We start from the raw sequence: 452,751 nt of genomic DNA, 5'->3' as shown, positions 1-452,751 counted from the left end.
GTGCTGGTGACGGCCGGGGTGGCGAAGGCGGCAGTGATGTCGGCATCGCTGGTGTTGACCACCTTGACGTCACGCTCGCGCAGGCCGGCCGTTTCCAGCGCGCGCGCCAGCAGGTAGTGCGAGACCGAGAATTCCACCAGCTGCACCGACTGGCCCTTGATGTCGGCCAGCTTCTTGTTCTTCCCCTTGAGGACGATGCCATCGTTGCCGTTGGAATAGTCGCCCACGATCAGGGCCGTGGAGTCCACGCCGCCCGCGGCGGGAATGGTGAGCGCATCCATGTTGGTCATGGTGCAGCCGTCGAACTTGCCGGCGGTGTACTGATTGATCGACTCCACGTAGTCGTTCAACTGCACGGCGCTGATGGTGATGCCGTACTTCTTGCCCCACTTGGCCAGGATGCCTTGCGCCTGGGCTTCGCCCCAGGGCATCCAGCCGGCATAGATGGAAGTACAGACCTTGAAGTCGGTGCGGGGGGCGGCGTGGGCCGATGAAAGCGCGCCCGTGAAGGCGGCCAGGGCGATGGCAGCGCCACCAAGGATTCGGGAAATGTTGTACACGGCGTAGGGTCCTCGAAGGGTTTATTGGAAAAAAGCCCGGGAGCGGCGCGGTCGTTGCGAACGCGTCATCTCCCGGGCTTTTCTCCCGCCGTGTAACCCCTTGCGAGGTCGACTGCTCTCGGACCAGACATCCGCACCAGCGAACCGGAACCCTAGCTGTCCATTGCAAATTGTGCTGACTCAAGACCGGACTCGCCGGCTCCCGCTCGCTTTTCAGCAAGGTTCATGCCAATGCCCGGAGGCGATGTCGATGATGCGGGATGCCGGTTTTCGCTATTAATAGCGAACGGTTCAACGCGCCATTCGCTGCGTCACACGTGAGCGATGCTGGCGCATCGTGTACGCGCCAAATCGGTGCCGGTTTGCACCATGCTTGCGCTCCGGCGATCCGCGATGCTTCAAGCGATTGGCTGCGCGCCAGTGCAGGTGCGGGTTTGCGCCGGGTGCGCAAGGGCGCGCAGGGCTGGTCTGGATCTTGCATGCAAGATTGTCATTCTCGCCGTGGGCGAGCCAAGACGACTTGGGCCGAAGCAAATGAAGCGCATGCATCATGCGTGGCATCGGCAACCATCCCTGGACGGCCAGGCCATGTTCGCAGGAGCAGACCATGCCCATGACCCGATCTCACGACACTACCGTTTTTCCCTTCGCCTTTTCCAGCGAGGCCGCACAGGCCCTGCCGCTGTGTGGCCGCATGCGCACTTCGCTGCTGTTGATCGAGGTGCTCACGCATGCGCTGCGCTGGCTGCGCCGCGCGCGCTGATGGTATGGAACTTGCTGAAATCCAATGACATGCAGGGCAGCCCGCACCGATGATCTGACGATGAATTGATCATCCGACGGCTGCACAAGACGTTCAAATAGCTGGCTAGGGTTCCGGTCTGCCGCAGGCAGATGACTGGTCCGAGAGCCGGCGACCTCGGTCGAGGTTACACGGCGGGACAAAAGCCCGGGAGAGAGTTGCACCACAGGTGCCGCGCTGCTCCTGCTTTTGTTCAACCCCGACCGGAGTTTCCCGTGATCGCTGTTCGCCACCCCAGGTTCCATCCCGCAGCCCGCGCGCTGCGTCCGTCCCTGCCTCGGTCCTTGTCCCAGGGAGGCGCGCCATGCGTTTCCTGAATCGCCATCCCGGCCGCTCAGGGCAGTGGCTGCTGACGCTCCTGCCCTTCCTCATCCTGGCGCTGCTGTACGCCTTCGGCTCGGCCACGCGCCTGGCCGACAATCCCAATGACAAGCTCCTGCCCAGCCTCGCGCAGATGGTCGATGCGGTCCGTCACATGGCCTTCATGGAAGACCCGCGCACCGGCGACTACCTGTTCTGGAGCGACACCCTGGCCAGCCTGCAGCGCGTGCTGCTGGGCCTGGGCATCGCGGCCGTGGCCGGGCTGGTGCTGGGCATCGCCAACGGCATCTTCCCGGTGCTGCGCGCAGGATTTTCGCCGCTGCTGACCGTGATCTCGATGGTGCCGCCGCTGGCGATCCTGCCGATTCTCTTCATCGTCATGGGGCTGGATGAATTGTCCAAGGTGATGTTGATCGTCATCGGCGTCACGCCCTTGCTGGCGCGGGATCTCGAACACACCGGCCGTGCCATCCCCGCCGAACTGCTGATCAAGGCGCAGACGCTGGGGGCCAACAGCTGGACCCTGGTGCTGCGCGTGGCCCTGCCGCAGATGCTGGCGCGCCTGCTGGTTTCGCTGCGCCTGTCGCTGGGGGCGGCGTGGCTGTTCCTCATTTCCGCTGAAGCGATTTCGGCGACGGCCGGTCTGGGCTATCGCATCTTCCTCGTGCGCCGCTATCTGGCCATGGACGTGATCCTGCCTTACGTGGTCTGGATCACGCTGCTGGCGTGGCTGATGGACTGGCTGCTGCGTGCCGTCCACCGCCGCTTCTTCCCCTGGGCTGAAGGAGGCCGCGCATGAGCTACATCGAGATCCGCAACGTGTGGCAGCAATACGGCCAGAACGTGGTCCTGGAGCGCCTCAACCTGCGCGTGGAAGAAGGCCAGTTCTGTACCCTGGTCGGTGCTTCCGGTTGTGGCAAGTCGACCTTCCTGCGCCTGCTGCTGGGGCAGGAGCGTCCGAGCAAGGGCCAGCTGCTGCTGCAGGGCCAGCCCTTCCCGGCCGAGCCCGATGCCACGCGCGGCGTGGTGTTCCAGCGTTACTCCGTGTTCCCGCACCTGAACGTGCTGGACAACGTGGCCATCGGCCTGGAGCTGCCGCGCTCGCCCTTGCTGGGTCGCCTCTTCGGCGGTGCCAAGCGGCGCGCCCGTGAAGAGGCGGCGCAGCTGCTGCATCGTGTCGGTCTGGGCCACGCGCTGGACCTGTATCCCAGCAGCCTGTCGGGCGGCATGCAGCAACGGCTGGCGATTGCCCAGGCGCTCATCGTGCGTCCGCGCGTGCTGTTGCTGGATGAACCCTTCGGTGCCCTCGATCCGGGCATCCGCAAGGAGATGCATGCGCTGTTGCTGGACCTGTGGAAGGACAGCGGCCTGACCGTCTTCATGGTCACCCATGACCTCTCCGAAGGCTTCACCCTGGGCACGCGCCTGCTGGTGTTCGACAAGGTGCGCGTCGATCCGCAATACCCGCAGGCCTATGGCGCCCACATCACTTACGACATCGCCCTCAACGAGGCCCGTGCCCGCGAACAGGCGGACAAGCTGGCCTCCCTCCTCACTGCAAAGGAAAGCTGACATGAGCAAGGATCCCCTGGCCCTGCAGGCCAGACTCTACGAAGAACTGCTGCCCGGCGGCGGCCATACCTCCTTCATCCTAAAACGCGGGCAATCGCTGCGCATCACCGACATCGAAGGCGGCGCCAACGTCAGCATGATGATGCTGAACGCCCGGCAGCCCAGCGAACGCCTGAACCTGCCCGACACTCTCAAGGGCCAGCACACCGCGCGCCTGCAGGCCGGCCACTGCCTGTACTCCGACATGGGCCGCGTGCTGGCGGCCATCACCGAAGACACCTGCGGCTGGCATGACAGTTTCGGCGGCGTGCTCAATGCCGAGGAGGTGCGCGAGAAATACGGCCAGGGCCGCTACCAGGAATTGCGCAACGGATTCCATCGCAACGGCGCCGACAACCTGCTGGTGGAAATGGGCAAGTGGAACCTCGACCTGCAGGACCTGCTGATGGTGGTGAACCTGTTCTCGCGCGTGAACGTGGATGCCGAGGGCGTTTTCCACTTCGTGCCCGGCAATTCCAAGGCCGGGGATTTCATCGAGCTGGCCGCGCCGATGGACACGCTCATCATCCTGACCGCCCTGCAGCATCCGATGGACCCGCATCCGCACTACGCGCCGCGCCCGGTCCGGCTGGTGTGGCTGCAGACGCACAGCGACGACAGCACCCATGCCTGCCGCCATTCTCGCCCCGAGAACGAGCGCGCCTTCCACAACACCGAACGCTTCCATCTCTGAACCAGGGAGACCCACATGCACATCATCGAAAGCCAGCGCGCCCCCGAACAAGCCGTGTTCCGCCACGTGATCCCGGCCGGCGAACCCTATCTCTTCAACCTCGGCGCCGGACAGACCGTGCGCCTGCTGGACCTGGAAGGCAACCAGGCCATCGATACGCTGTTCTACAGCGCCGCCAATCCGCGTGAACGCTACGATCCCCAGCGCACCCTGCGCCGCCAGAATCGCGCCTACCTGGGTGCGGGCAGCGTGCTGTATTCCAACCTGGGCCGTGCACTGGCCACCATCGTGGCCGATACCTGCGGCCGCCATGACACGCTGGGCGGGGCCTGCGCGCAGGAGAGCAATACCGTGCGCTATGCGCTGGACAAACGCTACATGCACAGCTGCCGCGACAATTTCCTCTGTGCCTGTCTGCACGATGGCCGCCTCAACAAGCGCGACATCGGCGCCAACATCAACTTCTTCATGAACGTGCCGGTCACCCCCGAGGGCGGTCTCACTTTCGAGGATGGCATTTCGGCCGCCGGCAAGTACGTGGAGCTGCGCGCCGAGCAGGATCTCATCGTGCTGATCTCCAACTGCCCGCAGCTCAACAATCCCTGCAACGGCTGGAACCCCACGGCGGCCGAAGTGCTGGTGTGGGACTGATCCGCACCGCTTGAACGACCGCAGTAGTGCACCGCTCGCGGACGACCGCGAGCCGGTTTTTCGAATCACGGGACGACCCGGATTTCCAGGCCCATTCCATGTTTGACCACTTGCTCATCGCCAATCGCGGCGCCATTGCCTGCCGTATCCTGCGCACCTTGCGCACGCTGGACGTGACCGGCGTGTGCGTCTATTCCGAAGCTGACCTCGGCAGCCTGCACGTCTTGCAGGCCGACCGCGCCATCTCGCTGGGAGAAGGACCGGCCGCCCAGACCTATCTGGCCGTGGACAAGATCCTGGCCGCCGCCCGCAACAGCGGCGCGCAAGCCATCCACCCGGGCTATGGCTTCCTCTCCGAAAATGCCGCCTTTGCCGAAGCCTGCGAAGCGGCCGGCATTGCCTTCGTCGGCCCTACGCCCGCGCAGTTGCGCATCTTCGGACTCAAGCACACCGCGCGCGCACTGGCACGCGAACAGGGCGTGCCGATGCTGGAAGGCACCGACCTGCTGGAGAGCATCGACGAGGCGCTGGCCGCTGCATCCCGTGTCGGCTATCCGGTGATGTTGAAGAGCACGGCCGGTGGTGGCGGCATCGGCATGCGCGTCTGCCGCAGCGATGCCGAACTGGGCGATGCCTTCGATTCGGTGCGGCGCCTGGGCCAGAACAATTTCAGCGATGCCGGCGTCTTCATCGAGAAATACATCGAACGCGCCCGCCATCTGGAAGTGCAGGTCTTCGGGGATGGCCGGGGCGAAGTGATCGCATTGGGCGTGCGTGACTGCTCGGTGCAACGGCGCAATCAGAAGGTGCTGGAAGAAACCCCCGCCCCCAACCTGCCCGAGGGCATGGCTGACGCCTTGTGCGCGGCGGCCATCAAGCTGGCCAAGGCGGTGAACTACCGCAGTGCCGGCACGGTGGAGTTCGTCTATGACAGCCTGGCCGGGCAGTTCTACTTCCTCGAAGTCAATACACGCCTGCAGGTGGAACATGGCGTGACCGAACAGGTCTGGGGCGTGGACCTGGTGCGCTGGATGATCGAGCTGGCTGCCGGCGACCTGCCGCCGCTGGCGCAACTGGCGGCCGTTCTGCAGCCGCGTGGCCATGCGATCCAGGCGCGCCTGTATGCGGAAGACCCGGGCCGCCAGTTCCAGCCTTGCCCGGGCCTGCTGACCGCCGTCGGTTTTCCTGACGCCGATGGAAAGGCGTTGCGCATCGATACCTGGGTCGAGGCCGGATGTGAGATCCCGCCGTATTTCGATCCCATGATCGCCAAGCTCATCAGCTGGCAGCCCACCCGCGAAGCAGCCCGTGTGGCGCTCAATACTGCGCTGCGCGAGACGGCACTGTACGGCGTGGAGACCAACCAGCACTACCTGCGCCAGATCCTCGACGATGTCCCGTTCGCCAGCGGCCAGCCATGGACGCGCTGCCTGGAACAACTGGTCTATCGCGCCGATACCGTGGAGGTGCTGTCGCCCGGCACCCAGACCACGGTGCAGGATCATCCCGGCCGCATCGGTTACTGGGCGGTCGGTGTGCCGCCCTCGGGCCCGATGGACGAGCGCGCCTTGCGGCTGGGCAATCGCCTGCTGGGCAATGCCGAGGATGCGGCCGGACTGGAAGTGACGATGATGGGTCCGGTATTGCGCTTCAATACCGCCGCCAGCGTGGTGGTGACCGGTGCCGTGATCCCGGTGCTGCTCGATGGCGTGGCCCGGCCAATGGCCACCGTGCTGCACATTGCTGCCGGCAGTACCTTGAAGCTCGGCACCATCAGCGGGGCCGGTGCGCGCAGCTACCTCGCTGTGCGCGGCGGCGTGCAGGTCCCTGCCTATCTTGGCAGCCGCAGCACCTTCACGCTGGGCCAGTTCGGTGGCCACGCGGGCCGCGCGCTGGCCAGTGGCGACATCCTGCATCTGCTGCCGCTGGCCGGCGATGAGATGCCCGCGGCCGGCCAGGTCTTGCCGGCCGACCTGTATCCTGCGCTGGAGACGGTGCGACAGGTCCGCGTGATCTATGGTCCGCACGGTGCGCCGGAGTATTTCACGCCGGCCTACATGGAGACCTTCTTCGCCACCGACTGGGAAGTCCATTTCAATTCCAGCCGCACCGGCGTGCGCCTGATCGGCCCCAAACCGGAATGGGTGCGCGACAGCGGCGGCGAAGCCGGGCTGCATCCCTCCAACATCCATGACAATCCCTATGCCGTGGGTGCCGTCGATTTCACCGGCGACATGCCGGTGATCCTCGGGCCGGATGGCCCCAGCTTGGGCGGCTTTGTCTGCCCGGTCACGGTGATCGAGGCCGATCTCTGGCAGATCGGCCAGATCAAGGCGGGCGACAAGGTCCGCTTCATTCCGGTGGACGTGAGCACGGCACGCCGCATCGCCCTGGCCGCACAAGCCGGTATCGCCAGCCTGCAAGCCCAGCCGGTGGAATGGTCGCCTGCACCGCTGGCCTCGCCCATCGTGCTGGACCTGGGCCAGGACGAACAACGGCTGGTGGCGCGCCTGTCGGGCGATGCCAACCTGCTGCTGGAAGTGGGTAGCCCGCAACTGGACCTGGTACTGCGCTTCCGCGTGCACGCCCTGATCGCGGCGCTGGAAGAACAGGCCTTGCCCGGCGTGATCGACCTGACCCCCGGCATCCGTTCGCTGCAGGTGCATTACCAGCCCGAAGCGCTGCCCTTGCCAAGGCTGCTGGAAACCATCGCCGGATTGTGGGATGCCGTCTGCGCTCGCCAAAACCTGACGGTTTCGTCGCGTATCGTACATCTGCCTTTGTCCTGGGACGATCCGGCCTGCCAGCTCGCCATCGAGAAATACATGACCACGGTGCGCAAGGATGCACCCTGGTGCCCGAGCAATCTGGAATTCATCCGCCGCATCAACGACCTCAAGGACATCGGCGCGGTACGCGAGACGGTCTTCGATGCCAGCTACCTGGTCATGGGATTGGGCGACGTCTACCTGGGCGCGCCGGTGGCCACACCGCTGGACCCGCGCCATCGCCTGGTCACCACCAAGTACAACCCGGCGCGCACCTGGACTGCCGAGAATTCGGTGGGCATCGGCGGCGCCTACATGTGCATCTATGGCATGGAAGGGCCGGGTGGCTACCAGTTCGTGGGCCGCACGCTGCAGATGTGGAACCGCTATCGCGAGGTCGCCGCCTTCCGGGGCAAGCCGTGGTTGCTGCGCTTCTTTGACCAGATTCGTTTCTATCCGGTCACGGCCGAAGAATTGCAGACCATCCGCCGCGATTTCCCGCTGGGCCGCTTCGAGGTCGGCATCGAAGAGACCCAGCTGAACCTGGCGGACTACCAGGAGTTCCTGCAGCGCGAAGCCGAGGGGATTGCCGCCTTCCGCCAGCACCAGCAGGCCGCCTTCGATGCCGAACGCCAGCGCTGGATCGCCAGCGGCCAGGCCAACTACGAGAGCGAGGAGAGCAGCGCCATCGTGCAAGATCACCAGCCGCTGCAGGCGGGCCAATTGTCCGTGGATGCACCGATTGCCGGCAACCTGTGGCAGGTCAAGGTCAGTCCCGGCCAGCGTGTAGCGCAGGGTGAGCTGCTGATGATCCTGGAGTCGATGAAGATGGAAATCAACATCACCGCGCCTGAAGCGGGCATCGTCGCCGAAGTGCGGGTGCAGCCGGGTAGTCCGGTGCGCGCGGGACAGTGCGTGCTGGTCATGGAAAACACTGAAGAGGAGGCCGCATGATCCATTCCTTTGACCTGCGCATCGATGCGCTCACGGCGGCCTATCGTGATGGCAGCCTGTCGCCGCGCGCCGTGATCGGCCGCCTGCGTGAGAGTGCCATTGCGCTCAACCCGCAATACCGGCTCTACATCCATCTCTTGAGCGAGGAGGAAACCGAGCCCTACCTGCAGGCACTGGAAGGGCAATCCCCGCACAGCCTGCCCCTGTATGGCGTGCCGTTCTCGATCAAGGACAACATCGACCTGGCCGGCATCCCCACTACGGCCGCCTGTCCGGCCTTCAGCTACGTGCCGCGCGAGAGCGCCACGCTGGTGGCGCAGCTCATCGCACTGGGCGCGATCCCCATGGGCAAATGCAATCTGGATCAGTTCGCCACCGGCCTCAACGGCACGCGTTCGCCCTATGGCGCTTGCCGCAACAGCGTGCATCCGGATTATCCTTCCGGCGGTTCATCCTCCGGCTCGTCGCTGGCGGTGGCATTGGGCTTGAGCAGTTTTGCACTGGGCACCGATACCGCCGGCAGTGGCCGCGTTCCCGCCGCCCTGAACAATCTGGTCGGGTTGAAGGCGACCAAGGGTTTGCTCTCCACTGCCGGCGTGGTCCCCGCCTGCCGCACGCTGGATTGCGTGACCTTCTTCACTGCCACGGCGGCCGAGGCCAGCCACCTGCTGGCGCTTTGCACGCAGGCCATGCAGCCCGATGAGCGCGATGAATACAGCCGCGCCAACCTGCCGCAGAACGATGCAGCGGCCTTCCAGCCACCGCGCAAAGGCTTGCGCGTGGGGGTGCCGCGCCAGCTGGAATTCCTCGGCTGCAGCGAGAGTCCGGTCCTGTTCGTGGAGGCGCTGGAGCAGATGGATGCCATCGGCGGCGTGCCCGTGACCATCGATTTCACTCCCTTCCTGGAGGCAGCGCGTCTGCTCTACGAAGGGCCGTGGGTAGCAGAACGCTACAGCACCATCGAGGCACTGCTGCAGGAACAGCCTCAGGAAATCCTGCCGGTGATTCGCGACGTGCTGCGCAAGGCGCCGCAGTTCAGTGCCGTCGATACCTTCCGCGCGCAATATCGCCTGCAGCAACTGAAGGCCGAATGCGACCGCATCCTGGCCACCGTCGATTGCGTGGTGACGCCGGCCTATCCGCGCCCGGTGACGCTGGAAGAATTGCGCGAGCAGCCGGTGCAGCGCAATTCGGACCTGGGCTGGTACACCAACTTCATGAACATGCTGGATTACGCCGCCGTGGCCACGCCCATGAATTTCATGAAGAACGGCCTGCCCTGGGGCATCACGGTATTCGGTCCGGCCTTCAGCGACCAGAGGCTGCTGGGCGTGGCCGATGCCCTGCAGCGCGCCCATGGGCGGCCGCTGGCCGGGCAGCGTCACATCGAAAGCCGGCTGCTGGCGGCTTGAACCAGCGAGGGCAGGGAGGCCGGATCAGGCGTCCGGCAGGATCTCGGTCAGCGACAGGATCGCCTGCGCCACTTCGGCAATGCGCCGGTTCTGGTTCATCGCATGCTTGCGCAGCAGGCGATAGGCGGCCTCTTCGTTGAGACCCTGCTTCATCATCAGAACGCCCTTGGCGCGTTCGATGAGCTTGCGTTCTTCCAGGCTCTCGCGCACGGTGGCCAGTTCCTGGGTTAGGTTCTGCAGGCGTTCGGACTGGGTGCGCAGGATGTCGACGATGGATTGGGTCAGGTGCGGGCCCACGCCCGCGCTCAGCGAGCCGTCCGGCAACGGCTGGCCATCCAGGCCGGAGGCGAAGGCCGTCAGCGAGGCCAGCGGATCACGGTCATCGGCCTGCGTGAAGAACTGGCCCTGATGGTCCAGGTCCTTCTGCAATTCGCGGATCTTGTCCTGGCATTGCGACTGCACGTATTGCGCGAGATGGATCTCGACCCGATGCAGGCCATCCATGCGGGTGGAGCAGCACTGATACCAGGCATCGGCCAGCTCGGGATCCAGCGGCCGGCCGTGGGCGGTGAGCAGCTTGCGGCGCAGGCGTTCCAGATCGGCCAGTGGCAGCGTGGCCTGCATGGCGCTCCATTCATTGCGGAAGCCTTCGGCGAAGGATTCGAAACGGCGCAGGGCCTGTTCCTGCATCTCGATCTGGGTCTCGATGGTCTGTTCCTGTTCGCGCGTGATTTTGCCCGTGACGAAGGCGGCAGCGCCGGCGGCCCGTTCGCGGCCGGCAAATTCCTTGCCTTGCATCAGGTTGAACAGCGCCACCAGCAACCGCGAAATCTGCGGATCCACCGCCACGTCAGCGGCTTCGAATACCAGCGCCAGCAAGGCACCCACCACGGTCTTGAAGCGCTCGTAGCTGGCCGCCGGGGTGCAGGCCAGTGCGGCCACATCGGCGCGCAGCTTGGGCAGCCCGTCCAGCGCGTGCAGGGCGAAGGCGATGCGGGTATAGAGGCGAGCGCCGTTGGAGAGGGCGTTGTCGGGGACGGTGGAGCCGAGCCAGGTGTCGAACTCGCACTGGGCCGCCTGGCTGGCGGCCACGCGCTCCTGCCAGGCCTGCGCATCCCGCTCGCCGCGCGAACCGAGATAGATGTTGGACAGGCCGCGTTCCTGCTGCAGGCAATGGATGAGCTTGCCCACGGTCAGTACCAGCTGGCAGGTGTGTGCCAGGCGTTGCAGTTCTTCCGCTTCGCAGCGGCGGGCGGTGATCAGGTAGTTCAGGACTTGGCTCATGGCGGGCAGGGCTAAGAATCACAATGGCTGGCCGCATCGCGAGCAAGATTCGTGCGATGCATGGATGTCCCGGATTGTAATGGAATCGCCCCGCCCGGCGCTTCCCCTGCCAGCGCTAGCGGGCGATATACCACTCGTAGCGGTGATTCCACGCCACGAACAGGTTCATCGTGATGGCGCCGACCAGCGAATAGAACACGCGATCCATCGGCAGGAACAGCGCCGCCGTCGCAAACAGCGCCAGGTCGAAACCCATGAGCAGCCAGCCGGCCTTGAAGCCGGTGCGCTCTTGCACATAGGTAGCCAGGATGCTCATGCCGCCGCAGCTGGCCTGGTGGCGGAACAGGCCGATCAGGCCAATGCCCACGCACAGGCCGGCCAGCACGGCACCCACGGCGGGATCGAGGTGGCTGTAGCTGATGTAGTTGCCGGCCACGTTGGTCAGGACCGACACGGCTGTCACGGCCGCCAGCGTGCGCCAGGTGAAGGCCGCGCCCATGCGCAAGGCGGCCAGCAGGTAGAAGGGCAGGTTGATGAGGGTAAAGGCCATGCCGAAGCTGATCCCGGTGGCATAGGTCACGAGGAAGGCCACGCCGGCGATCTGGCCGATGATCAGGCCCAGGCTGTGCAGCATGGACATGCCGAAGGCGATCATCACCACCCCGAAGAGCTGGCCCTGCAGGTTGTCGATCCAGCTGTGGCGCACGGCCGGGGTGGCAGGAGGCGTTGCGCGCGCAGCAGGCGCGGAGGCAATCGGCGAGGAGGGCGAGGAATTCGCAGTGGAAGTCGTCATGGCAATACCAATCATCAATCGTGGATAACGAACGCGTCACGTCAATGGCTCAGCCGGCGGGTAAGCCGGATCGGCCATCGGTGTGCGGCTGCCTTCTGTCGTCGGCAGCCGCCGCTGGGGCGCATGGTAAAGGATTTGTTGCAGTGCGGCGATAGCCGGATGAGACGGCGCGGCGCCGCTGCAACACTTCCCGTCATGCAGGAAATGTGCCAATGCAAAAAAAAGCACCAACGCGGCGGAATTCACCGTGCTGGTGCAAAGAGATGACTCAGGAATGCGCAAGGCGGAACGGACTTGTTGCCGTTTGCCATTTATCTGTGCCAGAGATCAATGAGCTGTCGATGATCGATCTGGCGCATGAGCGGAAAGCGGCCTCAGAAGCGATGCCGGATCCCCAGCGCCAGGCTGTTGCCATTGTCGAGACCGGTGTACTGGTCGCGCATGACGATGCCGTAGAGATCGGTACGACGCGAGATCTGGTAGTCGTAGCCCAGCGAGACCGTATTGCGCACCGGGTTCACGCCGGTGGTGGCGGCACTGGCCGGTGGCCGTGCGAAGCCGGTCACGATGGTGTAGGGCGACACGCCCGCCGGCAGCGAGATGTTGGAGTGCGCCCAGGACAGCAATACCTTGCCCTGACCCAGCGGTACGCTGCTGCCCAGTTGCCAGGTCTTGAAGACGCGGTCGCCGTTGGCGACATCGAAGACCTGCCGCGTCTGCTCATATTGCGCAAACAGTTTGGCCAGGCCCAGGTCGTAGCTCAGGCCACCCATCCAGGAGCTCTGGCGGGTTTCGTTCGGAGCCACCCCCGGGGCCTGGTTGACCAGCAGCGAGGTGGTATCGCGCTCATAGGACAGGGTGGCTCCAAACGGGCCATTGGCATAGAACAGCGCGCTGCTGATGCGGTTCTTGCTGCTGTCGCCGGCCACCTCGCCCATGCCGTACTGGAGGCTGGCGCGCAGGCCGCCCATGTCCGGTGACTGGTACTGGATCATGTTGTTCATGCGCGTGTCGGCCCCGCCGGCTGCCGAGCCACCGCTCATCGGCGGACTGCTGATGGGGAACTGCCCGCCGGTGAAGGTATGCAGGAAGATGGGCGAGAATGCCGACGAATCCCCGAAGGGATTGAAGGCGATCAGCGAGATGAAGTAGGGCGTGGACCCGCTGCCGGCTTCCAGCTTGCCGAAGTCACCCGACAGACCGACACGCGCGGCCCGCCCGAACAGAACGCCACCGCCGGTATCGCCGGGGAAGCGTCCCGAGGCACCGGTATCGCTGCTGAAGAAGCCGTTCAGATCGAACACGGCCTTGAGATTGCCGCCCAGATCTTCGGCGCCGCGAAAGCCGATGTTGGACGAACTCATGCCGCCCTCGTTGACGACGCTGGTGCGATCCCGTCCGGCCAGCTGCGTGCTGCCGAGATAGGAATCGATGGTGCCGTAGACCGTCACCGTGGATTGCGCCCGGCAGCCCGGGCTGGCTGCGCTGAGCAGGAGGGCGGTGGCGGCCAGTATCAGTTGCCTTGGTGTTGTCTTCCCCATGAAGTGTCTCCTCTGATTGTTGTCGGGGTGGTCGGACAGGTCTTCTCCTTGCGGAGCAGGAAATCTCTATCCCTGTTGCAGCAGGGGATCGAAGATGGCGACGGCGCGCGTCCAGCCGGCGGAGGCGCCGCGGATCTTGACCGGGAAACAGGCCACGTGGAAGCCCTTGGCCGGCAATTGCTCCAGTCCGCCCAGCTTTTCGAGGTGGCAGTAACCGATGTCGCGTCCGGCCTTGTGGCCTTCCCAGATCAGGCTGGCATCGCCGGTCTCCTTGAATTTCTGCGCGGTATGGACGAAGGGCGCATCCCAGCTCCAGGCATCGGTGCCGGTCAGGCGCACGCCGCGTTCGAGCAGGTACATCGTGGCGGCGTAACCCATGCCGCAGCCGGCACGCACGTACTCCGGCGAACCATAGCAACTGCCGGCGCGGGTATTGACCAGCACGATCTCCAGCGGCTGCAGAGTGTGGCCGATGCGGGCCAGCTCGGCCTCGACATCGGCGGCCTGCACCACGTAGCCATCGGGCAGGTGGCGGAAATCCAGCTTCACGCCCGGCTGGAAGCACCAGTTCAGGTCCACTTCATCGATGGTGATGGCACGCTCGCCATGGTTCATGGTGGAGGCGAAGTGATAGGGCGCATCCAGATGGGTGCCGTTGTGGGTGTTGAGCCTGACGTCTTCGACCGCCCAGGCCTCGCCGGCGGGCAGGTCTTCCTGGCGCAGACCGGGGAAGAAGGGCGCAAGCTGGGCATAGCTCATCTGGTGGTGCGTGTAGTCGATGCGCGGATTGAGACCGGGCGGGTCGGACATCACATCGTTTTCGAGATGGATGGAGATATCGACGAAACGTCGGGTCATGGCAGGCTCCTGGAAAAATTGGCGTACAGCGGCCCTGCCGGCCACACACGGGACGTGACCGGCCAGGCGGGAAAACGCGGATTGAGTCGGGTGAGATCAGTCGGGCCGCGTCAGCGGCGCCAGCGCAACAGGCTGCGTTCAAGGGCATCCAGCAACAGGCTGCTGGCAAATCCGATCAGCCCCAGCAGCACCACTCCGGCAAACAGGTCGGCCGCACGGAAGGAGCGGGCCGCCTGCAGGATGGTACTGCCCAGGCCATCCTGCGAGGTCAGCATCTCGCCTACCACCGCCAGGATCAGCGAGATGGTCAGCGACAGGCGGATGCCGGAGAGCGCATCGATGAGGGCGTTGGGCAAGCCGATCTTGAGGATGAAGGCACTGCGTGACAGACCCAGCATGCGTGCCACTTCCTGCAGGCGCGGCTCGATGCTGGCAAAGCCGTGCACCGTGGCCAGCAGTACCGGCCAGATCGCGCCGAAGGCAATGACGAACAGCACCATCGCCGGCGACAGACCGAACAGCGCGATGGCCACCGGAACCAGCGCCGAAGCCGGCAGGGGGCGGATGAATTCCAGCGAGGGTTGCAGCCAGGCGCGCAGCGCCGGCGACACGCCGATGGCCACCCCCAGGGCAATGCCCAGCAGCGAGGCCAGCAGCCAGCCCAGGATCATGCGCTCGATGGTGCCTGCCGTCAGGCGCGCCAGCTCACCGCTGCGCCAGCCCTCCAGCAGGCTGGCCAGGGTGGCCAGCGGACTGGGGAGGAACACCGGCGAAATCCATTTCATCTGCGCCGCCAGACCCCAGGCCAGTACCAGCAACAGTGTCACGGCAGCACTGCCGGCCCAGGTCCATGTCGTGGAGGAAGGTTTCATGCCGGCTCCTTGGAAGGACTCAGGTTCATGCGGAAGACGCGGCCTTGCAGACGCAGCATGGCGCCATTGAGCGCCCAGCCCAGGCAGCCGATCCAGAGCAGCATGGCCAGCATGTCGGCCGGCTGCAGGTTCTGTTGCGCCATCATCATGGCGTAGCCCAGGCCGTGCGGATTGGCGGCGATTTCCACCGTGATCGAGACCACCAGCGCAATGCCCGTCACCAGCCGCAAGGCGTTGAAAATACGCGGGGCGGCGGCGGGCAGGATGATCTTCAGGCAGGTCTGGCGCGCGCCCAGACCCATCACCTTGGCCACTTCCAGCAAGCGCGGCTCGACCTGCGAGACGGCCGCCCGCGTGAGCAGCAGCATGGGGAAGAAGCAGCTGAAGGCCACCACCGCGATCTCCATGCGGTAGCCGAAACCGAAGATCATCATCGACAAGGGAATCAACGCCACCGAGGGAATCGGCATGAGCAGCTGCACCGTCATGCCGGCCAGCCGGGCGCTCAGGCGCGACAGCCCGAACCAGATCCCGATGAGCAAGCCCACCACGCCACCGAGGGCGACGCCACCAAAGGCGGCCCCCAGGGTTTGCAGGCTGCCTTGCCACAGGCTGCCGCTGGCTGCCGATCCGGCCAGCGCGGTCAGCACTTCGCTGGGCATGGCCAGCGCCTCGCTTTGCGTGGGTGACAGCCGCATGGCCAGTTCGGCCAGCAGCGCCAGTGCCAGCGGCACGGCCAGGCCTTTGAGGGCGGAGATCTTCATTGGCTGTGCTCCTGGATGAAGTCGAACAGGTAGCGGCGCAGGCGCAGGAATTCCGGCAGTTCGCGCGTGGTCAACTGGTCGCGCGGGCGCGCGATGTTCACCGCGATGTCATCGGCCACGCTGCTGCGGGCCGCGCCCGGATTGGCGCGCAGGGCGATGACCCGGTCGCCGAGATAGATCGCCTCTTCCAGATCGTGGGTAATGAACACCACCGTGGTACCTGTCTCGGCCACGATGTGGCCCAGTTCGTCCTGCAGGCTCTGGCGGGTCATCGCATCGAGCGCACCGAAGGGCTCGTCCATGAGCAGGATGGCCGGTTCCTGCGCCAGGCAGCGCGCGATCTGCAGGCGCTGTTGCATGCCGCCGGAGAGTTGCGTCGGGTAGTGATCCGCATGCCGGGCCAGCCCGACCTTGGCCAGCAGTTCCTCTATGCGGAGTCGGCGCCGGGCGGCCGGAATGGCCGCTGCTTCCAGTGCCAGGCTGACATTGCCGGCCACGCTGCGCCAGGGCAGCAGGGCCTTGGCGTAATCCTGGAAGACGATGGCCACGTCCCGCGCCGGGCCGCGGACCTGCTGGCCGTTGCGTCTGATGCTGCCGCCGGCCGGGCTTTGCAGCCCCGCCAGCAGCCGCAGCAGGCTGGTCTTGCCACAGCCCGAGGGGCCGATCACGCAGACGAACTGGCCACGGGCAATGGAGAGATCGAGGTCATTGATGACGCGTCGGCCGCCCAGGTCCAGGCAGACCTGGTCCAGGCGCAGCACCTCCTGCGGGGCGCGTGCGGCCAGCGGACCGGGGGCGAGATTCTTGTCGAGGGTGATGACGGAGGCTTGCATGGCAGCTCCTACTTGATGACCACGGTGGAGAAGTTCGGCAGGGTCTTGAACATTTCCTGCTGCTGCATGGCGTTGGTCCAGAAGCTCAGGCGTTCCTGCGAGATCTCGGCCGACAGGCGCGGCACCGGCAGCTGTTCGAGTACCGCCGATGGCACGCGTACGTACTTGCCGATGTCCTTGCGCATGAGTTGCGGATTCTGCTGGGCCAGCACGCAGGCTTCGGCGATGGCCTTGCGGAAGCTGGCCAGTGCGGCCGGATTCTTGCCGGCCCATTGGCGCGTGGCGGCGTACAGCAGCACCGAGAAGCCATCCGGAAGATCACGCGAGAGATGGGCCATGACCGTGCCGGTACCGGACTGCACGATGCGGCCCATGAAGGGATCAGCCACCACCGCCGCATCGATGGTGCCGCCCTTGAGCACGTCATTCATCTGCGGGAAAGCGACCTCGACGAAACTGACCTTGCGGTAATCCACGCCCTTCAACGCCAGCCAGCGGCGCACCAGCACGTGCAGCGCGCCACCCAGGCCGGGCACGCCGACCTTGCGGCCGACTAGGTCCTGCGCGCTGTGCAGGGTGCTGCCGGCCTTGATCACGATGCCGGGATTGTCGCTCTGGCTGTCGCTCAGGCTGGCCCCGGCCACGGCCACCAGATCCAGGCCGCTGCTGGCGGCCTGCAGCAGCACGCTGGGCGCCACGCCACCGATCTGGATCGAATCCGATTGCAGCGAGGGCGGGATGTTGGAGGTCAGCGTGATGAGCTGCAGGTCCACATCCAGCCCGTGTTTCTTGAAGATGCCTTCTTCCTTGGCCACATAGGCGGCAGCGAAATCGGAAATGGCGGTGTAGCCGACGATGATCTTGTCCTCGGCGCGGGCCACTTGCACCCACGACATCAGCATCACCAGGCCAGCCAGGAACAGCACTTTGTTGAGTTGTCGCACGACGGTCTCCTGCTTGTTTTTTATATAAATGATTTGCCAGATTCGCATAGTGTCTGCACGGCTTGCGCGGCCGTGCGGCGTCATTGTGCGGCCACGATGCGATTGCGCAGCACGCCGATACGCTCCACTTCCAGTTCGATGACGTCACCGGCCTTGAGGAAGCGACCGTGTTCCAGCCCGCAGCCCATGCCTTGCGGGCCCGAGCAGGTGCCGGAACCGAAGAATTCGCCGGGATACAGGGTCTCGCTGCGGGAGACGTATTCGATCACCTCCTCGAAGCTGAAATACATGTCACGTGAACTGCCGCGCGAGACTTCCTCACCATTGATGCGGGCCGTCATGCAGAGGCCATAGGGATCGGGGATCTCATCGGGCGTCACCAGCACCGGGCCGATGCTGTTGCCGGTGTCGAAGTCCTTGCCCTTGGCAGGTCCCAGGCGGCCTCCCATTTCCTTGCCCTGGATGTCACGTGCCGAGAAATCATTGAATACGGTATAGCCGCCGATATGCTGGCGCGCCTGCGCAGCAGGGATGTCACGACCGCCCTCGCAGAGGTAGATGCCGAATTCCAGTTCGTAGTCGAACACCCGGGTGTAGCCCGGCACGACCACATCGGCACCGTGGCCGACCACCGAGAAGCGGTTGCCCTTGTAATACACCGGGCGTTCGTACCAGGTCCGGTTCTGTTTCTTGGCCTGGCTCGCATCGCGTCCGAAGCGGCGTTCCACCCAGCGGTCCAGTCGGGCGCGCCAGGGGGACATGCCGTACTTGCGGGTGGCGTTGATGACGTGCTGCTCGAAGTTCATGAATTCGCGGATCGATTCCGGGCGCGGCACCGGCGAGAGCAGTGCCACCCTGCCCGGATCGCGCAGGCAGTTGTCCGGGCGCTCGCTGAGGGCGAAGTCCAGCGCCCGGCTGGCGGCCTCGCGCGCGGCCCCGGCACCGTCGAGGAAGGCCAGCATGCTGGCCAGATGGGGATGATTCTTGCCGTTGCGCAACTGTTGGGCGGCCTGCAGGCGCACCAGTACGCTGTTGCCTTCGGCCAGGGCGCCGATTTCCACGCCGGTGTCATCGATAAAACTGACCAGTCTCATGTCTCGTCCATGGTTGTCGCCACCGGCAACGCGGGCCTGCACGGCGGCGGTTTGCTTGTTGTGGCACTGACTATAAAGGACAGGGATGTTTCTGAAAAATCGTTTGTTTCGAAACTTGCATTCGGTATCATCGAAAGCTCAGAGCGCCCGCAAGGCGCCTTCCCATCCCGCCGAGGAGACCACACATGCATTACAAGGGACTGGACCTGAACCTGCTGCTGGTACTGGACGTGCTGCTCAAGGAGCGCAGCGTGACCCGTGCCAGCCAGCACCTGCACCTGAGCCCGTCGAGCGTGAGCGGGGCGCTGGCACGGCTGCGCGAGTATTTCGACGACGAGCTGCTGACCCTGGTCGGGCGGCGCATGGTGCCCACCGCGCTGGGTGAGCGCATTGCCGCCTCGGTCAGCGACATTCTGGTGCAGGTGCAGGCCACCATCGACATCAAGCTCGATTTCGATCCCGGCACGGTACGCCAGCATTTCACGATCATGATGTCGGACTATGTGTCCACGGTGGCCATGGCCGATGCGCTCAAGCAGGCCATGCAGGCCGCGCCCGGTCTGAGTTTCGAGCTGGTGCCGCCGAGCGACGCCCATGGCGAGGCGCTGGACCGGGGCGAGATCGATCTGCTCATCATGCCGGAGAACCTGATTTCGTCGCAGCATCCGGCGGTGGTGCTGTTCGAGGACAGCTATGTCTGCCTGGCCGACCGCGACCATGCCGCCTTTGGCGAGCACATCAGTCTGGAGCAGTACCTCAGCCTGGGACATGTGATGGTCAAGGCCGGCGCCTTCCGCGGCCTGCCCCACAGCGACATGGTGCTGGCCCGCAAGAAGGTGGAGCGCCGCATCGAGGTCAGCGCGATCACCTTCAACTGCGTGCCGCGCTACGTAGTCGGTACGCAGCGTATCGCTACCGTGCAGAAGCGACTGGCCGAGCAATACCTGCGCTGTCTACCCTTGAAGATGGTGCCGCTGCCATTGGAAATCCCGCCGCTGGTGGAAATGATCCAGTGGCATCGCTACAAGGAAAACAATCCGGTGCTGATGTGGCTCATTGCGCAGTTGCGGGCGACGATCCGCTGAGGGATTCATCTCTGGCATCGATGAATCGACCGCGATTGATCTCCTGCATCGTGATGATCAGAGCGCCATGCTCCATACCCTGGCATGCCGGCCCGCACCGTAGTAATCCATCATCCAGCCGTGGCCGGCATCGAAAAGATGGTCGTAGAAACCCCAGCTGGCGCGATAGCGCGGCCCGCTGTTGACCACCAATGTGGTGGCCCCGGCCGCACGTGCCTCATCGCAGACGGCTTGCAAAAGCGCACGACCGATTCCCCGTCCGCCCATGGCATCGCGGTGCACGAAGACATTGAGCAATTCGAGCGCGCTCCCTTGTCCCTGCGTATCCAAGGCGAGATGGCTGCTGATGCGCGCATCCGAACCCGACAGCGCCATGCAGCCCAGCGCGACGCCCTGCGCGTCACGCGCCACCAGATAGCTGCGATAGCGCCCATCAGCATCCCGTGCGCCGTTCATGCATTGCCGGATGGCGGCGATATCGGCCTCGACCACGCTGCCATCGTGCAGATCGCGGACATGCTGGCGCAGGATCGTATCGAGCGCGGGCAGGTCGGCGTGCTCCAGCCAGCGTATGACGCAAGCTTCAGGTGCATGCGCTGCGGTGGCGTCTGCAGACCGGGGATGCTCGTAAAGGATGTCCCATTCTCCCTCGCCGGCCTGCACGAAGCCGTGGCGCTGATAGAAGGCATTGGCAGGGCTGTCGCGCAGTGCAGCCAGTTGCACGCTGCAGCCATGGCGGCGGGCATCGGCCAGGATGCGCCTGAGCACCTGTGCACCGAGGCCACCGTGCTGGAAGTCCGGGTGCAGATACAGGTGACGCAGGCGCAGGGTATCGGTCTGTCGCTCCAGCACGAAGAAGCCGGCGGCCTGGCCCGCCTGCATGATGTGGAAAGTCGCTTCCGGCACGAAGCCGCTGGTGAAGCGTTCGCGCGCCCGTTGCGGATCGAAGCGCCCGATCTGCTCCAGGCTGGGACGCATGGCGGTGATGCGCAGGGCGACCAGGTGGTCGAGATCCGAGGGGAGGGTTTGCCGGAACAGCGCCAGCGGGGCCAGGCGGAGCAGGGGAGAGCGGGTCATCTTGCGGGACCGGGGGCGCGGGCATCGGTCAGGTGGTAGCGGGGCTATCAGCATACCCGTGTCGGGGCTGGCGTGCCGGCTGCGGGCAGCCGTGATCTTGCGGTGATCTGTTCCGTGTACACTCCACGTTCCCTGCCCCTCCTCGTGCATCGCTCATGTTTCGTCTCAGGCTTTCTCTCGCCTTTGGTTTGCTGGTCGTGCTGGTCTGCGTGCAGGCCGGTTTCGTCTATTGGGGTGCCAACCGCGTCAATGACTATGCGCAGCACAGCCGGCTGGCCAGCGACATCCAGTCCGAGCTGCTGGAACTGTCCGCCAACAAGCAGCGCTTGCGCGTGTGGGCTTCGCAGCAGCTGATGGATGCCGATGCCTCGCCCGAGGTACGCGACCGCCTGCTGGCCGGCATGCAGGAGAGTGCCGCGCGCCTGCAGCAACTGGCACGGCGCGACATCACGCTGTGGACCGAGATCGCCGCGCGCGACCAGGTGCCGATCCCCGCCGATGTCGAACAGCTGGCGTCGGTGGCTGACCTGCTGAGCGACAACATCGCCGCCGTGCAGACCCGCCTGCTGGCCCTGGCCCCCTTGCGGGGCGATGCCGAATTCTCGGGCGTCTGGCGCGAGATCAATCAAGTCTTCGACATGGCGCGCGGACGCGACCTGCGCGAGCTGCTCAACGGAGCCATCGAGCGCCAGCGCAAGGCGGTGCCGATTGCGCGCCTGGCCACCGAACGCGGCCTGGACCGGGTACGCACCCAGGCCATCTTCATGGTCATCATGACCTTGCTGGGAGCGGCACTGCTGGCGCTGCACCTGGGACGCCGCCTGCAACGGCCGCTGGAACGCTTGCTGGATGGCGTGCGCGCCTTGCGCGCGGGCCAGCTCGATCATCGTGTACCGGTCGGTTCCGGCGATGAATTCGATCGCGTCGCCGAGGGCTTCAATGCCATGGCCGCCGAACTGCAGCAGCACCGCGCCGATGCCGATGCCGCCCGGCGCCGGCTGGAAGAGGCCGTGGAGGCGCGCACCGGCGAACTGCGCCATGCGCATGAAACCCTGCAGCACATCGACCTGCGGCGACGCCAGCTGTTCGCCGATCTCGGCCACGAATTGCGTACGCCCACCACCGCCATCCGTGGCGAAGCCGAGATCGCCCTGCGCGGCGCGGACAAGTCGGCGCAGGAATATCGCCAGGCCCTGCAGCGCATCGTCGAAGACAGCAAGCAGCTCACCGGCCGCATCAATGACCTGCTGCTCATCGCCAAGGCCGAAGCCGACCAGATCGTGATGCAGCCGCAGCCCATCCAGCTGCACGAACTGCTCACCGATGCGGCCGACGTTGCCGAAGCATTGGGCGCGGACAATCAGGTGAGCGTGCAGCGCCTGCCTTTCCCCGAGGCCGATGCCTGCTGGCTGATGGCGGATGCCGAGCGCCTGCGCCAGGCCATCGTGATCGTGCTGGACAATGCCATCCGCTATTCCCCGCGCGGGGCCGTGGTGAGCGTGCAATGCCTGCAGCAGCCGGATCGGGTGCAGATCTTGATCACCGACCAGGGCATCGGCATCGATGCCGACGAATTGCCGCAGGTCTTCGAGCGCTTCGTGCGCGGCCGCCGTGCGCGGGCGCATCGGGCCGACGGGACCGGCATCGGGCTGTCGATCGCGCGCGCCATCCTGCATGCGCATCAGGGGGAGATCCGTTTGCAGAGCACACCCGGAGAGGGGACCTGCGTCACCATCGACTTGCCGCGCCATCCCGCACCGATATCCGGCAGCCGATACCACTGATCCTGCATCACCATGAACATCCTCATCATCGAAGACGACGCCCGCGTGGCCGATTTCCTCTCGCGTGGACTGCGTGCCGAAGGCTACCGCGTACAGCATGCGCGCACCGGGCCGGACGGCCTGCAGCTGGCCCGCGAAGGCGAGCATGCGCTGCTGTTGCTGGACGTGATGCTGCCCGGCATGACCGGGCTGGAACTGTGCCAGACACTGCGCGCCGAGTGCAATCACGTCCCCATCCTGATGCTGACGGCGCTCAGCGATGTCGACGACCGCGTCGCCGGCCTGCGCCTGGGCGCGGACGACTATCTCACCAAGCCCTTCGCCTTCGAGGAATTGCTGGCCCGCATCGAGGCATTGCTGCGTCGCGGACGCGAGCAGCGCACCGTGGCGACCGTGCTGGAAGTGGCCGATCTGGTGCTCGATCGCGAGCGCATGCAGGTCACGCGCGCCGGCAAGCCCATCACGCTCACGGCCAAGGAACTGGCCTTCCTGGAATTGCTGATGAGCGCACCGGGCCGGCTCTACAGCCGCGAGCGCATCCTCTCCAACGTCTGGGGGGCCAACGAGGATCCGCTGACCAACATCGTCGACGTCTACATTCGCCGCCTGCGCAGCAAGATCGACGAGGGCCACGATCTGCCCCTGCTCAAGACCGTGCGCGGACTCGGTTATCGCCTCGACGACCAGCCTGCGTGAAGGGCCGGCCAGCGGCCGCCGTTCATCTTGCGTTCATCTTCCGCTCAGCGAGCCTTCATGGAAATCGCGGGTTGAGGTTCATCTCGCCTCTCCAGAATGGTGTTGCGCCGTCTTCGTGGCGCGGTGCCGGAGACGGCATCTGAACCAGACCCCTGAGAGGAAACCTGATGAACTATCGTATCGCCATCCCCCTGTTGACCCTGGCCGGTTTTGGCATCGCCACCGCCCTGCCGGCTGCGGCTCAGACCGCAGCGGCCCCACAGCCTGCCAGCGCCTGCGCGGCCGCCACCCCGAAGCAGATCGAAGCCTTGTTCGATCGCTGGAATGCCTCCCTGCGCACGGGTGATCCGGACCAGGTCGTGGCCAACTATGCTGCCGACGGCGTGCTTCTGCCGACCGTCTCCAACCAGCCGCGCACCAACCCGGCCGAGATTCGCGACTATTTCGTGAAGTTCCTCAAGAGCGGTCCGCAAGGCACGATCGACAGCCGCATCGTCAAGATCGGCTGCAACGTGGCCCAGGACGTCGGCACCTACACCTTCAAGTTCGCCGATGGCAAGAAGGTGCAGGCGCGCTACACCTATGTCTATGAGTGGCAGGACGGCAAGTGGCTCATCGCCCACCATCACTCCTCGGCCATGCCGGAGCAGGCGATTCGCTGAGGGGCATTGCCGGGTCAGCGGATCACGATAAATCGCTCCGCTGGTTCGTCCTGCTGTCATCGCCAAGACGAAGGGAATGGGCATGCGCCGCAGGGCGGACCAGCGTGCGTCTTGCCCATCAGTCCAGCGCGGTCCCGCGAATGATCTTGATCAGCCTCAGTGCCGCCGGCGAAAGATAGGTATCGCGCCGGTAGCTCAATCCCATCCGGCGCAGCATCGTGGTTTCCTTCAATACCACTTCGCGCAGGTGATTGCGTCCGGCCAGCAGGTTCAGCTTGGAAGCAAAGCCCAGCAAATTGCTGCGCTCGATGAGCGGCATGATCATGTTCAGCACCGTCGGGGTGATCTGCACCGTGGGACGCGACAGGTGATGACGGTCGAAGACGTTGTCCAGCCACTGCCGGCTCAGTACCGATTGCGCCGGCAGTACCCATTGATACTCCAGCAGATGGCGCGACCGGCAGCTACGCCATGGCCTTGCTTGCGCAGGCGGCTCTTTTGCATTGCGTGTCGCGGTTTCAGGAAAAACCGAACAAACTCGCCGGATTGCTCACCAAGATCTGGTGGCGCAGCGCCGGATCGGGGGCCCAGGCGGCCAGCAGGTTGAACAGTACGGCGTCATCCGGTTTGATCTTTTCGGTGGGATGCGGCCAGTCGCTGCCCCACAGCGTGCGCTGCGGTGCCGCCTGCAGATAGGCGCGCGCCAGCAGGCTGGTATCGGGATAATCAGGCGGCCCCTGCAACGTATCGGCATAGGGCTCGGAGAGCTTGATCCAGGTATTTCCCTTGGCGAGCAGGCGCAGGATGGCTTGTGCGCCGGGATGATCCAGTCCTTGCGGCTGCGGGACGCGGCCCAGATGGTCGATCACCACCGGGGTGGGCATGCCGGCCAGCACGGCTTCATGCTCGGCGATCTGCGTGCCCGACATCAGCACCAGCACATGCCAGCCCAGCGGCGCGATGCGCTTTGCCGTACGCAGCAAGCGGTCCACGGTCGTGATGCCCCAGCTTTGCGGCGAGAGGAAGTTGACCCGCACGCCGCGCACACCCAACTGATCCATCTCCTTCAATTGCGCCAGTTCCACATCATCGTCGATGACCACGATGCCGCGTGCCTGCGCGCCGAACTGGGTGAGTGCGTCGAGCAGGCAGCGGTTGTCGCTGCCATAGGTGGAGGGCTGGACCACCACGTTGCGGGCGATGCCGAGCTTGGCCATCAGGCGCCGGTAGTCGGCCACGGTGGCGCCGTCGGGGCGGCCGCCGCACCAGTGCGGCGAGACCGGGAAGCGCGCGTCATAGATGTGGTGATGGCTATCGCAGGCCCGTGCTGGCGCCTTGAGCCGGGGTGGCTGGTCGCCGGCGGAGTTGGGAATGGACTGGGCGATGGCCGAGCGCGCTGCAGTACAGGCGAGCAGGCTGGCGGCCAGGAATTGTCTTCTGTTGACCATGGGTCTCCTTGCATTGTTGTTGTCGGGACGGCCGGGGCGCATCAGATCAGAGGGCACCAGCGTCTGCCATGGAGTCTAGTGACGGGGTGGGATGCAGACTATTTCCTTTTTTTTCTGCATTCATAACTGCGGGGAATGGATCGGGAGTCGGCACCGATGGGGCCGGATCGCGCCGTTGTGCGAGCAAAGCTGCAGCCAAGTGAAGATTGATTCTCGTCAAGCGAGAACTTAAAGAATCCGGACGGACTCTACAGCAGCACTGTCCGGTACTGCGCCGCTGGCGTCGGTTCCCGATCGTTTTCCCGTCCAACTGAGATCCCGCGCGCCATGCAACCACAAGAAAACTCATCGCCAGAATCCCGCTCACCCCAAACTCCAACCCTGGAAGACCCATCACCAGAACATTTGCCATCCACGGCCGCTGCCGTACGCAACCCATGGGGCAGCATGGTGCTGTTCCTCTCGGGGTTGCTGTTGTGGGGGCCATTCGGGTTGGCCGTCTTCACGCTATCCACGGCCAGATTCGGAGCTACCGGGATGGGCCCGCTGGCGGGGGTCTATCTGGTCGGGGCACTGTTCGACTTCGTCATGTACGTTGCATTGGCCGGCGGCTGTCTGCTGGCGATCTACGCCTGCATCCAGAAGCCATGGCAGAACAAGCCGGTGTCGATACTGTTCGTCTTGCAGCTGATCACCCTCGTGGGATTCGTCATCCTGGGTGAGCTATCCGGCAAGTCGATCTTGGAGCCGGTGCAGAAGATCGTCCGAAACATCGGTAGCACGTCGCACGACGGGCGGGACATTCCTTCGCAGTTTTGGGAGGTCATGGGTGCCCCCTCCGGGAATGATGGCACGCGTCATCCCAGTGATGTGGAGGCTGCGCGCAAGATGGTGATTTCCAGCGTCAAACTGCAGCGCCAGCTCCAGGATGACGTCCTCTACTTGCTGTGCCAGGTGGCGGGATTCACCGACGTCCAGGGTCTCGAATTCATCACCAAAGAACTTCGGTTCGGGCCCACATTCGCTTGCTCCTTCGCGCAGGCGGCCGAATCGGCGATGGAACAGCACAACTATGCTGCTGCGGCCTGGCTCGTCGATCGGGCGGACGACGCAGCGTTGCCGCGCCTTTGGGGTCGGATGCTGATGAGCGTGGACCATCACCAGCAGGACAACGTGAAGCCCGGCGAGATCGACATCGAAACCCGAGCGCTGCCGATATTTGAAAGCATGCTCAAGCGTGGCTTGCCCATGGGGCCATTGCCCGGGAGCGCTTCGTTGCTGCACGGCGCCATCTTCGAGGGACAGCCGAAGGTGGCTGCGCTGTTGCTTGCCCATGGTGCTGATCCCAATGAGCGACCAAACAATTCTCCGCCACTCATTTTCATGGCTGTCAAGGCAGGACCGGCATTTCTCCGACCGTTCCTGGCAACCCCGGGGCTGCGGCTCGATGTAGTCGGCCGCAGCGGTGAATCTCTCATGGCCGCTGCCCTGGGAAGCAACAATACAGAGACGCTCAGCCTCTTGCTGGAGGCGGGTGTGCGTTTCAACCCGACTGCGCTGGACGTGCTTGAGATCAAAGACCTGAAGCTCATGCAAATCATGCTCGATCATGGATTGAACCCGCGTTGGCGCGATGCTGAGGGCAATACCTTGCTGGCCTATTTCTATCGTACCGACAATTTCCCTGACATCGCGGCCATGCTGGTCAAGGCGGGATTGCCGGTGAATGCGCGCAATCGTTACGGTGCAACCATCCTCAATTACGTCTCGGCGGATGACTTCCGTACCGACGCCCGGGATGCCTTGATCGCACTGGGGGCAAGGCCGGGTAAAACCGACCAGCGACTGCTGATGCAGTATCCGCGTGGTGGAGCGGCTGCCGGGGTGAGTTACGAGATCCGCTTGCAGACCGGCAAGAAAATCACGGGCAGAACGGATATCTTCGGCAAGACCAGCTGGGTGCCGGATGGTACGCCCTATGAGTCGGAGCGGGTGTGGTCCAGTCCGTGAAGCGATGGGTCAAGGCCTGTCGTTCTGTGCTCCGGCAGCATGGTGCGGAGCACGTGGGCTATGGCGGGTCGCCTGATCCGTCCCATCGGGTTGGCCTCATCGCACCCGCGTGGCCGGATCGGGCAGTATCATGCCGGTTCACACAAACTCCTTCTCCAACCAAAAACCACGCCGCACACATGCCCGAATCCCGCCTCCCGTCAGTGGACATCACCACCGCCACCCCCGCCCAAAAGGAAGTCCTGGACGATATCCTGAAGGGCCCGCGCGGCAACCTCGCCGGCCCCTTCCTGTCCTGGATCCACAGTCCCGAACTGGCCCAGCATGCGCAGAAGCTGGGCGCATTCTGCCGCTATCACACGCAGCTGCCCTTGTCCCTGTCGGAACTGGCCATCTTGTGCACCGCCGCCAGGTGGCAAGCCCAGGCCGAATGGCAGATCCACCATCCGATCGGGATCGAAGCGGGACTGGATGTGGCCAACGTCGAACGGATCCGGCGCGGCGAGCGCCCTGACTTCGCTGCGCGTGATGAACAGATGATCTGGGAACTGGTAGAGGAACTCTACGAGACCAAACGCATTTCCGACCCCTTGTACCGGGAAGCCGAACAGCGTTTCGGCATCGAGGTGCTGGTCAATCTCGTGGGTCTGTTGGGTTACTACTCCCTGGTGGCGATGACCCTGAATGTCTTCCATGTGCGCCACGGCGATGGCGCGCTGCCCTTTGCGGAACAGACCGGTCAAGCTGCGCGTTGAGCGGAGGGCGACCCTGGCGGAAATTCAAACATTCCGCCCCCATGTTTGAATCAGGGGATATCCAGCACGATCCGGCCGCGCGCTGCCTTGCCTGACTCCAGCAAGGCATGCGCGCGGGCAGCTTCGGCCAGCGGGAAGCACTGGCCGACCGTCGGCACCCATACGCGTTCCTCTGCCAGCTTCGCCACCGCGCGCAGGCACTCCGGGGCATCATCAATCATCGCGCGGACCACGCGCACCTTGAATTCCTCGCCACGCTCCCGGATCGGTGCCGCGACCAGCCAGACCAACTGGCCGCCCGGCTTGAGCACCGGATAGGAACGGTCGTGGGTGTCCCCGCCCACCAGGTCGAAGACGACATCCACTCCACGCAGCGCCGAAAAATCCTCCTTGTCATAGGCAATGACGCCGGTCGCGCCCAGTGCCAGGACAACGTCCCGGTTGGCGCTGCTGCAGGTCGCCCAGACCTCGGCCCCCAGATGCAGCGCCAGCTGGATCATCAGACTCCCCACTGCACCCGACCCGGCGTGCACCAGTACCTTCATCCCGCTGCGCACCTGCGCCGTCCTGACGATGGGGATCCAGGCACTGGCACCGGGCTGCAACAAGGCGGCTGCCTGCCTGGCCGAGAGCGTGGACGGCTGCCTGACCACGCGCGCGGCCGGCACAACGATGCTGTCGGCGTAGCTGCCCTGGCCGAACATGTCGGCCATCACGCACACGGGCTCACCGACAGGGAGACCCTCTGCCCGCGATTCGACGATCACGCCGGCACCGTCGCGGCCCGGTACCTTGGGCAGCGTCAACGCCAGCAGAGCTTGCAGCAGGCCCGCGCGCAGCTTGGCATCCAGCGGAGCCACGCCCGCCGCGCGCAGGCTGACGCGGACCTGGCCGGGTTCCAGCGGGAACTGCGCAATGGCTTCCAGGGCCATGACATCGGGCGGGCCATACTGGTGATAGCGGATGGCTTGCGTATTCATCGTGTGTCTTTCATGGAGTGCTGGTGAAGATGCCACATTCCTCCTCGCAGGAGGCCATGCACGGATACTAGAGAGTCGTCTCACGGTAGTGCAAATCGGTCCTGCCGATTCAGCCGATCAGCCTTGCTGATGCAAGGCCAGCCTGGCCGAAGTCATTACAGCGCTGTAATGACTCGGCAATCTTTCTGTCTCCACCCGCTCCTTAGTATTTATTCCCGGAAACCACGCGTTTGGGCCAGCCGATGCAGGCCCGCATAGCGCAAGGCCTTTGACGCGTCGCTGTACGACGGTGCATAATCGCCCCCGCTTCTTGCCAGCGTCGCCTCCCCGTCCCGTGGCTGCCGACCGGACTGGCTGGTCGCCATTTCTCATTTCCACCATGCGTGCACTGATTCTCCTGCTTGCTTTCCTGTTGCCGATGCAGCTCTCCTGGGCGGCCGTGGCATCGTATTGCCAGGCGGAAAAGGAGAGCACGTCCGCGCACCTGGGACATCACGACCACCCCGCCGCCGAGACGCACGCGCAGGCGAAATCCTTGGACTCCAAGGAATCCAAGGAATCCAAAGCAGGGGAGCTCGACCTGGATTGTTCCCTCTGCCACTTCTGCGCCATGAAGTCGGTACAGGCCGGCAGCAGGCTCCTCATCGCGCCGCTGGCCACGCGTGTATCCGCCCATTTCAAGCACGTTTCCCATCCTGCCTCCCACATCGCGGACGGGCCCGACAAGCCCAACTGGCTGCTCGCCGCCTGAGTCGGCGAGGACACTTCTTTCCCATCATCTGCTCTCGCCGAATTCCCCTTTTCATCACCGGAGAATTCGATGTTTCGTCACAGCTTCATGCTGGGGCTGGCGCTGCTTGCGGCCAGTTCCAGCCATGCGCAATCATCCGCGCAATCCAACCCGCAATCCATTCTGCCCGCCACGGCATCCGCCCTGGAACGGGAAGCCGGCCCGCTGTCGCTGCAAGCCGCGATCAGCCTGGCCTTTGACCACAACAAGACGCTGGCCGCCGCCCGCAAAGAGATCGAGGCTGTCGAGGCCACGATCCTGCAAGCGGGTGCCCGGCCCAATCCGGAATTCTCGGCACTGATCGAGGATGTCCGCAAATCCAGCCGCACCACGACCTACCAGATCAATCAAGCCATCGAACTCGGCGGCAAGCGCGGTGCCCGCATCGAGGCTGCGCAGCGTGCCCGCGACATGGCCGTGCTGGAATACGCCGCCAAACGCAGCGAACTGCGCGCCGCCGTGGTGGCCGCGTATGTCGATGTGATGGTGGCCGCCGAGCGGCAGCGTCTTGCCGGCGAACTGCTCGGATTGGCCAAGACCGCGACCGAGATGACGGGGCGGCGCGTCACGGCAGGCAAGATTTCTCCCGTCGAACAGACCAAGGCGCAGGTGGCGCAGTCCGGCGCGCAACTGGAGCTCAGTCAAGCCAACAGCGAGCTGCTCCTCGCACGGAGAACCCTCGCGATGCTGTGGGGCGGTGGCAATGACCGCGTTCAGTTGAGTGAAGGCGGCGTCGAGTCCCTGCCGCCTTTGCCGGCGATTGCACAACTGACCGAACAGGTCGCCAACGGTCCGGCCGTGCGCCTGGCCCGGCTTGAAGTCGAGCGCCGCCGTGCACTGGCCCGGATCGAGACCAGCAAGCGCACACCCGATGTGAGCCTGATCCTGGGCAACAAGCGCGATGAATCCAGTGCCCGCAACATGTGGGTGGTGGGTGTCTCCGTGCCCATCCCGGTCTTCGACAGCAACCAGGGCAATGAGCTGGAAGCCTTGAAGCGCGTCGATATCGCACGCGATGCCTTGGCGGTGGCCGAGGTGCAGATGCAGGGCGAGGCCGCGCAGGGCTTCGAGCGCCTGCGCAATGCCAGGGAAGAGGCCACGGCCTTGCGCAACGACATCGTTCCGGCCGCGCAATCGGCCTACCAGGCCGCCCGTACCGGATTTGAAGCGGGCAAGTTCGCTTACCTGGACGTCCTTGACGCCCAGCGCACCTATTTCCAGGCCAAGGCGCAGTACTGGAAAGCCCTGTCCACCGCCTTCCAGGCCGCCGCCGATCTTGATCGCCTGGCCGGCGTCGAGACCCTTCCAGCAGAGTGAGAACAACCATGACAAAGAAGCAGACATTCACCATCGCGGCGATCATCGCCATTGCAGCGCTCGTGTCGGGAATCATCCTGATGAAGGGCAACTCCGCTCAGGGCAGCAACGCCAGGCCGGACGCTCATCAGGAAGATGGCGAGCATCGTGAGGAGGGCGGTCACAAGGACAAGAGTGCGCATGATGAGCACAAGGACGACGAGCACAAGGAAGGTGAGCACAAGGAAGAAGGAAAGATCGCCCTGAGCAAGGAACAGATTGCCGCTGCCGGCATCCGGGTCGACACGGCCGGTCCCCTGCAGATCAGGTCGACCGTGCAGCTGCCGGGCGAGATCCGTTTCAATGAAGATCGCACTGCGCACGTGGTGCCGCAGGTCGCCGGCATCGTCGAATCGGTCTCGGCCAATCTGGGCCAGAAGGTCAAGAAAGGGCAGGTGCTGGCGGTCATCAGCAGCAGTGCCGTCTCCGAGCAGCGCTCCGATCTGCTCAATGCAGAACAGCGCCTGTCGCTGGCCCGCAGCGCGTATCAGCGCGAGAAGCACCTGTGGGAACAGAAGATTTCTGCCGAACAGGATTATCTGCAAGCGCAAGCCGCGCTGCGCGAGGCCGAGGTGGCGGTGCGCAATGCGCAGCAGAAGCTGCGGGCCATCGGTGCGACGGGCACATCGTCCGGTAACCTCAACCGCTATGAAATCCGCGCGCCCTTCGACGGCATCGTGGTCGAGAAACATCTCGGCCTGGGCGAGGCCGTGCGCGAGGACGCCAATGCCTTCCTGATCTCCGATCTCTCCAGTGTCTGGGCCGAGATCATCGTCTCGCCCAAGGACATGCAGGTAGTCCGGGTCGGCGAGAAGGTGGTGGTGCGCGCCACCGCCTTCGATGCCAGTGCCGAAGGCAAGATCTCCTACGTCGGCTCCCTGATCGGTGAACAGAGCCGCACGGCCAAGGCCCATGTGGTGTTGCCCAATACCGGCGATCTCTGGCGTCCGGGCCTGTTCGTCAATGTCGAGGTGATCGCCGGCGAGACGCAGGTCCCGGTGGCCGTTGCAGCCGATGCCATCCAGACCGTCGAGGGCAAGAACGTGGTGTTCGTCCGTGATGCGGATGGCTTCGTGGCCAGGGAAGTACGCCTGGGACGTTCCGATGGCAAGTCCGTCGAGATCACCTCCGGCCTCGATGCCGGCACCGCCTTTGCCGCCACCGGCAGCTTCGCCATCAAGGCTGAACTGGGCAAGGGTTCCGCCGAGCACAGCCACTGACCAGCGCGACTTCAGGAAAGACGACAATCATGTTTGAACGCATCATTCGTTTTGCCATCGAGCATCGATGGCTGGTCCTGCTGGCGGTGCTCGGCATGGGCGCGTACGGGATCTACAGCTACCAGAAGCTGCCCATCGACGCCGTCCCCGACATTACCAATGTGCAGGTGCAGATCAATACCGCCGCGCCCGGCTATTCACCGCTGGAGACCGAACAGCGCATCAGTTATCCGATCGAGACCGTCATGTCGGGACTGCCGCATCTGGAACAGGTGCGCTCGCTCTCGCGCTACGGGCTGTCGCAGGTGACGGTGATCTTCAAGGACGGCACCGACATCTACTTTGCGCGGCAACTGGTCAATGAACGCATCCAGCAGGCCAGAAGCCAGCTGCCCCCCGGCATCGATCCCGGCATGGGACCGATCTCCACCGGCCTGGGCGAGATCTACCTGTGGACGGTAGAGGCCAGGGAGGACGCACGCAAAGCCGATGGCACGCCCTATACCGCCACCGACCTGCGCGAGATCCAGGACTGGGTCATCAAGCCGCAACTGCGCCTGGTGCCGGGCGTCACCGAGATCAACACCATTGGCGGCTTCGCCAGGGAGTATCTGGTGGCACCCTCACCGGAGAAGCTGGCCTCCTACGGCATGACCATGGACACGGTCGTCAAGGCGCTGGAGAAGAACAACAACAACGTCGGCGCCGGCTACATCGAGCGGCGCGGCGAGCAATACCTGATCCGTGCACCGGGCCAGGTTGGCTCCAACGAAGATATTGGCAACATCGTCCTGGCCAACGTCAAGGGCGTGCCGATCCGCGTGCGCGATGTGGCCGAGGTGGGGATTGGTCAGGAACTGCGCACCGGTGCCGCCACCGAGAATGGCCGCGAAGTGGTGCTGGGCACCGTGTTCATGCTGATCGGCGAGAACAGCCGCAAGGTCTCGCAGGCGGTGGACAAGAAGATGCGCGAGATCAATCGCACCCTGCCTCAGGGCGTGGAGGCAGTGACCGTGTATGACCGTACCGTACTGGTCGACAAGGCCATTGCCACCGTCAAGAAGAATCTGGTCGAAGGGGCCTTGCTGGTGGTGGCGGTGTTGTTCGTCTTCCTCGGCAACATCCGCGCGGCCATCATCACAGCCACCGTGATTCCGCTGGCGATGCTGTTCACCTTCACCGGGATGGTCTCCAACAAGGTGAGTGCCAACCTGCTCAGTCTGGGCGCGCTGGACTTCGGCATCATCATCGATGGCGCGGTGGTGATCGTGGAAAACTGCGTGCGCAGGCTGGCCCATGCACAGCATCATCATGGGCGCACACTCACCCGCAGCGAGCGCTTCCATGAAGTCTTTGCTGCGGCCAGGGAGGCGCGCCGCCCGCTGCTGTTCGGCCAGCTGATCATCATGATCGTGTATCTGCCGATGTTTGCGCTCACTGGCGTCGAGGGCAAGATGTTCACGCCGATGGCCTTTACCGTCGTGGCGGCGCTGGTCGGCGCGATGATCCTGTCGGTCACCTTCATTCCCGCCGCCATCGCCCTCTTCATCGGCGAGCGCGTCGCGGAGAAGGAGAACGTCATGATGGCCTGGGCCAAGCGCCTGTATGAGCCGATGCTCAAGCGCATCATGGACAACAAGGCCGTGGTGCTGACCTTGGCCGGGGCCCTGATCGTGGTGTGCGGTGCAGTGGCTACGCGCCTGGGAACGGAGTTTGTACCAAGTTTGAACGAAGGTGACATGGCGGTGCAGGCGCTGCGCATTCCCGGTACCAGCCTGAGCCAGTCGCTCGAGATGCAAAAGCAGATCGAGCGCACGCTGAAGCAGACATTCCCCGAGATAGAACGCGTGTTCGCCCGCACCGGCACGGCCGAAGTGGCCTCCGATCCGATGCCGCCGAACATCTCGGATGGCTACATCATGCTCAAGCCGCAGGACCAGTGGCCCCAGCCGAGAAAGACACACGAAGAGTTGCTGACCGCGATCCAGACCGAAGTAGAAAAGATCCCGGGCAACAGCTACGAGTTCTCGCAACCCATCCAGCTGCGCTTCAACGAGCTGATCTCGGGTGTGCGCAGTGACGTCGCGGTGAAGGTCTTTGGTGATGACATGAAGGTGCTCAACGAGACGGCGGCCAGGATATCGGCAGTGCTGGAGAAGATCCCCGGTGCCACCGAAGTCAAGATCGAACAGACTACCGGCCTGCCGATGCTGACGGTGGACATCGATCGCCAGAAGACGGCGCGCTATGGACTCAATGTCTCGGACATCCAGGACACCATCGCCACCGCCATCGGCGGCAAGGAAGCCGGAACGCTGTTCCAGGGCGACCGCCGCTTCGCCATCGTGGTGCGCCTGCCTGATCAGGCCCGCACGGATCTGGAAGCCATCCGCGGCCTGCCGGTGGCCTTGCCGCTGCAGGAGGGCGCGCAGCGTACCAGTTACGTTCCGCTGGGTGAGGTCGCCACGCTCAACATCGCGCCGGGTCCCAACCAGATCAGCCGCGAAGATGGCAAGCGCCGCATCGTGGTCAGCGCCAACGTGCGCGGACGGGACCTGGGTGGTTTCGTGGCTGATGCCGAGCGCCAGTTGCAGTCCGAGGTCAGGATTCCGACCGGTTACTGGACCACCTGGGGCGGCCAGTTCGAGAACCTGCAATCGGCCACGCAGCGTCTGCAGATCGTCATTCCCGTGGCTTTGCTGATGGTGTTCGTGCTGTTGTTTGCCATGTTTGGCAACGTCAAGGATGGCTTGCTGGTGTTTACCGGCATTCCGTTTGCACTGACCGGCGGCATTCTCGCGCTGGCCTTGCGCGACATCCCGATGTCGATCTCGGCGGCGGTGGGCTTCATTGCGCTGTCCGGGGTGGCGGTGCTCAACGGGCTGGTGATGATCTCCTTCATCCGCAGTCTGCGCGAGGAGGGGCGGTCGCTGGATGTGGCCATTCACGAGGGCGCCATGACCCGCTTGCGTCCGGTGCTGATGACGGCGCTGGTGGCTTCGCTGGGTTTCGTGCCGATGGCGCTGGCGACCGGGACCGGTGCCGAAGTGCAGCGTCCGCTGGCTACCGTGGTCATTGGCGGCATCCTGTCCTCGACGGCGCTGACCTTGCTGGTGCTGCCGCTGCTGTATCGGCTGGCGCATGCGGGGGATGAAGAGGGCGTGGTGCGCCGGTCTGGATTTTGGCGGAAGAGGAGGGGGGCAGCATGAGGGCGTCAACTATTCATCAGCAGGCGACACATTGACGGGAAGGAGGGCCTGCGATGGCTCTCCTTTTTTTATCAGGGGCTTTGTCCGCTGATGTAACGAAGTCAGTTTTTCCGTTGAAACTGGTTTACTCTGTGCGCTGTTTCGACGTTGCCGGATCACGATGGATGTTCAGGGCACTTTTTCTGCAGGTGGGGTGTCGGTGCATGATCGGGAACGCATCGTCAAAATGATTTTCAAGAGGAAATGAATGAACAGAGTATTGCAGTCCATCCACGATAACCTGCCGCAATGGATGGCCGACTGGTTCGACGTGCTCGTGCCGGCGACGGAGGTGGTCCTGATCTTCCTGCTGGCGCTGGCCATCATGCGGGTGGCCCGAAGCGTGATGGCCAGGATCGCGCGGACTTACGGACTGCCGGCCACGGCCGTCATGCTCACGCAGCGGGTACTGGGATTTTTCATCTATGGCGGTGCCATGCTGTGGGCGCTGGAGCGCATGGGCGTCTCCGGGGCGGTACTGTGGTCTGCGTTCACCGGGTTTGCTGCTGTGGGTGCGGTGGCTTTCTTTGCGGTGTGGAGCGTGTTGTCCAATCTGTTTTGCGCCATCCTGATCTTCACCACCAGCCCGTTCCGCGTGGGGGATCTGATCGAGGTGCTGGAGGGCGGCGACAAGCCCGGCGTGAAGGGGCGCGTGCTGGATATCAATCTGGTCTATACCACCTTGCTGGAGGAAGGGCAGGAGCAGGAAGCGAAGACAACTTTGCAGCTGCCCAACAGCATGTTCTTTCAGCGGATTGTGCGGAGGTGGAATGATGAGGGCGGGGTTGTACTTTAGGCGTGACTGCTGGCAAGCATGCAGGAATGATGCATGCATCTCCGTATATCAAAGCTCCGTTGCTGATGGCGCATAGCCTCCTTCCAACATTGGAAGGCCTTGGCGCCATCGGCGTTCCCGGCGCAATACGCACCATTGAGGTATCGTTCAGGGCCAAGGAGAAAATTGGAAATGGACCTGATTAAAATCCTGGAATACAAGCATTGGTCGGACCGCCGCATTCTTGATGCGGTTGCGCAACTCACGCAAGAGAAACAACAGCGCGCGTTCGATTTCGCGCGGCAACAGTTGAACCACATGGTGCGTGTTGAGGAATGGTTCCAAGCCAGATTGCGTGGCGTGGCCGATCCGCATGACTCCACCAATACCGAGCACCTGCCTGAACTGGCTGAGCTGGAGGCCAGGCTGATGGCGGCGAACCAGTGGTTGCTGACCTATGCCAGGAGTCTCGGTCCCAGCCAGTTGAAGGAAGATATTTCTTTCACGTTCGTGGATGGGAAGCGCGGAAGACTCAGCCGCGAAGAAGTCATCTTTCACCTCATCAATCACGGCACTTACCATCGCGGGGCGATTGGCCATGCGCTTGATCTGGCCGTGGGGACACGTCCTGCCGATACTTACAACGTGTTCATTCATGCTGCAGAACCCGAGAGAAGGAACTAGCGCTCATCAAAATGCAGTCGTGTTTTGATGCATGGCTGATCGGCTTCGCGCTCCTTTCTTTTCGATAGTGCGGGTGACCAGGGTGTTTTACTTCATCCCCGGTTCCAAGCGATGCCGGGAGAAAAAATCGACAACCAGCCGACTGGCGTCCGGCCCCGCTGCATTGTAGGACAGGGTGGTGTCCCCGCCGCTCCAGGCGTGCCCCAGTCCCTCGATCAGCACGGATCGGATGATGAGCTTGCGTCCACGAAGATAGTCACGGGTTGCAACTATCCTGCGCCGAGGGTGTTTTTTGGAGGTGCGCCCGTAGGGCGTTTCCCGGGGAGGCTGCTCGGTCAAGCTCTGCGTGTGATTGAGTAAAAGAAACTGTTCCAGGAGCTGGCGCTGATTGACGGGCCGAACGATCTTGTCGTCCATCCCGCCGATGAGGATCGCAGGTAGTGCGCCCGTTCGGGGAAAGCGTGTGAGCGCCCGTTTGGCGGCGGCTGAAGCGCGCAGCGATCCATGCTGCATTACCGAGTACGCTCCGGCGGCATTGCTGCAGACCCCGGAAACGGGCGCTGCGTGCAGCGCGACAGCAGCGATGAGTTCGGGGTGCGTCAATGCCAGGAGATGTGCCAACGCTGCACCGGCCGAGATCCCGCAGACGTAGATGCGTTGCGGGTCGATGGGATGTGTTTTCAGGATCTCCTGGATCAGGGAGGCCACCGCTGCGACGTCACCTTCGCCCTTCTGGGCGTCCTGTGCATACCATCGCCAGCATCGGTGCGGATGGGCACGCAAGGATTGTTCGGGATACAGGACGGCGAAGCCGTGCTTTGCTGCGTACGCATTCATTCTGGTCCCTTGCGCAAAGTCGGCAGCGTTTTGCTGGCAGCCGTGGAGCATCACGATCAGGGGCAGCTCTGAAGGAGTGGGCTTGGGCAGGCAGAGGCGATACTGCAGTGAGTGGGTGGTGGCGGGGATATGATGGACTGCGGAGGTGACCGTGACTTCGGATGTGGATGCGCTGGCTGCACGGGGAGCGGTCTTGGGCTTGCGTATGGATGAGGTTTTGCTGCGGGGTGAAGCGGGCGAAAGAAAATCGAGAAGTTGTTTGCGCTGTACTTTCCCGGCTTTTTTCATGGCCGATAGCCACAGGCGGCTCAGTTTTTTCATCAGGATGATGCCAGTTGCAGAATGGGACTGTTTTGACCGTGGCGGCTGGGGGCGGGTTCGCTTGTGAAAGGGAAAAGACGCTGTTCTAGAACGCATCTCAGGACTATTTATGAAATGAGTTATAGATGACCTGAACAATGGTCATCCCGCTGGTCTCTCCGACGAGTAGTAAGGCAAGTCGGCCTACTACCCCGCGACCGTTTCTCCCTCCAGAGCCCATTGAAAGGCCCGCTGGCTCTGAGGGCCACCTTTTTGACTTATTCAGATACCTTTCCCCTCTTTTGACGAGGATATGGCGCGGTACGCCTTCGTTCCTCTGTCTATTATCGAAATCTCCTACGTCGAGTCAGCTTTCGCATTATTCGCTGGGGCGCAAAACCCTTATTTCTTTTCGAACATATAATCTGTTCGCTGACGTGCTTAGGTAGTAAAAACCGCCAGCATGAAAATATAACCACAATGGGGGAATGAAAGTGCTCACATCTCGAATCGCAACCGTAGTTAGTATCTTCGGCAGCATCCTGCTCACTGCTTGCCAACCCAGTACGCTTGACTTCCGAAATGCCCAAATCTCAAACGGGAAAATCTATGAGGGGTCTAGCAACACTCCGTTCAACGGAAAGATAACGAATTTCCCAAGCGAGAAAATCTTCCCTGGGCAACACGGATTCCAGAAGTTTGCTGACACTATTGGCAACATCGTCGCAGGCAATGAGGGGGCAGCGCTCAAGAATCTTGGAATTCCCATGGCCGTCCCCCTGTCCCGCAATTTATTATGCGATTCGACTACTGAAGACGGTATCTTGGATGGTTCCATTCTGTGTAAGGAAAAAGGGTCTAACAACACAGCTATCGAGGGTAAGTTTAAAGGCGGTGTACTCAATGGGGATATGAAGCTGTACGCCACTCTTGGCCAAGGTAAAAAATACCGCGCAACGGTGTCATTCAGTGACGGACTGCCCAATGGAAAACAGGAGATTTACAGCGAAATATCGAATAAAAAAGTCAGCGTTTTTCATTGGTCGAAAGGTGTTGCCGATGGTGAAGAGGAACGGTTTGACGAGCAAACGGGAACGCGTACTCTCGTGGTAAATTATACGAATGGCAAGTATGATGGCGAATATTCACTCTACTCCGCCGATGGAAAACAAATCGGTAAAGGCGCCTACCAAAACGGTATCCTTCTCTTTGAAGAGACATTCGATCCGCAGACGGGGAAAATGACAGGCCATGCCGAATATAAGAATGGTCAGTTACAAGGCGTCGTCAAGCAATGGGATGCCAACGGAAACTTAGTTCTTGAGAAAACCTTTGATAATGGAGTAGAAGTAGGTTCTTCAAAAGTTGCTGCACCATTAGTTTCTGTTGATTCATGCGTAGACAAATGGATTGCCGCCTTCCGCAAAGAAAACGGTAATGAGGCTTTGGTGAACCATGACCAAATTGAAGAGTGGGAAAGTTGGTGTAAAGAAGGTAAGCAACCGAGCTAACTTGATCTGAAAGAATGAGGCCAGCATTGGCTCTCATAAGCCAGCAGGAGAAAAAGCCCGCAAGTTGCGGGCTTTTTTTTGTCCGAATGCTATGTAACGGAAACAGTGAACTGGCACCCGGATAGTGACATCCACAAGTGCTAAGCGCAGCTGGTACGCATAGGAATGTGCCTGATTCTCTTAGGCTCGAGTCTTTCCATTTTTCCTGTCACTGAATTCAAATGCGGCAGCGAGCAGCGTTACTTGCACTGCAAAAACAATGTCTTCAATGACCGTCGATAATGTGTACCAAGGCTTGGCTTTGACTATTGGAGTACACATATTTTTCACGACGTCGATAGATTCACACAATATCTGTGCGTGACTTTCCTGTGCTTTGTCGACATAGATATAAATGGCTAGCCCGAACACCGCGGTGGAGGCAAAGGCGATTGCCCAACTTTGTCCGCGGTCAGACTTGATCATATCCTTGGCGATAACCGGCAGGAAAAGGCCAAGGATGAATACATATAACAGCTTATAAGTAATCCATGATGGCACTATCAAATTCGGTGACATTTCTACGGGAGGGCGGGGGAAATACCCTTCAATAGCCATGCCAATAGCCGTGAATGCGCAATAGACAATCACTAACCAAATAATTGCCTTTTGTTCCCTGGGGCCACGGTTCAGATAAATGTATAAAACACTGAACACCATGCCCATGACGAATAGTTGTGGTTGATACGGGGGGCCTCCATCTAATGCATAAAGCGTTAGGGTGACAGCGTACGACCACGAAATAGCCCATCCCCATCCCCATTCGTCTTTGGTGCCTATTTTTACTTCAGCTACCTGAGAGTTTTCATCTAATTGTTCTTTTGACATTATTTTCTTTCTGATTTCGGAAGATGCATCTTTGTTTAACTATTATTTTTAGGAAATAGTTACCTCAATTTTATCGTGTATGCGTAACTGACTGTTACCTGCAGTTGGCACTATTCCTAGCTTGGCGCTTACCTGGAGCAACCAAGCCCAATTCGGTCTGGAGCTACGACTTTGTTCATGACCAGATGGTGGATGGACGCTCATTGAAGATGCTGTGCGTGATCGATGAATACACCAGGGAATGCCTGGCCATCGAAGTTGCTGCCAGTTTGCGCTCCCAGGATGTCATCCTGATGCTCTCGCGACTGATGCGGTTACATGGAAAGCCGGCCTACGTTCGGTCGGACAACGGAGCCGAGTTCACAGCGGCCATATCCCTCGCCAGCTTTACACAGATAGAGGTTCCGAATTTACATCCAAGGCAATAGAGGCATCCGTCGTTCGAGATCTCCGTATTGATGTTGACACTTTGCCTCCTGGAACACCAAACGGGAAACCGGTCGTGGAGCGATTCATTCGTTCTATGAAGCGCAAGATGGCCGAAAAAGGGCTAAAGGGTGTCTATGATGAACGACCGATGGATTTGCCGGGAAGACGTAAGGCCAAGCAGGCCGAAAATGCAGCTGCACTTTCTATATCCGAGTGTTACCGAGCTTTGATAGAAATTGTCATCGCTTATAACAATGAACCCCATAGCAGATTGCGAAAGTATAAGGAGTTGACTAGGGCCGGAATCCCGCCTACACCACAAGCTGCGTATCTATGGGGGTTGAAAAACAAAGCGGGTAGATATAGCTCACCGATTCCAGAATCCGATTTCGAGAAGATTCTTATGAGCCAGGATGTGGGGAGGTCGTTCAATGGCCTAGTGTACTTCCGAGATAGAGCGTATGCACCGGCGAACCTAGAGGCTCACGAGATAGTATCAAGTTCGCCCAAGAAGTCTCGCAGTGTCGAAATTCGAATGGATTTCACTGATCCGACCAAGCTTTACATTCCAAATACTAGGGGCCAATGGGCTGCTTTCGAAATGACACCAGGAGCGATTGCCTCCCTCGGAACTCTCACGTTGGATGAAGAGTTGGCGCTCAAAGACGAGAACAAGTACTTGTACGCGAGCGCAGACCACGAAGGCCGTATCCGGCGAGTGGCACAGATTTCTGAAAAGAGGTCCGTTTCAGCTGCAGCGGGGGGGGCAAGTGGGAGTGGTCAGCAAGAATACCACCGTGCCACAGAAACTCAAGCAATGAAACGGGCACTTGCCGGGCGGGGTGGCGGTAGCACTAAGAATGAAACGGGACAAGAAGCTACCGCAAAGACGATGGATTGGCGCATGCGAAAACAAATAGAAGAGGACGAGGCAGTCAATGCTTTGATCGAAGAGGACGAACATGAATCAGACTGACATCGATCACCAAGATCTTTGCGAAAATGCGGTTTACATTGAATCGGAGGTTGATCGTTTCCGAGGGAATCCTTTTATCGAGGCTCTTCCTGAGTTGCCAAAATCAAAAGCAGAATTCAAAAATCTCCTCAGAAATTCTCCTCCAATACCAACGGACAAAACCCGTAGTAAAAGCGAAGTTGCAAGGTTCATGGAGCTGCCGACTATTTTGGACACGGTGGTCGCATTTCCTGCTTACAAGGACGCCGCTTTGACGCTGTCAAGCCTTATCCCTGAAGCATATGTCTCTCGCAATCCATTGACGGTTGACGATGTTCGCAGGCGACATGCAATTATGGCGGCCTCACGTACCGGAGCAATTGCATTACCTGCCGGATGGCGTACTTCTTCGAAAGGTGCGTTGCTGACGTCGATTAGCGGTATGGGAAAGACTACGTTGGCTCTTTCGTTTTTATCCAGATATCCGCAAATGATCCGGCACGAGGAGTATGGCGGAAAGCAGTTTAGGAAAGTGCAGTTGGTTTGGTTGTATTTGCGTTGCTCACACGATGGGTCTCTGAAAGGATTGTGTATGCAATTCTTCGAGGCTATCGATGACCTTTTCAAGACGAATTATCAAAAAGAGGCAAGGTCCGTGAAGAGCGTTGCGCAGATGACAAATCTCATGAAACGGGTATGCACCGCAGTCAGTCTGGGATTGCTAGTGGTTGATGAGGTGCAGAATCTACGAAACGCCAAAGGCCCCGTTGCTGAACAGGTTTTGAACGTTTTCTCAGAGATTATTGAAGGACTCGGTATCAGCGTACTCGCGATCGCTACTCCTGCCTTGAGTAAGGTCTTGGAAAGAAGCGTTCGAAATACAAGAAAAATGATCTCTTTCGGCAGTATTCCAATTGAACCGATGAAGCGCGGATCGAGCTTGTGGACTTATTTTTCCACCACGATGTGGAAGTATATGTACACCAAAAATAAAGTCCCGCTTAGCAGTGCTCTTAGTGAGATTTGGTTCGATGTATCCGGGGGGAACACAGCTTTCGCCACGCTTGCTTTCATGCTTGTGCAGAGGAGAGCTATCGGTACGACAGAAACAATCAATACCTATGATTTTGAAGCTGTAGCAAATCATGAGATGGCTTTTCTAAAGCCGGCTATTGCTGCGCTGCGTTCCGGGACGCCAGCAGATCTTGCACGATTTGATGATCTCATTGATAGCGCTGGTCTTGAAAATCTCTGGAGAACAGCAGTCGGCGCGCCGGATACAGATGAACATGAGAATAACAATGGAGCGAATCAAGAAGAATTCCCTGAAAAGGAATTTAATAAGCCCGCGGTCAGAGGCAGCAAGGCCGACAAAGGGAGTGCTGCGGCGGGAGAATCCTCAAGTAAAGATGTGAGAGGAGGTATTTTGCTTCCGACAGAAGATGCATTTCCTGCACGTAGATAGGAAAGAGAAGAAGGGTAAGTATGCTCATCCCATATATTCCACGACTGCAGGAAGACGAGCTTCTTTACTCTTGGCTGGCTCGTCTATCACTCCTTAATGCACACGGCGAGGTTCGAGACTGGCTGCGTTATTTGTTCGGGTCCGAAAATGTAGTCGTGGCCGTGGATCTACCAAGCCGGCTACAGTACCTGTCAGATCTGCTGCAAGAGGAGTTCCCATTCAGCTCCGTTGATGAGGCCATTGAATTTGGCACGACGTATGCGATTCATCGACCTTTTATAGACTTAGATCGTCACGGACGAATTGTCTCTGACTTAAAAGGGAGTGATGGAAGAGCAATCAAATTCCTTTTGGGACGAGTGGCGAATGGCTTTGGTGCAGATCACGGAATTCACTACTGCCCAGAATGTGCGATGAACGACCTTGCCGTTGCCGGCCACATTTATTGGCATCGCAGTCACAACCTTCCTGCGATTAACTGTTGCCCGACACACGGGACTCGTCTGAGGACCTACATTCGCCCGGGCAGATCCTCTCATCATCAGCGTTTAGTGGCTCCCCCGACGATGATTAAAGCATCGTCCGGTGCTGCGGCAAGCCCCAGCGAGGTTAGGATTGCAGTGCTTGCGGAACAAATCATCAACTTGTCTTTGCCGCCAATACCCCTACTGCGTAGAACGTCCGCATATCGCGCGGCAGCATGCATTAATGGCTATGCCTTTGCCAATGGCCAGTTGGATAAGCGCGGGCTCGCGCGCGGGTTGATAGATTTTTTCGACGGTTTTTCTGGTTTCGAATTTAAAGATCGTCTGCTTTCAACGAGAAGAGACCCGGCACGATGGGTTTATGATCTTCTGGAACGCTCCGACAGAGCATTGCATCCATATTGTCATTTGCTGCTGATTGATTTTTTATGGGGAACCGCAACTGGATTCTTGGCGGCACTTCAGGATGAACCGCAGACCGGAAAAAAGCCCACCGAAATTACCACTAAAGCGCGCTCAGTAATCTCTAGAGAGCTACTAGAGAGCGATCTTTCGTGTCGCCGCGTTTCCGTACAGGCAGGAGTCTCGGTGGGCACGGTGATGTCCTGGAGATATCGAGCGGGTATAAACGTGGATAGACGAAGAAAGTCTATTCAAGAGAGTTGTGAGAGATCCACGATCAAGTTGCTATGCAGAGGTGTTTCGGCGCCTGAGGTGGCGCAGAGAATGGGAATATCTACGAGCTCTGTTCACCGCATAAAATTGCGAGAGATCAAACAGCTACAAGAGGCTAAATCTCGTCGCCAAGCTATAGAATTGACCGGCAACCGAAACCAATGGGAAGCCCTGATTAGGGAGGAAAAAGGAGCAGGTATAGCGCATGCGCGGAGAAAAGGATGTGCCGTATATGCATGGTTGTACAGGAATGATCGCGCATGGCTTCTCACAACAAACGAGCGATACCGGGTATGTAAGAAATCATCGACAAGAGTGGATTGGAAGAGTCGAGACGAAAAGCTTTGCAAACTAATTTCAAGATATTTTGAGGCTCTTAAAAGCATTCCCAATAGGTCAAGGATCTCGAAAAGTTCGCTCCTAAGACCATTCGATGCAACGATGATAAATAAGAATCTTCATCGAATGCCGCAACTCGCGAACTTGCTTATAGCATTGAGTGAGTCAGTAGAAGCGGATCAATTACGAAGAATTAGAAACGCTATCCAAGAGATGCGTGATTTATCTATCCCATTAACTAAATCTGGAATTGGGCGAAAAGCGGGTATCAAGGCCTGGAATCCTCAATTTCTAAAGACCGTTTTGGATGCCATGGGTAGATCTTGACGGGAACAGGATTAGTGCAGCAAAAATGTCAGGCTGTTTCCAAAAAATGACGCGCGATATCGCAAGTTTTTGAAAAATCGATCCCTCTTCCCTCGGTCTCTATAACCTATATTGAACTAGTATGACTTCTAATTGGAGCTGACAATGAGCCATCAATATATCCCGCCAGACGTCAAACTTGAGCACGCCTATGAAACCATTCACCGTTTAAAAATGGAGGGAGGGGACTTGGGATATGCGTATTGGGACAAGGTTGAAGACTTTCTGAAGAACGCTGATTCCTTTCGAAAACGTGCGCTAGCGGCAGAGGAAAAGCTGAGGAAAATATCCGCGGTTGTGGCGGAGTAGGTTGGTGCCGAGCCTTTTTGATGACTTGAGCTGGCTCAATTTATCGTCGACTACAGGCGGCTTCAGAAATAGGCCGTTCAGATGCGAACGTGTGTGGGAACTAGATGATTACCTAGTGAGATAGGACGATTCAAATGCTGTTGATCGGATGCCCGTCGAGAAAATTTCCAGGTGGAGTCAGATTTTCTTGATGGCGACGCGATCGAGGATGAGCTATCGCCGAGCATTTCCAAGTATGGTCACATCTAGCACTTCCCGTCCCTACGCGCTGTGGTTAGCCGGATTGTGTCCTAAACGTTGGGTAACCTAGGATGGTCTCCGGGCCCGGCGCGAGCACGAAGCGCCGGCAGCAGGCGGGCCAGCGCGCCACCAATGTCAAGCGCATGTCGTCGCGGATCAGGTGTTTGTGTCTCGATGGCACTGTCATCGTAGTAACGTAGCAGTGCCGACCAGATCTTGAGCGCGTACTGTAAGGATGCTGCGGTGTCGCACTTACGCGATGGGGTGTTGAATGTAGTGCGACACCATCAATCAAGATCATCGATTAACGGACGTGTACTGGATTGGCGGATTTCGCGTCGTTCATCTGGTGGCTTGCCCGGATGCCGGCCTCGATCAGATACGGTTCAGCGATCCGACGCAGTGTTTCGCGAGTGACCACAGTAAGTCGAGACTCATGTTGATATGCGGCAATGTGCCTCGATCCATTCGTGAGGGAGTATTCTGGGTACATTGCTTGATCAGATCGCATCGAATTGCTTGCTTTCCGGGAACTTGCCAAGCAATACTCCGAATTGTTCTTCAGTTTATATGCCAACGGCTACGAGTCGACTGCCGCAACACATCTATACAATCGTCCATATCCTGCTCCCCAGAAACCCACCCGTGGGTGGTGCCGCATAAAACACTGATTCGTCCCTCCAGCGGCTTGCAGCCTCAGGCGCTAAAGTGGCACTGTAGGGGAGAATATACAAAGGCACAAACCTCTGGAGCGATGGCTTAAAGGTCCAACATTGAATAAAATCGATGAGGTGTGTGCCATGCTGGATGTTCACCCACTCACGCCAATGGTCCTTGCGTATGCAGGTAGCGATCAAAAAACGTCCACGAACTGATGGATCGCATTGCTTGGGAATTTTCATCATATCCCGAGCATCCGAATAAATAAATGGAGGTGAGTTGTGTTCAAAATTACCGGGCTGGATAAGCTCCAGAAAGACCTGAAGGATGCGCAGCGCGCTTTGAGTGAGTTAGACGGCGAACTGGGGGGCGTAAACTTTGATCCAAATGATCCTGCCAGCATTGAGGGAGCAATTCAATCGGTTAGTCGGATGATCGACGACCGCCTAGGAGAATATTCTTCGAACCCTATTGTTGGCCCTCTCGCAGAACAAATGAAGGAAAAGTATCGGGAGAGTATTCTTGAAAAAGCGGCAGAAGCTAGATTGAAGTCGGATGGGGATGATTGATGGCTACAGATTTATTCTTGGAAATAAATAATGCAGTTCTAGACTTGCAGTCCTCACAGCTTCAAACCTACGAAAGACCTCTCAAAAAATTGGCTCAACTCTTACGACATCCCGACCTTGAGCCATACAACGCCGAGCTCACGGAGGGTCTCGACGTTGAGGCGTTCATCGCTGAAAGCGAAAAGACCGGAGGCAGCATGGTTGGAAGTGCTCGGCTTGCTTGGCCAGATGATCCCAAAAAGGCGCTGGGGTTGACGTTGCTTTTAATCGAGAAGCTGGCGGCAGAACCCGGCTACGCTACCAATTTCGGACACCATTTTTTCTATTCCGGAAGAAAAGTCATTGCTGGAATTCACGCACTAACTGGCCAGCTAATCATTCCCTTTTTGCGTGATTACAAGTCTTATATCCAGGCCAAGGGGCGCACGGATACCATGTTAAAAGCTCAATTTTCGCGTAAGGTTTTTATTGTTCATGGTCACGATGATGGTGCTCGTGAAACAGTAGCACGATTTCTTGAGCGAATTGGGCTTGAAGCCATCATCTTGCACGAACAGGCTAACCAAGGACGAACAATTATCGAAAAAGTGGTTGCTCACAGTGACGTTGGTTTCGCAGTAGTTCTGCTTACGCCAGACGATGAGGGCTGTGTAAAAGGAGGAACGCCTGAGCCCAGAGCCCGTCAGAATGTGCTTTTGGAGTTGGGGTACTTCATTGGTCGCCTGGGCCGGGACAAGGTATGTGCCCTCAAACGTGGGGCGGTGGAAATTCCAAGCGATTTCGCAGGTGTCGTTTGGGAGACGATGGATAGCGGCGGGGGCTGGAAACAAGCACTTGCGCGTGAGCTTGAAGCTGCCGGTCATAGCATCGACTGGAATAAGGTCATGCGTGCTTAGAGTTGTGCCCCGCAGTAATGGGCTGGGCGCAGTCAGCGACTATCAGGTGGCCTTGCGCTTGCTCCACGAAAGGGGAGCCGGCCGGACAGGGCAACGGCCGCTGAGATGTGCCGAATCGCACGCAAGCGCACACGCCCGAATCTGGAGGTCGGCCGTAGGCGTCAGCCGAGCGGAGCGAGGGAACAATGATAGCCCGAAGGAGGCGTATCCTCGAATGTGGGCGATGCGCAGTACGACAGTGCGACCGGCCATGCTTCTGGCCCGGGGGGCCATGAATAAACGGATCAGCACGCTTTTTGGCACACTGTAATCAAAGATCAAAGAGCCGTTCTAGCAACTTCAACGGGACATTGATGTTCAGCAGAGGTTGCAGGAAGACACCAAAGCCCGCCAGCCCCAAGGAAAGGCACAAACGAGCCCATCCCTTAACACCAGATCGAGGTGCGTTCAGTATGCGCTATACATCCGAAGACTAGTTGCTCCAAGGACAGCATCGAAACATGACTACCGTCTATATTGATGAAAGCGGCCACAGCGGGGACATGATCAACAGCGGCAATGCTTACGACTTCAAGGGTCAGCCCTTCTTTGCCCTAGCCGGCATTGCTCTTGAGGACGGTCATGACTGGGAAGATCGCATCAATGAGCTGCGAAGCCGTTACCGAATTCCTGCCGGCGAACTCAAGTCCAAGTCGCTGACAGTCAAGTCAAGATTCTCGGCCGAAGTCATCCATGGATTGCTCGATCAGCGCGCTCCGCTTTTCATTGAGGTGGTCGACAAGCGCTTCTTTATCTGCGCCAGCATAACCTCGTTCCAACTCTTGCCAGTATGCCTTGGCTATACCGAGTCGGTGAAGTTCCACTTCATAAAGAACATGGTGGCAGACTTCCTGTTTTTTCACGCGTCCGAACGCGTCCTCGATACATTCGTCGCCGCGTGCCTGACGCCGGGTGATCAGACGCTCCGCGCCTCATTCGCCGTGCTGCGCGAGATGGCCACAGATCAGGGCTATACCGGTTCGGCCGTGCAAATCGCGGAAGGCATTGCCCACATGGTGCAGGAGGCTGAAGCCGAATACGGCGCGCAACTTGATAACGGTGGCGAGGCTTGGTCCTGGTTTCTTCCGTCCCCCGACCTTAACAGACATGCGAAACAGGTCTGGATGTTGCCGAACCTTACGTCATTCACGAGCATCTATGCCAGGATGAATCGGTATTACAGTAGGCGCTTGGCCGGCATCCGCTTGGTACACGACCAGCAATTGGAGCTGGAGAGCATACTGCGCCGAGGAAAAATGACGGTCGAAAGCCTGAGCCACTCCGTGGATCTGCCCTACACTCCGCAGTCTGATTACCGGTTCGAGGAGGACGCCAGCATCGAGTTTGCGCATTCGCATGAGGCCATTGGCTTGCAGCTGGCCGACATCGTCGCGGGCACCGTGATGCGTTACTTTCGCGACATGGACGCCGGCATACCCGTCTCGAGCGAGCTGCGCGGAGCCATGATGCGGCTCATTGACGAGGGCGATGAACGAAGGGGGTATGGCCTTAATCAAGTTGTAGCTACTGCCAACGTCCGGCACGCCGAATAAATGAATCAGCCGCGGTGACCGCCACCTTGCAGCGAAGCGTCCAGCGCAGTTTTGAAGGTGAACGCGTTGTTCTGCAGAATGTGATCCAGATTTCCGAATACATTACTAAGCTCCTGCCGGTAAGCATTCTTTGTATTCAAATCCGATCCGACGATCACGGCCTTCAGGAATGAGGCTGCTACATCTGCCATCCTCGGATCGCACTGGAGTCTTATATAACTGCGAATGGCGATTTCCAGCAGATGCGACTTGAATGACACCGATAGCTCCTTGCTCGGAATGATGCGTTGCAGCATCGCTCCTATTACCTTGGTGGCTTGCTTGGAGATGTAGTGGCGATCGAAATTAGCAGCGCATCGGGTTGCCTGTGGGATTTCGGAGTCATCTATGCGCACGCACTGCTCAGCCCAATCCGTAGCGACGCTAACCAAGCGGCCGAGAAGGTAGTGAAATGGCGTTGGCCACTCCAGATAGACCTCTTCGTCGGGGACGCCAGGCATCTGCTTGAGGATCTTCTCGGCGAAGTGCCCGAAGTAGTGCAGCCACATATGGTCTTGCAACCCTTGATGGATGCCTTCGTGCACCATGATTTCAAAGAGTGTGATACCTGAATTGATCGGACAGCGAAACCGGCCCACCTCTTGATAGGAGCCCAGCGGTTCGTTGAGTTTTCTGGCCAACTGCTTGTCTTCGTCCAATCGGCGGCATACGGACTCGCCTATGGCAGCTTCCAGGCCGTTCTTCACCGCCGTTGCTGCATCTGCAAAGAAAAAGCGAAGCAGCCGATTACTTTCCGGCAGGTAAAGACGGCTTCCGCCATTGAGGTTTTGATTGTTCTTTAGCTCAACGTAGAGGCGGCTTCCCGTGGCGTCCAGCAGCGCGTCGATGTACTGCGCAATAAAGTCAGAACGTATCGCCTCGTCCGCTTCCAGAAGCTTGAGGCAGAAATGTGGGTGTGCCTGCGCCAAGTGCACAATTAGCTCAGGCGAGGTGACCAGATTCAACAGGATCTCACGGGCTTGTAAGCTGGCCTGGTCCCGCTCCGCGCACCAGGATTTCAATTTGTGCAGAGAACGGCGCCATCGGTTGCGCCATGCTGAAGGATGTTTGGCGGTCTCCCTGCGCAAGACAGCCGCCAGTTCATCCTTGGAATCACCCGTATTTTCGATCCAGCGCATCGGACAAGACCGTTGCCGGGTTAGGGAAATAAGAGTGGGCAGTTGGGGTTCGGCCAGTAAAACCAGTTCGTCATAGCGCTTGGTGAGGTGTAAGTTTTCGATCAATTCACGAAAGACGTGCACTCGACCCCGGGCCAGCGTGGGAAAGCGTGTTCGCCAAAAGAAGTACAGTGCCACTGAGAGCAGCAGCAGATACACCGTACTGGAACTGTCGAGGCCCCATTTCCAAGGTCCCAAGCTGTAGTACAGCCCAAGTTGTTCCAAGACCGTGGCGTACATCAGGTAGTGGACAAGACAAAACACCGATCCACCGACGACCCAATCCACCCATGTCGTGCAGAAGCGAAGCCGGAGCCGGTTAGTGGGCGAGATAAGCGCCCACACGGCGGCGATGACTCCCAATATAGTGAGCAAACCAGTGGTGTCTATAGGTGCGGAGGGCGTCATCGGAGCTATTGCATCCTTCCGTGGGTCGATGGGATCATACCCAGGTGCAATTTGCATCCATACCGGTGCAACGCATCAAGGTGAGAAAAACCGATCTTCATTCCCAAACATCGGGCAATCAGACTACGCATCGAGCGTTCAAGGCTGCAGTCGTTAGCGATCAAGCCTGACCCTCAATCGACGTGCGCGTTCGCGGAAGGCATCTTCGCCGCCCTCCAGAATGTCGCAAACCGCCTTGCGAATAGCATTGTTCTCAAGGCCGCCAGATGTGTATTTGAGTGGGGGTAACCCACCAGCAGGATGAGGGCCAGCGTCGGCGACAATGATCTGGTCCGCATCGGTGTTGATGACGAGATTTGCATTGTGCGTGACCATGATTACCTGGCGTTTGGCCTTAGCCGCGATAAACAGAGAGACCAACTCCTCGAACACAGATTTGGGGTCCAAGTTCTCCTCTGGCTGATCGATAATAAGTGGCCGATCGTCAGCATCGTCCAGTGCCAAGTAGAGAAGAAGGAGTACGATACCCCGTGTTCCAGGCGACAGCTTTCGGATATCCATTCCGTCATAGACTATTTCGTATCGCACCGAGATGTGGTCTGTGGCGAAAAGCCAGTGAGCGAACTGCTTCAACCAGCCACGAAACTCTGCTTGTTGATTTTGGCCAAAGGGGGCCTGGCTCAGAAGGTCGCGCATGTATTGCGAAATGAAATTCGTCATCGCTGCCTGCACGTCAGCAGCCGAACCTGTTTCCCAGGCTGGTCGTAGGGCTGTGTCCGCCAGACCGATTAACGCCCCGCGGCCTTGGAATGGCCCTGCCTTCCGGCGGTCGAGAAGGTCTTCTTCAGCTACAGTTCCCCAGGCGGCAACGTCAACGACGCGGCGAACCGAGAACCCGAGCTTGCGAAGCGTGCCGGTGGACGCATTCAAGCGCGCCATCAGTGGGCCATAAAGATCGGCGAGCGAATTCTGCTCGTTGATAATCGCCTGAAAAACTCGGCCATAAGCCGCTTCCCGCTCGCTCTGGAGTTCCTTACGACGCGCGCCAGCGCCTTGAGCGTCCGCTAGGCGTGATTGGAGGCTCATGAGCGCGGCGTTCTCTTGGGCGATGCGCTTTGACAGGGTGGAGTACTGACCACGAATGACATTGTCGGCGCTTACCAATACCTCCAGCCGGGCCATTTCGGCCAACAGCGTATTGAGGGTTAGTTTAGAGAGGTCAGTAGTGTCTGGAAAGAGCGGCTTGTTTGGGTCGCCGGCCGAAATGGCCGGACCTGTGAGTGCTGTGATTTGTTGATCGCACCATGTGACATACTTGGTCAAACTCGTATCGACGTCGCCTTTATAGATCAGCAGGAACTCATCCCATTGCTGCTGATTCAGGCCGCTGTGAACGTGCCGCTCCTTGGCTTGGCGTAGTAGCTCGGGGGCCTTGGTATTGCGAGTGCTTACGACCTCATCCTGCAGCGCAACGAATGCCCGGCGCTGATTGCCGTAGGCTTGGATCGTTCCGCGTAGCGTCTGCACGGCCTGTCCGAGCTGAGTGTGGCGATTGGCCTGTGTCTCAGTTCCCTTTACGACAAGCTTAGCGAGATCTTCGTTGTAGCTTTTGATCTGGCCGGCCTTTTGCGTGACTTGCAGCGCTAGGCCTGTGGCAGCAGCTTCCTTTTCAATCTCCGTGGCAATGCGCTCGGATAAATCGGCGATTGCCTCAGCCTCACGTTCTCGAGCCTGTTGGAAACGGGCGGTGCGAAAATCCCTCAATTCTACAAAGTCGATAGCGCCATCACGATCATCTTGCGGGTGCGCATCAAAGATCACACGCTCTATCTCGGCGATGAGTCCATCGGAGACGCCAGTAGAGGAGCAAAGCTCCTCTACGAATTGCTGAGACAAGTAGCGCGCTCGGGGAAAGGCTAAATGATTGTTCGCATCGCGTCCGTCAAGGAAGCGTGTGACTGAAGCACCTCCACCCCATGTGAGCGTTGCATTAGCATTGCCAAGCAACTGGCGGGCACGGACGAGAAATGACGGGCTGATGTTTGCGCTCGCATTCCAAGCGGCTGGAGTGATTGCGTCACAGCCGGCGGCAATCATGTCAGCAAGGGCGGTCTTGCCTGAGCCGCGCGCCGATGATTGCGACGAGCCCAGGATTAAGTGGTATGTCCGGAGTTGATGCCCAACTGGCATCTCCGATAAAGATGTTCGAAATTACTTGGGAAGGCATGGCGGTGGACGGCGATTCACTTCCGACATAGGCACGACCTTCGGGGTCGATACAAGCTTGGCGCAGGGCGTCGAATTCTAGACCGCCCTTGATCCATGAGTAACGCTCTTCCACCGGCTCGCCTACTGTTTTGTGGTCGTGGGCATCGCTGCCGTGAAGACAGGGCTTGCAGCCCCCATAACGCTCCTTGAGTTGGTCGAGCGTCACACCCTTGCGACCAGACCAGAATTCTCGCTGTGCTGTACTACTTGAGAAGATGATGTGAGCGAATTTTTCGATCTCCTGACGCATGGTTGCGTCTGCTGCTTGGCGTAACCCCGAAGTTCCGTCGCCCGTCGCGCCTGCAACCGCGATGAGGATGTTGGTCTTCGCCCAATCGCTCTCTCGCATAACGCGACGAAGCTGGTCAAAATTCACCTTGAACTGCGTGGCTCCGTGCGAAAGTGCAGCGCGCTCATCGAGGATGCTAGTGTCGGCTTTTCTACCGAGAGAAATCAGATCCAGGCGGGTGCAGTTGAAGGTATCCCCATGCGCTTGGAATTGAAGGCGCTGAAGGATGCGGTGCAGTTCTGCGAGGTGGTTCGGATCTTCAGGGCTAACTAGGAGATGCACGTTGACGAAGCCAGACTTTGCAGCGACATCTAAACGCAATTCGACGTTGGGGAAAATGAGTTGCACATCTTGTAAACGCCCAGCCGCCTTTTGCCTCATCACCTCCTCGTAAGTATCAGTAAGGTAATAGTCAGTTACGGCCAACGCCTCAATTTTCGGCGTGACTGTCTCAAGTTTTTTGAGATAGGCGTCCCAAGGGGAGTCGCTGCCAAACTGATTGTTTAGGATGGTTCCTGGCGCATGTATATGGGGTTCCCAGCGACGCCATTCAGACCCACGACTAATCATTCGCTCATCCTTTGCGGCCATAGACCGTCCCTGTAACTATCTTGGAAGACTTGTTCGGCGTGACCGAAGCTAACGTGTTTGTAAAATTTTATAAGATTTCTGGACGTATGAGAACTCAACTACCCCAAGTATTGCCGACTTTACAGGGGCTAGAGCCTCTTATGAACTACTGGCGGTTGGTTAGGGCTTTGCAGGGTATCACCGTACTCTAGCTTCACTGCTATTGTGGCGCTCAAATTGCAGACAGCAATTTAATTGGCTGCTTTTGCCAAATTTCAAGCATGAAGAAAGCCACCAGCACGAACCTAGTGGCTTCTTACAGCGATTGGGAGATCACACTATTCGTGCGTAGGTTTTTCCGTCCAAGACTCGTTTCACCTGCCCCACGTCCTTCGCCCCGATCCGCACGTAGATTTCCTCGGGTGTGTGGTTTTTGGAGAGTTCGCGTATTGCCTTGACTTGGACCACGGATAAGCGCCCGTCCCGCCCGCAAATTTGCGCTATCGCCCAATCGCTGTCCTTCCACCTTTCGGCGACCCATGGCGCCGGCAAGCCCAAGCGAGGATGGTCACTCAGCCACTTGTGCAGAATCTTATCGCGGTCATCGGGCAGAGGAACGACGCCTTTCGAAAGCAATCCGTGTTCGCGCAGGTAGCGCAGTCCGCTCTTTCCGCCCGGCACCATGTTGAGCCGGCGTTCGTCATCCCAATGCCCTTCTACTAGGAACTCTTCCGCCTCATAGAGCTGCTCCAGATCGTCGGTGATAGCCATCACCTTGTGGTGCACGTACGTGAGACGTCCCGCCTCTTGCTCTTCTCGAAATCGGCGATGGAATAGCAATGGACTGCCAGTCTCAATCGCACGCCGGTGCTCGGACCAGCGAGTTTGCCAGCTGCGAGTGGATACACCCACATAAAAGGACCCGTCGTCAGGGTACGACGCACCATCGCCGAAGATGTGCTGGTAGAGGACGTATGCCCGTTCGGGGTAATGCTTCGGCGATAGCAGGAGGTGTGCGGAAGTCGAAAATATAAGGCTAGGGCTCTTGATGGAGCTTTCGTCAATCTGCTTAGCTCCGCGCATGGCCGCAGCCAAGTACGCGGGATCAGTAACGACTTCCACCGAAATCATAGGCTGGATAGCTAACTCGCCTTCCTCCAGCGCGCCGAGACTGTACTCTGGCCTGCGGTCCACCGTTCTATGCCCGTCCATGAGCTTTCGGAACGGAGAGACGAACCCCTGACGGTGGCCCATGAAGATCATGCGCACCACGGGTATTACTTGGCCTGGCTTGAGCCTAAACACGCCGTGGGGATTCGCAGCCACCCGCGCCCATTCCCTCCCGTATTCGGAGGACCGCACGAAGTCTTCAAGCAGCTGCTCAACCTCCCGCCGCCGTCCAATCATCGACTTCGGCGCAAGATGCTCCCACCAAGCTTTGTTTAGCTTCATCGCTTCACCGCCTATCCTTCAAAAGCCGACCGGCCAAGCCATCGTTGGCGTGCCGTTTGAGAGCCAAGCTTGCACGCGTGTGGCCTCTACGTCCAAACCAGCGTCCAACGCGGCATCGCTTTGCAGGGCATCACAGTACCTTAGCAGCATTACTATTGCCGGACTCAGAGTTCAGAACACGCTCTAATGCGCACAAGCTATCACGTTGAATGCCAAGAGGATGCATCGAAGGATCACGTGAAGCGATGAGTATTGAATTACCATCCTCTCATCTTGAAGATTCGGCCCTGATCTCCCTCATCATGTAGCGTGGCGATGATTTCACCCGCTGTAAAAACAGCGGCATCGTCTTCTGCTCGTACAGGCAAATCGGAGTCAATCAGCGTGATGACCGGCTGTAACCCTAAGTCTGCATAGCGGCGCACAACCGTCAGCAAGTTCTCTTTCTTTCGGTCGTCCAGCGACTCCAACACTCCGTCGTGATAGACAAAGCGCGGAAACTTTTCGCCCAAGTGCGCTCGCACCACGGCCATGTCGAAGGCAACGCACAGCAGCTTGCGGTATGTATGCCCCAAGTCAGCGCTCGTGGCGTTGCCAGAGCCATCGAGAATTTCCGCCTTGAAATCCAGATGCCCTGCCTGATTGAGCACCACGCTCAATAGCGCCTTGCGATCAATGACTTCCTCAACAATCTCGCTGAAGAAAACGCGAATCGTGGAGAACAGGCTTGCCTGATCAGAGTTCTGCTTATCAACGTTGGCTTCGATCCGCGCCTGCAAATGGTCGCGCTCTTCTGTCAAGGCTCTAATTTCTGTACGCAACTCCTGAAGACGATGCAGATGGCCCTTCTGGTGTTCCAGCGATGTGATGTCCGCACGCAGCGCCACCATCTCATCCGAGAGCAACTTGTATTTGGTGAAAATATCCGTTCCACTTAGGAAGGAGAGCATCTCTGAACGCTTTTTTCCCAAGGAGTTCAGTTCTGCGTTCACTCGCCTCAGTTCTCCTTCGATCTCCGAAAATTCTTCTTGGAGATAGCCGCGGCGCTCATCTGTGATAGCTCGGTTGAAGGCGATCAACTGCTGAAAATCTTTCTTGATCTGTCCTTGGAACAGCACGCCAGCTTCGCCAAACAGCCTCTGGGCTTCATCAGGGCTAAACAGGATCTGATCCTCCTGCAATGATGCCTGTACCTTCTTCCTGCTTTGACTCAAGGAATAGCGTTCGGAGTTCAGCGCAGCGATGCGATCATCGACTTCTTCAACCACCTTCTTGGTGCGATCCTTGTCTAGAGCGCGAAAATCGAAAGCATCCAGTAGCGCTTGCTTCTTCTCCGCATCTTTTTGCTTGAGCAGAAGAATGCCCTCAATCTTGCTGATGTCCTCGATCGATCCCCCCAATTCATTCTTGATGGCTTGCGCCGTCTCCTGCTTTTTGGCGAGTTCATGCTCTTTCGCATAGTGCTCCGCAATAAGCTTGGCATCAAAGCCCAGAAGGTGTGCAAGGAACGGCTTCCAATCAGCATGTTTGGAAGCGAACTTGCGAAGTTGGAAAACTTCCCGGAAGTCCTCTTGCGACCGAAGCAAGTAACCAAGCGCCTTGCGGTAAGACCACGGTTTGAGAGCGCGCCAGTCGAGCAGACCGTCAAGCAGCTCGCGTGCACGCTCAAAAGGAACGTCCCGATGCCCCCATTCCGCGAGCGCCAACGCCGACAAGTCCTGGTGGCCTGCTTCATGCTGCTTGAAGGCGATCTTGGTTGCGTCTTCTACGCTGCGTCGGATCGTGATGAAAGAGCCATCCTCCAGTTCAATTTCAAGGAAAAAGACGAAATCCTTGAACAAGTCAAAATGCTTGAAGAGGAAAAACTTAGGGTCTTTGCCGGCCAGGAAGCAAAAGTCCAAAAGACGCCCCAGCGTGGTTTTCCCAAGATTGTGGGTATCCTTGTTTCGATTCTCCGGTAGACGGATTTCCGCCATGACGACATTCAGCCCAAGAGCAAAGTCCACGGGTTCGAACACATCCGGTTTGTTGGAATAGAGTTTAGATAGCTTCATTTGGCCCTACGTATTCGACTGCGTCCGTCTTAGGACGATATTCAATCAGGCCCATCAGATAGAGAAAATTGAGCGCAGGCAGGAAAAGCACGTCGCCGCCCACGACGTGCTTCTTTGCAAATTTGCGCAGCGCATCATATTCATCGACGCGACGATCTTTAAGTCGGGACAGGAGTAGCAGAGACACATTAATGACTGTGCGATCAGGGTGTGAGTGTTTGGTTGGCCGCAGCATCATCCACCTCCCCAATGTCACAGTTCCAATACATGTAGAAAAGAATGGCTCTCGTCAGTCGCTTGTGGGCGTGTTGCCGAAGAACCGGGTCACGACTGAACAGCAGATCAACCAGATACTCCATGATTTCGTCGAAGGTCTGATAGTCCTTGCGCTTCGCAAGGATCTTGAGTTGAAACTCATCGACCACAGACTCGTACATACGTAGTAATTCGATATTCTCTGGCGCAGCCAGAAAAGTGCGAATTTGCGCCGTTTCCTTCAGGTATTTACGCCGCTGCTCCTTTGCATATGCTGCAGTCATATTGTTGAGTGTGTTCTTCTCCTCATACGTCACGCGCACGGTGGGCGGGTCGTCGAGTAACGCTGACAGGCCATCCTTTTGGCGCGCAAGCGCCTGGACAACCTCGGCAAGATCATCAGGACTGACAATCAGCGGCGAGTCCACCGCATCCAAATTCGCCTCTTGGGCCACCCCTGGAAATCGCTTCAGCCACAGTTCCAGTTGTTCAAGACCGCAAAGATAGATAGATGAAGCGGGGATGCCGCATTCGGCGGCGATGTGGTCACGGATTTCTGTTTCGGAATTGCCGGTCAGTCGGCGATTCGCAAACAGCATATAGTGGTCGAGTTGCTTGGCCTTGCGCAGCTTCTTGATGCGTGGCACTTCTTTGCCCACCACAGTATTGCTGCTAGATGTGCTGTAGAAATCCAGTTCCGAAAAGCTGCGGTTGTACCCGTTGGTATGCTTTGCCTGAACAATGACCGTGCCCACCCATGGGGCGGCCTTACTGGGGTGCAGTTCCGCCGTGCCGACGAATTTTGCGTCACGCCCGCCATCTGGCCCTTTTGCGAATCCCTGAACGGCGATGCCGAGCAAGCGTTGGCATAAGAGCACGATCAGCACTTCGAACTGATCTTCGCTCAAATCTTCATAAGCAAACTTCATCCTCCCCACCCCTCTCTATGCAGATCCCACCGGCTCATGCGGCAACCGTAATGCACGCCGAATGAGTACGCCGCGCAGGCTGCACCACAATCTCCACACGCTGATCCAGTGCCACCAGTGCCTGCATCAGTCGTTCCAGTGAAATGTTCTGGAGCTTATAGCGGCGGACTTGGGACACTTTTGGTTGGGTCATGCCCGTGATCGCAGCAGCCTTCGCCTGGCTCAAGCCGCGATGGTCAATCAATTCATTGAGCTTGAGCGCGAGCGCTGCTTTAGCCGAAAGCTCTTCAGCATCGTCAAAGCCCAAATTTCGCAACACGTTGTCAGTGCCTTGCGGATAGTGAGTACGCTTCATCGTTTATCTCCCGCTCGTCTTATGACTGGCCAGCATGGCCTTCAACCGCTTATCGATCAGTTCCACGTCCTGTTACGGCGTTGCGACGCCGGACTTGGACTTCTTCGGGAACGCATGTAATACATTTACCACATCGTCCATCTTCACTGTATAGACTGCCCGGAAAGTGTCACTCCGGTGGTCTCCTACCAATTCGTACACGTCGGAGCCCAACCGTGTCCAGAGCTTGGCCGAAGGCGGCGTGTCGCCCAGCTAAACGATGAGCAACGCGACCACCCATGTCCTTCTTTCTGTACGTCTATGGGAACTCCTTGAAGTCCTTTTTCGAGGAGCTTTCGCAGTACAGCAGCTTGCGTTTCTGAGTCATGATTATATCCGTTCAGATATGAGTCGCAAAGAAGTGGGCATAGGTAGCTGCTGTTCCCACCGGATCAGTTCGTCGCACCCCGGTGATGGCTTTGCGCCGGCTGTCCTCCAGTTCGGCGCCTCCAGTACCGGCTTGCTTCCGGTGTGAATGTGGCGCGTGAACATCGCCACGGTCTTGTGCGCCCTCAGCGCCATGCTGACCTTGATCGGAATTCACGAGTTGGCGATGTCGGTGGCTGAGCTGTGCCGGATACCGTGCGTGCTCACGTGGCTCACGTCGGCGCGCTTGAGGATTCGCGTCCATCCGCCGTAATACTCGCCGCTGGTCAGATGGTGCCCCGGATAGTTCGGGGACGGGGGCATGTGCGGGCAACCGGCTTGGCGCGGCGCGCTGGACAGCAGGCGGTGGGGTTCTTCGCTCAAGGACTTGGAGATGCCACCGGTCTTACTGTCGGGCCAGGCCACACGCCGGTTCTCCAGATTCACCCGATCCCATCGCAGGGTGACGATCTCGGAGCGGCGGCCCGCGAACTCGAATTGGAGCCGGATCGCCAGCTGCAGAATGGTGTGATCCAGCCCTAGGCCATCGGCTTCCAGGAAGTCGAGATGCCGGAACAGTTTGCGCATCTCCTCATCGCTGATGAGGTGGGTGGCCTCGCCGTTGGGTACATCGGGACATGGCGGCACGGATTCGTGCCGTCAGGTCGATAGTCCCACGCCTCGGCCAGATTGAGCATCTTGCGCATGACGCTGAATGTGCGGTTCGCCTCGTCCGGCTTGTGGAGCATATTTCTCATGGCCGACGCCACGTCGGGCTGCTGCACATCCTACACCTTCATGCGGCAGAGCATCGGTACGATGCAAAGGTTGATGGCCGCCTGATACCCGCGCTGGGCGCTGGGCTTGTTGCGCTGGTTGGAGTGTCCCTTTATGAACTTCTTCCACAGTTCCGTGACGGTAGGGGGCGATCGGGCGATTGCCGTATCGACACTGGGATCGCCGCCCCCGCCACCCCTGCGTCGGCCGCTCCTACGCGAGCGAGCCTGCTCAACTTCCAACTCGCCGAACAAGCCTGGGGCCGGCTTGCTGTTTTCCTTCCCAAGGATGCTATCGCCAGTTCGTGGAGGAGCCTTACACGGATAGTTCAAATTTGGTGTATAAACTTAATTAATCATAAAATTTGGCGTATAAACCAAAATGAACGTCATTAAACAGCTTCAGCAACGAAGAGTTGAGCAGAACAGGACGCTCAAGGACCTAGTAGAGCTGACGGGCCTAGAGATATCCGTTATCAGCAACTTGCTGAGTGGTAAAAGAGATTCTCGCCTCAGTACTGTGGAGGCGTTAGCGGGGGCATTGAACTCCAGTTTGGTAATCGTTCCGAACCATTTGCTCCCGGAGGTTCACCGCCTTTCTTCGGGCAAAGCAATTGGGCCAGATGATGTGCCTACCGCAGCGGAGCTGATCCTCCGCGGTAAGCGGTGAGTGCTAATCCAAAGCCAAGATTCCTTGAAGTCTGGCTGCATGGCCGGCACACAGGGTGGCTTTGCGAGCTCGGTGGTACTACCCGCTTTCTTGCCGCAGAAAATTACATGCTAGATAGCCAGAGGCAAACTCTGTCACTCTCTATGACGATGCCACGAGCGGAGTGGCTGAGTCAGAAAGTGCTAGGCAATCGATTTGACCCAGCGCTATACAGTGAGCGAGGAGAGCTGCCGCCGTTTTTTGCGGGATTGCTGCCAGAGGGACCATTGAAGCGTCGTCTCGCTGTGACACGGCGCCACGGTGTCGACAGAGATGATTTTGGGATTTTGGCGGCGGCAGGTGAAGACTTGCCTGGAGCTGTAAAGATCTTGCCAGCCGAACCCGCTAGGTTGACGCCAATGGTAAGGGCATATGGCGTTGTGGGAGGCATCCGAGGCTTTGAGGTAGGTGCGGTGGAGGGCGCCACCCAGGGTTCTGCCTCGCTGGCGGGCATGCATAACAAATTAGCGCTATCGAGTACTTCAGACGGTAAGCAATTCACTCTTCCCATCAGAGGCGTATTGTCCGATACAGTAGCCAAACTGCCGGTGAATGACGATGATACTCATGTAATGAATGAATTCGTGTGCATGCAGCTGGCTGCGTTGGCCGGTGTCGATATTGCGAGGTGCCGTCCTGTATCGATGCTCGCTATGGTTGATCAACCGGACATGATCGAAGCTTTTGGCGCGAAAACTCGTTTCTTGGCTATCGATCGATTTGACCGAGGCCCCAACGGTGCACTGCATATTGAAGACGGGTGCCAATTGATGACCCTGATGCCGGCACGGAAATATGAAAGCCGGGAGCGCTTCACTGATCTGGCTGGCTTGCTCAACCTGCTGAGCTTACGTGGCATCGAAGATGTCCGTCAGCTATTCGTTCGCCGCGTGGTGAACACGCTGCTAGGGAATTCAGATGACCACTTGAAGAATTTCAGCGTTATCTATCGTGACGGCATCAATCCTGAACTGGCACCAGCATACGATATTACCTGTGTATCCGCTTTGCCCGGATTCAGGGGATTCGCATTCAATATGGAGATTGATCGATTGCAACGTGCAGAAACGTTGGAGACATATGGCGCCATGGCGAAAAAAGCGGGTATCGCCGAGAGGATTGTAAAGGTAGTGGTCAAGAACACGGTGTCACGAGCACAAGAGCTGTGGCCAAATGCTTTGCGCAATTTGGATGCACCCGCCGCAGTCAGAGATCACATATTGCATCGGTTGGGAAGTTTGCCTGTGACCAAAGGAAGGTGATGGATGAGTGACGGCTATTGATTCGGGTCTGTACTGGTGAACGGGAAGTGCGAGCCATAACGAGAATTGGAATACTGTTTGCAGCCTTCAATCTGAATATCGAGTCACCCCAAATGTGTTTCCTCCAAAAGCCGCTTTATAAGCGGTGACGCTATCTGACCTGGTAGGGATGTCTCTTTCAAAATTTTCTTAACTGTTATGTTTTGACCTAGGTTATGAAGCTTCTCAATCACATTACGGATTCTCTTCTCGGCAAGAGTTTGGTTGGAACACTCGAGTAGACTCGCAAGTGCCAAGTCATGCTCCAGTAGGTCTGCTATCCGGGCTACTGTGATGCCGGTCTTTTTGGCGAGGAAGGTATAGGTAAATTTACTGGGCAAGTCGTTGTTGGAAAAAGAAGTTTGGATAGCGCCTTCTATAAGGCCTACTAGTTTAGACGTCTGTGCGGACTTCCTAGCGGTCTTTCGTTGTTGCCGGAGATTCCGTAACGCCTCATCTACATACGTTTTCATCCATTCGCTGTCGCGGATACGTCCGCGGGCAAATGTGTGCAGACGTCTTGGCTCTAGAACGTAGGTTTTGTCTTGAAAAGCTTTGTCCAGCAATCTCTGCATTGACTCCCGATCATCTTCAATCGAGGGGGCTCTGGGCGGGCGGCCTAAAGAGAATTCATGGGCAAGCCATTGAGGCTCATTTAACTGCAAGAGGCAGTATTCGACTACGCGCCCACGAAGAATCGAACTGCCTCGTGAGCGAGACGAATCTTTTAGCGCAAGTAGCGTAGCTTTTGCCTGCGTGATGGTCATTTCAATCGCCGGCGGGAGCTCGCGGCGTCGTGCGGGAGTGGCGATCTTATGAAACAAAAGAGGTTTGGCAGAAAAATCACTTCGTAGCGACTCTGCATTCATGCTGCAAGTGACTAAAAGCTTAATGACATCAGGCGATATGAGCTTCGAACATTGTCCGTTGCTGAAATCGGTCATCTGCCATGAGTTTCGCAAAATTCCGTTGCGCTTCGCGGTGAGTCCGACTTTATTATCGAGGAAGGACACCAACTGCTGGCGACTCCAAGGCGGTAGTCTTCCCGAGAGAGCGTCAAAACTTAATTTGGCATAGCGAAGATCGTCACTATCCGAAGTGACATATTGAGACTCAATACGCGAAAGAACGGCACCGCAGCTACAGTAAGAAGAAAGCGCTGGAATGAGCCGATCAGCATGAATACCTACAATTTTTTCACATGATGGGCATGAAGTGTGTAAAAGACTTTGGTGAACGTTGCACACCTTTACGCCAGGCAGTTGATGAGCACGATGCCAATATGGTTCGCCTTCTCTTTGAATGTCTGAAGCCAGACAGTCGACACAAAACTTCGGCAATTTTTCGAAAAGCGGATGTGGCTGAGTTGGTGTACCAACCCATCTATGAAGCGAGAACGGCGCTTCAGCCGGTCCCGGAATTGAGCGCCAATATGGCAGCGTAGAATGCGCATTTTCGACATCCATTTCTGAGATGCAGAGGGCTTCAAACAACTTCTTGAGTACTAAACGAGAACTTTGAGCTCGGCCTGAGGGCAAATAGTCAAAAACGGAAAAGTTGTACGCAAATGAAGGGTTCTTTTCGCTGCAAGAGGTGACGAAAGAGTTCCAGAGATATTGTGTATTGTGCAATTTCAGCCTTGCAAACCATGAGCCAAGAATTTCGTCTTCGAATGGAGCTGGCTGATACGGAAGAATACTTACGTTGGGCACTGATTATCCGTGCCGAGCGAAAGCTAGCTTCGCCCGGCAAATATGTTCGAGTAAAAATGTATTATTTCCAGTGGGAAATGTGTGTTTCTCAACTGGATGGACACTAGTCGACTAATTGTTAAATTTATCCAAAATAGAAAATTAATTGTCGGTCATCAAAAATGTGGGCGGAAATTATCCATAATTATTGTTAATTAATGTTTTCCCAGGATACGTCAATCCTCTCACTCCACCGTCACCGACTTAGCCAAATTCCGCGGCTTATCCACATCCGTCCCCCGCGCCAACGCCGTGTGATACGACAGCAACTGCAACGGCACCACATGCAGAATCGGCGACAGCACCCCATAGTGTTCCGGCATGCGAATCACATGCAGCCCTTCCGCCGAAGTGATACGCGAATCACCATCCGCAAACACATACAGCTGCCCCCCACGCGCACGCACTTCCTGCATGTTGGACTTCAGTTTTTCCACCAGCGCGTCATTGGGCGCAATGGTCACCACCGGCATCTGGTCCGTCACCAGCGCCAGCGGACCATGCTTCAGTTCGCCCGCGGCATAAGCCTCAGCGTGGATGTAGGTGATCTCCTTGAGCTTGAGCGCACCTTCCAAAGCAATCGGGTAATGCAGCCCACGCCCCAGGAAGAGCGCATTCTCGCGACGCGCAAAGGCCTCGGCCCACGCAACGATGGACGGTTCCAGCGCCAGCACGCTCTGCAGCGCAGCCGGCAGGTGGCGCATCGCCTTCAGGTGTTCGGCTTCCTGTTCTTCGGTCAGCAAGCCGCGCGTCTGCGCCAGCGCCAGCGTCAGCAGGAACAGCGCCGCCAGCTGCGTCGTGAAGGCCTTGGTCGAGGCCACACCCACTTCCACACCGGCACGCGTGATGTAGGCCAGTTCGCATTCGCGCACCATCGCACTGGTGGCCACGTTGCAGATGGTCAGCGTGTGCTGCATGCCCAAACCACGCGCATGCTTCAACGCAGCCAGCGTATCGGCCGTCTCGCCACTCTGCGAAATGGTCACCACCAATGACTTCGGATTGGGCACGCTGTCGCGATAACGATATTCGCTGGCGATCTCGACGTTGACCGGGATCTTCGCAATCGACTCCAGCCAGTACTTCGCAGTCAGACCCGCGTAGTAGCTGGTGCCGCAGGCCAGGATCAGGATCGAATCCACTTCCTTGAAGACCTTGTAGGCCTGGTCGCCAAACAGCTCGGGCATGATGCCGACCACGCCTTCGAGCGTGTCGGCAATGGCGCGCGGCTGCTCGAAGATTTCCTTCTGCATGTAATGCTGGTACGGGCCCAGTTCCACCGCGCTGGTATAAGCCTGCACGGTGCGCACTTCGCGCTCGGCCGGACGGCCGGCCGCGTCGACGATCCACACCTTCTGCAATTGCAGGTCGACCACGTCGCCTTCTTCCAGATAGATGATCTGGTCGGTGGTACCGGCCAGCGCCATCGCATCAGAGGCCACGAAGTTCTGTCCTTCGCCCACGCCCACGATCAGCGGCGAACCCTGGCGCGCTGCCACCACGCGATGCGGTTCGTCGGCGCAGAAGACGGCAATCGCGTAGGCACCGGTCAGGCGGCGCACGGCCTGCTGCACGGTGTGGAAGAGATCGCCGTCATACATGTGGTCGACCAGGTGGGCGATCACTTCGGTATCGGTCTGGCTCTCGAAGACATAACCGGCAGCCTGCAATTCGGCGCGCAGTTCGTCATGGTTCTCGATGATGCCGTTGTGGACCAGCGCGATGCGGTCGCGCGAGAAGTGCGGGTGCGCATTGTGGGTGGCAGGCGCGCCGTGCGTCGCCCAGCGGGTGTGCGCGATGCCGGTGAAACCGGACAGGCCGCTCTGCGCCACCTGCTGCTGCAGCTCGGCCACGCGCGAGGTGCTGCGCGAACGCTGCAGCTTGCCATCCACATGCAGCGCCACGCCGCAGGAGTCATAACCACGGTATTCGAGGCGCTTCAGGCCTTCGAGCAGGATGGGAGTGACGTTTTGTTGCGCTACCGCGCCGACGATGCCGCACATGGATTACCTCGCTGGAAAAGATGTGCATGCATCTTAGGCGAGGCATCGTGAAATAAGATTTCTAAAATATCGAGGAAATGAACTAATATTGCTTCGCTATTGGGTGGTGAAATAATATTAAATTCAGAAGTGAAATTTGGATTTATATGTCATTCAATCTCGCTCAACCTCACGCAATCTTCGGCAATTTCACAAGCTGACGCAGGTATCCATGAAAACCCCCCTCGATCTGGACGATCTCGACCGCCGCATCCTGCAGGCCCTGCAGAGTGATGCCAGCCAGACCAATCAGGAACTGGCCGCGCAGGTGCATGCCTCGCCGCCGACCTGCCTGCGCCGCGTCAAGCGGCTGGTCGATGCCGGGGTGATCGCGCGCCAGGTCGCCTTGCTGGATCCGGCCCAACTGGCGTCCACGCTCACGGCACTGGTCGAGATCACGCTGGATCGCCAGGGCGAGGAGGAGCAGCAGGCCTTCGAGGCCCTGGTGGCGGGGGAGGCGGCGGTGCAGCAGTGCTATCGGGTCTCGCCGGGGCCGGATTTCGTGCTGGTGGTGCTGGTGCGCGACATGCCGGCTTACCACGCACTGGCGCACCGGTTGTTCGCCTCCCAGCGCAACGTGCGCAATGTGCGCAGCTATTTCTCCATCCACCGCAGCAAGTTCGAGACGGCCATCCCGCTCGGCGCGGCTGCCGACGCACCATGAAAAACGGCCGAAACCTTCAGGTTTCGGCCGGATCGGCCTGTGGATAAGTCAGGAAGTAGCGTGTTGACGGGCTTTTTCCTTCATATCGGCCTGAAACCACCCCGGAGTTGGAGTTGTCCACAGGGCGCGCAGCCCGGCGCGCTTACTTCTTGATCTTGACCGGCCGCTGCCATCCCGCCAGCGACAGCTGCTTGGCGCGCGACAAGGTCAGCTGATCGGCCGGGGCATCCTTGGTCAGCGTGGTACCGGCACCGATGGTGGCCCCCTTGCCCACGCGCACCGGGGCGACCAACTGGGTGTCGCTGCCGATGAAGGCGTCGTCTTCGATGATGGTGCGGAATTTGTTGGCACCGTCGTAGTTGCAGGTGATCACGCCGGCCCCGACGTTGACGCCGCTGCCCACATCCGCATCGCCCACGTAGGCCAGGTGATTGGCCTTGCTGCCTACGCCCACGTTGCTGTTCTTGACCTCGACGAAGTTGCCGATGTGCACATCCTGCGCCAGTTCGGTGCCGGGCCGCAGGCGTGCGTAAGGACCGATCTGGCCGCCCGCGCCGACCACGGCGTCGTCGATGTGGGTGAAGGGCTTGATGGCCACGCCGGCACCGATGCGCGCATTGCGGATCACGCAGTGGGCACCGATGCTGCTGCCTTCGCCAATGCTGACCTGGCCTTCGAAAACGCAATTGACGTCGATGCTCACATCGCGCCCGCATTCCAGCGAGCCGCGTACATCGATGCGCGCCGGGTCGGCCAGCGTGACGCCCTTCTCCAGCAGGCCATGAGCGATGTTGCGCTGGTGCACGCGCTCCAGCTCGGCCAGTTGCACCTTGCTGTTCACGCCCAGGGTTTCGGCCACGTCATCGGGCTGGGCCGAGACGACTTCCACACCATCGGCCACGGCGGCCGCGATCACGTCGGTCAGGTAGTACTCGCCCTGCGCGTTGTTGTTGGAGAGCTTCGCAAGCCACTGGCGCAGGCGCGCCGTGGGCGCGACGATGATGCCGGTGTTGACTTCGCGGATGGCGCGTTCGGCCTCGCTGGCATCCTTCTGCTCGACGATGCGCTTGATCTGGCCGTCTTCGCGCACGATGCGGCCATAGCCGGTGGGGTTGTCCAGGGTCACGGTCAGCACGCCCAGCTTGTCCTGGCCGGCCGCATCCAGCAGGCGCTGCAGCGAGGCGGCCGTGGTCAGCGGTACATCGCCATACAGCACCAGCGTGGGCACGCCATCATCGAGATGCGGCACGGCCTGCATGACGGCGTGGCCGGTGCCCAACTGCGGTTCCTGCAGGGCAAACGACAGGCCCTGGCCGGCGAAAGCCTTGGGCACGGCATCGCCGCCGTGGCCGTAGATCACGCACAGTTGCGTCGGTGCCAGCTGGCGTGCGGTATCGATGACATGGCCCAGCAGGGGTTTGCCGGCGAGCGGATGCAAGACCTTGGGCAGCGCGGATTGCATGCGTTTGCCCATGCCGGCGGCGAGGATGACGATGTTCATGAGTGGCAGCGAAGAGGAGCGAAGAAAAGCCAAAAGTCTAGCACGCGCCCCCTGCGCGTCCGCATCCCCGTCGCTGCGCATCGTCGCAAAAGAGGAAGTTGAGGGGCCTTTGGCGGTTTACTCCGGTCTTTATGCGCACGGCTCCCCCTTACCATGTCAAGCTGCACAGTCTCGCCTGCGCGTCGCGACTGCCCACGTATGCAGGAGGCCGTAGCGATGCGAGCGGGCAGCCGACTGATGAACTGACAGAACCAATAGAACCAATAGAACCAATAATGACAACCGGTCCGGCCCAGCCCGACCCTTCCTGGAAAGTGCATGAAGATTCTTCTGTTGAACGATGAGTTCTACACCACCGGTGCCAGCACCGCGATGCTGCGTCTGGCCGAGCGGCTGGTGCAGAACCATGAGGTGTCGGTCCTGCCGCGTATCGATGGCCAGGGTGAAGTGCGCAAGCAGTTCGAGGCGATGGGCGTGCCCATCGTCAAGGACCTGGCAGGCGATCCCGACGTGATCGTGTCCAACTGCATCCTCTCGGGGGCGCTGGTGGGAGAGATGGCGCCACGCTGCCCGGTGATCTGGTGGATCCACGAAGCCGAGATCGGACGCGACCTGCTGCTGCGCTATCCCAACATGGCGCAGGGTTTCAAGAGCGCCTCGCACATCGTCTTCCAGACCGAATTCCAGCGCCTGGTCTATGGCAGCTTCCTGTTCGACAGCCCGGCCATGGTGCACGTGCTGCCATTCTGGAACGACGCCATCTACCGCCAGCAAGACCTGCAACCCAAGCCCAAGGACAAGAAGCGCATCGTCTGCATCGGCACCATCGAGCCGCGTAAGCGCATGGAAGACACCATCATGGCCGTCAATGCCATGAGCAGCGACCAGCGTGCGGGCATCGAGGTGGTCTTCATCGGCAAGTACCTGCAGCTGGGCGAGGGCGCGCGCAAGCTCTCCGAAGCGCTGCCGGAACGCTATCGCTTCCTGGGCGAGCAGCCCAACGAGGAAGCCCTGCGCTACCTGGCCTCGGCCGATGCCTACGTGCTTGCCAGCTCCAGCGAATCACAGCCGCTGACCATCTGGGAATCCTTCGAACTGGATGTGCCGGTCTGCCTCTCCGATCTGGAGACCTATCGCCACATCGGTCTCAAGCATGGCGTCAACGCCCTGATGCATCCGGTCGGCAACATCGATCTGCTGTGCTCCAACCTGCAGACGGTGCTGCACAACGAGGATGTGCGCCGCCGTGTCACGCGTGCCGGCAAGAGCCTGCTGCTGAAGAATCTCACGCGGGAATGGTCGGACGAATTCGAACGCCTGATCCTGCGTACCCAGACCATGGCTGAAATCAGAAAGATGGGATATTGAACAAAGCCCTCGCCGGAGCAGATCCGGCGGGGGCTAGTCCTTTGAGGACTTAGTTCAGGCTTTGATAGAAGGCAATCTGGTTTTCCGAGAGCGTGCGCAGGTCCTCGTTGTTGAGGTAACCCGCGTACCACTGCGCCGTCAGTTCCAGCGCGGTGTAGAGCTCCATCTTCGGAATCCAGTCCAGGCGCTGGCGCACCTTGGAAATATCCAGGCGCAGCAGGGCGGCTTCGTGCGGTCCGTTGGCCTGGGTCTCCAGGCGCACTTCCACCTGGCCCGCGTCATTCTTCTGCAGCGAATGATTGAAGGTGGCGCACAGCTGGCTCACGGTCTGCAGGTCGGTATCGGCCGGCCCGAAATTCCATCCTTCGGCAAACGCACCGCCCTGCTCGTAGAGCAGCTGGGCAATCTGCAGGTAGCCCGACAGCGGCTCCAGCACGAACTGCCACGGGCGTACCGCGTGCGGATTGCGGATCACGACCGGCTCTTCCTTTTCCAGGGCGCGCACGAAATCGGGAATCAGGCGATCAGCCGCGAAGTCGCCGCCACCGATCACGTTGCCGGCGCGCACGCTGGCGATGCCGACGGTGTTGTCGGGATTGCTGGCAAAGAAGGAGCGGCGATAGGCGGAAGTCACCAGTTCAGCGGCGCCCTTGCTGCTGCTGTAGGGATCGTGGCCGCCCATGGGATCGTCTTCGCGATAGCCCCACAGCCACTCGCGGTTCTCGTAGCACTTGTCGCTGGTGACCACCACTACCGAACGCACGCTGGGCGTATGGCGTACGGCTTCCAGCAGGTGCACGGTGCCCATGACATTGGTGGCGTAGGTATCGACCGGCGTGGCATAGGAGTCGCGCACCAGCGGCTGGGCCGCCAGGTGGAACACCACATCGGGCTGCACGGCAGCCAGCGTCTCGGCCAGGTGATGCGGATCGCGCACGTCGCCGATGGTGGTCTGCACACAGTTCTGCAAGCGCGCCAGATGGAACAGGCTGGGATTGGTCGGTGCCGGCAACGCGTAGCCGCTCACCTTGGCCCCCATCAGGTGCAGCCACAGGGTCAGCCAGCTTCCCTTGAAGCCGGTGTGACCGGTGATGAAAACGCGCTTGTCGCGCCAAAAGTTAGCCATCAGGCAGCCTCATACACGGTATGGCAGAGAGTCGTTCGGGGTGCAGAGGCATGACGGCGGCAAGCCGTTCAATCACGCGGATGGCGATACCACGCAGGCCGGCCGTGACACTGGCCGACACCACGTTTCCCTGCGAAACCACGACTGCATGGTTATGTATTTTCTTTCCCTGGCAAAGCGGCCTCGCGGCACGCCATTGCGATGGGACAGATTAGAACATGCGTGTTTTCGCCTTCAAGCGTGGAAGAGGAGGGTATTTGATGCCCAATCCCCGACTATAGCCATATGACAACAAAAATTTACTTTTGCATCAGCCTGCGGGAATCGGCAATGGGCGCGAAAGCCGCGCCACAAGGGCATTTCCTACGGATGAGGTGGAACGCAGTGTCTCGCCGGACTAAGGTTTTGCGAGACGCCACAATGAGCCGCAGCGTCTCGTGTGCTCAGACCAGATTGATGACGGACTGGCCCTGGTCCAGTTTGTCGTCGCGGTCGAACAGGGTATCGCCCTGCGCTTCCTTGCCGGCCCCGGCGGTGAAATGCGTGAAGTCGAACAGGCTGCGGTCCAGCATGTGGGACGGCGTGATGTTGGCCATGGCGGTGAACATGCTCTTGATCCACAAGGGATTGGTCTTTTCCCACTGGTTGAGCATCTCGCGCATGGCCTGGCGTTGCAGGTTGGGCTGCGAGCCGCACAGGTTGCAGGGGATGATGGGGAATTCCATGGCGGCCGCATACTTCTTGATGTCCGGCTCGCGCACGTAGGCCAGCGGGCGGATCACCACGTTCTCGCCATCGTCGGCGATCAGCTTGGGCGGCATGGTCTTGATCTTGCCGCCGTAGAACATGTTGAGCATGAAGGTGTGCAGGATGTCATCGCGGTGATGGCCCAGCGCGATCTTGGTGGCACCCAGTTCCTTGGCCACGCGATAGAGGATGCCGCGGCGCAGGCGCGAGCACAGCGAGCAGGTGGTTTTGCCCGGGGCGATCTTTTCCTTGACGATGCTGTAGGTGTCTTCTTCGACGATGCGATAGGGCACGCCGATGCGCTCGAAGTATTGCGGCAGGATGTGCTCGGGGAAGCCCGGCTGCTTCTGGTCCAGGTTCACGGCGATGATCTCGAACTTCACCGGGGCCACCGTCTGCAGGTAGCGCAGCGTGTCCAGCATGGTGTAGCTGTCGGCGCCGCCGGACATGCAGGCCATGATGACGTCGCCGTCGCGGATCATGTCGAAGTCGGCGATGGCGCGGCCGGTCAGGCGGCGGATGTTCTTTTCCAGCAGCTCGAAGCGGCGCGAACCGCGCGCGGTCACTTCAGGCTGGCCGCGTTCTTCCTGCGCCTGGGCAGAGGAGGCATCGAGGTCGGCAAGGTCGGACAGTTGCACTGCTGCGGCAATGTCGTTCATGGGGTATTCCTTCAATCGGTAGGCTGTTGCTGCCGGACGAGCAATGTTGCCGCTCATCCATGTCCGGAGGGGACAGGTGCGGAAGGCTGCGTGCGGGCGGAGGACCGGCATTTTCTCATGCAGCGCCGGATCCTGCCATTTCTGCGTGGCTTGCCGTGGGGCAAGCGTCGCATGGATGCCTCATCACGGCCCTAATTCGGTCCTTATTCAGCCATTACTCGGCCTCATTTGTCGGCTTGCAGCGCGCCCAGTTCGTGCCGCGTGCGGATCTGGCGGATCGCCGCCACCAGGAAATCGATGAAGGCCGCTACCGCCGGCGGCAGCTTGCGCCCGGCCATGGTCTGGACCTGCAGGGTGCGCTGGTGCAGTTCGCTCTCGGCCATCGGCACCAGGGCCATGGCATCTTCTTCGGCGCGTTCCTGCACGGTCAGGAAGCCGCCCAGCGCCACCGTATCCGGCGAGCGGGCGGTGAAACGGTAGACCGCGCCCAGCGAATGGCTGGTAAAGACCGGCGCGAACAGCAGGCCGCGCATGCCGCAGGCGATGTCGAACAGCTGGCGCACCGTGGAGCCCTGTTCGGGCAGGGCCAGCGGGTAAGGTGAAAGATCGTTCAAGGACAGCAGCTTGCGCGCGGCCAGCGGGTGGTCGCGCCGCATCAATGCGAAGATGGGTCCCGATTCGCGGTAGGCGATATTGAGCCCTTCCACCGGGCCCAGGCTGTAGGTGACCGAGATATCGGCCTCGCCATCGATGACCATCTGCGAAGCCTTGGCCGCGCCGACCACGTTGAGCTTGAACTGCATGCCCGGATATTGCTCGCGGAAGTGCGCCATCACATTGGGCAGCAGGTCCCAGGCAAAACCCTCCGAACAGGCCAGCGTGACCACGCTCTGGCCGACCGCGTGCAGTCCTTTCACCTCTGCCATCACCTGTTCCACCTCCAGCAGGTTGCGCCGCGCGAACGCCATCAGCACTTCGCCGGCGGGCGTGAGCACCATGCCGCGCGCGCGGCGCTCGAAGAGCGGCACGCCGGTTTCTTCTTCCATCTTGGCGATCTGGCGGCTCACCGCCGAGACGGCCACGTGCAGCCGTTCGGCGGCAGCCGTCAGGGAGCCGGTGCGGCCGACCTGGTAGAAATAGCGGAGCGCGGTACTTTGCATGGCAGAAGTGGCTTTCTGAATTCGGCAATCAATGAAGAGAAACCTTGCAAAGCTGCGCAAGGCCATCCTGGTGCGCGCGGATGAAGATGCACGAAATCACCGCGTTGAGGCGCAATTCATGCACGTTTCTTGGGCTGGAACGCGCTGAAAAACACGATAAATCATTTTGCCAATTTACGAAAGCAGCGTTTTAAAAATTGACATTGTTGGAAATCACATCGGCTCCTAGAATCGTCTCCAATGACAGTTCACCCGGAGTCCTCCATGTCCCGCAGCACCGCCCTTCGCCTGGCCGCCGAGTATTTTGATTCGGGCCGTTTCCAGCGTGACCTGCAACGCCGCATCGCGCTGCCGACCGAAAGCCAGAACGCCGCACGTGCCGATGAACTGGCCGCCTACCTGCGCGAAGAGATCGCACCGGCGCTGGCCGCGCTGGGCTTCGAGACGCAGCAGATTGCCAATCCGGTGGAAGGCGCACCGCCGCTGCTGCTGGCGCGTCGCATCGAATCGGCGGACGCGGTGACGGTGCTCATGTATGGCCACGGCGATGTGGTCAACGGCCAGGAAGGCCGTTGGCAGCAGGACCGTTCGCCCTGGCAGCTGAGCCCCGATGGCGATCGCTGGTACGGGCGCGGTACCGCCGACAACAAGGGCCAGCACAGCATCAACCTGGGCGCGCTGGCCGCCGCCATCGAGGCGGCCGGGGGCAAGCTGGGCTGCAACCTGAAAATGATTTTCGAAATGGGCGAGGAAGTGGGCTCGCCCGGTCTCTACGAGGCCTGCCGCGATCACGCCGATTACCTGGAGGCGGACCTGTTCCTGGCCTCGGATGGCCCGCGCCTGGCGGCGTCCAGCCCGACGCTCTTCCTCGGCTCGCGCGGCGCGCTGCAGTTCAAGCTGGTGCTCGACACCGGCAACGGTGCACACCATGCCGGCAACTGGGGCGGCGTGCTGCGCAATCCGGCCACGGTGTTGGCCAATGCGGCGGCTTCGCTGGTGGATGGACGCGGCGTGATCCGCGTGCCGGGTATGCGTCCGCGCAACGTGAGCGAGCGGGTGCGTGCCCTGGTGCGCGACTTTGCGGTGGGCAGCGACGACGGTGATCCGGTACTCGATGCGCAGTGGGGCGAGCCCGGCCTGAGCGCCGGCGAGCGCCTGTTTGCCTGGAATACGCTGGAACTGATCGCCTTCGAGGCCGGCAATGCGCAGCGTCCGGTGGGGGCGATTCCGGCGCGGGCGCAGGCGGTGTTCCAGCTGCGCTTCGTGGTCGGCACGGTGTGGGAAGACGTGCAGCAGAGCCTGCGCCGCCATCTCGATGAACACGGCTATGCCGATGTGCAGATCGATATCCAGGCCGCCGCGCCCGCCACGCGCCTCGATCCCGATGACGCCTGGGTGCGCCTGGCCACCGGTTCCCTGCAGGAGACCAGCGGCAAGCCCGTGACCATCCTGCCCAACCTGGGCGGCACCATCCCCAATCACTGCTTCTCGGAAGCGCTGGGTTTGCCGACGCTGTGGATGCCGCACTCCTATCCTTCCTGCTCGCAGCATGCGCCGGACGAACATCTGCTGGCCCCGGTAGCGCGCGAAGGCCTGCAACTGATGGCGGGCCTGTTGTGGGATATCGGCCAGCAGGGGCAGCAGGTGCGCCAGCAGCGGGCGCAGTCTGCAGCTGCCTGAGTTGAGGCCTTTTTCATTTTCAAGAACGCAAGCCAGCGCAGTCCATCTTCCAACGGGAACACGACCATGAACGCAGCGTCACCCTCGGCAACACCGGAAATTTCTCCAGCAGCAGAAGCGGCCCCCGCGCCGATGTCGGCCGCGCGCACGCGGCGATTGATCGTCGCTTCCTCCATCGGCAATGCGCTGGAGTGGTTCGACTTCGTGGCCTATGGTTTCTTTGCGGTGACCATCTCCAAACTGTTTTTCCCGACAGGCGACGAGACGGTCTCGCTACTGGTCACGTTTGCTACCTTCGGGCTGTCGTATCTGTTCCGTCCGCTGGGGGCGATCCTGCTGGGCTGGTATGGCGACAAGGTCGGCCGCAAGCCGGCGCTGCTGGTCTCGCTGTCGATGACGGTGGCCGGTACCTTGATCTGTACCGTGATCCCCACGTACGAGACTATCGGCGTGGCTGCGCCCATCGGCATCTTGGTGGCGCGCATCCTGCTGGCGCTGTCGGCCGGCGGCGAATTCGGTTCGGCCACGGCCTTGCTGACCGAGACCGGCTCCAAGCGCCGCGCTTTCATGGCCAGCTGGCAATTCTCCAGCCAGGGCGCAGCGGCCCTGATGGCGGCGCTGGCCGGCTTCCTGCTGAACCAGTGGCTCACGCCCGAGCAGATCTCCGCCTGGGGCTGGCGTCTGCCGTTCGCCTTCGGCTTGCTGATCGCGCCGGTGGGTCTGTACATCCGCCGTCACATCGACGAAGTACCGATGGCCAAGAAGGCGCAAGTGGCCGGCGAGGACGATGCCAGCTGGGGCCTGCAGGTCACGCGGGTGCTGGTGGCCATGGGCATTCTCTCGGTCTCTACCGCCGCCACTTACCTGATGCTGCTGTACATGCCGACCTATGCCATCAAGCAGCTGCACCTGCCGCAGTCGACCGCGTTTGCGGCGGCCGCCGTGACCGGTGCCATCCTCATGATCGGCGCGCCTTTCATGGGCATGCTGGCCGACCGCGTGGGCCGTGCCCGCATCATGGTGGTGTCCACCGTGCTGACGCTGGCCACGATCTATGGCTCCTTCGTCTGGGTGATCGCCATGCCGACCGTGTGGGTGATGATGGCCATCATGATCTGGGCCGGCATCCTCAAGGCGGTCTATTTCGGTTCGCTGGGGGTGGTGCTGTCGTCGATCTTCCCGCCGGCCACACGGGTGCGCGGCATGGGGATCAGCTATAGCCTGGGAGCAACCCTCTTCGGCGGCTTCACGCCCTTCATGGTGACCTGGCTGGTGGGCAAGACCGGCAATCCGGTGTCGCCCAGCTATTACCTGATGGTTTGCGCCGCGATCAGCCTGTTGTGCGTGAGCATCTACCACTTCCGCTTGAAAAAATACCTGTGAAAAAACGCACAGGGGGCACGCGGGACGGGAATTTTTTCCCGTGCCGCGCTACCATGGCGGTCTTGCCGGACAAGCTGGACTGTGCCGGCATCGGCGTTTTCCCACATTGACGAGGTCCTCATGTTTTCGCATCTCCCGCCGTATGCCGGCGATCCCATCCTGAGCCTGATGGAACAATTCCAGCGCGACGAGCGCAGCAACAAGGTCAACCTGAGCATCGGCATCTACACCGATGGCCGTGGCGTGGTGCCGGTGCTGCCCTCCGTGCGCACTGCCTCCGCTGCGGTGGCCGAGACCGGCGCGCCCTACGTCTACCTGCCCATGGAAGGCCATGCCGCCTACCGCCAGGCCGTGGCCAAGCTGCTCTTCGGTGCCGACCTGCCGTCGGCCGAGCACCTGGCCATCGTCCAGACCCTGGGCGGTTCGGGCGCACTGAAGGTCGGTGCCGACCTGATCGCGCGCTTCTTCCCGCAGCCCACCATCTGGCTGCCGGACCCGACCTGGGACAACCACGTCGGCATCTTCGAAGGCGCGGGCTTCAAGACCGAGCGTTATCCCTACTACGATGCCCAGACCAAGGGCCTCAATTTCAACGGCATGCTGGACAAGCTGCAAAGCCTGCCCAAGGGCGCCGTGGTGCTGCTGCACCCGTGCTGCCACAACCCGACCGGCGTCGACCCGACCCGTGCGCAGTGGGAGCAGATCATTGCGGTGGTCGAGCAGCGCGGCCTGCTGCCCTTCTTCGACCTGGCCTACCAGGGCTTTGCTGAAAGCCTGGACGACGACATCTGGCCGGTGCGCGAAGCGGTGCGTCGCCAGATTCCCTTCTTCCTGTCGAACTCCTTCTCCAAGATCTTCTCGCTCTACAGCGAGCGCATCGGTGCCTTGTCGGTGTTCTGCCCGCAGGCCGGCCAAGCCGCCAACGTGCTGGGCCAGCTGAAGCTGACCGTGCGCCGCAACTACTCCAGCCCCGCACGCAATGGCGCGCTGCTGGTGGCGCATGTGCTGGGCGACGACAAGCTGGCCACGCAATGGCGTGCCGAAGTCGAAGAGATGCGGGTGCGCGTGCGCGACATGCGCGTCAAGCTGGCCTCGCAATTGAAGAGCGCGGTGCCGGACCAGGACTTCTCCTTCCTGCTGCGCCAGAACGGCATGTTCGGCTACACCGGCCTGAGCTCGGCCCAGGTGGATCGCCTGCGTGACGAGTTCGGCGTGTATGCCGTGGGCACCGGCCGCATCTGCGTGGCGGGCCTGAACGACAGCAACGTTGCACGCGTGGCCGAGACCATGGCCGAGGTGCTGCGTGGCTGAAGTGGCAAGCAAGGCCGCCGTGTCGGCGGCCGACCTGCGCCACAAGAGTTATGAAGACGTGCTGGCCCTGGTGGCCGGTACGCTCTTCGTCTCGCTGGCGGTGAACATGTACAGCCAGGTGGGCCTGTTGACCGGCAGCACCGCCGGCCTGGCCTTCCTGACGCATTACCTGACGGGCCTGCCGTTTGGCGTGGTGTTCTTCACCATCAACATCCCGTTCTACTATTTCGCGTTTCGACGCATGGGCCTGCGCTTCACCGGCAAGACCTTCTGTGCGGTGGCGCTGGTGTCGGGCTTCTCGCTGATGCATCCGCATTTCATCGGTTATGCCAAGCTGGACCTGTTCTACAGCGCGGTGCTGGGTGGACTGTTGATGGGGGTGGGCTTCGTGATGCTGTTCCGCCATGGTGCCAGCCTGGGGGGCATCAATGTGGTGACGCTGTTCCTGCAAGACCGCTACGGCCTGCGCGCCGGCAAGCTGCAGATGGGCGTGGATGTGGTGATCGTGCTGTGCTCGCTGTTCGTGGTGACGCCGCGCGTGCTGCTGGCGTCCATCCTCGGGGCGGTGACGGCCAATCTGGTGATTGCCTTGAATCACCGGGCGGGCAGGTATATGGGAATGTAAGAAGGGCAGGCGGGATCGCCTGGCTGGAATGAATGCCGTTCAGTGCAGACTGGACGGCATTTTTTGTTGATGGTCGGGTCTCTGCTGCGCTACTGCGTTCCGTTCGGACTGAGTAGATCCGAAGGATCGTATCGAAGGCGCATCGACTCATCTGACATTGGCGCGCCTTCGATACGCTTCGCTACTCAGTCCGAACGGCTAACTGGATGCGACCCTTAATTCAAGCCTTGATCCGGAAAGTCTCCACCCCCACCGAATCACAATCCGGATACACATCCGGCTTCTCGGTGGACACCCGCACCGCGCGCACCTTGGGGTGGGCCAGCATGGCGGTCATGACGTCGTCGCACAGGGTTTCCTGCAGGTGGATGTGGCCGCGCGCCATGCGTTCGGCGATGGTGGAGCGGATGAAGTCGTAGTCCACCACTTCGTCCAGGTGGTCGGCCGTCGGCGTGGTCTCGGCCAGCGGGACGTAGAGGTCGACGTTGATCAGGATGCGCTGCTCACCCTTCTTTTCGAACTCGTGCACGCCGATGTTGATGAACACCTCGTAGTTGCGCAGGAACAGGCGGCGGCAATCTTGCAGGGAAGGATGGGAGAGAAAGAGCATGATCAGAAAAAATTAAGGTTATTTCGCCACGAACATGACGTCGCGCGAAAGGGGAAGCAAATGCTGGCCGCCATCGACCAGCAGGGTAGTGCCCGTGACAGCCCGCGCCGAAGCGACGTAGCAGACCGCAGCGGCAATGTCCTCGGGCGTGCTGCCACGGCCCAGGGGGGTGACCGTGTGCGCCTTGTCGAACTGGTCCTCGGTCTGGTCGCCCGAGACCATGGTCAGCCCGGGTGCCACGCCGACCACCCGCACCTTGGGCGCCAGTGCCTGTGCCAGCAGCGTGGTAGCGCTGTGCAGGGCGGCCTTGGAAAGGGTGTAGGACAGGAAGTCAGGGTTGGGATTGTACAGTTTCTGGTCCAGCAGGTTGATGACGACGGCCTGCTGGCCCTCCGGCGTGGCCTCGAACAAGGCCTGTGCCAGCAGCACGGGCGCGCCGACGTTGGCGCTCATGTGGCGCAGCAGGCGGTCATTGCCGAAGCTGGCGGCGTCATCGTAATCGAACAGCGAGGCGTTGTTGACCACGCAGGTGATGCGTCCCAGCGGCGCGGCCTGGGGCAGCAGGGAACGCACCTGGGCTTCGTCGCCCAGTTCGCCCTGCACCGCCAGGGCGCGGCGGCCCAGGGCTTCGATCTCGCGCACCAGCGTGTCGGCTTCCTCGCGCGAACGGTTGTAGTGGACCGCCACGTCCCAGCCCGCGCGGGCCAGAGCCAGCGCGATGTGACGGCCGATGCGGCGTGCGGCGCCCGTAACCAGTGCTATACCTGCAGAAGAGGGTGATGTCATGTTCCCGGTTTCCATTCGTCGATACAATACGGCCCATGCAACTGCAACTACCCGAACCCGGCGCTGACGCACAGTCCGCCTCGCATTCCCTCCAGCACCTGATCGCCGGCGAGATCGCCGCATCCGGCGGCTGGATCTCCTTCGAACGTTACATGGAACTGGCCCTGTATGCGCCGCAGGTCGGCTATTACAGCGGGGGTTCTTCCAAACTGGGCAAGGAGGGCGATTTTACAACCGCCCCGGAAATCTCGCCGCTGTACGGCGCGACCCTGGCCCACCTGGCCGCCGAAGTGATCGCGGCCAGCCCGCAGGTGGCCAATGTGCTGCTGGAATTCGGTGCCGGCACCGGCAAGCTGGCGCGCGACATCCTCACCGAATTGCAGTCGCGCGAGGCGCTGCCCGAGAAATATTTCATCGTGGAAATCTCGGCCCAGCTGCGCGCCCGCCAGCAGGAAACCCTGGCCGCTTTCGCGCCGCTGGTGGAATGGCTCGATGCCCTGCCGGAAACTTTCTCGGGTGTGGTGGTCGGCAATGAAGTGCTCGATGCCATGCCGGTGCGCCTGGCCATCAAGGCCGAAGAGGGCTGGCAGGAACGCGGCGTCACGGTCGATGCCACGGGCCGCCTGCAGTTTGCGGACCGCACCGTGAGCGATCTGCCGGTGGCGCAGATTCCCGAGGCCGAACCCTTGCCGGCCGGTTACCTGACCGAGCTGTCGCCGGTAGCCATCGGCTTCATGCGCACCCTGGGCCGCATGCTGGCCAGTGGTCCCGGTGCCTTGGCGATCCTTCCGGATTACGGATTCCCCGCCGCGGAATACTACCTGCCCGACCGCGACCAGGGCACGCTGATGTGCCACTACCGCCATCATGCCCACACCGATCCTTTCTACTGGCCGGGTTTGCAGGACATCACCGCGCACGTGGATTTCACGGCGATGGCGGTGGCGGCAGTAGAGGAGGGCGCGGAGGTGCTGGCCTATACCAGCCAGGGCGCCTTCCTGCTCAATGCCGGTATCGGCGAGCTGCTGCTGCGCACCTCGCCCGAGGACAGCCTGCGCTACCTGCCGTTGGCCAACGGCATGCAGAAACTGATTTCCCCGGCCGAGATGGGCGAGCTCTTCAAGGTGCTGGCCATTGGCAAGAACGTCGAATGGCCGGCCCGCATGCTGCGCCACGACCGCACCCATCGCCTGTGAGGAGCCGCGCATGATTCGCTGGATCGTTGTCATCTTCCTCTCGGTCATCGTGTTCTCGACCTTGTTGCCCTGGCTGGAAAAACTGGGCATCGGCCGCTTGCCGGGAGACTTGCGTTTCCGCTTGTTCGGCCGCATCTTTTCGCTGCCCTTCGCCTCGACCATCCTCATTTCGGTGGTGGTGTTCCTGCTGGCGAAGATCCTCTGAGTCCGATCAGGAGTAGTCAACATGCGCGTATTGCTGGTGGAAGACGATCCCATGGTGGGCGAGGCCGTGCGCAAGGGTTTGCGCCAGGATGGCTTCACCATCGACTGGGTGCAGGATGGCAAGTCGGCCGACGTGGCCCTGCGCACCGAGGACTACGCCATGCTGCTGCTGGACCTGGGCCTGCCGCAGAAGGATGGCCTGGCCGTGCTGCGCACCCTGCGTGAACGCGGCAGCGCCATTCCCGTGCTCATCACCACGGCACGCGATGCCGTGGCCGACCGCGTGGCCGGGCTCGATGCCGGTGCCGACGATTACCTCATCAAGCCCTTCGACCTGGAAGAACTGTCGGCCCGCATGCGCGCCCTTTCGCGCCGCCAGGCCGGACGCGCCGAAAGCCTGGTGCAGGTGCGCGAAGTGGTGTTGAATCCGGCCACGCATGAAGTGACCGTGGGCGGCAAGCCGGTCAATTTGTCGGCGCGCGAATTCGCGCTGCTGCACGCCTTCATGGACCGTCCGGGGGTGGTGCTCTCGCGCGCCCAGCTGGAAGAAAAACTTTACGGCTGGGATGACAGCATCGAGAGCAATGCCGTCGAAGTGCACATCCACGCGCTGCGCAAGAAGGTCGGCAGCGACTTCATCAAGAACGTGCGCGGCGTGGGCTACCTGGTGCCGGCATGAAATCGATCCGCAACAAGCTGCTGCTGTGGCTGGGACTGGGGCTGTTCTCCATCATCGTGCTGGCCGGCGTGGCGCTGTACTTCCAGGCGCGCGGCGAGGCCAACCAGATCTTCGATTACCAGATGCGCCAGATCGCGGCCTCGCTGCCGCGCCAGGCCTTCTCGCCGATCTCGCCGGGGCAGCAGTTCCCCGAGCTGGAGGACGAGATCATGATGCAGATCTGGGACAGCCGTGGCTCGGTCATCTATCACTCCCATGCACGCGGGGCCATGCCGCGCCAGGCTGAGCTGGGCTTTGCCAACGTGCGCGGGCCCAATGGCATGTGGCGCGTCTACAGCGCCCAGATCGGCAGTACCGTGGTGCAGGTGGCGCAGCCCCAGAGCGCGCGTGACGAGATCGCCGCGCAGATGGCGGTCAAGACGGTGGTGCCCTTGCTGTTGCTGTTTCCGCTCATCGGTGTGCTGTCGTGGGTGGCGGTCAGCCGGGGGCTGGCCCCGGTGCGCAAGGCCGCCGCCGAAGTGGCGGCACGCGACATGAACTCGTTGCAGCCGCTGTCGGATGTGGGCATGCCGCAGGAAATCCAGCCGCTCACGCATGCCTTGAATGACCTGCTGGCACGGCTCAAACACGCCACGGAAACGCAGCGTGCCTTCGTCGCCGATGCGGCGCATGAACTGCGCACACCGCTGACGGCCTTGCGCCTGCAGGCGCAACTGGCTGAGCGCGCCACCGACGAACAGGAGCGGCGCGCCGCCTTTGCCGATCTCAAGAACGGGCTGGAGCGCGCCACCCATCTGGTGCACCAGCTGCTCACGCTGGCGCGCCAGGAGCCCGATGCGATGGGCTTTGCGGAGGTCGACCTGCGTGCGCTGCTGGGCAGTGTCGTGGGCGACTTGTCCTCGGTGGCCGATCATGGCGGCATCGATCTCGGGCTGTCGGACCAGGGCGATGATGGCCGTCCGGTGCGCGTGCAGGGCAATGCCGATGCCTTGCGCATCCTCTTCAACAATCTGGTGGACAACGCCCTGCGCTATACCCCGGCGGGCGGCGTGGTCGATGTTGGCTTCGAATTTTCCGCTGCGGAAAGGTGTGCGGTGGTGATCCAGGACAGTGGCCCCGGCATCGCCGAGAGCGAGTTGCCGCGCGTCTTCGATCGCTTCTACCGGGCCCAGCGCGCGCAGGAACAGGGCTCCTCACGCGGTGCCTTCGGCAGCGGCCTGGGGCTGGCCATCGTGCGCCAGATCGCCGACCTGCACCGGGTGCCGGTGGAATTGCGCAATACCGGGCGCGGCTTGCAGGCGCGCGTGGTCTTCACGCTGTTGCCGGCCTGAATCGCTTGCCGGATGGCGTTTTCGGAGCATTAAGCGCGGATTAATGCTCAATTTTCCAGCCTTAAGTTTGTCTTAATTTTCACTGCTTAATCTTCACTCCAACGGTTGAGGCCCAACGGCCCCGACCCTCGATATCCCGTTCGATCAAGGAGAAGAAGATGAGCCGTCGCATCGTTTTTGTTCGTAACACGTTGGCTGTGATGATTGCCGCGGTGGTTGGCGGCAGCTACGTCTATTTTCGTGGTGCCGACCTGCCGTCGGCGCACGCGGCCGCGCTCAACGCCCCGCTGGTGGCGTCCAATACCGCGCCCGCTGCCCCGGCCGGACCGGTGGTCGCGGCGGCGACCGATTTCTCGGGCATCGTCCAGCGTTACGGCCCGGCGGTGGTCAACATCAGCGTCACCGGCAAGGCCCGCAAGGTCGCCGATGACGACGACAATGGCCTCGATCCGAACGATCCCTTCTCCGAATTCTTCAAGCGCTTCGGTCCGCAACTGCAGATGCCGCAGCAGCCTCGCATCATGCACGGCCTCGGCTCCGGTTTCATCATCTCGTCCGATGGCCTGATCCTGACCAATGCCCACGTGGTCGATGGCGCCCAGGAAGTGGTGGTCAAGCTGACCGACCGCCGCGAGTTCAAGGCCAAGGTGCTGGGCATCGACAAGCAGAGTGACATCGCCGTCATCCGCATCGATGCCAAGAACCTGCCCACGGTGCAGATCGGCGATCCTTCCCGCGTGAAGGTCGGCCAGCCGGTGCTGGCCATCGGCTCGCCCTACGGCTTCGACAACACGGCCACCGCCGGCATCATCAGCGCCAAGTCGCGCAGCCTGCCGGACGACAACTACGTGCCCTTCATCCAGACCGACGTGGCCGTCAATCCGGGCAACTCCGGTGGCCCGCTGTTCGACCTGAATGGCCAGGTGATCGGCATCAACTCGCAGATCTACAGCCAGACCGGCGGCTTCCAGGGCCTGTCGTTCTCCATCCCCATCGATGTGGCGATGAAGGTCGAGCAGCAACTGGTCACGCACGGCAAGGTGACGCGTGGCCGCCTGGGCGTCTCGGTGCAGGACCTGAACCAGGCCTTGTCCGAATCCTTTGGCTTGAAGAAGGCTGAGGGCGCGCTGGTCAGTTCGGTGGAAAAGGGCAGCCCGGCGGACAAGGCCGGCTTGCAGGCGGGTGACGTGATCCTGAGCTTCGATGGCCACGCCATCGATCATTCGGTCGACTTGCCTACGCTGGTGGCCGATACCGCGCCGGGGTCCAGCAAGCCCATCCAGGTCATGCGCGGTGGCAAGGTCGTGACCATGAACGTGACCGTGGGCGAGATGAAGCAGGCCAAGAATGAGGCCAAGCCCGGCAAGTCCGATGACCAGGGACGTCTGGGGCTGGCGGTGCGTCCGCTGGACAAGGATGAGCAGGCCCAGATCGGTGGCCAGAAAGGCTTGCTGGTGGAAGACGCCGGCGGTCCGGCCGCAGTGGCCGGCATCCAGAGCGGCGACGTGATCCTGGCGCTCAACGGCACGCCCGTTTCCAGTGTGGCGCAACTGCGCAAGCTGGCCAGCGAGGCAGGCAAGAACGTCGCACTGCTGGTGGAACGCGGTGACGAAAAGATCTTCGTGCCGCTGGCCTTGAATTGAACTAAATCTTTTAAATGATTTGGATGATTTAAATGATATGCGGTACTGAGGTCTTCAAGTCTTGAGGTTTTGCAGTGAGTAGTACCGGTGAGCAGCAAGTAGCAAGCAGTGAGTAGTAAGTGGTAAGCAGTGAGTAGTAAGCAGTGAGGGATTTGGCCGGATGTGCGCAAGCGTGTCCGGCCGTTTTTTTATTCTTCCGCTGCCGTTTTGGCGGGCGCAGGTTTCTCGCGCCACTGGTCATGCGAGTGATCGCGCTGCATGGCTTCGCGGTCGCCGGCGAACATGGCTTGCAATTCCTCACGAGCCTGTACTGCCATGGACACCATCTGCGCCTGGTCCTTGTAGTGCGGGTAGAGCGCTGCCAGGGTTTTGAGATTGTGAGAGCGGAATTTCATCGCGGCTTCACGCGCACGATAGGCGCCGAAGTCCAGCTGCTGCAGCACCTGGCGGCCCATGTGCAGGGCGCTTTCGAAGGTCTCGCGCTCCAGCACCGTGACGCCGCGATCCATCAGGTCGTAGTAGTGCGTGACGTTGCGAGCACGGGCGGCGATCTGCAGGTGCGGGAATTCTTCGCGTACCTTTTCCACCATGTCCAGCGCGGCTTGCGCATCGTCGATGGCGATCACCAGGACCTTGGCCTTGTCGGCACCGGCAGTACGCAGCAGGTCGATGCGGGTGGCATCGCCATAGAACACCTTGAAGCCGAACTTGCGCAGGAAATCGATCTGGTCCGGATCGTGATCCAGCACCGTGGCGCCGATGTCATTGGCCGCCAGCAGACGGCCCACGATCTGGCCGAAGCGGCCGAAGCCGGCGATGATGACCTGGTTGTCCTGGGGGCCGATCTTGTCTTCCGGGCGGCGCTTGCCGCCTTCCAGCCAGCGCACCAGCAGGCGGTCATGCACCAGCAAGAGCAGGGGCGTGACCAGCATCGACAGCGCCACCACGACGACCAGCATGGACGAGATCTCGGGCGTCAACACCTTGGCGGTGACGGCGGCACCGAAGACGATGAAGGCGAACTCCCCGCCCTGCGAGAGCAGGAAGGCGAAGAACAATTGCTGCCCGCGCGGAATGCCGAAGCAGCGGCCGAGGAACCACATCACGCCGGTCTTGATGGTCAGGAAGCCCGCCACCATGCCGAGGATGCGCCACGGCTGGGCGAGGAATACGCCGAAGTCCACCGACATGCCCACGGCAATGAAGAACAGGCCCAGCAGCAAGCCCTTGAAGGGTTCCAGATCGCTTTCCAGCGCATGGCGGTATTCGGAATCGGCCAGCAGCACGCCGGCCAGGAAGGTGCCCAGCGCCATCGACATGCCCACCGATTGCATCAGCAGGCAGGTGGAGATCACCAGCAGCAGGGCGAAGGCGGTGAAGATCTCGCGCATGTCGGTCTTGGCGATGATGCGCAGGATGGGGCGGATCAGCACCCGTCCGCCGAAGATCAGCAGCGCGATCACCAGCGCCACCTGGCCCGCATGCAGCCAGCCCTGCCCGCTGCCCTGGCTGGCCGCCACACCCAGCAGGGGCACGGCGGCCATCATGGGGATGGCGGCGATGTCCTGGAACAGCAGGATGGAAAAGCCCGCCGCACCGGCCGGTGTGGCCGTGAGCTTGCGCTCGCCCAGCGTGGCCAGGGCGATGGCGGTGGAGGAGAGCGACATGCCCAGCGCACCGATGAGCCCGATGCGCCACGGTACGCCCGCGGCCAGCGCCGCAGCGAAGAGCGCCAGCGACACCGCCGCCACCTGCACGCTGCCCCAGCCGAAGATGGAGCGGCGCAGCGCCCACAAACGCTTGGGATCGAGTTCGAGGCCGATCAGGAACAGCAGCAGCACCACGCCGAATTCGGAGAATTCGAGGATGTGCTTGACCTCGGTGATGAGGCCCAGTCCCCACGGGCCGATGACGATGCCGGCCAGCAGGTAGCCCAGCACGGCACCCAGCCCCAGGCGCTTGGCAATGGGCACGGCGGCCACTGCCGCCAGCAGGTAGACGAGGGCGATCAGCAGTTGTTCATCCATGGCGGGGTCCGGTCAGTTGGTCAGTTGAAAGGGGAGGGCGCAGTGATGTGCGAGGATTGGTGAGAAATCCGATGCGTGGCTCATGCCTGCAAGCCTTCCAGGTAGCGTTCCACATGGCGCTGGAACTCGACCGGCGGTACATGGTGCGCACCATGCAGAATCAGCGGTTCCACCCACTGCATGCCGCACAGGCGCGCGGTCTGTTGATAGGGCGGCAGGAAATCGGCAAAGGGATGGCCGTGGCGGCCCGTGCTCTGGTAGGACGCCGTCTCTCCGCCGGTCGAGGCCACCAGCCAGAAACGCTTGCCTTCCAGCGCATGGCCATCGTGGCCGAAGGCCCAGCCGCGCGCCAGCACGCGGTCCAGCCATTCCTTCTGCAGGGCCGGCATGCTGTACCAGTGGATGGGATGCTGCATCACGACCAGCTCGGCCTGGCTCAGCAGTTGCTGTTCATGTTCAACGTCGATGTGGAAATCGGGATAGTGCTCGTAGAGATCATGCACGGTCACGCCGGGCAGGCGGGCGGCGGCTTCCAGCATCAGGCGATTGGTACGCGAGAGCTCGGCAGCGGGATGGGCGTACAGGATCAGGACCTTGGACATGTGTCGGCGCGGGCAATGTGGGTGGTGGGCAAGGTGGACGATGGCCTCCGGTGCAAATGGCCGGAACATGCATGGCCTTGGCGCTGTCTGCCCTTGCAAGGGATAGGAGTGTGCCACGAAAGGGCGCTGGCCGGCTTGGATGAAACTGCTTGCAGGCGGCGCCGTCCGCAGGTGTCCAAAGCCGGGCAATGCGAATATACTCAGCCACTCCCCGGGCCCGTCGCGCCATTGACGGCTTGCATGCCGCCGCTGGTACTCGCCGCAGTTCATTTCATCTGATTACTTATTGCAGCCATGTCCGACATCCAAGATTCCGAAGCCAATCTGCCGCCAGACCGCTCCCCGGGCGCGGTCCCGGCCAAGCCAGTGTCTGCCGACGCGTCCGGTACGCCGGCCGCATCACAGAATCCTGCCCAGCCCGCCGCAGCACCTGCTACCACCGTGGTAGCAGCTCCGGCAGCCTCTCCGGCGGTGCCGGCCGTTGAAGCCGTGACGCCGCCGGCCCAGCCGGGCGCGCAGCCCGCCACCGAGGCCGCCCACGGCCAGACGGCGGACCAGGCGCAGCAGCGCATCTATACCTCGCTGCCGCCGCCTCCGCATCACGCGGGCGATGCACCCTGGGCGCAGACCTGGCGCTTCCTGACGGCGCGCCTGCGCCAGCTGTCGGACAAGGCCGGCCGGCGCGTCATGCAGCGCACGCTCAAGATCGGCGTGTCGGCCCGCATCTTCCATCCGGAGAGCGGTGCCAAGGGCTTGCGCAGCAAGACCCTGCAGTATCTGGAAGAGTCGATCGCGCAATGGGTGATGTCGCGCGACGTGCTGGTCTTCATGATCCCCACCGTCAATACCAATGGCCTGGTCCACCCGAGCAATATTCGCCTGCGCGACTATGCCAAGCATCTGGATGGCCTGGTGCTGCAGGGCGGGGCCGATGTCTCGCCGCAGAGCTACGCGCAAGCAGCCACCCGGCCCGAATGGAGCGGCGACCGCGTGCGCGACATGTACGAGCTGGAACTGCTGCATGAATTCATCGAGGCCGGCAAGCCCGTGCTGGGCATCTGCCGTGGCTGCCAGCTGATCAACGTGGCCTTCGGCGGCACGCTCTACCAGGACATCGCCACCGATGTGCCGACCGCCATCCCGCACGTCAACGAGCAGTACGACAGCAATTATCACGCACTGCATTTCCCGCAGGGTTCGTCGCTGGCCGGCATGGTCAAGACCGAGAACGCCATCGTCAACTCCATCCACCACCAGGCGGTGCACAACCTCGGGCGCGACCTGTCGGTGGAGGCCGTCTCGGGGCCGGACCAGATCGTTGAAGCCATCCGCTACCGCAAGGCGCCGTTCGTGATGGGCTTGCAGTGGCACCCGGAATTCCACCGCGCGGGCGGTCCGGAGCTGCTGGACTGCACGCCGATCCTGGACAGTTTCCTGCGGGCAGCGCGCGAAACACGTTTCTGATCCGGCGCGATTGGCCGGAACCTAAGCCCGCCAGCGTCATCGAACCCTCTTTGCGCTGGCGCAAGCCAATTGCATCGCCTCTGCAGCATGGCTGCAATGCGCTACCCGCCTCGTTGCGGACTCTGTAGAATCAAACGGTCGTCGCAATGCAGCACCTCTTCAGGTGCGGCGTTCAGGGTGCGGCGACTTGCTAGTCTTTTCCATCACCGGCAAAAAAGGAGAATTTACATGCCTCAATCCCCCGCACTGAAGACCGTTCGCAATGACATGAAGACGCTGGTCAAGGACGCCCAGGCATTGTTCGCCGAAGCCGCCGCCGCCACCGGCGAGAAGGCTGACGAGCTGCGCGCGCGTGGCCTGACCCTGCTGGAAGCCGCTGCCGAAGCCGCCCAGACCGCTCAAGCCGCCGCCATCGAGAAGGGCAAGGAAGTCGCCGCCAAGACCGACGACTACGTCCACGAGAATCCGTGGCGTGCCGTGGCCATCTCGGCAGGCCTGGGCCTGCTGGTCGGCCTGGTCATCGGCCGCAGCAAGTAAGCGCCGCCCCGATGGCGACGCCCCACAAGGAAGGCCCGGCCGCACCTGCCGCGCATGCCGCCAACCCCGGCTTGACGGCGGGCCTGCTGGGCCTGGCCAAGAACCTGCTGGGCCTCATCATCAGCCGCATCGAACTGGCTTCGCTGGAGATGTCGGAGATCGGGGCCAATCTGGTCCGTTTCGCCGTCATCTTCGTGCTGGCCGCGGTCGCGTTGTGGTTCGCCATCGCCTTCTGGTCGGTGCTGGTGGTCATGCTGGCCTGGGATACCTGGGGCTGGAAGATCCTGGCCCTGCTGGGTTTCGTGTTCAGCGTGGCAACCGTGGGTCTGGTGTATTACGCCAGGTCGGTGCTGATGCAGGGCAAGCTGTCGCTGCCGCAGACCATGTCCGAGCTGCGCAAGGACCGCGATGCGCTGTTGTGATGAGACTGTCTGCACGTGAAGTCTGCGGCAATTTTCCTAGTTCAATGAGGACTGCATGAGCGATCAGGACCAGGGCATGACCCATGAGGAACGCAAGCGCAAGGTGCTGGCGCAAGGCGCGTTGTACCGGCTGGGCGTGATGGAAGCGCGTGAAGTCGTGCGCGAGAATCTCAGCGCCGAGTCGCTGGCCAAGGGTGCCTTGAGCCGCGTGGGCCATTTTGCCGCCTCGCTGTTCGGCGGCGGCAGGACGGTGCAATCGATCAAATCCCTGAAGTCGCTCAGCGGCGGACTGGGCAACCTGAATCTGCAGACGGTGACGCCGCTGCTGATGACCGGTGCCTCGCTGCTGTCACGCCGCTGGCTGCGCAAGCCGCTGATGATGGGCGGCGTGATTGCAGCCGTGGGCGGGCTGGCGTATTACTTCAGCCAGCGCGGCGGCAGCCGGGACCCATCGGATGCGTCCGATACGGCTGCATTGCAAGGGCCACCGGAGCCGGATTGAGGGCTTCGGGGTGATCCATGATGTTCCTGCAAAGGCATCCGGTTTTCCGGGTGCCTTTGTCATTCATGGATAGCGTTTTGGCAAGCGCGGCAGGAACATATCCGCCCCGATACGCTCTGAAGGACACCGGCCCATGGCCTGGACAACAAGACTGACAAGGCAAGAAAGGACATGACATGAAGAAAATTTCAATCGCAGCGATCGCCGGCGTGCTGGCGCTCTCCGGCTGTGCCGACATGAGCCCGACCCAGCGTGGCACGGCCACCGGTGCGGGTATCGGTGCCGGCCTGGGCGGCATCATCGGTGCAGCTACCGGCGGTGGCGGTGGCGGACGTGCGCTGGGTGGTGCGGCCATCGGCGGCGCCATTGGTGCGGTGGCCGGCAACATCTGGTCCAACCGCATGGAAAACCAGAAGCGCGCCATGGAACAGGCTACCCAGGGCACCGGCGTGCAGGTCACGCAGACTGCCGACAACCGTCTGAAACTGGAAATCCCCAGCGACATCTCCTTCGATACCGGCCGTGCCGACATCAAGCCGGAGATGCGCCCGGTGCTGGATCGTTTCGCCGCCACCCTGGTGGAGAACCCGGCCACCACCGTGACCATCGTCGGCCACACCGACAACACTGGCAGCGATGCCATCAACGACCCGCTGTCGCAGCAGCGCGCGGCGCGCACCCGCGATTACCTGACGACGCGCGGCGTGGCCGCCAACCGCTTCAACATCTCGGGCCGTGGTTCGCATGAGCCGCTGGTCCCCAACACCAGCGATGCCAACCGCGCCAAGAACCGCCGCGTGGAAATCTTCGTGGCCGAGCAGCAGGCTGCAGCACCGGCACAGCAGCAGGCACCGGCGGGTTATGCACCGGGCAACTACCCGCCGCCGCCTCCACCCCAGCGGTATTGAGGCGATATGAAGCTTTCTCCGATGCGCCCGGCATGAGGGCGCATCCGGAGGGGCTGGAATAGGGCGCAGGGGCTTTTGGCCCCACTTATACGTGAATGAAATTGAAAAAATCCCCGAATTTCGTTTCGGGGATTTTTTTTAGGCGAGGCCAGCGAGCGGGTCGCTGGCCACTGCGAGGATTACTTGGCGGGTGCGTCGGCAGCCGGTGCGGCGCCTTCGGCGGCGGCCGGGGCCTTCACTTCGGGTTCCTTGAACTTGGCGCCGGACTGGTTGGCCATGTAGACCACGGTACGCTGGATTTCGACGTCGTCCAGATCAGGATTGCCGCCCTTGGCGGGCATGGCGCGCAGGCCATTGATGGCGTGCGAGACCAGGGTGTCATAGCCTGCGGCGATGCGGGCCTGCCAGGAGGCGGCGTCACCGACCTTGGGGGCACCGGCCACGCCGGCGCTGTGGCAGGCGGCGCAGGTGGTCTTGTAGACTTCTTCACCGGAGAGCAGTTGCTTGGGGCCGTTGGCATCACGGAAGGTGAAGCCATCGTCGGAGACGGGTTTGATGCGTGCCGCGATCATCTCGGGCGTCTGGCTGTCGGAGCCGGCACCGGTTTTCTGGCCATTGGTGACGTACTGCACGAGCAGCACGATGCACACGATGGGGACCATAAAACCTGCGACGACGGCTGCGATCAATTGCTTGGGAGTCTTGATTGCCGACTCGTGTTCCTGCTGAGCTGAGCTCATGGGCGTCCCTCCGTAATGTTTCCTCGAAATTGGGGCGGAAAACGTCGGTTCCCTTTGTATTGCCTTATCGCCTGGCATTGCGTGGAACTGGGATCAGGCAGGGCTTTCATTGCGCTCTCTCGCCGAACTCTTGATTATAGTCACAATGCTTTCCGTTTGACACGGAAAAACCGCCAGCGCCATGGACGTCCAGCCGGAAAGACGGTATCCTTCAGGCCTTTCCGGGGTTCGCCCCGATTCAGCGCGGCTGTAGCTCAGTGGATAGAGTATTGGCCTCCGAAGCCAAGGGTCGTGGGTTCGATCCCCGCCAGCCGCGCCATTTCTTTTCCGCCTTCCTCACACTGAGAAGGGAATCATAAGTTTGCCGTTTAGAAGCCATTGCTTTTAAATGGCAAACGATGCTTCCACCTTAACTGAGCCGTGGCGACCACATCACCAATCCCGCCCATACACCAGAAATCCAACGCAATTATCTAAATTGCAACGTATTCCGCTGGGAAATATTATGCTGATCTTTCAGTTGATGTGCTTTGCGCAATATCAATTGGACCAGATGTCCGTATTGTTCTATCTACGCCCGAGTGCCTTGAGAGAAGCGTTCCAGCCGGGCGGGCAATTTTGATGCCCCAGACAACTTCACGCCCCAACCCACGCGCGGTGTCACCGTGAATCGAACGGCACTTTTACATATTGTTGAGAATGGTGTCCGCCGCCAGGATGATCGGCTTGTAGATTTCCTGAAAATTGCTTGATTGCTTGGCCTGTTCAGTGACGCCGCCGAATTTGGCGTAGAACAGGTTCTTCACAGCTTGGTGGAAATAGGGTTCATGCTTGATCTTCTGTCGCAAGCCGTAATCGCTGAAGTATTTCAGAATCAATATGCCCATTTCGTAGACCGCCCTGCCGGTGTGGACGTAGGTAACGTCCGATGACAGTTGGTTGGCGACCTTGCGGAAGGCCCCCACATACTCATCAAGGAAGTAGATCCCATCGGGATGAGCCAGGGCCATTTCGAGGGCCAGGTTCCAATCCTGTCCACGAAATTCACCCAATCCATCCGCCGCGGCCAGTTTGTTGAGCGAAAGATCGAGAAAGAATTCGTCCGCACCGTGCTTGGGAAGTGAGGCCGTCTTGTAGATCCCCAGGAACACGTAGTGGTCAAATCCCATCATCGCCTCAAAATCGCAACCGGCTTTGAAACGGCGTCCTTGCCAACCTGGATGTTGCAGGTCACTGTATTGGCCGTTTTCCAGGATCTTGTACTTGCCAAATCCCAAATCCGCATTGCGGCGTGCGGTTTCCTCGAACAACCTTGCCATCTGTTCGGGAAAGAAAAGGTCGTCCGTGGCCAGCATGGTCATGTAAGGTGTCTCTATCTGCGGATACATTTCCTGATAGGCTCGCATGACGCCAACGCTGGACGATTTTTCAAAGAAGCGGATGCGTTTATCCCCTGCATGCCGTGCCAGGATTTCGGCAGTATTGTCCGTTGATCCATCATTGAAAATGAACAGCTGAGTAACTGGAGAGGCTGGCGCAAACACGACATTGTTCAGCACGTTGTCCAGATAGATTCCGTGATTCTTGGTAGGGATAAGAAGGGTCAGCATAAAGGGAGATGATTTATCGGTTCAACGAAACAAACTTGTCTATCCGGGATTCAGCTTACATCGTAGAACATAGCGCGCCTTTTATAAATCCTTCGAGCCTGGAGCATGCCTATGGATTTTTCCGACAGCCATTTTACTGCTCCGGGCGAGGGTGATCAGGGCAGATTACGGCTTGTTTCGCTATCCAATTCCTGCCACAGGCCAGCCTGTTGCCCGTTAAAATCCTGAGGAAACCGGTACATCAATCAGGGAACATGAACCAGAGCGATCAACTCAACGCCCTCGTTGTCGGCAGCGACAGCCAGATCGGAAGCGTCCTGAAAACCCGCTTGCAACAGTCGGGCGCGAGCGTTATCGGAACCACCCGCAAGCTGACGAACGTGGACCAATCGACGCGGTATCTGGATCTGGAAGACCTGCAGATGGACCAGCTAGGGCAAGGTTTTGACTGTGCAATCATTTGTGCCGCCATGACCAATATCGCGCAATGCGATCAAGATCCCGTAAGAAGCAGGAAAATCAACGTTATCAACACGCTCAGGCTGATTGACTTTCTGGTCGGGCAGGAGTGCTTTGTGGTGTACTTGTCGTCCAATGCCGTGTTTGACGGAAGTCTGCCGTTTCGCACACCTGCCGATATACCCTGTCCCACCACCCTTTACGGTCGGTTCAAGCAGGAAGTGGAGCAGCACATCATCTCCCATTTCCCCCGGCAGGCCTGCGTGTTACGACTGACCAAGGTCATTTCCGACGATATGCCGTTGCTGTCCGAGTGGCGCACAAAAGTTGGAAACGGCGAGAAAATCAGAACCTTTACCAACAAGCTCATCTCACCGATCTCCGTCAGCGAGGTTGCCGAGGCGATCACGCTACTCATGCATCAGCGGGCCGGTGGCATCCATCAGCTTGGCGGGAGGGAAGAACTTTCGTTCACCCAGTTTGCCCGCCAGATCTTCAAGGACAAGCCCTCGGCGCTCGCGCTGATTTCCGCGGAAACCGATCCCTCCATCCAGCATATACAATACAACTCACTGATGACCCATTTACCCGACTACGCATCGGCCAAGGCCAGCTACAGCTTCGAAGGATCAGATCTGATCGTCGGATCGCTCCTCAGAAACGTCTCGCAAGGGTGTTATATCGATATCGGCGCGAATCATCCGGTCGTTCAGAACAATACCTACCACTTCTACCGATCCGGCTGGCGTGGTCTTGCGGTCGACGGCAACGATGAGTTCGGCGCGCTCTGGGGACAAATTCGCGCTGACGATATCTTTGTCACCGGGCTGATATCGGATGCGATCAAGGACGTTGAGTTCGCGATCTATCCGGAAAAGACCATCTCCAGCATGGATGCGGCAGCGATCGCACGCTACTCATCACGCTATCGCCCGGAGGACGTCATCGTGGAGAAACGGACCACAACGACCTTGTTCGACCTGAAAAAGACCTACCTGCCGGACGACGAGATTCATCTGCTGTCGGTCGATATCGAAGGCGAAGATCTGAATTGTCTGGTGGGAGCCAGATTGGATCAATGGCAGCCGGGCGTGATCGTGATCGAAACCAAGAACATGTCCCTGTACGACACCACGTCAAACGAGGTGGTACGGTATCTGACTTCCTTGGGTTACAGGCTCATCGCAAAGACGCCTCTGGATGCGTTTTTTGTCTTTCCTCAGAAGCATTATCTGCAGTGGATTCCGGCATCCATCCTGTAAAGCGGCCTTCCTTCATTTATTCGATATCGTGGAGCTCCTGCATCAGGTCGGAGGCCGAGAGCGGAATGTTCCCCACGCGGCTGACCTGGCAGGCTGCGGCAATCGACCCCAGATACATGCTCTGCCAGATGTCAGCCCCGACCGTCATCGCCATCGAGGAGCAGGTCAGTAGACTGTCACCTGCTCCTGCCGTATCCTTGGGCGTAGTATTGAACGCCGGGAGGCGATCGGTCAGCCACTCGAATTCGCCGTCGGATTGAGCATGCGCCAGAATGCCCTCTGCCCCGAGCGTGAGCAAGATATTGGATGACTGCGACCGCTGACGCAGTTTTTCCGACAACATGACAAGGCCGGCACTGTTGTCACGCACGGCAAGCCGCGCTTCGCGTTCGGTAGGAGTGAGGAGGATAGCTCCCTTGAATCTTGAGACGTCGCCGATCTGCGAGGAAGACTGGCTATCAGCGACGAAAGGGATGTTGCGCTTGGTGCAGGCCTCCACGAGCTGGTCCACCACCACCTGGGGCAGGCACCCATAGTTGAAGTCAGAGAATATGACCAGATCACAATTGTTCAGGACGCTCTTGACCTTCTCGACAAAACGCTGTCCCAGTTTCAAGTCGATATCATGCTGGCGCAGATGACTGACGCGCAACAAGGTCTTTCCCGCAGCGCGAAAGCGTTGCTTCAGCGTAGTGGGGCGACTGTCGTCTTCAAAAATGGTGGCATTGACCTTGTATTCCTGCAGTTTCTCGCGCGCGAAGTCGGCTGCTGCATCGATTCCAGAAACGGAAAAATAGCTGACCTCGGCCCCCAACCTGCACGCATGCGAAGCGACAATTCCTGCTCCCCCGATGAAGCGTTCCTGCAAGATCGGGGTGACGACCAAGGTGGGATCTTCCTGGGACATCCCGAGTGCATCGCAACTGACGTACTCGTCCACGATCAGATCGCCGATGACAGCAACCCGCAGACCCCGAAACTTGTTCAAGACTGCGCGCAGATCTTTCATCGTGAAGCCATGACGCATCGGAAAGTCCAGCGGCCGAACGATCGAAGACATATTGGGCTCGAGAAACTCGCGCTTGAGCAACTCGATGGATGAAAAACGCATTTCACCTGAACTGAACATCAACTTGCCGCCATATTCGTCCACAGCAGACTGCTCGATGTTAAAGCGGGATTCGTATTCGCCTCCCTTGACCACGACAGCAGGCTGGAGCAACTTGACGATTTCTTCAGGCGAGGACTCCATGACGAAGGCATAGTCAACGAAGCTGATTGCGGTCACGCCCTCGAAGCGTAACTGAGCCGGGAGGACAGCTCCTACCACATGATCACCAGCCAGGCCGACCACCAGAAAATCACCGCATTCGGAGGCGAATTTCAGCAAGCGCAAGTGGCCAGGATGGACCGTATTGAAGTTGCCGGAGACGAAAACGATCCGCGCATCATCTCCAGCCCGAGCCTTGATCTCCTGAAGTGCGGCCATGTCAGGGTGCGATGAACTATCCAATCTCGTCTCCATTACCGTGTGTTGTTGAGAAGCGTGCGGTGATCCACCAGGAAGGTTGCATTGAATCCGCAAGGCCATCCGGATGCCCCATGCCTGCAGAGAATACCCGCTTGCCCTCGCGGACCATCCGTAAAACAAGCTTGCAAAGGGATTTCAAACACTGAATTTGCTCAACGCAGTCATCGGAGTGCGCTCGGGCATTTCGATGCGACTCCCATCAGCCAGGATCAAGATCGGCCAGAGTACGCGAGACATCCGGCCCAAGGGCATCCAGCAGCTGATGCCAGGCTGCGGCGTTCTCCGGCCTGGCTGAGGGCATGCCAAAGTCTTTCTGAGCCAGCTGCCAGCTGCTGATTGTGCCGATGTCGCGATGATAATCGCTATTCAGGAAGGTAAATATGCGTCCCACGAAATGCGGAATGACCTGTGTACTCAAATCGACCTCTTGCATTCCCAATGATGCGATGAATGACACTACCTCCGGCTCCATCACATAGACGGCGGCATTGGCAAGGTTGCCCGGGGGATGCTCGACCTTTTCATGGAATGCCTGAACCATGCCGCGGCCATCGATCTCGACGATCCCGCAGGAACGCGGCTCCTCCGCCTCGAACAGCATCATGGTCATCGCCGCTCCGTGCGGACGTCGCCGATGCGCTTCAAAGAATGCGCTGCAGTCGAAGCGCGTCAGGTTATCAGCATGCGCAATGAGCAGCGGTTCGTTGCCGAAGAATGATCGATTCGCCAGCACTGTCCCTCCCGTGCCCAGCAGCGCATGTTCGTGGCTCAAATTGACCCGGCCAAACCAGCTGCTGTGCTCAATGTAGCTCTCCACCAGAGGGGCGAGGTAATGCGTATTGATGAGAACATCGGTCACTCCCTGGTCTAGCAGGCTCTGTATCCAATAATCAAGCAGTGGACGTCCATTGATCGGAACCAGGCACTTAGGAAGAAACGAAGTGAGTGGCTGCAACCTAGTTCCAAATCCCGCGGCCAGCAGCAGCGTGCGGGGAGTTGCCGTCACGCGGCGTCCTTTTTGCCGCAACACACTGCGATCAGATAGTGCGCCATGGGATAGAACCCGGTGTGGACTGTTTCATCGTTCATGGAGAACAGAAACACATTGTGGAAATGATTTTGCATCAATGCCTTGAGATCCTTTCCGCTCTTGCAATTGACGTGTCCCGCTTTGCTTTGCGGTGAGGCATATGCCTGCGACTCGAGTGAGGGCATGCCAACGATCATCACCCCCTGTTCGGTCAAGGACTGCATTGCATTCGAGAGGAAAATAACTTCTTTCTCCGGCTCGATGTGTTCCAGGACATCCAGGCTGAAGACCGCATCGAACTGGCCGGGTACCGGGCCGTCCAGCATGTCATGGACGAAGCTCGACATCGGCCATGCCGGGTTCATCCTTGCTTTCACATCTTCGATGAAGAGCGGATCAAAATCGACGGCCGTGACGTGCCTCACTTCTTGCTGCACCAGTCGCGTCCCGAAAGCATCAGCGCAACCTATTTCGAGAACCTGCTGACGGCCGGCCAGCATCTTGGCAACGAATTTGTACCGAGCTAGTGTGAAGAGGGTTCGCTTTGGATCTTCATTCCACGAAGCGTTAGCCATTAGGCCGAACTGGCTCACGCCATGCTTTTCAACAATGTCGAAAATTTCAGCGTATTGAGGTTCCTTGGTTTGAACGGGAGTTTTCATGCATCAGATTCCATTTTGAAAGGTGATCAGAATGGCCTTCAGCGGCGCTCTTGCCGCAAAGGCGGAAACACCATGGTGATTTCGACGCTCACGCGGGTCTGGTCCCCCAGATTGACCGCCCCCCCATGCAGAATGCCTTCGTTGAAGATGAGCATGTTGCCGGGCTCCGTGAGCATCAGCTGCGCACCCAGTGTCGCAGGATCTTCATCGATGATGGGCTTCATACCGCCGGCACCGGGTTCGCCGTGGTAGCGATACTGGCGGCGATGCGAATCGGGCACGATCATGAGCCCGTTGCGCCCCGGCTGTGAATAGATCGGAATCCAGATCTTGACGGTCTCCGCCTGTGCCGCGAAGGCGCGATCGTCCATGCCCATGACATCGTGAAACCACTTGTCGGCATGCATGCCGCCGATGTCGCGTGGCGCATTCGGGCGCACCAGTCTCCAGTAGATCTCTTCGCGTCCGGCCTCGTGGGTATCCCCATAAAAGACGTCGGAAATGGCAAAATCGCCCATCTCCGCACGGATGGTCTGCAGGAACGGCAGTCCGCGAATCTGCTGGCAGCTGTGCAGCGGCAGGCAGCGATGCTGCTTGGGCCAGAGTGATTCGTGCTGCAGCAGATGGGACAGCTCGTGGTAACGCGCAATGCCCACTTCCCCGAATTGCGCCGCCAGTTCAGGATGCGCCCTACCGATCACGTCGAGCCACTGCTCGGTGATGGCCGCGCGAAACACCTCCAGCTCCTCAGGCGTGAGCCGGAGATCGCTGGAGTAGCCGGGCGTGTCGAAAATCTTGTGCTTCAGGTTCAGTGCAGTCATGGCGTGCTCGCGCTGGGTCAGTCGTGCATGCGGATCAGGCAGCGGCCCGACATGGCACCGCTGCGCATGCGCTGGATGGCGACGTTGATGTCGTCCAGCTTGAAGTGCTCGGTGATGAGCGGCTTGAGCTGGATGAGGCCGGCATCAAGCAGCCTGGTATAGCGGGGAATGTCGACATGCGGCACGGCCTCGCCGCCATGCGAGCCACTGATGGTCTTCTCGAAGTGCAGCGGCAGCGAGTAGATGCTGATGTTGCGGCCGGCACGCGGCACCCCCACCAGAACCACGCGTCCCTGCGCCTTGGTCAGCTCATAGCCCATCTCGATGATGGACGGCTGTCCGGTGTTGTCGATGAAGACGTCGATGCCCTGCTTGCCCGTCAGCTCCAGCAGCGCTGTGCGTGCATCGACCTGGCTGGCATTGATCAGGTGCGTGGCACCGACCTGTTTGGCCAGCGCCAGCCGGCCTTCGTGCAGATCGACCGCAATGATGGGATAGGCCGAGCGCAGCGAGGCTGCCTGGATGATGTTCAGGCCGACGCCGCCGGCACCGAAGACCACCACCGATTCCCCCAAACGGATGTCCGCATTGTTCTCGGCCACACCGAAGCCCGTGGTGACCGCACACCCGAACAGTGCCGCAACATCCATGTCGCTGGAGGGATCGATACGCGTGACACGATTCTCCGAAACGATGGCGTATTCGTTGAAGGTCGCAATCAGGCCGGCGTTGAGCGGCTTGCCGCGCCAGGTGTACTTGGGCGGAAGCGATTCGATACCCTGGCTCTTGCGCCAGTGCAATACCACACGATCGCCCGGCTTGACGAAACGCACGCCCGGACCGACTTCCTCCACGATGCCCGAGGCCTCGTGGCCGAGCAGGTGCGGCAGGTACTTGTCCTCGCCCTTGGCGCCGTCGATTTCACCGAGCTGGGAGCCGCATACGCCGCTGACGCCGATCTTCACCAGCACTTGTCCGACCTCGAGCTGCGGCGGCAGTTCGACCTCATCGATGATCAGCGGCTGTTGCAGTTCGGCCAGGATGGCCGCACGCATGGTCTTGGGAATGCTCATGGTGTTCACTCGAAATAGATGAGGGAATGGTCGCCGGTATAGCCAGTCTGGCGGAACCACCAGTCCCATTCTTCGGGGGTGCAGAAGGCTTCGCAGGTGACCTGCCAATACAGCAGGTTAGCCTTTTCGGTTTCGTTGCGATATGACTCTACGCAAACATACTTCTGCTTGCCGACCCGCTCCATCTCCCGCAAGGCCTTGTCCAGATCGTAGTTGTGCAGGTTGTGCAGCGTGGTGATGGAAAAGACGAAATCGAAATATTGGTCAGGGAAGGGCAGGCTGGTGGCATTGCCCAACAGCAGGCGATCGCGGATCTCTTCCTTGGCATGCTCCAGCGCATACGGAGAAATGTCGAGGCCATGGATTTCCAGGCCGGGGACCAGCAGCGACATCTCGTACAGCAGAAATCCCTTGCCGCATCCCACGTCGAGCACTTTGTCGCCCGCCTTCAGGCCATAGTGGTCGATCATCGCCTGCGCCACCGGTGCCCAGCGGCCCGGCATGTAGCGATAGCCGCCGTAGCAGATGCGGCGATCGCCGTCCCAGTAGTCGAATCCCCATTGCTTGGCCAGCTCGGCCGCCTTGGGCTTGGGGAATTCAGGGTCGTTCACGCGCGCCAGATAATCGCGCTGGGTGCTTTTGTGAACGGAGCTGAGGAAATCGATGTAGGCCATGTCTTATACCAGTCTGGATTGGAAAAATTGTCGCGCCTTGTCGAGCTGGGTGCGCTTGCGCTGCTCCACTGAAATCGAGGCATCGGCAAACTGCCGTCGCCGCGCGGCTTCGGGCAGGAATTCGTTGAGCATGATGCAGCACCATTTGGCTTGCATCACCGGCAGCAGCTGCCGGGAGCGCTCACGCAGGCAGCTGGCCCGCTCGGACCAGGCCAGTGCCTGGCCGGCAAAATCCTCGAAGTCGCCAAAGGGTACCGGGACGGCGGGCTGGCAAAAGAAGTCACCGATCATCTTGGCCGGATCATCCCACCCGGCGTATTCGAAATCGATGAAGCACAACTGGCCATCAGGTCGCAGCAGGACGTTGTGAAAGCCGAAGTCGGAAGGCGATATGCAACGGTCCGCCTCCAACAGCACTGGTAGACCCTCGGCAACCAGCCGTGCACGGTGGCGCTGCCAGACTGCCGCCATCTCGCTGATCAGTGCCTGCGCTTGTGCGTCCAGCGCATCGCCGGGGATCATGGCCTGCAGGCGCGCGATGCGGCGGTCGACGGTGGTCAGGTGTTGCGTCAGATCGAAACAGGCTTCGGAGGCCGGCGGCAGATCGTGACCGTCGTGCCGCGCCGCATTGAGGACGTGCAGAAATTGTGCGGCGGCCATGACATGGGCCGATGTCAGTCGTGCTGCGGCGATCTTCTCGCCATGGACGTATTCGTAAAGGCCGACCCGCTGTTGGAGGTCGCAGGCGAGCGCGCGCGGAACGCAGCGCAAGCCGAGCTTGCCGGCGTAGCGCAGGAAACGGTACTCCGCTCCCAGGCGGTCGCGGGTATCGGCAGCATCGCTGAAATAGGCCTTGGCCAGATAGCGGCCACCTGCCGTGTCGACGGCATAGACGCGGTTGTTGCCGCCGCCGTCGAGCGCAGTGAGGCGCAGGTCGCCAGCATCCAGTCCCGACTGTGTCAGCAAGGCCGTGATGGTGGCTTGCAGCCCGGTGTTCACCATCGTTCCTCGAAGAAGGCCCGGATCCCCGGCCATCCACTGAGTCGCGTGAATTCCGATGTGGCGGCATGATTGCCCTCGGGATCGAACAGCAGGCGCACCGTCTGCGGCGGGAACCCCGGCATGCGCAGGATCTCGGGCAGATCGTCGATGAAGTAATCGCAGCCGCAGTCGGCGATGCGCGCGATCTTGGCCTCCTTGGTTGGCTCGAAATACACGGCCTGCACGGCGTCCTTCCCGGTGGCTGCGCGCAGCGTGCCGTCAATCCAGCCGGTGGCCGCCGCATGCAGATCGTGTTGCGGACCTTTGAAGGGATAGCGGGTCTTGTGGCTGATGATCAGCAGTTCGGCACCCCGCACAGAAGCCTGACGGATGAAGTCGAACACGCCCGCAAAGGCTTCGGCCTCGCCCATGCGGGCGCCGTAGACATCGCCCTGCAGTTCGGTGAAGACGGCATCCTGGCCTGCTTCGCGCAGGTAGTCGCGCACGGCGAGTTTGGAGACCGGCAAGCTCGCCGGGACCAGTCCCTGCTCGGTCGCCACCTTGTGGAACAGCGAGTCGTAGGTGACGATGGTGTTGTCGAAATCCAGTCCGATGCGCATCTCAGCCCGCCGTCTTCCGGAACGCAGCCTCCACCTTGGCGGCGATGTTGTCGGCGGTCAGTCCGTACTTGGCGCGGGCATATTCTTGCGAGCCGATCTCGTGCATGAAGCTGTCGTCCACGCCGAAGCCAAGCAGACGCCCCTTCATGGGCTCCTGCCGCGCCAGCCATTCTGCAATGGCACCGCCCAGGCCGCCGATGCGGCTGTGTTCTTCCACCACGCCTACCACGGCGTATCCCGCGAACGCCTGCTCCAGGCTGGCTTCATCGAGCGGCTTGATGGTGTGGAAGCTCTCCACGCGCGCCGAGATGCCGCGTGCCTGCAGCAAATCGGCTGCCGCCATCACGGTGGGCAGCAAGGTGCCGGCACCGATCAGGCAGACATCGCTGCCGCTGCGCACATTGATGGCGCGGCCGATCTCGAAGTGCTCGTCCTGCTTGGGAACGATCTGCTCGCCTTTCTTTCCGATGCGGATGTAGACCGGGCCGTCGAGCTTGAGCGCAGCACGCAGGCACTGGCGCAGCTCGACTTCGTCGGCCGGCGCGAGCACCGTCATGTTGGGCAGTACCCGCATGATCGCCAGGTCTTCGCAGGAATGATGGGTCGGCCCCAGTTCGGCATAGGACAGTCCGGAGCCGGTCCCCACGATGATCACCGGGACGTTGTGATAGCAGGCATCCACGCGGATCTGCTCGAAGCAGCGCGTGGTGGTGAACGGCGTGATGGTGTAGATCACCGGCCGCAAGCCGGACAGCGCCATGCCGGCGGCCACGCCCATCATGTTGGCTTCGGCGATGCCGCAGTTGAGGAAGCGCGTGCCGTTGGCGGCCTTGAACTTGTCGAACAGCTTGTTGCCGATGTCGCCCGAGAGCAGCACCACGCGCGGATCACTGCTACCCAGTTTGGTGATCTCGTCTGCAAACGCGTTTCTCATGCCTGTACTCCCAGTTCCTGATAGGCAGCGGCCACTTCGTCGGCATTGGGAATCCGGTAGTGCCAGTTGTTGTCGTCTTCCATGAAGGAGACACCTTTGCCCTTGACGGTGTGTGCCACCACGGCAATGGGTTTTCCTTCGGGTGCGCGCGGGCGTCCCATGATCTCGACCAGGGTCGCCATGTCGTGGCCATCGATTTCCATCGCGTCCCAGCCGAAGGCGCGCCACTTGTCCACCAGCGGATTCAAGGCCAGCACTTCCTCGCTGCGGCCGGTGGCCTGCCACTTGTTGAAGTCGACCAGCACCATCAGGTTGCCGGTACGCTGGGCCGCGGCCATCATGGCGGCTTCCCAGACCGAACCTTCATTGCATTCGCCGTCACCCAGCAGCACCGTGACGTCATAGCGCTGTTGCTGGATGCGACCAGCCAGGGCCATGCCCAGGCCGATCGGCAGACCATGGCCGAGCGAGCCGGTGGCGGCCTCGATACCGGGCAGGTGATCAGGCGTCGGGGGGTGTTCGGCGAAGATGCCGCCGTCCTTGCCATAGTCGTCCAGCATCGAGATCGGGTAGAAGCCGCGCAAGGCCAGCACCTGGAACAGTGCGGCAGCGCCGTGCCCCTTGCTGAGGATGAAGCGGTCCCGCAGCGGGTCGGCCGGCTTGGAAGGATCAATGCGCAGCGTACCGAAATAGGCCGCCGTGAGGATGTCCACGCAGGAAAGGCAGGAGCCCAGGTGCGGTGTCTGGGTGCGGTGCGCATTCTCGATGATGCGGCCACGCAGCTGGCTGGCTGTTTTCTTCAGCGCGGTAATGTCTTGGGCCATAACGATCTATCCAAAAGCAATGCCCGTTCTTTCAAACGGGCAGCAAAACGATGCGGCATTCGCCGAGGCTGCACATCAGTGCGGCTCAGGGCTTGTGGACGTAGTTCCATTCCATGGTCTGCATGGCGTCCAGGTTCTGCCGGACCCAGCTGACGCATTCATCCAGTCCTTCGTCGAGCGAGACTTTCACGTTCCAGTCCAGGCTCTGGCGCAGCTTGCTGCTATCCAACATGTAGGCGGCATCCTTGCCCAGGCGCTCGCCGACGATCTCGACGTTGGCCGCGAAATCCACGTCCAGCTTGGCGCAGATGCGCTCGACCAGTTCGCGCACGCTGACGATCTCGTCGGTGGAGATGTGGTAGGTCTGGCCATTGATACCGCGCGTGGCGATGGCATGGGTGGCGCTCGATACGTCGCGCATGTGGATGAAGGAGCGGCGCGAGAGTCCACCGCCATGCAGCTGCAGTTTCTTACCGGTCAGCACCGAGAGGATGGTGCGCGGAATGATGCGATACAACTGCTGGCCCGGACCGTAGACGTTGGCGGCGCGGGTGAACACTACCGGGAAACCGTAGGCATCGAAGTAGGTCTTCAGGCTCATGTCGGCCGCCGCGCGGGACACCGCATAGGGCGTGCTCGGGTTGAACGGCGTGTCTTCCTTGATGAAGCCATCGGTACTGCCATACACCTCGGGTGTGGTGATGTGCACGTACTTGTCCAGGAAGTCGCACTGGCGCAGCACTTCGTGCAGGCGGATGGTCGCCATGACGTTGGTCTCGAACCAGTGTTCCGGATTCTTCCAGCTTTCGGCGACCATGCTTTGCGCGGCGAAGTTGACCACGATGGCGGGCTTCTCGCGCTGAATCAATTCGGTCAGCGCGGCCAGGTCCTTGTTGAGGTCATACGGGTAGAACGTGAATGCGGCCTGATGCTCGGACCAGCGATAAGGCAGGAACGCGCGATGCGGCTCCTGTGAACGGCTCACGCCGATGACGTCGTTGCCATTGCGCAGCAGGTAATCCACGAAGCTGGCACCGGAAAACGAGTTGCTGCCGATGATGAGATATTTTGCCGACATGTTCATTCCACTGCGGGTTTGTTTTCGTACAGCCACTGCATGACCATATGTCCCACGATCACCTGCATGTCCTCGGCGATCTGCATGTCATCCACCGCAAAGTGGACCGGGATGTCGCACAGGTCCTTGGCCTTGCCGCCGCTGTAGCCGAGGATGGCGCAGGAAAGCACGTCCATCTTCCTGGCCTGTTCCAGCGCACGCAGGATGTTTCCAGAATTGCCGCTGCCCGACAGCACGATCAGCAGATCGCCCGGCTGCGCCTGCACGGCCAGCTGCTCGGAGTAGATGTGGTCGTAGCCGATGTCGTTGGCCAGGCAGGTCAGCACGGCGGCATTGGCCGACAGCGCCGAGACCCGCATGCCACCGCCTGTGCGCTTGGCGATGCCGTATAGGAAATTATTGGCCAGGTGGATGGCATTGCCGGCGCTGCCGCCATTGCCGCACAGGAAGACCTGGCGGCCCTTGAGCCAGCATTCCTGCATGGCCTGCGCCAGGCGGCCCACGCCATTCCAGTCCGAACCTGCCAGCACCGCCTGCAGGCGGGTGGCGTAATCCTGGAACGCCGTCAGAGAAACCGGTGCCGGGCTCATGCCGCCTTGGGAGACAGTACGGTCTGCTCCATCCACTTCAGGTTGTAATAGCGGTCCTCATCCTTGAGCACGCCGCTGCGGTACTTCTCGATGATCTCGGTGATGGCGGTCTCGACCGACTTGGACGGCTTGAAGCCGGTGGCCAGCAGCTTGTCCGAATTCACGCGGTAAGAGCGCGGATCGTTCGATTCGGTCACCACGATGTCCACCGGGATGTGCTTGGCCACCATGCGCGCGATGTCCAGGATGGAGATGTTCTCGAAGCCGGCGTTGTAGACGCCGGTGATTTCCGGATGATCGATCAGGTGCAGGTAGACATCGGTGATGTCATCGATATGGATGTTCGGACGCACCTGGGTGCCGCCGAACACGGTGATCTTGCCCTTGGCCAGCGCCTGCATCGTCAGCAGGTTCACCGACACGTCCAGGCGCATGCGCGGCGAGTAGCCGCACACGGTGGCCGGACGCACGATCTGGACGATCATGCGGTCCTTGTAGCTCAGCAGCACCGGCTCGGAGACCATCTTGGTCTTGTTGTATTCGGAGATCGGCTTCAGTTCGAGGTCTTCGGTGACCTGCAGCTCTTCCTTGACGCCGTAGACGCTGCCGGAAGAAGCGTAAATGAATTGTTTGACACCCTTGCGCACGGCCTTGTCGGCCAGTTGCATGGTGGCCAGTGCGCTGACCTCCCAGGTCAGCTTGGGATCGAGATCACCGCAGGGATCGTTGGCGACCGACGACAGGTGAATGATCGTGTCCACACCGTCCAGATTGATCTGGTCGATGTTGCGCACGTCACCTTCGGTCACGGTCAGGTTGGGGTGGGGGGCCAGATAATTGCCGAACCACATGATGTCCAGCACATGCACCTTGTAGCCGCGCGCCAGCAGTTTGGGGACGAGAACGCTGCCTTTGTAGCCGCAGCCGCCGGTGACCAGAATATTCATATCTACGCGTGATTCCCTAATGTAAAAACTGTCAGTGGTGATCGCGCCATGGCTGGCCAAAGCGGATCAGGCCGGCGGCTGCGGGTACCTCGGCCGAGGCCGTACCGTGCGCTTGCAGTGCAGGAAATTTCCCTGGAGAAATATCACAGAGAGTCTTGCCCATGCTTGCATCTTGACAGCTTGGGCAGGCGGGCGACGGCCACATAAGCGAGGAAACTTGCCCCCTATTTATCGCATGGACGTCATTGCAGGAACGCCCGCGCGCAGGTAGGCAAGCCCGCACCGATGCGTTCATCTACGGAAGGAAAGGGTAAAACTTGAATGGCCGGATGGCCGCAGAGGGACGCCGCGCCGGGGCGGCGTCCGGTGCCGGGTCAGAAGAAGCTGGCCGGGCGATCCTGCCGGTACTCGGGATCGCAGCGCCGCAGCAGGTCGTGGCGCAGGGCGTGGAAACGATCGAGGTAAGCCTGGTCGGCCGAATGCAGGTAGGCAGTCTTGAGCGCGTCCAGCATCACCATCTCGTCGCGGCAGGGATAGAACAGCGGGTCACCGAAGCGCATGGCGGCAATGTTCAGATTCGTCACCTGCAGCTCGGGCATGAGCGCCATCACCAGCGAACCGATGCGCTCCATGATGAAAACCTTCATCTGCACCGTACTCTTGCCATAGTCGGTGACTTCGTTGAGCTTGCGCGCCAGTGGCGTGGCATTGGCCTCCGCCAGGGCGAACATGTGCTCGTTGATGGCGAACCACTTGTCCCAGAACACGGGCTTGGCAATGATGTAATTGCAGTACGCGGTGGAGCGGAAATTGTTGATCAGCGATTGCAGGTTCACGTCCAGCCCGATGTCGGCCATCAGCGCCTGCGCGACCGGAACGATGCCGGGATGGCGCCGGGCGCCCTGTTCGAAGACGCTCAGGTAGGCCGAGGCATCCGACATCGACGGCGAGAAGGTGTACACATCCGCGCCAGGGCGGCTGTCCATGAAGGCGTGCACCTGCTGCGCGTTCATGCGCGTCTTGTCGAAGAACAGCGGAGAGAGGAAACCGTAGTAATCGTCCTCATTGAGCGCCGTGTTCAGGAAATAATTGCGGATGCCCCAGTACTCGCGCCAGTCAGGCCGGGGATTGCCGACGATCTCAAGCGGCGTGAAGCCGGGATCCAGCATGCGGCGGCTGGCTTCGTCGTAGTGGATCTGCAGGATGTGCTTGTTCATGGTCATCAGGGGGCCAGGCAACGGCTGTAGACATCGTGATAGTGGGCGGCCTTGGCGGCCAGGTCGAAGCCCTCACGCACTTCCTTCTGCCCCGCCGCGGCCAGGGCGTGGCGCTTCCCGGGCGATTCGATCAGTTGCGTGATGGCGTCCAGCCATGCCTGGCTTGAATTGGGCATCAACAGGCCGGTGACCTCATGCGTGACGACCTGGCTGTACACCGAGACGTCGCTGAAGACGGAGGCGATACCGGCCGCCGAGTAATCGAGCCACTTGATGTAGCTCTTGCATTGATTGTATTCGTCGCTGGCCAGCGGGATCAGCGCGATATCCCAGTTCCACTGGCGCAATTGCGCCGCATAGTCCACGTACTGGTGCACGAAGGTATGGAAGGTCGTCAGCGGATGGCCGGCCCAGCCCTGCGGGCACTCCCAGCCGACGAAGTCGATGTGCAGGCGCGTACCGTAGCGCTCCACCAGGGCGCGCAAGGCCTGGTCGACCAGCGCAAAATTGGAGGGCTGGATGGAAGAGCCCAGCAGCCCGATGTTGATGCGTCCATCGAGGTCGGTGGACTGGGGAACCGGACGGTAGAACAGATCGAAATCGATGTAGTTGGGCAGGACGTGGACCGCCGCATTGAGCTCGCGGTACTTGGCGGCGAGGAATTCGGTGGAGACCACGACGGCCTTCGCATGCCGCACCGCGAACTCGATGCCGGTCTTCCAGGCCGCGCCTTGCTGGGCTTCAGGATGGTCGGCCGGAATCTCGTTGAGCAGGTCGTCGGACTCGTAGATGATGGGAACCTTGGAACTGAAGATGGTGCGCAGCACGTCCAGCGACATCAGGCCGGGGGTGTAGCGATGCAGCAGGATCAGGTCGGCATCGGCCAGGTAATTGCTCTGCAGCTGGCCATTCTGGATGCCCCAGACCAGTTCCCACTCGTCCTGCAGATGGGCGAAGGGACGGATCAGGCGGATCTGCGGGCAAGGGCTCCAGGTCGATTCCACCGAATACACCACCAGCCGTTTCTTGCGGCGCGTCGGGACCGGTGCGGGCGCAAAGGCCGGCGCTGCAGGAGGCGCGTTGAAGCGCCGCTGGCTGGCCAGGATGAAGTCGTCCAGCTGCCCCGCCACCAGCTCGCGGCGCGATGCCAGGTCCGCCGTCGGGACCGGCGGCAATTCCAGCAGCGGTACGCCGCCGCCGCCCAGCCCGGGCTGCCAGGCCAATGGCAATTCGCCGGCCAGCGCGGCCTGTCCGGGCTTGAGCAGGAAACGCACCACGTTCACTGCGGACAGGGGATTGCCGGCCACGCTGCCGGCGTAGATCACGATGGGATTGCGTCCGGCCGCCAGGTGGGCGTTGATGAGCTCTTGCGTCAGTCGCGGCGTGCGCAGGGCGGTGCTGCCTTCTTCGGTGACATAGGCTTCTTCGCCCCACAGGTTCAGCGCGTGGCAGAGGCGATGCAGCAGCAGGGCTTCTTCCGATTGGGTGGAGAAGGCGGGCGCAAAGATGTAGTAGGGGGAGTGCAGCCGGGCGAACAAATCTGGTCTCATATGCTACTCGGTGGTCTGTCTCTGGGTGGCTCGATGATCTGCGCAACGGACAGCGCCCCGGCTTCCTGCCCCCGGCGGCGGCATCCAGGCGCTGCGCCCCCTGCAGGGCAGACCTCATGCAATCGGCGCAGTATAGCAGTGCACTTTTGCGGGGAATGGCCTGAATTGGCGGCAAAGAGGGCGACAAATCCTCGCATGGCCGGCTGCTGCGGCGGACTGCAAAAAGCCAAATTGGCCTCGATAAACCGCCCAGACCCACGGTTGTTCCTGCTGGCAAAGCCGGTAACATAGGCATCTTTGGTGAGAGTGTTGCTTTGGATGCAATACTTTCATGGCTGACGGATCATCACTCATCTAGGGGTACAAATTGAAAGTCGTCATTCTCGCCGGCGGTCTGGGTACGCGGCTTGGGGAAGAAACCGATGTGCGTCCGAAACCGATGGTGGAGATCGGTGGCAAGCCCATCCTGTGGCACATCATGAAGGGTTATTCGCAGCACGGCTTCAATGAGTTCGTGATCCTGCTGGGCTACAAGGGTTACCTGATCAAGGAATTTTTCGCCAACTACTTTCTGCATCAGGGCGATGTCACCATCGATCTGGCCGACAACCGGGTGGAAGTCCATCGCAACAAATCCGAGCCGTGGAAAGTGACGCTGGTGGAAACCGGCCTGTCGACCCAGACGGGTGGCCGTTTGCTGGCCGCCCGCGACTATCTCAAGGAGGGCGATTTCATGCTCACCTATGGCGATGGCGTTTCCGATGTCGACGTGAGCGCCCTGGTGGCGCATCACCAGGCCAATCCCCAGGCACTGGTGACCATGACCACGGTGCAGCCCGAGGCGCGTTTCGGCATGGTGCAGACCGATGAGGCCGGCTTCATCCGCGATTTCCGCGAGAAGCCGCCGGGAGACCTGGGCTGGATCAACGGCGGCTTCATGGTATGTCGCCAGGGCGTGTTCGATTACCTCAAGGAAGGCGAGGGCACCATCTTCGAACGCGCCCCGCTGGAGCAGATCGCAGGGGATGGAAGGCTGCTGAACTGGCCGCACCACGGATTCTGGAAATGCATGGACACCCTGCGCGACAAGATCCAGCTCAACCAGATGTGGGACCAGGACCAGGCACGATGGAAGACCTGGAGCTGAGCCCGTCCTGCGGGCGCGGGGAGTGCGCATGAACCTGCAGATCACGCCCACCGGAATCGCGGGGGCGGCGGTGGTGTCCAGTGTGCGGCGCGGTGACGCGCGCGGCAGCTTCGCGCGCTGGTTCTGCGACGAGGAACTGGCACCGGTATTGCAGGGCAGCCGCATCGTGCAGGTCAACAATTCGTTCACGGCCGAGCCCGGCAGCGTACGCGGCATGCACTTCCAGCATGCGCCCCACGCGGAAAAGAAACTGATTCGCTGCCTGGCAGGCCGCGTCTTCGATGTGGTGCTGGACTTGCGCAAGGGCTCGCCCACCTTCCTGCAGTGGCGCGGCGTCGAGCTGGCCGCCGGCGACGACCGCGCGCTGCTGGTGCCGGAAGGCTGCGCGCACGGTTTCCAGGTCCTGGAAGCGGGCAGCTCGCTGCTCTACCTGCATACTGCTCCCTATGTCCCGCATGCCGAAGGCGGTGTGCGCCATGATGATCCTCGCGTGGCCATCGCCTGGCCGCTGCCACCGCAGAACCTGTCGCCACGCGACCTCCAGCATCCGCCGCTGGCTCCTGATTTCGATGGAATATCGCTATGAAATGCCGCCACTGCCAGACCGAACTGCATGACACGTTCATCGACCTGGGTTTCTCACCGCCCTCCAACGCTTATCTGAGGGCCGAGGATCTGCGTCGTCCTGAAACGACCTATCCGCTCAAGGTGATGGTGTGCCGCCAGTGCTGGCTGGTCCAGACCGAGGATTACACGCACTACGACCAGCTCTTTGCCACCGATTACGCCTACTTCTCGTCCACCTCAAGCACCTGGCTGGCGCATGCCGCGCGCTATGTGGACATGATTGCGGCACGCCTGAACCTGAACGCGCAATCCCTGGTGGTCGAACTGGCCGCCAATGATGGGTATCTCCTGCAGTACGTGCAGCAGAAGGGCATCCCCTGCCTGGGCGTGGAGCCCACCACCAGCACGGCTGACGCCGCGCGTGCCAGGGGCATTGCGATCGTCGAGGAATTTTTCGGCGTGGCACTTGGCCAGCGGCTGCGCGAGAGCCATGGTGCTGCAGACCTGATTGCCGCCAACAACGTGCTGGCGCATGTCCCGGACATCAATGATTTCGTTGGCGGCATGCGTGCCCTGCTGGCACCGCAAGGGACGGTGACGGTCGAGTGTCCCCACCTGTTGAACCTGATCGCTCAGGCACAGTTCGATACCGTCTACCACGAGCATTTCTCCTATCTCTCGCTGGTGGCGGTACAGCGCGTGATGCAATCGCAGGGGCTGCGCGTCTACGACGTCGAGGAGCTGCCGACCCACGGTGGCAGCCTGCGCATCTATGCCTGCCATGCCGATGCCGCCATCGCCGCCACTCCGGCCGTGCAGGCCATGCTGGCACGTGAGCGGGAGGCCGGGCTGGAGCGCATCGAGGGCTATGCAGGGTTCCAGGCGCGTGCCGAAGAGATCAAGTTGCAGTTGCTGTCCTTCCTGTTGGAGCAGAAGCGCGCCGGCAAGAAGGTGCTGGCCTATGGCGCCGCTGCCAAAGGCAACACGCTGCTCAATTATTCCGGCGTGCATCCCGATCTGCTGGCCATGGTCGCCGATGCTGCACCTTCCAAGCAGGACAAGTACATGCCAGGCAGTCATATTCCCATCGTCTCCCCGCAGCGCCTGCTCGACGAAAAGCCGGACGTTGTGCTGATCCTGCCCTGGAACATCAAGGACGAGGTCGCGCAGCAGCTGGCCGAGATCCGTGCGTGGGGCGGCCGCTTCGCCATCGCGGTGCCGCAGCTTCAGGTGTGGTGAGGGAGGCCAACATGCATATTCATCTGTTGCAGCTCGCTCCGACGACCGTCCCGGTAGCACCAGGCTTCCAGCACGTGCTCACCCCTGCGCCTGACGCCTGGGGCGATCTGTTGGCCATGCGCCGTTTTTTTCATGAACAGGCTATCGATGGTGAGGCTTGCTATGCCTTCGTCACGTCGGCATTTCTCGGCCAGACCGGTCTGGATGCGGCTGGCGTGCGCAGTCTGATCGAGGCGAATCCGCAAGCCGCCGCCTGGACCTTCATGCCGCATCCGCTGGAGGCCTGTGGCCAGCTCAACCTGCTGCTGCAGGCGGAGCAGCACCTGGAGGGTTTCACCGCGCTGGCCAAGCGTTTCCTGCAGGCGCTGGGCTTGCAGCTGGACCCGCTGCATTTCGTGCCGCAGTGGCAGAACAATGTGCCGCACGGTTTCATCGCGGCCAAGCCGGCGTTCTGGCAAACCTGGTTTGATCTGGCCGAGCGCCTGTTCCAGATGGTCGAGCAGGAGCCGGGTGAGTTGCGCGCGGCACTGCAGCGCCAGGCAGTATCCGGCGAGTCCGGACGGTCGCTGCTGGCGGCACGCCTGGGCTCCCTGGTGCTGGGACTGGACCAGCAACTGCGCGTATGGCATTGCCCGCCGGCGCTGATGCCGGCTGCCCTGCCCGTGGCAGCTGCCGACCTGGCGGAACTGGAAGCCTTGCGCAACGCCTATGCCGCCAGCGGTGACGCCGCTGATCTGCAGCGTTTCAGCTTGCGCAGCGGACAGTTGCGTGGCGCGCCGGCCCGGCCGCATGCGCCGCTGTCGGCACCGCTCGCCGCTGCGTCATCTCCATCGCCATCGCTGACGCTGGCACCGCGCACGCTGGCGCAGCCCGATAACGCGGCGGCCCAGGCCGCGCGTGGCGAGCTGGTGTTTGGCTGCATGACCCACGTACCGTTGCCGGTGAAATTCCCCGATCATGTGCTGCCGATCTACCTCGGCGAGGCCCAGCATGAGGGCGCGCTCAACCTGCGCGACCTGGCACCCCAATGGGTCCCTTATCACCCCATCGTGGCCGGCATGCTCGGCAACTTTGCCTTGCGCAACCTGATCCTGCGCGACTATCCCCACGTCAAGCGCGTGGGCGTTTGCCTGTACCGCAAGTTCATTTCGCGCGAGCGCATCAGCGGCGTGCCTGCTGAAGACAACTGGATGATGGACGTGGTCTCCGACAAGGAATTCGCACGGCTGTCGCTGGAGCAGATGATGGAGCCGGGCGAGCAGGAATTCCTGGTAGGCAAGACCTGCGGGTTCAAGGTGAGCGGGCGGGATGCCGGCTATCTGTCGCATTACGCGGTCTCGCATCACGCCGAGGATCTGTTGCGCTATGCGGCTGCCGCAACCGAGCTGGGGGTCTTCGCACGCAGCGAAGCCGAGCTGTTCTTCAACGAGAAGACCTTCTTCATGGGCGGCATCGAGATGGGCGTGTTTCCCGCCGATTTCTGGCTGCGCACCGTGGAGCAGATCGAAGCCGTGACTTGGTATTGCGTCCAGCACTACGACACCCGCCGCGAAGGCTATCAATCCCGCGCGTGGGCCTTCTGCGCTGAACGCCTGGGCAGCTACCTGCTCCTGCGCGAACTGCGCGCACGCTACGGTGATCCGGGCTACATGCGTTTCTTTGGACAGCTCAATCTCATCACCCGTGGTGACCAGACCAAATACGTCCCCAGCCACTGACCAGGTTCATCACGGCCCGGCCGCCGATACCGCCTGCGTCTTCAGTCAGGGAGCAGCTTGCCCTGATCGAGCTGGTAGTGGTCGATGATCTGCTGCAGGCAGGCCGTGGCGTCCTCATCCCACGCGGGCAGGGTGATGCCGAAGCGCAGTTCCAGCTTGCTGCAATCCAGCCGTGAATTGAGCGGACGCTCGGGCGGCGTAGGGTAGGAAGAGGTCGGTACCGGGGTGATCTGGTCCAGTCCCTTGAGCTTGACCGGGACGCCACGCGCCATCAGCTCGCGCGCCACCAGTTGCGCATAGCGATGCCACGACGTGGCTCCCTGCGCGGTGAGGTGATAGATGCCGCTGGTGGCCGCAACTTTCTCGCGCCCGCCTTCGGTCCCGGCCAGCATGCGGCAGCAGACCGCCGCAATGGTGGAGGCCCAGGTCGGTGCCCCGAACTGGTCGCCCACGATGGTATAACTTTCCTTCTGCTGGGCCAGGCGAATGGCCGTCTTCATGAAATTGTTGCCCGTGCGGTTGTAGACCCAGCTGGTCCGCAAGATCCAGTGGGCTGCGCCGCTGGCGGCGATGGCCAGTTCGCCGTCACGCTTGCTGGCACCGTAGACATTCAGCGGATGGGTCGGCATGTCTTCCGTATAGGCACCGGGGTGCTGTCCGTCGAACACGTAATCGGTGGAGAAGTGGATCAGGGCAGCCCCCAGCCGCGCGGCCTCCTGCGCCAGGAGGGCGGGCGCGTCGGTGTTGATGCGACGCGCCAGCTCCGGTTCGGACTCGGCCTTGACCACCGCCGTATAGGCGGCCGGGTGGATGATCAGATCGGGCCGGGCTTCGCGTACCGCCGTGCGCAGCGCATCCGCGTCGGTGAGGTCGAGTTGCCCGCGCACGGGCGCGATCACATCGAGGCCGGCCGGCATGGCACGCAGGCGGCGCAGGAATTCACTGCCGACCTGGCCGCTGCTGCCGGTGAGCAGGATGCGCATGGGTTTCATGGCTCAGGGCTTGAAGCCGTTCGGATTGTTCTGCTGCCAGCGCCACGAGTCGGCGCACATGGCGTCCAGTCCCAGCCTGGCTTCCCAGCCCAGCTTGCGGCGCGCTTCGGCCGGATCGGCATAACAGGAGGCGATATCGCCCGGACGCCGCGCGGCGATGGTGTAGGGGATGGGTTTGCCGGCGGCCTTTTCATAGGCCTTGACCACATCCAGCACGCTGTAGCCATTGCCGGTGCCGAGATTGACCGCGAAGCATTGTGGTTCGGTCAGTGCCTGCAGGGCGGCCAGGTGGCCGGTCGCCAGGTCGACCACGTGAATGAAGTCGCGCACGCCGGTGCCATCCGGGGTCGGATAATCGCCGCCCCAGATGCTCAGTTTTTCACGGCGGCCCACGGCGACCTGGGCGACATAGGGCATCAGGTTGTTGGGGATGCCACCCGGATCTTCGCCGATCATGCCGCTTTCATGCGCGCCGACCGGGTTGAAGTAGCGCAGCAGGGCGATCTTCCAGTCCGGATGGGCGCGATGGTAATCGCGCAGCATGTCTTCGATGACGATCTTGCTGCGGCCATACGGATTGCTGGCCGACAGCGGATGGGATTCCGTCAGCGGCAGGTATTGCGGGTCGCCGTAGACCGTCGCCGAGGAGGAGAAGACGATGGTCTTCACGCCCGTGGCTTCCATGGCCTCCAGCAGGCGCACGGTGCCGACCACGTTGTTGTCGTAGTACATGAGCGGCTTTTCCACCGACTCGCCCACGGCTTTCAGGCCGGCGAAATGGATGACCGCGTCGCATTTGAACTCGCGCAGCACGCTTTCCAGCTGATCGCGGTTGCGAATGTCCCCCTTGACCAGCGCCAGTGAACGGCCGGTGATCTGTTGCACTCTCGCCACCGACTCCGGGCTGCTGTTGCAGAAATTGTCGAAGACGATCACTTCGTGGCCTGCCTTGAGCAATTCCACGCAGGTATGTGAACCGATGTAGCCGGCACCGCCGGTGACGAGGATGTTCATGTGAGCTTCTCTTGGTAAGTTGGCAACAGCGTGATTATGTCAGAGTCTGGTAAAACGCAATCTGTTCTTCGGTCAGGGTGCGCAGGTCATCGTTGTTCAGGTAGGCGGCGTACCAGCGCGCGGTCATCTGCAGCGCGACGGTCAATTCCAGTTTGGGCGTCCAGTTCAGGCGCTGGCGCGCCTTGGAGATATCCAGCCGCAGCAGATGGGCTTCATGCGGGGCATGGGCTTGGGATTCAACACGGATGTCCAGCGGCGCGATGTCGTGTTGCCGAAGCGCCTTGTTGAAGCTCTCGCAGAGCTGGCCGACGTTGCGGGGATCGGCATCGGCCGGGCCGAAATTCCAGGCTTCCGCATGGCGCGGGCCTTCTTCGTAAAGAAGCCTGGCAATCTGCAGATAGCCCGACAGCGGTTCCAGCACGAATTGCCAAGGACGGATTGCGCCAGGGTGGCGAATGTTCAGTGGCGTCTGCGCTTGCAGGGCGCGGATGACATCGGGGATCAGGCGATCTGCGGCGAAGTCGCCGCCGCCGATCACATTGCCGGCCCGCACGCTGGCGATTGCGGCGCGGCCCGCATCGCGCTCGCCAAAGAAGGAGCGGCGATAGGCCGAGGTCACCAGTTCGGCGATGCCCTTGCTGCTGCTGTAGGGATCATGCCCGCCCATGGGATCGTCTTCGCGGTAGCCCCACAGCCATTCACGGTTCTCATAGCATTTGTCGCTGGTGACCACCACCACGGATCGCACGCTGGGGGTGTGCCGTACGGCTTCCAGCACGTGCACGGTGCCCATGACATTGGTCGCGTAGTTGTCCACCGGGTTGGCATAGGAGTCCCGCACCAGCGCCTGGGCCGCAAGATGAAACACCACGTCAGGCTGCACGGCTGCCATGGTCTGCGCCAGGTGCACCGGGTCGCGCACATCGCCGGTGGTGGTCTGCACGCAGTCGTGCAGCCGGGCCAGTTCAAACAGACTGGGATGGGTCGGTGCAGGCAGCGAATAGCCGCTGACCTTCGCGCCCATCATGTGCAGCCACAGGCTGAGCCAACCGCCCTTGAATCCGGTGTGCCCGGTAATGAAAACACGTTTGTCACGCCAGAAGTTCGACATCATGCAGCCTCGAATGCGGGAGAGGAATATCGCCGAGATCACCCGGACGAATGCATGTGCGCAGCAGCGTTGGTGTCGACGAGGCTCCTATTAGACCATGGCGTGGCGGCCGGGCAAGGGTGAAGCAGGCAGGCTTTCTTCTTTCATTCCCGCCGTTGCGCAGCGGCGGAAGAGGAGGAAAGGGAATGAGAGATGCGCCGCCGGCGCGGGCCGGCGGCGAACTTTGCTGAGGAGGGAGGCTTACCGGGTCGCTGCCACGGCTTCCAGAATCACCTTGGCCACCTCGGCCGGACGCGATTGCTGCGGCACGTGGCTGGCGGCCAGCTCGGTCGTCTTTGCGTTGATCTGCTTGGCAAAGCTGCGCTCCAGTGCGGGCTGGATCATGCGGTCCTTGGTGCTGACGATGTACCAGCTGGGACGAGTCTTCCAGGCGGCGGTCTCGACCTTGTCGCCGAAGGCCTTCATGGCGATCGGACCTTGGGTTGCGGCCATCACGGCGGCCTGCCTGGCCGGCACGTCCTGGGCGAAATCAGCGGCCAGCGCGGCCGGCGGCAGGCTGGCGAAACCGGCCTTGTCCACCGACAGCTTGGCGATGCCCGGCGGTACCGGCAGGTCCTTGCCGAGGTCGCCCGTGGCCTGGCCGGCGTCCGGTGCGAAGGCCGCGACATAGACCAGGCTGGCGACCTTCTCATGATTGCCGGCCTCGGTGATCACGGTGCCACCCCAGGAGTGGCCGACCAGCACCACCTTGCCCGGCTGGTTGTCGATGGCGCGCTTGGCGGCGGCGACGTCGTCGGCCAGCGAGGTCAGCGGATTCTGCACCGCGGTGACCTTGATGCCCTTGGCTTGCAGCAGCGGGATGACCTTGGCCCAGTCGGAGCCATCGGCAAAGGCACCGTGGACGATCACGACCGACGGCTTGTCCGAGGCATCGGCGGCGATCGCGCTGCTGCCGGTGAAGGCGGCGGCGAGAGCCAGCATGCCGAGAGTGGTCTTGAAGCTGAAGCGGGGGAAAGCGGATTTCATGGTGTTCTCCTGTTCAAAGAGTGCGTGGGCTAGGGGTGTGTTGCAGTGAGGCCAGTATAGAAATGCCGCTGCGCTGCCGGTATCGGTCAATTGACCGACCCCGGCCAGCGTGCGGCAAGGCGCTGCGATTGTGGCCGGTTGCCACCGGCCTGCCCATTAACCGAAGAGTTGATTGCGGCCGGTGGATGCTTGCCGCTACAGTGTCGGGATGTCTCCCGACGCTTCCCCCCTTCCCGACGCCGGCACGTCCGCGCTACCCGCCGCCCACCTGGTCGCCGCCGGCACTGCCGTGCAGGTTCTGGCACTGGTCGGCGACCTCAGCATGGGCCAGCCGCCGCACCAGTCCCGCCGGTGCGCTGTCCTGGCCGCCCGCATTGCCGCGCTGGACGGTGCCTCGGCCGACCTGATCCAGCAGGCGCAGCTGGTGGCCTGGCTGCGCTGGTCCGGCTGCACTGCCAATGCGGCGGGCTTTGCCAGCCTGCTGGGTGACGATGTGGGCGGACGCGAGGCCATGCTGCGGCAAGCCTTGCCCGAGGGGCATCCCCTGAACTTTGCGACGGTCGAGCCGCTGGCCCGCATCCACTGTGAGGTGGCGGGCGACGTGGCCGGCATGCTGGGTTTGCCGGGCGGGGTCGAGACCGGACTGCGCCATGTCTGGGAACACTACGATGGCAGCGGCGTGCCGCAGCGGCTGCAGGGAGCGGCCGTGCCCGCCGTGGTCTATTACACCAGCCTGGCAGGGGATCTGGAGATTCATGCACGGTCGCACGATATCCCGTTCGCCCTGGAGGCGGTGCAGCGCAACGGCGGCATCAAGTATCCGGCCGAGCTGGTCAGCCGCGTCCTGCCGCAGGCGGCAGACTGGCTGGCGGCGCTGGACGAGGAGGCCGATGCGGCAGCGATACCGGTAGACCTGCCCATGCACGCCGTTCCCCTGAGCATCGTGGCCGACCTGATCGAACTGAAGCTGCCGTGGTTGACCGGCTACTCCAGGCGCGTCAGCGAACTGGTGCAGCGGGCAGCCGTGCTGGCGGGCCTGCCTGTGGAGCAACAGGAACGGCTGGCACGGGCCGCCTTGATCCATGGCATCGGGCGTGCTTCGATTTCCAATACGATCTGGGAGCGCGAGGGCCGTCCGGGTCAGGCTGACTGGGAGCGTATTCGCCTCGCACCCTACTGGACCGCCCGTGCCGGCGCGCTGATCCCCGACCTGCGTCATGAGGCCGCGCTGGCCTCGCAACTATATGAACGTCTGGATGGCAGCGGTTATTTCCGGGGGCTGGACGCCGACATGCTGGGATTGCCAGCCCGACTCCTGGCGGCCGCGTCGGTCCAGGCCGCGCTGTGCGCCCGCCGTCCCTGGCGCGAGGCGTATGCGCCGCAGGCCGCCGGGGAGGTGCTGCAGGAGCAGGCCCGCCTTGGCCGCGTTGATCCGGAGGCGGTGCGCTGGGTGCTGGCCGCAGCGGCAGGAGAGGGTGTTCCGCTCCCGGTCCGCAAGGGCTTGCTCTCCGAGCGCGAGGTCGAGGTGCTGCGCCGCATCAGCCTGGGCGAGAGCAACAAGGAAGCCGCCCGTACCATGCAGATCAGTCCCTCCACCGTACGCACCCACGTCGAGAGCATCTTCCGCAAACTGCAGTGCTCCACGCGGGCTGCCGCCACCCTCAAGGGGCTGCACCTGGGCTTGATCTGATCTTGATCCGATGCCGTATTTCTACGGCATCAACGGTCCGACCACTGCACCGGTCTGGTGAGCGGGCTCACTTTTTTGCGGGGCGGCGCTGTGCTGCAACATGCGTCCCTGAAAGCGAGCCCGGTCGTCCGACCTCTCCCGATTTCCTGACAAAATGTCAGCGCCTTGCGTAAACGTTTGCGAGCGCCCCGGAAATTTCCGTAAATCATTGAATTTGCGGGATATTTCTCTGGCGTCGAGAGGCGTTTTTGATTAAATTGAGCGCTGTTTCAAAAACCGGCGCGTTTTTCCGGCTTTTGTGCATGCATTTCTGCAAATTCACTGCGAGATGCATAAATCTGAACAAACGGACAAGAAGGGGAGATCCGTCGGGAGCAAAAAGCGGGCAGGGGACAAAACACGCGCCATGGCGTTTTTGTGCTGCACTGCAAAAAATCGAAGTGGCTGCTTATTTGCCACAACTCGCCGCGAAGTGCCCCAGATAAGCCCTTGATCTGGCTGCAAAAGGTTTGACTTACCGGAAAACGAACCTTTATAATCGCCGGGCTTTTAAGCTGCCGTCTGCTCGTAAAGGGTGCGGCGCATGCACGATATTGGATAGATATGCTGCGCATCATTCTCTTGCAGCTCCTCACCACGGTCATTGCTGCCCTGGTGGCGGGGATGCTGGGCGGACTTCCGGCGCTTTGGTCCGCATTGTTGGGAGGCGTCTGCTGTGTCGTTCCCAATGCCCTGTTTGCACTGCGACTTCATGTCAGTGCGCAGAAACCCGGTGGTACCAACCCGATGACGTTTTTCTTCGGGGAATTTATCAAGATTGCTACGACTTTTGCGCTCATGGGCGCGATCGTTTGGTTGTACCACGGTGTTCACTGGCTCGCATTTTTGCTGAGCTTCATCGTGGTGCTTAAGAGTTATTTCATTTTACTGTTTAGACACCGACCATGACCGTAGAAGCCGCAGAGCACGCGCCGACAGCCTCTGAATATATCGTCCACCACCTCGGACACCTCTCCACGCAGCACCAGACCAAGATCGTCGATTTCTCCATCCTGAACGTGGACACCATCTTCTGGTCCGTGTTCTGTGGCGTCATCGCCTGCTTCTTCATGTTCCTGGCTGCCCGCAAGGCGACCTCGGGCGTGCCGGGCCGCTTCCAGGCCTTCGTCGAGATGGTCGTCGAAATGGTGGAAGACCAGTCCAAGGCCATCGTCCACGGCGACCGTACCTTCATCGCCCCGGTGGCCCTGACCGTGTTCGTCTGGGTGGCCCTGATGAACTCGCTGGACTTCCTGCCGGTGGACCTGGCTTCCGGCATCCTGGGCCTGTTCGGCCTGGGTGAAATGCATCACCGCATCGTCCCCACCGCCGACCTCAACGGCACCCTGGGCATCGCCCTGGGCGTGCTGGCCCTGATGCTGTATTACAGCGTCAAGATCAAGGGCGCAGGCGGCTTCATCCACGAACTGTTTGCAGCACCCTTCGGCATCTGGCTGGCGCCGTTCAACCTGCTGCTGAACATCATCGAATTCGCCGCCAAGACCGTGTCCCTGGGCATGCGACTGTTCGGCAACATGTATGCAGGCGAACTGTTGTTCCTGCTGATCGCATTGCTGGGATCGACCGCGACCGCATTCGGCTTCATCGGCCATGTGATCGCCGGTTCTATCTGGGCAATTTTCCACATCCTGATCGTGTTGCTCCAAGCATTCATCTTCATGATGTTGACACTGGTTTACCTGGGCCAGGCGCACGAAGCGCACTAACACAAGGCTTGCAGTACCTGTTTTTCAGTTTGTTTTTTGGTTTTGTATTTAATTTAACTTTTCTTAAGGAATTGTCATGACTGATGTCTCTTTCGTTGCTCTGGCTTGCGGTTTGATCATTGGCCTGGGTGCTATCGGCGCTTGTATCGGTATCGCGATCATGGGCGGTAAGTACCTCGAAGCATCCGCACGTCAGCCTGAACTGATGAACACCCTGCAAACCAAGATGTTCCTGCTGGCTGGCCTGATCGACGCGGCCTTCCTGATCGGCGTTGGTATCGCCATGCTGTTCGCATTCGCAAATCCGTTCATCGCCAAGTAATTCGCGCTTCATAGCCGATTCTCATCTGCCGGACGATTGGTTCCGGCACTCGTTATTCTGAGAAGGAAATTACCGTGAACTTAAATGCAACATTGATTGCACAGTTCGTGGTCTTCTTCATCCTCGCCGGCTTCACGATGAAATTCGTGTGGCCGCCGTTGATTAAGGCGCTCGATGAACGCGCCAAGAAGATTGCGGACGGGCTGGCAGCCGCTGACCGCGGTAAGGCCGATCTGGCCGCCGCCGAAAAGCGTATCCAGGGCGAACTGGCATCGGCACGTGATGAAGGCCAGAAGCGCATCGGCGAAGCCGAAAAGCGCGCTCAGCTGATCATCGAAGAAGCCAAGAAGACGGCCGCTGAAGAAGCTGCCCGCATCATCGCCGCTGCCCGTGCCGACGCTCAACAGCAAGTGAACCAGGCACGCGAAGAACTGCGCGGCCAGGTCGCAACGCTCGCCGTCAAGGGCGCGGAACAGATCCTCAAGCGCGAAGTGAATGCGGCTGCTCACGCCGACTTGCTGAATCAACTGAAGACAGAGCTGTAATATGGCCGAACTCGCAACGATCGCTCGTCCTTACGCCGAAGCCTTGTTCCGTGTGGCCAAGGCAGGCAGCCTGGCAGCCTGGTCCGATCTCGTCGACGAGATGGCCCAGGTGGCGGCGCATCCCGAGGTGCAGGCCCTGGCGCAGAACCCTTCCGTATCGCATGACAAGCTGGCAGAAGTGTTTGCCGCTGCCCTGAAGACCCCGCTGTCCGTCGAGGCGCAGAATTTCGTCAAGACGCTGGTCGATAACGGCCGCCTGGTCCTGCTGCCGCAGATCGCCGAACAATTCCACGTGCTCAAGAACACGGCGGAAGGTTCGGCCGATGCCAACATCGTGAGCGCCTTTGAGCTCAGCGATGCCCAGGTCAAGGATGTGGTCTCGGCACTGGAGAAGAAGTTCGGCCGCAAGCTGAACCCCTCCGTGACGGTCGACAGCAGCCTGATTGGCGGTGTGCGCGTCGTGGTCGGCGACGAAGTGTTCGATACCTCCGTGCGCGCGAAGCTGCAGCAGCTGCAAGCTGCTCTGGCCGCGTAAGTGCCTCTGGCTGGCTAAGCGAAAGAACAATTTTTAGGAGTTAGTATGCAACTCAACGCATCTGAAATCAGCGAGCTGATCAAGAGCCGGATCCAAGGCCTTGGCGATACCGCTGAGATTCGCAATCAGGGCACGGTCATTTCCGTGTCCGACGGTATCTGCCGTATCCATGGTCTGTCCGACGTGATGCAAGGTGAGATGCTGGAATTCCCGGGCAACACCTTCGGCCTGGCGCTGAACCTGGAGCGTGACTCGGTGGGCGCCGTTATCCTGGGCGAATACGAACACATCTCCGAAGGCGACCTGGTCAAGTGCACCGGCCGCATCCTGGAAGTGCCGATCGGTCCTGAACTGAAGGGCCGTGTGGTCAACGCACTGGGCCAGCCGATCGACGGCAAGGGTCCGATCAACGCCAAGCTGACCGCCCCGATCGAAAAGATCGCTCCGGGCGTGATCGCGCGTCAGTCCGTGTCGCAGCCGATGCAGACCGGCCTGAAGTCGATCGACTCCATGGTGCCTGTCGGCCGTGGCCAGCGCGAGCTGATCATTGGTGACCGCCAGACCGGCAAGACCGCTGTTGCGATCGACGCCATCATCAATCAAAAGGGTCAGAACATGACCTGCATCTACGTTGCGATCGGCCAGAAGGCTTCGTCGGTCAAGAACGTGGTGCGCGCACTGGAAGCCCACGGCGCGATGGAATACACCATCGTCGTGGCAGCAACCGCCTCCGAATCGGCAGCGATGCAATACGTGTCGGCCTACTCGGGTTGCGCCATGGGCGAATACTTCCGCGATCGCGGTCAAGACGCCCTGATCGTGTATGACGATCTGTCCAAGCAAGCCGTGGCTTACCGTCAGGTCTCGCTGCTGCTGCGCCGTCCGCCGGGCCGTGAAGCTTACCCTGGCGACGTGTTCTACCTGCACAGCCGCCTGCTGGAACGTGCTGCCCGCGTGAACGCCGACTACGTCGAGAAGTTCACCAACGGCGAAGTCAAGGGCCAGACCGGTTCCCTGACCGCACTGCCGATCATCGAAACCCAGGCTGGTGACGTTTCCGCCTTCGTTCCGACCAACGTGATCTCGATCACCGACGGCCAGATCTTCCTGGAAACTTCGCTGTTCAACGCCGGTATCCGTCCTGCGATCAACGCCGGTATCTCGGTGTCGCGCGTCGGTGGCGCTGCCCAGACCAAGGTCATCAAGGGCCTGTCCGGCGGTATCCGTACCGACCTGGCACAGTACCGTGAACTGGCTGCCTTTGCGCAGTTCGCTTCCGACCTGGACGAAGCCACCCGCAAGCAGCTGGACCGCGGTGCGCGCGTGACCGAACTGCTGAAGCAGGCTCAGTACACCCCGCAATCGATCTCGATCATGGCTGTCACCCTGTTCGCCGTCAACAAGGGCTACATGGACGACGTCGAAGTGAAGAAGATCCTGGCCTTCGAGTCGGGTCTGCACAACTTCATGAAGACCAGCCACGCTGACCTGCTGAAGAAGATCGAAGACACCAAGCAACTGGATAAGGATGCTGAGGCAGCCCTGGCAGCCGCCATCGCTGACTTCAAGAAATCCGGCGCGTACTAATTCTTACTGAAGCTATAAGGAGTCTTACTCATGGCTACAGGTAAAGAGATACGTGGCAAGATCAAGAGCGTAGAAAATACGAAGAAGATCACCAAGGCGATGGAAATGGTCGCGGCATCCAAAATGCGCAAGGCGCAGGACCGGATGCACGCAGCCCGCCCGTACAGCGACAAGATCCGCAACATTGCGGCCAACCTGTCGCAGGCCAATCCGGAGTACGTGCACCCGTTCATGGTCCAGCAGGATACGGCCAAGCGCGTTGGTTTCATCGTCGTCACGACCGACAAGGGTCTGTGCGGCGGCATGAACACCAACTCGCTGCGTCTGTTGACCAACAAGTTCCGTGAACTGGAAGGCCAGGGCAAGGCCATCGAAACCGTCGCCATTGGCAACAAGGGTTTGGGTTTTCTGAATCGCATCGGCGCCCGTGTGGCCGCCAACGTGACGCAACTGGGTGATACGCCGCACCTGGAAAAGCTGATCGGCCCCGTCAAGGTGCTGCTCGACGCTTACCAGGAAGGCAAGCTGGACGCGGTGTACCTGGTGTACACCAAGTTCATCAACACGATGAAGCAGGAAGCCACCCTGCAGCAGCTGCTGCCGCTGACCAGCGACAAGCTCAAGGCTGACGAGGGTGCGCACTCCTGGGACTACATCTATGAGCCCGATGTGCAATCCGTGGTGGACGAACTGCTGGTGCGTTACGTCGAAGCGCTGATCTATCAAGCCGTCGCCGAGAACATGGCCTCCGAGCAATCGGCGCGCATGGTCGCGATGAAGGCCGCCAGCGACAACGCAGGTAGCGTGATCGGTGAGTTGAAGTTGGTCTACAACAAGACTCGCCAGGCCGCCATTACCAAAGAGCTGTCGGAAATCGTCGCCGGTGCGGCTGCGGTCGGCTGATCAGCTGGCGTAGCGTAGCGAAACAGAATTTAAATTTTATCTATTGAAGGAACGAAAATGGCTGATGGCAAAATCGTTCAGTGTATCGGCGCTGTGGTGGACGTGGAGTTTCCGCGCGATGCGATGCCCAAGGTTTACGATGCCTTGAAATTGGAAGGTTCGGATCTGACCCTGGAAGTCCAGCAGCAGCTGGGCGACGGCGTGGTTCGTACCATTGCGCTCGGTTCGTCGGACGGTCTGCGCCGCGGCCTGACCATCTCGAACACCGGCAAGCCGATCACCGTGCCCGTCGGTACCGCGACCCTGGGTCGCATCATGGACGTGCTGGGGAACCCGATCGACGAATGCGGTCCGGTCTCGCACGAGCAAACCGCTTCGATCCACCGCAAGGCTCCCGCGTACGACGAACTGTCGCCCTCGCAAGAGCTGCTGGAAACCGGCATCAAGGTTATTGACCTGGTTTGCCCGTTCGCCAAGGGTGGTAAGGTTGGTCTGTTCGGTGGCGCCGGTGTGGGCAAGACCGTGAACATGATGGAACTGATCAACAACATCGCCAAGGCGCACAGCGGTCTGTCCGTGTTCGCCGGTGTTGGTGAGCGTACCCGTGAAGGTAACGACTTCTACCACGAAATGGCAGAAGCCAAGGTGGTGGACCTGGAAAACCCGACCAACTCCAAGGTCGCCATGGTCTACGGCCAGATGAACGAACCGCCGGGCAACCGTCTGCGCGTGGCGCTGACCGGCCTGACCATCGCGGAAGGTTTCCGTGATGAAGGCAAGGACGTGCTGTTCTTCGTCGACAACATCTACCGTTACACCCTGGCCGGTACCGAAGTGTCCGCGCTGCTGGGCCGTATGCCGTCCGCCGTGGGCTACCAGCCGACGCTGGCCGAAGAAATGGGCCGCCTGCAAGAGCGTATCACCTCGACCAAGACTGGCTCGATCACCTCGATCCAGGCCGTGTACGTCCCTGCGGATGACTTGACCGACCCGTCGCCGGCAACCACCTTCGCCCACTTGGACTCGACCGTCGTTCTGTCGCGTGACATCGCCTCGCTGGGTATCTACCCCGCGGTCGATCCGCTGGACTCGACCTCGCGCCAGCTGGACCCGCAAGTGGTCGGCCAGGAACACTACGAGACCGCCCGTGCGGTCCAGGGTACCCTGCAGCGCTACAAGGAACTGCGCGACATCATCGCGATTCTGGGCATGGACGAACTGGCACCGGAAGACAAGCTGATCGTCGCCCGTGCTCGCAAGATGCAACGTTTCCTGTCGCAGCCCTTCCACGTCGCCGAAGTGTTCACCGGTTCCCCGGGCAAGTACGTTTCGCTGAAGGACACGATCAAGGGCTTCAAGATGATCGCCAGCGGCGAACTGGACCACCTGCCGGAACAAGCGTTCTACATGGTCGGTACCATCGACGAAGCAATCGAAAAGGCCAAGAAGATCAACTAAGACTGGCCATGCCGTCGCAGGTGCCGGGTGCGTAGCCCGGTCCGGTGGCGGCAGGTAAGTACACATTGATTCATTGGCGCCGCTCCTGTTCGCAGGAGCGGTCCATCGACTAGGAAACGACATGGCACATACTATTCACGTGGACGTGGTCTCGGCGGAAGAGGAAATCTTCTCCGGCGAGGCAGAATTCGTCGCGTTGCCGGGCGAAGCGGGTGAACTGGGTATCTATCCCCGTCACACCCCGCTGATCACGCGCATCAAGCCAGGTGCTGTCCGTATCAAGGTCGCGGGCCAGGCACACGAGGAATTCGTGTTCGTGGCCGGCGGTCTGCTGGAAGTGCAGCCCGACGCCGTGACCGTGCTGGCCGACACCGCCATCCGTGGTGCCGACCTGGACGAAGCCAAGGCCGCCGAAGCCAAGCGTCTGGCCGAGGAAGCGCTGGTCAACCGTGACTCCAAGATCGACCACGCCGCAGCCCAGGCCGAACTGGCCGCCGCAGTGGCACAGCTGGCCGCGATCCAGAAGTTGCGTCAGAAGCGCTGATCGGCAGCGGCGTTCTTCCTTGCGAAGCACGCCTGGTCCGGCAGCATGGCAGCACAGCATCACCGCAGTAATGCAGTACGTGAAAAGGCAGCTTCGGCTGCCTTTTTTCATGCGCGCTCGATGCGCTCGGACCGGCCTTCCTTTGGCCGCTCCCCGGGCTCACAGTGATTGCCGGGCTGACCAGGCCTGCCGGTTTCGGGCACTTTGAAACAATCTGCATCAAACCTTCCCCAATGCCGCGTCCACTGGCGCTGCGGCCACTGCCATCCTCGGGTAAAGTGCCCGGATGGTGAAGAAAAGAACCAATTCCTTCCAGCCAGATCATTTAAAGCATTCGCCCCTTTCAAACCAGCCGGACAGGAGCCCTCATGTCGCCAGCTGCACCCGCATCTTCCGCATCCCCTTCCACGGCCAGCCCGCGCCAGCACGGCAAGCCCATCATCGCCGTGGTCGGTCTCTCCAATCGCCCCGAGCGCGCCAGTTTCGACGTGGCGGCGTACATGCAGTCAGCGGGCTATCGCATCGTGGCCGTCAATCCCATGTACGCTGGCCAGATCATCCTCGGTGAGTACTGCCACGCCAGCCTGCAGGACGCCAGCGCGGCCCTGGCCAGCGACGGCTTGCGCATCGCCATCGTCGATTGCTTCCGCAAGTCGGCCGACATCCCGCCGGTGGTGGAGGAGGCCATTGCCATCGGCGCAGAATGCGTCTGGATGCAGCTCGACATCGTCCACGAAGAAGCGGCGGCGCGCGCCCGTGCCGCCGGGCTGAAGGTAGTCATGGACAAGTGCATCAAGATCGAACACGCCATGGGCCAATCCCACGGCGTGTTGTAAGACGTCACCGGTCCCAACCGGAAATGATTTATAACGAAAAAAGCGAGACAGCATGGCAAAGAAAATCGGCCCGCAATTCATCGTCCATCCCAAGTTCGTCCTGAAGGAAAGTGAAGCCTCCACCAAGCCGCTCTCCAGCGGCGACAAGGAAACCGACCGCGCCACCGTGCAGCGCCTGGCAGCCGAGATCGGCCTGCAGCAGCAGATGCTCTACGCTGGCCACAAGCACAAGGTGCTGGTGATCCTGCAGGGCATGGATACCAGCGGCAAGGATGGCACCGTAAATGACGTCTTCGCGGCCGTCAATCCGCAAGGCATCCGCATCGCCAACTTCAAGGGACCGACGGCCATCGAACTGGCGCACGACTACCTCTGGCGCGTGCATGCGCAGGTACCGGTGGCGGGGGAGATTGCCGTCTTCAATCGCAGCCATTACGAGGATGTGCTCATCACCCGCGTGCACGACTGGATCGACGACAAGGAGTGCAAGCGCCGCTATCGCCAGATCAACGACTTCGAACGCATGCTGTGGGAAACCGGAACGGTGGTGTTGAAATTCTTCCTGCACATTTCCAAGGCCGAGCAGAAATCTCGCCTGCAATCGCGCATCGATGATCCCAACAAGCACTGGAAATTCGATCCGCAAGACCTGGCCGAACGCAAGTTCTGGGATGCCTACCAGCAGCGCTACCAGGAGGTGCTGCGCCAGACCAGCACCCTGCATGCGCCTTGGTATGTGGTGCCGGCCGACTCCAAGACCCACCGCAACCTGTTGGTGGCCAATGTGGTCCTGGAGACGCTGCAGAAGCTCAAGCTGCGCTTCCCCGACCCCAAGCCCGAACTCAAGGATCTCAAGTTCGACTGAGGCCGGGCACGAGTCAACCGGCGCTTACTTGATCACTTCAGCCACTTGTCGAAGATGCGCTGGTATTCGCCGGTGGCCTTGGCCAGGTGCAGCCAGGTATCGACATAGGCCTTGAAGGCGACATCGCCGCGCGGCAGCAGGTAAGCCTTCTCGGCGAACTGCAGCGGCTGGTCAGGCTGCACCGGGCACAGTTCCGGATGCAGCTTGGATTGCCACAGGGTCTCGCTGGCATCGGTGACCATGACGTCGGCCTTGCCATCGATGATCTGCTGGAAGATGGTGACGTTGTCCGGATGCTGGAGCAAGGTCGCATTCTTGTAGCGGGCCTTGGCAAATCGCTCGTTGGTGCCGCCCGGGTTGACGATGGCGCGCGTGCCGGGCTGGTCGATCATGTCGAAGTTGCGGAATTTGTCCTTGTCGGCACAGCGGATGATGGGCGCTTTCCCATCCACCATGACCGGCTCGGAGAAGGCCGCCCTGCGGGCGCGATCGAGGGTGATCGAGACGCCGCCCATGGCCACGTCGCACTGGGCGATGAAGTCATTCATCAGGGTGCTCCAGGTGGTCTTGACGAACTGCGCCTCCACGCCCAGCGACTTGGCCAGCGCTTGGCCGAGTTCCACGTCCATGCCTTCGAAGGTCTGGTCGGGGCGATAGTAGGTGAAGGGCTTGTAGTCCCCGGTCATGCAGATGCGCAGCTTGCCGGCCTTGATGACCTGGTCCAGGCGTGAGGCAGGGAGGGCGTCGTCGGCACGGGCCGCCGACAGCGTCAGGCAAAGCGACAGGGTGGCCAGGCCTGCGAGCAGGGCGGTGCGGATGATGGACTTCATGGAAGCTCCTCGTGGATGATGATGGACAGGAACGTTGGCATTGAATTCGGTCCGCTTCTTGTTCATTGGAAGGACCGGCTGGCGACAGCCATCGGATCATAGCAAAACCGCGCGCCACGACCTGCATCAATATCAGCGCACGCTGATAGCGACAATTAGCCGGAAGCCATGCGCGGAGGATGAGATAATGCCGGATTGTCGTCAGACCGCATTGCAGGCCGACCATGTCCTCCTCTTCTTCCATGTCCACCTTCGCTCCGCTCAAAAACGATACCTTCCTGCGTGCGCTGCTGCGCCAGCCCACCGACTACACGCCGCTGTGGCTGATGCGCCAGGCCGGCCGCTACCTGCCGGAATACCGCGCCACGCGCGCCCGTGCCGGTTCCTTCATGGGGCTGGCCACCAATCCCGACTACGCCACTGAAGTCACCCTGCAGCCGCTGGAACGCTATCCGCTGGACGCCGCCATTCTCTTTTCGGACATCCTCACCGTGCCGGACGCCATGGGCCTGGGCCTGTATTTCGCGGATGGCGAAGGTCCCAAGTTCGAGCGCCCCTTGCGCGACGAGGCGGCCATCCAGGCCCTGCAGGCCCCCGATCTGGGCAAGCTGGACTACGTCTTCAAGGCCGTCACCCAGATCCGCCGCGAACTCGATGGCCGCGTGCCCCTGATCGGCTTCTCCGGCAGCCCCTGGACCCTGGCCTGCTACATGGTCGAAGGCGGCGGCTCGGATGATTTCCGCCTGGTCAAGAGCCTGCTCTATCGCCGCCCGGACCTGATGCACCACATCCTCAAGACCAATGCCGATGCCGTGGCCGCCTACCTGAACGCGCAGATCGCCGCTGGTGCGCAGGCCGTGATGATCTTCGATACCTGGGGTGGCGCACTGGCCGATGGCATCTACCAGCAATTCTCGCTGGCCACCATGCAGCAGGTGGTCAGCCAGTTGCAGCGCCAGCGGGATGGCCAGCAGATCCCGGTGATCGTCTTCACCAAGGGCGGTGGCCTGTGGCTGGAGCAGATCGCCGCCATCGGCGCCGATGCCGTCGGCCTGGACTGGACCGTCAACCTGGGCGAAGCCCGCCGCCGCGTGGGCGACAAGGTAGCCCTGCAGGGCAACCTCGATCCCAACGTGCTCTTTGCCGGTGACGACGCCATCCGCGCCGAAGTGCGCAAGCTGCTGGAGTCCTTCGGACGCCCCGGCGCCGGTAGCGGGCATGTCTTCAACCTGGGCCACGGCATCTCCCAGCACACCCCGCCGGAAGCGGTGGCGACCCTTGCGCAGGCCGTGCACGAGATCAGCCGCTCGCTGCGCGGTTGAACGTGCGCGTATCTGTCGTTATCTTTTCGTATTTGTGCAGTTTGCCAAGTCCATATGCACATTCGTGCCACTGGCGAGGGACTTATGCACATACAGGCAGAATTTTTGACTGAGAATCAAATTTATTTGAATATGAAGGATTGCGCAGAGGGCTCTTGTGTAACCCATTGATTTTATTGGGTTTAATTTTTTGGCTTGCAGAGGCATTTTTGCTGAAACATGCACTGGCCGTGGCTTGCGAGCTTGTCAATAGGCAGTTGCCCACAAAGTTATCCACAGACGCTGTGCATAAGACCCAAAAGCGTTTACAAAACCGCTGCTTATCGAAATCTTTGAAGGTTTACTTTAAGTTTGTAGGACAGTGAGATAACGGCCTGCCGGCCAAAGCCGACAAAATTCTGTCGGTCAGGACTTGACAAACGCTGGGCACATTGCCCCTTGGTGCAGACTTATGCACACAGGAAGCACCAGCGCCATGCACAAAGCTTCCATGCAAAAATATTTTTCGTGCTTGAAGCCTCGGATGCAAGTCATTGATTTCATTGGCTTAATTTTTTGCCCTCGATTTGGGCAACGCATCGCAAGCCGCAGCCAGCCTGCGCGGGGCGATGTCAAGTGGCACTTGTCCCCAAAGTTATCCACAGCGTATGTGGATAGGTCCAAAAATGACGATGAAACCGGGGCTTAGCCCGGTTTTTCAGGATTGACTTTAAGTTCGTGGAACAACGCCTGCTCCAGGTGGCGCTCGATACGCCCCTGCATACCGTCTTCGATTACCGCTGGCAGCCGAACACGCCGGAGGAGCCCATGCCGGCCATCGGCCAGCTGGTGGTGGTGCCGTTCGGCCGCCGCGAAGCCGTGGGTGTGGTCGTTGGCCATGCGGACCAGACCGACTTGCAGGCCGACAAGATCAAGGACGTCATTGCCGTGCGCCACCAGTTGCCGCCCATGTCGGCGCACTGGCTGGCGCTGTGCGGCTTCGCGGCCGACTACTACCAGCGCCCGCTGGGCGAGGTGATGCTGCCGGGGCTGCCCAAGAACCTGCGCGCCCTGACCACCGTGGCGCTGGACAAGGCGCTCAAGGCCCTGGGCCGTCTGGTCGCGCCCAAGAAGATCAAGGCGCGCCGCAAGACCCGCGCCGAGGCTGAAGCGATCACCGCCGAAGCAGCAGAACCCGGCCTGCAGGCTGCTCCCGATCCGCTCGAGCTGGGTGAGGCACCACCCCTGAACCCGGCCCAGCAGCAGGCCGTGGACGCCATCGCCGGTGCCACGGGATTCGCGCCGTTGCTGCTGTACGGGGTCACCGGCAGCGGCAAGACCGAGGTCTACCTGCAAGCCGCCGCCGCCATCCTGCGCCGTGCGGCCGATGAGGCGGCACAGGGCAACAAGGAAGCGCCCACCGGCACGGCCGACCCTGGCCAGCCCGCGCCGGCCCCCGCGCAGATCCTGGTGCTGGTGCCCGAAATCAACCTGACCCCGCAACTGGAAGGCAACATCCGCGCACGCTTCCCGCACCTGAACGTGGTGGCGCTGCACAGCGGGCTGGCCGAGGGCGAGCGCGCCCGCAACTGGCTGGCCGCGCACTTGGGCCAGGCTCACATCGTGCTGGGCACGCGGCTGGCGATCCTGTCTTCGCTGCCATCTCTGAAGCTCATCGTCATCGACGAGGAACACGATCCCTCCTACAAGCAGCAGGAAGGACTGCGCTATTCCGCGCGCGATCTGGCGGTGTGGCGCGCGCACCAGCTCGGCATTCCCGTGGTGCTGGGCTCGGCCACGCCCTCGCTGGAAACCTGGCATCACGCCCAGGCCGGCCGCTACCGCCGCCTGGAACTGCGCCAGCGCGCAGCCCAGCAGGCGGTGCTGCCCACCGTCAAGGTGATCGACATGGAGCGCGACAAGCCCGTCGATGGCCTCACCGCAGGCCTGATCGCCGCCGTGCGCAAGCGCCTGGAGCAGGGCGAGCAGTCGCTGCTGTTCCTGAACCGCCGCGGCTATGCGCCGGTGCTGGCCTGCGATGCCTGCGGCTGGATCAGCAACTGCATGCGCTGCGATGCCTTCATGGTGGTGCACCGGCCCGAGCGCCGCCTGCGCTGCCACCATTGCAGCCTGGAACTGGCCATCCCGCGCGCCTGCCCGACCTGCGGCAACGTCGACCTGCAGCCGCTGGGGCGCGGTACGCAGCGGGTGGAGGAGGGATTGGGAGCGATTTTCCCCGGCGCGCGCGTGTTGCGCATCGATGCCGATTCGACCCGCCTGAAGGGCTCGGCCCAGAGCGCCTTCGACAGCGTGCACCGGGGCGAGGTGGATATCCTGGTCGGCACCCAGATGGTGGCCAAGGGACACGATTTCAAAAAGCTCACGCTGGTGGGCGTGCTCAATCCCGATACGGCGCTGTTTTCGCACGACTACCGCGCCAGCGAACGGCTCTTTGCCCAGTTGATGCAGGTGGCCGGCCGCGCCGGACGGGCCGGGCTGTCCGCCGATGGCAGCTCGGGCGAGGTACTGATCCAGACCCGCTATCCGCATCACCCGCTGTATCAGGCCGTGATGCGCCACGATTACGACGGCTTTGCCGGCGACCTGCTGGACGAGCGCCGCCAGGCCCATTTCCCGCCCTTCATGTACCAGGCCCTGCTGCGCGCGGAGGCGCGCGAGCTGGATACGGCCATGGCTTTCCTGAAGGAGGCTGCCGCCCTGTTGGACGCCCCCGCCATCACCATCAACGAACCGATCCCCATGACCATGATGCGGGTGGCCAACGTGGAGCGGGCGCAGTTGCTCATCGAATGTCCATCACGCCCGGCGCTGCAAGGCTTCCTCAAGCACTGGCTGGCCGAGTTGCGGCAACTGAAGACGCGGGTGCGCTGGTCGCTTGAGGTCGATCCGGTCGATATATGAAGGCAGCCCGGCCGCAGGCGGGCCCCCGGCGCATCGTGAAATGTCGGGTGAAGTTTGTTGCAAAATTGACCTAAGCGCGTCCAAGCGCCGGCAAGCGAGGCTGCGTGCTTTGTTGTGATTGCGCCATCTTTATGGAACAGAGAGCTTGCCTGTGTGCAAGCTGCTTGCTCGGGCAGCCAACATGGTGCGCCTAGCCGGTATAATCTCGGCTGCTCAACCAATTGCAAGCGATCCCTCCGCGCGGCGCAGCCTGCCAGACCAGCGCCTCGGCCGCTTCCGCTTTACCCCTCATTCCCATGCTCGCACAACAGAAACAACGCATCTCCGACCTGTTCTCGTCCGCCTTGCAGCCGCTGCTGGCTGATAGCGGCCTGACCCCGACCATTACGCTGGAGCGTCCGCGCGATGCCTCGCACGGCGACATCGCCTGCAACATCGCCATGCAACTGGCCAAGCCGCTCAAGAAGAACCCGCGCGAACTGGCGCAAGCCATCGTGGCCGCCGTCATGGCCGACCCGGCGCGTGAAGGCCTGGTGGAGTCGGTCGAGATCGCCGGCCCCGGCTTCATCAACCTCCGCGTGGCGGCTGCCGCCAAGCAGGCGGTGGTCAAGGTGATCCACGAACAGGGCGAGGCCTTCGGCCGTGGCAGCCTGGGCGCTGGCAAGAAGGTGCTGGTCGAGTTCGTCTCGGCCAACCCCACCGGTCCGCTGCACGTGGGTCATGGCCGCCAGGGCGCGCTGGGTGATGCGCTGTCCTCGCTGCTGGAAGCCCAGGGCTATGACGTGCTGCGCGAGTTCTACTACAACGATGCCGGCGTGCAGATCGCCACGCTGGCCACCTCGGTGCAGGCGCGTGCGCGCGGCTTCAAGCCGGGTGACGCCGAGTGGCCCGAATCGGCCTACAACGGCGACTACATCGCCGACATCGCCCGCGACTTCCTCGACAAGAAGACCGTCTCGGCCAGCGATGGCGAACCCGTCACCGGCAGCGGCGATGTGGAAGACATGGAATCGATCCGCCGCTTCGCCGTGGCCTACCTGCGCCACGAGCAGGACCTGGACCTGCAGGCCTTCGGCGTGAAGTTCGACAATTACTACCTGGAGTCCTCGCTCTACGCCGACGGCAAGGTGGCCGCCGCCGTGGAGGCGCTCATTGCCGCCGGCAAGACCTACGAGCAGGATGGCGCGCTCTGGCTGCGCACCACCGACTATGGCGACGACAAGGATCGCGTCATGAAAAAGACCGACGGCACCTACACCTACTTCGTGCCCGACGTCGCCTATCACATCAACAAGTGGCAACGTGGCTACGGCAAGGTCATCAACATCCAGGGCAGCGACCACCACGGCACCATCGCCCGCGTGCGCGCCGGCCTGCAGGCTGCCGGCGTGGGTATCCCGCAGGGCTATCCCGACTACGTGCTGCACAAGATGGTCACCGTCATGCGCAATGGCGAAGAGGTCAAGATCTCCAAGCGCGCCGGTTCCTACGTCACCCTGCGCGACCTGATCGAATGGTCGGCCGGCGAAGCGGTCGAGGGCCAGGAACGTGATCTCACGCGCGGCCGCGATGCGGTGCGCTTCTTCCTGATTTCGCGCAAGGCCGATACCGAGTTCGTCTTCGACGTCGACCTGGCCCTGGCGCAGTCCGATGAAAACCCGGTCTACTACGTCCAGTACGCCCATGCCCGCATCTGCACCGTGCTGGGCAAGTCGGGCGTGGATGAAGAAGCGCTCAAGACCACGGCCGACCTGTCGCTGCTGACCGCCCCGCGCGAAGCGTCGCTGCTGGCCAAGCTGGCAGAGTATCCGGACATGCTGGCCCATGCCCTGCAGGAACTGGGACCGCACCAGGTGGCCTTCTACCTGCGCGATCTGGCAGGCGAACTGCATAGCTACTACAATGCGGAACGCGTGCTGGTCGACGATGTCCCAACCAGGTCTGCACGCCTGGCGCTGTTGTCCGCCACCCGCCAGGTGCTGCGCAACGGCCTGGCATTGTTGGGCGTATCGGCTCCGGCCAGAATGTAAAACAAGCAGCTAAAGAGAAACGTGAAACCGTTGAACGCGAAATATCACAAGCAGGCCGGCGGTACGCTGCTCGGCCTGATCCTGGGTTTGATCGTCGGCCTTGGGATCGCCGTGGGTGTGGCACTGATGATCACCAAGTCGCCCATCCCCTTCGTCAACAAGGTGACGCGCCCCGAGCGCGCCGACCCGACACCGGCCCAGGCGGCCGATCCCAACCGTCCGCTCTACGGCAACCGCGACATCGCCCGCGAAGCAGCGCGCGACCAGCAGCAGTCGCAGACGCCGGTGCCGCCCAATACGGCCGCCGCGCAACCGGTGCCGCCGGTAGCGCCGACACCGCAGGCCAGCCCGGCCACGCCGGCACCGTCCAAGTCCGACAGCAAGACGGCTGACGCCAAGCCCTCGGCCACCACGCCTGCGACCCCGGCCGCGAAGAACGACACCAACGACGACAAGTGGACTTACTTCCTGCAGACCGGTGCCTTCCGCGACCAGGCCGATGCCGAAAGTGCCCGCGCCAAGCTGGCCCTGCTGGGCTTCGAGGCCAAGGTCACCGAACGCACGGCAGACAGTGGCGTGCTTTACCGCGTGCGTATCGGTCCCTTCGAGCATGCGGAGTCGATGAACCGCACGCGCAGCAAGCTGTCCGATAACGGGGTCGATGCCGCCATCGTGCGCATCCCCAAATAAACAGATCGCACCGTGGATGCCGGCGGCAGGGGATAACCGACCGGCACGACGGGCTTGGAACGGCCCCAGGCCGATTCCGCCGACTATCCATCAGAGAGGGTAATACCATGCGTTTCCATCAAAAGCTGCTGGCTGCGGTCAGCTTCGGCGTACTGGCTTTCACCGCCAGCGTTGGTGCTTCGGCCTCGCCGGCCAATCCGCAAGTGGGCAGTGACTACCGTGTGCTGGAGCAGGCCCAGCCGACCGATTCCGGGAACAAGGTCGAAGTCACCGAGTTCTTCTGGTTCGACTGTCCGCACTGCGCGGCGTGGGATCCGTCGCTGACGGCGTGGGTCAAGAAGCAGGGCGACAAGATCAGCTTCAAGAAGGTGCCGGTGGCCTTCCGCGACAGCTTCGTGCCGCAGCAGAAGCTCTACTACACGCTGGAAGCCATGGGCAAGGCCGATGAGCTGACCCCCAAGATCTTCCAGGCCATCCACGTGGAAAACCAGCGCATCAACACCGACAAGACCATCCTGGCCTACATCGAGAAGATCGGCCTGGACAAGCAGAAATTCCTCGACCTGTACAATTCCTTCGGCGTGCAGACCAAGGCCCGCCGCGCGGCCCAGCTGCAGGAAGCCTACAAGGTCGACGGCGTGCCCATGATCGCCATTGATGGCCGTTATGTGACCTCGCCGGCCGTGGTCGGCGTGGCCCTGGCCAACCAGCCGGAATCGATGCAGCAAGCCGCCGCCCTGCAGGTGATGGATCACCTGGTGGCCAAGGTGGCTGCTGAAAAGGCCGCTGGCAGCACCCCCGCGAAAAAGAAATAAGCTTCACCCGTTCCACACGGTCCGCGTCCGCAAGGCCGCGGACCGTTGTCATTTGGGCAGCAGAAATTACCTAAACCTTCAACTCACCTCAGGAGCAGGCATGGCCAACCCTCTCGTCGTTGCAGCCCAGGAACGCGTGTTCCTGACCGGCGCCTCCAGCGGTATCGGCATGGCCCTGGCGCAAGCCTACGCCCGCCGTGGTGCCATCCTCGGCCTGGTCGCGCGCCGCACGGCCGAGCTGGAAGCCCTGCGCGCCAGCCTGCCGCATCCGGAGCGGCATCGCGTCTATGCCCTTGACGTGACTGACCACACGGCCCTGGCGGCCGCAGCCGAAGCCTTCCTGGCCGAATTCGGCGGGGCTGACGTGGTCATTGCCAACGCCGGCATCTCGCAAGGCACGCTGACCGAATACCAGGAAGACCTGCCGGCCTTCGAACGCATCCTGGCCGTCAACGTCACGGCCACCTTTGCCACCTTCACGCCCTTCGTGGCCCGCATGAAGGCCGCGCCGCCCGCGCAGCGCAATCGCTGCCGCCTGGTCGGCATCGGCAGCGTGGCCGGCATTCGCGGCCTGCCGGGGGCGGGGGCCTACAGCGCCTCCAAGTCGGCCGTCATCAGCTACTGCGAATCGCTGCGGGTGGAGCTGCGCTCTTCGGGCATCAAGGTCGTGACCATTGCGCCGGGCTACATCGATACCCCGATGACCCGCGTGAATACCTATCCCATGCCCTTCCTGATGCCGGTGGAGCGCTTTGCCGAGCGTGCCGTCGAGAGCATCGCCGAGGGCGTGAGCTATCGCGTCATCCCGTGGCAGATGGGAGTGGTGGCCAAGCTGCTGCGGCTGCTGCCGAACTGGCTGTACGATATCGCCTTCGCCCGCGCGCCCCACAAGAAACGCAATCTGTAAATCTGGCGGCTGCGGCCGCCCCTGGAGTTTTTCATGAAGATCATTTTTGCCGGCACGCCGGAATTCGCCGCCGTCGCGCTCGAAGCGCTGTACGCTGCCGGTCACGAGATCACGCTGGTGCTGACCCAGCCCGACCGCCCCGCCGGACGCGGCATGCAGCTGCAGGCCTCGCCCGTGAAGCAGTGCGCGATCAAGCACGGTACGCCCGTGGCGCAGCCGGTCTCCCTGCGCCTGAACGGCAAGTATCCGGACGTGGCACAGGAAGCCCACGCCCTGCTGCAATCGACCCCGCATGACGTGATGGTGGTGGCTGCCTATGGCCTGATCCTGCCGCGCAGCGTGCTCGACATCCCGCGCCTGGGCTGCATCAACATCCACGGCTCGCTGCTGCCGCGCTGGCGCGGTGCTGCCCCCATCCATCGCGCCATCGAGGCCGGTGACGCCGAGACCGGCATCACCATCATGCAGATGGAAGAGGGCCTCGACACCGGCCCCATGATGCTCATCGAAAGCGTCCCCATTGCCGAAGACGACACCACCGGCACCCTGCATGACAAGCTGGCCGCGCTGGGCGGCAAGATGATCGTGGAAGCGATTGCGAGGTTGGAACAGGGCACGCTGCCGGCCACGCCGCAGCCGGAAGAGGGGGCCAACTACGCCGCCAAGATCGCCAAGGAAGAGGCCGCGCTCGACTTCACCCAGAGCGCCGAGCAGCTGGCCCGCCGCATCCGCGCCTTCAATCCCTTCCCCGGCGCCACGGGCCGCTTCGGCGATACCGTGGTCAAGCTGTGGCAGGCGCGTCCGGTCAAGGTGGCGCAGCAGGGCGAGCCGGGACAGGTACTGTCGGCCGATGCCCAGGCCGGCATCGTGGTGGCTTGCGGTGAAGGCGCATTGCTGCTGACGGAACTGCAGAAGCCGGGCGGCAAGCGCCTGCCGGCGGCAGAATTCCTGAAGGGATTCCCGCTGGAAGGCGGCCGCTTCGCCTGAGCGCTGCAACCACCTTCAGGCAGGCATGAGGACTTTGGTTCAGGCGCGAACTAAGTCCTCCCGTCGCGCCTGAACGCCTGCACGAATCAACGCGCCTGTTCTTCCTCGAACTGCCTGAGCACCAGCGGCAGATGCCGCCAGAACAGTTCCTCGCCCAGATGCACGCGTGCCTGCCAGTCATCGGCCGCATCGTCATCGGCCCCATCGGTGATGAACTTGAAGGCCCGCCACGGCAAGCCAAAGTGCCGGCACACGCGGGCGATGGCAAACAATTCCATATCCACCAGATCGACCTTCTGTTCCAGCAGCCAGTCGTCGGCTGCCGTCACGAAGCTGTCGCCGGTGCCGCACAGCACGCCGGGATAGCCGGACTCCAGGCGCGCCGGCTGTTGCTCCTGGTTCATCAATGGCGTCACCCCGCGCGGTGCCAGCGGCATGGCCGCCATGTCGCGCTGGATGACGGCCGCCACTTCGAGCAGCCCGTCGTGCCCCGGATCGATCTTCCCTGCCGTGCCGAAATTGATGAGCGCGCGCGGGCGACGGGTCAGGATGGCCTGGGTCGCATGCAGGGCGGCATTGACCTTGCCCACGCCGCAATAGACCACCTGCACCCCCGCCGGGGCGGCGGCGGCATCGAGTTCATTTTCCAGGGCGGTCAGAATGAGGATGGGCGGGTGATCGGGCATGGATGTAAATAGTTAACATTCTGCAACTAAGCCCCGCCCGCAAAGCCTGCCGGGAGGCGGGGGGAGGGTGCTTTGGCGTATAATCGGGTTCACTTTTTGCCTGACGAACCGGTCCTTTTCTGGCCGGTTTTTTTATCCGCAGCGCGCTCGCGTGCGGGATCAGGCCTCGCATTGTTGCCGTTACCAGAGAAAAACGCCAGATGAAGCCGAACGAACTGTGCCAGACCGAATTGCTGCTGCGCGACCTGATGTCGCAGCGCATCCTCATCCTCGATGGCGCCATGGGCACCATGATCCAGCGCTACAAGCTGACCGAAGAGGATTATCGCGGCCAGCGTTTTGCCGACTTCAGCGTTCCCGGCAAGGACCTGTTCGTCAAGGGCAACAACGAACTGCTCTCGCTGACCCAGCCGCACATCATCCAGGAAATCCACGAGCAATACCTGGCCGCCGGTGCCGACCTGATCGAGACCAATACCTTCGGCGCCACCAGCGTGGCCCAGGACGATTACCACATGGCGCACCTGGTCTACGAGATGAACGTGGAATCGGCGCGCCTGGCGCGCGCCGCCTGCGACAAGTACTCGACCCCGGACAAGCCGCGCTTCGTGGCCGGCGCCCTCGGCCCCACGCCCAAGACCGCTTCCATCTCGCCGGACGTCAACGACCCGGCCGCGCGCAACGTCACCTTCGATCAGCTGGTGGCAGCCTACCTGGAACAGACCCGTGCTTTGGTCGAAGGTGGTGCCGACGTGCTGCTGGTCGAGACCATCTTCGATACGCTCAACTGCAAGGCGGCTTTGTTCGCCATTGATACTTTCTTCGAAGAGAGCGGCAAGCGCCTGCCCATCATGATCTCGGGCACCGTCACCGATGCCTCCGGCCGCATCCTGTCAGGCCAGACCGTGACGGCCTTCTGGAACTCCATCCGCCATGCGCGCCCGCTGACCGTGGGCCTGAACTGCGCGCTCGGTGCGGCCCTGATGCGCCCCTATGCGGAAGAGCTGTCCAAGATCGCCGACACCTACGTCTGCATCTACCCCAACGCCGGCCTGCCCAATCCGATGAGCGATACCGGCTTCGATGAAACCCCGGACGTCACCTCGGCCCTGTTGAAGGAATTCGCCGAGAGCGGTTTCGTCAACGTCGCCGGTGGCTGCTGCGGCACCACGCCGCCGCACATCAAGGCCATTGCCGAGACGGTGGCCACCATCGCCCCGCGCAAGCTGCCCGAGCCCACGCACGAGATGCGCCTGTCGGGCCTGGAGCCCTTCACCATCAATGACCAGTCGCTCTACGTGAACGTCGGCGAGCGCACCAACGTCACCGGTTCCAAGGCTTTCGCCCGCCTGATCCTGAACGAACAATACGACGAGGCCCTGGCAGTGGCCCGCCAGCAGGTCGAGAACGGCGCGCAGATCATCGACATCAACATGGATGAGGCGATGCTCGATTCGGTCGCCGCCATGACGCGCTTCCTCAACCTGATTGCCTCCGAGCCGGACATCGCGCGCGTGCCCATCATGATCGACTCCTCCAAGTGGGAAGTCATCGAAGCGGGCCTGAAGTGCGTGCAGGGCAAGTCCATCGTCAACTCCATCTCGATGAAGGAAGGCGAGGAGAAATTCCTGCGCGAAGCCAAGCTGTGCCGCCGCTATGGTGCGGCCGTCATCGTCATGGCCTTCGACGAAGTGGGCCAGGCCGATACCTTCGCCCGCAAGATCGAGATCTGCGAACGCGCCTATCGCCTGCTGGTGGACAAGCTGGACTTCCCGCCCGAAGACATCATCTTCGACCCCAACATCTTTGCGGTCGCCACCGGCATCGAGGAACACAACAACTACGCGGTCGACTTCATCGAAGCCACCCGCTGGATCCACCAGAACCTGCCCTACGCCAAGATCAGCGGTGGTGTTTCCAACGTGTCCTTCAGCTTCCGCGGCAACGACCCGGCGCGCGAAGCGATCCATACCGTGTTCCTGTATCACGCCATCAAGGCCGGCATGACCATGGGCATCGTCAATGCCGGCATGATCGGCGTCTATGACGACCTGCCGGCCGAGCTGCGCGAGCGCGTGGAAGACGTGGTCCTGAACCGCCGCGAAGACGCCACCGAGCGCATGATCGAATACGCCGCCACCTTGAAGGCTGGCGACAAGAAGGAAGAAGCCACCCTGGAATGGCGCAACCTGCCGGTGGCCAAGCGCCTCTCGCATGCGCTGGTGCACGGCATCACGCAGTGGATCGTGGAAGACACCGAAGAGGTGCGCCAGCAGGTCGCCGCCGATGGCGGCCGTCCCATACACGTGATCGAAGGTCCTCTGATGGATGGCATGAACGTGGTCGGTGACCTGTTCGGCCAGGGCAAGATGTTCCTGCCGCAGGTGGTCAAGTCGGCACGCGTGATGAAGCAGGCCGTGGCGCACCTGATCCCCTTCATCGAAGAAGAGAAGCGCCAGCTCGAAATCGCCACCGGTGAAGTCGCCAAGCCCAAGGGCAAGATCGTCATTGCCACCGTCAAGGGCGACGTGCACGACATCGGCAAGAACATCGTCACCGTCGTCCTCCAGTGCAACAACTTCGAGGTCGTCAACATGGGCGTGATGGTGCCCTGCGCCGAGATCCTGGCCAAGGCCAAGGAAGAGAAGGCCGACATCATCGGCCTCTCCGGCCTGATCACCCCGTCGCTGGAAGAGATGGCCTACGTCGCCAAGGAAATGCAGCGCGATCCGTATTTCGCCGGCCTGAAGATGCCGCTGATGATCGGCGGCGCCACGACCTCGCGCGCCCACACGGCCGTCAAGATCGCCCCCAATTACGAAGGCCCGGTGGTCTACGTGCCCGACGCCTCGCGCGCCGTGTCGGTGGCGCAGTCGCTGCTGGCCGACGAGCAGAAGACGCAGTACGTGGCCGACCTCAACGCCGACTACGAACGCATCCGCGAACAGCACGCCAGCAAGAAGGCCGCGCCCATGCTGTCGCTGGCAGCGGCCCGCGCCAACAAGACCAAGCTGGAATTCGCACCGGTCAAGCCCAAGTTCATCGGCCGCCGCCTGTTCAAGAATGTGGACCTGGGTTTGCTGGCCAACTACATCGACTGGGGTCCGTTCTTCCAGACCTGGGACCTGGCCGGTCCTTATCCTGCGATCCTCACCGATGAAGTCGTGGGCGAAGCGGCGACCAAGGTCTTCCAGGAAGCCCAGGCCATGCTGAAGAAGATTATCGATGGCCGCTGGCTCACCGCCAATGGCGTCATCTCGCTCTTGCCGGCCAACACCGTCAATGACGACGACATCGAGATCTACACCGACGACAGCCGCAGCCAGGTCGCCTTCACCTATTACGGCCTGCGCCAGCAGACCGAGAAGCCGGTGGTGGATGGCGTGGCGCGTCCCAACCAGTGCCTGTCGGACTTCATCGCGCCCAAGGCATCGGGCGTGCAGGATTACATCGGCATGTTTGCCGTGACCGCTGGCCTGGGGATCGAGAAATACGAAAAGCGCTTCGAGGATGCCCACGACGATTACTCGTCGATCATGCTCAAGGCCCTGGCCGACCGCCTGGCCGAAGCCTTTGCCGAATACCTGCATGAGCGCGTGCGCAAGGACCTGTGGGGCTATGCGGCCGATGAGAACCTGAGCAGCACCGATCTCATCAAGGAAAAATATCTCGGCATCCGTCCGGCCCCCGGCTATCCGGCTTGCCCGGAGCACACCGTCAAGGCTGAGGCTTTCCGTGTCATGCAGTGCGACGAGATCGGCATGCAGTTGACCGAGTCTTACGCCATGTTCCCCGGCGCCTCGGTGTCGGGCTTCTACTTCGCGCATCCGCAGTCGAAGTACTTCGTGGTCGGCAAGATCGGCGAAGACCAGGTCGTGGATATGGCAGAGCGCCGCCATGTGCCCAAGGAAGAGGTGGAGCGCTGGCTGGCGCCGAACCTGTAAATAGTTTACGGAATCGCCGTCCGGCCTGACGCCGGACGGTTAGTTTCATTTCCGGACTTTTGCCGCGGGTTCTTGTATTCCGTCGCCGTCCTGCTATCATCCACGCCCGCCGTTCCGTAGCCCTGCTTTTGCCATGATCGATTCCGCTGACCACGTCACCCATGCACTGCCCGTGACCGTGGCCACGCGCCTGCACTTCACCGACGGCAAGACGCGCGCCATCTTCACGGTGGACCTGGTGCAGGATCTGCTGGGTGACTGGGTGCTGACCCAGGCTTGGGACGGCATCGAAGGCCGCAGCGCCGTGCGCCGGGTAGTGGTGGCCGGGCATGAGGAAGGCTTGCGGATGCTGCAGAAGATTGCGCGGCACAAGGAGCGACTGGGGTTTCGGCCGGTGCATCTTTATCACGTGGGCTGAGGCCGTCGTCTTCGTTCTTGATTGCCGTTCGCGCCTTGCTGGCCCGGGCGGCTTTTTTGTGTGCGCTCTTCTCTTTAGCGGTGCCGCCCATGCAGGTGCTGATTGAAAAGCGAGAAGTTCTCCTCGTTGATCTAGCTTTCCGTCTTCGCATGCGTCGTCAGTAATCCGTCAGCAATTGGTTGGTGAATCCTCTTAGAATTCAACAAAAATGAATACGGGGGATGTATGAGGGCTGGACTGGTACTTCTTTTGTTTGCCGGTCTGACGGGCGCAGCTCGTGGCGCGCCCTTTCCAGATCGTGATATCCCTTCCTTCCTTGTGGAGCGACTCAATCTGCGCTCATTTCGAAGCTCGCTCCGCCCGAGGATGACAAGCGCAGCGCCATTCGTTTCTTTCGCTGATCTTTCGATGACGCCCACTCGGATGACAAGTGACCTGGTGGAATTTGATGAGGGTGTAAAGAACGAGGTGCTCTCGGCTGAAGTGTTCAAGGAAGTCTGCGCAAGATCGGGTGGTTTGCGGTATTGCGAGTGCTACATTGCAAATCCATGGCCGATGCTGGGAGGATCCGGCGCAGTAGAGACGTTTGGCAAGGGAGATACGGAGGTTTATGTATCGTTGACTGGGCAGACAATTAGGCAGTTTATGTCCGAGGGATAACACGAAAGAGAATATGGTTGACTCACGCGATCCGGGCGTACTTTGATTGCCATCAGTGCTCACGTAGAGCATTGATCAGTTCGCGACCAGAACCTCATCGTCAAGCCCTTGAAAAAGCATGCAAAATTACAGAATAGCCCATCGTTTTATCCTGACAGTGTTGACCCTCCTTCTGGTTTGCATGCCGTCAGTTGGCGCAACCATCTACAAAGGAAAGCTGTTTTCCCAAGCGCGGCGGGCACTTTTGGCCGAAGGGTGGAAGCCGCAAGAAACGTTCGGAGTTGATTCGAATGGAAAGCGTTTTAGTCAGTCTGCTGATGCCGGAGTGCTATACCAGGCCGGGTTTATCGAAGTCGAGAGCTGTTCGGGGACGGGACGTAATTTTTGCTCCTTCAACTACATTCGGCCAGGGCAATGTCTTTCGCTGAATACAGAAGGGGAGTTCAAGAAAGGAGCTTACGAACCGAGGGTGATCAGCCAGAATGGCAAATGCCCGGAAGTCGCTAAAATTCCGTAGATAAAAATTCCTGTTACCACGGACAGAAAATACTTCGCTAACGTGGTTAGATCCAATCCACCCCAAGCCCCGGTCAGATAATGTCGCCCCAAGAAAAAGTTCGTTAGGCCATTAACGTCCTTAATCGGCCAGAAGCGGCCAGAATCGGACCAAATGAACCTGACAAGAAGGTAATAAGAAATACCTGACAGCTTGAATTGAGCAAAAGAATGGCTTGATCTCGTGAAGGAGCAATAGATAACTGACGCAGGGCACATCAATGGCGGGGGCCTGCATCGGCGAGGAATTCCCGGCCACTCATGCCGTCTTCAAACGCCTCTGCGTTCGATATCGATGCCGCCAGGATCATCATTCATCCAAGCCTCGATGGTCGCATCATGCCGCTGGAGCGAGCCAGCACCATGACGCCCCGATCGCTTGGTTTTACAGCCAGCCGGTCTTGCGCAATTCCTGCAGCAGCAGTTCGAGATAACGATCCCAGTGACGCTGGAGGTCATCCACACTCACATAGGGTGCTGATATCGTCACGCTCCAGAGCGTCTGTGCTGTCTTTCTGTCCTTGATGAAGGTCTCCACCATCAGGTTGCCTGCGCCATCACCGGGCCGGTAGCCGCCACCTCGAGGGCTGACCACCATGAAGACTTCCGGTGTGACATCGGTGCCTTCGCGTTTGATGAGGGCCGGCAATTCCGTTCTGACCTTGCTGCGGAAAGCAGGAAGTGCAGCATCATAGAAGAATTGCGTCTCCCGCGCGTTGGCCTGACTGATCGTCGGTACGGGCTGGAAAGGCGGGAAGGAATACTTCGATACCAGCACCCCCACATTGACCGACATATCCTCGGGCACAATCCAGACCACCGGCGTTTCCTTCGGCAGTTTCTGCGATACCACGCTCACCCCATCGCGCCGTATGACCGATCCGGTAAAGCAGCCACTGAGCAGCAGGAGCATGCCCAGCGTGATGATTCTATACGACCAGCTTTTCACGATCGCCTCCAATCCCCGATGATATTGCTGATCCCGGACCGCAGCCTCTTGCCACAGCCCTGTCAAAATCGTTTGGGGCAGCAGCTGCCTGCATGAGGACATGCCGGAAGGAAGCGTATCGGCCCCACTTCCGATCCGCCTCCAGCCCCCCGCGCCATCAGGTTCAACTCTGTCTGATGAAATCAGGATCCGCAAAAAACTTGCGCTGCAATTGCTGGAATACGGCGCCGAACTGCGAGACCGCGTCCTGCACGGCCAGCACGCCCAGGAAGGACGATGACCACTGGGTCTGCACGGCCAGCACTTTGTCATAGGTAATCACGCCGCTCTTCCTGACGACGAAGCGCGCCTGCAGGTCGGCCACGCCATCCTTCAGCTTGAGAGTCTGCACGGTGACTTCGATGTTGCGATCACTGGCATCGGCGTAGTGCCGGGCCGAAGTCAGCTCCTTGGTCAGGCCATCCTGCAGGAAGCCGGACCAGCCGCGCTCGGGCGTCATGGCTGAGTAGCCGCGCACACTGGCTTGCGCCTGCAAGGGCGCATTGACCGACGAGGTGCTGTAACACACGGCCGGTGGCAGCGAGGCCAGTGCGGTCTGATTCTCCAGACTGATCTGATAACGCGGCAAGGGTTGCGTGACGCAACCGGACAGCAGCCCATTGCCGCACAAGAGCACGCAAAGAAAGGCAAGGCGTAAGAGTCCCGGCGACATCATGGGGCGGACGCTCATTGCGCGAGATCGGATTTGTTGCTCAGCTGCATGATGCCGTTGCCAACCATCTGGCGCATGGCCTTGTCGGCGGCTTCCGGTAACGTCATTGCCTGCATGCCGGCAGGGCCACTGGCATTGCCGATGGTGGAGACAATGGAATGCTTGACCTGCGCCACGACATTGGCATGGCCAGGCTCGATATAGGTCATCGTGCATTCATAGCCATCGGCCACGGTGGAGCCTGCCAGCCCCAGTGTGAGACCGGTCGCAAAGCCCTTGGCGGCGGCGTTCTCGGTCAGCGGAACGTTCTTGATCAGGATGGCCAGCTTGCGGCCGTTCTGCACCGGATCATAAGAAACGGTGCTGAAGAGTCCCGACTTGGAGAGTTCTTCGAACACCTTGGTACGGATCGATTCCGTGGCACGCGCGTTGGAGACATCCTTGGTCTGGAATTCGAAGAGCAACTGGATCGGCTGGGGCGAGGCCGGCTTCTTGAGGCTGGCGTATTGCGGGTCACCCAGCGAGTTGTCGACATAGGAATGCACACTGATACAAGCGCTCAAGGAAGCGCTCAAGGCGAGCAGAACAAACAGACGGAAAATGGATTGAGTCATGACACCCCTGATCATTGATTTTATAAGTAATGCCCCAGGCCATCGTTGCGGCGCATTTTTCTGCCGGCTCCGGACGCTTCCCTGTGCTGCGGAATAGTCCCCCGACCGGCCCTTTTACTTTACTGATTTTTCAGCATTTTTTATCTGGAACGGCAGGCATTTCATGATGACTGCCCCACCCTGCCGCACCCTTTCCGGCAGCGCAGCGGTCAGGTCTTCCTCCCCGGTCTGAACACCAAAAATAACTGCGCGGTCGTAACTTTATAATACTTTTGCGTGATGTGGCGATCTCGCTTGTCTCGCGGTCTCAAGAACTTGTTTCATCATCCGGCCTGTGTCCAGCATGGACAGGACGACGTAATCGGACCAGAACCCATGAATCAATTTGAGCCTGGAATACGCCATCGAAGTCTATCGTGATATATCGAGGGCACCTGAATGGGATCGCGCATGGTTCCCTATTTTCGCTAATGGGGGAGGTGATTTTTATGCGGTGGTATGCGACAAGTCGTCTTCCTGTTTCGGAGAAATTGTCGGGTTCATTCTAGGGGAGGAGGTGCAACTTTTTGAGTTCAAGAATATTGCGAGCATGCTTAAAATAATTGAGCGATCATTCGCTGATGGCGTGTTTTTTAAGTCGGAAGGTAGATTGAAAGCAGACTATTCCAAGATGCATGCAATTGCTCGCCAGCTACAACCAGATTTCGTGGAACATGAGGCATAAGAGTTTCGGATGAAGGTGTGTCACCATACGAGCCATGACTGCTATCGGCCAATTCCAGACGTTTAGACTCTCAAAGACATTTTATGCTCCAAGATTATTTTGATCAGCTCAAGTGCTCCGAACGGACGTCCAGTGCGCTCTTTGACCACGAGACAGTCGTAAAGCAAAGCAAGCTTTTTGCATTTCATCCGGTAGTGCGAGAACTCCACGGCTACGTGTTGGACGACGAAAACACAAGCAATCATCATCTTTTGATTACGGCCGAGCCATTGGCTGGAAGTATTTTTTTTCTTTCGCACGATGACGATTCGCGAGTAGTTTTTGAAAACACGGTTGATTTCCTGGATGCCGTTGGCAAGGCTGAAACCGAGGGACGATCCGTGACCGACCTGCATCCCCACCTGAGCCCGGTTGCGAAGGACCAGATTGCACTTGCGAAATTCATTCACGAACTCCTCAGCAGGGAATGTAACGATCTGGTCGTCTGTCTTCTACCTTCGCTCGACCTGGAAGATCTGTCTTTGCTTCAACTACTTGCGAATGACGATGACTTTTTCTTGGGAGAGGCCGTCGCCATGGAAATCGAGAAGCGGCCATCGAAAATACTTTTGCCGGTCGCCGCTATATGTGCTGACCATAGGCATCCTCAAATTTCTATTCCCGGATTGCGCGCCGTACGGATTATTCAGCAGCTTCCTTGAACGTCCTCAATCGGCCAAAAGCACACATCCATGCATTCCAAACCTCTAGCTACCCGAAAAGACAACCGCACGGATTTTCTCCGTATTTTGATAATTGGAAACTCGGGTGCCGGAAAAAGCTGGCTGGCTGATCGACTAGCCGAGAAATACGGTAGTCCTCACATTGACCTTGATTCATTTCATTGGCTGGGAACCGGGTACAACGAAGCTCGAGAGAGAAGCGAAGCGGTTGCCTTGGTCAAGTCAGCAGCGTCGCAAGCTCGGTGGACCATTGAAGGCATTTATGGCTGGCTCGTTAGCGAAATTGTGGCGGATGCGACAGCGTTGATATGGCTATGTCCTGACGAAGAGGAATGCATAAAAAACATTCAACAAAGAGGCCGACGTGGCAATGCAAGTGAACAATCATTCTCCGACCTGCTTGACTGGGCTAAAACCTACAGGCTGCGCACTGGATCGAGCTCTTTTGGCGTACACCAGCGAATTTTCGAAGATTTTGCTGGGACTAAATATTTGTTTAGAGAGCGAACTGAGGTAACCAGATTTTTGGACCCGTAGAGATTTCATGAGCACGACCGCTTCCGGCCAGGAGCGGACTGGCTCAAAAGGAATTGATGCAAATATGATGCGATTTGGACCTAATACCTACCTAGTAGAAGAAATCGCTAACTATGCGCGTAATGGAGATTTATTCGTCAGTCCTTTCCGTGGTGATGTGGTCGAAGCTGATACAAAATCAGGAAGATAATGAAGCACCATCAATATCAGGCTTATCAAATCAATTCAGTGATCAATCAAAATCAAAATGACGCTTGAAGATTTCGAATCCCGAATCAACTCATCATCTTGTTTTCTTGAAGGAAGGTATAGTGAGCTTTTTGAATGGGTATTTTCTCAATATGAGCAATCCCGAATTGAAGCGACAGCAGAGACCGACGGCGACATGCTGCTGTTTCAATGGGGAACATATGATTGGGGAATGGGAAAATCCTTTGAAATTGATTTGACCAGACAGACGATCGACGATCTGGATGATGTGGATGCGCAGACGGATAGCATGCGGCAACTGCATATCACGTTGAAATTTGAGCACAGTCTGGCGACCAGCGAACTGGGCGAAGGCAATCAATGGTGCTCACAGAGATCGGAGATCGCTTCGTTTCGGGAGTCGATCAGTCAAAGTGAGGTTTTCCATTGGCTGAGAAGTCAGGATCCGATCAGCGTGGAAGTGGTTTTGGAGCAGGTTTAAGGAGCGGTAAATCAAGTCAGCGAAGTCCGCAACCGGCCAGAAGCTGTCAACTCAAGGCACGTCACGACTATGACTCCACTTACCATTGAAAGTCTTCCCGATCCAACTGATCCACAGGCCGTATTTGCCTTTGCGATGTCCTTTAATGGGTACGAACATTACGGCTCACTTTCCGCCAGCATGAGGGCTGCGAAGGAGCGCAAGCGGGCTACATTGACTGATGTGAGGAATGAACTATTCGCCTCTGCGCGCGCGTCGAGACATATGCAAAATGACGGCTATTTGTCAGACTATCGCGAGTTGCTTCCAATACTCCGTACCTTGATTCTCTCGGGTATGTGAGTCCGTGATCGGTCAGCAGCAGCCGTCCGCGAAGAACTGAAGTCTGGCTGAAAAATAGCTTTTGTTGTTCAAGTCGGCGTCTGAATACCCTGGCCAACAATCCGAGCTCCTTTATCCCTCCTTGAGAGACCATGACTGCATCATTCAATACGCTTTTGATATATGCCCGCAATCCCGCCGTCACCAGTGCATTCTACAAAGATCATTTTGGATTCAAGACAACCGGTGAGGTACGTGAAGGCCTCATCGAATTGAGTGCGCCAGATGCCGGCATCAATCTTCTGATTCATCAGGCGGCCAAATCTCAAGATTTGAGCAGGCGGTAGTCAAGCTGGTATTCAGTGTTTCCGATGTTGAAAAATTCAAGGAAGAATCTGCGAAGAAAGGTCTGCATTTTGGCAGTACCCACCGGGCAAATGGGTATCAGTTCGCCAACGCGAAAGATCCTGATGGAAACTCGGTATCGATATCCAGTAGAGAGTATCGTCAGCAAATTGTTTAGAAAATGGCCCCTTTCGACCAGAAACGGACTTCCAACGCCACCGACCAATCCTGCCTATCTATCGACTCATCCAAATGGTCAGAATTTCCGTTTCCGTAATATTGACAGCTTTATTGTCGCAATTTTTTGCCGGCATCGCCTTGGCCCAAGCGCCCAAAGGGCCCGCTGACTTTGCTTTTGCCAGAGCTGAAAGAGCATATTCAGCATGTGCGGGTAAAAAGATGTCCACGGCAGTCTGGAACACAGCCTTGTCGGTTGATGACGCCGTCAAGAAGGTGCTTGAGAATTGTGAGTCGTTGCTACTCGAAGCTCACACGGCCTATCTGCAAACGTTGCAAAACATGTCAGAGCAAGAGCAAGAGCGAGAGCGTAGAGCTTCCTCTTATGTGGATCATAGGCGTGAAATGGAATGGCGAGTCTCTGCGATGCTGGTATCCCAATTGCGGCATTCTTGCATCACCTTGCGTGAACCCTACGCAATGTGCAAGAAGGATTATGTTCCCGACTGATATTGTTCATTCTGGTTTGATTTCTCGTTTTTAAACGGCCAGGAGCAGGCAGCCAGGACAACTTTGCACGATGTCCTGCCAGACCTCATCAACTGATTTTCTGCAAGATCAATTTCAATTTACATCCACTTTGCTCGAGAAAAAATAATGGGGGGAGTCAGGTGCGCCATCTCACTTTCGTTGCGTCTTTGTATGATTGCCGGACAGTTCTATCATGGCTTGTCCAATTCGTCTTGATGTTCGCGATGGCATCGACGGTGCAAATTTCCTACGCTCAGTCGTATCCAAGCTTCAAGTGTGAAAAAGCGGACAAGCCTGTTGAGAAAAAGGTTTGTGATACACCAGATCTCGCTCGGCTTGACGGAAAAATGGACGCTGCCTATCGATACATGATGTCAACGGTCAGTGATAAGGAAGAGCGAAATGCGATTACCTTGGAACAGCGCAAATGGCTTGTTTCCCTAACAGGTTGTGGTGGTGAAAATGTAGAGTGCCTGCAACGCCGATACGAGAGACGCATTAAGGATTTCCAAATCGATTGCGTAACGCCGTCGACCGAGAATGAGACGAGAGTCTGTGCGGCAAACGATGCACGAGCATTGCAGGAGATTGTGAAAGAAATGTGGGAGAAATGGAGGCCCTATGTCTCGCAGCTAAACATTTCCGGCACCGACGACGAGCAACGTTTTCGCCTTGGATACGACCAACTCTTGACGCGTTATCTGACCGAGACGCGCTCCTGCCTCTCCATGCAATGCCACCGAAGTAAAACAAAACAGTTTCTCGATCATGAATGCTTTCCACGAGAGGCATATGATCGACTGCGTTCATGGATCACATCGCCTGAATCAGCATCGACTTTGCTCAATTCAGGATTATGGACGCTGGATGATAAACAGGCGACACCCGCGTGGGGCATCGTTAGCCAGCAAATTTATCTCATGGGCGAAGTGCCTTCATGGTTCCAACAGACTTCCGAAGATAGCGACGCGGATTCTACAGCGCCGTTCATGACGCGTCCGCTCTCAAAAGATGAGCTATCAACATTACGTCGCCTTGTCAGGCGAGCGCCAAATCATTGGTATGGTCCTGTTGCTGAAGATGTTCCGATATTGGGCGTTTCACCTTCAGCTTTGGAGAGTATTTTAGTAAGTGATGGAGGAAGTGCAAAATGTAGCGCAAATCCTTTTGCTAGCGGAATTTATGTGAATGCTGCCGCCCTGAAGTCTCTTCCGATTCGCCCGAACGAATATTCTGGAGGAACATTCAAAATTATAGAAATTCGGACCAAGGCTGAGAAGCAAAGAACCCCTACGTGTGCTCTCTCAGCCCCACTCCCCAAAGGATTCATTCCCAACGATTCTGATCACTACACTTCTAATGTCTTCATTGATCAGATTCAGTCCGTCTTTGTACGAGGCGATGGAACATTCTGGCTACGACTCTCGGACGACAATTGGTATCGATTCCGTTCCGACATGACCAGTGACGCACCGGCGATTGGCAAAACATTTCACGTTCTTAAAGACGAAGAATTCACAAAGCTACTGAATCGAAGTAGAACGCTACGCTCGTTCGAGAGAAATTTGATTGGTGCCCTTCAAAAACATTAAGCTTAGTTTTCCTCGGGAGAGAAGCTTTATTGGTGGGTGCTGCCAGGAGATGGACTTGGAATGCTGGAATACTATGTTTTCGGGGACGAAAAATAAGTGCTTGATCGAACCATCACCTGGTCCGCAATCGGCCAGGAGCAGACATGCCATTTCTATCATTAATGACAAAAGCAATCGATGACATTTTATGGAGGATGCCATGGAGGCCGTTGATCCATCCTCGAGACGTACCTGCTCTTCAACTCCAACTGGAACGAGAGCTTGCAGAAGGGCATCCCCTCTGGGGGAAAGATATTGAAGTCGTTGGCCGTCGAGTGGACAACGATGATGTATTGGTCCTTTGTTGCGATGGAGCAATGGTAGTTGTCCATCTCGACTGGGCAACCGGCCCGCATAATAATCCAGCAGAATACCCGTCAGTTATCACCTACCAGTCTCTAGCCGAATTCCATCAAGTCATGGATTCTGATGCATATGAGTATGGTGACGATGATTGAATCAAAGTTCGCAATCGGGCCGGGACAGACTTTTGAGGCTTCGTCTTGCCCAGTTAGTCGTCGCTTTGCCCAAATTGATTCCAGTTCAGGTATCCCCTAGCGGCCTAGATATGTAACTGCTTACATTAAATGAAGGAGATTAATGGGTTTTTCTATCTCTTGGTTAGCCACTCCGTCCGATAAGAAAGAGATTGTGCTTAGTGCATTGGGTTTAGCTGAGACCAATCAACGTCAGTCATTCACAGAAACCGCTCGCGCGGGAATTGCGCTGCCAACTGGATGGTACGTCGTATGGTTTGACACCCCCAGTCCTTCGGCATTGAAACTGGAATTTCTGCGTATGCTCTCCGCAAGCACGAAGATCGTCGCATGTCAGATAGAAGAGCATGCAATGGTCAGCACGGTAGCTTGCTGGGAAAATGGAAAAGAGCAATGGTTTATTGCTCACGACGCAGAAGATGGGGTCATGAGCCTTGATGTGATGGGCAATCCGCCTGTCTTTTTTGATGAGGTACGCGCGGAGATGCTGCAGCTACAGGATGGCCGTACGGATGTCGACTATGTCTTTGATGTCCCGATTATGCTGGCAGAGCGATTAGTCGGATTCCGACATGATGCGGCATTTGACGAGAATGAAGAGGAAATGTTTTTTGTTCTCTCGCAACGTTCGGCGGCATAGGCTCCCAGTGCGAAAAGACTTGCTAAAGGCGTGGAATATGATGTCTTCTATTGGCCAGAGGATGCCGTTCAATAAGGAATCAGATATGCGATTCAAATTGGAATATCTATCGACTGGCAATGCTCCATATGTGTTGGCGCGTCAAGTAGACAAAGGTGACTTCAGAGTAGGGCCGGATTCGCGTCTGGCTGGCGTTCGTATCAAGTGCCCATTTTTACAACCACGTGCAATACGACCAGACGGCTCACCAGATTTGACCGTATTTGCCTTTGAATTGCTGGAGCGTGAAGATGGCGAGCTTTTGAAGGTTGGCGAAACGGTAGACCTGATTCCATGAAGTCTCAATACGGCCAGTAACCGCCATTGCCCCCTTTAATATTTGACGATGAATGGGTGGCAGTTGCCTATGTAACCGCATCGATTAAATCTCTTTTGGCATAGGTTGATAAATGCAAGAAAAATGGATTCGCATCACGGCTCGATTAAGAGAGCTCGGCTGTCTAGAAGCCATGGACTTACAGCCCGGAGCCTCTCTGAATGAAATAGAAGCGTTGGAAGGCCATTTGGGCGTCAGATTCCCACAGTCAGTGCGAGACTTCATTGGCGTCTACAACGGCCAAAACGGATTTGGCCTGCTTTTCGGTCACGAATTTCTTTCCGTAAAAGGGATTCAACAGCAATGGGACAAGTGGCGGTCCCTGGATGAAAGTTCAATGAACCAGGACTGCGCAGAATTTCAGTCTTCAGACCCGGCTGGTTTCATCAAGCCTCTCTATTGCAACAAGGGCTGGATTCCCCTCACGCACGATGGAGGCGGCAACCATTTCGGACTGGACCTGGATCCGGATCGCTTAGGGACATCAGGACAGATCATCGCATTTGGCCGGGATGAAGACACCAAGCGCCTTCTTGCCACATCCTTTGAGTCCTTTGTTGAGGACACGATTCTGTGGTTGGGGCTCGCCACATGGGATGGAGAATGCCTTGAGGCCCCCGTTGCCTCCTGATCTGGAAATTTGCCTAGTCATACATCTGCGTTTCTGAAGTAGGCATGAATGGCTGCAATCGGCCAGAAGAAGACCTCAAAAAACACAAGGAGTCGCATGAATCAAAATATTCCTTTTGATATGAAACTGAAGGCTTTGGAGGAGAAGGCGACCGACCGTCTTTTGATGTCCGATGTGTTCGATGAATTGGCGTTTGCTGATTTGTACTCCCATATTTGTACGGTCGCTGAACAGCTAAAGTCCGAATATTTCATTTCGAAGCAACTCTTGGCCACTATCCTTGGTGCCGCCAGTGCAATTCGAAGTCGTTCAGAATATCTTCCCCAGGTTAAAAAGAGCGTAAAACTAGCCGACGACTTCGAAATGGTCTTGTCACTGGTTGCTATTGGAGAAGCACCAAATGATCGACGACCGGGCGTACCTCGTGTCTGCTGAAAGTATCCGTTAAAGCCCGCAATCGGCCAAGACCTGTCTTCCGATTTTTGGGATGAGGGGCCTATGTCGAATTCCATTTTCAGATCTGGAATAAAGGCACTGCTTGCCGTGAAACTTGGGGCTGTAAACTTATATCTGTTCGCAAAGAGTTGTTCGACGGCTTGAGATTGGTGTGCTCCCTTCGCATGGGACTTTTGAAGCCGTTGTTGCTTGCTGAAGATCCTTGTGACCCTGAAGAGATCGAATTAAGGTCGGTATGAAAACTACTTTTAGACAGGTGGCCATGCTCGCTTTGTTTTCCTTCTTTTCCACTTGTTTTGCCCAAGAAAAGAGATCTGAAATCATTTCCTATACTCCCCATGAGCTCGAGATGCTCGGAGAAAAATTTGAGAAGGAAGTACAAGAGATCTATAAAAATATGAGCAACGCCGCTGCTCAGCGTTACTACGATCTGATGCCGATCTGCCAGAAATACTTCCCGGTCGGGACTTCATTCACGGATGCAACCACGATCTTGAAAGCGGCTGGTGCTCTTCCAGACAAGGTCCACAACAGCATTTGGGTTCCAGCCTATAACCGCAGCCTTCCTGCAAACAGTAGCGACAGGAACGATGTCGCGGCTGGATTTCTTCTTGCAAGGACGCTTATATCGCATGCTCAGTTTGGAATTTTTCTAAGACCTCAATCAACGATGGATAGCACCTCTGGAACTATCGGAAAGATTATTGCCTGCAGAGTCTTGGAAGTATCCCTTTGATCAGAATCTTTCATGCCAAGCGCACGTCAATGATGGTGGCGAGAATTTTGTGGTCTTGGATGGCTTCGTCGATATGCACTATCGCCAAGACGCTGGTGGTGTAAGCTTTTCGCGGTTTTACACGGCTTGAATTTTCGCTAATCTCTCCTGCGAACTTTTCGCCGCTCTCCAAGGGAATCGACCTATTTTGTGAGCGAAACTGCAGAAGCTGCCGTTCGTATTTGTAATCCATTTACCTAGAATAATTAATCCTGAGACCCCTATGCCCCCATCCTCCCCCGCAAGCCCCGCAAGCCCCGCACCCACCGACCCCCATCAGGTCGACTCCCCCTACGCCGTAATGCGCCTCTGCATCACCATGATCCTGATGGTCGTGGGTGCCAGCGGCATGTACGTGATCGCAGTGGTGCTGCCCTACGTGCAGGCGCATTACTACGTCGACCGGGGCCTGGCCTCGATGCCCTATACCCTCACTATGCTGGGCGTGGGCGTCGGTGGCCTGCTCATGGGCCGCATGGCCGACCGCTCCGGCATCACCCGGCCGATGATGCTGGGCGGGCTGTGCCTGGGCGGCGGTTTCATCGCCGCTTCCTGGGCCCAGGACATCTGGACCTTCATGGCCGTGCATTGCATCCTCATCGGCCTGCTGGGGACCTCCGCCACCTTTTCTCCGCTGGTGGCCGATACCTCGCTGTGGTTCCGCAAGCGGCGCGGCATCGCCGTGGCGGTCTGCGCCAGCGGCAACTACCTGGGCGGCGCAATCTGGCCGCCCATCGTCCAGCATTTCGTCGACAACTACGGCTGGCAGGAAACCTATCGCGGTCTGGGCCTGATCTGCATCCTGGTCATGTGCCCGCTGGCCCTGCTCATGCGCGCCCGGCCGCCGGTGCAGGACAGCAGTGCAGCGACGCCCCGCGCCGGCGGCGGCCCGCGTCCCTTCGGCCTGGCACCGGGCTCCGCCCAGCTGCTGCTGTGCGTGGCCGGTGTGGCCTGTTGCGTGGCCATGGCCATGCCCCAGGTCCACATCGTGGCCTATTGCGGCGACCTCGGCTACGGCCCGGCACGCGGTGCCCAGATGCTCTCGCTGATGCTGGCCTGTGGCGTGGTCAGCCGCCTGGTCTCCGGGGCCATCTGCGACCGCATCGGCGGCCTGCGCACCCTGCTGCTGGGCTCGGCCCTGCAGGGCCTGTCGCTGCTGCTGTTCATCCCCTTCGACAGCCTGGCCTCGCTCTATCTCATTTCGGCCCTGTTCGGGCTGTTCCAGGGCGGTATCGTGCCGTCCTACGCCATCATCGTGCGCGAATACTTCCCCGCTGCCGAAGCGGGCCAGCGCGTGGGCGCGGTCATCATGGCCACCATGTTCGGCATGGCGCTGGGCGGCTGGATGTCCGGCAAGATCTTCGATCTCACCGGCAGCTATCACGCGGCCTTCGCCAATGGCATCGCCTGGAACCTGCTGAACCTGGGCATCGCCGTGCTGCTTTTCACCCGGGTGCGCGGCATGCGGGTGCGGGCCGCCTGAGGGCAGAGGGCACCACCGCGCAACGCCAGATGCGGCCGTGGTTGGCAGCGTAGCGGCTTTCAGCTACGCTGCCGGGTCAACCTTCAATGCCGTTTATTTCTGATTGCGCCATGTTCATCCTTTTCCTCAAGGCGGTCGTCCTGATCCCGGTCACGCTCTTGCCCATCCTCAATCCCCTGGGCATCGCGCCGGTCTTCGCCAACCTGCTGGGCAACGTCAGCCGCAGCACCGAAAAGCGCATCGCGCGCCAGGTCGCCATCAATTGCTGGTTCATGCTGGTGGCGGCGATCTTCATCGGCTCGCACGTGCTGACCTTCTTCGGCATCTCGCTGCCCATCGTGCGCGTCGGCGGCGGCCTGCTGGTGGCGGTCTCGGGCTGGAAACTCCTCAACGACAACAGCCAGGACAGCTCCATCCCCACCCAAGTGGCCAAGACCTATGACGAAGACCTGCCCGACGATGAAATCAAGGCGCGCAGCTTCTATCCCATGAGCTTTCCCCTGACCGTCGGCCCCGGCACCATCGCCGCGTCCATCACGCTGGGCGCCAATACGCCAACCCGCCTGCTGGATTGGGTGATCTCGGTCGGCAGTGCCGCCCTGGGCGCGGCGCTCACGGCGCTGGTGATCTTCCTTTGCTACAACTATGCGCACAAGCTGGTGCACCTGATGGGGCGTCTGGGCACCATGGTGGTGTTGCGCCTGTCGGCGTTCATCCTGCTGTGTATCGGCATCCAGATCTTCTGGTCGGGGATGTCGGCGCTGCTGGCCGAGGCGGGGATCAGCGGCGTGTCGCCGTGATGGGGAAGTACAACTATCAGGAAATCTGAAGCGGGATAGTTAGTTGCATTATGGAAATAACTAACTATTTCAGCCAGCCCAACTCATCCAGTGCATCCTGCACCAGCTCCAGCCGCAACAGGGGATTGTCCAGCGCCAGCAGGCTCTGCTTGAGGTTGACGGAGATGGGCATCATCTCGGCCCAGCGGTTGGCCACCCAGCCGCAATCGTCCAGCCGGTAAGGCGCGGCGATGGGCACTTCACTGTCCGGCAGGCCCTGGCGCAATACCGATTGCAGCAGGTTGTCCAGCGCCTGCGAGGTATTGCGCAACTCCTCGGGGATCGTCACGGCACGGTCCGCTTCCATCATCTCTACCTGCGCGGTCCATAGTCCATGTTTCTGCTGCTCGGCCTGCACGATGCGGAAACGCTCGCTGCCCAGGCAGGCGATGCGCATGAGGCCGGGGGAGGGCGTGCTCCATTCCTGGATGCGCGCCAGCGTGCCCACGCCGACGAAGCGTTCGCTCTGGCCGGGCCGCCGCACTTCCGATCCTTCCGTCAGGGCCACCACGCCGAAGCTGCTGCCCTCGGCGATGCACTTGCCAATCATGTCCAGATAACGCACCTCGAAGATCTGCAGCGGCAGCCGCCCTTCCGGGAAGAGCGTGCTGGCCAGCGGAAACAGCGGGATGGTTTGGGCCGAGATCGGCGGGCGCGGGGTAGCGGGGGCGGCGGGCATGGTCACTCCTGGCAGCGGTCACTCACGAACGCAGAGCATACCGGTTCTCGGCCACGCATTCATAGCGCTGCACGATGTAGCCGTTGTCGTCCACGCTTTCCAGATAGACGTCGAACTGCCACAGCCGCGCCATGTGGCGCAGCACCTCGTTGGTGCTGTCGCCCAGCGAGCGGCCGTCACTGCGGAAGTGGCGCAGCGTCAGGCTGCGGTTGCCGCGCGTGTTGACCGACCAGACCTGGATGTTGGGTTCGCGGTGGTTGATGTCGTACTGCCGGGACAGCGCCTGGCGCACGTACTGGAAGCCGCGCTCGTTGTGAATGGCCGAGACCTCGATCTCGCTGCGCGCCTCGTCATCGAGCACGGCAAACATGCGCATGTCGCGCATGAGCTTGGGCGAGAGATATTGCGCGATGAAACTCTCGTCCTTGTAGTTGCGCATCACGTATTGCAGGGTATCGAGCCAGTTGCGCCCGGCGATGTCGGGGAACCACTCGCGGTCTTCATTGGTGGGGTTCTCGCAAATGCGGCGGATGTCGCTCATCATCGAGAAGCCCAGTGCATACGGATTGATGCCGTTGTAATACGGCTTGGTGATGGGCGGCTGGAACACCACATTGCTGTGCGAATGCAGGAATTCCATCATGAAGCCATCGGTCAGGCGGCCCTGGTCATACAGCGTATTCAACAGCGTGTAATGCCAGAAGGTGGCCCAGCCTTCGTTCATCACCTGGGTCTGGCGCTGGGGATAGAAATACTGCCCGACCTTGCGCACGATGCGGATCACCTCGCGTTCCCAGGGCTCCAGCAGGGGCGCATTCTTCTCGGCGAAATACAGCAGGTTCTCCTGTGGTTCGGACGGGAAGCGGCCTTCCACGGCTGCGGCGGCCGTTTCCTTCTTGGCCGGCAGGGTGCGCCACAATTCGTTGACCTGCGACTGCATGTAGGCCTCGCGCTCGCGCTGGCGTGCCTTCTCCTGCGCCAGCGACAGGCGTTGCGGACGTTTGTAGCGGTCCACGCCGTAGTTCATCAGCGCATGGCAGGAGTCCAGCAATTCTTCCACGCGCTCGAAGCCGTGCCGCTCTTCGCACTCGGCGATGTAATTGCGCGCATACACCAGGTAATCGATGATGGCGCTGGCATCGGTCCACAACTGGAACAGGTAATTGCCCTTGAAGAAGGAGTTGTGGCCATAGGCCGCGTGTGCGATGACCAGCGCCTGCATGGTCATCGTGTTCTCTTCCATCAGGTAGGCGATGCAGGGATCGGAGTTGATCACGATCTCATAGGCCAGGCCCATCTGCCCGCGCTTGTAGTCGCGTTCGGTCAGCATGAAATGCTTGCCGTAGGACCAGTGGCGATAGTTGACCGGCATGCCGTGCGAGGCATAGGCATCCATCATCTGCTCGGCCGAGATGATCTCCAGCTGGATGGGATAGATGTCCAGCTCGTACCCCTTGGCCACGCGTGCGATTTCCTCGTTGTAGCGCTCGATGAGATCAAAGCTCCAATCCGAGGGGCAAGGCAGCGGGTCATGCTTGAAGCGGCTGTTCATGCGTGCACCTGCTTTTCAAAGAGTTCGCGGAAGACCGGGTAGATCTCGGCGGCCGATTGCACCTTCTTCATGGCGAAGTGCGGATGCGATTCGATCAGCTGCATGTACTCGGTCCACAGGTTCTGTTCCGGCTCGGCCACCTGGATGTAGGCGAAGTAGCGCGTCAGCGGCAGGATCGACGACTCCAGCAGTTCACGGCACTTGGGGGAATCGTCGTTCCAGTTGTCGCCATCCGAGGCTTGCGCGCCATAGATGTTCCACTCGCTGGGCGAATAGCGCTTGGTGATGATGTCGTGCATCAGCTCCAGCGCGCTGGAGACCACCGTGCCGCCGCTTTCCTGCGAATGGAAGAAGGTGTTCTCATCGACTTCATCGGCGCGGGTGTGATGGCGGATGAAGACCACTTCGATGTGTTCGTAATTTCGCGTGAGGAACAGATACAGCAGGATGAAGAAGCGCTTCGACAGATCCTTGCGCTGCTCATCCATCGAGCCCGATACGTCCATCACGCAGAACATCACGGCGCGGCTGGAGGGTTGCGGCTGGCGCACTCGGTTCACATAGCGCAGGTCGAAGGGGTCGATGAAGGGGATGCGCAGGATGCGGGCGCGCAAATGCTTCACTTCCTCTTCCAGCAGCGGGATGTCGGCGCTGTGCTCCTCGGGTTTGCGCTTCATCTCGGCCAGCGTTTCCTCGGCCACGTCGAGCTGCCGCTGCAGCGGTCCACCGAGGGCGATGCGGCGGCCCAGCGAGGAACGCAGCGAACGCACCACGTCGATGTTGTTGGGCGAACCGTCCACCGAATAACCGGCGCGCTGGTTCTTCCAGTTCGGTACCTGCAGCAGGTTGGTTTCCACCAGGCGCGGCAGTTCCAGGTCCTCGAAGAAGTAATGCATGAATTCTTCGCGGGTCAGTTCGAAGGTGAAATCGTCCTGTCCTTCGCCGTCGTTGCTGGCACTGCTGCCGCCCCCGCCGCCGCTGCCGCCGTTCTGGCGCGGGATGCGGTCACCCTGCAGGTAATCCTGATTGCCCGGATGCACGGCTTCGCGCTTGCCGCCCTTGCCGTGATGGAAGAAGGGCTCCGAGACATCCTTGCGCGGGATGCTGATGCTCTTCGATTTTTCGAGATCGGTGATGCTGCGGTCGCGCACGGCGTCCGCCACCGAACGTTGGATATGCCCCTTGAAGCGCCGCAGGAAGCGCTCCCTGTTGGCGATGCTCTTGTTCTTGCCAGCCAGCCTGCGGTCGATGATCTGATGCAGCACTCGGTTCTCCTGCTAGTGGTCGGCGGTGCGCCAGGCGCACGGCGCCGAAGGGTCGCCGCGCGCATCGCCACGCGCTCTGCGGGCGATGCGCAACAGCGGCGCTTACGAGGACTTGCGCACGCGCAGGTACCATTCGCACAGCAGGCGCACCTGCTTGGGCGTGTATCCCTTGCTGACCATGCGATTGACGAAGTCTTCGTGTTTCTGCATTTCCTCGGTGGAGCCCTTGGCGTTGAAGGAAATCACCGGCAGCAGGTCTTCGGTGTTGGAGAACATCTTCTTCTCGATCACCACGCGCAGTTTTTCGTAACTGGTCCACAGCGGATTCTTGCCACCGTTGTTGACCCGCGCACGCAGCACGAAGTTGACGATCTCGTTGCGGAAGTCCTTGGGGTTGCTGATGCCGGCCGGCTTCTCGATCTTTTCCAGTTCCGCATTCAGGGCCGCACGGTCGAAGCTCTCGCCGGTATCGTGATCGCGGTATTCCTGATCCTGGATCCAGAAGTCGGCATAGGTCACGTAACGGTCGAAGACGTTCTGGCCATATTCCGAATACGACTCCAGGTAGGCGGTCTGGATTTCCTTGCCGATGAATTCGGCGTAGCGCGAGGCCAGCGTGTCCTTCACGAAGGAGAGATATTTCTGCTCGGTCTCCTGCGGGAATTGTTCGCGTTCGATCTGCTGTTCCAGCACGTACATCAGGTGCACCGGATTGGCCGCTACCTCGGTGGTATCAAAGTTGAACACCCGCGACAGAATCTTGAAGGCGAAGCGCGTGGAGATGCCGTTCATGCCTTCATCCACACCGGCATAGTCGCGATACTCCTGGTAGGACTTGGCCTTGGGGTCGGTGTCCTTGAGGTTCTCGCCGTCATAGACCTGCATCTTGGAGAAGAGGCTGGAATTTTCCGGTTCCTTCAGGCGTGTCAGCACCGAGAACTGCGCCATCATCTTCAGCGTGCCGGGCGCGCAAGTGGCCTTGCCCAGCGAAGAGCTGCGGATCAGCTTTTCGTAGATCTTGATTTCTTCGGAGACGCGCAGGCAATACGGCACCTTGACGATGAAGATGCGGTCCAGCAGCGCTTCATTGTTCTTGTTGTTGCGGAAGGCCTTCCATTCCGATTCGTTGGAGTGGGCCAGGATGACGCCATCGAAGGGGATCGCGCCGAAACCTTCGGTACCCTTGAAGTTGCCTTCCTGCGTGGCCGTCAACAGCGGGTGCAGCACCTTGATGGGGGCCTTGAACATTTCCACGAATTCCAGCAGGCCCTGGTTGGACAGGCACAGGCCGCCCGAGTAGCTGTAGGCGTCGGCATCGTCCTGCGAATATTGTTCCAGCTTGCGGATATCGACCTTGCCGACCAGGGTGGAAATATCCTGGTTGTTTTCATCGCCCGGCTCGGTCTTGGAAATGCCGATCTGGCGCAGGATGGACGGATAGCGCTTGACCACACGGAACTGACGGATGTCGCCGTTGTACTCGTGCAGGCGCTTGACGGCCCAGGGGCTCAGGATGGGTTTGAGATAGCGGCGCGGGATGCCGTATTGCTCTTCGAGGATGGGGCCGTCTTCGTCGTAATCGAACAGGCCCAGCGGGGATTCATTGACCGGCGAGCCCTTGATGGAATAGAAGGGCACCTGTTCCATCAACTGCTTCAGACGTTCAGCGATGGAGGACTTGCCGCCACCGACCGGACCCAGCAGATAAAGGATCTGCTTCTTTTCTTCCAGGCCTTGCGCGGCATGGCGGAAATACGAAACCACCTGCTCGATCACTTCTTCCGCGCCGTAGAATTCCTTGAAGGCGGGATAGACCTTGATGACCTTGTTGGCGAAGATGCGCGAGAGGCGCGGATCTTCCCGGGTGTCGACCTTCTCCGGTTCGCCGATGGCCATCAGCATCCGTTCGGCAGCCGATGCATAGACTGCCGGGTCGTTCTTGCAAAGATTCAGATACTCTTCAAGCGATAATTCTTCTTCTCTGGTCTTGTCGAACCGGCTTGCAAAGCTGCTGTAGATATCCATACCACCTCCGTCGCTCTCAAAAAAGTACGAAACAGATTCATATGTCTGGACTTGCCATCTGCGGTTATCGAAGAACGCGTCGGTGACTCTGTATTGCGTCATTGCCGGTGTGTTCTTTGAAAGCCGTAGCTTCTACAACGTGATGCGAAGATCTTTTCAGATCCTGCAGTTCATTCTATTCCTTTTTTTGCTTCTGCTTGGTGATCCCTATAGTGCAGCTTCATTCAGCAAGCGCTGGATTTTCTTTGCATTTTCCCGCGCATTGGGGTGAAGCGTTTATCCCATTGCGTGCGCAGGGACATTCGCAGCTTCATTCACATCATGCTCTTTCAATGTGCGGATTGCTTCAGCGGTTGACCACACGGTGCGCTATTTTCGCGCAGCGCGCCATCGTGAAAACCCTGATAGCCGGCGGGAGGGAACAGGCGGACAATGCCTGTCGGGCGGTTGCGCAGGCCAGCGCGGCTGGTGCCTGGCGATGCTGCCGATCTCCTCCTGCCGGTGCAATTCGTTCCTGCCTGCTTGCCGGTCTCTTTGCTTCATCTCCCCTTATAGCTGGAATCGTGCCAGGCATGTTTGTCATATTGCAGGGTGCAGCTTTCATGACGCATCTTTTTTGTAACAGGACGATTGCGGTGTCTCAATGTTGCTGATCTGCCTCATCCGCCTCCCGTGGGCAAGTCTGGCGCACCGGTGTCCAGCCCTGCTGAAAAAATGCTTTAGATGATTTACGGATTTGTTCATGCGTGGGGCGCATGGCGTGCCTGCATTTTCTTCATGCATTGAACGCGTCAGGTGAAGGCTTGTACTGAAATCGGGGTGATGTCCTGCAAGCAACTTCATATCGGCTTTTTGCCGGCCGGCTGGCGGCAGGGAAGGGGCGATTCTGGCCAGATGCGGCAATTCCGCCACGCATTGGCCCCGAACTCGGCCGTTGAGTGCCCGGGGAGGGTGCAAAAGCGCATAAGTCATTGACAGCGAAGTGGAAAATGCAGTCTAATTCAGGGTTCACCATCTGAAGAATTGCGCGCGGTGCCGACGCAGTGCTGTTTCAGTTGTCCACCGGTCGATTACCCAGTGATCACACCGGGAGGCGGCAGAGGCCAACAGAGTTAATGGTGTCAGCGATGCAGGGGCTGCCGGCTCAGACAGGCGGCAGGGCATCGGTGATGCGGAACAGGCACACCGAAAGCGGTTCCAGAATTCCGATTTATTTTTGCTGTTTGCTCCAAGGCAGCCCAACTTAGCGAGTCCAACATGAAACGTACTTACCAACCTTCCGTCGTGCGTCGCAAGCGTACCCATGGTTTCCGTGCCCGTATGGCAACCCGTGGCGGCCGTGCCGTGATCAACGCCCGTCGCGCCAAGGGCCGCAAGCGTCTGGCTGCAGTTTAAGCCGGGGCTTTGCGCTGCCGTTTCGTGTGACGGACGTCCGTACACCGCTTCCAGCACGTCAAGCAGGCGACTTCCCACGCGATCGGCGAATCGTTAAAACGGATGAGTTTTCATCCGTTTTTCGTTTGCGCCCCGTGTATCGTACCGAGCATTTCGTGTTGTACGCACGCCGCAACAGCCTGCCGCAAGCCCGTCTGGGCGTAGTGGCGGCCAAGCGGCTGGCACCGCGTGCGGTCACCCGCAACACGATCAAACGGGCCACGCGCGAGCTGTTTCGCCAGGCTGAACTGCCTGCCGTGGACTGCATCGTGCGCCTGTCGCGCCCGGTCAATACCAGGAAGGATCCTGCCCGCAGTGCGTCCGTCAAGGCCATGCTGCGTGCCGAACTGATGCAATTGTTCGCCTTCCTGCCGAGCGCCCCTGCGTTCGCCAGGAAATAGCCAGGAAAACAGGAAGTGATGAAGACCCCTCTGCTCCTGCTGTTGCGTGCCTACAAGCTGGGAGTGAGCCCTTTCCTGGGGCAGAATTGCCGTTTCTATCCCAGCTGTTCCGACTACGCCGCCGAGGCGGTGCGTCTGCATGGCGCGCTCAAGGGCAGTGTCCTGGCCGGCAAGCGCCTCTGCAAATGCCATCCCTGGCATGCCGGCGGCCTGGATTTCGTGCCCGGCTCGGCCGAGGCGCAAGCCCATGCACAGGCGCAGGCGAACAGCCCGTCTTCTTCCGTCGTTCCCGATTCCCCGACCTCTGCGCTGCCGTCTCCGGTAGCGCGGCTGTCTCCCCCTGTGGCCGCTGACGGTTGCAGCCACTCCTGAACTCATCAATACGCATATGGATATCAAACGTACCGTCCTGTGGGTTGTATTCTCCTTCTCCCTGTTGCTGCTGTGGGATGGCTGGATGCGCCATAACGGACATCAGTCGATGTTCTTCCCGTCGGCCAACCCGACTCAGGAGCAAGCCGCCGCCAATCCGGCCGCGCCCACCGCCAGCCCGACCGGTTCCCCGGTGCCGCAGGCTGGCACGCCGGCACCGGCACCTGGCGCGGTCCCCGGTGCTGACGTGGCTGCCGCTACCAAGGGCGAAACCATCACCATCACCACCGACCTGGTCAAGGCCAGCATCGATACCGTGGGCGGTGAACTGAAGCGCCTGGAACTGCTGAAGCAACCCGACGTGGTCGATCCGACCAAGAACGTCGTGCTGTTCGATTCCGAACCCGGCCACATGTACCTGGCGGAGTCGGGCCTGATCGGCGGTCCCTTCCCCAATCACAAGACCATCTTCACCGCACAGCCCGGCGCCCGTTCGCTGGACAACGGCAATGAAGTGCAGCTGGTGCTGGTAGCCGAGCAGGGCGGCGTGAAGCTGACCAAGACCTACACCTTCAAGCGCGACAGCTATCTGATCGACGTCAAGCACACCGTGACCAACACCACGGGTGCGACGATCAATCCTTCGCTGTACCTGCAGCTGGTGCGCGACGGCAACAAGCCGGGCGGCGAATCGCACTTCTACAGCACCTTCACCGGTCCTGCCGTCTACAGCAGCACCGAGCACTTCGAGAAGCTGGACTTCGAGAAGATCGCCAACGGCAAGCAGCAGCACGTCAACAAGGCGGACAACGGCTGGATCGCCATGGTGCAGCACTACTTCGTCTCGGCCTTCATCCCGCCGCAGAACGCGCAGCGCGACATCTTCAGCAAGAAGGTCGGCGACAACCTGTACGCGGTCGGTTCCATCCTGCCGCTGGGCAGCGTGGCCCCGAACGCCAGCGTGACCATGGATACCCAGCTGTATTCCGGTCCCACCGTCTCCAAGACCCTGCAAGCGATTGCCCCGGGCCTGGATCTGGTGCGCGACTACGGCCACCTGACCGTGATCGCCGAGCCGATCTTCTGGCTGATGACCCACATCCACAACCTGGTGGGCAACTGGGGCTGGACCATCATCCTGCTGACCGTGCTGATCAAGCTGGTGTTCTTCCCGCTGTCGGCCGCCAGCTATCGCAGCATGGCCAAGATGAAGGCGGTTTCGCCGAAGATGCAAGCCATCCGCGAACGCCACAAGGGTGATCCGCAGGCCATGAACCGCGAGATGATGGCGCTCTACAAGACCGAGAAGATCAATCCGCTGGGCGGCTGCCTGCCCATCGTGATCCAGATCCCGGTGTTCATCGCGCTGTACTCGGTGCTGCTGGCCTCGGTGGAAATGCGCGGCGCGCCGTGGCTGGGCTGGGTGCATGACCTGACCGCCCCGGACCGCCTGTTCGGCACCATCCCTTACTTCAACATGCCCATCGGTTTGCTGCCGATCATCATGGCTGCGTCGATGTTCCTGCAGACCAAGCTGAACCCGACGCCGCCGGATCCAGTCCAGGCCAAGGTGATGATGTTCATGCCGCTGGTGTTCTCGTTCATGTTCTTCTTCTTCCCGTCCGGCCTGGTGCTGTACTGGGTGACGAACAACATCCTGTCGATCGCGCAGCAATGGGTGATCACCCGCAATATCGAGAGCGGCAAGACCAAATAATTTGCTTCTTGCAGGCCATCAAAGGAAAAACCCGTGGAATCCACGGGTTTTTTTTCGGTCGTAGAACGCAAGCAGGGTTAACATGGCTTTACGCCGTTGCTCCGAGGGGGATGCAGCGGCGGGCTCACCTCAACACAACAACAAGTATTCGCAGATGACTTTCGATTCTTCTCCCATTGCCGCCATCGCCACCGCACCCGGACGCGGGGGCATCGGCGTGGTCCGCATCTCAGGCAAGAACCTGGGCCCGGTGATCCGCGCCGTCTGCGGCCGCGACAGCCTGGCACCGCGCCACGCCACTTATCTGCCCTTCCTCAATGAGGATGGCAGCCCGATCGATCAGGGCCTGGCGATCCACTTCCCGGCCCCGCATTCCTATACCGGCGAGGATGTGCTGGAACTGCAGGGCCACGGTGGCCCGGTGGTGATGCAGATGCTGCTGGCGCGCTGTGTGCAGGCGGGCCACGAGATCGGCCTGCGCCTGGCCGAGCCGGGTGAATTCACCCAGCGCGCCTTCTTGAACGACAAGATCGACCTGGCCCAGGCCGAGGCCGTCGCCGACCTGATCGAAGCGACCACCGAAGCGGCGGCCAAGTCGGCCTCCGAATCGCTCTCTGGCGCGTTCTCCAAGGTGATCCACGAGCTGGTGGACCAGGTCACGCGCCTGCGCATGCTGGTGGAAGCGACGCTGGACTTCCCCGAGGAAGAAATCGATTTCCTGAAACAGAGCGACGCACGCGGCCAATTGGCCACCATCCGCGGCACGCTGGAAGAGGTGTTCAAGCATGCCGCGCAAGGCGCCTTGTTGCGTGATGGCCTGAATGCGGTGCTGGCCGGCAAGCCCAACGTGGGCAAGTCTTCTCTGCTGAACGTATTGGCCGGATCGGATGTGGCCATCGTCACGCCGATCGCCGGCACCACGCGCGACAAGGTGACGCAGACGATACAGATCGAAGGCATGCCGCTCAACATCATCGATACGGCCGGCATTCGCGAGGCTGGTGAAGATGGCAGCGGTCCGGACGAAGTCGAGCGCATTGGCATCGAACGCACCTGGGCCGAGGTGGCCAAGGCGGACGTGATCCTGCACATGCTGGATGCGGACCGTGGCCCGACGCTGGAAGATGAAAAGATTACCGCGCGCTTCCCGGAAGGCGTGCCCATCATCCGCATCTGGAACAAGATCGACCGCTCCGGCCACAAGCCGGCGGTGGATCCGATGCCGGACGCCACGCACGTCTATCTGTCGGCGGCCGAAGGGCAGGGCGTGGACTTGCTCCGCGCCGAGTTGCTGCGCATTGCCGGCTGGCAGCAGACGGTGGAATCGCGCTACCTCGCGCGCGAGCGGCATTTGCTGGCACTGAAGGCGGCCGATGAACATCTGGCCCATGCAGCGGCGCATGCGGCGCTGGACAATGAGGCTGGTGAACATGCATTGGATCTGTTTGCAGAAGAGTTGCGATTGGCGCAAGAGCGCTTGTCCAGCATCACGGGCAAGTTCACGCCGGATGATTTGCTGGGGGTGATTTTTTCGCGGTTCTGTATCGGGAAATGAGCCGGATGCGGCGCAAAGCCGCGTCGGCCGTGGACGACAGGGGAAACGCCATTCCTGACAGATTCCCCACAGTCCACTGCACAATTGCAACGGATGTTACAGCGTGTAAAAACGTTGGAGGCGCGAGAGGGCGATCGTTATTCTGAAGTTCCTCCCCCTCCAATTCATCACCCCTGAGAATTGGATTTAACCCGCCGCCGCAAGGTGCGCGGGTTTTTTTATGGCTGCGCGGCTGGCTCTGCAGGAAACAGGCGGCGCTGCTAAGATGCCTGCTGCCTGAATTCATCCACCCTCATCCTCATAGGAAAAGAGCATGTCCGCCAATCCGCGCAACGCCGACTATCCCATTGATCCGCAATTCCTGAACCGCTGGTCCCCGCGCGCCTTCAACGGTGCCGAGATCTCCGAAGAAACCGTCCTGACCTTCCTCGAAGCCGCCCGCTGGGCACCCTCGGCCTACAATGCGCAGCCGTGGCGCTTCGTCTATGCGCGCCGTGGTACGCCGGCCTGGGACAGCCTGCTGGGCCTGTTGAATGAATTCAACCGTTCCTGGTGCGCCAATGCATCGGCCCTGTTCGTGGTGCTGTCGCGTACCGTGATGGTGCCGCCGGGTGCGACCGAGGCGGTGCCTGCGCCGACCCATTCCTTCGACACCGGTTCGGCCTGGGGCTACCTGGCGCTGCAGGCGTCGCTGTCCGGCTGGCATGCACACGGCATGGCCGGCTTTGACAAGGACAAGGCCCGTACCGAGCTCAACGTCCCGGCCGAGTTTTCGGTGGAGGCGATGGTGGTGGTGGGCAAGCTGGGTGACAAGTCCATCCTGCCGGAAGGCCTGCAGGCACGTGAAGTCCCAAGCCCGCGTGAGCCGCTGTCCAAGCTGGCGTTTGAGGGCAAGTTCAAGGCTTGATGCCGGGCCGTAAAATATTTCGCAATTATTTTTAAAAAGGGCTGGCATTTTCAAAAAGGCTCTCCTATAATAGCGATCTTTCAGCAAGCAACGACAGCTGAAACGGTTTTAGGAGTGGTAGTTCAGTTGGTTAGAATACCGGCCTGTCACGCCGGGGGTCGCGGGTTCGAGCCCCGTCCGCTCCGCCAAATAAAACGCCTCGTTCGCAAGAACGGGGCGTTTTTGTTTTTGCGCAGCAAAAACCTGCGGAGCGGAGGGAGCCGCCTGCGCGGCTCCCGGCGGGGCGAGAAGGGAATCGCTTGCAAGCGATTCCGCGGCCTGCGCTTGTGTAGGAGAGCCCCGTCCGCTCCGCCAAATAAAATGCCCCGTTCGCAAGAACGGGGCATTTTTGTTTTTGCGCAGCAAAAATCTGCGGAGCGGAGGGAGCCGCCTGCGCGGCTCCCGGCGGGGCGAGAAGGGAATCGCTTGCAAGCGATTCCGCGGCCTGCGCCTGTGTAGGAGAGCCCCGTCCGCTCCGCCAAATAAAACGCCTCATTCGAAAGAATGGGGCGTTTTTGTTTTTGCGGATTCTTTCCGGATTATTTACCTAAAGTTAAAAAAAGCCGATGCACCCAAAGATACATCGGCTTCCTCATGCAGCTAACAGCTAACAGCCAGCAGCCAGCAGCCAGCAGCCAGCAAGTCCAATCAACCCTTGCCCTTGCTCCCCGACAACTGCTCCACCACCTGCCGTGGCGCTTCAGCATAGTGCTTGAACTCCATCGAGTAAGTCGCGCGCCCCTGCGAGAGCGAGCGCAGCGTGGTCGAGTAGCCGAACATTTCCGACAGCGGGACTTCAGCACGCACCAGCTTGCCGCCGCCCACCATGTCTTCCATGCCCTGCACCATCCCGCGCCGTGAGGACAGGTCGCCCATCACGTTGCCCATGAATTCCTCGGGCGTTTCCACCTCGACCTGCATCATCGGCTCCAGCAGCATCGGACCCGCACGCTTCATCGCTTCCTTGAAGGCCATGGAGCCGGCCATGCGGAAGGCGTTCTCGTTGGAGTCCACATCGTGGTACGAACCGAAGGTCAGCGTGGCCTTCACGTCCACCACCGGATAACCCGCCAGCACGCCCGCCTTCAGCGACTCCTGGATACCCTTGTCGACAGCCGGGATGAATTCGCGCGGGACCACGCCACCCTTGATGGCATCGACGAATTCATAACCCTTGCCGGCCGGCTGCGGTTCCAGCTTGATGACCACGTGGCCATACTGCCCGCGTCCGCCGGACTGCTTGACGAACTTGCCTTCCACATCCTCCACGCCCTTGCGGATCGCTTCGCGGTAAGCCACCTGCGGCTTGCCGACCGTGGCCTCGACGTTGAACTCACGCTTCATCCGGTCCACCAGGATTTCCAGGTGCAGCTCGCCCATGCCCGACATGATGGTCTGGCCCGATTCTTCATCGGTATGCACGCGGAAGGACGGATCCTCCTGCGCCAGGCGATTCAGGGCGATGCCCATCTTTTCCTGGTCGGCCTTGGTCTTCGGCTCCACCGCCTGCGAGATCACCGGCTCAGGGAAGATCATGCGCTCCAGGATGATGGGATGTTCCGGATCCGACAGCGTGTCACCGGTGGTCACATCCTTCAGGCCCACGGCGGCTGCGATGTCGCCCGCGAACACTTCCTTGATTTCCTTGCGCTCGTTGGCGTGCATCTGCAGGATGCGGCCCAGGCGTTCCTTCTTGCCCTTGACCGGGTTGTAGACCGTGTCGCCCGAATTGACGATGCCGGAATACACGCGGAAGAAGGTCAGCTGCCCCACGAAGGGATCGGTCATGATCTTGAAGGCCAGCGCCGAGAACGGTTCCTCGTCCGACGGATGGCGCTCGATCTCGCTGTCGTCCTCGGCATGGCCGGCAATGGCGGGCACGTCGACGGGCGAGGGCAGGTAATCGATCACCGCATCCAGCATGGCCTGCACGCCCTTGTTCTTGAAGGCGCTGCCGGCCAGCATCGGCACGATCTCGTTGGCCACCGTGCGCAGGCGCAAGCCGCGCTTGATGTCGTCCTCGGTCAGGGGATTGCCGGAGAGATATTTCTCCAGCAGTTCCTCATTGGCTTCAGCCGCCTGCTCGACCATCAGGTCACGCCAGTGGCGTGCGGTGTCCTCCAGCTCCAGCGGGATGTCTTCATACTTGAACAGCACGCCCTGGCTGGCTTCGTCCCAGATGATGGCTTTCATCTTGACCAGGTCGATCACGCCCGAGAAATGGTCTTCCGCGCCCACCGGAATCTGTATGGGAACCGCTTTGCCCTCCAGGCGCTCTTCGATCTGCTTCTGCACGCGGAAGAAGTCCGCACCGATGCGGTCCATCTTGTTGACGAAGGCGATGCGCGGCACCTTGTACTTGTTGGCCTGGCGCCAGACGGTCTCGGACTGCGGCTGCACGCCGCCTACCGAGTCGTACACCATCACCGCACCATCGAGCACGCGCATGGAGCGCTCCACCTCGATGGTGAAGTCCACGTGGCCCGGGGTGTCGATGATGTTGATGCGATGCTCGGGATAATTGCCGGCCATGCCCTTCCAGAAGGCAGTGGTGGCGGCCGAGGTAATGGTGATGCCGCGTTCCTGCTCCTGCTCCATCCAGTCCATGGTGGCCGCACCGTTATGCACTTCGCCGATCTTGTGGTTGACACCCGTATAAAAAAGAATGCGCTCGGTGGTCGTGGTCTTGCCCGCGTCGATATGCGCGCTGATACCGATGTTGCGGTAGTTTTCTATTCGGGTCTTGCGGCTCATGGCATGTCCTTTCGATGGGTGCCGTCAAATGCTGGATTCAGTGTTGATGGTGACGATTGATCAAATTGCCCGCTACAAAGTTTATTTATGTAACGAGCATTAGATAATAGGAACGTCTTCCCCAAAGTTCAAGGTCTGGCGATTTATTTTTGTAATGCCGACTAAATTAAACTACACTTCTCCGCAACACCATTACCGCCAGGGGTAATACCCCGCAAAGGAAACCGATGATAAAAACCCGTGGCCGCCCGCGCAGCTTCGACCGTGACCAGGCGCTGCAGCAGGCCATGCAAGTGTTCTGGAGCAAGGGCTACGAAGGCACCACCATGGCCGATCTGTGCGAGGCCATAGGCGTGAAGGCGCCCAGTCTCTACTCGGCCTTCGGCGACAAGGATGCGCTGTTCCGTGAAGTCATGGAGGTCTACTCGCGCACCATCAGCGCCGAACCGCTGCGCCTGTTGCAGGCCGGCAAGGGCATTCGCGAAGACCTGCAAGCCATGCTGCGCGCCAGCGTGCGCATGTATTCGGGCAAGTCGACGGTGCCGGGCTTGCCGGCAGGAAAGGGGTGCATGGTAGTGATTTCCGCCATCAACTGTGCGCCCGAAAACAGCGAGCACAGTGATGCGCTCTCGCAACGTCGCCACAAGCGCCGCAATGAAATCCGCGCGCGCCTGCTGCAGGCGCAGCGTGAAGGGGAGATCCGGGCCGATGCCGATGTCACCGCCCTGGGAGATTTCTATACCAGCTTCCTCAATGGACTGGCGCTGGGTGCGCGCGATGGGGTCTCCACGGCGCGGCTGGCCGCCACGCTGGCGCATGCGATGCTGCCGCTGGAGCAGGTGCTGGTGTCGCGCGGCACGCTGGACTGAGGCGCATCAGCACATCAGCGCATCAGCGCGCCAGCGGCAACAGCAGCTCGGCCGAGAAATCGGCGCAGCGCGCCACCAGGGCGTGCATCTGCTCGATCAGGGGGCGTGAATCGCCGCGCCGCCAATGGAAGGAATACGTCATCGCGCCCAGCGGGACATCCCCGCGCAGCAGGGCCAGCTTCTTCTGCCGTACCAGCTTCTGCGCCCAGCTCTGCGGCAGCATGCCCACGCCCACTGCCGCCATCAACAGGCCGGTCACCGCGCCCCAGTTGTTGCAGCTCAGCCGCTCCACCCCGGCGATATCCTGCGCCAGCAGCCAGTCATCGATGAGCCGCGTGGTGCCGGCCGAGGCCGGCAGGGCGATGATGGGACAGCCCTGCCGCAGCAGCGTGGCCAAGCCGGTACGCGGCTTGCGCAAGGCCGGGGCTCCGGCCCACACGAAGGGCACCTGTGAGACGGCCTGCGCCAGCAGCATCTGGCGCGAGGAGCGTCCCGCCACGATGGCGAAATCCAGTTCGCCGTTTTCCACCTTTTCCTGCAGGACGCTGCCCACATCCACATAAGGTTCCAGGACCAGTTGCGGATGCAGGCTGCGCGCCTGCGCCACGAATCCGGCCAGCCAGGTCAGGGCACTGAGCTCGCCCACGCCGAAGCGGCAATGCCCCGTCAGTCCGTGCGGGCCCGTGCCGACCGCAAAGGAACTGCGGATGGCGGCGGCCCCATCCAGCAGCGCCAGCGCCTGCGGCATGAGCTGACGTCCTGCATCGGTGAGCAGGGCGCGATGGCCGCTGCGGTCGAACAGCGCCACTCCCAGCGACTGTTCCAGTTCGTGCAGACGCTTGGAGAGCGAAGAGATGGAGACATTGATGCGCTGCGCGGCAATGGCGAAATTGGCGCAGGTCGCGGCCCAGTAAAAGGCTTCCAGTTGTTTCAGGGTCATTGCGGGCAGGCATCCTGTTCGCTTTATCGAAACATCATTCTATCGATAATTTCGCTTTTCATTGAAGAGATCCTCCCCAAGAATCTTGCCAAGGCAATTGCTTTTTCGTCCGCATCAGATCAACCGACAACGACAACATGAAGAGACCCCAGCGTTACGCCATCATCGGCGGCGGCATCAATGGCCTGGCCGTCGCACGCCAGCTGCTGCTGGACCGCCCGGATATCCACGTCACCGTCTTCGAGAAGGAGGCCGCCGTGGCCCGGCACCAGTCCAGCCACAATTCCGGCGTGGTGCATGCCGGCCTCTACTACGAACCGGGCGGGCTCAAGGCCACCCTGTGCCGGCGCGGCGTAGCCCTGCTCAAGGACTATTGCCAGCAGAATGCCTTGCCCTATGACGAATGCGGCAAGGTGGTGGTGGCGCTTACCCCGGATGAACTGCCGCGCCTGGAGGCCATCCACCGCAAGGCCGTGGCCAATGGCGTACCGGATGTGGAGATGATCGACGCCGGCCGCCTGCGCGAGATCGAGCCCAACTGCGTCGGCCTGCGGGCGCTGTATTCGCCGCGCACGGCCATCGTCAGCTATGGTCAGATTGCCGAGCGCATGGCGCAGGAGATCGAGCAGCGCGGCGGCACTATTACCCTCAATGCCGCGGTGCGCTGCATTGCCGAGCGGGGCGAGCAGGTGCAGATCGAGCTGCAGGACGGGCAGGTGCATCCGGAACTGTTCGATGCGGCCATCGCCTGCAGCGGCCTGCAGTCGGATCGGCTGGCGCAGCAGTCGGGCGATGCGGCCACGCCGCGCATCGTGCCATTCTTCGGGCAGTACTACGTCATCGATGAGCGCTACAAGTCGCACGTCAAGGGCCTGATTTATCCGGTGCCCGATCCGCGCTTCCCGTTTTTGGGTGTGCATTTCACCAAACGCATCGACGGCCAGATGACCATCGGGCCCAATGCTTTCCTGTCGCTGGGCCGCGAGAACTACAGCGGCATGGACGCCAGCCTGCGCGACATCGCTGATGCACTGGCCTATCCAGGCCTGTGGAAGTTTGGTGCCCGCAACGTACCGGCCATGCTGCGCGAACTCAAGACCGTACTGAGCGAAAAGGTCTTCGTGCGCGAAGCCGCGCGCTACGTGCCGTCGCTGGCCGATGTGGCGGTCACCCCGGCGGTGCGCGGTATCCGTGCGCAGGCCATGGAGCGGGATGGCCGTCTGGTCGATGACTTCGTGATCCGCCAGAGCAGCCGCGTCACGCACATTCGCAACGCCCCTTCGCCGGGAGCGACGTCGTCGCTGGCCATCGGCGAGCACATCGTACGCAATCTGATTCGTCCGTAGTACCCCTGCGCTGGCCTTGCCCCGGCAAGTTGATCCATGGCGGCAAGCCAGGCGCTCCCGTATCCAAAGAAAAAGCACAAGGAAGAGACGCAATGAAAGCACCGCAAGCAGAAACACCTCAGCAGGGTCGTGCCCGGCTGCGCAAGGTCGCCGCCGCTACCATCGTGGGATCGATGCTGGAATGGTATGACTTCTATCTCTACGCGACGATGGCCTCGATCGTCTTCAGCAAGATCTTCTTTGATCACAGCGATCCGGCCACGGCTTCGCTGCAGGCTTTCGCCACCTTTGCCATCGGCTTCGTGGCGCGTCCCATTGGCGGCATCTTCTTCGGCTACCTGGGCGACCGCATCGGCCGCAAGCGCATGCTCTTCATCACCTTCTGCCTGATGGGGCTATGCACCACGGCCATCGGCCTCATTCCCGGTTACGCCACCATCGGCGTGTGGGCAGCGCTGCTGCTGGTGGCCATCCGCATCGTGCAGGGCCTGGGTGCGGGGGCGGAGCTGGCCGGTGCCGCCGTGACCTCCTACGAGCACGCTGCCGCCGACCGCAAGGGCCGCCAGGGCGCCTGGCCGGCGCTGGGCCTGAACCTGGGACTGCTGCTGTCGTCGCTGACGGTGTACCTGCTCACGCTGGGCGGGGATGATTTCCTGTTGGCCGGTGGCTGGCGCATTCCCTTCATCCTCAGTTTCCTGCTGGTACTGGTGGGTCTGTGGGTGCGCCGCAGCCTGCCGGAGACGCCCGAATACAGCCATGCCCAGAACAGCCCGGCGCAGCCGCGCCAGCCCATCCGCGAAGTCTTCACTACCCAGATCAGGGGGCTGGCTGTGGTGTTTTTTCTGGCGGTCGGCTACAACGCGCTGAGCTACATCTTCAAGACGTTCTCGCTGGCCTACCTGACCCAGTTCAAGGGTGTCTCGGCGCATGTCACTTCGCTCTCTGTGACGCTGGCCAGCCTGGTGGCGATCGTGGCCGTGCCGCTGTTCGGCTGGCTGTGCGACCGTTACAGCAGCCAGCGCGTGCTCATGACCGGCGGCCTGCTCTCGGCACTGTTCGCCTACCCCTTCATGGCCTTGCTGGCGACGGGGCAGAGCATGGCCATCTACTGCGCCGTCATCATCGGTACCGGCCTGCTGGCGCCGATGATGTTCGCCCCGCAGGGCTCCTTCCTGAGCCGCCAGTTTCCGGTGCAGAGCCGCTCCACCGGCGTGGGTACCGGCCGCGAGATCGGTACGGCCCTTGCCGGTGGCCTGGCACCGCTGTGGGCACTGGCGATGGTGGCGCAGTCAGCCACCCATTCCACGCTGGGCGTGACGCTGATCCTGGGCTGCTCGGGCGTGCTGGTGGCGGTGGCGACCCTGTTCGACCAAGGCTATCGCTTCAGCCGTCACAAGAATTGAGGCGGACATGAAAAAAACGCCGCGACGGTCAGCCCGTCGCGGCGTTTTCATTCGTACTGGCGTACTGAAGCGATGCCGGTCAGGCCGCGCGGGCCAGTGTTCCGTCGTTTTCCTTCAGTTGGCCTCCCAGCGCGTCGACCAGCGCGGTCAGCAGCTTGGCCAGCTCACCGGTCATTAGCATGAAGTCGCCATCGAAGCGTTCATCGTCGTTCTTGCCGGCGATCTCGCTGTCTTCCTTGAGCACGTCAAGCGGTGCGATGCGCTTGACCGACAGGTTCTCGGTCAGCACGAAGGACACCTTGTCGGCCCAGGTCAGCGCCAGGCGCGTGCACTGCTTGCCGGCTTCGATGTGGCGGCGGATGTCGTCGGCTTCCAGCGTATGGCGCACATAGCGCACCGTGGCCTTGCTCTCGGCGGTGGAGCGCAGCTCGGTATCCTGGTCCACGGTGAAACCGTTGGGCGCTTCGTCGCTGGCCAGCCAGTCGGTCATGGCCGCTGCCGGCGACATGACGGTACGCAGCGTTTCCAGCGGGAACTTGGGGATGGCCTTGAACAGCAGCTTCAGGACTTCCTCGGCCTTGGAGGGCGAGCCGGCATCGACCAGCAGCCAGCCGTTGACGGGATCGATCCATACCCAGGTGCTGCGCACTACCGAGAAGGCGCGCGGCAGCAGTTCGTCGGTGACCTGTTCCTTCAATTCCTTGGTCTGCTTGCGGCCCGGCGGGAAACCTTGCTGCTCTTCCAGCTCGGCGGCACGGGCCTTGGTGACCTGGTTGATGACGGTCGAGGGCAGCAGTTTCTTCTCGGTATCGAGTTTCAACAGCAGCTGGCGGTTGACCACATGCACCAGTTTTTCATTGTTGCGCGGCGGCACCCAGCCCTGGCTCTGCATGTCCAGGCTGGAGCAGGCGGTGAAGGCCTGCGGCGCGAGATGGGATTCGAGTTCGTCGGCATTGATCGCCCACGGTGCGGGCAAACGGTAGATCTGGAGATTCTTGAACCACATAGGTTTCCGGAGCAGGGCAAAGAGGGAAAGGGGGAGATTTTACACGCCCGTCTCGCCGCAAGCGATGTCGGATTGTCCACGCTTGCAGTTAAATTTTTCGTGGCCGGGCTTGCCGCAGAGTACGTCAGAAAAACGCACAAATAGTTCGCGGAAATATGGATCAGCCGCCGAACGGCAACTCCGCCTGCAGCGCCTGCGCTGTCAATGCAAGCTCATCCTTGCGCGAGAGCGCGCCCACGCGCACACCGAGCAGGCGCAGCTTCTTTTCCAGGGGTACGCGCTTGAGGCATTCCCCCGCCGCCTGGCGGATGGTGGCAGCGTCCCCGGTGGGTGCGGGCAGCGTAACATCGCGCGTCACACCCTGGAAATCGGCGTATTTCAGTTTGATGCCGATGGTGCGGCCGACATAGCCCTTGCGCTCCAGGTCACCGGCCAGCTTTACGCACAGGGCGGTGAAGATTTCCGAGAGTTGCGTACGGTCGGCACGCGCATGCAGGTCGCGTTCAAAGGTGGTTTCCCGGCTGATGGATTTGGGTTCGGAGTAAGTCTGTACCGGGCGATCATCGACGCCCTGCGCCACGCGTCCCAGCCATTCCGAATAACTGCGCCCGAAATGTGCCCGCAGCATTTCAGGTGATGCACGTGCCAGGTCGGCCACGGTCTCGATGCCCAATGCCGCCAGCTTTTCGGCGGCCTTCGGTCCGATGCCGTTGATCTTGCGCGCCGGCAGCGGCCAGATGCGGCGCTCGATATCCTCGGGCGTGAGGATGGTCAGCCCGTCGGGTTTGTCCAGTTCGGAAGAGATCTTGGCCAGCATCTTGTTGGGGGCCACACCGACGGAGCAGGTAAGCGCCGTAGCGGCATGCACCGCATCCTTGATCTGGCGCGCGACCTCATGCGCGGTATCGGGCCACGCAGAAAGATCGATATAGATTTCATCGATGCCGCGATCCTCGATCAGCGGCGCGATGCTGCGCACCGCTTCCTTGAACAGGCGCGAATACTTGCGATAGGCCTCGAAGTCGGTCGGCAGCAGGATGGCGTCCGGTGCCAGCTGGGCCGCCTTCATGATGCCCATGGCCGAGAACACGCCCAGCGCGCGCGCCTCGTAGGTGGAAGTGGTGACCACGCCGCGCCCGGCGTAATCGCGCATGCGGAAATACTGGCGCGTGCCGTCGGGCAATTCCACCGGCCGCGTGGCCGAACCGCCGCCGATGACCACCGCCTGGCCGCGCAGCTCGGGATAGCGCAGCAATTCCACCGACGCATAGAAAGCGTCCATGTCGAGGTGGGCGATGCGGCGTTCGTTGGCCATGGTGGTGCGTGCAGCGAAGAAAAAGCGGAAGCGGCGCGATCAGTAATGCGGCGGCTTCTCGTTGGCGGCGGCGCGGTCCTGGCTGGTGTCGGACAATTCCTTGAAGCGCTTGGCCAGGGCATGCAGCAGCATGTCCAGTTCCTCGATCTTCTTTTCCTGGCGATAGACGGTCTGGTTCAGTTCGTCCATCAGGTGTTCCTGATGGGCGAGTTTCATTTCCAGGTCGATGAGGCGGTCGTCTTGGGTCACTTGTGTTGTTCCTTGGAAGAGTTGCTCAGGCTGGCAGCGCGGTCATCACTGATGAGCCAATGCAAGGCACCGGCAGCAGCGGCGCGGCCGGTGGCAAAGCAGGCGGTAAGCAGGTAGCCGCCGGTGGGCGCTTCCCAGTCCAGCATCTCGCCGGCGCAGAACACGCCCGGCAGGGCACGCAGCATCAGCGCATCATCGAGCGCCTCGAAGCTGACGCCACCGGCGCTGCTGATGGCTTCGGCGATGGGACGCGTGCGCAGCACGGTCAGCGGCAAGGCCTTGATGGCGCGCGCCAGCTTGCCCATGTCGGCGAAGTCGTCCTTGCTGACCAGCTCGCGCAGCAGTCCGGCCTTCACGCCCTTGAGATGCAGGCGGCTTTGCAGGTGGCTGGAGAGCGAACGCGCACCACGCGGATGGGCCAGTTCGGCTTCCACTTTTTCCAGCGGCCAGTCGGGCAACAGGTCCAGGTAGAGACGCGCCGCGCCTTCTGCGGCGATGGTGTCGCGCAAGGCCGAGGACATGGCATACACCAGGCTGCCTTCGATGCCTTCGGCGGTGATGATGAATTCGCCGCGGCGATTCTGCACGCCGCCGCTGGGCAGTGCCGTGCTGGCCACCACCGGCTTGACCGGTTCGCCCGCGAAGCGGCTGCGGAAATGTTCGCTCCAGTCCAGCTCGAAGCCGCAGTTGGAGGGCAGCAGCGGTGCGACCTCGACCTGGCGGTCTTGCAGCAGCGGCACCCAGCTGCCATCCGAACCCAGGCGCGGCCAGCTGGCGCCGCCCAGAGCCAGCACCACGGCATCGGCTTGCACATCGGTGTGGCCATCAGGATGGGCAAAGCGCAGCGCGCCGTCCTCCTGCCAGCCCAGCCAGCGATGGCGCATGTGGAAGCGCACGCCCGCTTCGCGCAGGCGATGCAGCCAGGCGCGCAGCAGCGGTGCGGCTTTCATCTCGCGCGGGAAGACGCGACCGGAGCTGCCCACGAAGGTCTCGATGCCGAGGCCGTGTATCCAGGCACGCAATTGGTTGGCGTCGAAGCGGCGCACGAAGGGTGCGAGCTGTTCACGGCGATGGCCATAGCGCGGCAGGAAGTCGGGTTGCGGTTCGGAGTGCGTGATGTTCATGCCGCCGCGCCCGGCCAGCAGGAATTTGCGGCCGGCCGAGGGCATGGCGTCGTAGACGTCCACGGCGGCGCCTTGTGCGGCCAGCACTTCGGCGGCCATCAGGCCGGCCGGACCGGCGCCGATCACGGCCACGCGGCGGCTGCCGGGAGCGAGTTGGGGGAGAGTGTACATCGATGTCATGCGCGGCATGATACCGCCCGCCTGCGAGCAGCGCACGCGCTTCCCGCTGATCGCTGCGGATCGGCGGGCAAAACGGTCAGCGGCGATGCGGCGCGCTGTACTTGTTTTCCAGACGGGCCACCACCAGTGCCAGGCAGATGGTCATGGAGAAATACAGGATGGAGATGGTGATATACGGCTCCCAATAGCGGGCATACGTGCCCGCCACGGTACGCGCGGCATAGGCCAGTTCGGCCAGGCCGATGGCCGAGACCAGCGAGGAATCCTTCAACAGCGTGATGGCTTCGTTGCCCAGCGGCGGCAGCATGCGGCGAAACGCCTGCGGCAGCACCACGTAGCGCATCGTGAGCCCGTAGTTCATGCCCAGGCTGGCGGCGGCATAGGACTGGCCGCGTTCGATGGACTGGATGCCGGCGCGGAAGATTTCCGAAATGTAGGCCCCTGCATTGAGCGACAGCGCGACCGTGCCGGAGAGGAAGGCACCATAGTCCTGCTTGATGGTGCGCGCCAGTTCGCCGGTGATGAGCAGGCCATGTTCCTGTTGCACCAGCAGCGGCATCACCGCGAAGTGGATCAGCATGATCTGCACGAACAGCGGCGTGCCACGGAAGAAGGCGACGTAGAAGCTGGCCAGCCAGCGCAGCAGCTTCAGCGGCCACTTCCAGGGGCCGTGCTGCAGGTCGGCCAGGCGCAGCATGCCCACCAGCAAGCCGATCACGGTGCCGATCAGGATACTGATCAGCGACACCTGCAAGGTCATGAGGACGCCCTTGGCGAACAGTGGCGCGTAGCCTTGGATGATGCTCCAGCGGAAATCCATGTCGGACTCGATTGGTGGTTGAAATCGGGAAAGGAACAAAACGGGGACGGCGGCCGGGGCCGCCGTCTTGTTGCCGGATCAGGCAGTCATGCACTCAAGCACTCATGCACTCATGCAGTCCTCTGCTCCTGTAGAGGTCGGCAGGAGCAGCAGGACAGCGTGCGGGCTTATTTGCCGAAGTATTGTGCGCTGATGGCGGCGAAGCTGCCATCGGCCTTCATGTCGGCCAGGCCCTTGTTGATCTTGGCCAGCAGTTCCGGATCATCCTTGCGCACGGCGATGCCGTAGTCTTCCTTGGGGAAGCTGGGATCGGTGACGGTACGCAGCTTGCTGTTGGGGTTGTTGGCGATGTAGTTCTTGACCACCGGTTCATCGGCCACGACGGCGTCGACGCCACCGCTTTCCAGTTCCTTCAGGGCCAGCGGGGTGGAGTCGAAGCGCTTGATCTTGGCGCTGTTCTTGCCCAGCACCTGCTGCACCAGTTCGTCGCCGGAGGTGGCGCTCTGGGTACCGACGGTCAGGGGCTTCAAGTCATCCATCTTGCTGACCTTGGTGTCGGCGGCCGGCAGGGCGATGGTCTGGGTGGCCACGAAGTAGGGCTCGGAGAAGGCCACCGACTTCTTGCGTTCATCGGTGATGGTGATGGCCGAGATCAGCAGGTCGCGGTCACCTTGTGCCAGGAAATTGAAGAAGCCTTCGAAGGGCGTCGGTACGAACTTGACTTCGATGCCGATCTTCTTGGCCAGGGCCTTCATGACGTCGATGTCGAAACCGACCACGTCCTTCTGTTCGTTTTCCGAGGAGAAGGGGGCGTAGGCCGATTCCACGCCGACCACGTAGACACGCGCGGCTGCGGCTTGCGGTGCCGGGGCGGCGGCGCTCTTGTCTTCCTGCTTGCCGCAGGCGGCCAGGCCCAGCATGCCGACGAAGCCGGCGGTCAGCGCCAGCGTACGGGCGTGGCGGGAGAACATCTTGATCATTGCTTGATTTCCTTGTCTGGAATGGTTTGGGGCAACAGGGGCAGACGAGCGGGTAGCGCGGCGGGCGGTGTTGCTTTCGTGAAACTTGGGGATTTTTTTGCAGGCGGCATTGTAAACCGCGATGCGGTCAGGGCGCTCATTTCGAGATCAAATCGCACAATGGATGTGCGTGATATCGACATTTTCGCCACGTTTCAGGCGCATATGCGCCCCCTGGACTCAACTTCCTTCAGGCGTCGGACGCGGCTTCTGCAACAAGGCCTTCAAATTGGCCAGCCGCGCCTGCGGCGTGATCTTCTCGCTCTCCTGCGGCACCGCCTCGCCTTCATCCAGGCGCATCTCCTTGACGAAGCGCGAGATCTGGCATTCGATCACTTCCTTGGCGCGCTTGCGGCGCTTGCACCAGGACAGGTGCAGGGAACGTTGCGCGCGCGTGATGCCCACGTACATCAGGCGGCGCTCCTCTTCCACGCGCGCAGCAGCAGCCTCGGGAGGGGTGTCGGGGTCGCCCTTGTGCGGCAGGATGCCTTCCTCCACCCCCACCAGGAACACGTGCGGAAACTCCAGTCCCTTGGACGCATGCAAGGTCGACATGCGCACCGCATCCTGCTCTTCGTCGCGCCCTTCGAGCATGCTCATGAGCGCCACCATCTGCGTGATCTCCAGCAGGTTCTTCTCTTCACCCTCGCCATCGCGCCCGCCACAGGCGCGTTCCTTCAACCAGTTGATGAAGTCCACCACGTTCTGCCAGCGTGCCAGCGCCGCGCGCTCCTCGAAGCTGTCGTAGAGGTAGAACTCGTAGTTGATCGCCTCCATCATGTCGTCCAGCACCTTGCCCGCCTCTTCGCCGCTGCCCGACGGACCCGGCCGCGTGGCGCGCGATTCCAGCGCATTGATGAAGTCGCAGAACTTGCGCAGCGGCAGCAGCTGGCGGTCGGTCAGCTTGTCTTCCAGGCCGCCCTTGTAGACCGCCTCGAACAGCGAACACTGCCACTGCCCGGCCAGCGTGCCCAGCACCTCCAATGTCGCCTGGCCCACGCCACGGCGCGGCGTGGTGACGGCGCGGATGAAGGCCGGGTCATCGTCCTGGTTGGCGATCAGGCGCAGGTAGGCAATGATGTCCTTGATCTCGGCACGGTCGAAGTAACTCTGCCCGCCCGACATCACGTAGGGGATGCGTTCGCGCCGCAAGGATTTTTCCAGGATGCGCGCCTGGTGGTTGCCGCGATACAGGATGGCGTAATCGGCAAACTTGGCGCGCCGCTCGAAGCGGTGCGCCGAGAGCGTGATGGCGATCTGGTCGGCTTCGGCTTCCTCATCATCCATCGCCATGACCGTGATCGGATCGCCCAGCCCGTGCTCGGACCACAAGGTCTTGTCGAACAGCTTGGGATTGTTGGAAATGACCGCGTTGGCCGCCTGCAGGATGCGCGTGCTGGAACGATAGTTCTGCTCCAGCTTGATGAGGTGCAGGTTGGGAAAATCCACGCCCAGCAGTTTCAGATTCTCGATGGTCGCGCCGCGCCAGGCATAGATGGCCTGGTCATCGTCGCCCACGGCGGTAAACATCGGCTTCTTGCCCACGCCGGTCACCAGCAGTTTGACCAGTTCGTACTGGCAGGTATTGGTGTCCTGGTATTCGTCGATGAGCAGGTAGCGCAGCTTGCGCTGCCAGCGGTCGCGCACTTCCTCGTTGCTGCGGAACAGCTCCACCGGCAGGCGGATCAGGTCATCGAAATCGACCGCCTGGTAAGCCTTCAGCGTAGCCACATAGCTGCGGTAGATGCGCGCGGCCTGGGCTTCGTCTTCGGTGCGGGCATTCTTTTCGGCCAGCTCGGGATCGACCAGGCCGTTCTTCCACAGGGAAATGGAATTCTGGATGCCGCGGATGATGGCCTTGTCGGTGGTGACCGCCAGTTCTTGCACGAGGGAAAAACAATCGTCGCTGTCCATGATTGAAAAGCGGTCCTTCAGCCCCAGATGCTTGGACTCCTGCCGCAGGATCTTCACGCCCAGCGAATGGAAGGTCGAGACCGTGAGGTGCTTGGCCTGCTTGGGATCCTTGAGCAGCTTGGCGATGCGCTCCTGCATTTCCAGCGCAGCCTTGTTGGTGAAGGTGAGCGCGGCGATGTTGCGCGATTCGTAACCGCAGTTCTCGATCAGGTGCGCGATCTTCTGCGTGATCACGCGGGTCTTGCCCGAACCGGCACCGGCCAGCACCAGGCAGGGCCCGGCCATGTAGTGGACGGCTTCGCTTTGCGGCTTGTTCAGGCCGAAGGAGGGTGCGGACATACGGAGGCGATCGGCGTGGGCAGGAGAAGAAACGAGGCGCCATTGTAGCAGCCCGCCCGACCGGCCCGGCTGCGCCTGTGGGACAATGCCGCATTGCCGGCGGCAACAACAACACGAGAGCAACCATGAAATTCAACCATCTCATCCAGATCAACGATCCGACGAATCCGCTGATCGATTCCCTGACCCGCGAGCAACTCTGGCGCGGCCTGGTCCTGCGTGCGGAGTCGCCGCGCCTGTTCATGCCGCATCTGGATGACTGCCGCCTCTCCGAAAAAAGCCTCGACAGCGTGCGCCGTGAATTGCGCTATGGCGAGCTGGTCATCATCGACAAGGTCACTTACCTGCCGCAGATCCAGGTGCTCTATGAAGTGCCCTCGCAGGGCGAGATCCCGGCGTCGCGCATGAGCATGACCATCGAGGAGCCCCAGGCCGATGTGCTCTTCGTGCGCTTCGAGTATGACGACGGCAAGCCCGAGGATGTCACCGGCGAAGAAGCTTTCTATGACAACTTCCGCCGCTCGGCTTATCAGGAAGCCGATATCGATACGGTGCGCATCATCCGCGAACTGACCCAGCGTGGTGAGCTGCATTGAAGAAACTGAATCAAGTTTCCCGTTGAGTCAGTTTTCCTGATGCAACAAAATAAGAAGGCGCGCTCCCTGCGGAGCGCGCCTTTTTGCTTGATGAGGTGGAGTGGGCCTCAGGCCAGCAAGCGTCCCAATGCGCCATTGACCAGGGCACCGCCAATCACCAGCCAGGCAAACAGCACCGCACCGAGGATCATGGGCTTGATGCCTGCACTGCGCAGCGCCGAGAGATGGGTGGACAGTCCCAGGGCCGCCATGGCCATGGCCAGCATCAGCGTATCGGCTTGCAGCACCAGCTGGTTGACCGCGGCCGGCAGCGGGAAGAAGGAGTTGAACACCACCACACCGATGAAGGCGAAGGCGAACCAGGGAATGGACAGCTTGCGGGGCTGGTGCTCGTGTCCGGTGACGGACGGCGCTGCCTTCATCGACAGCATCAGCAGGAAGGGCGCCAGCATCATCACGCGGACCATCTTGGTGATCACCGCGACGTCGGCCGTGTGCTGATCGATGGAGCGTGCAGCGGCCAGCACCTGCGCCACTTCATGGACGGTGGAACCGATGTAGACGCCGAAGTCCGGCAGGCGCAGGCCCCACACCGGTTCGGCCTGCAGCGTATAGAGCAGCGGATAGAGGAAGATCGCCAGCGACCCGAAGATGACCACGGTCGAGACCGCCACGGTGACCTGCTCGCTGCGGGCGCGCAGCACCGGCTCGGTGGCCATCACGGCAGCCGCGCCGCAGATCGAGCTGCCGGCACCGATCAGCAGCGCGGCATCGCGATCCAGCTTCAGCAACTTGGTACCGACCAGCCAGGCCAGCCCGAAGGTGGACAGCAGCATGGCCGCGTCGATCACCACACCAGCCACGCCGACGTGGGCGATGTCCTGGAAGGTCAGGCGGAAGCCGTAGAGGATGATGCCCGCACGCAGCAGCGTCTGCTTGGAGAAGCGTACGCCCTCGCCGCAGTACGCGCCAAGGCGCGGATAGACGGTATTGCCGATCACGATGCCCAGCACGATGGCGACAGTCAGGGCCGAGAAGCCGTGATTCTGCAGCCAGCCGATATTGCCCAGGCTCATGGCCGCCCAGGCGACGGCGCCTGAAAGCGCCAGTCCGGCGGCGGCCGGCGGCAGGGAGGAAGTCTGGATGGCGGTACGCATGGGGCTCTCCACGAAGGGTGCTGTCGATGGAGTGCACTTTACGCGCCGGGCTTATAAAAGAAAAACGCGTTATTTTGCTAATATCTACCTGTTTAACAGGTAGATGGGCGGTGACGTTTTCTGCGCACCCCCATGTCGGAAATGCATAAAGGAGGATCGATGAGGATCACGCTGCGGCAATTGCAGATTTTTCTGGCCGTGGCCCAGTCGGGCTCGACCACGGCGGCGGCCGGGCTGGTGGCGCTGTCGCAGTCGGCGGCCAGCGCTGCATTGAACGAACTGGAGAGCCTGCTGGGCGTGCAATTGTTCGACCGTGTCGGCAAGCGGCTGGTGTTGAACGACAGCGGCCGCCAGCTGCTGCCGCAGGCGCGCCACATGCTGGATGCAGCCCAGACCATCGAGCGCCAGTTCAGCGATCCGGCCGCGCGTAGCGACCTGCATCTCGGGGCATCCACCACCATCGGCAGCTATCTGCTGCCGGCCATGATCGCCGCTTATCGGCGCAGTCATGCAGGGGCGCGAGTGCGCGCGCTGGTGGCCAATACCGCCGATATCGTGGAGGCCGTAGTCAACTTCGAAGTGGATGCGGGACTTATTGAAGGCCCCTGCCATGCCGATGATGTGCAGGTGGAGCCGTGGATGACCGATGAACTGATCGTGGTGGCCGCGCCCAAACACCCCATCGTCCGCGCGCGCCGCAAGATCACCCTGAAGATGCTGCGCGAAGCCGACTGGCTGCTGCGCGAGGCCGGGTCCGGCACGCGCGAGGCGGTCGAGCATGCGCTCATTCCCTACCTGCATCATTTGCCGTCGTCCTTCGAGTTCGGCAATTCGGAAGCCATCAAGCGTGCCACCGCGGAAGGCCTGGGCATCAGCTGCCTGTCACGCTCGGTGGTGGAAGATTTGATCGAATCAAGGAAGCTGGTGGAACTGGACACGCCGCTGCCGATCTTGCGCCGGCATTTCTACATGGTGGTCAGCCGCCACCGCGCGCCTTCGCCCAGCCTCGCGGCGCTGCTGTCGTTCTGCCGCGACTGGGCGCAGCGGCAGGCACCGCACTGAAGACGGGGCCTGCCAAAGGCCGGAATCAGATCGGCTCGAAAACGCCCGCGCTGCGGTTCTTGGCCACCTTGTTCCAGGCGAAGATGCGGCCGTTCATGGCCACATACACCCCCGGCGGCAGGACCTGGGCTACGCCGCAGGCAAAGCCGAAGTTGAAGAAGGCGTCGGAATTGGCGATCTCGTAGGGGATCATGGCGCCGGTCAGCACCACGGTCTTGTCGGTGAGCGCCTGGCCGAGCACCTGGGCGGTCTGCTGCATCGTGTCGGTGCCGTGGATGATGACGATGGCCTGCTGCGCCGAGGCCTGGCAGGCTTCCAGCACGCGCTGGCGGTCGCCGTCCTGCATCTCCAGCGAATCGAGCAGGCGCAGGGTTTCCAGGGAAACTTCGGTGGTGATGCGGGCGCGGGCAATGACGTCCGGCAGGTGGCTCTCGCCAAAGCCAAGCTGGCCCGCGATTTCGTCGTAATGCTTGTCGAAGGTGCCACCGGTGGCGATGATGCGCAGGCTCATGGGTTTCCTATCTTCCAACTGGTCAAAATGTTCACATCGCGGGATAAGCAAGATGCGGTCCCGGACGCCGCGTGCCAGCCGCTTCCCCCCGGATAGCCGCGCTATGGCTGCTGGCAGGCGCTATCTTACACGCAGGAAGCTTCATTTTCGTTTGGAGACGGGCGGGGCCGGAGCGATTTTCCAAGGACATTTATAATGGACCGCATATGAAACCTCTGGCACCCGGCACCGTCATCTTCCACCGCCATCGCGGCTATGGCGTGATCGTGCTCGTCAACCTGATGACGGGCTGGATTTCTGCGCGCTTCGGCAGCGAAGTGCGCACCCTGGACCTGAACCTGTCGTCGGACGAAGTGCAGCACGCCGATGGCACGCCCATTTTGTTTCGCCGCGCTCCGCCGGACCGCATGCCGCATGCGCGCCTGATGGCCATGGTGCGCGAGCTGCATCGTGCCGGCTACCAGCGGCTCTACCTCTACAGCTGGCCCAAGCCGTCCGGGCTGCACTGGCGCTGGCATCTCTTCAGCGGCCCGCGCAACTGGATCGAGCGGCCCTGGCGCGAGGGCTGGTATGGCTCGGGCGCCGATTACAACTTCAATCCGGTGATGGGCTGGGGTGACGGACCGTCTTCGTCTCCCGAGGAACTGGCGCGCCTGCTGGCCCAGTTCGACCCGCAGGGCCTGGCGCAGGCGCTGGGCGAAGACGAAGCCCACGCCAGCTGGTTCGAACTGGTGTGCGCCACGCTGTTGCCGGATTACGCCTTCAGCCTTGGCTGGCACAGCAACGGCAGCATTCCGGAACACCTGCCGGTGATCCCGATCCGGCGCAACGTCCCCGAATACGCCGGCCCGCCGCTACCTTGGCCGCCGGGTTGGCGCCACCTGTGGAAGCGCGCCGGGGCCATGCCCCAGCTCACCTATGACCCGCCGGTCAGAACCATTCACCGCATCACCCCAGAGCCTCAGGATTGAGCACGTTCCTGGGCGCACCGGCGGCGTAGTCGACGATGTTCTGGAAGGCCGCGCGGAAGTAAAGTTCATATCCGTCTTTTTCCACATAGCCCAGGTGCGGGGCGGCCACCACGTTGTCCATCTTCAGCAGCGGTGAATCCACCGGCAGCGGCTCGCGCTCGTAGACGTCCAGCGCAGCCAGTCCGGGACGGCCGGCGTGCAGGGCCGCTTCCAGCGCATCGGCCTCGACCAGTTCGGCGCGGCTGGTGTTGACGAAGCAGGCAGTCGGCTTCATGCGGGCCAGGTCGCTGGCCTTGACGATGCCGCGCGTGGCGTCGTTCAAGCGCAGGTGCAGGGTCAGTACGTCGGCCTGGGTGAAGAAATCTTCCTTGCTGGCGGCAGCGTGCAGGCCATCCTTGACGGCTTGCTCGCGGCTGGCCTCGCGTCCCCACACCACCACCTGCATGCCGAAGGCGCGGCCATAACCGGCCACCAGCTTTCCGATCTTGCCGTAGCCCCAGATGCCCAGGGTGCGTCCCTTCAGGGCGGTGCCGATCAGGTTGTGATGCGGCGTGGGCGAGACCTGCTGCCAGGCCCCCGCGCGCAGGGCGCTGCAGTATTGCGGCACGCGGCGCATGGCAGCCATGATGAGGGCCCAGGTCAGCTCGGCCGGTGCGGTCGGGTCGCCCACGCCTTCGACGATGGCAATGCCGCGCGCGGTGGCGGCGGCCACGTCGACATGGCCGCTGACCTTGCCGGTCTGGGAAATCAGTTTCAGCAGGGGGAGTTTTTCCAGCAGGGGCTGGGTGAGGGCGGTGCGTTCGCGGATCAGCACCACGGCGTCGAAGGGCGCCAGCCGCGCGGCCAGCTGGCCGGTGCCGCGCACGGTGTTGGTGAAGACCTTGACGTCGTGGCCGTCGAGCAGACGGAAGCAATCTAGGTGGCGCACGGCATCCTGGTAGTCGTCGAGGATGGCGATTTTCATGGGAAGTCTCCTGGCACTCTTGAGGGGCTGTGACCGGCCACCTGCGTGGCCGGCGTGGGCGTCCATCATAAAGCGATTGCCGGGATTCGGCACGGGCGCTGTTGCCCATGCAATTGGGGCGGCGCGTAAAGCTCGCATATTTTTCAGGGCCGCCCGATCCGGCGGCCGCCAGCGACTCCGATGACTGCCGCACAGGCCGGCAGCGGCATCATCCAGCAGATGTCGGTGACCCTCGATCCGGCCATGCAGGAGGGCAGCCTGGTGCCGGTGCTGCCGGAATGGCAGGTGGCCGGTCCGGACATCGTGGTGCTTTACCAACCAACACGCCGCGAGACAGCCAAGGTGAAAGTTTTCGTCGCATTTCTGCAGGAGATATTCACGTTGTGAATGGCATATCGCCCGCAATGCCCCGCAAATCCAGTGTTCATGCGGTTTATCAAGGAATGACTGTTATATGCCACGGTAATGAATTAACAGATTTTTTTTGATTTGTAATTACCTACTACATAAGTCGGGTATTTTTCGCTACAAATTTGCGTAAATTCCGTTTTATCGGGGTACAATCGCTGCCACTTTCCTGCACTCTCGACTGTCGAAGAGTGAGCAAAACCCGCCGCCAGCAAGGAGGCGGGCCGGGTGGCCGGGCTCCTGGAGACCGCCGCCATCGACAAGACCGCCGTATTGCAGACTGGCGTGCGTATCCCGCCAGGCCCGTGCAACGACGATCCTGCCGTGCCAACCGAATTCATCAACTTGTGGCATTGGAGGTAGCATATGAACCAACCCCTCATGGCAGGCATTCCCGCAGTCAATGCGCCCGCCTACGTCAAACACCAGAAACTGATCAACTGGGTCGCCGAAATTGCCGCGCTGACCAAGCCGGCTCGCATTTACTGGTGCGATGGTTCGCAGGAAGAATACGATCGCCTGTGCGCTGAAATGGTCGCCGCCGGCACCATGAAGAAACTCAACGAAGCCAAGCGTCCCAACAGCTACCTGGCCTGCTCCGATCCGTCGGACGTGGCCCGCGTGGAAGACCGCACCTTCATCTGCTCGCAGAACAAGGAAGACGCCGGCCCGACCAACAACTGGACCGATCCGGCCGAGATGCGCCAGACCTTGAACGGCCTCTTCGACGGCTGCATGGCCGGCCGCACCTTGTACGTGGTGCCGTTCTCGATGGGTCCGCTGGGTTCGCCCATCGCCCACATCGGCGTGGAATTGTCCGACTCTCCCTATGTGGCCGTGAACATGCGCATCATGACCCGCATGGGCAAGGCCGTGTATGACGTCCTAGGCAGCGATGGCGAGTTCGTGCCCTGCGTGCACACCGTGGGCGCACCGCTGGCCGCCGGCCAGAAGGACGTGGCCTGGCCGTGCAATGCCACCAAGTACATCGTCCACTATCCGGAAACCCGCGAGATCTGGTCCTACGGTTCGGGCTATGGCGGCAATGCGCTGCTGGGCAAGAAGTGCTTCGCCCTGCGCATCGCCTCCACCATGGGCCGCGCCCAGGGCTGGCTGGCCGAGCACATGCTGATCCTGGGTGTCGAATCCCCGGAGGGCAAGAAGCACTACGTGGCTGCCGCTTTCCCCTCGGCCTGCGGCAAGACCAACTTCGCCATGCTGATCCCGCCCAAGGCCTTCGGCGGCTGGAAGGTCACCACCATCGGTGACGACATCGCCTGGATCAAGCCGGGTGCCGATGGCCGCCTGTACGCCATCAACCCTGAAGCCGGCTATTTCGGCGTGGCCCCGGGCACCAACGAAAAGAGCAACTACAACTGCATGGCCTCGGTTGCAGCCAACACCATCTTCACCAACGTGGCGCTGACCGATGATGGCGACGTCTGGTGGGAGGGCATGACCAAGGAAGCCCCGGCGCACCTGATCGACTGGCAGGGCAAGGACTGGACCCCGGAAATCGGCAAGGAAACCGGCCGCAAGGCAGCGCACCCGAACGCCCGCTTCACCGTGGCCGCAACCCAGAACCCGGTGATCGATCCGGCCTGGGATGATCCGGCCGGCGTGCCGATCTCGGCCTTCATCTTCGGTGGCCGCCGTTCCACCACCGTGCCGCTGGTGACCGAAGCCCGCAACTGGGTGGAAGGCGTGTACATGGCCGCCACCATGGGCTCGGAAACCACCGCTGCGGCCGTCGGCCAGCAGGGCGTGGTGCGCCGCGATCCGTTCGCCATGCTGCCGTTTGCCGGCTACAACATGAGCGAATACTTCCAGCACTGGCTGGACATCGGCAAGAAGATCGCCGCCTCGCCCGCCGAGCTGCCGAAGATCTACTGCGTGAACTGGTTCCGTACCGATGCCGACGGCAAGTTCGTCTGGCCCGGCTTCGGCGACAACATGCGCGTGCTGAAGTGGATGCTGGACCGCATCGAGGATCCGCAGGGCGTCAAGACCGGTGGTGTCGAACATCTGTTCGGCGTCACCCCGCGCTTCGATGACCTGCAATGGGAAGGCCTGGACTTCAGCGCCGAACAGTTCGCCACCATCACCTCCATCGACAAGGCCGCCTGGGTCAAGGAACTGGAGCTGCATGCCGAACTGTTCGACAAGCTCAAGCACAAGCTGCCGGCCGAATTGCAAGGCGTGAAGGACAAGCTGGAGAAGAAGCTGGCAGCCTAAGCTGACCGGTTCGGAGAAGACAGGAAGCGCCTGCCGCAACTATGCGGCAGGCGTTTTCTTTTTGGGGTGGCGGATCTGGCGGAAGCGTTTTTTCAGCCCGGCATCAGCAAGGTCAGCGGCATGAGCGCCGCCCGCAATGCCTCGGGCAACGCCACCGGCCTGCGGCTGGCGCGATCCACGTACACATGCACGAAGTGGCCTTGCGCAGCGGCAGTCTCTTCCCCCGCCTTGAAGATGCCCAGCTCGTAACGCACGCTGCTGCGGCCCAGATGCGCCACGCGTACGCCCACTTCGATCAGGTCCGGAAAGGCGACCGAAGCGAAATAGTTGCACTGCGTTTCGATGACCAGTCCGATCACATCCCCCCGTTCGATATCCAGCACGCCCCGCTGCACCAGGTAGTGGTTCACGGCGGTATCGAACCAGCTGTAGTAGACGACATTGTTGACGTGGCCATAGACATCGTTGTCCATCCAGCGTGTCGCAATGGCGTGGAAGTGCAGGAAATCGGCGCGGCGGCCGGGGTGGGGACGGTGCTCGCTCATCGGTTCATCAGGGTCAGGATTGGTCAGCTTGTGCACCTGCACAAGAACGGCGTGCTTGCAGTAACATTGCTCCCACTTCCGCTCGCACCCGCTCCTTGGCGCGGCCGGAAGTGTTTCATCTTAAGCGATCACGGTCAGAGATTGGCCAGTGTCGCGCTTGCATCTGCGCAGGCCGATGCCATGTGTTTCCGGTGACCGCGTCGTTTTGCGGGCGCCGGCGCTGCCGATAGCCTGATCCTCAAGACTGATAGTTAAATCCAATCAAAAGTATTGATTAAATAAAATTGATCTATTTTGTTTGGCGTTCTACTATTCAACCCATCGCTTCACTCAACCCCCCTTTAAAAGGAAATCGACAATGTCCCTGATCAACACCACTATCAAGCCGTTCAAGGCAACCGCTTACCACGATGGCAAGTTCGTCGACATCACCGAAGCCACCCTGAAGGGCAAGTGGTCCGTGTTCGTGTTCTACCCGGCCGACTTCACTTTCGTGTGCCCGACCGAGCTGGAAGATCTGGCCGACAACTACGCTGAATTCAAGAAGCTGGGCGTTGAAATCTACGGCGTGTCCACCGACACCCACTTCGCTCACAAGGCATGGCACGACACCTCGGAAGCCATCAAGAAGGTCCAGTACCCGCTGGTGGGCGACCCGACCGCAACCCTGGCACGCAACTTCGAAGTGCTGATCGAAGAAGAAGGCCTGGCACTGCGCGGCACCTTCGTGATCAATCCGGAAGGCGAAATCAAGGTCATGGAAGTGCATGACAACGGCATCGGCCGTGACGCTTCGGAACTGCTGCGCAAGGTCAAGGCTGCCCAGTACGTGGCCTCGCACCCGGGTGAAGTCTGCCCCGCCAAGTGGGAAGAAGGCGCTGCCACCCTGAAGCCTTCGCTGGACCTGGTCGGCAAGATCTAAGCAACACCCCGCCGTATCGCGCCAGCCAAGCGCTGTTCTCCGGCTGGCGCTGCACTGAACATCCCTGCAGTATCCGTCCTGGCACGCTCCCCCCGGGCAAGCGGCCGACCCCCACAAGGGCGAGGCCGTGGTCAGGGCGACCCTAGAATCTCTCAACGAGGAAGTAATCATCATGCTTGATGCCAATCTCAAGACCCAATTGAAGGCCTATCTGGAAAAGGTCAGCCACCCGATCGAGATCGTCGCGTCGCTCGATGATGGCGCCAAGTCCCGTGAGATGCAGGAACTCCTGCAAGACATCGTGCTGCTGTCGGACCGCATCAAGCTGGTCGAGCAACGCGGTGCCGATGCCCAAGGACGTACCCCGTCCTTCAGACTGAACCGCCCCGGGACCCATATCAGCGTCGAATTCGCCGCGATCCCGATGGGCCACGAATTCACCTCCCTGGTGCTGGCGCTGCTGCAAGTCGGCGGGCACCCGGTCAAGCTCGACGACAAGGTCATCGAGCAGATCAAGAACCTGGACGGCGATTATCGCTTCGAGACCTACGTCTCGCTGACTTGCCAGAACTGCCCGGAAGTCGTGCAGGCGCTGAACGTGATGTCCATCATCAATCCGCGCATCCAGTCGGTGACCATCGACGGCGCGCTGTTCCAGGGTGAAGTCGAGCAACGCCAGATCATGGCCGTGCCGACCGTCTACATGAACGGTGAAGTCTTCGGTCAGGGCCGTACCGGCGTGGAAGAGATCCTCGCCAAGCTCGACACTGGTGCCGCTGCCCGCAAGGGTGAAGAACTGAGCGCCAAGGAGCCGTATGACGTGCTCATCGTCGGCGGTGGCCCCGCCGGTGCAGCGGCGGCGATCTATGCAGCGCGCAAGGGTATCCGTACCGGCGTGGTGGCCGAGCGTTTCGGCGGCCAGGTGCTCGATACCCTGGCCATCGAGAACTTCATCTCGGTGCAGGAAACCGAAGGCCCGCAATTCGCCACCGCGCTGGAACAGCACGTGCGTGCCTATGACGTCGACATCATGAACGTGCAGCGCGCTGAAGCGCTGGTGCCGGGCGACAAGCTGATCGAAGTGAAGCTGGCCAATGGCGGCGTGCTGAAGGGCAAGACCGTGATCCTGTCCACCGGTGCCCGCTGGCGCAACGTCAATGTGCCGGGCGAGCAGGAATACAAGAACAAGGGCGTGGCCTATTGCCCGCACTGCGATGGTCCGCTGTTCAAGGGCAAGCGCGTGTCGGTGATCGGTGGCGGCAACTCGGGTGTGGAAGCAGCCATCGACCTGGCCGGTATCGTCGCCCATGTGACCCTGATCGAGTTCGCAGCCGAACTGAAGGCCGATGCGGTGCTGGTGCGCAAGCTCAAGAGCCTGCCCAATGTGACCATCGTGACGTCGGCGCAGACTACCGAGATCACCGGCGACGGCCAGCGCGTCAACGGTATCAGCTACAAGGAACGTGAAACCGGCGAGGTCAAGCACGTGGAACTGGAAGGCGTGTTCGTCCAGATCGGCCTGGTGCCCAATACCGAATGGCTCAAGGGAACCCTGGCCTTGTCCAAGCACGGCGAGATCGAGATCGACGCCAAGGGCCAGACCTCGATTCCTGGTGTCTTTGCTGCGGGTGACGTCACTACGGTGCCGTACAAGCAGATCGTCATCGCCGTGGGTGCAGGTGCAACGGCTGGCCTGTCGGCCTTCGATCACCTGATCCGGTCGTCGGCGGATGATGTGGCACCGGCAGTAGCCAAGGAAGCGGTTGCGGCCTGATTGCTGATTGATTTCAGCCAGCCAGTAAAGCAGTAAAAGAAACGCCACCGGTTCGCCGGTGGCGTTTTTGTTTCTGGCTTGGGGTATGTGATCCGATGCATCCAAGGGTTTGCGTATACGTATCGGCATGCAATGCGTGGCCTTGGCAGCGCACATGAAAAAACGCCATCGGTCACCCGATGGCGTTTTCTTGACTTGCTCATCTTGCTCATCTGCCGCCGTGGCGGCAGAACTGCCTGATGATTACTTGAACATCAGCCGCAGCGAGTCCCAGGCACGGCCGATGAAGCCAGCCGGGCCCACCGATTCCAGCGCGATCACCGGCAGTTCGGCCACGGTCTTGTCATCGATGGTCACCTTCAGGGTGCCGACCTTGGCGTTTTCCGAGATCGGGGCGATCAGCGGATCATTGCGTTCCAGCTTGGTCTTGACCTTGTCAGCCGTGCCCTTGGGGATGGTGATGTAGACGTCGTTCTTGAAGCCGACCTTGATCTTGCTCTGCGAACCCTTCCACACGTCCGGCGTATCCACGGCCTGGCCCTTGGCATACAGCTTCACGGCGTCGAAGTTCTGGAAGCCCCAGTTCAGCAGCTTCTGGCTTTCCTGGGTGCGGACCTGGTCGGAAACCGTACCGATCACCACCGAGATCAGGCGACGCTCGCCGTTGGGCACCGGGCGATGGGCCGAGGTGATCAGCGAATAGCCGGCGCTGGAGGTGTGGCCGGTCTTCATGCCATCGACCGTCGGATCCAGCCACAGCAGGCGGTTGCGGTTGGGTTGGGTGATGTTGTTGTAGGTGAACTTCTTGACCGAGTAATAGCGCTTGTAATAGTCAGGGAAGTCGTTGATCAGGTTGCGGCACAGAATGGACAGGTCGCGCGCGGTCGTGTACGTGTCGGCGCTGGGCAGGCCGTGCGGGTTGCTGAAGTGGGTGTTGGTCAGGCCCTGGCGCTGCGCTTCACGGTTCATCAGCTGCACGAAGGCATCTTCCGTACCGGAGACGGCTTCGGCCACGGCCACGGCGGCGTCATTGCCGGAGACCGAGATCAGGCCATACAGCAGGTTGTCGATCGAGACTGGCTTGTTGGGCTCGATGAACATCTTGGAGCTGCTCGGATCGACCTTCCAGGCGTTGACTGAAACGTTCACTTCCTGCTCCAGGCTCAGGCGCTTGTCGCGCAGGGCGGCGAAGGCCAGGTAGGCGGTCATCAGCTTGGTCAGCGAGGCCGGTTCCACGCGGGTGTCGGCGTCGCTGGAGGCGATCACCTGGTTGGCCGAGGCATCCAGCAGCAGCCAGCTCTTGGCCGCCACGGTCGGCGGCGGCAGGCTTTGGGCGGAGGCGGTCAGGGCGGAAAGGGAAAGGACGGTTGCGGCAAATGCCGCGAGAAGCTTTTTCATCGGTGCCTAAGAAAAATTGCCAGCACGGGGGAACATCGTAGCTGTTGGTTTGAAAAGAGGGTGAGGCAGGACGGATCAGTCTGGTTCAATCGATACGAACAACCGCAATGGCGCGCGCTGCGTCGGTCTGGCTGGTCGCACTGAATTATAAAACGTCATGTGGCATCGTTCCCAATTGAATGGATCTTCATCCCCGAAAATCCCCTCACGATACCGGCATGCACCCTGGCTCTGGCCTCGTACAGCGCCGCCATGCTTCCGGATGAACGCCGGACGTGCCGGAAACCTTCAGGCCGGAAGCTGCGCCGGGCGGCGATGCCAGCTTTCGACCACGACGTTCTTGATATGTTGCAGCTTGCGGTGAAAAAAGTGATCCGAGCCCGGAATCACCACCACCGGCAGCTCCTGCGGGCGCGCCCAGTCCAGGACGGCGGACAGGGGAATGGTGTCGTCCTGCTCGCCGTGGATCAGGATGGTATTGGCCGGCGCCGGCGGCATGGGCCACTTGCCGGCGGCCGTGCCGACCAGCACCAGGCGCTCGGCGGCGCTGGCCGCATCCTGTTGCAGCAGGCGCTGCTGCAATTGCGCCTGGACGAAGGTGCCGAAGGAGAAGCCGGCCAAGGCCAGCGGCAGGTCCGGATACTGCGATCGCATGTGCTGCAGCAGCAGGGCCATGTCGTCGGTCTCGCCGGCACCGTGGTCGTGTACGCCTTCGGACTTGCCCACGCCGCGGAAATTCATGCGCACCGCCACGTAGCCCAGCGCCAGGAAGGTGCGGGCCAGGGTTTGTGCGACCTTGTTGTCCATCGTGCCGCCATACAGCGGATGCGGATGGGCCACCAAGGCCAGGCCGACGGGCGCGGCGAATTGCTCGGGATCCGGCAGGTCGAGTGCGCATTCGAGCTGGCCGACGGCACCGGCGATCTGGAAGTGTTGGGTATGTACGTTCATGGCGTGCGGGGAAACGGATGAGGGGAAGCTTGCTGCGCCCGGCTTGGGGGCGGCAGCATGATCAAACTTTCATATCGTCAGATTTTCAGGCGGTCCACGACCTTGCCGCCGACGATGTGGCTGTCGATGATCTCGTCGATGTCTTCATTGTCGACGTAGGTGTACCAGGTGCCTTGCGGGTAGATCACCACCACCGGGCCTTCTTCGCAGCGCTCCAGGCAGCCGGCCTTGTTGATGCGGACCTTGCCGGGCGCGGACAGGCCCAGTTGCTTGATGCGCTTCTTGGCGTGTTCCTGCGCGGCCTGCGCGCCCTTGTCGGCACAGCAGGTACGTTCGCCCGGCTTGCGCTGGTTCAGGCAGAAGAAGACGTGATGTTCGTAATAGGGTTGCTCTTGCTCTTGCGGTTGCTCTTGATCGCTCATGGAATGCCCTGTGGAGAGTGACGGCAGTGCCGGCGCGGGCCGGCAAAACGTCAATGATACACCCCGCTCAGCCCGGCCTGCGGTGCACCGGGTGCAACAGGAACCAGATCGCCAGGAAGGGCCACAGCACCGACAGGAACTGCGCGGCCCCGTCGAAGTTGAGGAATTTGCCCTGGACCCAGGTCTCCAGCGTGGAGAGGTAATAGGGATTGGCCGGGACTGCGTTGGTGACCACCAGGCTCAGGATCAGTGCCAGCGCTGCCACTCGCCGCTGCGCCGTGGGCGGGGCCCAGGCCAGGCCGACGATCATCAGTGTCCCCAGCATGATGCCGCCCACGGCACTGGGCGAAATCCAGACGAAGGCATTCTGCGGCGCGAAGAACAGCGCGCACGCCAGCGACTTGGCCGCGATGCAGGCTAGCAGGTAAAGCGTTACCAGCCGCCGGCGCGGGGCCTGGCGGCGCATCAGCAGCAGCACCAGCAGGGCCGCGCCGGTCAGGCCGCAGGCGGTGACGATGACGTCGGCCAGCCAGTATTGCTCGGCGCTCGGTTGCGCGCTGTTGAGCCAGGTGGTGGCGAGGTCGATGGGGGTATCGAACAGGTCGGAAAAGAATGCAGACAACGGCGGCACCAGATGTCCCAGGCCGAACAGGTGGTTCTGTGGATAAATCAGCGCCAGCGGCCACAGCCACGCTACCACCAGCCCGCGGCTGGCCGCGCCCGAGAACCAGCGGCGGCGCAGCATCAGGAAGCGGCTATCCTCCAGGAAATAACGACTGCAAGCTGCGCCCAGCACGGCCCCCAGCGCCACGCCCAGCGAATTGGTCAGCAGGTCGAGATTGGAGGACACGCGCGTGGGCAGGTAGGTCTGCACCGCCTCCATGCAGGCCGACAGCAGCACACCGGCCACCGTGGCCGGCCATATCGCCCACCAGGGGCGCAGATGCGGGTGCAGGGCCAGCACCAGCAGCAGGCCCAGCGGGATGTAGCCGGCCACGTTGGTCCAGACGTCGAACACGGTCCAGTAGTAGGGCAGGCGCGCGCCCAAGTAATCGAAGGGTTTGATACCCATGTCGCGCCAGCCGGAGAAGGGATACCAGCTGGCATAGACGATCAGCAGGGTATAGACCAGCAGGCTCACGCGCGCGAACGACGAGGCTGCCGGTGCACTGGCCGGGGTAGCGGGAGGCTCGGAGCGGGCATCGGGTGGAACGGGCATGGGCCAGAGGGTAACCGATTTCGGGCCGGGCCGCGCCGGCCGGCTGCCGTCTTTACCATTGCAGCGCGCCCACTACCCCGCGCAGGCGCGCTCTGCCGTTACAATGCCCGCATGACACTGACTTTTCCCATGCCCGCCGAGTCTGAATCGGCACCGCTGGTGCGTCCCGAGCGCATCGGCATGCTCCTGGCCGGTTCCGATCCCCAGGGGCAGCAACGCATCGATGTCGAAGCCGTGGCCGAGACCGGTTCCACCAATGTCGACCTGATGCAGCGCCTGTCGTCCCTGCAGCGTCCGCTGCTGCTGGTGGCCGACCGCCAGACCGCCGGCCGTGGCCGCGCGGGCCGTCCGTGGCGCGCCGCACCGGAAGATTCCCTGACCTTTTCGCTGGCCTGGCGCCTGCAGCGTCCCATGCACGCGCTGCTGGGTCTGCCGCTGGCTGTGGGCGTGGCGCTGGCCGAGGCGCTGGAAGTGTTCGGCATCCGGCCGCAACTGAAGTGGCCCAATGACGTCTTGCGCGATGGCGCCAAGCTGGCCGGTGTCCTGATCGAGACCGCCGCGGATGGCCGCCAGGGCAATGCCACCTGGGCCGTGATCGGCATCGGACTGAATCTGGCGGTTCCGCCGGGGCTGGAAGATGAACTGCAGCGCGCCATCGGTGCGGCCCCCGAACTGCAGAAGCCGCCGCGCGAAACCGTGCTGGCCATCATCGCCAGCGCGCTGGCAGGCGTATTGGAAGAGTTCGAGGCGCGCGGCTTCGGGGCCTTCGTCAAGCGCTGGGAAGCCTTCCACGCCTATGCCGGCCAGGCCGTCAAGATCGTCGAGAATGGCCGCGTGCTGCAGGAAGGCACGGCCGTGGGCGTGGACATGATGGGCCGATTCCTCATGGACACCGAGGCCGGGCAGGTCGAGATCCTGGCCGGGGATGTCTCCTTGCGGTTGCAAGACGCATGAGGCTGCTGGTCGACGCCGGTAACACCCGCATCAAGTGGGCGGTCGTGGCTGATGCGGATCGGAGTATGGCGCCGTTGCCGCGCTGGCAGCAGCAAGGCGCGGTGGAACGCGCCCAGGTGGAGATGCTGGCACGGGACTGGGGGGCACTGGCCAGACAGGCTGCTCCTGAGGAGGAGTTGCAGATCTGTGTGTCCAACGTCGCCGGCCCGGCCCTGCGCGACAGCCTGCAGGCCCTTCTGCACGGTGTCTTCGGACCGCGTGTGATCGTCGAATGGTTCGCTTCCACCGCCGAGCGGGCTGGCGTGCGCAATGGCTACCGCCAACCCGGCCAGCTGGGCTGCGACCGCTTTGCAGCGGCCATTGGCGCGCGGGCCCTGTTTCCGGACCAGGAGTTGCTGGTGGCGACCTGCGGCACGGCCACCACCATCGACGTGGTCAGTGCCGACGGGTGCTTCGAGGGCGGCATGATCCTGCCGGGATTCGGTACCATGGCCACCTCGCTGGCCTTGAATACCGCCCAGCTGCCGCGCATCGATGGCGCCGCACCGCCCGAACGCCTGTTTGCGGACAATACCGTCGAGGCCATCGTCGCCGGCTGCATCGCGGCCCAGGTCGGAGCCATCGAGCATGCGCTGGCCGAGCGGCGGCGCCTGCGTCCGAACGTTCCGCTGCGCTGCCTGCTGGCCGGGGGCGCCGGCTTGTTGCTGGCGCCGTATCTCGCATCGGGCGATACGCCACTGGAAAAAGTGGATAATCTGGTGCTCATAGGCCTTCATATGGCCACCATGCGGGTATGAACCATGGACGCTGAGCGCTTGTCCATGCAGACAGGCAAATCAATGAGGGCAAGGAAGACTGGGCGCGGATGAAGCTGAAACTGCTTTTTTGGCTGTTGCTGGTAGGTAACGTGGTCCTGTTCGGGATGTCGCGCGGCTATTTCGGTGCCAACGCGTCCGAACGGCGCGAGCCGCAGCGCCTGGCTGAGCAATTGCGCCCGGAACTGCTCAGCGTGCTGCCCGCCAATAGCGACAAACTCGCGTCGCAACTGCGCGCGCAGCCAGCGATCGCGCAGGCCGCCGCTGCCGACACTGGGACGGCGGCCGCAGCGCCTGCCCCTGCGGCCACCCCCGCCACGGCAGCCCCGGCCCAGCCAGCGGTCCCGCAGGTCGCCACGGTCACGCCTTCCTGTACCGAAGTCGGCAACTTTACCGCCGCCGACGCCCGCCGCTTCTCGGACCAGCTGGCCAGCCTCAAGCTGGGCGACAAGGTGGTCCAGAAGCTGACCCAGGACGTCACCAGCCACATGGTCTACATCCCGCCCCAGGATGGCCGCGAGGGCGCGGACCGCCGCATCGCCGAACTGCGCCGGCTGGGTATCGGCGATTTCTACGTCATTCCAGACAGTTTCCCCAATCCGGCACTGCGTTCGGGCGTCTCGCTGGGCATCTTCCGTACCGAGGAGGCGGCCAAGGCCTATGTGGGCCAGTTGATCTCGCGGGGCGTGCGCAGCGCCCGCATCATTGCGCGCCGCTCGGGGGCCGGCAAACAGGTATTCCAGCTGCGCGACCTGAGCCCGGAAGCCCGCACCGCACTGGAGAACATCAAGAGCGCCTTCCCGGATCAGGAAATCCGCGCCTGCAGCGCCTGAGCGCGGCGGCGTTGTCTGGATAGGACACGCCGCATGTTGCAGTGCGAAGGCAAGCGGCTTTCCATGTAAAATCGCGTCCCTAACCGCATCACCCCATCACCTTTTCCTCATCGCATCGACAGGACATTGCCATGACCACCGACCTCACCCACGTAGCCCCGCAGATCAAAGCCGAAATCCTGGCCGAGGCGCTGCCGTATATCCGCAAATTCCACGGCAAGACCATCGTGGTCAAGTACGGCGGCAACGCGATGACCGAAGAGAGCCTGAAGCACGGCTTCGCGCGCGACGTGATCCTGTTGAAGCTGGTCGGCATGAACCCGGTGGTGGTCCACGGCGGCGGCCCGCAGATCGATGCGGCGCTCAAGAAGATCGGCAAGCAGGGGACCTTCGTGCAGGGCATGCGCATTACCGATGAAGAAACCATGGAAGTGGTGGAATGGGTGCTGGGCGGTGAGGTGCAGCAGGACATCGTGATGCTGATCAATCACTATGGCGGCCAGGCGGTGGGCCTCACCGGCAAGGACGGCGGCCTGATCCGCGCGCGCAAGATGCAGATGCCGGACAAGGAGCATCCGGGTCAATTCCTCGACATCGGCTACGTGGGTGAGATCGACGCGATCAACCCGGCGGTGGTCAAGGCGCTGCAGGATGATGCCTTCATCCCCATCATCTCGCCGATCGGTTTCGGCGACGACGGCCAGGCCTACAACATCAATGCCGACGTGGTGGCCGGCAAGATCGCCGAGATCCTGCACGCCGAAAAGCTGATCATGATGACCAACATCGCCGGTGTCCAGGACAAGGCCGGCAACCTGCTGACCGATTTGTCGGCGCGCGAGATCGACGAGATGTTCGCCGACGGCACCATCTCCGGCGGCATGCTGCCCAAGATCTCTTCGGCGCTGGATGCGGCCAAGTCGGGCGTGAACACGGTACACATCATCGATGGCCGTATTGAACACTCGCTGCTGCTGGAAGTGCTGACCGAGCAGGCCTTCGGGACCATGATCCGTTCGCACTGATCGCGGCGCGGTTCGGTTGTAAAAAAGGGATGAGCTTGCTCATCCTTTTTTGTTCACAGCGTTTTGCAGCGCCGTAGTGGTCGCGTTCAGTAAAGTTGCCTGACCTGCAAGCCCTGCTTTTCCAGCAGCACCGGCACGCTGTCCGGCCCGACCAGATGCAGGATGCCGATAGCCGCCACGGCCTTGTCCTGTTGGCGCAGCAGGCCGGCAATGCCCGCCGCCAGGCCAGGATTGCGCTCACGCAGCAGGGTTTGCACCGCAAAGCGGCTGGCCAAACTGTCATCCTGCTGCATCTCCTGCAAGGCGGCACCGAAGTCGGCACTGTCGGCCCTGCGCCAGGCCGCCACCAGGCGATCGAGCTTGCGGGTGAGGTCGGCATCGTCCAGCTCCTGCAGGGTATCGGACAGGAATTGCGCCTGCTGCGCCGGCGTCAGCTTGCTGAACAGGCCCAACTGGCGGTCGGCGCTTTCCAGTTCGATCACCTTGCCGCCATGTGCGCGCACCGTCGCAGCCAGATGGCTGTCCACGGCCAGGTCGGTGCGATAGCCGTGGCGCACATATTCCTGCACGGTCAGGGCCATGGCCAGCATCCAGGGACGCAGTTGCTGCACGTTGTCCGGCGTCATGCCGAAACGCTGCAGCGTGGTTCGGGTCCGTTCGCGCAGCGCCGGGTCGAGTTGGTCCAGCAGTTGTTGACCGGCAGGATAGACCGCATAGCGCTGCACTGCGCTCTGCATGGCGGCGGCGTTCTGCGGATCCAGTTCCAGCGCCAGCGTGGGGGCGGCGGCCAGGGCTTGCTGAAGTTTCGGTTCCAGCGGATAGAAATCGGGCGCGCCGACGTGGATGGTGCCAAACAGCAGCAGCGTATGGCGGCCATCGGAGACCTGGTAGAGCGCGCCGCGCGGCGGGGCGGGCGGAGCTGCATCGGCTGGCGTCGCGGCGCGGGCCGGGGAGAGCAAGTTCAGGCAGGACAGCCAGGTCAAACTCACTATAATCAAGCGTTGCATCAATCCGGTCACTGCTGGCCTTTCTTTCCTAGCTTGCTGAAGGTGCGCCCCGGCGACGGCGGCGCGCCGGTCTTTTTATGGCGTCCAATACTACACCGCTCTGGCTGTTCGATCTCGACAATACCCTGCACAACGCCTCGCACGCGATCTTCCCCGCCATCAACACCAACATGAATCGCATCATCAAGCGCGTGCTGGACAACGATGGCCAGCCCAGCGACGAAGCCGCGGTCAATTACCTGCGGCGGCATTACTGGAAGCTCTACGGCGCGACCCTGCTGGGGCTGGTGCGGCATCATGGATTGGGGGTGGATGAATTCCTGCATGAAGCGCATCTGTTCGACGACCTCCCGGGCATGGTGCGCGCCGAGCGCGGCATCGGCCGCTGGCTCTCGCAGTTGCCGGGGCAGAAGATCCTGCTCACCAATGCGCCGCGCCGCTATTCGCGCGAGCTGGTGCGGCACCTGGGGCTGCACCGGCATTTCTCGCATCACATTTCCATCGAATCCATGCACGTGCATCGCCAGCTGCGCCCCAAGCCTTCGCGCATCATGCTGCGCAAGCTGTTGGCGCGCCACAAGGTGGCCCCACGGCGCTGCATCCTGGTCGAGGATACGGTGGATAACCTCAAGAGTGCCCGCGAGTTGGGCGTGCGCACGGCATGGGTCACCCAGTACCTGCGCGGTAGCCAGGCCCTGCTCGGGCACATGGGAGGCCAGCGTGCGCTCAGTCGCCTGCCGGGTTTTGTCGATGTGAAGGTTCGTTCAGTGCGGCAGCTGCCGCGACGGCTTGCGGCGCTGGGGGCTGCGCGCTGACCTGAAGGGATGTGTCAAAAAGTCAGTCGGCGCAGTCGGCGCACCAGCCTTTGATGGTCAGTTCCACTTCGTGACTCTGGAAGCCCTTGCCCAGGGTCTTGCGCAAGGCCGACTGCAGTTGCGCGGCGGTGGAGCGGTGACGGTCGGCATCGGGCAGCACGGTGGCCAGGAAGTCGGTGCCATCGCTGGCATCCAGGCAGAACACGCGGTTGCAGCGGGTGCACTTGAAGTGGCCGTGCTGGTGTTGTTTGCCCTGCGCATGGTCGTGCAGCCCGTGTTCAGCGTGATCGGCACCAGCGCTGTAGCGGAAGATGCGGTCGTCGCTGGAGATCTTGTGTGCCAGGCCGGCTTCGGTCAGGCAATCCAGGGCACGGTAGAGGGTGACCCGGTCCATGTCGGCAAAGCGATCCTGGATATCCTGATGGGAGGCGGCGCTGCGGGTTTCCAGCAGCGCGCCCAGGACGTTGACCCGGGCTTGCGTCACGCGCACGCCGGCCTCGCGCAGCTGCGCCTCGGCCAGCGCGGTCACCGTCGCAGCCTGGGCGGCGGTGCTGGCGGGAGAGGAGTCGGCGGCTTTGGCTTTCATGGTCGGCATGGGCGAGTGTGCTGGGCCAGCAGGACTGGCGAAAGGATTCAGTAGCACGTGGCGTGCGGAAGCCTCCATTTTAGCCGATCACGGCCCGGCGCTCGCGGCGGCGCGGCCGGCGGCCGGACTGTGGCTCGTCAGTGACTATTTCTCGCCGCCCTTGCGGGCGCGCGGATGGGCCTGGTCGTAGACCTGGGCCAGGCGCTGGAAGTCCAGTGCGGTGTAGACCTGGGTGGCGGTGATGGAAGCGTGGCCCAGCATTTCCTGTACCGCCCGCAAGTCCCCCGAGCTCTGCAGTACATGCGAGGCGAAGGAATGCCGCAGCATGTGCGGATGGACGTCGGCCGGCATCTCCACACTCTTGCCATGCGCTTTCAGGCGCAGCTGCGTGACCCGAGGCGACATGCGCGCTCCCCGTTCATTGAGAAACAGCGCATGGCCATCCATGCCGCCATCGGCCTTGACCAGACTGGCGCGCAGGGGCAGCCAGTCGCGGATCGCCTGCAGCGCGGCCTGCCCGACCGGGACCTTGCGCTTCTTGCCGCCCTTGCCGGTCACGGTGACTTCCGCTTCTTCCAGATCGATCCAGCCTGCTGATTCGTAAGGGCCTTCGCGTACATCTTTCACATCAATGCCGGCCAGTTCAGAGACCCGCAGCCCACTCGAATACAGTAGTTCGAACATGGCCCGGTTGCAGGCCGCCAGGGTGGAATCGGGGTCGCGCGCCGGATCGGCCTGGGAGACCAGGCGGATGGCTTCGTCGGCCGGCAGGGCCTTGGGCAGGGGTTTGCTCTTCTTGGGCGGCTTGACGCCGTCGACCGGGTTGGCAGGCATCGCCTGTTCCACGGCCAGCCAGGCGAACAGGCCGCGCCAGGCCGACAGCTTGCGCGAGATGGAGCGTGCATTCAGCCCGCGCGCATGCAGGCGCGCAGCGCATTTGCGGATCTGGGCCTGGGTCACGCGCTGCAGCGCGGGTTCGGTCTCTTGCGGTTGATCGGCGGGGGCCAGCAGGGCGCGCAGCTCCTGCAGGTCGCGCGCATAGCTGTCCAGCGTGTGCGGCGACAGCTTGCGCTGGCTGCGCAGGAAGGAAAGATACTGTCCGATCAGGGAAGAAGCCGGGGAAGCTGGGCCATCCATGCCATGACTCCCGGTGGGACGCGCTCGGCCGCGCTCAGCGCAGCAGGCAGGCCAGCGCGGCGCTGCCGGTTTCGCCGATGCGGGTCAGGAAATCGGTGCCCATGTCGGCAGTGAAGCGATTCGGATCGGGCGATCCCAGCACCAGCAAGCCGAAGGCTTCCGGTGCCGCACCGACGCGCAGCGGCAGCATGGCGACCGACTTCACGGAGGCGGCATCGTCCAGCCAGGTCGCGGCTTCGAAATCCTTGTTGGGACCGCAGAACGGGGCCGACAGGCCATTGGCGAAGATGCGGGCGTCGTCCGAGACTTCCTGCGTGGCCCAGTTGCCGGCGTGGGCCGGGCCCAGGTTCCACAGGCGGACCGTCACTTGCGGCACGTGGAAGATTTCCTGCAGGCGGTCCACCAGCACGCGCGGCAGGTCATCGGCATCGCGCGTGAGCAGCAGGGCGCGGCTCCATGCCTGGAATTTGCTAGTGATCTCGTCGTTTTCCTGGGCGATGCGCATGAGATCGGCCATGCGCAGCTCCTGTACGCGGATCTTCTCGCGCAGGATTTCCATCTGGCGTTCCTGCAGCGACACGGCGCGGCCCATGACCGGGCTGGTGAGCTTGACCGTCGAAAGCAGTTCGGCATGCTCCTCGAAGAAATGAGGGTGGTCGAGCAGGTAGTCGGCAATCAGGCTGGAATCCAGTTCGGTGGTCATCGTCGCGGGGTCTGTGTTGGAGTGCCGGTGGCGCGCGGGGAGGGGCGCACCGGAAGTATCGCGAGATTATCCTCGCTATCGGACACACTGACAATCATCGGCGCCGTTCAGGGTAGTTGGACGGGGCGATGGCTGCGGATGAGGGCAAAAAGAAAGAGGCCTGCATGATTGCTCATGCAGGCCTCTTTCGGTACGACTCAGGTTCAACTCAGGTTGAGACCGATGTGTTCACACCGGTTTCAGGTCCTTGAATTAGAACTTGTGACGGATACCAACGGCAACAGCGGTTTGGCTGGCGTCGGAGCCAGTCGAATCACCCAGGACGCCGGTGTTGACGATATCCGAAGCGCGGGTGTTGGCGACGAAGGCGTACAGGTCGGTACGCTTCGACAGCCAGTAGTCAGCACCCAGGCTGTACTGGGTCAGCTTGCCCTTGGTGCTCACGCCGTCGAAGTCAGCACGGGTGTGAGTCACTGCGCCCAGCAGCTTCAGGGACGGGGACAGCGAGTAAGCGGTACCCAGTTCGTAGATGTCAGCCTTGGTCGAACGAGCCAGGGTACGGTTACCCAGAGTCGACAGAGCGCCGACGCCGATGGAGGTCAGGTTGGCTTGGGTGTTCAGGTCTTGCTTGACGCGCGACCAGTTACCGTACACGCGTGCCGGGCCGAACTGATAGCTGGCAACCAGGTTCCAGCCCTTGTAGGCGGTCGAACCAGCGTTGGCGCTGTTCAGAGCGGTGGTGTTCTGGTAGTTCTGGGTTGCGGTCAGAGCGGCGGAGGTGGTGCCAGCTGCCGGAGCAACGCCTTGGATCAGCGAAGTGTCAGACGGGGTCGAACCTTGCTTGGACTGGTAGTAGTTCACACCCAGACCCAGAGGACCGTTGTCGTACTTGGCACCCAGACCGAAGGATTGACCAGCGGAGGTCTTGCCAGCGGTTTCGCCGAAGCCGTAGATCAGGTTACCAGTGAAGCCGCTCAGGTTGGCGGTGGTGTAGCTGATCGAGTTGTTGGTACGGGTACCTTCCAGACGGTTCAGGTTGTGGCCGACAGCACCGGTCACGCCACCGAAATCGTTGACGGAGGTGTAAGCGGAGATGGTGTCAGCGAAGTCGGTTTGACGACCCAGCAAGACGGTACCGAAGCCGCCAGCCAGACCAACCACGGACTTGCGACGGAACAGGTTGGAGGAGGTCACGGCGTCGGAACCTTGCAGGCCGCCGTTGTCGTTGGTGAAGCCGGTTTCCAGTTGGAACACAGCCGACAGGCCGCCACCCAGATCTTCAACGCCCTTGAAACCAATGCGCGAACCTTGGACGACGCCCGAATTCAGGCCGAACTTGCTGCCGGTGCCCGAACCAACAGCAACCTTGCTGGTGTAAACAACACCGGTATCAACGATACCGTAGATAGTAACGGAGCTTTGTGCTTGAGCAGCACCTGCGAACGCGCCGAGGACGGCCAGTGCCAGCAGAGATTTTTTCATTTGACATCCTTCTATAAAAATAGTCTTGAGGATCCGTACTTCTGGTCGGATGGTGAGACATTAAGGGTTCTCATTTGGCGTGGCCGCAGATTGGTCACGTGGAGGGAGGAATTTTGGTTGAAAGCGTCAATCCACGGATGGAGTGTTGTTTTTTTCAAACGCTTTCCTGCCCGTCAATGCATGACAGGCAAATTTTGGCTTGCAGCGTGTCACTCATTAACGGCATGGCCGAGCAAAACTTGATCCGCCCCGTCTCGTCAACAAGTTTGTTGTTAAAACGATGCATTTGGATACTTTTCTAGGGAATTTTAAAAAAATGTCGATTGTGCGGCATAATTTTGGCTTTCTGACCTGATGTGGAGGCTGGATGGCCAATCGCGAGGATCTAGCAATCATCCGGGCAGCACGTGCCGGAGATGCCCAGGCGCAACTGAGCCTGGGCCAGCGCTACCTGTTTGGCGGCAATGGTTTGCCGCAAAGTCCGGGCACCGCATGGCACTGGCTGGAGCGGGCTGCCCGCCAGGGCTTGGCCGATGCCTGGATGCTCATTGCCCGGCATATTCCCTATGAAGTTGTGAGCCAGCTGGGCAAGCCGCACGAAGCTGCGCAATGGTACGAGCGCGCCTTCGAGGCGGGGGCCACGCGCGCTGGTCTGACCTTGGCGCGCCTGGTCCTGGAACACCCTGCCGGCGTGGCGGCGGCCAGTCCCGAGCAGAAGAACCGCGCGCTGCGCGCGCTGGAAACGGTGGCAGCGGAGGGCGATCCGGATGCCCAGTGGCTGCTGGCACGTCAGGGCGAACGCATGCTGGTCCCGACAGCAGTATCGTCAGAGGCCGCAGCCGATGTGGCGCCAGCGGCGGCGGCGATGGTCAGGCCCGAGCAATTGCAGCAGTGGACGCAGAAAGCCGCCGATGCCGGCATCGAGCAGGCCCAGCATGCGCTGGCCGACAGCGCCTGGCAGCAGTCCGACTTTGTGGCCTTCCGCCAGCGCGCCCAGCCCCTGGCCGATGCCCTGTTGCGCCAGCATGAACAGCAAGTGGCGCAGCTCAATGCTCCTTCGGAGGCGCTGGCTGCAGCGCTCGGTGCGCAGAACATCCAGTTGCTGCGCCGCCTGGCCGAAGTGCACCAGTCCGACAAGCGCCCTGATCTCCTGCAGGCCCAGCAACTGCTGGAACTGGCGGCCCTGGCCTGCGACCGGGATGCGCAACTGGCCCTGGGCCTGTTGTATGGGCGGGTAGATGCCTCGGGTGAGCGCCGATTTGCCGGACAAGGCTCGGCCAATTACAAGAAGGCCATCCGCTGGCTGACCCTGGCGGGCGAGCAGGGGATGGCAGCGGCCTGGTTTGTTCTTTCCCGTATCTATTTGAAGCCGGAATTTTCACAGCGCAACCTTGCCGATGTGCAGCATTATTTGGAGCGTGCCGCCGAGATGGGTCATGTGGAGGCGCAGCTGGAATGCGGCGTGGGCGCGTGGCGCAACCGGCGTGACGATCCCGCCAATGACGTGCGTGCGCTGTACTGGTTGCAAAAGGCGGCAAGCCAGGGTGCGCAACAGGCGCAAGCCTTGCTCGACAAGGTGGCGGATCGTCCGCAATCTGCCGCCTGGGCCGTGCAGGCCCGCGCACAGATGAGCCGCGAGCAGGTCAATGCCCATCCCTTCCTGGCCGCCCGCATCGAGCTGGCCATGCTGTTTGGCCTGACCCGGCCGGAAGCCCTGCTGATCGACCTGAAGCAGGCGGATTGCGGACATTGCCTGATGATCGACATCCGCAGCCAGTACGCGCGCAGCAAGCGGCGGCTCATCATGGTGGAGACCGGCGAGCAGCGTGGCACGCTCAACCGTATCGGACGGCTCTTCGAAGACATGGACTGCGGTCCCAGCGGGCCGGAAGGCAACTACCGCCAGCGTCTGTACCGTCTGAAGACCGTGCTGCCCCAGTCGCAGGAAGACGAGGAAGCCGAGACCCAGGATCTGGCGGCCTGACAGATTCAGAAGCACTGATCTGCGCAAGTCATGCAGCGCAAATGGAAAGCGGCTTGCTGATGCTTCAGCAAGCCGCTTTGTTATATCTGCTGTCGGTCCGGGATCAAAGCGAATCAGGCAGTTCGATTTCGCCTTCAAACACCGTCACCGCAGGGCCGGTCATCATCACCGGTTCGCCCGGGCCGGCCCAGGCGATGTTGAGCACGCCGCCATGGGTCTGGACCGCTACCGGCGAATCCAGCAGGCCACGGCGGATACCCGCGACGACCGCGGCACAGGCGCCGGTGCCGCAGGCCAGGGTTTCTCCGGCACCGCGTTCGTAGACGCGCAGATTGATGTGATGGCGATCCACCACCTGCATGAAACCCGCGTTGACGCGCTTGGGGAAACGTTCATGGTGCTCGATCAGCGGTCCGTCCACCAGGACCGGGGCCGCTTCGCTGTCCTCCACCACTTGCACCGCATGCGGGTTGCCCATCGACACCACCGAGATCCAGGTGGTCTTGCCGGCCACGTCCAGCGGCCACAGCGTGTCCTCGGCTTCGGTGCGGTGTTGCAGGCCGCGGCTGTCGAAGGGGACGTCGGCCGGCGTGAGGATGGGCGCGCCCATGTCCACGGTGATCTGGCCGTCTGCTTCCAGGCGCGGTTCGATTACGCCGGACATGGTTTCCACCCGGATCGCCCGCTTGTCGGTCAGGCCCTTTTCGGTAACGAAACGCACGAAGGCGCGCGCGCCGTTGCCGCATTGCTCCACCTCGCCGCCATCGGCGTTGTAGATGCGATAACGGAAATCGACGCCAGGGGCTTGCGCCTTTTCCACCACCAGCATCTGGTCGGCGCCGATGCCGAAGCGGCGGTCGGCGATGAACTGCCACTGGGCTGGGGTGAGCGAAATGGCCTGGTTCACGGCATCAAGCACGACGAAGTCGTTGCCGGCACCATGCATCTTGGTAAATTTGATTTTCATCACATCATTATAAGTACGCCGCGCCCGATTCACAGGGCGCAGGGAGGGAGATCAGGGCCTAGTGCTGGCCCTTGCGGTAGACGTCGGGCTCGCCCGGGGGCCGGTTCTTGAAACGCTTGTGCGCCCAGAAATATTCGGCCGGGGCTTCCAGCACGCGTTCTTCGATGAAGGCATTCATGCGGCGGGTGGCGGCCACGATATCGTCGCCCGGATAGTTTTCCCAGGCCGGATAGAAAGTGGTCTTCCAGCCGCGATAGCCGGGCAGGAAGGTGGTGATCACCGGCACCACCGACGCGCCGGTGGCCGCCGCGATGCGGGCGGTGGCAGTGAGCGTCGCGGCCGGCACGCCGAAGAAGGGGACGAACTCGGCATCGCGGGTGCCGAAATCCATATCCGGCAGCATGATGAAGGGCAGGCCCTCGCGCATGGCGCGAATGATGGGTTTGACCCCTTTCTCGCGCGCCAGCAGGGTCACCGGGCGGAAGCGCGAGCGCCCCTTGAGCAGGGCCTGGTCCACCACTTCGTTCTGCTGGCGGGAGTAGATGGTGCAGACCGAGTAGTCCGAGTTGAGCACCAGCGCGATGCCGGGAATCTCCAGGCAGACGAAATGCGGGCACAGCAGGATGGTCGGACCCTTGTCGAGCGTCTCGAAGGGAACGCCGGGCTCGACCTGGATCAGGCGCTTCAGGCGGGACTCCGGGGCCCACCACAGGATGCCGCGCTCCAGGGCGCTGCGGGCGTAGGCCTGGAAGTGGCGGCGGGCAATGAGGCGGCGTTCCTCTTCCGATTTCTCGGGAAAGCACAGCCGCAGGTTGATCAGGGTGATCCGGCGGCGCGGGCGCATATAGATATAGAGCAGCCAGCCCAGCGCCTCGCCCAGCCGTCCCAGAATGGGCAGCGGCAACCAGTGCAGCAGCCACATCAGCCCGATCAGGGCTCTCATTGAGTGGCTCCCGGCGGGGTCACGCCCGGGGGCGTCTTGTAGCGGTTGTAGCTCCAGATGTATTGCGCCGGGCAGCGGGCGATCAGCTTTTCCATGGCGGCGTTGATGGCACGAGCCTGTTGCTCGGGCGTTTCGCCCAGTTCACCTTCAAAGGCCACGAAATGGATGGCGTAGCCGCGTCCCCAGGACAGGCGCTCGGCATAGGCCAGGATGATGGGCGCGCCGCTCATCTGTTGCAGCTTGGCTGGCAGGGTCATGGTGTAGGCCGGCTTGCCGAAGAAATTGGCCCACACGCCTTCGCCATTCTGCGGCACCTGGTCCGGCAGCAGGCCGATGGCCTGGCCATTCTTCAAGGCCTTGAGCAGGATACGCACGCCGGACAGGTTGGCCGGTGCCAGGTGCAGGTTGGCGCGGGCGCGGGCACCCTCGATGAGCGGCTTGAGTGCGGCCTTGCGCGGTGGGCGGTACAGCACGCTCAGGCTGTGATGGCGCGCCACCGACTGCGCCGAAATCTCGAAACAGCCCAGGTGCGGGGTGAGGAAGACGATGCCGGCCTTGGCGTCCAGTGCCTGCTGGACCAGATCCCAGTTGACGATGCGCGCCGTGCGCAACACCCGTTCCGGGCGGGCGCACCAGATGAAGGGCAGCTCGAACATGCCCTTGCCGGCTTCCCCGACCGATTTCCACAGGCTGCCGCGATGGCCGGCCAGGGTGATGTTGTCAGTCAGGCGGCGGCGATAGGCGGGCGAGAGCAGGAAAACCAGCCAGCCCACCACCACGCCGAGGGCATGCAAGGCCGGCAGCGGCAGGAAAGAGAGCAGGCGGAATAAAGAAACGAGCATACTTGCCGATAACAAAAAGGCGGAGTTGCTCCGCCGTCAAATTGCAGAAAAATGCAAGACGCGTAAAATAGCACAAGCCGTCGAGTTAATGACAACTTGCGAGACGGGGTACAAATATCGCTAAAGCGTCGCAGGCACGACTAACGATGGGCCGCGACATTGGTAAATCGTTTTCAGTCAGAGGCTTGCATGTCCAACGAATATCTCTTCACTTCCGAATCCGTCTCCGAAGGCCATCCCGACAAGGTTGCCGACCAGATTTCGGACGCCATCCTGGATGCCATTTTCACCCAGGATCCTCAATCCCGCGTCGCCGCCGAAACCCTGTGCAACACCGGTCTGGTGGTCCTCGCCGGTGAAATCACCACCCGCGCCAACGTCGACTACATCGATGTGGCCCGCGAAACCATCAAGCGCATCGGCTACGACAACGCCGACTTCGGCATCGACTACAAGAGCTGCGCCGTGCTGGTGGCCTACGACAAGCAATCTCCCGACATCGCTCAGGGCGTGGACGAAGGCCGTGGCGTTGATCTGGAGCAAGGTGCCGGCGATCAGGGCCTGATGTTCGGCTACGCCTGCAATGAAACCCCGGAACTGATGCCTGCCGCAATCTATTACGCCCACCGCATCGTCGAGCGCCAGTCGCAACTGCGCAAGGATGGCCGCCTGCCCTGGCTGCGTCCGGATGCCAAGTCGCAGGTCACGCTGAAGTATGTGGATGGCAAGCCGGTCGCCATCGATACCGTGGTGCTGTCGACCCAGCACGCGCCCGAGATGGAGCAGAAGGACATCCACGAAGCCGCCATCGAGGAAATCGTCAAGCCGGTGCTGCCGGCCGAGTGGCTCAAGAACACCCGCTACCTGATCAACCCGACAGGCCGTTTCGTCATCGGCGGCCCGCAGGGCGACTGCGGCCTGACCGGCCGCAAGATCATCGTCGATACCTATGGTGGCGCGGCGCCCCACGGTGGCGGCGCTTTCTCCGGCAAGGATCCGTCCAAGGTCGACCGTTCGGCTGCCTACGCCGGCCGCTATGTGGCCAAGAACATCGTCGCTGCCGGCCTGGCCGAGCGTTGCCAGATCCAGGTGTCCTATGCCATCGGTATCGCCAAGCCGACTTCGGTCATGGTGACCACCTTCGGCACAGGCAAGATCAGCGATGAAAAGCTGGCCCAACTGGTCCAGGAGCACTTCGACCTGCGTCCCAAGGGCATCGTCCAGATGCTGGATCTGCTGCGTCCGATCTACGCCAAGACCGCCGCTTACGGCCACTTCGGCCGCGAAGAGCCGGAATTCACCTGGGAGCGCACCGACAAGGTCGCCGCCCTGCGTGCCTCGGCCGGCCTGTAAGCCAGCCCATCCGGCACGCGCCGGCTTGCAGCATGCACAATGAAGCGCCAATGCATCTGCAAACCTGCTCAACAGGCGTGTGAAGAGCGATTCACACGCCTGTTCCGAGGATTGACTAACGCCTGACCCGCGCTACAATGCTGTTCCCGCGAATGAAGATTCGCGCACTGTTCCGATGTTGGCATTGCGTCCGGAACGCCAAATCTCACAATGCCTCACCGCTGCAAGGAGCGTTGCGACAGGGACATCCCCTGCCAGGCTTGAAGCGGTGAACAGGCGCAAGTCGCCTGGCAACCGCGCTCACGTTACTTTTTTTCTGGCTTTTTCATGAAAGGAGGGCGTGAACAGCGCCATTGCCATGACCACCAATCCTACCCAAGACTACATCGTCGCAGACATCAAGCTGGCCGACTGGGGCCACAAGGAAATCAAGATCGCCGAAACCGAAATGCCGGGCCTGATGGCGATCCGCGAGGAATTCGCTGCCTCCCAGCCCCTGAAGGGCGCGCGCATCACCGGTTCGTTGCACATGACCATCCAGACCGCCGTGCTGATCCAGACCCTGGAAGCACTGGGCGCCAAGGTGCGTTGGGCTTCCTGCAACATCTACTCGACCCAGGATCACGCTGCTGCGGCCATCGCGGCCAACGGCACCCCGGTGTTCGCCGTCAAGGGCGAAACCCTGGATGAGTACTGGGATTACACCCACCGCATCTTCGAATGGACCGACGGTGGCTATTCCAACATGATCCTGGACGATGGCGGCGACGCCACCGTGCTGCTGCACCTGGGCACCCGTGCCGAGGCGGACATTTCGGTGCTGGACAAGCCGGATTCGGAAGAAGCCGTGTGCCTCTTCAACGCCATCAAGCGCACCCTGGCCAAGGACCCGCAGTGGTATTCCAAGCGCATCAAGGAAATCAAGGGCGTCACCGAAGAGACCACCACCGGCGTGCACCGCCTGTACCAGATGTTCAAGGAAGGCAAGCTGGCTTTCCCGGCCATCAACGTCAACGACTCGGTCACCAAGTCCAAGTTCGACAATCTGTACGGCTGCCGCGAATCGCTGGTGGACGGCATCAAGCGCGCCACCGACGTGATGATCGCCGGCAAGGTCGCCATCGTGGCCGGTTACGGTGACGTCGGCAAGGGTTCGGCCCAGGCCCTGCGCGCGCTGTCGGCGCAAGTGTGGGTCACCGAGATCGATCCGATCTGTGCCCTGCAGGCCGCCATGGAAGGCTATCGCGTGGTGACCATGGACTACGCCGCCGAACATGGCGACATCTTCGTCACCGCCACCGGCAACTACCATGTGATCACCCACGAGCACATGAAGAAGATGAAGGACCAGGCCATCGTCTGCAACATCGGCCACTTCGACAATGAAATCGAAGTTGCCGCCCTGAAGCAGTACACCTGGGAAAACATCAAGCCGCAGGTCGACCACGTGATCTTCCCCGATGGCAAGCGCATCATCCTGCTGGCCGAAGGCCGCCTGGTGAACCTGGGTTGTGCCACCGGCCACCCGTCCTACGTGATGAGCTCGTCCTTCGCCAACCAGACCATTGCCCAGATCGAACTGTTCGTCAACACCAAGGACTATCCGGTCGGCGTCTACACGCTGCCCAAGCACCTGGACGAAAAGGTCGCCCGTCTGCAATTGAAGAAACTCAATGCGCAGTTGAGCGAACTGACCGCCGAACAGGCCGCCTACATTGGCGTGAAGGTCGAAGGCCCCTACAAGCCTGAGCACTACCGCTACTGATTCCTGCCTGGCGCCGGCCTTCTCTTGATTTGAGGGGCCGGCCCTGCAGTCTCAGTATCATCTCCCGCCTGCGGACCTTGCATCCCCTCTTGAGGTGATGCAAGCTTCACGGGTGTCTTCATCACTCCCCCGACGGGATCGAAAGGTTTTTTCATGCGCCTGCTGCTGACCTGGCTCATCAACGCATTGGCCTTGCTGGCCGTTCCTTACCTGATGCACTCGGTGCAGGTCGACAGCTTCGGCTCGGCCCTGCTGGCCGCGCTGATCCTGGGGTTCGTCAATACCATCGTGCGCCCGGTGCTGGTGGTGCTGACCCTGCCGGTGACCATGCTCACCCTGGGCCTGTTCATCCTGGTCATCAATGGCCTCATGTTCTGGGTTGTGGCGCAACTGGTCGGCGGCTTCCACGTGGCGGGCTTCTGGTCTGCGGTCGGCGGCGCACTGCTCTACAGCATCGTGTCCTGGGCACTGTCCACACTGTTGCTGAAATCGGGTTCGAATCAATGAGTACACATAATTTCAGTATCGAATTTTTCCCGCCCAAGACTGCCGAAGGGGCGGAAAAGCTGCGCGCTACCCGCGCCCGGCTGGCGGCGCTGGCTCCGAAGTATTTCTCGGTGACCTTCGGTGCCGGCGGTTCGACGCAACAAGGTACACGCGATACCGTGCTGGAAATCATCGGTGAAGGCCACGAGGCCGCACCGCACCTGTCCTGCATCGGCAGCTCGCGCGCCAGCCTGCGCGCCATTCTCGAAGATTACCGCTCCCAAGGCATCAAGCGCCTGGTGGCTCTGCGCGGCGACCTGCCCAGCGGCTATGGGGCGATGGATCAGGCTTCGAGCGAATTCCGCCATGCCAATGAACTGGTCGAGTTCGTGCGCGCCGAAACCGGCGACTGGTTCCACATCGAAGTGGCCGCCTATCCCGAGATGCACCCGCAAGCGCGCTCGCCGCAGGACGATGTGCAGAACTTCGCACGCAAAGTGAAGGCCGGTGCCAATTCGGCCATCACCCAGTATTTCTACAATGCCGACGCCTACTTCCGCTTCGTGGACGAGGCCGCCAGACTGGGCGCGACCGTTCCGGTGATTGCCGGCATCATGCCCATCACCAACTACACCCAGCTGATGCGCTTCTCGGACATGTGCGGTACCGAGATCCCGCGCTGGATCCGTCTCAAGCTGGCCAGCTACGGCGACGATACCGAATCGATCCGCGCCTTCGGCCAGGACGTGGTGACCCAGCTGTGCCAGCGCCTGCTGGCTGGCGGTGCGCCCGGTTTGCATTTTTATTCACTGAACCAGGCAGGGCCGACCGAGGCGATCTGGCAACAACTGGTGAAGTAGGCGGAGATTGCCTTTCCAAGCCGGACCTGGGTCCGGCTTTTTTCTTCATATATCGTCGAAAATGACGCCATCCAGCGCGATGTCGTGCGCCTGCGCTTCGAATTCGACCCGTCCGAAGCCGTGGCAGACCCCCACCGCCAGCGGCCGCGGACTGGCCGCCAACGTGCGGTCGTAGAAGCCGCCGCCATAGCCCAGACGGCATCCTGCCGCATTGACACCCAGGCAAGGAATCAGCAAGGCCTGCGGCTGCACGATGGTGGTCTCGGCCGGTGGCACGAGTGTTCCCATCCCATCCTTTTCCAGAGGATCGCCAGGCTGCCAGGCGCGAAATTCCAGCGCCGAATCTTTATCGACCACCACCGGCAGGCACAGGTGCACCCCGCGCGCGGCCAGCGCGTTATAGGCCGCAGACAGATCCGGTTCGCGCCGGATCGGCTGGTAAACCGCCAGGCTGTGGATGGCGTACGTGGTGCACCAGTCCAGTACCCGCTGCCCGATGATGGCATCGGCTGCGATCTTGTCCTCGTCAAGCAGGGCCTTGCGGCGCGCCAGCAGCTCGGCGCGCAGGCGCTGTTTGTGAAGGGCGGCCGCCTCCTGTTCCGTCGGTGGAGGGAGCGTATCGCGTGCTATGCTTGGGTTCATTATTTGTTCCAACAATCTGCATGAAGAAGCTTGCATGAGTATGCGTCCGAAGAATCATCCGTTCAACCAGCGCCTGCGCGCGCTGGCCGCCTCCGTGGCGCTCCCCCTGGCGCTGGCGACCGGCGCCATGCTCACCGCTGCGCCCGCCGCCCACGCCCAGAAGCGCGTGGCCCCGGACGCCGCTCCTGACGATATTTTCCTGGCCCTGCGCCAGGCGGCCGCCAGCGACAACGCCGCGCTGGCGCAAGACCTGGCCTCGCGGCTGTCGGGCTATGAGCTGGCGTCCTATGTCGATTACTACCGGCTCAAGCCGCGCGTGCGCGACTACAGCGCCAGCGAGCAGGAGATCCGCGATTTCCTGGCACGCTGGGACGGCCAGGCCATCGTTGATCGCCTGCGCAACGACTGGCTGCTGGCCCTGGGCAAGACCGGCAACTGGGCCGTCTTCGATGAGCAGTACCCCAAGTTCGTGCTCAATGATGATACCCAGGTCAAGTGCTTCGCCCTGAACTCGCGCGCGCTCAAGGGGGCCAATGTCGCCGAGGAGGCGCGCACCCTGCTGAGCAATCCCAAGGACTACGGCCAGGGCTGCAGCGACCTGATTGCCACCCTGGCGCAGAACGGCCAGTTCAGTGATGCCGACGTCTGGTTCCAGATCCGCCAGGCCGCCGAGAACGGCAATGCCACCGTGGCCCGCCGTGCGGCGGTGCTGGTCGACAGCGGCGATGTCAGCGTGACCCAGGTGATGGATCGTCCGGCGCTGATGCTGGCCAAGGGACCGGGCCGTGGCCCGGTGAACCACCAGCTCTACATCATCGCGCTGGGCCGCATCGCCAAGACCAATCCGTCCCAGGCCGCGACCTATCTCAACGATGCCGGCCGCAACATGAGCTCGCAGGAAGTCGCACAGGCTTGGGCACAGATCGCCCTGGCCGCATCCTACAAGCTGGCACCGGAAGCCTCGGACTACTGGCGCAAAGCCAAGGACGCGCCGCTGACCCAGGATGCGATGCAATGGAAGGTCCGCATGGCCCTGCGCGACGGCGACTGGAAGACCGTACGCAAGACCATCGAAGCCATGCCGGCCCCGCTGCGCAGCGACACCGCCTGGGTCTACTGGCTCGGCCGTGCCCTGAAGGCCGAAGGCCAGAACGAGGCCGCACGCCGCCTGTTCGAATCGATCGCGCCCAACTTCAGCTTCTATGGCCAGCTGGCGCTGGAAGAGCTGGGCCAGCAGATCACCATTCCGCCCGGCCCGACCCCGCCGGGTGCCGGTGAAGTGGCGCTGTATTCGCAGAACGCCGGCTTCAAGCGTTCGCTCAAGTTCTATCAGCTGAACCTGCGCTTCGAAGCCATCCGCGAATGGAACTGGGAACTGCGCAACATGACCGACCGCCAGTTGCTGGCCGCCGCTGAATACGCACGCCAGAATGATGTGCTGGACCGCATGGTCAACACCTCCGACCGCACCAAGACCGAGTTCGATTTCACCCAGCGCTTCCCGGCACCGCACCTGCCCGAGATGAATGCGGCCACGCGACCGCTGGGCATGGAGAACGCCTGGGTCTATGGCCTGATCCGCCAGGAGTCGCGCTTCATCAAGTCGGCCCGTTCGCATGTGGGCGCTTCCGGCCTGATGCAGCTGATGCCGGCCACCGCCAAGTTCGTTGCCAAGAAGATCGGGATGACCGAATTCACGGCTGACCAGGTCAATGACATCAACACCAACCTGCTGCTGGGCACCAGCTATCTGGACATGGTGTTGAACAACCTGGAAGGCTCGGAAACCCTGGCCACCGCCGGCTACAATGCCGGCCCCGGCCGTCCGCGCACCTGGCGCGCGACCTTGCCGCGTCCGGTCGAAGGGGCGATCTTCGCCGAGATCATCCCTTTCAATGAAACCCGGGGCTATGTCAAGAACGTGATGTCCAATGCGACCTACTATGCGGCCATGTTCGAGAACCGCCCGCAATCGCTGAAGCAGCGCATGGGTACGGTGGCCCCCAATGCCAACGTCGCCACCGACCTGCCCTGATCCCATCGCCGCGGCCGTCGTCCCTCGTTGACGCGGCGGCCAGCGGTTCCCCCTGGAAATCGGAGAGAGACAAATGGCAGTCAAGAAGATCCTCGTCATCGGCGGTTCCGGCTTCATCGGCACCCGCCTGATCGAACTGCTGGGCAGCACCACCGGCTACCGCATCATGGTGCCCACGCGCCGCTACGAGCGCGCCAAGCATCTGCTGGTCTCGCCCGTGGTCAGCGTGGTCCAGGCCAACATCCATGACGATGCCGTGCTGGCGCGCCTGGTAGCCGAGGCGGACGTGGTCATCAACCTGGTCGGCATCCTGCAATCGCGTCCGGCGCGTGGCGGTGCTCCTTATGGTCCGGATTTCGAACGCCAGCACGTGCTGCTGCCGCGCCGCATCGTGGCCGCCTGCGTGCAGCAGGGCGTGCCGCGCTACCTGCACATGAGCGCGCTGTGCGCCGATGCCCAGGGGCCGTCGATGTACCTGCGTTCCAAGGCGGCCGGCGAACAGGAAGCGCTGGCCTCGCCGGCGCTCGATGTGGCCATTTTCCGTCCGTCGGTCGTGTTCGGCGAGGGCGATAATTTCATCAACATGTTCGCCGGCCTGAACCGCCTGTTCCCGGTGATTCCGCTGGGCAGCCCTGATGCGCGCTTCCAGCCGGTCTACGTGGGTGATGTGGCACAGGCCTTCGTCAATGCGCTGGCCTTGCCGCGCCTGGGCGGCAAGGTGTTCGAGCTGGGCGGGCCCAAGCAATATTCTCTGCGTGAACTGGTGCGCCTGTCGGGCTGGTACAGCGGCCATCCGCGTCCGGTGATCGGCTTGCCCGATGCGGCCGGCTGGCTGCAGGCCTTCGCGCTGGAACACCTGCCGGGCAAGCTGATGAGCCGCGACAATGTCGCCTCGATGAAGGTGGACAATGTCCTGCACGGCCCCATCGCCCCCGAGCTGCAGCTCACGCCGCGCGCACTGGAAGACGTCATTCCCGGCTATCTCCTGCCGCGCAGCCCGCAACAGCAATTCGACTTTTTCCGTAGCACCGCGCGACGCTGAATGGTTCAGTCGCCGCGACATTGATCTTCGAGAAACGAGCTCACATGCAAGATACAGAACTGGATCCGGTCTTGTCCGAAACCCTGCAAAAGGCCGGACGCCACATGCCCACCCTGGTGATCGCCAACAAGAATTATTCCTCGTGGTCGATGCGCCCGTGGGTCACCGCCGTGGCCTTCGATATCCCTTTCAAGGAAGTGCGCGTGCTGCTGGACCAGCCCGAGACCGCCGGCGAGATCGCCCGCTACACCGGCTCGGGCCGCGTGCCGGTGCTGCTCGATGGCGACATCGCGATCTGGGATTCGCTGTCCATCTGCGAATATCTGGCCGAGCAATTCCCTGACCGCCACCTGTGGCCGGCCCGCACCGATGCCCGTGCCATCGCGCGCAGCATCTGTGCCGAGATGCACTCCGGTTTCACTGGCCTGCGCACGGCCATGAGCATGGACATCCGTGGACGCTACCCCGGCAAGGGGCGCACCGCCGACGCACAAGCCGATATCGCGCGCGTGTGCGAGATCTGGGAAGAGTGCCTCTCGCAATTCGGCCATCATGAATTCCTCTTCGGCGATTTCTCCATTGCCGATGCCTTCTATGCACCGGTGGTGATGCGCTTCGTCAGCTACCAGGTGCCGCTGGCTCCGGCCCTGCAAGCCTATGCCGACCGTGTGCGCGAGCACCCGGCGGTGGCGCGCTGGATCGCCGAGGCGCTGGCCGAGAAGGAAATCCTTCCGGACCACCAGTGAGGCGCAGCCGATGAAGACCTACACCGTCGGCGGCGCAGTGCGCGACGGCTTGCTGGGCCTGCCGGTGAAGGACCGCGACCACGTGGTGGTGGGGGCCACGCCACAGCAGTTGCTGGAACTGGGTTTCCGCCCGGTCGGCAAGGACTTCCCGGTGTTCCTCCATCCCGATACCCACGAGGAATATGCCCTGGCCCGCACCGAGCGCAAGACCGCGCCCGGCTACAAGGGCTTCGCCTTCCATGCCGCACCCGATGTGACGCTGGAAGACGATCTCGCGCGCCGCGACCTCACCATCAATGCGATTGCGCAGGATGAGGATGGCACCCTGGTCGATCCGTATCACGGCCGTGCCGATCTTGAGGCGCGCGTATTTCGCCATGTCTCCGAGGCCTTTGTCGAAGATCCGGTACGCATCCTGCGCGTAGCACGTTTTGCGGCGCGCTTCGCCGATTTCACGGTGGCCCCGGAAACCAATGCGCTCATGCAGCGCATGGTGCAAGAGGGCGAGGTGGATGCGCTGGTGCCTGAACGCGTCTGGCAGGAACTGGCGCGCGGCCTGATGGAGCACAAGCCGTCTCGCATGTTCGAGGTCTTGCGCGCCTGCGGCGCCTTGCAGCGCATCCTGCCCGAACTCGATGCGCTGTGGGGCGTACCGCAGCCGGAGAAATGGCATCCCGAAATCGATACCGGTGTTCATGTGATGTTGGTGGTCGATTGGGCCGCCGCGCAGAATTTTTCATTGCCGATCCGATTTGCCGCGCTGTTGCACGACCTCGGCAAAGGCACCACGCCACCCGAGATCTGGCCGCGCCATCATGGCCATGAAGCGCGCAGCGAGCGTTTGGCCGAAGACGTCTGCACGCGCCTGAAGGTGCCCGGCGAATGCCGTGACCTGGCGCTGATGACGGCGCGCGAACATGGCAATGTGGGACGCTCCTTCGAGATGCGTCCCGATACCCTGGTCAAGTTCTTCGCACGGTGCGATGCCTTCCGCAAACCGCAGCGCTTCGTCGACATGCTGCGCGCCTCGGAATGCGACCATCGCGGCCGCACCGGGCTGGAGTTGCAGCCCTTCCCGCAGGCGGCTTATCTGGAAGGCGCACTGCAGGCCGCGCAGGCCATCGATGCCGGCGCCATCGCGCAGCAGCAGGCACAGCCGCAACGCATTCCTGAGGCCATCCTGGCGGCACGTACCGCGCAAGTGGCGGCCTATGTCGAGCAGCATCGTCCGGCGCAGTCTTGAGGAAACGTCACGATGAGCCATCCCCTGTCCCGTCTCCTCCAGCGCTTGCGTGGCCAGCAATCCGGCTTGCCGCCTGTACAGCCGGAGAAGCAGGACAAGCCCAACGTCTTCGTCAAGGAGCTCTCGCCGCGTGCGCGCCGCCACCTGCTGCGCCATTTCCTCGCGCTGGAAGAGAAGGATCGCCTGCTGCGCTTCGGTTCCAAGCTCTCCGATGAGATGGTGACGCGCTACGTGGAGGGCATCAACTTCGAGCGCGATACCGTCTTCGGCGTCTATGACCGCCGCTTGCGACTGCTCGGTGTCGGCCACCTGGCCTTCGCGCCCAAGGAGAGTACGCGCATCAGCGGTGCCACCATCAAGCCGGTGGTGGCCGAGTTCGGGGTCTCGGTGACGGCTGCCGCGCGTGGGCTCGGTGTGGGCACGCGCCTGTTCATGCGTGCTTCGATGCACTGTCGCAATGCCGATGTCGATACGCTGTACATGCACTGTCTCTCGTCCAACAAGGTGATGATGCACATTGCCAAGAAGGCTGGCATGGAAATCCATCGCGACTATGGCGAGGCCGATGCCTACCTCAAGATCAAGCCTGCCAACTCGGCCACGGTGTTCCAGGAAGCGCTGGAAGAGCAAGTTGCAATGTTGGACTATATCGTCAAGGCCAACTTCAAGGCGCTGCTGAAATGGGGCGCGCGCGTGACCGGCATTGGTGCCAAAAAGAAGGACGACGGCACGCCGCCGCCTGCTGCCTGACGCGCTGCTTGCGCGAACGCACATGACCATCCCGTGCCGGGAGCGCATAATATGCGCCTCACTTTGATAACGGGTATGCCATGAGCACCAATCCCAACACCGATGATTTCTTCGCCACCGTCGCCACCAAGTCCGATAGCGGAGCCTTGCGCGGCGACTACAGCCAGGCCGACGCCAACTACGTCGTGGCCCAGAACTGGGAGGGCTACACGCCCGCCCAGCACGCGCTGTGGCGTCGTCTCTATGAACGCCAGGCCAAGTTGATTCCGGGTCGCGCCTGTGATGTCTTCATCGACAGCCTGAAGGCGCTCGATGTCTCGCAAGGCATCCCGCGCTTTGACCGTACCACCGAAGCGCTCTTCAAGGCCACCGGCTGGGAGCTGGTGGCCGTGCCGGGCCTGGTGCCGGACCACACCTTCTTCGAGCACCTGGCCAATCGCCGCTTCCCGGTCACCGTGTGGCTGCGTGAAGAGCACGAGTTCGATTACATCGTCGAGCCTGATCTGTTCCATGACTTCTTCGGCCATGTGCCGCTGCTGTTCAATCCGATCTTCGCCAACCACCTGCAGGAATACGGCAAGGGTGGCCTGAAGGCGCTCAAGCTCGACGGGCTGGCCTATCTGGCGCGCCTGTACTGGTACACCATCGAGTTCGGACTGATCCAGAGCAAGGAGGGTTTGCGCATCTATGGTGCCGGCATCCTGTCCTCGGGCGGCGAAGTCGAGTACTGCCTCTCCAGCGACCAGCCGCGTCGCGTGCCGTTTGAAGTGGAGCGCATCATGCGCACGCTCTACAAGATCGACACCTATCAGGAGACCTATTTCGTGATCAAGGATTTCGAACAGCTCTTCAACGATACCGCGCCGGACTTCACGCCGCTCTACGAGCGGCTCAAGCAGCAGGAGGCCCTGCCGGCCAATACCTTGGTGCCGGGCGAGACCAATTTCCCGCCCAATCGCTGAAGATGACATCGCTGCAAGCAAGCGCTCAGGAAAGCCGGACATGCGTCCGGCTTTTTTTTTTGTGCCCGGCAGAAGCGCACATAAAAAAAGCGGATCCGACAGGGGAGGCCGGATCCGCGAGCTAGTGGTGCTTTCAACACTAGAGGGGAGGAACCTTGCACAGTAACGGATACCAATCAATCGCTGTTCAAGTGAGGTCTATTAAACGTCAGCGGCCGAGCTGGTCCAACGGCTTTTACGGGCTGTTACATTCACGTCTTGCTTGTAACACTTGGGGCGTCCGCAGCCCTTTTTTTTCAGCCGGAAATGTTGTTGTTTTTCGCTTTCCGGCATTTTCTTCTCCGCAATGCCGTGAATGCCGCAGGACTTGCGGAAACAGTTTCCCGCAAGACAAAAAAGCCCGGAAACCCTGCTGCGGCGCGCGTAGCGGGCCGGTCACCCTTGTGCTAACTTGACCCCACAACTTGAAGACACCCGGTTCACAAGACTGAAGTGTTCCCGATTCCCGACAGATCAGCGTAACTGCACAGCGACAGGGTGCGGGGCGTGACTGGCGGGAGCATGTGCAAGGCAAAAACAAGATTTTTGGCACGGAGACCACATGAACGCACCCCTACCCGCCGGGCAACGCCTGCTGCTGGACGATGTATCCCTGGACGACAAATTTGCACTGGAGCGCGGCCGCGTCTTCATGACCGGCATTCAGGCGCTGATCCGCCTGCCGATGCTGCAGCGGCAGTACGATGAGCGCGCGGGCCTGAACACCGCCGGCTTCATCACGGGCTATCGCGGCTCCCCCCTGGGCTCGGTCGACCAGACCGCCGAGAAGGCGCGCAAATACCTGGAAGCCAAACAGGTCAAATTCCATCCCGGCATGAATGAAGACCTGGCCGCCACCAGTGTGTGGGGCACGCAGCAGGTCAATCTCTTCAAGGGCGCGCAATACGACGGCGTGTTCTCGCTGTGGTACGGCAAGGGCCCGGGGGTCGATCGCTGCGGCGATGTCTTCAAGCACGCCAACATGGCAGGCACCTCCAAACACGGCGGCGTGCTGGTGATCGCGGGCGATGACCACGCCGCCAAGTCCTCTACCGCCGCACACCAGAGCGAGCACATCCTCAAGGCCTGCGGCATTCCGGTGCTCTATCCGTCGTCGGTGCAGGAGTATCTCGACTACGGCCTGCATGGCTGGGCCATGAGCCGCTACACCGGCTTGTGGGTGGCAATGAAATGCGTGACCGACCTGGTCGAATCGGGCATGTCGGTGATGATCGATCCGGAGCGCGTGAAGATAGAGTTACCGGACTTCGAACTGCCGCCCGATGGTCTCAACATCCGTATGCCGGATACGGTGCTGGGCCAGGAAGCGCGCATGATCAACTACAAATGGTATGCCGCCCTCGCTTACGCACGTGCGAACAAGTTGAACCGCATTATCTGGGACAGTCCGCGTGCGCGCATCGGCATCATCACTGCCGGCAAGTCCTACCTCGATACGCGCCAGGCGCTGGAAGACCTGGGCATCGATGAACAGGTCGCCGCCGACATCGGCATCCGTCTCTACAAGGTCGGCATGACCTGGCCTCTGGAAGCCGAAGGCGTGCGTGAATTCGCGCAGGGTCTGGACGAGATACTGGTGGTCGAGGAGAAGCGCCAGATTCTTGAATACCAGTTAAAGGAAGAACTCTACAACTGGCGCGACGATGTTCGACCCCGCGTGGTCGGCAAATTCGATGACACCGGAGAATGGAGCGGTTCGCAGCGCGAAGGCCATGGCAACTGGCTGCTGCCGGCCACCTATGAACTCAATCCGGCGCAGATCGCGCGCGCGATTGCCACGCGCATCTCGCGCTACTTCGCCGGCCATCCGGTGGAGCAGCGTGTGCGCACCCGCGTGGCCTATCTCGAAGCCAAGGAAGCGGCCCTCAACATCAGCAGCAAGCCCGATCCCGACAAGGACCGCGTGCCGCATTTCTGCTCGGGCTGCCCGCACAACACCTCCACCAAATTGCCCGATGGCAGCCGTGGCCTGGCCGGTATCGGTTGCCATTACATGGTCACCTGGATGGACCGCGAGACCAGCCTCTTCACCCACATGGGCGGCGAGGGCGTGACCTGGGTGGGACAGGCGCCGTTCACGACGGAAAAACACGTCTTCGCCAACCTCGGTGATGGCACCTACTTCCATTCCGGCCTGCTGGCAGTGCGCGCCTCGGTCGCGGCGAAGGTCAATATCACGTACAAGATCCTGTACAACGATGCGGTGGCCATGACCGGTGGCCAGGAGTTTGATGGCCCGCTCGATCCGGCCATGATCTCGCGCCAGCTGGCCGCTGAGAACGTGCGTCCCATCATCGTGGTCACCGATGAGCCGGACAAATATCCGGCCGGCACCCAATGGGCCGAGGGCGTGACCATCCGCCATCGCAGCGAACTCGATGCCGTGCAGCGCGAACTGCGTGAACAGCCGGGCGTGTCGGCCATGATCTATGACCAGACCTGCGCGTCGGAGAAACGCCGTCGCCGGAAACGCAATGCCTATCCCGACCCGGCCAAGCGTGCCGTCATCAACGAGGCGGTGTGCGAAGGTTGCGGCGATTGCAGCGTGCAGTCCAATTGCCTGTCGGTGGAGCCGCTGGAAACCGAGTTCGGCCGCAAGCGCCAGATCAACCAGTCTTCCTGCAACAAGGATTATTCCTGCGTGAACGGTTTCTGTCCCAGCTTCGTGACGGTGGAAGGTGGCCAGTTGAAGAAACCCGTACGTGCCAAGACGCAATCAGGGCCGGCCTTGCCGACCCTGCCGGAACCGGTGCTGCCGGGGCTGGCGCAGCCTTATGGCATCGTGGTCACCGGCGTAGGCGGCACGGGCGTGATCACCATTGGCCAGATCATCGCCATGGCGGCGCACGTCGAAGGCCGTGCCTGCTCGGTGCTGGACATGAGCGGGCTGGCACAAAAGGGCGGGCCGGTGATGTCGCACGTGCGCGTGGCCGAGGACCCGGCGCACATCCAGTCCACCCGCGTGGGCACCGGCATGGCTGACCTGGTCATCGGCTGCGACGTCATCGTCACTGCAGGCCGCGATGCCCTCTCGCGCATGGGCGAGGGGCGTACCCATGCAGCGGTCAATTCGACGCAGATGCCAACTGCCGCGTTCGTCCGCAATCCGGACTGGCAATTCCCCACTGCCTCCAGCGAAGGCGAGATCGCCAAGGCCTGCGGCCGCGACAATCTTTCACTGATTGATGCCGGCCGCATTGCGACGGCGCTCATGGGCGATGCGATCGCGACCAACATGTTCATGCTCGGCTATGCCTGGCAAAAGGGCTGGGTACCGTTGTCGGAAGCGGCCCTGTTGCGCGCCATCGAACTCAACGCGCTGCAGGTGGATTTCAACAAGCAGGCCTTCGCCTGGGGCCGCGTAGCCGCGCATGATGTGGACTTCGTGCTGGCCGCCGCGAGCCGCAACGGCATGACGGCGCAGGTGATCGAATTCAAGCGCACGCCGACCCTGGATGAACTGGTGGAGCGCCGCGTGGCCTTCCTCACCGATTACCAGAACGCCGCCTATGCGCGCAGCTATCGCGATGCCGTGGAAGAAGTGCGTGCGCGCGAGAGCACGCTGGGTGAGGCGGCACGCGGCTTCAAATTGAGCCGTGCGGTAGCGACCAGTCTCTTCAAGCTCATGGCCTACAAGGATGAGTACGAAGTCGCCCGCCTCTATACCGAGCCGGCCTTCCGCGCCAAGATCGCCGGCATGTTCGAGGGGGATTACAAGCTGCGCTTCCACCTGGCCCCGCCGCTGCTGGCCAAGCGCGACGACAAGGGACACCTGCGCAAGCAGGCCTTCGGCAGCTGGATGATGCCAGCCTTCGGCGTGCTGGCCAAGCTGCGCTTCCTGCGGGGTACGGCCTTCGATCCTTTTGGCTACACCGATGAGCGCAGACAGGAGCGGGCGCTGATCAGCGAGTACCGTGCCACCCTGTCACGCCTGCTGGCAAAGCTCACGCCCGAGAACCTGGAACAAGTCGTCGCCGTGGCCCGCATTCCGGAAGAGATTCGCGGCTATGGCCACGTGAAGGAACGCCATCTGAAAGCGGCCATGCAAAAGCAGGCTACCTTGCTGGCGCAACTGGAACAGGGCGTCTCAAGCGGTCAGCCGCACTCGCCGCAAGGAGGCGGCAAGCGGGCGGCCTGAGAGAGCAGGAGGAAAGCCAGAAACGGTCAGCGGATCAGGCCAGGCGGCCGCCGCTGACCCGTTCAATACCGGCCAGGTCGCGCCAGCTCCGGACTTCCTTGAAGCCGGTGCCGGAGAGCAGTCCGCGCACCGCAGCGGCCTGGTCGTAACCATGTTCCATCAGCAGCCAGCCGCCGGGCAGCAGATGCGCCGGTGCGCCGTCGATGATGCTGCGCAGGTCGGTCAGGCCATCAGCGTGATCGGTGAGCGCATCGACCGGTTCGAAGCGCAGGTCGCCCTGGGAGAGATGGACGTCCCCTGCGACGATATAAGGCGGGTTGGAGGCGATCACCGCAAAGCGCTGATCCTCGGGCAGGGCGGCGTACCAGTCGCTTTCCAGCAGCGTCACGCGGACCTGGTTGGCCGTGGCATTTTCGCGTGCGATAGCCAGGGCAGCAGCGCTGGCATCCAGTGCCGTCACTACCGCATCGGGCCGCGTATGGGCAATGGCGATGGCAATCGCCCCCGAACCGGTCCCCATGTCCAGCAGCGCCGCGCCTTGCGGCAATCTTTCCATGGCCAGTTCCACCAGCAGCTCGGTATCGGGCCGGGGGATCAACACATCCGGCGTGACGCGCAAGTCCAGTCCATAGAATTCGCGCTGGCCGATGATGTAGGCAATCGGCTCGCCACGCAGACGACGGGTGTAGAGGGCCGTGAGCGCCTCCGATTCAGCGGCATCGAGCCGCCGTTCGGATTGCGTGATCAGTTGCACGCGCGTCATGCGCAGCGCGTGGCACAGCAGGATGCGGTTCTCCAGCGGCTCCAGCGGCGCCGTCTTCAATACGGTGGCCAGCGTACAGCCGGCATAGCTGGAGAGCGGCTCCATCACTTCCAGATGGTGGTGCGCGGGGCGCGCTTGAACAGTTGCACGGCCAGCACCAGGGCCAGCACGCCGAACCAGATCAGCGACCAGGTCGGGATCTGCAGGCCGAACACCGGGGGCCAGGGGGCCGAGCAGAAGCCGTCGGCGGTGAACATCTGCGGCCACAGCTTGGCCGTGGGCAGCTGGTTGAGCGCCGTTTCCAGCGGATCGGTGGTGCAGGAGACACCCGGATGCGCCTTTACGTACAGATGCCAGATCGCGGTGCCGGCGCCAGCCAGCGCGGCCAGCAGGCCCAGGCCGGCGCTGCCGCGGCGGGCGGCTTCGGGCATCAGGGCACCGATCAGGGCGAAGGCGCCGACCAGCACGAACATGTAGCGCTGGATGACGCACAGCGGGCAGGGCTGCATTTCTTCGACGATCTGCAGGTACATGGCAACGCCCAGCAGGGCAGCGCACACCAGCGCCACCAGCAGGAAAACCGCTTTGGATGATTTCATGGTTGAGGATTCAGAGATTCATTAATGGGGGAATGCGTCGGGGCAGTTCGATGGGCGGGACCACGCGGATGATCCGGCGGTTTTTTTGCCATGACGCGATTGTAGAGAAGTCCGGGCCTGCGTGCATGCTGCCCGCGCAGGCAAAGGCACTCTGAACGGATCCCCCCGGCTTGGTTCCGTCGGCCTCAGTCGTCGCCCAGCTGAGCCAGCAGTTCAGCCTGGTGCTCGGTGATGAGGGCATTGGTCAGTTCGTCCAGGTCGCCATCCATGATGAAATCGAGCTTGTAGAGCGTCAGGTTGATGCGGTGGTCGGTCATGCGCCCCTGCGGGAAGTTGTAGGTGCGGATGCGCTCGCTGCGGTCGCCCGAGCCGATCAAGGACTTGCGGGTGGCGGCTTCCTTGGATTGCTGCTCGCGCAATTGCACGTCCTTGATCCGTGCTGCCAGCACTTTCATGGCCTGCGCCTTGTTCTTGTGCTGGCTGCGGTCGTCCTGGCATTCCACCACGATGCCGGTCGGCAAGTGCGTGATGCGCACCGCCGAATCGGTCTTGTTGATGTGCTGCCCACCAGCCCCGGAGGCGCGATAGGTGTCGATGCGCAGGTCGGCCGGGTTGATGTCCACATCCTCGACTTCATCGGCTTCAGGCATCACGGCCACCGTGCAGGCGGAGGTGTGGATGCGGCCCTGGGTCTCGGTGGCCGGCACGCGTTGCACGCGGTGGCCGCCGGATTCGAACTTCAGGCGCGAGTAGGCGCCGAAGCCGGCGATGCGGGCGATCACTTCCTTGTAGCCGCCCAGTTCCGATTCCGAGGCCGAGACGATCTCCACCTGCCAGCGCTGGCGTTCTGCATAGCGGGTGTACATGCGCAGCAGGTCGCCGGCGAACAGGGCTGATTCGTCACCTCCGGTTCCGGCGCGGATTTCCAGGAAGATGTTTCGTTCATCATTGGGATCCTTGGGCAGCAGCATCTTCTGCAGATCCAGCTCCAGCGCCTCCATGCGGGCCTTGGCGCCATCGATTTCTTCCTGGGCGAAAGCTTTCATGTCGGGGTCTGACAGCAGCTCGCCGGCGGTGCGGATATCTTCACTGGCCTGCACATAGTCGTGGTACAGCGCTACCAGCGGGCCCAGTTCGGCGTGTTCGCGGGTCATCTTGCGGAAGTTGTCCATGCTGGACGTGGCATCTTCCTGGGCCAGCAGGCTGTTGAGCTCTTCCAGCCGTTCGGCGAGCTGGTCGAGTTTGGCGAGCATTGAGGGTTTCATGAGGTCGGGAAGTCAGTATCGGTCAGCAATGAGGGGGACGACGGCAGCCGTCGGCGACGGCGCGAGGTTGCCAGCCGCAGGCAGCGGCCAGCGCGGCGGGAGAGGCGCTAACGCTTGGCGCGGAACAGTTGCGGCAGCAGCGAGACCAGCTGGCTGCGCTGTTCGCCCTGGGCGTGATGCAGGGCCTGTTGCGGGCCGTGCAGGAACTTGGCGGTCAGGCCCTTGGAGAGGGCGTCCAGCACCGCTTCCACATCCTCGCCCTTGGCCAGCATGCGGCGTGCGCGCTCCAGTTCGGCCAGGCGCAGGGCCTCGCCGGTTTCATGCAGGTCCTGGATCAGCGGCACCATGGCGCGGCTGTCGATCCAGTGCATGAAGGATTGCACCCGGGTTTCGATGATGGCTTCGGCCTGGGCGACCGCCGCCTGGCGGTTTTCGACGCCGCTTTGCACCACCGAGGCCAGGTCGTCCACGGTGTAGAGGAAAACGTCATCCAGGCGGCCCACTTCAGCCTCGATATCGCGCGGCACGGCCAGGTCGACCATGAAGATGGGTTTGTGGCGGCGTGCCTTGACGGCCCGTTCCACCAGCCCCAGGCCGATGATGGGCAGCTGCGAGGCGGTACAGGAGACCACGATGTCGAAGTTGGCCAGCTGCGCCGGCAGGTCGGCCAGGCGGATGGCACGGCCGCTGAAGCGATGGGCCAGGGTTTCGCCGCGCTCCATGGTGCGGTTGGCCACCGTCAGGGTCTTGGGATTCTGGGCCGCGAAGTGCGTGGCGCACAGTTCGATCATCTCGCCGGCACCGATGAAGAGCACGTTCTGGCCGGAGATCGAATCGAAGATGCGCTGCGACAGGCGCACGGCAGCGGCGGCCATCGAGACGCTGTGCGCGCCGATTTCGGTGGTGCTGCGCACTTCCTTGGCGACCGCAAAGGTGCGCTGGAACAGCTGGTGCAGATAGGTGCCCAGGCCACCGGCGGCATCGGCCTGGCGTACCGCATCCTTCATCTGGCCCAGGATCTGCGGTTCGCCCAGTACCATCGAGTCCAGCCCGGAGGCGACGCGGAAGGCATGGCGCACGGCATTGTCCTGCGGCAGCGAATACAGGTAGGGACGCAGGTCGGCGTAGGGAATGTGGTGATACTCGGCCAGGAACTGCGCGGTACGGTCGATGGCGAATTCCACCCCGTCTTGCCCGGCGGCCGCAGCCGCATACAGCTCGGTGCGATTGCAGGTGGAAAGGATGGCGGCTTCGCCCGCGGCCACGATCTTGTCATTGCCGCCAAACCACGCACGCGCGGACGCCACTGCCTGACCGATCTGGTCAGCAGGGAAGGCCACTTTCTCGCGCAGCGAGACCGGCGCGGTAGTGTGGTTGAGTCCGACGGCGAGCAAATGCATGGAGGAATCGACTATAAGGCAGCAGTGCCGATGAGCTGGGAAATTGCACTTCTATGGCTGTGAAACTGAATGAAAGCGTACGAAACAATGCAATTCGTACAAAATCAGACAGATTCGGCCCCGGTTTTGGGAATAATTATACTCTTTGCCCACACTCGGGTTGGGACGGCACCTGATAATCGGTATATGTCCCTGACATGGATCAGGCTTGGCGCAGATGGCCGGGGTGCCGATGCAACACTCGCCGGCTGGCCTGCGCGAAGGTTCACTGCGTGTTATTCCAGCCGCTCCAGCTGGTAGCCGTAGCCATAGACGGTGGCCAACTGGTAGCCATTGCCCGGATGCAGCTTGAGCTTGGTGCGGATGCGCGAGACGTGGGTATCGATGGTGCGGGTCGGGGTGTCCGGTTCGGCCCCCCAGATGCGTTCCTGCAGGAACGCGCGCGACAGCGGGCGTCCCAGGTGCTGCATGAACAGCAGTGCCAGTTCGACTTCCTTGCGGGTGAGCGTGGCATCCAGGCCGGGCCGCTCGGGATGGGTGATGCGCAGGCGCGCCAGGTCGACCATGAAGCCGCCGGCTTCCACCACGCTGGGTGGGGCTTCATAGGGCTGCGCGGCCAGCAGCAGCAAGTCCAGCCGCAGGGCCAGTTCCTGGCGGTCCACCGGCTTGACCAGGAAATCATCGGCCCCCGCCATGCGCAGGTTGCGCAGCCAGTGCTGATGAGCCGGCGTGCACAGCAGCAACACCACCGGCCGCGCCTTCGAGGCCGCCGGTGGACGGTGCTGCTGGACCAGCATGGTGACCGCATGCTGATGCCGCTGCAGGTCGTCCAGATCCAGCACGACCAGATTGGCACGGTCGGCACAGGCGGCGGCAAAGCCTTCGACGCCGCTGTAGACCTGGCAGTCATGGCGATCGGCCAGCTGCGTGACCAGGGTCACGGTATCGGCGTCTTTGGAAAGGATCCCGATTTTCATTGCATCAGTTCAGGGCAGCAGTAAAAGGCAGTCAACGCGCAGAGCCCGGGTGTGGTGGACCGTATTGGCAAAAAGGGCAGCCGAAGCTGCCCTTTTCTTCATGCAGAGTGCGGTATGTGCGCTCAGGCAGCCGGTACGTCGCTGTCAGGCAGCACCACGTTCACATCCAGCACTTCCAGGTTGCCCTGGCGGTCCAGCGAGATCTTGATGTCGTCGGCGTTGACCTTGGTGTACTTGGAGATGACCTCGATGAGTTCCTTGTGCAGGGCCGGCAGGAAGTCCGGGCCCTGGCGGCCGTTGGAACGCTCGCGGGCGATGATGATCTGCAGCCGCTCCTTCGCCGCCACCGCACTTTTGGGCTTGCTGGGGAACAGGAAAGAAAGCAGGGACATGTCACTTACCTCCGAAGATGCGCTGCAGGAAGCCCGGCTTTTCGTAGGTGGTGAAACGCAGCTCGACGGTCTCGCCGAGGAAGCGCGATACCACGTCCTGGTAGGCTTGGGCCACGTCGCTGTCCTTCATGTGGATGGCGGGGGAGCCCTGGTTGGAGGCCTGCAGCACGGTTTCCGATTCGGGGATGATGCCGATCAGGGGAATGCGCAGGATTTCCTGTACGTCGGTATAGGACAGCATCTCGCCGTCTTCCACGCGCTTGGGCGAGTAACGGGTGATGAGCAGGTGTTCCTTGACCGGCTCGCCGCCCGAGGAGGCGCGGCGCGATTTGGCCTGGATGATGCCGAGGATGCGGTCCGAGTCGCGCACCGATGACACTTCGGGGTTGGAGACCACGATGGCTTCGTCGGCGAAGGTCAGTGCCATCACCGCACCGTGCTCGATGCCGGCCGGGGAGTCGCAGATGATGTATTCGAAGTCCATCTTGGCGAGGTCGTTGAGGACCCGCTCCACGCCTTCTTCGGTCAGGGCGTCCTTGTCGCGGGTTTGCGAGGCCGGCAAGATGAACAGGTTGTCGCAGTGCTTGTCCTTGATCAGGGCCTGGTTCAGGGTGGCTTCCTTGTTGATCACGTTGATCAGGTCGTAGACCACGCGGCGCTCGCAGCCCATGATCAGGTCCAGGTTGCGCAGACCGACGTCGAAGTCGATCACGGCCGTCTTGTGGCCGCGCATGGCCAGGCCCGATGCGAAACTGGCGCTGGACGTCGTTTTGCCGACGCCGCCCTTACCCGAAGTCACAACGATGATTTTTGCCACGAAAAACTCCTTAAGAAGAACAGTACGCCGGCGGTTCCGGCTGGATTCGTTTAAATGATTTACGCCGCAGCCTTACGATGCCGCCATCGGCAGCACGTCGATGCGTTCGCCCTGCAGTCGCACCTGCACCTGCTTGCCGGCGAGTTCGGGCGCATGACCGTTCTCGAAGGTCCGATAGACCCCCGCAATGGAAACCAGTTCCGCTTCCAGTGAAGCGGCGAAGATGCGCGCGGTCGTATTGCCCGACGCTCCGGCCAGGGCACGGCCGCGCAGCGGTGCATAGACGTGGATGCAGCCATCGGCGATCAGCTCGGCACCGTTGTTGACCACGGCCAGCACCACCAGGTCGGCACCGCGCGCATAGATGCGCTGGCCGGCGCGCACCGGGGTGTCGATGACCACGGTGTTGGCCACCGGAGCCGGGGCGGACTGGGGAGCGGGCGCAGCGGGAGCTGCAGGTGCTGCGGGGGCGGCTACCGGTGTCGGTGCCGGCTCGGCCTGCTGGGCTGCCGCCTCCTGCGCACGTGCATTGGCGGTGCCGGCACCGGCCACGGCCGAGTTGTCGATGGCCAGGCCCTGGGCGACGATGCCGCCGTGCAACTCTTCCGGCGCATTGCGTACGGCCACGGTATTCAAGCGGAAGCGCTTGAACAGGGCCACCACGGCGCTCCAGTCGATGGCCGCAGCGGCCGCTGCATCCAGGGTGCCGATGTCCAGTACCGCGAATTCGTCCTCGAAGAAATCGGCGACGCCGCCAGTCATTTCCTTCAGGGCTTTTTCCAGCGAAGTCGGATCGGTTTCATGCAGGATTGCCGAAATGGCAACTACAGTGGAAATTTTGATTTCGATCGGTTTGCGCGTTTTTTGCATAAATCCTGTAGTTCAATGCGGCGGAAAGTGAAGGAAAATGCAGGCTTTCCACCCGGTTTGGCTGTGCATTATACAGGCTGGATGCGGCCGCGATAGCGGTGGAACGGGGGTTTTCGGCGAGCCGATAGTAAGGCGGCCAAGACTGTTCGGAGATTCGGCAAAAGTTGCAGCCGTGAAGATTTCTGAGAGAAAAGTGACCCGGCGAAAGCGCACTTTGCCAAAAAAAACCGCCGGCACCTCGCGATGCCAGCGGTCTTCATCAAGCTTGCCCCGGCGCCTGACAGCAGCGCCGGGTGAGGAAACCGGCAATCAGCCCGGTACCTTGCCGTCCACGCCCTCGACGTAGAACTTGATGCCATGCAGGAAGCCGTCATCGGCCACGGCGTCCTTGCCCAGCACTTCCTTGCCGGCGTTGTCCTTGATCGGACCCTTCCAGATCGGCGCCGAGCCGTCGACGATGCCCTTCTTGCGCTCTTCCACCAGCGACTTCACGTCGGCCGGCAGTTCAGGATTGAAGGCGGCCAGGTCGATGCCATTTTCCTTCAGGCCGATCCAGCTGGTGCTGCTCTTCCACGAGCCATCCAGCACGGCTTGCACGCGCGCCGTGTAATACACGCCCCAGTTGATCATGGAAGCAGCCAGGTGGGCCTTGGGGCCGAAGCTGGTCATGTCGCTGTCCCAGCCGAAGGCATATACACCCTTTTCCTGCGCGGTCTGCACCACGGCCGCGGAGTCGGTGTTCTGCATCAGCACATCCACGCCCTGGCCGATCAGGGTGGTGGCGGCTTCACGTTCCTTGCCCGGATCGAACCACTTGTTGACCCACACCACGGCGGTGGTGGCCTTCGGATTGACCGAACGCGCACCCAGGGTGAAGGAGTCGATGTTGCGGATCACTTCAGGAATCGGCACCGAGGCCACCACGCCCAGCTTGCCGGACTTGCTCATCTTGCCCGCGACCACGCCGGCCAGGTAAGCGCCTTCATAGGTGCGCACGTCGTATTGCGCCAGGTTGTCGGCGGTCTTGAAGCCAGTAGCGTGTTCGAACTTCACATCCGGGAATTCCTTGGCGACCTTGAGCATGGCTTCCATGTAGCCGAAGGTGGTGCCGAAGATCAGCTTGTTGCCATCGGTGGCCAGCTGGCGGAAGACGCGCTCGGCATCCGCTGCGGATTCAGGAATGTTTTCCACGAAGGTGGTCTTGACCTTGTCGCCGAATTTTTCTTCGACCGCCTTGCGGCCCTTGTCATGCGCAAAGGTCCAGCCGGCGTCGCCCACCGGGCCGATGTAGACGAAGGCCACCTTCAGCGGATCAGCCGCCGGTGCCGCAGCAGCCGGCGCAGCAGCGGGCGCGGCGGCAGCGGGTTCTTCCTTCTTGCCGCAACCGATCAGGGTTGCGGCCGCCAAGGTGGCGAGCATCGTCAAGGATGCCCTGCGCGAAATCTTCATTGTGTTCTCCCTCAAGGTCAGTGGATAAATGCAAGTGCTGCTACAAAAATGGACTAAAAGAACTAAACGATATAAACGATATAAATAGTTCAGGAGGCGCCCGGACGGAACGGCTTGCCCAGCGAGGCCGGCATGTTCAGGCGGATCCAGTCGGGGTTGCGCGAGATCAGCGCCAGCACCACGATGGTGGCCAGGTACGGGGCCATCGACAGGATCTGCGAGGGCACCGTCACGCCCATGCCCTGCAGGTAGAACTGCGCGATGGTGACGCCGCCGAACAGCAGCGAACCCAGCAAGACCCGTGCCGGACGCCAGGTGGCGAAGGCGGTCAGGGCCAGCGCGATCCAGCCGCGTCCGGCCACCAGGCCCTCGACCCACATCGGGGTATAGACCAGCGACATGTAAGCACCCGCCAGGCCGCAGCAGGCACCGCCGAACAGCAGCGCCAGATAGCGGATGCCACGCACCGAATAGCCCAGCGCATGCGCCGATTCCGGCGACTCGCCCACTGCACGCAGCACCAGTCCGGCCCGTGTGCGATACAGGAACCAGATGCTGGCCAGGCACAGCGCGAAGGCCACATAGCTCATCCAGTGCTGGTGGAACAGGGCCTTGCCGAGGAAGGGAATATCACCCAGCAGCGGAATCGAATTCGGTTGCGCCGGCAGCGCCAGGCCGACAAAGCGCTGGCCGACGAAGGCCGACAGGCCAGCCCCGAAGATCGACAGTGCCAGGCCGGTCGCGACCTGGTTGGTGGCCAGGCGCAGCGCCAGCCAGGCGAAGAGCGTCGCCATGAGCATGCCGCAGACGGCGCCGGCAACAAAGCCGAGCAGCGGGCTCTTGGTGGCATAGCCGACCGCAAAGCCGGCGATGGCCGCCACCAGCATCATGCCTTCGGCACCCAGGTTGAGCACGCCGGAGCGTTCATTGATCAACAGCCCGATGGCCGCCAGCAGCAGGGGCGTGCCGGCATTGATGGAGGCTGCGATGAGAGGAGCGAGTTGTTCCATGTCCTGTCCTGATTCCTTAGACTTTCTTTTTCCACGCCAGGCGGTAATCGATGAGCGTATCGCAGGCCAGCAGCAGGAACAGCAGCATGCCCTGGAACACGCCCGTGATGGCCGAGGGCAGGCCCAGGCGCGACTGCGCCAGCTCGCCGCCCAGGTACAGCAGCGACATGATCAGCCCGCCCAGGATGGCGCCCACCGGATGCAGGCGGCCGATGAAGGCCACGATGATGGCGGCGAAACCATAGCCCGGCGACACCGACGGCAACAGCTGCCCGATCGGACCGGCGATCTCGAAGGCCCCGGCCAGTCCGGCAAAGGCCCCCGAGATCAGCAGCGAGACCCACAAGGCCGACCGTGCCGAGAAGCCCGCATAGCGCGCCGCATGCGGTGCCACGCCACCGACCATGAGCGAGAAGCCGCGCAGGCTGCGCATCATGAAGATCGCCATCAGGATGGCCGCGACGATGGCCACCGCAAAGCCGATATGCAGGCGCGTGCCCGACATCAGCATGGGCAGCATGAATTCGCCGGAGAACACCTTCGACTGCGGGAAGTTCATGCCGTTGGGATCCTTCAGCGGACCATTGACGGCCCACATCAGCAGCAGCTGCGCCACATAGGTCAGCATCAGCGAGACCAGGATTTCATTGGCATTGAACTGGTCGCGCAGGTAAGCCGTGATGGCCGCCCACAAGGCACCGCCGATAATGCCGGCCACGATCATGAGCACCAGTCCCATGCCGCCGGAGATGCCGTGCCCCGGCACATCCAGCCACACCAGCATGGCGCCCGAGCAGAGCGCGCCGACCGTGAACTGGCCTTCGGCACCGATGTTCCAGATGCTGGCGCGGAAGCACACCGCCAGCCCCAGCGCACACAGGATCAGCGGCACGGATTTGAGCAGCAGCTCGCTGATGGCGCGCTTGCCATTGAACGGATCGACCAGGAATACCTTCAGCCCGGCCAGCGGATCCTTGCCCAGTGCCAGGAACAGCAGCGCACCGAGGAACAAGGTGGCGACGATGGCGATCACCGGCGACAGATAGGTCATGGTTTTGGACGGCGTACCGCGCAGTTCCAGACGCAGCGGGAAGCTCATGCGTTCAGCCATGGTTCACCTCCGCCGCAGCGGCTGCCGGTTCGTCCCATAGACCGCTCATCCACACACCCACTTGCTCGCGCGTGGCCTGCTCGATGGGGATGGAGGGCGACAGACGTCCCTTGGCGATGACGTGCAGGCGATCACATAATGCGAACAATTCGTCAAGTTCTTCCGAGATCACCAGCACTGCACAACCTTCCTGTTTCAGTTTCAAGATTTCGCCGTGGATCTGGGCGGCGGCACCGACGTCCACGCCCCAGGTCGGCTGGGCCACCACGAAGACGGCGGGTTTGCGTTCCATTTCGCGGCCGACGATGAATTTCTGCAGGTTGCCGCCCGAGAGGCTCTTGGCCGGGGCATCCGGTCCTGCTGCCTTGACCTTGAAGCGTTCGATGATGGAGGCCGCAGCGCGGCGCGTAAAACCGAAGTCGATCATGCCGCGCTTCACGTAAGGCGCTTTCTGATGGGACAGCAGCATGTTGGCCGTGAGCGAAAGCCCAGGCACGGCACCGCGCCCCAGGCGTTCTTCCGGCACCAGGCCCAGGCCCGCCGCGCGGCGCGGATTGGGCGAGAGGTCGCCTACGGCCTTGCCGGCCAGCATGATCATGTTGGGCGCAGCGCGCTGGTCTTCGCCCGAGAGCGCCGCCAGCAATTCCTGCTGGCCATTGCCGGAGACCCCAGCGATGCCGACGATTTCACCGGCGCGCACTTCGCATTCGATGTCCTTCAGTTCGGTGGCAAACAGATGCGCCTTGGGCAGCGAGAGACGATTGACGTGCAGCTTGCGCTCATTGCGCAGCGAATCGGGATTGCGTTCGCGCTGCAGGCGCACCAGTTCGTCACCGATCATCATGCGCGAGAGGCTGGCGCTGCTTTCATTGCGCGGATCGCAGTTGCCGGTCACGCGGCCACCGCGCATGACGGTGGCGCTGTGGCACAGCGCGCGGATTTCGTCGAGCTTGTGGCTGATGTAGAGGATGCTGCAACCCTCGTCGGCCAGGCGGCGCAGGGTGACGAACAGTTTTTCCACCGCCTGGGGCGTGAGCACCGAGGTCGGCTCGTCCAGGATCAGCAATTGCGGTTCGGTCAGCAGCGCGCGCACGATTTCCACGCGCTGGCGTTCACCGACCGACAGCGTATGCACGTGGCGCTGCGGTTCGAGTTCCAGTCCGTATTTTTCGCCGGTGCGGGTGATGCGTTCGGCCAGTTCCTTGAGGTCGGTCTTGGCATCCAGGCCCAGGGCGATGTTCTCGGTCACGGTCAGCGTATCGAACAGCGAGAAATGCTGGAACACCATCGCAATGCCCAGCTTGCGCGCCACCTGTGGATTGGCGATCTGCACGGTCTCGCCGTTCCAGCGCAGTTCGCCGGCGTCCGGCTTGACGGCGCCGAAAATGATTTTCATCAGGGTGGACTTGCCCGCGCCGTTCTCCCCGAGCACGGCGTGGATCTCGCCGGGCGCCACCGCCAGGCTGACATCGTCATTGGCCAGCACGCCCGGGTAGGCCTTGCGCACATGGCTGATTTCAAGACGGAGTGGAACTGCGCTCACGTGATTTCCCTGTGGTGATGAATGTGGTCATGTCGAAATGCAACGCGGTCCGCGTGCCTGCGGCCGCCGCGAGCGCCCCTGCGGCTCGCACGCGCGACATCATAGACAAATTGCGCCGCGCCGCATACCGCTTTTGCCGGGTTTTGCGCCCCTGTTGCGGCGTTACGGCCCGATTTACCTCATTTTCCCCGATGCGCCCAGCCGGTGGTGCGTTTCTCGATGATGGCAAACAGCTCGTACATGGCCATGGCCATGGCCCCGATCACCACCAGCCCGGCAAAGGCCAGCGGCATCTTCATCGAGGAGCCGGCCGAGACCAGCAGGTAGCCGATGCCCTGGTTGGAGGCATTCATCTCGGACACGGTCGAGCCCACGAAGGCCAGCGTGATGGCCACCTTCAGGGAGGCGAAGAAATACGGCATCGAACGCGGCAGGCCGACCTTGAGCAGGATGTCCATGCGGCGCGCGCCGAGCACACGCAAGACGTCTTCCAGTTCGGGTTCCAGCGTGGCCAGGCCAGTGGCGATGTTGACCATGATGGGGAAGAAGGAGATCAGAAACGCCGTGAGGATGGCCGGCCCTGCGCCGATGCCGAACCAGACCACCAGCACCGGCACGAAGGCCGCCTTGGGCAGGGCATTGAAGGCCGTCATGAGCGGGTAGGCGGCGGCATACAGCATGGGTGAAGATCCGATCACGAAGCCCAGCGTCACACCGACCGCCACGGCGATGGCGAAGCCCACCATGGTGACCCAAAAGGTCGAGAGGGCATGTTCGGTGATCGGGCCGGCGTAATCCACCATCGCCTGCAGGATGGAAGCGGGACTCGGAAAGATGAAGTCGGAGACCTGCCACACGCTGCAGATGAATTGCCACACGCCCAGGATGGCGAGCAGCAGGATCCAGGGCGCCAGCGTGGTGGCGGCGCGGTTGAGTTTGCCGTTGAACGGAGTTTTCATGAGTTTCCTTGGCCGGGCCTGGTGAGGGTCAGGTATTGCGCACGTGGCCGATGTGCTCGCGCAGTTCATGCACCAGCGCGTTGAAGCCGTCGGTATAGGTGGTTTCCAGCGGGCAGGGACGCGGCAGCGGGTTTTCCCGCCGCACCACGATGCGGCCCGGGCGCTTGCTCATCACATAGATGGTGTCGGCCAGGAAGGCCGCCTCGCGCAGGTCGTGCGTGACCAGGATGACGTTGAAGCGGCGCTCGGCCCACAAGTCGCGCAGTACGCACCACAGTTCTTCGCGGGTGAAGGCGTCGAGCGCGCCGAAGGGTTCATCCAGCAGCAGCATCTTGGGCTCATGAATCAGCGCGCGGCAGATCGAGGCGCGCTGCTGCATGCCGCCCGAGAGTTGCCACGGGAATTTGTCGGCATAGCCATCCAGGCCCACGGTCTTGAGCAGCTTGAGCGCACGCTCTGTGTACTCGGCCTTCTTCTGCTTGAACTCGCGCCGGTAGGGCTCGACGATCTCCAGCGGCAGCAGCACGTTTTCCAGCGTGGTGCGCCAGGGCAACAGGGTCGGGGCCTGGAAGGCCATGCCCACGAACTTGAGCGGCCCCGTGACCGTCTGGCCATTGATGACGACGCTGCCGCGATTGGGCTGCTTCAAGCCCGTGGCCAGCTTCATGAAGGTGGACTTGCCGCAGCCCGACGGCCCGACGATGGCGATGAATTCGCCAGCGCGGGTCTGCAGGTCGATGTCTTCCACCGCAAATTCGGCGGCGCCATCATAGGCCAGGTAGACGTGGCGGAAATCGACGAAGGGTTCGCTCATGAATGCTTCAGTCAAGGATGAATTTGGTAAACGATATAAATGATTTACTTGGGGAACACGTTCAGCTCGGCCTTGCCCGGCAGGAAGCTGCCATTCCAGATCTTGTCGGCGTTGACGCGGGTCTTGGTGCCATAGGCGTCCGAGACTTGCGAGGCCATGAGCGTCAGGCGCGGGCTGTAGACCTGTCCGTAGCCTTCCGCCTTGGCGTGCGGCGTGGCGATCGCGCTGGCGATGGCCAGTTTCAGGCGGCGCAGTTCCAGCTTTTCATCGATGAGGCCATCGCGTTCCTTCAGGACCTTGATGGCGGCTTCCGGATTGGCCATCACGTCGCGGCTGGCCTTGGCGAAGGCGCGCAGGAAGCCCTTGATGGCTTCGGGCTTCTGCTTGACCATGGTTTCGGAGGCGATGATGGTGTTGCCGTACAGGCGCACGCCGTAGTCCGGGTACATCATCACGTTGATGTCTTCATCCTTGATGCCGCGCGCATTCAGGTTCAGGAGCGAGGTGAAATAGAAACCGGTGATGGCATCCACGTCGCCGCGTGCCAGCATGGTTTCGCGCAGCGGCGGGTCCATGCTGGTCCATTGCGCCTTGCTGGCATCGAGCCCATTGGCCTTGGCGAAGATCGGATAAGCGCGGCGGCCGGCGTCGAACACCGGTGCGCCCAGCTTCTTGCCGGCCAGGTCGGCGGGCTTCTTGATGCCGGATTTCTTGAGCGAGAACACCGCGGCTGGGGTGTCGTTGTAGACCATCATCACGGCCACCGGCTTGCCCGGGGCATCGGGATTGTTGGCGGTGAATTCCATCAGGGCGGCCATGTCGGCAAAGCCCATGTCATAGGTGCCGGAGGCCACGCGGTTGACCGCATTGCCCGAGCCGTTGCCGGCGTCGATGGTGACATCCAGTTTTTCCTGCGCGAAGTAGCCCTTGGACTTGGCCACCAGGAACAGGGCGGCCGGACCTTCGAAGCGCCAGTCCAGCTGGAATTTGATTTTGGTGTCCTGGGCAAAGCTGGGCGAGGTCGACAGCAGGCCGAGCAGTAGCGCCGCCAGGCAACCGAGGAAGCGGAAATGACGCATGGGGAAATCTCCCGAAAAGCGATTGAAAAAAGAAGATGGAAACCGCAACGCGCGCGCTATTTGGTCGTGGAAACGATAGCGTTCAGAGTGCCGGCGGCGCGTTCCGGTAATGCGGTTCCCACCGAAGTACTGCCTCAAGATCACGCCACGGCTAGAAGGAGTCGCCGCGACGGCTACGACGCTTGTAAAACCTGCTGCACGATCACCGCATGACCGGAGTCCACGCCATCGGAAACGGGTGGCGCGTACTCCAGTTTGAACTTGCCGCAATTGCGGTGTGTTCAATATGCGGACATGCCGTTAGAAGCGATGGCGGATTCCCAGGCCGAACGATGCTGCATTGCTTTGGCTGGAGATCTTGTCGTTCATGACGATCGCGTACACGTCGGTGCGCTTGGACAGGAAGTAGTCGTAGCCGACTGAGGTGGTATTGCGCGACACGTCGCCGGTGGTCAGCAGATCGCCGGTGCGTTTGGTGCGAGCGATGGCGGCCAGGATGGAGCCATTGCCTACCGGGATCGACAGGCCTGCGCTCATTACCTTGTCCTTGGCTTGCGACGCGCCAGCGGTGGTGTCCTTGCTGGTCTGGTAGGTGCCGTACAGTTTGATCACCTGGAAGTCATAGGTCGCGCCGAGCATCCAGGTTTTCTGGCGATTGATGGAAGCGAAGGGTGTGGTGGCGTCAACGACAGCCGCACCGGAATTGGGGTTGCTGACCTGCGCATCGAAGTACAAGGCGGTCAGTGCCAGACCACCGTTGAAGTAGAGCGCGTTGACACCGATGTTCTTTTTGCCGTTATCGCCAGCCACTTCACCGAACTGATAGTGCAGGTTGGCTTGCAGGCCACCGAACTTCGGAGTGGTATAGATGACTTCGTTGCTCCAACCGCTGTCAGCTGCGTTTGCTTGGGTCCAGGTGCGCGCACCGAAACTTCCCGACGGGGTGTAGACGTGCAGTACCAGCGGTGAGAAGGTAAAGGAGTCGCCAAACGGGTTGAACAGCACGGTTGGCAGGAAGCTTGGTGCGAGACCGCGTCCCAGGGAGACTTTGCCGAACTCACCTGACAGGCCGATGTTGGCATCGCGCGAGAACAGGTTGTCTCCGGAGAAGCGGCCATAGGCACCGGTATCTGTCTGGAAGAACGAGGTCAGGGCAAATTCTGCCCTGAGACCGCCGCCCAGATCTTCAACACCCTTGAAGCCGATCCAGGAGGTGGTCATGCCGCCAGAACCGACCGAGGACTTGCTTCCGGTATCGCCACTGTTTTTCATGCTGCCGACGTAAGCGTCGACGAGGCCGCTGACAGTGACGGATGATTGCGCCATTGCACTGCCGGCCATCAGGCAGGCTGATAAAGCCAGTGCCAAACGAGTTTTCTTCATTGATCTCCCCTGTTGATAAAAAATGGGTGTCGGAAAGCTGATCCGACGATTTCACCGTGTTGCGCATGACAGGAGGTAATGCCGCTCTCCCGATCCACCTGCCGTGCGGGTTCAGCAACGCCAATTAGCAGATATCGTGCCAACCGGGTATTGCGGGCCGGGCGCTGATATTGGAGGGCGGGCGGGACTCATCAGCCCGGCCCCCTGCACAAGGGGAGAGGTGGTTCTGACTGAGGTTGTTGGGAGGTGCGACAATCAATTGTCGTATGCGTCGGCAGTTGGCTTACATTTTGTTGACAATGTTTTCTGATCAATTGCAACAAGTTGGTGCCTTCGCTGCACTGATTTTGACGGCATGCACTAAAAAAACATGCTTGCCAGGCAGGCTGGCGATGGCCTTGATCTGATCGTGGAGGTATCGCCCGGGAGCGGGTTGACGCTTATCTGCAAAAAGCACTTTGGGCTATAAAGATCGCCACATATTGTGAACAAAAAATATTGCTATTGTGCACAATCTGCGCTTGGATTCTCCAAGCGTCAGCTGGGCTGCTGTTGGTTTGGGTTGCTCGGTGGGATTAAGCCTGTTGGCAATCGGGATGCAGACTTGTTCGCAAGCGGACGTCGGTGTTTTTCTCATCCCGGCACCATTTATGCTTGAACCTTTGGCTGGGGCATTTTCGCCCTCCAGCCTTACTACTACATGAGGACGCATTTCTGACATGGAAGCCTACCTTCTCGATTGGCTCAATCTTCTGCTGCGCTGGCTGCACGTGATCACGGCGATTGCCTGGATCGGGTCTTCGTTCTATTTCGTCTGGCTGGACAACAGTCTGGTGGCACCGACCGATCCTGAACTCAAGGAAAAGGGCGTCGGCGGGGAGCTGTGGGCGGTGCATGGCGGCGGTTTCTACAATCCGCAAAAGTATCTTCTTGCACCCAAGGTGTTGCCAGAGCATCTGCACTGGTTTTATTGGGAGTCCTACAGTACCTGGCTGTCGGGCTTTGCCTTGTTTTCGCTGTTGTATCTCTTCAATGCGAACGTCTTTTTGGTGGATCGCAATGTGTTCGATATGTCGGCGTCGATGGCGGGCGGGACGGCCATTGCCTTCCTGGTCTTCAACTGGCTGATCTATGACGCGATCTGCAGCACCATCGGGGATCGGCCGGGGGCGGATCGGCTGGTCAATATTCTGGTCGGGTTGCAGGTGATCGTTTCGGTTTGGGCAGCCTGCCATCTGTTTTCGGGGCGGGCGGCATTCCTCATCAGCGGGGCTTCCCTTGCCACCATCATGAGCGCGAACGTGCTGGTGTGGATCATTCCGGGGCAGCGCAAGATGGTGGCCTCCATGCGCGCCGGGCAAGCACCCGATCCGATTCATGGCAAGCGCGGCAAGCAGCGTAGCGTCCACAATACTTACTTCACCTTGCCGGTGCTGTTTGCCATGCTGTCCAATCACTACAGCATGACTTACAGCGCGCCGCATAACTGGATTGTCTTGTTGTGCATCATGGCCGCTGGTGCCTTGATCCGGCAGTTCTTCGTGTTGCGGCACAAGGGGGTTTACAACTGGTGGTATCCGGGGATTGCTGTTGCACTGCTGCTGGCGGTGATCTTGTGGATGAGTCCTGCCATGCAGTCCAAGCCGGTGGCTGCTGTTGCTCCTTCTTCCTCTGCTGCTCCTGCTCCTGCTGGCGAAGCTGTGGCTGCAGGGTCGTTTGCCCAAGTCCAGCAAGTCATCCAGGCGCGATGCATCCAGTGCCATGCCGCCAAACCTACCCTCATGCCTGTGCCCGGCAAAGGCGTGCTGCTCGATTCGCCTGAACATATCTCCCAGCACGCTCAGCAGATCTATCAACAGGCTGTCGTGCAGAAGGCCATGCCCTTAGGGAACATGACTCAGATCACCGACGATGAACGTGCCATCATCGGGAAGTGGTTCGAAAGCGGTGCTCCCGTTAAATGATGGTTTGATTGCTTGGTGGCTTGGCAGACTGCTTTTCTGGTTTTGTGGTTTGGGGCAGTCTGCACGGATTGCTTTCCTGCGCTCTAGCTTAATTATTTTCTCTCTCCGGTCGGAAGAACGCGCCGGGAGCGGCCCGGCAGCCGCTCACTTTTCTTGTCTCGCCAAGAAAAGTAAGCAAAAGAAGGCGACCCCAAAGAGCCAGCCCTCCTGCGGAGGGTCCCGTCGCAGCGAAGCGAAAAGTGGGAAGGATAGAGTCGCTTCGCTCCCACTATCCTTCTGATCCACTTTTCGCTCCGCTGCGACGGCTGGCTCTATGGGGACGGCAACCCCCACAGGCTCGTCTTCGGCCTCGCAACTTCTCCGACTCGCCTTCGGCTTTGCGTTGGCTCGCCTGCGGCATCGACCGGTCGATCGTTTCCACTCCCGCTCTGGGTTTTGGGTTTTTCTTTTTTGTTTTTTTTGTCTAAATAATTTCCGTCCGTTCGTCCTGAGTAGTCGCGCAGCGACGTATCGAAGGCGAGAGAACGCCAACGCAAAGCCGAAGGCGAGTCGGAGAAGTTGCGAGGCCGAAGGCGAGCCGTCTCAGTCGTCCGCATCTGCGCCGCCGCTTCAGAGCCCAACAAAACGGGAAAAATAGAGTCGCTTCGCTCCGACTATTTTTCTGATCCGTTTTGTTGGGCTCTGAAGCGGGGACCCTCCGAAGGAGGGCGGCGGAGTTGCGGTCGCCTTCTTTTGCTTACTTTTCTTGGCGAGACAAGAAAAGTGAGCGGCTGCCGGGCCGCTCCCGGCGCGTTCTTCCGACCGGAGAGAGAAAATAATTAAGCTAGAGCGCAGGAAGAAATTCCGTGCAGACTACCCCAAACCGTAAAATCACCACCGAAAAAAAAATACCGCCCAAGGACAAAACCCCAAGGCGGTACAGATAAATTCCAAAAAGGAATAAATCAACGCTCCGAAAATGGATGCGTCTTCTTCCAGTGTTCAGCGATATCGATACGCCGGCAGATCCAGACTTTGTCGTGTGACTGCACATAATCCAGGAAGCGCTGCAGGGCACGGAACCGTCCAGGCCGTCCGAGCAAGCGGCAATGCATCCCGATGGACAGCATCTTCGGCGCGTCTTCACCCTCTTCATAGAGCACGTCGAAACTATCCTTGAGGTACTGGTAGAAGTGCTCGCTGGTATTGAACCCCTGAGGCGTGGCAAACCGCATGTCATTGGAATCCAGCGTATAAGGCACCACCAGATGCGGCGCCTTCACGCCACCGCTGGTCTCGACTTCAGTCCAGAACGGCAGATCATCCCCGTAGTAATCGGAGTCATAGGCAAAGCCCCCGTGCTCCACGACCAGCTGCCGCGTATTGGGCGAATCCCGCCCCGTATACCAGCCCAGCGGCGCGCTCCCGGTGAGCGCACGGAAGATCTGCACCGCCTCCTGCATGTGCGCCCGCTCGGTCTCGATATCCATGTTCTGATAATGAATCCACTTCAAGCCATGGCAAGCGATCTCATGCCCCAGCTCCTGGAACGCCTGAGTCACATCAGGCGAACGCTGCAAGGCCGTGGCCACGCCAAAGATCGTCATCGGCAGACCACGCTTCTCGAACTCGCGCAGGATGCGCCACACCCCCACCCGCGACCCATATTCGTAAATCGATTCCATCGACATGTGCCGCGCCGGATAAGCCGCCGCCCCCACGATCTCGGACAGGAATTGCTCCGACGCAGGATCGCCATGCAAGACGCAATTCTCGCCGCCTTCTTCATAATTCAGCACGAATTGCAAAGCCACCCGCGCCTGGCCGGGCCAGCGCGCGTGCGGCGGGTTGCGGCCGTAGCCGGCCAGGTCGCGAGGGTAAGTTTGTTGCTGTGACATAAGTTCTTCGTTTGGCTGTCAAGAAAGGAAATCGCAGCGCCCAACCACAGCGCCGCAGGGAAAATCACACACGTGCAAAACCGCTGAGCAATCCATGATAAGCCTTGGGCAAAGGCCGCGCCCATTCACCACCCTTGGCCGTGCCCAACCCCAGCGCCACCAGCGACTCCGCCAGCTTGACCGCTGCGGTCACCCCATCGATCACCGGTGCACCAATGTCACGGCCAATGGCCGCACACAGGTCAGCCATGCCGGCACACCCCAGCACGATGGCCTCGGCCCCGTCTTCAGCCAGCGCACGCCGGCACTCGTCGGTAATGCGCGCCCGCGCATCGGAAGCCGGATTCTCCAGCTCCAGCACCGCAATCTCGCAGGCGCGCACGTTACGGCAAAAACGCTGCATGCCGTAACGCTCGGCCAGATGCCAGGCCATGCCGCTGGTGCGCGCCAGCGTGGTCACCACCGAGAAGGAGGGGGCGACCAGGCTGGCCATGTGCATCGCCGCTTCGGCAATCCCGATCACCGGTCCCCGCGCCAGCTCGCGCGCGGCCGCCAAACCAGGGTCGCCGAAACAGGCAATTACGTAGGCGTCCACTCCCTCGCGCTCGCCCTGCTCGATTTCCTGCAGCAGGCCCGGCACGGCCAGCGCCTCGTCATAGTGGCTCTCGATGGAGGCCGGCCCCATCTGCGGACTCACGCCCGTGATCTCGGTGCCGGGTGCCGCCACCTGACGGGCGCAGGCGGTCATGGCCTCGGTCATGCTCATGGTGGTATTGGGATTGATCAGCTTGATGCGCATGCTTGTTCCTTGATGCAATGAAGTCCAGGTCGGTGACGCTCAACGCTTGCGCGCGAACATCAGATAGAACACCGCGCCCAGCGCCGCACCGATGAACCACGAGAAGTCCGCCGCTTTGCGCAGCTGCGGCAGCATCACGCAGGCCACGCACACGGCTGCGGCCAGCACCAGCGCCTTGACCGCATCACGGTTCACGCCATTGGTGTACCAGTAGCGGCCTTCGGGACGCATGGTGTAGAGATCCTCAACCTTTACCTGGCGCTGCTTGACCAGGTAGTAGTCCGACAGCAGGATGCCGTACAGCGGGCCGATGAAGCCGCCCAGCACATCCAGCGTGTAGTGGATCACTTCCGGATTGCCGAACAGATTCCAGGGCGTGATGAAGATCGAGGCCGTGGCCGCGATCATGCCGCCGGCGCGCCAGCTGATGCGGCTGGGCGAGAGATTGGAAAAGTCGAAGGCCGCCGAGACGAAATTGGCCACGATGTTGATGCCGATGGTGGCCGTCAGGAAGGTCAGCGCGCCGATCACCGCAGCCGTGGTGCTGTCGATGCGCGAGACGGTTTCCACCGGGTCGGTGATCAGCTCACCAAACACGGCGATGGTGGCAGAAGTCGTCACCACCGTGACTATCGAGAAGGCCAGGAAGTTGACCGGCAGGCCCCAGAAGTTGCCGCGCTTCACATCGGCGAAAGTATGGCAGTAGCGGGAGAAGTCGCCGAAGTTGAGCATCGGCCCCGAGAAATAGGACACCACCAGCGAGATCGCCGTGATCATCACCGAGACCGCCGCCCAGCCGCTGTACTTGATCTCGCCCAGGTTCAGGCCGACATTCTGCCAGCCGGCCTTGTAGATCATCCAGCCCGCCAGGATGAACATGACCACATAGACCGCCGGACCGGCAAAGTCGATGAACTTCTTGATGGTCTCCATGCCGTTCCAGAACACCAGCGCCTGCAGCACCCACAGCAGCAGGAAACCGCCCCAGCCCAGGGTGGAGAGGCCGGCGAAGGAATGCACGTGGACATCGGCATAAGGCTTCAATTCCGGGAAGAACTTCAGCACCACCACCACGAAGGCGGCCGAGGCCAGGTAGGTCTGGATGCCGTACCAGGCCACCGCGATCAGGCCGCGGATCATGGCCGGGACGTTGGCGCCCAGCACGCCAAAGGACAGGCGGCTCATCACCGGATAGGGCACGCCATGCGCCTGGCTGGGACGCGCCACCAGGTTGCACAGCAGGTAGACGATGCTGATGCCGATCAACAGCGAGATCAGCACCTGCCAGCTGGTCAGGCCCAGGGCGAACAGGCTGCCGGCAAACACGTAGCCGCCCACGCTGTGCACGTCGGACATCCAGAAGGCAAAGATGTTGTAGGAACCCCAGGTCTGCTTCTTCAGCGGGGCAAGGTCTTCATTGGTCAGGCGCGCGTCGTCGGCGCCGGCGAGATAGGCGCCGGGTGCAGCGGAGGGGGAAGCATCGGTAGTCATGGCCGGTCTCCATCAGAGAGAAAGGTTGGGTGAAACGAATCACGCCCGGCCGCAGCCGGGCTGTTCAACGGACTTCCTGCATGCTCTTGTCGGCATGGTGGTGGTCACACGGTCGGTATTGCATTCGGCCGCGCGACGTGGCCCTGTTTGTTTCTCACTTCCTTCTTCCATCTTCCTGACCCTCCCTGGCGGGAAAATCAGGGTGTGCGCGCCGGCCCGTGGGTCACAGTCCCTTGCCGAGCACGGCACGCAGATCGAACTGATCATCCGCATCCGGCCGTACCCGGTCCTCGCACAAATGCAAGTGATGTGCCATATGCGACTGGGCAGCGGCAACATCGCCTTTTTCCAGCGCTTCCAGCACGGTCTCGTGTTCATCGAAGGAGCAGGCGTTGTGGCCCGGCGCCTCCGTCTTGGCGATCATCAGCGTGGTGCGCGAAACCAGCTTGCGCAGCGTCTCCACCAGCAGCGCATTGCCCGTCAGCTCCGCCAGCGCCAGGTGGAACTGGGCGGAAAGCCGGATCCAGCGCGGCCGGTCACCGTTCAGATAGCAATCCCGCTCTTCCTCTACCATGCGCCGCAAGCCGGCGATCTGGCGCGTACCCGCCTCGCGCCCGACCTTCTCCAGCACCGCATGTTCGAGGATGTTGCGCAACTCGAACATGTCGCGCACCTCGGCATGCGAAGGGCTGGCGATGAAGGCGCCCCGGTTGGCTTCCAGATCCACCATGCCCTCCGAGGCCAGGCGCGACAGCACCTTGCGCACCGTGTGGCGGGCCGTGTCGTAGATCTGGCACAGGGTCTGCTCGGTCAGCTTGGTACGCGGCGGCAGGCGGTGTTCCATGATCGCGTCATAGATGTCCTGGTACATCCTCTCCTCGACCGCTCCCGTGCTTTCGCGCTCGCGCGCACTGGCGCGGCCCGGGGCGGCAGGGGGGCGTGCGGTTTTGCTGGCTTTGTTCATGATGCTCATGCTCTGGCTGGAATGACTGTCTGGAAGGTCTTGCCGGTCAACAACGAGGCGCATGGATCGTCAACAATCTGAAAATGGATTTGCAACAAAACGGGGCTTATTCTGCACCAAAAAGAATGCCCTGTGACCCTCTTTGGGTCACCGCCGACGCGACTTTCGATGCTGCGACGCAGCGCCGATGGGGCAAACTTCCCTTGTGAACAATGGCGTACCGCATGCTGCATGGCGTAATCTTGATTTCAAAAATTGTTGTCAATCCGTGCGTTCGATTGCGGCAAAAATGGGTGGTCAATGGTGCCGGTGGCGCGCTGCAAAAGACGGGCCGGACCGTCGCCAATCCCCTGTAACTCCTATGCAAGAAGCGTGCTTGACCGCAAGGGATATGAAAACGCCCAGCACATGGCCGGGCGCGATGTTGCGAGCTGCGGCAGGTCTAGTGGCTGGCGGCGTACTGTTCCAGCTCCTGGTGCAGGGTGGCCTTGTCTTCTTCGGACAGGAAGCAGGCGTCGATGCCATTGCGGGCCAGCTGCAGCACCTGCTCGCGCGAGAGGTTCAGCGAGCGGGCGACAGCGTGGTAGTTGGCGTTCATGTAGCCGCCGAAATAGGCCGGGTCGTCGGAGTTGACGGTGACGGCCAGGCCGGCATCGAGCAGGCGTGCCAGGTTGTGCTCGGCCATCTCCTTGACCACGCACAGCTTCAGGTTGGACAACGGGCACACCGTCAGCGGCGTGCGCTGTTGCGCCAGACGCTGCATCAGGGCCGGGTCTTCCTCGCTGCGCACGCCGTGGTCGATGCGTTCGACGTGCAGCACGTCCAGCGCGCCGATCACGTAGGCGGCCGGACCTTCTTCACCGGCGTGGGCCACCAGGCGGAAGCCCAGTTCACGGCAGCGGGCGTAGACGCGTTCGAACTTCTCCGGCGGATTGCCGCGTTCGGAGGAATCCAGGCCGATGCCCAGCCACAGGTCGGCGTACTGCTCGCGCAGCGGCAGTGCCGCTTCCAGCGTGGCGAAGGCGTCCTCTTCGGAAAGATGGCGCAGGAAGGACATGATCATCACGCTGCCGAAGCCATCGCGACGGCGCGCATCGCGCAGGGCGGCGGCGATGCCGGCGAATACGGTAGCGATCGGAATGCCGCGCTCGGTGTGTGTTTGCGGATCGAAGAAGATCTCGGCATGGCGCACGTTGTCGGCTTGCGCGCGGGCAATGTAGGCGGCGGTCATGTCGTAGAAGTCCTGCTCGGTGCGCAGCACGTTGGCGCCCGCGTAGTAGAGATCGAGGAAGGACTGCAGGTCGCTGAAGTTGTAGGCCGCGCGCAGGTCCTCGACCGAAGCGTAGGGCAGGGCGACGTTGTTGCGCTGGGCCAGGGCGAACATCAGCTCGGGTTCCAGCGTGCCTTCGATGTGCAGGTGCAGTTCGGTTTTCGGCAGGCCGGCGATGAAACCGTCCAGCGCGGCGCCGGTAGCGGAGGAAGAAATGACAGCTGAGCTCATGGAAACGACCCTTCAAAAATGGCAGAAACAGGGAAGGCGGGCGCGGGAACAGACCCGCGAGCGCCGCGCGACACCTCGCCGCGCCAGCATAGCCGCCTTCCGGACCCCGCATTATCACGCAAATCGCAACCCTGGCTCCACAAAGGTAAAAGCCGGTATGTCGCTGAACCAAAGAGGCTGCGTGAGTTCCGAGCAGCAGTGCTGCGGCCTCTCGCCGGGCGGGACTTTGGCAGGGATGCAACTAAATCTCGCCAGCATCGGGCAAGCCATGTTTAAATGCTAAGCTTCTTGGGGGAAACGAATGCGCAAGTCGATCAGGGAAAGCATGCAGTGGATCGTGGGTGGCACCGTACTGGTGGCCATGTCGGGGTGTTCCATGATGCCGTGGACCGAAGCCGAGGACCCGACGGTGGTACCGTACAAGACGGTCCTGAGCGGTTCTTACCAGGGTTTCCTGAAGAACTGGGATGAGCAGCGTCAGCCGGTTTTCTGTGCCCTGATCCGCAGCCGCGCCGAGTGGGACCGCTGGATGCAGCCGGCTCCGGTGATGAACGACAAGCGTCCCTTCGGTCCTTCGGCCGATCATTTTGAACGCAAGCAATATCTGGTGGTGGCGCGCAGCATGACCGCGCCGGATGCGGCGGAACGTCCCCATGTCTTCACGCCCTTGTCGCTGCGTCTGCGCGACGGCACCCTGCGTCTGAACTATCTCTATCGCGCACCGGCTTCCGGCGCTTCGTATCGCATCAAGGATTACCTGATGGTGGCCATTCCCAAAGAACGGTTCACGACGGGGCCGGTGGTGTTTTATGAGAATGACCGGAAGGTGTGTGAAGTGGAGCGGTAACGCCCAGGCTGGCCCAATGGTCAGCCACATCCGTGCAGGACCTGAACGAAAAAAAGCCGAAGGCGAGAGCACCTTCGGCTTTTTCATTTCTGACTCCGTCTGACATATGGCGGCTTCAAGCCCCTTGCGTCATCCCGATGAACTGCTGCAATTCCGGCGTCTTGGGATTGCCGAACAATTCCTCCGGCGGTCCGATCTCATGCACCTTGCCCTGGTGCATGAACACCAGCCGGTTGCAGACCTCGCGCGCAAAACGCATCTCGTGCGTCACCATCAACAGCGTCATGCCTTCCTTGGCCAGGCCGCGCATGACGGTCAGCACTTCGTTGACCAGTTCCGGATCCAGCGCCGAGGTGATCTCGTCGCACAGCAGCGCCTGCGGATTCATCGACAGCGCGCGCGCAATCGCCACGCGCTGCTGCTGGCCGCCGGAGAGTTGGTCCGGAAATGCATCAAACTTGTGACCCAGCCCGACCTTCTCCAGATTGGCCTTGGCCGTGGCCATCGCCTCGGCTTCGCTCGTGCCCTTCACGATCATCGGCGCAATCATCACGTTGCGGCCCACCGAGAGATGCGGGAACAGGTTGAACTGCTGGAAGATCATGCCGACCTTCAGCCGCAGGTTGCGCAGCTCCAGTTCGCTCGCACCCAGCTTGGCACCGGCCACGCTGATGTTGCCCTCGTCGATGCTCTCCAGGCCGTTGATACAGCGCAGCAGCGTGGACTTGCCCGAGCCGCTCTTGCCGATGATGGCGATCACTTCACCGGGCTCGACGTCCAGGCTGATGCCCTTGAGGACTTCGTTGTCGCCGAAGCGTTTCTTGACGTTGTCAATGGCGATGAGCGGCATTGTATTTCCTTTCTAAAGACTGGCTGTACTTGGACAGCGGCCAGCAAAGCACGAAGTAGAAGGCACCCACGATGGCAAACACCGTGAAGGGGCGGAAGGTGGCATTGGTGATGACGGTGCCGGCCTTGGACAATTCGATGAAGCCGATGATGGAGGTCACCGCCGTCGACTTGATGATCTGCACGCCAAATCCCACCGTCGGTGCAATCGCGATACGGAAAGCCTGCGGCAGCACGATGTAGCGCATCTGCTGGAAGTAGCCCATGGCCAGCACCGATGAGGCTTCCCACTGCCCCTTGGGAATGGCTTCCACGCAGCCGCGCCAGATCTCGGCGAGATACGACGCGCTCCAGCACATCAGCGCCAGTCCCGCCGCCAGCCAAGCCGGCACTTCGATACCGAACAGCGCAATGCCGAAGAAGACCAGGAACAACTGCATCAGCAGCGGGGTGCCCTGGAACAGTTCGATGTAGAGCCGGGCGACTTGTCGCAGCCAGTTCTGGCGCGAAGTGCGCATGAACAGGATGATCAGGCCCAGTGCGCCACCGAGCACGAAGGTGACCAGCGACAGGACGATGGTCCAGCGCCACGCCAACATCAGGTTGCGGACGATGTCCCAGGTGGTGAACGTGATCATGCGGTCCTCCGGGCGGTGATGAAGTGGTTGCCGATCAGGCGCAGCAACTGGCGCAGCAGGATGGCCAGCACCAGGTAGATGGCGGTGGCGACGATGTAGGCTTCGAAGGCGCGGAAGTTGCGGCCCTGGATGTAGTTGGCCGCGAAGGACAATTCTTCCACCGCGATCTGCGAACACACCGCCGAGCCCAGCATGACGATGACCACCTGCGAAGACAGTGCCGGCCAGATCTTCTGCAGCGCCGGACGCAGGATGATGTGGCGGAAGATCTGCCCGCGCGACATCGACAGCGATTGCGCCGCCTCGATCTGCCCGCGCGGAATCGCTTGTACGCCGGCGCGGATGATCTCGGTGCTGTAGGCACCCAGGTTGATCACCATGGCCAGGATGGCAGCGGTGATTTCACTGATGTGGATGTTCAGCGAAGGCAGGCCGAAGAAGATGAAGAACAGCTGCACCAGGAAGGGCGTGTTGCGGATGATCTCCACATAGCCGCTGACGATGGGTTTGAGCCAGCCCGCCCCCTGCGTGCGTGCCCAGGCACCGAAGATGCCCACGGCCACGCCCAGCACGCCGCCGATGGCGATGAGCTCGGCGGTGGTCGCCACACCCTTGACGATGACGTCGGTGTAGTCGAGCGTGGAAAGAAAATCGAATTGATAAGCCATGATGTCGTGTCTGCCCTGCCTCGAAAATGCTGCGTTTGCCGGGTTGTCCGCCTGCCTGCTGCCGGGGTGAAACTGGTTTGCTGCTGTATTGGTACTGTATTGGTGCTCTAGGGCGACCGTATTGCCGTCGCCTTGCTACTGTACTGGTGGATTTCCGCAACTGTCATGCCGCACACCACGAAGGTGTGCGGTCACTCCAGCAAATTACAGGCCAGCCGGCAGCGGCAGGCCCAGCCACTTCTGGGAGATGGCGTTGAGGCTGCCGTCCTTCTTGGCGTCGGCCAGGATGGCGTCGACCTTGTCCTGCAGCTTCTTCTCACCCTTGTTCAGGCCGATGAAGCAAGGCGAATCCTTGATCAGGAACTTGGTCTCGGGCTTCTTGGGCGGGTTCTTGGCGATGATGGCGGCTGCCACGACGTTGCCGGTCGCCACCAGCTGCACCTGGCCGGAGAGGAAGGAGCTGATGGTGCTGTTGTTGTCTTCGTAGCGCTTCACGGTGGCCGAGGCCGGCACGATCTTGGTCAGTTCCAGGTCTTCCACCGAGCCACGGGTGACGGCAATGGTCTTGCCGGCCAGGTCGGCGGCGCTCTTGACCGGCAGGTCGGCCGGGCCGAACACGCCATTGAAGAAGGGCGCATAGGCAGCGCTGAAGTCGATCACCTTCTCACGCTCGGCGTTCTTGCCCATGCTGGAGATGACCAGGTCGACTTTCTTCGTGGTCAGGTAGGGAATGCGGTTGGCGCTGGAGACCGGGATCAGTTCGACCTTCACGCCCATCTTCTTGGCGATCAGGTTGGCCACGTCGATGTCGAAGCCCAGCGGCTTGAGGTCGCTGTCGACCGAGCCGAACGGCGGGAAGTCGGCCGGCACCGCCACGCGCAGCGTGCCGTGCTTCTGGATATCGTCCAGGGCGTCGGCGCGGGCAGCCGAAGCGGAGAACATCATGGCGCCGGCCATCAGGCCGAGCAGGAGTTTGGTCAGTTTCATAGCAGTTTCCCTTGGGTTGACGTCATTGACTACGTTGATGAGTGGCCTGTTGTGCAGCTCAAGGCCGTTTGCTTTCCTGGCGTGGCAGTCCGGTCTCGCCCGCAGCCCCCTGCCGCGACACCGATGCCAGCGCCTGTCGCAGCGGTTCCAGCGGATCGCTGCTGCGCACCTGGGTGAGCCCTGATTCCACATGCTGCAAGTGGTCCTGCATCAGTTGCTCTGCCCGTTCCAGATCGCCGCGTTCCAGCGCTTCGACGATCAATACATGTTCCGAACATGAATCCTCGGCCTGCTCCGACGACTGGTGCAGCATGGCCGTCAGGGTGGTACGCGCGGTCAGGTCGCGCAGCGTTTCCGACAGCAGCGAGTTGCCCAGGCATTCGCACAGGCAGACATGGAAGTCCCCCAGCAGATAGCTGCGCGCCCCCACATCGGCCCCGGCGATGGCCGCCTCTTCGCGTGCGATGTGATCGCGCAGCTGGCCGATGGCCTGCGCGCTGATCGGCCGCACCCGCGCCTGACGCAACAGCCCCAGTTCGATCACGCGGCGTGCCTCGAAGGCTTCGCGCGCCTGTTCGGCAGTCGGCTCGATGACGAACCAGCCACGCCGGGCACTGACGGTGACGATGCCACGCGCCATGAGCCGGGTCAGCGCTTCGCGCACCTGGGTACGCGAGACGCCGAACAGGTCGGCCAGCTGCTGTTCGCCCAAGCGCGTCCCCGGTGCCAGTTGCTTGGCGAGGATGGCCTCGGTGATGCGGACCGCAATCTGCGACGACGACTTGGCGGAAGGATCGGTGTTCATATCCCCTCATCAGCAAGTTGTGTGCCACGCTGATATACAAGATTGGCATACAACAAGCCGCGACGATTATTGGCGGCCAGACGCCGGTGTGGCAAGGGTTTGCGCGGGGTGTCGCAATGCGGTCACGCTGGCGGGAGGGCGGGTGATGCGGCGCAAAATGGACGAAATGAAGGAGTCGGCGCAGGGCTTGCCTGCTTTTGGTGCGCTTGAGCCCGCCACAGGCGGGTTTGGGCTGCCCTGCTTTTGTGCGCCGCATTGTCGAATATGAATGCATTGGCGTTTTCAGGCAGCGGAATATCTTGGATGGACGTCAAAATATTCACATCAAGAGACATCGAAATTCCCTTCAAGTAATAAACTTGCAGTTGAATCTAGTTAGAATCTGATACAAATTGCTAACAAGCACACAGGGAAAATCCGGCAAATTTAACAAGAACAAGGATGGAAGCTCATCCATGTCAGGATTTTCCGGATTTCCGCAATGCCGCAGCCGTGGTTTCATACGGCCTGCCAAATTGATAACAAATCCATCAGGGAGAGCCCGTGCCGCGCTCTGCAGCAAGCCAAGCCATACAACAAACAGCCGGCCGGACCTGGCGCGCCTTGCGGGCGCTGGCCTGGACCCTGGCCGCCAGCGCGGCGGCGCTGGTGACCGGTGCAGCGCCGGCCCAGAACCCGGCGGCGGCCACGGCGGCCGCGCCCACCTCGATCGCCTTCTATTACGGCCCCAATCCCCCGCTGGCTGACCTGCAGGCCTTTGACGTGGCCGTGGTGGAACCGGCCTTCGTGCGCGACCCGGCCGCACGCACGCGCAGTGCGGCCAACGGGCCGCACCAGCTGTTTGCCTATGTCTCGCTGGGCGAGGTCCAGCCTTCGCGGCCTTACTACAAGCAGATGCCGCCCGGCCTGCTCAAGGGCGACAACGCCGCGTGGGGCAGCCGCGTGATCGACCAGACCGCGCCCGGCTGGCGCGACTTCTTCCTCGACAAGATCGTGGCGCCCTTGTGGGCGCAGGGCTGGCGCGGTTTCTTCCTCGACACGCTGGATTCCTACCAGCTCTTTGCCAAGACCGATGCCGAACGCGCCGCCCAGACGCAGGCCATGATCGCCACGTTGCGCGAATTCAAGCGCCGCTATCCGGAGGCCAAGCTGATTCTCAATCGCGGCTTCGAACTGTTCCCCGACGTGGCTCCGCTGACGTATGCGGTGGCTGCCGAATCGCTCTATCGCGGCTACGACGCCGGCCGCCGCAGCTATGGTGCCGTCACCGACAATGACCGCGCCTGGCTCTCCGGCCAGCTGCGTACCATCCGCGACCGCTATCGCCTGCCGGCCATCGCCATCGATTACGTCGACCCGTTCCAGCCCGGTGCCCGCGCCCTGGCGCGCGAGACGGCCAAAAAGATCAGCGCCGACGGCTTCCTGCCCTGGGTGGCCGATGGCACGTTGATGTCCATGGGCGTGTCCAGTGTCGAACTGGTGCCGCGCAATGTGCTGGTGCTGCTGGATGTGGCTCAGGGCGATGACCTGCATACCACCGAGGCCCAGCGCTTCCTCGGCATCCAGCTGAATCACCTCGGCTTGCGCTATGAATTCCGTGAAGTCGGCCGCGAGGGCCTGCCCACCGAGCCACTGGCCGGACGCTATGCCGGCGTGGTGACCTGGTTCCGCAGCGGTACCGATCACCAGCGCCTGGGCCCGTGGATCGGGCAGCGCATCAAGGAAGGTGTGCCGGTGGCCATCTTCAATGCCTTCGGTTTCCAGATGACCAAACTCAGCGCCGGCATGCTGGGGCTGACCAGTTTTTCCGCCCCTGCGCCGGAACAGCTGGTGGTCACGCAAGCCGATCCCGAACTGATGGGTTTCGAGACCAAGCCGCGCGTGGACCGCACGCAGCTGGAGCTGGTGCGCCTGACCGATCCTGCCGCCAAGTCGCTGCTGCGCATGAAGGATGGCCGCAACAACATCTACGATGCCGCCGCCATCATGCCCTGGGGCGGATTCGCCCTGGCCCCGTTCGCCACTACCACGCTGCAGGTGATGGATCCGCCGCGCTGGGTGCTGCAGCCCATGCTGTTCCTCAAGCGCGCGCTGCGCCTGCCCGCCATTCCGGTGCCGGACGTGACCACCGAGGGCGGCCGCCGCATCCAGACCAGCCACCTCGATGGCGATGGGTTTCCCTCCAAGGCCGAATATCCGGGCTCGCCCTTTGCGGTCGAAGTGCTGCAGCGGGAGATCTGGGACCGCTACCGCTTCCCCGTGACGGTCTCGGTGGTGGAGGGCGAGCTGAGCCCGCAGGGCGTCTATCCGCAGCTCTCCGCACAGACCACGGCGCTGGCGCGCAAGATGTTCACGCTGCCTTATGTGGAGCCGGCCAGCCATTCCTTCTCGCATCCCTTCAACTGGGCCGATGCGATGTATGACACCCGCACCGCCGACATCAACCAGATGGATGGCGATGCCTCGCGCACGCTGGACATCCCCAACTACAAATTCAACCTGCAGCGCGAGATCAAGGGGTCGATGGACTACATCAACAAGACCCTGCTGCCGCCCGGCAAGAAGGCTGAAGTCTTCCTCTGGACCGGCAACTGCGTGCCGCCGCCCGAGGCCATCGCCCAGACTTATCTGGACGGTTTCCTCAACATGAACGGCGGCGACACCATGATCACCAGGAGCCGCAACACCTGGACCGACATCGCCGCGCAAGGTGTGCGCAAGCAGGGCTGGTACCAGGTCTTCGCGCCCAACCAGGACGAGAACGTCTACACCGGCAACTGGACCGGCCCCTTCTACGGTTTCGAGCGCGCCATCGAAAGCTATGAACTGACCGGCGAGCCGGTCCGCTTCAAGGCGGTGGACATCTACTACCACTTCTATGCCGGCACCAAGCCCGCCTCGGTGGCAGCCCTGCACAAGATCCACCGCTGGGCGGAGGCGCAGCCGTTCACGCGGCTGTACGTCTCGCAGTACATCCGCAAGGTCATCGATTTCGAAAACACCAGCATCGCCCGCACCGCCGATGGCACGCTGGTGTATCGCACCGGCGAGTATCTGCGCACGCTGCGCATCCCGGCCGATGCGCCTGACGTGGATTTGTCACAGCCCGGCATCGCCGGGATCGCACCGGGCCCGAGTGGCCGTTACCTGATCACGTCGGCCGGCGAAGTGCGCATCCGCCAGCGCAGCAGCAGCGAGCAATCCGATGCGTCGCCGGCCTTGCCCATGCTGCTGGAAGCGGCCGGCCAGGTCGGTGATTTTCAGCGCAGCATCAACGGCAACAAGGCCGAGCTGCGTTTTTCGCTCACCGCCAATGGCGTGACGACCTTCAGCGTCAGCGGCGCGCGCGCCTGTACCGCTACCGCCGATGGCGTGGCGCTGGCCAAGGGCAAGTCGGTCAGCATCACCGGCCAGGCGTGGTACCGCAATTTCACCGGCAAGACTGCCGTTCATCAATATGACATCGGCTCCGCAACCGCCCCGCTCGCGACAACACGGCACCTGGTACTCGTTCAATGCACCTTATGAACGGGCCAGGCTGTTCTCGCCCTGGACGATCGCCGGCTTCGCGCTGGCGGTCGGGACGGTGCTCGCCCTGGTCTATCCCAAGGTCTCGCTGCAGCAGCGGCTGGAAGTGGCCAATGCCAGCGGCAAATCCGACCAGCTGACGGTCGAGTACATCAAGGTCTTCCTCAAGGCCCAGCCCGGCAATGCGGCGCTGCGTGCCGAGCTGGTCAAGCAGATGATCGACCTCGGCCAGTTCGGGGAGGCGCGCGCGCAACTCGCGCTGCTGCAGATGGACAGCAGTGCCGCCGCACGCCTGTCGGCGGCCTGGCTGGAATACCGCATCCGCCAGCAGGAAGTCTTTGCCCTGCCGCTGGGTTCCCCCGAGCGCACGCCGTTGCTGGCGCAGTTGCGCGAACAGCTCAATGTGCTGATGACCTATCCGCTCACTGCGCAGCAATGGCTGACGCTGTCGCAGGATGCGCTGGCACTCGGTGACGGCGAGTCTGCCCGCGCCGCCTTCGCGCGCCTGCTGGCCGATCGCAGCACGGCCGACATGTCCTATACCGAAGCGGTGCGCCTGGGCCAGCAGAGTCTGGGCGTGGGCGATTATCACAGCAGCGCGGCCTTCTACCTGCTGGCCATGCAACATGCCGGATCGCTGGCGGCGCGCCGCGAGAATTTCCTCGATGCGATGCGGACCCTGCAGGCCGGCGGCTTCTACCAGGAAGCGCTGGCCGCCGCCGAAGCCAACCTCGGTCCGCTGGCCAATGACAAGACCGTACTGCTGTACCTGACGCGGCTGGCGCAGGCCGCCAATCGTCCCGATGCCGCCGAGCGTTACGTGAAGCAGTTGCTGCAATTGTCGATGGCGCGTGCGCCATCGCCGCTGGCGGCTGTGCGGGCCGGGCAGGGGGGCGTGGTGGCCGTGTCCATGCAGGACTTCCGGCAGTCGCTGCAGCAGATGCAATCGCTGCTGCACCACCCTCGGCGCCTGCACCATGAACTGCAGCGCGCGATGCAGCAGGGCCGCCTGCTGCGTGTGGCCGGGGAGAACCAGCCCTCGGCGGCCGATGTGGCTTCCAGCCGCGCGCTGGCCAGGCTGCCCTTCGATGAGGAGATCTACACGCTGGCCTACAACGTCTTCCTGGCCAATCGCAACCTGGTCGATGCGCGCCTGCTGGCGCAATCGGCGGTGCGCCAGCGCCCCGATGACGCGGCCTGGCGCAAGCGCCTGGCCGAGGTTTCCGAATGGAGCGGCGTGCCGGAACAGGCCACGCCGCAATGGCTGGCCTATGCGCGCCTGTCGGGTGACGAGGCGGCGTGGGACAACGTCCTGCGTGCCGCCGCCGGGACCTTTGAACAAGACATGCTGGTCGAGGCCCTGCAGCACAAGATGCAGGTCGAGCCCGGCAATGCGCAGTGGGTCAACCTGCTGGTGGCGCAATACGAAAACATCGGCCAGCCCGAACGCGCCGCCGCCTTGCTGGAAGAGCGTCTGCGCGGCAAGCCGGCCCGCACTCCCGACGCCGCCACCGAGCGCAACGGCACGATGGAAGCGCTGGCCAAGCTGTATCTGCGCATGGGCCGGGATGATGCTGCGCTGGCGACCTTGCGCCGCCAGCGCGAGGAGTTCGGCCCTTCCTCCGCGAACGCCCTGATGACCGCCAATCCCTTGTATCTGCGTGGCCGCCTGGACGATGCGCTGGGAGTGCTGCGCGCTGCCGCCAGGGTGGCACCGGACGGCAATGCCGACTTCTGGCGCACCTATGCGGAAGTGGCGCGCTACATGGGTCTCAATGAAGAGGCGCGCATCGGCTATGACCGGCTGCTGGCCGGTGATCAGGCCGCCGAAGGCGACATGAGCAACATGATGGTGGTCATCCAGGACCGCGAACCGCGCGCCGCCGCCGAGCTGGCCGAGTTCGGTTTCCACCGCACTGGCGTGCCCAATTTCGCGGTGCAGGCGCTGACCTATCGTCTGCGTCTCAATGACCTGGAGGGTGCGCGCAGCTTCCTCGCCAGCCTGACTCCGCAGCAGAATGCGGCATTGGAAAAATACGTTCCTTTCCTCAGCGTGCGTTCCTCGGTCAAGCAATTGCAGCGCGATCTCGAGGGCGCGCGTGCCGACATGCGCCTGGCGCTGTCGCTGGCACCGCGCGCGGCCGATGTGCGGGCCGAGACCCTCTGGGTACTGATCGCCACGCGCGATGCCGCACTGCTCAATCGCGCCATGACGATGTGGGCCCATGATGCCGAGACCACGCCGCAACTGTGGGGACCGTACGCCGCCGCCAACATGTCGCTGAACCGGCAGAACCAGGCGCTGCACTGGTTCCGCAAATCCGGCTTCCCGCACGACGATTACCTGTGGCTGATGAGTTATGCCGAGGCGCTGGATGCCACCGGCCAGCCCGACCTGGCCTGGCGCATCCGCCGCCATGCCTGGCTGGAAGTGCGCAATCCGCAACTGCTGCGCAATGTCCCGCCCGGGCAATTGCACGAATGGCGCGATCGTCTGGCGGCGCTGGCGCCGCTGTTCATGAGCGCCGATGACAGCGCCCGCGTCATGCGCGCACTGTTGCGCAGCGATGTGACGCTGCCACCGCGGCCGGACGGCCAGTCCAACCCCGCCAACGGCCCGGCCCTGCTCAAGGACATGCAGCATGCCGCGCGCAGCGATGCCGTGCAGCGCAGCCAGGATGAGGTGCGATCAGCGCAACTGGCCGAGGGGCCGGCAGCACTGTTTGCGCCCACCACCGACACCGGCCAGCGCCCGGGCGATGATGCGCGCTTGTCTTCCGGTGCACGCGAACTGGCGCTGGCCTATGCGATGAACCAGAACCAGTCCGACCTGGCCCGGACCTGGCTGGCCACGCGCTTTGCCAAGCAGCTCGACAAGCCGCTGTGGGGCGAGCTGGCCATGGCCTTGGGCAACGATGATCGCCAGCGCTTGAATGCCATGCTGGACAACCTGGCCGACTGGCTGCCCATGTATGACCGCGTTGAAGCGGCCCGCGTGGCCGGGCGCGTCGGCCTGGCACAGACGCTGGCCTTCGACCAGCTCGAACGCCTGCCCGCTGACGATGAACTGCACGGACGGCTGACCGGCCTGGTGACCGATGAGCCGCCGCGCTTCTCGGCGGGCTACACCGCCACGCGCGAATTCCCGCTGGCCACCAAGCTGTTCACGGTCAACACCGGCGTGGCGCTCACGCCGGGCACGCGCTTCTCCGTCGGCTACACCGAACGGCACCAGACCGTGGACGACACTACCCTGCTGGGCGCTGTGCCGGCGGTGGACCGCCTCTTCGAATTCACCTTGCGCCGTCGCATCGAGGATGGGTTCGTCAGCGCCAGCCTGCAGCACCGCGACGCGATGACTTCCTTCAATGGCCTGCGCCTGGAATTCTCGCAGCAGCTCACGCCCAAGCTCACGCTCTCCGGCAATGGCGGGCTGAACCTGGCGGCCATCGATTCGGCCTTGATCCGCGTGGGCGGACGGCGCAGCGGCGGCGAACTGAACCTGAACCTGCAATTGAGCCGTACCGAATACCTGCGCCTGGGCGGCGGCCTGCAGCGCTACCAGACGCAATCCGGCACGGCACTCGGCAATGGCCGCACCCTCAATGCCGAAATCGGGACGCACTTGCGCGTGGAGTATCCCAACCTGACCCTGCGCGGCTTCGTCAACGATGCCAAGTTCAGCGATCGCGGCGCCAGTGATGACCAGATCGCACGCCTGGTCCCGGCCGGCAACGATCCGACGGGCTTTCGCTACATGCCGCTGGATGCGCGCTCGTGGGGTGTCGCACTGGGTGCCGGCACCGTCATCGAAAATGCCTACACGCGCGCCTGGCGTCCTTATGCGGAGTTCGGCCTGACCCGCACCTCCGACATCGGCTGGGGCCGCAACCTGCGCGCCGGGGTGGCCGGCAGCGTGCTGGGGCAGGACGTGTTGTCGGTAGCGGCGCAGAGCACCAGCGCCACGCCCAACACGCCGCAGCGCGGGTTTGAATTGAATGTGCTCTACAAATGGTTCTACTGAATATGAATCTGAAATTGAAACTGCAGGTGAAGGCCTCGCTGTCCGTACCGTGTCGAAATTGATTGATCAATGAAATCGATGAATCAGCTCTCATTAATCTATGGCCGCGAAAGGCCGCGCATTGCTCCAAGGTGACCACCATGACAAACAAGATCCGCTCCACGCTGTTGAAACTCGGCAGCGCTGCCGTACTGGCCCTGGGCCTGGCCGCCTGCTCCACCGCTGACATCGGCCCCGCGCCGGTGGTACCGGCCGACGCACGCTGGGGCTTGCTGCCCTTCGCCAATCACACCGAGACCCCGCAGGCCGGACTGCGTGCCGAGTCGATCTCGGAGAGCATCCTGCGCGCCAATGGCCTGGCCGAGCTGCGCCGCTATCCGGCTTCGCTCAACAATGAAACCCTGTTCGAACCGATGGACCGCAAGCAGCTCGATGCCGCCCTCGACTGGGCACGCAGCGAGAACATCACCTATGCGCTCTCCGGCAGCGTCGATGAATGGCGCTACAAGGTCGGCATCGATGGCGAGCCGGCGGTGGGCCTGACGCTGCAGCTGATCGAGGTCTCCAGCGGCAAGGTGGTCTGGGCAGCGGCCGGTGCCAAGAGTGGCTGGAGCCGCGAAGCCTTGTCGGCCGTGGCACAGAAGCTCATGCGCAGCCTGCTGTCGCCCTTGCGCACGCTGGCGCGCACCTCGGCGGCCGTCAATGCGGCCAACGCAGCGGACGCTGCGGCGCAGACCGAGTCCACCGCGCCCGAGATGCAGCGCCCCTGATGGGAGAGAACGTGAACGACAGCCAACGGCCCACTACACCACCGGTCTCAGGACGTCCCGGCGGTGGCCAGCCGTGGGCGGCCAGTCCGCGGCCGGCACCGACGGCGGCGCAGAAGCGCCAGAAGTTCTGGTCACGCCTGTTTACGCGCTTCGATACCGACAGCGGATCACCGCGCAAGGCGGCCCTGCGCATCGTCGAGACCATTGCGCTGGTGGCCGCCGCGCTGGGTGTGGCCTGGTGGCTGGCGCCGGAGGATCCGTTCGGGCTGGAGGCGCAATTCCCCTGGCTGTGGCTGATGCCGGCCATCCTTGCCATGCGCTACGGCAGCACGCTGGGCGTGGTGGCGGTGGCCACCATGCTGGGGGGCTGGTATCTGCTCATGCATGGCCATCATGAAGATGAGGCGCAGGCCGTGGTGTCGGCGGCGCAGGCCTTTCCGCAAGCCTATTTCCTGGGCGGGCTGGTGCTGACGCTGCTGTGCGGCCAGTTCGCCGAAGTGTGGAATGCGCGCAGCCGCCGCCTGCGCGGGGTGAATGCCTATCTGGAAGAGCGCCTGACCATGCTCACCAAGAATCACTTCCTGCTGCGCCTGTCGCATGAGCGGCTGGAACAGGACCTGCTGTCCAAGCCGCTGACCCTGCGTGAATCGCTGGACCGCATGCGCGCCCTCACGCTCACGCAATACCTGCTGGACCCGGGCCGCATGCCGGCACCGGATGCCTTCCTGCAGATCCTGGTGCAGAGCTGCCAGGTGGAGTCGGCCTCGGTGTTTGCCTGCGATGTCCACGGCCACGTCCTGCCTGAGGCGGTGGCCAGCGTGGGCAAGGTCACGCCGCTGGCGGCCGACGACCCGCTGGTGCGCTATTGCCTGACGCAGCAGAAGCTGGGCCATATCCAGACCGAGAGCCTGAACCAGACCCTGCGCAACCAGAGCCGCTATCTGGTCTGTGCGCCCTTGCGCAACTACGAGGGCCGCCAGTTCGGCTTGCTGGTGGTGGAGCAGTTACCCTTCCTGGCCCTCAACGAAGACACGCTGCAACTGATGTCGGTGCTCATCGACTACTACGCCGACGGCATCGAGATGGGCGACAGCGCCCGCGCCATCCTGCAGCAGCTGCCGACCTGCCCGCCGGAACTGGCAGTGGACCTGGTGCGCCTGCATCGCCTCAAGCGCAGCACCGACATCGATTCCTCGCTGGTGGCGCTGGTGTTCGGTGACGACGAACTCTCGCGCGACATGTACGATCAGGTACGCCGTTTGAAGCGCGCCGCCGATGTGGTCTGGACCTACAAGGCCGGTGGCCGCAACGTGTTGATGACCTTGCTGCCGCTGGCCGGACCGGCAGCGGTGGATGGCTACCTGATGCGCATCGAGACCGCTTCGCACGCGCAGTTCGACAACAAGTCACTGGCCAACTTTGCCGCTGCGCACACCGCTGCGCTGGGCAGCGATGAGCCGATGCGCCTCTTGATCAACCTGGTGGAACGCTGTGCTGCTTAAACTCTCCGCTGCCGGTCTGAGTTTCGAGACCGCCTCCGTGGCCCTGCTGCTGCAGGGTGGCAACGGGCTGGGCGTACTCTCCGGTTATCTGCTGCTGCACCTGGCCTCCTCGGCGCTGTTCGCGCTGGCCATCGCGCAGGTGGCCCCGCCGCAGTACCGGCGTCCGCGCACGGCCTTGCTGCTGTATTTGTTCTTCTTCAATTTCTTCATTCCCATCGGCGGCGTGCTGTGTGCCGTGGTGGCGCTGCTGGTGGCCGTGCTTTGGCCCAAGGACAAACCGGAAGACCATTTCGATACCAGCCAGGCGCCGGCCTTCGTCACTGCGCGCAGGCGCGAGGGCAGCGGTTTTTCCGGCAACCGCGTGCGGGCGCAGCTGGGCAACGTCGCCACCCCCGTGGACAAGCGGCTCAATGCACTGGTGGCGATCCAGAGCACGCCCACGCGCGCCAGCGGCGCTTCGCTGCGCAGCCTGCTGGGCGATCCGGCGGACGACGTGCGGCTGCTGGCCTATGGCATCCTGGATGGCAAGGAAAAGAAGATCACCCAGCGCATCGTCGACATCCGCAACCACCTCAAGACCGTCTCCGACCCCGAGACCCTGAGCATCCTGCATCAGCAGGTGGCCGAGCTCTATCAGGAACTGATCTACCAGAACCTGGTGCAGGGCGACCTGCTGAACTACTCCTACACCCAGATGCGCGAGCACGCCCGGGCGGCGCTGCAGATCGATGCCGCCCAACCGGGCCTGTGGTTCATGCTGGCGCGCATGGAGCTGGCCAACCGCAACGTGGCCGACGCCGCCGAGGCCATGCAGCGCGCCCATGAATATGGTTTTTCGCGTGTGCGTCTCCTGCCTTACCTGGCCGAACTCAGCTTCCTCGAACACGACTACGAACAAGTGCGCAAGCTCTTCATCGAAATGCAATACGATCCCAGCGTGTCCTCGCAGCCGCAGCTGCACCGTTACTGGCGCCATGGCCGGCGCACCATTGCCAACCGGCCTGACACCTTCAGTCCCGCGCCTGCGGGCCGTCCTGGCGGAGGCCGCCGATGAATGCGCCTGTCGTCAAACCGGTCGCCGGCGATGCGTCCTACCAGCGCCGCGCCAAGGACTGCGACGTCATGCTGCTGCTGGAAGGGACCTTCCCGTATGTGAGCGGTGGCGTGTCAAGTTGGGTCAACCAGATCATCCGGGGTTTTCCCGAGATCCGTTTCGGCCTGTGCTTCATCGGCAGTCGGCCTGAGGATTACGGCACCCCCAAGTACGCACTGCCGGACAACGTGGTCCATCTGGAAACGCACTTCATCCACGAACATCTCTCGGCGACGCAGGTGGTGCGTTCGCGCGGCGATGCAGCCGCCTTCGAACGCATCGACGAACTGCATGCCATGTTCCGCGCCTACGATCGCACCGATGCCACCTCGCATTCGGCGCTGGTGGCGCAACTGGGTGAACTGATTCCGATGATGGAAGATGGGGGCAAGATGGACCAGGACACCTTCCTCTTCAGCAAGCGTTCCTGGGATTACCTCGCTTCGCAATACCGCATTTTCTGCACCGATCCTTCCTTCGTCGATTACTTCTGGACCGTGCGCATCATGCACCAGCCGGTATGGACCCTGGCCCGCGTGGCGCGCCAGCTGATCCCGGCGCGCTGCTATCACACCATCTCCACCGGTTACGCGGGCTTCCTCGGGGCGCTGATGAAGATGCAGACCGGCCGTCCGCTGATCCTTTCCGAACACGGCATCTACACCAAGGAACGCAAGATCGACCTGTTCCAGAGCGAGTGGATCCGCGACAACCGAAACGTCTTCGAAAAGGATGCCTCGCAGATCCCCTACTTCCGCGAGATGTGGATCCGCTTCTTCGAGGCGCTGGGCCGGCTGTGCTACCAGGCGTCCAACGACATCGTCGCGCTCTACGAGACCAACCGCCTGCGCCAGATCCATGACGGCGCACCGGCCGAGCGCACGCGCAATATCCCCAACGGCATCGACCTGCCGCGCCTGTCGAAGCTGCGCGCATTGCGCAGCGAGAATATTCCGCCGGTGCTCTGCCTGCTGGGCCGGGTGGTGCCGATCAAGGATGTGAAGACCTTCATCCGTGCCATGCGTACCGTGGTCAACCAGTATCCGGAGGCCGAAGCCTGGATCGCCGGACCGGAAGATGAAGACCCGGCCTATGCCGGTGAGTGCCATGCGATTGCCGATGGCCTGGGCCTGACCGACAAGGTCAAGTTTCTCGGTTTCCAGAAGATCGACGAGCTCATGCCCAAGATCGGACTGGTGGTGCTCTCCAGCATCAGCGAGGCCTTGCCGCTGGTGCTGCTGGAAGGTTTTGCGGCCGGTGTGCCGGCCGTTGCCACCGATGTGGGATCGTGCCGCCAGCTGCTGTATGGACTGTCGGAAGAAGACCTGGCGCTGGGCGCAGCGGGGGATGTGGTCGGCATCGCCCAGCCCCAGGCGCTGGCCGACGCGGCATTGAAACTGCTGACCGATCCGCAGCGCTGGCACGCGGCCCAGGCCGCAGGCATTGCGCGCGTGGAGCGTTATTACACCCAGGACATGATGTTCGGTGCCTACCGTGAGCTGTACCAGCGTTCGCTGGCGCAGGGTGGGCCGGACAGCGACGCCGCATCCGGCCAGCCGCTGCGCTGCCCGGTGCGGCACTGACGAGGACCGCCATGGCCGGTATCGGTTTTGAACTGCGCAAGATATTGAAGCGCGACAGCCTGCTCTCGCTGATGCAGGCGTATTCCTATGCGGCCCTGATCAGTTCGGGGCCGTGGATCATGTCCATCGTCGGCATCCTGGTCATCGGTTTGGTGAGCTATACGGTGAACATGCCCAAGCTGGCCATCGTGCAATTCCAGGTCAGCATCACCTACGTGATTTCGCTGTCGCTGATCTTCACCGGCATTTTCCAGCTGGCCTTGACGCGCTTCGCAGCGGACCGCCTGTTTGAAAAGGACAATCACGCCATTCTGCCCAATTTCCATTCGGTGTCGATGGCGGTGACGGTGGTGGGGGGCGTGCTGGGCCTGCTGGCGGTGGCCTTCCTGTTCCCGCAGCAGAGTGCGCTGTACCGGCTGCTGTTGCTGGCGGCCTTCATCATCATGTGCAACATCTGGATCGCCACCATCTTCCTGTCGGGGATGAAGCAGTACAAGGCCATCTTCTGGATCTATGCGCTCGGCTATGCCATCACGGTGGTGGCGGCGCTGCTGTTGCGTCCGCTGGGGCTGGAGGGTTTGATGGGCGGATTCGTGATCGGCCAGGCGGTGCTGCTGATGGCGATGATGGCGCTGATCCTGCGCAATTTTCCGTCGGACCGCTTCATCTCCTTCGAGTTTTATGAGCGCAAGAAACTCTATCCCTCGCTCATGGCCATCGGCCTGCTCTACAACACCGCGATCTGGATCGACAAGGCCATGTTCTGGTACACGCCCGAGACCAGCCAGGCCATCATCGGTCCGCTGCGTGCCTCGGTGATCTATGACCTGCCGGTGTTCCTGGCTTACCTTTCCATCATTCCCGGCATGGCCATTTTCCTGCTGCGCATGGAGACCGATTTCGTCGAGGACTACGATGCCTTCTATGAGGCCGTGCGCACCGGGGCCTCGCTGGAAACCATCGAGAAACACCGCAACGGCATGGTGGAAACGGTGCGCCTGGGCCTGCTGGAAATCATCAAGATCCAGGCCATCACCACTTTGCTGCTGATGGTGACGGGTGAGTCCATCCTGAAGTGGCTGGGCATTTCCACGCTCTACCTGCCGCTGCTCTACATCGACGTCATCGCGGCCAGCCTGCAGGTGGTGCTGCTGGGCATCCTCAACGTCTTCTTCTATCTCGACAAGCGCCGCATCGTGCTGGGCCTGTGCGGGGGACTGGTGGTGCTCAACTTCGCGCTCACCGCGCTCTCGCTGCACCTGGGTCCGACCTTCTACGGTTTCGGATTTGCGCTGGCGGTGTTCGTGGTGGTGCTGGCCGGTTTCGTGCTGCTCACCCGCAAGCTGGAACTGCTGGAGTATGAGACCTTCATGCTGCAATGAGCGCGGCGCTCATTGCAGCACTCATTGCGGTACTCACTGAGGCAACTCCTGCGCCTTCCATTTTTTCCACAGGCGATGCATGCGCTCGTGGCCATCGTTGACCTGGCCGGCCAGGAAGCCGCGCGCGTAGGCGATGCTCGGCGCCAGGCGTACCTGCTTCTGCTGCAGTTGCTGCAGCAGGGCATCGGCCACCACCAGGTCGTTCTGCACGCCCAGTTGCTCCTGCAGGCGTGACAAGGCTTTCAGGTAGGGGCGGCTGCTCTTCTCGCCATACAGCGCCTGGAAGAACTCGATGTCGTAGCGCATCTTCTTGGCAGCGATGCGGGTACGGTGGCGGGCGCGGTCGTTTTCTTCGAGATGCGCACCGCGCTTGTTGAGGCGTTTCTCATCCCGCTGCAGCATCTGCCGTGCATAGCGGAAAAGCGCTTGCGAGAGGGCTTCCTGTCCCGCCTCGCCGAGGCCATCGCGCCAGCCAGAGGTCAGCAGCCAGCGACTGAACTGCAGGACCAGCGCGGTATAGCGCGGCGAGGCCACGGCCTGTACCGCCAGTGCATGTTCCTTGCCTGCTTCCACCAGCGCGGCATGGCGCACCCGTTCCAGATCGATGGCACCGATGGCGTGCGGTGGCAGCGTGGTCAGCGTTTGCGTGGCCAGTACATCCCAGTCACGTGCATGGCCGATGGCTTGCGAGACCCAGTCGAATTCAGCGGCCAGGGAAGCGGGCAGGGCGATCACGGGCTCGAACAGCGTGAAGGCCGAGCGCAGGCGGCGCAGGCCCACGCGCATCTGGTGCAGGCGTTCGATGTCGTCGCTGTCCTGGTCGGCGATGTCATTGGCCTGGATCTGCTCCACGCAATTGTTGACCACCGCCAGGAAGGCCCGCTCCACCGGCATCTTGCGGGTCAGCTGCAGCGGCTTGGCACGGCTGGCCGACGAGGTCGCGGCAATGCCCTGCTGCGCACGGCGCGCCTGGTGGAACAATCCATAGCCGCGCTGCGCCTTGCTCTGGATGCCGATGCGCAGCGGCAGGGTCTGCAGCAGTTGCAGTGCGAAATCGAAGAGGGCGCTGGCCTCGCCTTGCTTGAGTTCCAGTTCGATTTCGCAGACCTCCGCCTTGAGCTCTCCGTGTTCTACCGCGCCCTGGTCGAGCACGCATTCGACCTCGCTGCCATCCTGCAATACCAGGTCCCACACCATACGCTGGATGCGGGTACTGAAGATGGGCGTCAACTGCGCAGCGGTCTTGTCGGAGAACACCTTCCTGGCCCAGGCTTCGTCGGAGGCCGCCAGCTCGCGCAGCACCGGCAGGTCAGGTTGTTCACCTTCCACCAGCGACTCCCATTCATTGCGCTGGTGCAGGCCGCCACTGACGCCGCCGCCTGCCTTGAGGGTCTGGATATATTCATTTCCGGTCCGACGCACCCGCAGTCCGGCTTCGTTCTGGCGCAGCAGCAGGTCAGGCGTATCGAAGTAGGTGCCGGTCTGGTCCTTGATGCGCGGCGCGGCCTGGGCGTAGCGCTTGATGAGCGGGTGACGGATGAAGGCCTTGGTGTGCTCGGGGGCGAGCAGCAGTTTCAGTTCGGTTTCCATGAGGCGTTCCGTGTCGGTTGGAAGTAGGGGGCCGCCGGGCTGGCCGGTGGGGAAGAAGCGGGGCGGGCAAGCGGTGCCTGGCGCTGCGCCATGTAGCGCGCGGGCGGCTTGCCCAGGGTATTGCGGAACATGGTGATGAAGGCACTCACCGATTCATAGCCCAGGTCCTGCGAGACGCGCTGCACCGAGCTGCCCGAGGCCAGCCATTGCAGGGCCAGCATCAGGTGGATCTGCCGCCGCCAGCGGCCGAAGCTCATGCCGGTTTCGGCCTGCACGAAGCGCGCAAAACTGCGCTCGCTCATCGCATGGCGCTGGCCCCATTCGGCGACTGTGCTGCGGTCGGCCGGTTGTTCGGCCAGGTGGCGCGCAATCGCACGCAGCCGCGAATGCTGCGGCACGGGCAGGTGCAGGGGCAGGGCGTGGCGCTGGCTGTGTTCCAGTTCCTCCACCAGTACCGAGGCCAGACGCGCGGTGCGCTCGTGCGGGGCGTAGTCCTGGCGCTGCTCGGCGAGGTGGCAGATCATCTGCACCAGCAGGGGCGACAGCGCCAGCGTGCAGCACTGGTCCGGCATGCTGGCTGCATGTGGCGCGATGAAGAGGAAGCACAGCTGGCCGTCCAGCGTGACACGGTTGCTGTGCGGCACGCCCGGCGGAATCCAGACCGCCGACTGCGGCGGCACGATCCACATGCCCTGCGCCGTCTCGCAGGTGACCGCACCGTGCAGGGCCACCACCAGCTGGCCCTTGCGATGGCTGTGGAAAGGCGTCTCGCGCTCGCTCTGGCTGGTATGCACGCGCAGGGCCGTGACCGCGGCATCGAGGCGGTCCGGATCGTGTTCGACCAGGCTGGCGTAGAGAGTGGCCATCGGGAGCAGGGTTGACCGTTTTTAGCAATAGGCTGGCATTGTAGCCAAATTCGTACAGGCTGCGATTGGCTAAGCTGGGCGCTCGCTGCTTTGGATCAATCTTTGTCCTTCTTCCCGACCGCCATGCATGCCACGCATCCCCCTCATGTTCGCCCTCTGCACCGCAATGTCTGGTTGATTGCAGGCATCCTGCTGATTGCCGCCAATCTGCGCGCACCGGTCACGGCCGTGGGGCCGGTGATGGGGCTGCTGCAACAGACCTTCGCGCTTTCGGCCGGTGCCGCCGGGCTGATGCTGACCTTGCCACTGCTGTGCTTTGCGCTGGTCTCGCCGCTGGCGGCCCGCGTGGCGCGCAGTCTCGGATTGGAGCGCACGCTCCTGCTGGCCTTGCTGTTGATTGCGGGCGGTATCGTGCTGCGCTCTTCGGGATCGGTGGCGGCCTTGCTGGCCGGGACCTGTGTCATCGGCTGCGGGATTGCCGGCGGCAATGTGCTCTTGCCCAGCTTGCTCAAGCGCGACTTTCCCGATGATCTCACGCGCATGACGGCCATCTATGCGCTCACCATGGGCGGTGCGTCGGCGCTGGGCTCGGTCTGTGCGGTGCCGCTGGCGGCGGGCCTGGGCTGGACGTGGGCGCTGGCTTCGTTCATTGCATTGCCGGTGGTGACGGTACTGGTCTGGCTGCCGCAATTGCGGCGTGATACGCGCCCGGCCACTGCGCCTGCACGTGCGGCGTCGATGTGGCGCCAGCCGTTGGCGTGGCAGGTGACTTTCTTCCTCGGGACCAATTCGCTGGTGTATTACGTGGTGACGGCATGGCTGCCGTCCATCCTCGCGGCCAATGGACACAGTGCGGTGGAGGCGGGCAACCTGCATGGCCTGATGCAACTGGCCTCGGCTTTGCCGGGCTTGCTGCTGGTGCCGCTGGGTCCGCGCATGCGCGATCATCGCCCGGTGGCGGTGAGCATGTCGGCTGCGACTGTCCTGAGCCTCATCGGCCTCATTGCGTGGCCGCAGGCGTCCATCATCTGGGTGCCGCTGTTTGGGTTCGGGACGGGCGCGGTGCTGATCCTGGGGCTGGCCTTTGTCGGCACGCGCGTATCGACACCACCACAGGCTGCTGCGCTGTCAGCGATGGCGCAGAGCGTGGGCTATCTGCTGGCGGCCGCCGGGCCCATCCTCATGGGTCAGCTGCATGATTTAAGCGGTGGGTGGACGCTGGTGCTGGGCTTGTGTGCGGGTGGGGCGGTGCTGATGGGGGCGCTGGGCTGGTTGGCGGGGCGGCCGGGGAGGGTGATCGGGGCGGCCGTATAGAGAGTCGATGCGCGACTGGAAAAAATCCGCGGCTTCGAGGATGATGGCGGCTGCATCGTGAACGGGTGGCTGCCTGATCACCGCTTGCGATGTCTTCCTGAAACGCGACGCCTTGCTGGCGACCACACCATGACCGCATCGCTTCTTGCCCCGGTAGATCTGTATTGCGAACGCCTCAGCACTGCCTTCTGGGCTGAGCCCGTCAATGCACTTTCCAATCTCGCCTTCTTGCTTGCCGCGTATTTCTTGTGGCGCTTGCCGTTGCCGCAAGGGCGCAGTGCCGTGGTGATGTCACGGATCCTGACGCTGATGGTGGCCGTGATCGGCGTGGGCAGTTTTCTTTTCCACACCTTTGCGCAACGCTGGGCCCTGTTCGCCGATGTCATTCCGATTTCGGTCTATCAGGTGCTGTTCCTGGCCTTCTATATGCGCCAGGTGGCGCGCTGCAGCTGGCTGGTGACGCTGGGCTGGGTGCTGTTTTTCTTCGCTGTCACGTATGGCGTCGGCATGCTGCCGGATCAGTGGCTCAATGGTTCGGTGGCGTCGTATGGTTCGGCGTGGCTGTTCATTGGCGGGCTGGGCGTGTATCACTGGCGCATGCGCAAGGCGGAGCCAGGGATCCTGCTGCTGGCCACCGGTGTCTTTACGCTGTCGCTGGTGCTGCGCTCCATGGACATGGCGGTATGCCCGAGCATCAGCATCGGCACCCACATGTTCTGGCATCTGCTCAATGGGGTGGTGCTGTATCTCACCACGCGGGCTTTCATGCTGCAGACAGGCGATGCGCGCGCATAGCCAGATAGGCAATTTCATCCACCCCGCCGCCGTTTACGGTGTCGTCATTCGTCATTCTTTTGTCAGCATCAGATGCGAGCATGCCTGTGAAAGGAGCTGGTCATGTATCGTAAAAGGAAGACGCAATCCTGGCTCAGCGAAGAGATTCCTCCTGCTGAAAGAACGGATGCCTGGCAAGCGGAGCTGCGCCGATCCTACCGGGAATGGACGCTGACCAAGGCCGTTTCTCCCGAGTTTCGTGCACACCTTGTCAGACATGAATTCAATGAGCTCTTGCTCATCAATACGATCTGCGGTCCGTGCGAGGGCGAACGCGATTACCAAACGCTCAGGAGGGATGACGATCTCTATATCGGTATCCAGCTTGCAGAGAGTGGTGCTGAACGCTTCGATACAGCAGGTCAGCGTCTGCAAGTGGGCGCGGGTGATCTGATCGTATGGACTACCGCCGATGCGACGCGGTTCGAGGTGATCGAGACCTTGCACAAGGTGACGCTGATGCTGCCATGGCGCCTGTTGAGAGATCGTTTTCCCGAGCACAAGGAACCGCCTGTGGGCGGTCTGCGTGAGGGGCGTCATGGTATCGGCTACCTCCTGGTCAATCAGATGCGCGCGTTGGCCAGTGAGCTCATGCATCTCGATCCTCGTGTGGCCGGTGCTGCCAGTCGTTCCCTGCTTGAACTGGTCAATGCGCTGCTTCATTACGATACTCGCGCGGCACTCGATAATGCGTCCGTCAAACTGCAATTGATTCGGGAATACATTCTTCGCCATTTGCATGACGAGAGGCTTGATCCCGCCACCATCGCTGCGGCCCATCGCATCTCCGTACGCCACCTGCATTCTCTTTTTCAGCAGGAGGATATGCCGGTCTCACGCTTCATTCTCCAGAGGCGGCTTGAGGCCTGTCAAAAAATGCTGTCCGATCCCGCTTTCAATCATCTGCGTATTTCGGAAATCGCCTATAGCAAGGGCTTCGCTTCCGTCAGCCATTTCTGCCGGGTGTTCAAGGCGGCGTTCGGCCAGACGCCCAATGAAGTGCGTCGTGCGGTGGCGCACACACCGAGCGGCGAGTAATGTGCGGGCCAACGTCATTTATTGTCATCTTGTGATGTGACTGCGCTGTGCGTCAATGATGATGCGCTCTCGGGCAAGGATTGCGAACGACAGCTGCTACCTTGTTCGGGGGCTCTTCTCCCTGAAGCGAGTGTCTCCTCGTGCGGCCCGGAAGGATAGGTCAACATTGTCTGTTGCAGATGAGAGTCTTGCCGTTTCTCTCTGGGCTTCCGTGAGAAAGGAGGCGATGGAAATGCAGCATCGCGAACTGGTGCCATCGGTCGCCCGCCTCAAGTGAATCAGTCCCGATTTAGCCATTCATCAATAATTCGGGGGTAGTGTGAAGAAATTTCGTGATCTCAAGATCGCCAAGAAGCTCGTCATCTCATTCAGTCTGATCTTGTTGTTCACGACGAGTATCGGTCTGTTTTCCATCTGGCAGCTGCATCGTGTCAATGCATCGGCCAACGAACTGGCGACCAACTGGCTGCCCAGCATCAAGACACTGGGGGAGATCAAGCTGCTGCTGGCGCGCCTGCGCAGCAATGAAGCGCAACTGATCATGTATGCAGGCGATCACGTTCAGGCCAAGAAACTCACCGGGCGCACACTGGATATCCTCAATGATCTCAAGACTGCGCTCAACACCTACGAGGGGCAGATCTCCGAGCCCGAAGAGAAGGACGTCTATCCGGAGGCCAGTCTGCGGATCAAACGACTGCTGCAGCACCACGCTGCCTTCATGGCAGCGCTGGCAGACGGTCATCCCGATCTGGCCAGCACCATCTTTGCGGGCGAATCTTCGGACATTTATTTCTCGCTGCTCAAGGATGTTGATACCTTGGCGAACGTCAATCGGCGAGGTGGCGATCAGTCCGCCGCTGACACAAATCGTATCTACGGGGAGTCGCAGACCTTGATCTGCTTTGCGCTGCTGACCGTACTGCTGATCGGGGGTGGGCTCGCGATGATCGTCGCGCGGGCCATCTCGCAGCCGCTCATCCTCGCAGCGAGGATCGCCAATACGGTCGCTGCGGGCGACCTGTGCACCGAGATTGCGTTGTCCGGCGACGATGAAACGGGACAGGTGATCGCCGCTCTGCGGCACATGAACGAGGAGCTTCGGCTGATTCTCAATGGGGTCAAGTCAGGCGCCGAGAATGTAGCCACGGCATCACGTCAGATTGCCAGCGGCAACATCGATCTGTCTTCGCGCACGGAGGAGCAGGCCAGTTCGTTGCAGCAGACGGCGGCGGCCATGGAGCAGATCACCAGCAGCATCGTGCAGGCGAGTGCCCATTCGCGCCAGGCAGATGCGCTGGCTGTGAATGCTTCAACCGTGGCGGGAGAGGCGGGACAGGTCGTCACTGAAGTGGTCACGACCATGTCGGCAATCAAACAGGCATCGACTCGTATCGTCGAAATCATCGCCGTCATCGACGGGATCGCGTTCCAGACCAATATCCTTGCGCTCAATGCTGCGGTAGAGGCGGCTCGTGCGGGTGACGAGGGCAGGGGGTTTGCCGTGGTGGCAGCGGAAGTGCGCAATCTGGCACAACGCTCTGCGACCGCGGCAAGAGAGATCAAGGGGCTGATCGACGATACGGTAGAGCAAGTAGGGGTCGGCAGCCTGCTGGTCCAGCAAGCGGGCGAGACGATGAGGAGCGTGGTCGGCAGCGTCGAGCAGGTTACCGCCATCGTTGCCGAGATTGCACGCGCCAGCGACGATCAGAGCAAAGGCATCACGGAGATCAACTTTGCGATCGGACAGATGGATGGGGTAACTCAGCAGAATGCGGCCCTGGTAGAGCAAGCCGCAGCGGCGTCGCAGGGGCTGCAGGACCAGGCTGGTCTGTTATCGACATTGGTCGGCCGTTTTCGACTTCCGGCCGATCCGAGCGTGGCGGTGCTTGCGCCGGAGGGGCAGGCGCAATGAGCAAGGATGACCAGCCACCCCGGACAGCGCTGTCGCTGGAAGACCTGCGCAAAGTCGTCAACAGCACCATCAGGCTGGCCGAAGAGCTGGATCGGCTCTGCGCGGTCTTTGAATCAGCCGCTGGCCAGGCTGACTCGCCGGCAGCGCATGCGCTGGCGCAAGAACTGAACGATGTGATCAAGCGGTGCTACGGCGAAGCGCAGGATGCGTTCGAGTTTCAGACCTGTGTCGATCTGGTCGGAGAGATCGGTGCCGTTCTTTTCATACAAAAGATCTTGTGGAGCGAGGACGTGACGGAGATGGCCATTGCCACCTCATTGCAGAGGATCGTACCCAGCCTCAATGTTCTGGTCGAGAGATACCCGGAGATCCTGATGCGCAATGCACATGGGGCGCTGCTGCGGCTCAAGCAGGGCGGGCCTGATGGCTGATTCTGTCATCGTTCGGCGTCGCTGGCCTGCAGGGCGAGACTGCAGGTGGGCGATGACGAGGAAATGGAGGTTTTCGGAACATCATCCGCGATGATTGCGATCCATCCGATTTTTTGAGACAGCCTTGCCTGAGATGGATCCGCAGGTGTGGAGAGGTGTCAGCGCAATTGTGATCGGCGGCATTGTCCGCGTGCGAGGCGGGATGAGATCGTTGGTTTCTCTTTCCCTCGCCTCTCTTCTTCAGCCCTTGGCCGCCCGTCCCCGCACCGCACGTGCCCCTTCCAGCGTGCCGCCCTTGTAAGGCACCCGCCCCGACGGCACCACCACGGCCGCCTTCTGCACATGCCCCTCCTGGTCATCAAAGAACATGTGCGCGCCGAAGGCCTGCAGTACTTCCGCCTTGTTCAGCCCGCCCAGGAAGAAGGCTTCATCCACCGTCACATTCCAGGTCCGCAAGGTATGGATGACGCGCTGGTGCGCCGGGCTGTTGCGTGCCGTGACGATGGCGATGCGCACCGGGCACTGCTTGGGCGGAAACTGTTTCTGGATCGCCGACAAGGCCAGCAGCAATTTGGCGAACGGCCCTTCCTTCATGGCCTTCTTGCGATGGCGCTGTTCATGCCGCGCAAAGGCCGCCAACCCCTTCTCCGCAAAGATGCGCTCGGACTCCGCCGAAAACAGCACGGCATCGCCGTCAAAGGCAATCCGAATCTGCTTGTCCGGCGCACTGTAGTCCAGCGGCGCGGCATACAACTGGGCTGCCGCCACGCCGGCATCGATGGCTTCCTGCACGTCGCCGGTATCGCGCGAGAGGAACAGGTCGATCTTGAAGGCCTGCAGATAAGGCGCAGTCGGTCCGCCACCGGTGAAGGCCGCACGGCTGATGTCGAGCTTGTGGGCGGCAATGGCATTGAAGGCGCGCAGGCCGGTGTCGGGCGTGTTGCGCGAGATGACCACCACTTCCACCAGACGGCGTTCCGGAATCAGTTCATTGAGCTGCAGCAGCGCCTTGACCAGCGGGAAGGCCGTGCCCGGCTGCAGCGGATCATTCTCGTGATCACGCTGGTACTGCGCATAAGCATCCACACCCTGCTGGTCGTAGATGGCGTTCTCCACTTCGAGATCGAAGAGGGCGCGGGAAGAGATTCCAATGACGAGCTTGTCCGAGAGATCGTAGGGCATGCGGCACATCCGTGGCAGGAAAGCCCTGATTGTAGAGCCCCCGGCCTGCTGGCGCAGCCTTGGCAGAGATATTCGTATTCTTGATGTCTGGAGCGAACTGCTGCATATATCACGTCAAGTTCCGTCAACTGCGCATATTGTTTGCCAAACGGGGGTGTTACTCCCGGTAAAGAGAAAAAATCGGATTGCCCCGTTCAAAATAAATTTGTATGATGACCGGATAACTTTACGATAACGACCGCGAGACAGCATGTTTCAGAAGATCCCCGCACAGGCGCTCAGCGACACTGTAGCCAGGCAATTGCTGGAAAACATCGACGCCGGTGCCTTCCCCCGGGGCAGCAAGCTGCCCACCGAGGCGGTGCTGGCGCAGCAGTTCGGTGTGAGCCGCACGGTGGTGCGCGAAGCCATCGCGCGCCTGAAACATGAAGGCGTGGTCGAACCGCGCCAGGGTAGCGGCGTATTCGTGACCGAGCAGGCCGGCATCAAGCCGCTGCGCATCGATTACACCGAGGTCAGTTCGCCCGAGGCGGTGCTGCAGATCGTCGAGCTGCGCCGTGCCATCGAGGCCGAAGTCGCCGCACAGGCGGCCAAGCGCCGCAGTGCGGAAGACCTGCAGGCGATTGACGCGGCACTGGTGCAGATCGGGGCCGATGTGGCCGCAGGCGGTGATGGCGTGGCCGCCGATGTGGCCTTCCATCGCGCACTGGCCCAGGCCACGCGCAATCCGTACTTCATCAAGACGCTGGAGTTCCTGTCCCAGTATCTGGAAGCGGCCACGGCGGTGACGCGTGGCAATGAAGCGCGGTATGAGGATTTCTCGCGCCAGGTGCGCGAAGAACATGAGGCCATCGTCGCAGCCATTCGCGCCGGTGATGAAATGGCGGCCCGCAATGCCGCCCAGACCCACATGTTCAACGCGGCACGGCGCTTGAGCCAGGGACAGTCCTGAAGAGAGTGTCCCGGCTTGAACGGCAGCAAATGATTTGAATGTTTTAAACGATTTAAACGGTTTATAAGTTTTACGAAATTTGAAATTCTGACGCCGGCCTTTGCCGGCGTTGCATCATCAACCCGGCGCAATGTCCTGCCCGTCAAGAGCGGCAGCGGCGTCATCAATGCGGAGGCAATTATGTCCAAGAATGTAGGTGTGATCGGTTTGGGAGCCATGGGTTATGGCGTGGCCAGCTCGCTGTTGCGTGCCGGTTTCAATGTGCATGCCTGCGACGTGCGCAAGGAAGTCCTGGACAAGTTCGCCGCCGCCGGTGGCGTGGCCTGTGCCAACCCGGCCGAGCTGGCCGCGAAAGTCGATGTGGTCATCACCCTGGTGGTCAATGCCGCCCAGACCGAGATGGTGCTCTTCGGTGAGAACGGTGCCGTCTCCGCGATGAAGCCGGGCAGCGTCGTCATCTCCAGCGCCACCGTGGCGCCCGACTTCGCCGTCGAGCTGGGCAAGCGCCTGGCAGAAAAGGACTTGCTGCTGCTGGACGCACCGGTCTCCGGTGGTGCCGCGCGCGCCGCTTCCGGCGAGATGACCATGATGACTTCGGGCCCCGCTGACGTCTACGCCAAGATCGAAGACGTGCTGGCCGGCATGGCCGGCAAGGTCTATCGCCTGGGCGACACCCACGGCATCGGCTCCAAGGTCAAGATCATCAACCAGCTGCTGGCCGGCGTGCACATCGCCGCCTCCGCTGAAGCCATGGCCCTGGGCCTGCGCGAAGGCGTCAATCCGGATGCACTGTATGACGTCATCACCCACAGCGCCGGCAATTCCTGGATGTTCGAAAACCGCGTACCGCACATCCTCAACGGCGACTACACGCCGCTGTCGGCGGTGGACATCTTCGTCAAGGATCTGGGCCTGGTGCTCGATACCGCCCGCCGCAGCAAATTCCCGCTGCCGCTGTCGGCCGCTGCGCACCAGATGTTCATGATGGCTTCCACCGCCGGTCATGGCGGCGAGGATGATTCGGCCGTCATCAAGATCTTCCCCGGCATCGACCTGCCGCCGGCCAAGGCCAAGTAATCCAGCGTCGTCCCTGCATCTGAATCGAGGAGTTTTCATGTCCACATCCCGTCCCTTGCTCGGTTGTATCGCCGACGATTTCACCGGCGCGACTGACCTGGCCAACATGCTGGTGCGCGGCGGCATGCGCACCGTGCAGACCATCGGCGTGCCCAGCGAAATGCCGGCCGTGGCGGCTGACGCGCTGGTGATCGCACTGAAGTCGCGCACCATTCCCGCTGCCGAAGCCATCGAGCAATCGCTGGCCGCACTGCGCTGGCTGCAGCAGCAGGGCTGCACGCAGTTCTTCTTCAAGTACTGCTCCACCTTCGATTCCACCGACGAAGGCAACATCGGTCCGGTGACCGATGCGCTGATGAAGGAACTGGGCGAGGACTTCACCATCGCCTGCCCGGCCTTCCCGGAAAACGGCCGCACCATCTATCGCGGCTACCTGTTCGTGGCCGATGCGCTGTTGAATGAATCGGGCATGGAAAACCATCCGCTGACCCCGATGACCGATGCCAACCTGGTGCGCGTCCTGCAGCGCCAGACCGAATCCAAGGTCGGCCTGGTGCGCTACGACACCGTGGCACGCGGCGCGGCAGCCACGCAGGAGCGCTTCACCGCCCTGCGCGCCGACGGCGTCAAGATGGCCATCGCCGATGCCGTCTCCGACAAGGACCTGTTCACGCTGGGCGAAGCCTGTGTCGAACTGAAGCTCATCACCGGTGGTTCCGGCGTGGCCCTGGGCCTGCCCGAGAACTTCCGCCGTGCCGGTTTGCTGACTGCTGCCGGTGAAGCCGCGCAACTGCCCAAGGTCGATGGCCTGTCGGTAGTGCTGGCCGGTTCCGCCTCCAAGGCGACCAATGCGCAGGTGGCCGAATGGAAGGCCAAGCGTCCCGCCTTCCGCATCGACCCGCTGGCCCTGGCCCGTGGCGAAGACGTGGTGGCACAGGCGCTGGCCTTTGCCGATGAACGCATCAAGAACGAGCCGGTATTGATTTACGCGACCGCCACGCCCGATGAAGTCAAGGCCGTGCAGAAAGAACTGGGCGTCGCCAAGGCCGGTCACCTGGTCGAACAGGCGCTGGCATCGATCGCCGCTGGCTTGAAGCAACGTGGCGTGCGCCAGTTCGTGGTGGCCGGTGGCGAAACCTCCGGTGCGGTGGTGCAGGCGCTGGATGTGCGCGCTCTGCGCATCGGCCCGCAGATCGATCCGGGCGTGCCCGCGACCGCCACGCTGGATGAACAACCGGTTGCGCTGGCATTGAAGTCGGGCAATTTCGGCAGCGTCGATTTCTTCGAGAAGGCACTGCGCTATCTCGACGGGAAGACGGCATGAGCCGCAACACCAACGAAAGCGCGCTGCGCGAAGAGATCTGCCGCATCGGCGCTTCGCTCTATCAGCGTGGCTATACCGTCGGGTCGGCCGGCAACATCAGCGCACGTCTCGATGACGGCTGGCTGATCACGCCGACCGATGCCTGCCTCGGTTTCCTCGATCCGGCGGCCATTGCGAAGGTCAATGCGGCAGGGGAATGGGTCTCGGGCGACAAGCCCTCCAAGACCCTGGTCCTGCATCGCGCCATCTACGACAACAACCCCGAGATGCATGCGGTGGTGCATACGCACTCCACGCATCTGGTGTCGCTGACCATCAATGGCGTCTACAGCGAGCAGGATGTCTTGCCGCCCATCACCCCGTATTACGTGATGAAGGTCGGCCACATCCCGCTGATCCGCTATGCCCGTCCGGGTGCGCCGGAAGTGGCCGAGCAGGTGGCGAAGATCGCCACGCAAGTGCGTGGCGTGCTGCTGGAGCGGCTCGGTCCGGTGGTGTGGGAAAGCTCGGTCTCCAAGGCCGCCTTCGCCCTGGAAGAACTGGAAGAAACCGCCAAGCTGTGGCACCTGGCCGGAGGCCGTGCCACGCCGCTGGAAGAGCCCGCGCTGCAGGATCTGCGCGACACCTTCAAGGCGCGCTGGTAGCAGTAACGATAGCGCTCAGGCAGCTTCAGCAACCCATAGCAACAACGCGTCATGGCAGCCGATTTCGGCCCGCCATGCCCCGCTTGCGCCCAACGGAAGGTGGTGGGTGTGAGCAGCAGTCAAGCTGGCACAAGACCGGCCAATCAATGCCGGCCTGCGTGCCGTTCCGCAAGGGGCGGCACGCGGGTCCGATTGAATCCATAAATTGCCCGTCAGACCACGGGCACCAAGCAACCAGCGGCCGTGCATAGACAGCCGCGACACTCTTAGGGAGATGTAACACCATGACCACCGCAAGCACTTCCGGCGTCGGACTCGACGTCAACGACAAATCCAAGGACGGACTGTACAAGAAAGTCTTCTGGCGCATCATGCCGTTCCTGATGCTGTGCTACGTGATCGCGTATCTGGATCGCGTCAACGTCGGCTTCGCCAAGCTGCAGATGTCGCAGGACCTGGGTTTTTCCGAGACCGTCTTCGGTCTGGGCGCTGGCCTGTTCTTCATCGGCTACTTCCTCTTTGAAGTGCCCAGCAACATCCTGATGCACAAGGTCGGCGCGCGCATCTGGATCGCCCGCATCATGATCACCTGGGGCATTCTCTCGGCGGCCTTCATGTTCGTGCAGAACGCCACCCAGTTCTACGTCCTGCGCTTCCTGCTGGGCCTGGCCGAAGCCGGCTTCTATCCCGGCATCATCCTGTACCTGACCTACTGGTTCCCTTCGCACCGCCGTGCCAAGGTGATCGCGGTCTTCATGTCCGGCATTCCGGTGGCCGGCATCCTGGGCAACCCGCTGTCGGGCTGGATCATGGATGCCTTCCACAACAATGGCGGCCTGGAAGGCTGGCAGTGGATGTTCCTGATCGAAGCCATTCCGGCGGTCCTGATCGGTGTGGCCACGGTGCTGTACCTGGACAACGACGTCAAGAGCGCCAAGTGGCTCTCCGATGAAGAGAAGGCCAGCCTGCAAGCCGACATCGACGGCGATGCCAAGGGCAAGGAAAGCAAGCACGGCTTCGGCGCCATCGTGAAGGATGCGCGTGTCTGGCTGATGTGCCTGATCTACTTCTCCTTCGTCATGGGGCAATACGGCCTGACGCTGTGGATGCCGACGCTGGTCAAGGCCACCGGTGTGAAGGGCAACCTGGAAATCGGCCTGCTGTCGGCCATTCCGTTTGGCTGCGCCATCATCGCCATGAACCTGATCGGCCGCAGCGCCGACCGCATGCGTGAGCGTCGCTGGCACCTGGTGATCCCGGCCCTGATGGGTGGCGTGGGCTTCGTGGGTGCGGCGCTGTTCGCCGACAACACCGCGGTCTCGATCGCATCGCTGTCGCTGGCCGCGGCCGGCGTGCTGACCTGCGCACCGCTGTTCTGGTCGCTGCCGACGGCCTTCCTGTCGGGCGCTGCGGCGGCTGTCGGTATTGCCGCCATCAACTCGGTGGGCAACCTGGCCGGTTTCGTCAGCCCCTACCTGATCGGCTACCTGAAGGACCTGACCCACAACAACGCTACCGGCATGTACATGCTGGCAGTGATGCTGGTGGTGGGTTCGATTGCCACGCTGGCCACCAAGCCGGGCATGGTCAACAAGTAATGTGATGTCCCGTTCAAAGCCCGCATGCCTGTGCCTGCGGGCTTTGACGTTTTCTGCACCTTCTGCCTGTGTGGACGCGCGCAAGAGTGTTCGCGCTACACTGGCCACTTCGTTACCAAGGAGAATCCGATGCTGCGTTTTGCCGCCAACCTGAGCATGATGTATGTGGAACACGATTTCCTGGACCGCTTCGCCGCCGCCGCCAAGGATGGCTTCTCCGGCGTCGAGTTCCTGTTCCCCTACGACTATCAGCCTGAAGAGATCAAGTCGCGCCTGGAGGCCAATGGCCTGACCCAGGCGCTGTTCAATGCGCCCCCGGGCGACTGGGCCGCCGGCGAGCGCGGCATCGCCTCGCTGCCGGGCCGCGAAGACGAATTCAAGCGCAGCATCGAGACTGCACTGAAGTACGCTTCCGTCATCGGCAACAAGACCCTGCACGTGATGGCCGGCCTGATCAAGCCCGAGCAGGATCGCGCGCGTCACCGTGCGGTGTATCTGGACAACCTGTCGTATGCGGCACACCAGGCCGAATCCGCCGGCCTGACCGTGGTGATCGAGCCGATCAACACCCGCAACATTCCGGGCTTCTTCCTGAATCGCCAGGACGATGCCCAGGCCATCTGTGCCGAAGTGGGTGCGCCCAACCTGAAGGTGCAATTCGACTGCTACCACTGCCAGATCGTCGAAGGCGACGTGGCCGTGAAGTTGAAGCGCGACATGCCCGGCATTGGCCACATCCAGATTGCCGGTGTGCCCGAGCGCCATGAGCCGGATGTGGGTGAGCTGAACTATCCGTATCTGCTCAAGCTGATCGACAGCCTGGGTTACCAGGGCTGGATCGGTTGCGAATACAACCCGGCGGGAGCGACCTCGGCGGGACTGGGGTGGTTGAAGGCGCTGGCTGAGCAAGGCCTGACCACGCTCAAGAAGTGATGGCTTGACGGCTCCGGAACCGGAGCTGGCTGAGATGTGAGAATGCCGTCCGGTATTGAGCCGGACGGCATTTTCTTTGATTGCGCAGGACTCAAGCGCAGATAGGGTTGCCTTGTTTTCCGCTCTTGGTGGTACGCGTCGTGCCGGGCTTTTTCACCGGTATCATCTTGCTGATGGCGGCGCGTCGTGGTGCCGGTTTCTTTGTTGCAGGAGCCTGGGCGGATGATGTTTTTACGGGGCCGGATCGTTTGGCTTTGCGCCCCCCCTGAGGTGCGGCAATGCTCAAGCGCAGGTCGAGTGCTCCGAGCAAGCGAAGGACGGTGCCCAGCCTGGGCTCCGCACCCGGCTTGAGGGTCTTGTAGAGGCTTTCACGCCCCAAGCCTGCTTTGCCAGCTACTTCCGATATACCCTGCGCGCGGATGACGTCATTGAGCGCGGCCATCAGGAAGTCAGGATCGTTCTCTTCGAGCGCAGTTTGCAGATAGGCCGTGATGGTCTCTTTACTGTCGAGATAGTTCGCCGGATCAAAGGTGGAAACGTGCAGATCCTTGTTGCTAAGTTTTCGGCTGGTCATGGTGACTCCCTTGAGATCCCGGTCAATGTCATGATTTCTTCAATTGATTCCATAACTCCCTTGCCGCGACGATATCGCGCGCCTGGGTAGATTTGTTTCCCCCGCATAGCAAGAGATAGGTCACTTCGGCCTCCCTTGTAAAATAGACGCGATATCCGGGCCCGTAATTTATTCGCATTTCGCTGACGCCATCACCAACTGGTTCGCAGTCACCGAAATTGCCATGGCTGGCACGCCATATACGAGCCAGGATGCGCGCTCGCGCCTGCGGATCCTTCAGGCGGGTCAGCCACAACTGGAATTTGCCTGTTTCCTTGATGATGTACATGGGGAGCGATGGAAGCATTGTATGCGATATCGCTCAGGATTGTATCCATTTGGATACAATAGACCCGAATCACTCTCTTTTGTTGCGTTCAATATCGTGAATTGACGAGCCTTCCTGCATGCGATGGAACGACTCATGTGCGGAAAATGAGTGGCGTTGAAAACGTCCCGAAAACGTCAGAACAAATCAATTTCCCCACCCACCGGCTTGGCCTGCAGCTTGGAGGCATATTCACGTTCACGGCTGGCCAGATCGGCAGCGGCGTCCTTGATCTTCTTGACCAGCACCTTGCCCGTGCGCGGGAAGAAATGCACCTTGCGCGGCCAGATGTCGTTGAGGTCTTCGGCCACCACGCGGATCTTCTCGGCCGACAGGTAATTCTTGACGAAGGCGGCATTGCGTTCGCCCACGTTCATGGCGTTCATGCCGCGCAGCACCGCACCTCCGCCGAAGACCTTGCATTCCAGGTTCTCGCGCCGGGCACCGGCCTTGAGCACGTCGTTGATCAAGACTTCCATGGCATAGGTGCCGTAGCGCATCGAGGCCGAGACCGGGCTGTCGGCTTCGCCACCGCCATCAGGCAGCATGAAATGGTTCATCCCGCCCACGCCGCTGACACGGTCGCGCAGGCAGGCCGAGACGCAGGAACCCAGCACGGTCACGATCATCATGTCCTCGCCGGTATAGAAATATTCGCCCGGCAGGATCTTGGCAGTGTCGCAATTGAAGGCCCGGTCGTGATACCGATACGACGCGAAATTTTCCGGCTTGTTGATGACGGTTTGCATACGGGCCCCTGATCGTTCTTGTGTGCGCCCCGATGAGGGACGGTGAGTGTTGGCGGTCCGTGCATTGTCAGTCAGGCACGGCCCACACGATATCGGGGAATTCCCTAGCCCAGAACATGCTTGTGCGCCATCGTTAATAGGGGATATCCGCAATCGCCTTTGGCTCCCATCCCGTGGTACGCTGCGCCCCCTCGACATGACCCGATCCCGGTCCGCTCTGACGGAGACGATTTGTACAGGCATTCCCCAAATGCCGGAGACAGGTATCGGACAGGCAGTTGAAACCGGCAGGCACCACCCAGGCTACAGGCCTGTACGTGCGCCGTGGCCCCGCGCGGCCACGCCCGGCCGGGCTTGCATTGATCTGCAAGGCCCACATGACGCAGCGCTTTCGCGCCCGCCCTCCACGGCAGGCGCTGTGGCCTGTGACATGCACCGGTTGTCCGACTCCCCGCCACTGTGCAGGGGAGGCAGCCCTCTCTCATCACAAATGGATTAGACAATGTTGAAAAAATCCTTCCTGGCCCTGCTGGGATTCGTAGTTGCGCTGGTCGTCACGCCTGCTTCGCAGGCGGCGGACGTCAAGAAGGTCGACGTGCTGCTGGTCGGCGGCGGCATCATGAGCACCACCCTGGCGGTCTGGCTCAATGAGCTGGAGCCGGGCTGGTCGATGGAAATGGTCGAGCGCCTCGATGGTGTGGCCGAAGAAAGCTCCAACGGCTGGAACAACGCCGGCACCGGCCACTCGGCCCTGGCCGAACTGAACTACACGCCCGAAGACAAGGACGGCAAGATCCAGATCGCCAAGGCCATCGAGATCAACGAAGCCTTCCAGATCTCGCGCCAGTTCTGGTCGTGGCAGGTCAAGAGCGGCGTGCTGAAGAATCCGCGCTCCTTCATCAATTCCACCCCGCACATGAGCTTCATCTGGGGCGATGACAATGTCGCCTACCTGAAGAAGCGCTACGAAGCCCTGCAGGCCAGCCCGCTGTTTGCCGGCATGCAGTATTCGGAAGACCACGAGCAGATCAAGAAGTGGGTGCCGCTGATGATGGAAGGCCGCGACCCCAACCAGAAGCTGGCCGCCACCTGGACCCCGCTGGGTACCGACGTCAACTTCGGCGAAATCACCCGCCAGTTCGCGGCCTACCTGCAGACGCGTCCCAACTTCGGCCTGAAGCTCTCCAGCGAAGTGCGCGACATCACCCGCAACGGTGATGGCACCTGGCGCGTGGTCTACAAGAACCTCAAGGATGGCAGCACCACCGAGACCGATGCCAAGTTCGTCTTCATCGGTGCCGGTGGCGGTGCCCTGAAGCTGCTGCAGAAGTCCGGCATCCCCGAGGCGCGCGACTACGCGGCCTTCCCGGTGGGCGGCTCCTTCCTCATCACCGACAACCAGGACATCGCCCTGCGCCACCTGGCCAAGGCCTATGGCAAGGCCTCCGTGGGCGCGCCGCCGATGTCGGTGCCGCACCTGGATACCCGTGTGCTGGATGGCAAGCGCGTGATCCTGTTTGGCCCCTTCGCCACCTTCTCGACCAAGTTCCTGAAGCAGGGCTCGCTGTGGGACCTGTTCTCGGCCACCACGACGCACAACGTCTGGCCGATGGCCCGTGTCGGTATCGATGAATACCCGCTGGTGGAATACCTGGCCGGCCAGTTGATGCAGTCCGACGATCAGCGTTTCGCCGCGCTCAAGGAATACTTCCCCAACGCCAAGAAGGAAGACTGGCGCCTTTGGCAAGCCGGCCAGCGGGTGCAGATCATCAAGCGGGATGACGCCAAGGGCGGCGTGCTGAAGCTGGGCACCGAAATCGTGGCCTCGGCCGATGGCAGCATCGCCGGTCTGCTGGGTGCCTCGCCCGGTGCCTCGACCGCCGCGCCGATCATGCTGACCGTGCTGCAGAAGGTCTTCAAGGACAAGCTGGCTACGCCCGAATGGCAGCAGAAGGTGCGCCAGATCGTGCCCAGCTATGGCACCAAGCTCAATGACCACCCGGACCAGGTCGCCAAGGAGTGGGCCTACACCGCCGATGTGCTGCAACTGATGCCGCCGCCGGTGATCGCGCCCAAGGCGGCCGGCCAGACCGGCAAGGGTGGCAGCATGGAAAAGCCAAAAGCCAACGCATCGGCCGATATGGTGCTGTGATGGCGGGGTTGCCTGTTTTTCAGGCAATCACGATATGAAGTTTTGTTAGAAAAATGGGTAGCCCGGATTTTCCCGGCTACCCATTTTTTATGGCGGATCGGTCAGGAACGCTTGGCCGCACAAGGCAGGGGCACTGCCAGCAGCCTGGGCCAGAGTTGATCCCATTCGCTCTGGTGCGCCATGCCCTGCACGGTCACCAGTCCGGCGCAGCGGCCGACCTGGTCGACGAAACTGTGCGTGATGGAAGTGGGGATGACGGTATCCCCGGTGCCGCTCACATGCAGTTGCGGGATGCGCTCCACCTGCGCCGCCACATCGATGGGATTGAGCGAGCCTGGCATCTGCGAGACCTTGTGCCATTGATTGACGGCCACGTGATCGAGGTTGCCGGCCACCGTGCGGATGGCGCTCACATCCTTGCGCCGCGCCGCCAGCAGCACGGCGATGGCACCGCCGCCCGAGAATCCCACCAGCTCCAGCCGGGCCGGCTGCAGCCGCGCCACATAGCGGCTCAGGGCCTCATCCATGGCACTCACCACCAGCGGGGAATAGCGCAGGCCGGCCCAGTACTCCGGCTGGCAGATCGGATTGCGTGCCATCGGCGTGAACTGGCAGGGCCGCGCCAGATACACCACGTCGCCGCCATCGCTGGCGGCCAGGCGCAGGCCCATGGCGGTATGGGGCGTCGGATCGGGGGAGACCTGAGTACGCGTGATCCAGGCGCGGCCATCGCCTTCCAGATACACGCGCAACAGCGGGGCTTTCGGGCGCGCGTGCACGTAGGCCGTCAGCACGAAGGGGCCGCCGCGGACTTCCTCGCGTTGCAGGCCGGCAGGTGCGACCAGGGCATCGGCGCGCTGTACGAGATCGGGATCGCTGGCGCAGCCGGCCAGCAGGGCGAGGCTGGCGAGTGCCAGGGCAGGGTGGGGTAGCCGGAACCTGGAGAGGAAAGAGGAGCGCATCGGGCGATTGTCGCCGGAGTGAAAAAGGCCCGCAAGCGCAAGCTGCGGGCCTTGTTTCATGGACAGGTCAGCATCAGAACAGCCAGCCCACACGTGCGGTCAGTTGATGCATCAGCGAGCGGTCGCGGACTTCGGCGTCATAGCCGAGCGTGCCATAGCTGCCCTGGGCCCCGTTGAAGCGATAGCTCACGCCCAGTTGCACGGCATCGCGATTGGGTGCGGTGCTGGCGGTGGTGAAGCTGGGGCCGCCGGCCACGAAGCTGGCGGTGACATCCGGGTTGCCCGCCAGCTCGTGCAGGTAGCGTGCACGCAGTTGCAGGCGGTCGCCGTTGTCGCTCAGGCGATTGAATTCCACGCCCAGGGTCGGCTGTACCGAATTGGCTCGGCTGGACTCCACGTTCTGCGCCAGCGCCGCATTGCCGCTTTCGGTGTAGCCCTCATTGCTCAGGTGCGACAGGCGCAGGCCGGCCAGCCAGCGGCCCGACCAGCGCTGGCTGAGGGCGAAGGGCAGGCCGGCTTCCACGCGGGCACCGACCTGCCAGCCGTTGTAGCTGCCGCTGACGGTCTGGCCGAGGAAGGGGATGGCACGCTGGCTGCTGTAATGATTGCCGCCCACCATGAGCGCGCCGTCGAGCGTCCAGCCATCCATATCCAGGCCAACGTAGCCGCCCACATGCACCGCATCGACGTTGACGTCATTGCCGCTGGCGTTGTCGCTGCCACGCGTGCCGGCACGCGTGTAGCCGAGCGTGAGGCCGGCCACTTCGCGGGCGGAGAGGTCGGTCTCCATGCCGGCAGCCATGCCGTAGGCGCTGACATCATAGCCATCAGCGCCGGCGCGGGCCTGCTGACGGCCCCCAGGCGCCGAGACCTTGCAGCCAGACACGGCCGCGTGGGCGGCTTCGCCGGTGGCCACGCCGCTGCCACCCTGGCTGGCCACGGGCGCATCGCCGCGTGCGCTGTCCACGCGTCCGGCCACGGCCGAGAAGACGCTGCCCATGGAGACCTGCGCCGCCTGCTGGCTGGCGCGATTGGTTTCCGGTTGCAACTGGCGCACCGCGCTGCGATAGGCGGCGGCCGTGGGCAAGGCATCCAGCGAGGCCAGCAGGTTCTGCACCTGGGCGTTGCTGCTGTTGTTGCCGAGCGCGTCGAGCGCGCGGCCCAGCGGGCTGCCGCTGACGTCGCTCACGCTGGCGGTGCGCCGGGCGGTGAGGATCAGGTCATTGCCCGAGACTTGCAGACCGTAGTCCAGCGTGGCGGTGTCGGCCAGCTGGATCGTCGACACATCGACCGACAGGCCGCTTGCGGCCGAGAGGATGGTCCAGCGTGCGGTGTTGGGGACATAGGTCTTGACCACCGGCTGCAGGGTCGCACCGTTGGCCAGCGTGGCGCTGCCGGCTGCATTGATCCGATCGGCCTGCGGTCCCGCCACGGCCACCTGCAGGGTCCCGTTGCTGCCCACGGAGAGATTGCCGCCGACGTTGACGGTGCGCGTGGCCGTACCCTCCGCCGCCTGGAATACGCCATTGATGGCGAGGTTGCCGCTGGTGCCGAAGGCGCCATTGACCTGCAGTACCGCACCCTGGTTGACGGTCATGTTGCTGACGGTGCCGAGGTCGTAATTGAAGCGCGTGACGCCGTCGCGCACGACGTAGTTTTCGAAGCCCGACAGCACCCCGGCCGCAAAGGCTTGCGTGCCGCCGGTGGTGAGCGTGTCGATGCCTGCGCCGCCGTTGATGGTGCCGATCACGGTGCCACCCAGCAGTTGCAGTGAATCGTCGCCGTCGCCCATGTCGATGGCCAGACCATTCTTGCCTTCGATGCGGCCGTAGTTGATCAGCGTATCGTTGCCGCCGCCCATCTGCACCGCCGCGCCCGGTACGGTGCTGCCACCCTGGCCGGTGAGCGTGGCCTGGGCGCCGCCGGTGATGACGCCGCTGGCGTTGTTGATGAGCGTGTCATCGTAATTGCCGACCAGACCGATGGCGATGCCCTTGTTGCCGGTGATGCTGCCGTCGTTGACGATGTACGCCTTGGCACCGTTGACGCCACTGGCCCCGCCGGTGCCGCGCCCGGTGGTGTTGCCGTTGTTGTAGGTGATGCGCGGATTGCTCGGGTCCTTGGACCAGTCATTGCCATCGTCGATGAGGATGCCGTGGGCATCGCCATAGATCACCGCGCCCGCGTGGTTGATGATGGTGCCACCGCCGGCGGCGATGCCATCGGCACCGTTTGGCTGGCCGGTGGAATCGAGGCCGCCTGCGCCATTGCCACGGATGGTCCCCCAGTTTTCGATGTAGGCGGTGCCGTCGATATCGACGCCGTCGCCGTCGCCATTGCTGGTGGTAGCGCCATTGCCGAGCACGTCATACACGCGTCCGCTGCCGGCGTAGTTGCCGATGATGGTGCCGTAGTTGAAGACCACGCCATGGCTGTCGAAGCCCACGCCCGAGCCATTGTTGCCGGTGATGACGCCGCCGGCCTGGTTGATCACCACGTTGTTGCTGATGGTCACGTTGCTGCGCGTGCTGCCATCGGCATAGGTGGCGTCGAAGGTGATGCCGGTGGCGCTCAGGCGCGGCGTGAGCTGGATGGCATTGGCGAGATTGCTGTCTGGTGTGGCGGCCACCGGATCACCGCCATCGATGCCGTGGCGCGCACCGGTGATGCTGCCGTAGTTGACGATGACCGCATTGCGGATGCCGTCGTCGATGGAGATGCCATCGGCCGCTTTCGGCGGCGAGCCGCTGGCACAGGCCGACAGGTAATCCGGACAGGAGGTGTTGACCGGGCTGGTGGTGAAGATGCGCCCGTAGTTGGTCAGCAGGATGTTGGAGCCCATCTTGATCGCGCTCGAACTCGACGAACTGATGGTGGCGCTGCTGTTGCTGGCCGAGCCGTTGACGATGGTATTGCCGGCGGTGGAGTAGTCGCCGTTGGCATTGATGGCGTAGTTCTTGCCATTGTCCGCATTGGTGGGCGTGGGGCCGGTCTGCGAGATGGTGCCGAGGTTGACGATGGAGAAGGTATCGCTGCCCTTGCCGATCAGGATGGTCGGTGTCTTGGCGCTGCTGGAGGAACTGGTGATGACGCCGCCAGCGGCGTTGTTGAGGATCAGGTTGACCTTCTTGTGGTTGATGCTGATGGCCGTCAGGCCGCTGTTCTGACCGATGGTGCCGGCGTTGTTGATGGTGACGGTGCTGAGGTTGTCGTTGTCCTGCGAGGTGCGGATGGTGGCCGCGCTGCCGGAAGCCAGGGTGCCGCCGGCATTGACGGTGATGGTATCGGCACCGTTCTTGGTCAGGGTCTTGGCGCTGGTGTCGGTCGTGCCGTTGGCCACCGTGTAGTTGGCCGCCTGGGCAGGGGCATGGATGGCTTGCAGGGCCAGGGCCAGCGGAAGCAGGCGAAGAGGTAAAGAAGAGCGGGCCATGTGCAAAGAAATTGGTAGCAAGTTGTCAAGAACTGAAAGTTTGCTGACAACTTGTGACCGGACCATTACATCGGTCGGCTGCGCGGGGCTTTTCGTCCCTCAGTGTGGTCTTTCTGATAATCTCCTGTCGTGACAAGACGCTGACAATGTAAAGAAGAAGGGGAGCAAGGATGGGAAGGTTAGTCATGCAGACAGGGGGAGTTCATGGATAAATCGCTGTGGAGTTTCCTGCTGCCGCAATGGGATGGCACGGCCTATGGCGCCCTGCAGTGGGTGTTTGCGCTGGTGTTGCTGTTGCTGGTGATCGCACTGCCGCTGCTGCTTTCACGCAGCGCCCGGCCTGCGCAGTGGCAGGCGCGGTTGCAAGCGCTGACCGGTGAGCGCGGGCCTCTGCCTGCGACGACCACACCGGACGAACTGAGCCAGGCCGTGGCCACTGCGCCGGAACGCTGGGCTACCGCGATGCCGGGCTTGATCCTGATGCTGGGTTTGCTGGGTACTTTCATCGGCCTGGGCCTGGCCTTGACGGCGACGGCCGGCGTGCTTGGACCACAGGCTGCACCGGGTGCGCTGGGAGCGGTGATCGATGCACTGGGCAGCAAGTTCAAGATTGCCGCATGGAGCATGCTGGCGTTTCTGATTCTGAAGTCCTGGATGATCTTGCGCGGGCATGAGCAGGCGCGGCTGGCGTGGAGCATCGGCATTCTCAAGGATGCGGCCACTGCGGCTGCGCAAGCGCAGGCGGTGCAACACGCAGAAGAACAGCAGCGTCTGGTCGACGCCATCAAGCAAAGCGGACAAGCCCTGCTGGCGGCACAACAGGCCGAGGCACAGCGCGCGCATCTGCGCCATGGCGAATGGCTGGAAGCGCTGCAGCGCCAGTCCGGACGTTCATCCTGAGGCGGCGATGAGTCAATCCGATCACGAATGGGTCGCGGCCACCGGGCTGATGGCGGCGCTGGCGGGGGTATTGATCGTCCTGCTGGCGGTGAGCCGGGCGGGTGGTCCCGAGATTGCGCAGCTGCGTGCGGAGGCACCGCAGGTGGCATCCGCTTCCACCCCGGCACCGCCACCGGCTGCCCCCTTGCCCGCTGCAGCACCCGCCCAACCGGCGCCTGCAGCGGCTGAAGCTGCACCACCGCCAGCCGCGCCGGCGACGGCCCGCCGCGAATCCGACGGGCCGGGATTGACGGTCGTGTTGCGCCAGGTGCAGACGGTGTTTGCGCAGCAGGGCGCTTCCAACCTGGTGGCTGTCGATACCGAGGCGGGGAAGATTACGCTGAAAGAGGGGGCATTCCGTCGCGGCAGTGCTTGCGTGGAGCCGGAAGCGCGGGCCGCGTTTGCGCAGGTCGAGGAGCGGATTGCGGAGTATTTGCAGCAGCATCCGGCGGGCCGCATTTATGTGGAAGGCCATACGGATGACAAGCCGGTGAAGGCACCGGTGACCGATGTGCGGGCGTATTGCACGGTCTACGATGACAACTTCACGCTGTCGGCGGCGCGCGCGCGCGAAGCGCGCTTGCTGCTGATCGGACGCAGTGCACCGGAAGCGGCGCGCCGCGTGATCGTGGCGGGGTATGGGGATTCGCAACCGCTGCCGGGGCTGGCAGCCAGTGATGAACGCAACCGGCGGGTGGAGGTGCGGTTCGTCAATGGGGGGGAGAGGAATTGAGCTGAGGTTGTAACGATGTGCACGTTGCGATCAGCTCGGTTTTGTTTTTCTGTTTTTGTGTTATCAGCTGGCGTGATGGGTTGTGTCGATTCAAGTCTGTGAAAGTGATGACAGTGAATCCAGGCGGGCACAATCCCATCGGCCATCAAGGGCGGCCTGGTAGAGCATGCCCAGGGTGATTGGTGGCCTGTCGTAGGAAGCCCGCTTTTTCTTCGAGATCAGCAGCAGGAAAATCTCAAGTGGACTGAAGCCTTCGGGGACAAAATAGTGATCAAAATTGTAGTCCCCGAAGTCGATGGAGAATTCTTCAAAGAAGTGCTCCATGAAATCTTCAGCCTCATCGCCGGTAACATCAAGATCGTCGTCAAGTTGAGTATCGCGGGCCAGTTGCTTTTTAGGGCTAGTGGCATTTTCCTTGCGGACCCAAGCTTCCAATCTTTCCCAAGCGACAGCGCGTATCACAAGACCTTGTCTTCCGTTCTGACCCGGCGATTATAGTTCGCAACGGAACGGCTCTTGATCGACGCGACGTTATGGGCCGACACCGCATACCCGACCAGAGGAAGGGCACGACCGACGCACTTGCCGATATTCTTTGTCATTAGCGTGTTCAGCGCTTTGATGCTTTGGTTGTTGAGCGTGGGAAGAATCTTCCTTTTCAAGTCGCAGCTGAGAGATCTGCGTCCCACGATGGACACCACCGATGTCTGTTTCGTGGCGCCGGAAGGCTTGGTTCTGCCGGGAATCCGATGTCGACCGGCGAGAGCAGCGGCCGCGGCACTGACATCGTCTACGCCAAACTCTTTGCACGTTTCATCGATGAAGACGTAGAAGAGCAGTTCGTTAGGGGAAAGTTGGGTATGCAGGCCAAAGCTGTAGGTGTTGTCCATGATTGTAGTCTTCGCGTGTTGAGGGGAGGGATTGCTCATCAAACCGCGATCAGACTGCTCGCTAAGTGCTGAGTTCTAAAGCCTGCACCAAGAGGTAAGCGAGTATTGTCAGCCTCGATCGCGCGCGTTGTACTGCTTCTTCGCGTCGATGCCAGGATTGACGCAGTTGCTGGAGGCTATGCCGACAACGAATCAGTTTGCTGCATGCGACATGGGTGGGATGTGGGCCGGAGGAGAAACATGCCCGAATGAGCCAACGAATATTGGCGCAGAAACGAGAAACGCCAACCCGAAGGTTGGCTTTTTTTTGTAACTTGGTGGTCCGGGGCGGAATCGAACCACCGACACGGAGATTTTCAAACCTGCCCCAATTGCCTTTACTTTAGGACGTCGTAAGAAGATAAGCTGTCGATATGCGCACTAGTAAAGATAATCGACTGCCAGGAGTAAATCTCGCAGAATTCTCTGCAACTGTTTTGCAGTCACTGGGGTAACCCGACTCTGCCTTAAAATAGTTTTCTCAGGATCTCGACTAGACAGCGTTCTCTAAAAATATGAACTATTTCAGGGAGAGAAGAATATTCTCGCTTAGTTAAGTAATCGGACTTCGGCTAGCAGTTCCTCTTTACTTTCCGAGGGCGCGGCGAGAATTGCTTTGACGCGATTTAACTCCTTTCGGGCCGGAATCCAGATGATGCCATCGGCTCTTGAATACACGAGTGCGAAGGAGTGTCGTTTCAGTAATTTAAGAATTTCTGAGACGTAGCGTCGTTCGTCAACATTTAGTCCTCGATAAAGTGCGCTTTCAGCTCTTCCCGAAATACTTTGAATAAATAGCTTTCTAAGCGTGATCAAGAGCACCTTTTCGGCCACCTTTAGTTGGACTGCTCGTAGAGCGCCATTCGTGCCAGTGGAGTCAAAGCCGATGAATTCACACAATAGAAATTTGGCCGGAGGAAGGTCGTTTTCTGATATCCGTCCATGAATGGATTCGAAAAGACAGTTGCTGAAAGTCGGAAATCGCTCTGGCGGAGCTTCGTGGTCGATACTAACTTCATCGAAGATGCAGTTGCTAAACGACAGCTTGGCGAGATTTGGCATTGATTCGTGAAACTCGACTGTCTCGCTTGAGAAACTCAATGCAGGTACATCCAATGAAAGTTGGAGATCAATATTCCCAGTTAGCAAAGTTTTGGCGACATCTCCACGAACGCAATTGAGGTCTGTCCGTGTATTGAGAAACGACACTGCCTGTTGGATGCATCTCCTAAGCGCATTTTTATCTTCGAACTTCCTCGAAACTAACTGAGCTCCAATGCTTGAAATCGGCCGATCACAAACATTCATTGCGTCCAGCCAAAGTTGGTTCGTGACCATTTCATAAGGTGAGTGCAAGAACGATAGAAGCTCTCTACCATTACAAATAGCTGCTAACTCTTTGTCGACGAAAGAACGACTTTCATCTTCCGCACGATAAATGCCTAATCCTGGTAATCTTTGGATTGCAAGGAGGCCCTGCTCATCAGGTTCATAGCCGCATATTTCGCTAAAGGCGGAAAACAGGTCTGTTCGGGTAATCGGACCAAGACCGTCCAAACTTGGTCTGGCCACGGTCGACAATCGCTGGAGAATACGGCATAGAGTTGCGCCATCTAAGTTGGTTTCGATACGTTCTTCCCGTTTGTAAATCTGATCGAGAAGATAGTCCCAGCCGTCAATAGCATCGGGCAACGCCGTGTTGTATTGAATTTCGGTGAGCAAGCCACGTGCAGCTAGGTAGCCAAGTAGCAAGGGGCGGGTCGGTAACCACGCCGGTATTTGAAAATTCTGGAGAGATGATGCAAATGCCCCGAGAAACTTCCTCACTTGATCTTCAGTGAACTCATCTATGCTAAGAACAAGTCCGCTTTGCAATCCAAGTGCTTGCGCTAACTCACGATCGTTTTCGAAGTAGTGGCTGCGCCCGCTTACTATCACACCATGGTGATTGCTATCTCTAATGAGAGCTCGAACGCCTGCCAAGGATCTTTGCCGAAGATCTTTTAATTTCTTCCACGATCCTTGAACGCCTAGTGACGTGACTTCGTCGAAGCCATCAATCAAAAGAAAAACAAAGCCTGCCCGCCAAGCACGGATCAATGAAGCATTAGATGGAAAACCGATATTTCTGGCGTGACGTTCAATTATTTCTACTGGGTCGTTTTGCCCAGAATGCTCTCGTAGATTAATGTAGATTGGGAACTTCGACGTTGCGCCTTTCAGATATCTTTCCCTAAGCTTTATATAGATTTCGCGCAACGTCATGCTCTTGCCGGCACCATACTGCCCGACTAGAGCAAAATGTTTTCCGTCCTCCAAGTCGCTTATTACTTGTAGAAGCTCATAGTGCTCGCCATTCTCAGCACAGGAAAAGCCCATCTCAACAAATGGAATGGACGGCTTAATAGACGGCGGTTTTCCGTTGTGCTCGAAGTCATAGACGCTACCAAATGAATGGTCGTCTCGTGCTGTCAAATAGGCGCGCACGTCGATCAAACTCTGCTGAAACTGAGCGAAGGATACAGCGCGAATCTGACCCTTGCCGATCTCATTGACTTCCTTCCTCTGGTCTGCAGTTGGTTCATTTTTTGTAATAAACCAGCCCACCGCTGCTTTTAATTTGCCACCTTTGTTGTAATCGTAAATCGCCTTAAAAATCTTTTTAGAGTCATCACGCGCCTTTGATGCAGATGCAGAGATTGTGCACTCAATGAAATTGATTGATTCATCGGTTTCGAAAACCCCATCTCGCTCACGTCCATCTACGAGCGCTGCCCCTGAGAATTGGGCGGATACCCATTTGGCTCGCGCAATCCGACGAACCTCGTTTTCAAAATCATCTGCGATATTTCGCCCCTGTGCGATAGCGCTCATAGCTTCCCCTGTTGTTTTGTATTTTAAGCCTGCCAATTTTATACGAACTGGAAGGTGGTATGCATGAGCAAGGGCGGGGCTAGCCGATCCAAGTGGTTACGCGTAGATGTTGATTATTGAGAAATTAGTCTTTACGTTAAGTATCGCGAGTTTGGTCATATAAGTTATGAACGTACGTCGCAAGATGAACGGCTGAAAAGTGAGTGCATCCTAAAACCGTGTCGTAAATCCCTCGAACGTCGAGCCGTTGCGCAACAAGCAGAGGTGTATCGGCTTAAATATTCCAACTTACCCATGTGTGTCGGGTCTCTTGCCGTCAAAATCTTCAATGCGGCAGCGAGTCAGCACCTTTTTCCTGGCTGCGGTAGATTTGAATTGCCCTCGCCGTTGTTTGCGAAGAAGAGCGTGGATGACGCTCCAACATAGATGTCAGAGCAGTACGGCATCTTGATACAAAGGGATGGCGGTTACTCGCCTGTTTCGTCTGTGCGGATCGGGTGCAAGGTGGTCGCAGGGAGTTTTTTGCGCTGATGGATTCTCTGTGACTAGCGCACGCTTGAAGATTATCGTTCCGTAAGATTCGAGTAGGGAAGTGCTGCTAGATGGGGCTAATTGGAGTCAGGCCGACGTGAGCCATAGGTTTTTTCCGCAGAAACGAAAAACGCCAACCCGAAGGTTGGCGTTTTCTATAACTTGGTGGCCCGGGGCGGAATCGAACCACCGACACAAGGATTTTCAATCCTCTGCTCTACCAACTGAGCTACCAGGCCAAGACGGACAAGTATAGACACTTTAAAAAATTATGCAAGTCCTTTTTGAAAAATAGTTTTCGCGACCCCGTTTATAATCGCCAGCATGACTACCCAAGCACACACCCATACTTCTTCGCCGGCCGCGGCTGGCACTGACATCTGCATCGTCGGCGACGGCGCGGTCGGCAAGACGGCGGCGCTGGGGCTGGCCCAGGCGGGCTTCAAGGTGACCCTGCTGGCTCCCCCGCCCGCGACCACCGCGCCCGACCCCGCCAGCTGGGACGTGCGCGTCTACGCCCTCAACCACACCGCGCACCGCCTGCTGTCGTCGGTGCGCGTCTGGGACGCCATGGATGCCGCCCGCATCGCGCCGGTGGACAACATGACCGTGCATGGCGATGGCCTGCCCGAGAAAGCCCGCCCCGGCCTGCTTTCCTTCGATGCCTACGCCGCCCGCACCGATGCCCTGGCCTGGATCGTCGAGGACCGTAACCTCGACCAGGCGCTCGACGCCGCCCTGCGCTTCGCCCCCAACGTGCGCGTGCTGCACGGCCGCGCCTCCGCGCTGGCAGTGGCCGGCGAGACCGCCACCCTGACGCTGGAATCCGGCCAGTCGCTGTCAGCCGCGCTGGTGGTCGGTGCCGACGGCGCCAACTCCTGGGTGCGCGGGCAGTGCGATATCGGCCTCGATTACCGCGCCTACGGCCAGAACGCCATTGTCACCAATTTCTCCTGCGAGCTGCCCCATCGCGGCGTGGCCTACCAGTGGTTCAGCCCGACCGAAGGCGTGATCGCCCTGCTGCCGCTGCCGGGCAACCGCGTCTCGCTGGTCTGGTCCGCACCCCAGGCGCTGGCCGATCAATTGCTGCAGCTGCCGTTGTCGGCCCTGGCCGAGCGCCTGGCCCAATGGGCCGCGCCAGTGCTGGGCGCGCTCACGCCGCTGCAGCCCGAAGTGGCCAAGGCCTTCCCGCTGCGCCTGATCAAGCCGCACGCGATGATCGCCCCGCGCGTGGCCCTTATCGGCGACGCCGCCCACGTCGTGCACCCCATGGCCGGCCACGGCATGAACCTGGGCTTCGGCGATGTGGCCGCGTTGATCGACATCCTGCTCAAGCGTGAACCGCAGTACGACTGCGGCGACGAGCGCGTGCTGCGCCGCTATGCCCGCGCCCGCAAGGAAGAAGTGCTGCTGATGCAGATCGCCACAGACGGCCTGCATCGCCTCTTCTCCACCGAGGCCGAGCCGGTGCGCCTGGTGCGCAACCTCGGCATGAGCCTGGTCAACCATCTGCCCATCCTGAAACGCCGCCTCATTGCCCATGCGCTGGGGCAGTAAGGGACGGTGATTTCAGGTAAGGTAGGGCCTCTGGCGAAGCGCGGCGGTACGATGCCTGTCTTCGCCAGCGCAACACCTTCCCCCTACATTGTTGAAAGACATGTGCGAACCCAGTCCCGGCGCGGCTTTGCGGCCGACGTTCCGAAGATTGGGCGCGCGTTTGATTTGAATCAGGACGAGTATGAAAAAATTTTTGACCGCAGGTGCGAGCTCCTTGCGCCATCTGAGCATGGCGGCAGTGCTGCTGGCTTCCACCGTCGTGGGCGTGAGCGCGCATGCGCAAGCCGAGGCCGCCGACAGCACCGAGGCCACCATCAAGAAGCTCATCGAGCCGCGCCTGGGCAAGGATGCCAAGGTCGATGCCGTCACCAAGACGCCCTATGCCGGTCTCTATGAAATCCAGATCGATGGCGACGTCATCTACACCGATGCCAAGGCCCAGTATCTCTTCATCGGCCGCGTGGTCGATTCGCAGACCTATCGCGACTACACCAAGGAAAAGATCGATTCGCTGAACCAGACGCCGTTCTCGGCCCTGCCGCTGGACAAGGCCATCAAGACCGTCAAGGGTAACGGCAAGCGCGTGATCGCCATCTTCGAGGATCCCAACTGCATCTACTGCAAGCGCCTGCACAAGACTCTGCAGGAAGTGGACAACATCACCTACTACACCTTCCAGTACAACATCCTCTCGCCGGATTCCATCGTGAAGTCGCGCAACATCTGGTGCGCACCCAATCCGAGCAAGGCCTGGAACGAGTGGATGGTGAGCGGCAAGGAAGCACCGGCCGCTGCCGCCTCCTGCAACGCCCCGCATGAAGAGGTGCTGGCCCTGGGCAAGAAGCTCAAGGTCACCGGCACGCCGACCATCTTCTTTGCCGATGGCTCGCGCATTCCTGGCGCGGTCGATGCCAAGGGACTGGAACAGAAACTGTCTTCGCTGAAGTAAGCAGATAAAGAAAAAGGGCGCTCGCATGTCGAGCGCCCTTCGTTCATCTGCCTTGTTTTTTCCCCGGCAGGGGATTACTTCCCGGTATGCAATTCCATCATGGCCTGTTCGAACTTGCCCTGCACCAGCAGGGAGATGACGTTCAGGCTCTTGTCCAGCGCCTCGTTGATCAGCGCCTGTTCTTCCTTGCGCGGCCGGTGCAGCACGAAGTCGGCCACCGGCTGTTGCAGCCCCAGCGTGCGCGGATGGCCGATGCCCAGGCGCAGGCGCCAGTAGTCTTGCGTGCCCAGCGCAGCGGTGATGTCCTTCAAGCCGTTGTGTCCGCCCGAGGAACCGCCTTTCTTGATCTTGGCCGCGCCCGGCGGCAGGTCCAGTTCGTCATGCACCACCAGCACTTCATCCGGATTGATCTTGTAGAAGCGCGCCAGTGCACCGACCGACTGGCCGGACCGGTTCATGTAGGTCTGCGGTTCCAGCAGCCAGACCTCATTGCCGGCGATGCTGGTCTTGCCCGCCAGCGCGTTGAAACGCTGCTCGCGCGCCAGGCGCACCGGACCGGCGAGATTGTCGACCAGCCAGAAGCCGGCGTTGTGGCGGGTTTGTTCATATTCCGGGCCGGGGTTGCCGAGACCGACGATGAGACGGATGGACATGGTGCTAAGAGACGAGAACGCGCAATGCGAAAGCGCCGATTATCCCGGCTTTGCGGCTGCGCGTCCAATCCGCGCGTTGCCGGGCAGGGGCCGGCGAGGCCCGTGCCAAGGCACTTTGGCGTGCAATCGCACAATGTCAAGATTGGCTTGGCTGCCTGAATTGCGTATCATCCAACGCTTGTTTTTCTTCACTGCATAAACGCTTAACCGCTTAATTGCTCAACTGTTGACTGGGTTTCACCATGCTGCCTTCTATCGAACAACGACTCGCCCTCGAACTCGCCGCCAAGCCGGTTCAGGTCGCTGCCGCCATCGCCTTGCTGGACGAAGGTGCCACCGTTCCCTTCATCGCCCGCTACCGCAAGGAAGTCACCGGCGGCCTGGACGATGTCCAACTGCGTCTGCTGGAAGAGCGCCTGCGTTACCTGCGCGAGCTGGAAAGCCGCCGCGCCGCGATCATCGCCTCCATCGAAGAGCAGGGCAAGATGACGCCCGTGCTGCTGGACGCCATCACCCATGCGGAAGACAAGACCCGCCTGGAAGACCTCTACCTGCCCTACAAGCCCAAGCGCCGCACCAAGGCCCAGATCGCCGCCGAAGCCGGCCTGACCGAGCTGGCCGATGCGCTCCTGAATGACCCGGCCCTGAATCCGGAAGAAGAAGCGGCCAAGTTCATCAAGCCCGCCTTCACCACCGACAACGGCGACAACCCCGGCGTGCCCGATACCAAGGCCGCCCTGGATGGCGCGCGCCAGATCCTCATGGAGCGTTTCTCGGAAGATGCCGAGCTGCTGCAGAGCCTGCGTGAATACCTCACCGAGCACGGCGTGGTCGAATCCAAGGTGATCGAGGGCAAGCAGGATGCCGGTGAAAAATTCGCCGACTATTTCGATTACTCCGAAACCTATTCCACCATTCCCTCGCACCGCGCCCTGGCACTGTTCCGTGGCCGCCGCGAAGAGATGTTGAACGTCATCCTGCGCCTGGATACCGAAGAAGAGAAGCCGAAGTGGGATGCCCCGCACAATCCCTGCGAAGGTCGCATTGCTTCACGTTTCGGTGTGTCCAACAAGGGCCGTCCGGCCGACAAATGGCTCTCCGACACGGTACGCTGGGCCTGGCGCGTGAAAGTCTTCATGCACCTCGAAACCGAGCTGATGACCAACCTGCGCGAGAAGGCCGAGGCTGAAGCCATCAACGTCTTCGCCCGCAACCTGAAGGACCTGCTGCTGGCGGCACCGGCCGGCCCGCGTGCCACCATGGGCCTGGATCCGGGCCTGCGTACCGGCGTGAAGGTCGCCATCGTGGACGCCACCGGCAAGGTCGTCGCCACCGATACCATCTATCCTCACCAGCCGCGCAATGACTGGAACGGTTCGCTGCATACCCTCTCGCAACTGGCCGAGAAGCACAATGTCTCGCTGATCTCGATTGGCAACGGCACCGCCTCGCGTGAGACTGACAAGCTGGCCCAGGACCTCATCAAACTGCGTCCCGAACTCAAGCTCACCAAGATCGTGGTCTCCGAAGCGGGCGCGTCGGTGTATTCGGCCTCCGAATTCGCTTCCAAGGAATTGCCGGATCTGGACGTGTCGCTGCGCGGCGCGGTCTCGATTGCGCGCCGCCTGCAGGACCCGCTGGCCGAGCTGGTCAAGATCGATCCCAAGTCCATCGGCGTGGGCCAGTACCAGCACGATGTGAGCCAGTCGCAACTGGCGCGCTCGCTGGATGCCGTGGTCGAGGACTGCGTCAACGCGGTGGGGGTCGATGTGAACACCGCTTCCGCACCGCTGCTGGCGCGCGTCTCCGGGCTCAACGCCAGCGTGGCGCAGAGCATCGTGTCCTACCGGGATATGAAGGGTATGTTCAATTCCCGCGCAGCGCTGCGTGAGGTGCCGCGCCTGGGCGACAAGACCTTCGAGCAAGCCGCCGGCTTCCTGCGCGTGATGAATGGCGAGAACCCGCTGGATGCCTCGGCGGTGCACCCGGAATCCTATCCGCTGGTGGAAAAGATCCTGGCCGACATCAAGAAGGATGTGAAGAGCGTGCTGGGCCAGACCTCGCTGTTGAAGGGCCTGTCGCCGGCCAAGTATGCCGATGAGAAGTTCGGTGTGCCCACCGTCACCGACATCTTGAAGGAACTCGACAAGCCAGGCCGTGACCCGCGTCCCGAGTTCACCACCGCCACCTTCAAGGAAGGCGTGGAAGAGATCAAGGACCTGCGCGTGGACATGATCCTCGAAGGCGTGGTCACCAACGTGGCGGCCTTCGGTGCCTTCGTCGACATCGGCGTGCACCAGGATGGCCTGGTCCACATTTCGGCGCTGTCCAACAGCTATGTGAAGGATCCGCACACCGTGGTCAAGGCCGGCCAGGTGGTCAAGGTCAAGGTGCTGGAAGTGGACGAGAAGCGCAAGCGCATCGCCCTGACCATGCGCCTGAACGACACCGCGCCGGCCCCGGGTGCGCGCAATGAACAGCGCGGTGACCGTACCGATTCGCGCCGTTTGTCGCAACACCAGAACCAGCGTGGCCGTGAGCAGGCACCGGCCAACAATGCGATGGCGGCGGCGTTTGCGAAGTTGCGTGGGTGATGTTTTTTTGTGATGGTTTGTGATGTCGAGGGCGGTCTTTCTCACGCCTTTCGATGTCATGAAAAATAAGTAAAAAGAGGCTGTCTCCCAACAGAGACAGCCTCTTTTTTATTAGTTTTTGCGAATTGGCTTTTGCAACTCAGCGCGACTGCAAGGTGCGATTACGCACTGGTGCTGATCCGCGTCTGGCTCACCGACACTGAAATACTGACAGTCGTCTCGCTGGCCACCAGCGTACCGCCCTGGCCATCCGCATTGCCTTCGCTGCCCGATCCGTCCTCACCCTCCTGCTTGCCGCCCTTGACCTTGTTGATGAAGTCGCCCAGCGCCTTCTGCACCAGGTCATAGGTCTTGTCGATGTTGCTGGCGATATCGCCTTGCAGCACGTTCAGGCTCTCCAGGATGCCGCGCGCTTCCTTGAAGCCCTGGTCGACACCCTTGAAGATCAGGTTCATGTAGTCGTCGATGTTGCTGGCATCTTCCTTGTCCGGATTGTTCTGCTTGTAGAGCTCGAACATGTTGGTGATGAAGGAGACGATACGGCCGGCCGTTGCCTCCGGCGAATTGTCCTGGGTCGATGCGGTCTGGATGGCGTTGTCGCCCAGCTGCGGACGCAGGATATCGTTGATGTTCTCGATGGCGGTCTTGTAGACCAGTGACAGCGGATCGTTCTGCGTCTGCAGCGATACCTCCAGCGAGGATTGCACGATGGAGAGATTGAACTGGGCCTTGGTGCCGCTCACGGTGAGCAGGTTGGCTTGCTTGGCCTGGGCGATCTTGTCGCCGCCGCTGCTGTCGCCGGCGGTGGCGGGCAGCTTGTCGTTGTCTGACGCTGCGGCAGAGGTCGACGAAGTGGAAGAAGGGGTGACGGGCAGCAGGGACTTGTTGTCCACGCCGCTGGTGTTGCCGATAGCCATGACGGTCTCCTGAAAATGAAAGGGGATCCGGGCATCAGAGGGGGAGACGGATCCACGGAAGCGAAACTGCGCACCATGCGCATCCACTCCATTCCTGCATAACGGCCTGTTCAAAGCGGACTTGATATTGACATAAATTTACACCTGTCAGTTTCTGGGGGACTTCGTTGACAAGCCTGCATTGCACCCGCGCAATCTTTGGAAAAGCCTTGCTGGAAGCGGGTTTGCGGCGATACTGTGCGTGCCGTCGGGTTGGCTGCGACGGATGCAGGCGATCAAGAAAAAATGTAACGAAATGTGCGCGAGAGACCGGCAGCGGGATTTCAATTGCAGTGAGGTAATGAAATTGCGCTGGCAGCACGACAATGAGGGCGCACGGATGCGCTGAATGAAAACGCCGCGTATCGATACGCGGCGTTCAACGCGGGCGTTGCACCCGCTCCATCAATCCTCACTCCATCACGAACAAGCGCCGATGCTCGCGAATGGCATAGCGATCGGTCATGCCGGCGATGTAGTCGGCGACTTTGCGCGCCTGCTTGTCGAGACGCTGGGTTTCGTCCGTGATGCCCTTGACCTGATAGTCCGGCGGCAGCAGGCTGGGCTGCGTGGTGAAGGCTTCGAACATCTCTGCAATGATGCGCCGTGCCTTGGCCGTCATGCGATTGACCTGATAGTGGCGGTAGAGCTTCTCGCGCAGGAATTTTTTCAGGATGGCCGCTTCGGCTGCCATCGCATCGGAGAAGGCGATGAGCTGCGGCGCATTGCGCACATCCTCGATGTCGCGCGGGGCGATCTCGGCGATGCGGCTGCGCGAGGTCTGGTTCAGGTCGACGATGAGCGCATTGATCATGCGGCGCACGGTCTCATGGATGACGCGGCGTCCGGTGATGCCGGGATACGCCTGTTCGACTTCGCGCAGATGGCGTGCGAAGAAATCGACTTCGCTCATCAGCTCCATGGTCAACAGGCCGGAGCGCAGGCCATCGTCGATGTCGTGATTGTTGTAGGCGATCTCATCGGCCAGGTTGGCCAGCTGCGCTTCCAGCGAGGGCTGCTTCTTTTCCAGGAAGCGCACGCCGATCTCGCCCAGCTGGCGCGCATTGTGCAGGGAGCAGTGCTTGAGGATGCCTTCGCGCGTCTCGAAGGTGAGATTGAGGCCATCGAAGGCAGCGTAGTGCTGCTCCAGCTCATCGACCACGCGCAGGCTCTGCAGGTTGTGTTCGAAGCCGCCGTGATGCTTCATGCAGTGGTTGAGCTCGTCCTGCCCGGCATGGCCGAAGGGCGTGTGGCCGAGGTCGTGGGCCAGCGAGATGGCTTCCACCAGGTCTTCGTTCAGTTGCAGGTTGCGCGCGCAGGAGCGTGCGATCTGGGCGACTTCGATGCTGTGGGTCAGGCGGGTGCGGAACAGGTCGCCTTCATGATTGACGAAGACCTGCGTCTTGTATTCGAGACGGCGGAAGGCGGTGGAGTGGACGATGCGGTCACGGTCGCGCTGGAATTCGCTGCGCGAGCCCGGTGGCGTTTCACTGAAGCGCCGGCCTCGCGAACTTGCCGAGTGGGCGGCATAGGGGGCGAGATGGTCGGGCGCTTCAGTGTGCATGTCATTCTCCGGTGCAGGCCGCCAGGGTTTGCAAGAGCAGTTCCTGCGGCGCGTTGGTAATCAGGGGACTGCCCAGCGGCTTGATCAGGATGAACTTGATCGCGCCGCCTTCGTTCTTCTTGTCCACTTCCATCAGGTCCAGCCAGCGTTCGGTGCCCAGGTTCGGGGCCACCGTCGGCAGGCCGGCCGCGGCGGTCACGGCGCGGATCCGTTCGCGCGTGGCGGCATCGATGTAGCCCAGGCGCTGCGACAGATCGGCCGCCATCACCATGCCGCAACCGACCGCCTCGCCATGCAGCCACTGGCCGTAGCCCAGGCCATTCTCGATCGCATGGCCGAAGGTGTGGCCGAAGTTGAGGATGGCGCGCAGGCCGCCTTCGCGTTCGTCCTGGCGCACCACCTCGGCCTTGATCTCGCAGGAGCGCTGGATGGCATAGGCCAGGGCGGCGTCATCCTTGGAGACCAGGCGCGCCATATTGGTTTCGATCCAGTCGAAGAAGGGAGCATCGATGATGGCACCGTGCTTGATGACTTCGGCAATGCCGGCCGCCAGTTCGCGCGGGGGCAGGGTGTGCAGGGTGGCGGTATCGGCGATGACGGCCTGCGGCTGGTAGAAGGCGCCGATCATGTTCTTGCCCAGCGGATGGTTGATGCCGGTCTTGCCGCCCACCGAGGAATCCACCTGCGACAGCAAGGTCGTGGGCACTTGCACGAAGGGCACGCCGCGCATGTAGGAGGCGGCCGCAAAGCCGGTCAGGTCGCCGATCACGCCGCCGCCCAGGGCGATGAGGGTGGTCTTGCGGTCGCACTTGTCGGCCAGCAGACGATCGAAGATCTTCATCAGGCTGGCCCAGTTCTTCTCTTCCTCGCCATCGGGCAGCACGATCTCGGTGACCTGCTTGCCTGCCGCGCGCAGCGCTTGCGCCACCTTGTCGAGGTAGAGCGGACCGACCTTGTCATTGGTGACGATGGCCACGCGCTTGCCCTTGACGTATTGCGGCAAAAGCGTGGCGTCATCCAGCAGGCCGCGGCCGATGTGGATGGGATAGCTGCGTTCGCCCAGGTCGACGTTGAGGGTCAGCGAAGCGATCGTGGTAGCGGCGGGAGCGGTGTTCTGGTTCATGCTGCGAAGATTCGGTTCGGTGCTGGCGGCACCATGGAAGATCTGGGTGGAATGACTGCGGGACAGCGTGGTGCTGCCGTCCGCGCCTTGCGTCAGGACCGCGCTGTGACTCTCGAATACGACGGTTTCGTCAGGTTCCGGTTCGGCCAGCCAGGAACCATGCTTGGGCGAGAGTTCCAGATGGCTGATGATGGTCTGCACCAGGAATTGCACATTGGGCCGGTTGGTCTCGACGACGAAATCGGCCACTTCGCGATACAGCGGATCGCGCTGGCGCGACAGCTCTTCGAGCTTGCGGCGCGGATCGGCGGTCTGCAGCAGCGGGCGGTTCTTGTCGCGGCCGGTACGTTGCAGGATCTGGTTGATGCTGGCGCGCAGGTAGACGACGGTGCCGCCCTTCTTGAGGTTCTCGCGATTCTCGGCACGCAGGACGGCACCGCCGCCGGTGGCCAGCACGATGTCGGGCTGGGCTGCGAGCTCGCGGATGATCTCGGCTTCGCGGCGACGGAAGTTCTCCTCGCCCTCGATCTCGAAGATCACCGGGATGGTGGCACCGGTCCGCGCTTCGATCTCGTGGTCCGAATCGACGAAGCGCTTGTTCAGCTTTTTGGCCAGGGCCCGGCCTATGGTGGTCTTGCCGGCTCCCATCAGGCCGACAAGGAAAATGCTTCCCGTCATATCTAAGAATTCTGCGCTTTGCGCTACTGGCCAATGTCATGGCGCCGCACGTCTGCCGGCACGGTCGCCTGCCGCCCGGTGGACGGCTGTGTTGCCCGCCGCTGGCGGGCTTGCGCCCGGCGCAGCGGGCCTGGAATAGCGATTTTACCGTTCTTTGGCCCGCCACCGGGGAAAAATCCCGTGGCCGGGGCCTTCCGGCTCAATACGGGCGCGGCCCGGCGACGATGCGCGGGGTCAGGAAGATCAGCAGCTCGGTCTTGTCCCGCACCTTGCTCTGGCTGCGAAACAGCGCCCCCAGCACCGGGAGGTCGCCCAGCAGCGGTACCCGCGTCTCGTGGTCGTTGTCGGTCTGGGTGTAGATGCCGCCGATGACCACCGTGCCGCCATCCTCGACCTGGACCTTGGTCTTGATGTGCTTGGTGTTGATGGCCAGCCCGCCCGGCGTGACGCTGCCCCGGCTGTCCTTGTTGACGTCCACGTCGAGGATCACGTTGCCGTCCGGGGTGATCTGGGGCGTGACCTCCAGCTTGAGGTTGGCCTTCTTGAAGGCGGTGGCGGTGCTGCCATTGCCGACAGATTGCTGGTAGGGAATTTCTTCGCCCTGCTCGATCAGCGCTGCCTGCTGGTCGGCCGTGATCAGGCGCGGGCTGGAGACGATCTTGCCGCGCCCGTCGGCTTCCAGTGCCGAGAGTTCGACGTTGAGGAAGCGCCGGGCAGCGGCATTGAAGAGGGTGAAGGCGAAGCTGCCCGGGGCTGCGCCGCTGAGGCCGTCGGCGCGCAGGTTCAGGGCCGGTTCGCGCAGGGTGAGATCGGGTGTGGCCGGCGTCTGGCCACTCTGTTCAGCGATGGCCGCATAGCCGTTGCCGACGGCGGCAACGCGTGTGGTGGCGGCCAATCCCAGCTTGATGCCGAGATTGCGCGAAAAGCTGTCGTCGGCCTCGACAATGCGGGCTTCGATGAGCACCTGGCGCGAGGCCACATCGATGCGCTCGATCAGCTTGCGTACATTGGCCAGTACGGCCAGCGTGTCGGTGACCAGCAACTGGTTGGTGTGGCTGTCGATCATGGCGCTGCCACGGCGCGACAGCAGGGCATTGCGGCGATTGGCCTGGGTGCTGCCGTCTTCGCCGATGCCCAGCGCCTTGCGCAGGGTGTCGGCGCGCTGATAATTGAGCTGGAAGCTCTCGGCGTGCAAGGGTTCGAGGTCGGCGATCATGGCCTTCTGCTCCAGCTCCAGTCGCTCGCGCGCCAGCATCTCGTCGCGCGGCGCGATCCACAGCACTTCGCCATGACGGCGCATTTCCAGCCCCCGGGCCTGCAGGATCAGGTCCAGCACCTGTTCCCAGGGCAGGTCCTTCAGGCGCAGGCTCAGCTGGCCCGTGACCGTATCGCTGGCCACGATGTTGACGCCGCTGTGCTCGGCCAGCACTTGCAGGGCGGTACGCACCTCGATGTTCTGGAAGTTCAGCGACAGCCGGGGGCCGCCGTAGGTCTTGCCTTCCTGCAAGCCGGCCGCCGCAATCCCGGTCAGAGCCGATTTGACCGGCAGGACATCGATCATCAGCCGGCGTTTGCTCTGATAGGCCTGGTAGCGCCACTGGCCCTGCATCTCCAGGACCAGGCGCGCGCCGTCCTGATGGCCGTAAGCACGGTATTGCAGGACCGGCGTGCCCATCTGTCCGGTCTCGACCAGCCGCCGCAGGGCCAGCGGGACGGTCGCACTGGCGATGTCGACGACCAGGCGTCCTCCCAGCTGGCGTACCTGCACGGTATGTGCGTGGCTGCCCATGTCCACTGCCAGGTGCGCCTCGCCCTGTGGGCCGCGGCGCAAGTCGATCGCTTGCAGCGCAACGGGATCGGAGGGCGGCTGCAGCGTCAGGTCCACCAGCAGGCGATCTTCTTCGGCGCGCAGTTGGTAGATGGCGGCATGCTTGAGCAGCACCTGCAGGCGCAGGCGGTCATCATCTTCGGCGAGCTGGATGCGCTTGACCAGCCCGCTGCCGTTCAGGGACCGCGCAAGTGTTGCCGCAGCCGTGCTCCGGGGCAGGTCGAGGACCAACTGCGGCGGCTCGATCAACAGGAAGTTCTGGACCAGTGCCGGGTCCACCGGTGCCTGCAACTGCAGTTCCAGGGTCGTACCGTCTGCACGGGGATGGAGATGGATGGCCAGCAGGCGGTTTTCCGCCAAGGCAGCGTGGCTCGCCAGCAGGGCCAGCAGGAACAGGATCATTTTCATGGCGACATTCCGGGACGGATCAGGCGGCGACGTGTGTTGCGCTGGGAAGTTCGCGCCGGGACCTTGCGCGCAGGAGCGATGGCCATCGGGCTGGCAGCGGGGAGGGTGCTCATGGCAATGGTCTGTCGAGCAGCGTCGTCCTGGCCGATGTCGAGGGCGTCTTCGCGTACCGCCAGGACACGTCCGAGGCCGCCAGGCAACGTATCCCCGGTTTGCAACTGCCTGGTGCTGCCCTCCAGTTCAGCGATGGCGATCCACTCCTGATCACGGCGCAGCGTACCCAGCAGGCGCAGGACGGGCGTCGGAAGCGGGGCAATCGGGGCGGCGGCCGGGACTGGACTGTTTTCTTCATCCTCCTCATCTTGCGCGCGAACCCGTGAGGCGGCCGGTCGCGTCGGACTGGCGGGCGCAAGCGCGCCGAGCTGGAAGGGATCGGGCAACTCGCTGTCCTCGCCGGGGAGGCTGTCTTCCGTCGCCGCGTCGGAGAGGGCGGCAGCAGGAAGGGGCAGGGTGGAAGAGGGCCGGACCTGCGTGATCCACATCCGCGTGGCGTGGACTTCATCGGGATGGTCGAGCGCCATCATTGCGCCCATCACCAGCCCCGCCAGCAAGACCGGCAGCGCTGCCAGCCAGAGCGGGCTCATGGCGCGCTCTCCTTCGTCGCGGTGCCGGACAGGCTCGCCGTCACCAGTGCGCTCACGGAGGCATTCATCTGCAACTCGCTTTGCCCGTCCTGTTCGACGACATTGACATCGAGCCGCTCGACCATCACAGGCAAGGGCAGGCTGCTGACCAGTTCCACAAAGCGCAGCAGGCCGGCATGAGTGCCGCGCAGCACGATGGCCGCGGCCAGCTTGCCGCTCAATGGCTTGAAGGAGGACAGCGTCAGCCCGCATTCACTGGCGCGGCGGGCCAGCTTGGCTTGCAGCAGCTCCGGCTGCAGCTGCTCGGGCGGCCACAACTGGCTCTGCTGTGCGGCCAGCTGTACCGCCAGCGCCCGTTCGCGTGATTGCAGGACAGGCAGTTGCGCCTGCTGCGTCAATGCCGCCTGGTATTGCACGCGCAGATCCTGCTGCCGTTGGCGCGCGGACCGCCGTGCCTCATCCAGTTCGCTCACGGCCAGCAGCAGGCCACTGCCTGCACACGCCAGCAGGGCCAGCAAACACAAGGCCAGCCGGGGCAGCAACGGCCAGTGCGCGGGATGGGTCTGCCAGCGCGACTGGTTCACGGTGCGGCCACCTTGGCTGCGGTTGCGGGGGCGGGCGCGGGGGACGTGCCCGTCTGCAAGGCCGGCAGGGGGATGGCCAGGATGAAGGCATAGGCACCGTCTTCGACGTGCAGGTCATGCAGGGTGGCCCCCTCCAGGCCGGCAGCACCCAGCGCGGCGGTAAAGTCGCGGACTTCCTGCGCGCTGGCCGCCTGGCCGCGCAATTCGCCGCGATCGCCTTGCAGCAACAGGCGGTGCAGGCGGATCTTGCCCGCGCTTGCCTGCGCCGCTCGGGCGGCAGCCCGCAGCAATTGCGCCGACTGCTGGCGGCGTTTGCCGAGATGCTGGTGTGCCGTGATCTGCTTTTCCAGCGCGGCGATCTGGCTGCGCAACTCGGCCGTTTGCCTGGCCCGGGGGGCCAGGGTATGCAACTCGCCGGTCAACAGCACATTGGCTTTTTGCAGTGAGGCCGTGTGCAAGGAAACGCGCCAGCCGGGGAAGGCCGCCAGCGCGATGCCCAGCAGCAGGAAGAAGACCAGCACTCGATAGAAATTCCGTTCCCGCGTGCGCCGCCGCTGTGCCGGTGACTGAGAGAAATCCATGTCGCATCTCATGCCAGTCCCTCCCAGGCCAGGGCCAGTGCCAGCTGGTAGTCCGGCGGCATCAGCGCCGCGATCTGCGGCGTCAGCACCAGCGAGGAGGGAGGCGCGGCCACCCGGGCCTCCAGCCCCGCGTACTTGACGAAGGCGCGGGCAATCGTGCCGAGAGACGGATGGTCGCCACTCAGGAGCAGGCGACGCGGCAGGGGTTTCAGCAAGGGCGCGGCGTGCGCCAGCAGGGCCAGGTGCCCGCCGCGGGCGCTGACCTCCGGCAAGGCGTGGCTGGGACCCTCGCCGTGCAGCAGCCAGCGGGCGCTGCGATCCAGGCGCAGCACGGCGGTCTCGCCGGGAAGCCGGTCGTCGCGCAGCCAGGCGGCCAGGCACAGGTCTTCCGGTGCCAGGGTGACCAGCGGCCGGCCCACCGCTGCAGCCAGCGACAGGCGGTCTTCGATGATGAGCCGGGAGGCGGCCACCGCCAGTACCTGCTGGTCCGAGGGCGAGCCCGGCGGCGGACCCAGTTCACGGTAGTCCATGGCGTGATCGTCAGCGGCGATGCCGTGGGCCGCGAGTTCGGATTGCACTTGCCGCCAGCGTTGTACCGGGTGGCTGTCGGCCGGCAGCACGAGTCGGCGTCCGGTGAGGCCTTGCACCGGGACCGCCAGCGCCAGGGCGGCACCCTGGCAGCCGGCCTCATCCAGCAGGGAGCGGCAGATCAGGGTCAAGGCCTCGAAGTCGGTGATCTGTCCGTCCCGGCAGATCACTCCGCCGGTGAGCCGCTGCGTCAGCTTCAATAACTGCGCGCGGCGGCCGCTACGGCGCAGCAGCGCCAGCCGCACACGGTCGGTCGCGATGTCGAGGCCTGCGCACAGGCGCGGGGTGCCGAGGCCGAAAAAGTGGGGTAAGCCTGTCATATGCCGTTCTCATGCGGAGGGAAACCCCGGATTCTCCGGTCTGCGCGGCCAGGCGGGAATCGCTGAAACTTGAGGAATGCCCGTCAATTTGCAGCAATTTGCGCCCAATGCCGCACTTCCCCGCTCTCACTCCGGAACCGGCCTCCTGCCCTTTGGTCTATTTGCAACACCCGGCCGCGCGGCGGCTCAGGGCGAGCCGCTATAATGCGGGCTTGTTTCTTCCACTCCGGCTCTGGCCTGCAGCTTCGGCCTGCTTTAACGCTTAATTCGAATGTCTTCATCTTCCAACGGCGGCGATCAACCCAAACCGGCATCGGCGGATGCCCCCGCAGAAAAAGCGCCCCGCAAGCGCATGCACTGGTCGCTGCGCATCCTCCTGGGTTTGTTCGGTACCGTGCTGGGCCTGGTGGTGATGGTGCTGCTGGGCGTGACCTTCATCGTCGCCCTGACCTATCCCAAGCTGCCCGACCTCGATACGCTGACCGACTATCGCCCCAAGATCCCGCTGCGCATCTTCTCCGCCGATGGCGTGCTGATCGGCGAATTCGGCGAGGAGCGCCGCAACCTGGTCCACTTCAAGGACATCCCGGACATCATGAAGAAGGCCGTGCTGGCCATCGAGGATGACCGTTTCTACGAACACGGCGGTGTCGACTACCAGGGTATCGCCCGCGCCACCTTCTCCAACCTGTCCGGCGGCGGCGGCGGTGCTTCCACCATCACGCAGCAGGTGGCGCGCAACTTCTTCCTGACCAGCAACGAGCCGACCTTCCTGCAGAAGGCCACGCGCAAGTTTTTCTATGAGATTCCGCTGGCCTGGAAGATCGAGAACAACCTCACCAAGGACCAGATCCTCGAGGTCTACATGAACCAGATCTATCTGGGCCAGCGCGCCTATGGCTTCGCCTCGGCCGCCCAGATCTATTTCGGCAAGCAACTGAAGGACCTCACCATCGCCGAAGCAGCCATGCTGGCCGGCCTGCCCAAGGCCCCCTCGGCCTACAACCCGGTGGTCAATCCCAAGCGCGCGCACGCCCGCCAGCAGTACATCCTGCTGCGCATGCGGCAGCTGGGCTACATCACCGAGGCCCAGTATCAGGAAGCCAAGGATGAGGAACTGCGCGTCAAGGGAGACAGCTCGGCCTTTGGCATGCACGCCGAATACGTGGCCGAAATGGCGCGCCAGCTGGTCTATGCGCAATACAAGGACGAGACCTACACGCGTGGCCTGAACGTCTTCACCACCATCACCAAGGCCGACCAGGACGCCGCCTACATCGCCCTGCGCCGCGGCATCATCGACTATGAGCGCCGCCATGGCTATCGCGGTCCGGAAGGCTACATGGAGCTGCCGGAGAAGGCCACCAAGGAAGTGGTGGAAGATGCGGTTGAAGTGGAACTGGCCGACCATCCCGACAGTGACGACATGGTCGCCGCCGTGGTGCTGGAGGCCAAGCCCAAGGAAATCACCGCCATGCTCTCGACCGGCGAAGAGATCAGCATCTCCGGTGCCGGCCTGGGCTTCGGTGCCAACCTGCTGTCGGACAAGGCACCGCCGCAGAAAAAGATCCGCCGTGGCGCCATCATCCGCGTGTTCCAGGATGGCAACAGCTGGATCATCACCCAGATGCCGGAAGTGGAATCGGCCTTCGTCTCGGTGAACTCGCGCGATGGTGCGATCCGCTCGCTGGTCGGCGGCTTCGACTTCAACCGCAACAAGTTCAACCACGTCACGCAGGCGTGGCGCCAGCCGGGTTCGTCGTTCAAGCCCTTCATCTATTCGTCGTCGCTGGAAAAGGGCCTGTCGCCGGCCACCATCATCAATGATGCGCCGCTGACCTTCACCCAGACCGGCGGCCAGGTGTGGCAGCCGAAGAACTACGGTGGCAAGTTCGAAGGCCCGATCTCGATGCGCCGCGCCTTGCAGAAGTCGATCAACCTGGTGTCCATCCGCATCCTGGAGCGCGTGGGCGTGAAGTATGCGCAGGAATACATCACCCGCTTCGGTTTCGATGCCGACAAGAACCCGCCCTACCTGACCCTGGCGCTGGGCGCGGGCAACGTCACGCCGCTGCAGATGGTGGGCGCGTATTCGGTGTTTGCCAACGGCGGCTACAAGATCAATCCCTACCTGATCACCAAGGTCACCGACAGCAACGGCGAAGTCCTCTCGCAGGCCAAGCCGGCTACTGCCGAGGATGAATCCAATCGCGTCATCGATGCACGCAATGCCTTCATCATGGACAGCATGCTGCGCGACGTGGTGCGCCATGGCACCGCCGTCAAGGCCTTGTCGCTCAAACGCACCGACCTGGCCGGCAAGACCGGTACCACCAACGATTCCATGGATGCCTGGTTCGCCGGCTATCAACCGGGCCTGACCGCGATTGCGTGGATTGGCTATGACCAGCCCAAGAGCCTGGGCGACCGCGAAACCGGTGGCGGCCTGGCCCTGCCGGTGTGGATCAGCTACATGTCCAAGGCGCTCAAGGATGTGCCCAACGTGGACCGCAAGGTGCCGGATGGCGTGATCGAATCGGGCGGCGAGTACTACTATGCCGAGTTCCCGCCCAGCGCAATGGTGCGTGACCTGGGCATGGGCGATCGCGGTGGACTGACGCCGGAAGAAGAAAAAGCCAAGACGCAGATGAAGAACGAGCTGTTCTGATTTCTGATTTTCGATGAACGGATCAAAAAATATAAACGATTTATATCATTTAAATTTTTTCCGTTGATCGCTGCTTCAAACAAAAACCGCCTGTTGCAAGACAGGCGGTTTTTTTCATGGCCATCGGTATGCGGCAGGCCAGCTTACTCCTTGCCCGACACCACATGGCTGATGCTGCGCATGGCCAGCATGGTCAGCACTTCATCCTGCTCCGTGCCGTAGTCGCTGAGTTTGACGATGACCGTGCGCGTGGCCGGGTTGACGTAGATGTACTGGCCGAACACGCCGATGGCCGAGAAGTCGCGGTCATTGGCATTGCCCGGCGGGATCCACCAGCCATCGCGATAATCCAGCGCATTGCCGTTGTTGACCGGCTGGCGTGGCTCGGCGGCCCAGGCCGGGCTGACGATCTGCTGCTCGCCGATGCGGCCGCCATGCAGATAGAGCAAACCGAGGCGGGCGAAGTCGCGCGCCGTGGTATTGAGGCAGCAGAAGGCCTTCTCCACGCCATGCTGGCGGCTGTCCACGCTCCAGCTGGCGTCCTGCTCCATGCCCAGCGGCTCCCACAGCGCCTGCTGGGCGAAGTCGGACAGGCGCATGCCGGTGGCGCGCGCCAGCACCCGCGACAGGATCAGCGTATCGACGCTGCGATATTCGAAGCGAGAACCCGGTGCAAAGCGCAAACCACTGCGGCGGGCGATGAAACGCTGCAGGTCGGTGCTGACGAACATGCGCACCACTGGCGAGGCGAGCGAACCGCCGTAGTTTTCATCGACATCGATGCCGGAGCGCATGTCCAGCAACTGGCCGATGGTGATGTTGGCGTAAGCGGGGGAAATCTCATCGGGTTTCAGATAGCGGCCAATGGGATCATTGAGCGATCGGATCTTGCCCTGTTTCAGCGCCACACCGGTCAGCGCCGAGACGAAGGACTTGGCCACCGAGAAGGAAGTGAAGCGCGAATTGGCATCGTAGCCATCGATGTAGCGCTCATAGACCACGCTGCCATCTTGGATCACCACAAAGGCGTGCGCCGCCGTGCCCTTGATGAAATCGATCAGCGGCAGGCGCTTGCCGTCTTTCCAGGGCACATCAATGTTGAGCGGGCGCAGCGCGGTGGGCAGCGGCTGTGGATGCGAGGATCGTGCAATCGGGTTGTCCTCGAATACCTTGAAGCTCTGACTGCGCGGGGTCAGGTCGAATTGCAGGTCGACCAGCGCGGGCAGGCTGGGCAGGTCGGCGATGCGGCGGCCGATCTCGGCGCTGGCCAGCAGCACCAGCAAGGCGGCGGCGCTGCGGGCGAGCAGAAGGGTGGTGCGGGCTTGGGGCATGAGGCTCGCTCTTGGAATGGTGAGCCTATTGTGCCCGATTACCCGGCGCTTTTGCGTGCCGCGTACTGTTGATAGCCACGGGCGCGCAGTTCGCAGGCCGGGCATTTGCCGCAGCCATGGCCCCAGTCATGCAGCTGGCCGCGTTCGCCCAGGTAGCAGGTGTGGGTGTCGGCGCGGATCAGGTCCACCAGCGCGGTGCCGCCCAGCGATTCGGCCAGGGACCAGGTCTCGGCCTTGTCGATCCACATCAGCGGGGTTTCCACCTTCAGTTGCGTGGCCATGCCCAGGTTGAGCGCCACTTGCAGCGCCTTCATGGTGTCGTCGCGGCAATCGGGATAACCGGAAAAATCGGTCTCGCACATGCCGCCGACCAGCACGTTCAAGCCACGGCGATAAGCCAGCGTGGCGGCCACGGTCATGAACAGCAGGTTGCGGCCGGGCACGAAGGTATTGGGCAGGCCGTTGTCCTGCATGGCGATGGCGACATCGCGTGTCAAGGCCGTGTCGGAAATCTTGCCGATCAGCGACAGGTCGATCATGTGATCCTCGCCCAGGCGTGCTTGCCATGCGGGCGAGAAGGCTTTCATCTTTTCCAGCAGGGCCGGACGCACTTCCAGTTCGATGGCATGGCGCTGGCCGTAGTCGAAGCCGATGGTCTCCACCCGTTGATAGCGGGACAGCGCCCAGGCCAGGCAAGTGGTGGAATCCTGTCCGCCGGAGAAGAGCACCAGGGCGCTCTGGGTGCTGAGGGTCGGGGCGATGGCGGGAGTGGCGGGATTGGCGGGATTGGCGGACATGGTCGGGCTCAACAAGTAATCGGAATCGGGGGGAATCAGGCGCGTGATGGGGGCGAAAAACGCACGCGGGGCCAGGCGGCATCGCTGCCGGCCTGGCCCCGCGCCTGCAATAGCGGCAAGCTTAGTTGGTTTTCTTGACCGAATCCAGCACCTGCTCGATATAGTCGCCATTGGGATCGGTGAACTTCAGGCGCACCGGATACCACTCCATCTTCGGTGCCAGCCAGATGTCGAGTTTCTGGGCCTGGTCGTCCGGGGGCGGATTGCGGAACAGGTGCAGCGCTTCGGTCTCGCCCTGGGCGGTCTTGATCTTTTCGCGGCCCACCACCTTGAAGGTCCACTGCTCGGCATCACGCGGACCGGCCACGAAGAAATTCCACTCCGAACCCGGCTTCATCTTGGCGGCATTGGCACGGGCAATCGCCACGAACTGCCAGGTGATGCCGGTGCGGTCCTGCTCGCCCCCCTGCAGCGGAAAGCTATCGGCCGATTCGGTGAAGGTGATCTTGTTCTGTTCGCGATTGAAGGTGGTGGTGGTCGGTTCGCGGCGCAGGCGCTTTTCGACGAAACGCGACGGGGCCAGGCCGTAGGCGTCGATGCTGCCCTCACTGCTGGTTTCCAGGATCTTGCCCAGCAGCATGGCGCGGGTTTCGGTGTTGACGCTGTAGGCGGTCTTGCTCTGCGTCCACTTGACCAGGCCTTCCCCCTTCAGATCGAGGCCGCTCTGCTTGGCGGTGATGGCGTAATGCAGCTCGGCCGAAGGCGGCAGGTTGAAGGGGCGCTTGTCCACCGGATGCGGACCGTCGGCGGCCAGGGCGGGCGCGCTGGCGATCAGGGCGGCCAGCGGCAGCGCAGCGAGGGTGGTTTTGAGGCGATATGAAAGAAATGTCATGGCGAGCTCTTCGTGTTGGTCTCTGTGGGGCTCGGCGATGAGGCAATGCCGAGCCATATGAAGGAATACGACCAAAATGCCGGAGGGCGGTTCTGCCGTCCGGGCGCGTAATTGTGCGCAATTGTTTCCGATTTTGACAGGGCTTGCAGGATCTGGTCTTACTGGTCCACCGGTTTGAGGCCCGACAGGTCCAGTTGGGTGTAGTCGCCATTGGGCCGCAGGTCGGTATAGCGCACCCGCACCGGATACCACTCATGCTGCGGGGCGAGCCAGATATCGACGCGGTCGTCATAGGAGCCGGGCTTGGGCTGGCGCACCACATGCCAGGTCTGGACGGTGCCGACGGGCAGCGTCAGGCTTTCCTGGCCCAAGACCTGCACGCGCCAGATTTCGCCATCGCGCACGCCGGCCACGAACAGGTCGATCACCGCGCCCGGCTGGAGCTGGCCGGGATCGCCCCGGCCGATGGCGGCCAGTTGCCAGATCAGGCTGGCGCGGTCCTGTTCGCCGCCCCGGCGCGGGTAGCTGGTGGTGGAGGCGGAAAAACTGACGACGTTGCGTTCGCGATTGAAATGGGTGTTGGTGGCCGACTTGAAGCCCTTCTGTTCCGTATAGAGCTCGGGCGAGACGCCCCAGGCATCAAGCTCGCCCACGCTGGTGAAATTGAGAAGCGTGAAGAACAGCGCCTTGGCCTTGCCTTCCACCTTGTAGTGATCGCCCTCGTTGTGCCATGCGATGCTGCCGCGGCCGTAGGCCGGCTGCTGGTCCTTGGTGCCGGTGACGTCGTATTCCAGCAGCACGCTGGGCGGGGCGCTGGTCTGGTATTGCTTGCCGGTGGCGGCCTCGGGCGCATCGCCGCTGCCGGTTGCGGTGCTGGCGGTGCCGCTGCCCGGTCCGCTGCCTGGCGACGCCGGGCCCGCAGTTTCCGCAGCGGAGGGCGCTGCGGCCGTTTGCGGCGCTTCCGGGGCAGGCGTGGTGATGCGTTCCACGGTCTCGCGGATAGGCTCGTCTGGCGGTTCGACGGAGGGCTCGGGCGCGCGCCGTGGCTGTGGTGCCGGGCGACTGGCGGGAGTGGACGGTTTGGCCGTCTTCGGTGGTACCGGCTTGGGTGTCGGCAGTGCCACCGGCTGCTCCGGCGGCGGCACCGGGCGCAGTTCCACCGTGATGGCCTGTTCCTGCGTCCGGCCCGGCATCACGATCTGGCGCCGGCCCCAGTCCACCAGCGCGGCGTGCAGTGCCAGGCTCGATGCAATCAGGATCAACAGGCGCGGCCAGCGCCGGGTGGGACGGGAAACTTCGCTCATGCCCGCCAGTGTATCGGATCATGCAAGGAGCGTCGTGGGGGCGCAGGGCAAAGGAGGGCCATTTCAAACAACGTACAATGCGGGTTTTGCCGCTGTCTCTTGCAGAATCGATGAACCTGTCCCTGTCTTTCCGCCTGCCCCTGCGCATGTTCCCGGCCGCCCTGCTGGCGCTGGCCGCCGTTTCCACCCCGGTTTCCAGCGTTGCCGCACCCTTGCCGCCGGTGCGCATCGGCATGATCGATGGCCTCTCCGGTCCTTTCGCCAATGCCGGTGAAGCGGTGGTGCGCAACATCAGCTACGCCATCGAGCGCGTCAATGCGCGCGGCGGCGTGAATCTGCCCGATGGCAAGCACCTGCTGCAGCTCTCCACCTTCGACAACAAGCTGGGCGTGGAAGACTCGCTGGTGCAGTTCCGCCAGTTGACGGACGAGCGCATTCCCTTCCTGATCGAAGGCAACAGCTCGGCCGTGGCTGCGGCCTTGATCGATGCGGTCAACAAGCACAACCAGCGCGAGCCGGACCGGCGCGTGCTGTTCCTGAATTATTCGGCGGTCGATCCCACGCTGACCAACGAGAAATGCAGCTTCTGGCATTTCCGTTTCGATGCCAGTGCCGACATGCGCATGCAGGCCCTGACCGAAGCCATCAAGGCTGATCCGGCGACCAAAAAGGTCTATCTGATCGGCCAGGACTACAGCTTCGGCCGCCAGGTCGCCAAGGCCGCGCGCGAGCAGATCACGGCCAAGCGGCCCGATATCGCCATCGTCGGCGACGAGCTGCATCCCATCGGCAAGATCAAGGATTTTGCGCCTTACATTGCCAAGATGCGCAGCGCCGGGGCCGACGCCGTCATCACCGGCAACTGGGGCAATGACCTGACGCTGCTGGTGAAGGCCGCACGTGATGCGGGCTTCAAGGCCAAGTTCTACACCTTCTATGCCAACAGCCTGGGCGCGCCTGCGGCCATCGGTGATGCGGGTGTGGGCGTGGTGCGTGCGGTGGCGGAATGGCATCCCAATGCCGGCGGCAATCCGGGCTCGCCCAGCGACGCCTACTACCAGGAATTCCGCAAGCGCTACCCGCAGCCCAAGGATGATTACCTCTACCTGCGCATGCAGGTGATGATCGACATGCTGGTCAAGGCCATCGAGAAAGCCAGGAGCACCGATCCCAAGGCGGTTGCATATGCATTGGAAGGCGCGCATTATCAGAACGCCTTCCACGAGGCGACCTTGCGGGCCGAGGATCACCAGCTGATCCAGCCGCTCTACCTGATGCAGATGCAGCGCGCCGACAGCGGCGGCATCCGCTTCGACAATGAGGGCAGCGGCTTCGGATTCCGTACCGAGCGCTTCATCCCGGCCGAGCAGACCGCACTGCCGAGCACCTGCCGGATGCAGCGCCCGCCACGCTGAGCACGACACCACAACAAGAGGAGCGATCAATGTTGAACCATGAGCAGATGCCGGGCGCAGGCTCGGTAGCCGATACCATCGATTTCATGAAGAAGATGTGGAGCAGCATGGGCGCCCCCGCCATGGCCACGCCTTCGCTGTCGGTGGAGGACATCAACAAGAAGATCAGCGACCTGAAGACCGTGGCCTCCTGGCTGGAGCTGAACCTGAACATGCTCAAGGCCACCATCCAGACCCTGGAAGTGCAGAGCGCGACCCTCTCCACCCTGCAGGCCATGAGCGAAATCATGGCCTCGCGCGGCACGCCCCAGGCCGAGGCCGCGGCGGAGGAAGAGGGCAGCGCGGCCCCGGCTTTCCCCTTCGGTTTCCCGATGTGGCCGGGAGCAGGCGCCCAGCCCGAAGAAGCGCCTGAAGAAGAGGAAGAACTTGCTTCCGCGCCTGAAGTTGCAGAGGAGCAAGCTGCTGCGCCGCAGGCCGATGCCGAGCCCGCTGCAGAAGTCGAGGGCAGCGTCCCGCCGGCCCCGGATTTCCAGTCCGCCATCGCCAATCCCAATGCCTGGTGGAATGTGTTGCAGGAGCAATTCAAGCACGCCGTCGGCAACGCCTTGGCCGGGGGCCTGGCTGAGCAGGAACCGCTGTTGAAGCCCGCCAAGCCGCCCAAGCCCGAGAAGGCCTCCAAGCGTAGCGAAAATAAGACAGTTGCCCCCAGGCCCAAGGCAGGCGTCAAAGCCAAGCCTGCTGGCGCTCCCAAGCCGGCCAAGGGGGCCAAGACGGCGCCGAAGAAGCCACCGGTCAAGAAAGCGCCCAAGCGTGCGGAAAATACGAGCGCGCCCGCCCGGACGGCTGTTGTACAATCCCGGCAAAACAAGAAGCCAGCCTCCCGCAAGCCAAATTCCCCCTGATCCTCGCCATGGCAGAGCCTGGCCCCGGGCGCAGCCGCGCCGGGTCTCTGTCATATTGCTGAAACCTGACCGTTTTAGTATGGATCGGGAAAATCTTGTTAAAATCAAACACTTAACGCATATAGGCACATACTGAGATGCTGTACCCAGAATTGTTCAAATCGCTAGAGCAGGTCCGTTGGAATATGGATAAGGATATTCCCTGGGACAAGTTCGACGCTTCCTTGCTCACCGACGAACAGGCGCAGACCATCCGCATGAACGCCATCACGGAATGGTCGGCCCTGCCGGCTACCGAGATGTTCCTGCGCGACAATCGCGGGGACAGCGATTTCTCGGCATTCATGTCGGTATGGTTCTTCGAGGAACAGAAGCACTCGCTGGTGCTGATGGAATACCTGCGCCGCTTCCGCCCGGACCTGTGCCCGACCGAAGAGGAACTGCACAACGTGCGCTTCGAGTTCGATCCCGCCCCGCCGCTGGAAACCCTGATGCTGCACTTCTGCGGCGAGATCCGCCTGAACCACTGGTACCGGTGTGCCGCCGACTGGCACACCGAGCCGGTCATCAAGCAGATCTACAAGATCATCAGCCAGGACGAAGCCCGCCACGGCGGCGCCTACCTGCGCTACATGAAGAAGGCCCTGAACGAAGTGGGCGACAAGGCCCGTGCCGCCTTCGCCAAGATCGGCGTGTTGATGGCCTCGGCGCGCCGCACCGAGAAGCCGCTGCACCCGACCAACCTGCACGTGAACCAGGCGCTGTTCCCCAACGACACCGTCCAGAGCCGCCTGCCGGATCCGGAATGGCTGGAACGCTGGCTGGACAACCAGATCAAGTTCGACGGCGAGTGGGAAAAGAAGGTCGTGGACCGCATCCTGCACAACATGTCGCTGCTGTTCGAAAGGACCTTCAGCAACGTGCAGGAGCTGAACCGCTACCGCAAGGAAGTGACCCAGCGCATCCTGCCGCCGGGTACGGCGGCCGCCTGACAGGGAAAAATCCTTCACAGGCAGCAAGGCAGTACAATCACGAAAGCCGCAACCCAGGTTGCGGCTTTTTTCATGCTGCACTCAGCAATCAATCACCCGCTTACCCGAACCGATCCCGATCAAGATGGCCGACTTCGAATCCAAACTCTGTACCCGCGACGAACTCCAGCAGCGCGTAGCGCAATTGCCCAAGCCGGTGGTGATGACCAATGGCGTCTTCGACATCCTGCATCGCGGCCACGTGACCTACCTGGCGCAGGCCCGCGCCCAGGGTGCGTCGCTGGTGGTGGCAGCCAATACCGATGCCTCCGTCAAGCGCCTGGGCAAGGGCGATGACCGTCCCATCAACACCTGCGAAGACCGCATGGCGGTACTGGCGGCGCTGGAATCGGTGTCGCTGGTAGTCCCCTTCGATGAAGACACTGCGCTGGAAGCCGTGCAGCAGGCGCGTCCGGAGATCTACGTCAAGGGCGGCGACTACGACATGCACGCCATCCCCGAAGGCCAGGCCGTGGCGGCTTATGGCGGCCAGGTGCTGTCGATTGCCTTCGAACATGACCGCTCCACCACCAAGCTGCTGGCCAAGGTGCGCAAGCTGGCCGGCTGATCGCGGTACGCTGCAAACGACAAGGCCGGCAGGAGCATCGCTCGCTGCCGGCCTTGCCGTTTCAGGCTGCCCGGTGGATCAGTGGTGCATGTGGCCCTTCATGTCCTTCATGTCATCCTTGCCCGCCGCTGCCGCATTGCGGTCCTCGACGTTGAAGGTCACGTCGACCTTGCCCGCCTTCTCGAAGGTCAGCGTGGCCGGCACCTTCTCTCCCGCCTGCAGCGGCTTGGACAGGCCCATCAGCATGATGTGGTAGCCATTGCCCGGCTGCATGGTGATCTTCTGGCCGGGTTTGACTTCCAGACCGCCCTCGACTTCGCGCATCTTCATGACGTTGCCTTCCATGGCCATGGTGTGGATTTCACCCGACTTGGCCACCGGCGAGGACACGCCCACCAGGCGATCCGGCGCGCTGCCCTTGTTCTCGATGCTCACGTAGGCACCGGCGGCCGGCTGGCCGGGAACCGTCGCGCGGGCGTAGGGATGGCCGATTTCCAGCTGGCCCAGCTTGTATTCATGGGCCTGTGACAGCGGGGCGGCAGCCAGCAGGGCGGAGGTGATGGCCAGGGTGGCCAGCTTTTGGACGAAATGCTTCATATCAGTGATTCCTGGTTGTCTTGTTCATGTCTGGAATGCGGGCGCGCGGCCTGCATGGGTGGGCGCAAAGGCCCGGGGGACGGCGGGTTCAGGCCGGTGGTGCACGGGCCCGCGGCGAACCCGGTGCCAGGCTGAGCGGACGCAGGCGTAGCGCGGTGCCGGCCAGCGGATAGCTGATGCCCGTCAAGACCGTAGTATCGAAGGAAGCATCCGCTGCCGGCGTGGCCGCCTGGCCGCCGCAACAGAGCGGGCAATGGCTGGCCGCCAGATGCGCCGGTGCATTGCCGGAAGCGCCGCCGCCCACGCTGCAGATGGCCATGGCCGGACTGTCGCGCAGGGTGCGCGCGGCGGCCTGCTGCCACCAGGGCGCAGCCACCATCGCCAGCAGCAGCGCCAGGCTGGTCCACACCTGCAGGCGCAGCCAGGGGCGGCGCAAGGCAAGTCGTGTGGGGGAGGGGCGCAGGCGGGAAGACATGGGGCCTGATTATAGCGCCCGTCGCCCTTTTTGCCCGGCGCGCTGCTTGATCCCGATCAGGGGATGTCCCGCAATGCGAGCCGCCCGGCACGCCTGCCAGCGCGGGCGGCGGCGGTCCTTCATGCAAATTGATTGTTGACAGGCGCTAGGCTAGACTTAGCGTCTTTTCGGGTTTTTGGGTTTTCGTTCACATTTTTCCAAGGGAGACTGCATGTCCTACACCAACAAGCTGACACTGCGCGCGATGGTCGCCGCCCTGTCCCTGGCTGCCGTCTGCGCAGCCCCGGCCATGGCTGCAGACAAATCGGTTGCCGTGACCGCCATCGTCGAACACCCGGCCTTGGACGCCGTGCGTGACGGCGTGAAGGACGAGCTGAAGGAAGAAGGCTTTGAAGCCGGCAAGAACCTGAAGTGGGAATACCAGAGCGCCCAGGGCAACACCGGCACCGCCGCCCAGATCGCCCGCAAGTTCGTCGGCGACAAGCCCGACGTCATCGTGGCCATTGCCACGCCCTCGGCCCAAGCCCTGGTATCGGCCACCAAGAGCATCCCGGTGGTCTATTCCGGCGTGACCGATCCGGTGGCCGCGCAACTGGTGAAGGACTGGAAAGCCTCCGGCACCAACGTCACGGGCGTGTCCGACCTGCTGGAACTGGACAAGCAAATCGACCTGATCAAGCGCGTGGTCCCCAACGCCAAGCGCGTGGGCATGGTCTACAACCCGGGCGAAGCCAACTCCGCCGTGGTGGTCAAGGCCTTGAAGGAACTGCTGGCCAAGTCCAACATGACCCTGGTGGAAGCCGCTGCTCCCCGCTCGGTGGACGTCGGTTCGGCCGCCAAGAGCCTGATCGGCAAGGTCGACGTGATCTACACCAACACTGACAACAACGTGGTGTCGGCCTATGAAGCGCTGGTCAAGGTCGGCAACGACGCCAAGATCCCGCTGGTGGCCTCCGACACCGACAGCGTCAAGCGCGGCGCCATCGCTGCCCTGGGCGTGAACTATTACGACCTGGGCCGCCAGACCGGCAAGGTGGTCGGACGCATTCTCAAGGGTGAAAAGCCGGGCGACATCGCCTCGGCCACCTGCAGCAAGCTGGAACTGTTCGTCAACACCGCCGCCGCCCAGAAGCAGGGCGTGACCCTGTCGCCGGAACTGGTGAGCTCGGCCAAGACCGTCATCAAGCAATAAACCAGGGTTCGCCTGAAGATCCCGCTGCCATGCGGGATCTTCCGTATCTGGCCGCAACAACGCAACAACGCAGCAACGCAGCAACGTAGCAAGATCTGCCCATACGCATAACGGGCCCGGTCGAGAGGAACGCCGAGGCCTGACCACCATGAACGAGGAGAGGACCATGTTTGCAGTATCGAAGTCATTGCGCGCCATCGCCGGCGCGCTCGCCCTGAGCGCCATCTGCGCGTCGGCCCTGGCCGCCGAGAAGGTGGTGGCCATCACCTCCTTCGTCGAACACCCGGCGCTGGACGCCGTGCGGGACGGTACCAAGGATGAACTGATCGCCGAGGGCTTCGAGCCCGGCAAGAATCTGAAGTGGGATTTCCAGAGCGCCCAGGCCAATGCCGGTACGGCCGGCCAGATCGCCAAGAAGTTCGTGGGGGACAACCCCGACGTGATCGTGGCCATCGGCACCCCGTCGGCGCAGCCGATGGTGGCCGCGACCAAGAGCATCCCCATCGTCTACTCGGCCATCGCCGATCCCATGGCCGCACAGCTGGTCAAGGACTGGAAGCCGTCCGGCACCAACGTGACGGGCCTGTCGCACATGCTGGACCCGGTCAAGCAGGTCGAGATCATCAAGCGCGTGGTGCCCGAGGCCAAGCGTGTGGGCGTGGTTTACAATCCGGGCGAAGCCAATTCCGTGTCGGCCCTGAACAACCTCAAGGGCGAGCTGCAGAAAGCCGGCCTGACCCTGGTGGAAGCCGCCGCGCCCCGTTCGGTGGATGTGGCCCCGGCCGCCAAGAGCCTGATCGGCAAGATCGACGTGATGTACACCACCACCGACAACAACGTGGTCTCGGTCTTCGAGTCGCTGGCCAAGGTCTGCAATGACGCCAGGATCCCGCTGATCGCCTCCGACACCGGCAGCGTCAAGCGCGGTGCCGTGGCCGCCCTGGGCGTGAACTTCTACGACATGGGCCGCCAGACCGGCAAGGTCGTGGCCCGTATCCTGAAGGGCGAGAAGGCCGGCGAGATCGCTTCGTCGCCGGTCAAGAATCTTGAGCTGTACGTCAATACCTCGGCGGCGCAGAAGCAGGGCGTGACCCTGTCGCCGGAGTTTTTGAAGTCGGCCACCAAGGTCCTCAACTGAAACAGAGCATGACCGCAGTCTGATTCGTCGGCCATGCACCGCCGGCGCGGCACCACCCGTGCAGCGCCGGCGCCACGCAGAAGACATTCGGCATTGGCGTACCGCGCCGTGCCGAATGTGTTTTTTTTAGAAAGTCCTTTTTATGTCGCTGTATACCCTCCTGGGCGCCCTGGAGATCGGCCTGATCTTCAGTCTGGTGGCCCTCGGCGTGCTGATTTCCTTCCGCATCCTGGTGTTCCCTGACCTGACCGTCGACGGCAGCTTCCCGCTGGGCGGTGCCGTGGCCGCCACCATGATCGCAGCCGGTTTCAATCCCTTCCTCGCCACCTTCGTCGCGCTGCTGGCCGGTGCGCTGGCCGGTTTCATCACCGCCTGGCTGAACGTGCGCCTGAAGATCATGGACCTGCTGGCCAGTATCCTCATGATGATCGCGCTGTACTCGATCAACCTGCGCGTCATGGGCAAGCCCAACGTGCCGCTCATTTCCGAGCCGACCATCTTCACCATTCTGCAGCCGGGGTCGATTCCCGACTACGTGGCCCGACCGCTGATCCTGCTGGTGGTGGTGACTGGCGCCAAGCTGCTGCTGGACTGGTTCTTCTCTTCCGAGATCGGCCTGGCCATGCGCGCCACCGGTGCCAATGCCCGCATGGCGCGTGCCCAAGGCATCGCCACCGGCCGCGCGACGCTGGCCGGCATGGCCCTGGCCAATGCCCTGGTGGCCCTGGCCGGCGCCCTGTTTGCGCAGACCCAGGGCGGTTCCGACATCTCCATGGGCATCGGTACCATCGTCATCGGACTGGCTGCCGTCATCATCGGCGAGAACATCCTGCCGGCGCGCCGCCTGGTGTGGACCACGCTGGCGGTGATCCTGGGCGCGATCCTGTATCGCTTCTTCATTGCCCTGGCGCTCAACAGCGACTTCATCGGCTTGCAGGCGCAGGACCTGAACCTGGTGACGGCCGTGCTGGTGATGCTGGCGCTGGTGCTGCCCATGGGCAAGCGCAAACTGAAACTGCTGAGAAAGGGAGCCTGAAATGTTGAAAGCCACCGATCTCAAGATCACCTTCAATCCCGGCACGCCCATCGAGAACCCGGCCCTGCGCGGCCTCTCGCTGGAAATCCCGACCGGCCAGTTCGTGGCCGTGATCGGCTCCAATGGCGCCGGCAAGTCGACCTTCCTCAACGCCATCTCCGGTGACCTGCTGGTCGATACCGGCAAGATCGAAATCGACGGCACCGACGTCACCCGCAAGCAGGCGTGGGATCGCGCCGGCATGGTGGCGCGCGTGTTCCAGGATCCGATGGCCGGTACCTGCGAGGCGCTGACCATCGAGGAGAACATGGCGCTGGCGATGGCCCGTGGCCGCCGCCGCGGCTTCAACTTCGCCATTCGTGGCAAGATGCGCGAGCTGTTCCGCGAGAAGCTGGCCATCCTCAACCTGGGCCTGGAGAATCGCCTCACCGACCGTATCGGCCTGCTCTCGGGCGGCCAGCGCCAGGCGGTGAGCCTGTTGATGGCTTCGCTGCAGCCTTCGCGCATCCTGCTGCTCGATGAACACACGGCCGCGCTGGACCCGAAGACGGCCGCCTTCGTGCTGGAACTGACGGCCAAGATCGTCTCCGAGGCCAAGCTGACCACCATGATGGTGACCCACAGCATGCGCCAGGCGCTGGACTACGGCGACCGTACCGTGATGCTGCACCAGGGCCGCGTGGTGCTGGATGTCTCCGGCCCCGAACGCGCCGGGCTGGACGTGCCGGACCTGCTCAAGATGTTCGAGCAGACGCGCGGCGAGAAGCTCTCGGACGACGCCCTGTTGCTGGGCTGATCTGCCCTGCCAACGAAAACGGCTCCCTCGGGAGCCGTTTTTTCATGGGCGCAGCGGATCGTCAGCTGCCACCGTCATAGCCATTCTGCCGCCAGGCTTCATACACCACCACCGCCACCGTATTGGAGAGGTTGATGCTGCGATTGCCCGGCCGCATCGGCAGACGGATGCGCTGTGCCGTGGGGAAGGATTCACGCCGCTCCGGTGCCAGCCCGCGCGTTTCCGAGCCGAACACGAAGGTGTCGCCCGGACGGAAGGCCAGGCCGGCAAAGGGCGTGGACCCATGCGTGGTCATGGCGAACATGCGCGCCTCATCGAACTGCGGATCCTGGCGGCGATGGGCCAGGAACTGGTCCCAGTCCTTGTGCACCTGCATGTTGGCGTATTCGTGGTAATCCAGCCCGGCGCGCCGCATCTTGGCGTCATCGAGCGGGAAGCCGAGCGGCTCCACCAGGTGGAGTTGCGCGCCGGTATTGGCGCACAGGCGGATGATGTTGCCGGTATTGGGAGGGATCTCCGGCTCGACCAGGACGACGTGGAACAAACAATTCTCCTGCTATGTAAAGGATGGCCGGCCCGCTTCAGGTCGGCAGGGTGCGCGCAAAGACCAGGTTGGTCACGCGCCGGGCGCCGTGCCGCTTGAGCACGATCGCCACTTCATTCAAGGTCGCGCCGGTGGTCATGACATCGTCGACGATGCCCACATGCAGCCCGCGCACCTGGTCCATGGCCGCGAAGGGCAGGGCGAAGGCCGAACGCACGTTGCGCGCGCGTGCCCCGACCGGCAGGGCCGATTGGGCCTCGGTTTCCTTCTTGCGTTCCAGCAGGCGCGGCTGCACCGGGATGTCCATCAGCTTGCCCAGCGGCCGGGCAATTTCCAGTGCCTGGTTGAAGCCGCGTTCCTGCAATCGCGCCAATCCCAGCGGCACCGGGGCCAGCAAGGTCGGCATCGGCAGCTGCACGTCGCTGCCGGGCACCGGATTGCGGCGCGTGGCATCGAAGATCAATCGCGCCAGCAGCGGTGCCAGGCGCAGGTCGCCGCCGAACTTCAGCGCCAGCGCCAGCTGGTCGGACGGGGCGAAATAATCGGTGGCCACGATGGTGGCGTCGAAGGCCGGGCGGTCCTTGAGGCAGGCACCGCAGCGCAGTTCCTTGCCGGTCACCGGCATGGGCAGGGCGCACTGAATGCAGCGGCGGTGCTGGCGCGTGTAGAAACGCTTGTGGCAGGGCGCGCAAAGAGTCTCGCGTCCGGCCGCGCCGCACAGCGCGCAGGACGACGGCAGCAGTTGCGGCACATGCGCCAGCAGGCGCTGCAGCCAGCCGGGACCGGATGGCTTGCCCGGCCGGGCCGGCTTGCCGCCGACGGCGCGATAGGCGGTGCCAGGCTTGGCCTGGGGCGATGCGGCAGCGGGTTTGGAGGATTTGAGATCCATGCGAGGTGCGCCCGGGAAAAATGGATTTCGACTAAACTACGCGCATTATCGCATCAGCCCCGTGGATCGGCGCCCCTCTGCTGGCCGCCCGAGCTTGCCACGCTGCTGCGCAGTCCATCTTCCTGTTCCGTTGCCCATGTCCCTGCCGCCGCCTTCTGCCAGCGCCAAGCTGAGCGCTCCCATCGACCTGCCCCTGGTGCGCCGCCGTTTCGGCCAGCCCCAGCGCGTGGCCGAATCCGATTTCCTGCGCCGCGAAGTCTCGGCCCGCATGCAGGAGCGCCTGGCCCTGGTGAAAATCGCCCCGCGTGAAGTATTGGACGCCGGATGCGGCGAAGGGGCCGACCTGCCGGTGCTGCAGAAACGCTATCCCGAGGCGCAGGTGATCGGTCTGGACGGCGCCTACGGCATGCTGGCCAAGGCCGCCGACCACCAGCGCGGCGCGCAGACGGCCATGAACCGCCTGTTCGGCTCCATCAACAAGTGGCTCGGTTCCGGTCCGAATGCCGGTGGTCCCGAACTGGCCTGTGCCGACTTCGCGCGCCTGCCGCTGGCGGCCAATGCGCTGGACCTGGTCTGGTCCAACCTGGCCCTGCACTGGCATCCCCAGCCCGACCGCGTGTTTGCCGAGTGGCGGCGCGTGCTGCGGGTGGAGGGTTTGCTGATGTTTTCCTGCTTCGGCCCCGATACCCTGCGCGAAGTGCGCAGCGCCTTCGAACAAATCGATCTTGCACCGCACACCTTGCCCTTCGTCGACATGCACGACTTCGGCGACATGCTGGTCAATGCCGGCTTTTCCACACCGGTGATGGACATGGAAACCATCACCGTGACCTACGAAACGCCCCAGCGCCTGCTGGAAGACGTGCGCGCCTGGGGTGGCAATCCGCTGGAATCGCGGCGCCGCAGCATGATGAGCCGCAGCCAGTACCAGCGCCTGCTGGCGGCCTTCGAGGCCATGCGCAAGCCCGACGGCAAGATCCCGCTGACCTTCGAGGTCGTCTACGGCCACGCCTTCCGCCCGGTGCCCAAGACCACCGCGGCCGGCGAGAGCATCATTCGCTTCGAACGTCCGCCGCGATAGTCGAAACTTCATATAAGGCTTAGTCGCCCAGCTCTATCTGGCCTGCCCGATAGTTGCTGTATCGTTACGCCCTGCCTGTTCCTGCCGAAGCCTTCATATCGCCGCAAAGCCGCGCCCCTGGCGGATCTGCTGCCGCTATCCCGGCCCGCCGGACAGCCCGCAGGCGCCACCGTTGTCAATGCGGCGGTGCGTGCTTGATCCATGGCGACGTTAGCCCTTATACTCAAATGGGTAAAAAAATTCACACAAAGAAATTCCAGTACGAACGAATAGCAAGAATAAATAAAGACCGCAAAACGGATAGCCACGGAGTGCGCCCCACGCAAGACGGCCCCCGGCAAGAACGGGCTGGCCCGCATCCAGTGAGCATCCCCTGCGGTAAGAGACAGAGACACGCTCGACCGACAATCATGCTGGCGAGGTGCCATGGAGACGCGGGAATGGATATTGAAGCGCAATTGTTCGATTGCGCCACGCCAGCTGGCGTGGGTCTTCGCAGTCCTTTGTGCGGTTTCACTCACGGTCGCGCTGGGCTTCACGCTGCGCGGCGCTTGGATCATCCTGGTTTTTTCATGCATTGAACTGGTGGCGGTGGGCGCGGCCATGCTGGTCTACGCCCGTCACGCCACCGATCGCGAAGTGCTGGTGCTGGCCGATCATGGCCTGGAGGTGGAAGTCATCCAGGGTAGTCGTTCGCACCGCAGCAGCTTGCAGTTGCATGGCATGCGCATCGCTTTTCCTGTGGGCCGGCAGTCGCTGGTGGCCCTGGAAAGCCGGGGGCAGCGCGTGGAAATTGGCCGGTTCATGAGCTTGTGGCAGCGGCGCGCTTTGGTGCAGGAGCTGCAACAGGAACTGGCCGCCAGGGGTGGCGGGGTGGCAGCACTCTCATTCTTATAATTTTGGGCTTTTGAGGAAATCCATGAAACTTGCGAAGCGCCTTCAATCCTTGACCCTCGGTGCCTCGCTGCTGGCGGCCGGCTTGCCGGCCTGGGCAGTGGTGGATAGTCCGGGCGGACCGGCCGTGCTGCAGATGAATTTCCAGCCACCGGTGACCAAGATCGCCGAGCAGATCTATGACCTGCACATCCTGATGCTGATCATCTGCCTGGTCATCTTCGTGGCGGTCTTCGGGGTGATGTTCTATTCCATCATCAAGCACCGCAAGTCGGTCGGCCACAAGGCCGCCTCCTTCCACGAAAGCACGACCGTGGAAATCGCCTGGACCGTGGTGCCCTTCCTGATCGTCATCGGCATGGCCCTGCCGGCCACCAAGACCGTGGTGGCCATGAAGGACACCTCCAACGCCGACCTCACCATCAAGGTCACCGGCATGCAGTGGAAGTGGGGGTATGACTACCTCAAGGGCGATGGTGAAGGCATCTCCTTCCTCTCCAGCCTGGCTACGCCGCGCGAGCAGGTCACTGATCCGACGCTGAAGAAAAACGACAACTACCTCATCGAGGTCGACAATCCGGTGGTGGTGCCCGTCAACAAGAAGGTGCGCATCGTTACCACCGCCAATGACGTGATCCACTCCTGGACCATCCCCGCCTTCGGCGTGAAGCAGGATGCGATTCCCGGCTTCGTGCGCGACACCTGGTTCCGCGCCGAGAAGATCGGTACCTATCGCGGCCAGTGCGTGGAATTGTGCGGCAAGGATCACGCCTTCATGCCCATCGTGGTCAACGTGGTCAGCGATGACGACTACAAGAAATGGGTCGAGGGCAAGAAGAAGGAAATGGCCGCCAAGGCCGACGATCCCAGCAAGGTCTGGACGGTGGATGAGCTGAAGCAGCGCGGCGAGAAGGTCTATGCAGCCAACTGCGTGGCCTGCCACCAGGCCAACGGCAAGGGCGTGCCGGGAGCCTTCCCGGCGCTGGACGGCAGTGCCGTGGTCAATGGCGCCAAGGATGGCCAGATCCACATCCTGCTCAACGGCAAGAACGCCATGCCGGCCTGGAAGGGTGTCTTGAACGACACCGAAATCGCCGCCGTGATCACTTACACGCGCAACAGCTGGTCCAACAAGGCCCAGGAAAACATCGTGCAGCCGGCCGAAATCCTGGCCGCCCGCAAGTAATCGTTTGGAGAACCGGACATGACTACCACCGTCGATCACGCCCCCGATCATTCCCACGATCACGGGCATGGGCACGCTCACGATGACCACGCGCACGACCATCCGCACGGCTGGCGGCGCTGGCTCTTTGCCACCAACCACAAGGACATCGGTACGCTCTACCTGTGGTTCTCGTTCACCATGCTGCTCTCGGGCGGCGTGCTGGCGCTGTTGATCCGGGCCGAGCTGTTCCAGCCGGGCCTGCAGTTCTTCCGTCCTGAATTCTTCAACCAGTTGACCACCATGCACGGCCTGGTGATGGTGTTCGGTGCGATCATGCCGGCCTTCGTGGGCTTCGCCAACTGGATGATCCCGCTGCAGATCGGGGCGTCCGACATGGCCTTTGCGCGCATGAACAACTTCTCGTTCTGGCTGCTGCCGCCGGCCGCGCTCCTGCTGGCCGGTTCCTTCCTGGTACCGGGCGGCGCCACCGCGGCCGGCTGGACGCTGTATGCGCCGCTGTCGACCCAGATGGGCCCCGGCATGGACATGGGCATCTTCGCCATGCACATCATGGGCGCGTCTTCCATCATGGGCTCGATCAACATCATCGTTACCATCCTGAACATGCGCGCGCCCGGCATGACGCTGATGAAGATGCCCATGTTCTGCTGGACCTGGCTCATCACCGCCTACCTGCTCATCGCCGTCATGCCGGTGCTGGCCGGTGCCATCACCATGACGCTGACCGACCGTCACTTCGGTACCTCCTTCTTCAACGCCGCCGGTGGCGGTGACCCGGTGATGTACCAGCACATCTTCTGGTTCTTCGGCCACCCCGAGGTCTACATCATGATCCTGCCGGCCTTCGGCATCGTCTCGCAGATCATCCCGGCCTTCGCGCGCAAGCCGCTGTTCGGCTATGCCTCGATGGTGTATGCGACCGCTTCGATTGCGATCCTGTCCTTCATCGTCTGGGCGCACCACATGTTCACCACCGGCATGCCGGTGACGGCGCAGCTGTTCTTCATGTACGCCACCATGCTGATCGCCGTGCCCACCGGCGTGAAGATCTTCAACTGGATCGCCACCATGTGGCGCGGCTCCATGACCTTCGAGACGCCGATGCTGTTCTCGGTGGGCTTCATCTTCGTCTTCACCATGGGCGGCTTCACCGGCCTGATCCTGGCGGTGACGCCGATCGACATCCAGATGCAGGATACCTACTACGTGGTGGCGCACTTCCACTACGTGCTGGTGGCCGGTTCGCTCTTCGCGCTCTTCGCCGGCTACTACTACTGGGGCCCGAAGTGGACCGGCTTCATGTACAACGAATGGCGCGGCAAGTTCCACTTCTGGGCCTCGCTGATCACCTTCAACATCACCTTCTTCCCGATGCACTTCCTGGGGCTGGCGGGCATGCCGCGCCGCTATGCGGATTATCCGGCGCAGTTCACCGACTTCAACATGATCGCCTCCATCGGCGCCTTCGGGTTCGGGCTGTCGCAGGTGTACTTCCTGTTCTTCGTGGTGATCCCCTCGATCAAGGGTGGCAAGAAAGCCGAAGCCAAGCCGTGGGAAGGTGCGGAAGGCCTGGAATGGACCGTGCCCAGCCCGGCGCCTTTCCACACCTTCGAAGAACCACCGGTGGTGAAGTAAACGCCTGTGGATAACACAAGTCATCACCCCTAATGCAAAGGCAACCCTCATGACCGAACGCAAGAAACCCAACAACCTGCGCACAGGCCTCCTGCTGGGGCTGGTGGCGCTGGCCTTCTTCGTCGGCATCTTCATCAACCGCATCTGGTTTGCCAAATGAGCAGAGATGACGATCAGGTAGAAGAGACGACATCACGCGGCCTGAACCGCGTGATGTTCAGGAAGCTGCTGGTGGTGGCGGTGCTGATGTTCGGCTTTGGCTATGCGCTCATCCCGGTCTATCGCAAGATCTGCGAAGTGACCGGCGTGAACTTCCTCACGCCCAAGGATGTGACGGTGGAAGCGCCGGCCAATACGCAGATCGACAAGACGCGCACCATCACCGTGGAGTTCGATGGCAATGCACAGGGACCGTGGCGCTTCCGCCCGACGGTGGCCAGCATGCAGGTGCACCCCGGCGAGATGACGCAGGTCACCTACGAAGTGGTCAACACCCAGCCGCGCAATGTGGATGCACAGGCCATCCCGAGCTATGCACCGCTGCAGTCGGCGGCCTTCTTCAAGAAGGTGGAGTGCTTCTGTTTCACGCAGCAGACATTGGGACCAAACCAGGCCAAGCAGATGCCGGTGGTGTTCTATATCGACCCCAAGCTGCCCAAGGAAGTGACCACGATCACGCTGTCCTATACCTTCTTCGAGATCAACGGCAAGGCCAAGACGGCGGGCTGACCAGCCCCGAGGAGCGGGTGTGAACGATGAGCTGAAACAGGCGGCCCGGCGCAAGGCCTCCTTCGGCGCGACGATGAAGGCGGTGTTCTGGTCCTTCTTCGGCGTGCGCAAGCGCAAGGATTACGAGTCGGATGCAGCACGGCTGAATCCGGTGCACGTCATCATCGCCGGCATTCTCGGTGCGGTGATCTTCGTGACCGTGCTGGTGAGCATCGTCAAGCTGGTGGTACGCAGCGCGGCAGGTGGATGAGGCTGATCGAGACTGACCGAAAAAGAGCATTAAGGAAACGTAAACCCTGTATCGCAAGAGCATTCAACGCAGCTTAATGCCCATGTTTGCTGCTCTTGCCCAGGCCAGGACAATCGGATTTCGTACCGGGAGAAGAACATGAGTTCTCAACAAGCCAAGGCACCCCATTATTTCGTTCCAGGCCCGTCGCGCTGGCCGATGATGGCGGGCATTTCCATGCTCATTACCATGATCGGGGCCTCGGCCTGGGTCAATGGCGTCTCGTGGGCGCCTTACGTCAACATCCTCGGCATCCTGATGGTGCTGGTGGTGCTGTACTACTGGTTCGGGGATGCGATCCGCGAATCGGAGTCGGGCCTCTACAGCGAGCGCATCGACCTGTCCTATCGCTGGAGCATGAGCTGGTTCATCTTCTCGGAGGTGATGTTCTTCGCGGCCTTCTTCGGCGCGCTGTTCTATGCGCGCAGCATCACCATGCCGTGGCTGGCCGATCTGGACCACAAGGTGATCTGGCCCGACTTCACCGGACAATGGGGCAATGTCGGCCCGGCCGGCACGGTGGAGAATTTCACCACCATGGGTCCGTTCCCGATCCCGACCATCAACACCTTGCTGCTGCTGACCTCGGGCGTGACGCTGACCATTTCGCACCACGCCATGCGCGCCGGCCATCGCGCGCAGACGGCCGTGTGGCTGTTCCTGACCATCCTGCTGGGGGCGGTCTTCATGGGCTTCCAGGCCTATGAATACATCCACGCCTACAGCGAGCTCAACCTCAAGCTCACCTCCGGCATCTACGGCTCGACCTTCTTCATGCTGACCGGCTTCCACGGCTTCCACGTGACCATGGGCGCGATCATGCTGTCGGTGGTGCTCTATCGCGTGCTGCGCGGGCACTTCACGCCCACGCATCACTTCGCCTTCGAAGGTGCGGCGTGGTACTGGCACTTCGTGGATGTGGTGTGGCTGGGCCTGTATGTGGTGGTGTACTGGCTGTAAGGCAGGCAACGTCTGCGCCATGACAAAGCCGCACTTCGGTGCGGCTTTTTTGTGGGGTGCGTGCGGATGACCTCAGCGGATGCCGGTCGGCTGTATCCAGCCCAGCTTGTAGCTCAGCAGGATGAAGAGGAACAGCGCCACCGAGAAGCCGACCCGCAGCGTCAGCGCCTGGACCGTGCGATTGCTTTTGCCCTTGTCGCGCATCAGGAAGATCAGTGCCGAGGCCAGGCTGGCCAGGATCAGGATGAAGGCGATGGCGACGATGATTTTCATGAGGATGGAACCCTGTCTCCGAAGGCGTGCATGCGGTATGCTGCGACGCTGATGTGCAAGATTTTTTCTTGTCCTGTGTGCGCTTCATTGTAAGGCCAAACTTCATCGATGCCGACCCGATTCGTTTTTCGCCTCATCCCGTTTTGCGCCACGCTGCTCGTGGCTGCCGCCGGCATTGCGCTGGGCCAGTGGCAGACGCATCGCGCCGAGGAAAAGCTGGGCTTGCAGCAGCGCATGCAGGCGCGGGGCAGCGAGGCTCCTCTGAGTGCGCTGCCGGTTGATGCGAGCGATGCGGAGTTTCGACAGATCCGCCTGCGCGGCCACTATCTTCCGCAGTGGACGCTGTATCTGGAGAACCGCCCCTACAACGGCGTAGTCGGTTTCCATGTCCTCACGCTGTTCCAGCCCGAGGGCAGTGGACCGGCCGTGGTCGTGGCACGTGGCTGGGCTCCGCGCGATGCGTCCGATCGCACGCGTGTGCCGCAGGTGCCGCCGCCATCAGGAGTCACCGAGGTGGAAGGCATCCTGCGCCGCGATGCCGGGCATGTGCTGCAACTGGGGACGGCCGATGCGCCGCGTCCGCAAGCCATCCTGCAGAATCTCGATGTGCCGGCACTGGCCAAGGCCAGCGGGGTGCCGCTCGCACCGCTGGTGATCGAGCAGGGCGGGGCGGCGGGCGATACCTTGGTGCGCGACTGGCCCGCTCCTTCATTGGGCATCGATCGTCATCGCGGCTATGCCGTGCAGTGGTATGCACTGGCGGGCATGGCTCTTCTTTTTTTCATCGTGACAGGATTCAAACGTGGTCGTCATGACAAAGCCTGAAGCTCCACAATCCGCGCAAGCCGCATCCATCGACGAGGCGCGCCGCCGCCGCATCGGCCGCTGGAAGATGCTGGCGGTGGTGGCCGTGTGTGCCGCACCGCTCATCGCTTCCTACCTCACCTATTACGTGATCAAGCCGCAGAGCCGCAACAACTATGGTGCGCTGATCGATCCGCGCCAGTATCCGATTCCGGATCTGGGCAGCAGTGCCATCGATGGCGGTCCGGCCAAGCTGCAGGATTACAAGGGCAAGTGGGTGATGCTGCAGGTCGATCGCGGCGACTGCGGCGAACCCTGCCAGAAGAAACTGCTGACCATGCGCCAGCTGCGGCTGATGCAAGGCAAGGAAATGGAGCGCATCGAGCGCGTATGGCTGGTCACGGATCGCGCGCCGATTGCGACCATGCTCCTGCGCGAATTCGACGGAACCGATATCCTTCGGGTTGACGCCGGCAAATTGCAGTCCTGGTTGCCGGCCGATGCCGGCACCTCGGCCGAAGACCACATCTACCTGATCGACCCGCTGGGCAACCTGATGATGCGCTTCCCCAAGGACCCCGATCCCGGCAAGATGAAGAAGGACATTTCCAAATTGCTGCGCGCTTCCTCCATCGGCTGATGCGGATGGATCCCCTGCGCGCAGTGACGCACGTTTGACTCAAGATGAATGCAACGACGCTGATACAACTGGGCCTGACCGGGCTCGTGGTGGCCCTGATTCCGCTGGCGCTGGTGTGGCGCGCACAGGGCGTGGCCAACAAATACCGCAAGCTGGTGTGGGTGACGCTGTTCTTTACCTTCGACCTGATCATGTTCGGGGCCTTCACGCGCCTGACCGATTCGGGCCTCGGCTGTCCCGACTGGCCGGGCTGCTACAGCCATGCCAATCCGCTGCTGGCGCACGAGCACATCAATGCCGCGCAGGAGGCCATGCCGTTTGGTCCGGTGACCTGGGCCAAGGCCTGGATCGAAATGATCCACCGCTATTTCGCCATGGCCGTGGGCTTCCTCATCATCGTGCTGATGGTGGCCGCCTGGCGGCGCTGGATCAAGTCGGGCAAGACCGAACTGCAGTTCCGTCCCTGGTTCCCGACGGCGCTCCTGGGCTTCGTCTGCCTGCAGGGCGCCTTCGGTGCGTGGACCGTGACCATGAAGCTGCAACCGATCATCGTCACCATCCACCTGCTGCTGGGCCTGACGCTCCTGGCCATGCTGGCCTGGCTGGGGGCGCGGCAGGAGCAGCATGTGCCGGTCTCGCCCGCAGGCCGTGCGCTGATCGTGCCGGCCACCATCGGCGCGGCCTTGCTGGGCTTGCAGATTGCGCTGGGCGGCTGGGTCAGCACCAATTACGCGGCGCTGGCCTGTTCCGATTTCCCGCTGTGCAATGGCAAGCTGGTGCCGGAGATGGACTTCGAACATGGCTTCACGCTCTGGCGCCATCTCGGCATGACCTCCTCGGGCGACTACCTGCCGGTGGAAGCGCTGACCGCGATCCACTGGGTGCATCGCAGTTTTGCCTTTGTCGTCATCTTGTATGTTGTATGGCTGGCACACCGCGCGCTGCGTGATGAAGGCTTGCGCAAGACCGCCCGCTGGATGCTGACGGTGCTGGGTTTGCAGCTCTGTACTGGTCTGGCGACCATCTATCTGAACTGGCCGCTGGCCATTGCGGTGATCCACAACGGCGGCGCGGCGCTGCTGGTCATCCTGATGGTCATGTTAAACTACAAGGTCCGTTACGCACCCTCCGGCCTGGCCGCCGCTGCTCCACCAGCATCCGCCCGGCCCGTCACGCCATGACCACATTGACCGCCCAACCCAACCGCATCGCCCAGTACTGGGCACTGACCAAGCCGCGCGTGACGCAGCTGGCAGTGTTCTGTGCCGTGATCGGCATGTTCCTTTCCACGCCCGACCTGCCGGACTGGCACAAGGTCATCTTCGGCACGCTGGGCATCTGGCTGCTGGCCGGCGCGGCCTTCGCCATCAATTGCCTGGTCGAGCGCGAGATCGATTCGCGCATGGCCCGCACCGCCCGCCGTCCGATGGCGCGCGGCGAAATCACGGTGGGACAGACGCTGGTGTTCTCGGGCGTGCTGGGTGGCCTGGGCATGTGGGTGCTGTACAACCTGGTCAATCCGCTGACCATGTGGCTGACCTTCGCCACCTTCGTCGGCTACGCCATCATCTACACCATCATCCTGAAACCGGCGACCTCGCAGAACATCGTCATCGGCGGCCTGGCCGGCGCCATGCCGCCCGCGCTGGGCTGGGCGGCCATGGCCAATGACGTGCCGATGCAGGCCTGGGTGCTGGTGATGATCATCTTCATCTGGACCCCGCCGCACTTCTGGGCGCTGGCCATGTACCGCCGCGACGATTACGCCAAGTCCGGCCTGCCGATGCTGCCCATCACGCATGGCATGGATGTCACCAAGCTGCACATCCTGATGTACACCATTGCACTGCTGGCGGTGAGCATGCTGCCCTTCGCCATCGGCATGAGCGGCCTGATCTACCTGGGTACCGCCATCGTGCTGGGTGCGATCTTCTTCTGGTATTCGTGGCAGATCTATCGCCACTACACCGACCTGATCGCGCGCAAGGCCTTTGCTTATTCGATCGTCTACCTGTCCATCCTGTTTGCGGTGCTGCTGGTGGACCATTATTTCCTGTTCCGCAGTTTCTGATTCCTTGAACGCATGAAACGATTCCTCTCGGCGCTGCTGCTGGCTGGCTGCGCAACGCTGCTGGCGGCCTGCGGGCCGTCCAAGCCTGAACTGAAGTTCAACAATACCGATGTCACCGGGCTGGATTACGCGAAGGACTTCGCACTGACCGACCACACCGGCAAGCCGCGCACTCTGGCCGATTTCAAGGGCAAGGTGGTGGTGATGTTCTTCGGCTATACCCAGTGCCCGGACGTGTGCCCGACCACCATGGTCGAGATGTCCAACGTCATGAAGGAACTGGGGCCGGACGCCGACCGCGTGCAGGTGCTCTTCGTGACCGTCGATCCGGAGCGGGATACCCAGGAAGTGCTGGCGCAATACGTGCCGGCCTTCGACAAGCGTTTCCTTGGCTTGCGCGGCGATCTGCAGCAGACCGAGAAGGTGGCCAAGGAATTCAAGGTGTTCTACCAGAAGGTGCCGGGCAAGCAGCCGGGCAGCTATACGATGGATCACACGGCGGGCAGCTACGTATTCGATCCGCAGGGACACATCCGCCTGTTCGTCAAGCACGGACAAGGGCCGCAGACGCTGGCGCATGACATCAAGCTGCTGCTGTCGTGATGGCTTGAAACGATATAAATCGTTTGGATAAAAAGAAAGGCACCCGAGGGTGCCTTTTTCATTGCTGCTGACCTGAATGAAATCCGGATCAGGAATAAGCCTGCAGCGCGGTCTTCATTTTCCTCAGCGCGACTGCTTCGATCTGGCGGATACGCTCGGCCGACACGCCGAACTCGTCAGCCAGTTCATGCAGGGTTGCACCCGAGCCGTCGTCATTGGCCAGCCAGCGGGCTTCGACGATGCGGCGCGAACGGTCATCCAGCTTGGACAGGGCCGCTTCCAGGCCTTCGGATTGCAGGCGGTCGTACTGCTTGGCTTCGATCACGCGGGTCGGTTCCGAATTGTCGGAGGACAGGTAGGCGATGGGGGCGAACTTGTCATCTTCATCATCGGTGGGCGACTCCAGGGCGATGTCGCGACCGGACAGACGGGTTTCCATCTCGATCACTTCTTCGCGCTTGACGTCCAGGGTCTTGGCCAGGGCCTCGACCTGGGCCGGCGTCATCGCGTCCAGGCCTTCCTTGTGGCTGCGCAGGTTGAAGAACAGCTTGCGCTGGGCCTTGGTGGTCGCGACCTTCACGAGACGCCAGTTCTTCAGGATGTACTCGTGGATCTCGGCCTTGATCCAGTGCATGGCATAAGACACCAGACGCACGTTCTGGGCCGGGTCGAAGCGCTTGACGGCCTTCATCAGGCCGATATTGCCTTCCTGGATCAGGTCGGCGTGCGGCAGGCCGTAGCCGAGATAGCCACGGGCAATCGACACCACCAAGCGCAGGTGCGACAGCACCATCTTCTGAGCGGCGCCCAGGTCGTTCTTTTCACGCAGGTCGCGCGCCAGCTTGATCTCTTCTTCGTGGGTCAGCATGGGCAGGCGGTTCACTGCCGAGATATACGCGTCGATATTGCCCAGGCTGCCGGAAAAACCCAGCGCGAGTGCATTGGACTCGGCAGGCATGAGTGCAGTGTGTGCAGACGCAGTTTTCATGGATTCTCCTTGGTTCCTTTGCGGAAACAGTATGAAACGGTAGGAAGCGGATGCTTCGGTTGCCGGGGGCAATGTTGCCAACTTCCCCGGCGCGGCCAACGTGGCCAGACGCTGTTTGGTGCTGTGCTCCGATAAAACTGGAGCAATTCAATAAGGTATTCTAGCACTCGTCACCCAAGAGTGCTAATTGCATGATGGTGCGGTGTTGATAGCCAAGAACTATTGCTTCTCAGCTAATCATTGCGTTGCTTCCCCTTCATATTAGTCGCCTTTGGGCGACAAAAGTTGCGATTGGGGTCAAAAGGGGGCCAGAAACTTGTAACACTTTTTTGCAGCGCGCCAAGTGAGGGGCAAGGCGCAGGAAATGGCCATCCTGCATTGGGAAGCTTCGGTGCTGGGGGGGGGTGGTAAACCGGTCAAATGAACTTGGCTTCAAGTAGAAGACGATCTGACGCCGCTCTTATTGTATGGGCAGCAGGATCAGGTGAATGTTCCTGTCAAAAAAGGAAAGCCCGCATGAGCGGGCTTTCTGGCTTGGCGAACCGGATGGCTGAGCTGGCGCTCAAGCCTTCCTGGCCAACTGCCTGCGCACCGAGAGCATCGCCCCGAACAAGCCCAACAAGCCGCTGATGGCCAGCAGCAGGCCGATGGCCATGGGGCTGGGCAGGGCCAGCTGGAATTCCGAGGCATACAGGTGGGCGAAATCCAGGATGGCTTCATTGAGCGGCTGCTGCGCCGCCACCACCAGCCCCAGCGCCACCGCGCCCGCACACAGGCCCAGCAGCGCGCCGGTGTAATAGAACGGACGATAGATGAAGGAATTGGTCGCCCCGAACAGCCGCGAGACCTCGATTTCGTCGCGCTGCGTCATCACCTGCAGGCGAATCGTGTTGAAGACGACCGCCACCACCACCGCCCCCAGCGTGATCCCCAGGAACAGCAGCACCAGTCGCAGGATGCGCAGCAGCGCCGCCAGGCGCTTGACCCATTCGGAATCGATCTGCACCGTATCCACGCCCGGCTGCTTCTTGAGCTGCTGGGCGATGTCGTCCACCCGGCTGGCATTCATGGCGTTCTCGAAGCCGGGCAGGCGCACCACGTAGCTGTCCGGCAGCGGATTGCTGCCCAGCGTGGCGAGCACGTCGGCCAGGCCGGTCTTGCTCTTCATCGCATCGAAGGCTTTTTCGCGCGGGATGAACTCGACCTTGCCATTGGTGTTGCTGTCCTTCAACACCTGGCTGATGGTCTTGCCCACGGCCTGCGCGGCCTCGCGGCTGGCATCGGGTTTCATGAAGATGCTGATCTCCGGTTCCACCGACATCTGCTCCGAGATCGGGCGCACGTTTTCCAGCGCCGAGAGGCCGGCAAAGGGCAGCGCCAGCGCAATCGAGACCACCAGCACGTTCAACAGGAAATTGCCCGGCGAGCGCAGCAGGTGGCGCAGGGCGTCCGCAATGGCGGCGAAATGCTGTCGGAGCCAGTTCATGGCGACACCTCCACGGGATTGGCCACGCCGTTGTGCCAGCCATCGACGATGCGGCCACGGTCCAGGTAGATGATGCGGTCGGCACCGGTGAGGAAATTTTCGTCGTGGGTCGAGATCAGGCAGGTCACGCCCACGCCGTGGAAGGATTTCAGGGCGGCCAGCACCTTGTTGGCATTGGCCCGGTCCAGATTGGCCGTCGGCTCGTCAGCCAGAATGATCTGCGGACGGTTGACGATGGCGCGCGCAATGGCCACGCGCTGCTGCTCACCGCCGGACAGTTCCAGCGGCTCGCACATGGCCTTCTCCAGCAGGTCGACCTTGTCGAGCGCGGCGCGGGCGCGCTTTTCCGCATCCGGGCGGGAAGAGCCGGTCACGATCAGCGGCAGCATCACGTTGGCCAGCAGATTACGGTCCAGCAACAGCTTCTGCTGCTGGAAGATCAGCCCCAGGTTGCGCCGCAGGTAGGGCAGGCCGGAAGGTTTCAAGCCCGCGATGTCGGTGCCGCTGACGGTGAGCTTGCCCGAAGTGGGCCGCTCGATGGCCGCGATCATCTTCAGCAGCGTGGACTTGCCGGCACCGGAAGGGCCGGCCAAAAAGATCAATTCGCCCTTCTTCACCGACAACGTAATGTCGCGCAGGGCATAGACCTCGCGCGCGTATTGCTTGGAAACCCGGGTAAATTCAATCATCGGTTCAACTCAGGAGGGCATCGACGAATTCGGTGGCATTGAACGGCTGCAGGTCTTCGATCTTCTCGCCCACGCCGATGAAGTACAGCGGCACCGGGCGGGTCTTGGCGATGGCGGCCAGGATGCCGCCCTTGGCGGTGCCATCCAGCTTGGTCACCACCAGGCCGGTCAGCCCCAGCGCATCATCGAAGGCCTTGACCTGGGCCAGCGCATTCTGGCCGGTGTTGCCGTCGATGACCAGCAGCACTTCATGCGGTGCCGAGTTCATCGCCTTGGCAATGACCCGCTTGATCTTCTTGAGTTCATCCATCAGGTGCAATTGCGTCGGCAGGCGGCCGGCGGTATCGACCATCACCACATGGGTGCCTCGGGCTTGCGCCGAATGCACCGAGTCATACGCCACGGCGGCCGGATCACCGGATTCCTGCGCGATCACCTGGACGTTGTTGCGCTCGCCCCAGACCGCCAACTGCTCGCGGGCCGCAGCGCGGAAGGTGTCGCCGGCGGCCAGCAGCACCGACTGGCCGTGCGCCTGCAGATGCAGGGCCAGCTTGCCGATGGTGGTGGTCTTGCCGGCACCGTTGACGCCGGCAATCATCATCACCAGCGGCTTGTCGCGGCCCAGCACCAGCGGGCGCTGCAGCGGCTGCAGCAGGTCGATCAGCAGGGTGCGCAGGGCGGTGCGCACCTGGGCGGCTTCGGTCAGGCGCTCGTTTTTGACTTTTTTCTTCAGTTCGGCCAGCAGCCACTGGGTGGCTTCCACGCCGGCGTCCGATACCAGCAGGGCCGATTCCAGTTCCTCGTACAAGTCTTCATCGATGCGCGCACCCACGAACAGCGTGGTCAGGTTGCTCGAGGTCTTGGACAGCCCGGCCTTCAGGCGCGACAGCCACGAGCGCTTGACCTCTGGGGCCGGTTCCGGCGCGGCGACGATCTCGACTTCTTCGGCGGCCTCTTCGACGGCGGCCACCGGCTCCGGGGGGGCGGCCGGGGCAGTCAAGGGTTGGGGCACAGGCTCCGGGTCAGCGATCGGCGTCGGGGCTGGGGGTGCTACCGGTGCAGGCGCGGCAACTGGTGGCTGAACCGCAGCGGGAGCGGCAGGAGCAGGAGCAACGGATTCAGTCGGGGGCGGAACCACCGGGGCCGGCTGGGCTGCCGGTTCGGCCTGGGGCGGCAGCGCGGGTTGCGCTTCCGGTTTGGGTTTTCTTTTGAAAAAACTGAACATCGGATGGCGGATAGGCTGGATGGTAGCTGCGGCCGGGGCGGGGGAGGGCGGGACGGCAGGCGCGTGGCTGCCCTGACAACCGCAGTGGACAGGTTACAATTGCCCTTCCACAAGACCCGCGCATGGCCGCCAGGGTCAATGAATACTGCATTTTATCAGAGCACAGCCCATGAAATCGAAGATCAGAGCCCTCCTGGCCACCGCCCTGCTGAGCCTCCTGGCCGCTACGGCGGCGCAGGTGCGGGCCGAGCCGGCGCGCGAATTCGTGCTGGCCAACGGCATGAAAGTGGTCGTCAAGGAAGACCGGCGCGCCCCCACGGCGGTGCAGATGGTCTGGTACAAGGTCGGCAGCATCGATGAACTCAACGGCACCACCGGGGTATCGCATGCGCTGGAACACATGATGTTCAAGGGCACCAAGAACCACAAGGTCGGCGAATTCAGCCGCCTGGTGGCCGAGCTGGGCGGGCAGGAAAACGCCTTCACCGCCAATGACTTCACCGCCTACTTCCAGCAGATCGAAAAGAGCCATCTGGAAAAGGTGATGGCGCTCGAAGCCGACCGCATGGCCAACCTGCAATTCGACGCCAAGGAATTCGCCAAGGAAATCCGCGTCATCATGGAAGAACGCCGCTGGCGCACCGATGACCAGCCCATGGGCCTGCTGAATGAAGCCCTGAACGCCGCCGCCTGGACCGCCCACCCCTATCACCACCCCGTGGTCGGCTGGATGGACGACCTGCAGCACATGACGGTGCAGGACATCGCCGGCTGGTATCGCCAGTGGTACGCCCCCAACAACGCCACCCTGGTGGTGGCCGGGGACGTCGACGCCCAGCGCGTGCTGGCCCTGGCCAAAAAATATTTCGGCAAGATCCCGTCCCACCCCGTGCCCCAGGGCAAGCCGCAGAACGAGCCCGAGCAACTGGGCTTGCGCCGCGTCACCGTCAAGGCACCGGCTGAAAATCCTTATGTCGTGATGGCCTGGAAGGTGCCCGCCCTGCGCAATGTGGAAGCCGACCAGGAAGCCTACGCCCTCGACGTGCTCTCCGCCGTGCTGGATGGCTATGACAATGCCCGCCTGACAGCCAACCTGATCCGCACCGCCAGCCAGGCCACTGCAGTCGGTGCCAGCTACAGCGGTGTAGCACGCGGCCCGGTGCTGTTCACGCTGGAAGGCAGCCCGGCCAACGGCGTTTCCACCGAACAGCTGGAAGGCCTGCTGCGCGCCGAAGTGCAGCGCATCGCCAGCGAAGGCGTCTCCGAGCAGGAACTGCAGCGCGTCAAGACGCAACTGATCGCCTCGCAGGTCTACAAGCGCGATTCCGTTTTCGGCCAGGCCATGGAGATCGGCATGATGGAAACCACCGGCCTGGGCCAGAAGAACATCGACCGCATCATCGACCGCCTCAAAAGCGTGACCGCCGCCCAGGTGCAGGCGGTGGCCCAGAAATACTTCAAGGACGATACGCTCACGGTCGCCACGCTGGTCCCGCTGCCGCTGAACGGCAAGAAGCCCGCCGCGCCGCCGCCCGGCCTGTTGCATTGAGGATTGACGTTTTTTGCACCATTAAGCCGGGATGAATGCTGTATCGAACGGCATTAACGCAGGCTTAATGGGATGCCCAAGTCGCTGAGTTCTTCCTTTCCTGATCGATCGGCTTCTGTTCTTTACGGAGAAAACCATGCCCGTCATCGTCGTCGCCAACCCCAAGGGAGGCGTAGGCAAGACCACCCTGGCCACCAACCTGGCCGGTTATTTCGCAAGTCTTGGCCATGCCGTCATGCTGGGCGACATCGACCGCCAGCAGTCTTCGCGCGCCTGGCTGTCGATCCGTCCGGAACAGGCGCGCCCCATCAGCACCTGGGACATCAACGAGGACTACGTCGCCAAGCCCCCCAAGGGCAGCACCCACGTGGTGCTGGACACGCCCGCCGGGCTGCATGGCTGGCGTCTCAACGATACCCTCAAGCTGGCCGACAAGATCCTGGTGCCGCTGCAGCCCTCGATTTTCGACATCCTGGCCACCCAGGATTTCCTGCGCCGCCTGGCCAATGAAAAGGCGGTGCGCGATGGCCAGATCGATGTCGGCATCGTCGGCATGCGGGTCGATGCCCGCACCCGCTCGGCCGAGCAGCTGCAGCGCTTCATCGAGGGCCTGAAGCTGCCGGTGCTGGGCCATCTGCGCGATACGCAGAACTACGTGCAACTGGCTGCACACGGTCTGACCCTGTGGGATATCGCGCCCTCGCGCGTGCAGCGCGATCTCGACCAGTGGCAGCCCATCCTGCAGTGGCTGGGCGGGCAGCCGGCCGCTGAGCCCGACCCTGAACAGAACGCCTGACATCACGCTTGCCCCGTCGCTTTCGATTTCCGTTTCCATGAAAAAAATTCTTCCTCTCCTGCTGCTCCCGCTGGCCTTCCTCTGCAGCGCTCCCGCTTCGGCGGCCCTGGCCATCCAGTCCTGGACCCAGCCCGATGGCGCGCGCGTGCTGTTCGTGGCCAATCACTCCATTCCCATGCTGGATGTGAGCGTGCAGTTCGATGCCGGCCAGCGCCGTGATCCCGCCGCCAAGGCCGGCCTGGCCGAGCTGACCGTGGCCAGCCTCACGCGCGGCGTGGAGGCCGCCAACGGCGCGCCGGCACTCACCGAAGCCCAGATCCTCGACGGCTTTGCCGATGTCGCCGCCCAGCAGCATGGCGGTGCCGGGCAGGACCGTGCCGGCGTGAGCCTGCGCAGCCTGTCCTCGCCCGCCGAGCGCGATGCCGCGCTGGGTTTGCTGGGCCGCATGCTGGCCCATCCGGCCTTCCCGCAGGCGGGCCTGGAGCGTGACCGTGCGCTGGCCATCGCCAATCTGAAGGAAGAACTGACCAAGCCCGAAACCATCGCCGAGAAGGCCTTCATGGAAGCCGCCTACGGCAGCCATCCCTATGCCGTCGATGCCAGCGAAGCCAGTCTGCAGGCCATCACCCGTGAGGACCTGCTGGCCTTCCATCGCGCCCACTACGTGGCCAACCGCGCCGTGATTGCCCTGATCGGCGACATCACCGAAGCGCAGGCGCGCAGCATCGCCAGCGCCCTCACGCGTGAACTGCCGCAGGGCAGCGCCTTGCCGGCCCTGCCGCAAGTGGCTGCGCCCAAGGGCGTGGAGCGCCGCATCGCCCATCCGGCTTCGCAATCGCACATCCTCATCGGTGCCCCGGCCATCCAGCGCGGCGACAATGATTTCTTCGCACTCACGGTGGGCAACTACGTGCTGGGCGGCGGCGGTTTCGTCTCGCGCCTGACCGATGAAGTGCGCGAGAAGCGCGGTCTCAGCTACAGCGTCTACAGTTATTTCTCGCCGCTGGCGCAGCCGGGTCCGTTTCAGATCGGCCTGCAGACCAAGAAGGAGCAGACCGCCGAAGCCCTGCGCGTGACCCGCGCCACGCTGGACAAATTCCTGCAGGAAGGCCCGACCGCCGCCGAACTGAAGGCCGCCAAGGACAACCTCGCCGGTGGCTTCGCGCTGCGCATCGACAGCAATGCCAAGCTGCTGGAGAACCTTTCGGTGATCGGCTTCTATGGCCTGCCGCTGGATTACCTGGACCACTGGATCGAACGCATCCGCGCGGTGAGCGTGCAGGATGTGCGCGCGGCCTTCCGCAAGCATGTGCATCCGGAAGAGTTGTCCACCGTCATCGTCGGTGAAGCCGCCGATTAAATCATTTAGTTCATTTCGTTCGAGAATCACGGGATCCACCGAACCCGTCGACGGCCCCGCCGTCAGCAGCAAGGAAAGTCATGCGCAAGAGCAGTCCCCCCTCCCATGGCGCGCCCTCCAAGGGCGGCAAGCCATCCCGGCCCGTCAACCGTGGCCCGCACCAGGTGCGCATCATCGGCGGCCAGTGGAAGCGCACGCCGCTGCCGGTGCTGGACGCCGAAGGCCTGCGTCCTACGCCCGACCGCGTGCGCGAGACCGTCTTCAACTGGATCACCCATCTCATCGATGGCGCCTGGGAGCAAGTGGCCTGCCTGGATCTCTTCGCCGGCTCCGGCGCCCTCGGTTTCGAAGCCGCCAGCCGTGGCGCGCGCCGCGTGGTGATGGTGGAAAACAGCGGCCCGGCCGTGCGCCAGCTGGAAGCCAACCGCGACAAGCTCAAGGCCGACAAGCTGGCCATCGTCCGTGGTGACGCCCTGGCGGCCGTGCAGAGCGCGGCCCAGCGCGAGCCTGGCGGCTACGGCCTGGTCTTCATCGATCCGCCGTATCACCAGGGCTGGCTGGAAAAAGTGTTGCCTGCCTGCATGCCTTTGCTCACGCCCTCCGGACTGGTCTATGCCGAAGCCGAATATCCGCTCGACGGCGAGCAGGCCCCCGAATGGATGCAGGACTGGGAAGTGGTCCGCGCCGACAAGGCCGGCATGGTCTTCTATCATTTATTGCAACGCAAAAGCGGCACCCAAATTGAGGCATAATGCGCCTTCTGATTCAATAGCCGGAGAGGAGACACCATGGTCACAGCTGTATATCCGGGGACATTCGATCCGTTGACGCGCGGTCATGAGGACCTGGTCCGCCGCGCTTCCGGATTGTTCGACAAGCTGGTCGTGGGCGTAGCCGACAGCAAGAACAAGAAGCCCTTCTTTTCGCTCGAAGAGCGCCTGTCGATTGCCAACGAAGTGCTGGGGCATTATCCCAATGTGCAGGTGGAGAGCTTCTCGGGCCTCTTGAAGGATTTCGTGCGCCAGAACAATGCGCGCGTCATCGTGCGCGGCCTGCGCGCGGTCTCGGACTTCGAATACGAATTCCAGATGGCCGGCATGAACCGCTACCTGCTGCCGGACGTGGAAACGCTGTTCCTGACCCCGTCCGACCAGTACCAGTTCATCTCCGGCACCATCGTGCGCGAGATTGCGCAGCTGGGCGGCGATGTGTCCAAGTTCGTGTTCCCCTCGGTAGAGAAGTGGCTCAAGGAAAAGATCGCCAAGCAATGATGCCGGCGATGGTCAGGATTCAAGCCAGGCAACAGGCAAGCAAAAGGTAGTGCAATGATGTTTCAAGCAAGCGAGGTGCGGCAATGGCACTGATGATTACCGACGATTGCATCAACTGCGACGTCTGCGAACCGGAATGCCCCAACGAGGCCATCTACATGGGGCCGCAGATCTATGAGATCGATCCGGACAAATGTACTGAATGCGTGGGCCATTTCGAGGAGCCGCAGTGCCAGCAGGTCTGCCCGGTGGCCTGCATCCCCTTCAATCCGGCCTGGCGCGAAAGCCGCGAGCAGTTGATGGACAAGTACGAACGCCTGCAGGCCGAGGCCAAGCGCAGCTGATGTTCCGTCTGCGGCCGTGCTGCAATTGAATGCCGTTCAGTGCTGCACTGAACGGCATTTTGATTTTGTTAATGCTCCTTGCTGGGAGCATTAAGCCTGGATTAATACCCGCTATCAGCGCCGGCCAACCACCGTCTGCCACTGCGCACGTACATTGGCTTGCCTGCCGGATTGACTGACGCGCCTCCTCCTTAACACGACATGCACTCCCTTCCCAAATCCGCCGTCGCCGCCTTGCTGCTCAACACCTTCATCTGGGGCCTGTCCTGGACCGGCACGCGCGCGCTGGAAGGCATGGGCCTGCATCCGGTCTGGGCCACGGCCGCCATCTTCAGCGGCTGTGCGCTCTTGCTGCTGACCCTGCGCCATCGCGAACTGCCGCTGCTGTGGCGCCATCCGGCCCTGCTGGGCGTGGGGCTGGCCACGGGGCTGACCAATGCCTCCTTCAACATGGCAGTGGCCTATGGCGACGTGGTGCGGGTGATCCTGCTGTTCTACCTGATGCCGGTGTGGACCGTGATCCTGGCGCGCCTGGTGCTGCATGAGGCCATTACCCCGCGCTCGCTGGCGCGCGTGGCCCTGGGATTGGGGGGCGCCTTCATCGTGCTGTACCAGCCGCGCCTGGGCCTGCCGCTGCCGCAGAGCCTGCCGGACTGGATGGCGGTGGCCTCGGGCCTGCTGTTTGCGGTGACCAACGTGCTGTTGCGCCGCCTGCACGGTTTCTCCGATGGCACGCGGGCGGTGGCGATGCTGGTGGGTAGCGGGGTCTTTGCCAGCCTGCTGGGCGTGGTGCTGTCGGCGGCCGGGGTGGTGGCCTGGCCGCTGCCCCTGCCGATGGCGGCTGCGCCCGTGGTGGCGCTGTGGGCGGTGCTGTTCCTGGTGTCGAACCTGAGCCTGCAATATGGCGTGGCGCGGCTGCCGGCCAACATCGCGGCCGTCATCATGCTGGCCGAAATCCTGGTGGCGACTTTCTCTGCCTGGATGCTGGGCGCCGCCGAGCTGCGGCCGCAGGATCTGATCGGCGGCGTACTCATCATCGCCGCCCCGTGGATCGTGCGCGACCGCCGGGTGGCGGCGCAGCCGGCCTGATCAGCCGCTCATTCGGCCGGTGCCAGCATGACCCGGTTGCGCCCGGCTTCCTTGGCCTGGTAGAGCGCCTGGTCGGCGGCCTTGAGCATGGCCTGCTTGACCTCGGCGGCGGGACGGCTGCGGTCGGGCGGTGACAGCGAGGCCGCGCCGATGGAGGCGCTGATGCGCAGCGGATCGCGCGAGCCTTCGATCATCACGCCACGGCTGCAGATGCCGGCGCGGATACGTTCGGCGATACGTGCGGCGTCGTCCCGCGTGGCGTGCGTGAGCAGCACCACGAACTCTTCCCCGCCGAAGCGGCCCAGCGCATCCGACAGGCGCAGTTCCTTCTTGATGCGCGCGGCCACTTCACGCAGCACATCGTCTCCGCTCTGGTGGCCGAACTGGTCGTTGACGCGCTTGAAATGGTCGATGTCGATGAACAGGCAAGACAGCGCCGAGCGGTCACGCTGGCTGCGTGCCACCTCTTCCTGCATGCGCTGCTCGATGTAGCGGCGGTTGTTCACGCCGGTCAGCGGATCGGTGAGGCCGATGTGCTTGAGGCGTTCGTTGTTGATGACGTTTTCCAGGCAGATGGCCGCCACGGTCGCCAGGCGCTGGATGAAGTCGGTGGCCAGGCTGCGGGTGAAGCGCTCGGCATAGGCGCTGCCCAGCGACAGGTAGCCCAGCAGCCGGTGCTGGCGCACCAGCGGCAGCACCGCCACGCTCACCGGCTGGTAATGCGGGAACAGCGCGCCGTGCAGCGCCGGCACGTACTGGCCCAGGCGCGGTTTTTCATCGTCCAGCGGACCATCCTCTTCGATGAAGTGCAGCGGGGCCTTCAGGAACAGCAGCTTGGGGAATTCGTTCACGCCGATCTGCAGGTCGCGCAGGATGCGCTGGATCGCGTAGTCGCCATCGATCAGGGACAGCGTCACCGTCTCCAGGCTGAACACGCCGGGCATCACGGTCAGGATGACGTCAATCAGTTCGCGGAATTCGCTGGCGCCGATCAGTTTCAGGTCGAAGGCCTGATGGCGCTCGATGATGGACTGGTTGATGTGCGCCTGCTGCAGCAGCTCCTGCAGCTCGCTCCTCAGTTGCTCGTTGTCGGCAATCAGCGATTCCATATCGATGGTGGCTTTCATGTGCTCATCTGCATTTTCCGGCGTCCGGCCGGCCCCTTGCCCAATCCGGTTGCCCGGTCTCCCTGCGGCCGCGATGTCGCGCGTGCGGCCTGACTGCCTGTATTGCGATTGCCGTGATCCGATCCGACGTTATCGGCAGGGACGGCGGCAAATGAAGCCCGTCCCGCTGTCATTCCTGTGCAGCAAGAAGCGTTCCCGTCCGCTTGCCTGCTGGCGCCGGCTCAGGCGGCCAGGGGCGCGAAGAAGCGCTCGCCCATCTCTTCCAGCCCCAGCGTGCGCAGCACTTCCTGCAGGCGCTCGGCCGGACGGCGGCGCGGCAGGTCGCGGTATTGCGCAATGATCAACTCGTTCTTCATCGAATGTTCCCAGCCCACCAGCTCGGTGACGCTGACCTTGTAGCCATGCGCTTCCAGCTGAAGGCAGCGCAGCACGTTGGTGACCTGGCTGCCGAATTCGCGCGTATGCAGCGGATGGCGCCAGATCTCGGTGAGCGAATTGGCAAGCGACTTGCCCTTGTTGCGATTGAGCACCGAGGCCACTTCGGCCTGGCAGCACGGCACCAGCACGATGAAGCGGGCCTGTTTGGCCAGCGCGAAATGGATGGCGTCATCGGTGGCGGTATCGCAGGCGTGCAGGGCGGTGACGACGTCAATCTTTTCCGGCAGGCTGGGCGAGGTGATGGAATCGGCCACCGACAGGTTCAGGAAGGACATGCCGCCAAAGCCCAGGCGTGCCGCCAGTTCTTCGGACTTGCGCACCAGCTCTTCGCGCGTTTCGATGCCGTAGATGCGCGGTGCCCCTTGCAGGCTTTTGAAGAACAGGTCGTAGAGGATGAAGCCGAGATAGGATTTGCCCGCGCCATGGTCGACCAGGCTCACGTCGGGATGATCGTCCAGCACTTCCTGCAGCAGCGGTTCGATGAACTGGTAGAGGTGGTAGACCTGTTTCAGTTTGCGGCGGCTGTCCTGGTTCAGCTTGCCGTCGCGCGTGAGGATGTGGAGTTCCTTGAGCAGTTCGATGGACTGGCCGGGGCGGATCTCATGCGCCTGCGGGGCGCTCTCGGCAGTGGGTTTGGCCCGGTTCGGCTGGCGGCCGGGGGCGCTGTTGGCTTGCTTGCTCATGATGCTGCACTGGCGAAGGGCCGGCGCGCAGGCCGGCGGGGTGGATTCGGGGGCAGGGCGGCGAGCTCCGGAGCTCGGCAAAGGCCTGCCGTGGCCGGGCATTTTACCCGATCCCGATGTCAGCTTCGTGAAGTGCTGCTGCCGTGCGCGGCATGTTGCAAGCGAGCAAACATGCGCGCACGGGCCAGTCTCATGGGCTCACACCCGTTCGATCACCAGCGCGATGCCCTGGCCCACGCCGATGCACATGGTGCACAGCGCATAGCGGCCGCCGGCGAGCTCCAGCTGGTTGAGGGCGGTGGTCACCAGCCGCGCGCCGGAAGCCCCCAGCGGATGGCCGATGGCAATCGCACCGCCATTCGGATTGACGTGTGCGGCATCGTCGGGCAAGCCCAGATCGCGCGTCACCGCCAGTCCCTGTGCGGCAAAGGCTTCGTTGAGTTCGATCACATCCATCTGCGCCAGCGTCAGCCCGACTTGCGCCAATACCTTGCGTGCCGCCGGGGCCGGGCCGAAGCCCATGATGCGCGGCGCGACACCGGCGGTGGCCATGCCCAGCACGCGCGCACGCGGCTTCAGGCGATACAGGTCGGCCGCCTTGGGCGAGGCCAGCAGCAGCGCGCAGGCGCCGTCGTTGACGCCGGAGGCATTGCCGGCCGTGACCGTACCATCGGGACGCACCACGCCCTTCAGTTTGGCCAGCGTGGCCAGGGTGGTGTCCGGGCGCGGATGTTCGTCGGTGGTGATGATGAGCGGATCGCCCTTCTTCTGCGGGATGGCCAGCGGTGCGATCTCGCCCGCGAAGAAACCGGCCTCCTGCGCTGCCGCCCAGCGTTGCTGGCTGCGCAGCGCAAAGGCGTCCTGGTCGGCGCGGTTGATGTTGAAATCGGTGGCGACGTTTTCGGCCGTCTCGGGCATCGAGTCGATGCCGTACTGCGCCTTCATCAGCGGATTGACGAAGCGCCAGCCGATGGTGGTATCGAAGATCGCGGCACTGCGCGAGAAAGCCGATTCCGCCTTGCCCATCACGAAGGGCGCGCGCGTCATGCTCTCCACGCCGCCGGCGATCATCAGCTGCACCTCGCCCGACTTGATGGCGCGTGCAGCCATGCCCACTGCATCGAGGCTGGAGCCGCACAGGCGGTTGAGGGTGGTGCCCGGCACCTCGATGGGCAAGCCGGCCAGCAGACCGGCCATGCGGGCCACGTTGCGGTTGTCTTCGCCGGCCTGGTTGGCGCAGCCGTAGAGGATGTCGTCGACGCAGCGCCAGTCCACGCCGGGGTTGCGCTCCATCAGGCTGCGAATGGGCGCGGCCGCCAGGTCATCGGCGCGCACCGCGCCCAATGCACCGCCATAGCGGCCGAAGGGCGTGCGGATGGCGTCACAGATCAATGCTTCCATAGGTGTCTTTCTTCCTGGATCAAGGGTTGCAGGGCCGGGCATCAGGCCGGAACGGCCGACGTGACGGCGGCTTCCGCCTTCTTGCGATGGTCGATCACGCGTTTGGCCTTGCCCACCGAAGTGCGCTCGATCATGCCGGCCGGCACCACCGTCACTTTGGTGGAAATGCCGACATAGGTCTTGATGCTGTGCTGCAGTTCCTTCTCCAGCGCTTCCACGTGTTCGTTGGAGGCATCCTCGCGCAGCTCGGCGAAGACGCACATGCTGTCCATGTGGCCGTGGCGTTCGATCTGCAGCTGGTACTGCGGGGCCAGTTGCGGCAGCTTCAGGATCAGTTCCTCGATCTGGGTCGGGAACACGTTCACGCCACGGATGATGAGCATGTCGTCCGAACGTCCGGTGATCTTGCCGATGCGGCGCATCGCGCGCGAGGTCGGCGGCAACAGGCGCGTGAGGTCGCGCGTGCGGTAGCGGATCATCGGCAGCGCTTCCTTGGTCAGCGAGGTAAAGACCAGTTCGCCTTCAGAGCCATCGGGCAGCACTTCGCCGGTATCCGGGTCGATGATCTCGGGATAGAAATGGTCTTCCCAGATCACCGGGCCATCCTTGCTCTCGATGCATTCGCTGGCCACGCCCGGCCCCATCACTTCGGAGAGGCCGTAGATGTCCACTGCATCGATGCCGGCGCGCTGCTGGATCTCGCGGCGCATGGCATCGGTCCAGGGCTCGGCACCGAAGATGCCGACCTTCAGCGAGCTGGCCGCCGCATCCAGTCCCTGGCGCTGGAACTCCTCGATCACGTTGAGCATGTAGGAGGGCGTGACCATGATGATGCTGGGTTTGAAATCACGAATGAGCTGCACCTGCTTCTCGGTCTGGCCGCCCGACATGGGGATCACGGTGCAGCCCAGTTTTTCCGCGCCGTAATGCGCGCCCAGTCCGCCGGTGAACAGGCCGTAGCCATAGGAAATCTGCACGATGTCGCCACGTCGGCCACCGGCGGCGCGAATGGAGCGCGCCACCACGGTAGCCCAGGTATCGATGTCGTTCTGCGTGTAGCCCACCACGGTCGGCTTGCCGGTGGTGCCGCTGGAAGCGTGCACCCGCACCACCTGTTCGCGCGGTACGGCAAACATGCCGAAGGGATAGTGGTCGCGCAGGTCCTGCTTGGTGGTGAAGGGAAATTTGGACAGATCCGACAGGCTCTTGAGATCGTCCGGATGGACCCCGGCCTGGTCGAAGGCATTGCGGTAGTGCGCCACATTGTCATAGGCGTGCTGCAAGGACCATTTCAGGCGCTGCAGCTGTAGCGCCTGCAGTTCGTCGCGGCTGGCGGTTTCGATGGGTTCCAGATCGCCGGGTTGTGGAGTGCGGGTGGTCATGGTGGTCTCCTGTCTCTGTTGGTATTGGTGTTCTTTTATGCGTGGTCTTGTCGTGCCGCCGGCAATCCGGTGATCACCTCGCCCTTGATGCGATAGGACTTGCCCCGGAACAGCGCGATGATCTTGCCGTCCTGGTTGCTCACGGTGATGTCGTAGACCCCGGTGCGGCCGGCCAGCGTGCGTTCCTGTGCCTCGGCAGTCAGGACGTCATTGCGCAGGGCCGGTGCCACGTATTCGATGCTGCACCCCGATGCCACGGTGTTGAGATTACGGCTGTTGCAGGCAAATGCAAAGCTGCTGTCGGCCAGCGCGAAGATGAAACCGCCGTGGCAGGTGGCGTGGCCATTGAGCATGTCGCTGCGCACCAGCATGCTCATGCGCGCGCGGCCGGGCGCGACTTCCAGGATCCTCATGCCCAGCGCCTGGGAAGCGTTGTCGCGCGGGAACATGGCCTGTACCGTGGCCTCGGCCAGGGCTTGCGGATCCATCTCGGCAGATGGGAATGACAATGCGGTCTCACTCATGGAATTTCCTCCCGGATGCTTGCAGTCGTTGGAGCAGGGGCGAGACGCGGTAGCGGTCTTCGCCATAGGTGGCACTGAGCTGGCGCAGTACATTGGCGACGGTGTCGACGCCGATGGCATCGGCCCAGGCCAGCGGGCCGCGCGGATAGTTGACGCCCTTCTGCATGGCAAGGTCGGCGTCCTGCTTGCTGCACACGCCCTGGCTGACGGCGTCCGCCGCTTCGTTGATGAGCATGCAGACGGTGCGCATGACCACCATGCCCGGCACGTCCTGCAGCGGCGAGAGGGCAAAGCCGCAGTGTTGCAGCACGCCGGCCACCGCCTCCCAGGCACGGTCGCGGCACTGGTCGGCGCGGGTCAGGGCCAGGCGCGGGGCCGTGGCATAGTCCAGTGCCAGGTCCACCAGCACCACGTCGGGCATGTTGTAGTCGTAGGATTGCTGGGTCGCGGTGCGGCCGCCGGTCATGTAGAGGCGGCCGGGGCCGGCCTTCATCAGCAGATGGTCGGCGCGCGCCTCGCAGTACTCCACGCGGCCCTGATAGCGCGCGCGGATCACTTCCACCAGCGGATGCGTACCGAACAATTGCAGCGGTACCGTGGGCGTGTCGAATGCAGGAACGGTGACTGGCTGTGGCGTTTCCGGTGCCGCGCCATAGCGATAGAAACCGCGTCCGCTCTTGCGCCCGAGGAAGCCGGCATGCACCAGTTCCTGCTGGATCAGCGACGGCGTGAAACGCGGATCATTGAAATACGCCTGGAACACCGATTGCGTGACGGCGAAATTGACGTCATGCCCGATCAGGTCCATCAGTTCGAACGCCCCCATGCGGAAACCGCCGGACTCGCGCAGGATGGCGTCGATGGTCGCCGGTTGCGCACCGCGCTCATTGAGCACGCGCAAGGCTTCGGCGTAATAGGGACGCGCCAGCCGGTTGACGATGAAGCCCGGTGTCGAGGCGGCCACCACCGGCACCTTGCCCCAGGCCAGCGCGGTGTCATGCAGGCACTGCACCACGGTGGCATCGCTGCATACGCCGCGGATGATTTCCACCAGCGCCATCATCGGCACCGGGTTGAAGAAATGCATGCCGGCCAGACGTTCGGGATGGCGCAGCGTGGCTGCGATCTGGGTGATCGAGATCGAGGAGGTATTGCTGGCCAGGATGCACTGCGCATCGACGATGGATTCCAGTTTGCCGAACAGTTCCTGCTTGGCCGCCAGCTGTTCGACGATGGCTTCCACCACCAGGCGCGCATCGCGCATTTCCTGCAGCGCGTGGGCTACCGACAGCCGGTCGCTCGCGCCTTGCGCCTGTTCGTGCGTGATCTTGCCCTTGTTGGCCAGCTTGTCGAGGCTGGCGCGGATGTCGGCGATGGCCTTGGCCGCGGCACCGTCGCGACTGTCGTAGAGCTGCACCGGATGGCCGGCGACTGCCGCCACCTGCGCAATGCCGGCGCCCATGGTGCCGCTGCCGATGACAGCGACGCGGGCCGTGGCGGGCAGGGCGTGCGGAGACACTGCTGCGCTCATGTCATTGCCCCGTGAATTGCGGCGCGCGCTTTTCCAGGAAGGCGCTCACGCCCTCGCGGTAATCGCGGCTGTGGCCGAGGGCACGCATGGTGTCGCGTTCCAGGTCCAGCTGTTCCGGCAGCGTATTGGCCGGGCTGGCATACAGCGTGGCCTTGGTGGCGGCCAGGCCCTTGGTCGGGGCGCGGGCGAAGTGGGTGGCCATGGCACAGGCTTCTTCCATGAGCTTGTCGTCGTCCACGCACTTCCAGATCAGGCCCCAGCGTTCGGCCTGCTCGGCGCTGATCTTCTCGCCCAGCAGTGCCATGCCCATGGCGCGCGCCGTGCCTACCAGGCGCGGCAGGAAATAAGTGCCGCCGGTATCGGGGATCAGTCCCAGCTTGCAGAACACTTCCACGAAGCTGGCCGAACGCGCGGCCAGCACGATGTCGCAGGCCAGCGGCAGGTTGGCGCCCGCACCGGCGGCCACGCCATTGACGGCGCAGATCACCGGGAAGGGCAGCGCCCGCAGCGACTTCACCAGCGGACCGTAGTACTTGTCGATGGATTCGCCCAGGTCGACGGCGCCGTCGCCGGGTTTGACGGCGCGGTCGCCCAGGTCCTGGCCGGCGCAGAAACCGCGACCGGCACCGGTGAGCAGCAACACCCGCACGCTGGTGTCGGCCTGCAGCGTGGCGATGGCCTCGCGCAATTCCAGGTGCATGGCCACGGTGAAGCTGTTGAGCTTGTCGGGGCGGTTCAGGGTGATGACGGCGATGCCGTCATGGTTTTCGAAGAGGATGGTGGAGTCGCTCATGGGCTCAGGAAAGTTCAGGGGCTGATCAAAGGGAGGGCCGCATCGTGCGGGCGTGGCTGGCTCAGTTGTCCTGGTCGAAGTCCAGCAGCAGCTTGTCGCTGACCGGGAAGGACTGGCAGCTCAGGACGAAGCCGCGCGCGATCTCGTAGTCTTCGAGCGCGTAGTTGGCATCCATGTCGACCTTGCCCTCGACCACCTTGCAGCGGCAGGTGGCGCACACGCCGCCCTTGCAGGAGTAGCGCAGGTCGATGCCGTGCTTGAGGCCTGCGTCGAGCACGGATTCCTTTTCCTTGTCCATGGTGAAGACGTTGTGATAACCGTCGACGATGACCGTGACTTCGCATTCCTTCTTGCCGACGACCGGGCGCGAAGCATGCGCACGCGTGGGCGCGCTGGCGGCGAACAGTTCGGTCTTGATCTGTGTCTTGGGCAGGCCATGCGCCTGCAGCGAATCGGAGACGGCCTGCACCATTTCTTCCGGGCCGCACAGGAAGGCGGCATCCACGTCCTTGAGGTCGATCCAGGAGGCGAAGAAGGCATCGCACTTGCTGCGGTCGATGCGGCCGTTGAACAATTCCACGTCCTGCTGTTCGCGGCTCATCACCCAGATCACGTTGAGGCGTTCGAGGTAGGCATCCTTGAGGTCGGTGATCTCTTCCTTGAAGATCACCGAGGAGGAAGCGCGATTGGCATAGACCAGCGTGAAGCGGCTGTGCGGCTCGGCCAGCAGGGTGGTCTTGATGATGGAGATCATCGGCGTGATGCCGCTGCCCGCCGCAAAGGCCAGGTAGTGCTTGCGGTTGGCCGCATCCAGCGGGACGTTGAAGTGGCCCATGGGCGGCATCACTTCGATGCTTTGTCCCGGGACAAAGGATTCATTGGCCCAGTTCGAGAACAGCCCGCCCGGTACGCGCTTGATGGCCACGCGCAACTGCTTTTCCTGGGTGGCCGCGCAGATCGAATAGGAGCGGCGCAATTCCTCGCCCTCGATGTGCGAGCGCAGCGTCAGGTGCTGGCCTTGCTGGTAGGAAAACGTGTCCTGCAATTCGGGCGGGACGGCGAAAGAGACCACGATGGTGTCGCGCGTTTCCTGTTTCACGCCCGAGATGGTCAGTGGATAGAATTTGCTCATGATCTTGTGCCTTTGTTCTGGGACATTGAGCGCGGCTCAATGCGCCTTGAAGTAATCGAACGGCTCGCGGCAGTCCTTGCACTGGTACAGCGCCTTGCAGGAGGTGGAGCCGAACTGGCTCACGCAGACCGTCCGCATCGAACCGCAATGCGGGCATTGCACCTGCGGTGCAGCTTGTCGCCGGATACTGATGCCGCGAATGTCGATGACCTGCTGCGCCGGGGGCGCGATGCCGTATTGCTGCAGGTTGCGGCGGCCTTTCTCGCTCATCCAGTCGGTGTTCCAGGCCGGTGCCAGCTGCGTGCGGATGGCCACCTCGGCCAGTCCGTGCTGCTTGAGTGCCGTGCTGATGTCCTGCGCGATCACGCCCATGGCCGGGCAGCCGGAGTAGGTCGGGGTGATGACCACGGTGCAGCGTGCTGCCTCGGCATCCTCATCGGAAACCTCGACGGCGCGCACGATGCCCAGGTCCACCACCGAGATGACCGGAATCTCCGGATCGGGAATGGCCTCCAGCCATTCCCAGATGCTCGCCTGCAGCGTCTGCGCGCGGGAGGCCAGCTCGTTCACCAGCTTGCTCCCGGATAGGTGCGCTGCAGGAACTGCATCTCCGCCAGCAGGTAGCCCAGGTGTTCGGTATGCCGTCCCTGCTTGCCACCACTCTGCATCCACAGTCCGGACGCTGGCAGTTGCAGTGTGGCTTCGCGCATCACCTCGGTGACGTGCTGCTGCCACTTCTGCTGCAGTTCTGCGAGATCCGGTGCGATGCCATCGGCCTGCATGGCCTGGTCCAGCGCGTCGGTGGTGAACAGTTCGCCGGTGTACATCCACAGCGCATCGATGGCGTCCTGCATGCGGCGATGGCTTTCTTCGCTGCCATCACCCAGGCGGATCATCAGGTCGGTGCTGCGGCGTACGTGATAGGTGACTTCCTTGAAGCACTTCTGCGCGATCTCGGCGATGCGCGCATCGCTGCTTTCACAGAGTCCCTCAAGCAGGAAGTAATGCCACACGTCGAAGAGGAACTGGCGTGCCAGCGTATCGGCATAGCTGCCATTGGGCAGCTCCACCAGCAGCAGGTTGTGGAACTGATGGGCATCGCGCAGGAAGGCCAGCTGGTCTTCGTTGCGTCCTGCACCTTCCAGTTCAGCGGCGTAGGCCAGCCACAGGCGCGCCTGGCCGATCAGGTCCAGCGAGACGTTGATCAAGGCCATGTCTTCTTCCAGGGCCGGGCCCTTGCCACACCATTCGGAGAGGCGTTGCGAGAGCACCAGGACGTTGTCGCCCAGGCGTCGCACGTAATCGGTTTTGTGGGTCATGGTGCGCGCCTCTTACAGGTTCTTCAGTTCGGCCGGCATGGGGAAGAAGGTCGGGTGGCGATACACCTTGCTGTTGGCCGGTTCGAACAGCGGGGCCTTGTCGCCGGGGCTGGAGGAGACGATGTCGGCGGCACGCACCACCCAGATGCCCACGCCTTCGTTGCGGCGGGTGTAGACGTCGCGCGCATTGTTGATGGCCATCTCGCCATCGGGGGCATGCAGGCTGCCGACGTGTTTGTGGGCCAGACCGTGCTGGCTGCGGATGAAGACTTCCCAGAGAGGCCATTCCTTGCTCATGATGCGTTTCCTTGTTGGCGGGCCGCCCGGTGATGTCGGGCGGCCACTGGCAGGTTGTGAGATGAAGCGATTCAGAAACAGACGATGGGCGAATCACGCCGCCTTGCGCGCGGCACGCTTGTCGGCGTGCGCCACCAGCGCATCGCGGAACCACGCACCGTCGTCATAGGCTTTCTTGCGGGTGGCCAGGCGTTCGCGGTTGCAGGGGCCGTTGCCGCGCAGGACGTTGTGGAATTCGTCCCAGTTGATTTCACCGAAGTCGTAGCGGCCACGTTCTTCGTTCCACTTGAGATCGGGGTCGGGCACGGTCAGGCCCAGGTATTCGATCTGCGGGATGGTCTGGTCGACCATGCGCTGGCGCAGTTCGTCATTGGAGAAGAGCTTGATGCGCCACTGCATCGATTGCGCGCTGTTGACCGATTCCGCATCGGAGGGACCGAACATCATCAGCGCCGGCCACCACCAGCGGTTCAGCGCATCCTGCGCCATCTGCTTCTGCTCGGGCGTGCCACGGCACAGCGCCAGCATGATGTCGTAGCCCTGGCGGGCGTGGAAGGATTCCTCCTTGCATACGCGCACCATGGCGCGCGAATAGGGACCATAGGAACAGCGGCACAGCGGGATCTGGTTGATGATGGCCGAGCCATCCACCAGCCAGCCAATGGCCCCCATGTCGGCCCAGCTCAGGGTCGGATAGTTGAAGATGCTGGAGTACTTGGCCTTGCCGGAATGCAGGTCGCCCAGCAGCGCATCGCGCGACACGCCCAGGGTTTCTGCCGCGCTGTAGAGGTAGAGGCCGTGCCCGGCTTCGTCCTGGATCTTGGCCAGAAGGATGGCCTTGCGCTCCAGGGTCGGGGCGCGCGTGACCCAGTTGGCCTCGGGCAGCTGGCCCACGATTTCCGAGTGGGCGTGCTGCGAGATCTGGCGTACCAGCGTCTTGCGATAGGCCTCGGGCATCCAGTCCTTGGGCTCGATCTTGACGCCCGCATCGATGCGCGCCTGGAAGGCCTGTTCTTCTGGGGACATGTCATCGGCGCTGCGCACCTTGGCCAGTCCGGTTTCTACGAGTTGTGCATACATGCTGCTTCTCCATGAAGGTGGATCACGCGGAGGCAGGACGAACACGGTCCTTGCCGCAGGGACCGGCCCTGCGTCTGCGTGAGGTGTAAGCGTGAATCTTGAAACTGAAAAAAATATGCTGCCGTCTGCTAGGCCCGTCTGGCCGCGATCAGCGGTTCGACGAAGGGCGCGGCCAGGCTCGGCCGGTTCTCTTCGATCTGCGCCAGGGGGCTGACCTCCCGCAGGCTCTTCAGGCTGCGCTTGGCGAGGTCGTGATACGTCTCGGTACCGGCCCGTTTCCAGGCCATCTCTTCTTCCGTCAGGTCGCGCACCACCTTGGCCGGCAAACCGGCCACCAGGGTACGCGCGGGAATCTGCATGCCGGCGCGCACGAAGGCGCAGGCCGCCACGATGGACTGTGCGCCCACCACTGCCTCATCCATCACCACCGCATTCATGCCCACCAGCGCATCGCGTTCGACGGTGCAGCTGTGCAGCACCGCACCGTGGCCGATGTGGCCGTTCTCGCCCACCACTGTCGCGTGGCCGGGGAAGCCGTGGACCACGCAGGTGTCCTGCACGTTGGCGCCGCGTTCCAGCACGATGCGGCCGAAGTCGCCGCGCAGGCAGGCGGCCGGGCCGACGTAACAATCGGGGCCGACGATGACGTCGCCGATCAGCACCGCCGTGGGATGGACATAGGCGGCCGGGTCGACCACCGGGATCACGCCTTCGATCGAATAACAGGGCACAGCGTCTCCTTGGCCGGCGCTTTCACTGCAGGCGCCAGCAGCTTGTGGTTGCAGCGTGCTGAACTTTGCTTGTCTTTCCCGGTTGAAACGCATGGAAAAAAGCATTTGCCTGCCGCTGTTTTTTGAGGAATAATAATTTCGACCGACCGGTTGGTCAATAATGTTTTGAAGATTTTTTCTGACCGTGGTCAGCAGGCAGGGAAGTTGAGGCAGGGCAGGGAGGCTGGCAGAGCGGGATGTCTCCGATAGATGTTTCGTAAGAGTTTTGATTTACGGCACAATCATGACTTTGCGGAAATATCGACGAGGAAGCATTTATGCCACGCAAGCGAGCAGCGGGATACGACAACCAGCGCGAGACCATCATCGAACAGGCGGCAGCCTTGTTTGCGCGCAATGGTTTCGTGGGCACATCGATGAATGAGGTGGCGCTGGCGTGTGGCCTGTCCAAGGCGTCGCTGTATCACTACTTTGCCGACAAGCACCAGTTGCTGATGCACATCTGCGAAGACCACATCGATCGCCTCTGTGCGCTGGTCGATGAAGTCGCGCAGCAGGAGCTGGACCCCGAGCCGCGCTTGCGCCTGCTGATCCAGCGCTTCGTGGAGGAATACCGCGATGCCCAGAACGAGCATCGCGTGCTGACCGAGGACGTGCGTTTCCTGGAACCGGGAGACCAGAAGCGCATCCTCAGCGGCGAGCGCAAGGTGGTCAAGGCGGTGGCCGAGGCCATGTGCGCGGTGCGGCCGGAACTGGATCGCAGCCGCATGGCCAAGCCGCTGGCCATGCTGTTGTTCGGCATGATCAACTGGATGTTCATGTGGTTGAAGCCCGATGGCGAACTGACCCATGAACGCATGGCCGTGGTCGTGTCCGATTTGTTGTTTGGCGGAATCGGTGCCGTCAGCCTGGAAGGCACCGGGAAGAAGAAACGATGACGTGAGCCCTTGATCGGTAGCGTCATTGCAGGCATGCAGCACCACAATGACAAAATCATCAAGGAGACCTCCATGCAGTTTGCTCGCCCTTTGCTGGCGCTGGCTTTGGCCGGCTGCGCGCTCGTCGCACACGCCGACATCAACGTCGGCGTCACCGTATCCACCACCGGCCCGGCCGCTTCGCTGGGCATCCCCGAAAAAAACACCATCGCACTTCTGCCTGCCACCATCGGCGGGCAGAAGATCAACTACATCGTCCTCGATGACGTCTCCGACACCACGCAGGCGGTCAAGAACGCGCGCCGCTTCGTCTCCGAAAACAATGTGGATGTGATCGTCGGTTCGTCGGTGAGCCCCAACTCGATCTCGATGATCGAAGTGGCCGCCGAAGCGCAGACGCCGATGATCTCGCTGGCCGCCGCCGCGCGCATCGTCGAGCCCATGGACGCCAAGAAGAAGTGGGTCTTCAAGACCCCGCAGAACGACATCATGATGTCGCTGGCCATCGCCAAGGACATGGTGGCGCGAGGCTACCAGCGCATCGCCTTCATCGGTTATTCCAACGCCTATGGCGAAGGCTGGTACGAAGAATTCAAGAAAGCCGCCGGCCTCAAGAAACTGGAACTGGTGGCCAATGAACGCTTCGCCCCCAACGATACCTCGGCCACCGCGCAAGCCCTGAAGCTGGTGGCGGCCAAGCCGGATGCCATCCTCATCGCCGCCTCCGGCACCCCGGCCGTGGTGCCGCAGCGTGCCTTGAAGGAGCGCGGCTTCAAGGGCCAGATCTACCAGACCCACGGCGTGGCCAATGCCGACTTCCTGCGCGTGGGCGGCAAGATGCTCGACGGCACCCTGCTGCCGGCCGGCCCCGTGCTGGTAGCGGCGCAGCTTCCTGCGGCCAACCCCATCCGCAAGGTGGCGCTGGACTACACCGCCAAGTATGAAGCCGCGCATGGCAAGGACAGCGTCTCGCTCTTCGGCGGCTATGCCTGGGATGCGGGCGTGCTGCTGCAGTCGGCCATTCCGGCGGCATTGAAGCGCGGCAAGCCGGGCACGCCGGAATTCCGCGCCGCCCTGCGCGATGCGCTGGAAGCCACCAAGGAAGTCACCGGCGTGCACGGCGTCTACAACATGTCGGCCACCGATCACCTGGGCCTGGACCAGCGGGCTTCGGTGATGGTCAAGATCGTTGATGGCGCCTGGCAGTACCAGCCCTGAGAGCAACAACGAATACGCTCGCGCACCGCTGACCGTTCGACCTGAGTAGGCCCGACGGGCCGTATCGAAGGCGCTGCGGAGTTTGTACCGTAGCCACGCCTTCGATACGCGGCGGCGCCGCTACTCAGGTCGAACGGCCGGTGGTGACGGATGTAATCGCTGCTGCTGCCTCATTTTGTAAAGCTCATCCACTATGCAAATCAGGAGTCCCCGATGACTACCCGTCCCCCTCTGCTCCAGAGTTTCATCGCCGGCCGCTGGTTCGGTGAAAGCCCGGCCCAAGCACTGCACAGCGCAGTCAATGGCCACACCGTCGCCAGCACCCACCAGGAATCCATCGACTTCGGCGAAGCGCTGGAGCATGCCCGCAAGAAGGGCCTGCCGGCGCTGATGCAGCTGGACTTCCAGCAACGTGCAGCGATCCTCAAGGCGCTGGCCAAGTACCTGGTCGAGCACAAGGAAACGCTCTATGCCGTCTCCGCCCACACGGGCGCGACCCGCACCGACAGCTGGATCGACATCGAGGGCGGCAGCGGTACGCTGTTCACCTATGCCAGCATCGGTACCAATGAATTCCCCTCGTCCAACCTGGTCCACGAAGGCCCGGCCATCTCGCTGGGCAAGCAGGGCCGCTTCGCCGGCACGCACATCCTGGTACCGCGCGGCGGCGTGGCGGTGCATATCAATGCCTTCAACTTCCCGGTCTGGGGCATGCTGGAAAAATTCGCCCCGACCTTCCTGGCCGGCATGCCCTGCATCGTCAAGCCGGCCACCGCCACCAGCTATCTGGCTGAGGCGGCAGTGCGCCTGATCCAGCAATCGGGCCTCCTGCCCGAAGGCAGCCTGCAACTGGTCATCGGCAGCACCGGCGACCTGCTCGACCGCCTGCAGGCGCAGGACGTGGTGACCTTTACCGGCTCGGCCGATACGGCGGCCAAGTTGCGTGCGCATCCCAACCTGATTGCGAATTCCATTCCCTTCAATGCCGAAGCCGATTCGCTGAATTGCGCGATTCTTGGCCCTGACGTCAATGCCGACGATGAAGAATTCGATCTCTTCGTCAAGGAGGTGGCGCGCGAGATGACCACCAAGGCCGGTCAAAAATGTACCGCCATCCGCCGTGCCATCGTGCCGCGCCAGCACTTAGATGCAATTTCGGAAAAACTCGTCGCGCGCCTGTCCAAGACCGTGATCGGCGACCCCGCACTGGAGTCGGTTCGCATGGGGCCGCTGGCCTCACGCGCACAACAGCGCGATGTGGAAGAGCGCGTGGCCTTGCTGAAACAAAGTGCCGAGCTGATCCTGGGCGCCGGCAGCAGCTTCCAGCCGCAAGGCGAAGGCGTGGGCGAGGGCGCGTTCTTCGCGCCGACCCTGCTGCTGGCGCGCGATACCTCCGCCGGCAGTCCGGTGCATGAAGTGGAGGCCTTCGGTCCGGTCAGCACGCTGATGCCTTATGACGATCTCGATGAAGCCCTGGCGCTGGCCGCACGCGGACGCGGCAGCCTGGTGGCCAGCCTGGTCACGCGCAGTCCATCGGTGGCGGCGCGTGCCATTCCTGCGGCCGCTGCCTGGCATGGCCGTCTGCTGGTGCTGGATCGCGAAGCGGCTCCGGAATCCACCGGCCACGGTTCGCCCCTGCCGCAGCTCAAGCACGGTGGTCCTGGCCGCGCCGGTGGCGGTGAGGAACTGGGCGGCTCGCGCGCCGTGAAGCATTACCTGCAACGCACGGCGGTGCAGGGCTCGCCGACCATGCTGGCCGCAGTCGTGGGCGAACACGTGCGGGGTGCGAAGGTGCGCGAATCGGATATCCATCCCTTCCGCCACTACTTCGAGGATCTGCAGATTGGCGACTCGCTGGCTACGCACCGCCGTACCGTCACCGAAGCTGACATCGTCAATTTCGGCTGCCTCTCGGGCGACCATTTCTACATGCACTTCGACGACATCTCGGCACGCCAGTCGCCGTTCGGCAAGCGCATCGCGCATGGCTACTTCGTGCTGTCGGCAGCGGCCGGTCTGTTCGTCTCGCCGGCGCCGGGTCCGGTGCTGGCCAATTACGGGCTCGATACGCTGCGCTTCGTCAAGCCGGTGGGCATCGGCGACACCATCTCGGCGCGCCTGACCTGCAAGCGCAAGATCGACCGCAACAAGAAGGATGCCAACGGCCAGGGGCAGGGCGTGGTGGCCTGGGATGTGGAGGTGAGCAACCAGGAGGGCGAGCTGGTGGCGTCCTACGACATCCTGACCCTGGTGGCGAAGAAGCCGCAGGCTTGAGCCATCCGTTTTTTTGCAGAAAGCTTCATGCCCCATCCGGTAATCCGCGCCACACACAAGAAAGCAGCCCCAAAGGTTCATCTCTGACAAGAACCGGGCCTATCCCGGCCAGTCGCAGCCCGATCTGCGGCGGCCGGCATCAACAGGAGGAGACAAGTGGATACCAGCATTCTGACCGTGCTGATCCAGGACGGCATCACGACCGGCGCGATCTATGCGCTGCTGTCGCTGGCGCTGGTCCTGGTGTTTTCAGTGACACGGGTGATTTTCCTGCCGCAGGGCGAGTTCGTCGCCTTCGGCGCATTGACTCTGGCGGCCATCCAGAACGGGCAGGCCCCCGGCACCGCCTTGCTGCTGGTGGCGCTGGGCGGTGTGACGCTGGCCGTTGAAGGCGGCAACGCGCTGCGCCTGGCCGCAACGCGCGCGCGTTTTCTGCGCCGCCTGCCGTCGCTGCTGGCGATGCAGATCGGCCTGCCGCTGGTGCTCTACGCACTGACGCGTTACGTCGATCTGCAAGCGCTGGCCATGCCCTGGCAGATCCTGCTGACGCTGCTGATCGTGGTGCCGATGGGGCCGATGATCTATCGCGTGGCTTACCAGCCGCTGGCGCATTCGAGCGTGCTGGTGTTGCTGATCGTCTCACTCGGCGTGCATCTGGCCATGGTCGGATTGGGACTGCTGATGTTCGGCCCCGAGGGGACCAATACCAAGCCCTTCACCGAGATGCAATTCACTCTGGGTGAGAGCCTGGTCTCGGGGCAGAGCGTGATCGTGCTGGTGACGGTGGCGGCCCTGATCGCCGTGATCTACATCTTCTTCGAACGCACCCTGACCGGCAAAGCCCTGCGCGCGACTGCCGTCAATCGTCTCGGTGCGCGGCTGGTGGGGGTGGGCATCAATCAGGCGGGCAAGCTGTCTTTTGCGATGTCGGCAGGCATCGGTGCGCTGTGCGGGATCCTGATTGCGCCCTTCACCATCGTCAACTATGAGTCCGGTTTCATCATCGCCCTGAAAGGCTTTGTGGGAGCCATCTTCGGCGGGCTGGCCAGTTATCCGATTGCGGCATTGGGCTCGGTCTCGGTCGGGCTGATCGAGAGTTTTTCTTCCTTCTGGGCCAGTGCCTTCAAGGAGCTGATCGTCTTCACGGTGATCATCCCTATCCTGCTGTGGCGCTCGCTGACCAGCCACCACATCGACGAAGAAGCCTGAGGACGCCGCCATGACTGCATTCACATCGCATCGCGCCGCCTTGCCGGTGCTGTTCTTCGCCATCGTGCTGGTGCTGCCGCAACTGGGCCTGCCGCCGTTCTGGGTCACGCTGCTGTCCTATGTCGGCTTGTATGCCATCGTCGCGCTGGGGCTGGTGTTGCTGACCGGCGTGGCGGGATTGATCTCGTTCGGGCAGGCGGCGTTTGTCGGCATCGGTGCCTACACCACCGCCTATCTCACGACGCAGTTCGGACTCTCCCCTTGGGTAGGATTGCTGGCCGGGATCGGGCTGACGGGCTTGTCGGCTTTCCTGATCGGCACGCTTACCATGCGCATCTCCGGCCACTACCTGCCGCTGTCCACGATTGCCTGGGGCCTGTCGCTGTACTACCTGTTCGGCAACCTGGAGATGCTGGGCAAGCATGACGGCATCAACGGCATCCCGCCGATTGCCATCGGCCAGTTCACCTTCGGCAACGGGGCCTCGATGTATCTGCTGATCTGGGCCGTGGTGATCCTGGCGCTGGTATCGGTGGTCAATTTCCTCGATTCGCGGGCGGGGCGTGCGGTGCGTGCGCTCAAGTTCGGCACCGTCATGCCGGAAGCCATGGGCGTCGATACGGCGCGACTGAAGATCGTCATCTTCGTCTACGCGGCAGTGCTGGCCGGCATTTCCGGATGGCTCTACGCGCACCTGCAACAGGCGGTCAATCCCACGCCCTTCGGTTTGAAATACGGCATCGACTACCTGCTGATGGTGGTGGTCGGTGGTGCCGGCCATGTGTGGGGAGCGATCCTCGGTGCGGGCCTGCTGGCGGTGCTGAGCAATTTCCTGCAGGAGTGGTTGCCGGGGGTGCTGGGCACCGGCGGCAATTTCGAGGCCATCGTCTTCGGCATCGCGCTGGTGATCTTTTTGCAGTTCGCCAACGAGGGCTTGTGGCCGCGTCTGCAGGCGCGATTCGGGCGTCGCCTGCCGCGTCAGCTGCCAGAGGATGCAGCGCCATTGACGCAGATTCCCAAGCCGGCGCGGGGCGAAGTGATCCTGGAAGTGGAAGCGGCGCGCAAGCAGTTCGGTGGACTGGTGGCGGTCAATGATGTGAGTTTCTCCGTGAAGGCCGGGGAGATCGTGGGACTGATCGGGCCCAATGGCGCGGGCAAGTCGACCACCTTCAACCTGGTGACCGGTGTGCTCTCCATTACTAGCGGCAAGCTCAATTATCGCGGGCAGTCGCTGGCGGGCTTGTCCTCGCGCGAGATCTCCAGCCGTGGCATTGCGCGCACTTTCCAGCATGTGCGGCTGGTACCGGGCATGAGCGTGCTGGAGAACGCGGCCATGGGGGCATTCCGGCGCGGCGAGTTCGCGCCCCAGCGCGGCATCCTGGCCAGTCTGGCGCGCGCCAATCGCAAGGAGGAAGCGCGCATTCTCAGTGAGGCGCGGCGGCAGCTGGAGCGTGTCGGCCTGGGCGATCTGATTGACCGGCCTGCGGGCAGCCTGGCCCTGGGCCAGCAGCGCATTCTGGAGATTGCGCGGGCGCTGTGCTGTAATCCGGCGCTGTTGTTGCTGGATGAACCGGCGGCCGGTCTGCGCCTGAAAGAGAAGCAGGCGCTGGCGGCATTGCTGGACAAGCTGCGCGGCGAGGGGATGGCGGTGCTGCTGGTGGAGCACGACATGGACTTCGTGATGCAATTGACGGACCACATCGTGGTCATGGAATTCGGCACCAAGATTGCCGAGGGCACGCCGGCCCAGATCCAGGTCCACCCGGCGGTGCTGGAAGCCTATCTGGGAGGAGCCCAATGATGACCGCCGCGACCATGATGAACGCTGCCCGTGTGGAATCTGAAGTGCGTGCGGCGAGCGCGCCGCTGTTGCTGGAAGTCAGCGGGCTCTCGGCGCGCTATGGCAAGGTGCCAGCATTGACCGAGGCTGCGCTGTCGCTGCGGGCCGGGCAGATCGTGACCGTGATCGGGCCCAATGGGGCGGGCAAATCGACCTTGCTCAATGCCATGATGGGCGCGATGCCGGCGGGTGCGGCGGCCAGCGGGCGGATCGCTTTCCAGGGCGAGGACGTGAGCCAGATGGAGGTGGAGGAGCGCGTGGCGCGCGGGCTGTCGCTGGTGCCGGAAAAGCGTGAATTGTTTACGTCCATGAGCGTGGAGGACAATCTGCTGCTGGGTGCGTACAAGCGGCGGCGCAATGGCGAATCCGGCTATCTGGATCAGCAGGAGTTTGTCTATGCCTTGTTCCCGCGGTTGAAGGAACGGCGCAAGCAGGCGGCCGGGACGCTGTCCGGTGGCGAACGCCAGATGCTGGCGGTGGGCCGCGCCCTGATGGCCAAGCCGCAGGTGCTGATGCTGGATGAACCCAGTTTGGGGCTGGCACCGTTGATCACCAAGGAAATTCTTTCCATCATCAGCCAGTTGCGCAGCACCGGCGTGGCCACCTTGCTGGTGGAGCAGAATGCGCGGGCGGCCTTGCAGGTGGCCGATTACGGGTATGTGCTGGAGATGGGGGAGATCGTTTGTGAAGGGCCGGCGGGGGTGCTGGCGGCGGACAAGAGGATCGTGGAGAGTTATCTGGGGGTGGCGCGCGAGCCGGTGGAGCTGATTCAGCGCAACGTGAGTTCGTAACTCGTGCTGCGGCCCCCTGCGGCCGAACGGTGCAGCAGGTCCAGCGCGACCAGTTCATTGAGATCGCGCAGGGCGGTGTCGGAAGAGCACTTCGCCAGCGCCGCCCATTTGCTGCTGGTCAGCTTGCCTTCGAAACCATCGAGCAGACGGTTGAGCACTTTGACCTGACGGCCATTGAGCGGGGTGCCCGCGATTCTCTGCCAGAAGCGGGCCTTCACCAGTACCGCATCCAGCGTGCGATGCGCCTGGCTCACCGCAGCTGACAGCATCTGCAGGAACCACAGCAGCCAGGGGGTGACATCCATGTCGCCCTTTTGCGTGCGTTCCAGGATCTCGTAATAGGCTTTGCGTTCGCGCTGGATTTGCGCCGACAGGCTGTAGAAGCGCTGCGGGCTGCCGTCAGCGCGGGCCAGCAGCAGGTCGCCGATGGCCCGGGCGATACGTCCGTTGCCGTCATCGAAAGGATGCAGGGTGACAAACCAAAGATGCCCCAGACCCGCGCGCAGCAGGGCGGGCTCTACCGGATTCGCGGTATTGATCCAGTTGAGCAGGCGCGTCACCTCGCGCGCCAGGCGTCGGGCCGGGGGCGCTTCATAATGGACTTTCTGTCGATGCAGTGGACCGGAGACTACTTGCATGGGACCTTGGGCATCATCGCGCCAGTCGCCGACGATGATTTCGCTCATCCCTGAATAGCCGGTCGGGAACAAGGCCGCATGCCAGCCGAAGAGACGCTTGGCCGTCAGTGGTTTGCGGTGATGCGTGGTGGCGTCGAAGATCATGTCGACCACCCCTTCCACGTGGCGATCCACCGGGGCCAAGGCACCGATGTCGACACCCAGGCGACGTGCCACGGAAGAGCGGACCGAGGCCAGATTGAGCTGTTCACCTTCGATGGCGCTGGTGTTGAGGACGTCCTCGGTCAGGGCCAGCAGGTTGGCTTCATCACGCAGCCCCAGTCCCACATCGGCCAGCCGGCCCAGCAGCAGGCCTTGCGCATGACTCACCTCGGCCAGTGGTGCGGCCAGGACGTTGAGGTCGTAGCGCCATCGGGGCCAGTCGGGAGCCTGCCAGAGGTAAGTGTAATCACCGTGTTTCATGCGGTGATTATGGAGGGTATTCGCCGCAGGGGGCAAGTCTGTTTGCCGAAAAAAATGCGGTGAATGGACGACGGCCAGGCAGGGTTTTTGGCGGGTCTGGTCAGGTTGCCAGGTGCTTGGAGTTCGGCTTGCCGCGTCCACGAAATCTCTCCGCGCCCGCGGAATCGGCCGTGCGGTCCCAGGTTCAGCCAGTAAAGGGCGATGTCGCCGGGCATCAGGATCACGCCGAATTTTTCTGAGCCGGGGCGGTGGTAGCGGCCATGGCCGCCCTCGTGTTGCGCAGGAACGTAATCACTTCGCCGTCTGCCAGGTCTTGCCCGCGCGTCCCCGCTGCTGCCAAAGGGCATACACCCCCATTGACGCCACGAAGGTCAGCGGTGCCGACAGCGATGGCCAGAAGCCTGCCATCTCCATCAGCACGAAGCCCGGCACCACGCCGCAGAACCACGCCCCCAGTCCGACACGATTGATGCCGGCCGACCCTTCACCGGTGCCAGCGTGATCGGGTACGGTGAGAATATGCGCCAGCGCCACGCCCACCCAGGCCACCACGAACACGCCCTGATAGGCCAGTGCCTTGAGCAGATAGGAAAACACGTCTGCCAGCATCAGCGCATAGACCACTGCGCCGACCACCACCGACCACACCAGGCGCGAGGCGTGCAGGCCCAGCAGGTTGCCGAAGAAGGCCTGCATGTTGACCGTTGCCAGATAGTAGTTGGCGGTATTGATGCGCGTCTGCGTGACCCAGACGAAGAGCAGTCCCCAGAAGCCCATCAGCTTGAGGATGGCCATCACCACCGACACCTCGGACAGCGGGCCATCCTGCGGAATGCTGCTGGCCAGGTAGATGCCGGCGGCGCCATTGAGCAGGATGGTGACCAGGTAGAAGGGCATCCCGAAATTGAAGCGGCCGTGATACGTCGCATCTTCCGGCTTGCCGAAGCGGGCATAGTCGAAGGTGAACATCATCAGTACCCACACGCCCATGTAATACGTGAAGCAGCTCCACCAGCCGTCCGCCGGCGGCACCGCCGGGCCGAAGTCCAGCCACTGCGGCTGGTAGCCATACTGGCTTACCGCCAGCACCAGCGCCATCAGCAGGCCCAGCAGATAGAACGGCAGCAGCACGCCGTTGAACTTGTCCAGCCAGTTCTGCACGCTGCCAAACACCAGCGGCACGCTGTAGAGCACCACGATCAGCGCCGCGACCGGATAGAGCAATGAGGGATAAAGATGATGCAGGGCCACCGCAATCACCGCGCCCTCGAAGACGGCGTAATAGATCGCGGTGGAAAAGAAGATCAGCGTGGCCAGCGAGGCCCCGAGCCGGCCGAACAGGATGCGCGAGAACAGGGCCACCGACAGGCCGGTGCGCATGGCGTAGCGGCTGATGCAGGCGTTGATGAGTCCGTAGCTGATGACCGAGAGCACCATGCCGATCAGGGCATTGCGCGCGCCGTAGGTCAGCGCCAGCGATGCGCCCACGACGATGTAGAAGATCGCGCTGCAGACGGCCCACCAGGCCATCGTCAGCGACAGTTTGCCCATGCGCGCGCTGGCGGGAACGCTGTGGGTGGAGAGATCGGTTTCCTTGTTCTGCGTGTGTGATAGGCCGGCCATGTCAGTTTCTCCAGAGACGTTGAAGCAATGATTCAATGAGGCGGATGAGAGGCAAGAAGGACGTTCCAACAAGTTGCTGCGACTGCGAGTACGAATGGGAAGGCAAAGCCGGGCCCGGCCCCAGGGCAGCCGCCTGTGCGGACTGGCCTGGGGACAAGCGTCAAACGCGGTGTGACCTGCGCGGAAGTGTCAGCTGCCCAGCAGGCTGCTCAGGCGCTGGAAGCGCTGCTGGTACTGGCGGCGGGCCTCCAGGGCCTGCTCCAGCGTCACCCGCACGAACTGCGCCTTGTGGTTGGGCTGCAGTTGCCCGATCAGGTCGAGGTCGGCGCTGATGACCGTGCCGATGGTGGCGTAGCCGCCGCCGGAGACTGCATCCCGCAACAGGACGATGGGTTCCAGGCCCCCGGGGATCTGGATCGAGCCGATGGGATAGCAGGCATCGACGATGTTGGAGGGATCCGAGCCGGCGCCGAAGGGCTGTTCGCGTGGCTTGAACTGCATCGCCTGGCCACCCTTGAAGCGGTAGCCGATACGATCCGCTTCCGAGCCGACGGTCCAGGTATCGGCAAAGAAGCGCTCCACGGCATCCTCGGTGAGACGATGTATATACAGCCCCGGCACCACGCGCAGCGTGGCTTCGCGATCGAAGACCGGCACCAGTGACAGCGGCAGGGCACGCCCCTCGACCGCCTTCGGCGAGACCCGGCCAAGCGGCAGTTCATCCTCCTTGGCCAGCTTGCGTCCCTGCCACCCGCCCAGCGCACCCAGCGCATAGGTCGAACGGCTTTCCAGCACCACCGGCACATCGATGCCGCCGGCGATGGCGAGATAGCTGCGTGCGCCCGCTTTCGGATAATCGAAGCTCAGGACCTGGCCGCTGCGCACCATGAAGGCGGTATCGAGCGGGCGTTCGCTGCCATCCACACGCGGCTGCATGCGCGCTCCGGTCACGGCGACCAGGGCGTCAGACCGGAATTCCAGTTGCGGTCCGAGCAGGCTGCACTCCAGCGCGGAGGTGGTGGCGTGGTTGCCGACCAGCAGGTTGGCGCTGCGCAGGGCGTACTGGTCCAGCGCCCCAGAGGGCGGGATGCCCAGATGGTAGTAGCCTTCCCGGCCACCATCCTGCACCGAGGTCGCCAGGCCGGGCTGTTTCACCTTAATCGTCATGGAGGGCCTCCTTGAGAGCGTGGATGCAGGCCTGGGGATCGGCCTGGAAGGCATCGAGATCAAAACGCGCCGGGCGGATGCGCAGGTCGAAACGACCGGCATCGACGGCCGCGATGGCGGCGTCATACGCGCTGCGATCGATGGCCTTGAATTGCACGATGTCGCCAGCGCGGAAGAACACCATCGATTCCTGCAGGTAGGGCAGGCCCTGTTGCGGATCGTAGATTGGCGCAGGCGTGACGCCGAACATCTGGTAGCCGCCCGCACCGCGTACCGAGTAAATGCACCCGAAGCAGCCGCCGTGTCCCAGTGTCAGCTTCGGCGTGTCGGTGCGCGGACGCAGGTACTTGGGGACTTGCAGTTGCCGGTCCTGTTCGACCATCTGGTACATGAAGGGAAGGCCGGCCACGAAGCCGACCATGGAGACGAACCACGGCGTGCCACTGTGGGCTGCGATGAAGGCTTGCACTTCCTCGTAGCCATTGATGCGCGCCGCGTATTGCAGGTCGGTGGAGGCGGGATCCTGGTGACGGTCGCGAAAGCGCGCCTGTGTTTCATTGGTCCAGGGATCGTCATACAGCACCGGAACTTCGATGATGCGCGTGTCGATGCGGCGCTCGGCCGTGGTGCTGCTTTCCAGCGCCTTGACCTGTTCCAGCAGGGCCAGCGGATGGATCAGGTCGGGATCGAAGCGGATCTGGAAGGAGGCATTGGCCAGGCAGACATCGAGTACGCCGGGCAATGCCAGCCGTTCCACTGCGCGCGTGATGGCCATGGCGCGGAAGAAGGCTTCCAGTGACATCGACTCCGATACTTCCGCAAAGAGGTGTTCGTCACCTGCAATGCTGTAGCGAATGGGCGTGGCCGGTGAGGCTTGTGTGCGGTTCATCTCAGGCCTCCTCAAGTTGCGCGGTGCGCGCGTTGGCACGTTCGGCCAGCCAGCTTTCCAGCGCGCCGGTATCGAAGCGGGCGGCCTGTACGCGGGCATCGGCCAGCAACCACTGATGCAGGGGCAAGGTGGTGGCCATGCCGGTGATGTGCGTGGCAGCAACCGCCGCCTGGGCGCGGGAGATGGCCTGCGTACGGTCCTTGCCATGGACCACCAGCTTGGCCAGCAGCGAGTCGTAATACGGCGGGATGCGATAGCCCGCATAGAGATGGCTCTCCACTCGGATGCCCTCGCCCTGCGGCCACTGCAGCTCCGCGACAGTGCCGGGGCAGGGGAAGAAATTGCGCTCGGGATCTTCGGCATTGATGCGCATCTCCAGCGCTGCGCCTTGCATGCGGATGTCGGACTGCTGCAGGCCCAGCGGCTCGCCACCGGCGATGCGCAACATGGCCTGGACCAGATCGATGCCGGTGATCATCTCGGTGACGGGATGCTCGACCTGGATGCGGGTATTCATCTCGATGAAGAAGAACTCGCCGCTCTCGTCGTCGAACAGATATTCCAGCGTCCCGGCACCGCGGTAGCGCAGCCGGGCGGCCAGACGCACGGCGCTGTCGCAGAGGGCCTGCCGCTGTTGCGGCGTGAGCGCAGGTGAGGGGGCTTCTTCGAAGACCTTCTGGCGACGCCGTTGCAGCGAGCATTCGCGTTCGAACAGGTGAACGGCTCGCTGGCCATCGCCCAGGATCTGTACTTCGATGTGGCGCGCACGGCGGATGAAACGCTCCAGATACACCGCACCGGAACCGAAGGCGGCCTGCGCTTCGCCTTGCGCCAGCGGGAACTCCCGCGCCAGTTCGGCGGCATCGCGCGCCATGCGGATGCCACGGCCGCCGCCTCCGGCAGAGGCCTTGATCAGCAGCGGATAGCCGACCTCGTCAGCACAGGCCAGCGCTGTTGCGAGATCCTTCAGTTCACCCGCCGAGCCCGGCACCACTGGCACCCCGGCGGCGGCTGCGGTACGACGCGCTTCGGCCTTGTCGCCCATGCGGCGGATGGTATCGGCCTCCGGTCCCACGAAGATCAATCCGGCCGCGCTGACGGCTTCGGCGAAGGCAGCGTTTTCGGAGAGGAAACCATAGCCAGGATGGATGGCATCGGCACCACTGTCGCGTGCCGCCTTCAGCAAGGCGTCCATATTGAGATAGCTGCGGTCGGCGCGGGCCGGGCCGATGAGTTGGACTTCGTCGGCCATGCGCGCGGCCAGCGAATCGGCATCGGCTTCGCTACAGGCAGCTACCGTCTTGATGCCCAGGGCTTGTGCGGCACGAATGATGCGCACCGCGATCTCGCCGCGATTGGCGATGAGGAGTTTGCGCAGGGAAGTCGTCATGATGCCGGCCTCAGTCTGCGGTCTCGATCACGGCGACCAGCTGGCCGGGTTCGACCGGGTCGCCGTTGCCGACGTGGAAGGCCAGCAGCTTGCCGCCTTGCTCGGCCTGCAATTCCGTAAATTGTTTCATCACTTCGATCAGGCCGATCACGCGGCCGGCTTCGATGACGTCGCCTGCCTCTGCATAGGGTGGGGCATCGGGGCTGGACCGGCGATAGAAGGTGCCGGGCAAAGGGGAGTGCACTTCGTGGACTGCCATGACTTTTCTCCTTCGTAACGAATGGGGGGGATCAGCGCGGCGCGGCAATGGCGATGTCGGCCGCGTCCAGGCTCTTGCGCGTGGCCTGCACCAGCGCCAGTGCACCGGGGGTATCGCTGTGGATGCAGACGGAGTCGAAGGCGATGGGGATGTCGCGTCCTTCTACCGTACGCACCACGCCTTCGCGACACGCCCGCAGCACCTTTGCTGCGACCTGGGCCGGATCGAGCGCACCGACGCGGCGGGTGAAGACGATGGAGCCGCTGTTGTCGTAATCGCGGTCGGCATAGAACTCGCAGACCACCGCCTGCTGCAGTTCCTGCGCCACGCGCCAGACCGCCGAGCCGTGCATGCAGAAGAGAAGCAAGTTCGGGTCCAGCTGGCGCAGCGTCTGCACGAAGACGCGGGCGGCTTCTTCATCGCGGGCCAGGTGCATGTAGAGCGCGCCGTGCGGCTTGATGTGCTGCAGGGTCATGCCGTTGAGGCGGGCGAACTCGCGCAGGGCACCGAGTTGGTAGAGCATGTCGTTGACCAGTTCGATGGCCGGCGCGTTGAGATGGCGGCGGCCGAAGCCGACCAGGTCGCGAAAGCCAGGATGTGCGCCGATGGCAACGCCGTGTTGCCGGGCCTGTTCCACCGTACGCCGCATGGTGTTGGGATCGCCCGCGTGAAAGCCGGTGGCGATGTTGGCTGAACTGATCAGGGGCATGATGGCCGCATCGACGCCATCGCCGATGGTCCAGGGGCCGAAGCCTTCGCCCATGTCCGAATTCAGGTCGATTGTCTTCATCTGGTGGTCTCCGGTGCTGTCGGAATCAGCACATGAAACCGAGTATAGAAATCGTCAACGGTATTGGACAGATGTATTATCAGAGGGCTTGATATCGAAAAATCCGATAGCTTATGAAGGGCGTCAAACATGGCCATCACCCTCCGGCAGATCCGTTATTTCGTGGCCACAGCGGAAGTGGGGCAGATTTCGCAGGCGGCGATCCATCTGCACATTTCGCAATCCTCGGTCACCAGTGCCATCCAGGAACTGGAGGCTTTGCTGGGGGCACCGCTGTTCATCCGTTCTCCGCAGGGGATGATCCTCACCGACAGCGGGCGGCATTTCCTCAACCATGCGTATTCGATCCTGCGCAGCGTGGACGATGCGATGAAGAGTCCCTTGCCGGACAACACGGCCAGCGGCAGTTTGCGGGTGGCGGCCAGTTACACGGTGCTGGGATATTTTTTGCCGCACCATCTGCAACGGCTGTCGCAGTCCTATCCGGGCATCAAGATCCACGTGCATGAGAAGGAGCGCGCGGAGATCGAGCAGAGCCTGGTGGAGGGCGAGATCGACATGGCGGTGGTGCTGACATCCAATCTGCGTCACCGCGAGATTGCCTATGAGACCTTGTTCGGGTCAGTGCGCCGCCTGTGGCTGCCGGCACGGCACGCGCTGGGCGAGCGCACGGTGGTGAATTTGTCCGAAGTGGCCAATGAGCCCTTCATCCTGCTGACGGTGGACGAAGCCGACAAGACCGCGCTGCGTTACTGGAATCAAAGCGGACGCAAGCCCAACATCATCATGCGCACCAGTTCCATCGAGGCGGTGCGCAGCATGGTGGCCAATGGTTCGGGGGTGGCGATTCTGTCGGACCTGGTGTATCGGCCCTGGTCGCTGGAGGGATTGCGTATTGAGACGGTGCTGCTGATGGATCACGTGCCTGCCATGAATGTGGGGCTGGCCTGGCGCAAGGGGGTGGCGTTTACGCCGGCCATGGAGGCGGTGCGGGAGTATTTCAGGCAGTCGTTTTTGACGCCGCAGTTGAGTAGTGGGAGGAGATAAGGGCCGGCAAGGCGGGCATCCGGACGCACTTGCCGATCAGTGGCTGGAATCCTGATCGCGAGCCGGAGGCGTTTCAAGTGGAAGTACTACATGTTGGTACGACATTGAATCAAGCCGCAAGGCGGCTGTTAGAACTCATTTCATAAATAGGCGTGAGTGCGAGCGAGTCCCGTTTGGGATGAAGTGCAAGGCGCGAATTTGGGTCAAGACTGGACGTCTTGACCCAAATTCGTAACGCAGCAGTTCGCCCAAACGGGCCGCTCCCTACGGGTTCTGCCCAGAAAGGGCGCTGGCCGCGTTGCGCTCCTTGCGTGTGGCACCGCCACACGACGCGTCGCGCGCCTTGCCAGCGCCCTTTCTGGGCAGAACGCATCTCACGCCTATTTATGAAATGAGTTCTAATAAAAAACCCCGAATCAATTCGGGGTTTTTATTGAGGTCGACTCGCGTCGATCGGGAAGGCGTCACACGTTGAACAAGAAATTCATCACATCCCCATCCTTGACCACATACTCCTTGCCTTCCGCGCGCATCTTGCCCGCTTCCTTGGCACCGGCCTCACCCTTGAAGGCAATGAAGTCCTCAAAGGCAATGGTCTGCGCACGGATGAAGCCACGTTCGAAGTCGGTGTGGATCACGCCAGCCGCCTGCGGGCCGGTCGCGCCCACCGGCACCGTCCAGGCGCGCACTTCCTTGACGCCAGCGGTGAAGTAAGTCTGCAGGCCCAGCAGCTTGAAGGCCGCGCGGATCAGGCGATCCAGGCCCGGCTCTTCCATGCCCATGTCGGCCAGGAAGTCGGCCTTGTCGGCGTCGTCCAGGTCGGCGATCTCGGCTTCGATGGCCGCGCAGATGGCCACGATGGGCGCGTTCTGCTCCTTGGCATAGGCAGTCAGCTGGTCCAGCAGCGGGTTGTCGGTGAAACCGCTATCCGACACGTTGGCCACGTACATCGCCGGCTTGGCCGTGATCAGGCACAGCGGCTTGATCAGCAGCATCTCTTCGGCATCCAGGCCCAGCGCGCGCACCGGCTTGGCTTCGTCCAGCGCCGGCATGATGCGCTCCAGCAGGGCCACCAGCTTGGCGGCATCCTTGTCGCCGGAACGGGCCTTCTTCTGCTCGCGATGGATGGCCTTCTCAACGGTGCCCATGTCGGCCAGCGCCAGTTCGGTCTGGATCACGGCGATGTCGTCCAGCGGGCTCACGCGGCCGGCCACGTGGATCACGTTCGGATCTTCGAAACAACGCACCACGTTGACGATGGCGTCCGTCTCGCGGATGTGCGACAGGAACTGGTTGCCCAAACCTTCACCCTTGGAGGCACCCGCCACCAGGCCGGCGATATCCACGAATTCCACCGTCGCCGGCAGGATGCGCTCGGGCTTGACGATCTCGGCCAGCGCCTTCAGACGCGGATCGGGCACTTCCACGATGCCGACGTTGGGCTCGATGGTGCAGAACGGATAGTTCTCGGCGGCGATGCCCGCCTTGGTCAGCGCGTTGAAAAGAGTGGACTTACCGACGTTGGGCAGACCCACGATGCCGCATTTGAGGCTCATGACAGATTCTTCCGAAAGCAAAACCGACATTGTAGCAAGCCGCACGCCCCAAGCCCCAGCTTTGCGATGCAGCATCGATCCTCACCCCCGCGCTGTGGTATCTCCCCATCATTGGTAACATGCGAGCCTTCATTCGCGTCTCGGAAATTGTCTGCATTGCACCATTTCGTTGCAGATGCACCACGCAATGAGAAATTTTTTGCCGATGCAATATTTAAATGACTCAATCGTCATCTAGTTGGTTGGCGGAAATTGTAGTTATTTGTAGTGAACATGCAGGCAACTTGTAAAGAACGGGGCTTTTCGGCTCCCGCCATTTACAGGCTGTATTGCCTTCTTGAAAGCGATTTGTAAAATTTGCTCTACAATGTCGGTTTTCCCAAATCCTCAACGAATCCCTTTGCCTGCTTTGACTAATATCGTCGAAATCCGCGATCTGCACTTCCGTTATGGCGACCGGCCTATCCTGACCGGTCTGCAGATGGACTTCCCGCGTGGCAAGGTGGTGGCGGTGATGGGCGGTTCCGGATCCGGCAAGACCACCATCCTGCGCCTGATCGGCGGGCAGCTGCAGCCGCAGGAGGGCAGGGTGGAAGTCGATGGCGAGAACGTGCCGTCGCTGGCGACCAAACAACTCTACGTGTTGCGTCGCAAAATGGGCATGTTGTTCCAGAACGGCGCGCTCTTTACCGACATGACGGTGTTCGACAACGTGGCCTTCCCGCTGCGCGAGCATACCGATCTGGATGAAACGCTCATCCGCGACCTGGTGCTCATGAAGCTCAACGCCGTGGGACTGCGCAATGCCGCCTCGCTCAAACCCGCCGAGATCTCCGGCGGCATGGCGCGCCGGGTGGCGCTGGCACGGGCCATCGCGCTTGATCCGGCCCTGATCATGTATGACGAACCCTTCGCCGGGCTCGATCCGATTTCCATGGGCGTGACCGCCAATCTGATTCGCCGGCTCAACGATGCCCTGGGCTCGACCTCGATCCTGGTATCGCACGACGTCAATGAATCCTTCGCCATTGCCGACTATGTGTATTTCCTGTCGGCCGGCAAGATCGTGGCGCAGGGGACACCGCAAGAAATGCGTGAATCCACCGATCCCTATGTGAAGCAATTTGTCCACGCCCAGGCGGACGGCCCGGTGCCCTTCCACTATCCCGGCAAATCGCTGGCCGAGGACCTGGGCCTGGGAGGTGCAGCATGATCGCCGGTTTCGTCAGCGGCCTCGGCCGCAGCGTGCGCGAATTCGTGGTCGGGGTCGGCTTCGCCGGACGCATGTTCATCAATATGCTGGGCGCCTCCCTGGGCCTGCTGCGCCGCCCGCGCCTGATCACCGACCAGATCCACTTCATCGGCAACTACTCGCTGGTGATCATCACGGTGTCGGGCCTGTTCGTGGGCTTCGTGCTGGGACTGCAGGGCTATTACACGCTCAACAAGTATGGTTCGGAACAGGCGCTCGGTCTGTTGGTAGCCTTGTCGCTGACCCGTGAACTGGGGCCGGTGGTGACGGCCCTGCTGTTTGCCGGCCGCGCCGGGACCTCGCTGACCGCCGAGATCGGCCTGATGAAGGCCGGCGAGCAACTTTCTGCCATGGAAATGATGGCCGTGAACCCGCTGCAACGCGTGGTGGCCCCGCGCTTCTGGGCTGGCGTGATCGCCATGCCGGTGCTGGCGGCCATCTTCAGTGCCGTCGGCGTGCTGGGCGGCTATGTGGTCGGCGTGCTGCTGATCGGCGTGGATGAAGGCGCCTTCTGGTCGCAGATGCAGGGCGGCGTGGATGTGTGGAATGACATCGCCAATGGCGTGTTGAAGAGCATCGTCTTCGGTATCGCCGTGACCTTCGTGGCGCTGTTCCAGGGCTATGAAGCGCAGCCGACCCCCGAAGGCGTGGCCCGGGCCACCACCAGGACCGTGGTGATCGCCTCGCTGACCGTACTGGGCCTGGATTTCCTGCTGACTGCACTGATGTTCAGCTGAGTGCCGCAGTGCTTGGACAAGCGCCCGGTCGGGGCGCAATGATGTGAATAAAAGGGTAGAAAAAGGGTTCAATATGCAACGTAAATCTCTGGATGCCTGGGTAGGAATCTTCGTGCTGGCCGGTGTGGCCGCGCTGGCGTTCCTGGCGCTCAAGGTCGGCAACATGAGCTCGATGTCCTTCGGCCAGAAGACCTATGCCCTCAAGGCCAATTTTGACAACATCGGCGGCCTGAAGTCGCGTGCGGCGGTCAAGAGCGCCGGTGTGGTCGTGGGCCGGGTGGATTCGATCCGCTTCGATGACCAGACCTTCCGCGCCGTGGTCACGCTGAACATGAACGAAAGCTACAAATTCCCCAAGGACAGCTCGGCCAAGATCCTGACCTCGGGTCTGTTGGGTGAACAATACATCGGGATCGAGCCAGGCGGCGATACTGCTAACCTGGCCTCGGGCGATACGATTAAGATGACACAATCCGCCATCGTTCTGGAAAACCTCATCGGTCAATTCCTGTACAGCAAGGCGGCAGAGGGAAAGGATGATTCCAAATGAATCAAATGAATAAAAAAGCCATCAGCACCGTCTACGCAGGCCGTCTCGGCGCCCTGACCCTGGCGGCGGCAGCTCTGACCGGCTGCGCCAGCACCAGCAACAATCCGAACGATCCGCTGGAAGGCTTCAACCGCACCATGTTCAGTTTCAACGACACGGTCGACAAGGTGGCCCTGAAGCCGGCCGCGCAAGCCTACGACACCGTGGTACCGACCCCGATCCAGCATGGCGTGGGCAACTTCTTCGGCAACATCGGCGATGTCTGGTCGTCCATCAACCAGCTGCTGCAGGGCCGGATCGAGCAGGGCGTCTCGACCTTCATGCGTGTGGCCATCAACACCACCTTCGGTCTGGGTGGCGTGCTGGACGTGGCGACCGAAGCCCGCCTGCCGCGCGAGAAGTCCGATTTCGGCCAGACCTTGGGCAAGTGGGGCGTCGGCTCCGGCCCGTACGTGGTGCTGCCGTTCTTCGGCCCGTCCACGCTGCGTGACACTGCCGGCATGCCGGTGGACCTGTACGGCGACCTGTGGACCTACAAGCGTCCGACCCGCTGGCGCAACGTCGGTGCCGTGGTCCGCATCGTCGACCGCCGCGCCCAGTTGCTGGATGCCTCGACCCTGCTGGAAGATGCCGCGCTGGACAAGTACGACTTCGTGCGCGACGCCTACCTGCAACGTCGCCAGAGTCAGATCAATGGTGGCTCCAGCGGCCGCGAGCAAAAGGAAGAAGCGATCAAGCCCTGATGGCCGCCGGCCTTGCCCCGCTGACCAGCGGGGAGGCCGCGGTCTCGCTTGCGGTGCCGCAGTCTTGTCTTGAAATGCGGGCCAATTGCCCAATCTGCACTGTCTGCCCAGTTTCTTTGCCCTCCGAGGGCAATCTGTAACATCCGTGCCGAACTGTGACGGCACGGGAACCCCGCTCCCGGGCGGGCTTCGAAGGACATGCCGGCTGCCGTCGGCGCACGCATCGCGACTCATTGCGATGCAGCCCGGGCAGCCCCGGCACCTTCTGCTGACTCGAATGGAAAACCGACTTATGAAGATGCTTACCAAACTTTTCGCTATCGCTGCCTTCGCGGTTCCCGCGCTGTCCTTCTCCGGCGCAGCGGCCGCCCAGGAAGCCCCGGATGCGCTGGTCAAGCGCATCAGCTCGGAAGTGCTGGATACTGCCAAGAATGACAAGGATATCCAGTCCGGCGACAATACCCGCATCATGCAGCTGGTGGAACAGAAGATCCTCCCCTACGTCGACTTCGAGCGCATGACCCAGCTGGCCGCCGGCCGCTACTGGCGCCAGGCTACCCCGGAGCAGCAGAAGCAGCTGATCACCCAGTTCCGCAGTCTGCTGGTGTTCACCTACTCCGGCGCGCTGTCGCAGGTGCGTGACCAGAAGATCGAATTCAAGCCGCTGCGCGCCGCCCCGACCGATACCGAAGTGGAAGTGAACTCGCAGGTAATCTCCTCGCGCGGCGGTGAGCCGATCCAGCTGAGCTATCGCCTGGAAAAGAAGCCCGATGGCTGGAAACTGTATGACGTCAACGTGCTGGGCGCCTGGTTGGTGGAAGCCTACCGCGGCACCTTCTCCAACGAGATCAGCAAGGGCGGCATCGACGGCCTGATCAAGGCGCTGACCGACAAGAACCAGCAGCTGGCCGCCCGCGGCAACGGCAAGAAGTAAGCTGTTTCCGTTCATCGACCCATCTCCTGAACCGAAAGAACGCACCATGTTCAAGCCCGGCGCCTCGCTGACCTTCACCAATGCCAGCACCGTCCTGCGCGAAGGCCTGTCGGCCATCGCCGCCGGCCAGGCCAGCATTGACGTCAGCGAGGTGGCCGTGGTCGATTCCTCGGCCGTGGCGACCCTGCTGGCCTGGCGGCGTGCCGCTGCCGGCCGTGGCGCCGCGCTGGATTTCGGTCCCTTGCCTGCCAACCTGCAGAGCCTGGCCGATCTCTACGGCGTGACCGCCCTGTTGCAAGGTGCAGCCGCACCGACCTCCGCTACCGATCGACATCACTGATCGCATTTTCCCTCGCGGCCCGGGCTCCCGGGTGCCGGGAAGCCCGTGCTACGGCGGCCCGGAATGTCGAATTCCCCTATAATCGAAGGTTTTGCAGGCGCGCTGGCGGCGTTGGCAGCGGATCACGTTTCCGCCAGGCATTCTCCCGCCCGTCGGCATCGGCAAAACATTCCGGCTATTTCATAGCGCAACGACAACATGACTGCGTCATACGCTTCCCCGTCGGGAGGATGGCGCGGCCGAGGCGAGGCGGACAGCGGATTCCCCGGTGGAACTCCTGGCTCCTTATTTCTTTCTGGCAAGTAACGTATTGAACGGGCGAGGCAATGGCCGCTCTCCAAATCACAGACATCAAGAAGCGCTACCAGTCCCTGCAGGCGCTGGGTGGTGTGTCGCTGGCAATCGAAGAAGGTGAATTCTTTGGTCTGCTCGGCCCCAACGGCGCCGGCAAGACCACCTTGATTTCCATCATCGCCGGCCTGAACCGGGCCGATTCCGGCTCGGTCACCATCCACGGGCATGACGTGGTCAGCGACTATCGCGGCGCGCGCATGAACCTGGGCGTGGTGCCGCAGGAACTGGTCTTCGATCCCTTTTTCACCGTGCGCGAGACCTTGCGCATGCAGTCCGGCTATTTCGGCCTGACCAACAATGACAAGTGGATCGACGAGGTCATGGACAACCTCGACCTCACCAACAAGGCCGATACCAACATGCGCGCGCTCTCCGGCGGCATGAAGCGGCGCGTGCTGGTGGCCCAGGCGCTGGTGCACAAGCCGCCGGTCATCGTGCTCGATGAGCCGACCGCCGGGGTGGACGTGGAACTGCGCCAGACCCTGTGGCAGTTCATCGGCCGCCTCAACCGCGAGGGGCATACCATCGTGCTGACCACGCACTACCTGGAAGAAGCCCAGGCCTTGTGCAATCGCATCGCCATGCTCAAGTTCGGCAAGGTGGTGGCGCTGGATTCGACCGATGCGCTGATCCGCCGCATCTCCGGTTCGCAGATGGTGCTGCGACTGAAGCGCGGCAGCCTGCCCGATGGCCTCAAGGCGCTGGTCACCCATCCAGAGGAGCTGCTGGCCGGCAATGCCGCCAACAAGTACACGCTGCGCGTGAATGACTACAAGGAAGTCGAACCCATCCTGGCCACGCTGCGCGCCTCGGGCGCGGAGATCGATGATCTGCAATTGCAGCAGGCCGACCTGGAAGACGTCTTCATCCAGATCATGGGAGATGAAAAATGATCGGTTTCCGCACCCTGTTCTACAAGGAAATCCTGCGTTTCTGGAAGGTCGCCACCCAGACCATCACTGCGCCCATCGTCACGGCCCTGCTGTACCTGCTGATCTTCGGCCACGTCCTGCAGGACCGCGTGCAGGTCTATCCGGGCGTGAACTACACCGGCTTCCTGGTGCCGGGCCTGGTGATGATGAGCGTGCTGCAGAATGCTTTTGCCAACAGCTCTTCCTCGCTGATCCAGTCCAAGATCACCGGTAACCTGGTGTTCGTGCTGCTGACCCCGCTGTCGCACTGGGAGCTGTTCGGCGGCTACGTGCTCGCGGCCGTGGTGCGCGGCCTGATGGTGGGTGCGGGTGTGTTCGTGGTGACCGTCTGGTTCGGCCACCTGGACTTCGTCGCCCCCCTGTGGATCCTGGTGTTCGCCTTGCTGGGTGCCGGCATCCTGGGCACCATGGGCCTGATTGCCGGGATCTGGGCGGAGAAGTTCGACCAGCTGGCGGCGTTCCAGAATTTCCTGATCGTGCCGCTGACCTTCCTGGCCGGCGTGTTCTATTCGATACACTCGCTGCCCCCGTTCTGGCAGGCGGTATCGCATTTCAACCCGTTTTTTTATATGATCGACGGTTTTCGCTACGGCTTCTTCGGCCAGTCCGACATTCCCCCCATGACCAGCCTCGGTATCGTCGCCGTGTTCTTCGTGGCGCTGTCGACCCTGGCCGTACGCATGCTCAAAAGCGGCTACAAGCTGCGCGCGGGTTCGCATTGAACACCCTGCGCCCCGCCATCTCCCCCATTCCCGTGAAGAGCCTCACCATGCTACCCACACCTGAACTCGTCAAAAGCTACATCGCCGCCGGCCTCGACTGCCAGCACCTGGAAGTGGAGGGCGATGGCCAGCACTTCACCGCCGTCATCGTCGCCGAGGCTTTCACCGGCAAGCGCCTGATCCAGCGCCATCAGCTGGTCTATGCCGCCCTGGGCGACCGCATGCGTGAAGAAATCCACGCGCTGTCGATGAAGACCCTGACTCCCGAAGAATTCCAGAAATAAGGCAACACGATGGACAAGCTTTTGATCCGTGGCGGCAAGCGCCTCTCCGGTGACGTCACCATTTCCGGTGCCAAGAACGCCGCCCTGCCCATCCTGTGCGTGGGCCTGCTCACCGATGGCGACCTGGTGCTCTCCAATGTGCCGCACCTGCAGGACGTGGTCACCATTACCAGGCTGATGAGCCAGATGGGCCTGCGCGTGCGCGAGAACGGCGAGCAACTGGTCTTGAACGGCAACGACATCACCCGCCCGGAAGCGCCGTATGAACTGGTCAAGACCATGCGCGCCTCGATCCTGGTGCTGGGGCCCTTGCTGGCGCGCTTCGGCCAGGCCAAGGTGTCGCTGCCCGGCGGTTGTGCCATTGGTTCACGTCCGGTGGACCAGCACATCAAGGGACTGCAGGCGATGGGCGCGGAAATTCATATCGAGGCCGGATACATCCATGCCAAGGCCAAGCGCCTCAAGGGCGCGCGCATCGTCACCGACATGATCACCGTGACCGGCACCGAGAACCTTCTGATGGCCGCGGCCCTGGCCGATGGCGAGACCGTGCTGGAAAACGCGGCACGCGAGCCGGAAGTGGGCGACCTGGCCCACCTGCTGGTGAAGATGGGCGCCAAGATCGAGGGCATCGGTACCGACCGCCTGGTCATCCACGGGGTGGAGAAGCTGCACGGTGCCGAACATGAAGTCATCGCGGACCGCATCGAGACCGGCACCTTCCTGTGCGCTGTCGCCGCCACCGGTGGCGACGTGACCTTGCACCGCACCCGTGCCGGATTGCTGGATGCCGCACTGGACAAGCTGCGCGAAGCCGGTGCCATCCTCACTTCGGGTGAAGACTGGATCCGCATCCAGATGGCGCGCCGTCCCAAGGCGGTGAGCTTCCGCACTACCGAATATCCGGGTTTCCCGACTGACATGCAGGCGCAGTTCATGGCCTTGAATTGCCTGGCTGAAGGTACCAGCCACGTCACCGAGACCATCTTCGAGAACCGTTTCATGCACGTGCAGGAATTGAATCGCCTGGGTGCGGCCATCGATGTGGAAGGCAATACCGCCATCGTCACCGGCGTGGAAAAATTCCTCGGTGCGCCAGTGATGGCGACCGACCTGCGCGCGTCGGCCTCGCTGGTCATCGCCGGGCTGGCCGCGCAAGGCGAGACCGTGGTGGAACGCATCTACCATCTCGACCGCGGCTATGACCGCATGGAAGCCAAGCTGTCGGCCATCGGTGCCGATATCGAACGTATCAAGTAAATTGACGGACCCCAGAAAACGCACACCATCATGACCCAACAACTGACGCTGGCGCTGTCCAAGGGCCGTATCTTCGAAGAGACCCTGCCGCTGCTCAAGGCCGCGGGCATCACCGTGGCCGAGGATCCCGAATCCTCGCGCAAGCTGATCCTGCCGACCAATGACCCCGACGTGCGCGTCATCATCGTGCGCGCCTCGGACGTGCCGACCTACGTGCAATACGGTGCGGCCGATTTCGGCGTGGCCGGCAAGGATGTGCTGATGGAACACGGCGGTGAAGGCTTGTACCAGCCCATCGACCTGAACATCGCCAAGTGCCGCCTGTCGGTGGCGGTGCAGGAAGGTTTCGACTACGCCAATGCGGTGCGCCAGGGCGCGCGCCTGCGCGTGGTGACCAAGTACGTCAATACCGCGCGCGAACACTTCGCCGCCAAGGGCGTGCACGTGGACCTGATCAAGCTGTATGGCTCGATGGAACTGGGCCCGCTGGTGGGCCTGTCGGATGCCATCGTCGACCTGGTCAGCACCGGTGGCACGCTGCGTGCCAACAAGCTGGTGGAAGTCGAGCACATCATCGACATCTCCTCGCGCCTGGTGGTGAACCAGGCCGCGCTGAAGTTGAAGCGCGAGCGCCTGCAGCCGATTCTCGATGCCTTCGAGAAGGCTTCCAAGGCCAAGTAATCCCACGACCCCAGATATCTTCGCAGAGCAGGTGAGACCATGAGCATTGCCATCCGAAAACTCGATTCCGCCGAAGCCGGCTTCCGTGACAAGCTGTCGGCCGTGCTGGCCTTCGAAGCCAGCGAAGACGAGGCCATCGACCGCGCCGCAGCGACCATCCTGGCCGATGTGAAGGCGCGCGGCGATGTGGCCGTGCTGGAATACACCCAGCGCTTCGACCGCCTGCAGGCCGCTTCCGTGGCCGGCCTGGAAATCGGCAAGGATGCGCTGCAAGCCGCACTGGCCGGACTGCCCGAGGCGCGCCGCCATGCGCTGCAGACCGCCGCCGACCGCGTGCGCGCTTATCACGAGCGCCAGAAGAAGGAATGCGGCTCGGATGGTTTCCTGTATCGCGAAGCCGATGGCACCGAGCTGGGCCAGAAGGTCACGCCGCTGGATCGCGTGGGCATCTACGTGCCGGGCGGCAAGGCCGCCTATCCTTCGTCGGTATTGATGAATGCGATTCCGGCCAAGGTGGCCGGCGTGCAGGAAGTCATCATGGTCGTGCCGACCCCGGATGGCGTGAAGAATGAACTGGTGCTGGCCGCAGCCGCCATTGCCGGCGTGGACCGTGTCTTCACCATCGGTGGTGCGCAAGCCGTGGGCGCGCTGGCCTATGGCACCGCCACCATCCCGCAGGTGGACAAGATCGTCGGTCCCGGCAATGCCTATGTGGCCGCCGCCAAGCGCCGTGTGTTCGGCGTGGTGGGCATCGACATGATCGCCGGTCCTTCGGAAATCCTGGTGATCTGCGATGGCGCGACCGATCCCGACTGGATCGCCATGGACCTGTTCTCGCAAGCCGAGCACGACGAGCTGGCGCAATCCATTCTGCTGTGCCCGGATGCGGACTACATTGCCAAGGTGGAAGCCTCGATCAACCGCCTGCTGGAAGACATGCCGCGCAAGGACGTGATCCGCACTTCGCTGACCGACCGTGGCGCCCTGGTCAAGGTGCGCGACATGGAAGAAGCCTGCGAGATCGCCAACATGATCGCCGCCGAACACCTGGAGATTTCTGCCCAGGAGCCGCAGCAGTGGGCGGACCAGATCCGTCACGCCGGTGCCATGTTCCTGGGACGCTTCTCCTCCGAATCGCTGGGCGACTACTGCGCCGGTCCCAACCACGTGCTGCCAACGTCGCGTACCGCTCGCTTCTCTTCACCGTTGGGCGTGTATGACTTCCAGAAGCGTTCGAGCATCATTCGCGTCTCGGAAGAGGGCGCGCAGACGCTGGGCAAGATCGCTGCCGAACTGGCTTACGGTGAAGGCTTGCAGGCGCACGCCCGCTCGGCCGAACTGCGGCTCAGGAAGTGACAGGATGACCTCCGCCACCGACTCCCTCGCAGGTGCCGGCTGGCTGGACCGCGTATTCTGCGAGGATGCGCTCTCGGCCACCGCTGGCCTGGCGCGCATTCCCGTTGGCAGCGTCGACCTGATGATCGCCGATCCGCCCTATGGGCTGGGCAAGGATTACGGCAACGATTCCGACAAGCTCGATACGGCCGCTTATCTGTCGTGGACCGAGCAGTGGATCGATGCCGCGCTGCCCAAGTTGAAGCCCAATGGCAGCCTCTACATCTTCCTGACCTGGCGCAATTCGCCGGAAATCTTCGTGATGCTCAAGCAGCGCATGACCATGATCAACGAGATCATCTGGGATCGCCGCGTGCCCTCCATGGGCGGCAGCACCCGGCGCTATTCCTCGGTGCATGACACCATCGGTTTCTTCGCGCGGGCCAAGGATTATTTCTTTGATCTCGACGCCATCCGCATTCCCTACGATGCCCAGACCAAGAAGGCGCGTTCACGCTCCATCTTCGTCGGGGCCAAGTGGCTGGAAATGGGCTACAACCCCAAGGATGTATGGAGTGTGTCGCGCCTGCATCGTGAACATAAAGAGCGCGCCGACCATCCCACCCAGAAACCGCTGGAAGTGGTGGAGCGCATGGTCAAGGCGTCTTGCCCGCCGGGCGGCGTGGTGCTCGATCCCTTCATGGGCAGCGGCACTACCGCCGTGGCTGCGCGCCGTTGCGGTCGCCACTTCACCGGCTTTGAACTCAATCCCGATTATTGCGAACTGATCCGCCAGCGTCTCGACGCGCTCGATGCGCCGGCGCCTGCGAGCCAAGATGATGAATCCCTCCAAGCCTGAGGCCGTGGACGACCTGGTAGCCAACGTGATCCGCCCGCTGGTGCGCGGCTGGCAGTCCTATCACGTGCCGTCGGCCGAAGGGATGGTCAAGCTCGATGCGATGGAAAATCCCTACCTGCTGCCGCCGGCCTTGCGTGAAGAACTGGCGCAGCGGCTGGCAGCGCTGGAGCTCAACCGTTATCCGGTGCCGTCCTATACCCGCCTGAAAGCGGCCATCTGCGCGCAATTGGGTGTGCCGGCGGGCTATGACGTCCTGCTGGGCAATGGTTCGGATGAGCTCATCACCATGCTTTCGGTGGCCTGTGCCATTCCGGGGCGGACCATCCTGGCACCGGAACCGGGGTTCGTCATGTATGGCGTCTCGGCAAAAATGGCCGGGCTGGATTATGTGGGCGTGCCACTGCGCGCGGACCTGACGCTGGACCTGCCCGCGATGCTGGCAGCCATCGAGCAACACAAGCCGGTCATCACCTGGCTGGGTTATCCCAACAATCCGACCGGCACGCTCTATCCGATGGCCGACGTGCTGCGCATCATCGAAGCCGCCGCACCCCATGGCCTGGTGGTGGTGGACGAGGCTTACCAGCCTTTCGCTGCATCGACGCTGATGCCGGCATTGCCGCAGCATAACAACCTGGTGGTGATGCGCACGGTCTCCAAGCTGGGGCTGGCCGGCATCCGCCTGGGCTACCTGTCGGCGGCCCCGGCGCTGTTGCGCGAATTGGACAAGGTGCGTCCGCCCTACAACGTCAACATGCTCACCGAAGCCGTCGCGCTGTTCGTGCTGGAACACCTGCAGGTGCTGGAGGCGCAGGCGGCGCAGCTGCGTGAGGCGCGCAGCGTGCTGGCGGCCGAACTGGCGGCGCTGGAGGGCGTGGAGGTGTTCCCTTCGGCGGCCAATTTCATCCTGATCCGCGTCCCGGACGCCGATAAAGTCTGTGCCGCCTTGCTGGCGCGCAGGGTACTTGTCAAAAATGCCGGTAGAATGCACGTATTGCTGCAAAACTGTTTGCGCATTACCGTCAGTACGGATGAAGAAAACGCCATCTTCCTGACGGCCCTGAAAGATGCACTGCGCGAGCAGTGAAGGTTTGAAGGTCCACCGCAGGCAAGCAGGCATCACGCATTACCAACGATAGAACCCCGTCCAACCCCGACCATGTCTACACCGAGAACCGCCGAAGTCGTCCGCAATACCAACGAGACGCAGATCCGCGTTGCGATCAACCTGGATGGCACCGGCCAGCAGAAGCTGGATACCGGCGTGCCCTTCCTGGATCACATGCTGGACCAGATCGCCCGCCATGGCCTGATCGACCTGGACATCCACGCCAAGGGCGACCTGCACATCGACGCGCACCATACGGTGGAAGACGTGGGCATCACCCTGGGCATGGCCTTTGCCAAGGCCATCGGCGACAAGAAGGGCATCCGCCGCTACGGCCACGCCTACGTGCCGCTGGACGAAGCCTTGTCGCGCGTGGTGATCGATTTCTCCGGCCGTCCCGGCCTGGAATACCACATTCCCTTTACCCGCTCGATGATCGGTTCCTTCGATGTGGACCTGACCAGCGAGTTCTTCCACGGTTTCGTCAATCATGCGCAGGTGACGCTGCACGTGGACAACCTGCGTGGCGTGAATGCCCACCACCAGGCCGAAACCGTGTTCAAGGCCTTCGGCCGTGCGCTGCGCATGGCCGTGGAACTTGATCCGCGCGCTGCGGGTACGATTCCGTCCACCAAGGGCAGCCTGTAAAACGCAGGGTATCGCTAACTCATCTGGGTTTCCCGGCGCGCGAGCGCCGTTCAATGTCGCCATGAATAAAATTGTTGTAGTCGATTACGGCATGGGCAACCTGCGCTCGGTGGCGCAGGCGCTGCGCCATGTCGCGCCTGAAGCCGACGTCCGCATCTCCGGCGAAGTCGCCGATATCCGCGCCGCCGACCGCGTGGTCCTGCCCGGCCAGGGCGCCATGCCCGATTGCATGCGCAGCCTGCGTGAATCGGGCGTGCAAGATGCGGTCCTTGAAGCTTCCCGCACCAAGCCGCTGTTCGGCGTATGCGTGGGCGAGCAGATGCTGTTCGACTGGAGTGAAGAAGGCGACACCCCCGGCCTGGGCCTGCTGCCCGGCAAGGTGGTGCGCTTCGAGCTCGAAGGCGTGCGCCAGGATGATGGATCGCTGTTCAAGGTGCCGCAGATGGGCTGGAACCATGTGCATCAGACCAGCGCCCATCCGCTGTGGGAAGGAATTGCGGATAATGCCTTCTTCTATTTTGTCCACAGCTACTACGCCGTCCCGGCCGAATCGTCGCACATCGTCGGCCAAACGCCGTATGGCCGTGACTTCGCCTGTGCCGTGGCCCGCGATAATATTTTTGCAACCCAGTTCCACCCGGAAAAAAGTGCCTCGGCGGGTTTGCAGCTGTATCGGAATTTCGTACACTGGAAACCTTGATTTTTTGCCTTTCCGGCAAGAACCTCGCCGCAGACCGTCGCCAACCCTTCTTTTTTACTGACTAGTCATCCCCTAGCCATGCTGCTCATACCCGCCATCGACCTGAAAGACGGTCATTGCGTACGCCTCAAACAAGGTGATATGGAACAAGCCACCGTTTTCTCCGAAGATCCGGCGGAAATGGCCCTGCACTGGCTCAAGCAGGGCGCGCGCCGCCTGCACCTCGTGGACCTCAATGGTGCCTTCGCCGGCAAGCCCAAGAACGAGGCGGCGGTCAAGGCCATCCTGAAGGCGGTCGCCAGCTTCGCCGAAGAGAACGACGTCGAGGAAATCCCGGTGCAACTCGGTGGCGGCATCCGCGATCTGGACACCATCGAACGCTACCTGGACGATGGTCTCTCCTACATCATCATCGGCACCGCCGCGGTGAAGAATCCCGGCTTCCTGCATGACGCCTGCAGCGCCTTCCCCGGCCAGATCATCGTGGGCCTGGATGCCAAGGACGGCAAGGTTGCCACCGATGGCTGGAGCAAGCTGTCCGGCCACGAAGTGGTGGACCTGGCGCAGAAGTTCGAAGGCTATGGCTGCGAAGCCATCGTCTACACCGACATCGGCCGCGACGGCATGATGGGCGGCGTCAACATCGAGGCCACGGTGCGCCTGGCGCAGGCCGTGACCATTCCCATCATCGCCTCCGGCGGCGTGCACCACGTGGGCGACGTCGAGGCGCTGTGCCGGGTCGAGGATGAAGGCATCGAAGCCGTCATCTGCGGCCGTTCCATCTACGAAGGGACGCTGGACCTGCGCAGCGGCCAGGATCGTGCGGATGAACTGACGCGCGAACTGGAAGCCAACCGCCTCTCCGGCAGCAAATAACATGGCCCTTGCAAAACGCATCATCCCTTGCCTGGACGTGACCGCTGGTCGCGTGGTCAAGGGCGTCAATTTCCTGGAGCTGCGCGATGCCGGCGACCCGGTCGAGATCGCGCGCCGCTACGACGAGCAGGGTGCCGATGAGCTGACTTTCCTCGACATCACCGCGTCCTCCGATGGCCGCGACCTGATCCTGGACATCATCGAAGCCGTGGCCTCGCAGGTCTTCATCCCCCTGACGGTGGGTGGTGGCGTGCGCGCGGTGGAAGATGTGCGCCGCCTGCTCAACGCCGGGGCCGACAAGGTCGGCATCAACACCTCGGCCGTGACCAATCCGCAGCTGGTGGCCGATGCCGCCAACAAGTACGGCTCCCAATGTATCGTGGTGGCCATCGACGCCAAGCGCGCCGGTGACGGCAAGTGGGAGGTCTACACTCACGGCGGACGCAAGGCCACCGGCCTGGATGCGGTCGAATGGGCGCGCAAGATGGCGCAGTTGGGTGCGGGCGAGATCCTGCTGACCAGCATGGACCGTGACGGCACCAAGAGCGGTTTCGACCTCGACCTGACGCGTTCGGTGTCCGAAGCCGTCAGCATCCCCGTGATCGCCTCCGGTGGCGTGGGCGGCCTGCAGGACCTGGCCGACGGCATCACCAAGGGCAAGGCCGATGCGGTGCTGGCCGCCAGCATCTTCCACTATGGCCAGCACACCGTGCAGGAAGCCAAGCGCTTCATGGCCGACCAGAACATTTCCATGAGGCTGGCATGAGCATCAGCGCCAAATGGCTCAACAAGGTCAAATGGGACGAAGTCGGCCTGGTGCCGGTGATCGCCCAGGAAGTCGGATCCAATGATGTGCTGATGTTCGCCTGGATGAACCGCGAGGCGCTGGCGCGCACCGTGGAGATCGGCCAGGCGGTCTACTGGAGTCGCTCGCGCAAGAAGCTCTGGCACAAAGGTGAAGAATCAGGTCACTTCCAGAAAGTGCACGAAATCCGCCTGGACTGCGACGAAGACGTGGTGCTGCTCAAGGTCGAGCAGGTGGCCGGCATTGCCTGCCATACCGGCCGTCATTCCTGCTTCTTCCAGAAATTCGAAGGCAGCGCTGACAGCGGCGAATGGGTCACGGTGGAGCCGGTGCTGAAGGATCTGCAGCCGGGTGCCGGCGGTGGCCCCGCGGCCGCAGTGGCCGCTGAGCCGGCCGCCAAGCCCAAGCGCGTGCGCAAGACCATCCCCAAGCCCGTGGACAGCGACAAGACCCCATCATGAGTGAAACCCTGAAGCGACTGGCCGAAGTCATCGAGTCGCGCAAGCTGGCCAACGGTGGCAATCCGGAGAAATCCTACGTCGCCAAGCTGTTCTCCAAGGGGGATGACGCCATCCTCAAGAAGATCGGCGAGGAAGCCACCGAAACCGTGATGGCCGCCAAGGATGCCCGCGTCTCGGGCGACAAGTCCAAGGTGCTCTACGAATGCGCCGACCTGTGGTTCCATTCCATGGTCCTGCTGGCGCAGTTCGATCTGAGCCCGCAGGATGTGCTCAACGAACTGGCGCGCCGTGAAGGCCTCTCGGGCCTGGAAGAAAAGGCTGCCCGCAAGGACTGAGCGTCCTGCGCACTTCCCATCCCCTTGTTTCCCAGGAGTACGGCGTTGGATAATTGTATTTTCTGCAAGATCGCAGCAGGCCAGATTCCCTCGAAGAAGATCTACGAGGACGAGGACCTGATCGCCTTCCACGACATCAACCCGGCCGCGCCGGTGCATTTCCTGATCGTTCCGCGCCAGCATGTGGCAACGCTGGCCGATTGCGGTGAGCAGCATGCAGCCTTGTTGGGCAAGATGCTGGCCCTGGCACCGCGCCTGGCGGCCGAGCAGGGCTGCGGTTATGGCGTCGATGACGAAGGCAAGCCCACCGGCGGTTTCAAGACCTTGGTCAACACCGGACCGGACGGCGGCCAGGAGGTGTACCATCTGCACATGCACGTGATTGGCGGCCCGCATCCCTGGCGGGTACGGTTCGTGCAACAATAAGGATTCGCCGGCCCGGGGGCTGGCAGGTTTCACTTGTACACAGGGCAGGGATGTCCGCTTAGGAGAAGAGAATGGGTTCGTTCAGTATTTGGCATTGGCTGATTGTTCTGGTGATCGTGATGCTGGTCTTCGGCACCAAGAAGCTCGGCAACATGGGTTCCGACCTGGGCAAGGCAGTCAAGGGCTTCAAGGATGGCGTCAAGGGTGGCGAGGAAGATCCGGCCAAGAAGGACCCGGCCATCGACGTGCAGGCCAAGGAAAAGGACAAGTCCGGCAGCTGATCAGGCCGCCCGCCAGCCCTCCTGGCGGGCTTGCATGGGCCCGCATCGTGATTTGCAGCGGGCACTCCCGTCTTCAAGCGCATGGCGCGCCCGCGTTGTCCTCTTAATGTCCACACAGACTCATGATTGATATCGGCCTTACCAAGCTGGCCTTGATCGGCGTGGTCGCGCTGGTCGTGATCGGCCCCGAGCGCCTGCCCAAGGTGGCGCGCATGGCCGGCACCCTGTTCGGCCGCGCCCAGCGCTACATCAACGACGTCAAGTCCGAAGTCAGCCGCGAGATGGAACTCGACGAGCTGCGCAAGATGCACAAGGATGTGCAGGACGCCGCCAGCGACGTCAGCAACAGCATTCATAAAAGCATGTCCGATACGGAAGCGTCGATCAATGACGCCTGGAACGGCGGCGACGATTCCTCCGTGTCCGACAGCAGCAGTGCCGGCAGCAGCTGGACCCGCACGCCCGACCCCTCCCTGCATGCGATCAAGGCCAAGGCTTTCCGCCGCAAGAAGCTCTCGCGCACCACCGGCGTGCCGTCCTGGTACAAGCACCAGAGCGGCCACAAGACCCGCGTGATCTCGGCCTCGGCCCGCGTGGCCAAGTATCGCCGTCCGGTCGGGGTGGGCAAGTCGGCAGGTTTCTTCTAATTTGGCGCAGCGCGTCTCACTTCATCAGAATGCTCCGAATCCATGGCTGAAGAAAACACCCAAGCCGAAGACACCTTCATCTCGCACCTGATCGAATTGCGCAGCCGTATCGTCAAGGCGGCTGCGGTGGTGCTGGTAGTGTTCCTCTGCCTGATGCCGTTTGCGGCCCATATCTTCGACGTGCTGGCCGCGCCGATGATCCATGCGCTGCCCGCCGGCAGCAAGATGATCGCCACCGGCGTAATCACTCCCTTCCTGATCCCCATCAAGGTCACCATGCTGGTGGCCGTGCTGATCTCGCTGCCTTGGGTGCTGTACCAGCTGTGGGCTTTCGTCGCGCCTGGCCTGTATGCGCACGAGAAGCGCCTGATCGCGCCGCTGGTGATCTCGTCCTCGCTGCTGTTCGTGGCGGGTGTGGCGTTCTGCTACTTCTTCGTCTTTGGCGTGGTCTTCCCGTTCATCAACAACTTTGCGCCCAAGTCGGTCTCGGTGGCACCGGACATCGACAGCTACGTCGACTTCGTGCTGACCATGTTCGTGGCTTTCGGCGTGACCTTCGAGGTGCCGGTGATCGTGATCGTGCTGGTGCGCATGGGCCTGGTGCCGCTGGCCAAGTTGAAGCAGATCCGTCCCTACGTGATCGTCGGTGCCTTCATCATCGCCGCAGTCGTCACGCCGCCGGACGTGATGAGCCAGCTGATGCTGGCCGTACCGCTGGTGCTGCTCTATGAAGTGGGCCTGCTGGTGGCACCGATCTTCGAGCGTGCCACGCGTGCGCCGGATGCGGAACCTGGCAGTTCCGTGCCTACCGAATAAGCCTGGCGACTCCCGAATAAACAAAGCCCGCTCGATGATGAGCGGGCTTTGTTGTTTCTGGCGTCAGCAGAGGCCGCCGGATGAAACCTTCACTCTTCGATCGTCACCAGCGGAATTTCGCGCAGCCATTGCACCAGCGGATAGGCATCCTTGAAGCCTTCCAGTACCTGCTTCCCGAGGTCGGCCGGAATCTTCTTGCGGATGTCCTCTTCGGTCCAGACGATGAAACTCTTGAACTTCACGTATTCGATGTTTGGGGTGTCCGGATCGAAGCCCTTGGGCGGGCGCTGCAGTTTTCCTTCTTCCTGCAGGTCGCCATATGTCGCAACAAGCTTCTTGTTCTTGCGCATCTTGGTGAAGCCTGCTGCATCCTCCACCACGCGGTTGCGGATGGCGCGCAGGCGCGGCGTCGGTGGCAGGTATTCACCGCCGGCAATGAGCAGTTGTCCCGCTTCATTGATGTGGAAGTAGTAGGCCGGACCGCCGCCCTGGCTGGGCTTCTTCAGCCCGCTGGCCGTGATGGCGGCCGAGAAGTGTGTCTTGTACGGGCGCTTGTCATGGGAGAAGCGCATGTCACGGTTGATGCGGAACAGCGCCTTCTTCGGATTGCAGCCGGCGATGGCCGGATCGAACTTGCTGATCTCGGCGATGAGCTTGATGGTCAGCGCCAGGAATTCCTCGCGCAGGATGTCATAGCGCGGCTTGTTCATGACGAACCAGGCGCGGTTGTTGTTTTCGGACAGTTCCCCGAGGAACTGGATCAGGTCACGCACGTGCATGGATCAGATTCTCCTGGCTCATTCTTCGTCGGCATCATCGTTTTTGGGCGGCGGCGGACGCTTGCCCACGGTGATGTTCAGCTTGGTTTCCTGCGCCTTGCGCAGCACCGTCATGGCGATCTGCTGGCCCGGCGTCAATTGCGCGATGACGTTGAGCATCTCGGTGGTATCGGCCACCGGCTTGTCGTCGATGCTCACCAGGATGTCGCCCGGACGCATGCCCGCGCGGTCAGCCGGACCGCCCTTGAGCACGCCGGCGATGATGGCGCCGGTCTTCTTGCCCAGGCCGAAGCTTTCGGCCAGTTCCGGCGTGATGTCCTGCGGTTCCACCCCGATCCAGCCGCGCACCACCTGGCCATGGCTGATGATGGCTTCCATCACGGTCTTGGCGGTGGACATCGGGATCGCAAAGCCGATCCCCAGATTGCCGCCGGTGCGCGAATAGATGGCCGTGTTGATGCCCAGCAGGTTGCCGTTGGTATCGACCAGCGCACCGCCCGAGTTGCCGGGATTGATGGCGGCATCGGTCTGGATGAAGTTCTCGAAGGTATTGATGCCCAGGTGGTTGCGGCCCAGCGCCGAGACGATGCCCATGGTCACCGTCTGGCCCACGCCGAAGGGGTTGCCGATGGCCAGCACGACGTCGCCTACCGAGCTGTTTTCCGGATGGCCCAGGGTGATGGCGGGCAGGTTGGGCAGGTCGATCTTGATGACGGCGAGGTCGGTCTCGGGATCGATGCCGACCACCTTGGCGCTGGCCTTGCGGCCGTCGGCCAGGGCCACTTCGATCTTGTCGGCGGCTTCCACCACGTGGTTGTTGGTGAGGATGTAGCCCTGCGGGCTGACGATCACGCCCGAACCCAGGCTGGATTGCTTGTCATCCTGCTGCTGTTCGTCGAACTGGTCGCCGAAGAACTTGCGGAAGAACGGATCGTTCTGGAAGGGGCTCTTCTGTGGCCGCGCTTCGGTCGTGGTGAAGATATTGACCACCGAGGGCATGGCCTGGCGCGCGGCATGGCGATAGGAGTCCAGGGCGGGCGCGGCGGGTGTGGCTTCCTGCATCTGGATGGTGGACTGGGCAGGGCGTGCACGCGAAGTGAAGGATCCGGACAGCCAGTCCGGCTTCAAGGTCGCTACAATGAACCACACCGCCAGACCCACTGTCACGGTCTGGGCAAACAACAGCCATAAACGTCGCATAAAAGAATTCTTGGTATTTGGATTGAAAATCTGATCGGATGAGGAAGAGATGACCCGCCACATTAGCAGAAACGAGTTCGCAGTCTATCTGGGGCAGACGCTTAGCGCGGCGCAATATCGCGATTATTGCCCAAACGGCTTGCAGGTGGAAGGGCGCGCCACCATTGGGCGCGTGGTCAGCGGCGTCACGGCCAGCCTGGCCCTGATCGAGGCGGCAGTGGAATGGCAGGCCGATGCCATCCTGGTCCATCACGGTTACTTCTGGCGCGGTGAAGACATGCGCGTGATCGGGCAGAAGCAGCGGAGACTGAAGCTGCTGCTGGGGCATGACATCAATCTGTTCGGCTATCACCTGCCCCTGGATTCACATCCGGAATTGGGCAACAACGCGCAGCTGGCCAAACGACTCGACTTTGACGCCACTGGCCGCTTCGGTGAGAACGACATCGGCTGGATCGGGCGCTGCCATGCGCCCTCCGTCAAGACGGCCGCGGACCTGGCGATGCTGATCGAGAAACGCCTGGGCCGCATGCCGCTGCTCATCGGTGACCCGCAGCAGGCCATCGGGCAGGTCGCCTGGTGTACCGGTGCAGCGCAGGGCATGCTGGGCGAGGCCATCGAAGCAGGAGCCACGGCCTACATCAGCGGCGAGATTTCAGAACCGACCGTGCATCTGGCGCGCGAGAGCGGCACCGTCTATCTCGCCGCCGGCCATCACGCCACCGAGCGCTATGGCATCCAGGCGCTGGGGGAACATGTGGCCAGGCACTTCGGCATCGAGCATCGCTTCATCGATATCGACAATCCCGTGTGAGAGGGGCTGCGATACTTGTTGCTTCACTTACCGTGTCAGGTAAGTGAAGCTTTTTGGGGCATGGCAGGCGTCAGCCTTGCTTCTTGAGCGAATCGCGGATTTCACGCAGCAACAGCACGTCTTCCGGCGTTGGTGCCGGCGCGGCCGGTGCGGCTTCTTCATGCTTGGAGGCCAGATCGCGGGCCTTGTTGATGGCACGCACCATCTGGAAGATGATGAATGCCAGGATCAGGAAGTTGATGAAGATGGTGAGGAAGTTGCCGTAGGCGAAGACCGCCCCGGCCTTCTTGGCTTCGGCCAGCGGCAGGCCATAGGCTTGACCGTTCAGGGGCAGGTAGTAGTTGGCGAAATCCAGGCCGCCGAAGATCTTGCCGACGATGGGCATGATGATATCCTCGACCAGCGAGCTGACGATCTTGCCGAAGGCCCCGCCGATGATGACACCGACGGCCAGGTCGACCACGTTTCCCTTGATCGCGAAGGCGCGAAAATCCTTGAGCATGCTCATCCCTGGTTTCTCCTTTGAAAGTTGCTGTTTAAACATGAGGCGGGCTTACAACGGGTTATATCCTGCCCGGCAGCAAAAGTAAATCGGACAAGCACTGACGCCGCACTGCAAAAAAACTGAGAACGAGAGCAGATTGACAAGGGGTTGCGCTGCGTCAAATGTTCATTTTCGCAAGCCTGTACCATACCGGCCGTTAGCTACAAAACCCTATTCAGCTTATATATAATCGAAAAGTTGCATGAGGGTCACTTAGAAGGTCCACGCTAACTTACATTTGGAGATTGGGGTCTTTATGACTGACGAGAATCAGGTCGACGCAAGTCGACGAGGTTTGCTTGTTGCGACTTGTGCGGCCGGAGGTGTAGCGGGTTTGGCCACCGCTGGAGCATTCGTCTCCACCCTGCAACCTTCAGAACGCGCCAAGGCAGCAGGCGCACCGGTGGAAGTGGATATTTCTTCACTGGCTCCCGGTGAAATGCGCACCGTTGAGTGGCGCGGCAAGCCGGTCTGGATTCTCAAGCGCACCCCCGAGATGATCGAGTCCCTCAAGAAGACCGATGGCGAGGTGGCCGATCCCAACTCCAAGCGCACCGATTTCTCCGAAACGCCTGATTACGCGCTCAATGAGTGGCGTTCGCTGCGCAAGGACATCCTGGTCGTGGTCGGCATCTGCCCGCACCTCGGCTGCTCCCCGAGTTCCCGCTTCCAGAGCGGCCCGCAGCCTTCGCTGCCGGACGACTGGCATGGCGGCTTCCTGTGCCCCTGCCACGGCTCGACCTTCGACCTGGCCGGCCGCGTGTACAAGAACAAGCCGGCGCCGGACAATCTGCAAGTCCCGCGCTACATGTTTGAAGGCGACAACAAGCTCGTCATCGGCAAGGACGAGAAAGGGGAGGCCTGATCATGGGAGCATTTCACGAAAAAAAGCTGCCGGATGATGCACCGGTAGCCGCCAAGGCCCTGAACTGGGTCGATTCGCGCTTTCCGCTGACGGCCACCTGGAAAGCCCACCTCTCCGAATACTACGCCCCGAAGAACTTCAACTTCTGGTACATCTTCGGCTCGCTGGCACTGCTGGTGCTGGTGATCCAGATCGTCACCGGCATCTTCCTGGTGATGCATTACAAGCCGGACGCCAACCTGGCCTTCGCCTCGGTCGAATACATCATGCGTGATGTGCCCTGGGGCTGGCTGGTGCGCTATATGCACTCCACCGGCGCTTCGGCCTTCTTCATCGTCGTTTATCTTCACATGGTGCGGGGCCTGCTCTACGGCTCCTACCGCAAGCCGCGCGAACTGGTGTGGCTGTTCGGGGTGGGGATTTTCCTCTGCCTGATGGGTGAAGCTTTCTTCGGTTACCTGCTGCCCTGGGGGCAGATGTCCTATTGGGGCGCTCAGGTGATCGTGAACCTTTTCGGCGCCATCCCCTTCATCGGCCCGGACCTGTCGCTGCTCATTCGCGGCGACTATGTCGTTTCCGACGCCACGCTGAACCGCTTCTTCTCCTTCCACGTGATCGCCATTCCGCTGGTGCTCATCGGACTGGTGGCTGCGCACATCATCGCGCTGCACGAAGTGGGTTCCAACAACCCGGATGGCGTGGAAATCAAGGAAAAGACCGACGAACGTGGCGTACCGCTGGATGGGGTTCCTTTCCATCCGTATTACACGGTGCATGACATCTTCGGTGTCTCGATCTTCCTGCTGGTGTTCTCGGCCGTGGTGTTCTTCGCGCCGGAAATGGGCGGCTACTTCCTGGAGTACAACAACTTCATCCCGGCCGATTCGCTCAAGACCCCGCCGCACATCGCACCGGTCTGGTACTTCACGCCGTTCTACTCGATTCTTCGCGCCACGACCGCGGACTTCATGGGCTGGTTGATTGCCGGCGTGGCAGGCTATGTGCTGCTGCTGGTGTTCAAGTCGCGCCTGACGGCCAAGCTGAAGATCGTGGCCATCGTGATCGGCCTGGCCATCATCGCCGGCATGCTGGTGTTTGATGCCAAGTTCTGGGGCGTGGTCCTGATGGGCCTGTCGGTGGTGATCCTGGGCGGCCTGCCGTGGCTGGATCATTCGCAGGTCAAGTCGATCCGCTATCGTCCAAGCTGGCACAAGTACGTGTACCTGGTCTTTGCCATCGCCTTCGTCATCCTTGGCTACCTCGGCGTGCAACCGCCGACGGCCATCGGCACCACCGTCTCGCAGGTGTGCAGCTTCATCTATCTCGGCTTCTTCCTGCTGATGCCGTGGTGGAGTGCTGCCGGTACCTTCAAGGCGGTGCCCGAGCGCGTCGTCTACCATCCGCACTAAGCCAGCCGCCAAAGGACAAGAACATGACATTGCTCAAGAAAGTGATTGCCGCGCTGGCCTTGCTGCCGGCGCTGGCCTGCGCCAACGAAGGGGGCTTCCCGCTGGATCATGCCCCGGACCGTACCAAGGATGTTTCCTCGCTGCAAAACGGGGCCAAGCTGTTCGTCAACTATTGCCTGAACTGCCACTCGGCCTCGGCCATGCGTTACAACCGCCTGCGCGACATCGGCCTGACTGAAGACCAGATCAAGAACAACCTCTTGTTCAGTGGGGAAAAGGTCGGCGACCTGATGAAGATCTCGATGTCGCCGCAGGACGCCAAGGCCTGGTTTGGCGCAACACCGCCGGACCTGTCGGTGATCGCCCGGGCCAAGGCCTCGGAGGCTGGCAGCGGTCCGGACTGGATTTATACCTACCTGCGCAGTTATTATACGGACGACAGCCGCCCCACCGGCTGGAACAACATGCTTTTCCCCAACGTCGGCATGCCGCACGTGTTGTGGGAATTGCAAGGTATCCGCAAGGCCAAGTTCGTGGAAGAGAAGGATCCTCACGACGCGAACAAGACCATCCACAAGTTTGCCGGCTTCGAGCAAGTCAAGCCGGGCAAGATGAGCGCGGCGGAGTATGACAACAATGTCGCCGATCTCGTTGCCTATTTGCAATGGATGGGCGAGCCGGCGCAGAATACGCGCAAGCGGCTGGGTGTCTGGGTACTGTTGTTCCTGGGAATCTTCTCGGTATTGGCGTGGCGTTTGAACGCGTCCTATTGGAAGAACATCAAGTAAAAACGTACAATCACGTATCCGCGCAGTTTTTGCGGAATTGCGTATCGGGGTGAGCGTTATGCGTCTCGCCCCCCTTTTGTTTTTAGGGCTCTGAAAAAATGATGGTTCTCTACTCGGGCACGACCTGCCCATTTTCGCAACGTTGTCGCCTTGTCCTGTTCGAAAAGGGCATGGATTTCGAGATCCGCGACGTTGACCTCTTCAACAAGCCGGAAGACATTTCGGTCATGAACCCGTATGGCCAAGTGCCCATCCTGGTTGAACGCGACCTGGTCCTGTATGAATCGAACATCATCAATGAATACATCGATGAGCGCTTCCCGCATCCTCAGCTGATGCCGGCTGACCCGCTGATGCGTGCGCGTGCGCGCCTGATGCTGTTCAACTTCGAGAAGGAACTGTTCGTTCACGTGCACACCCTGGAAAATGAAAAGTCCAAGGCTGCCGAGAAGAACCAGGAAAAGGCCCGCCACGAGATCCGTGACCGCCTGACCCAACTGGCACCGCTGTTCCTGAAGAACAAGTACATGCTGGGCGACGAGTTCTCCATGCTGGACGTGGCCCTGGCCCCGTTGCTGTGGCGTCTGGATCACTATGGCATCGAGCTCTCCAAGACAGCGGCACCGCTGATGAAGTATGCCGAGCGCATCTTCTCGCGTCCTGCCTACATCGAAGCACTGACCCCGTCCGAAAAGGTCATGCGCCGTTAAGCTGTTCCGGCTGCACTGCCGCCCTGGGCGGCGGTGCAGTTCACAGAAGTTCATATTGCTTTCCACCCCGGCCTTGCCGGCAGATGCGGTTTTTACCGTCGCATCGCAGACCACACCAGTCATGCCAGAAGTCTCCACCAAGCCTTATCTGCTGCGCGCCATCTATGAATGGTGCACCGACAATGGCTACACGCCGCACATTGCCGTGGTCGTCGACAGCAGCACCCGCGTGCCGATGCAATTCGTCAAGAATGGCGAAATCGTCCTCAACATCAGCTTCGAGGCCACCAGCGGCTTGAAGATGGAGAACGACAACATTCACTTCAGCGCCCGCTTTGGTGGTGTTTCGCGCGACATCCTGATCCCTGTGGAAAACGTGATCGCCATCTACGCCCGTGAAAACGGCCAGGGCATGGCGTTTGAAGCGCCTGCGCCGGCCACGGCCGACGAGGTGCAACCGGCTCCTGAGCAGGAAAGCAGTGCGCCTGTGCTGTCCTCGGTACCTGTTTCCGAACCCGAAAAGAAGCCGACTGAAAGCAGCGACAAGGGCGATGATGATCCGGAACCACCGAAAAAGGGCGGCCGTCCTGTACTGACACGCATCAAGTAGGCTATAATCGCCGGCTGAAGTTTTTGCTGGCTTAGCTCATCTGGTAGAGCACCTGACTTGTAATCAGGGGGTGGCGGGTTCAAGTCCTGCAGCCAGCACCAAATACCGAAGCGGCTCACAGCAATGTGAGCCGTTTTCTTTTGGCCCGCAACCTTGCAGGTCCATCGTGATCCAGCGCGCGCTGCTTGCTCAACATGGGCCAGCAACGCTGGTGCAACCGCACTAGGCTATCATCGAAGCTCTTTTGCGCGACGACTGCCGGACTCGCTCCACGGCCGTCGCCGTCGTCGCGACAAAATTGTGGGCCGCTGTCGCTCGCATGCCTTACCGCCATCTCTTCGGTTCATTCTCGGAATCTCGCCATGGAAATCAAAGTCAACTTCCTCGACAAGCTGCGTCTTGAAGCCAAGTTCGACGACTTTACCGTCATCGCCGACCAGCCCATCCGCTACAAGGGAGACGGTTCGGCGCCGGGTCCCTTTGATTACTTCCTGGCGTCATCGGCCCTGTGCGCAGCGTATTTCGTGAAGCTGTACTGCAATACGCGCAACATCTCCACAGAGAATATCCGGCTGTCGCAGAACAACATCGTCGACCCCGAAAACCGCTACCAGCAAACTTTCAAGATCCAGGTCGAACTGCCACCCGACATCGAGGAAGCGGACCGCCGCGGCATCCTGCGTTCCATCGAGCGCTGTACCGTCAAGAAGGTGGTGCAGCAGGGACCGGAATTCATCATCGAGGAAGTGGAGAGCCTGGACGCCGACGCGCAGTCCCTGCTGACGCTCAAGCCCGAGGCTGGCTCGAGCACGCACATCCTGGGCAAGGACCTGCCGCTGGAGCAGACCATCGCCAACATGTCCGGCCTGCTGGCTGACCTGGGCATCAAGATCGAGATTGCTTCGTGGCGCAACATCATTCCCAATGTGTGGTCGCTGCACATTCGCGACGCGCACTCGCCGATGTGCTTTACCAACGGCAAGGGCGCGACCAAGGAAAGTGCGCTGGCTTCGGCGCTGGGCGAGTACATCGAGCGCATCAGCAACAACCACTTCTATGCGGGTTCCTACTGGGGCGAGGAGATCGCCAATGCCGAGTTCGTGCATTACCCCAACGAGCGCTGGTTCAAGCCCGGCCGCGGGGACAAATTGCCCAAGGAGATCCTGGACACGTATTGCCTGGAGATCTACAACCCCGATGGCGAGCTGCGTGCCTCGCATCTGGTCGATACCAATTCCGGCAACGCACAGCGCGGTATCTGCTCGCTGCCTTACGTGCGCCAGTCCGATGGCGAGGTGGTGTATTTCCCCTCCAACCTGGTCGAGAATCTCTTCGTCAGCAATGGCATGAGTGCCGGCAATACCTTGCCTGAAGCGCAGGTGCAGTGTCTGTCGGAGATTTTCGAGCGCGCGGTCAAGCGTGAAATCCTGGAAGGCGAGCTTTGCCTGCCCGATGTTCCCCAGGAGGTCCTGGCAAAGTATCCCGGTATCGTGGCCGGTATCAAGGGACTGGAAGAACAGGGTTTCCCGGTACTGGTCAAGGATGCCTCGCTAGGTGGCGTCTATCCGGTGATGTGCGTGACCTTGATGAACCCGCGCACAGGCGGCGTGTTTGCTTCCTTCGGCGCACACCCGAGCTTTGAGGTAGCGCTGGAGCGCAGCCTGACGGAACTGCTGCAGGGACGCAGCTTCGAAGGGCTCAACGATCTGCCGCAGCCGACCTTCGAGAGCAATGCCGTCACGGAACCCAACAACTTCGTGGAGCACTTCATCGATTCGTCCGGCATCGTGTCCTGGCGCTTCTTCAGTGCCAGGGCGGATTACGCATTCGTGGAATGGGATTTTTCCAGCCAGGGCGAAGATTCCAACGCCGAGGAGGCCGCTACGCTGTTCGGCATTCTGGAGGAGATGGGCAAGGAGGCCTATGTCGCTGTCTACGACCAACTGGGGGCGACCGCTTGCCGCATCCTGGTGCCAGGCTATTCCGAGGTGTATCCGGTCGAGGATCTGATCTGGGACAACACCAACAAGGCGCTGCTGTTCCGCGAGGATGTCCTGAACCTGCATCGTCTGGATGACAAGGCCTTGGCTGCCTTGCTCGATCGTCTGGAAAACAACGAGCTGGATGATTACTCGGACATCGCCACCCTGATCGGAATTGACTTCGATGAGAACACCGAGTGGGGCCAACTGACCGTCCTTGAACTGAAGCTGCTGATCAATCTGGCCCTGCAGCAGTTTGAAGAAGCGCATGACCTGGTCGGTGCCTTCCTGCAATACAACGACAACTCGGTGGAACGTGGCCTGTTCTACCAGGCGTTGAATGTCGTGCTGGAAGTGGAGCTGGATGATGAGCTTGAGCTATCCGACTATGAGACCAACTTCCGCCGCATGTTCGGCGACGCGCGCATGGATGCGGCCATCGGATCGGTGAACGGCAGCGTCCGCTTCTTTGGCTTGACGCCGACCAGCATGAAGCTCGAAGGGCTGGATCGCCATCAGCGCTTGCTGGATAGCTATCGCAAGCTGCATAAGGCGCGTGCCCTGTTTGCGCAGGCGGATTCTGCGTCAGCGGCTTGATGCTGTTGTCTGTGGGCTGATGATGACGGCTTGGTCGCGTGGGTGATCAGGCCGTTTTTTACTGCGCAGCGAAACTGGTTGTTGTCGAAACGAAGGCTGGTCACTGAGTTTTCGCCTTATCTCAACTCTTGGTGAGGGTGGGCAGTACGTCTGGTCGAGCAAAGCGATCGGACTTATTGGGCCCTGAGGAATTGGGATATATCCAGTTCAAGATCACTATGCCAGCGGTGCGTACGGGGCGTTATTGGAAGACCGCCGGATCCTGATAAGCCTGATCGATGGTGACGTTGTCATTCTTCAGTTGCGCCTCCTTCTTTTCCCGCGCCTGCTTCAAGGCAGGCAGTTCCTTCCTGAATTCCATTTTCCAGTTGTCGAGTTTTTCATCATCGACATAGCCGCGCAGATAGGCGTCCTGCGCCGTCAATGAATAGGTGACGAAGTAGGCTCCCCTCTTGTCCGGATCGAGCCGGTTGGGATCCCGGTACAGTTTGATTTCGAGGAACACGTGATCGGCGTAAAAGAGCCAGGGAGTGCCGTCAGCCAGCCTCATCCATTGCGCCAGCGACAGGTCATGCGAAGGGTCGAGCGGATAGCCGGGGTTCTTCAGTGCGTAGGCCAGCGCTTGTTCACCTTGGAGTCGCGGGCGGCTGATCGGGATCACCTTCGACCAACCTGCTGCGCTTAGTGCATGCAGCAATGCGGTAAATTGTTTGCGCGCGTCGTCATGGGAAATCGTTTCTGCATCGCTGACCCCACCATTCACGGACCACCGCGAAATATGCTCTGCCGCAAACCTGGCGGAAGCGGTTCCCGTGACGCTGAGCACGGACGGTATCGAAAACGATTGCGGACCATGGTCGAAGATGACCTTGCCTGGCTTGCTGGCCTGCCACTCAGCAGTGAAGAATTGGAGGTCGCCCGGGTGTTGGCTTGCCTTGAAACGGCTGGGATACGCTTCTTTGAGCGATGTCGCCGATTCGTGAATGTTGAGATGAATGGCCTCGCCCGTTACGGCGGATTCGGCAAGCGCATGCTTCCCATGCATACCCAAGGCTCCTAGCAAAAGCAAATATAAAGTGAAGCTGCAGTGCGATCTCATTGTCTATTTGATCTTGCCGGACTTGGATAAGAGAGTCCTCATCACACTTTGGGTGGGGGGCAATCATCAGAAGCCCGGTGGATCCCGATAGGCTTCGTCAATATTGACTCCCTGTTTGCGCAAAGTACTTTCGGCCTGCTGGCGCTCTTCTTTCAGCAGCTTCATTTCAGCGGGTAATGCTTGCTGCCAAACCGCCCGCTTGTCAGGGCCCACCAGTTGGCGGAATTGCTCTTTTTCACTCCGGAGGTTGAATTCAATGAAGTAGGCCCCCGGCTGGTTGACGTCGTTCAGAGAAAGATCGCGGGACAAAGCGATCGTCAGGTAGCCCTCCTTGCTCCAGAGTTTCCAAAGCGTGCGGCCGGGAAGATGCATCCATTCGTCCAGGGTTGGCTCGTAGTCCGTATCCAATCCATAAATGGAGGACGTGGATTCTGCATAGCGTAGCGTGTTTACACCGGACAGGCGGGGGGCATCCGGATCGATATAACGATGCCAGGAGGCCTTGCGCAGATTTTCAAGAATGGATTGAAATTGCTTCCTTGCAGTGTCGTGCATGATCGGACTGCTTTCCGCGAGGCCAGCATTGATGTTCCATTCGATGATGTTTTCGTTGGCAAATGAAGGCGTGTAATTCCCTGTTGCGCTCAACGCGTGGTGAATGACAAACAGTGTCTCCGATGACCCAATTTCAACTGTGCCGCGCGCGTCGTTTGTCCATCTGGCCGCATAGAACTTTGCGCCTGAGGGATGATCGCTCATCGAAAACAGTCCGGGATAGTTCTTGAGGATATCGTCGCCGGACTGGCCGAGTTGGATATGAATGAGCTCGTTCATTGCGCGTTGCTCGGCTCCGCTGCCATTGCCGCAGGCGCCCAGCATCGCGGTCGCCATAACGAAAATCAGCATTCTGCCTATCGTGGATTTGAATGCGGTGGACACACGAGCCCGCTGGTATTCGAGGGAGTAAAAAGATGAATGCACCGGGAATTTCTCAGCGTGATCGTCAGCGGTCAGACAGAGCGTTCAGCCATTTGAAATTCTCCCCAACATCCAGGTAATGGATATCGATACCGTTGAGCACATGTCAGCTTTGAAGCCCTCCGTCTATCTTCATTCTTGATCGGAGTCCCATTGCCAGATGGTGGCGCCATATTGGGAATTCAGGCTTGGCATGGTCTCTCCGCGCTTGAATTTGCGTCGGGAATTCAGTTGGGCAGGCGTGAAATAATATCCATCCTCCGGGCACAGTTCTCCGCTTGCAACGCGTCGCTGGAAATCCTGCGGTGCGTTTAGCGATGTTATCTTCCGTTGATGGGCCACCTTCTTGACCAGCGTCCATGTACATGGAGCAGTCTGATGCAGAGCTTCTTCGCCGTATTTTTCCGAGGTGCCAGGAATGTAGAGAGATTGCATACCCAAGAATATGCTGCATTCGGGGGCCTCATCAATATCCGGGCCCAGGAACTGAGCACTGGAATTGGATTGGTCTGGAACATAGATGCCTGGTCTTGGTGGTGGCTGTCCTGTTCGCACGCTGGTCGAAGGATCAAGCGCGTAGCCAGGCCAGGTATCCGGCGCATCGAGTGGCCCGCGATCCTCCGGCGTATAGCCGGGTGACAAGGTTCCGGCCGACCAGTATGCACCTAGAGTAGAAATGATGTTGCTCGCCCGGACGAGCGCCTGACTCAGCAGGTGCCGATACGTACGTACGCCTTCCTCGCCCATCCACTCGGCGGAAAATTCGAGCTGCCCCTTGAAGTCAGAGCGCACTCCATGCGCGCTGTTGAGTCCATCGAGGTCTCCATGAGACAACTTGATATAACCGCTGCAGAGGCTGTCGAATGTATCTCGGAAGTTGGGAAGCACCTGTTCTCCCCAAACGATATCAGGCTGTTCAGGTAAAGCACGATTGCGGTAATCGGGAGGCAAGGTTTGCATGAACTGACTCAGCCGTGATTCCACAAATTCAAGTAGCTCGTGCCAGTTGTCTCGCAATTGGCCCAGGTATTCAAGAGATGTGTAACGTTCCAAGAGAAAAATCTCTTGTGGATCGAGATGTCCAGTGGAGCCAATCATTTCTTTTTCGACTCGTACCAATTGTTGGTGAGAACCTGAACACCAACCAGATCGGTCTTTTGACCGAATTCATCATAGCCCCAATGGGCAGGTTGTCGCTTGCTCACCAAGGCGTTCTTCAGGTCATCCTGATTGACCACAATTGGTCTCGCTCCACGTTCAATCCTGATCTGCATCCCATTGCCAGATAGTTGCGCCATATTCGCTATTGAGATCAGGCATGCTTTCTCCTTTGCTGAAATACTTGCGGGAATGGATTTTGGACGGGGTGAAGTAATATCCCGAACGACTACATATCGCACCGCTTTCCAGTCGAGCTGCGGTTCCTACCTGATCAAGGGGCGCATCTTCCGAGAAATCGATAGGCTGTCCGTGAAGTTGTTCTACATAAATCCAATCGCAGGCACGTGATGTGAAAGATTGTCGAGCTACCAAACTTGGCGCCAGTTTGGATTTACTTACGCTTTCCTTGAAGTACGGATCTTCGATCAGGCGAGGATCTTGAAGGTGACTTTGCACGAATCGACTCATGCGATGATCATCCAGCCACAGAGACTCACGACCAACACTGGCTAGCGCGTCCAGTCCAAGATCATTAAAAGTAGTGCACTTCTTGAGTTCTCCAGAAGGATTCCCGGTCCAGCAAAATTGGGGAGTGCCATGAGGGTCGTCGACCGGCAGATATACGCCGGTACGTGGCGGCGTTGCGCCGCTACGGGCGACGATGTCGCTGCGAAGTCTTAATGCCGTGGCGTTTCTCAGCGCCTCCGGGTTTTCGGCGAGGCAAAGTGTCAAGCCAAAATCGTTCCACCCTCCGGCAACGTTGAATTTTGTTAATGTTCGATCGATTTTTTCTGCGTAGAGATAGATGTCATTGAAGCGGGATTGGAATTCATCTTCCTCCTCCGGTGTCATCCAGTTCAGCGAGTACTCGGACAAGCCGCGCGCACAATTGTACGCATCGGTAAATGAATAGACTTCAAATGCACGCTGTGCGATCTGCTTGGAGACAGAGAGCTCAAAGTCAGCAAGAAATGGCCAGCCATTGTTGGCCCAGTTCTCAGAGGTGCCACGTATTCCCCAGCGGCTGTCGGTCAGAAGTGCGTCGCGGCCTTGAAGCTTGGCGTTGGATAACGTCGGATCGACGAATCGCATTAACTCCTGCAGGCGTATTTGAAGCTCTTTCAGATATTCGATCGAGGCGAAATGGTAAAGCAAGGAGATGTGTTTTTTCTGGGTCAGGCTGAGTTCATCGGGATATCTGCTCATTTTGTTTATCCGGGACTTTTCTGTTCTTGAGGCAAGCAAGATGAGCTGATATGCCGGAGAATTCGATCTTTATCCTGGTCAAGATAATTTCCGTTACAACTTGTCTTCAACCCTGATCTGCATCCCATTGCCAGATAGTCGCGCCATATTCGCTATTGAGATCAGGCATGCTTTCTCCTTTGTTGAAATACCTGCGGGAATTGATCTGCGACGGCGTGAAGTAATATCCTGAACGGCTACAGATGGCACCGCCTTCCAGTCGAACAGCCATTCTTGCCTGAACAAGGGGAGGATCTTCAGAGAAGTCGGCGGGTTGTCCGTGAAGTTGCTCTACATAAATCCACTTGCAGGGACGCGACGTGAACGAGTGTCGAGCTACTAAACTAGCAGAGCGCTCGGGATCACTGACGGCGTCGTTGAAGAATGAATCTGCGATCAAGCGAGGGTCTTGACGGTGACTTTGCACAAACTGATACATGCTGTAATCGTTAAGCCAAAGAGCTTGACGTCCCACATTTGCTAGCGCTGCAAGTCCAAGGTCGTTAAATGTGCTGCATTGCTTGAGTTTTCCTGAAGGCTCTCCTGTCCAGCAAAATTGAGGAGTTCCATTCGGATCATCGAGCGGCAAATATACGCCGGTACGCGGCGGCGTTGTTCCGCTGTGGGCAGTGATGTCGCTTCGAAGACGCAATGCCGTCGCTTCTCCAAGTGCTTGGGGATGTTCCTTCAGACACATAGTCAAATCAAAATCGTCCCATCCTCCAGCGACGTTAAACTTCTTTAATGTTCTGTCGATATTCTGCGCGTAGAGGTACAGTTCATCGAAACGAGCCTGAAATTCATCTTCCTCTTGAGGTGTCATCCAGTTCAGGGAGTACTCGGACAAACCGCGCCCACAATTGTACGCATCGGTAAACGAATAGACTTCGAATGCGCGCTGTGCGATCTGCTTGGAGACAGATAGTTCGAAGTCAGCAAGAAATGGCCAGCCATTGTTGGCCCAGTTCTCGGAGGTATCACGTGTGCCCCATCGGCTGTTGGTCAGAAGTGGGTCGCGGCCTTGAAACTTCGCTTTGTCCAAGGTAGGGTCGACGAATTGCATTAGCGATCGAAGGCGATTCTGCAATCCTTTTAGGTAAGGCAATGAAGCAAAGTGATACAGCAAAGAGACATGTTTCTTTTGCGTCAAATTAAGTTGTAATGGAATGTCAGACATTTTTTAGTGATTCAGTTTTGTGGTTTGACCCGGAAGGCTTGGTAGTCCGATTTTCTCTCCCAATCCTGCGCCTCCAAAATCCAAGTAGCCCCAGCCGGTATCAAAGGGGCCGCTGATGTTGGGATGATTGATTGATTCTCGCAGGCCGACGTAGTTTTCTCTTTGTGTAGCATCCAGCTTGCCATATTCTGCTGTGTTCAGAGCACTTTGCATTTTTTGGGAATTTTCGCCATGGAGAGGGTAGTAAAGCATCGTATCGTTGCGAACATCACTACGAGGCACGTTAAAGACGATTTGCTCCCAACCGCCCTCAAGATGTCGATCTGCAAGGTTTTCCTTGAATTGCGTAGATGCTTTCCCTCGCCAAGCTTTCAGGCTTTCACCCGGTTTGATGTCGTAGATCACAAACTGACCATTCACGTTCCAGTCCGGCCATACCGCCAAATGTTTGCGCCATGCCGCACGTGGGTCGGTTGCTGCCTGTAATTGTTTGAAAACATCTTCGGTGACCCAGCAATCACTCATGGCTCGGCTGTTTGGAGAGAGGATTCTGTAGAGCCGAGCAGGTCCTTTTATTTCATCTGCTATCAAGGTGTTAAAGGATTCAATACTGCGTGGAGATAGCGGGGGCCATCCTTTCTTAACTTCTTTATCAACATCTGACTGCATCTTCGAGGAAAGAAGTCCCGGATATTCTGGATCTTCCCCCTTGCTGAGCCACGAAGGCGGAGGCTCAGTCTCCCGCATCAGCTTGACCGCCTCCGCCTCCGGAAGCGCGCCGCGATAGTGAATGTTATTAAGGTTGATGATTCCGCGCTGCCGCTCCAACGACTCTCGTTCCAGCCGCATGATGATGCTATCCAGGGCATTTTGGACCGGGCGCAGTGCTTCTCCGAGATGCTTGTCCGCCAGTTGGCGGATATGGTGCACTTGTTCAAGATAATGTTTTGCTTTGGCACCTATAGTGGGTGCCCAGGCGACCTTGGCTGCCAACTGTTCCAGCGCGCCGATGCCACGGTCAAAGGCTCTCAGCAGCGAGCTGACATTGACCTTGCCACGAACAACCTTGATTTCAGTTGCCAACCATTTGAAGACTTCGTCGACTTTGAGCTGGCGCAGATACTTCTGCACATCACGCCTGCGCAGAAATCCGACGACCATCGTCATCGCCGCATCAATCGCCTTGATGGTGGCGTCGCCACCCATGCGCCGGATGAAGTGGAAAAAGATCTTCAGTACGCCTTTGACCAGCGAACCCAATGTCGGGAACAGCCCGATCAATGTCAGTGCCAGGGCGACCCAGGCCCAGGTGTCCGAGGTGTCTTTGCGAAGCTTGTTGCAGTTCGCGATCAGGTCGCGGACATCGCACACCTGGTCGACCAGGGGAATCATCGAGATGGCGGCATCAGTCATCAACTGGCCAGTGGAGCGATCTTCATTGAAGTCCCCTTGCATGGCTTCCCAGAACCAGACGAAAGGATTGGTGCTGGGTTCCTCGGCCTTTTTCTGATCGTTGGTGACCCACGCCAGTGCATCGCGCAGCTGGGTCGAATTCACATCAGCCATGCGGTTTCCTTCATATTGATTCCTTGGAGCTTTATGCAGTTCATCGTTGCATTCGACAGGGGCTTGCAGCTCAAGACCAAGTCTTCAGTCGAGCGCAGTCGGAGAAATGGAGCAGGGATAAGCCACTCAGCCGTTGCTGAAGTCTTCCAACGGAGCGGCAGGCTTGTCGCTTTCTGGTTTGCGAGGCTGGTAGACAACCTTCGTCACTTGTTTGCGCTCGATATTTTCATGCAACGCCTTTCCCTGATTGTCCAATGTGCCAGTGAGCTTGGTACCGTCTTTGAAGTGGATTTCATAGTCCGCTCCAGCGATGCCCGAGCCGGTTTCAGGCTCCATGTAATGCAATCCAATCCAATTGTTTTCGGCGGACGTTCCGTCGGGTAGGGGGGGAAGCATAACCCCTGCACTCGCCCCACCCGGAAACGCATGCGTTGCCCCCTTCACCGAAAACGTCCCCGGACAGGCAAACGTGATATTGCCACCCTCCAGCGTCACCGAAGCCTGCCCCGCCTGCAGCACGATCTTCTGGCGCGCCTTGATCTCAATGCCTTCATTGACGCTGATGACGCTCACATCCTTGTCAGCCAGGATCTCCAGCGCATCGGTATGCGCCTGCAAGGAAACCGGGCCATTGCCGGCGAAGGCCTGAATGCCGCCGTCGTGCGCAAAGAGCGTCGTCGCCTTGCCGGCCGCGAGGCTGGCGGTATCGGCGGCAGTCCAGTGGGTATCCCCCTGTGTGGTCCAGTGAAGGTTTTCGCCAGCGTAGAGCACGGTGGAAGCCGCACTGGCCCAGTTGACGTTGCTTGGTGACTCCATCAGTACAGCGGCCTTGCTGAACTTTTCGACCGGTTGCGAGCTGTCGCTTTCACGGGAGCCCGCCTGGCTCTTGAATGCGTCCTGACCATTGACGCTGGCCGGATGCTTGCCCTTATCCTGCGGGTCGATGACGGAGATGAAATCAGTCTTGGCCTGGTAGGCGTCCGCACTGTGCAGCGCCTGCTGCTGTGTGGCGGCGTCGCCCATGGTCTGCGCAAGTTGCTGCGCACCCTTCAATTGCGCCACAGCTTCGTGGGCATCCATCTGCGTGCTGGTGACGCTGGCACCCGCAACCGGACGCGCCGTCGAGGAAATCAGCAAGCCCTCCGCACCGCGCACTACGCCCCAAGCGTCCGTGCGCAGTTCAAAGCCCTGGCCGCGATAGTTTCCACGCTGGGCTCCGGTATCTGCCTGATCGATCAGATGGCCGAGATTGAGCTGGGATTTGCCCTGGCTCGAGGCCAGGCGCATGCGCAATTGCGACTGCGTGTCGTCCACCACCCATTGATTGAAACCGCTGCCATCATGCGCCGTGCTGTGCCAGCCTGAAATCGTGCCGGCATGGTTGGCGTCAGACTCGGCTCCTGCCGGGAAGGGCGGCACATCATTGCCGTTGTAAAGTTGTGCGACCACGACGGGACGATCAATGTCACCCTCGATGAAATCGATCAGCACTTCGCTGCCGATGCGCGGCGTGAACTGGCTGCCCCAGTTGGGGCCGGACTGCGCTTCTGCCACGCGCACCCAGGTGCCGGAGGCGTCGTTGCCGGGAGCATTGCCGTCCTTGTCATCGAGATTGCCGGTCTCGCGCAAGCCGCCCGGATTGGGCGACTTCCCGCGCTGCCAGTGGAACTGGACCCTGACGCGGTGATTGCGGTCGGTGGTAACGGCCGCATCCGGCAGGCCGGTCACCAGCGCAGTCTGAGTGCCACGCGCCGTTGGCTTGAGGCGCTCCGTGATTGCAGCAGGAACGATGGGGACTACCTCACGCACGGCCACGAAGCTGTTGCGGTAGGTCCCTGCCTTCAGGTCGTCATCGGATAGGCCGCCCGAGGAGGGCGTCTTGCCGAACAGATTTGTCAGCGAAGCAGGGATGAGCTGTTCGAGGATCTGTGTGATGTTGCTGTCGAAATTGTTGCGGGCGCTGTGGCGAACCGAGAGCAGCTTGAAGCGGTTCTCGCCTTCGGGATAGCGCTCATGCTGGCTCAGCGTGAACTGCGCACCGGCACTGAGCTGGCGTGCCGCCCCCGCGCCTTCAAAACGCTTGTTCTGCATTTCCAAAGCCTGCAGCATCAACTGCGCATGGGCCGCGGCCGCCTGCTGGTCTGCAAAGTCCTGCTGGCCTGTGCCGTCGTAGACCGGCAGGGCAGGGACTTCGCCGGCATCCAGGCTGGAGCTCTCTTCAGCCGAAGGTGAAGAAATCTTCTCGGGATGCCAACTGGCCAGCGCCACGGCGTTGGAACGCACACTGCGCACGGCGCTGAAGTCGGTGATCGCATCGCTGGATTCGGTGGCGGCGATGCGGTGAAAGCGGATGCGCGTATCGCCGCCGGGCAGATCAGGTGCCTTGGCCTCGCGGTCGAAGATGACCAGCTTGTGTCGCGCCTGTTGCTGGCCGGAGGCCTGGCCTTGCTCACCCTCCTGCTGATGCTCGAAGCGGAAGTTCAGGCCCTCGCTGGCCAGGATGCGGCGCAGGAAGGCGAAATCACTCTCGCGGTATTGCGTGCAGATGTCGCGCTTGGTGAGCGTCTGGGTGACATCCAGAGCGAAATTGGCTTGCGGGTATTCCTTCAGGACGGCGCTGGCGATGTCGGTGACGCTCATATCCTGAAACAGGAAGCTGTCGCGGCGGCGGTCGAGGAAGGCGAGGAAGGATTCCAGCCTAAGCCTGTAGCGCGCCAGTCCGCCATCGGCACCCAGCCACGAAGCCTGGGTGCAGTAGCCGTGCCAGGCGCGTCGGCTGCCATCGGCCTGAAGCAGGCGCAGGGTCAGTTCGGTCCCGATGAATTGCTTCAGATCGAGATCGGTGGAGACGGAGAGGGCGTCGACCTCGAACTGGAAATTGTCATTGACACTTTCCTGGCCGTGGAAGCGCTCCACGACCAGGGACTCCGGAAGACCGGCTTCCTGCGCGCTGGCCAGCGTGATCAGGCGCGCGTGTTGCGACAGGCCAGGGCCGAAGAGTTGGTTGATGACGCTGGAAAGTGAATCGGGAAAAGGCAGATTCATCTGTGTGGCCTTCCAAGACTGTCAGGGGAGAGATCGCGTTCAGGGCAGGGTGATGGTCAGGTTAGCGGTACGCGGTGCCAGCTTGACGATATCGGAATAGCCGGCCAGTCCGTTCTCCGTGCCGCTGGTCAGCATCCAGTTCAAGCCGAGGTACGCGAACAGGGCGATGAAGGCAAACAGCGAAGCCACCACCCACAGCGGCACATCATTGCGCAGCTTGTTGACGATGGCGTCAGGCCGCGCCCAATGTGGCGCGAAGCCGGCGCTCTTGCCCTTGAGATGGGCGATTTCGTCCCCCAGCCGTGCAGTCAGATAATTCAGTTTCTCCGGACCTTCCAGCGCGTACTTGCCCTGGAACCCCAGCAACAGGCACATGTGAAACACTTCCAGCGCCTGGATGTGCGCATTGCCGCGGACCCGCAGGTCTTCCAGCTGCTTGAAGAAATTTTCACCTGCCAGTTGATCGCCGAACATGGTCAGCTGCAGCGGACGGCGCTCCCAGGCGTCGCGGATGCCGAAGCTGGAGCGTAGGATGATTTCATCGACCGAGGCGCAGAACGCGTATTTGGCGGCGTAGACATCTTCCGGGGAGACGTCGAGTTTCTTCGCATTGCGTTCCACATCGCCCAGGAATTTCTGCATCTTCACCGAGAACGAAGCTTCATCCACCGGCGCGCTGCCATTCTTGAGCATGAAGAGCGCGTAGAAACCGTCATACATCAGATCCAGCAGCGAGCGCGCATTGACTGGCGCTGCGGCCATCTGGGACGGGGGGAGATGGTCCTGATCGAGCAGGGAAGGGGCCGAAGTCATGTTCATTGCGTCACCGCCAGGAGTTCGAGTTTGAGGTCACGGATGCCGGAAGGTACATAAATGCAGATCGATTGCGCCTGCAGCATGCGCTCATACATGGCACCCTTGCTTTCCAATGTGAAGTAATAGGTGTCGGGGCGCACGGGCAGGGCAGCCGGCACTTGCGGCGAGTGCACCAGCTTCACGCCGGGCAGTGCGGCCAGCACGAATTTCTCCACATCCTCGGGTGCGCCGATCTTGAAGCGCAGCGGCACTACATCCACCAGCTCGATGGCCGGCAGGTCGGCGTTGACGGCCAGGTAGAAACTGGTCTTCTCGTCGATCTTGCCCGAGTCCAGCATGCCCATGTGATACGACGGCTTGCTCTCGTGCAGGGCGATGGCGAAATAGCGTGACGAGATGACGGTATCGAGCAGCTCGCGGATGATGCCATCAAGCCGCGCAAACGGCGGACCAGGATCACGATGGTCATACGGCGGCAGGTCCGCCAGCGCCAGGCTGCGCGAGAAGGTCATCAGCGAGCCGGCCAGCCCGAGCAATTGTTCATACAGGCGCTCGGGATGCAGCAGGGGATTGTTCAGATAGTGCGAGAGGCTGGCGTAAGCGGTGCTGGCCGTATGCAGCAGCCAGAAGGAGGTGATGTCACCCGATCGGAACTCCACCACGCTCTTGCTGGGTTCGCGATGATGTCCGTAGAGCGCGCTGACCTTGGCCTGCAAGGCATCCAGCAGGCGGCGCAGGCGCAGGAACAGCAAGGGCGCCGCATGCACCGACAGGCTGGGGGCGACGAAATCGGGATCCAGTTCGAATCCTGATGAGCTTGCGCGGCGCAAGCGCACGATCGGAATGCATACCAGGGAGTCGCGCGGTTCGTTCTCGGAGACCAGCCGCACTGCCTTCTTCAAATAGCTCATCTCCGCCTTGGCCGCATCGGTGAAAAGATCCGGCGTCTCGATGTTGTCTTGAATGTAGCGACTGGACTGATGATTGCCGGTGCCCGAGACGAAATTGCTGCCAAAGCTCTTCAGTGCCGGCAGGGCCGCGTAGAAGGTGACGGATTGTTGGGAAAGCGGAATTTCGGTCAGTTCGATGGGATCGGGCAGGTCGTCGCCATCCGGTGCCTTGTAGATTTCCCCGTCCTGGAAGATGGCCGACAGTTCGAGGATGCGCAGCGTATTGTTGTTCAGGGCATCGCGGTCCACCTGCAGGGAGGAGATGCCCCAGCAGTAGGGATTGAGCGCCAGCGCGGTCTGGTGCAGGCGTGTTTCGTGATAATGATCCTGGCGCTGGAAATGCTGTGGCCGGAGGAAAAGACCTTCGCCCCAGAGGACTTTGTTGGAGTGATTCACTTGGATTGCCCCGTCGTGATGATTGTCATGTCGCGATGTCCTGCGAATTGTTGTTTGAATTTCAATGACACTGAACCGGTGCCAGCATCAGATTCTTTTCCAGCGGCTTGCCCTGCATATCGATGGCCACCGCCCCCGCACCCACTGTCAATGAGCAGGATTGCAGGCCGACGGTAATGCCATTCTTCTCCGCTTCATCGGCCTTGAAGACGGCACGCCAGCGCTGCGGTGCAGGATTGACGAACAGCGCCACGACACCGATGTAGCCGGCCTCATAACTGACCTTTTCGGAAATTTCATAGCGCTGGCCCGGTACCAGCGTGACTTCCTTGACCTCCAGCAGGTCGGCTCCCAAGGCTTCCTTTTCTTTTTGCGCACTCAGGAACGTGTCATATGACGCCTGTTGGAAACTAATGTTCTGCTTGAGCTTATAAATTTTTACCACCAGGGCCAGCGGTCGCTGCTGCGAATCGACATTGAGCGCCTTGGACGCGTGCAGCTTGATCGGCACGGTACGCGGCTGCTTCTGGGCGTCCGGGAGTTCGGGCGTGTCCGGCTTCTTCAGGCCGAGTGCCTCCAGCGTGGACTTGGCGGCCTGGGCGACCCCGGAGGCCGCGCCGACGGCCGCGCAGCCGGATAGAGAAAAAATGACAACTCCAGTTGTCAGGTGATTAATCAATCGGTTTTTCAACGCTGCCCCGTGCGGTTTATTGGATTTCTGATGAGCGATTTCTCGCGAGCCGAAAAAATTTTAGGAAGTCTTTACAGATTGTGGAACTGCATTTTCCCTTGAAGGTCTATGCGATACATTTGGACGAGCTTAAGTTCAAATTACTTAAAACTATTAAGTCGGGCAACAACCTGATAGTCGTGATTGGAACGTGGCGTAGTGAAAAAGTGCGGTTTCCAGAAGCATCAATTTCGCCAGAAAACAGCCGTCGCATCTCATTTGCAGCCTAAAAATCAGGAATCTCCGGAATTTTTCGGTGCCGACTAATTTGCTTGCGCGATGTCGTGCAAGGCTTTCTTAATGTCAAAAATATAAGGAGTGGTTTCCAATGCGTGCGAGCAAATTCAAGACAGGTCTGATCATTCCGGCGTTGCTGGCGGTGATGTTGGCGGGTTGTGCCAATACCCAGGGCAAGCCCAATCCGGAAGATGAGGCCAAGAACACGCTGGAAAGCGGAGTGGCCCAGGCCAATACCGCGCAGGCGGAAGGCAAGACCGACGAGGCAGTGTCGGTGCTGAAGGTGGTGGCAAGCCGCTTCCCTGCTGACAAGACGCCCTGGCTGCGTATCGCCCAGATCCGCTTCGATGCAGGTGATTACAGTGATGCGATCGTCAACGCCCAGGAAGCCCTCAAGCGCGATCCCGCCGACAAGGTCGCCAACAGCATCGTGACCGTCTCCGGTCTGCGTCTGGCCACCAAGTCGCTGGGGGATCTGCGCTCACAAAATGCATTGAATGGTTCGGTCAAGACCGAAGCACAGGACCTGACCAAGATCCTGCGTGAAAGCCTCGGCGAAAACACCTTGGTGCCCGCTCCGGCCAAGCCTGTTGCAGCGGTCCGTCCGCGCGGCAAGGCAGCTCGCAAGGCGGCTCCTGCACCTGCTGCAGATGCGGATGCCGGCAATGGCAGCAGTGGCGGTGGCAGCGGTCCCAATCCCTTTGGCAATCTGAAGTAAGGCGCGCCAGCGGGGGCAGCTTGTGCTGTCCCCGTTTTTCAAGCCGCCTCAGGCGAATGGGGCGTTCACTCAATACAGCAGCGGAGCAAACATGGCCAAAAGAGAAAGCATCCAGAAAAAACTGCAGAAAGTGCGTCCCCCGCGCGTGCAGATGACGTATGACGTCGAGATCGGTGACGCCATCGAGAAGAAGGAACTGGCCTTCGTCACCGGTGTGGTCGGTGATTTTGGCGGCAACTCGGAGGTGCCGCAGCCGCGCCTGAAGGATCGCAAGTTCATCAACATCGATCCCGACAATTTCGACGAAGTCATGAAGGGCATCGAGCCGCGCGCGGTTTATCGCGTCTCCAATGAGCTCTCCGACAAAGGCGGGGAATTCGCGGTGGAACTGAAGTTCCGCTCGATGGAAGACTTCCGTCCCGAGTCCGTGGTGCAGCAGGTCGAGCCGCTGCGCAAGCTGCTGGAAGCACGCACCAAGCTGGCCGATCTGCGCAACAAGATCGCCGGCAACGACAAGCTGGAAGACATCCTCAGCGACGTGCTCAACAGCACCGAGAAGCTGGCCGAACTCAGCAAGCAAACCAACAAGTAAAAGAGATTCCCATGTCCGCTCAAGCCAATACCGAAGCTGCCGCAAGTGCTGCGCCTGCCGCTGCCGCCAGCACTCTTCTGGATGACATCGTCGAACAAAGCAAGGTCGCCAAGTCCTCTTCCGAGCATGACCGCGCCAAGGATCTGATCACCGAACTGGTCAGCCAGGTCATGGAAGGGACGGTGGTCGTCTCCGACAACCTGTCGGCGACCCTGGATGCCCGCATTGCCGAACTGGATCATCTGATCTCGAATCAGGTCAGCGCCATCATGCATGCCCCCGAATTCCAGAAGCTCGAAGGCAGCTGGACAGGCCTGAACTACCTGGTGCGCAACACCACCGTTGGCGAGAATCAGAAGATCAAGATCCTCAACGCCACCAAGAAGGAACTGGTCAAGGACTTCAACTCGGCCCTGGAATTCGACCAGAGCGCCATGTTCAAGAAGGTATATGAAGAAGAATTCGGTACCTTCGGTGGCGCGCCTTTCGGTGCCTTGCTGGGCGATTACGAAATCACGCGCCAGCCTGAAGATATGTACTTCATCGAGCAGATGTCGCGCATCGCCGCTGCGTCGCACGCTCCCTTCATCACCGCCGCATCGCCTGAGCTGTTCGGCCTGGAGAGCTATGCCGACCTGGGCAAGCCACGCGACCTGTCCAAGGTCTTCGACACGGTGGAATACGCCAAGTGGAAGTCCTTCCGCGAATCCGAGGATTCGCGCTATGTCGGCCTGACCCTGCCGCGCTTCCTCGGCCGTCTGCCATTTAATCCCAAGGATGGCACCACCGTTGAAGGCTTCAACTTCGTCGAGGATGTGGATGGCACCGACCACTCCAAATACCTGTGGTGCAATGCTGCCTATGCCTTCGGCAGCAAACTGACCAAGGCTTTCGAGGACTTCGGCTGGTGCGCGGCCATTCGCGGCGTGGAAGGTGGTGGCCTGGTCGAGGACCTGCCCACCCACACCTTCAAGACGGATGAAGGCGAAGTCGCCCTCAAGTGCCCCACCGAGATCGCCATCACCGACCGTCGCGAGAAAGAACTGTCGGATCTGGGCTTCATCTCGCTGGTCCACTGCAAGAACACGGATTACGCCGCCTTCTTCGGTGCCCAGTCCGCTCAGAAGCCCAAGAAGTACAACACGGATGCGGCCAATGCCAACGCGGTCCTGTCCTCGCAGTTGCAATATATCTTTGCCGTCTCGCGTATCGCTCACTACATGAAGTCGATGATGCGGGACAAGATCGGCAGCTTTGCTGCCGCTTCAAACGTCGAAGACTTCCTCAATCGCTGGATCGCGCAATACGTGCTGCTGGATGACAACGCCACGCAGGAAGCAAAAGCGCAATTCCCGCTGCGCGAAGCTTCGGTACAGGTGTCGGAAGTGCCAGGACGGCCAGGCGTTTATCGCGCCGTGTCGTTCTTGCGTCCGCATTTTCAGTTGGATGAACTGTCCGTGTCGCTCCGGCTGGTTGCGGAGCTGCCGCAGGCAGGTAAATCTTAACTATTTTTCCTCCCTCATGTTTACAGGATAAGTTATGGCAATTGACGTCTATCTGCAAATCGACGGCATCAAGGGTGAATCCACTGATGACCTGCACAAGGATTGGATCGAGTGCAAGACCGTTGACTGGGAAGTCCTGCAGCCGAAATCGGCAACCGCATCGACTGGTGGTGGCCACACCGCCGAGCGCTGCGAGCACAAGGACATCGTGTTCACCAAGGTGGCTGACCTGGCTTCGCCGCTGCTGCTGCAAAACTCTTCCTCGGGCAAGACCATCCCGAAGGCCAAGTTCGAATTCATGCGCGCCGATGGCAAGGGCGAGCGCGTCCGCTATTTCGAAATCGAACTGACCAACGTCATGATCAGCAGCGTCGCTCCCTCCATCGAGTCGGGCGAGATCCTGAACGAAGTGGTCGGCCTGAAGTACTCCACCGTCAAGTGGAAGTACACCCAGCAGAAGAAGGATGGCGGGACCGCCGGCAATACCTCGGGCGGTTGGGATCTGTCGACCAACAAGGTCATCTGAGGCAACCTTGCACTGAACGGATGAGCTGTCGGCAAAAGAACAGCCATTCATGAAGCGTATGACGTCCGCCGGTCCTCCGGCGGACTTCCGCTTTCAACACCGTGTGATTCACTATCAAGATCGTTGATTGGTCGGCCAGGCCAGTCGATTCACCCACCCGATAATTCGATCACCAGACGGGGGAAAGCATATGAAAGGCTTCGCGCCCAGCCTGTTTGACAAGCTGATGAATGATGGACCGCGTTCCTCCTTCAGCCCTGTCGTCAGCCGCCTTTCCATAGAAGAACTCAAGGATGCCGTCGCACGCGATCTGGAAGCGATGCTCAACACGCGCTCCGTCGTGCCCGAGGAATTGCTGCAGCAATATCCCGAATGCAGCACCTCCATCATCGCCTATGGTCTCAATGATTTTGCCGGGATGAGCCTGGCCAGCCTGGATGACCGCACGGCCATCTGCCATTCCCTGGAAGAAGCCATCTCCCGGCACGAGCCACGATTGCGCAACGTCAAGGCCACGCTGGAGATCCAGGAAGGTTCGATCAACCGCCTCAATTTCGCCATCAGTGCCTTGCTCGTGGTCAATGCGGCGCGCGAGACCGTCAATTTTGACGCCGTCCTGCAGCCGTCCACCCTGCAATATTCGATCAGCAAGTCGCGAACCACGCGCATAGGAGTCTAAGTGCAAGAGCTGCTTCCCTATTACGAGCGCGAGCTGAGCTTCCTGCGGCGCTATTCCCGCGAGTTCTCCGAGCGCTATCCCAAGATCGCAGGCAGCCTGTTGATGGCCGGCGAGATCTGTGAGGATCCACATATCGAGCGCATGATCCAGTCCTATGCGCTGCTCAACGCGCGGGTCTCCAAGCGGCTTGATGACGACTACCCCGAATTCACCGAGGCCTTGTTCGAGGTCCTCTATCCGCATTACCTGCGACCTTTCCCCTCCTGCTCGATCGCGCGCATGGACTCTGCAGCCTCGGCTGCGCAGCTGACCAACGCCACCGTCATCCCGCGCGGGACGGCGCTCTCCACGCGGCCGGTGAAGGGCGTGATCTGCCGGTTCCAGAGCGCTTACGATGTGCCGGTCGCGCCCATCCGGTTAGCGCAAGCGGTCTTTTCTCCCATCATCGATGCCCCCGAGGCAGTGGTACTGCCGACTTCGGTGACATCCTCCCTGTCCATCACCATCGAGACCACCACCGAGCAGGTGACCTTGTCCAAGCTGGGCCTGGCCTCGCTGCGCGTCTTCATTGATGGCGAGGCCTCGTTCTGCGCCGCCCTGCGTGACAGCCTCTTCATGCGCAGCACGGCTGCCTGGGTCGAGCTGCCGCGCAGCGGCCGCTGGACCGGGCTGCGCAAGGTCCCGCTGGCCGAGGTGGGGTTCGCTGAAGAGGACGCGCTGATCGACTTCCCGTCGCAATCGCATCCGGCTTATCGCTTGCTGACCGAGTATTTTGCCTTCCCCGAGAAATTCAATTTCTTCGACATCGATCTGTCGGCCATTCTCGCCGTCCTGCCGGCCGGGACCAAAAGCTTCACCTTGCACCTGGGCCTGTCCGGCTTGCGCGCCGATTCGCACATCGCCCGCCAGCTTGGCGGCGTCAGCGCGGCCAATCTGCTGCTGGGCTGCACACCGGTCATCAACCTGTTCAGCCAGCGGGGCGATCCGATCCGCCTGACGCATGCGGGTGCCTCCTACCCGGTCCTGCCCGACGGGCGTCGTGCCTTCGGTTACGAGGTCTACTCGATTGATTCGGTCCAGCTGGTGCGCCAGACGCCGCAAGGCGAATCGATCACGCGTTTCCGCCCCTTCTATTCCCTGCGCCACGGCCAGGCACCGGAGAGTGATGGTCACTACTGGGCCATGCGCCGTGACGAATTGGTTGCCCTGAAGAGCCCCGGATATGAAACGGAGATCTCGATCGTCGATATCGATTTCGATCCGGCCAAGGTCGAGACCGATACCCTGAGCATCGAACTGACCTGCACCAACCGCGACCTGCCTGCCTTGCTGACCTACGGCCTGCCGGGCGGAGACTTGAGTCTGGAAGGTGGCGGCGTGATCCGCACCGCCGCCTTGTTGCGCAAACCGACGTTGCCGTCGCGCTTCGAGCGCGGACGCGGCGCGCAATGGCGTCTGATCTCGCATCTCTCGCTGAATCACCTCTCGCTCATGCGGGGTGGGCTGGAAGCCTTCCAGGAGATGCTCACGCTTTACGACCAATCCAATTCACCCATTTCGCAACGCCAGATCAGTGCCATCGCCGCCATCGATCACAAAGCCACCACCGCATGGTTGCCGGGCAATCCGTTCGCCAGCCTGGTGCGCGGCATCGAGGTCAAGCTGACCGTGGATGAAGATGGTTTCGTCGGCAGCGGCTTGCACGCCTTCGCCGGCGTGATCGATCGCTTCATGGGTTTGTACGTCCACGCCAACAGCTTTTCGCAGTTGACCGTGATATCCAAAAGAACCGGGGAGGAACTGCTCAAATGCAGGCCACGCAGCGGAGATTTGAGCCTAGCGTGATCGAGCGGCTGTTCGCCGCTCCTCACCGCTTCCAGTTTTTCCAGGCCGTGCGCATGATCGAACTCTGGTTCAAGCGCAACGGGGTGCCGCATGAACGTGCGCTCAGTGATTTCCTGCGCTTTGCCAATCGCACCGTACTCGGCTTTCCTGCCAGTGAAATCGAGGGGATTGAGACCTATCCGCCGCGCGAAGATGAGACTGTCTCCGTCGCTGACATGGAACAGGCACTGCGCAGCGGGCAGATGAAGTATGTGCGGCTGACGCCGACCTTCATGGGCTTCCTGGGCGGCAGCGGTTCGCTTCCTGCGCATTACACCGAGCGCATCGCCCGTCACCAGATCGAGCAGCGAGATGAAGGTCCGCGTGCTTTCCTGGATGCCTTTTCCACGCGTTCGCTCGCCCTGTTCTATCAGGCGTGGAGCAAGTACCGGCTGGCCTTTCAATACGAAGCCGGCCGCCGCGATACCTTCCTGCCGTTGCTGTTGTCCTTGTCCGGGCTCGGTTTCCGTTCATTGCGCGAGCGCCTGCAGGATATCGAGGGCAACGGTGTCCGCGACGAATCCCTGGCGCACTTCGCGGGGGCCTTCCGTCACCGTCCCGCCTCGGCACCCTACATGCAGAAGGTATTGGGCGAGTATTTCTCGGTGCCGTTGCAGATCGAGCAGTTCGTCGGCTACTGGTACAAGGTGCCGCGCGAACACCAGACCATGCTGGGTTCGACCAATTCGGCCCTCGGCACGGCCATGGCCGGCGAGCGGGTCTGGCAGCGCGACCTGCGCATGCGTCTGCGCATCGGCCCGCTGGCGATGAAGGATTTCGAGCAGTTCCTGCCAGGGAAGAAGGCCTCCCTGGCCTTGGCGCGCATGTTGGGCATGTTCACCGGATCGACGCTCGAATATGAAGTGCAGCTGGTGCTGCGTGCGCAGGATGTCCGCGGGATGGCGCTTGCGGGCACAAATGAAGGAGGACGCCTGGGCTGGGACACCTTCATCGCCACCGCGCCCGAAACAAGGGACCGTGCCGATATCCGCTATGAAATTGCCGTTCAGTGATGTGAAAGAAAACCACAAAAACCAAGATGGCCGCCAAGGCTGTCGCCACTCAAAGCAGGAAGGAAACGCAGCATGGGCATCAACCTGAAATCCCTGATCAGCAAACTCAACGAGTCCGCGCGCCTGGCCACGGAACGCGCAGCCACGCTGTGCATGTCGCGCGGCCAGTATGAAGTGGACTTGGAACACCTGTTCCTGGCCCTGCTGGAGCAGCCGCAGTCCGATTTTTGCCTGATCGCGCGACGTAGCGGCATCAGTCTCGACAGTCTGCAGGCTGATCTCGAACGCGAAATCGGCACCTTCAAGAACGGCAATACCCGGACCCCGGTGCTGTCTCCTCATTTGCAAACCTTGTTCGAACATGGCTGGCTGATCGCTTCGCTGGACAGCGGCAATCCCGCCATCCGCAGCGGCCACCTGCTGCTGGCGCTGCTGACCCAGAGCGAGCTGTCGCAACTGGCCTATCGCGGTTCCAAGCTGTTTGCCAAATTCAAGGTCGACGAACTGAAGCATGACCTGCACAAGCTCACCGAAGGTTCGGTGGAAGCGCCCGCGATGGCAGATGCCGGCGGCAAGCCGGGTGAAGAGGACAGCGCAGGCGGCGATCCCGTGGGCGAATTGCAGCAGCGCGCTGCCAGCAAGACCCCGGCGCTGGACCAGTACACCACCCAGCTGACCCAGCGCGCCCGTGACGGCAAGATCGACCCGGTCATCGGACGTGACGCCGAGATCCGCCAGGCGGTCGACATCCTGCTGCGCCGCCGCCAGAACAATCCCATCCTGACCGGCGAGGCCGGCGTGGGCAAGACCGCCGTGGTGGAGGGCCTGGCCCTGCGCATCGCCCAGGGCGATGTGCCGCAGCCCTTGCAAGGCGTGGAGATCCATACGCTGGACATGGGCCTGCTGCAGGCCGGTGCCAGCGTCAAGGGCGAGTTCGAGAATCGCCTCAAGAACGTGATCGACGAGGTCAAGAAAAGCCCGCATCCCATCATTCTCTTCATCGACGAGGCGCACACCATGATCGGTGCCGGTGGCCAGGCCGGACAGAACGACGCCGCCAACCTCCTCAAGCCCGCCCTGGCACGTGGCGAGTTGCGCACCATCGCCGCCACGACCTGGAGCGAGTACAAGAAGTATTTTGAGAAGGATGCCGCATTGGCCCGCCGCTTCCAGGTCATCAAGGTCGAGGAGCCGACCGAGGAAGTGGCATGCGCCATGCTGCGGGCAATGGCACCGCTCATGGAAAAGCACTTTGGCGTGCGCGTGTATGACGAAGCGATCACCGAAGCCGTGCGCCTGTCGCATCGCTACATCAGCGGCCGTCAGCTGCCGGACAAGGCCATCAGCGTGCTCGATACTGCCTGCGCCAAGGTGGCGCTGGGACAGAATGCCACGCCGGCGCTGCTGGAAGGCGTCACGCGGCGCATCGAGCGTCTGGATGCCGAGATCGGCGCACTGCGGCGCGAGAGCGCCAGCGGCTCCGAGCATCAGGCACGATTGGCCGAATTGCAGGCACAACACGCCGCGGCCCTGGCTGAACAGGCCGATCTGCAGACTCGCTGGGAGCAGGAGCGTGGCTTGAATGAGCGCATCCAGCAGGCGCGTGCCGCCCTGGAAGACGCCAACAAGGAAGGTAGCAACACCGGTGATGCCGATGCTGCGCGCGCCGAACTGAAGCAGTTGCTGGATGAGTTGAAGCAGCATCAGGGCGAGACCCCGATGGTGCCGGTCCAGGTGGATGGCCATGTGGTGGCCGAGATTGTGGCCGGTTGGACCGGCATCCCGCTGGGCAAGATGGTCAAGGATGAGATCAAGATCGTGCTGGGCCTGGACGCCTTGCTGCGCGAGCGCGTGCTCGGGCAGCCGCAGGCGACCTCTGCTGTCGCGCAACGCGTACGTACCTCGCGCGCCAATCTGGATGATCCGGGCAAGCCCAAGGGCGTGTTCCTGTTCGTCGGACCGTCCGGCGTCGGCAAGACCGAGACTGCGCTGGCACTGGCCGACGTGCTGTATGGCGGCGAGCGCAAGCTGATCACCATCAACATGAGCGAATACCAGGAAGCCCATACCGTCTCCGGCCTCAAGGGCTCGCCGCCGGGTTATGTCGGCTATGGCGAGGGCGGCGTACTGACGGAGGCGGTGCGGCGCAATCCGTATAGCGTGGTGCTGCTCGACGAGGTGGAGAAGGCGCACCCGGATGTGCTGGAATTGTTCTTCCAGGTTTTCGACAAGGGCGTGATGGACGATGGCGAAGGCCGCGAGATCGACTTCAAGAACACCATCATCATCCTCACCAGCAATGTCGCTTCCTCGCAGATGATGCAGGCGTGCCTGAACAAGACTGCGGAAGAGTTGCCCACCCCGGATGAGCTCGATGCGCTGATCCGGCCCCAGCTGGTCAAGGCCTTCAAGCCGGCTTTCCTGGGGCGTCTCAAGGTCATCCCGTATTACCCGATTGCCGACGAGGTACTGGTCGAGATCATTCATCTCAAGCTGGCGCGCATCGCCAAGCGGATCGCCGGCAACCACAAGGCCGAGTTCAGCTACGACAAGGCGCTGGTCGAAGCCGTGCTCGCGCGCTGCACCGAGGTTGATTCCGGCGCGCGCAATGTGGACAACATCCTCAACGGCAGCCTCTTGCCGGAGATCGCCGAAAGCGTATTGGCGCGCATGGCCGAAGGGCAGGGCATCAGCCGCATCAAGGTCTCGGCCAGCAAGAAGGGCGATTTCAAGTACACCATCCAGTAATCTTCACGAAGCGGTCAAGATCATGACGTGTTCCTCTCCACTCTTTCACCCGGCAGCGCCTGCTGCTGAGCTTGTCCGATCAACGGCGGGGCAATCATGATTGCCTCGGCCATCGCCGCCCTGGCGGGGGCGTGGAATCAATCCACGCGGGTGATGCGGCTGTACATGGCCGCAGGAGCGGAGCTGGGCGCGGAGACGCTGATGGCCGAGAAATTGCAGGCCGTCGAGCAGATCAGTGCGTTCCAGGAGGAGCGCGGTGCGATGGATGGCAAGGCGGACATCGCCGGTTATCGCCTGCAGCTCTCCTGCCTCAGCCTGAACGCCGGCATTTCCCTGCGCAAGCTGCTGGGGCAGCCGGTGCTGGTTGAGCTGGATACCGATGGTGCGCCGCGTGCCTTCCATGGCCACGTCACCGACTGCCGGATGGAAGGGGCGAATGGCGGCATGGCGCGTTACGTGCTGACCATTGAGCCGTGGCTGGCCTTCCTGCAGCATCGGCGCGACAGTGCAGTATTCCAGGACATGACGGTGCCGGACATCATCGAATCCGTCTTCCGTGACTACCAGGGACAAGGCAAGCTGCAGCCCGCCTGGCGACTGGACTTGCAGGATGCCTCGGTCTACCCCAGGCGCAGTCTGGCGACGCAGTACCAGGAGACCGATCTCGCTTTCGTCGAACGCCTGCTGGCCGAGGAAGGCCTGTTCTACTACATCGAGCACACCGGCGACCCGAGCAGCGCCAGCCTGGGAACGCACACTGTGGTCATCGCTGACCACAACGGCAGCTTCAAGCCCAATGCACGTGACCAGATCGCCTTCAGCCAGCCGGGAGCGGTGATGTCGCAGGACAGTATTGACCGCTGGCGCAGCGTGCGCCGCTGGCAGAGCAATGCGGTGGAGATCCTGACCTGGGACTACCGCCAGGCCGCAGTACGGGAGGCCAGCAGCATGAGCAGTACCGGTGGCGATGATGCCCACGGCAGCCAGGGCGAAAAACCGGGCGGTCTGGTATTGACCCTGCGCGATGCGCCCGGCGTCTACGCCAACGAGAACCGTGCGCAGGCCGAACGCCAGGCGCGCAATCACATGCAGGCCATCGAGGCGCGCAATGAAATCTTCACCGGCACGGGCACGGTGCGCAGTCTCAGGCCCGCGACCAGCTTTACCCTCACTGGTCACTACGACCATATCGGTGGCGCGGATGACGAGTTCGCGCTGCTGCGGGTGGTTCACCAGGCGCACAACAATCTGAACGCGGATCTCAAGGCGGAGGCGATGCGTCTGCTGGGCGAAGCCGTACTGGACGAGGGCGCTGGTGCTGGGAGTCTGCTCGATGCCGCCTTGGGGCCTGCGCGCGGCGATGCGCGGCCGGTTTACCGCAATCGTTTCGAGGCGATCCGCAACAAGATTCCGTATCGTCCCCTGCTGACGGATGCTGAGGGCAAGCGTCTGCACCCCAAGCCGGTGGCGAGCGGCCAGCAGACGGCGGTGGTGGTCGGCGCACAGGGACAAGCGGTCCACACTGACCGCGACAACCGTATCCGCGTGCAATTCCACTGGCAGCGCGGCGAGCGCAGCCACAGCGGCTTGAGTTCTCCGGCACCGGAAGGTCACGTTGGCGCGCCAGCCAATGAACAATCTGGCACCTGGGTTCGGGTGCTGGCGGGTATTGCGCCGACGGCGGGCGCCAATTGGGGTGGCCAGGCGGTGCCGCGCGTGGGGCAGGAAGTCCTGATCGACTTCATCGAAGGCGACATCGACCGTCCGGTGGCCATCGGCACGCTGTACAACGGTCGCGGGCAGGACAATGCCCAGGGCAACCAGGCCGGGCAGGGTGCAGGTGCGGCCACCGGCAATGCACCGGCGTGGTTCCCTGGCGATACGGACGGGCACCAGCATGCGGCGGTGCTCTCAGGTATCAAGACACAGGCATTGGGTGCCAGCCAGAGCGGCGGTGGCGCGTACAACCAATTGGTGTTTGACGATACCCCCGGCCAGTCGCGCGCCTCGCTGCAGCAGCATGCGGATGGCCATGACGGTGCCAGCGAACTGAATCTTGGTCTGCTGCGCCAGCAGACTGACAATCAGCGCTTGACCAACACTGGTCAGGGCTTCGAGCTGAAGACCCGCTACAGTGCGGCCGTGCGCGGCGGTCAGGGATTGCTGCTGTCGACGGAGAAGAGTTCGGGGGCGCAGCTGGATGTGCGGGGTGCGCTTTCGCAGCTGGCGGACAGCGTCGATAAGCAGAAGCAATTGGCGGAGACCGCCCAGAAGCACAATGCCAAATTCGAGGGCGAGACGGAAGCAGGCAAGTTGCCCGCGGTGGAATCGCTGGCGGAGTCGGTCGAGGTGCTCAAGGCGAGTGCCACGGCTTCATCGGGCAATGGCAGCGGTGATGAGGGCAGCGAAGCAAGCACAACTGGCGCGACCGCCTTCAGCGCTCCGCAGTTGCAGCTCTCCAGTCCGGCCGGCATCGCGGCGGCAACACCGGCCAGCGCGATTCTGGCAGCCGGGGTGACCAGCAGCGTCACGGCGGGCAAGGACATCAACCAGATTGCCCAGGGCCATCTGCATCATCTGGCCAAGGCAGGGATCAGTCTTTTCACTTACGGCAAAGTCGGTGATGCCAGCAAGCCGGTTCAGGATGCCGGCATGGCGCTGCATGCTGCATCGGGAAAGGTCAGCGTGCAGAGCCAGGCGGGAAAGACCCTGATGACGGCGGCGAAGCAGGTGACGGTGGCCAGCGTGGGGAAGGATGTGCAGATCACGGGCAAGCAGCATGTGCAGTTCAGTGCGCAGGGCGCGTGGCTGAAACTCGAGGGCGGCAACATCGAGGTGCATGGGCCGGGGGCGATGGAGTTCAGGGCTAGTGCAAAGGAGTTGACTGGGCCGCAGGGGAGTTCTTCCAGCACGGTGATGTCTATCGGGCAGATGAAGGGGTGTGCGCAGGCGAGTCAAGATGCGAGCCAAACCCTATCCGGCTATCAAATACTGTAGTCAATCGGAACTATGGAAAATGAACAAGTGGTGAATGCGGTACCCCCATGGGATGGGCATCTTAATGCACTTCATCGACTGATTTCGAAAGAAAGTAATGGTCAATGTCTGTTATGGCTCAATCCTCTTTCTCACCAAATGGATCTTGCAGGAGTTAGGAAGAAAGACTGTGTGCCGATACCTATTCGACACCCCCGTTTTGACCTTGCTTTTGCGCCGAGTCTTCTTTCACTAGATCTTCAACGCTACGAAGACTGCGAGATCTTTGCCAATAGTGTAGCCATGGCCTGGGCAGCTTGGGATTGGGAAACCCTGCAAGCATCGCGCGGGCAACCCGTGGCTGGGTGGGTAATCGGCCCCGCTGACGCCCGGGAGCTGGCTGGTTATTGGGCAAGATCCATTTGTGTACATCATGAGAGGGGACAAAGCCGACTATTACGATTCAATGATCCTTCTGTTCGTGAGTGGCTTTGGCCAACATTGACACCAGCGCAAAAAGCAACTCTCCTTGGGCCTGCCGAGGCATTGATCAGCATTGGACGGCAGCAGCAGGTGGAGATAATGAGGCGAGATTTGGCTGGTGAGAGTTCTTCACAACAAGAAATCTCGTTGCAAGAGAGCTTGGCGCTGTCGGCAACACAGTGGTATCGCTTGGAGCACTACGCAGAAATACATGCAGCTTGGATGCATTGGTTGAACGAGGGAGGAGATCGCAACCAAACACCCTCGCAAGACAGAATTTTTTCTTCATTACAAGCGGCCTCAGAAAGAGGTCTGTCGTTACCTGACGATCGGATTCTTTTCCTGTTTCACTTTTTTCAGATAGGCGAGCCCTTCTATTGTGACTCGCGTCTTGACGCGGTGTGGGAGGGTACGCGTTCAGGTAAAAGTTATTCGGAATCCATCACGGAAAAGCTCGGTCTTTCTGCGCAATTCTTGGCGCAATTTCTAATGGGTAAATAATGGGCAGCAAAAATCCTCAGAATCCTCAATGCAAGAACTGCAACAAGGAAGGACTGGCGATTCTTCCGGTCCGATATTCTGTTGTTCCCAAGAAAACAATTTCCACATTGCCTTCAGGCCTCGGTGCAAAGGTGACGGATGTCTCCATTCAACATCATCAATATGCGTTGAGAGTGCTGCGGCAGGGGTATGTATACGTCTACTACGAACGTCATCCAAGCAACGTGCTGATCAAATGGGAGACCTACGGCGTCAGTGAAGCCGGATATCTATGGAAAATGAATTCGCATCTGCACATGGCACCTGCGCCAAGCGATCCGACCTGCGCAAGATCGGGACATAATCTTCCAGCCTCGGTGATCGCAATTCCAAATCCGGAAAAGTGCGGGAAGGTCTGGATCGCTTTCTCAGACCATCCATGGAGTGGTGAAATATATAAGGAATTCCAACTGCATCCCGCTTCTCGCGCGAGAAGGATGCAGCCATTCGAGCCTGAAAAATGGCTATCTTCAGGGAAGTATCCTCATTGTCTTCCTGCGACGGAATCAGACATCCATCAGGTTCTGGAGTACGACCCATCGTTTGATCCAGCTTGGCTGAATGAATCCTCGGGTTTCAAGGGATTTACCGCCAAGAACGGTAGTGCTGGTCAAGCCAAGTTGGAGCGCGAGGTAAGTCGCTATCCGGTTCGGATGCGTAAGGGGGAAAGCGCTCAGTTGGTAAAAGTCATGAACGAAATAGGCACGAGTGGTGAGGGTCCTTCGAAGAAGCCAGCATTGATCGCCTTGTGGGATGCTATCGGCATTACCCACGAGCTCAATAATTTCTTCGCGGAACCGCTGGCATGGGCTAATCAATACCAGATCGAAAGGGAGTTCCAGATCGACGGAATGATGTCGATCGATAATCTGAAGAAACTCCTGGCCGATCACGCCACTCGTGTTCAGGCGCGTAATCGTGCTTTGTACAACAAGCTCGAAGTTCGCCCACGCAATATCGCCGAGAGGAGGGCCCGCGCCGCCAGCATGTCGGCCGACATGCAGACGCGGGAGCAGGATATCAACGACACGCTGGAATATTTGGAGAAAAATGAAATTGCTCAATCTATAGGCTACGACGACCAGTTGACGCGTGCCTATTGGGAGACTCCATCACAACGTGCGGCAACGATTGCGGGCATTCGCAGGGACGTCGAGAAGCTGGTTGTAGAGCGTGAGAAAGCGCAGGAAAGAATCGTTAATAACGAATGGGAGAAATGCCGGAAGAAGCTGGATATGCGGGCCTACAACGAGTTCAAATCCGAGTTCGAGAAATTTGAAAACAGATTGCAAAAGTTGATGGACCAACGTTACGAAGACCTGATTGCATGGTTGCAGTCGGGGCCATTTCTCGACGCCTTGACCGAATTTAGTCGGCGCGATTTGCTGGATGGAATTGCTTTCGAGAACCACGTTGGAGAGGCAATTTATGGAATCAATAGAACTGCTGCGGGTAGAGCCAAGCTGGATGCATGGATCAAAGAAATGAAGGCATCCGAAGGGAACCTCATTTGGCGCACTTTGGCAAGAAATCAGGATGATGCCATTCCCGGAGTGAATCTTGCACTGGAAGAAGCCCAACGACTGAAGAATGAAAAAGTACACGCTACCATCAGCAATGTGGCGGGCTATGTTCAAAAGACGTTAAAGGCTCTTGGAGACGTATATAAGAAAAGCGCAGGTATTGCCACGGCCAACGAGAAAGCCTTGGCGGGTACGGCTACGGCCTTTGGAGTCCCCATTCAACCGGTCCGCTTGATCAATCTAAATGGATTTGACCGATGGGCAGCGACCACGGGAGATCGAATCTTCAAGTATTTCACGGTCGCTGAAAGTCTGTCCGAAATGGCAAGCGAAAAGCTGATCCAGTACATGTTCGCTATTCGAGGAAGCATCGAACATCAGGCGGCGATTTCGCAGATAGCGAAGATGATTGAATCGGCCCAGCTTGAACGTGAGGATACGTTAGCCATATTGCGTTCGGATGGTCAATCTAAGCCAGTTGTAAAGGTCACTATGCAGTCGTCTTCCAAGGGGACTGGTACAAATCCTGAGACAAGTACCGACCACGTGAGCGTCCGGGATCAAAAAGCTGCCTGGGGAAAAGCGATCCAGGGTGAAAAGGCTCCCGTCATCTTGCGGGATACCCGAATCGGCTTTCTTGTGCTCTTCATTGAAGGTGTCAATACAATGAAGCTACTGTACGACTGCAATACAAAAAAAGACGGGAAGAGTTTTGCTTTACTGGCAGCGTCCTTCATGTCGATCGGAGCAGCGATTGCAGACATCGTTGCGACTCAATTGAAGGAGTCGCCTGGTGCGGAGAGTATCCCGTATCAGAAATTTAAGTTTGGTGGCGCGGTGTTAAGTGTCGGCGCTGGGGTTATCGGGGTGGTATTTGATGTTATCGACGCGAAAAAGAGTGTTGATCGTGGACAGCGTCCGCTCGTATATGCATACTTTGCCAAAGCAGTTTTGGGCTTGGCCAATGTTGCGATGACGATGCTCGCAACGTTCACGTACGCCGCGCCGCTGATTGGTCGTGTGACTGGATCAGTCGCGATTGCAAATGCTGCAGGGGAAGTTGGGGCAGGCGCTGCTGCACTTCTCGGTCGACGGATATTATTTATGTCTGTCGGCGTGTGGATATCTGTTCTGTCCTTCGGAGTACAAATCATCATCTGGGTAATTACCGACGATGCGCTCGAGAGCTGGTGCTCGCTATGCGTGTTCGGCACCAAGAAAGACTCGTCTGCGGCATACACTGATATTTCCCTGCAGAGAAAAGAGCTCGAGAAATCGCTTATTGAGATTGGAGTACTTTGATGGGTTCATTTTTGAAAATAGAAGTTGGTGACGATTTGCGAGTGGCGCGAGGCGTAATAAAGCGCTATGAGTGCAATCGCGCTGAAGCCAGCTTTGTTCTAACGAAAAACGACCAACGGGTTATGCAGATGTCCGCAATTGCAAATGCCTTCGCTGGGATGGGGGGAGCAGCCACTTCGCAGATGAGCAATGCATCCCATATTGAAGAGTGGGCAGATTATCTCTCCTTTGAAATCAACGATCAGCGATATCAAGGATGGGTCTGGAGAAGCCCCTTTTCTGAAGATGATGACGTAGAGGTGGTGTATCGGATGACGAGCAGCATTAACGAAGTGGTTGCCATAGCACGACCTTTAGATAGGTTAATTGCCCTCTATCCGCATTGTAGTCGTGGAGTTTCTGCACATTGGAGAGCAGTTTCAAAAGCATGGTTTATATGGGTATTTTGTTTGATTTCTTTTGTGATATTTTCCGGGCTTGGTATGTTGCTTGGATTTACAAAGGAGTTGTTTCTAGATATTTACAATTACATATTTCTGGCCTGTTTTATTTTGGTTTTTTCGGCATTCACTATCAACATGGGATTTAAATTATTGCCATTTGCGAGCGTTGCAGAACGCGTTTTTGCAGCGTTAGGGTGGGGAAATCCATCACAAATTGACTTGAAGAAGTCATCAAAAGAAAAGAAAAAAGAGGGTGATCCCGGGGAGTGCGGCACTTTCTATTTTCGATATTGACCGAGTGTTGTCGCCATCTGCATGAGATCGCGGAGCGAAGTCGGGTCTTCTTATCTGCTGGGACATGTCAACCAGATGCCTGAGCCTGCACGTAGCAAGGAACTCGCCAAGCTTCGCACGCAAGCGGATCAATTTGTGGAGAGAAGATCCTCATTCAAAGAAAAGAACGTGGAAGATGCCCGTGCTTGAGCCTGGCAAAAATATGAGGATAAGCTGGACAATCCGCTATACCTTTCCTTCAAGAAGAATTTTAAAGACTTTCAGACGACTGTATCGAGGATCGCGGAAGAGCGCACGACTGACTTGGTCAGTTGGCTGGGGGCCAAGAACCTGATTGATGCATTGACTGAATTTCATGGCAAGAGCGTCCGCGATGGCGTGGTTTTCGACGATCAGATAGGACGTGCCATCTTCGGTATGAATGACAGTCGCTCGGGAAAAGAGAAAATTGCCGCTTGGGTCGCCGAAACGAAGGCTACGGAGACCAACCTTTTGTGGCATCCCATGGCATTGAACCAAATCGATGCCATGCCGGAACTGGATGCCCATCTTCAAGAGGCCAAGCAAAAGAACGACAAGAAGATCATCGCCAGCAGCATTGACTGGCTGGCCGTCGGCCAAAAGAGTCTGAAGGCCACTGCAGACACCTACAAGAAAGCGCTCAGTATCTACAATGCCAACGTCAAGGCGGCCTCCGAAAAAGGCTCCATGGCATTCAATGTACAACTGAAGCCCATCAAGACCAAGGGAATCGACTTCCAGATCATGGCCACCGGCGATCCCATCATGAAGTATTTCCGCGTCAATAGCCTTCTTGATTATGGCGGAGAGAAAATGGTTCAGCATCTGTTGAACATCCGCTTGCTGGTTGACCCGATGGATTCGCTTCAGCTGATTCAAGCACAAGCCCTCAATGAAGGCGTTGCCCGTGAACTGATGATCAGTCGATTGAGCACTGCCGAAACTTCCTGGCAAGTGAGCGGCCTCAGATTAAGGCAGCGCAAGTCGACAATATGCGCAGGGCATGGACTGAATTCAGAAAAAGCGAGAGTTCAGGAAATGCGATCAAGGACGTTCGTGCGGCACTGCTGGTGATGCTTATCGAAGGTGTGAATTTTTCGAAGATGGTTGATGCATGCGCGCAGAAAAAGGACGCAAAAAGCTTTCTGGGTCTGGCAGCATCTGGCATGACAATCATCAGCGGGTTATTTGATGTCGCGTCCACTGCCATCAAGGGGATGACCAAGGATATTAGCGGCGACTTTGACAAGGGATCTTCGCTTTGGAGCTATCAGAAGCTTAAGCTTTTTGGGGGATTGTTGAGTGCTGGAAGCGCGACGATTGGGGCCGCGCTTGATTACGAAGATTTTAAAAAATATAGTGATCGTGGTGAAGGGTAATCCCCCCATTTCTAACGTTTGCCAGAAGTAGAAACGTCAAGCAGCCATGGCCAGCCGCTGTTTCGGGGTAAATCCGCCCAAGGCCATGTTAGGGCGTTCATGGTTGTAGGTCCACATCCAGTTGCTCGCAAATTGCTGAACGTGCTCCAAATCATCCCACTGATACTGAGATAGCCATTCATAGCGCACAGTCCTGTTGAACCGTTCCACATAAGCGTTCTGCTGCGGCTGGCCCGGCTGGATGTACTGCAGCTCAATGCCCGTTTGCTGTGCCCACTGTGTAATTGTGGTACTCAGGTACTCCGGGCCGTTGTCGCATCGAATGGCGCTGGGTTTACCGCGCCATTCGATGATTTGCTTCAGGCTACGAATCACTCGCTCCGATGGTAGCGAGAGATCCACTTCGATGCCCAGTGCCTCTCGATTAAAGTCGTCGATCACATTGAACAAGCGGATGCTTCGCCCATCT

The 452,751-nt window shown here is 61.5% G+C and carries 413 protein-coding genes, 4 tRNA genes, 5 pseudogenes and 3 riboswitches (2 of these 425 running past the window's edge); of the genes and pseudogenes, 234 read left to right on the top strand and 188 right to left on the bottom strand.

From position 1 onward, the window contains the following. On the bottom strand, positions 1-560 hold the 5' portion of the coding sequence (locus ACWFUC_RS02880) for a putative urea ABC transporter substrate-binding protein (RefSeq protein ID WP_034333841.1). Its footprint begins 517 nt before the window's first position; the window shows 560 of its 1,077 coding nt (coding positions 1-560); it begins with the start codon at positions 558-560; its stop codon lies beyond the left edge, outside the window. A 67-nt stretch (positions 561-627) separates the two neighbouring features. Continuing rightward, positions 628-727, bottom strand: a riboswitch (guanidine-I (ykkC/yxkD leader). Positions 728-1,167: 440 nt separating this feature from the next. Here ACWFUC_RS02880 and ACWFUC_RS02875 point away from each other — a divergent pair. The 7 genes from ACWFUC_RS02875 to atzF all read left to right on the top strand — a co-directional run bounded on the left by ACWFUC_RS02875 (position 1,168) and on the right by atzF (position 9,773). Further along, positions 1,168-1,323 (top strand): hypothetical protein, encoded by a 156-nt coding sequence (locus tag ACWFUC_RS02875; RefSeq protein ID WP_287019582.1) that lies wholly within the window; start codon positions 1,168-1,170, stop codon positions 1,321-1,323. A 94-nt stretch (positions 1,324-1,417) separates the two neighbouring features. Continuing rightward, positions 1,418-1,518, top strand: a riboswitch (guanidine-I (ykkC/yxkD leader). A gap of 148 nt (positions 1,519-1,666) precedes the next feature. Further along, a complete protein-coding gene (locus ACWFUC_RS02870; protein WP_088756566.1) occupies positions 1,667-2,482 on the top strand; it encodes an ABC transporter permease in 816 nt (271 codons plus the stop codon). Further along, positions 2,479-3,255, top strand: a complete 777-nt coding sequence (locus ACWFUC_RS02865) for an ABC transporter ATP-binding protein (protein WP_034333837.1) — start codon at positions 2,479-2,481, stop codon at positions 3,253-3,255. The genes ACWFUC_RS02870 and ACWFUC_RS02865 overlap by 4 nt, the downstream gene beginning before the upstream one ends. A gap of 1 nt (position 3,256) precedes the next feature. After that, complete coding sequence (locus ACWFUC_RS02860) at positions 3,257-3,988, top strand: urea amidolyase associated protein UAAP1 (protein ID WP_489624049.1); 732 nt, start codon at positions 3,257-3,259, stop codon at positions 3,986-3,988. A 15-nt stretch (positions 3,989-4,003) separates the two neighbouring features. Further along, positions 4,004-4,639, top strand: a complete 636-nt coding sequence (locus tag ACWFUC_RS02855) for an urea amidolyase associated protein UAAP2 (RefSeq protein WP_121040900.1) — start codon at positions 4,004-4,006, stop codon at positions 4,637-4,639. Between the two features lie 98 nt (positions 4,640-4,737). After that, positions 4,738-8,361 (top strand): urea carboxylase, encoded by a 3,624-nt coding sequence (gene uca / locus ACWFUC_RS02850; protein ID WP_489624048.1) that lies wholly within the window; start codon positions 4,738-4,740, stop codon positions 8,359-8,361. Then, the gene (gene atzF, locus ACWFUC_RS02845; protein ID WP_489624047.1) at positions 8,358-9,773 is read left to right on the top strand and encodes an allophanate hydrolase; all 1,416 of its coding nucleotides are present in this window, start codon (positions 8,358-8,360) and stop codon (positions 9,771-9,773) included. The genes uca and atzF overlap by 4 nt, the downstream gene beginning before the upstream one ends. 24 nt (positions 9,774-9,797) lie before the next feature. Here the strand turns inward: atzF and ACWFUC_RS02840 are convergent, their stop codons facing one another. The 9 genes from ACWFUC_RS02840 to ACWFUC_RS02800 all read right to left on the bottom strand — a co-directional run bounded on the left by ACWFUC_RS02840 (position 9,798) and on the right by ACWFUC_RS02800 (position 18,756). Next, a complete protein-coding gene (locus ACWFUC_RS02840) occupies positions 9,798-11,057 on the bottom strand; it encodes a nitrate regulatory protein (protein WP_121040894.1) in 1,260 nt (419 codons plus the stop codon). A gap of 115 nt (positions 11,058-11,172) precedes the next feature. Next, complete coding sequence (locus ACWFUC_RS02835; RefSeq protein WP_489624046.1) at positions 11,173-11,850, bottom strand: YitT family protein; 678 nt, start codon at positions 11,848-11,850, stop codon at positions 11,173-11,175. A 374-nt stretch (positions 11,851-12,224) separates the two neighbouring features. Then, entirely contained in the window at positions 12,225-13,391 is a 1,167-nt protein-coding gene (locus ACWFUC_RS02830) for a porin (protein ID WP_489624045.1), read from the bottom strand. A 66-nt stretch (positions 13,392-13,457) separates the two neighbouring features. Then, positions 13,458-14,249 carry a cyclase family protein gene (locus tag ACWFUC_RS02825; protein WP_489624044.1) on the bottom strand — a complete coding sequence of 264 codons (792 nt, stop codon included), beginning with the start codon at positions 14,247-14,249 and terminating at the stop codon, positions 13,458-13,460. A 110-nt stretch (positions 14,250-14,359) separates the two neighbouring features. Beyond that, positions 14,360-15,121: an ABC transporter permease gene (locus ACWFUC_RS02820; protein ID WP_489624043.1), complete on the bottom strand. Its 762-nt coding sequence runs from the start codon at positions 15,119-15,121 to the stop codon at positions 14,360-14,362. Then, positions 15,118-15,885 carry an ABC transporter permease gene (locus tag ACWFUC_RS02815; RefSeq protein WP_489624042.1) on the bottom strand — a complete coding sequence of 256 codons (768 nt, stop codon included), beginning with the start codon at positions 15,883-15,885 and terminating at the stop codon, positions 15,118-15,120. Before ACWFUC_RS02815 ends, ACWFUC_RS02820 begins: the two co-directional genes overlap by 4 nt. Next, a complete protein-coding gene (locus tag ACWFUC_RS02810; protein WP_489624041.1) occupies positions 15,882-16,718 on the bottom strand; it encodes an ABC transporter ATP-binding protein in 837 nt (278 codons plus the stop codon). Before ACWFUC_RS02810 ends, ACWFUC_RS02815 begins: the two co-directional genes overlap by 4 nt. 8 nt (positions 16,719-16,726) lie before the next feature. Next, complete coding sequence (locus ACWFUC_RS02805; protein ID WP_489624040.1) at positions 16,727-17,662, bottom strand: ABC transporter substrate-binding protein; 936 nt, start codon at positions 17,660-17,662, stop codon at positions 16,727-16,729. 80 nt (positions 17,663-17,742) lie between these two features. Continuing rightward, complete coding sequence (locus tag ACWFUC_RS02800) at positions 17,743-18,756, bottom strand: fumarylacetoacetate hydrolase family protein (protein WP_489624039.1); 1,014 nt, start codon at positions 18,754-18,756, stop codon at positions 17,743-17,745. Positions 18,757-18,941: 185 nt separating this feature from the next. Between ACWFUC_RS02800 and ACWFUC_RS02795 the strand changes: the two genes are divergently transcribed. Beyond that, on the top strand, positions 18,942-19,841 hold the full coding sequence (locus tag ACWFUC_RS02795) for a LysR family transcriptional regulator (protein WP_489624038.1): 900 nt from the start codon (positions 18,942-18,944) through the stop codon (positions 19,839-19,841). A 57-nt stretch (positions 19,842-19,898) separates the two neighbouring features. Here the strand turns inward: ACWFUC_RS02795 and ACWFUC_RS02790 are convergent, their stop codons facing one another. Then, positions 19,899-20,918, bottom strand: a complete 1,020-nt coding sequence (locus ACWFUC_RS02790; protein ID WP_489624037.1) for a GNAT family N-acetyltransferase — start codon at positions 20,916-20,918, stop codon at positions 19,899-19,901. Between the two features lie 155 nt (positions 20,919-21,073). Here ACWFUC_RS02790 and ACWFUC_RS02785 point away from each other — a divergent pair, with 155 nt between their 5' ends. From ACWFUC_RS02785 to ACWFUC_RS02775, 3 genes are all read left to right on the top strand, one after another. Beyond that, entirely contained in the window at positions 21,074-22,702 is a 1,629-nt protein-coding gene (locus ACWFUC_RS02785) for a sensor histidine kinase (RefSeq protein WP_489624036.1), read from the top strand. A 12-nt stretch (positions 22,703-22,714) separates the two neighbouring features. Then, the gene (locus tag ACWFUC_RS02780) at positions 22,715-23,398 is read left to right on the top strand and encodes a response regulator transcription factor (RefSeq protein WP_134134346.1); all 684 of its coding nucleotides are present in this window, start codon (positions 22,715-22,717) and stop codon (positions 23,396-23,398) included. A 167-nt stretch (positions 23,399-23,565) separates the two neighbouring features. After that, a complete protein-coding gene (locus tag ACWFUC_RS02775; RefSeq protein ID WP_489624035.1) occupies positions 23,566-24,060 on the top strand; it encodes an SgcJ/EcaC family oxidoreductase in 495 nt (164 codons plus the stop codon). A 118-nt stretch (positions 24,061-24,178) separates the two neighbouring features. Here ACWFUC_RS02775 and ACWFUC_RS02770 read toward each other — a convergent pair whose 3' ends face one another. Together ACWFUC_RS02770 and ACWFUC_RS02765 are read right to left on the bottom strand one after the other, a co-directional pair. Then, positions 24,179-24,505, bottom strand: a complete 327-nt coding sequence (locus ACWFUC_RS02770; RefSeq protein WP_489625590.1) for a LysR substrate-binding domain-containing protein — start codon at positions 24,503-24,505, stop codon at positions 24,179-24,181. Between the two features lie 73 nt (positions 24,506-24,578). Then, complete coding sequence (locus ACWFUC_RS02765) at positions 24,579-25,508, bottom strand: amidohydrolase family protein (protein ID WP_489624034.1); 930 nt, start codon at positions 25,506-25,508, stop codon at positions 24,579-24,581. A 447-nt stretch (positions 25,509-25,955) separates the two neighbouring features. Between ACWFUC_RS02765 and ACWFUC_RS02760 the strand changes: the two genes are divergently transcribed. Then, entirely contained in the window at positions 25,956-27,518 is a 1,563-nt protein-coding gene (locus ACWFUC_RS02760; protein WP_489624033.1) for an ankyrin repeat domain-containing protein, read from the top strand. A 179-nt stretch (positions 27,519-27,697) separates the two neighbouring features. Beyond that, entirely contained in the window at positions 27,698-28,273 is a 576-nt protein-coding gene (locus ACWFUC_RS02755; RefSeq protein WP_489624032.1) for a carboxymuconolactone decarboxylase family protein, read from the top strand. 50 nt (positions 28,274-28,323) lie between these two features. On the opposite strand, the gene ACWFUC_RS02750 is transcribed toward ACWFUC_RS02755, so the two are convergent. Continuing rightward, positions 28,324-29,253, bottom strand: coding sequence for an NADP-dependent oxidoreductase (locus ACWFUC_RS02750; protein WP_489624031.1), 930 nt, complete (start codon positions 29,251-29,253; stop codon positions 28,324-28,326). Between the two features lie 379 nt (positions 29,254-29,632). Between ACWFUC_RS02750 and ACWFUC_RS02745 the strand changes: the two genes are divergently transcribed. The 6 genes from ACWFUC_RS02745 to ACWFUC_RS02720 all read left to right on the top strand — a co-directional run bounded on the left by ACWFUC_RS02745 (position 29,633) and on the right by ACWFUC_RS02720 (position 37,326). Next, entirely contained in the window at positions 29,633-30,004 is a 372-nt protein-coding gene (locus tag ACWFUC_RS02745; RefSeq protein ID WP_489624030.1) for a cobalt transporter, read from the top strand. Positions 30,005-30,073: 69 nt separating this feature from the next. Next, positions 30,074-31,360 (top strand): TolC family protein, encoded by a 1,287-nt coding sequence (locus ACWFUC_RS02740; protein WP_489624029.1) that lies wholly within the window; start codon positions 30,074-30,076, stop codon positions 31,358-31,360. 8 nt (positions 31,361-31,368) lie between these two features. Beyond that, entirely contained in the window at positions 31,369-32,619 is a 1,251-nt protein-coding gene (locus tag ACWFUC_RS02735; RefSeq protein WP_489624028.1) for an efflux RND transporter periplasmic adaptor subunit, read from the top strand. 29 nt (positions 32,620-32,648) lie between these two features. Then, the gene (locus ACWFUC_RS02730) at positions 32,649-35,828 is read left to right on the top strand and encodes a CusA/CzcA family heavy metal efflux RND transporter (protein ID WP_489624027.1); all 3,180 of its coding nucleotides are present in this window, start codon (positions 32,649-32,651) and stop codon (positions 35,826-35,828) included. Between the two features lie 247 nt (positions 35,829-36,075). Beyond that, a complete protein-coding gene (locus tag ACWFUC_RS02725) occupies positions 36,076-36,663 on the top strand; it encodes a mechanosensitive ion channel family protein (RefSeq protein WP_199900288.1) in 588 nt (195 codons plus the stop codon). Positions 36,664-36,834: 171 nt separating this feature from the next. Further along, positions 36,835-37,326 (top strand): DinB family protein, encoded by a 492-nt coding sequence (locus ACWFUC_RS02720; RefSeq protein ID WP_489637433.1) that lies wholly within the window; start codon positions 36,835-36,837, stop codon positions 37,324-37,326. An 87-nt stretch (positions 37,327-37,413) separates the two neighbouring features. On the opposite strand, the gene ACWFUC_RS02715 is transcribed toward ACWFUC_RS02720, so the two are convergent. Then, positions 37,414-38,484: an extracellular catalytic domain type 1 short-chain-length polyhydroxyalkanoate depolymerase gene (locus ACWFUC_RS02715; RefSeq protein WP_489624025.1), complete on the bottom strand. Its 1,071-nt coding sequence runs from the start codon at positions 38,482-38,484 to the stop codon at positions 37,414-37,416. A gap of 467 nt (positions 38,485-38,951) precedes the next feature. On the opposite strand from ACWFUC_RS02715, the gene ACWFUC_RS02710 reads away from it, so the two are divergent. Then, positions 38,952-39,974: a toxin-antitoxin system YwqK family antitoxin gene (locus ACWFUC_RS02710; RefSeq protein ID WP_489624024.1), complete on the top strand. Its 1,023-nt coding sequence runs from the start codon at positions 38,952-38,954 to the stop codon at positions 39,972-39,974. A 180-nt stretch (positions 39,975-40,154) separates the two neighbouring features. Here the strand turns inward: ACWFUC_RS02710 and ACWFUC_RS02705 are convergent, their stop codons facing one another. Continuing rightward, positions 40,155-40,841 (bottom strand): hypothetical protein, encoded by a 687-nt coding sequence (locus ACWFUC_RS02705; protein ID WP_489637432.1) that lies wholly within the window; start codon positions 40,839-40,841, stop codon positions 40,155-40,157. A gap of 125 nt (positions 40,842-40,966) precedes the next feature. Between ACWFUC_RS02705 and ACWFUC_RS02700 the strand changes: the two are divergent. The 9 genes and pseudogenes from ACWFUC_RS02700 to ACWFUC_RS02660 form a co-directional block, all read left to right on the top strand. Next, positions 40,967-41,227, top strand: a pseudogene (locus ACWFUC_RS02700) (DDE-type integrase/transposase/recombinase); the annotation flags it as partial. Beyond that, a pseudogene (locus ACWFUC_RS02695) lies at positions 41,215-41,325 on the top strand (hypothetical protein); the annotation flags it as partial. The pseudogenes ACWFUC_RS02700 and ACWFUC_RS02695, both read left to right, overlap by 13 nt. An 18-nt stretch (positions 41,326-41,343) precedes the next feature. After that, complete coding sequence (locus ACWFUC_RS02690) at positions 41,344-42,246, top strand: hypothetical protein (protein ID WP_489637634.1); 903 nt, start codon at positions 41,344-41,346, stop codon at positions 42,244-42,246. Further along, positions 42,233-43,690 (top strand): ATP-binding protein, encoded by a 1,458-nt coding sequence (locus ACWFUC_RS02685; protein ID WP_489624021.1) that lies wholly within the window; start codon positions 42,233-42,235, stop codon positions 43,688-43,690. The genes ACWFUC_RS02690 and ACWFUC_RS02685 overlap by 14 nt, the downstream gene beginning before the upstream one ends. Before the next feature lie 20 nt (positions 43,691-43,710). Further along, a complete protein-coding gene (locus tag ACWFUC_RS02680) occupies positions 43,711-45,516 on the top strand; it encodes a TnsD family Tn7-like transposition protein (RefSeq protein ID WP_489637431.1) in 1,806 nt (601 codons plus the stop codon). A gap of 144 nt (positions 45,517-45,660) precedes the next feature. Beyond that, positions 45,661-45,864 (top strand): hypothetical protein, encoded by a 204-nt coding sequence (locus ACWFUC_RS02675; RefSeq protein ID WP_204726912.1) that lies wholly within the window; start codon positions 45,661-45,663, stop codon positions 45,862-45,864. 1,181 nt (positions 45,865-47,045) lie between these two features. After that, positions 47,046-47,333 carry a hypothetical protein gene (locus ACWFUC_RS02670; RefSeq protein WP_489624019.1) on the top strand — a complete coding sequence of 96 codons (288 nt, stop codon included), beginning with the start codon at positions 47,046-47,048 and terminating at the stop codon, positions 47,331-47,333. After that, a complete protein-coding gene (locus ACWFUC_RS02665) occupies positions 47,333-48,229 on the top strand; it encodes a TIR domain-containing protein (protein ID WP_489624018.1) in 897 nt (298 codons plus the stop codon). Before ACWFUC_RS02670 ends, ACWFUC_RS02665 begins: the two co-directional genes overlap by 1 nt. A 500-nt stretch (positions 48,230-48,729) precedes the next feature. Then, entirely contained in the window at positions 48,730-49,821 is a 1,092-nt protein-coding gene (locus ACWFUC_RS02660; RefSeq protein WP_489624017.1) for a DUF3800 domain-containing protein, read from the top strand. 5 nt (positions 49,822-49,826) lie between these two features. Here ACWFUC_RS02660 and ACWFUC_RS02655 read toward each other — a convergent pair whose 3' ends face one another. From ACWFUC_RS02655 to ACWFUC_RS02615, 9 genes and pseudogenes are all read right to left on the bottom strand, one after another. Beyond that, positions 49,827-51,446, bottom strand: coding sequence for a hypothetical protein (locus ACWFUC_RS02655; protein ID WP_489624016.1), 1,620 nt, complete (start codon positions 51,444-51,446; stop codon positions 49,827-49,829). Positions 51,447-51,599: 153 nt separating this feature from the next. Next, positions 51,600-54,573, bottom strand: a pseudogene (locus ACWFUC_RS02650) (TrlF family AAA-like ATPase). Positions 54,574-54,906: 333 nt separating this feature from the next. Beyond that, positions 54,907-56,025 (bottom strand): hypothetical protein, encoded by a 1,119-nt coding sequence (locus ACWFUC_RS02645; protein WP_489624015.1) that lies wholly within the window; start codon positions 56,023-56,025, stop codon positions 54,907-54,909. Between the two features lie 257 nt (positions 56,026-56,282). Beyond that, positions 56,283-58,079 carry a DUF2326 domain-containing protein gene (locus ACWFUC_RS02640; RefSeq protein WP_489624014.1) on the bottom strand — a complete coding sequence of 599 codons (1,797 nt, stop codon included), beginning with the start codon at positions 58,077-58,079 and terminating at the stop codon, positions 56,283-56,285. Further along, positions 58,066-58,314, bottom strand: coding sequence for an ABC-three component system middle component 8 (locus tag ACWFUC_RS02635; RefSeq protein WP_489625588.1), 249 nt, complete (start codon positions 58,312-58,314; stop codon positions 58,066-58,068). The genes ACWFUC_RS02640 and ACWFUC_RS02635 overlap by 14 nt, the downstream gene beginning before the upstream one ends. After that, a complete protein-coding gene (locus tag ACWFUC_RS02630; protein ID WP_489624013.1) occupies positions 58,283-59,263 on the bottom strand; it encodes an ABC-three component system protein in 981 nt (326 codons plus the stop codon). The genes ACWFUC_RS02635 and ACWFUC_RS02630 overlap by 32 nt, the downstream gene beginning before the upstream one ends. A 34-nt stretch (positions 59,264-59,297) precedes the next feature. Then, a complete protein-coding gene (locus ACWFUC_RS02625) occupies positions 59,298-59,618 on the bottom strand; it encodes a helix-turn-helix domain-containing protein (RefSeq protein WP_489624012.1) in 321 nt (106 codons plus the stop codon). Between the two features lie 72 nt (positions 59,619-59,690). Continuing rightward, positions 59,691-59,819, bottom strand: a complete 129-nt coding sequence (locus ACWFUC_RS02620; RefSeq protein WP_489624011.1) for a type II toxin-antitoxin system RelE/ParE family toxin — start codon at positions 59,817-59,819, stop codon at positions 59,691-59,693. A gap of 178 nt (positions 59,820-59,997) precedes the next feature. Then, positions 59,998-61,078, bottom strand: a pseudogene (locus tag ACWFUC_RS02615) (tyrosine-type recombinase/integrase); the annotation flags it as partial. A 103-nt stretch (positions 61,079-61,181) separates the two neighbouring features. Between ACWFUC_RS02615 and ACWFUC_RS02610 the strand changes: the two are divergent. Together ACWFUC_RS02610 and ACWFUC_RS02605 are read left to right on the top strand one after the other, a co-directional pair. Beyond that, entirely contained in the window at positions 61,182-61,469 is a 288-nt protein-coding gene (locus ACWFUC_RS02610; RefSeq protein ID WP_489624010.1) for a helix-turn-helix domain-containing protein, read from the top strand. After that, positions 61,466-62,770, top strand: a complete 1,305-nt coding sequence (locus ACWFUC_RS02605; protein WP_489624009.1) for a type II toxin-antitoxin system HipA family toxin — start codon at positions 61,466-61,468, stop codon at positions 62,768-62,770. Before ACWFUC_RS02610 ends, ACWFUC_RS02605 begins: the two co-directional genes overlap by 4 nt. Positions 62,771-62,874: 104 nt before the next feature. On the opposite strand, the gene ACWFUC_RS02600 is transcribed toward ACWFUC_RS02605, so the two are convergent. Both ACWFUC_RS02600 and glmS read right to left on the bottom strand, forming a co-directional pair. Continuing rightward, on the bottom strand, positions 62,875-64,521 hold the full coding sequence (locus ACWFUC_RS02600; RefSeq protein WP_489624008.1) for a TniQ family protein: 1,647 nt from the start codon (positions 64,519-64,521) through the stop codon (positions 62,875-62,877). A 224-nt stretch (positions 64,522-64,745) separates the two neighbouring features. Continuing rightward, positions 64,746-66,563: a glutamine--fructose-6-phosphate transaminase (isomerizing) gene (glmS, locus tag ACWFUC_RS02595; RefSeq protein ID WP_489624007.1), complete on the bottom strand. Its 1,818-nt coding sequence runs from the start codon at positions 66,561-66,563 to the stop codon at positions 64,746-64,748. A gap of 211 nt (positions 66,564-66,774) precedes the next feature. Here glmS and ACWFUC_RS02590 point away from each other — a divergent pair, with 211 nt between their 5' ends. Further along, positions 66,775-67,266, top strand: a complete 492-nt coding sequence (locus ACWFUC_RS02590; RefSeq protein WP_034332250.1) for an Lrp/AsnC family transcriptional regulator — start codon at positions 66,775-66,777, stop codon at positions 67,264-67,266. Positions 67,267-67,408: 142 nt separating this feature from the next. On the opposite strand, the gene glmU is transcribed toward ACWFUC_RS02590, so the two are convergent. Beyond that, entirely contained in the window at positions 67,409-68,767 is a 1,359-nt protein-coding gene (glmU, locus tag ACWFUC_RS02585) for a bifunctional UDP-N-acetylglucosamine diphosphorylase/glucosamine-1-phosphate N-acetyltransferase GlmU (RefSeq protein WP_489624006.1), read from the bottom strand. Between the two features lie 318 nt (positions 68,768-69,085). On the opposite strand from glmU, the gene ACWFUC_RS02580 reads away from it, so the two are divergent. Next, a complete protein-coding gene (locus tag ACWFUC_RS02580) occupies positions 69,086-70,135 on the top strand; it encodes a glycosyltransferase family 4 protein (protein WP_034332253.1) in 1,050 nt (349 codons plus the stop codon). Positions 70,136-70,184: 49 nt separating this feature from the next. Here the strand turns inward: ACWFUC_RS02580 and rfbG (ACWFUC_RS02575) are convergent, their stop codons facing one another. The 3 genes from rfbG (ACWFUC_RS02575) to ACWFUC_RS02565 all read right to left on the bottom strand — a co-directional run bounded on the left by rfbG (ACWFUC_RS02575) (position 70,185) and on the right by ACWFUC_RS02565 (position 73,827). Beyond that, on the bottom strand, positions 70,185-71,261 hold the full coding sequence (rfbG, locus tag ACWFUC_RS02575) for a CDP-glucose 4,6-dehydratase (RefSeq protein ID WP_489624005.1): 1,077 nt from the start codon (positions 71,259-71,261) through the stop codon (positions 70,185-70,187). Positions 71,262-71,704: 443 nt separating this feature from the next. Then, positions 71,705-72,667 carry a tRNA 2-thiocytidine(32) synthetase TtcA gene (ttcA, locus tag ACWFUC_RS02570; RefSeq protein WP_205703717.1) on the bottom strand — a complete coding sequence of 321 codons (963 nt, stop codon included), beginning with the start codon at positions 72,665-72,667 and terminating at the stop codon, positions 71,705-71,707. Between the two features lie 224 nt (positions 72,668-72,891). Further along, positions 72,892-73,827 (bottom strand): LysR family transcriptional regulator, encoded by a 936-nt coding sequence (locus tag ACWFUC_RS02565; protein ID WP_034332256.1) that lies wholly within the window; start codon positions 73,825-73,827, stop codon positions 72,892-72,894. 264 nt (positions 73,828-74,091) lie between these two features. On the opposite strand from ACWFUC_RS02565, the gene ACWFUC_RS02560 reads away from it, so the two are divergent. From ACWFUC_RS02560 to ACWFUC_RS02545, 4 genes are all read left to right on the top strand, one after another. Continuing rightward, positions 74,092-75,507: a M20 family metallopeptidase gene (locus tag ACWFUC_RS02560; RefSeq protein ID WP_489624004.1), complete on the top strand. Its 1,416-nt coding sequence runs from the start codon at positions 74,092-74,094 to the stop codon at positions 75,505-75,507. Positions 75,508-75,573: 66 nt separating this feature from the next. Further along, the gene (locus ACWFUC_RS02555; RefSeq protein WP_489624003.1) at positions 75,574-76,890 is read left to right on the top strand and encodes an MFS transporter; all 1,317 of its coding nucleotides are present in this window, start codon (positions 75,574-75,576) and stop codon (positions 76,888-76,890) included. A 120-nt stretch (positions 76,891-77,010) separates the two neighbouring features. Beyond that, complete coding sequence (locus ACWFUC_RS02550) at positions 77,011-78,201, top strand: amino acid aminotransferase (RefSeq protein ID WP_489624002.1); 1,191 nt, start codon at positions 77,011-77,013, stop codon at positions 78,199-78,201. Then, positions 78,194-78,826: a YitT family protein gene (locus tag ACWFUC_RS02545; RefSeq protein WP_008333023.1), complete on the top strand. Its 633-nt coding sequence runs from the start codon at positions 78,194-78,196 to the stop codon at positions 78,824-78,826. Before ACWFUC_RS02550 ends, ACWFUC_RS02545 begins: the two co-directional genes overlap by 8 nt. Before the next feature lie 220 nt (positions 78,827-79,046). On the opposite strand, the gene ACWFUC_RS02540 is transcribed toward ACWFUC_RS02545, so the two are convergent. Beyond that, on the bottom strand, positions 79,047-79,436 hold the full coding sequence (locus ACWFUC_RS02540) for a dihydroneopterin aldolase (protein WP_008333021.1): 390 nt from the start codon (positions 79,434-79,436) through the stop codon (positions 79,047-79,049). An 18-nt stretch (positions 79,437-79,454) separates the two neighbouring features. Beyond that, entirely contained in the window at positions 79,455-80,222 is a 768-nt protein-coding gene (locus ACWFUC_RS02535; protein WP_034332262.1) for an SDR family oxidoreductase, read from the bottom strand. 35 nt (positions 80,223-80,257) lie between these two features. On the opposite strand from ACWFUC_RS02535, the gene ACWFUC_RS02530 reads away from it, so the two are divergent. The 5 genes from ACWFUC_RS02530 to ACWFUC_RS02510 all read left to right on the top strand — a co-directional run bounded on the left by ACWFUC_RS02530 (position 80,258) and on the right by ACWFUC_RS02510 (position 85,275). Next, positions 80,258-81,418: a class I SAM-dependent methyltransferase gene (locus ACWFUC_RS02530; RefSeq protein ID WP_343725638.1), complete on the top strand. Its 1,161-nt coding sequence runs from the start codon at positions 80,258-80,260 to the stop codon at positions 81,416-81,418. A 10-nt stretch (positions 81,419-81,428) separates the two neighbouring features. After that, positions 81,429-81,623: a DUF2905 domain-containing protein gene (locus ACWFUC_RS02525; RefSeq protein ID WP_034332265.1), complete on the top strand. Its 195-nt coding sequence runs from the start codon at positions 81,429-81,431 to the stop codon at positions 81,621-81,623. 21 nt (positions 81,624-81,644) lie between these two features. Further along, the gene (locus ACWFUC_RS02520; RefSeq protein WP_034332266.1) at positions 81,645-82,301 is read left to right on the top strand and encodes a response regulator; all 657 of its coding nucleotides are present in this window, start codon (positions 81,645-81,647) and stop codon (positions 82,299-82,301) included. Then, positions 82,298-83,632: an ATP-binding protein gene (locus ACWFUC_RS02515; RefSeq protein ID WP_489624001.1), complete on the top strand. Its 1,335-nt coding sequence runs from the start codon at positions 82,298-82,300 to the stop codon at positions 83,630-83,632. The genes ACWFUC_RS02520 and ACWFUC_RS02515 overlap by 4 nt, the downstream gene beginning before the upstream one ends. A gap of 158 nt (positions 83,633-83,790) precedes the next feature. Beyond that, entirely contained in the window at positions 83,791-85,275 is a 1,485-nt protein-coding gene (locus tag ACWFUC_RS02510; protein WP_489624000.1) for a DegQ family serine endoprotease, read from the top strand. A gap of 188 nt (positions 85,276-85,463) precedes the next feature. Here the strand turns inward: ACWFUC_RS02510 and kefC are convergent, their stop codons facing one another. Then, positions 85,464-87,302, bottom strand: a complete 1,839-nt coding sequence (gene kefC / locus ACWFUC_RS02505) for a glutathione-regulated potassium-efflux system protein KefC (protein WP_489623999.1) — start codon at positions 87,300-87,302, stop codon at positions 85,464-85,466. Between the two features lie 80 nt (positions 87,303-87,382). Next, a complete protein-coding gene (gene kefF / locus ACWFUC_RS02500; RefSeq protein WP_489623998.1) occupies positions 87,383-87,904 on the bottom strand; it encodes a glutathione-regulated potassium-efflux system oxidoreductase KefF in 522 nt (173 codons plus the stop codon). Positions 87,905-88,198: 294 nt separating this feature from the next. Between kefF and ACWFUC_RS02495 the strand changes: the two genes are divergently transcribed. From ACWFUC_RS02495 to ACWFUC_RS02475, 5 genes are all read left to right on the top strand, one after another. After that, the gene (locus ACWFUC_RS02495; RefSeq protein ID WP_039783471.1) at positions 88,199-89,368 is read left to right on the top strand and encodes a gamma-glutamyl-gamma-aminobutyrate hydrolase family protein; all 1,170 of its coding nucleotides are present in this window, start codon (positions 88,199-88,201) and stop codon (positions 89,366-89,368) included. Between the two features lie 228 nt (positions 89,369-89,596). Beyond that, positions 89,597-89,905 (top strand): ElaB/YgaM/YqjD family protein, encoded by a 309-nt coding sequence (locus tag ACWFUC_RS02490; RefSeq protein WP_039783473.1) that lies wholly within the window; start codon positions 89,597-89,599, stop codon positions 89,903-89,905. Between the two features lie 11 nt (positions 89,906-89,916). Next, on the top strand, positions 89,917-90,327 hold the full coding sequence (locus ACWFUC_RS02485; protein WP_039783474.1) for a phage holin family protein: 411 nt from the start codon (positions 89,917-89,919) through the stop codon (positions 90,325-90,327). Positions 90,328-90,382: 55 nt separating this feature from the next. Then, positions 90,383-90,829: a hypothetical protein gene (locus ACWFUC_RS02480; RefSeq protein ID WP_489623997.1), complete on the top strand. Its 447-nt coding sequence runs from the start codon at positions 90,383-90,385 to the stop codon at positions 90,827-90,829. A gap of 176 nt (positions 90,830-91,005) precedes the next feature. After that, positions 91,006-91,737, top strand: coding sequence for a YiaD family glycine zipper/OmpA-like lipoprotein (locus ACWFUC_RS02475; protein ID WP_121040799.1), 732 nt, complete (start codon positions 91,006-91,008; stop codon positions 91,735-91,737). A gap of 179 nt (positions 91,738-91,916) precedes the next feature. Here the strand turns inward: ACWFUC_RS02475 and ACWFUC_RS02470 are convergent, their stop codons facing one another. Further along, a complete protein-coding gene (locus ACWFUC_RS02470) occupies positions 91,917-92,477 on the bottom strand; it encodes a c-type cytochrome (protein ID WP_134223671.1) in 561 nt (186 codons plus the stop codon). Between the two features lie 243 nt (positions 92,478-92,720). Between ACWFUC_RS02470 and ACWFUC_RS02465 the strand changes: the two genes are divergently transcribed. Continuing rightward, a tRNA-Arg gene (locus tag ACWFUC_RS02465) sits at positions 92,721-92,796 on the top strand. 364 nt (positions 92,797-93,160) lie between these two features. Here the strand turns inward: ACWFUC_RS02465 and ACWFUC_RS02460 are convergent. Next, positions 93,161-94,087 carry a glycosyltransferase family 2 protein gene (locus tag ACWFUC_RS02460; RefSeq protein ID WP_489623996.1) on the bottom strand — a complete coding sequence of 309 codons (927 nt, stop codon included), beginning with the start codon at positions 94,085-94,087 and terminating at the stop codon, positions 93,161-93,163. 254 nt (positions 94,088-94,341) lie between these two features. On the opposite strand from ACWFUC_RS02460, the gene ACWFUC_RS02455 reads away from it, so the two are divergent. Next, positions 94,342-95,808: a sugar nucleotide-binding protein gene (locus ACWFUC_RS02455; protein WP_489623995.1), complete on the top strand. Its 1,467-nt coding sequence runs from the start codon at positions 94,342-94,344 to the stop codon at positions 95,806-95,808. Between the two features lie 16 nt (positions 95,809-95,824). Here ACWFUC_RS02455 and ACWFUC_RS02450 read toward each other — a convergent pair whose 3' ends face one another. The 15 genes from ACWFUC_RS02450 to ACWFUC_RS02380 form a co-directional block, all read right to left on the bottom strand. Continuing rightward, complete coding sequence (locus ACWFUC_RS02450; protein WP_240733797.1) at positions 95,825-97,297, bottom strand: PfkB family carbohydrate kinase; 1,473 nt, start codon at positions 97,295-97,297, stop codon at positions 95,825-95,827. A 241-nt stretch (positions 97,298-97,538) separates the two neighbouring features. Continuing rightward, positions 97,539-98,345, bottom strand: a complete 807-nt coding sequence (locus tag ACWFUC_RS02445; protein ID WP_240733796.1) for a nucleotidyltransferase family protein — start codon at positions 98,343-98,345, stop codon at positions 97,539-97,541. Then, on the bottom strand, positions 98,342-99,031 hold the full coding sequence (locus tag ACWFUC_RS02440; protein WP_134223636.1) for a class I SAM-dependent methyltransferase: 690 nt from the start codon (positions 99,029-99,031) through the stop codon (positions 98,342-98,344). Before ACWFUC_RS02440 ends, ACWFUC_RS02445 begins: the two co-directional genes overlap by 4 nt. A 38-nt stretch (positions 99,032-99,069) precedes the next feature. Next, positions 99,070-99,852 (bottom strand): phytanoyl-CoA dioxygenase family protein, encoded by a 783-nt coding sequence (locus tag ACWFUC_RS02435; protein WP_489623994.1) that lies wholly within the window; start codon positions 99,850-99,852, stop codon positions 99,070-99,072. Between the two features lie 17 nt (positions 99,853-99,869). Next, entirely contained in the window at positions 99,870-100,925 is a 1,056-nt protein-coding gene (locus tag ACWFUC_RS02430; RefSeq protein ID WP_039783576.1) for a zinc-binding dehydrogenase, read from the bottom strand. 5 nt (positions 100,926-100,930) lie between these two features. After that, complete coding sequence (locus ACWFUC_RS02425; protein WP_134223633.1) at positions 100,931-101,599, bottom strand: class I SAM-dependent methyltransferase; 669 nt, start codon at positions 101,597-101,599, stop codon at positions 100,931-100,933. Positions 101,600-101,602: 3 nt separating this feature from the next. Beyond that, positions 101,603-102,601, bottom strand: a complete 999-nt coding sequence (locus ACWFUC_RS02420) for an aminoglycoside phosphotransferase family protein (protein ID WP_489623993.1) — start codon at positions 102,599-102,601, stop codon at positions 101,603-101,605. Next, the gene (locus ACWFUC_RS02415; RefSeq protein ID WP_039783494.1) at positions 102,595-103,200 is read right to left on the bottom strand and encodes a hypothetical protein; all 606 of its coding nucleotides are present in this window, start codon (positions 103,198-103,200) and stop codon (positions 102,595-102,597) included. Before ACWFUC_RS02415 ends, ACWFUC_RS02420 begins: the two co-directional genes overlap by 7 nt. Before the next feature lies 1 nt (position 103,201). Then, complete coding sequence (locus tag ACWFUC_RS02410) at positions 103,202-104,134, bottom strand: transketolase family protein (protein ID WP_134223631.1); 933 nt, start codon at positions 104,132-104,134, stop codon at positions 103,202-103,204. Continuing rightward, positions 104,131-104,958: a transketolase gene (locus tag ACWFUC_RS02405; protein ID WP_034331010.1), complete on the bottom strand. Its 828-nt coding sequence runs from the start codon at positions 104,956-104,958 to the stop codon at positions 104,131-104,133. Before ACWFUC_RS02405 ends, ACWFUC_RS02410 begins: the two co-directional genes overlap by 4 nt. Before the next feature lie 85 nt (positions 104,959-105,043). Continuing rightward, positions 105,044-106,036 carry a GDP-mannose 4,6-dehydratase gene (locus ACWFUC_RS02400; RefSeq protein WP_252696573.1) on the bottom strand — a complete coding sequence of 331 codons (993 nt, stop codon included), beginning with the start codon at positions 106,034-106,036 and terminating at the stop codon, positions 105,044-105,046. 2 nt (positions 106,037-106,038) lie between these two features. After that, on the bottom strand, positions 106,039-106,626 hold the full coding sequence (locus tag ACWFUC_RS02395; protein ID WP_489637430.1) for an SIS domain-containing protein: 588 nt from the start codon (positions 106,624-106,626) through the stop codon (positions 106,039-106,041). Then, a complete protein-coding gene (locus ACWFUC_RS02390) occupies positions 106,623-107,573 on the bottom strand; it encodes an NAD-dependent epimerase/dehydratase family protein (RefSeq protein ID WP_034331005.1) in 951 nt (316 codons plus the stop codon). The genes ACWFUC_RS02395 and ACWFUC_RS02390 overlap by 4 nt, the downstream gene beginning before the upstream one ends. A 374-nt stretch (positions 107,574-107,947) precedes the next feature. Beyond that, positions 107,948-108,790 carry a hypothetical protein gene (locus tag ACWFUC_RS02385; RefSeq protein WP_034331036.1) on the bottom strand — a complete coding sequence of 281 codons (843 nt, stop codon included), beginning with the start codon at positions 108,788-108,790 and terminating at the stop codon, positions 107,948-107,950. A gap of 5 nt (positions 108,791-108,795) precedes the next feature. After that, on the bottom strand, positions 108,796-110,340 hold the full coding sequence (locus ACWFUC_RS02380; RefSeq protein WP_489623992.1) for a glycosyltransferase family 4 protein: 1,545 nt from the start codon (positions 110,338-110,340) through the stop codon (positions 108,796-108,798). Between the two features lie 367 nt (positions 110,341-110,707). On the opposite strand from ACWFUC_RS02380, the gene rfbF reads away from it, so the two are divergent. The 4 genes from rfbF to ACWFUC_RS02360 are packed head-to-tail and all read left to right on the top strand — an operon-like array spanning position 110,708 to position 115,011. Further along, positions 110,708-111,487 carry a glucose-1-phosphate cytidylyltransferase gene (rfbF, locus tag ACWFUC_RS02375; protein ID WP_034331002.1) on the top strand — a complete coding sequence of 260 codons (780 nt, stop codon included), beginning with the start codon at positions 110,708-110,710 and terminating at the stop codon, positions 111,485-111,487. A 28-nt stretch (positions 111,488-111,515) separates the two neighbouring features. Further along, complete coding sequence (locus ACWFUC_RS02370; protein ID WP_489623991.1) at positions 111,516-112,073, top strand: dTDP-4-dehydrorhamnose 3,5-epimerase family protein; 558 nt, start codon at positions 111,516-111,518, stop codon at positions 112,071-112,073. Then, positions 112,070-113,293, top strand: a complete 1,224-nt coding sequence (locus tag ACWFUC_RS02365) for a methyltransferase domain-containing protein (RefSeq protein ID WP_489623990.1) — start codon at positions 112,070-112,072, stop codon at positions 113,291-113,293. Before ACWFUC_RS02370 ends, ACWFUC_RS02365 begins: the two co-directional genes overlap by 4 nt. Before the next feature lie 11 nt (positions 113,294-113,304). After that, complete coding sequence (locus ACWFUC_RS02360; protein WP_489623989.1) at positions 113,305-115,011, top strand: hypothetical protein; 1,707 nt, start codon at positions 113,305-113,307, stop codon at positions 115,009-115,011. A 41-nt stretch (positions 115,012-115,052) separates the two neighbouring features. On the opposite strand, the gene rfbD is transcribed toward ACWFUC_RS02360, so the two are convergent. The 4 genes from rfbD to ACWFUC_RS02340 all read right to left on the bottom strand — a co-directional run bounded on the left by rfbD (position 115,053) and on the right by ACWFUC_RS02340 (position 119,154). Next, complete coding sequence (gene rfbD, locus ACWFUC_RS02355; protein ID WP_489623988.1) at positions 115,053-116,003, bottom strand: dTDP-4-dehydrorhamnose reductase; 951 nt, start codon at positions 116,001-116,003, stop codon at positions 115,053-115,055. A gap of 3 nt (positions 116,004-116,006) precedes the next feature. After that, a complete protein-coding gene (gene galE, locus ACWFUC_RS02350) occupies positions 116,007-117,017 on the bottom strand; it encodes a UDP-glucose 4-epimerase GalE (RefSeq protein WP_121040756.1) in 1,011 nt (336 codons plus the stop codon). Between the two features lie 34 nt (positions 117,018-117,051). Next, positions 117,052-118,128, bottom strand: coding sequence for a CDP-glucose 4,6-dehydratase (rfbG, locus tag ACWFUC_RS02345; RefSeq protein WP_489637618.1), 1,077 nt, complete (start codon positions 118,126-118,128; stop codon positions 117,052-117,054). A 240-nt stretch (positions 118,129-118,368) separates the two neighbouring features. Continuing rightward, on the bottom strand, positions 118,369-119,154 hold the full coding sequence (locus tag ACWFUC_RS02340; RefSeq protein WP_121040752.1) for an alpha/beta fold hydrolase: 786 nt from the start codon (positions 119,152-119,154) through the stop codon (positions 118,369-118,371). 208 nt (positions 119,155-119,362) lie between these two features. On the opposite strand from ACWFUC_RS02340, the gene ACWFUC_RS02335 reads away from it, so the two are divergent. The 12 genes from ACWFUC_RS02335 (at position 119,363) to ACWFUC_RS02280 (ending at position 130,205) form a co-directional block, all read left to right on the top strand. Beyond that, the gene (locus ACWFUC_RS02335) at positions 119,363-120,844 is read left to right on the top strand and encodes an HD domain-containing phosphohydrolase (RefSeq protein ID WP_489623987.1); all 1,482 of its coding nucleotides are present in this window, start codon (positions 119,363-119,365) and stop codon (positions 120,842-120,844) included. Positions 120,845-121,447: 603 nt separating this feature from the next. Then, the gene (locus ACWFUC_RS02330; RefSeq protein WP_039783514.1) at positions 121,448-121,792 is read left to right on the top strand and encodes an ATP synthase subunit I; all 345 of its coding nucleotides are present in this window, start codon (positions 121,448-121,450) and stop codon (positions 121,790-121,792) included. Further along, entirely contained in the window at positions 121,789-122,610 is an 822-nt protein-coding gene (atpB, locus tag ACWFUC_RS02325; protein ID WP_039783516.1) for a F0F1 ATP synthase subunit A, read from the top strand. The genes ACWFUC_RS02330 and atpB overlap by 4 nt, the downstream gene beginning before the upstream one ends. Positions 122,611-122,686: 76 nt before the next feature. Further along, complete coding sequence (gene atpE / locus ACWFUC_RS02320) at positions 122,687-122,932, top strand: F0F1 ATP synthase subunit C (protein WP_006461334.1); 246 nt, start codon at positions 122,687-122,689, stop codon at positions 122,930-122,932. 74 nt (positions 122,933-123,006) lie between these two features. Continuing rightward, on the top strand, positions 123,007-123,477 hold the full coding sequence (locus ACWFUC_RS02315) for a F0F1 ATP synthase subunit B (protein ID WP_034330984.1): 471 nt from the start codon (positions 123,007-123,009) through the stop codon (positions 123,475-123,477). A gap of 1 nt (position 123,478) precedes the next feature. Further along, the gene (locus ACWFUC_RS02310) at positions 123,479-124,012 is read left to right on the top strand and encodes a F0F1 ATP synthase subunit delta (RefSeq protein WP_034330982.1); all 534 of its coding nucleotides are present in this window, start codon (positions 123,479-123,481) and stop codon (positions 124,010-124,012) included. Positions 124,013-124,057: 45 nt separating this feature from the next. Continuing rightward, positions 124,058-125,599: a F0F1 ATP synthase subunit alpha gene (gene atpA, locus ACWFUC_RS02305; RefSeq protein WP_034330981.1), complete on the top strand. Its 1,542-nt coding sequence runs from the start codon at positions 124,058-124,060 to the stop codon at positions 125,597-125,599. Between the two features lie 30 nt (positions 125,600-125,629). Further along, the gene (gene atpG, locus ACWFUC_RS02300) at positions 125,630-126,502 is read left to right on the top strand and encodes a F0F1 ATP synthase subunit gamma (protein WP_034330979.1); all 873 of its coding nucleotides are present in this window, start codon (positions 125,630-125,632) and stop codon (positions 126,500-126,502) included. 57 nt (positions 126,503-126,559) lie between these two features. Next, positions 126,560-127,960: a F0F1 ATP synthase subunit beta gene (atpD, locus tag ACWFUC_RS02295; protein ID WP_008332979.1), complete on the top strand. Its 1,401-nt coding sequence runs from the start codon at positions 126,560-126,562 to the stop codon at positions 127,958-127,960. A gap of 121 nt (positions 127,961-128,081) precedes the next feature. After that, on the top strand, positions 128,082-128,504 hold the full coding sequence (locus ACWFUC_RS02290; RefSeq protein WP_008332978.1) for a F0F1 ATP synthase subunit epsilon: 423 nt from the start codon (positions 128,082-128,084) through the stop codon (positions 128,502-128,504). Positions 128,505-128,872: 368 nt separating this feature from the next. After that, positions 128,873-129,340: a CoA-binding protein gene (locus tag ACWFUC_RS02285; RefSeq protein WP_489623985.1), complete on the top strand. Its 468-nt coding sequence runs from the start codon at positions 128,873-128,875 to the stop codon at positions 129,338-129,340. A 52-nt stretch (positions 129,341-129,392) separates the two neighbouring features. Next, positions 129,393-130,205 (top strand): polyphosphate kinase 2 family protein, encoded by an 813-nt coding sequence (locus tag ACWFUC_RS02280; protein ID WP_034330975.1) that lies wholly within the window; start codon positions 129,393-129,395, stop codon positions 130,203-130,205. 32 nt (positions 130,206-130,237) lie between these two features. Here ACWFUC_RS02280 and ACWFUC_RS02275 read toward each other — a convergent pair whose 3' ends face one another. After that, positions 130,238-131,035: a transporter substrate-binding domain-containing protein gene (locus ACWFUC_RS02275; RefSeq protein ID WP_134223620.1), complete on the bottom strand. Its 798-nt coding sequence runs from the start codon at positions 131,033-131,035 to the stop codon at positions 130,238-130,240. Positions 131,036-131,259: 224 nt separating this feature from the next. Here ACWFUC_RS02275 and hemE point away from each other — a divergent pair, with 224 nt between their 5' ends. The 7 genes from hemE (at position 131,260) to fmt (ending at position 140,687) form a co-directional block, all read left to right on the top strand. Further along, the gene (gene hemE, locus ACWFUC_RS02270; protein ID WP_489623984.1) at positions 131,260-132,357 is read left to right on the top strand and encodes a uroporphyrinogen decarboxylase; all 1,098 of its coding nucleotides are present in this window, start codon (positions 131,260-131,262) and stop codon (positions 132,355-132,357) included. Between the two features lie 717 nt (positions 132,358-133,074). Then, positions 133,075-135,258 (top strand): primosomal protein N', encoded by a 2,184-nt coding sequence (locus ACWFUC_RS02265; RefSeq protein WP_489623983.1) that lies wholly within the window; start codon positions 133,075-133,077, stop codon positions 135,256-135,258. A gap of 296 nt (positions 135,259-135,554) precedes the next feature. After that, the gene (gene argS, locus ACWFUC_RS02260) at positions 135,555-137,288 is read left to right on the top strand and encodes an arginine--tRNA ligase (RefSeq protein ID WP_134137043.1); all 1,734 of its coding nucleotides are present in this window, start codon (positions 135,555-135,557) and stop codon (positions 137,286-137,288) included. Between the two features lie 21 nt (positions 137,289-137,309). Then, the gene (locus ACWFUC_RS02255) at positions 137,310-137,978 is read left to right on the top strand and encodes an SPOR domain-containing protein (protein ID WP_039783537.1); all 669 of its coding nucleotides are present in this window, start codon (positions 137,310-137,312) and stop codon (positions 137,976-137,978) included. Positions 137,979-138,085: 107 nt separating this feature from the next. Then, positions 138,086-138,793: a thiol:disulfide interchange protein DsbA/DsbL gene (locus ACWFUC_RS02250; RefSeq protein WP_121040732.1), complete on the top strand. Its 708-nt coding sequence runs from the start codon at positions 138,086-138,088 to the stop codon at positions 138,791-138,793. Between the two features lie 100 nt (positions 138,794-138,893). Next, positions 138,894-139,700 (top strand): SDR family oxidoreductase, encoded by an 807-nt coding sequence (locus ACWFUC_RS02245; RefSeq protein ID WP_134223616.1) that lies wholly within the window; start codon positions 138,894-138,896, stop codon positions 139,698-139,700. Positions 139,701-139,733: 33 nt separating this feature from the next. Then, on the top strand, positions 139,734-140,687 hold the full coding sequence (gene fmt, locus ACWFUC_RS02240; RefSeq protein ID WP_489623982.1) for a methionyl-tRNA formyltransferase: 954 nt from the start codon (positions 139,734-139,736) through the stop codon (positions 140,685-140,687). 86 nt (positions 140,688-140,773) lie between these two features. Here the strand turns inward: fmt and ACWFUC_RS02235 are convergent, their stop codons facing one another. Beyond that, positions 140,774-141,373, bottom strand: coding sequence for a phosphorylase family protein (locus ACWFUC_RS02235; protein WP_489623981.1), 600 nt, complete (start codon positions 141,371-141,373; stop codon positions 140,774-140,776). A gap of 200 nt (positions 141,374-141,573) precedes the next feature. On the opposite strand from ACWFUC_RS02235, the gene metH reads away from it, so the two are divergent. From metH to ACWFUC_RS02215, 4 genes are all read left to right on the top strand, one after another. Further along, positions 141,574-145,317 carry a methionine synthase gene (gene metH, locus ACWFUC_RS02230; protein WP_209570068.1) on the top strand — a complete coding sequence of 1,248 codons (3,744 nt, stop codon included), beginning with the start codon at positions 141,574-141,576 and terminating at the stop codon, positions 145,315-145,317. Between the two features lie 133 nt (positions 145,318-145,450). After that, a complete protein-coding gene (locus ACWFUC_RS02225) occupies positions 145,451-145,735 on the top strand; it encodes a WGR domain-containing protein (RefSeq protein WP_034336458.1) in 285 nt (94 codons plus the stop codon). Between the two features lie 225 nt (positions 145,736-145,960). After that, positions 145,961-146,395: a T6SS immunity protein Tdi1 domain-containing protein gene (locus ACWFUC_RS02220; RefSeq protein WP_489623980.1), complete on the top strand. Its 435-nt coding sequence runs from the start codon at positions 145,961-145,963 to the stop codon at positions 146,393-146,395. A gap of 118 nt (positions 146,396-146,513) precedes the next feature. Continuing rightward, positions 146,514-146,912, top strand: coding sequence for a hypothetical protein (locus tag ACWFUC_RS02215; protein ID WP_489623979.1), 399 nt, complete (start codon positions 146,514-146,516; stop codon positions 146,910-146,912). Positions 146,913-147,335: 423 nt separating this feature from the next. On the opposite strand, the gene ACWFUC_RS02210 is transcribed toward ACWFUC_RS02215, so the two are convergent. The 3 genes from ACWFUC_RS02210 to ACWFUC_RS02200 form a co-directional block, all read right to left on the bottom strand. Continuing rightward, entirely contained in the window at positions 147,336-147,899 is a 564-nt protein-coding gene (locus ACWFUC_RS02210) for a hypothetical protein (RefSeq protein ID WP_489637429.1), read from the bottom strand. Between the two features lie 163 nt (positions 147,900-148,062). Further along, entirely contained in the window at positions 148,063-148,629 is a 567-nt protein-coding gene (locus tag ACWFUC_RS02205; RefSeq protein WP_489623977.1) for a hypothetical protein, read from the bottom strand. After that, complete coding sequence (locus ACWFUC_RS02200) at positions 148,626-149,174, bottom strand: hypothetical protein (protein ID WP_489623976.1); 549 nt, start codon at positions 149,172-149,174, stop codon at positions 148,626-148,628. Before ACWFUC_RS02200 ends, ACWFUC_RS02205 begins: the two co-directional genes overlap by 4 nt. A gap of 436 nt (positions 149,175-149,610) precedes the next feature. On the opposite strand from ACWFUC_RS02200, the gene ACWFUC_RS02195 reads away from it, so the two are divergent. The 14 genes from ACWFUC_RS02195 to ACWFUC_RS02130 all read left to right on the top strand — a co-directional run bounded on the left by ACWFUC_RS02195 (position 149,611) and on the right by ACWFUC_RS02130 (position 158,240). Next, complete coding sequence (locus ACWFUC_RS02195; protein ID WP_489623975.1) at positions 149,611-149,949, top strand: SMI1/KNR4 family protein; 339 nt, start codon at positions 149,611-149,613, stop codon at positions 149,947-149,949. 83 nt (positions 149,950-150,032) lie between these two features. After that, complete coding sequence (locus tag ACWFUC_RS02190) at positions 150,033-150,650, top strand: hypothetical protein (protein WP_489623974.1); 618 nt, start codon at positions 150,033-150,035, stop codon at positions 150,648-150,650. Between the two features lie 30 nt (positions 150,651-150,680). After that, positions 150,681-151,208, top strand: coding sequence for a P-loop NTPase family protein (locus ACWFUC_RS02185; RefSeq protein WP_489623973.1), 528 nt, complete (start codon positions 150,681-150,683; stop codon positions 151,206-151,208). A gap of 7 nt (positions 151,209-151,215) precedes the next feature. Then, complete coding sequence (locus ACWFUC_RS02180; protein ID WP_489623972.1) at positions 151,216-151,398, top strand: hypothetical protein; 183 nt, start codon at positions 151,216-151,218, stop codon at positions 151,396-151,398. A 57-nt stretch (positions 151,399-151,455) separates the two neighbouring features. Further along, the gene (locus tag ACWFUC_RS02175) at positions 151,456-151,899 is read left to right on the top strand and encodes a hypothetical protein (RefSeq protein WP_489623971.1); all 444 of its coding nucleotides are present in this window, start codon (positions 151,456-151,458) and stop codon (positions 151,897-151,899) included. Positions 151,900-152,372: 473 nt separating this feature from the next. After that, positions 152,373-152,567, top strand: coding sequence for a VOC family protein (locus tag ACWFUC_RS02170; protein WP_489623970.1), 195 nt, complete (start codon positions 152,373-152,375; stop codon positions 152,565-152,567). 250 nt (positions 152,568-152,817) lie between these two features. Beyond that, the gene (locus ACWFUC_RS02165; RefSeq protein WP_489623969.1) at positions 152,818-153,252 is read left to right on the top strand and encodes a hypothetical protein; all 435 of its coding nucleotides are present in this window, start codon (positions 152,818-152,820) and stop codon (positions 153,250-153,252) included. Between the two features lie 257 nt (positions 153,253-153,509). Further along, a complete protein-coding gene (locus ACWFUC_RS02160) occupies positions 153,510-154,865 on the top strand; it encodes a lysozyme inhibitor LprI family protein (RefSeq protein WP_489623968.1) in 1,356 nt (451 codons plus the stop codon). Positions 154,866-155,008: 143 nt separating this feature from the next. Continuing rightward, positions 155,009-155,362 carry a hypothetical protein gene (locus tag ACWFUC_RS02155; RefSeq protein WP_489623967.1) on the top strand — a complete coding sequence of 118 codons (354 nt, stop codon included), beginning with the start codon at positions 155,009-155,011 and terminating at the stop codon, positions 155,360-155,362. A 142-nt stretch (positions 155,363-155,504) separates the two neighbouring features. Next, positions 155,505-156,041, top strand: coding sequence for a hypothetical protein (locus ACWFUC_RS02150; protein ID WP_489623966.1), 537 nt, complete (start codon positions 155,505-155,507; stop codon positions 156,039-156,041). Between the two features lie 37 nt (positions 156,042-156,078). Then, complete coding sequence (locus ACWFUC_RS02145) at positions 156,079-156,378, top strand: hypothetical protein (RefSeq protein WP_489623965.1); 300 nt, start codon at positions 156,079-156,081, stop codon at positions 156,376-156,378. A gap of 112 nt (positions 156,379-156,490) precedes the next feature. Next, positions 156,491-157,048, top strand: a complete 558-nt coding sequence (locus ACWFUC_RS02140; RefSeq protein WP_489623964.1) for an SMI1/KNR4 family protein — start codon at positions 156,491-156,493, stop codon at positions 157,046-157,048. A 96-nt stretch (positions 157,049-157,144) separates the two neighbouring features. Beyond that, positions 157,145-157,483 (top strand): hypothetical protein, encoded by a 339-nt coding sequence (locus ACWFUC_RS02135; RefSeq protein WP_489623963.1) that lies wholly within the window; start codon positions 157,145-157,147, stop codon positions 157,481-157,483. Between the two features lie 256 nt (positions 157,484-157,739). Continuing rightward, entirely contained in the window at positions 157,740-158,240 is a 501-nt protein-coding gene (locus ACWFUC_RS02130) for a hypothetical protein (protein ID WP_489637428.1), read from the top strand. 10 nt (positions 158,241-158,250) lie between these two features. Here the strand turns inward: ACWFUC_RS02130 and ACWFUC_RS02125 are convergent, their stop codons facing one another. Further along, positions 158,251-158,472: a hypothetical protein gene (locus tag ACWFUC_RS02125; protein WP_489623961.1), complete on the bottom strand. Its 222-nt coding sequence runs from the start codon at positions 158,470-158,472 to the stop codon at positions 158,251-158,253. A 30-nt stretch (positions 158,473-158,502) separates the two neighbouring features. Here ACWFUC_RS02125 and ACWFUC_RS02120 point away from each other — a divergent pair, with 30 nt between their 5' ends. Then, positions 158,503-159,762 carry an MFS transporter gene (locus tag ACWFUC_RS02120; protein ID WP_489623960.1) on the top strand — a complete coding sequence of 420 codons (1,260 nt, stop codon included), beginning with the start codon at positions 158,503-158,505 and terminating at the stop codon, positions 159,760-159,762. Between the two features lie 110 nt (positions 159,763-159,872). Continuing rightward, positions 159,873-160,562 carry a MarC family protein gene (locus ACWFUC_RS02115; protein ID WP_039783569.1) on the top strand — a complete coding sequence of 230 codons (690 nt, stop codon included), beginning with the start codon at positions 159,873-159,875 and terminating at the stop codon, positions 160,560-160,562. Positions 160,563-160,626: 64 nt separating this feature from the next. Here ACWFUC_RS02115 and ACWFUC_RS02110 read toward each other — a convergent pair whose 3' ends face one another. The 4 genes from ACWFUC_RS02110 to ACWFUC_RS02095 form a co-directional block, all read right to left on the bottom strand. Further along, positions 160,627-161,280, bottom strand: a complete 654-nt coding sequence (locus ACWFUC_RS02110) for an LON peptidase substrate-binding domain-containing protein (protein ID WP_039783570.1) — start codon at positions 161,278-161,280, stop codon at positions 160,627-160,629. 22 nt (positions 161,281-161,302) lie between these two features. Beyond that, complete coding sequence (locus ACWFUC_RS02105) at positions 161,303-162,832, bottom strand: SpoVR family protein (protein WP_008332933.1); 1,530 nt, start codon at positions 162,830-162,832, stop codon at positions 161,303-161,305. After that, positions 162,829-164,097: a YeaH/YhbH family protein gene (locus ACWFUC_RS02100; RefSeq protein ID WP_034336397.1), complete on the bottom strand. Its 1,269-nt coding sequence runs from the start codon at positions 164,095-164,097 to the stop codon at positions 162,829-162,831. The genes ACWFUC_RS02105 and ACWFUC_RS02100 overlap by 4 nt, the downstream gene beginning before the upstream one ends. Positions 164,098-164,199: 102 nt before the next feature. Further along, a complete protein-coding gene (locus ACWFUC_RS02095; RefSeq protein ID WP_013236263.1) occupies positions 164,200-166,122 on the bottom strand; it encodes a PrkA family serine protein kinase in 1,923 nt (640 codons plus the stop codon). Positions 166,123-167,379: 1,257 nt separating this feature from the next. Between ACWFUC_RS02095 and rpmH the strand changes: the two genes are divergently transcribed. The 7 genes from rpmH (at position 167,380) to ACWFUC_RS02060 (ending at position 172,696) form a co-directional block, all read left to right on the top strand. Then, positions 167,380-167,517: a 50S ribosomal protein L34 gene (gene rpmH / locus ACWFUC_RS02090; RefSeq protein WP_006461360.1), complete on the top strand. Its 138-nt coding sequence runs from the start codon at positions 167,380-167,382 to the stop codon at positions 167,515-167,517. A 26-nt stretch (positions 167,518-167,543) separates the two neighbouring features. Next, positions 167,544-167,957 (top strand): ribonuclease P protein component, encoded by a 414-nt coding sequence (rnpA, locus tag ACWFUC_RS02085; protein WP_134223607.1) that lies wholly within the window; start codon positions 167,544-167,546, stop codon positions 167,955-167,957. An 18-nt stretch (positions 167,958-167,975) separates the two neighbouring features. After that, entirely contained in the window at positions 167,976-168,329 is a 354-nt protein-coding gene (yidD, locus tag ACWFUC_RS02080) for a membrane protein insertion efficiency factor YidD (protein ID WP_134223606.1), read from the top strand. Between the two features lie 16 nt (positions 168,330-168,345). Continuing rightward, positions 168,346-170,046, top strand: a complete 1,701-nt coding sequence (gene yidC, locus ACWFUC_RS02075) for a membrane protein insertase YidC (protein WP_489623959.1) — start codon at positions 168,346-168,348, stop codon at positions 170,044-170,046. Between the two features lie 154 nt (positions 170,047-170,200). Beyond that, on the top strand, positions 170,201-171,601 hold the full coding sequence (gene mnmE, locus ACWFUC_RS02070; RefSeq protein ID WP_489625586.1) for a tRNA uridine-5-carboxymethylaminomethyl(34) synthesis GTPase MnmE: 1,401 nt from the start codon (positions 170,201-170,203) through the stop codon (positions 171,599-171,601). Positions 171,602-171,914: 313 nt separating this feature from the next. Beyond that, positions 171,915-172,508 carry a nitroreductase family protein gene (locus ACWFUC_RS02065; RefSeq protein WP_039783592.1) on the top strand — a complete coding sequence of 198 codons (594 nt, stop codon included), beginning with the start codon at positions 171,915-171,917 and terminating at the stop codon, positions 172,506-172,508. Positions 172,509-172,619: 111 nt separating this feature from the next. Further along, positions 172,620-172,696, top strand: a tRNA-Asp gene (locus tag ACWFUC_RS02060). A gap of 499 nt (positions 172,697-173,195) precedes the next feature. Here ACWFUC_RS02060 and fusA read toward each other — a convergent pair. Then, on the bottom strand, positions 173,196-175,301 hold the full coding sequence (fusA, locus tag ACWFUC_RS02055) for an elongation factor G (RefSeq protein WP_489623958.1): 2,106 nt from the start codon (positions 175,299-175,301) through the stop codon (positions 173,196-173,198). A gap of 227 nt (positions 175,302-175,528) precedes the next feature. Between fusA and ACWFUC_RS02050 the strand changes: the two genes are divergently transcribed. Beyond that, entirely contained in the window at positions 175,529-176,170 is a 642-nt protein-coding gene (locus ACWFUC_RS02050) for a TetR/AcrR family transcriptional regulator (protein WP_489623957.1), read from the top strand. Between the two features lie 22 nt (positions 176,171-176,192). On the opposite strand, the gene ACWFUC_RS02045 is transcribed toward ACWFUC_RS02050, so the two are convergent. Continuing rightward, positions 176,193-177,110 carry a LysR family transcriptional regulator gene (locus ACWFUC_RS02045; RefSeq protein WP_489623956.1) on the bottom strand — a complete coding sequence of 306 codons (918 nt, stop codon included), beginning with the start codon at positions 177,108-177,110 and terminating at the stop codon, positions 176,193-176,195. Between the two features lie 137 nt (positions 177,111-177,247). Here ACWFUC_RS02045 and lhgO point away from each other — a divergent pair, with 137 nt between their 5' ends. Continuing rightward, positions 177,248-178,456, top strand: a complete 1,209-nt coding sequence (gene lhgO / locus ACWFUC_RS02040; RefSeq protein ID WP_489623955.1) for an L-2-hydroxyglutarate oxidase — start codon at positions 177,248-177,250, stop codon at positions 178,454-178,456. A 92-nt stretch (positions 178,457-178,548) separates the two neighbouring features. After that, a complete protein-coding gene (locus ACWFUC_RS02035; RefSeq protein ID WP_489623954.1) occupies positions 178,549-179,859 on the top strand; it encodes an MFS transporter in 1,311 nt (436 codons plus the stop codon). A gap of 79 nt (positions 179,860-179,938) precedes the next feature. Here the strand turns inward: ACWFUC_RS02035 and ACWFUC_RS02030 are convergent, their stop codons facing one another. The 8 genes from ACWFUC_RS02030 to ACWFUC_RS01995 form a co-directional block, all read right to left on the bottom strand. Further along, a complete protein-coding gene (locus ACWFUC_RS02030) occupies positions 179,939-180,865 on the bottom strand; it encodes a recombination-associated protein RdgC (protein WP_034330361.1) in 927 nt (308 codons plus the stop codon). 160 nt (positions 180,866-181,025) lie between these two features. Then, positions 181,026-182,180 (bottom strand): DNA polymerase IV, encoded by a 1,155-nt coding sequence (gene dinB, locus ACWFUC_RS02025; protein ID WP_420106253.1) that lies wholly within the window; start codon positions 182,178-182,180, stop codon positions 181,026-181,028. Between the two features lie 39 nt (positions 182,181-182,219). Then, positions 182,220-182,429 (bottom strand): SlyX family protein, encoded by a 210-nt coding sequence (locus ACWFUC_RS02020; protein WP_489623953.1) that lies wholly within the window; start codon positions 182,427-182,429, stop codon positions 182,220-182,222. Beyond that, complete coding sequence (locus ACWFUC_RS02015) at positions 182,426-183,724, bottom strand: TIGR03862 family flavoprotein (RefSeq protein WP_489637427.1); 1,299 nt, start codon at positions 183,722-183,724, stop codon at positions 182,426-182,428. Before ACWFUC_RS02015 ends, ACWFUC_RS02020 begins: the two co-directional genes overlap by 4 nt. A gap of 85 nt (positions 183,725-183,809) precedes the next feature. Continuing rightward, positions 183,810-184,553 carry an amino acid ABC transporter permease gene (locus ACWFUC_RS02010; protein WP_034330368.1) on the bottom strand — a complete coding sequence of 248 codons (744 nt, stop codon included), beginning with the start codon at positions 184,551-184,553 and terminating at the stop codon, positions 183,810-183,812. Between the two features lie 167 nt (positions 184,554-184,720). After that, positions 184,721-185,533 (bottom strand): basic amino acid ABC transporter substrate-binding protein, encoded by an 813-nt coding sequence (locus ACWFUC_RS02005; protein WP_134223600.1) that lies wholly within the window; start codon positions 185,531-185,533, stop codon positions 184,721-184,723. Beyond that, complete coding sequence (locus tag ACWFUC_RS02000; protein ID WP_489623951.1) at positions 185,530-185,673, bottom strand: hypothetical protein; 144 nt, start codon at positions 185,671-185,673, stop codon at positions 185,530-185,532. Before ACWFUC_RS02000 ends, ACWFUC_RS02005 begins: the two co-directional genes overlap by 4 nt. Positions 185,674-185,752: 79 nt before the next feature. Continuing rightward, positions 185,753-187,825: a UvrD-helicase domain-containing protein gene (locus tag ACWFUC_RS01995; RefSeq protein WP_209584377.1), complete on the bottom strand. Its 2,073-nt coding sequence runs from the start codon at positions 187,823-187,825 to the stop codon at positions 185,753-185,755. A gap of 125 nt (positions 187,826-187,950) precedes the next feature. Between ACWFUC_RS01995 and ACWFUC_RS01990 the strand changes: the two genes are divergently transcribed. Further along, positions 187,951-188,421: an SRPBCC family protein gene (locus ACWFUC_RS01990; protein ID WP_489623950.1), complete on the top strand. Its 471-nt coding sequence runs from the start codon at positions 187,951-187,953 to the stop codon at positions 188,419-188,421. Positions 188,422-188,528: 107 nt separating this feature from the next. Here the strand turns inward: ACWFUC_RS01990 and ACWFUC_RS01985 are convergent, their stop codons facing one another. Beyond that, positions 188,529-189,578: a YeiH family putative sulfate export transporter gene (locus ACWFUC_RS01985; RefSeq protein ID WP_204726967.1), complete on the bottom strand. Its 1,050-nt coding sequence runs from the start codon at positions 189,576-189,578 to the stop codon at positions 188,529-188,531. A 159-nt stretch (positions 189,579-189,737) separates the two neighbouring features. Here ACWFUC_RS01985 and ACWFUC_RS01980 point away from each other — a divergent pair, with 159 nt between their 5' ends. Next, positions 189,738-190,640: a LysR family transcriptional regulator gene (locus ACWFUC_RS01980; RefSeq protein WP_489623949.1), complete on the top strand. Its 903-nt coding sequence runs from the start codon at positions 189,738-189,740 to the stop codon at positions 190,638-190,640. 25 nt (positions 190,641-190,665) lie between these two features. Here ACWFUC_RS01980 and ACWFUC_RS01975 read toward each other — a convergent pair whose 3' ends face one another. Continuing rightward, complete coding sequence (locus ACWFUC_RS01975) at positions 190,666-191,151, bottom strand: asparaginase domain-containing protein (RefSeq protein ID WP_034330389.1); 486 nt, start codon at positions 191,149-191,151, stop codon at positions 190,666-190,668. Positions 191,152-191,357: 206 nt separating this feature from the next. On the opposite strand from ACWFUC_RS01975, the gene ACWFUC_RS01970 reads away from it, so the two are divergent. Then, positions 191,358-192,122, top strand: a complete 765-nt coding sequence (locus ACWFUC_RS01970; RefSeq protein ID WP_034330392.1) for a hypothetical protein — start codon at positions 191,358-191,360, stop codon at positions 192,120-192,122. Here ACWFUC_RS01970 and ACWFUC_RS01965 read toward each other — a convergent pair. Beyond that, positions 192,100-193,086, bottom strand: coding sequence for a D-2-hydroxyacid dehydrogenase family protein (locus ACWFUC_RS01965; protein ID WP_489623948.1), 987 nt, complete (start codon positions 193,084-193,086; stop codon positions 192,100-192,102). The two genes, ACWFUC_RS01970 and ACWFUC_RS01965, sit on opposite strands and share 23 nt — an antisense overlap. A gap of 180 nt (positions 193,087-193,266) precedes the next feature. Between ACWFUC_RS01965 and ACWFUC_RS01960 the strand changes: the two genes are divergently transcribed. Together ACWFUC_RS01960 and ACWFUC_RS01955 are read left to right on the top strand one after the other, a co-directional pair. Beyond that, positions 193,267-193,473: a LysR substrate-binding domain-containing protein gene (locus tag ACWFUC_RS01960; RefSeq protein ID WP_252696539.1), complete on the top strand. Its 207-nt coding sequence runs from the start codon at positions 193,267-193,269 to the stop codon at positions 193,471-193,473. 387 nt (positions 193,474-193,860) lie between these two features. Beyond that, entirely contained in the window at positions 193,861-195,729 is a 1,869-nt protein-coding gene (locus ACWFUC_RS01955) for a phosphoenolpyruvate carboxykinase (GTP) (protein WP_252696538.1), read from the top strand. A gap of 92 nt (positions 195,730-195,821) precedes the next feature. Here the strand turns inward: ACWFUC_RS01955 and ACWFUC_RS01950 are convergent, their stop codons facing one another. Then, positions 195,822-196,274, bottom strand: coding sequence for an acyl-CoA thioesterase (locus ACWFUC_RS01950; RefSeq protein WP_276843052.1), 453 nt, complete (start codon positions 196,272-196,274; stop codon positions 195,822-195,824). A 358-nt stretch (positions 196,275-196,632) separates the two neighbouring features. On the opposite strand from ACWFUC_RS01950, the gene ahpC reads away from it, so the two are divergent. Further along, positions 196,633-197,196, top strand: coding sequence for an alkyl hydroperoxide reductase subunit C (gene ahpC, locus ACWFUC_RS01945; protein ID WP_008332872.1), 564 nt, complete (start codon positions 196,633-196,635; stop codon positions 197,194-197,196). A gap of 172 nt (positions 197,197-197,368) precedes the next feature. Continuing rightward, a complete protein-coding gene (ahpF, locus tag ACWFUC_RS01940; RefSeq protein WP_121040657.1) occupies positions 197,369-198,970 on the top strand; it encodes an alkyl hydroperoxide reductase subunit F in 1,602 nt (533 codons plus the stop codon). A gap of 243 nt (positions 198,971-199,213) precedes the next feature. Here ahpF and ACWFUC_RS01935 read toward each other — a convergent pair whose 3' ends face one another. The 4 genes from ACWFUC_RS01935 to ACWFUC_RS01920 all read right to left on the bottom strand — a co-directional run bounded on the left by ACWFUC_RS01935 (position 199,214) and on the right by ACWFUC_RS01920 (position 202,960). After that, positions 199,214-200,368 (bottom strand): D-alanyl-D-alanine carboxypeptidase family protein, encoded by a 1,155-nt coding sequence (locus tag ACWFUC_RS01935; RefSeq protein WP_034331763.1) that lies wholly within the window; start codon positions 200,366-200,368, stop codon positions 199,214-199,216. 288 nt (positions 200,369-200,656) lie between these two features. Next, a complete protein-coding gene (locus tag ACWFUC_RS01930; protein WP_276843049.1) occupies positions 200,657-201,319 on the bottom strand; it encodes an alpha/beta hydrolase in 663 nt (220 codons plus the stop codon). A gap of 77 nt (positions 201,320-201,396) precedes the next feature. Continuing rightward, on the bottom strand, positions 201,397-201,741 hold the full coding sequence (locus tag ACWFUC_RS01925; protein ID WP_034331765.1) for a (2Fe-2S) ferredoxin domain-containing protein: 345 nt from the start codon (positions 201,739-201,741) through the stop codon (positions 201,397-201,399). A gap of 67 nt (positions 201,742-201,808) precedes the next feature. After that, complete coding sequence (locus ACWFUC_RS01920) at positions 201,809-202,960, bottom strand: VanZ family protein (protein ID WP_134137007.1); 1,152 nt, start codon at positions 202,958-202,960, stop codon at positions 201,809-201,811. A gap of 111 nt (positions 202,961-203,071) precedes the next feature. On the opposite strand from ACWFUC_RS01920, the gene ACWFUC_RS01915 reads away from it, so the two are divergent. The 4 genes from ACWFUC_RS01915 (at position 203,072) to argB (ending at position 206,587) form a co-directional block, all read left to right on the top strand. Further along, positions 203,072-203,914 carry a biotin--[acetyl-CoA-carboxylase] ligase gene (locus tag ACWFUC_RS01915; RefSeq protein WP_121040651.1) on the top strand — a complete coding sequence of 281 codons (843 nt, stop codon included), beginning with the start codon at positions 203,072-203,074 and terminating at the stop codon, positions 203,912-203,914. Then, complete coding sequence (locus ACWFUC_RS01910) at positions 203,911-204,711, top strand: type III pantothenate kinase (RefSeq protein WP_489623946.1); 801 nt, start codon at positions 203,911-203,913, stop codon at positions 204,709-204,711. The genes ACWFUC_RS01915 and ACWFUC_RS01910 overlap by 4 nt, the downstream gene beginning before the upstream one ends. 68 nt (positions 204,712-204,779) lie before the next feature. After that, complete coding sequence (locus ACWFUC_RS01905) at positions 204,780-205,562, top strand: hypothetical protein (protein ID WP_034331769.1); 783 nt, start codon at positions 204,780-204,782, stop codon at positions 205,560-205,562. Positions 205,563-205,693: 131 nt separating this feature from the next. Further along, positions 205,694-206,587, top strand: a complete 894-nt coding sequence (argB, locus tag ACWFUC_RS01900) for an acetylglutamate kinase (RefSeq protein WP_121040645.1) — start codon at positions 205,694-205,696, stop codon at positions 206,585-206,587. 86 nt (positions 206,588-206,673) lie between these two features. Here the strand turns inward: argB and ACWFUC_RS01895 are convergent, their stop codons facing one another. Next, positions 206,674-207,576: a TraB/GumN family protein gene (locus ACWFUC_RS01895; RefSeq protein WP_489623945.1), complete on the bottom strand. Its 903-nt coding sequence runs from the start codon at positions 207,574-207,576 to the stop codon at positions 206,674-206,676. A 95-nt stretch (positions 207,577-207,671) separates the two neighbouring features. On the opposite strand from ACWFUC_RS01895, the gene ACWFUC_RS01890 reads away from it, so the two are divergent. Continuing rightward, entirely contained in the window at positions 207,672-208,409 is a 738-nt protein-coding gene (locus ACWFUC_RS01890; protein WP_034331773.1) for an HAD-IA family hydrolase, read from the top strand. 22 nt (positions 208,410-208,431) lie between these two features. On the opposite strand, the gene ACWFUC_RS01885 is transcribed toward ACWFUC_RS01890, so the two are convergent. The 4 genes from ACWFUC_RS01885 to ACWFUC_RS01870 form a co-directional block, all read right to left on the bottom strand. Continuing rightward, the gene (locus ACWFUC_RS01885; RefSeq protein WP_134223582.1) at positions 208,432-209,004 is read right to left on the bottom strand and encodes a Fur family transcriptional regulator; all 573 of its coding nucleotides are present in this window, start codon (positions 209,002-209,004) and stop codon (positions 208,432-208,434) included. Positions 209,005-209,139: 135 nt separating this feature from the next. Beyond that, positions 209,140-210,132 carry a tyrosine recombinase XerC gene (gene xerC / locus ACWFUC_RS01880; RefSeq protein WP_489623944.1) on the bottom strand — a complete coding sequence of 331 codons (993 nt, stop codon included), beginning with the start codon at positions 210,130-210,132 and terminating at the stop codon, positions 209,140-209,142. A 34-nt stretch (positions 210,133-210,166) separates the two neighbouring features. Continuing rightward, positions 210,167-210,835 carry a DUF484 family protein gene (locus tag ACWFUC_RS01875; RefSeq protein WP_039783642.1) on the bottom strand — a complete coding sequence of 223 codons (669 nt, stop codon included), beginning with the start codon at positions 210,833-210,835 and terminating at the stop codon, positions 210,167-210,169. A gap of 252 nt (positions 210,836-211,087) precedes the next feature. Then, a complete protein-coding gene (locus tag ACWFUC_RS01870; RefSeq protein ID WP_489623943.1) occupies positions 211,088-212,317 on the bottom strand; it encodes a porin in 1,230 nt (409 codons plus the stop codon). A gap of 367 nt (positions 212,318-212,684) precedes the next feature. Here ACWFUC_RS01870 and ACWFUC_RS01865 point away from each other — a divergent pair, with 367 nt between their 5' ends. After that, positions 212,685-214,301 carry a tetratricopeptide repeat protein gene (locus tag ACWFUC_RS01865; protein WP_489623942.1) on the top strand — a complete coding sequence of 539 codons (1,617 nt, stop codon included), beginning with the start codon at positions 212,685-212,687 and terminating at the stop codon, positions 214,299-214,301. 103 nt (positions 214,302-214,404) lie between these two features. Here the strand turns inward: ACWFUC_RS01865 and dapF are convergent, their stop codons facing one another. From dapF to ACWFUC_RS01850, 3 genes are read right to left on the bottom strand one after another with little or no spacing between them, the layout of a single operon-like run. Next, positions 214,405-215,268, bottom strand: a complete 864-nt coding sequence (gene dapF / locus ACWFUC_RS01860; protein WP_288065077.1) for a diaminopimelate epimerase — start codon at positions 215,266-215,268, stop codon at positions 214,405-214,407. 58 nt (positions 215,269-215,326) lie between these two features. Further along, positions 215,327-216,211, bottom strand: coding sequence for an LpxL/LpxP family acyltransferase (locus tag ACWFUC_RS01855; RefSeq protein WP_310838777.1), 885 nt, complete (start codon positions 216,209-216,211; stop codon positions 215,327-215,329). Further along, positions 216,208-217,053: a lysophospholipid acyltransferase family protein gene (locus ACWFUC_RS01850; RefSeq protein WP_489623941.1), complete on the bottom strand. Its 846-nt coding sequence runs from the start codon at positions 217,051-217,053 to the stop codon at positions 216,208-216,210. The genes ACWFUC_RS01855 and ACWFUC_RS01850 overlap by 4 nt, the downstream gene beginning before the upstream one ends. A 189-nt stretch (positions 217,054-217,242) precedes the next feature. Between ACWFUC_RS01850 and metK the strand changes: the two genes are divergently transcribed. From metK to metF, 4 genes are all read left to right on the top strand, one after another. Next, positions 217,243-218,406 carry a methionine adenosyltransferase gene (gene metK / locus ACWFUC_RS01845; RefSeq protein WP_489623940.1) on the top strand — a complete coding sequence of 388 codons (1,164 nt, stop codon included), beginning with the start codon at positions 217,243-217,245 and terminating at the stop codon, positions 218,404-218,406. Between the two features lie 219 nt (positions 218,407-218,625). Then, a riboswitch (S-adenosyl-L-homocysteine riboswitch) is annotated at positions 218,626-218,715 on the top strand. A 49-nt stretch (positions 218,716-218,764) separates the two neighbouring features. Beyond that, positions 218,765-220,171, top strand: coding sequence for an adenosylhomocysteinase (gene ahcY, locus ACWFUC_RS01840; protein ID WP_121041348.1), 1,407 nt, complete (start codon positions 218,765-218,767; stop codon positions 220,169-220,171). A 153-nt stretch (positions 220,172-220,324) separates the two neighbouring features. Further along, entirely contained in the window at positions 220,325-220,678 is a 354-nt protein-coding gene (locus ACWFUC_RS01835) for a phage holin family protein (RefSeq protein WP_008332818.1), read from the top strand. Continuing rightward, a complete protein-coding gene (gene metF / locus ACWFUC_RS01830) occupies positions 220,675-221,517 on the top strand; it encodes a methylenetetrahydrofolate reductase [NAD(P)H] (protein ID WP_121040626.1) in 843 nt (280 codons plus the stop codon). Before ACWFUC_RS01835 ends, metF begins: the two co-directional genes overlap by 4 nt. 45 nt (positions 221,518-221,562) lie before the next feature. Here the strand turns inward: metF and ACWFUC_RS01825 are convergent, their stop codons facing one another. Beyond that, on the bottom strand, positions 221,563-222,159 hold the full coding sequence (locus ACWFUC_RS01825; protein WP_489623939.1) for a 5-formyltetrahydrofolate cyclo-ligase: 597 nt from the start codon (positions 222,157-222,159) through the stop codon (positions 221,563-221,565). Positions 222,160-222,193: 34 nt separating this feature from the next. On the opposite strand from ACWFUC_RS01825, the gene ACWFUC_RS01820 reads away from it, so the two are divergent. From ACWFUC_RS01820 to ACWFUC_RS01790, 7 genes are all read left to right on the top strand, one after another. Then, complete coding sequence (locus tag ACWFUC_RS01820) at positions 222,194-224,194, top strand: lytic transglycosylase domain-containing protein (RefSeq protein ID WP_489623938.1); 2,001 nt, start codon at positions 222,194-222,196, stop codon at positions 224,192-224,194. A gap of 73 nt (positions 224,195-224,267) precedes the next feature. Further along, positions 224,268-225,236 carry a complex I NDUFA9 subunit family protein gene (locus tag ACWFUC_RS01815; protein WP_039783660.1) on the top strand — a complete coding sequence of 323 codons (969 nt, stop codon included), beginning with the start codon at positions 224,268-224,270 and terminating at the stop codon, positions 225,234-225,236. A 44-nt stretch (positions 225,237-225,280) separates the two neighbouring features. Beyond that, positions 225,281-225,982 carry a glutathione S-transferase family protein gene (locus tag ACWFUC_RS01810; RefSeq protein ID WP_034331932.1) on the top strand — a complete coding sequence of 234 codons (702 nt, stop codon included), beginning with the start codon at positions 225,281-225,283 and terminating at the stop codon, positions 225,980-225,982. Positions 225,983-225,992: 10 nt separating this feature from the next. Continuing rightward, the gene (locus ACWFUC_RS01805) at positions 225,993-227,225 is read left to right on the top strand and encodes a multifunctional CCA addition/repair protein (RefSeq protein ID WP_034331934.1); all 1,233 of its coding nucleotides are present in this window, start codon (positions 225,993-225,995) and stop codon (positions 227,223-227,225) included. Between the two features lie 12 nt (positions 227,226-227,237). Continuing rightward, complete coding sequence (locus ACWFUC_RS01800; protein ID WP_489623937.1) at positions 227,238-227,975, top strand: GNAT family N-acetyltransferase; 738 nt, start codon at positions 227,238-227,240, stop codon at positions 227,973-227,975. 80 nt (positions 227,976-228,055) lie between these two features. After that, positions 228,056-228,937 carry a phenylalanine 4-monooxygenase gene (phhA, locus tag ACWFUC_RS01795; protein WP_489623936.1) on the top strand — a complete coding sequence of 294 codons (882 nt, stop codon included), beginning with the start codon at positions 228,056-228,058 and terminating at the stop codon, positions 228,935-228,937. Between the two features lie 601 nt (positions 228,938-229,538). Beyond that, complete coding sequence (locus ACWFUC_RS01790) at positions 229,539-233,135, top strand: indolepyruvate ferredoxin oxidoreductase family protein (RefSeq protein ID WP_489623935.1); 3,597 nt, start codon at positions 229,539-229,541, stop codon at positions 233,133-233,135. Positions 233,136-233,169: 34 nt separating this feature from the next. Here ACWFUC_RS01790 and prmC read toward each other — a convergent pair whose 3' ends face one another. The 16 genes from prmC to ACWFUC_RS01710 form a co-directional block, all read right to left on the bottom strand. Further along, positions 233,170-234,003: a peptide chain release factor N(5)-glutamine methyltransferase gene (prmC, locus tag ACWFUC_RS01785; protein WP_489623934.1), complete on the bottom strand. Its 834-nt coding sequence runs from the start codon at positions 234,001-234,003 to the stop codon at positions 233,170-233,172. Continuing rightward, positions 234,003-234,497 carry a disulfide bond formation protein B gene (locus ACWFUC_RS01780; RefSeq protein WP_034331943.1) on the bottom strand — a complete coding sequence of 165 codons (495 nt, stop codon included), beginning with the start codon at positions 234,495-234,497 and terminating at the stop codon, positions 234,003-234,005. Before ACWFUC_RS01780 ends, prmC begins: the two co-directional genes overlap by 1 nt. Before the next feature lie 185 nt (positions 234,498-234,682). Next, complete coding sequence (gene prfA, locus ACWFUC_RS01775) at positions 234,683-235,762, bottom strand: peptide chain release factor 1 (protein ID WP_034331945.1); 1,080 nt, start codon at positions 235,760-235,762, stop codon at positions 234,683-234,685. A 107-nt stretch (positions 235,763-235,869) separates the two neighbouring features. Continuing rightward, positions 235,870-237,162 (bottom strand): glutamyl-tRNA reductase, encoded by a 1,293-nt coding sequence (gene hemA / locus ACWFUC_RS01770; protein ID WP_121040612.1) that lies wholly within the window; start codon positions 237,160-237,162, stop codon positions 235,870-235,872. A gap of 275 nt (positions 237,163-237,437) precedes the next feature. Beyond that, positions 237,438-238,139 carry a response regulator transcription factor gene (locus tag ACWFUC_RS01765; protein ID WP_134223565.1) on the bottom strand — a complete coding sequence of 234 codons (702 nt, stop codon included), beginning with the start codon at positions 238,137-238,139 and terminating at the stop codon, positions 237,438-237,440. 122 nt (positions 238,140-238,261) lie between these two features. Continuing rightward, positions 238,262-238,531: a cell division topological specificity factor MinE gene (minE, locus tag ACWFUC_RS01760; protein WP_006465131.1), complete on the bottom strand. Its 270-nt coding sequence runs from the start codon at positions 238,529-238,531 to the stop codon at positions 238,262-238,264. A gap of 1 nt (position 238,532) precedes the next feature. After that, complete coding sequence (minD, locus tag ACWFUC_RS01755) at positions 238,533-239,348, bottom strand: septum site-determining protein MinD (protein ID WP_489623933.1); 816 nt, start codon at positions 239,346-239,348, stop codon at positions 238,533-238,535. Positions 239,349-239,420: 72 nt separating this feature from the next. After that, the gene (gene minC / locus ACWFUC_RS01750; RefSeq protein WP_121040610.1) at positions 239,421-240,218 is read right to left on the bottom strand and encodes a septum site-determining protein MinC; all 798 of its coding nucleotides are present in this window, start codon (positions 240,216-240,218) and stop codon (positions 239,421-239,423) included. Positions 240,219-240,527: 309 nt separating this feature from the next. Continuing rightward, positions 240,528-241,667, bottom strand: coding sequence for a BMP family ABC transporter substrate-binding protein (locus tag ACWFUC_RS01745; protein ID WP_039783680.1), 1,140 nt, complete (start codon positions 241,665-241,667; stop codon positions 240,528-240,530). A gap of 89 nt (positions 241,668-241,756) precedes the next feature. Beyond that, the gene (locus ACWFUC_RS01740; RefSeq protein ID WP_034332726.1) at positions 241,757-242,677 is read right to left on the bottom strand and encodes an ABC transporter permease; all 921 of its coding nucleotides are present in this window, start codon (positions 242,675-242,677) and stop codon (positions 241,757-241,759) included. Between the two features lie 16 nt (positions 242,678-242,693). Then, a complete protein-coding gene (locus ACWFUC_RS01735; protein WP_489623932.1) occupies positions 242,694-243,788 on the bottom strand; it encodes an ABC transporter permease in 1,095 nt (364 codons plus the stop codon). Next, on the bottom strand, positions 243,781-245,331 hold the full coding sequence (locus tag ACWFUC_RS01730; protein WP_034332724.1) for an ABC transporter ATP-binding protein: 1,551 nt from the start codon (positions 245,329-245,331) through the stop codon (positions 243,781-243,783). The genes ACWFUC_RS01735 and ACWFUC_RS01730 overlap by 8 nt, the downstream gene beginning before the upstream one ends. Before the next feature lie 179 nt (positions 245,332-245,510). Beyond that, positions 245,511-246,290 (bottom strand): ABC transporter permease, encoded by a 780-nt coding sequence (locus tag ACWFUC_RS01725; RefSeq protein WP_134223561.1) that lies wholly within the window; start codon positions 246,288-246,290, stop codon positions 245,511-245,513. A gap of 28 nt (positions 246,291-246,318) precedes the next feature. Further along, the gene (locus ACWFUC_RS01720; protein WP_034332722.1) at positions 246,319-247,104 is read right to left on the bottom strand and encodes an ABC transporter ATP-binding protein; all 786 of its coding nucleotides are present in this window, start codon (positions 247,102-247,104) and stop codon (positions 246,319-246,321) included. Between the two features lie 44 nt (positions 247,105-247,148). Continuing rightward, a complete protein-coding gene (locus ACWFUC_RS01715) occupies positions 247,149-248,183 on the bottom strand; it encodes an ABC transporter substrate-binding protein (RefSeq protein ID WP_489637426.1) in 1,035 nt (344 codons plus the stop codon). A gap of 300 nt (positions 248,184-248,483) precedes the next feature. Next, a complete protein-coding gene (locus tag ACWFUC_RS01710) occupies positions 248,484-249,566 on the bottom strand; it encodes a porin (protein WP_489623930.1) in 1,083 nt (360 codons plus the stop codon). A gap of 719 nt (positions 249,567-250,285) precedes the next feature. On the opposite strand from ACWFUC_RS01710, the gene ACWFUC_RS01705 reads away from it, so the two are divergent. After that, positions 250,286-251,530: a urate hydroxylase PuuD gene (locus ACWFUC_RS01705; RefSeq protein ID WP_121040603.1), complete on the top strand. Its 1,245-nt coding sequence runs from the start codon at positions 250,286-250,288 to the stop codon at positions 251,528-251,530. Between the two features lie 944 nt (positions 251,531-252,474). Here ACWFUC_RS01705 and puuE read toward each other — a convergent pair. The 5 genes from puuE to ACWFUC_RS01680 all read right to left on the bottom strand — a co-directional run bounded on the left by puuE (position 252,475) and on the right by ACWFUC_RS01680 (position 258,162). Next, positions 252,475-253,407 carry an allantoinase PuuE gene (gene puuE / locus ACWFUC_RS01700; protein ID WP_489623929.1) on the bottom strand — a complete coding sequence of 311 codons (933 nt, stop codon included), beginning with the start codon at positions 253,405-253,407 and terminating at the stop codon, positions 252,475-252,477. Between the two features lie 64 nt (positions 253,408-253,471). Next, complete coding sequence (locus ACWFUC_RS01695) at positions 253,472-254,206, bottom strand: aspartate/glutamate racemase family protein (RefSeq protein WP_489623928.1); 735 nt, start codon at positions 254,204-254,206, stop codon at positions 253,472-253,474. 39 nt (positions 254,207-254,245) lie between these two features. Further along, on the bottom strand, positions 254,246-255,697 hold the full coding sequence (locus ACWFUC_RS01690) for an NCS1 family nucleobase:cation symporter-1 (RefSeq protein WP_121040597.1): 1,452 nt from the start codon (positions 255,695-255,697) through the stop codon (positions 254,246-254,248). A 223-nt stretch (positions 255,698-255,920) separates the two neighbouring features. After that, the gene (locus ACWFUC_RS01685; protein WP_204726984.1) at positions 255,921-256,661 is read right to left on the bottom strand and encodes a GntR family transcriptional regulator; all 741 of its coding nucleotides are present in this window, start codon (positions 256,659-256,661) and stop codon (positions 255,921-255,923) included. A gap of 442 nt (positions 256,662-257,103) precedes the next feature. Next, entirely contained in the window at positions 257,104-258,162 is a 1,059-nt protein-coding gene (locus ACWFUC_RS01680) for an adenosine deaminase (protein WP_489623927.1), read from the bottom strand. Between the two features lie 301 nt (positions 258,163-258,463). On the opposite strand from ACWFUC_RS01680, the gene ACWFUC_RS01675 reads away from it, so the two are divergent. After that, on the top strand, positions 258,464-259,009 hold the full coding sequence (locus ACWFUC_RS01675) for a hypothetical protein (protein WP_121040593.1): 546 nt from the start codon (positions 258,464-258,466) through the stop codon (positions 259,007-259,009). A gap of 115 nt (positions 259,010-259,124) precedes the next feature. Here ACWFUC_RS01675 and ACWFUC_RS01670 read toward each other — a convergent pair whose 3' ends face one another. The 5 genes from ACWFUC_RS01670 to ACWFUC_RS01650 all read right to left on the bottom strand — a co-directional run bounded on the left by ACWFUC_RS01670 (position 259,125) and on the right by ACWFUC_RS01650 (position 262,956). Continuing rightward, positions 259,125-259,859 carry an amino acid ABC transporter ATP-binding protein gene (locus ACWFUC_RS01670; protein WP_088755038.1) on the bottom strand — a complete coding sequence of 245 codons (735 nt, stop codon included), beginning with the start codon at positions 259,857-259,859 and terminating at the stop codon, positions 259,125-259,127. Then, positions 259,840-260,496, bottom strand: coding sequence for an amino acid ABC transporter permease (locus ACWFUC_RS01665; RefSeq protein ID WP_034334373.1), 657 nt, complete (start codon positions 260,494-260,496; stop codon positions 259,840-259,842). The genes ACWFUC_RS01670 and ACWFUC_RS01665 overlap by 20 nt, the downstream gene beginning before the upstream one ends. Next, a complete protein-coding gene (locus tag ACWFUC_RS01660) occupies positions 260,493-261,164 on the bottom strand; it encodes an amino acid ABC transporter permease (protein WP_489623926.1) in 672 nt (223 codons plus the stop codon). The genes ACWFUC_RS01665 and ACWFUC_RS01660 overlap by 4 nt, the downstream gene beginning before the upstream one ends. Before the next feature lie 204 nt (positions 261,165-261,368). Next, positions 261,369-262,151 (bottom strand): transporter substrate-binding domain-containing protein, encoded by a 783-nt coding sequence (locus tag ACWFUC_RS01655; protein ID WP_039783710.1) that lies wholly within the window; start codon positions 262,149-262,151, stop codon positions 261,369-261,371. Between the two features lie 58 nt (positions 262,152-262,209). Further along, the gene (locus ACWFUC_RS01650) at positions 262,210-262,956 is read right to left on the bottom strand and encodes a GntR family transcriptional regulator (RefSeq protein ID WP_034334379.1); all 747 of its coding nucleotides are present in this window, start codon (positions 262,954-262,956) and stop codon (positions 262,210-262,212) included. A gap of 543 nt (positions 262,957-263,499) precedes the next feature. On the opposite strand from ACWFUC_RS01650, the gene ACWFUC_RS01645 reads away from it, so the two are divergent. The 7 genes from ACWFUC_RS01645 to pelG all read left to right on the top strand — a co-directional run bounded on the left by ACWFUC_RS01645 (position 263,500) and on the right by pelG (position 276,838). Beyond that, the gene (locus ACWFUC_RS01645; RefSeq protein ID WP_489623925.1) at positions 263,500-266,484 is read left to right on the top strand and encodes a bifunctional glycoside hydrolase/polysaccharide deacetylase family protein; all 2,985 of its coding nucleotides are present in this window, start codon (positions 263,500-263,502) and stop codon (positions 266,482-266,484) included. Continuing rightward, on the top strand, positions 266,414-270,508 hold the full coding sequence (locus ACWFUC_RS01640) for a tetratricopeptide repeat protein (protein ID WP_489623924.1): 4,095 nt from the start codon (positions 266,414-266,416) through the stop codon (positions 270,506-270,508). The genes ACWFUC_RS01645 and ACWFUC_RS01640 overlap by 71 nt, the downstream gene beginning before the upstream one ends. 140 nt (positions 270,509-270,648) lie before the next feature. Continuing rightward, a complete protein-coding gene (locus ACWFUC_RS01635; RefSeq protein WP_489623923.1) occupies positions 270,649-271,278 on the top strand; it encodes a penicillin-binding protein activator LpoB in 630 nt (209 codons plus the stop codon). Between the two features lie 11 nt (positions 271,279-271,289). Beyond that, positions 271,290-272,780 (top strand): PelD GGDEF domain-containing protein, encoded by a 1,491-nt coding sequence (locus tag ACWFUC_RS01630; RefSeq protein WP_240733787.1) that lies wholly within the window; start codon positions 271,290-271,292, stop codon positions 272,778-272,780. After that, positions 272,770-273,834: a tetratricopeptide repeat protein gene (locus ACWFUC_RS01625; protein ID WP_489623922.1), complete on the top strand. Its 1,065-nt coding sequence runs from the start codon at positions 272,770-272,772 to the stop codon at positions 273,832-273,834. Before ACWFUC_RS01630 ends, ACWFUC_RS01625 begins: the two co-directional genes overlap by 11 nt. Further along, entirely contained in the window at positions 273,831-275,456 is a 1,626-nt protein-coding gene (gene pelF, locus ACWFUC_RS01620) for a GT4 family glycosyltransferase PelF (RefSeq protein ID WP_489623921.1), read from the top strand. The genes ACWFUC_RS01625 and pelF overlap by 4 nt, the downstream gene beginning before the upstream one ends. A gap of 11 nt (positions 275,457-275,467) precedes the next feature. After that, a complete protein-coding gene (gene pelG, locus ACWFUC_RS01615; RefSeq protein ID WP_134136983.1) occupies positions 275,468-276,838 on the top strand; it encodes an exopolysaccharide Pel transporter PelG in 1,371 nt (456 codons plus the stop codon). 33 nt (positions 276,839-276,871) lie between these two features. Here pelG and ACWFUC_RS01610 read toward each other — a convergent pair whose 3' ends face one another. Next, positions 276,872-278,428 carry a CYTH and CHAD domain-containing protein gene (locus ACWFUC_RS01610; protein ID WP_489623920.1) on the bottom strand — a complete coding sequence of 519 codons (1,557 nt, stop codon included), beginning with the start codon at positions 278,426-278,428 and terminating at the stop codon, positions 276,872-276,874. Next, entirely contained in the window at positions 278,413-279,294 is an 882-nt protein-coding gene (locus tag ACWFUC_RS01605; RefSeq protein WP_209532570.1) for an AraC family transcriptional regulator, read from the bottom strand. Before ACWFUC_RS01605 ends, ACWFUC_RS01610 begins: the two co-directional genes overlap by 16 nt. Before the next feature lie 123 nt (positions 279,295-279,417). Between ACWFUC_RS01605 and ACWFUC_RS01600 the strand changes: the two genes are divergently transcribed. The 5 genes from ACWFUC_RS01600 (at position 279,418) to ACWFUC_RS01580 (ending at position 284,826) form a co-directional block, all read left to right on the top strand. Next, positions 279,418-280,608 (top strand): MFS transporter, encoded by a 1,191-nt coding sequence (locus ACWFUC_RS01600; RefSeq protein ID WP_489637617.1) that lies wholly within the window; start codon positions 279,418-279,420, stop codon positions 280,606-280,608. 129 nt (positions 280,609-280,737) lie between these two features. Further along, a complete protein-coding gene (locus ACWFUC_RS01595; RefSeq protein WP_489637425.1) occupies positions 280,738-281,403 on the top strand; it encodes a ceramidase domain-containing protein in 666 nt (221 codons plus the stop codon). A gap of 102 nt (positions 281,404-281,505) precedes the next feature. After that, positions 281,506-282,480, top strand: a complete 975-nt coding sequence (locus ACWFUC_RS01590; RefSeq protein WP_489623918.1) for a helix-turn-helix domain-containing protein — start codon at positions 281,506-281,508, stop codon at positions 282,478-282,480. A gap of 319 nt (positions 282,481-282,799) precedes the next feature. After that, positions 282,800-284,395 carry a methyl-accepting chemotaxis protein gene (locus ACWFUC_RS01585; protein ID WP_489623917.1) on the top strand — a complete coding sequence of 532 codons (1,596 nt, stop codon included), beginning with the start codon at positions 282,800-282,802 and terminating at the stop codon, positions 284,393-284,395. Further along, a complete protein-coding gene (locus ACWFUC_RS01580) occupies positions 284,392-284,826 on the top strand; it encodes a hypothetical protein (RefSeq protein ID WP_489623916.1) in 435 nt (144 codons plus the stop codon). The genes ACWFUC_RS01585 and ACWFUC_RS01580 overlap by 4 nt, the downstream gene beginning before the upstream one ends. 240 nt (positions 284,827-285,066) lie before the next feature. Here the strand turns inward: ACWFUC_RS01580 and ACWFUC_RS01575 are convergent, their stop codons facing one another. Then, the gene (locus ACWFUC_RS01575) at positions 285,067-286,008 is read right to left on the bottom strand and encodes a 5'-nucleotidase (RefSeq protein WP_489637424.1); all 942 of its coding nucleotides are present in this window, start codon (positions 286,006-286,008) and stop codon (positions 285,067-285,069) included. Between the two features lie 250 nt (positions 286,009-286,258). Here ACWFUC_RS01575 and ACWFUC_RS01570 point away from each other — a divergent pair, with 250 nt between their 5' ends. The 6 genes from ACWFUC_RS01570 (at position 286,259) to otnI (ending at position 292,536) form a co-directional block, all read left to right on the top strand. Then, positions 286,259-286,960 carry a FadR/GntR family transcriptional regulator gene (locus ACWFUC_RS01570; RefSeq protein ID WP_121040565.1) on the top strand — a complete coding sequence of 234 codons (702 nt, stop codon included), beginning with the start codon at positions 286,259-286,261 and terminating at the stop codon, positions 286,958-286,960. A gap of 180 nt (positions 286,961-287,140) precedes the next feature. Beyond that, positions 287,141-288,037 (top strand): L-threonate dehydrogenase, encoded by an 897-nt coding sequence (ltnD, locus tag ACWFUC_RS01565; RefSeq protein WP_134136972.1) that lies wholly within the window; start codon positions 287,141-287,143, stop codon positions 288,035-288,037. A gap of 37 nt (positions 288,038-288,074) precedes the next feature. After that, the gene (gene otnK / locus ACWFUC_RS01560; protein ID WP_489623914.1) at positions 288,075-289,361 is read left to right on the top strand and encodes a 3-oxo-tetronate kinase; all 1,287 of its coding nucleotides are present in this window, start codon (positions 288,075-288,077) and stop codon (positions 289,359-289,361) included. Beyond that, positions 289,358-290,005 (top strand): 3-oxo-tetronate 4-phosphate decarboxylase, encoded by a 648-nt coding sequence (otnC, locus tag ACWFUC_RS01555; RefSeq protein WP_008332714.1) that lies wholly within the window; start codon positions 289,358-289,360, stop codon positions 290,003-290,005. Before otnK ends, otnC begins: the two co-directional genes overlap by 4 nt. A gap of 284 nt (positions 290,006-290,289) precedes the next feature. After that, positions 290,290-291,603: an MFS transporter gene (locus ACWFUC_RS01550; protein WP_034341512.1), complete on the top strand. Its 1,314-nt coding sequence runs from the start codon at positions 290,290-290,292 to the stop codon at positions 291,601-291,603. Between the two features lie 129 nt (positions 291,604-291,732). Next, positions 291,733-292,536 carry a 2-oxo-tetronate isomerase gene (gene otnI, locus ACWFUC_RS01545; protein ID WP_008332711.1) on the top strand — a complete coding sequence of 268 codons (804 nt, stop codon included), beginning with the start codon at positions 291,733-291,735 and terminating at the stop codon, positions 292,534-292,536. A gap of 91 nt (positions 292,537-292,627) precedes the next feature. Here otnI and ACWFUC_RS01540 read toward each other — a convergent pair whose 3' ends face one another. The 3 genes from ACWFUC_RS01540 to cheD all read right to left on the bottom strand — a co-directional run bounded on the left by ACWFUC_RS01540 (position 292,628) and on the right by cheD (position 294,226). Then, a complete protein-coding gene (locus tag ACWFUC_RS01540; protein WP_489623913.1) occupies positions 292,628-293,110 on the bottom strand; it encodes an addiction module antidote protein in 483 nt (160 codons plus the stop codon). Positions 293,111-293,138: 28 nt separating this feature from the next. Next, positions 293,139-293,438 (bottom strand): type II toxin-antitoxin system RelE/ParE family toxin, encoded by a 300-nt coding sequence (locus ACWFUC_RS01535; protein ID WP_489623912.1) that lies wholly within the window; start codon positions 293,436-293,438, stop codon positions 293,139-293,141. 176 nt (positions 293,439-293,614) lie between these two features. Next, positions 293,615-294,226, bottom strand: coding sequence for a chemoreceptor glutamine deamidase CheD (gene cheD, locus ACWFUC_RS01530; RefSeq protein WP_034341503.1), 612 nt, complete (start codon positions 294,224-294,226; stop codon positions 293,615-293,617). Positions 294,227-294,728: 502 nt separating this feature from the next. On the opposite strand from cheD, the gene mqo reads away from it, so the two are divergent. Continuing rightward, positions 294,729-296,378: a malate dehydrogenase (quinone) gene (mqo, locus tag ACWFUC_RS01525; protein ID WP_489623911.1), complete on the top strand. Its 1,650-nt coding sequence runs from the start codon at positions 294,729-294,731 to the stop codon at positions 296,376-296,378. Between the two features lie 101 nt (positions 296,379-296,479). On the opposite strand, the gene ACWFUC_RS01520 is transcribed toward mqo, so the two are convergent. After that, positions 296,480-297,340 (bottom strand): alpha/beta fold hydrolase, encoded by an 861-nt coding sequence (locus tag ACWFUC_RS01520; RefSeq protein WP_489623910.1) that lies wholly within the window; start codon positions 297,338-297,340, stop codon positions 296,480-296,482. 73 nt (positions 297,341-297,413) lie between these two features. Then, positions 297,414-300,770, bottom strand: a complete 3,357-nt coding sequence (locus ACWFUC_RS01515; RefSeq protein ID WP_489637423.1) for an autotransporter outer membrane beta-barrel domain-containing protein — start codon at positions 300,768-300,770, stop codon at positions 297,414-297,416. Between the two features lie 204 nt (positions 300,771-300,974). Here ACWFUC_RS01515 and ACWFUC_RS01510 point away from each other — a divergent pair, with 204 nt between their 5' ends. Both ACWFUC_RS01510 and ACWFUC_RS01505 read left to right on the top strand, forming a co-directional pair. Beyond that, the gene (locus ACWFUC_RS01510; protein ID WP_489623908.1) at positions 300,975-301,670 is read left to right on the top strand and encodes a hypothetical protein; all 696 of its coding nucleotides are present in this window, start codon (positions 300,975-300,977) and stop codon (positions 301,668-301,670) included. A 7-nt stretch (positions 301,671-301,677) separates the two neighbouring features. Then, positions 301,678-302,442 carry an OmpA/MotB family protein gene (locus tag ACWFUC_RS01505; RefSeq protein ID WP_287019618.1) on the top strand — a complete coding sequence of 255 codons (765 nt, stop codon included), beginning with the start codon at positions 301,678-301,680 and terminating at the stop codon, positions 302,440-302,442. A gap of 90 nt (positions 302,443-302,532) precedes the next feature. Here the strand turns inward: ACWFUC_RS01505 and ACWFUC_RS01500 are convergent, their stop codons facing one another. From ACWFUC_RS01500 to ACWFUC_RS01485, 4 genes are all read right to left on the bottom strand, one after another. Then, positions 302,533-302,877, bottom strand: a complete 345-nt coding sequence (locus ACWFUC_RS01500) for a DUF1493 family protein (RefSeq protein WP_489623907.1) — start codon at positions 302,875-302,877, stop codon at positions 302,533-302,535. Between the two features lie 23 nt (positions 302,878-302,900). Next, entirely contained in the window at positions 302,901-303,332 is a 432-nt protein-coding gene (locus tag ACWFUC_RS01495; protein ID WP_489623906.1) for an STM2901 family protein, read from the bottom strand. A 588-nt stretch (positions 303,333-303,920) separates the two neighbouring features. Next, positions 303,921-306,245, bottom strand: a complete 2,325-nt coding sequence (locus tag ACWFUC_RS01490) for an NACHT domain-containing protein (protein ID WP_489623905.1) — start codon at positions 306,243-306,245, stop codon at positions 303,921-303,923. A gap of 694 nt (positions 306,246-306,939) precedes the next feature. Next, positions 306,940-307,015 (bottom strand) — tRNA-Phe (locus ACWFUC_RS01485). A gap of 85 nt (positions 307,016-307,100) precedes the next feature. On the opposite strand from ACWFUC_RS01485, the gene ACWFUC_RS01480 reads away from it, so the two are divergent. Next, complete coding sequence (locus ACWFUC_RS01480; protein WP_489623904.1) at positions 307,101-308,333, top strand: UbiH/UbiF family hydroxylase; 1,233 nt, start codon at positions 307,101-307,103, stop codon at positions 308,331-308,333. A gap of 181 nt (positions 308,334-308,514) precedes the next feature. Then, a complete protein-coding gene (locus ACWFUC_RS01475; RefSeq protein WP_121040538.1) occupies positions 308,515-309,282 on the top strand; it encodes a DsbC family protein in 768 nt (255 codons plus the stop codon). 74 nt (positions 309,283-309,356) lie between these two features. On the opposite strand, the gene pth is transcribed toward ACWFUC_RS01475, so the two are convergent. Further along, positions 309,357-309,935 carry an aminoacyl-tRNA hydrolase gene (gene pth, locus ACWFUC_RS01470; RefSeq protein ID WP_489623903.1) on the bottom strand — a complete coding sequence of 193 codons (579 nt, stop codon included), beginning with the start codon at positions 309,933-309,935 and terminating at the stop codon, positions 309,357-309,359. 242 nt (positions 309,936-310,177) lie between these two features. On the opposite strand from pth, the gene ACWFUC_RS01465 reads away from it, so the two are divergent. Beyond that, the gene (locus ACWFUC_RS01465; protein ID WP_034331269.1) at positions 310,178-312,529 is read left to right on the top strand and encodes a Tex family protein; all 2,352 of its coding nucleotides are present in this window, start codon (positions 310,178-310,180) and stop codon (positions 312,527-312,529) included. 161 nt (positions 312,530-312,690) lie between these two features. On the opposite strand, the gene ACWFUC_RS01460 is transcribed toward ACWFUC_RS01465, so the two are convergent. The 8 genes from ACWFUC_RS01460 to pilM form a co-directional block, all read right to left on the bottom strand. Next, a complete protein-coding gene (locus tag ACWFUC_RS01460) occupies positions 312,691-313,446 on the bottom strand; it encodes a DUF5610 domain-containing protein (RefSeq protein WP_489623902.1) in 756 nt (251 codons plus the stop codon). Between the two features lie 451 nt (positions 313,447-313,897). Beyond that, positions 313,898-315,049 carry a deoxyguanosinetriphosphate triphosphohydrolase gene (locus tag ACWFUC_RS01455; protein ID WP_489623901.1) on the bottom strand — a complete coding sequence of 384 codons (1,152 nt, stop codon included), beginning with the start codon at positions 315,047-315,049 and terminating at the stop codon, positions 313,898-313,900. Between the two features lies 1 nt (position 315,050). Next, positions 315,051-316,850: a bifunctional shikimate kinase/3-dehydroquinate synthase AroKB gene (aroKB, locus tag ACWFUC_RS01450; protein ID WP_489623900.1), complete on the bottom strand. Its 1,800-nt coding sequence runs from the start codon at positions 316,848-316,850 to the stop codon at positions 315,051-315,053. A gap of 199 nt (positions 316,851-317,049) precedes the next feature. Beyond that, positions 317,050-319,086: a type IV pilus secretin PilQ gene (locus ACWFUC_RS01445; RefSeq protein WP_489623899.1), complete on the bottom strand. Its 2,037-nt coding sequence runs from the start codon at positions 319,084-319,086 to the stop codon at positions 317,050-317,052. After that, entirely contained in the window at positions 319,083-319,730 is a 648-nt protein-coding gene (locus tag ACWFUC_RS01440) for a hypothetical protein (protein ID WP_489623898.1), read from the bottom strand. The genes ACWFUC_RS01445 and ACWFUC_RS01440 overlap by 4 nt, the downstream gene beginning before the upstream one ends. Beyond that, entirely contained in the window at positions 319,727-320,314 is a 588-nt protein-coding gene (locus tag ACWFUC_RS01435; protein WP_489623897.1) for a hypothetical protein, read from the bottom strand. Before ACWFUC_RS01435 ends, ACWFUC_RS01440 begins: the two co-directional genes overlap by 4 nt. Further along, positions 320,311-320,895, bottom strand: coding sequence for a pilus assembly protein (locus tag ACWFUC_RS01430; RefSeq protein WP_489623896.1), 585 nt, complete (start codon positions 320,893-320,895; stop codon positions 320,311-320,313). The genes ACWFUC_RS01435 and ACWFUC_RS01430 overlap by 4 nt, the downstream gene beginning before the upstream one ends. A gap of 8 nt (positions 320,896-320,903) precedes the next feature. Further along, complete coding sequence (gene pilM / locus ACWFUC_RS01425; protein WP_489623895.1) at positions 320,904-321,803, bottom strand: type IV pilus biogenesis protein PilM; 900 nt, start codon at positions 321,801-321,803, stop codon at positions 320,904-320,906. 352 nt (positions 321,804-322,155) lie between these two features. Here pilM and ACWFUC_RS01420 point away from each other — a divergent pair, with 352 nt between their 5' ends. After that, positions 322,156-324,471, top strand: a complete 2,316-nt coding sequence (locus ACWFUC_RS01420; protein ID WP_084319835.1) for a penicillin-binding protein 1A — start codon at positions 322,156-322,158, stop codon at positions 324,469-324,471. A 143-nt stretch (positions 324,472-324,614) separates the two neighbouring features. Here the strand turns inward: ACWFUC_RS01420 and ACWFUC_RS01415 are convergent, their stop codons facing one another. The 4 genes from ACWFUC_RS01415 to ACWFUC_RS01400 form a co-directional block, all read right to left on the bottom strand. Next, complete coding sequence (locus ACWFUC_RS01415; protein WP_134223514.1) at positions 324,615-325,802, bottom strand: serine hydrolase domain-containing protein; 1,188 nt, start codon at positions 325,800-325,802, stop codon at positions 324,615-324,617. Positions 325,803-325,840: 38 nt separating this feature from the next. Then, positions 325,841-326,599 carry a 7-cyano-7-deazaguanine synthase QueC gene (gene queC / locus ACWFUC_RS01410; RefSeq protein WP_489623894.1) on the bottom strand — a complete coding sequence of 253 codons (759 nt, stop codon included), beginning with the start codon at positions 326,597-326,599 and terminating at the stop codon, positions 325,841-325,843. Between the two features lie 121 nt (positions 326,600-326,720). Further along, positions 326,721-327,491, bottom strand: coding sequence for a DUF3108 domain-containing protein (locus ACWFUC_RS01405; protein WP_489623893.1), 771 nt, complete (start codon positions 327,489-327,491; stop codon positions 326,721-326,723). A gap of 158 nt (positions 327,492-327,649) precedes the next feature. After that, on the bottom strand, positions 327,650-328,795 hold the full coding sequence (locus ACWFUC_RS01400) for a DUF3108 domain-containing protein (protein WP_489623892.1): 1,146 nt from the start codon (positions 328,793-328,795) through the stop codon (positions 327,650-327,652). A 110-nt stretch (positions 328,796-328,905) separates the two neighbouring features. Between ACWFUC_RS01400 and ACWFUC_RS01395 the strand changes: the two genes are divergently transcribed. The 4 genes from ACWFUC_RS01395 (at position 328,906) to rfaE2 (ending at position 332,711) form a co-directional block, all read left to right on the top strand. Then, complete coding sequence (locus ACWFUC_RS01395) at positions 328,906-330,210, top strand: branched-chain amino acid ABC transporter substrate-binding protein (RefSeq protein ID WP_252696487.1); 1,305 nt, start codon at positions 328,906-328,908, stop codon at positions 330,208-330,210. Positions 330,211-330,239: 29 nt separating this feature from the next. Further along, entirely contained in the window at positions 330,240-331,112 is an 873-nt protein-coding gene (locus ACWFUC_RS01390) for a PhaM family polyhydroxyalkanoate granule multifunctional regulatory protein (RefSeq protein WP_489623891.1), read from the top strand. A gap of 137 nt (positions 331,113-331,249) precedes the next feature. Next, positions 331,250-332,104, top strand: a complete 855-nt coding sequence (locus ACWFUC_RS01385) for a ferritin family protein (RefSeq protein ID WP_034331293.1) — start codon at positions 331,250-331,252, stop codon at positions 332,102-332,104. A 124-nt stretch (positions 332,105-332,228) separates the two neighbouring features. Continuing rightward, positions 332,229-332,711, top strand: a complete 483-nt coding sequence (gene rfaE2, locus ACWFUC_RS01380; protein WP_034331294.1) for a D-glycero-beta-D-manno-heptose 1-phosphate adenylyltransferase — start codon at positions 332,229-332,231, stop codon at positions 332,709-332,711. Positions 332,712-332,789: 78 nt separating this feature from the next. On the opposite strand, the gene ACWFUC_RS01375 is transcribed toward rfaE2, so the two are convergent. Continuing rightward, complete coding sequence (locus tag ACWFUC_RS01375) at positions 332,790-333,308, bottom strand: copper chaperone PCu(A)C (protein ID WP_259433368.1); 519 nt, start codon at positions 333,306-333,308, stop codon at positions 332,790-332,792. A gap of 88 nt (positions 333,309-333,396) precedes the next feature. Then, positions 333,397-333,783 (bottom strand): DUF2946 family protein, encoded by a 387-nt coding sequence (locus ACWFUC_RS01370; RefSeq protein ID WP_310841396.1) that lies wholly within the window; start codon positions 333,781-333,783, stop codon positions 333,397-333,399. Positions 333,784-333,994: 211 nt separating this feature from the next. Between ACWFUC_RS01370 and ACWFUC_RS01365 the strand changes: the two genes are divergently transcribed. The 4 genes from ACWFUC_RS01365 to ACWFUC_RS01350 all read left to right on the top strand — a co-directional run bounded on the left by ACWFUC_RS01365 (position 333,995) and on the right by ACWFUC_RS01350 (position 337,945). Continuing rightward, the gene (locus tag ACWFUC_RS01365) at positions 333,995-334,975 is read left to right on the top strand and encodes an ABC transporter substrate-binding protein (protein ID WP_489637422.1); all 981 of its coding nucleotides are present in this window, start codon (positions 333,995-333,997) and stop codon (positions 334,973-334,975) included. A 166-nt stretch (positions 334,976-335,141) separates the two neighbouring features. After that, entirely contained in the window at positions 335,142-336,113 is a 972-nt protein-coding gene (locus ACWFUC_RS01360; RefSeq protein ID WP_343742682.1) for an ABC transporter substrate-binding protein, read from the top strand. Between the two features lie 142 nt (positions 336,114-336,255). Beyond that, positions 336,256-337,149 (top strand): ABC transporter permease, encoded by an 894-nt coding sequence (locus tag ACWFUC_RS01355; protein WP_034331299.1) that lies wholly within the window; start codon positions 336,256-336,258, stop codon positions 337,147-337,149. Position 337,150: 1 nt separating this feature from the next. After that, positions 337,151-337,945, top strand: a complete 795-nt coding sequence (locus tag ACWFUC_RS01350; protein ID WP_034331301.1) for an ABC transporter ATP-binding protein — start codon at positions 337,151-337,153, stop codon at positions 337,943-337,945. 61 nt (positions 337,946-338,006) lie between these two features. On the opposite strand, the gene ACWFUC_RS01345 is transcribed toward ACWFUC_RS01350, so the two are convergent. Beyond that, the gene (locus ACWFUC_RS01345) at positions 338,007-338,489 is read right to left on the bottom strand and encodes a tRNA (cytidine(34)-2'-O)-methyltransferase (protein WP_039783793.1); all 483 of its coding nucleotides are present in this window, start codon (positions 338,487-338,489) and stop codon (positions 338,007-338,009) included. 37 nt (positions 338,490-338,526) lie between these two features. Further along, complete coding sequence (locus tag ACWFUC_RS01340) at positions 338,527-339,378, bottom strand: ComF family protein (protein ID WP_286865193.1); 852 nt, start codon at positions 339,376-339,378, stop codon at positions 338,527-338,529. Between the two features lie 136 nt (positions 339,379-339,514). On the opposite strand from ACWFUC_RS01340, the gene ACWFUC_RS01335 reads away from it, so the two are divergent. The 8 genes from ACWFUC_RS01335 to ACWFUC_RS01300 all read left to right on the top strand — a co-directional run bounded on the left by ACWFUC_RS01335 (position 339,515) and on the right by ACWFUC_RS01300 (position 346,155). Beyond that, complete coding sequence (locus ACWFUC_RS01335) at positions 339,515-340,459, top strand: methyltransferase domain-containing protein (RefSeq protein WP_209584522.1); 945 nt, start codon at positions 339,515-339,517, stop codon at positions 340,457-340,459. 426 nt (positions 340,460-340,885) lie between these two features. Beyond that, on the top strand, positions 340,886-341,356 hold the full coding sequence (locus ACWFUC_RS01330; RefSeq protein ID WP_489623890.1) for a DUF2244 domain-containing protein: 471 nt from the start codon (positions 340,886-340,888) through the stop codon (positions 341,354-341,356). A gap of 22 nt (positions 341,357-341,378) precedes the next feature. Continuing rightward, on the top strand, positions 341,379-342,539 hold the full coding sequence (gene coxB, locus ACWFUC_RS01325; RefSeq protein ID WP_489623889.1) for a cytochrome c oxidase subunit II: 1,161 nt from the start codon (positions 341,379-341,381) through the stop codon (positions 342,537-342,539). A gap of 18 nt (positions 342,540-342,557) precedes the next feature. Continuing rightward, on the top strand, positions 342,558-344,177 hold the full coding sequence (ctaD, locus tag ACWFUC_RS01320) for a cytochrome c oxidase subunit I (RefSeq protein WP_088756827.1): 1,620 nt from the start codon (positions 342,558-342,560) through the stop codon (positions 344,175-344,177). A gap of 49 nt (positions 344,178-344,226) precedes the next feature. Then, positions 344,227-344,337 (top strand): cytochrome oxidase small assembly protein, encoded by a 111-nt coding sequence (locus ACWFUC_RS01315; RefSeq protein ID WP_209532642.1) that lies wholly within the window; start codon positions 344,227-344,229, stop codon positions 344,335-344,337. Beyond that, on the top strand, positions 344,334-344,906 hold the full coding sequence (locus tag ACWFUC_RS01310) for a cytochrome c oxidase assembly protein (protein WP_039783803.1): 573 nt from the start codon (positions 344,334-344,336) through the stop codon (positions 344,904-344,906). Before ACWFUC_RS01315 ends, ACWFUC_RS01310 begins: the two co-directional genes overlap by 4 nt. A 73-nt stretch (positions 344,907-344,979) precedes the next feature. Next, positions 344,980-345,156, top strand: a complete 177-nt coding sequence (locus tag ACWFUC_RS01305; RefSeq protein WP_166675599.1) for a DUF2970 domain-containing protein — start codon at positions 344,980-344,982, stop codon at positions 345,154-345,156. A gap of 138 nt (positions 345,157-345,294) precedes the next feature. Further along, complete coding sequence (locus ACWFUC_RS01300) at positions 345,295-346,155, top strand: cytochrome c oxidase subunit 3 (protein WP_034332705.1); 861 nt, start codon at positions 345,295-345,297, stop codon at positions 346,153-346,155. Between the two features lie 72 nt (positions 346,156-346,227). Here ACWFUC_RS01300 and ACWFUC_RS01295 read toward each other — a convergent pair whose 3' ends face one another. Continuing rightward, positions 346,228-346,428 (bottom strand): twin transmembrane helix small protein, encoded by a 201-nt coding sequence (locus tag ACWFUC_RS01295; RefSeq protein WP_006461519.1) that lies wholly within the window; start codon positions 346,426-346,428, stop codon positions 346,228-346,230. A gap of 108 nt (positions 346,429-346,536) precedes the next feature. Between ACWFUC_RS01295 and ACWFUC_RS01290 the strand changes: the two genes are divergently transcribed. The 5 genes from ACWFUC_RS01290 to ACWFUC_RS01270 are packed head-to-tail and all read left to right on the top strand — an operon-like array spanning position 346,537 to position 350,546. Then, entirely contained in the window at positions 346,537-347,253 is a 717-nt protein-coding gene (locus ACWFUC_RS01290; RefSeq protein ID WP_489623888.1) for an SURF1 family protein, read from the top strand. Further along, on the top strand, positions 347,240-347,872 hold the full coding sequence (locus tag ACWFUC_RS01285; protein ID WP_489623887.1) for an SCO family protein: 633 nt from the start codon (positions 347,240-347,242) through the stop codon (positions 347,870-347,872). Before ACWFUC_RS01290 ends, ACWFUC_RS01285 begins: the two co-directional genes overlap by 14 nt. A 44-nt stretch (positions 347,873-347,916) precedes the next feature. Continuing rightward, positions 347,917-349,053: a COX15/CtaA family protein gene (locus ACWFUC_RS01280; RefSeq protein WP_329802071.1), complete on the top strand. Its 1,137-nt coding sequence runs from the start codon at positions 347,917-347,919 to the stop codon at positions 349,051-349,053. Next, on the top strand, positions 349,050-349,943 hold the full coding sequence (gene cyoE, locus ACWFUC_RS01275; RefSeq protein WP_134223499.1) for a heme o synthase: 894 nt from the start codon (positions 349,050-349,052) through the stop codon (positions 349,941-349,943). The genes ACWFUC_RS01280 and cyoE overlap by 4 nt, the downstream gene beginning before the upstream one ends. Positions 349,944-349,955: 12 nt before the next feature. Continuing rightward, on the top strand, positions 349,956-350,546 hold the full coding sequence (locus ACWFUC_RS01270; protein WP_034332698.1) for an SCO family protein: 591 nt from the start codon (positions 349,956-349,958) through the stop codon (positions 350,544-350,546). An 88-nt stretch (positions 350,547-350,634) separates the two neighbouring features. Here the strand turns inward: ACWFUC_RS01270 and rpoH are convergent, their stop codons facing one another. The 4 genes from rpoH to ftsY form a co-directional block, all read right to left on the bottom strand. Beyond that, the gene (gene rpoH / locus ACWFUC_RS01265; protein ID WP_489623886.1) at positions 350,635-351,534 is read right to left on the bottom strand and encodes an RNA polymerase sigma factor RpoH; all 900 of its coding nucleotides are present in this window, start codon (positions 351,532-351,534) and stop codon (positions 350,635-350,637) included. Positions 351,535-352,096: 562 nt separating this feature from the next. Then, complete coding sequence (gene ftsX, locus ACWFUC_RS01260) at positions 352,097-353,020, bottom strand: permease-like cell division protein FtsX (RefSeq protein ID WP_034330663.1); 924 nt, start codon at positions 353,018-353,020, stop codon at positions 352,097-352,099. Next, positions 353,017-353,709, bottom strand: a complete 693-nt coding sequence (locus tag ACWFUC_RS01255) for a cell division ATP-binding protein FtsE (RefSeq protein ID WP_121040482.1) — start codon at positions 353,707-353,709, stop codon at positions 353,017-353,019. The genes ftsX and ACWFUC_RS01255 overlap by 4 nt, the downstream gene beginning before the upstream one ends. Positions 353,710-353,713: 4 nt before the next feature. Next, on the bottom strand, positions 353,714-354,934 hold the full coding sequence (gene ftsY / locus ACWFUC_RS01250) for a signal recognition particle-docking protein FtsY (protein WP_134136932.1): 1,221 nt from the start codon (positions 354,932-354,934) through the stop codon (positions 353,714-353,716). 169 nt (positions 354,935-355,103) lie between these two features. On the opposite strand from ftsY, the gene ACWFUC_RS01245 reads away from it, so the two are divergent. The 7 genes from ACWFUC_RS01245 (at position 355,104) to ACWFUC_RS01215 (ending at position 361,343) form a co-directional block, all read left to right on the top strand. After that, positions 355,104-356,483, top strand: a complete 1,380-nt coding sequence (locus ACWFUC_RS01245) for a M16 family metallopeptidase (RefSeq protein WP_121040478.1) — start codon at positions 355,104-355,106, stop codon at positions 356,481-356,483. Between the two features lie 136 nt (positions 356,484-356,619). Further along, the gene (locus tag ACWFUC_RS01240) at positions 356,620-357,279 is read left to right on the top strand and encodes a ParA family protein (RefSeq protein ID WP_209532664.1); all 660 of its coding nucleotides are present in this window, start codon (positions 356,620-356,622) and stop codon (positions 357,277-357,279) included. Positions 357,280-357,316: 37 nt separating this feature from the next. Continuing rightward, on the top strand, positions 357,317-358,639 hold the full coding sequence (locus ACWFUC_RS01235; RefSeq protein WP_489623885.1) for a M16 family metallopeptidase: 1,323 nt from the start codon (positions 357,317-357,319) through the stop codon (positions 358,637-358,639). A gap of 80 nt (positions 358,640-358,719) precedes the next feature. Next, complete coding sequence (gene rsmD / locus ACWFUC_RS01230; protein ID WP_489623884.1) at positions 358,720-359,391, top strand: 16S rRNA (guanine(966)-N(2))-methyltransferase RsmD; 672 nt, start codon at positions 358,720-358,722, stop codon at positions 359,389-359,391. A 36-nt stretch (positions 359,392-359,427) separates the two neighbouring features. Further along, complete coding sequence (gene coaD / locus ACWFUC_RS01225) at positions 359,428-359,910, top strand: pantetheine-phosphate adenylyltransferase (protein ID WP_006461533.1); 483 nt, start codon at positions 359,428-359,430, stop codon at positions 359,908-359,910. An 83-nt stretch (positions 359,911-359,993) separates the two neighbouring features. Then, positions 359,994-360,254: a YfhL family 4Fe-4S dicluster ferredoxin gene (locus ACWFUC_RS01220; protein ID WP_034330680.1), complete on the top strand. Its 261-nt coding sequence runs from the start codon at positions 359,994-359,996 to the stop codon at positions 360,252-360,254. Between the two features lie 201 nt (positions 360,255-360,455). Further along, positions 360,456-361,343, top strand: coding sequence for a DMT family transporter (locus tag ACWFUC_RS01215; RefSeq protein ID WP_209532670.1), 888 nt, complete (start codon positions 360,456-360,458; stop codon positions 361,341-361,343). 8 nt (positions 361,344-361,351) lie between these two features. Here ACWFUC_RS01215 and ACWFUC_RS01210 read toward each other — a convergent pair whose 3' ends face one another. The 13 genes from ACWFUC_RS01210 to ACWFUC_RS01150 form a co-directional block, all read right to left on the bottom strand. After that, on the bottom strand, positions 361,352-362,470 hold the full coding sequence (locus ACWFUC_RS01210) for a DUF484 family protein (protein WP_489623882.1): 1,119 nt from the start codon (positions 362,468-362,470) through the stop codon (positions 361,352-361,354). Between the two features lie 221 nt (positions 362,471-362,691). Further along, positions 362,692-363,591, bottom strand: a complete 900-nt coding sequence (locus ACWFUC_RS01205; RefSeq protein WP_121040468.1) for a class I SAM-dependent methyltransferase — start codon at positions 363,589-363,591, stop codon at positions 362,692-362,694. Between the two features lie 198 nt (positions 363,592-363,789). Beyond that, a complete protein-coding gene (gene pcaF / locus ACWFUC_RS01200) occupies positions 363,790-364,992 on the bottom strand; it encodes a 3-oxoadipyl-CoA thiolase (protein WP_489623881.1) in 1,203 nt (400 codons plus the stop codon). 41 nt (positions 364,993-365,033) lie between these two features. Next, positions 365,034-366,374, bottom strand: coding sequence for a phenylacetate--CoA ligase PaaK (gene paaK, locus ACWFUC_RS01195; RefSeq protein WP_489623880.1), 1,341 nt, complete (start codon positions 366,372-366,374; stop codon positions 365,034-365,036). 35 nt (positions 366,375-366,409) lie between these two features. Beyond that, the gene (paaI, locus tag ACWFUC_RS01190) at positions 366,410-366,898 is read right to left on the bottom strand and encodes a hydroxyphenylacetyl-CoA thioesterase PaaI (protein WP_489623879.1); all 489 of its coding nucleotides are present in this window, start codon (positions 366,896-366,898) and stop codon (positions 366,410-366,412) included. Beyond that, positions 366,891-368,429 carry a 3-hydroxyacyl-CoA dehydrogenase gene (locus tag ACWFUC_RS01185; protein ID WP_489637421.1) on the bottom strand — a complete coding sequence of 513 codons (1,539 nt, stop codon included), beginning with the start codon at positions 368,427-368,429 and terminating at the stop codon, positions 366,891-366,893. The genes paaI and ACWFUC_RS01185 overlap by 8 nt, the downstream gene beginning before the upstream one ends. Before the next feature lies 1 nt (position 368,430). After that, the gene (gene paaG, locus ACWFUC_RS01180; RefSeq protein ID WP_489623878.1) at positions 368,431-369,222 is read right to left on the bottom strand and encodes a 2-(1,2-epoxy-1,2-dihydrophenyl)acetyl-CoA isomerase PaaG; all 792 of its coding nucleotides are present in this window, start codon (positions 369,220-369,222) and stop codon (positions 368,431-368,433) included. A 61-nt stretch (positions 369,223-369,283) separates the two neighbouring features. Then, positions 369,284-370,354 carry a 1,2-phenylacetyl-CoA epoxidase subunit PaaE gene (paaE, locus tag ACWFUC_RS01175; protein WP_134136919.1) on the bottom strand — a complete coding sequence of 357 codons (1,071 nt, stop codon included), beginning with the start codon at positions 370,352-370,354 and terminating at the stop codon, positions 369,284-369,286. A gap of 36 nt (positions 370,355-370,390) precedes the next feature. Further along, positions 370,391-370,924, bottom strand: coding sequence for a 1,2-phenylacetyl-CoA epoxidase subunit PaaD (gene paaD / locus ACWFUC_RS01170; protein WP_489623877.1), 534 nt, complete (start codon positions 370,922-370,924; stop codon positions 370,391-370,393). Then, positions 370,921-371,673, bottom strand: coding sequence for a 1,2-phenylacetyl-CoA epoxidase subunit PaaC (paaC, locus tag ACWFUC_RS01165; protein ID WP_489623876.1), 753 nt, complete (start codon positions 371,671-371,673; stop codon positions 370,921-370,923). The genes paaD and paaC overlap by 4 nt, the downstream gene beginning before the upstream one ends. Before the next feature lie 12 nt (positions 371,674-371,685). After that, positions 371,686-371,970, bottom strand: a complete 285-nt coding sequence (paaB, locus tag ACWFUC_RS01160; RefSeq protein WP_008332574.1) for a 1,2-phenylacetyl-CoA epoxidase subunit PaaB — start codon at positions 371,968-371,970, stop codon at positions 371,686-371,688. Positions 371,971-372,063: 93 nt separating this feature from the next. Next, a complete protein-coding gene (gene paaA / locus ACWFUC_RS01155; RefSeq protein WP_039786318.1) occupies positions 372,064-373,050 on the bottom strand; it encodes a 1,2-phenylacetyl-CoA epoxidase subunit PaaA in 987 nt (328 codons plus the stop codon). Positions 373,051-373,178: 128 nt separating this feature from the next. Beyond that, positions 373,179-373,781, bottom strand: coding sequence for a phenylacetic acid degradation protein PaaY (locus tag ACWFUC_RS01150; protein ID WP_121040448.1), 603 nt, complete (start codon positions 373,779-373,781; stop codon positions 373,179-373,181). Positions 373,782-374,098: 317 nt separating this feature from the next. Between ACWFUC_RS01150 and ACWFUC_RS01145 the strand changes: the two genes are divergently transcribed. The 6 genes from ACWFUC_RS01145 (at position 374,099) to ACWFUC_RS01120 (ending at position 382,051) form a co-directional block, all read left to right on the top strand. Beyond that, positions 374,099-374,719: a TetR/AcrR family transcriptional regulator gene (locus ACWFUC_RS01145; RefSeq protein ID WP_034330702.1), complete on the top strand. Its 621-nt coding sequence runs from the start codon at positions 374,099-374,101 to the stop codon at positions 374,717-374,719. Positions 374,720-374,791: 72 nt separating this feature from the next. Further along, positions 374,792-375,937, top strand: coding sequence for an ABC transporter substrate-binding protein (locus tag ACWFUC_RS01140; RefSeq protein ID WP_489623874.1), 1,146 nt, complete (start codon positions 374,792-374,794; stop codon positions 375,935-375,937). Between the two features lie 213 nt (positions 375,938-376,150). Next, a complete protein-coding gene (gene paaZ / locus ACWFUC_RS01135) occupies positions 376,151-378,211 on the top strand; it encodes a phenylacetic acid degradation bifunctional protein PaaZ (protein WP_489623873.1) in 2,061 nt (686 codons plus the stop codon). Positions 378,212-378,367: 156 nt separating this feature from the next. Further along, positions 378,368-379,420 carry a branched-chain amino acid ABC transporter permease gene (locus ACWFUC_RS01130; protein ID WP_489623872.1) on the top strand — a complete coding sequence of 351 codons (1,053 nt, stop codon included), beginning with the start codon at positions 378,368-378,370 and terminating at the stop codon, positions 379,418-379,420. Positions 379,421-379,430: 10 nt separating this feature from the next. Then, positions 379,431-381,221, top strand: coding sequence for a branched-chain amino acid ABC transporter ATP-binding protein/permease (locus ACWFUC_RS01125; protein ID WP_489623871.1), 1,791 nt, complete (start codon positions 379,431-379,433; stop codon positions 381,219-381,221). Further along, positions 381,218-382,051 carry an ABC transporter ATP-binding protein gene (locus tag ACWFUC_RS01120; RefSeq protein ID WP_489623870.1) on the top strand — a complete coding sequence of 278 codons (834 nt, stop codon included), beginning with the start codon at positions 381,218-381,220 and terminating at the stop codon, positions 382,049-382,051. The genes ACWFUC_RS01125 and ACWFUC_RS01120 overlap by 4 nt, the downstream gene beginning before the upstream one ends. Here the strand turns inward: ACWFUC_RS01120 and ACWFUC_RS01115 are convergent. From ACWFUC_RS01115 to ACWFUC_RS01085, 7 genes are all read right to left on the bottom strand, one after another. Beyond that, positions 382,030-383,151 carry a Fic family protein gene (locus ACWFUC_RS01115; protein WP_489623869.1) on the bottom strand — a complete coding sequence of 374 codons (1,122 nt, stop codon included), beginning with the start codon at positions 383,149-383,151 and terminating at the stop codon, positions 382,030-382,032. The two genes, ACWFUC_RS01120 and ACWFUC_RS01115, sit on opposite strands and share 22 nt — an antisense overlap. 291 nt (positions 383,152-383,442) lie before the next feature. Continuing rightward, complete coding sequence (locus tag ACWFUC_RS01110; RefSeq protein ID WP_489623868.1) at positions 383,443-384,774, bottom strand: purine-cytosine permease family protein; 1,332 nt, start codon at positions 384,772-384,774, stop codon at positions 383,443-383,445. A gap of 189 nt (positions 384,775-384,963) precedes the next feature. After that, on the bottom strand, positions 384,964-385,941 hold the full coding sequence (locus ACWFUC_RS01105) for a 5-oxoprolinase subunit C family protein (RefSeq protein WP_489623867.1): 978 nt from the start codon (positions 385,939-385,941) through the stop codon (positions 384,964-384,966). Next, positions 385,931-386,830, bottom strand: a complete 900-nt coding sequence (locus ACWFUC_RS01100) for a 5-oxoprolinase subunit B family protein (protein ID WP_209532720.1) — start codon at positions 386,828-386,830, stop codon at positions 385,931-385,933. The genes ACWFUC_RS01105 and ACWFUC_RS01100 overlap by 11 nt, the downstream gene beginning before the upstream one ends. Position 386,831: 1 nt before the next feature. After that, complete coding sequence (locus ACWFUC_RS01095; protein WP_489623866.1) at positions 386,832-388,220, bottom strand: acetyl-CoA carboxylase biotin carboxylase subunit; 1,389 nt, start codon at positions 388,218-388,220, stop codon at positions 386,832-386,834. Positions 388,221-388,230: 10 nt separating this feature from the next. After that, on the bottom strand, positions 388,231-388,479 hold the full coding sequence (locus ACWFUC_RS01090) for an acetyl-CoA carboxylase (RefSeq protein ID WP_039786338.1): 249 nt from the start codon (positions 388,477-388,479) through the stop codon (positions 388,231-388,233). A gap of 31 nt (positions 388,480-388,510) precedes the next feature. Further along, positions 388,511-389,269: a 5-oxoprolinase subunit PxpA gene (locus ACWFUC_RS01085; RefSeq protein ID WP_039786339.1), complete on the bottom strand. Its 759-nt coding sequence runs from the start codon at positions 389,267-389,269 to the stop codon at positions 388,511-388,513. Positions 389,270-389,398: 129 nt separating this feature from the next. Here ACWFUC_RS01085 and ACWFUC_RS01080 point away from each other — a divergent pair, with 129 nt between their 5' ends. Then, the gene (locus ACWFUC_RS01080) at positions 389,399-390,316 is read left to right on the top strand and encodes a LysR family transcriptional regulator (protein WP_034330719.1); all 918 of its coding nucleotides are present in this window, start codon (positions 389,399-389,401) and stop codon (positions 390,314-390,316) included. A gap of 464 nt (positions 390,317-390,780) precedes the next feature. On the opposite strand, the gene ychF is transcribed toward ACWFUC_RS01080, so the two are convergent. After that, positions 390,781-391,872 carry a redox-regulated ATPase YchF gene (ychF, locus tag ACWFUC_RS01075; RefSeq protein WP_088756877.1) on the bottom strand — a complete coding sequence of 364 codons (1,092 nt, stop codon included), beginning with the start codon at positions 391,870-391,872 and terminating at the stop codon, positions 390,781-390,783. Between the two features lie 409 nt (positions 391,873-392,281). Here ychF and ACWFUC_RS01070 point away from each other — a divergent pair, with 409 nt between their 5' ends. From ACWFUC_RS01070 to tatC, 24 genes and pseudogenes are all read left to right on the top strand, one after another. Continuing rightward, complete coding sequence (locus ACWFUC_RS01070; RefSeq protein ID WP_198516418.1) at positions 392,282-393,085, top strand: ABC transporter ATP-binding protein; 804 nt, start codon at positions 392,282-392,284, stop codon at positions 393,083-393,085. Then, positions 393,082-393,861 (top strand): lipid asymmetry maintenance ABC transporter permease subunit MlaE, encoded by a 780-nt coding sequence (mlaE, locus tag ACWFUC_RS01065; RefSeq protein WP_121040431.1) that lies wholly within the window; start codon positions 393,082-393,084, stop codon positions 393,859-393,861. The genes ACWFUC_RS01070 and mlaE overlap by 4 nt, the downstream gene beginning before the upstream one ends. Positions 393,862-393,934: 73 nt before the next feature. Beyond that, entirely contained in the window at positions 393,935-394,411 is a 477-nt protein-coding gene (mlaD, locus tag ACWFUC_RS01060; RefSeq protein WP_034330727.1) for an outer membrane lipid asymmetry maintenance protein MlaD, read from the top strand. A 5-nt stretch (positions 394,412-394,416) separates the two neighbouring features. Further along, positions 394,417-395,154 carry an MlaA family lipoprotein gene (locus tag ACWFUC_RS01055; RefSeq protein ID WP_121040429.1) on the top strand — a complete coding sequence of 246 codons (738 nt, stop codon included), beginning with the start codon at positions 394,417-394,419 and terminating at the stop codon, positions 395,152-395,154. A 292-nt stretch (positions 395,155-395,446) separates the two neighbouring features. Next, positions 395,447-396,088 carry an MlaC/ttg2D family ABC transporter substrate-binding protein gene (locus ACWFUC_RS01050; RefSeq protein ID WP_489623865.1) on the top strand — a complete coding sequence of 214 codons (642 nt, stop codon included), beginning with the start codon at positions 395,447-395,449 and terminating at the stop codon, positions 396,086-396,088. A gap of 46 nt (positions 396,089-396,134) precedes the next feature. Further along, positions 396,135-396,428: an STAS domain-containing protein gene (locus ACWFUC_RS01045; protein WP_034330732.1), complete on the top strand. Its 294-nt coding sequence runs from the start codon at positions 396,135-396,137 to the stop codon at positions 396,426-396,428. Between the two features lie 326 nt (positions 396,429-396,754). After that, positions 396,755-397,675 carry an ABC transporter ATP-binding protein gene (locus ACWFUC_RS01040; protein WP_039783846.1) on the top strand — a complete coding sequence of 307 codons (921 nt, stop codon included), beginning with the start codon at positions 396,755-396,757 and terminating at the stop codon, positions 397,673-397,675. Continuing rightward, complete coding sequence (locus tag ACWFUC_RS01035; RefSeq protein ID WP_034330737.1) at positions 397,672-398,436, top strand: ABC transporter permease; 765 nt, start codon at positions 397,672-397,674, stop codon at positions 398,434-398,436. The genes ACWFUC_RS01040 and ACWFUC_RS01035 overlap by 4 nt, the downstream gene beginning before the upstream one ends. Before the next feature lie 47 nt (positions 398,437-398,483). Beyond that, on the top strand, positions 398,484-398,720 hold the full coding sequence (locus tag ACWFUC_RS01030; RefSeq protein ID WP_039783960.1) for a BolA family protein: 237 nt from the start codon (positions 398,484-398,486) through the stop codon (positions 398,718-398,720). Between the two features lie 9 nt (positions 398,721-398,729). Beyond that, the gene (gene murA / locus ACWFUC_RS01025) at positions 398,730-399,980 is read left to right on the top strand and encodes a UDP-N-acetylglucosamine 1-carboxyvinyltransferase (RefSeq protein ID WP_489623864.1); all 1,251 of its coding nucleotides are present in this window, start codon (positions 398,730-398,732) and stop codon (positions 399,978-399,980) included. Positions 399,981-400,010: 30 nt separating this feature from the next. Then, entirely contained in the window at positions 400,011-400,661 is a 651-nt protein-coding gene (gene hisG / locus ACWFUC_RS01020; RefSeq protein ID WP_008332468.1) for an ATP phosphoribosyltransferase, read from the top strand. A 39-nt stretch (positions 400,662-400,700) separates the two neighbouring features. Continuing rightward, positions 400,701-402,017, top strand: coding sequence for a histidinol dehydrogenase (gene hisD / locus ACWFUC_RS01015; protein WP_034330743.1), 1,317 nt, complete (start codon positions 400,701-400,703; stop codon positions 402,015-402,017). A gap of 4 nt (positions 402,018-402,021) precedes the next feature. Next, positions 402,022-402,855, top strand: a complete 834-nt coding sequence (locus ACWFUC_RS01010) for a DNA-methyltransferase (RefSeq protein WP_489623863.1) — start codon at positions 402,022-402,024, stop codon at positions 402,853-402,855. Then, positions 402,836-403,942, top strand: coding sequence for a histidinol-phosphate transaminase (gene hisC / locus ACWFUC_RS01005; protein ID WP_489625584.1), 1,107 nt, complete (start codon positions 402,836-402,838; stop codon positions 403,940-403,942). The genes ACWFUC_RS01010 and hisC overlap by 20 nt, the downstream gene beginning before the upstream one ends. 72 nt (positions 403,943-404,014) lie before the next feature. Continuing rightward, the gene (gene hisB / locus ACWFUC_RS01000) at positions 404,015-404,611 is read left to right on the top strand and encodes an imidazoleglycerol-phosphate dehydratase HisB (RefSeq protein ID WP_013235995.1); all 597 of its coding nucleotides are present in this window, start codon (positions 404,015-404,017) and stop codon (positions 404,609-404,611) included. Positions 404,612-404,672: 61 nt separating this feature from the next. Next, complete coding sequence (gene hisH, locus ACWFUC_RS00995) at positions 404,673-405,311, top strand: imidazole glycerol phosphate synthase subunit HisH (RefSeq protein ID WP_034330775.1); 639 nt, start codon at positions 404,673-404,675, stop codon at positions 405,309-405,311. Positions 405,312-405,389: 78 nt separating this feature from the next. Next, positions 405,390-406,187: a 1-(5-phosphoribosyl)-5-[(5-phosphoribosylamino)methylideneamino]imidazole-4-carboxamide isomerase gene (gene hisA / locus ACWFUC_RS00990; protein WP_039783854.1), complete on the top strand. Its 798-nt coding sequence runs from the start codon at positions 405,390-405,392 to the stop codon at positions 406,185-406,187. Between the two features lies 1 nt (position 406,188). Continuing rightward, on the top strand, positions 406,189-406,953 hold the full coding sequence (gene hisF, locus ACWFUC_RS00985; protein WP_034330780.1) for an imidazole glycerol phosphate synthase subunit HisF: 765 nt from the start codon (positions 406,189-406,191) through the stop codon (positions 406,951-406,953). Then, positions 406,950-407,333 (top strand): annotated as a pseudogene (gene hisI / locus ACWFUC_RS00980) (phosphoribosyl-AMP cyclohydrolase); the annotation flags it as partial. The gene hisF and the pseudogene hisI, both read left to right, overlap by 4 nt. A gap of 116 nt (positions 407,334-407,449) precedes the next feature. Further along, complete coding sequence (locus ACWFUC_RS00975; RefSeq protein WP_069374928.1) at positions 407,450-407,788, top strand: phosphoribosyl-ATP diphosphatase; 339 nt, start codon at positions 407,450-407,452, stop codon at positions 407,786-407,788. A 45-nt stretch (positions 407,789-407,833) separates the two neighbouring features. Next, positions 407,834-408,214 carry a histidine triad nucleotide-binding protein gene (locus ACWFUC_RS00970; RefSeq protein ID WP_134223463.1) on the top strand — a complete coding sequence of 127 codons (381 nt, stop codon included), beginning with the start codon at positions 407,834-407,836 and terminating at the stop codon, positions 408,212-408,214. A 71-nt stretch (positions 408,215-408,285) separates the two neighbouring features. Next, positions 408,286-408,495 carry a Sec-independent protein translocase subunit TatA gene (gene tatA / locus ACWFUC_RS00965; protein WP_039783860.1) on the top strand — a complete coding sequence of 70 codons (210 nt, stop codon included), beginning with the start codon at positions 408,286-408,288 and terminating at the stop codon, positions 408,493-408,495. A 122-nt stretch (positions 408,496-408,617) separates the two neighbouring features. Next, on the top strand, positions 408,618-409,142 hold the full coding sequence (tatB, locus tag ACWFUC_RS00960; protein ID WP_134136891.1) for a Sec-independent protein translocase protein TatB: 525 nt from the start codon (positions 408,618-408,620) through the stop codon (positions 409,140-409,142). A gap of 42 nt (positions 409,143-409,184) precedes the next feature. Next, on the top strand, positions 409,185-409,958 hold the full coding sequence (gene tatC / locus ACWFUC_RS00955) for a twin-arginine translocase subunit TatC (RefSeq protein WP_034330794.1): 774 nt from the start codon (positions 409,185-409,187) through the stop codon (positions 409,956-409,958). A gap of 89 nt (positions 409,959-410,047) precedes the next feature. Here the strand turns inward: tatC and ACWFUC_RS00950 are convergent, their stop codons facing one another. Both ACWFUC_RS00950 and ACWFUC_RS00945 read right to left on the bottom strand, forming a co-directional pair. Beyond that, positions 410,048-410,737 carry a DUF2461 domain-containing protein gene (locus ACWFUC_RS00950; protein WP_489623862.1) on the bottom strand — a complete coding sequence of 230 codons (690 nt, stop codon included), beginning with the start codon at positions 410,735-410,737 and terminating at the stop codon, positions 410,048-410,050. An 18-nt stretch (positions 410,738-410,755) separates the two neighbouring features. After that, complete coding sequence (locus ACWFUC_RS00945; protein WP_034330798.1) at positions 410,756-411,937, bottom strand: Do family serine endopeptidase; 1,182 nt, start codon at positions 411,935-411,937, stop codon at positions 410,756-410,758. Between the two features lie 49 nt (positions 411,938-411,986). Here ACWFUC_RS00945 and ACWFUC_RS00940 point away from each other — a divergent pair, with 49 nt between their 5' ends. After that, complete coding sequence (locus tag ACWFUC_RS00940) at positions 411,987-412,751, top strand: Nif3-like dinuclear metal center hexameric protein (RefSeq protein WP_311434504.1); 765 nt, start codon at positions 411,987-411,989, stop codon at positions 412,749-412,751. Between the two features lie 70 nt (positions 412,752-412,821). Here ACWFUC_RS00940 and mscL read toward each other — a convergent pair whose 3' ends face one another. Beyond that, the gene (gene mscL, locus ACWFUC_RS00935; protein ID WP_121040404.1) at positions 412,822-413,259 is read right to left on the bottom strand and encodes a large conductance mechanosensitive channel protein MscL; all 438 of its coding nucleotides are present in this window, start codon (positions 413,257-413,259) and stop codon (positions 412,822-412,824) included. Positions 413,260-413,551: 292 nt separating this feature from the next. Here mscL and petA point away from each other — a divergent pair, with 292 nt between their 5' ends. The 7 genes from petA to ACWFUC_RS00900 all read left to right on the top strand — a co-directional run bounded on the left by petA (position 413,552) and on the right by ACWFUC_RS00900 (position 420,256). Then, positions 413,552-414,160: a ubiquinol-cytochrome c reductase iron-sulfur subunit gene (petA, locus tag ACWFUC_RS00930; RefSeq protein ID WP_034330802.1), complete on the top strand. Its 609-nt coding sequence runs from the start codon at positions 413,552-413,554 to the stop codon at positions 414,158-414,160. A gap of 2 nt (positions 414,161-414,162) precedes the next feature. Beyond that, on the top strand, positions 414,163-415,569 hold the full coding sequence (locus ACWFUC_RS00925; RefSeq protein ID WP_489623861.1) for a cytochrome b: 1,407 nt from the start codon (positions 414,163-414,165) through the stop codon (positions 415,567-415,569). A gap of 23 nt (positions 415,570-415,592) precedes the next feature. Further along, a complete protein-coding gene (locus tag ACWFUC_RS00920) occupies positions 415,593-416,357 on the top strand; it encodes a cytochrome c1 (RefSeq protein ID WP_034330805.1) in 765 nt (254 codons plus the stop codon). 98 nt (positions 416,358-416,455) lie between these two features. After that, positions 416,456-417,067: a glutathione S-transferase N-terminal domain-containing protein gene (locus tag ACWFUC_RS00915; protein WP_017453790.1), complete on the top strand. Its 612-nt coding sequence runs from the start codon at positions 416,456-416,458 to the stop codon at positions 417,065-417,067. Positions 417,068-417,188: 121 nt separating this feature from the next. Continuing rightward, a complete protein-coding gene (locus tag ACWFUC_RS00910; protein WP_489623860.1) occupies positions 417,189-417,677 on the top strand; it encodes a ClpXP protease specificity-enhancing factor in 489 nt (162 codons plus the stop codon). Positions 417,678-417,702: 25 nt separating this feature from the next. Continuing rightward, positions 417,703-417,778, top strand: a tRNA-Thr gene (locus ACWFUC_RS00905). Between the two features lie 261 nt (positions 417,779-418,039). Next, on the top strand, positions 418,040-420,256 hold the full coding sequence (locus ACWFUC_RS00900) for an OsmC domain/YcaO domain-containing protein (protein ID WP_489623859.1): 2,217 nt from the start codon (positions 418,040-418,042) through the stop codon (positions 420,254-420,256). A gap of 241 nt (positions 420,257-420,497) precedes the next feature. Here ACWFUC_RS00900 and ACWFUC_RS00895 read toward each other — a convergent pair whose 3' ends face one another. From ACWFUC_RS00895 to tssJ, 10 genes are all read right to left on the bottom strand, one after another. Continuing rightward, positions 420,498-421,301 (bottom strand): hypothetical protein, encoded by an 804-nt coding sequence (locus tag ACWFUC_RS00895; RefSeq protein WP_489623858.1) that lies wholly within the window; start codon positions 421,299-421,301, stop codon positions 420,498-420,500. 120 nt (positions 421,302-421,421) lie between these two features. Beyond that, positions 421,422-422,261 (bottom strand): hypothetical protein, encoded by an 840-nt coding sequence (locus ACWFUC_RS00890; protein ID WP_489623857.1) that lies wholly within the window; start codon positions 422,259-422,261, stop codon positions 421,422-421,424. A gap of 204 nt (positions 422,262-422,465) precedes the next feature. Further along, the gene (locus tag ACWFUC_RS00885) at positions 422,466-423,431 is read right to left on the bottom strand and encodes a hypothetical protein (RefSeq protein ID WP_489623856.1); all 966 of its coding nucleotides are present in this window, start codon (positions 423,429-423,431) and stop codon (positions 422,466-422,468) included. Between the two features lie 159 nt (positions 423,432-423,590). Beyond that, the gene (locus ACWFUC_RS00880; protein WP_489623855.1) at positions 423,591-424,700 is read right to left on the bottom strand and encodes a hypothetical protein; all 1,110 of its coding nucleotides are present in this window, start codon (positions 424,698-424,700) and stop codon (positions 423,591-423,593) included. Between the two features lie 106 nt (positions 424,701-424,806). Then, positions 424,807-425,916 carry a hypothetical protein gene (locus ACWFUC_RS00875; protein ID WP_489623854.1) on the bottom strand — a complete coding sequence of 370 codons (1,110 nt, stop codon included), beginning with the start codon at positions 425,914-425,916 and terminating at the stop codon, positions 424,807-424,809. Between the two features lie 3 nt (positions 425,917-425,919). Then, positions 425,920-427,482 carry a hypothetical protein gene (locus ACWFUC_RS00870; protein ID WP_489623853.1) on the bottom strand — a complete coding sequence of 521 codons (1,563 nt, stop codon included), beginning with the start codon at positions 427,480-427,482 and terminating at the stop codon, positions 425,920-425,922. Between the two features lie 126 nt (positions 427,483-427,608). Then, the gene (locus ACWFUC_RS00865; protein ID WP_489623852.1) at positions 427,609-430,527 is read right to left on the bottom strand and encodes a type VI secretion system Vgr family protein; all 2,919 of its coding nucleotides are present in this window, start codon (positions 430,525-430,527) and stop codon (positions 427,609-427,611) included. Between the two features lie 39 nt (positions 430,528-430,566). Beyond that, the gene (gene icmH, locus ACWFUC_RS00860; RefSeq protein ID WP_420840925.1) at positions 430,567-431,340 is read right to left on the bottom strand and encodes a type IVB secretion system protein IcmH/DotU; all 774 of its coding nucleotides are present in this window, start codon (positions 431,338-431,340) and stop codon (positions 430,567-430,569) included. A gap of 2 nt (positions 431,341-431,342) precedes the next feature. Continuing rightward, positions 431,343-432,689, bottom strand: a complete 1,347-nt coding sequence (gene tssK, locus ACWFUC_RS00855; protein WP_489623851.1) for a type VI secretion system baseplate subunit TssK — start codon at positions 432,687-432,689, stop codon at positions 431,343-431,345. A 61-nt stretch (positions 432,690-432,750) separates the two neighbouring features. Continuing rightward, entirely contained in the window at positions 432,751-433,380 is a 630-nt protein-coding gene (gene tssJ / locus ACWFUC_RS00850) for a type VI secretion system lipoprotein TssJ (RefSeq protein ID WP_489623850.1), read from the bottom strand. A gap of 367 nt (positions 433,381-433,747) precedes the next feature. On the opposite strand from tssJ, the gene ACWFUC_RS00845 reads away from it, so the two are divergent. From ACWFUC_RS00845 to ACWFUC_RS00780, 14 genes are all read left to right on the top strand, one after another. Beyond that, a complete protein-coding gene (locus ACWFUC_RS00845; protein WP_034330817.1) occupies positions 433,748-434,374 on the top strand; it encodes a tetratricopeptide repeat protein in 627 nt (208 codons plus the stop codon). 91 nt (positions 434,375-434,465) lie between these two features. Then, entirely contained in the window at positions 434,466-434,966 is a 501-nt protein-coding gene (gene tssB / locus ACWFUC_RS00840) for a type VI secretion system contractile sheath small subunit (RefSeq protein ID WP_034330819.1), read from the top strand. 11 nt (positions 434,967-434,977) lie between these two features. Continuing rightward, positions 434,978-436,471 carry a type VI secretion system contractile sheath large subunit gene (tssC, locus tag ACWFUC_RS00835; RefSeq protein WP_034330820.1) on the top strand — a complete coding sequence of 498 codons (1,494 nt, stop codon included), beginning with the start codon at positions 434,978-434,980 and terminating at the stop codon, positions 436,469-436,471. Between the two features lie 34 nt (positions 436,472-436,505). Next, on the top strand, positions 436,506-436,997 hold the full coding sequence (locus ACWFUC_RS00830; RefSeq protein ID WP_034330822.1) for an Hcp family type VI secretion system effector: 492 nt from the start codon (positions 436,506-436,508) through the stop codon (positions 436,995-436,997). Positions 436,998-437,187: 190 nt separating this feature from the next. Next, positions 437,188-437,676: a type VI secretion system baseplate subunit TssE gene (gene tssE, locus ACWFUC_RS00825; RefSeq protein WP_134223451.1), complete on the top strand. Its 489-nt coding sequence runs from the start codon at positions 437,188-437,190 to the stop codon at positions 437,674-437,676. Further along, complete coding sequence (gene tssF / locus ACWFUC_RS00820) at positions 437,677-439,521, top strand: type VI secretion system baseplate subunit TssF (RefSeq protein ID WP_489623849.1); 1,845 nt, start codon at positions 437,677-437,679, stop codon at positions 439,519-439,521. It abuts the gene before it with no gap. Continuing rightward, positions 439,485-440,573, top strand: coding sequence for a type VI secretion system baseplate subunit TssG (gene tssG / locus ACWFUC_RS00815; protein ID WP_489623848.1), 1,089 nt, complete (start codon positions 439,485-439,487; stop codon positions 440,571-440,573). Before tssF ends, tssG begins: the two co-directional genes overlap by 37 nt. 72 nt (positions 440,574-440,645) lie before the next feature. Continuing rightward, complete coding sequence (tssH, locus tag ACWFUC_RS00810; RefSeq protein WP_489623847.1) at positions 440,646-443,321, top strand: type VI secretion system ATPase TssH; 2,676 nt, start codon at positions 440,646-440,648, stop codon at positions 443,319-443,321. 96 nt (positions 443,322-443,417) lie between these two features. Then, positions 443,418-446,318, top strand: a complete 2,901-nt coding sequence (locus ACWFUC_RS00805; protein WP_489623846.1) for a type VI secretion system Vgr family protein — start codon at positions 443,418-443,420, stop codon at positions 446,316-446,318. Positions 446,319-446,330: 12 nt separating this feature from the next. After that, positions 446,331-447,281, top strand: coding sequence for a DUF4123 domain-containing protein (locus ACWFUC_RS00800; RefSeq protein WP_489623845.1), 951 nt, complete (start codon positions 446,331-446,333; stop codon positions 447,279-447,281). After that, positions 447,281-450,145: a T6SS effector BTH_I2691 family protein gene (locus ACWFUC_RS00795; protein WP_489623844.1), complete on the top strand. Its 2,865-nt coding sequence runs from the start codon at positions 447,281-447,283 to the stop codon at positions 450,143-450,145. The genes ACWFUC_RS00800 and ACWFUC_RS00795 overlap by 1 nt, the downstream gene beginning before the upstream one ends. Then, positions 450,145-450,882: a putative type VI secretion system effector gene (locus tag ACWFUC_RS00790; protein WP_489623843.1), complete on the top strand. Its 738-nt coding sequence runs from the start codon at positions 450,145-450,147 to the stop codon at positions 450,880-450,882. The genes ACWFUC_RS00795 and ACWFUC_RS00790 overlap by 1 nt, the downstream gene beginning before the upstream one ends. Positions 450,883-451,185: 303 nt before the next feature. Continuing rightward, positions 451,186-451,977 carry a hypothetical protein gene (locus ACWFUC_RS00785; protein WP_489623842.1) on the top strand — a complete coding sequence of 264 codons (792 nt, stop codon included), beginning with the start codon at positions 451,186-451,188 and terminating at the stop codon, positions 451,975-451,977. After that, positions 451,974-452,282, top strand: a complete 309-nt coding sequence (locus ACWFUC_RS00780) for a hypothetical protein (protein ID WP_489623841.1) — start codon at positions 451,974-451,976, stop codon at positions 452,280-452,282. Before ACWFUC_RS00785 ends, ACWFUC_RS00780 begins: the two co-directional genes overlap by 4 nt. A 36-nt stretch (positions 452,283-452,318) precedes the next feature. Here ACWFUC_RS00780 and ACWFUC_RS00775 read toward each other — a convergent pair. Beyond that, positions 452,319-452,751, bottom strand: a protein-coding gene (locus tag ACWFUC_RS00775; protein ID WP_489623220.1) for an IS3 family transposase (it continues 655 nt past the right edge of the window). Within the gene, positions 452,319-452,751 belong to an annotated coding region that runs on past the window's edge; the region does not span the whole gene.

Source organism: Herbaspirillum sp. Her4, assembly GCF_057961335.1.
Note: the sequence above shows the minus strand (reverse complement) of the source record. Positions and strands in the feature narration are given on the sequence as shown.

What these genes read in the sequence shown, in the direction of transcription:
- ACWFUC_RS01910 (WP_489623946.1), top strand. Translation starts at nt 203,911, where the DNA reads ATGAGGCTGCTGGTCGACGCCGGTAACACCCGCATCAAGTGGGCGGTC.
- ACWFUC_RS02165 (WP_489623969.1), top strand. Translation starts at nt 152,818, where the DNA reads ATGGTCAGAATTTCCGTTTCCGTAATATTGACAGCTTTATTGTCGCAA.
- paaB (WP_008332574.1), bottom strand. Translation starts at nt 371,970, where the DNA reads ATGAGCAAGGAATGGCCTCTCTGGGAAGTCTTCATCCGCAGCCAGCAC.
- ACWFUC_RS02105 (WP_008332933.1), bottom strand. Translation starts at nt 162,832, where the DNA reads ATGAACAGCCGCTTCAAGCATGACCCGCTGCCTTGCCCCTCGGATTGG.
- ACWFUC_RS01725 (WP_134223561.1), bottom strand. Translation starts at nt 246,290, where the DNA reads ATGAAAACTCCGTTCAACGGCAAACTCAACCGCGCCGCCACCACGCTG.
- ACWFUC_RS01835 (WP_008332818.1), top strand. Translation starts at nt 220,325, where the DNA reads ATGCGCCTGCTGCTGACCTGGCTCATCAACGCATTGGCCTTGCTGGCC.
- ACWFUC_RS01925 (WP_034331765.1), bottom strand. Translation starts at nt 201,741, where the DNA reads ATGAGCGATCAAGAGCAACCGCAAGAGCAAGAGCAACCCTATTACGAA.
- ACWFUC_RS01205 (WP_121040468.1), bottom strand. Translation starts at nt 363,591, where the DNA reads ATGAGCAAGCAAGCCAACAGCGCCCCCGGCCGCCAGCCGAACCGGGCC.
- murA (WP_489623864.1), top strand. Translation starts at nt 398,730, where the DNA reads ATGGACAAGCTTTTGATCCGTGGCGGCAAGCGCCTCTCCGGTGACGTC.
- hisB (WP_013235995.1), top strand. Translation starts at nt 404,015, where the DNA reads ATGTCTACACCGAGAACCGCCGAAGTCGTCCGCAATACCAACGAGACG.
- rpoH (WP_489623886.1), bottom strand. Translation starts at nt 351,534, where the DNA reads ATGAAAACTGCGTCTGCACACACTGCACTCATGCCTGCCGAGTCCAAT.
- ACWFUC_RS02045 (WP_489623956.1), bottom strand. Translation starts at nt 177,110, where the DNA reads ATGACCCTGAAACAACTGGAAGCCTTTTACTGGGCCGCGACCTGCGCC.
- ACWFUC_RS02680 (WP_489637431.1), top strand. Translation starts at nt 43,711, where the DNA reads ATGCTCATCCCATATATTCCACGACTGCAGGAAGACGAGCTTCTTTAC.
- ACWFUC_RS02725 (WP_199900288.1), top strand. Translation starts at nt 36,076, where the DNA reads ATGAACAGAGTATTGCAGTCCATCCACGATAACCTGCCGCAATGGATG.
- icmH (WP_420840925.1), bottom strand. Translation starts at nt 431,340, where the DNA reads ATGACTTCGGCCCCTTCCCTGCTCGATCAGGACCATCTCCCCCCGTCC.
- fmt (WP_489623982.1), top strand. Translation starts at nt 139,734, where the DNA reads ATGAAGATCATTTTTGCCGGCACGCCGGAATTCGCCGCCGTCGCGCTC.
- ACWFUC_RS00800 (WP_489623845.1), top strand. Translation starts at nt 446,331, where the DNA reads ATGGAAAATGAACAAGTGGTGAATGCGGTACCCCCATGGGATGGGCAT.
- ACWFUC_RS01800 (WP_489623937.1), top strand. Translation starts at nt 227,238, where the DNA reads ATGAGCCATCCCCTGTCCCGTCTCCTCCAGCGCTTGCGTGGCCAGCAA.
- ACWFUC_RS01915 (WP_121040651.1), top strand. Translation starts at nt 203,072, where the DNA reads ATGACACTGACTTTTCCCATGCCCGCCGAGTCTGAATCGGCACCGCTG.
- mlaE (WP_121040431.1), top strand. Translation starts at nt 393,082, where the DNA reads ATGATCGCCGGTTTCGTCAGCGGCCTCGGCCGCAGCGTGCGCGAATTC.
- ACWFUC_RS02150 (WP_489623966.1), top strand. Translation starts at nt 155,505, where the DNA reads ATGGGTTTTTCTATCTCTTGGTTAGCCACTCCGTCCGATAAGAAAGAG.
- ACWFUC_RS02495 (WP_039783471.1), top strand. Translation starts at nt 88,199, where the DNA reads ATGTCCGACATCCAAGATTCCGAAGCCAATCTGCCGCCAGACCGCTCC.
- ACWFUC_RS01365 (WP_489637422.1), top strand. Translation starts at nt 333,995, where the DNA reads ATGTCCTACACCAACAAGCTGACACTGCGCGCGATGGTCGCCGCCCTG.
- ttcA (WP_205703717.1), bottom strand. Translation starts at nt 72,667, where the DNA reads ATGAACGACATTGCCGCAGCAGTGCAACTGTCCGACCTTGCCGACCTC.
- ACWFUC_RS02395 (WP_489637430.1), bottom strand. Translation starts at nt 106,626, where the DNA reads ATGAGCCCGGCACCGGTTTCTCTGACGGCGTTCCAGGATTACGCCACC.
- pelF (WP_489623921.1), top strand. Translation starts at nt 273,831, where the DNA reads ATGAATGCGCCTGTCGTCAAACCGGTCGCCGGCGATGCGTCCTACCAG.
- ACWFUC_RS02580 (WP_034332253.1), top strand. Translation starts at nt 69,086, where the DNA reads ATGAAGATTCTTCTGTTGAACGATGAGTTCTACACCACCGGTGCCAGC.
- ychF (WP_088756877.1), bottom strand. Translation starts at nt 391,872, where the DNA reads ATGAGCCTCAAATGCGGCATCGTGGGTCTGCCCAACGTCGGTAAGTCC.
- ACWFUC_RS02435 (WP_489623994.1), bottom strand. Translation starts at nt 99,852, where the DNA reads ATGACTGCACTGAACCTGAAGCACAAGATTTTCGACACGCCCGGCTAC.
- ACWFUC_RS02360 (WP_489623989.1), top strand. Translation starts at nt 113,305, where the DNA reads ATGCATATTCATCTGTTGCAGCTCGCTCCGACGACCGTCCCGGTAGCA.
- ACWFUC_RS01550 (WP_034341512.1), top strand. Translation starts at nt 290,290, where the DNA reads ATGACCACCGCAAGCACTTCCGGCGTCGGACTCGACGTCAACGACAAA.
- atpG (WP_034330979.1), top strand. Translation starts at nt 125,630, where the DNA reads ATGGCTACAGGTAAAGAGATACGTGGCAAGATCAAGAGCGTAGAAAAT.
- ACWFUC_RS02800 (WP_489624039.1), bottom strand. Translation starts at nt 18,756, where the DNA reads ATGAGACTGGTCAGTTTTATCGATGACACCGGCGTGGAAATCGGCGCC.
- ACWFUC_RS02635 (WP_489625588.1), bottom strand. Translation starts at nt 58,314, where the DNA reads ATGCTGCGGCCAACCAAACACTCACACCCTGATCGCACAGTCATTAAT.
- ACWFUC_RS02425 (WP_134223633.1), bottom strand. Translation starts at nt 101,599, where the DNA reads ATGGCCTACATCGATTTCCTCAGCTCCGTTCACAAAAGCACCCAGCGC.
- ACWFUC_RS02525 (WP_034332265.1), top strand. Translation starts at nt 81,429, where the DNA reads ATGATTCGCTGGATCGTTGTCATCTTCCTCTCGGTCATCGTGTTCTCG.
- ACWFUC_RS01455 (WP_489623901.1), bottom strand. Translation starts at nt 315,049, where the DNA reads ATGCACACTGAAGCGCCCGACCATCTCGCCCCCTATGCCGCCCACTCG.
- ACWFUC_RS00865 (WP_489623852.1), bottom strand. Translation starts at nt 430,527, where the DNA reads ATGAATCTGCCTTTTCCCGATTCACTTTCCAGCGTCATCAACCAACTC.
- ACWFUC_RS01360 (WP_343742682.1), top strand. Translation starts at nt 335,142, where the DNA reads ATGTTTGCAGTATCGAAGTCATTGCGCGCCATCGCCGGCGCGCTCGCC.
- cheD (WP_034341503.1), bottom strand. Translation starts at nt 294,226, where the DNA reads ATGCAAACCGTCATCAACAAGCCGGAAAATTTCGCGTCGTATCGGTAT.
- ACWFUC_RS02460 (WP_489623996.1), bottom strand. Translation starts at nt 94,087, where the DNA reads ATGCTGACCCTTCTTATCCCTACCAAGAATCACGGAATCTATCTGGAC.
- ACWFUC_RS00790 (WP_489623843.1), top strand. Translation starts at nt 450,145, where the DNA reads ATGGGTTCATTTTTGAAAATAGAAGTTGGTGACGATTTGCGAGTGGCG.
- ACWFUC_RS01295 (WP_006461519.1), bottom strand. Translation starts at nt 346,428, where the DNA reads ATGAAAATCATCGTCGCCATCGCCTTCATCCTGATCCTGGCCAGCCTG.
- ACWFUC_RS01280 (WP_329802071.1), top strand. Translation starts at nt 347,917, where the DNA reads ATGAATGCAACGACGCTGATACAACTGGGCCTGACCGGGCTCGTGGTG.
- ACWFUC_RS02405 (WP_034331010.1), bottom strand. Translation starts at nt 104,958, where the DNA reads ATGGCCCAAGACATTACCGCGCTGAAGAAAACAGCCAGCCAGCTGCGT.
- ACWFUC_RS01235 (WP_489623885.1), top strand. Translation starts at nt 357,317, where the DNA reads ATGAAAAAAATTCTTCCTCTCCTGCTGCTCCCGCTGGCCTTCCTCTGC.
- ahpF (WP_121040657.1), top strand. Translation starts at nt 197,369, where the DNA reads ATGCTTGATGCCAATCTCAAGACCCAATTGAAGGCCTATCTGGAAAAG.
- ACWFUC_RS02205 (WP_489623977.1), bottom strand. Translation starts at nt 148,629, where the DNA reads ATGAGCGTCCGCCCCATGATGTCGCCGGGACTCTTACGCCTTGCCTTT.
- ACWFUC_RS02530 (WP_343725638.1), top strand. Translation starts at nt 80,258, where the DNA reads ATGCAACTGCAACTACCCGAACCCGGCGCTGACGCACAGTCCGCCTCG.
- ACWFUC_RS02340 (WP_121040752.1), bottom strand. Translation starts at nt 119,154, where the DNA reads ATGAAATCCGCTTTCCCCCGCTTCAGCTTCAAGACCACTCTCGGCATG.
- ACWFUC_RS02415 (WP_039783494.1), bottom strand. Translation starts at nt 103,200, where the DNA reads ATGCGCATCGGACTGGATTTCGACAACACCATCGTCACCTACGACTCG.
- ACWFUC_RS01820 (WP_489623938.1), top strand. Translation starts at nt 222,194, where the DNA reads ATGAGTATGCGTCCGAAGAATCATCCGTTCAACCAGCGCCTGCGCGCG.
- ACWFUC_RS02490 (WP_039783473.1), top strand. Translation starts at nt 89,597, where the DNA reads ATGCCTCAATCCCCCGCACTGAAGACCGTTCGCAATGACATGAAGACG.
- yidC (WP_489623959.1), top strand. Translation starts at nt 168,346, where the DNA reads ATGGATATCAAACGTACCGTCCTGTGGGTTGTATTCTCCTTCTCCCTG.
- ACWFUC_RS01245 (WP_121040478.1), top strand. Translation starts at nt 355,104, where the DNA reads ATGAAATCGAAGATCAGAGCCCTCCTGGCCACCGCCCTGCTGAGCCTC.
- ACWFUC_RS01285 (WP_489623887.1), top strand. Translation starts at nt 347,240, where the DNA reads ATGACAAAGCCTGAAGCTCCACAATCCGCGCAAGCCGCATCCATCGAC.
- metF (WP_121040626.1), top strand. Translation starts at nt 220,675, where the DNA reads ATGAGTACACATAATTTCAGTATCGAATTTTTCCCGCCCAAGACTGCC.
- cyoE (WP_134223499.1), top strand. Translation starts at nt 349,050, where the DNA reads ATGACCACATTGACCGCCCAACCCAACCGCATCGCCCAGTACTGGGCA.
- pilM (WP_489623895.1), bottom strand. Translation starts at nt 321,803, where the DNA reads ATGACAGGCTTACCCCACTTTTTCGGCCTCGGCACCCCGCGCCTGTGC.
- argB (WP_121040645.1), top strand. Translation starts at nt 205,694, where the DNA reads ATGACCACCGACCTCACCCACGTAGCCCCGCAGATCAAAGCCGAAATC.
- ACWFUC_RS01340 (WP_286865193.1), bottom strand. Translation starts at nt 339,378, where the DNA reads ATGGATCTCAAATCCTCCAAACCCGCTGCCGCATCGCCCCAGGCCAAG.
- tssH (WP_489623847.1), top strand. Translation starts at nt 440,646, where the DNA reads ATGGGCATCAACCTGAAATCCCTGATCAGCAAACTCAACGAGTCCGCG.
- ACWFUC_RS01540 (WP_489623913.1), bottom strand. Translation starts at nt 293,110, where the DNA reads ATGACCAGCCGAAAACTTAGCAACAAGGATCTGCACGTTTCCACCTTT.
- ACWFUC_RS00805 (WP_489623846.1), top strand. Translation starts at nt 443,418, where the DNA reads ATGATTGCCTCGGCCATCGCCGCCCTGGCGGGGGCGTGGAATCAATCC.
- ACWFUC_RS01310 (WP_039783803.1), top strand. Translation starts at nt 344,334, where the DNA reads ATGAGCAGAGATGACGATCAGGTAGAAGAGACGACATCACGCGGCCTG.
- aroKB (WP_489623900.1), bottom strand. Translation starts at nt 316,850, where the DNA reads ATGACGGGAAGCATTTTCCTTGTCGGCCTGATGGGAGCCGGCAAGACC.
- ACWFUC_RS02590 (WP_034332250.1), top strand. Translation starts at nt 66,775, where the DNA reads ATGAAAACCCCCCTCGATCTGGACGATCTCGACCGCCGCATCCTGCAG.
- tssG (WP_489623848.1), top strand. Translation starts at nt 439,485, where the DNA reads ATGCAGGCCACGCAGCGGAGATTTGAGCCTAGCGTGATCGAGCGGCTG.
- paaA (WP_039786318.1), bottom strand. Translation starts at nt 373,050, where the DNA reads ATGTATGCACAACTCGTAGAAACCGGACTGGCCAAGGTGCGCAGCGCC.
- ACWFUC_RS01890 (WP_034331773.1), top strand. Translation starts at nt 207,672, where the DNA reads ATGGCGTCCAATACTACACCGCTCTGGCTGTTCGATCTCGACAATACC.
- ACWFUC_RS01520 (WP_489623910.1), bottom strand. Translation starts at nt 297,340, where the DNA reads ATGCGCTCCTCTTTCCTCTCCAGGTTCCGGCTACCCCACCCTGCCCTG.
- ACWFUC_RS00795 (WP_489623844.1), top strand. Translation starts at nt 447,281, where the DNA reads ATGGGCAGCAAAAATCCTCAGAATCCTCAATGCAAGAACTGCAACAAG.
- atpE (WP_006461334.1), top strand. Translation starts at nt 122,687, where the DNA reads ATGACTGATGTCTCTTTCGTTGCTCTGGCTTGCGGTTTGATCATTGGC.
- ACWFUC_RS01970 (WP_034330392.1), top strand. Translation starts at nt 191,358, where the DNA reads ATGAAACCTCTGGCACCCGGCACCGTCATCTTCCACCGCCATCGCGGC.
- ACWFUC_RS01515 (WP_489637423.1), bottom strand. Translation starts at nt 300,770, where the DNA reads ATGGCCCGCTCTTCTTTACCTCTTCGCCTGCTTCCGCTGGCCCTGGCC.
- ACWFUC_RS01080 (WP_034330719.1), top strand. Translation starts at nt 389,399, where the DNA reads ATGGCCATCACCCTCCGGCAGATCCGTTATTTCGTGGCCACAGCGGAA.
- ACWFUC_RS00830 (WP_034330822.1), top strand. Translation starts at nt 436,506, where the DNA reads ATGGCAATTGACGTCTATCTGCAAATCGACGGCATCAAGGGTGAATCC.
- rpmH (WP_006461360.1), top strand. Translation starts at nt 167,380, where the DNA reads ATGAAACGTACTTACCAACCTTCCGTCGTGCGTCGCAAGCGTACCCAT.
- lhgO (WP_489623955.1), top strand. Translation starts at nt 177,248, where the DNA reads ATGAAGAGACCCCAGCGTTACGCCATCATCGGCGGCGGCATCAATGGC.
- ACWFUC_RS01445 (WP_489623899.1), bottom strand. Translation starts at nt 319,086, where the DNA reads ATGAAAATGATCCTGTTCCTGCTGGCCCTGCTGGCGAGCCACGCTGCC.
- metK (WP_489623940.1), top strand. Translation starts at nt 217,243, where the DNA reads ATGTCCAACGAATATCTCTTCACTTCCGAATCCGTCTCCGAAGGCCAT.
- ACWFUC_RS01240 (WP_209532664.1), top strand. Translation starts at nt 356,620, where the DNA reads ATGCCCGTCATCGTCGTCGCCAACCCCAAGGGAGGCGTAGGCAAGACC.
- ACWFUC_RS02185 (WP_489623973.1), top strand. Translation starts at nt 150,681, where the DNA reads ATGCATTCCAAACCTCTAGCTACCCGAAAAGACAACCGCACGGATTTT.
- ACWFUC_RS02775 (WP_489624035.1), top strand. Translation starts at nt 23,566, where the DNA reads ATGAACTATCGTATCGCCATCCCCCTGTTGACCCTGGCCGGTTTTGGC.
- ACWFUC_RS02870 (WP_088756566.1), top strand. Translation starts at nt 1,667, where the DNA reads ATGCGTTTCCTGAATCGCCATCCCGGCCGCTCAGGGCAGTGGCTGCTG.
- ACWFUC_RS01985 (WP_204726967.1), bottom strand. Translation starts at nt 189,578, where the DNA reads ATGCGTACCGCCATCCAGACTTCCTCCCTGCCGCCGGCCGCCGCCGGA.
- ACWFUC_RS02015 (WP_489637427.1), bottom strand. Translation starts at nt 183,724, where the DNA reads ATGTACACTCTCCCCCAACTCGCTCCCGGCAGCCGCCGCGTGGCCGTG.
- ACWFUC_RS01110 (WP_489623868.1), bottom strand. Translation starts at nt 384,774, where the DNA reads ATGGCCGGCCTATCACACACGCAGAACAAGGAAACCGATCTCTCCACC.
- hisC (WP_489625584.1), top strand. Translation starts at nt 402,836, where the DNA reads ATGAATCCCTCCAAGCCTGAGGCCGTGGACGACCTGGTAGCCAACGTG.
- ACWFUC_RS01415 (WP_134223514.1), bottom strand. Translation starts at nt 325,802, where the DNA reads ATGCCCCAAGCCCGCACCACCCTTCTGCTCGCCCGCAGCGCCGCCGCC.
- ahcY (WP_121041348.1), top strand. Translation starts at nt 218,765, where the DNA reads ATGACCACCAATCCTACCCAAGACTACATCGTCGCAGACATCAAGCTG.
- ACWFUC_RS01140 (WP_489623874.1), top strand. Translation starts at nt 374,792, where the DNA reads ATGCAGTTTGCTCGCCCTTTGCTGGCGCTGGCTTTGGCCGGCTGCGCG.
- ACWFUC_RS02655 (WP_489624016.1), bottom strand. Translation starts at nt 51,446, where the DNA reads ATGACGCCCTCCGCACCTATAGACACCACTGGTTTGCTCACTATATTG.
- ACWFUC_RS02625 (WP_489624012.1), bottom strand. Translation starts at nt 59,618, where the DNA reads ATGAAGCGTACTCACTATCCGCAAGGCACTGACAACGTGTTGCGAAAT.
- prfA (WP_034331945.1), bottom strand. Translation starts at nt 235,762, where the DNA reads ATGAAACCCTCAATGCTCGCCAAACTCGACCAGCTCGCCGAACGGCTG.
- ACWFUC_RS01085 (WP_039786339.1), bottom strand. Translation starts at nt 389,269, where the DNA reads ATGAAGACAATCGACCTGAATTCGGACATGGGCGAAGGCTTCGGCCCC.
- paaE (WP_134136919.1), bottom strand. Translation starts at nt 370,354, where the DNA reads ATGAGCAAATTCTATCCACTGACCATCTCGGGCGTGAAACAGGAAACG.
- ACWFUC_RS00940 (WP_311434504.1), top strand. Translation starts at nt 411,987, where the DNA reads ATGACCCGCCACATTAGCAGAAACGAGTTCGCAGTCTATCTGGGGCAG.
- rfbD (WP_489623988.1), bottom strand. Translation starts at nt 116,003, where the DNA reads ATGAAACCCATGCGCATCCTGCTCACCGGCAGCAGCGGCCAGGTCGGC.
- ACWFUC_RS01850 (WP_489623941.1), bottom strand. Translation starts at nt 217,053, where the DNA reads ATGCTCGTTTCTTTATTCCGCCTGCTCTCTTTCCTGCCGCTGCCGGCC.
- ACWFUC_RS02125 (WP_489623961.1), bottom strand. Translation starts at nt 158,472, where the DNA reads ATGGATTACAAATACGAACGGCAGCTTCTGCAGTTTCGCTCACAAAAT.
- ACWFUC_RS01145 (WP_034330702.1), top strand. Translation starts at nt 374,099, where the DNA reads ATGCCACGCAAGCGAGCAGCGGGATACGACAACCAGCGCGAGACCATC.
- ACWFUC_RS01270 (WP_034332698.1), top strand. Translation starts at nt 349,956, where the DNA reads ATGAAACGATTCCTCTCGGCGCTGCTGCTGGCTGGCTGCGCAACGCTG.
- ACWFUC_RS01090 (WP_039786338.1), bottom strand. Translation starts at nt 388,479, where the DNA reads ATGGCAGTCCACGAAGTGCACTCCCCTTTGCCCGGCACCTTCTATCGC.
- ACWFUC_RS01115 (WP_489623869.1), bottom strand. Translation starts at nt 383,151, where the DNA reads ATGAAACACGGTGATTACACTTACCTCTGGCAGGCTCCCGACTGGCCC.
- ACWFUC_RS02035 (WP_489623954.1), top strand. Translation starts at nt 178,549, where the DNA reads ATGAAAGCACCGCAAGCAGAAACACCTCAGCAGGGTCGTGCCCGGCTG.
- ACWFUC_RS02420 (WP_489623993.1), bottom strand. Translation starts at nt 102,601, where the DNA reads ATGGTGAACACCGGGCTGCAAGCCACCATCACGGCCTTGCTGACACAG.
- ACWFUC_RS02380 (WP_489623992.1), bottom strand. Translation starts at nt 110,340, where the DNA reads ATGAGACCAGATTTGTTCGCCCGGCTGCACTCCCCCTACTACATCTTT.
- ACWFUC_RS01655 (WP_039783710.1), bottom strand. Translation starts at nt 262,151, where the DNA reads ATGAAACTGACCAAACTCCTGCTCGGCCTGATGGCCGGCGCCATGATG.
- ACWFUC_RS00900 (WP_489623859.1), top strand. Translation starts at nt 418,040, where the DNA reads ATGGAAATCAAAGTCAACTTCCTCGACAAGCTGCGTCTTGAAGCCAAG.
- ACWFUC_RS00910 (WP_489623860.1), top strand. Translation starts at nt 417,189, where the DNA reads ATGCCAGAAGTCTCCACCAAGCCTTATCTGCTGCGCGCCATCTATGAA.
- ACWFUC_RS01395 (WP_252696487.1), top strand. Translation starts at nt 328,906, where the DNA reads ATGAACCTGTCCCTGTCTTTCCGCCTGCCCCTGCGCATGTTCCCGGCC.
- ACWFUC_RS01570 (WP_121040565.1), top strand. Translation starts at nt 286,259, where the DNA reads ATGTTTCAGAAGATCCCCGCACAGGCGCTCAGCGACACTGTAGCCAGG.
- ACWFUC_RS02480 (WP_489623997.1), top strand. Translation starts at nt 90,383, where the DNA reads ATGAGCGATCAGGACCAGGGCATGACCCATGAGGAACGCAAGCGCAAG.
- rfaE2 (WP_034331294.1), top strand. Translation starts at nt 332,229, where the DNA reads ATGGCCGACTTCGAATCCAAACTCTGTACCCGCGACGAACTCCAGCAG.
- otnI (WP_008332711.1), top strand. Translation starts at nt 291,733, where the DNA reads ATGCTGCGTTTTGCCGCCAACCTGAGCATGATGTATGTGGAACACGAT.
- ACWFUC_RS02540 (WP_008333021.1), bottom strand. Translation starts at nt 79,436, where the DNA reads ATGCTCTTTCTCTCCCATCCTTCCCTGCAAGATTGCCGCCGCCTGTTC.
- ACWFUC_RS01685 (WP_204726984.1), bottom strand. Translation starts at nt 256,661, where the DNA reads ATGAACAAAGCCAGCAAAACCGCACGCCCCCCTGCCGCCCCGGGCCGC.
- ACWFUC_RS01315 (WP_209532642.1), top strand. Translation starts at nt 344,227, where the DNA reads ATGACCGAACGCAAGAAACCCAACAACCTGCGCACAGGCCTCCTGCTG.
- ACWFUC_RS02820 (WP_489624043.1), bottom strand. Translation starts at nt 15,121, where the DNA reads ATGAAACCTTCCTCCACGACATGGACCTGGGCCGGCAGTGCTGCCGTG.
- ACWFUC_RS02610 (WP_489624010.1), top strand. Translation starts at nt 61,182, where the DNA reads ATGAACGTCATTAAACAGCTTCAGCAACGAAGAGTTGAGCAGAACAGG.
- ACWFUC_RS01220 (WP_034330680.1), top strand. Translation starts at nt 359,994, where the DNA reads ATGGCACTGATGATTACCGACGATTGCATCAACTGCGACGTCTGCGAA.
- ACWFUC_RS02285 (WP_489623985.1), top strand. Translation starts at nt 128,873, where the DNA reads ATGTCGCCAGCTGCACCCGCATCTTCCGCATCCCCTTCCACGGCCAGC.
- ACWFUC_RS02130 (WP_489637428.1), top strand. Translation starts at nt 157,740, where the DNA reads ATGAAAACTACTTTTAGACAGGTGGCCATGCTCGCTTTGTTTTCCTTC.
- ACWFUC_RS01370 (WP_310841396.1), bottom strand. Translation starts at nt 333,783, where the DNA reads ATGTCTTCCCGCCTGCGCCCCTCCCCCACACGACTTGCCTTGCGCCGC.
- hemA (WP_121040612.1), bottom strand. Translation starts at nt 237,162, where the DNA reads ATGCATTTGCTCGCCGTCGGACTCAACCACACTACCGCGCCGGTCTCG.
- rsmD (WP_489623884.1), top strand. Translation starts at nt 358,720, where the DNA reads ATGCGCAAGAGCAGTCCCCCCTCCCATGGCGCGCCCTCCAAGGGCGGC.
- ACWFUC_RS02740 (WP_489624029.1), top strand. Translation starts at nt 30,074, where the DNA reads ATGTTTCGTCACAGCTTCATGCTGGGGCTGGCGCTGCTTGCGGCCAGT.
- ACWFUC_RS01475 (WP_121040538.1), top strand. Translation starts at nt 308,515, where the DNA reads ATGAAAAAATTTTTGACCGCAGGTGCGAGCTCCTTGCGCCATCTGAGC.
- ACWFUC_RS02825 (WP_489624044.1), bottom strand. Translation starts at nt 14,249, where the DNA reads ATGACCCGACGTTTCGTCGATATCTCCATCCATCTCGAAAACGATGTG.
- ACWFUC_RS01735 (WP_489623932.1), bottom strand. Translation starts at nt 243,788, where the DNA reads ATGGCTGAACGCATGAGCTTCCCGCTGCGTCTGGAACTGCGCGGTACG.
- ACWFUC_RS02565 (WP_034332256.1), bottom strand. Translation starts at nt 73,827, where the DNA reads ATGCAAAGTACCGCGCTCCGCTATTTCTACCAGGTCGGCCGCACCGGC.
- ACWFUC_RS00975 (WP_069374928.1), top strand. Translation starts at nt 407,450, where the DNA reads ATGAGTGAAACCCTGAAGCGACTGGCCGAAGTCATCGAGTCGCGCAAG.
- hisH (WP_034330775.1), top strand. Translation starts at nt 404,673, where the DNA reads ATGAATAAAATTGTTGTAGTCGATTACGGCATGGGCAACCTGCGCTCG.
- paaG (WP_489623878.1), bottom strand. Translation starts at nt 369,222, where the DNA reads ATGAGCGACTCCACCATCCTCTTCGAAAACCATGACGGCATCGCCGTC.
- ACWFUC_RS01430 (WP_489623896.1), bottom strand. Translation starts at nt 320,895, where the DNA reads ATGGATTTCTCTCAGTCACCGGCACAGCGGCGGCGCACGCGGGAACGG.
- ACWFUC_RS01440 (WP_489623898.1), bottom strand. Translation starts at nt 319,730, where the DNA reads ATGAGCCCGCTCTGGCTGGCAGCGCTGCCGGTCTTGCTGGCGGGGCTG.
- ACWFUC_RS01390 (WP_489623891.1), top strand. Translation starts at nt 330,240, where the DNA reads ATGTTGAACCATGAGCAGATGCCGGGCGCAGGCTCGGTAGCCGATACC.
- ACWFUC_RS01975 (WP_034330389.1), bottom strand. Translation starts at nt 191,151, where the DNA reads ATGAGCCTGCGCATCATCGCCACCGGTGGCACCTTCGACAAGCATTAC.
- prmC (WP_489623934.1), bottom strand. Translation starts at nt 234,003, where the DNA reads ATGGAGCCGCTCTCCAGCTATGCCGGCTGTACGCTGGCCACCGTATTG.
- ACWFUC_RS01010 (WP_489623863.1), top strand. Translation starts at nt 402,022, where the DNA reads ATGACCTCCGCCACCGACTCCCTCGCAGGTGCCGGCTGGCTGGACCGC.
- hisF (WP_034330780.1), top strand. Translation starts at nt 406,189, where the DNA reads ATGGCCCTTGCAAAACGCATCATCCCTTGCCTGGACGTGACCGCTGGT.
- ACWFUC_RS01990 (WP_489623950.1), top strand. Translation starts at nt 187,951, where the DNA reads ATGAAATTCAACCATCTCATCCAGATCAACGATCCGACGAATCCGCTG.
- ACWFUC_RS01715 (WP_489637426.1), bottom strand. Translation starts at nt 248,183, where the DNA reads ATGCGTCATTTCCGCTTCCTCGGTTGCCTGGCGGCGCTACTGCTCGGC.
- ACWFUC_RS02830 (WP_489624045.1), bottom strand. Translation starts at nt 13,391, where the DNA reads ATGGGGAAGACAACACCAAGGCAACTGATACTGGCCGCCACCGCCCTC.
- paaZ (WP_489623873.1), top strand. Translation starts at nt 376,151, where the DNA reads ATGACTACCCGTCCCCCTCTGCTCCAGAGTTTCATCGCCGGCCGCTGG.
- tssB (WP_034330819.1), top strand. Translation starts at nt 434,466, where the DNA reads ATGGCCAAAAGAGAAAGCATCCAGAAAAAACTGCAGAAAGTGCGTCCC.
- ACWFUC_RS01935 (WP_034331763.1), bottom strand. Translation starts at nt 200,368, where the DNA reads ATGAAAAAGCTTCTCGCGGCATTTGCCGCAACCGTCCTTTCCCTTTCC.
- metH (WP_209570068.1), top strand. Translation starts at nt 141,574, where the DNA reads ATGAAGCCGAACGAACTGTGCCAGACCGAATTGCTGCTGCGCGACCTG.
- ACWFUC_RS02795 (WP_489624038.1), top strand. Translation starts at nt 18,942, where the DNA reads ATGCATTACAAGGGACTGGACCTGAACCTGCTGCTGGTACTGGACGTG.
- ACWFUC_RS01050 (WP_489623865.1), top strand. Translation starts at nt 395,447, where the DNA reads ATGAAGATGCTTACCAAACTTTTCGCTATCGCTGCCTTCGCGGTTCCC.
- ACWFUC_RS01865 (WP_489623942.1), top strand. Translation starts at nt 212,685, where the DNA reads ATGGCCAATCGCGAGGATCTAGCAATCATCCGGGCAGCACGTGCCGGA.
- ACWFUC_RS02835 (WP_489624046.1), bottom strand. Translation starts at nt 11,850, where the DNA reads ATGACGACTTCCACTGCGAATTCCTCGCCCTCCTCGCCGATTGCCTCC.
- ACWFUC_RS00915 (WP_017453790.1), top strand. Translation starts at nt 416,456, where the DNA reads ATGATGGTTCTCTACTCGGGCACGACCTGCCCATTTTCGCAACGTTGT.
- ACWFUC_RS02860 (WP_489624049.1), top strand. Translation starts at nt 3,257, where the DNA reads ATGAGCAAGGATCCCCTGGCCCTGCAGGCCAGACTCTACGAAGAACTG.
- ACWFUC_RS02290 (WP_008332978.1), top strand. Translation starts at nt 128,082, where the DNA reads ATGGCACATACTATTCACGTGGACGTGGTCTCGGCGGAAGAGGAAATC.
- ACWFUC_RS02250 (WP_121040732.1), top strand. Translation starts at nt 138,086, where the DNA reads ATGCGTTTCCATCAAAAGCTGCTGGCTGCGGTCAGCTTCGGCGTACTG.
- ACWFUC_RS01780 (WP_034331943.1), bottom strand. Translation starts at nt 234,497, where the DNA reads ATGAAATCATCCAAAGCGGTTTTCCTGCTGGTGGCGCTGGTGTGCGCT.
- ACWFUC_RS01255 (WP_121040482.1), bottom strand. Translation starts at nt 353,709, where the DNA reads ATGATTGAATTTACCCGGGTTTCCAAGCAATACGCGCGCGAGGTCTAT.
- hemE (WP_489623984.1), top strand. Translation starts at nt 131,260, where the DNA reads ATGTCCTCCTCTTCTTCCATGTCCACCTTCGCTCCGCTCAAAAACGAT.
- ACWFUC_RS01040 (WP_039783846.1), top strand. Translation starts at nt 396,755, where the DNA reads ATGGCCGCTCTCCAAATCACAGACATCAAGAAGCGCTACCAGTCCCTG.
- ACWFUC_RS01505 (WP_287019618.1), top strand. Translation starts at nt 301,678, where the DNA reads ATGAGTCAATCCGATCACGAATGGGTCGCGGCCACCGGGCTGATGGCG.
- ACWFUC_RS01590 (WP_489623918.1), top strand. Translation starts at nt 281,506, where the DNA reads ATGTATCGTAAAAGGAAGACGCAATCCTGGCTCAGCGAAGAGATTCCT.
- ACWFUC_RS01100 (WP_209532720.1), bottom strand. Translation starts at nt 386,830, where the DNA reads ATGAACCGCACACAAGCCTCACCGGCCACGCCCATTCGCTACAGCATT.
- mscL (WP_121040404.1), bottom strand. Translation starts at nt 413,259, where the DNA reads ATGAGCATGCTCAAGGATTTTCGCGCCTTCGCGATCAAGGGAAACGTG.
- ACWFUC_RS01650 (WP_034334379.1), bottom strand. Translation starts at nt 262,956, where the DNA reads ATGAACACCGATCCTTCCGCCAAGTCGTCGTCGCAGATTGCGGTCCGC.
- yidD (WP_134223606.1), top strand. Translation starts at nt 167,976, where the DNA reads ATGAAGACCCCTCTGCTCCTGCTGTTGCGTGCCTACAAGCTGGGAGTG.
- ACWFUC_RS02520 (WP_034332266.1), top strand. Translation starts at nt 81,645, where the DNA reads ATGCGCGTATTGCTGGTGGAAGACGATCCCATGGTGGGCGAGGCCGTG.
- ACWFUC_RS01210 (WP_489623882.1), bottom strand. Translation starts at nt 362,470, where the DNA reads ATGAAAGCCACCATCGATATGGAATCGCTGATTGCCGACAACGAGCAA.
- uca (WP_489624048.1), top strand. Translation starts at nt 4,738, where the DNA reads ATGTTTGACCACTTGCTCATCGCCAATCGCGGCGCCATTGCCTGCCGT.
- ACWFUC_RS02225 (WP_034336458.1), top strand. Translation starts at nt 145,451, where the DNA reads ATGATCGATTCCGCTGACCACGTCACCCATGCACTGCCCGTGACCGTG.
- ACWFUC_RS02485 (WP_039783474.1), top strand. Translation starts at nt 89,917, where the DNA reads ATGGCGACGCCCCACAAGGAAGGCCCGGCCGCACCTGCCGCGCATGCC.
- ACWFUC_RS01535 (WP_489623912.1), bottom strand. Translation starts at nt 293,438, where the DNA reads ATGTACATCATCAAGGAAACAGGCAAATTCCAGTTGTGGCTGACCCGC.
- ACWFUC_RS02385 (WP_034331036.1), bottom strand. Translation starts at nt 108,790, where the DNA reads ATGAACAAGCACATCCTGCAGATCCACTACGACGAAGCCAGCCGCCGC.
- coaD (WP_006461533.1), top strand. Translation starts at nt 359,428, where the DNA reads ATGGTCACAGCTGTATATCCGGGGACATTCGATCCGTTGACGCGCGGT.
- ACWFUC_RS01980 (WP_489623949.1), top strand. Translation starts at nt 189,738, where the DNA reads ATGAGGATCACGCTGCGGCAATTGCAGATTTTTCTGGCCGTGGCCCAG.
- ACWFUC_RS02245 (WP_134223616.1), top strand. Translation starts at nt 138,894, where the DNA reads ATGGCCAACCCTCTCGTCGTTGCAGCCCAGGAACGCGTGTTCCTGACC.
- ACWFUC_RS02710 (WP_489624024.1), top strand. Translation starts at nt 38,952, where the DNA reads ATGAAAGTGCTCACATCTCGAATCGCAACCGTAGTTAGTATCTTCGGC.
- ACWFUC_RS00880 (WP_489623855.1), bottom strand. Translation starts at nt 424,700, where the DNA reads ATGAGCAGATATCCCGATGAACTCAGCCTGACCCAGAAAAAACACATC.
- coxB (WP_489623889.1), top strand. Translation starts at nt 341,379, where the DNA reads ATGAAACTTGCGAAGCGCCTTCAATCCTTGACCCTCGGTGCCTCGCTG.
- kefC (WP_489623999.1), bottom strand. Translation starts at nt 87,302, where the DNA reads ATGGATGAACAACTGCTGATCGCCCTCGTCTACCTGCTGGCGGCAGTG.
- kefF (WP_489623998.1), bottom strand. Translation starts at nt 87,904, where the DNA reads ATGTCCAAGGTCCTGATCCTGTACGCCCATCCCGCTGCCGAGCTCTCG.
- ACWFUC_RS01855 (WP_310838777.1), bottom strand. Translation starts at nt 216,211, where the DNA reads ATGAGAGCCCTGATCGGGCTGATGTGGCTGCTGCACTGGTTGCCGCTG.
- paaK (WP_489623880.1), bottom strand. Translation starts at nt 366,374, where the DNA reads ATGACCACCCGCACTCCACAACCCGGCGATCTGGAACCCATCGAAACC.
- ACWFUC_RS00925 (WP_489623861.1), top strand. Translation starts at nt 414,163, where the DNA reads ATGGGAGCATTTCACGAAAAAAAGCTGCCGGATGATGCACCGGTAGCC.
- ACWFUC_RS01745 (WP_039783680.1), bottom strand. Translation starts at nt 241,667, where the DNA reads ATGAAGATTTCGCGCAGGGCATCCTTGACGATGCTCGCCACCTTGGCG.
- ACWFUC_RS02855 (WP_121040900.1), top strand. Translation starts at nt 4,004, where the DNA reads ATGCACATCATCGAAAGCCAGCGCGCCCCCGAACAAGCCGTGTTCCGC.
- ACWFUC_RS02815 (WP_489624042.1), bottom strand. Translation starts at nt 15,885, where the DNA reads ATGAAGATCTCCGCCCTCAAAGGCCTGGCCGTGCCGCTGGCACTGGCG.
- ACWFUC_RS00950 (WP_489623862.1), bottom strand. Translation starts at nt 410,737, where the DNA reads ATGCACGTGCGTGACCTGATCCAGTTCCTCGGGGAACTGTCCGAAAAC.
- ACWFUC_RS02645 (WP_489624015.1), bottom strand. Translation starts at nt 56,025, where the DNA reads ATGAAGCTAAACAAAGCTTGGTGGGAGCATCTTGCGCCGAAGTCGATG.
- ACWFUC_RS01740 (WP_034332726.1), bottom strand. Translation starts at nt 242,677, where the DNA reads ATGGAACAACTCGCTCCTCTCATCGCAGCCTCCATCAATGCCGGCACG.
- ACWFUC_RS01995 (WP_209584377.1), bottom strand. Translation starts at nt 187,825, where the DNA reads ATGTCCGCACCCTCCTTCGGCCTGAACAAGCCGCAAAGCGAAGCCGTC.
- atpD (WP_008332979.1), top strand. Translation starts at nt 126,560, where the DNA reads ATGGCTGATGGCAAAATCGTTCAGTGTATCGGCGCTGTGGTGGACGTG.
- dapF (WP_288065077.1), bottom strand. Translation starts at nt 215,268, where the DNA reads ATGAAAATCAAATTTACCAAGATGCATGGTGCCGGCAACGACTTCGTC.
- ACWFUC_RS01330 (WP_489623890.1), top strand. Translation starts at nt 340,886, where the DNA reads ATGGAGACGCGGGAATGGATATTGAAGCGCAATTGTTCGATTGCGCCA.
- ACWFUC_RS01640 (WP_489623924.1), top strand. Translation starts at nt 266,414, where the DNA reads ATGACATCGGCTCCGCAACCGCCCCGCTCGCGACAACACGGCACCTGG.
- ACWFUC_RS01460 (WP_489623902.1), bottom strand. Translation starts at nt 313,446, where the DNA reads ATGGCTATCGGCAACACCAGCGGCGTGGACAACAAGTCCCTGCTGCCC.
- ACWFUC_RS02365 (WP_489623990.1), top strand. Translation starts at nt 112,070, where the DNA reads ATGAAATGCCGCCACTGCCAGACCGAACTGCATGACACGTTCATCGAC.
- ACWFUC_RS02515 (WP_489624001.1), top strand. Translation starts at nt 82,298, where the DNA reads ATGAAATCGATCCGCAACAAGCTGCTGCTGTGGCTGGGACTGGGGCTG.
- ACWFUC_RS02450 (WP_240733797.1), bottom strand. Translation starts at nt 97,297, where the DNA reads ATGGCCGCACTTCAGGAGATCAAGGCTCGGGCTGGAGATGATGCGCGG.
- ACWFUC_RS02135 (WP_489623963.1), top strand. Translation starts at nt 157,145, where the DNA reads ATGAATCAAAATATTCCTTTTGATATGAAACTGAAGGCTTTGGAGGAG.
- ACWFUC_RS01870 (WP_489623943.1), bottom strand. Translation starts at nt 212,317, where the DNA reads ATGAAAAAATCTCTGCTGGCACTGGCCGTCCTCGGCGCGTTCGCAGGT.
- rfbG (WP_489637618.1), bottom strand. Translation starts at nt 118,128, where the DNA reads ATGTCGAACTTCTGGCGTGACAAACGTGTTTTCATTACCGGGCACACC.
- tssE (WP_134223451.1), top strand. Translation starts at nt 437,188, where the DNA reads ATGAAAGGCTTCGCGCCCAGCCTGTTTGACAAGCTGATGAATGATGGA.
- ACWFUC_RS01710 (WP_489623930.1), bottom strand. Translation starts at nt 249,566, where the DNA reads ATGAAGAAAACTCGTTTGGCACTGGCTTTATCAGCCTGCCTGATGGCC.
- ACWFUC_RS00890 (WP_489623857.1), bottom strand. Translation starts at nt 422,261, where the DNA reads ATGCTGATTTTCGTTATGGCGACCGCGATGCTGGGCGCCTGCGGCAAT.
- ACWFUC_RS01600 (WP_489637617.1), top strand. Translation starts at nt 279,418, where the DNA reads ATGCATGCCACGCATCCCCCTCATGTTCGCCCTCTGCACCGCAATGTC.
- mqo (WP_489623911.1), top strand. Translation starts at nt 294,729, where the DNA reads ATGTTGAAAAAATCCTTCCTGGCCCTGCTGGGATTCGTAGTTGCGCTG.
- ACWFUC_RS01375 (WP_259433368.1), bottom strand. Translation starts at nt 333,308, where the DNA reads ATGAAGCATTTCGTCCAAAAGCTGGCCACCCTGGCCATCACCTCCGCC.
- glmU (WP_489624006.1), bottom strand. Translation starts at nt 68,767, where the DNA reads ATGAACATCGTCATCCTCGCCGCCGGCATGGGCAAACGCATGCAATCC.
- ACWFUC_RS01605 (WP_209532570.1), bottom strand. Translation starts at nt 279,294, where the DNA reads ATGGCCACTCTCTACGCCAGCCTGGTCGAACACGATCCGGACCGCCTC.
- pelG (WP_134136983.1), top strand. Translation starts at nt 275,468, where the DNA reads ATGGCCGGTATCGGTTTTGAACTGCGCAAGATATTGAAGCGCGACAGC.
- ACWFUC_RS02705 (WP_489637432.1), bottom strand. Translation starts at nt 40,841, where the DNA reads ATGTCAAAAGAACAATTAGATGAAAACTCTCAGGTAGCTGAAGTAAAA.
- ACWFUC_RS01810 (WP_034331932.1), top strand. Translation starts at nt 225,281, where the DNA reads ATGCAAGATACAGAACTGGATCCGGTCTTGTCCGAAACCCTGCAAAAG.
- ACWFUC_RS01305 (WP_166675599.1), top strand. Translation starts at nt 344,980, where the DNA reads ATGAAGGCGGTGTTCTGGTCCTTCTTCGGCGTGCGCAAGCGCAAGGAT.
- ACWFUC_RS02330 (WP_039783514.1), top strand. Translation starts at nt 121,448, where the DNA reads ATGCTGCGCATCATTCTCTTGCAGCTCCTCACCACGGTCATTGCTGCC.
- galE (WP_121040756.1), bottom strand. Translation starts at nt 117,017, where the DNA reads ATGAACATCCTCGTCACCGGCGGTGCCGGCTACATCGGTTCACATACC.
- ACWFUC_RS02535 (WP_034332262.1), bottom strand. Translation starts at nt 80,222, where the DNA reads ATGACATCACCCTCTTCTGCAGGTATAGCACTGGTTACGGGCGCCGCA.
- ACWFUC_RS02665 (WP_489624018.1), top strand. Translation starts at nt 47,333, where the DNA reads ATGGCTACAGATTTATTCTTGGAAATAAATAATGCAGTTCTAGACTTG.
- ACWFUC_RS01405 (WP_489623893.1), bottom strand. Translation starts at nt 327,491, where the DNA reads ATGACATTTCTTTCATATCGCCTCAAAACCACCCTCGCTGCGCTGCCG.
- ACWFUC_RS01950 (WP_276843052.1), bottom strand. Translation starts at nt 196,274, where the DNA reads ATGAGCGAGCACCGTCCCCACCCCGGCCGCCGCGCCGATTTCCTGCAC.
- ACWFUC_RS02050 (WP_489623957.1), top strand. Translation starts at nt 175,529, where the DNA reads ATGATAAAAACCCGTGGCCGCCCGCGCAGCTTCGACCGTGACCAGGCG.
- ACWFUC_RS01720 (WP_034332722.1), bottom strand. Translation starts at nt 247,104, where the DNA reads ATGAGCGAACCCTTCGTCGATTTCCGCCACGTCTACCTGGCCTATGAT.
- ACWFUC_RS02475 (WP_121040799.1), top strand. Translation starts at nt 91,006, where the DNA reads ATGAAGAAAATTTCAATCGCAGCGATCGCCGGCGTGCTGGCGCTCTCC.
- ACWFUC_RS02215 (WP_489623979.1), top strand. Translation starts at nt 146,514, where the DNA reads ATGCAAAATTACAGAATAGCCCATCGTTTTATCCTGACAGTGTTGACC.
- ACWFUC_RS00875 (WP_489623854.1), bottom strand. Translation starts at nt 425,916, where the DNA reads ATGTCTGACATTCCATTACAACTTAATTTGACGCAAAAGAAACATGTC.
- ACWFUC_RS02745 (WP_489624030.1), top strand. Translation starts at nt 29,633, where the DNA reads ATGCGTGCACTGATTCTCCTGCTTGCTTTCCTGTTGCCGATGCAGCTC.
- ACWFUC_RS01465 (WP_034331269.1), top strand. Translation starts at nt 310,178, where the DNA reads ATGCTGCCTTCTATCGAACAACGACTCGCCCTCGAACTCGCCGCCAAG.
- ACWFUC_RS02750 (WP_489624031.1), bottom strand. Translation starts at nt 29,253, where the DNA reads ATGAATACGCAAGCCATCCGCTATCACCAGTATGGCCCGCCCGATGTC.
- ACWFUC_RS01885 (WP_134223582.1), bottom strand. Translation starts at nt 209,004, where the DNA reads ATGCCGACCATGAAAGCCAAAGCCGCCGACTCCTCTCCCGCCAGCACC.
- ACWFUC_RS01355 (WP_034331299.1), top strand. Translation starts at nt 336,256, where the DNA reads ATGTCGCTGTATACCCTCCTGGGCGCCCTGGAGATCGGCCTGATCTTC.
- ACWFUC_RS02190 (WP_489623974.1), top strand. Translation starts at nt 150,033, where the DNA reads ATGCTCCAAGATTATTTTGATCAGCTCAAGTGCTCCGAACGGACGTCC.
- ACWFUC_RS02790 (WP_489624037.1), bottom strand. Translation starts at nt 20,918, where the DNA reads ATGACCCGCTCTCCCCTGCTCCGCCTGGCCCCGCTGGCGCTGTTCCGG.
- ACWFUC_RS02220 (WP_489623980.1), top strand. Translation starts at nt 145,961, where the DNA reads ATGAGGGCTGGACTGGTACTTCTTTTGTTTGCCGGTCTGACGGGCGCA.
- ACWFUC_RS01670 (WP_088755038.1), bottom strand. Translation starts at nt 259,859, where the DNA reads ATGCCGCTCATCGCCATTGACAACGTCAAGAAACGCTTCGGCGACAAC.
- ACWFUC_RS01965 (WP_489623948.1), bottom strand. Translation starts at nt 193,086, where the DNA reads ATGAAAATCGCCATCCTCGACGACTACCAGGATGCCGTGCGCCACCTA.
- ACWFUC_RS02065 (WP_039783592.1), top strand. Translation starts at nt 171,915, where the DNA reads ATGTCCGCCAATCCGCGCAACGCCGACTATCCCATTGATCCGCAATTC.
- ACWFUC_RS02235 (WP_489623981.1), bottom strand. Translation starts at nt 141,373, where the DNA reads ATGCCCGATCACCCGCCCATCCTCATTCTGACCGCCCTGGAAAATGAA.
- ACWFUC_RS01580 (WP_489623916.1), top strand. Translation starts at nt 284,392, where the DNA reads ATGAGCAAGGATGACCAGCCACCCCGGACAGCGCTGTCGCTGGAAGAC.
- ACWFUC_RS00870 (WP_489623853.1), bottom strand. Translation starts at nt 427,482, where the DNA reads ATGGCTGATGTGAATTCGACCCAGCTGCGCGATGCACTGGCGTGGGTC.
- ACWFUC_RS01575 (WP_489637424.1), bottom strand. Translation starts at nt 286,008, where the DNA reads ATGCCCTACGATCTCTCGGACAAGCTCGTCATTGGAATCTCTTCCCGC.
- ftsY (WP_134136932.1), bottom strand. Translation starts at nt 354,934, where the DNA reads ATGTTCAGTTTTTTCAAAAGAAAACCCAAACCGGAAGCGCAACCCGCG.
- ACWFUC_RS01690 (WP_121040597.1), bottom strand. Translation starts at nt 255,697, where the DNA reads ATGACTACCGATGCTTCCCCCTCCGCTGCACCCGGCGCCTATCTCGCC.
- ACWFUC_RS02685 (WP_489624021.1), top strand. Translation starts at nt 42,233, where the DNA reads ATGAATCAGACTGACATCGATCACCAAGATCTTTGCGAAAATGCGGTT.
- hisD (WP_034330743.1), top strand. Translation starts at nt 400,701, where the DNA reads ATGAGCATTGCCATCCGAAAACTCGATTCCGCCGAAGCCGGCTTCCGT.
- ACWFUC_RS02440 (WP_134223636.1), bottom strand. Translation starts at nt 99,031, where the DNA reads ATGAAAACTCCCGTTCAAACCAAGGAACCTCAATACGCTGAAATTTTC.
- ACWFUC_RS02840 (WP_121040894.1), bottom strand. Translation starts at nt 11,057, where the DNA reads ATGAGCCAAGTCCTGAACTACCTGATCACCGCCCGCCGCTGCGAAGCG.
- ahpC (WP_008332872.1), top strand. Translation starts at nt 196,633, where the DNA reads ATGTCCCTGATCAACACCACTATCAAGCCGTTCAAGGCAACCGCTTAC.
- ACWFUC_RS02280 (WP_034330975.1), top strand. Translation starts at nt 129,393, where the DNA reads ATGGCAAAGAAAATCGGCCCGCAATTCATCGTCCATCCCAAGTTCGTC.
- ACWFUC_RS01595 (WP_489637425.1), top strand. Translation starts at nt 280,738, where the DNA reads ATGACCGCATCGCTTCTTGCCCCGGTAGATCTGTATTGCGAACGCCTC.
- ACWFUC_RS02730 (WP_489624027.1), top strand. Translation starts at nt 32,649, where the DNA reads ATGTTTGAACGCATCATTCGTTTTGCCATCGAGCATCGATGGCTGGTC.
- mnmE (WP_489625586.1), top strand. Translation starts at nt 170,201, where the DNA reads ATGACTTTCGATTCTTCTCCCATTGCCGCCATCGCCACCGCACCCGGA.
- ACWFUC_RS02030 (WP_034330361.1), bottom strand. Translation starts at nt 180,865, where the DNA reads ATGTGGTTCAAGAATCTCCAGATCTACCGTTTGCCCGCACCGTGGGCG.
- ACWFUC_RS01125 (WP_489623871.1), top strand. Translation starts at nt 379,431, where the DNA reads ATGACTGCATTCACATCGCATCGCGCCGCCTTGCCGGTGCTGTTCTTC.
- ACWFUC_RS01790 (WP_489623935.1), top strand. Translation starts at nt 229,539, where the DNA reads ATGAACGCACCCCTACCCGCCGGGCAACGCCTGCTGCTGGACGATGTA.
- ACWFUC_RS02455 (WP_489623995.1), top strand. Translation starts at nt 94,342, where the DNA reads ATGAACCAGAGCGATCAACTCAACGCCCTCGTTGTCGGCAGCGACAGC.
- ACWFUC_RS02310 (WP_034330982.1), top strand. Translation starts at nt 123,479, where the DNA reads ATGGCCGAACTCGCAACGATCGCTCGTCCTTACGCCGAAGCCTTGTTC.
- ACWFUC_RS02275 (WP_134223620.1), bottom strand. Translation starts at nt 131,035, where the DNA reads ATGAAGTCCATCATCCGCACCGCCCTGCTCGCAGGCCTGGCCACCCTG.
- otnC (WP_008332714.1), top strand. Translation starts at nt 289,358, where the DNA reads ATGAGCCGCAACACCAACGAAAGCGCGCTGCGCGAAGAGATCTGCCGC.
- tatB (WP_134136891.1), top strand. Translation starts at nt 408,618, where the DNA reads ATGATTGATATCGGCCTTACCAAGCTGGCCTTGATCGGCGTGGTCGCG.
- ACWFUC_RS02630 (WP_489624013.1), bottom strand. Translation starts at nt 59,263, where the DNA reads ATGAAGTTTGCTTATGAAGATTTGAGCGAAGATCAGTTCGAAGTGCTG.
- ACWFUC_RS02675 (WP_204726912.1), top strand. Translation starts at nt 45,661, where the DNA reads ATGAGCCATCAATATATCCCGCCAGACGTCAAACTTGAGCACGCCTAT.
- ACWFUC_RS01350 (WP_034331301.1), top strand. Translation starts at nt 337,151, where the DNA reads ATGTTGAAAGCCACCGATCTCAAGATCACCTTCAATCCCGGCACGCCC.
- glmS (WP_489624007.1), bottom strand. Translation starts at nt 66,563, where the DNA reads ATGTGCGGCATCGTCGGCGCGGTAGCGCAACAAAACGTCACTCCCATC.
- ACWFUC_RS02120 (WP_489623960.1), top strand. Translation starts at nt 158,503, where the DNA reads ATGCCCCCATCCTCCCCCGCAAGCCCCGCAAGCCCCGCACCCACCGAC.
- pcaF (WP_489623881.1), bottom strand. Translation starts at nt 364,992, where the DNA reads ATGGAAGCATTGATCTGTGACGCCATCCGCACGCCCTTCGGCCGCTAT.
- ACWFUC_RS02760 (WP_489624033.1), top strand. Translation starts at nt 25,956, where the DNA reads ATGGTGCTGTTCCTCTCGGGGTTGCTGTTGTGGGGGCCATTCGGGTTG.
- ACWFUC_RS01420 (WP_084319835.1), top strand. Translation starts at nt 322,156, where the DNA reads ATGCACTGGTCGCTGCGCATCCTCCTGGGTTTGTTCGGTACCGTGCTG.
- ACWFUC_RS02810 (WP_489624041.1), bottom strand. Translation starts at nt 16,718, where the DNA reads ATGCAAGCCTCCGTCATCACCCTCGACAAGAATCTCGCCCCCGGTCCG.
- ACWFUC_RS02115 (WP_039783569.1), top strand. Translation starts at nt 159,873, where the DNA reads ATGTTCATCCTTTTCCTCAAGGCGGTCGTCCTGATCCCGGTCACGCTC.
- ACWFUC_RS02510 (WP_489624000.1), top strand. Translation starts at nt 83,791, where the DNA reads ATGAGCCGTCGCATCGTTTTTGTTCGTAACACGTTGGCTGTGATGATT.
- ACWFUC_RS01815 (WP_039783660.1), top strand. Translation starts at nt 224,268, where the DNA reads ATGGCAGTCAAGAAGATCCTCGTCATCGGCGGTTCCGGCTTCATCGGC.
- ACWFUC_RS02180 (WP_489623972.1), top strand. Translation starts at nt 151,216, where the DNA reads ATGAGCACGACCGCTTCCGGCCAGGAGCGGACTGGCTCAAAAGGAATT.
- rfbG (WP_489624005.1), bottom strand. Translation starts at nt 71,261, where the DNA reads ATGGCTAACTTTTGGCGCGACAAGCGCGTTTTCATCACCGGTCACACC.
- pth (WP_489623903.1), bottom strand. Translation starts at nt 309,935, where the DNA reads ATGTCCATCCGTCTCATCGTCGGTCTCGGCAACCCCGGCCCGGAATAT.
- argS (WP_134137043.1), top strand. Translation starts at nt 135,555, where the DNA reads ATGCTCGCACAACAGAAACAACGCATCTCCGACCTGTTCTCGTCCGCC.
- ACWFUC_RS02410 (WP_134223631.1), bottom strand. Translation starts at nt 104,134, where the DNA reads ATGAGAAACGCGTTTGCAGACGAGATCACCAAACTGGGTAGCAGTGAT.
- xerC (WP_489623944.1), bottom strand. Translation starts at nt 210,132, where the DNA reads ATGGATGGCCCAGCTTCCCCGGCTTCTTCCCTGATCGGACAGTATCTT.
- ACWFUC_RS01095 (WP_489623866.1), bottom strand. Translation starts at nt 388,220, where the DNA reads ATGACGACTTCCCTGCGCAAACTCCTCATCGCCAATCGCGGCGAGATC.
- ACWFUC_RS01120 (WP_489623870.1), top strand. Translation starts at nt 381,218, where the DNA reads ATGATGACCGCCGCGACCATGATGAACGCTGCCCGTGTGGAATCTGAA.
- ACWFUC_RS01490 (WP_489623905.1), bottom strand. Translation starts at nt 306,245, where the DNA reads ATGAGCGCTATCGCACAGGGGCGAAATATCGCAGATGATTTTGAAAAC.
- paaC (WP_489623876.1), bottom strand. Translation starts at nt 371,673, where the DNA reads ATGACCCACAAAACCGATTACGTGCGACGCCTGGGCGACAACGTCCTG.
- tatC (WP_034330794.1), top strand. Translation starts at nt 409,185, where the DNA reads ATGGCTGAAGAAAACACCCAAGCCGAAGACACCTTCATCTCGCACCTG.
- petA (WP_034330802.1), top strand. Translation starts at nt 413,552, where the DNA reads ATGACTGACGAGAATCAGGTCGACGCAAGTCGACGAGGTTTGCTTGTT.
- ACWFUC_RS00945 (WP_034330798.1), bottom strand. Translation starts at nt 411,937, where the DNA reads ATGCGACGTTTATGGCTGTTGTTTGCCCAGACCGTGACAGTGGGTCTG.
- tssC (WP_034330820.1), top strand. Translation starts at nt 434,978, where the DNA reads ATGTCCGCTCAAGCCAATACCGAAGCTGCCGCAAGTGCTGCGCCTGCC.
- hisG (WP_008332468.1), top strand. Translation starts at nt 400,011, where the DNA reads ATGACCCAACAACTGACGCTGGCGCTGTCCAAGGGCCGTATCTTCGAA.
- ACWFUC_RS02550 (WP_489624002.1), top strand. Translation starts at nt 77,011, where the DNA reads ATGTTTTCGCATCTCCCGCCGTATGCCGGCGATCCCATCCTGAGCCTG.
- ACWFUC_RS01920 (WP_134137007.1), bottom strand. Translation starts at nt 202,960, where the DNA reads ATGCCCGTTCCACCCGATGCCCGCTCCGAGCCTCCCGCTACCCCGGCC.
- otnK (WP_489623914.1), top strand. Translation starts at nt 288,075, where the DNA reads ATGTCCACATCCCGTCCCTTGCTCGGTTGTATCGCCGACGATTTCACC.
- ACWFUC_RS01400 (WP_489623892.1), bottom strand. Translation starts at nt 328,795, where the DNA reads ATGAGCGAAGTTTCCCGTCCCACCCGGCGCTGGCCGCGCCTGTTGATC.
- ACWFUC_RS02470 (WP_134223671.1), bottom strand. Translation starts at nt 92,477, where the DNA reads ATGAGCTCAGCTCAGCAGGAACACGAGTCGGCAATCAAGACTCCCAAG.
- ACWFUC_RS01510 (WP_489623908.1), top strand. Translation starts at nt 300,975, where the DNA reads ATGGATAAATCGCTGTGGAGTTTCCTGCTGCCGCAATGGGATGGCACG.
- ACWFUC_RS01045 (WP_034330732.1), top strand. Translation starts at nt 396,135, where the DNA reads ATGTTCAAGCCCGGCGCCTCGCTGACCTTCACCAATGCCAGCACCGTC.
- hisA (WP_039783854.1), top strand. Translation starts at nt 405,390, where the DNA reads ATGCTGCTCATACCCGCCATCGACCTGAAAGACGGTCATTGCGTACGC.
- ACWFUC_RS01035 (WP_034330737.1), top strand. Translation starts at nt 397,672, where the DNA reads ATGATCGGTTTCCGCACCCTGTTCTACAAGGAAATCCTGCGTTTCTGG.
- ACWFUC_RS02780 (WP_134134346.1), top strand. Translation starts at nt 22,715, where the DNA reads ATGAACATCCTCATCATCGAAGACGACGCCCGCGTGGCCGATTTCCTC.
- minE (WP_006465131.1), bottom strand. Translation starts at nt 238,531, where the DNA reads ATGTCCCTGCTTTCTTTCCTGTTCCCCAGCAAGCCCAAAAGTGCGGTG.
- ACWFUC_RS01300 (WP_034332705.1), top strand. Translation starts at nt 345,295, where the DNA reads ATGAGTTCTCAACAAGCCAAGGCACCCCATTATTTCGTTCCAGGCCCG.
- puuE (WP_489623929.1), bottom strand. Translation starts at nt 253,407, where the DNA reads ATGTCACAGCAACAAACTTACCCTCGCGACCTGGCCGGCTACGGCCGC.
- atzF (WP_489624047.1), top strand. Translation starts at nt 8,358, where the DNA reads ATGATCCATTCCTTTGACCTGCGCATCGATGCGCTCACGGCGGCCTAT.
- ftsX (WP_034330663.1), bottom strand. Translation starts at nt 353,020, where the DNA reads ATGAACTGGCTCCGACAGCATTTCGCCGCCATTGCGGACGCCCTGCGC.
- ACWFUC_RS02390 (WP_034331005.1), bottom strand. Translation starts at nt 107,573, where the DNA reads ATGAATATTCTGGTCACCGGCGGCTGCGGCTACAAAGGCAGCGTTCTC.
- ACWFUC_RS02755 (WP_489624032.1), top strand. Translation starts at nt 27,698, where the DNA reads ATGCCCGAATCCCGCCTCCCGTCAGTGGACATCACCACCGCCACCCCC.
- ACWFUC_RS01335 (WP_209584522.1), top strand. Translation starts at nt 339,515, where the DNA reads ATGTCCCTGCCGCCGCCTTCTGCCAGCGCCAAGCTGAGCGCTCCCATC.
- ACWFUC_RS00920 (WP_034330805.1), top strand. Translation starts at nt 415,593, where the DNA reads ATGACATTGCTCAAGAAAGTGATTGCCGCGCTGGCCTTGCTGCCGGCG.
- ACWFUC_RS02170 (WP_489623970.1), top strand. Translation starts at nt 152,373, where the DNA reads ATGACTGCATCATTCAATACGCTTTTGATATATGCCCGCAATCCCGCC.
- ACWFUC_RS02720 (WP_489637433.1), top strand. Translation starts at nt 36,835, where the DNA reads ATGGACCTGATTAAAATCCTGGAATACAAGCATTGGTCGGACCGCCGC.
- ACWFUC_RS01805 (WP_034331934.1), top strand. Translation starts at nt 225,993, where the DNA reads ATGAAGACCTACACCGTCGGCGGCGCAGTGCGCGACGGCTTGCTGGGC.
- minC (WP_121040610.1), bottom strand. Translation starts at nt 240,218, where the DNA reads ATGCAAAAAACGCGCAAACCGATCGAAATCAAAATTTCCACTGTAGTT.
- ACWFUC_RS01765 (WP_134223565.1), bottom strand. Translation starts at nt 238,139, where the DNA reads ATGAAAATCGGGATCCTTTCCAAAGACGCCGATACCGTGACCCTGGTC.
- ACWFUC_RS00895 (WP_489623858.1), bottom strand. Translation starts at nt 421,301, where the DNA reads ATGCATGGGAAGCATGCGCTTGCCGAATCCGCCGTAACGGGCGAGGCC.
- ACWFUC_RS01055 (WP_121040429.1), top strand. Translation starts at nt 394,417, where the DNA reads ATGAATAAAAAAGCCATCAGCACCGTCTACGCAGGCCGTCTCGGCGCC.
- phhA (WP_489623936.1), top strand. Translation starts at nt 228,056, where the DNA reads ATGAGCACCAATCCCAACACCGATGATTTCTTCGCCACCGTCGCCACC.
- ACWFUC_RS02010 (WP_034330368.1), bottom strand. Translation starts at nt 184,553, where the DNA reads ATGGATTTCCGCTGGAGCATCATCCAAGGCTACGCGCCACTGTTCGCC.
- ACWFUC_RS02155 (WP_489623967.1), top strand. Translation starts at nt 155,009, where the DNA reads ATGCCATTTCTATCATTAATGACAAAAGCAATCGATGACATTTTATGG.
- queC (WP_489623894.1), bottom strand. Translation starts at nt 326,599, where the DNA reads ATGTCCGCCAATCCCGCCAATCCCGCCACTCCCGCCATCGCCCCGACC.
- ACWFUC_RS02005 (WP_134223600.1), bottom strand. Translation starts at nt 185,533, where the DNA reads ATGATCAAGATGTTCTCCCGCCACGCCCGTACGCTGGCGCTGACCGCC.
- atpA (WP_034330981.1), top strand. Translation starts at nt 124,058, where the DNA reads ATGCAACTCAACGCATCTGAAATCAGCGAGCTGATCAAGAGCCGGATC.
- ACWFUC_RS01680 (WP_489623927.1), bottom strand. Translation starts at nt 258,162, where the DNA reads ATGAGCTCAGCTGTCATTTCTTCCTCCGCTACCGGCGCCGCGCTGGAC.
- ACWFUC_RS02715 (WP_489624025.1), bottom strand. Translation starts at nt 38,484, where the DNA reads ATGAAAAAACTGAGCCGCCTGTGGCTATCGGCCATGAAAAAAGCCGGG.
- ACWFUC_RS01955 (WP_252696538.1), top strand. Translation starts at nt 193,861, where the DNA reads ATGAACCAACCCCTCATGGCAGGCATTCCCGCAGTCAATGCGCCCGCC.
- mlaD (WP_034330727.1), top strand. Translation starts at nt 393,935, where the DNA reads ATGCAACGTAAATCTCTGGATGCCTGGGTAGGAATCTTCGTGCTGGCC.
- ACWFUC_RS01480 (WP_489623904.1), top strand. Translation starts at nt 307,101, where the DNA reads ATGACTACCCAAGCACACACCCATACTTCTTCGCCGGCCGCGGCTGGC.
- ACWFUC_RS01875 (WP_039783642.1), bottom strand. Translation starts at nt 210,835, where the DNA reads ATGACCACCGAACTGGATTCCAGCCTGATTGCCGACTACCTGCTCGAC.
- ACWFUC_RS02175 (WP_489623971.1), top strand. Translation starts at nt 151,456, where the DNA reads ATGACGCTTGAAGATTTCGAATCCCGAATCAACTCATCATCTTGTTTT.
- ACWFUC_RS02765 (WP_489624034.1), bottom strand. Translation starts at nt 25,508, where the DNA reads ATGGTCAACAGAAGACAATTCCTGGCCGCCAGCCTGCTCGCCTGTACT.
- ACWFUC_RS02140 (WP_489623964.1), top strand. Translation starts at nt 156,491, where the DNA reads ATGCAAGAAAAATGGATTCGCATCACGGCTCGATTAAGAGAGCTCGGC.
- ACWFUC_RS01185 (WP_489637421.1), bottom strand. Translation starts at nt 368,429, where the DNA reads ATGAGCGCAGCAGTGTCTCCGCACGCCCTGCCCGCCACGGCCCGCGTC.
- ACWFUC_RS02095 (WP_013236263.1), bottom strand. Translation starts at nt 166,122, where the DNA reads ATGGATATCTACAGCAGCTTTGCAAGCCGGTTCGACAAGACCAGAGAA.
- ACWFUC_RS00845 (WP_034330817.1), top strand. Translation starts at nt 433,748, where the DNA reads ATGCGTGCGAGCAAATTCAAGACAGGTCTGATCATTCCGGCGTTGCTG.
- ACWFUC_RS01930 (WP_276843049.1), bottom strand. Translation starts at nt 201,319, where the DNA reads ATGAACGTACATACCCAACACTTCCAGATCGCCGGTGCCGTCGGCCAG.
- ACWFUC_RS02875 (WP_287019582.1), top strand. Translation starts at nt 1,168, where the DNA reads ATGCCCATGACCCGATCTCACGACACTACCGTTTTTCCCTTCGCCTTT.
- fusA (WP_489623958.1), bottom strand. Translation starts at nt 175,301, where the DNA reads ATGAGCCGCAAGACCCGAATAGAAAACTACCGCAACATCGGTATCAGC.
- dinB (WP_420106253.1), bottom strand. Translation starts at nt 182,180, where the DNA reads ATGGCCAACGAACGCCGCATCGCCCACCTCGACATGGACGCTTTCTAT.
- ctaD (WP_088756827.1), top strand. Translation starts at nt 342,558, where the DNA reads ATGACTACCACCGTCGATCACGCCCCCGATCATTCCCACGATCACGGG.
- ACWFUC_RS01825 (WP_489623939.1), bottom strand. Translation starts at nt 222,159, where the DNA reads ATGAACCCAAGCATAGCACGCGATACGCTCCCTCCACCGACGGAACAG.
- ACWFUC_RS01030 (WP_039783960.1), top strand. Translation starts at nt 398,484, where the DNA reads ATGCTACCCACACCTGAACTCGTCAAAAGCTACATCGCCGCCGGCCTC.
- paaI (WP_489623879.1), bottom strand. Translation starts at nt 366,898, where the DNA reads ATGAGTGAGACCGCATTGTCATTCCCATCTGCCGAGATGGATCCGCAA.
- ACWFUC_RS02640 (WP_489624014.1), bottom strand. Translation starts at nt 58,079, where the DNA reads ATGAAGCTATCTAAACTCTATTCCAACAAACCGGATGTGTTCGAACCC.
- ACWFUC_RS02000 (WP_489623951.1), bottom strand. Translation starts at nt 185,673, where the DNA reads ATGAGCGCCCTGACCGCATCGCGGTTTACAATGCCGCCTGCAAAAAAA.
- ltnD (WP_134136972.1), top strand. Translation starts at nt 287,141, where the DNA reads ATGTCCAAGAATGTAGGTGTGATCGGTTTGGGAGCCATGGGTTATGGC.
- ACWFUC_RS01675 (WP_121040593.1), top strand. Translation starts at nt 258,464, where the DNA reads ATGCGCAAGTCGATCAGGGAAAGCATGCAGTGGATCGTGGGTGGCACC.
- ACWFUC_RS00885 (WP_489623856.1), bottom strand. Translation starts at nt 423,431, where the DNA reads ATGATTGGCTCCACTGGACATCTCGATCCACAAGAGATTTTTCTCTTG.
- ACWFUC_RS02400 (WP_252696573.1), bottom strand. Translation starts at nt 106,036, where the DNA reads ATGTCGGCAAAATATCTCATCATCGGCAGCAACTCGTTTTCCGGTGCC.
- ACWFUC_RS02865 (WP_034333837.1), top strand. Translation starts at nt 2,479, where the DNA reads ATGAGCTACATCGAGATCCGCAACGTGTGGCAGCAATACGGCCAGAAC.
- ACWFUC_RS01495 (WP_489623906.1), bottom strand. Translation starts at nt 303,332, where the DNA reads ATGGACAACACCTACAGCTTTGGCCTGCATACCCAACTTTCCCCTAAC.
- ACWFUC_RS02560 (WP_489624004.1), top strand. Translation starts at nt 74,092, where the DNA reads ATGTCCCGCAGCACCGCCCTTCGCCTGGCCGCCGAGTATTTTGATTCG.
- tatA (WP_039783860.1), top strand. Translation starts at nt 408,286, where the DNA reads ATGGGTTCGTTCAGTATTTGGCATTGGCTGATTGTTCTGGTGATCGTG.
- ACWFUC_RS02145 (WP_489623965.1), top strand. Translation starts at nt 156,079, where the DNA reads ATGATGTCTTCTATTGGCCAGAGGATGCCGTTCAATAAGGAATCAGAT.
- atpB (WP_039783516.1), top strand. Translation starts at nt 121,789, where the DNA reads ATGACCGTAGAAGCCGCAGAGCACGCGCCGACAGCCTCTGAATATATC.
- ACWFUC_RS01105 (WP_489623867.1), bottom strand. Translation starts at nt 385,941, where the DNA reads ATGACGATTAAGGTGAAACAGCCCGGCCTGGCGACCTCGGTGCAGGAT.
- ACWFUC_RS02110 (WP_039783570.1), bottom strand. Translation starts at nt 161,280, where the DNA reads ATGCCCGCCGCCCCCGCTACCCCGCGCCCGCCGATCTCGGCCCAAACC.
- ACWFUC_RS02660 (WP_489624017.1), top strand. Translation starts at nt 48,730, where the DNA reads ATGACTACCGTCTATATTGATGAAAGCGGCCACAGCGGGGACATGATC.
- ACWFUC_RS01610 (WP_489623920.1), bottom strand. Translation starts at nt 278,428, where the DNA reads ATGGAAACCGAACTGAAACTGCTGCTCGCCCCCGAGCACACCAAGGCC.
- ACWFUC_RS02735 (WP_489624028.1), top strand. Translation starts at nt 31,369, where the DNA reads ATGACAAAGAAGCAGACATTCACCATCGCGGCGATCATCGCCATTGCA.
- ACWFUC_RS01385 (WP_034331293.1), top strand. Translation starts at nt 331,250, where the DNA reads ATGCTGTACCCAGAATTGTTCAAATCGCTAGAGCAGGTCCGTTGGAAT.
- ACWFUC_RS02785 (WP_489624036.1), top strand. Translation starts at nt 21,074, where the DNA reads ATGTTTCGTCTCAGGCTTTCTCTCGCCTTTGGTTTGCTGGTCGTGCTG.
- ACWFUC_RS01705 (WP_121040603.1), top strand. Translation starts at nt 250,286, where the DNA reads ATGGAAGCCTACCTTCTCGATTGGCTCAATCTTCTGCTGCGCTGGCTG.
- ACWFUC_RS01695 (WP_489623928.1), bottom strand. Translation starts at nt 254,206, where the DNA reads ATGCGCATCAAGCTGATCAATCCCAATACCACCATGAGCATGACCGAG.
- ACWFUC_RS01905 (WP_034331769.1), top strand. Translation starts at nt 204,780, where the DNA reads ATGAAGCTGAAACTGCTTTTTTGGCTGTTGCTGGTAGGTAACGTGGTC.
- ACWFUC_RS01665 (WP_034334373.1), bottom strand. Translation starts at nt 260,496, where the DNA reads ATGATCACGTTCACCACCTGGGACATCGTCCGCAACCTGATGTTGGCG.
- ACWFUC_RS02555 (WP_489624003.1), top strand. Translation starts at nt 75,574, where the DNA reads ATGAACGCAGCGTCACCCTCGGCAACACCGGAAATTTCTCCAGCAGCA.
- ACWFUC_RS01635 (WP_489623923.1), top strand. Translation starts at nt 270,649, where the DNA reads ATGACAAACAAGATCCGCTCCACGCTGTTGAAACTCGGCAGCGCTGCC.
- ACWFUC_RS02430 (WP_039783576.1), bottom strand. Translation starts at nt 100,925, where the DNA reads ATGAGCATTCCCAAGACCATGCGTGCGGCCATCCTGGCCGAACTGCAA.
- ACWFUC_RS01290 (WP_489623888.1), top strand. Translation starts at nt 346,537, where the DNA reads ATGCCGACCCGATTCGTTTTTCGCCTCATCCCGTTTTGCGCCACGCTG.
- ACWFUC_RS01215 (WP_209532670.1), top strand. Translation starts at nt 360,456, where the DNA reads ATGCACTCCCTTCCCAAATCCGCCGTCGCCGCCTTGCTGCTCAACACC.
- ACWFUC_RS02335 (WP_489623987.1), top strand. Translation starts at nt 119,363, where the DNA reads ATGTCTCCCGACGCTTCCCCCCTTCCCGACGCCGGCACGTCCGCGCTA.
- ACWFUC_RS01960 (WP_252696539.1), top strand. Translation starts at nt 193,267, where the DNA reads ATGACTGCCGCACAGGCCGGCAGCGGCATCATCCAGCAGATGTCGGTG.
- ACWFUC_RS01660 (WP_489623926.1), bottom strand. Translation starts at nt 261,164, where the DNA reads ATGGCTTATCAATTCGATTTTCTTTCCACGCTCGACTACACCGACGTC.
- ACWFUC_RS02370 (WP_489623991.1), top strand. Translation starts at nt 111,516, where the DNA reads ATGAACCTGCAGATCACGCCCACCGGAATCGCGGGGGCGGCGGTGGTG.